General features: G+C 71.7%; 414 protein-coding genes, 7 tRNA genes, 3 pseudogenes and 2 riboswitches (2 of these 426 running past the window's edge). Of the genes and pseudogenes, 247 read left to right on the top strand and 177 right to left on the bottom strand.

The window, feature by feature from the left end; genetic code table 11:
- Window positions 1–296, bottom strand: partial view of an MFS transporter gene (locus ASG28_RS09980; protein WP_055974626.1) — the start only. The gene continues 952 nt to the left of window position 1, outside the view; only the first 296 of its 1,248 coding nucleotides appear in the window; it begins with the start codon at window positions 294–296; its stop codon lies off the left edge, out of view.
- 87 nt (window positions 297–383) lie between these two features.
- Between ASG28_RS09980 and ASG28_RS09975 the strand changes: the two genes are divergently transcribed.
- Complete coding sequence (locus tag ASG28_RS09975; RefSeq protein ID WP_055974623.1) at window positions 384–1,082, top strand: TetR/AcrR family transcriptional regulator; 699 nt, start codon at window positions 384–386, stop codon at window positions 1,080–1,082.
- 46 nt (window positions 1,083–1,128) lie between these two features.
- Here ASG28_RS09975 and ASG28_RS09970 read toward each other — a convergent pair whose 3' ends face one another.
- Together ASG28_RS09970 and ASG28_RS09965 are read right to left on the bottom strand one after the other, a co-directional pair.
- Window positions 1,129–1,983 (bottom strand): ABC transporter permease, encoded by an 855-nt coding sequence (locus tag ASG28_RS09970; RefSeq protein ID WP_055974620.1) that lies wholly within the window; start codon window positions 1,981–1,983, stop codon window positions 1,129–1,131.
- The gene (locus ASG28_RS09965; RefSeq protein ID WP_055974618.1) at window positions 1,980–3,029 is read right to left on the bottom strand and encodes an ATP-binding cassette domain-containing protein; all 1,050 of its coding nucleotides are present in this window, start codon (window positions 3,027–3,029) and stop codon (window positions 1,980–1,982) included. The genes ASG28_RS09970 and ASG28_RS09965 overlap by 4 nt, the downstream gene beginning before the upstream one ends.
- 204 nt (window positions 3,030–3,233) lie before the next feature.
- Here ASG28_RS09965 and ASG28_RS09960 point away from each other — a divergent pair, with 204 nt between their 5' ends.
- Window positions 3,234–6,734 carry a bifunctional proline dehydrogenase/L-glutamate gamma-semialdehyde dehydrogenase gene (locus ASG28_RS09960; protein WP_055974615.1) on the top strand — a complete coding sequence of 1,167 codons (3,501 nt, stop codon included), beginning with the start codon at window positions 3,234–3,236 and terminating at the stop codon, window positions 6,732–6,734.
- 142 nt (window positions 6,735–6,876) lie between these two features.
- Here ASG28_RS09960 and ASG28_RS09955 read toward each other — a convergent pair whose 3' ends face one another.
- From ASG28_RS09955 to ASG28_RS09940, 4 genes are all read right to left on the bottom strand, one after another.
- Window positions 6,877–7,860, bottom strand: coding sequence for an NAD-dependent epimerase/dehydratase family protein (locus ASG28_RS09955; protein WP_055974612.1), 984 nt, complete (start codon window positions 7,858–7,860; stop codon window positions 6,877–6,879).
- Window positions 7,861–7,969: 109 nt separating this feature from the next.
- Window positions 7,970–10,756, bottom strand: coding sequence for an alpha/beta fold hydrolase (locus ASG28_RS09950; RefSeq protein ID WP_055974610.1), 2,787 nt, complete (start codon window positions 10,754–10,756; stop codon window positions 7,970–7,972).
- Window positions 10,753–11,775 carry a 3-oxoacyl-ACP synthase III gene (locus ASG28_RS09945; protein WP_055974607.1) on the bottom strand — a complete coding sequence of 341 codons (1,023 nt, stop codon included), beginning with the start codon at window positions 11,773–11,775 and terminating at the stop codon, window positions 10,753–10,755. Before ASG28_RS09945 ends, ASG28_RS09950 begins: the two co-directional genes overlap by 4 nt.
- A 183-nt stretch (window positions 11,776–11,958) precedes the next feature.
- Entirely contained in the window at window positions 11,959–12,240 is a 282-nt protein-coding gene (locus ASG28_RS09940) for a hypothetical protein (RefSeq protein ID WP_055974606.1), read from the bottom strand.
- 64 nt (window positions 12,241–12,304) lie between these two features.
- Between ASG28_RS09940 and ASG28_RS09935 the strand changes: the two genes are divergently transcribed.
- Entirely contained in the window at window positions 12,305–12,550 is a 246-nt protein-coding gene (locus ASG28_RS09935; RefSeq protein WP_043593542.1) for a hypothetical protein, read from the top strand.
- 32 nt (window positions 12,551–12,582) lie between these two features.
- On the opposite strand, the gene ASG28_RS09930 is transcribed toward ASG28_RS09935, so the two are convergent.
- The gene (locus ASG28_RS09930; RefSeq protein ID WP_055974603.1) at window positions 12,583–13,560 is read right to left on the bottom strand and encodes an FUSC family protein; all 978 of its coding nucleotides are present in this window, start codon (window positions 13,558–13,560) and stop codon (window positions 12,583–12,585) included.
- A gap of 203 nt (window positions 13,561–13,763) precedes the next feature.
- Between ASG28_RS09930 and ASG28_RS09925 the strand changes: the two genes are divergently transcribed.
- Entirely contained in the window at window positions 13,764–14,261 is a 498-nt protein-coding gene (locus tag ASG28_RS09925; RefSeq protein WP_055974602.1) for a MarR family winged helix-turn-helix transcriptional regulator, read from the top strand.
- A 58-nt stretch (window positions 14,262–14,319) separates the two neighbouring features.
- Here ASG28_RS09925 and ASG28_RS09920 read toward each other — a convergent pair whose 3' ends face one another.
- Window positions 14,320–15,420: an acyltransferase family protein gene (locus tag ASG28_RS09920; RefSeq protein WP_082454558.1), complete on the bottom strand. Its 1,101-nt coding sequence runs from the start codon at window positions 15,418–15,420 to the stop codon at window positions 14,320–14,322.
- 59 nt (window positions 15,421–15,479) lie between these two features.
- Here ASG28_RS09920 and ASG28_RS16050 point away from each other — a divergent pair, with 59 nt between their 5' ends.
- A complete protein-coding gene (locus tag ASG28_RS16050; RefSeq protein ID WP_082454557.1) occupies window positions 15,480–16,304 on the top strand; it encodes a hypothetical protein in 825 nt (274 codons plus the stop codon).
- On the opposite strand, the gene ASG28_RS09910 is transcribed toward ASG28_RS16050, so the two are convergent.
- A tRNA-Thr gene (locus ASG28_RS09910) sits at window positions 16,286–16,358 on the bottom strand. The genes ASG28_RS16050 and ASG28_RS09910 overlap by 19 nt on opposite strands.
- Window positions 16,359–16,503: 145 nt before the next feature.
- Here ASG28_RS09910 and ASG28_RS09905 point away from each other — a divergent pair.
- On the top strand, window positions 16,504–16,686 hold the full coding sequence (locus ASG28_RS09905) for a hypothetical protein (protein WP_055974590.1): 183 nt from the start codon (window positions 16,504–16,506) through the stop codon (window positions 16,684–16,686).
- Between the two features lie 31 nt (window positions 16,687–16,717).
- Here the strand turns inward: ASG28_RS09905 and ASG28_RS09900 are convergent, their stop codons facing one another.
- Both ASG28_RS09900 and msrB read right to left on the bottom strand, forming a co-directional pair.
- A complete protein-coding gene (locus ASG28_RS09900; protein WP_055974587.1) occupies window positions 16,718–17,263 on the bottom strand; it encodes a nitroreductase family protein in 546 nt (181 codons plus the stop codon).
- Window positions 17,263–17,664 (bottom strand): peptide-methionine (R)-S-oxide reductase MsrB, encoded by a 402-nt coding sequence (gene msrB, locus ASG28_RS09895; protein ID WP_043593533.1) that lies wholly within the window; start codon window positions 17,662–17,664, stop codon window positions 17,263–17,265. Before msrB ends, ASG28_RS09900 begins: the two co-directional genes overlap by 1 nt.
- A gap of 91 nt (window positions 17,665–17,755) precedes the next feature.
- On the opposite strand from msrB, the gene ASG28_RS09890 reads away from it, so the two are divergent.
- The 5 genes from ASG28_RS09890 to groL all read left to right on the top strand — a co-directional run bounded on the left by ASG28_RS09890 (window position 17,756) and on the right by groL (window position 22,073).
- A complete protein-coding gene (locus ASG28_RS09890; protein WP_055974584.1) occupies window positions 17,756–18,727 on the top strand; it encodes a DUF2332 domain-containing protein in 972 nt (323 codons plus the stop codon).
- A gap of 139 nt (window positions 18,728–18,866) precedes the next feature.
- Complete coding sequence (locus tag ASG28_RS09885; RefSeq protein WP_055974581.1) at window positions 18,867–19,154, top strand: DUF3263 domain-containing protein; 288 nt, start codon at window positions 18,867–18,869, stop codon at window positions 19,152–19,154.
- 17 nt (window positions 19,155–19,171) lie between these two features.
- Window positions 19,172–19,744 carry a LytR C-terminal domain-containing protein gene (locus ASG28_RS09880; RefSeq protein WP_055974578.1) on the top strand — a complete coding sequence of 191 codons (573 nt, stop codon included), beginning with the start codon at window positions 19,172–19,174 and terminating at the stop codon, window positions 19,742–19,744.
- A gap of 306 nt (window positions 19,745–20,050) precedes the next feature.
- The gene (locus ASG28_RS09875) at window positions 20,051–20,254 is read left to right on the top strand and encodes a cold-shock protein (protein WP_055974575.1); all 204 of its coding nucleotides are present in this window, start codon (window positions 20,051–20,053) and stop codon (window positions 20,252–20,254) included.
- Between the two features lie 199 nt (window positions 20,255–20,453).
- Window positions 20,454–22,073: a chaperonin GroEL gene (gene groL / locus ASG28_RS09870; protein ID WP_043593524.1), complete on the top strand. Its 1,620-nt coding sequence runs from the start codon at window positions 20,454–20,456 to the stop codon at window positions 22,071–22,073.
- 442 nt (window positions 22,074–22,515) lie between these two features.
- On the opposite strand, the gene ASG28_RS09865 is transcribed toward groL, so the two are convergent.
- The 6 genes from ASG28_RS09865 to ASG28_RS09840 form a co-directional block, all read right to left on the bottom strand.
- Window positions 22,516–24,276: a sensor histidine kinase gene (locus tag ASG28_RS09865; RefSeq protein ID WP_055974572.1), complete on the bottom strand. Its 1,761-nt coding sequence runs from the start codon at window positions 24,274–24,276 to the stop codon at window positions 22,516–22,518.
- A 117-nt stretch (window positions 24,277–24,393) separates the two neighbouring features.
- Complete coding sequence (locus ASG28_RS09860; protein ID WP_054146826.1) at window positions 24,394–25,086, bottom strand: response regulator transcription factor; 693 nt, start codon at window positions 25,084–25,086, stop codon at window positions 24,394–24,396.
- A gap of 106 nt (window positions 25,087–25,192) precedes the next feature.
- Window positions 25,193–25,756: a hypothetical protein gene (locus ASG28_RS09855; protein WP_055974569.1), complete on the bottom strand. Its 564-nt coding sequence runs from the start codon at window positions 25,754–25,756 to the stop codon at window positions 25,193–25,195.
- Window positions 25,753–27,387, bottom strand: a complete 1,635-nt coding sequence (locus tag ASG28_RS09850) for a DNA repair helicase XPB (RefSeq protein ID WP_055974566.1) — start codon at window positions 27,385–27,387, stop codon at window positions 25,753–25,755. The genes ASG28_RS09855 and ASG28_RS09850 overlap by 4 nt, the downstream gene beginning before the upstream one ends.
- Before the next feature lie 99 nt (window positions 27,388–27,486).
- The gene (locus tag ASG28_RS09845) at window positions 27,487–29,346 is read right to left on the bottom strand and encodes a helicase-associated domain-containing protein (protein WP_055974563.1); all 1,860 of its coding nucleotides are present in this window, start codon (window positions 29,344–29,346) and stop codon (window positions 27,487–27,489) included.
- 39 nt (window positions 29,347–29,385) lie between these two features.
- On the bottom strand, window positions 29,386–29,664 hold the full coding sequence (locus tag ASG28_RS09840; RefSeq protein ID WP_055974559.1) for a hypothetical protein: 279 nt from the start codon (window positions 29,662–29,664) through the stop codon (window positions 29,386–29,388).
- Window positions 29,665–29,755: 91 nt separating this feature from the next.
- Here ASG28_RS09840 and ASG28_RS09835 point away from each other — a divergent pair, with 91 nt between their 5' ends.
- Window positions 29,756–30,133 carry a cold-shock protein gene (locus tag ASG28_RS09835; protein ID WP_043593516.1) on the top strand — a complete coding sequence of 126 codons (378 nt, stop codon included), beginning with the start codon at window positions 29,756–29,758 and terminating at the stop codon, window positions 30,131–30,133.
- On the top strand, window positions 30,126–30,761 hold the full coding sequence (locus tag ASG28_RS09830; RefSeq protein WP_082454555.1) for a DUF3027 domain-containing protein: 636 nt from the start codon (window positions 30,126–30,128) through the stop codon (window positions 30,759–30,761). The genes ASG28_RS09835 and ASG28_RS09830 overlap by 8 nt, the downstream gene beginning before the upstream one ends.
- 96 nt (window positions 30,762–30,857) lie before the next feature.
- Here ASG28_RS09830 and serC read toward each other — a convergent pair whose 3' ends face one another.
- The gene (serC, locus tag ASG28_RS09825; protein ID WP_055974556.1) at window positions 30,858–31,970 is read right to left on the bottom strand and encodes a phosphoserine transaminase; all 1,113 of its coding nucleotides are present in this window, start codon (window positions 31,968–31,970) and stop codon (window positions 30,858–30,860) included.
- Between the two features lie 88 nt (window positions 31,971–32,058).
- Here serC and ASG28_RS09820 point away from each other — a divergent pair, with 88 nt between their 5' ends.
- From ASG28_RS09820 to ASG28_RS09805, 4 genes are all read left to right on the top strand, one after another.
- The gene (locus ASG28_RS09820; protein ID WP_043593511.1) at window positions 32,059–32,751 is read left to right on the top strand and encodes a metal-dependent transcriptional regulator; all 693 of its coding nucleotides are present in this window, start codon (window positions 32,059–32,061) and stop codon (window positions 32,749–32,751) included.
- A 303-nt stretch (window positions 32,752–33,054) separates the two neighbouring features.
- Window positions 33,055–33,912: a C40 family peptidase gene (locus tag ASG28_RS09815; RefSeq protein ID WP_055974553.1), complete on the top strand. Its 858-nt coding sequence runs from the start codon at window positions 33,055–33,057 to the stop codon at window positions 33,910–33,912.
- A gap of 302 nt (window positions 33,913–34,214) precedes the next feature.
- The gene (locus tag ASG28_RS09810) at window positions 34,215–34,709 is read left to right on the top strand and encodes an HNH endonuclease (protein WP_055974550.1); all 495 of its coding nucleotides are present in this window, start codon (window positions 34,215–34,217) and stop codon (window positions 34,707–34,709) included.
- A 137-nt stretch (window positions 34,710–34,846) separates the two neighbouring features.
- Window positions 34,847–34,918 (top strand) — tRNA-Arg (locus ASG28_RS09805).
- 186 nt (window positions 34,919–35,104) lie between these two features.
- On the opposite strand, the gene ASG28_RS16425 is transcribed toward ASG28_RS09805, so the two are convergent.
- On the bottom strand, window positions 35,105–35,281 hold the full coding sequence (locus tag ASG28_RS16425) for a hypothetical protein (RefSeq protein ID WP_157485692.1): 177 nt from the start codon (window positions 35,279–35,281) through the stop codon (window positions 35,105–35,107).
- Between the two features lie 156 nt (window positions 35,282–35,437).
- On the opposite strand from ASG28_RS16425, the gene ASG28_RS09800 reads away from it, so the two are divergent.
- The 3 genes from ASG28_RS09800 to ASG28_RS09790 all read left to right on the top strand — a co-directional run bounded on the left by ASG28_RS09800 (window position 35,438) and on the right by ASG28_RS09790 (window position 38,193).
- Window positions 35,438–36,244, top strand: a complete 807-nt coding sequence (locus ASG28_RS09800) for a phosphatase PAP2 family protein (RefSeq protein ID WP_055974546.1) — start codon at window positions 35,438–35,440, stop codon at window positions 36,242–36,244.
- A gap of 261 nt (window positions 36,245–36,505) precedes the next feature.
- On the top strand, window positions 36,506–37,582 hold the full coding sequence (locus ASG28_RS09795; RefSeq protein ID WP_157485691.1) for a sensor histidine kinase: 1,077 nt from the start codon (window positions 36,506–36,508) through the stop codon (window positions 37,580–37,582).
- On the top strand, window positions 37,579–38,193 hold the full coding sequence (locus ASG28_RS09790) for a response regulator (protein ID WP_055974541.1): 615 nt from the start codon (window positions 37,579–37,581) through the stop codon (window positions 38,191–38,193). Before ASG28_RS09795 ends, ASG28_RS09790 begins: the two co-directional genes overlap by 4 nt.
- Window positions 38,194–38,208: 15 nt before the next feature.
- Here the strand turns inward: ASG28_RS09790 and ASG28_RS09785 are convergent, their stop codons facing one another.
- Together ASG28_RS09785 and ASG28_RS09780 are read right to left on the bottom strand one after the other, a co-directional pair.
- Window positions 38,209–38,754 (bottom strand): GlcG/HbpS family heme-binding protein, encoded by a 546-nt coding sequence (locus tag ASG28_RS09785; RefSeq protein WP_055974537.1) that lies wholly within the window; start codon window positions 38,752–38,754, stop codon window positions 38,209–38,211.
- A 213-nt stretch (window positions 38,755–38,967) separates the two neighbouring features.
- Window positions 38,968–39,330, bottom strand: coding sequence for a VOC family protein (locus tag ASG28_RS09780; RefSeq protein WP_055974534.1), 363 nt, complete (start codon window positions 39,328–39,330; stop codon window positions 38,968–38,970).
- Between the two features lie 72 nt (window positions 39,331–39,402).
- Between ASG28_RS09780 and ASG28_RS09775 the strand changes: the two genes are divergently transcribed.
- The gene (locus tag ASG28_RS09775) at window positions 39,403–39,843 is read left to right on the top strand and encodes a MarR family winged helix-turn-helix transcriptional regulator (RefSeq protein ID WP_055974531.1); all 441 of its coding nucleotides are present in this window, start codon (window positions 39,403–39,405) and stop codon (window positions 39,841–39,843) included.
- 54 nt (window positions 39,844–39,897) lie between these two features.
- On the opposite strand, the gene ASG28_RS09770 is transcribed toward ASG28_RS09775, so the two are convergent.
- Window positions 39,898–40,920: a LacI family DNA-binding transcriptional regulator gene (locus ASG28_RS09770; RefSeq protein WP_055977445.1), complete on the bottom strand. Its 1,023-nt coding sequence runs from the start codon at window positions 40,918–40,920 to the stop codon at window positions 39,898–39,900.
- A gap of 273 nt (window positions 40,921–41,193) precedes the next feature.
- On the opposite strand from ASG28_RS09770, the gene ASG28_RS09765 reads away from it, so the two are divergent.
- The 3 genes from ASG28_RS09765 to ASG28_RS09755 all read left to right on the top strand — a co-directional run bounded on the left by ASG28_RS09765 (window position 41,194) and on the right by ASG28_RS09755 (window position 44,493).
- Entirely contained in the window at window positions 41,194–42,126 is a 933-nt protein-coding gene (locus tag ASG28_RS09765) for a carbohydrate ABC transporter permease (protein WP_055974530.1), read from the top strand.
- Window positions 42,127–42,215: 89 nt separating this feature from the next.
- The gene (locus ASG28_RS09760; protein ID WP_043596471.1) at window positions 42,216–43,049 is read left to right on the top strand and encodes a carbohydrate ABC transporter permease; all 834 of its coding nucleotides are present in this window, start codon (window positions 42,216–42,218) and stop codon (window positions 43,047–43,049) included.
- Window positions 43,050–43,164: 115 nt separating this feature from the next.
- Window positions 43,165–44,493 (top strand): ABC transporter substrate-binding protein, encoded by a 1,329-nt coding sequence (locus ASG28_RS09755; RefSeq protein WP_055974528.1) that lies wholly within the window; start codon window positions 43,165–43,167, stop codon window positions 44,491–44,493.
- 72 nt (window positions 44,494–44,565) lie between these two features.
- Here ASG28_RS09755 and ASG28_RS09750 read toward each other — a convergent pair whose 3' ends face one another.
- Complete coding sequence (locus ASG28_RS09750) at window positions 44,566–45,063, bottom strand: GNAT family N-acetyltransferase (protein WP_200925279.1); 498 nt, start codon at window positions 45,061–45,063, stop codon at window positions 44,566–44,568.
- An 86-nt stretch (window positions 45,064–45,149) separates the two neighbouring features.
- Window positions 45,150–45,812, bottom strand: coding sequence for a TetR/AcrR family transcriptional regulator (locus tag ASG28_RS09745; RefSeq protein ID WP_055974526.1), 663 nt, complete (start codon window positions 45,810–45,812; stop codon window positions 45,150–45,152).
- 45 nt (window positions 45,813–45,857) lie between these two features.
- Here ASG28_RS09745 and ASG28_RS09740 point away from each other — a divergent pair, with 45 nt between their 5' ends.
- Window positions 45,858–46,595, top strand: coding sequence for a GNAT family N-acetyltransferase (locus tag ASG28_RS09740; protein WP_235477753.1), 738 nt, complete (start codon window positions 45,858–45,860; stop codon window positions 46,593–46,595).
- A gap of 101 nt (window positions 46,596–46,696) precedes the next feature.
- Here the strand turns inward: ASG28_RS09740 and ASG28_RS09735 are convergent, their stop codons facing one another.
- The 3 genes from ASG28_RS09735 to ASG28_RS16420 form a co-directional block, all read right to left on the bottom strand.
- Window positions 46,697–47,434, bottom strand: coding sequence for an ABC transporter permease (locus ASG28_RS09735; RefSeq protein ID WP_055974521.1), 738 nt, complete (start codon window positions 47,432–47,434; stop codon window positions 46,697–46,699).
- The gene (locus tag ASG28_RS09730; RefSeq protein ID WP_082454760.1) at window positions 47,431–48,432 is read right to left on the bottom strand and encodes an ATP-binding cassette domain-containing protein; all 1,002 of its coding nucleotides are present in this window, start codon (window positions 48,430–48,432) and stop codon (window positions 47,431–47,433) included. Before ASG28_RS09730 ends, ASG28_RS09735 begins: the two co-directional genes overlap by 4 nt.
- A 333-nt stretch (window positions 48,433–48,765) precedes the next feature.
- Window positions 48,766–49,182, bottom strand: coding sequence for a hypothetical protein (locus ASG28_RS16420; RefSeq protein ID WP_157485690.1), 417 nt, complete (start codon window positions 49,180–49,182; stop codon window positions 48,766–48,768).
- A gap of 632 nt (window positions 49,183–49,814) precedes the next feature.
- Between ASG28_RS16420 and ASG28_RS09720 the strand changes: the two genes are divergently transcribed.
- The gene (locus ASG28_RS09720) at window positions 49,815–52,025 is read left to right on the top strand and encodes an NADP-dependent isocitrate dehydrogenase (RefSeq protein ID WP_055974515.1); all 2,211 of its coding nucleotides are present in this window, start codon (window positions 49,815–49,817) and stop codon (window positions 52,023–52,025) included.
- 196 nt (window positions 52,026–52,221) lie between these two features.
- Here the strand turns inward: ASG28_RS09720 and ASG28_RS09715 are convergent, their stop codons facing one another.
- On the bottom strand, window positions 52,222–53,214 hold the full coding sequence (locus ASG28_RS09715) for a LysR family transcriptional regulator ArgP (RefSeq protein ID WP_055977440.1): 993 nt from the start codon (window positions 53,212–53,214) through the stop codon (window positions 52,222–52,224).
- A gap of 69 nt (window positions 53,215–53,283) precedes the next feature.
- Between ASG28_RS09715 and ASG28_RS09710 the strand changes: the two genes are divergently transcribed.
- On the top strand, window positions 53,284–54,018 hold the full coding sequence (locus ASG28_RS09710) for a LysE/ArgO family amino acid transporter (RefSeq protein ID WP_055974512.1): 735 nt from the start codon (window positions 53,284–53,286) through the stop codon (window positions 54,016–54,018).
- A gap of 56 nt (window positions 54,019–54,074) precedes the next feature.
- Here the strand turns inward: ASG28_RS09710 and ASG28_RS09705 are convergent, their stop codons facing one another.
- The 3 genes from ASG28_RS09705 to ASG28_RS16650 form a co-directional block, all read right to left on the bottom strand.
- The gene (locus ASG28_RS09705; RefSeq protein ID WP_055974509.1) at window positions 54,075–54,332 is read right to left on the bottom strand and encodes a type II toxin-antitoxin system RelE family toxin; all 258 of its coding nucleotides are present in this window, start codon (window positions 54,330–54,332) and stop codon (window positions 54,075–54,077) included.
- A complete protein-coding gene (locus tag ASG28_RS09700) occupies window positions 54,329–54,598 on the bottom strand; it encodes a type II toxin-antitoxin system Phd/YefM family antitoxin (protein WP_055974507.1) in 270 nt (89 codons plus the stop codon). Before ASG28_RS09700 ends, ASG28_RS09705 begins: the two co-directional genes overlap by 4 nt.
- A 73-nt stretch (window positions 54,599–54,671) precedes the next feature.
- Window positions 54,672–56,120 carry a CDP-alcohol phosphatidyltransferase family protein gene (locus tag ASG28_RS16650; RefSeq protein WP_162235706.1) on the bottom strand — a complete coding sequence of 483 codons (1,449 nt, stop codon included), beginning with the start codon at window positions 56,118–56,120 and terminating at the stop codon, window positions 54,672–54,674.
- Window positions 56,121–56,254: 134 nt separating this feature from the next.
- On the opposite strand from ASG28_RS16650, the gene ASG28_RS09690 reads away from it, so the two are divergent.
- Window positions 56,255–56,827, top strand: a complete 573-nt coding sequence (locus ASG28_RS09690; RefSeq protein WP_055974503.1) for a YdeI/OmpD-associated family protein — start codon at window positions 56,255–56,257, stop codon at window positions 56,825–56,827.
- Window positions 56,828–57,012: 185 nt separating this feature from the next.
- Here the strand turns inward: ASG28_RS09690 and ASG28_RS09685 are convergent, their stop codons facing one another.
- From ASG28_RS09685 to ASG28_RS09675, 3 genes are all read right to left on the bottom strand, one after another.
- On the bottom strand, window positions 57,013–57,645 hold the full coding sequence (locus tag ASG28_RS09685; protein ID WP_055974500.1) for a Pr6Pr family membrane protein: 633 nt from the start codon (window positions 57,643–57,645) through the stop codon (window positions 57,013–57,015).
- 178 nt (window positions 57,646–57,823) lie between these two features.
- Window positions 57,824–58,297: a Rho termination factor N-terminal domain-containing protein gene (locus tag ASG28_RS09680; protein WP_055974496.1), complete on the bottom strand. Its 474-nt coding sequence runs from the start codon at window positions 58,295–58,297 to the stop codon at window positions 57,824–57,826.
- A gap of 70 nt (window positions 58,298–58,367) precedes the next feature.
- On the bottom strand, window positions 58,368–58,637 hold the full coding sequence (locus ASG28_RS09675) for a hypothetical protein (protein WP_055974494.1): 270 nt from the start codon (window positions 58,635–58,637) through the stop codon (window positions 58,368–58,370).
- A gap of 149 nt (window positions 58,638–58,786) precedes the next feature.
- Between ASG28_RS09675 and ASG28_RS09670 the strand changes: the two genes are divergently transcribed.
- From ASG28_RS09670 to ASG28_RS09655, 4 genes are all read left to right on the top strand, one after another.
- Entirely contained in the window at window positions 58,787–59,452 is a 666-nt protein-coding gene (locus tag ASG28_RS09670; protein WP_055974491.1) for a 4'-phosphopantetheinyl transferase family protein, read from the top strand.
- Window positions 59,449–63,441, top strand: coding sequence for a Pls/PosA family non-ribosomal peptide synthetase (locus ASG28_RS09665; protein WP_055974488.1), 3,993 nt, complete (start codon window positions 59,449–59,451; stop codon window positions 63,439–63,441). Before ASG28_RS09670 ends, ASG28_RS09665 begins: the two co-directional genes overlap by 4 nt.
- Window positions 63,438–64,742: a M1 family metallopeptidase gene (locus tag ASG28_RS09660; protein ID WP_055974486.1), complete on the top strand. Its 1,305-nt coding sequence runs from the start codon at window positions 63,438–63,440 to the stop codon at window positions 64,740–64,742. Before ASG28_RS09665 ends, ASG28_RS09660 begins: the two co-directional genes overlap by 4 nt.
- Window positions 64,743–64,857: 115 nt before the next feature.
- The gene (locus ASG28_RS09655; RefSeq protein ID WP_082454553.1) at window positions 64,858–65,970 is read left to right on the top strand and encodes a M20 family metallopeptidase; all 1,113 of its coding nucleotides are present in this window, start codon (window positions 64,858–64,860) and stop codon (window positions 65,968–65,970) included.
- Between the two features lie 61 nt (window positions 65,971–66,031).
- On the opposite strand, the gene ASG28_RS09650 is transcribed toward ASG28_RS09655, so the two are convergent.
- A complete protein-coding gene (locus ASG28_RS09650; protein WP_055974484.1) occupies window positions 66,032–67,057 on the bottom strand; it encodes a LacI family DNA-binding transcriptional regulator in 1,026 nt (341 codons plus the stop codon).
- Between the two features lie 254 nt (window positions 67,058–67,311).
- On the opposite strand from ASG28_RS09650, the gene ASG28_RS09645 reads away from it, so the two are divergent.
- The 8 genes from ASG28_RS09645 to ASG28_RS09610 all read left to right on the top strand — a co-directional run bounded on the left by ASG28_RS09645 (window position 67,312) and on the right by ASG28_RS09610 (window position 75,156).
- Window positions 67,312–68,343, top strand: a complete 1,032-nt coding sequence (locus ASG28_RS09645) for a substrate-binding domain-containing protein (protein WP_055974481.1) — start codon at window positions 67,312–67,314, stop codon at window positions 68,341–68,343.
- Complete coding sequence (locus ASG28_RS09640) at window positions 68,343–69,098, top strand: ATP-binding cassette domain-containing protein (RefSeq protein WP_055974478.1); 756 nt, start codon at window positions 68,343–68,345, stop codon at window positions 69,096–69,098. Before ASG28_RS09645 ends, ASG28_RS09640 begins: the two co-directional genes overlap by 1 nt.
- A complete protein-coding gene (locus ASG28_RS09635) occupies window positions 69,095–70,150 on the top strand; it encodes an ABC transporter permease (protein ID WP_082454552.1) in 1,056 nt (351 codons plus the stop codon). The genes ASG28_RS09640 and ASG28_RS09635 overlap by 4 nt, the downstream gene beginning before the upstream one ends.
- Complete coding sequence (locus ASG28_RS09630) at window positions 70,147–71,235, top strand: phosphotriesterase family protein (RefSeq protein ID WP_055974473.1); 1,089 nt, start codon at window positions 70,147–70,149, stop codon at window positions 71,233–71,235. Before ASG28_RS09635 ends, ASG28_RS09630 begins: the two co-directional genes overlap by 4 nt.
- A 75-nt stretch (window positions 71,236–71,310) precedes the next feature.
- The gene (locus ASG28_RS09625) at window positions 71,311–72,060 is read left to right on the top strand and encodes a glutamine amidotransferase (RefSeq protein WP_055974471.1); all 750 of its coding nucleotides are present in this window, start codon (window positions 71,311–71,313) and stop codon (window positions 72,058–72,060) included.
- Entirely contained in the window at window positions 72,042–72,740 is a 699-nt protein-coding gene (locus ASG28_RS16415; protein ID WP_055974469.1) for a TenA family protein, read from the top strand. Before ASG28_RS09625 ends, ASG28_RS16415 begins: the two co-directional genes overlap by 19 nt.
- Window positions 72,737–73,966 (top strand): hypothetical protein, encoded by a 1,230-nt coding sequence (locus ASG28_RS09615; protein WP_055974468.1) that lies wholly within the window; start codon window positions 72,737–72,739, stop codon window positions 73,964–73,966. The genes ASG28_RS16415 and ASG28_RS09615 overlap by 4 nt, the downstream gene beginning before the upstream one ends.
- Window positions 73,963–75,156, top strand: a complete 1,194-nt coding sequence (locus tag ASG28_RS09610) for a M28 family metallopeptidase (protein WP_157485688.1) — start codon at window positions 73,963–73,965, stop codon at window positions 75,154–75,156. The genes ASG28_RS09615 and ASG28_RS09610 overlap by 4 nt, the downstream gene beginning before the upstream one ends.
- 107 nt (window positions 75,157–75,263) lie before the next feature.
- On the opposite strand, the gene ASG28_RS09605 is transcribed toward ASG28_RS09610, so the two are convergent.
- Window positions 75,264–75,905 (bottom strand): class F sortase, encoded by a 642-nt coding sequence (locus ASG28_RS09605; RefSeq protein ID WP_055974463.1) that lies wholly within the window; start codon window positions 75,903–75,905, stop codon window positions 75,264–75,266.
- Between the two features lies 1 nt (window position 75,906).
- On the bottom strand, window positions 75,907–76,650 hold the full coding sequence (locus ASG28_RS09600; protein WP_235477750.1) for a CHRD domain-containing protein: 744 nt from the start codon (window positions 76,648–76,650) through the stop codon (window positions 75,907–75,909).
- A gap of 248 nt (window positions 76,651–76,898) precedes the next feature.
- Here ASG28_RS09600 and ASG28_RS09595 point away from each other — a divergent pair, with 248 nt between their 5' ends.
- On the top strand, window positions 76,899–77,408 hold the full coding sequence (locus tag ASG28_RS09595) for an RNA polymerase sigma factor (RefSeq protein ID WP_235477742.1): 510 nt from the start codon (window positions 76,899–76,901) through the stop codon (window positions 77,406–77,408).
- The gene (locus ASG28_RS09590) at window positions 77,401–78,258 is read left to right on the top strand and encodes a hypothetical protein (RefSeq protein ID WP_157485687.1); all 858 of its coding nucleotides are present in this window, start codon (window positions 77,401–77,403) and stop codon (window positions 78,256–78,258) included. The genes ASG28_RS09595 and ASG28_RS09590 overlap by 8 nt, the downstream gene beginning before the upstream one ends.
- A gap of 88 nt (window positions 78,259–78,346) precedes the next feature.
- Here the strand turns inward: ASG28_RS09590 and ASG28_RS09585 are convergent, their stop codons facing one another.
- Window positions 78,347–79,393: a Gfo/Idh/MocA family protein gene (locus tag ASG28_RS09585; RefSeq protein WP_082454550.1), complete on the bottom strand. Its 1,047-nt coding sequence runs from the start codon at window positions 79,391–79,393 to the stop codon at window positions 78,347–78,349.
- 77 nt (window positions 79,394–79,470) lie between these two features.
- A complete protein-coding gene (locus tag ASG28_RS09580; protein ID WP_055974453.1) occupies window positions 79,471–80,316 on the bottom strand; it encodes a helix-turn-helix transcriptional regulator in 846 nt (281 codons plus the stop codon).
- A 173-nt stretch (window positions 80,317–80,489) separates the two neighbouring features.
- Here ASG28_RS09580 and ASG28_RS09575 point away from each other — a divergent pair, with 173 nt between their 5' ends.
- The 3 genes from ASG28_RS09575 (at window position 80,490) to ASG28_RS09565 (ending at window position 82,237) form a co-directional block, all read left to right on the top strand.
- Window positions 80,490–81,233, top strand: coding sequence for an SDR family oxidoreductase (locus tag ASG28_RS09575; RefSeq protein WP_055977423.1), 744 nt, complete (start codon window positions 80,490–80,492; stop codon window positions 81,231–81,233).
- A gap of 34 nt (window positions 81,234–81,267) precedes the next feature.
- Window positions 81,268–81,501: a PLDc N-terminal domain-containing protein gene (locus tag ASG28_RS09570; RefSeq protein ID WP_123519103.1), complete on the top strand. Its 234-nt coding sequence runs from the start codon at window positions 81,268–81,270 to the stop codon at window positions 81,499–81,501.
- Window positions 81,502–81,637: 136 nt separating this feature from the next.
- Window positions 81,638–82,237 carry a GIY-YIG nuclease family protein gene (locus ASG28_RS09565; RefSeq protein ID WP_082454549.1) on the top strand — a complete coding sequence of 200 codons (600 nt, stop codon included), beginning with the start codon at window positions 81,638–81,640 and terminating at the stop codon, window positions 82,235–82,237.
- 197 nt (window positions 82,238–82,434) lie between these two features.
- Here ASG28_RS09565 and ASG28_RS09560 read toward each other — a convergent pair whose 3' ends face one another.
- Complete coding sequence (locus ASG28_RS09560; protein ID WP_055977420.1) at window positions 82,435–83,586, bottom strand: hypothetical protein; 1,152 nt, start codon at window positions 83,584–83,586, stop codon at window positions 82,435–82,437.
- 112 nt (window positions 83,587–83,698) lie between these two features.
- Between ASG28_RS09560 and ASG28_RS09555 the strand changes: the two genes are divergently transcribed.
- Window positions 83,699–86,200, top strand: coding sequence for an ATP-binding cassette domain-containing protein (locus tag ASG28_RS09555; protein ID WP_082454548.1), 2,502 nt, complete (start codon window positions 83,699–83,701; stop codon window positions 86,198–86,200).
- Window positions 86,201–86,295: 95 nt separating this feature from the next.
- On the opposite strand, the gene ASG28_RS09550 is transcribed toward ASG28_RS09555, so the two are convergent.
- The 3 genes from ASG28_RS09550 to ASG28_RS09540 form a co-directional block, all read right to left on the bottom strand.
- The gene (locus ASG28_RS09550) at window positions 86,296–87,195 is read right to left on the bottom strand and encodes an SDR family oxidoreductase (RefSeq protein ID WP_055974446.1); all 900 of its coding nucleotides are present in this window, start codon (window positions 87,193–87,195) and stop codon (window positions 86,296–86,298) included.
- Between the two features lie 188 nt (window positions 87,196–87,383).
- Window positions 87,384–87,677, bottom strand: coding sequence for a DUF4190 domain-containing protein (locus ASG28_RS09545; protein WP_055974443.1), 294 nt, complete (start codon window positions 87,675–87,677; stop codon window positions 87,384–87,386).
- 140 nt (window positions 87,678–87,817) lie between these two features.
- The gene (locus tag ASG28_RS09540) at window positions 87,818–88,201 is read right to left on the bottom strand and encodes an iron chaperone (RefSeq protein WP_055974440.1); all 384 of its coding nucleotides are present in this window, start codon (window positions 88,199–88,201) and stop codon (window positions 87,818–87,820) included.
- A 344-nt stretch (window positions 88,202–88,545) separates the two neighbouring features.
- Between ASG28_RS09540 and ASG28_RS09535 the strand changes: the two genes are divergently transcribed.
- Window positions 88,546–89,115 carry a recombinase family protein gene (locus tag ASG28_RS09535; RefSeq protein ID WP_055974436.1) on the top strand — a complete coding sequence of 190 codons (570 nt, stop codon included), beginning with the start codon at window positions 88,546–88,548 and terminating at the stop codon, window positions 89,113–89,115.
- Window positions 89,116–89,486: 371 nt separating this feature from the next.
- On the opposite strand, the gene ASG28_RS09530 is transcribed toward ASG28_RS09535, so the two are convergent.
- The 3 genes from ASG28_RS09530 to ASG28_RS09520 all read right to left on the bottom strand — a co-directional run bounded on the left by ASG28_RS09530 (window position 89,487) and on the right by ASG28_RS09520 (window position 91,295).
- The gene (locus ASG28_RS09530; RefSeq protein ID WP_055974433.1) at window positions 89,487–89,819 is read right to left on the bottom strand and encodes a hypothetical protein; all 333 of its coding nucleotides are present in this window, start codon (window positions 89,817–89,819) and stop codon (window positions 89,487–89,489) included.
- 258 nt (window positions 89,820–90,077) lie between these two features.
- The gene (locus ASG28_RS09525; protein WP_055974430.1) at window positions 90,078–90,578 is read right to left on the bottom strand and encodes a GNAT family N-acetyltransferase; all 501 of its coding nucleotides are present in this window, start codon (window positions 90,576–90,578) and stop codon (window positions 90,078–90,080) included.
- Window positions 90,579–90,668: 90 nt separating this feature from the next.
- Window positions 90,669–91,295, bottom strand: a complete 627-nt coding sequence (locus ASG28_RS09520) for a DUF6226 family protein (protein WP_055974427.1) — start codon at window positions 91,293–91,295, stop codon at window positions 90,669–90,671.
- A 155-nt stretch (window positions 91,296–91,450) separates the two neighbouring features.
- Between ASG28_RS09520 and ASG28_RS09515 the strand changes: the two genes are divergently transcribed.
- Window positions 91,451–91,723 carry a hypothetical protein gene (locus tag ASG28_RS09515; RefSeq protein WP_157485686.1) on the top strand — a complete coding sequence of 91 codons (273 nt, stop codon included), beginning with the start codon at window positions 91,451–91,453 and terminating at the stop codon, window positions 91,721–91,723.
- Between the two features lie 376 nt (window positions 91,724–92,099).
- Here ASG28_RS09515 and ASG28_RS09505 read toward each other — a convergent pair whose 3' ends face one another.
- On the bottom strand, window positions 92,100–92,552 hold the full coding sequence (locus tag ASG28_RS09505) for a VOC family protein (protein ID WP_055974419.1): 453 nt from the start codon (window positions 92,550–92,552) through the stop codon (window positions 92,100–92,102).
- A 78-nt stretch (window positions 92,553–92,630) separates the two neighbouring features.
- Here ASG28_RS09505 and ASG28_RS09500 point away from each other — a divergent pair, with 78 nt between their 5' ends.
- Window positions 92,631–93,647: a helix-turn-helix transcriptional regulator gene (locus ASG28_RS09500; protein WP_055974416.1), complete on the top strand. Its 1,017-nt coding sequence runs from the start codon at window positions 92,631–92,633 to the stop codon at window positions 93,645–93,647.
- 144 nt (window positions 93,648–93,791) lie between these two features.
- On the opposite strand, the gene ASG28_RS09495 is transcribed toward ASG28_RS09500, so the two are convergent.
- Together ASG28_RS09495 and ASG28_RS09490 are read right to left on the bottom strand one after the other, a co-directional pair.
- Window positions 93,792–99,230, bottom strand: a complete 5,439-nt coding sequence (locus ASG28_RS09495; protein ID WP_055974413.1) for an Ig-like domain-containing protein — start codon at window positions 99,228–99,230, stop codon at window positions 93,792–93,794.
- Between the two features lie 278 nt (window positions 99,231–99,508).
- On the bottom strand, window positions 99,509–100,909 hold the full coding sequence (locus tag ASG28_RS09490) for an MFS transporter (protein ID WP_162235705.1): 1,401 nt from the start codon (window positions 100,907–100,909) through the stop codon (window positions 99,509–99,511).
- Window positions 100,910–101,291: 382 nt separating this feature from the next.
- Between ASG28_RS09490 and ASG28_RS09485 the strand changes: the two genes are divergently transcribed.
- On the top strand, window positions 101,292–101,540 hold the full coding sequence (locus ASG28_RS09485; RefSeq protein ID WP_043594734.1) for a glutaredoxin family protein: 249 nt from the start codon (window positions 101,292–101,294) through the stop codon (window positions 101,538–101,540).
- 117 nt (window positions 101,541–101,657) lie between these two features.
- On the opposite strand, the gene ASG28_RS09480 is transcribed toward ASG28_RS09485, so the two are convergent.
- Both ASG28_RS09480 and ASG28_RS09475 read right to left on the bottom strand, forming a co-directional pair.
- Window positions 101,658–102,110 carry a DUF6314 family protein gene (locus ASG28_RS09480; RefSeq protein ID WP_055974406.1) on the bottom strand — a complete coding sequence of 151 codons (453 nt, stop codon included), beginning with the start codon at window positions 102,108–102,110 and terminating at the stop codon, window positions 101,658–101,660.
- Window positions 102,100–103,533, bottom strand: coding sequence for a helix-turn-helix transcriptional regulator (locus ASG28_RS09475; RefSeq protein WP_055974403.1), 1,434 nt, complete (start codon window positions 103,531–103,533; stop codon window positions 102,100–102,102). Before ASG28_RS09475 ends, ASG28_RS09480 begins: the two co-directional genes overlap by 11 nt.
- A 132-nt stretch (window positions 103,534–103,665) precedes the next feature.
- On the opposite strand from ASG28_RS09475, the pseudogene ASG28_RS09470 reads away from it, so the two are divergent.
- Window positions 103,666–105,231, top strand: a pseudogene (locus ASG28_RS09470) (glyceraldehyde-3-phosphate dehydrogenase); the annotation flags it as partial.
- A gap of 317 nt (window positions 105,232–105,548) precedes the next feature.
- Window positions 105,549–107,504 (top strand): phosphoenolpyruvate carboxykinase (GTP), encoded by a 1,956-nt coding sequence (locus ASG28_RS09465; RefSeq protein ID WP_082454545.1) that lies wholly within the window; start codon window positions 105,549–105,551, stop codon window positions 107,502–107,504.
- Between the two features lie 267 nt (window positions 107,505–107,771).
- Here ASG28_RS09465 and ASG28_RS09460 read toward each other — a convergent pair whose 3' ends face one another.
- Entirely contained in the window at window positions 107,772–108,806 is a 1,035-nt protein-coding gene (locus ASG28_RS09460; protein WP_055974400.1) for a LacI family DNA-binding transcriptional regulator, read from the bottom strand.
- Between the two features lie 116 nt (window positions 108,807–108,922).
- Between ASG28_RS09460 and ASG28_RS09455 the strand changes: the two genes are divergently transcribed.
- The 4 genes from ASG28_RS09455 to ASG28_RS09440 all read left to right on the top strand — a co-directional run bounded on the left by ASG28_RS09455 (window position 108,923) and on the right by ASG28_RS09440 (window position 114,675).
- Window positions 108,923–110,203, top strand: coding sequence for an ABC transporter substrate-binding protein (locus ASG28_RS09455; RefSeq protein ID WP_055977413.1), 1,281 nt, complete (start codon window positions 108,923–108,925; stop codon window positions 110,201–110,203).
- Window positions 110,204–110,287: 84 nt separating this feature from the next.
- On the top strand, window positions 110,288–111,172 hold the full coding sequence (locus tag ASG28_RS09450) for a carbohydrate ABC transporter permease (RefSeq protein ID WP_043594739.1): 885 nt from the start codon (window positions 110,288–110,290) through the stop codon (window positions 111,170–111,172).
- A 3-nt stretch (window positions 111,173–111,175) separates the two neighbouring features.
- Entirely contained in the window at window positions 111,176–112,081 is a 906-nt protein-coding gene (locus ASG28_RS09445) for a carbohydrate ABC transporter permease (protein WP_055974396.1), read from the top strand.
- 2 nt (window positions 112,082–112,083) lie between these two features.
- Entirely contained in the window at window positions 112,084–114,675 is a 2,592-nt protein-coding gene (locus ASG28_RS09440) for a glycoside hydrolase family 78 protein (RefSeq protein WP_055974392.1), read from the top strand.
- Between the two features lie 29 nt (window positions 114,676–114,704).
- Here ASG28_RS09440 and ASG28_RS09435 read toward each other — a convergent pair whose 3' ends face one another.
- On the bottom strand, window positions 114,705–115,733 hold the full coding sequence (locus ASG28_RS09435) for a LacI family DNA-binding transcriptional regulator (protein WP_055974389.1): 1,029 nt from the start codon (window positions 115,731–115,733) through the stop codon (window positions 114,705–114,707).
- Window positions 115,734–115,954: 221 nt separating this feature from the next.
- Here ASG28_RS09435 and ASG28_RS09430 point away from each other — a divergent pair, with 221 nt between their 5' ends.
- The 10 genes from ASG28_RS09430 to ASG28_RS09385 all read left to right on the top strand — a co-directional run bounded on the left by ASG28_RS09430 (window position 115,955) and on the right by ASG28_RS09385 (window position 128,915).
- Window positions 115,955–117,565 carry a sugar ABC transporter ATP-binding protein gene (locus tag ASG28_RS09430; protein ID WP_082454544.1) on the top strand — a complete coding sequence of 537 codons (1,611 nt, stop codon included), beginning with the start codon at window positions 115,955–115,957 and terminating at the stop codon, window positions 117,563–117,565.
- Window positions 117,562–118,587 carry an ABC transporter permease gene (locus ASG28_RS09425; RefSeq protein WP_055974386.1) on the top strand — a complete coding sequence of 342 codons (1,026 nt, stop codon included), beginning with the start codon at window positions 117,562–117,564 and terminating at the stop codon, window positions 118,585–118,587. The genes ASG28_RS09430 and ASG28_RS09425 overlap by 4 nt, the downstream gene beginning before the upstream one ends.
- Window positions 118,580–119,710: an ABC transporter permease gene (locus tag ASG28_RS09420; RefSeq protein ID WP_082454543.1), complete on the top strand. Its 1,131-nt coding sequence runs from the start codon at window positions 118,580–118,582 to the stop codon at window positions 119,708–119,710. Before ASG28_RS09425 ends, ASG28_RS09420 begins: the two co-directional genes overlap by 8 nt.
- Before the next feature lie 55 nt (window positions 119,711–119,765).
- On the top strand, window positions 119,766–120,830 hold the full coding sequence (rhaS, locus tag ASG28_RS09415; protein ID WP_055974384.1) for a rhamnose ABC transporter substrate-binding protein: 1,065 nt from the start codon (window positions 119,766–119,768) through the stop codon (window positions 120,828–120,830).
- Between the two features lie 114 nt (window positions 120,831–120,944).
- Window positions 120,945–122,450 (top strand): L-fucose/L-arabinose isomerase family protein, encoded by a 1,506-nt coding sequence (locus ASG28_RS09410; protein WP_082454542.1) that lies wholly within the window; start codon window positions 120,945–120,947, stop codon window positions 122,448–122,450.
- Window positions 122,447–122,851 carry an L-rhamnose mutarotase gene (locus ASG28_RS09405; RefSeq protein ID WP_055974382.1) on the top strand — a complete coding sequence of 135 codons (405 nt, stop codon included), beginning with the start codon at window positions 122,447–122,449 and terminating at the stop codon, window positions 122,849–122,851. Before ASG28_RS09410 ends, ASG28_RS09405 begins: the two co-directional genes overlap by 4 nt.
- Window positions 122,848–124,011: an L-rhamnose isomerase gene (gene rhaI, locus ASG28_RS09400; protein ID WP_055974379.1), complete on the top strand. Its 1,164-nt coding sequence runs from the start codon at window positions 122,848–122,850 to the stop codon at window positions 124,009–124,011. The genes ASG28_RS09405 and rhaI overlap by 4 nt, the downstream gene beginning before the upstream one ends.
- A 46-nt stretch (window positions 124,012–124,057) precedes the next feature.
- On the top strand, window positions 124,058–126,103 hold the full coding sequence (locus ASG28_RS09395) for a bifunctional rhamnulose-1-phosphate aldolase/short-chain dehydrogenase (protein WP_055974376.1): 2,046 nt from the start codon (window positions 124,058–124,060) through the stop codon (window positions 126,101–126,103).
- The gene (locus tag ASG28_RS09390) at window positions 126,100–127,641 is read left to right on the top strand and encodes a rhamnulokinase (protein ID WP_055974373.1); all 1,542 of its coding nucleotides are present in this window, start codon (window positions 126,100–126,102) and stop codon (window positions 127,639–127,641) included. Before ASG28_RS09395 ends, ASG28_RS09390 begins: the two co-directional genes overlap by 4 nt.
- Window positions 127,642–127,676: 35 nt before the next feature.
- Window positions 127,677–128,915: an alpha-hydroxy acid oxidase gene (locus ASG28_RS09385; RefSeq protein WP_055974371.1), complete on the top strand. Its 1,239-nt coding sequence runs from the start codon at window positions 127,677–127,679 to the stop codon at window positions 128,913–128,915.
- Between the two features lie 81 nt (window positions 128,916–128,996).
- Here the strand turns inward: ASG28_RS09385 and ASG28_RS09380 are convergent, their stop codons facing one another.
- The 3 genes from ASG28_RS09380 to ASG28_RS09370 form a co-directional block, all read right to left on the bottom strand.
- Window positions 128,997–130,037 carry a TerC family protein gene (locus ASG28_RS09380; protein ID WP_055974368.1) on the bottom strand — a complete coding sequence of 347 codons (1,041 nt, stop codon included), beginning with the start codon at window positions 130,035–130,037 and terminating at the stop codon, window positions 128,997–128,999.
- A 196-nt stretch (window positions 130,038–130,233) separates the two neighbouring features.
- Complete coding sequence (ctlX, locus tag ASG28_RS09375) at window positions 130,234–131,307, bottom strand: citrulline utilization hydrolase CtlX (protein WP_200925278.1); 1,074 nt, start codon at window positions 131,305–131,307, stop codon at window positions 130,234–130,236.
- 53 nt (window positions 131,308–131,360) lie between these two features.
- Window positions 131,361–132,392 carry an ornithine cyclodeaminase gene (locus ASG28_RS09370; RefSeq protein ID WP_055974365.1) on the bottom strand — a complete coding sequence of 344 codons (1,032 nt, stop codon included), beginning with the start codon at window positions 132,390–132,392 and terminating at the stop codon, window positions 131,361–131,363.
- Between the two features lie 149 nt (window positions 132,393–132,541).
- On the opposite strand from ASG28_RS09370, the gene ASG28_RS09365 reads away from it, so the two are divergent.
- Window positions 132,542–132,973 (top strand): Lrp/AsnC family transcriptional regulator, encoded by a 432-nt coding sequence (locus ASG28_RS09365; protein WP_054146944.1) that lies wholly within the window; start codon window positions 132,542–132,544, stop codon window positions 132,971–132,973.
- Window positions 132,974–133,072: 99 nt separating this feature from the next.
- Window positions 133,073–134,389: a DUF418 domain-containing protein gene (locus ASG28_RS09360; protein ID WP_235477738.1), complete on the top strand. Its 1,317-nt coding sequence runs from the start codon at window positions 133,073–133,075 to the stop codon at window positions 134,387–134,389.
- 137 nt (window positions 134,390–134,526) lie between these two features.
- On the opposite strand, the gene ASG28_RS09355 is transcribed toward ASG28_RS09360, so the two are convergent.
- Both ASG28_RS09355 and ASG28_RS09350 read right to left on the bottom strand, forming a co-directional pair.
- On the bottom strand, window positions 134,527–135,495 hold the full coding sequence (locus ASG28_RS09355; protein ID WP_055974363.1) for an epimerase: 969 nt from the start codon (window positions 135,493–135,495) through the stop codon (window positions 134,527–134,529).
- Window positions 135,492–136,187 (bottom strand): DUF4166 domain-containing protein, encoded by a 696-nt coding sequence (locus ASG28_RS09350; RefSeq protein ID WP_055974359.1) that lies wholly within the window; start codon window positions 136,185–136,187, stop codon window positions 135,492–135,494. Before ASG28_RS09350 ends, ASG28_RS09355 begins: the two co-directional genes overlap by 4 nt.
- A gap of 162 nt (window positions 136,188–136,349) precedes the next feature.
- Between ASG28_RS09350 and ASG28_RS09345 the strand changes: the two genes are divergently transcribed.
- Window positions 136,350–137,192, top strand: a complete 843-nt coding sequence (locus ASG28_RS09345; protein WP_055974356.1) for a sulfurtransferase — start codon at window positions 136,350–136,352, stop codon at window positions 137,190–137,192.
- A 33-nt stretch (window positions 137,193–137,225) separates the two neighbouring features.
- Here the strand turns inward: ASG28_RS09345 and ASG28_RS09340 are convergent, their stop codons facing one another.
- Both ASG28_RS09340 and ASG28_RS09335 read right to left on the bottom strand, forming a co-directional pair.
- Window positions 137,226–137,432 carry a YegP family protein gene (locus ASG28_RS09340; RefSeq protein WP_055974355.1) on the bottom strand — a complete coding sequence of 69 codons (207 nt, stop codon included), beginning with the start codon at window positions 137,430–137,432 and terminating at the stop codon, window positions 137,226–137,228.
- Window positions 137,433–137,766: 334 nt separating this feature from the next.
- Window positions 137,767–138,168: a hypothetical protein gene (locus ASG28_RS09335; RefSeq protein WP_055974352.1), complete on the bottom strand. Its 402-nt coding sequence runs from the start codon at window positions 138,166–138,168 to the stop codon at window positions 137,767–137,769.
- 274 nt (window positions 138,169–138,442) lie between these two features.
- Between ASG28_RS09335 and ASG28_RS09330 the strand changes: the two genes are divergently transcribed.
- A complete protein-coding gene (locus tag ASG28_RS09330; RefSeq protein ID WP_055974350.1) occupies window positions 138,443–142,210 on the top strand; it encodes an ATP-binding protein in 3,768 nt (1,255 codons plus the stop codon).
- Complete coding sequence (locus ASG28_RS09325; RefSeq protein WP_055974347.1) at window positions 142,207–142,422, top strand: hypothetical protein; 216 nt, start codon at window positions 142,207–142,209, stop codon at window positions 142,420–142,422. Before ASG28_RS09330 ends, ASG28_RS09325 begins: the two co-directional genes overlap by 4 nt.
- Window positions 142,423–142,489: 67 nt before the next feature.
- On the opposite strand, the gene mscL is transcribed toward ASG28_RS09325, so the two are convergent.
- The 3 genes from mscL to ASG28_RS09310 all read right to left on the bottom strand — a co-directional run bounded on the left by mscL (window position 142,490) and on the right by ASG28_RS09310 (window position 144,091).
- Window positions 142,490–142,984, bottom strand: coding sequence for a large conductance mechanosensitive channel protein MscL (mscL, locus tag ASG28_RS09320; RefSeq protein WP_055977401.1), 495 nt, complete (start codon window positions 142,982–142,984; stop codon window positions 142,490–142,492).
- Between the two features lie 94 nt (window positions 142,985–143,078).
- On the bottom strand, window positions 143,079–143,486 hold the full coding sequence (locus ASG28_RS09315) for an FmdB family zinc ribbon protein (RefSeq protein WP_055974343.1): 408 nt from the start codon (window positions 143,484–143,486) through the stop codon (window positions 143,079–143,081).
- Between the two features lie 26 nt (window positions 143,487–143,512).
- Window positions 143,513–144,091 (bottom strand): 5-formyltetrahydrofolate cyclo-ligase, encoded by a 579-nt coding sequence (locus ASG28_RS09310; RefSeq protein WP_055974340.1) that lies wholly within the window; start codon window positions 144,089–144,091, stop codon window positions 143,513–143,515.
- Between the two features lie 66 nt (window positions 144,092–144,157).
- Here ASG28_RS09310 and galU point away from each other — a divergent pair, with 66 nt between their 5' ends.
- The 7 genes from galU to ASG28_RS09275 all read left to right on the top strand — a co-directional run bounded on the left by galU (window position 144,158) and on the right by ASG28_RS09275 (window position 150,244).
- The gene (galU, locus tag ASG28_RS09305; RefSeq protein ID WP_055974337.1) at window positions 144,158–145,054 is read left to right on the top strand and encodes a UTP--glucose-1-phosphate uridylyltransferase GalU; all 897 of its coding nucleotides are present in this window, start codon (window positions 144,158–144,160) and stop codon (window positions 145,052–145,054) included.
- 16 nt (window positions 145,055–145,070) lie between these two features.
- A complete protein-coding gene (locus tag ASG28_RS09300; RefSeq protein WP_055974335.1) occupies window positions 145,071–145,718 on the top strand; it encodes a GNAT family N-acetyltransferase in 648 nt (215 codons plus the stop codon).
- A gap of 115 nt (window positions 145,719–145,833) precedes the next feature.
- Complete coding sequence (locus tag ASG28_RS09295; RefSeq protein ID WP_056051156.1) at window positions 145,834–146,880, top strand: hypothetical protein; 1,047 nt, start codon at window positions 145,834–145,836, stop codon at window positions 146,878–146,880.
- A 66-nt stretch (window positions 146,881–146,946) separates the two neighbouring features.
- Window positions 146,947–147,022 (top strand) — tRNA-Ala (locus tag ASG28_RS09290).
- A gap of 213 nt (window positions 147,023–147,235) precedes the next feature.
- Complete coding sequence (locus tag ASG28_RS09285) at window positions 147,236–147,439, top strand: hypothetical protein (protein WP_054146936.1); 204 nt, start codon at window positions 147,236–147,238, stop codon at window positions 147,437–147,439.
- A 129-nt stretch (window positions 147,440–147,568) separates the two neighbouring features.
- Window positions 147,569–148,534 (top strand): DUF4190 domain-containing protein, encoded by a 966-nt coding sequence (locus tag ASG28_RS09280; protein ID WP_055974330.1) that lies wholly within the window; start codon window positions 147,569–147,571, stop codon window positions 148,532–148,534.
- Between the two features lie 111 nt (window positions 148,535–148,645).
- Window positions 148,646–150,244, top strand: a complete 1,599-nt coding sequence (locus tag ASG28_RS09275; protein WP_055974327.1) for a DUF7059 domain-containing protein — start codon at window positions 148,646–148,648, stop codon at window positions 150,242–150,244.
- A gap of 51 nt (window positions 150,245–150,295) precedes the next feature.
- Here ASG28_RS09275 and ASG28_RS09270 read toward each other — a convergent pair whose 3' ends face one another.
- Window positions 150,296–150,886 carry a TetR/AcrR family transcriptional regulator gene (locus ASG28_RS09270; RefSeq protein WP_055974323.1) on the bottom strand — a complete coding sequence of 197 codons (591 nt, stop codon included), beginning with the start codon at window positions 150,884–150,886 and terminating at the stop codon, window positions 150,296–150,298.
- 77 nt (window positions 150,887–150,963) lie between these two features.
- Here ASG28_RS09270 and ASG28_RS09265 point away from each other — a divergent pair, with 77 nt between their 5' ends.
- Window positions 150,964–153,477, top strand: coding sequence for a beta-glucosidase family protein (locus ASG28_RS09265; RefSeq protein ID WP_082454541.1), 2,514 nt, complete (start codon window positions 150,964–150,966; stop codon window positions 153,475–153,477).
- Between the two features lie 78 nt (window positions 153,478–153,555).
- On the opposite strand, the gene ASG28_RS09260 is transcribed toward ASG28_RS09265, so the two are convergent.
- Window positions 153,556–154,458: an NAD-dependent epimerase/dehydratase family protein gene (locus ASG28_RS09260; protein WP_055974322.1), complete on the bottom strand. Its 903-nt coding sequence runs from the start codon at window positions 154,456–154,458 to the stop codon at window positions 153,556–153,558.
- Window positions 154,459–154,697: 239 nt separating this feature from the next.
- On the opposite strand from ASG28_RS09260, the gene ASG28_RS09255 reads away from it, so the two are divergent.
- On the top strand, window positions 154,698–154,889 hold the full coding sequence (locus ASG28_RS09255) for a hypothetical protein (RefSeq protein WP_055974318.1): 192 nt from the start codon (window positions 154,698–154,700) through the stop codon (window positions 154,887–154,889).
- 84 nt (window positions 154,890–154,973) lie between these two features.
- Here the strand turns inward: ASG28_RS09255 and ASG28_RS09250 are convergent, their stop codons facing one another.
- Window positions 154,974–155,471, bottom strand: a complete 498-nt coding sequence (locus ASG28_RS09250; RefSeq protein WP_055974314.1) for a flavin reductase family protein — start codon at window positions 155,469–155,471, stop codon at window positions 154,974–154,976.
- A gap of 526 nt (window positions 155,472–155,997) precedes the next feature.
- Between ASG28_RS09250 and ASG28_RS09240 the strand changes: the two genes are divergently transcribed.
- Together ASG28_RS09240 and ASG28_RS09235 are read left to right on the top strand one after the other, a co-directional pair.
- Entirely contained in the window at window positions 155,998–158,568 is a 2,571-nt protein-coding gene (locus tag ASG28_RS09240) for a DEAD/DEAH box helicase (protein ID WP_082454540.1), read from the top strand.
- A 69-nt stretch (window positions 158,569–158,637) separates the two neighbouring features.
- Complete coding sequence (locus ASG28_RS09235; RefSeq protein WP_043596555.1) at window positions 158,638–159,399, top strand: SDR family NAD(P)-dependent oxidoreductase; 762 nt, start codon at window positions 158,638–158,640, stop codon at window positions 159,397–159,399.
- A 156-nt stretch (window positions 159,400–159,555) separates the two neighbouring features.
- On the opposite strand, the gene ASG28_RS09230 is transcribed toward ASG28_RS09235, so the two are convergent.
- The 3 genes from ASG28_RS09230 to ASG28_RS09220 all read right to left on the bottom strand — a co-directional run bounded on the left by ASG28_RS09230 (window position 159,556) and on the right by ASG28_RS09220 (window position 162,354).
- Window positions 159,556–160,089, bottom strand: a complete 534-nt coding sequence (locus tag ASG28_RS09230) for a ribonuclease H family protein (protein WP_054146928.1) — start codon at window positions 160,087–160,089, stop codon at window positions 159,556–159,558.
- Between the two features lie 118 nt (window positions 160,090–160,207).
- A complete protein-coding gene (locus tag ASG28_RS09225) occupies window positions 160,208–161,038 on the bottom strand; it encodes an aldo/keto reductase (protein ID WP_055974308.1) in 831 nt (276 codons plus the stop codon).
- Window positions 161,039–161,145: 107 nt separating this feature from the next.
- Window positions 161,146–162,354: an MFS transporter gene (locus ASG28_RS09220; protein ID WP_055974306.1), complete on the bottom strand. Its 1,209-nt coding sequence runs from the start codon at window positions 162,352–162,354 to the stop codon at window positions 161,146–161,148.
- 329 nt (window positions 162,355–162,683) lie between these two features.
- Here ASG28_RS09220 and nrdH point away from each other — a divergent pair, with 329 nt between their 5' ends.
- From nrdH to nrdF, 4 genes are all read left to right on the top strand, one after another.
- The gene (gene nrdH / locus ASG28_RS09215) at window positions 162,684–162,917 is read left to right on the top strand and encodes a glutaredoxin-like protein NrdH (protein WP_043596549.1); all 234 of its coding nucleotides are present in this window, start codon (window positions 162,684–162,686) and stop codon (window positions 162,915–162,917) included.
- A gap of 81 nt (window positions 162,918–162,998) precedes the next feature.
- Window positions 162,999–163,418 (top strand): class Ib ribonucleoside-diphosphate reductase assembly flavoprotein NrdI, encoded by a 420-nt coding sequence (gene nrdI / locus ASG28_RS09210; protein WP_055974301.1) that lies wholly within the window; start codon window positions 162,999–163,001, stop codon window positions 163,416–163,418.
- Between the two features lie 32 nt (window positions 163,419–163,450).
- Entirely contained in the window at window positions 163,451–165,556 is a 2,106-nt protein-coding gene (gene nrdE / locus ASG28_RS09205; RefSeq protein WP_054146995.1) for a class 1b ribonucleoside-diphosphate reductase subunit alpha, read from the top strand.
- A gap of 99 nt (window positions 165,557–165,655) precedes the next feature.
- Entirely contained in the window at window positions 165,656–166,657 is a 1,002-nt protein-coding gene (gene nrdF / locus ASG28_RS09200; RefSeq protein WP_054146924.1) for a class 1b ribonucleoside-diphosphate reductase subunit beta, read from the top strand.
- Window positions 166,658–167,068: 411 nt separating this feature from the next.
- On the opposite strand, the gene ASG28_RS09195 is transcribed toward nrdF, so the two are convergent.
- From ASG28_RS09195 to ASG28_RS09185, 3 genes are all read right to left on the bottom strand, one after another.
- Window positions 167,069–168,331 carry a kynureninase gene (locus ASG28_RS09195; protein WP_055974300.1) on the bottom strand — a complete coding sequence of 421 codons (1,263 nt, stop codon included), beginning with the start codon at window positions 168,329–168,331 and terminating at the stop codon, window positions 167,069–167,071.
- Window positions 168,331–169,434, bottom strand: coding sequence for an amidohydrolase family protein (locus tag ASG28_RS09190; protein ID WP_055974295.1), 1,104 nt, complete (start codon window positions 169,432–169,434; stop codon window positions 168,331–168,333). Before ASG28_RS09190 ends, ASG28_RS09195 begins: the two co-directional genes overlap by 1 nt.
- 104 nt (window positions 169,435–169,538) lie before the next feature.
- Complete coding sequence (locus ASG28_RS09185) at window positions 169,539–170,333, bottom strand: class I SAM-dependent methyltransferase (protein ID WP_055974293.1); 795 nt, start codon at window positions 170,331–170,333, stop codon at window positions 169,539–169,541.
- A 72-nt stretch (window positions 170,334–170,405) separates the two neighbouring features.
- Between ASG28_RS09185 and msuE the strand changes: the two genes are divergently transcribed.
- On the top strand, window positions 170,406–171,122 hold the full coding sequence (gene msuE / locus ASG28_RS09180; protein ID WP_082454758.1) for an FMN reductase: 717 nt from the start codon (window positions 170,406–170,408) through the stop codon (window positions 171,120–171,122).
- Window positions 171,123–171,179: 57 nt separating this feature from the next.
- Window positions 171,180–171,584 (top strand): hypothetical protein, encoded by a 405-nt coding sequence (locus ASG28_RS09175; RefSeq protein ID WP_055974292.1) that lies wholly within the window; start codon window positions 171,180–171,182, stop codon window positions 171,582–171,584.
- Window positions 171,585–171,702: 118 nt separating this feature from the next.
- On the opposite strand, the gene arfA is transcribed toward ASG28_RS09175, so the two are convergent.
- From arfA to hrpA, 6 genes are all read right to left on the bottom strand, one after another.
- On the bottom strand, window positions 171,703–173,238 hold the full coding sequence (gene arfA, locus ASG28_RS09170) for an arabinosylfuranosidase ArfA (RefSeq protein WP_055974289.1): 1,536 nt from the start codon (window positions 173,236–173,238) through the stop codon (window positions 171,703–171,705).
- An 87-nt stretch (window positions 173,239–173,325) separates the two neighbouring features.
- Window positions 173,326–174,237 carry a carbohydrate ABC transporter permease gene (locus tag ASG28_RS09165; RefSeq protein WP_055974286.1) on the bottom strand — a complete coding sequence of 304 codons (912 nt, stop codon included), beginning with the start codon at window positions 174,235–174,237 and terminating at the stop codon, window positions 173,326–173,328.
- Window positions 174,234–175,208: a carbohydrate ABC transporter permease gene (locus ASG28_RS09160; RefSeq protein ID WP_082454538.1), complete on the bottom strand. Its 975-nt coding sequence runs from the start codon at window positions 175,206–175,208 to the stop codon at window positions 174,234–174,236. Before ASG28_RS09160 ends, ASG28_RS09165 begins: the two co-directional genes overlap by 4 nt.
- Window positions 175,209–175,320: 112 nt before the next feature.
- Entirely contained in the window at window positions 175,321–176,706 is a 1,386-nt protein-coding gene (locus ASG28_RS09155) for an extracellular solute-binding protein (RefSeq protein WP_082454757.1), read from the bottom strand.
- Between the two features lie 134 nt (window positions 176,707–176,840).
- On the bottom strand, window positions 176,841–177,869 hold the full coding sequence (locus ASG28_RS09150; protein ID WP_055974283.1) for a LacI family DNA-binding transcriptional regulator: 1,029 nt from the start codon (window positions 177,867–177,869) through the stop codon (window positions 176,841–176,843).
- A gap of 41 nt (window positions 177,870–177,910) precedes the next feature.
- Window positions 177,911–181,804, bottom strand: a complete 3,894-nt coding sequence (hrpA, locus tag ASG28_RS09145; protein WP_055974282.1) for an ATP-dependent RNA helicase HrpA — start codon at window positions 181,802–181,804, stop codon at window positions 177,911–177,913.
- A gap of 103 nt (window positions 181,805–181,907) precedes the next feature.
- Here hrpA and ASG28_RS09140 point away from each other — a divergent pair, with 103 nt between their 5' ends.
- The 4 genes from ASG28_RS09140 to ASG28_RS09125 all read left to right on the top strand — a co-directional run bounded on the left by ASG28_RS09140 (window position 181,908) and on the right by ASG28_RS09125 (window position 188,423).
- Window positions 181,908–183,512, top strand: a complete 1,605-nt coding sequence (locus tag ASG28_RS09140) for a long-chain-fatty-acid--CoA ligase (RefSeq protein ID WP_055974279.1) — start codon at window positions 181,908–181,910, stop codon at window positions 183,510–183,512.
- A 157-nt stretch (window positions 183,513–183,669) separates the two neighbouring features.
- Entirely contained in the window at window positions 183,670–184,794 is a 1,125-nt protein-coding gene (locus ASG28_RS09135; protein ID WP_055974276.1) for a cell wall-binding repeat-containing protein, read from the top strand.
- Between the two features lie 423 nt (window positions 184,795–185,217).
- The gene (locus ASG28_RS09130; RefSeq protein WP_055974273.1) at window positions 185,218–186,402 is read left to right on the top strand and encodes a bifunctional 2-methylcitrate synthase/citrate synthase; all 1,185 of its coding nucleotides are present in this window, start codon (window positions 185,218–185,220) and stop codon (window positions 186,400–186,402) included.
- 17 nt (window positions 186,403–186,419) lie between these two features.
- Window positions 186,420–188,423: a thioredoxin domain-containing protein gene (locus ASG28_RS09125; RefSeq protein ID WP_055977389.1), complete on the top strand. Its 2,004-nt coding sequence runs from the start codon at window positions 186,420–186,422 to the stop codon at window positions 188,421–188,423.
- Window positions 188,424–188,505: 82 nt separating this feature from the next.
- Here the strand turns inward: ASG28_RS09125 and ASG28_RS09120 are convergent, their stop codons facing one another.
- From ASG28_RS09120 to ASG28_RS09105, 4 genes are all read right to left on the bottom strand, one after another.
- Window positions 188,506–189,390, bottom strand: coding sequence for a sulfurtransferase (locus ASG28_RS09120; RefSeq protein ID WP_055974269.1), 885 nt, complete (start codon window positions 189,388–189,390; stop codon window positions 188,506–188,508).
- A gap of 111 nt (window positions 189,391–189,501) precedes the next feature.
- A complete protein-coding gene (locus tag ASG28_RS09115) occupies window positions 189,502–190,032 on the bottom strand; it encodes a CoA-binding protein (protein ID WP_369814175.1) in 531 nt (176 codons plus the stop codon).
- 42 nt (window positions 190,033–190,074) lie between these two features.
- Window positions 190,075–191,367: an O-acetylhomoserine aminocarboxypropyltransferase/cysteine synthase family protein gene (locus ASG28_RS09110; RefSeq protein ID WP_055974264.1), complete on the bottom strand. Its 1,293-nt coding sequence runs from the start codon at window positions 191,365–191,367 to the stop codon at window positions 190,075–190,077.
- Window positions 191,368–191,463: 96 nt separating this feature from the next.
- Window positions 191,464–192,660 (bottom strand): glycosyltransferase, encoded by a 1,197-nt coding sequence (locus ASG28_RS09105; RefSeq protein WP_055974260.1) that lies wholly within the window; start codon window positions 192,658–192,660, stop codon window positions 191,464–191,466.
- A 38-nt stretch (window positions 192,661–192,698) separates the two neighbouring features.
- On the opposite strand from ASG28_RS09105, the gene ASG28_RS09100 reads away from it, so the two are divergent.
- Genes ASG28_RS09100 through ASG28_RS09090 form a run of 3 tightly spaced genes read left to right on the top strand, consistent with a single transcriptional unit; the run spans window position 192,699 to window position 195,475 of the window.
- Window positions 192,699–193,658 (top strand): NAD-dependent epimerase/dehydratase family protein, encoded by a 960-nt coding sequence (locus tag ASG28_RS09100; RefSeq protein ID WP_055974257.1) that lies wholly within the window; start codon window positions 192,699–192,701, stop codon window positions 193,656–193,658.
- Window positions 193,651–194,487 carry an MBL fold metallo-hydrolase gene (locus ASG28_RS09095; protein WP_055974254.1) on the top strand — a complete coding sequence of 279 codons (837 nt, stop codon included), beginning with the start codon at window positions 193,651–193,653 and terminating at the stop codon, window positions 194,485–194,487. The genes ASG28_RS09100 and ASG28_RS09095 overlap by 8 nt, the downstream gene beginning before the upstream one ends.
- A gap of 49 nt (window positions 194,488–194,536) precedes the next feature.
- Window positions 194,537–195,475, top strand: coding sequence for a 3-oxoacyl-[acyl-carrier-protein] synthase III C-terminal domain-containing protein (locus ASG28_RS09090; RefSeq protein ID WP_055974251.1), 939 nt, complete (start codon window positions 194,537–194,539; stop codon window positions 195,473–195,475).
- Between the two features lie 79 nt (window positions 195,476–195,554).
- On the opposite strand, the gene ASG28_RS09085 is transcribed toward ASG28_RS09090, so the two are convergent.
- Window positions 195,555–197,294, bottom strand: a complete 1,740-nt coding sequence (locus tag ASG28_RS09085; RefSeq protein WP_082454536.1) for a dolichyl-phosphate-mannose--protein mannosyltransferase — start codon at window positions 197,292–197,294, stop codon at window positions 195,555–195,557.
- A gap of 46 nt (window positions 197,295–197,340) precedes the next feature.
- Between ASG28_RS09085 and rsmI the strand changes: the two genes are divergently transcribed.
- The 7 genes from rsmI (at window position 197,341) to ASG28_RS09050 (ending at window position 204,356) form a co-directional block, all read left to right on the top strand.
- Window positions 197,341–198,168, top strand: a complete 828-nt coding sequence (rsmI, locus tag ASG28_RS09080; protein ID WP_055974246.1) for a 16S rRNA (cytidine(1402)-2'-O)-methyltransferase — start codon at window positions 197,341–197,343, stop codon at window positions 198,166–198,168.
- Between the two features lie 93 nt (window positions 198,169–198,261).
- Complete coding sequence (locus ASG28_RS09075; protein ID WP_082454535.1) at window positions 198,262–199,254, top strand: NADP-dependent oxidoreductase; 993 nt, start codon at window positions 198,262–198,264, stop codon at window positions 199,252–199,254.
- 96 nt (window positions 199,255–199,350) lie between these two features.
- On the top strand, window positions 199,351–200,919 hold the full coding sequence (gene metG, locus ASG28_RS09070; RefSeq protein ID WP_055977382.1) for a methionine--tRNA ligase: 1,569 nt from the start codon (window positions 199,351–199,353) through the stop codon (window positions 200,917–200,919).
- The gene (locus ASG28_RS09065; protein WP_082454534.1) at window positions 200,916–201,902 is read left to right on the top strand and encodes a TatD family hydrolase; all 987 of its coding nucleotides are present in this window, start codon (window positions 200,916–200,918) and stop codon (window positions 201,900–201,902) included. Before metG ends, ASG28_RS09065 begins: the two co-directional genes overlap by 4 nt.
- Entirely contained in the window at window positions 201,902–202,804 is a 903-nt protein-coding gene (gene rsmA / locus ASG28_RS09060; protein ID WP_055974245.1) for a 16S rRNA (adenine(1518)-N(6)/adenine(1519)-N(6))-dimethyltransferase RsmA, read from the top strand. The genes ASG28_RS09065 and rsmA overlap by 1 nt, the downstream gene beginning before the upstream one ends.
- Window positions 202,805–202,807: 3 nt before the next feature.
- Complete coding sequence (locus tag ASG28_RS09055; RefSeq protein WP_056051154.1) at window positions 202,808–203,404, top strand: hypothetical protein; 597 nt, start codon at window positions 202,808–202,810, stop codon at window positions 203,402–203,404.
- A 13-nt stretch (window positions 203,405–203,417) separates the two neighbouring features.
- A complete protein-coding gene (locus tag ASG28_RS09050) occupies window positions 203,418–204,356 on the top strand; it encodes a 4-(cytidine 5'-diphospho)-2-C-methyl-D-erythritol kinase (RefSeq protein WP_055974243.1) in 939 nt (312 codons plus the stop codon).
- Between the two features lie 110 nt (window positions 204,357–204,466).
- Here the strand turns inward: ASG28_RS09050 and ASG28_RS09045 are convergent, their stop codons facing one another.
- A complete protein-coding gene (locus ASG28_RS09045; protein WP_055974240.1) occupies window positions 204,467–206,134 on the bottom strand; it encodes a glycosyltransferase family 39 protein in 1,668 nt (555 codons plus the stop codon).
- Between ASG28_RS09045 and ASG28_RS09040 the strand changes: the two genes are divergently transcribed.
- On the top strand, window positions 206,133–207,416 hold the full coding sequence (locus ASG28_RS09040) for a ThiF family adenylyltransferase (protein ID WP_082454533.1): 1,284 nt from the start codon (window positions 206,133–206,135) through the stop codon (window positions 207,414–207,416). The two genes, ASG28_RS09045 and ASG28_RS09040, sit on opposite strands and share 2 nt — an antisense overlap.
- A gap of 11 nt (window positions 207,417–207,427) precedes the next feature.
- Here the strand turns inward: ASG28_RS09040 and ASG28_RS09035 are convergent, their stop codons facing one another.
- Together ASG28_RS09035 and moaA are read right to left on the bottom strand one after the other, a co-directional pair.
- Window positions 207,428–207,745 carry a MoaD/ThiS family protein gene (locus ASG28_RS09035; RefSeq protein WP_054146903.1) on the bottom strand — a complete coding sequence of 106 codons (318 nt, stop codon included), beginning with the start codon at window positions 207,743–207,745 and terminating at the stop codon, window positions 207,428–207,430.
- Between the two features lies 1 nt (window position 207,746).
- Window positions 207,747–208,841, bottom strand: a complete 1,095-nt coding sequence (gene moaA, locus ASG28_RS09030) for a GTP 3',8-cyclase MoaA (RefSeq protein ID WP_369814157.1) — start codon at window positions 208,839–208,841, stop codon at window positions 207,747–207,749.
- 158 nt (window positions 208,842–208,999) lie between these two features.
- Between moaA and ASG28_RS09025 the strand changes: the two genes are divergently transcribed.
- Genes ASG28_RS09025 through ASG28_RS09010 form a run of 4 tightly spaced genes read left to right on the top strand, consistent with a single transcriptional unit; the run spans window position 209,000 to window position 212,173 of the window.
- Window positions 209,000–209,404, top strand: a complete 405-nt coding sequence (locus tag ASG28_RS09025; protein WP_055974234.1) for a TOBE domain-containing protein — start codon at window positions 209,000–209,002, stop codon at window positions 209,402–209,404.
- Window positions 209,405–209,407: 3 nt separating this feature from the next.
- Window positions 209,408–210,223, top strand: coding sequence for a molybdate ABC transporter substrate-binding protein (gene modA, locus ASG28_RS09020; protein ID WP_055974233.1), 816 nt, complete (start codon window positions 209,408–209,410; stop codon window positions 210,221–210,223).
- A 10-nt stretch (window positions 210,224–210,233) separates the two neighbouring features.
- On the top strand, window positions 210,234–211,118 hold the full coding sequence (locus tag ASG28_RS09015) for an ABC transporter permease (protein WP_235477734.1): 885 nt from the start codon (window positions 210,234–210,236) through the stop codon (window positions 211,116–211,118).
- Window positions 211,115–212,173 carry a sulfate/molybdate ABC transporter ATP-binding protein gene (locus ASG28_RS09010; RefSeq protein ID WP_055974231.1) on the top strand — a complete coding sequence of 353 codons (1,059 nt, stop codon included), beginning with the start codon at window positions 211,115–211,117 and terminating at the stop codon, window positions 212,171–212,173. The genes ASG28_RS09015 and ASG28_RS09010 overlap by 4 nt, the downstream gene beginning before the upstream one ends.
- Here ASG28_RS09010 and ASG28_RS09005 read toward each other — a convergent pair.
- Window positions 212,161–213,630: a glycosyltransferase 87 family protein gene (locus ASG28_RS09005; RefSeq protein ID WP_162235704.1), complete on the bottom strand. Its 1,470-nt coding sequence runs from the start codon at window positions 213,628–213,630 to the stop codon at window positions 212,161–212,163. The genes ASG28_RS09010 and ASG28_RS09005 overlap by 13 nt on opposite strands.
- Before the next feature lie 85 nt (window positions 213,631–213,715).
- On the opposite strand from ASG28_RS09005, the gene ASG28_RS09000 reads away from it, so the two are divergent.
- Both ASG28_RS09000 and ASG28_RS08995 read left to right on the top strand, forming a co-directional pair.
- Window positions 213,716–215,074 (top strand): molybdopterin-dependent oxidoreductase, encoded by a 1,359-nt coding sequence (locus tag ASG28_RS09000; protein ID WP_055974225.1) that lies wholly within the window; start codon window positions 213,716–213,718, stop codon window positions 215,072–215,074.
- Window positions 215,071–215,577 (top strand): hypothetical protein, encoded by a 507-nt coding sequence (locus ASG28_RS08995; protein ID WP_055974222.1) that lies wholly within the window; start codon window positions 215,071–215,073, stop codon window positions 215,575–215,577. Before ASG28_RS09000 ends, ASG28_RS08995 begins: the two co-directional genes overlap by 4 nt.
- On the opposite strand, the gene ASG28_RS08990 is transcribed toward ASG28_RS08995, so the two are convergent.
- The 3 genes from ASG28_RS08990 to ASG28_RS08980 are packed head-to-tail and all read right to left on the bottom strand — an operon-like array spanning window position 215,526 to window position 217,575.
- Window positions 215,526–216,230, bottom strand: coding sequence for a class I SAM-dependent methyltransferase (locus tag ASG28_RS08990; protein ID WP_082454532.1), 705 nt, complete (start codon window positions 216,228–216,230; stop codon window positions 215,526–215,528). The two genes, ASG28_RS08995 and ASG28_RS08990, sit on opposite strands and share 52 nt — an antisense overlap.
- Window positions 216,227–216,910, bottom strand: coding sequence for a TIGR04282 family arsenosugar biosynthesis glycosyltransferase (locus tag ASG28_RS08985; protein ID WP_055974219.1), 684 nt, complete (start codon window positions 216,908–216,910; stop codon window positions 216,227–216,229). The genes ASG28_RS08990 and ASG28_RS08985 overlap by 4 nt, the downstream gene beginning before the upstream one ends.
- Complete coding sequence (locus ASG28_RS08980) at window positions 216,907–217,575, bottom strand: glycosyltransferase family 2 protein (protein ID WP_055974216.1); 669 nt, start codon at window positions 217,573–217,575, stop codon at window positions 216,907–216,909. The genes ASG28_RS08985 and ASG28_RS08980 overlap by 4 nt, the downstream gene beginning before the upstream one ends.
- Window positions 217,576–217,687: 112 nt before the next feature.
- Here ASG28_RS08980 and ASG28_RS16760 point away from each other — a divergent pair, with 112 nt between their 5' ends.
- Together ASG28_RS16760 and ASG28_RS08970 are read left to right on the top strand one after the other, a co-directional pair.
- Window positions 217,688–218,011: a FitA-like ribbon-helix-helix domain-containing protein gene (locus tag ASG28_RS16760; RefSeq protein WP_055974213.1), complete on the top strand. Its 324-nt coding sequence runs from the start codon at window positions 217,688–217,690 to the stop codon at window positions 218,009–218,011.
- Window positions 218,008–218,427 carry a type II toxin-antitoxin system VapC family toxin gene (locus tag ASG28_RS08970; protein ID WP_054146895.1) on the top strand — a complete coding sequence of 140 codons (420 nt, stop codon included), beginning with the start codon at window positions 218,008–218,010 and terminating at the stop codon, window positions 218,425–218,427. Before ASG28_RS16760 ends, ASG28_RS08970 begins: the two co-directional genes overlap by 4 nt.
- A gap of 21 nt (window positions 218,428–218,448) precedes the next feature.
- Here the strand turns inward: ASG28_RS08970 and ASG28_RS08965 are convergent, their stop codons facing one another.
- Together ASG28_RS08965 and ASG28_RS08960 are read right to left on the bottom strand one after the other, a co-directional pair.
- On the bottom strand, window positions 218,449–219,504 hold the full coding sequence (locus tag ASG28_RS08965) for an NAD-dependent epimerase/dehydratase family protein (RefSeq protein WP_055977365.1): 1,056 nt from the start codon (window positions 219,502–219,504) through the stop codon (window positions 218,449–218,451).
- Between the two features lie 83 nt (window positions 219,505–219,587).
- Window positions 219,588–220,502, bottom strand: a complete 915-nt coding sequence (locus tag ASG28_RS08960; protein ID WP_055974210.1) for an MTAP family purine nucleoside phosphorylase — start codon at window positions 220,500–220,502, stop codon at window positions 219,588–219,590.
- A gap of 38 nt (window positions 220,503–220,540) precedes the next feature.
- On the opposite strand from ASG28_RS08960, the gene ASG28_RS08955 reads away from it, so the two are divergent.
- The 6 genes and pseudogenes from ASG28_RS08955 (at window position 220,541) to ASG28_RS17090 (ending at window position 225,333) form a co-directional block, all read left to right on the top strand.
- Window positions 220,541–221,818, top strand: a complete 1,278-nt coding sequence (locus ASG28_RS08955) for a molybdopterin molybdotransferase MoeA (protein WP_082454530.1) — start codon at window positions 220,541–220,543, stop codon at window positions 221,816–221,818.
- Between the two features lie 35 nt (window positions 221,819–221,853).
- A complete protein-coding gene (gene moaC / locus ASG28_RS08950) occupies window positions 221,854–222,348 on the top strand; it encodes a cyclic pyranopterin monophosphate synthase MoaC (protein ID WP_055977359.1) in 495 nt (164 codons plus the stop codon).
- Window positions 222,345–222,920 carry a MogA/MoaB family molybdenum cofactor biosynthesis protein gene (locus ASG28_RS08945; RefSeq protein WP_082454529.1) on the top strand — a complete coding sequence of 192 codons (576 nt, stop codon included), beginning with the start codon at window positions 222,345–222,347 and terminating at the stop codon, window positions 222,918–222,920. Before moaC ends, ASG28_RS08945 begins: the two co-directional genes overlap by 4 nt.
- Window positions 222,917–223,447, top strand: a complete 531-nt coding sequence (locus tag ASG28_RS08940) for a molybdenum cofactor biosynthesis protein MoaE (protein ID WP_082454528.1) — start codon at window positions 222,917–222,919, stop codon at window positions 223,445–223,447. Before ASG28_RS08945 ends, ASG28_RS08940 begins: the two co-directional genes overlap by 4 nt.
- Window positions 223,426–223,987 (top strand): annotated as a pseudogene (locus ASG28_RS17095) (ATP-binding cassette domain-containing protein); the annotation flags it as partial. The gene ASG28_RS08940 and the pseudogene ASG28_RS17095, both read left to right, overlap by 22 nt.
- Before the next feature lie 191 nt (window positions 223,988–224,178).
- Window positions 224,179–225,333, top strand: coding sequence for an ABC-F family ATP-binding cassette domain-containing protein (locus tag ASG28_RS17090; RefSeq protein WP_442855993.1), 1,155 nt, complete (start codon window positions 224,179–224,181; stop codon window positions 225,331–225,333).
- Window positions 225,334–225,354: 21 nt separating this feature from the next.
- On the opposite strand, the gene ASG28_RS08930 is transcribed toward ASG28_RS17090, so the two are convergent.
- Complete coding sequence (locus ASG28_RS08930; RefSeq protein ID WP_055974208.1) at window positions 225,355–225,849, bottom strand: MarR family winged helix-turn-helix transcriptional regulator; 495 nt, start codon at window positions 225,847–225,849, stop codon at window positions 225,355–225,357.
- A gap of 126 nt (window positions 225,850–225,975) precedes the next feature.
- On the opposite strand from ASG28_RS08930, the gene ASG28_RS08925 reads away from it, so the two are divergent.
- The 4 genes from ASG28_RS08925 to ASG28_RS08910 all read left to right on the top strand — a co-directional run bounded on the left by ASG28_RS08925 (window position 225,976) and on the right by ASG28_RS08910 (window position 229,204).
- Window positions 225,976–226,047, top strand: a tRNA-Gln gene (locus ASG28_RS08925).
- Between the two features lie 94 nt (window positions 226,048–226,141).
- The gene (locus tag ASG28_RS08920; protein ID WP_055974206.1) at window positions 226,142–226,630 is read left to right on the top strand and encodes a DUF4126 family protein; all 489 of its coding nucleotides are present in this window, start codon (window positions 226,142–226,144) and stop codon (window positions 226,628–226,630) included.
- A 121-nt stretch (window positions 226,631–226,751) separates the two neighbouring features.
- On the top strand, window positions 226,752–228,185 hold the full coding sequence (gene glmU, locus ASG28_RS08915) for a bifunctional UDP-N-acetylglucosamine diphosphorylase/glucosamine-1-phosphate N-acetyltransferase GlmU (protein ID WP_055974203.1): 1,434 nt from the start codon (window positions 226,752–226,754) through the stop codon (window positions 228,183–228,185).
- Window positions 228,186–228,226: 41 nt separating this feature from the next.
- A complete protein-coding gene (locus tag ASG28_RS08910; RefSeq protein ID WP_055974200.1) occupies window positions 228,227–229,204 on the top strand; it encodes a ribose-phosphate diphosphokinase in 978 nt (325 codons plus the stop codon).
- A gap of 996 nt (window positions 229,205–230,200) precedes the next feature.
- Here the strand turns inward: ASG28_RS08910 and gndA are convergent.
- Complete coding sequence (gndA, locus tag ASG28_RS08905) at window positions 230,201–231,604, bottom strand: NADP-dependent phosphogluconate dehydrogenase (protein ID WP_055977347.1); 1,404 nt, start codon at window positions 231,602–231,604, stop codon at window positions 230,201–230,203.
- Window positions 231,605–231,805: 201 nt separating this feature from the next.
- Between gndA and ASG28_RS08900 the strand changes: the two genes are divergently transcribed.
- The 13 genes from ASG28_RS08900 to ASG28_RS08840 all read left to right on the top strand — a co-directional run bounded on the left by ASG28_RS08900 (window position 231,806) and on the right by ASG28_RS08840 (window position 246,503).
- Window positions 231,806–232,348 (top strand): gluconokinase, encoded by a 543-nt coding sequence (locus ASG28_RS08900; protein WP_235477731.1) that lies wholly within the window; start codon window positions 231,806–231,808, stop codon window positions 232,346–232,348.
- Window positions 232,349–232,624: 276 nt separating this feature from the next.
- Entirely contained in the window at window positions 232,625–233,260 is a 636-nt protein-coding gene (locus tag ASG28_RS08895; RefSeq protein ID WP_055974197.1) for a 50S ribosomal protein L25/general stress protein Ctc, read from the top strand.
- Between the two features lie 60 nt (window positions 233,261–233,320).
- A complete protein-coding gene (gene pth / locus ASG28_RS08890; RefSeq protein WP_043597796.1) occupies window positions 233,321–233,911 on the top strand; it encodes an aminoacyl-tRNA hydrolase in 591 nt (196 codons plus the stop codon).
- A 97-nt stretch (window positions 233,912–234,008) separates the two neighbouring features.
- The gene (mfd, locus tag ASG28_RS08885) at window positions 234,009–237,620 is read left to right on the top strand and encodes a transcription-repair coupling factor (RefSeq protein ID WP_055977342.1); all 3,612 of its coding nucleotides are present in this window, start codon (window positions 234,009–234,011) and stop codon (window positions 237,618–237,620) included.
- 2 nt (window positions 237,621–237,622) lie between these two features.
- The gene (locus ASG28_RS08880) at window positions 237,623–238,516 is read left to right on the top strand and encodes a MazG nucleotide pyrophosphohydrolase domain-containing protein (protein WP_055974194.1); all 894 of its coding nucleotides are present in this window, start codon (window positions 237,623–237,625) and stop codon (window positions 238,514–238,516) included.
- 307 nt (window positions 238,517–238,823) lie between these two features.
- Window positions 238,824–239,405: a TetR family transcriptional regulator gene (locus ASG28_RS08875; protein WP_055974192.1), complete on the top strand. Its 582-nt coding sequence runs from the start codon at window positions 238,824–238,826 to the stop codon at window positions 239,403–239,405.
- A gap of 253 nt (window positions 239,406–239,658) precedes the next feature.
- Window positions 239,659–240,900, top strand: a complete 1,242-nt coding sequence (gene hisS / locus ASG28_RS08870) for a histidine--tRNA ligase (protein ID WP_055974189.1) — start codon at window positions 239,659–239,661, stop codon at window positions 240,898–240,900.
- 122 nt (window positions 240,901–241,022) lie between these two features.
- Window positions 241,023–242,303 (top strand): phosphopyruvate hydratase, encoded by a 1,281-nt coding sequence (eno, locus tag ASG28_RS08865; protein ID WP_055974185.1) that lies wholly within the window; start codon window positions 241,023–241,025, stop codon window positions 242,301–242,303.
- A gap of 85 nt (window positions 242,304–242,388) precedes the next feature.
- Window positions 242,389–242,946: an FtsB family cell division protein gene (locus tag ASG28_RS08860; protein WP_055974182.1), complete on the top strand. Its 558-nt coding sequence runs from the start codon at window positions 242,389–242,391 to the stop codon at window positions 242,944–242,946.
- Window positions 242,943–243,500 (top strand): DUF501 domain-containing protein, encoded by a 558-nt coding sequence (locus ASG28_RS08855; protein WP_055974178.1) that lies wholly within the window; start codon window positions 242,943–242,945, stop codon window positions 243,498–243,500. The genes ASG28_RS08860 and ASG28_RS08855 overlap by 4 nt, the downstream gene beginning before the upstream one ends.
- Window positions 243,501–243,505: 5 nt before the next feature.
- Window positions 243,506–244,753: a S8 family serine peptidase gene (locus tag ASG28_RS08850; protein ID WP_055974175.1), complete on the top strand. Its 1,248-nt coding sequence runs from the start codon at window positions 243,506–243,508 to the stop codon at window positions 244,751–244,753.
- A 39-nt stretch (window positions 244,754–244,792) separates the two neighbouring features.
- The gene (locus tag ASG28_RS08845; protein WP_055974172.1) at window positions 244,793–246,352 is read left to right on the top strand and encodes an NAD(P)/FAD-dependent oxidoreductase; all 1,560 of its coding nucleotides are present in this window, start codon (window positions 244,793–244,795) and stop codon (window positions 246,350–246,352) included.
- Between the two features lie 77 nt (window positions 246,353–246,429).
- Window positions 246,430–246,503: transfer RNA gene (locus ASG28_RS08840), tRNA-Leu, on the top strand.
- Window positions 246,504–247,168: 665 nt separating this feature from the next.
- On the opposite strand, the gene ASG28_RS08835 is transcribed toward ASG28_RS08840, so the two are convergent.
- Entirely contained in the window at window positions 247,169–249,391 is a 2,223-nt protein-coding gene (locus ASG28_RS08835) for an Ig-like domain-containing protein (protein ID WP_055974170.1), read from the bottom strand.
- Between the two features lie 223 nt (window positions 249,392–249,614).
- Here ASG28_RS08835 and ASG28_RS08830 point away from each other — a divergent pair, with 223 nt between their 5' ends.
- Window positions 249,615–250,196 (top strand): LemA family protein, encoded by a 582-nt coding sequence (locus tag ASG28_RS08830; protein WP_055974168.1) that lies wholly within the window; start codon window positions 249,615–249,617, stop codon window positions 250,194–250,196.
- Between the two features lie 25 nt (window positions 250,197–250,221).
- A complete protein-coding gene (locus ASG28_RS08825; RefSeq protein ID WP_055974165.1) occupies window positions 250,222–251,127 on the top strand; it encodes a M48 family metalloprotease in 906 nt (301 codons plus the stop codon).
- Here the strand turns inward: ASG28_RS08825 and ASG28_RS08820 are convergent.
- On the bottom strand, window positions 251,124–252,380 hold the full coding sequence (locus tag ASG28_RS08820; protein ID WP_055974160.1) for a winged helix-turn-helix domain-containing protein: 1,257 nt from the start codon (window positions 252,378–252,380) through the stop codon (window positions 251,124–251,126). The genes ASG28_RS08825 and ASG28_RS08820 overlap by 4 nt on opposite strands.
- A gap of 130 nt (window positions 252,381–252,510) precedes the next feature.
- On the opposite strand from ASG28_RS08820, the gene ASG28_RS08815 reads away from it, so the two are divergent.
- Together ASG28_RS08815 and ilvA are read left to right on the top strand one after the other, a co-directional pair.
- Window positions 252,511–253,692 (top strand): AI-2E family transporter, encoded by a 1,182-nt coding sequence (locus ASG28_RS08815; protein ID WP_055974157.1) that lies wholly within the window; start codon window positions 252,511–252,513, stop codon window positions 253,690–253,692.
- Window positions 253,685–254,923 (top strand): threonine ammonia-lyase, encoded by a 1,239-nt coding sequence (ilvA, locus tag ASG28_RS08810; RefSeq protein WP_055974155.1) that lies wholly within the window; start codon window positions 253,685–253,687, stop codon window positions 254,921–254,923. The genes ASG28_RS08815 and ilvA overlap by 8 nt, the downstream gene beginning before the upstream one ends.
- Window positions 254,924–255,300: 377 nt before the next feature.
- On the opposite strand, the gene greA is transcribed toward ilvA, so the two are convergent.
- Together greA and ASG28_RS08800 are read right to left on the bottom strand one after the other, a co-directional pair.
- Window positions 255,301–255,792, bottom strand: coding sequence for a transcription elongation factor GreA (gene greA, locus ASG28_RS08805; RefSeq protein ID WP_055974151.1), 492 nt, complete (start codon window positions 255,790–255,792; stop codon window positions 255,301–255,303).
- A gap of 142 nt (window positions 255,793–255,934) precedes the next feature.
- Entirely contained in the window at window positions 255,935–256,357 is a 423-nt protein-coding gene (locus ASG28_RS08800) for a DUF4307 domain-containing protein (protein WP_054145156.1), read from the bottom strand.
- Window positions 256,358–256,426: 69 nt separating this feature from the next.
- On the opposite strand from ASG28_RS08800, the gene mca reads away from it, so the two are divergent.
- Entirely contained in the window at window positions 256,427–257,317 is an 891-nt protein-coding gene (mca, locus tag ASG28_RS08795) for a mycothiol conjugate amidase Mca (protein ID WP_200925277.1), read from the top strand.
- Window positions 257,314–257,688: a hypothetical protein gene (locus ASG28_RS08790; protein ID WP_157485681.1), complete on the top strand. Its 375-nt coding sequence runs from the start codon at window positions 257,314–257,316 to the stop codon at window positions 257,686–257,688. The genes mca and ASG28_RS08790 overlap by 4 nt, the downstream gene beginning before the upstream one ends.
- 58 nt (window positions 257,689–257,746) lie before the next feature.
- Here the strand turns inward: ASG28_RS08790 and trhA are convergent, their stop codons facing one another.
- Window positions 257,747–258,514 carry a PAQR family membrane homeostasis protein TrhA gene (trhA, locus tag ASG28_RS08785; protein ID WP_082454524.1) on the bottom strand — a complete coding sequence of 256 codons (768 nt, stop codon included), beginning with the start codon at window positions 258,512–258,514 and terminating at the stop codon, window positions 257,747–257,749.
- An 85-nt stretch (window positions 258,515–258,599) separates the two neighbouring features.
- Between trhA and ASG28_RS08780 the strand changes: the two genes are divergently transcribed.
- The 3 genes from ASG28_RS08780 (at window position 258,600) to ASG28_RS08770 (ending at window position 262,670) form a co-directional block, all read left to right on the top strand.
- Window positions 258,600–259,388 carry an isoprenyl transferase gene (locus tag ASG28_RS08780; protein WP_043597826.1) on the top strand — a complete coding sequence of 263 codons (789 nt, stop codon included), beginning with the start codon at window positions 258,600–258,602 and terminating at the stop codon, window positions 259,386–259,388.
- A gap of 546 nt (window positions 259,389–259,934) precedes the next feature.
- Window positions 259,935–261,062 carry an aminotransferase class V-fold PLP-dependent enzyme gene (locus ASG28_RS08775; protein WP_055974145.1) on the top strand — a complete coding sequence of 376 codons (1,128 nt, stop codon included), beginning with the start codon at window positions 259,935–259,937 and terminating at the stop codon, window positions 261,060–261,062.
- A gap of 264 nt (window positions 261,063–261,326) precedes the next feature.
- Window positions 261,327–262,670 carry a PhoH family protein gene (locus ASG28_RS08770; RefSeq protein WP_055977334.1) on the top strand — a complete coding sequence of 448 codons (1,344 nt, stop codon included), beginning with the start codon at window positions 261,327–261,329 and terminating at the stop codon, window positions 262,668–262,670.
- Between the two features lie 1,178 nt (window positions 262,671–263,848).
- Here the strand turns inward: ASG28_RS08770 and ASG28_RS16405 are convergent.
- Window positions 263,849–264,376: a hypothetical protein gene (locus tag ASG28_RS16405; RefSeq protein ID WP_157485680.1), complete on the bottom strand. Its 528-nt coding sequence runs from the start codon at window positions 264,374–264,376 to the stop codon at window positions 263,849–263,851.
- Between the two features lie 182 nt (window positions 264,377–264,558).
- On the opposite strand from ASG28_RS16405, the gene ASG28_RS08760 reads away from it, so the two are divergent.
- Entirely contained in the window at window positions 264,559–265,398 is an 840-nt protein-coding gene (locus ASG28_RS08760) for a hypothetical protein (protein ID WP_055974140.1), read from the top strand.
- Window positions 265,399–265,927: 529 nt separating this feature from the next.
- Here ASG28_RS08760 and ASG28_RS08755 read toward each other — a convergent pair.
- The 5 genes from ASG28_RS08755 to xseA all read right to left on the bottom strand — a co-directional run bounded on the left by ASG28_RS08755 (window position 265,928) and on the right by xseA (window position 270,374).
- Entirely contained in the window at window positions 265,928–267,328 is a 1,401-nt protein-coding gene (locus tag ASG28_RS08755; protein WP_167599052.1) for a class II fumarate hydratase, read from the bottom strand.
- Between the two features lie 85 nt (window positions 267,329–267,413).
- On the bottom strand, window positions 267,414–268,004 hold the full coding sequence (locus ASG28_RS08750; RefSeq protein WP_055977328.1) for a carbonic anhydrase: 591 nt from the start codon (window positions 268,002–268,004) through the stop codon (window positions 267,414–267,416).
- Window positions 268,005–268,164: 160 nt separating this feature from the next.
- Window positions 268,165–268,848, bottom strand: coding sequence for a DUF4245 domain-containing protein (locus tag ASG28_RS08745; protein WP_055974137.1), 684 nt, complete (start codon window positions 268,846–268,848; stop codon window positions 268,165–268,167).
- Complete coding sequence (locus tag ASG28_RS08740) at window positions 268,845–269,075, bottom strand: exodeoxyribonuclease VII small subunit (protein WP_043597840.1); 231 nt, start codon at window positions 269,073–269,075, stop codon at window positions 268,845–268,847. The genes ASG28_RS08745 and ASG28_RS08740 overlap by 4 nt, the downstream gene beginning before the upstream one ends.
- A 9-nt stretch (window positions 269,076–269,084) precedes the next feature.
- The gene (gene xseA / locus ASG28_RS08735; protein ID WP_055974135.1) at window positions 269,085–270,374 is read right to left on the bottom strand and encodes an exodeoxyribonuclease VII large subunit; all 1,290 of its coding nucleotides are present in this window, start codon (window positions 270,372–270,374) and stop codon (window positions 269,085–269,087) included.
- 116 nt (window positions 270,375–270,490) lie between these two features.
- Here xseA and ASG28_RS08730 point away from each other — a divergent pair, with 116 nt between their 5' ends.
- Both ASG28_RS08730 and ASG28_RS08725 read left to right on the top strand, forming a co-directional pair.
- Window positions 270,491–271,564 (top strand): 4-hydroxy-3-methylbut-2-enyl diphosphate reductase, encoded by a 1,074-nt coding sequence (locus ASG28_RS08730; RefSeq protein ID WP_082454523.1) that lies wholly within the window; start codon window positions 270,491–270,493, stop codon window positions 271,562–271,564.
- Complete coding sequence (locus ASG28_RS08725) at window positions 271,561–272,142, top strand: DUF6264 family protein (RefSeq protein WP_055974134.1); 582 nt, start codon at window positions 271,561–271,563, stop codon at window positions 272,140–272,142. Before ASG28_RS08730 ends, ASG28_RS08725 begins: the two co-directional genes overlap by 4 nt.
- Window positions 272,143–272,218: 76 nt before the next feature.
- Here ASG28_RS08725 and fbaA read toward each other — a convergent pair whose 3' ends face one another.
- Window positions 272,219–273,247, bottom strand: coding sequence for a class II fructose-bisphosphate aldolase (gene fbaA / locus ASG28_RS08720; protein WP_055974131.1), 1,029 nt, complete (start codon window positions 273,245–273,247; stop codon window positions 272,219–272,221).
- A 111-nt stretch (window positions 273,248–273,358) separates the two neighbouring features.
- Here fbaA and glpX point away from each other — a divergent pair, with 111 nt between their 5' ends.
- Window positions 273,359–274,357 carry a class II fructose-bisphosphatase gene (glpX, locus tag ASG28_RS08715; protein ID WP_043597850.1) on the top strand — a complete coding sequence of 333 codons (999 nt, stop codon included), beginning with the start codon at window positions 273,359–273,361 and terminating at the stop codon, window positions 274,355–274,357.
- Between the two features lie 81 nt (window positions 274,358–274,438).
- Here the strand turns inward: glpX and ASG28_RS08710 are convergent, their stop codons facing one another.
- Complete coding sequence (locus tag ASG28_RS08710) at window positions 274,439–275,707, bottom strand: DNA recombination protein RmuC (protein ID WP_055974128.1); 1,269 nt, start codon at window positions 275,705–275,707, stop codon at window positions 274,439–274,441.
- A 105-nt stretch (window positions 275,708–275,812) separates the two neighbouring features.
- Window positions 275,813–276,442, bottom strand: a complete 630-nt coding sequence (locus tag ASG28_RS08705; RefSeq protein WP_055974126.1) for an exonuclease domain-containing protein — start codon at window positions 276,440–276,442, stop codon at window positions 275,813–275,815.
- A gap of 118 nt (window positions 276,443–276,560) precedes the next feature.
- Between ASG28_RS08705 and ychF the strand changes: the two genes are divergently transcribed.
- Window positions 276,561–277,634, top strand: coding sequence for a redox-regulated ATPase YchF (ychF, locus tag ASG28_RS08700; RefSeq protein WP_055977322.1), 1,074 nt, complete (start codon window positions 276,561–276,563; stop codon window positions 277,632–277,634).
- Window positions 277,635–277,677: 43 nt separating this feature from the next.
- The gene (locus ASG28_RS08695) at window positions 277,678–278,865 is read left to right on the top strand and encodes a N(5)-(carboxyethyl)ornithine synthase (RefSeq protein WP_055974123.1); all 1,188 of its coding nucleotides are present in this window, start codon (window positions 277,678–277,680) and stop codon (window positions 278,863–278,865) included.
- 110 nt (window positions 278,866–278,975) lie between these two features.
- On the opposite strand, the gene ASG28_RS08690 is transcribed toward ASG28_RS08695, so the two are convergent.
- Window positions 278,976–279,524: a TetR/AcrR family transcriptional regulator gene (locus tag ASG28_RS08690; protein ID WP_055974120.1), complete on the bottom strand. Its 549-nt coding sequence runs from the start codon at window positions 279,522–279,524 to the stop codon at window positions 278,976–278,978.
- Between the two features lie 53 nt (window positions 279,525–279,577).
- On the opposite strand from ASG28_RS08690, the gene ASG28_RS08685 reads away from it, so the two are divergent.
- On the top strand, window positions 279,578–280,291 hold the full coding sequence (locus ASG28_RS08685) for an MBL fold metallo-hydrolase (protein ID WP_055974119.1): 714 nt from the start codon (window positions 279,578–279,580) through the stop codon (window positions 280,289–280,291).
- A 159-nt stretch (window positions 280,292–280,450) separates the two neighbouring features.
- On the opposite strand, the gene ASG28_RS08680 is transcribed toward ASG28_RS08685, so the two are convergent.
- Genes ASG28_RS08680 through ASG28_RS08655 form a run of 6 tightly spaced genes read right to left on the bottom strand, consistent with a single transcriptional unit; the run spans window position 280,451 to window position 286,200 of the window.
- On the bottom strand, window positions 280,451–282,763 hold the full coding sequence (locus ASG28_RS08680; protein ID WP_055974116.1) for an FdhF/YdeP family oxidoreductase: 2,313 nt from the start codon (window positions 282,761–282,763) through the stop codon (window positions 280,451–280,453).
- Window positions 282,760–283,728: a formate dehydrogenase accessory sulfurtransferase FdhD gene (gene fdhD, locus ASG28_RS08675; protein ID WP_082454522.1), complete on the bottom strand. Its 969-nt coding sequence runs from the start codon at window positions 283,726–283,728 to the stop codon at window positions 282,760–282,762. Before fdhD ends, ASG28_RS08680 begins: the two co-directional genes overlap by 4 nt.
- 53 nt (window positions 283,729–283,781) lie before the next feature.
- Window positions 283,782–284,954 carry a molybdopterin molybdotransferase MoeA gene (locus ASG28_RS08670; RefSeq protein WP_055974113.1) on the bottom strand — a complete coding sequence of 391 codons (1,173 nt, stop codon included), beginning with the start codon at window positions 284,952–284,954 and terminating at the stop codon, window positions 283,782–283,784.
- Window positions 284,951–285,208, bottom strand: coding sequence for a DUF6457 domain-containing protein (locus ASG28_RS08665; protein ID WP_055977319.1), 258 nt, complete (start codon window positions 285,206–285,208; stop codon window positions 284,951–284,953). Before ASG28_RS08665 ends, ASG28_RS08670 begins: the two co-directional genes overlap by 4 nt.
- Before the next feature lie 9 nt (window positions 285,209–285,217).
- On the bottom strand, window positions 285,218–285,823 hold the full coding sequence (gene mobA / locus ASG28_RS08660; RefSeq protein ID WP_055977316.1) for a molybdenum cofactor guanylyltransferase: 606 nt from the start codon (window positions 285,821–285,823) through the stop codon (window positions 285,218–285,220).
- Window positions 285,824–285,825: 2 nt separating this feature from the next.
- Window positions 285,826–286,200: a DUF4180 domain-containing protein gene (locus ASG28_RS08655; RefSeq protein ID WP_055977313.1), complete on the bottom strand. Its 375-nt coding sequence runs from the start codon at window positions 286,198–286,200 to the stop codon at window positions 285,826–285,828.
- 178 nt (window positions 286,201–286,378) lie between these two features.
- On the opposite strand from ASG28_RS08655, the gene ASG28_RS08645 reads away from it, so the two are divergent.
- The 3 genes from ASG28_RS08645 (at window position 286,379) to ASG28_RS08635 (ending at window position 288,004) form a co-directional block, all read left to right on the top strand.
- On the top strand, window positions 286,379–287,110 hold the full coding sequence (locus tag ASG28_RS08645; RefSeq protein ID WP_157485679.1) for a hypothetical protein: 732 nt from the start codon (window positions 286,379–286,381) through the stop codon (window positions 287,108–287,110).
- Window positions 287,111–287,201: 91 nt separating this feature from the next.
- The gene (locus tag ASG28_RS08640; protein ID WP_055974103.1) at window positions 287,202–287,471 is read left to right on the top strand and encodes a type II toxin-antitoxin system TacA family antitoxin; all 270 of its coding nucleotides are present in this window, start codon (window positions 287,202–287,204) and stop codon (window positions 287,469–287,471) included.
- On the top strand, window positions 287,468–288,004 hold the full coding sequence (locus tag ASG28_RS08635; protein ID WP_055974100.1) for a GNAT family N-acetyltransferase: 537 nt from the start codon (window positions 287,468–287,470) through the stop codon (window positions 288,002–288,004). Before ASG28_RS08640 ends, ASG28_RS08635 begins: the two co-directional genes overlap by 4 nt.
- 98 nt (window positions 288,005–288,102) lie before the next feature.
- Here ASG28_RS08635 and ASG28_RS16045 read toward each other — a convergent pair whose 3' ends face one another.
- Window positions 288,103–289,083 (bottom strand): bifunctional methionine sulfoxide reductase B/A protein, encoded by a 981-nt coding sequence (locus ASG28_RS16045; RefSeq protein WP_082454521.1) that lies wholly within the window; start codon window positions 289,081–289,083, stop codon window positions 288,103–288,105.
- Window positions 289,084–289,207: 124 nt separating this feature from the next.
- On the opposite strand from ASG28_RS16045, the gene ASG28_RS08625 reads away from it, so the two are divergent.
- On the top strand, window positions 289,208–290,824 hold the full coding sequence (locus ASG28_RS08625) for an ABC-F family ATP-binding cassette domain-containing protein (RefSeq protein ID WP_055977307.1): 1,617 nt from the start codon (window positions 289,208–289,210) through the stop codon (window positions 290,822–290,824).
- 73 nt (window positions 290,825–290,897) lie between these two features.
- Here the strand turns inward: ASG28_RS08625 and ASG28_RS08620 are convergent, their stop codons facing one another.
- The 3 genes from ASG28_RS08620 to ASG28_RS08610 all read right to left on the bottom strand — a co-directional run bounded on the left by ASG28_RS08620 (window position 290,898) and on the right by ASG28_RS08610 (window position 295,728).
- A complete protein-coding gene (locus ASG28_RS08620) occupies window positions 290,898–291,824 on the bottom strand; it encodes a glycerophosphodiester phosphodiesterase (RefSeq protein WP_055974097.1) in 927 nt (308 codons plus the stop codon).
- A 71-nt stretch (window positions 291,825–291,895) separates the two neighbouring features.
- Window positions 291,896–293,557 carry a glycoside hydrolase family 53 protein gene (locus ASG28_RS08615; protein ID WP_082454520.1) on the bottom strand — a complete coding sequence of 554 codons (1,662 nt, stop codon included), beginning with the start codon at window positions 293,555–293,557 and terminating at the stop codon, window positions 291,896–291,898.
- A 131-nt stretch (window positions 293,558–293,688) separates the two neighbouring features.
- Window positions 293,689–295,728 (bottom strand): beta-galactosidase, encoded by a 2,040-nt coding sequence (locus ASG28_RS08610; RefSeq protein ID WP_055974094.1) that lies wholly within the window; start codon window positions 295,726–295,728, stop codon window positions 293,689–293,691.
- A 194-nt stretch (window positions 295,729–295,922) separates the two neighbouring features.
- On the opposite strand from ASG28_RS08610, the gene ASG28_RS08605 reads away from it, so the two are divergent.
- The 6 genes from ASG28_RS08605 (at window position 295,923) to ASG28_RS08580 (ending at window position 301,751) form a co-directional block, all read left to right on the top strand.
- Window positions 295,923–297,230: an ABC transporter substrate-binding protein gene (locus ASG28_RS08605; protein WP_055974091.1), complete on the top strand. Its 1,308-nt coding sequence runs from the start codon at window positions 295,923–295,925 to the stop codon at window positions 297,228–297,230.
- Between the two features lie 81 nt (window positions 297,231–297,311).
- On the top strand, window positions 297,312–298,322 hold the full coding sequence (locus tag ASG28_RS08600; protein ID WP_082454519.1) for a carbohydrate ABC transporter permease: 1,011 nt from the start codon (window positions 297,312–297,314) through the stop codon (window positions 298,320–298,322).
- A 2-nt stretch (window positions 298,323–298,324) separates the two neighbouring features.
- Window positions 298,325–299,281, top strand: a complete 957-nt coding sequence (locus ASG28_RS08595) for a carbohydrate ABC transporter permease (protein ID WP_082454518.1) — start codon at window positions 298,325–298,327, stop codon at window positions 299,279–299,281.
- A 41-nt stretch (window positions 299,282–299,322) separates the two neighbouring features.
- On the top strand, window positions 299,323–300,336 hold the full coding sequence (locus ASG28_RS08590) for a LacI family DNA-binding transcriptional regulator (protein WP_055977293.1): 1,014 nt from the start codon (window positions 299,323–299,325) through the stop codon (window positions 300,334–300,336).
- A gap of 81 nt (window positions 300,337–300,417) precedes the next feature.
- On the top strand, window positions 300,418–301,104 hold the full coding sequence (locus tag ASG28_RS08585; protein ID WP_055974088.1) for an SDR family NAD(P)-dependent oxidoreductase: 687 nt from the start codon (window positions 300,418–300,420) through the stop codon (window positions 301,102–301,104).
- A 35-nt stretch (window positions 301,105–301,139) separates the two neighbouring features.
- The gene (locus ASG28_RS08580) at window positions 301,140–301,751 is read left to right on the top strand and encodes a TMEM175 family protein (protein ID WP_055974085.1); all 612 of its coding nucleotides are present in this window, start codon (window positions 301,140–301,142) and stop codon (window positions 301,749–301,751) included.
- On the opposite strand, the gene ASG28_RS08575 is transcribed toward ASG28_RS08580, so the two are convergent.
- From ASG28_RS08575 to ASG28_RS08545, 7 genes are all read right to left on the bottom strand, one after another.
- Window positions 301,744–302,235, bottom strand: coding sequence for a MarR family winged helix-turn-helix transcriptional regulator (locus ASG28_RS08575; RefSeq protein WP_054147589.1), 492 nt, complete (start codon window positions 302,233–302,235; stop codon window positions 301,744–301,746). The genes ASG28_RS08580 and ASG28_RS08575 overlap by 8 nt on opposite strands.
- 97 nt (window positions 302,236–302,332) lie before the next feature.
- A complete protein-coding gene (locus ASG28_RS08570) occupies window positions 302,333–303,916 on the bottom strand; it encodes a hypothetical protein (RefSeq protein ID WP_200925275.1) in 1,584 nt (527 codons plus the stop codon).
- A gap of 44 nt (window positions 303,917–303,960) precedes the next feature.
- Window positions 303,961–304,845, bottom strand: coding sequence for an ABC transporter permease (locus ASG28_RS08565; RefSeq protein WP_055974082.1), 885 nt, complete (start codon window positions 304,843–304,845; stop codon window positions 303,961–303,963).
- Window positions 304,832–305,854 (bottom strand): ABC transporter ATP-binding protein, encoded by a 1,023-nt coding sequence (locus ASG28_RS08560; RefSeq protein ID WP_055974079.1) that lies wholly within the window; start codon window positions 305,852–305,854, stop codon window positions 304,832–304,834. Before ASG28_RS08560 ends, ASG28_RS08565 begins: the two co-directional genes overlap by 14 nt.
- 10 nt (window positions 305,855–305,864) lie before the next feature.
- Entirely contained in the window at window positions 305,865–306,959 is a 1,095-nt protein-coding gene (locus ASG28_RS08555) for a LolA family protein (protein WP_055974076.1), read from the bottom strand.
- A 158-nt stretch (window positions 306,960–307,117) separates the two neighbouring features.
- Window positions 307,118–307,429, bottom strand: coding sequence for an antibiotic biosynthesis monooxygenase family protein (locus ASG28_RS08550; RefSeq protein ID WP_055974073.1), 312 nt, complete (start codon window positions 307,427–307,429; stop codon window positions 307,118–307,120).
- A gap of 80 nt (window positions 307,430–307,509) precedes the next feature.
- On the bottom strand, window positions 307,510–307,992 hold the full coding sequence (locus ASG28_RS08545) for an FBP domain-containing protein (protein ID WP_055974070.1): 483 nt from the start codon (window positions 307,990–307,992) through the stop codon (window positions 307,510–307,512).
- Between the two features lie 56 nt (window positions 307,993–308,048).
- Here ASG28_RS08545 and ASG28_RS08540 point away from each other — a divergent pair, with 56 nt between their 5' ends.
- A complete protein-coding gene (locus tag ASG28_RS08540) occupies window positions 308,049–308,861 on the top strand; it encodes a putative protein N(5)-glutamine methyltransferase (protein ID WP_235477720.1) in 813 nt (270 codons plus the stop codon).
- A gap of 25 nt (window positions 308,862–308,886) precedes the next feature.
- On the opposite strand, the gene ASG28_RS08535 is transcribed toward ASG28_RS08540, so the two are convergent.
- Window positions 308,887–309,375 carry a hypothetical protein gene (locus ASG28_RS08535; RefSeq protein ID WP_055974067.1) on the bottom strand — a complete coding sequence of 163 codons (489 nt, stop codon included), beginning with the start codon at window positions 309,373–309,375 and terminating at the stop codon, window positions 308,887–308,889.
- Between the two features lie 118 nt (window positions 309,376–309,493).
- On the opposite strand from ASG28_RS08535, the gene ASG28_RS08530 reads away from it, so the two are divergent.
- The 4 genes from ASG28_RS08530 to gcvP all read left to right on the top strand — a co-directional run bounded on the left by ASG28_RS08530 (window position 309,494) and on the right by gcvP (window position 315,030).
- Window positions 309,494–309,946 (top strand): SseB family protein, encoded by a 453-nt coding sequence (locus tag ASG28_RS08530; RefSeq protein ID WP_054144917.1) that lies wholly within the window; start codon window positions 309,494–309,496, stop codon window positions 309,944–309,946.
- Between the two features lie 145 nt (window positions 309,947–310,091).
- Window positions 310,092–310,195: riboswitch (glycine riboswitch) on the top strand.
- Window positions 310,196–310,417: 222 nt separating this feature from the next.
- The gene (gcvT, locus tag ASG28_RS08525) at window positions 310,418–311,701 is read left to right on the top strand and encodes a glycine cleavage system aminomethyltransferase GcvT (RefSeq protein ID WP_082454517.1); all 1,284 of its coding nucleotides are present in this window, start codon (window positions 310,418–310,420) and stop codon (window positions 311,699–311,701) included.
- 27 nt (window positions 311,702–311,728) lie between these two features.
- Window positions 311,729–312,106, top strand: coding sequence for a glycine cleavage system protein GcvH (gcvH, locus tag ASG28_RS08520; protein WP_043595477.1), 378 nt, complete (start codon window positions 311,729–311,731; stop codon window positions 312,104–312,106).
- Between the two features lie 104 nt (window positions 312,107–312,210).
- Window positions 312,211–315,030, top strand: a complete 2,820-nt coding sequence (gene gcvP, locus ASG28_RS08515; RefSeq protein WP_055977281.1) for an aminomethyl-transferring glycine dehydrogenase — start codon at window positions 312,211–312,213, stop codon at window positions 315,028–315,030.
- Between the two features lie 277 nt (window positions 315,031–315,307).
- On the opposite strand, the gene ASG28_RS08510 is transcribed toward gcvP, so the two are convergent.
- Window positions 315,308–316,066, bottom strand: coding sequence for a CPBP family intramembrane glutamic endopeptidase (locus ASG28_RS08510; protein WP_055974064.1), 759 nt, complete (start codon window positions 316,064–316,066; stop codon window positions 315,308–315,310).
- Window positions 316,067–316,423: 357 nt separating this feature from the next.
- Here ASG28_RS08510 and ASG28_RS08505 point away from each other — a divergent pair, with 357 nt between their 5' ends.
- From ASG28_RS08505 to ASG28_RS08490, 4 genes are all read left to right on the top strand, one after another.
- Entirely contained in the window at window positions 316,424–318,046 is a 1,623-nt protein-coding gene (locus ASG28_RS08505) for a peptide ABC transporter substrate-binding protein (RefSeq protein ID WP_055974061.1), read from the top strand.
- Between the two features lie 149 nt (window positions 318,047–318,195).
- A complete protein-coding gene (locus ASG28_RS08500; RefSeq protein WP_043595472.1) occupies window positions 318,196–319,125 on the top strand; it encodes an ABC transporter permease in 930 nt (309 codons plus the stop codon).
- The gene (locus tag ASG28_RS08495; RefSeq protein ID WP_055974059.1) at window positions 319,115–320,068 is read left to right on the top strand and encodes an ABC transporter permease; all 954 of its coding nucleotides are present in this window, start codon (window positions 319,115–319,117) and stop codon (window positions 320,066–320,068) included. Before ASG28_RS08500 ends, ASG28_RS08495 begins: the two co-directional genes overlap by 11 nt.
- Window positions 320,065–321,822 (top strand): dipeptide ABC transporter ATP-binding protein, encoded by a 1,758-nt coding sequence (locus ASG28_RS08490; RefSeq protein ID WP_055974057.1) that lies wholly within the window; start codon window positions 320,065–320,067, stop codon window positions 321,820–321,822. The genes ASG28_RS08495 and ASG28_RS08490 overlap by 4 nt, the downstream gene beginning before the upstream one ends.
- Window positions 321,823–321,891: 69 nt before the next feature.
- Here the strand turns inward: ASG28_RS08490 and ASG28_RS08485 are convergent, their stop codons facing one another.
- On the bottom strand, window positions 321,892–322,119 hold the full coding sequence (locus ASG28_RS08485; RefSeq protein WP_043595467.1) for a hypothetical protein: 228 nt from the start codon (window positions 322,117–322,119) through the stop codon (window positions 321,892–321,894).
- A 210-nt stretch (window positions 322,120–322,329) separates the two neighbouring features.
- Between ASG28_RS08485 and typA the strand changes: the two genes are divergently transcribed.
- Together typA and ASG28_RS08475 are read left to right on the top strand one after the other, a co-directional pair.
- Entirely contained in the window at window positions 322,330–324,240 is a 1,911-nt protein-coding gene (gene typA / locus ASG28_RS08480) for a translational GTPase TypA (RefSeq protein WP_055974054.1), read from the top strand.
- A 113-nt stretch (window positions 324,241–324,353) separates the two neighbouring features.
- Window positions 324,354–324,869, top strand: coding sequence for a hypothetical protein (locus ASG28_RS08475; protein WP_157485678.1), 516 nt, complete (start codon window positions 324,354–324,356; stop codon window positions 324,867–324,869).
- Window positions 324,870–324,923: 54 nt separating this feature from the next.
- Here the strand turns inward: ASG28_RS08475 and efeB are convergent, their stop codons facing one another.
- Genes efeB through efeU form a run of 3 tightly spaced genes read right to left on the bottom strand, consistent with a single transcriptional unit; the run spans window position 324,924 to window position 328,311 of the window.
- Entirely contained in the window at window positions 324,924–326,213 is a 1,290-nt protein-coding gene (gene efeB / locus ASG28_RS08470; RefSeq protein WP_055974051.1) for an iron uptake transporter deferrochelatase/peroxidase subunit, read from the bottom strand.
- Window positions 326,210–327,406: an iron uptake system protein EfeO gene (gene efeO / locus ASG28_RS08465; RefSeq protein WP_055974049.1), complete on the bottom strand. Its 1,197-nt coding sequence runs from the start codon at window positions 327,404–327,406 to the stop codon at window positions 326,210–326,212. The genes efeB and efeO overlap by 4 nt, the downstream gene beginning before the upstream one ends.
- On the bottom strand, window positions 327,403–328,311 hold the full coding sequence (efeU, locus tag ASG28_RS08460) for an iron uptake transporter permease EfeU (protein WP_055974047.1): 909 nt from the start codon (window positions 328,309–328,311) through the stop codon (window positions 327,403–327,405). The genes efeO and efeU overlap by 4 nt, the downstream gene beginning before the upstream one ends.
- A gap of 183 nt (window positions 328,312–328,494) precedes the next feature.
- Between efeU and ASG28_RS08455 the strand changes: the two genes are divergently transcribed.
- From ASG28_RS08455 to ASG28_RS08440, 4 genes are read left to right on the top strand one after another with little or no spacing between them, the layout of a single operon-like run.
- Window positions 328,495–329,841 carry a PIG-L family deacetylase gene (locus tag ASG28_RS08455; protein ID WP_055974045.1) on the top strand — a complete coding sequence of 449 codons (1,347 nt, stop codon included), beginning with the start codon at window positions 328,495–328,497 and terminating at the stop codon, window positions 329,839–329,841.
- Window positions 329,838–330,164, top strand: coding sequence for a ferredoxin (gene fdxA / locus ASG28_RS08450; protein ID WP_043595461.1), 327 nt, complete (start codon window positions 329,838–329,840; stop codon window positions 330,162–330,164). The genes ASG28_RS08455 and fdxA overlap by 4 nt, the downstream gene beginning before the upstream one ends.
- Before the next feature lie 10 nt (window positions 330,165–330,174).
- Entirely contained in the window at window positions 330,175–331,275 is a 1,101-nt protein-coding gene (gene dapC / locus ASG28_RS08445) for a succinyldiaminopimelate transaminase (RefSeq protein WP_055974043.1), read from the top strand.
- 16 nt (window positions 331,276–331,291) lie between these two features.
- Window positions 331,292–332,587, top strand: a complete 1,296-nt coding sequence (locus ASG28_RS08440) for a citrate synthase (RefSeq protein WP_082454515.1) — start codon at window positions 331,292–331,294, stop codon at window positions 332,585–332,587.
- A 121-nt stretch (window positions 332,588–332,708) separates the two neighbouring features.
- On the opposite strand, the gene dapD is transcribed toward ASG28_RS08440, so the two are convergent.
- The gene (dapD, locus tag ASG28_RS08435) at window positions 332,709–333,683 is read right to left on the bottom strand and encodes a 2,3,4,5-tetrahydropyridine-2,6-dicarboxylate N-succinyltransferase (protein ID WP_054145328.1); all 975 of its coding nucleotides are present in this window, start codon (window positions 333,681–333,683) and stop codon (window positions 332,709–332,711) included.
- Between the two features lie 76 nt (window positions 333,684–333,759).
- On the opposite strand from dapD, the gene dapE reads away from it, so the two are divergent.
- From dapE to ASG28_RS16040, 3 genes are all read left to right on the top strand, one after another.
- On the top strand, window positions 333,760–334,833 hold the full coding sequence (gene dapE, locus ASG28_RS08430; RefSeq protein WP_055974040.1) for a succinyl-diaminopimelate desuccinylase: 1,074 nt from the start codon (window positions 333,760–333,762) through the stop codon (window positions 334,831–334,833).
- Window positions 334,818–336,089 (top strand): hypothetical protein, encoded by a 1,272-nt coding sequence (locus ASG28_RS08425; protein WP_235477693.1) that lies wholly within the window; start codon window positions 334,818–334,820, stop codon window positions 336,087–336,089. Before dapE ends, ASG28_RS08425 begins: the two co-directional genes overlap by 16 nt.
- 83 nt (window positions 336,090–336,172) lie before the next feature.
- Window positions 336,173–336,343, top strand: a complete 171-nt coding sequence (locus ASG28_RS16040) for a DUF3117 domain-containing protein (RefSeq protein ID WP_071256769.1) — start codon at window positions 336,173–336,175, stop codon at window positions 336,341–336,343.
- Between the two features lie 148 nt (window positions 336,344–336,491).
- On the opposite strand, the gene ASG28_RS08420 is transcribed toward ASG28_RS16040, so the two are convergent.
- Window positions 336,492–337,118: an O-methyltransferase gene (locus ASG28_RS08420; RefSeq protein WP_055977269.1), complete on the bottom strand. Its 627-nt coding sequence runs from the start codon at window positions 337,116–337,118 to the stop codon at window positions 336,492–336,494.
- 69 nt (window positions 337,119–337,187) lie between these two features.
- Between ASG28_RS08420 and ASG28_RS08415 the strand changes: the two genes are divergently transcribed.
- Window positions 337,188–337,592 (top strand): hypothetical protein, encoded by a 405-nt coding sequence (locus ASG28_RS08415; RefSeq protein WP_055974037.1) that lies wholly within the window; start codon window positions 337,188–337,190, stop codon window positions 337,590–337,592.
- Between the two features lie 91 nt (window positions 337,593–337,683).
- Here ASG28_RS08415 and ASG28_RS08410 read toward each other — a convergent pair whose 3' ends face one another.
- Complete coding sequence (locus ASG28_RS08410; RefSeq protein ID WP_055974033.1) at window positions 337,684–338,598, bottom strand: LysR family transcriptional regulator; 915 nt, start codon at window positions 338,596–338,598, stop codon at window positions 337,684–337,686.
- A gap of 188 nt (window positions 338,599–338,786) precedes the next feature.
- On the opposite strand from ASG28_RS08410, the gene ASG28_RS17005 reads away from it, so the two are divergent.
- Window positions 338,787–338,909 (top strand): hypothetical protein, encoded by a 123-nt coding sequence (locus ASG28_RS17005; protein ID WP_255349746.1) that lies wholly within the window; start codon window positions 338,787–338,789, stop codon window positions 338,907–338,909.
- A 174-nt stretch (window positions 338,910–339,083) separates the two neighbouring features.
- On the opposite strand, the gene ASG28_RS08405 is transcribed toward ASG28_RS17005, so the two are convergent.
- From ASG28_RS08405 to ASG28_RS08395, 3 genes are read right to left on the bottom strand one after another with little or no spacing between them, the layout of a single operon-like run.
- Window positions 339,084–340,256 carry an Mrp/NBP35 family ATP-binding protein gene (locus ASG28_RS08405; protein WP_235477691.1) on the bottom strand — a complete coding sequence of 391 codons (1,173 nt, stop codon included), beginning with the start codon at window positions 340,254–340,256 and terminating at the stop codon, window positions 339,084–339,086.
- Window positions 340,249–340,830 (bottom strand): DUF1003 domain-containing protein, encoded by a 582-nt coding sequence (locus ASG28_RS08400; RefSeq protein WP_055974027.1) that lies wholly within the window; start codon window positions 340,828–340,830, stop codon window positions 340,249–340,251. Before ASG28_RS08400 ends, ASG28_RS08405 begins: the two co-directional genes overlap by 8 nt.
- Window positions 340,817–342,139: a magnesium transporter MgtE N-terminal domain-containing protein gene (locus ASG28_RS08395; protein ID WP_055974024.1), complete on the bottom strand. Its 1,323-nt coding sequence runs from the start codon at window positions 342,137–342,139 to the stop codon at window positions 340,817–340,819. The genes ASG28_RS08400 and ASG28_RS08395 overlap by 14 nt, the downstream gene beginning before the upstream one ends.
- A 71-nt stretch (window positions 342,140–342,210) precedes the next feature.
- Between ASG28_RS08395 and ASG28_RS08390 the strand changes: the two genes are divergently transcribed.
- The 4 genes from ASG28_RS08390 to ASG28_RS08375 all read left to right on the top strand — a co-directional run bounded on the left by ASG28_RS08390 (window position 342,211) and on the right by ASG28_RS08375 (window position 345,093).
- A complete protein-coding gene (locus ASG28_RS08390; RefSeq protein WP_056051146.1) occupies window positions 342,211–342,711 on the top strand; it encodes a general stress protein in 501 nt (166 codons plus the stop codon).
- Between the two features lie 17 nt (window positions 342,712–342,728).
- On the top strand, window positions 342,729–343,367 hold the full coding sequence (locus ASG28_RS08385) for a hypothetical protein (protein ID WP_055974020.1): 639 nt from the start codon (window positions 342,729–342,731) through the stop codon (window positions 343,365–343,367).
- 116 nt (window positions 343,368–343,483) lie between these two features.
- Window positions 343,484–344,311: a YcnI family copper-binding membrane protein gene (locus ASG28_RS08380; RefSeq protein WP_082454514.1), complete on the top strand. Its 828-nt coding sequence runs from the start codon at window positions 343,484–343,486 to the stop codon at window positions 344,309–344,311.
- On the top strand, window positions 344,308–345,093 hold the full coding sequence (locus ASG28_RS08375) for a copper resistance CopC family protein (RefSeq protein WP_235477689.1): 786 nt from the start codon (window positions 344,308–344,310) through the stop codon (window positions 345,091–345,093). The genes ASG28_RS08380 and ASG28_RS08375 overlap by 4 nt, the downstream gene beginning before the upstream one ends.
- A 77-nt stretch (window positions 345,094–345,170) precedes the next feature.
- Here ASG28_RS08375 and ASG28_RS08370 read toward each other — a convergent pair whose 3' ends face one another.
- Together ASG28_RS08370 and ASG28_RS08365 are read right to left on the bottom strand one after the other, a co-directional pair.
- Window positions 345,171–346,685, bottom strand: coding sequence for an aminopeptidase P family protein (locus ASG28_RS08370; protein WP_055977260.1), 1,515 nt, complete (start codon window positions 346,683–346,685; stop codon window positions 345,171–345,173).
- Between the two features lie 46 nt (window positions 346,686–346,731).
- Complete coding sequence (locus tag ASG28_RS08365; protein WP_055974015.1) at window positions 346,732–347,763, bottom strand: endonuclease/exonuclease/phosphatase family protein; 1,032 nt, start codon at window positions 347,761–347,763, stop codon at window positions 346,732–346,734.
- Between the two features lie 83 nt (window positions 347,764–347,846).
- Here ASG28_RS08365 and ASG28_RS08360 point away from each other — a divergent pair, with 83 nt between their 5' ends.
- A complete protein-coding gene (locus tag ASG28_RS08360) occupies window positions 347,847–348,701 on the top strand; it encodes a PHP domain-containing protein (RefSeq protein ID WP_055977257.1) in 855 nt (284 codons plus the stop codon).
- A 111-nt stretch (window positions 348,702–348,812) separates the two neighbouring features.
- On the opposite strand, the gene ASG28_RS08355 is transcribed toward ASG28_RS08360, so the two are convergent.
- On the bottom strand, window positions 348,813–350,264 hold the full coding sequence (locus ASG28_RS08355; RefSeq protein WP_055974011.1) for a DEAD/DEAH box helicase: 1,452 nt from the start codon (window positions 350,262–350,264) through the stop codon (window positions 348,813–348,815).
- 84 nt (window positions 350,265–350,348) lie between these two features.
- Between ASG28_RS08355 and ASG28_RS08350 the strand changes: the two genes are divergently transcribed.
- Window positions 350,349–351,068 (top strand): ferritin-like fold-containing protein, encoded by a 720-nt coding sequence (locus tag ASG28_RS08350; protein WP_082454752.1) that lies wholly within the window; start codon window positions 350,349–350,351, stop codon window positions 351,066–351,068.
- An 88-nt stretch (window positions 351,069–351,156) separates the two neighbouring features.
- On the opposite strand, the gene ASG28_RS08345 is transcribed toward ASG28_RS08350, so the two are convergent.
- Together ASG28_RS08345 and ASG28_RS08340 are read right to left on the bottom strand one after the other, a co-directional pair.
- Entirely contained in the window at window positions 351,157–351,453 is a 297-nt protein-coding gene (locus tag ASG28_RS08345; protein ID WP_200925274.1) for a hypothetical protein, read from the bottom strand.
- Window positions 351,454–351,455: 2 nt separating this feature from the next.
- The gene (locus tag ASG28_RS08340; protein ID WP_043595511.1) at window positions 351,456–351,680 is read right to left on the bottom strand and encodes a DUF3107 domain-containing protein; all 225 of its coding nucleotides are present in this window, start codon (window positions 351,678–351,680) and stop codon (window positions 351,456–351,458) included.
- Window positions 351,681–351,811: 131 nt separating this feature from the next.
- Between ASG28_RS08340 and ASG28_RS08335 the strand changes: the two genes are divergently transcribed.
- Entirely contained in the window at window positions 351,812–355,003 is a 3,192-nt protein-coding gene (locus ASG28_RS08335; RefSeq protein WP_055974008.1) for a UrvD/REP family ATP-dependent DNA helicase, read from the top strand.
- Window positions 355,000–358,332, top strand: coding sequence for a UvrD-helicase domain-containing protein (locus tag ASG28_RS08330; RefSeq protein WP_200925271.1), 3,333 nt, complete (start codon window positions 355,000–355,002; stop codon window positions 358,330–358,332). The genes ASG28_RS08335 and ASG28_RS08330 overlap by 4 nt, the downstream gene beginning before the upstream one ends.
- Here ASG28_RS08330 and ASG28_RS08325 read toward each other — a convergent pair.
- Window positions 358,323–359,324 (bottom strand): phosphotransferase, encoded by a 1,002-nt coding sequence (locus tag ASG28_RS08325; RefSeq protein ID WP_055974006.1) that lies wholly within the window; start codon window positions 359,322–359,324, stop codon window positions 358,323–358,325. The genes ASG28_RS08330 and ASG28_RS08325 overlap by 10 nt on opposite strands.
- Before the next feature lie 74 nt (window positions 359,325–359,398).
- On the opposite strand from ASG28_RS08325, the gene nudC reads away from it, so the two are divergent.
- Complete coding sequence (gene nudC, locus ASG28_RS08320; RefSeq protein WP_157485677.1) at window positions 359,399–360,331, top strand: NAD(+) diphosphatase; 933 nt, start codon at window positions 359,399–359,401, stop codon at window positions 360,329–360,331.
- On the top strand, window positions 360,328–362,040 hold the full coding sequence (locus ASG28_RS08315) for an ATP-dependent helicase (protein ID WP_055974000.1): 1,713 nt from the start codon (window positions 360,328–360,330) through the stop codon (window positions 362,038–362,040). Before nudC ends, ASG28_RS08315 begins: the two co-directional genes overlap by 4 nt.
- A gap of 812 nt (window positions 362,041–362,852) precedes the next feature.
- Here the strand turns inward: ASG28_RS08315 and ASG28_RS08310 are convergent.
- Complete coding sequence (locus tag ASG28_RS08310) at window positions 362,853–364,247, bottom strand: zinc-dependent metalloprotease (RefSeq protein ID WP_054145312.1); 1,395 nt, start codon at window positions 364,245–364,247, stop codon at window positions 362,853–362,855.
- 122 nt (window positions 364,248–364,369) lie between these two features.
- On the opposite strand from ASG28_RS08310, the gene ASG28_RS08305 reads away from it, so the two are divergent.
- From ASG28_RS08305 to ASG28_RS08285, 5 genes are all read left to right on the top strand, one after another.
- Window positions 364,370–365,482, top strand: a complete 1,113-nt coding sequence (locus ASG28_RS08305) for a YlbL family protein (protein WP_055973997.1) — start codon at window positions 364,370–364,372, stop codon at window positions 365,480–365,482.
- A 145-nt stretch (window positions 365,483–365,627) separates the two neighbouring features.
- Window positions 365,628–368,534 carry a UPF0182 family membrane protein gene (locus ASG28_RS08300; protein WP_442855988.1) on the top strand — a complete coding sequence of 969 codons (2,907 nt, stop codon included), beginning with the start codon at window positions 365,628–365,630 and terminating at the stop codon, window positions 368,532–368,534.
- A gap of 138 nt (window positions 368,535–368,672) precedes the next feature.
- A tRNA-Met gene (locus ASG28_RS08295) sits at window positions 368,673–368,746 on the top strand.
- A 102-nt stretch (window positions 368,747–368,848) separates the two neighbouring features.
- The gene (locus ASG28_RS08290; RefSeq protein WP_055973995.1) at window positions 368,849–369,943 is read left to right on the top strand and encodes a glycerate kinase; all 1,095 of its coding nucleotides are present in this window, start codon (window positions 368,849–368,851) and stop codon (window positions 369,941–369,943) included.
- Entirely contained in the window at window positions 369,940–370,860 is a 921-nt protein-coding gene (locus ASG28_RS08285) for a carbon-nitrogen hydrolase family protein (RefSeq protein WP_082454751.1), read from the top strand. Before ASG28_RS08290 ends, ASG28_RS08285 begins: the two co-directional genes overlap by 4 nt.
- Here ASG28_RS08285 and ASG28_RS08280 read toward each other — a convergent pair.
- A complete protein-coding gene (locus tag ASG28_RS08280; RefSeq protein WP_055973992.1) occupies window positions 370,846–372,045 on the bottom strand; it encodes an aminotransferase class I/II-fold pyridoxal phosphate-dependent enzyme in 1,200 nt (399 codons plus the stop codon). The two genes, ASG28_RS08285 and ASG28_RS08280, sit on opposite strands and share 15 nt — an antisense overlap.
- Before the next feature lie 144 nt (window positions 372,046–372,189).
- Here ASG28_RS08280 and ASG28_RS08275 point away from each other — a divergent pair, with 144 nt between their 5' ends.
- The 6 genes from ASG28_RS08275 (at window position 372,190) to ASG28_RS08250 (ending at window position 378,607) form a co-directional block, all read left to right on the top strand.
- Window positions 372,190–373,953 (top strand): S1C family serine protease, encoded by a 1,764-nt coding sequence (locus tag ASG28_RS08275; protein WP_055973989.1) that lies wholly within the window; start codon window positions 372,190–372,192, stop codon window positions 373,951–373,953.
- 149 nt (window positions 373,954–374,102) lie between these two features.
- Window positions 374,103–375,146, top strand: a complete 1,044-nt coding sequence (locus ASG28_RS08270) for a glycosyltransferase family 2 protein (RefSeq protein WP_055973986.1) — start codon at window positions 374,103–374,105, stop codon at window positions 375,144–375,146.
- A gap of 6 nt (window positions 375,147–375,152) precedes the next feature.
- Window positions 375,153–375,959 (top strand): CDP-alcohol phosphatidyltransferase family protein, encoded by an 807-nt coding sequence (locus ASG28_RS08265; RefSeq protein ID WP_043595425.1) that lies wholly within the window; start codon window positions 375,153–375,155, stop codon window positions 375,957–375,959.
- A complete protein-coding gene (locus ASG28_RS08260; RefSeq protein WP_055973984.1) occupies window positions 375,956–376,843 on the top strand; it encodes a glycosyltransferase family 2 protein in 888 nt (295 codons plus the stop codon). Before ASG28_RS08265 ends, ASG28_RS08260 begins: the two co-directional genes overlap by 4 nt.
- A 53-nt stretch (window positions 376,844–376,896) precedes the next feature.
- Entirely contained in the window at window positions 376,897–378,201 is a 1,305-nt protein-coding gene (locus ASG28_RS08255) for a CDP-glycerol glycerophosphotransferase family protein (RefSeq protein ID WP_055973981.1), read from the top strand.
- Window positions 378,202–378,301: 100 nt separating this feature from the next.
- Window positions 378,302–378,607 (top strand): helix-turn-helix domain-containing protein, encoded by a 306-nt coding sequence (locus ASG28_RS08250; protein WP_055973977.1) that lies wholly within the window; start codon window positions 378,302–378,304, stop codon window positions 378,605–378,607.
- 38 nt (window positions 378,608–378,645) lie between these two features.
- On the opposite strand, the gene ASG28_RS08245 is transcribed toward ASG28_RS08250, so the two are convergent.
- From ASG28_RS08245 to ASG28_RS08225, 5 genes are all read right to left on the bottom strand, one after another.
- The gene (locus ASG28_RS08245; protein ID WP_055973975.1) at window positions 378,646–378,927 is read right to left on the bottom strand and encodes a PilZ domain-containing protein; all 282 of its coding nucleotides are present in this window, start codon (window positions 378,925–378,927) and stop codon (window positions 378,646–378,648) included.
- 132 nt (window positions 378,928–379,059) lie between these two features.
- Window positions 379,060–379,863, bottom strand: a complete 804-nt coding sequence (locus ASG28_RS08240; RefSeq protein WP_235477685.1) for an EcsC family protein — start codon at window positions 379,861–379,863, stop codon at window positions 379,060–379,062.
- Between the two features lie 9 nt (window positions 379,864–379,872).
- Window positions 379,873–380,634 (bottom strand): ABC transporter ATP-binding protein, encoded by a 762-nt coding sequence (locus ASG28_RS08235; RefSeq protein WP_055973973.1) that lies wholly within the window; start codon window positions 380,632–380,634, stop codon window positions 379,873–379,875.
- Complete coding sequence (locus ASG28_RS08230) at window positions 380,634–381,431, bottom strand: ABC transporter permease (protein ID WP_082454512.1); 798 nt, start codon at window positions 381,429–381,431, stop codon at window positions 380,634–380,636. The genes ASG28_RS08235 and ASG28_RS08230 overlap by 1 nt, the downstream gene beginning before the upstream one ends.
- A 61-nt stretch (window positions 381,432–381,492) precedes the next feature.
- A complete protein-coding gene (locus ASG28_RS08225) occupies window positions 381,493–382,206 on the bottom strand; it encodes a phosphocholine cytidylyltransferase family protein (protein WP_055973970.1) in 714 nt (237 codons plus the stop codon).
- A 264-nt stretch (window positions 382,207–382,470) separates the two neighbouring features.
- Here ASG28_RS08225 and ASG28_RS16755 point away from each other — a divergent pair, with 264 nt between their 5' ends.
- From ASG28_RS16755 to ASG28_RS08210, 3 genes are read left to right on the top strand one after another with little or no spacing between them, the layout of a single operon-like run.
- Window positions 382,471–383,889: an ABC transporter ATP-binding protein gene (locus ASG28_RS16755; protein ID WP_200925269.1), complete on the top strand. Its 1,419-nt coding sequence runs from the start codon at window positions 382,471–382,473 to the stop codon at window positions 383,887–383,889.
- A complete protein-coding gene (locus tag ASG28_RS08215; RefSeq protein WP_056051143.1) occupies window positions 383,865–385,430 on the top strand; it encodes a hypothetical protein in 1,566 nt (521 codons plus the stop codon). The genes ASG28_RS16755 and ASG28_RS08215 overlap by 25 nt, the downstream gene beginning before the upstream one ends.
- Before the next feature lie 25 nt (window positions 385,431–385,455).
- Window positions 385,456–385,716, top strand: coding sequence for a DUF3039 domain-containing protein (locus ASG28_RS08210; protein WP_043595414.1), 261 nt, complete (start codon window positions 385,456–385,458; stop codon window positions 385,714–385,716).
- Window positions 385,717–385,729: 13 nt separating this feature from the next.
- Here the strand turns inward: ASG28_RS08210 and ASG28_RS08205 are convergent, their stop codons facing one another.
- Entirely contained in the window at window positions 385,730–386,980 is a 1,251-nt protein-coding gene (locus tag ASG28_RS08205) for a nicotinate phosphoribosyltransferase (RefSeq protein WP_055977239.1), read from the bottom strand.
- A 105-nt stretch (window positions 386,981–387,085) separates the two neighbouring features.
- On the opposite strand from ASG28_RS08205, the gene murI reads away from it, so the two are divergent.
- The 3 genes from murI to ASG28_RS08190 all read left to right on the top strand — a co-directional run bounded on the left by murI (window position 387,086) and on the right by ASG28_RS08190 (window position 389,382).
- Window positions 387,086–387,940, top strand: a complete 855-nt coding sequence (gene murI / locus ASG28_RS08200; protein WP_055977236.1) for a glutamate racemase — start codon at window positions 387,086–387,088, stop codon at window positions 387,938–387,940.
- 72 nt (window positions 387,941–388,012) lie between these two features.
- Window positions 388,013–388,759 (top strand): ribonuclease PH, encoded by a 747-nt coding sequence (gene rph, locus ASG28_RS08195; protein WP_043595412.1) that lies wholly within the window; start codon window positions 388,013–388,015, stop codon window positions 388,757–388,759.
- On the top strand, window positions 388,756–389,382 hold the full coding sequence (locus tag ASG28_RS08190; RefSeq protein WP_055973964.1) for a non-canonical purine NTP pyrophosphatase: 627 nt from the start codon (window positions 388,756–388,758) through the stop codon (window positions 389,380–389,382). The genes rph and ASG28_RS08190 overlap by 4 nt, the downstream gene beginning before the upstream one ends.
- Window positions 389,383–389,439: 57 nt before the next feature.
- On the opposite strand, the gene ASG28_RS08185 is transcribed toward ASG28_RS08190, so the two are convergent.
- The 3 genes from ASG28_RS08185 to ASG28_RS08175 form a co-directional block, all read right to left on the bottom strand.
- Window positions 389,440–390,147, bottom strand: a complete 708-nt coding sequence (locus ASG28_RS08185; protein WP_055973961.1) for a DedA family protein — start codon at window positions 390,145–390,147, stop codon at window positions 389,440–389,442.
- A gap of 52 nt (window positions 390,148–390,199) precedes the next feature.
- Window positions 390,200–390,281: transfer RNA gene (locus ASG28_RS08180), tRNA-Leu, on the bottom strand.
- Window positions 390,282–390,336: 55 nt separating this feature from the next.
- The gene (locus tag ASG28_RS08175) at window positions 390,337–391,587 is read right to left on the bottom strand and encodes an MFS transporter (protein ID WP_055973958.1); all 1,251 of its coding nucleotides are present in this window, start codon (window positions 391,585–391,587) and stop codon (window positions 390,337–390,339) included.
- A 39-nt stretch (window positions 391,588–391,626) separates the two neighbouring features.
- Here ASG28_RS08175 and mnmA point away from each other — a divergent pair, with 39 nt between their 5' ends.
- From mnmA to ASG28_RS08120, 11 genes are all read left to right on the top strand, one after another.
- Window positions 391,627–392,757, top strand: coding sequence for a tRNA 2-thiouridine(34) synthase MnmA (gene mnmA / locus ASG28_RS08170; RefSeq protein WP_082454510.1), 1,131 nt, complete (start codon window positions 391,627–391,629; stop codon window positions 392,755–392,757).
- A gap of 11 nt (window positions 392,758–392,768) precedes the next feature.
- Window positions 392,769–395,117 (top strand): NAD-dependent DNA ligase LigA, encoded by a 2,349-nt coding sequence (gene ligA / locus ASG28_RS08165; protein ID WP_055977232.1) that lies wholly within the window; start codon window positions 392,769–392,771, stop codon window positions 395,115–395,117.
- A gap of 173 nt (window positions 395,118–395,290) precedes the next feature.
- Window positions 395,291–396,679, top strand: a complete 1,389-nt coding sequence (locus ASG28_RS08160) for an alpha/beta hydrolase (RefSeq protein ID WP_157485676.1) — start codon at window positions 395,291–395,293, stop codon at window positions 396,677–396,679.
- 104 nt (window positions 396,680–396,783) lie between these two features.
- Window positions 396,784–398,058, top strand: coding sequence for an MFS transporter (locus tag ASG28_RS08155; RefSeq protein WP_055973952.1), 1,275 nt, complete (start codon window positions 396,784–396,786; stop codon window positions 398,056–398,058).
- Between the two features lie 54 nt (window positions 398,059–398,112).
- Window positions 398,113–398,412, top strand: coding sequence for an Asp-tRNA(Asn)/Glu-tRNA(Gln) amidotransferase subunit GatC (gene gatC / locus ASG28_RS08150; protein ID WP_043594160.1), 300 nt, complete (start codon window positions 398,113–398,115; stop codon window positions 398,410–398,412).
- Between the two features lie 2 nt (window positions 398,413–398,414).
- A complete protein-coding gene (gene gatA / locus ASG28_RS08145; protein ID WP_055973949.1) occupies window positions 398,415–399,965 on the top strand; it encodes an Asp-tRNA(Asn)/Glu-tRNA(Gln) amidotransferase subunit GatA in 1,551 nt (516 codons plus the stop codon).
- Window positions 399,965–401,464 carry an Asp-tRNA(Asn)/Glu-tRNA(Gln) amidotransferase subunit GatB gene (gene gatB / locus ASG28_RS08140; protein ID WP_055973946.1) on the top strand — a complete coding sequence of 500 codons (1,500 nt, stop codon included), beginning with the start codon at window positions 399,965–399,967 and terminating at the stop codon, window positions 401,462–401,464. The genes gatA and gatB overlap by 1 nt, the downstream gene beginning before the upstream one ends.
- 37 nt (window positions 401,465–401,501) lie before the next feature.
- Window positions 401,502–402,299 (top strand): hypothetical protein, encoded by a 798-nt coding sequence (locus ASG28_RS08135; protein ID WP_055973943.1) that lies wholly within the window; start codon window positions 401,502–401,504, stop codon window positions 402,297–402,299.
- Window positions 402,292–403,128, top strand: a complete 837-nt coding sequence (locus ASG28_RS08130) for a DUF3097 domain-containing protein (RefSeq protein ID WP_055973940.1) — start codon at window positions 402,292–402,294, stop codon at window positions 403,126–403,128. The genes ASG28_RS08135 and ASG28_RS08130 overlap by 8 nt, the downstream gene beginning before the upstream one ends.
- Before the next feature lie 101 nt (window positions 403,129–403,229).
- Window positions 403,230–404,078: a hypothetical protein gene (locus tag ASG28_RS08125; protein WP_055973937.1), complete on the top strand. Its 849-nt coding sequence runs from the start codon at window positions 403,230–403,232 to the stop codon at window positions 404,076–404,078.
- Window positions 404,079–404,130: 52 nt separating this feature from the next.
- Window positions 404,131–404,547 (top strand): DUF3054 domain-containing protein, encoded by a 417-nt coding sequence (locus ASG28_RS08120; protein WP_082454509.1) that lies wholly within the window; start codon window positions 404,131–404,133, stop codon window positions 404,545–404,547.
- A gap of 24 nt (window positions 404,548–404,571) precedes the next feature.
- Here the strand turns inward: ASG28_RS08120 and ASG28_RS08115 are convergent, their stop codons facing one another.
- Window positions 404,572–404,898, bottom strand: coding sequence for a DUF7882 family protein (locus ASG28_RS08115; RefSeq protein WP_055973934.1), 327 nt, complete (start codon window positions 404,896–404,898; stop codon window positions 404,572–404,574).
- 190 nt (window positions 404,899–405,088) lie between these two features.
- On the opposite strand from ASG28_RS08115, the gene ASG28_RS08110 reads away from it, so the two are divergent.
- The 5 genes from ASG28_RS08110 (at window position 405,089) to ASG28_RS08090 (ending at window position 409,856) form a co-directional block, all read left to right on the top strand.
- On the top strand, window positions 405,089–405,805 hold the full coding sequence (locus ASG28_RS08110; RefSeq protein ID WP_055973932.1) for a DedA family protein: 717 nt from the start codon (window positions 405,089–405,091) through the stop codon (window positions 405,803–405,805).
- Between the two features lie 109 nt (window positions 405,806–405,914).
- The gene (locus ASG28_RS08105; protein WP_055977225.1) at window positions 405,915–406,733 is read left to right on the top strand and encodes a hypothetical protein; all 819 of its coding nucleotides are present in this window, start codon (window positions 405,915–405,917) and stop codon (window positions 406,731–406,733) included.
- 88 nt (window positions 406,734–406,821) lie between these two features.
- Complete coding sequence (locus ASG28_RS08100; protein ID WP_055973930.1) at window positions 406,822–407,832, top strand: SDR family oxidoreductase; 1,011 nt, start codon at window positions 406,822–406,824, stop codon at window positions 407,830–407,832.
- A complete protein-coding gene (locus tag ASG28_RS08095) occupies window positions 407,829–409,292 on the top strand; it encodes a phytoene desaturase family protein (RefSeq protein WP_055973925.1) in 1,464 nt (487 codons plus the stop codon). The genes ASG28_RS08100 and ASG28_RS08095 overlap by 4 nt, the downstream gene beginning before the upstream one ends.
- Window positions 409,293–409,400: 108 nt before the next feature.
- Entirely contained in the window at window positions 409,401–409,856 is a 456-nt protein-coding gene (locus tag ASG28_RS08090) for an SRPBCC family protein (protein WP_055973922.1), read from the top strand.
- A gap of 93 nt (window positions 409,857–409,949) precedes the next feature.
- Here the strand turns inward: ASG28_RS08090 and ASG28_RS08085 are convergent, their stop codons facing one another.
- Entirely contained in the window at window positions 409,950–411,632 is a 1,683-nt protein-coding gene (locus tag ASG28_RS08085; protein ID WP_055973920.1) for a long-chain-fatty-acid--CoA ligase, read from the bottom strand.
- A gap of 123 nt (window positions 411,633–411,755) precedes the next feature.
- Between ASG28_RS08085 and ASG28_RS08080 the strand changes: the two genes are divergently transcribed.
- A complete protein-coding gene (locus tag ASG28_RS08080) occupies window positions 411,756–412,574 on the top strand; it encodes an SDR family oxidoreductase (protein WP_200925268.1) in 819 nt (272 codons plus the stop codon).
- 100 nt (window positions 412,575–412,674) lie between these two features.
- Here the strand turns inward: ASG28_RS08080 and ASG28_RS08075 are convergent, their stop codons facing one another.
- The 5 genes from ASG28_RS08075 to ASG28_RS08055 form a co-directional block, all read right to left on the bottom strand.
- Window positions 412,675–413,736 (bottom strand): hypothetical protein, encoded by a 1,062-nt coding sequence (locus ASG28_RS08075; protein WP_055973913.1) that lies wholly within the window; start codon window positions 413,734–413,736, stop codon window positions 412,675–412,677.
- Window positions 413,733–414,440 carry an ATP-binding cassette domain-containing protein gene (locus ASG28_RS08070; RefSeq protein ID WP_157485675.1) on the bottom strand — a complete coding sequence of 236 codons (708 nt, stop codon included), beginning with the start codon at window positions 414,438–414,440 and terminating at the stop codon, window positions 413,733–413,735. The genes ASG28_RS08075 and ASG28_RS08070 overlap by 4 nt, the downstream gene beginning before the upstream one ends.
- Window positions 414,409–415,449 carry a peptidoglycan-binding domain-containing protein gene (locus ASG28_RS08065; protein WP_055973910.1) on the bottom strand — a complete coding sequence of 347 codons (1,041 nt, stop codon included), beginning with the start codon at window positions 415,447–415,449 and terminating at the stop codon, window positions 414,409–414,411. Before ASG28_RS08065 ends, ASG28_RS08070 begins: the two co-directional genes overlap by 32 nt.
- A complete protein-coding gene (locus tag ASG28_RS08060) occupies window positions 415,446–416,069 on the bottom strand; it encodes a hypothetical protein (protein ID WP_055973906.1) in 624 nt (207 codons plus the stop codon). The genes ASG28_RS08065 and ASG28_RS08060 overlap by 4 nt, the downstream gene beginning before the upstream one ends.
- 74 nt (window positions 416,070–416,143) lie before the next feature.
- Entirely contained in the window at window positions 416,144–416,431 is a 288-nt protein-coding gene (locus tag ASG28_RS08055; protein WP_055973903.1) for a hypothetical protein, read from the bottom strand.
- A gap of 151 nt (window positions 416,432–416,582) precedes the next feature.
- Between ASG28_RS08055 and ASG28_RS08050 the strand changes: the two genes are divergently transcribed.
- Together ASG28_RS08050 and lepB are read left to right on the top strand one after the other, a co-directional pair.
- Window positions 416,583–417,500, top strand: coding sequence for an oxygenase MpaB family protein (locus ASG28_RS08050; protein WP_055973901.1), 918 nt, complete (start codon window positions 416,583–416,585; stop codon window positions 417,498–417,500).
- Between the two features lie 86 nt (window positions 417,501–417,586).
- Entirely contained in the window at window positions 417,587–418,228 is a 642-nt protein-coding gene (lepB, locus tag ASG28_RS08045) for a signal peptidase I (protein WP_235477683.1), read from the top strand.
- 78 nt (window positions 418,229–418,306) lie between these two features.
- Here the strand turns inward: lepB and ASG28_RS08040 are convergent, their stop codons facing one another.
- Entirely contained in the window at window positions 418,307–420,001 is a 1,695-nt protein-coding gene (locus ASG28_RS08040; protein ID WP_055973899.1) for a long-chain-fatty-acid--CoA ligase, read from the bottom strand.
- 106 nt (window positions 420,002–420,107) lie between these two features.
- Window positions 420,108–420,665, bottom strand: coding sequence for a TIGR03086 family metal-binding protein (locus ASG28_RS08035; RefSeq protein WP_043594186.1), 558 nt, complete (start codon window positions 420,663–420,665; stop codon window positions 420,108–420,110).
- Between the two features lie 145 nt (window positions 420,666–420,810).
- On the opposite strand from ASG28_RS08035, the gene ASG28_RS08030 reads away from it, so the two are divergent.
- A complete protein-coding gene (locus tag ASG28_RS08030; protein ID WP_055973896.1) occupies window positions 420,811–421,107 on the top strand; it encodes a DUF6412 domain-containing protein in 297 nt (98 codons plus the stop codon).
- Window positions 421,108–421,201: 94 nt separating this feature from the next.
- On the top strand, window positions 421,202–421,945 hold the full coding sequence (gene yidC / locus ASG28_RS08025) for a membrane protein insertase YidC (protein ID WP_055973893.1): 744 nt from the start codon (window positions 421,202–421,204) through the stop codon (window positions 421,943–421,945).
- A gap of 54 nt (window positions 421,946–421,999) precedes the next feature.
- Here the strand turns inward: yidC and ASG28_RS08020 are convergent, their stop codons facing one another.
- Both ASG28_RS08020 and ASG28_RS08015 read right to left on the bottom strand, forming a co-directional pair.
- Window positions 422,000–422,551 carry a YceI family protein gene (locus ASG28_RS08020; protein WP_054144994.1) on the bottom strand — a complete coding sequence of 184 codons (552 nt, stop codon included), beginning with the start codon at window positions 422,549–422,551 and terminating at the stop codon, window positions 422,000–422,002.
- 162 nt (window positions 422,552–422,713) lie between these two features.
- Complete coding sequence (locus ASG28_RS08015; protein WP_055973890.1) at window positions 422,714–423,718, bottom strand: aldo/keto reductase family protein; 1,005 nt, start codon at window positions 423,716–423,718, stop codon at window positions 422,714–422,716.
- A 183-nt stretch (window positions 423,719–423,901) separates the two neighbouring features.
- On the opposite strand from ASG28_RS08015, the gene ASG28_RS08010 reads away from it, so the two are divergent.
- The 8 genes from ASG28_RS08010 (at window position 423,902) to ASG28_RS07975 (ending at window position 433,450) form a co-directional block, all read left to right on the top strand.
- A complete protein-coding gene (locus tag ASG28_RS08010) occupies window positions 423,902–425,344 on the top strand; it encodes a glycosyltransferase (RefSeq protein WP_055973887.1) in 1,443 nt (480 codons plus the stop codon).
- 85 nt (window positions 425,345–425,429) lie between these two features.
- A complete protein-coding gene (locus ASG28_RS08005) occupies window positions 425,430–426,041 on the top strand; it encodes a GtrA family protein (RefSeq protein ID WP_082454506.1) in 612 nt (203 codons plus the stop codon).
- A gap of 15 nt (window positions 426,042–426,056) precedes the next feature.
- Entirely contained in the window at window positions 426,057–427,547 is a 1,491-nt protein-coding gene (locus ASG28_RS08000; RefSeq protein ID WP_235477682.1) for a glycosyltransferase, read from the top strand.
- The gene (locus ASG28_RS07995) at window positions 427,544–429,550 is read left to right on the top strand and encodes a hypothetical protein (RefSeq protein ID WP_055973885.1); all 2,007 of its coding nucleotides are present in this window, start codon (window positions 427,544–427,546) and stop codon (window positions 429,548–429,550) included. The genes ASG28_RS08000 and ASG28_RS07995 overlap by 4 nt, the downstream gene beginning before the upstream one ends.
- A gap of 98 nt (window positions 429,551–429,648) precedes the next feature.
- Window positions 429,649–430,515 (top strand): DUF4397 domain-containing protein, encoded by an 867-nt coding sequence (locus ASG28_RS07990; protein ID WP_055973881.1) that lies wholly within the window; start codon window positions 429,649–429,651, stop codon window positions 430,513–430,515.
- Window positions 430,516–430,657: 142 nt separating this feature from the next.
- Window positions 430,658–431,833 carry a glycosyl hydrolase family 8 gene (locus ASG28_RS07985; protein ID WP_055973878.1) on the top strand — a complete coding sequence of 392 codons (1,176 nt, stop codon included), beginning with the start codon at window positions 430,658–430,660 and terminating at the stop codon, window positions 431,831–431,833.
- Complete coding sequence (locus tag ASG28_RS07980) at window positions 431,806–432,507, top strand: class F sortase (protein ID WP_200934892.1); 702 nt, start codon at window positions 431,806–431,808, stop codon at window positions 432,505–432,507. Before ASG28_RS07985 ends, ASG28_RS07980 begins: the two co-directional genes overlap by 28 nt.
- A gap of 136 nt (window positions 432,508–432,643) precedes the next feature.
- Complete coding sequence (locus tag ASG28_RS07975) at window positions 432,644–433,450, top strand: polyprenol monophosphomannose synthase (RefSeq protein WP_055973871.1); 807 nt, start codon at window positions 432,644–432,646, stop codon at window positions 433,448–433,450.
- Window positions 433,451–433,529: 79 nt separating this feature from the next.
- Here the strand turns inward: ASG28_RS07975 and treZ are convergent, their stop codons facing one another.
- The 4 genes from treZ to ASG28_RS07955 all read right to left on the bottom strand — a co-directional run bounded on the left by treZ (window position 433,530) and on the right by ASG28_RS07955 (window position 441,789).
- Window positions 433,530–435,302, bottom strand: coding sequence for a malto-oligosyltrehalose trehalohydrolase (gene treZ / locus ASG28_RS07970; protein ID WP_055973869.1), 1,773 nt, complete (start codon window positions 435,300–435,302; stop codon window positions 433,530–433,532).
- Between the two features lie 143 nt (window positions 435,303–435,445).
- The gene (gene treY, locus ASG28_RS07965; RefSeq protein ID WP_055977214.1) at window positions 435,446–437,821 is read right to left on the bottom strand and encodes a malto-oligosyltrehalose synthase; all 2,376 of its coding nucleotides are present in this window, start codon (window positions 437,819–437,821) and stop codon (window positions 435,446–435,448) included.
- Window positions 437,822–437,838: 17 nt separating this feature from the next.
- Window positions 437,839–440,037 carry a glycogen debranching protein GlgX gene (glgX, locus tag ASG28_RS07960; RefSeq protein ID WP_082454504.1) on the bottom strand — a complete coding sequence of 733 codons (2,199 nt, stop codon included), beginning with the start codon at window positions 440,035–440,037 and terminating at the stop codon, window positions 437,839–437,841.
- A gap of 174 nt (window positions 440,038–440,211) precedes the next feature.
- Window positions 440,212–441,789, bottom strand: a complete 1,578-nt coding sequence (locus tag ASG28_RS07955) for a S8 family serine peptidase (RefSeq protein ID WP_055973866.1) — start codon at window positions 441,787–441,789, stop codon at window positions 440,212–440,214.
- 294 nt (window positions 441,790–442,083) lie between these two features.
- Here ASG28_RS07955 and ASG28_RS07950 point away from each other — a divergent pair, with 294 nt between their 5' ends.
- Window positions 442,084–443,043, top strand: a complete 960-nt coding sequence (locus ASG28_RS07950; RefSeq protein WP_055973865.1) for an NAD-dependent epimerase/dehydratase family protein — start codon at window positions 442,084–442,086, stop codon at window positions 443,041–443,043.
- Window positions 443,044–443,076: 33 nt separating this feature from the next.
- The gene (locus ASG28_RS07945; RefSeq protein WP_082454503.1) at window positions 443,077–443,478 is read left to right on the top strand and encodes an ASCH domain-containing protein; all 402 of its coding nucleotides are present in this window, start codon (window positions 443,077–443,079) and stop codon (window positions 443,476–443,478) included.
- On the opposite strand, the gene ASG28_RS07940 is transcribed toward ASG28_RS07945, so the two are convergent.
- The 3 genes from ASG28_RS07940 to ASG28_RS07930 all read right to left on the bottom strand — a co-directional run bounded on the left by ASG28_RS07940 (window position 443,457) and on the right by ASG28_RS07930 (window position 445,467).
- A complete protein-coding gene (locus ASG28_RS07940) occupies window positions 443,457–443,717 on the bottom strand; it encodes a hypothetical protein (protein WP_055973862.1) in 261 nt (86 codons plus the stop codon). The two genes, ASG28_RS07945 and ASG28_RS07940, sit on opposite strands and share 22 nt — an antisense overlap.
- Window positions 443,718–443,779: 62 nt before the next feature.
- Window positions 443,780–444,322 (bottom strand): hypothetical protein, encoded by a 543-nt coding sequence (locus tag ASG28_RS07935; RefSeq protein ID WP_055973860.1) that lies wholly within the window; start codon window positions 444,320–444,322, stop codon window positions 443,780–443,782.
- 212 nt (window positions 444,323–444,534) lie between these two features.
- Window positions 444,535–445,467: an alpha/beta fold hydrolase gene (locus ASG28_RS07930; RefSeq protein ID WP_055973858.1), complete on the bottom strand. Its 933-nt coding sequence runs from the start codon at window positions 445,465–445,467 to the stop codon at window positions 444,535–444,537.
- 168 nt (window positions 445,468–445,635) lie between these two features.
- Between ASG28_RS07930 and ASG28_RS07925 the strand changes: the two genes are divergently transcribed.
- Window positions 445,636–446,304, top strand: coding sequence for an NUDIX domain-containing protein (locus tag ASG28_RS07925; RefSeq protein ID WP_055973855.1), 669 nt, complete (start codon window positions 445,636–445,638; stop codon window positions 446,302–446,304).
- A gap of 24 nt (window positions 446,305–446,328) precedes the next feature.
- Here ASG28_RS07925 and ASG28_RS07920 read toward each other — a convergent pair whose 3' ends face one another.
- Window positions 446,329–447,189, bottom strand: coding sequence for an alpha/beta fold hydrolase (locus tag ASG28_RS07920; protein WP_055973852.1), 861 nt, complete (start codon window positions 447,187–447,189; stop codon window positions 446,329–446,331).
- A gap of 82 nt (window positions 447,190–447,271) precedes the next feature.
- On the opposite strand from ASG28_RS07920, the pseudogene ASG28_RS17050 reads away from it, so the two are divergent.
- From ASG28_RS17050 to ASG28_RS07910, 3 genes and pseudogenes are all read left to right on the top strand, one after another.
- A pseudogene (locus ASG28_RS17050) lies at window positions 447,272–447,595 on the top strand (ABATE domain-containing protein); the annotation flags it as partial.
- Window positions 447,593–447,772, top strand: a complete 180-nt coding sequence (locus ASG28_RS17045) for a CGNR zinc finger domain-containing protein (RefSeq protein ID WP_326937864.1) — start codon at window positions 447,593–447,595, stop codon at window positions 447,770–447,772. The pseudogene ASG28_RS17050 and the gene ASG28_RS17045, both read left to right, overlap by 3 nt.
- Before the next feature lie 85 nt (window positions 447,773–447,857).
- On the top strand, window positions 447,858–448,745 hold the full coding sequence (locus ASG28_RS07910; RefSeq protein WP_055973846.1) for an NAD-dependent epimerase/dehydratase family protein: 888 nt from the start codon (window positions 447,858–447,860) through the stop codon (window positions 448,743–448,745).
- A 13-nt stretch (window positions 448,746–448,758) separates the two neighbouring features.
- Here the strand turns inward: ASG28_RS07910 and ASG28_RS07905 are convergent, their stop codons facing one another.
- A complete protein-coding gene (locus ASG28_RS07905; protein ID WP_055977211.1) occupies window positions 448,759–449,490 on the bottom strand; it encodes an alpha/beta fold hydrolase in 732 nt (243 codons plus the stop codon).
- On the opposite strand from ASG28_RS07905, the gene ASG28_RS07900 reads away from it, so the two are divergent.
- The 5 genes from ASG28_RS07900 to ASG28_RS07880 all read left to right on the top strand — a co-directional run bounded on the left by ASG28_RS07900 (window position 449,489) and on the right by ASG28_RS07880 (window position 453,699).
- The gene (locus ASG28_RS07900) at window positions 449,489–450,019 is read left to right on the top strand and encodes a hypothetical protein (protein ID WP_235477681.1); all 531 of its coding nucleotides are present in this window, start codon (window positions 449,489–449,491) and stop codon (window positions 450,017–450,019) included. The genes ASG28_RS07905 and ASG28_RS07900 overlap by 2 nt on opposite strands.
- 30 nt (window positions 450,020–450,049) lie before the next feature.
- Window positions 450,050–450,158, top strand: a riboswitch (TPP riboswitch).
- The gene (locus tag ASG28_RS07895; RefSeq protein WP_055973843.1) at window positions 450,154–450,816 is read left to right on the top strand and encodes an ECF transporter S component; all 663 of its coding nucleotides are present in this window, start codon (window positions 450,154–450,156) and stop codon (window positions 450,814–450,816) included. It overlaps the preceding riboswitch by 5 nt.
- 24 nt (window positions 450,817–450,840) lie before the next feature.
- Window positions 450,841–452,352, top strand: coding sequence for an ABC transporter ATP-binding protein (locus ASG28_RS07890; protein ID WP_055973840.1), 1,512 nt, complete (start codon window positions 450,841–450,843; stop codon window positions 452,350–452,352).
- On the top strand, window positions 452,349–453,143 hold the full coding sequence (locus ASG28_RS07885) for an energy-coupling factor transporter transmembrane component T family protein (protein ID WP_055973837.1): 795 nt from the start codon (window positions 452,349–452,351) through the stop codon (window positions 453,141–453,143). The genes ASG28_RS07890 and ASG28_RS07885 overlap by 4 nt, the downstream gene beginning before the upstream one ends.
- Window positions 453,136–453,699 carry an ATP-binding protein gene (locus tag ASG28_RS07880; protein WP_235477680.1) on the top strand — a complete coding sequence of 188 codons (564 nt, stop codon included), beginning with the start codon at window positions 453,136–453,138 and terminating at the stop codon, window positions 453,697–453,699. Before ASG28_RS07885 ends, ASG28_RS07880 begins: the two co-directional genes overlap by 8 nt.
- A gap of 11 nt (window positions 453,700–453,710) precedes the next feature.
- Here ASG28_RS07880 and ASG28_RS07875 read toward each other — a convergent pair whose 3' ends face one another.
- Window positions 453,711–454,255 carry the 3' portion of an acyltransferase family protein gene (locus ASG28_RS07875; protein ID WP_055973834.1) on the bottom strand. Its footprint extends 1,654 nt past the window's final position, so only the last 545 of its 2,199 coding nucleotides appear in the window; its start codon lies beyond the right edge, outside the window; it ends in the stop codon at window positions 453,711–453,713.

The following is a 454,255-nucleotide window of genomic DNA, read 5'->3' as shown; positions in this document are numbered from 1 at the left end:
GTCTGCGTCAGCATGAGGGTGGCCGCCACGACGAGCGACGCCGCCGACAGCCACGACGAGGCGATCGCGACGGTGCGCTTCGAGAAACGGTCCGCGAGGGCCCCGCCGACCAGCACCAGGGCGATGTTGGGCACCGACCGGGCGACGACCACGAGCCCGAGGTCGACCGCGTCGGCCCCCAGGTCGATGGCCGCGAAGACGATGGCGAGGGGCGCGAAGCCGCTGCCCACCCACGAGAACAGGCGCCCGACCCAGAGGGCCCGGAAGGCAGGCGTTCTCAGCAGCGACCACGGCACCGCTGAACTCTATGCCGACGCACCGTGTGCGGACGCCTCGTCCTGAGGCGTCGTCATCCGCGCGGGGGACGACCTAGGCTGGCCCCGATGGACGCCCCCGCCTCCGAGCCCGACACGACCCGCGCCGACGTCACCGACGTCCCGCCGGTCGGCGTGGTGCGCGAACCCGGTCGGTACCGCAAGGGCATCGCCAAGCGCGAGGCGATCCTCGACGCCGCCCTGCCGGTGTTCGGCAAGGTCGGGTTCCACGGCGCCACCCTGCGCGAGATCGCACGACAGTGCGGCGTCTCGCACCAGTCGCTCATGCACTACTTCCCGACGAAGGACGAGCTGCTGATGGCCGTGCTCCGTCGGCGCGACGAACGACTGCGACGCCACTTCGACGACGACGGGGGCATGAGGGTCGACGAGCTCGTCGCGCTCGCCGAGTACAACGTCGACGTGCCCGTCGTCATCTCGCTGTTCATCACGGCGTCGGCCGAGGCCACCTCACCCGACCACCCGGCACACCACTACTACGCCGACTACTACGAGCGCATCGTCTCGTCGACCTCGGCCTACCTCGGGCTCGCCCAGGCTCGCGGCTGGTTGCGCGACGGCTACACCGCCGAGTCGGCCGCCCGCGTCGTGCTCGCCGTCCAGGACGGGCTGCAGCTGCAGTGGTTGTACGAGCGCGACGCGGTGGACGTCCCCGCCCTGATGCGCCTCGTGATCGGGAGCGTCCTCACGGTGCCGACTAGCGAACTCGACGCCGCCGTGCGCGAGGCGGCCGGGCACGCGGGCTGACCCGCGCCTCCTCGGTGGACGCGGGACGGCCGACGGCCGACGCCCGCTACTTCGCGCTGATGCGCTGGAACTTGCGGATGCACAGCGGCACGAAGACCACGAGCATCACGGCGATGCCGAGCAGGACCGTGGCGTAGGGGTGCTGCATCGTCCAGATGTCGGGCACCGGGGTGGCGCCCAGGTTGCCGAACGAGGTGCGGGCCGCCTGGACGAGCGACGACACCGGGTTCCACTCGGCGAAGACGCGGAGCACCGTGGGCAACGTGTCGCTCGGCACGAACGCGTTCGAGACGAACGTCAACGGGAACAGGATCATGAAGGACGCGTTGTTGATCGTCTCGGGCGTCTTGACGCTCATGCCGAGCAGGGCCATCACCCAGCTGAACGAGTAGCTGAACAGCAGCAGCAGGGCGACACCGCCGACGAACGAGGCCGGTGACGCGTTCACCCGCCAGCCGACCGCGAGGCCGGTGAGCATCATGATCACCATCGAGATCGTGTTGAGCGCCAGGTCGCTGTTCGTGCGACCGATCAGCACGGCCGACGGGCTCATCGGCAGGGTGCGGAACCGGTCGATGATCCCCTCTTTCAGGTCTTGGGCCATCGCGGCACCCGAGAAGGTCGAGCCGAAGACCACGGTCTGCGCGAAGATGCCCGCCATCAGGAACTGCGTGTAGTCGGTGCCCTGGACGGCGATGGCGCCGCCGTAGACCTGGCTGAAGAGCAGCACGAACATGATCGGCTGCAGCACGGCGAAGATCAGCATGTCGGGGGAGCGCTTGACCTTGATCAGGTTGCGCTTGGTGACGGTCCAGCCGTCCGAGGCCCAGGTGCCGACGCCCGTGTCGGTGGACGGGACGAGCGTCTGCGCGAGGGCGGAGGTGCTTGTCGTGGTGGTCATGCCCGTGCCTCTCTTTTCTTCGCACCACGTCGACCGCGGCCCCGACCGCCGGCCGAGTCGTCGTCGGCGGAGCCGTGGTCGTCTGCCGCGTCGTCGTCTGCCGCGCGGTGGCCGGTGAGCTGCAGGAAGACGTCGTCGAGGGTGGGGCGTCGCATGCCGGCGTCGTGCAGCTCGATGCCGGCGGCGCCGAGGTCGGCGAGCGTCCGCTGCAGGGCGGTCGGGCCGTCGGTGACCGCGACCTCGAGCTGACGACCGTCGGCCCCGACGGTCGGCTCGGAGTCGCCGTGCCGCCGGAGCACCTCGACCGCCTGGTCGGCCCTCGCCTCGTCGACGAGCGCGACGACGAGCCGGTGCCCGCCGACCTGGGCCTTGAGCTGGTCGGCCGTGCCCTCGGCGATGACGGCCCCGCCGTCGATGACCGAGATGTCGTCGGCCAGCCGGTCGGCCTCCTCGAGGTACTGGGTGGTCAGCAGCACCGTCGTGCCCCCGTCGACGAGCCCGGTGATGATGTCCCACAGGGCGAGGCGGCTGCGCGGATCGAGGCCCGTCGTCGGCTCGTCGAGGAACAGCACGCGCGGGTTCGTCACGAGCGCCCCGGCGAGGTCGATCCGTCGTCGCATGCCGCCCGAGAAGCCCTTGACCGGGCGGTCGCCCGCGGCGGCCAGGTCGAAGACGTCGATCAGCTCGCGGGCGCGGTCTCGACTGACGCGGCTGCCCAGGTGGTACAGCCGCCCGATCATGTCGAGGTTCTCGAAGCCGGTGAGGTTCTCGTCGACCGCGGCGTACTGCCCCGAGACGCCGATCGAGCGGCGCACGGCCTGGGCGTCGGCGACGACGTCGAGCCCGGCGATCGTGGCCGTGCCGGAGTCCGGCCGTTCGAGGGTGGTGAGCATCTTGACGCCCGTCGTCTTGCCCGCGCCGTTCGGCCCGAGCAGCGCCTTGACGGTGCCCTCGGGCACGATCAGGTCGAGCCCGGTCAGGGCGTGGACCGGGCCGGACTTGGACCGGTAGGTCTTCGTGAGGCCGCGTGCCTCGATCATCGCCATGGGTGCTCCCGGTGCGTGGGGCCCGTCCATCTGCGGACGGGTCGGTCTTGGCGGCCGCTGTGCACCGCCTGAACGCGCCCAAGGTAGCGCTGTCCGGCCCCCGCCGCCAGTGCCGATCGGCCCCCTGTGGAGAAGAGGCGCGGCGCACGTTACGGTCTCGTGTCAAACCTTGCCAGGTGGCAAGTTCCGCCCTACATTCATCCCATGACCACCATCGACGAGACGGCGGGGCCGTCCACCGCTGAACAGCTCCTGCCCGTCGGCATCGGCGACGACGCCGTCGCCCTCGCCCGCCGCTGGGCGCACGAGGCGTCCGGCGCCCCGAGCACCGGCTCGGCCCATCTGCTCGCCCAGGTCCTCAAGGACGAGTCGGGACTCGCCTTCACGATCGGCTTCGTCGACCGGGTCGTCCGTCCCGAGGACCTCGGCGTCGCCGCCCGCAACCTCTCGACCCTGGCGAAGCAGGCACCGGCCTTCCTGCCGTGGCACATGCGCTCCGCCGTGCGCCTCGGCGGCGTCATGGCGCCCGTGCTGCCGGGCGTGGTCGTGCCGATCGCCCGTCGCGTCCTGCGCGGCATGGTCGGCCACCTCGTCGCCGACGCCCGCCCCGCCAAGCTCGGTGCCGCGATCGCGAACATCAAGAAGGACAGGACGCGGCTGAACCTCAACCTGCTCGGCGAGGCCGTCCTGGGCGACGCCGAAGCCGAGCACCGCCTCGCGGGCACCCGGGCGCTGCTCGCCCGCGACGACGTCGACTACGTGTCGGTCAAGGTCTCGTCCATCGTCAGCCAGCTCTCGATGTGGGCCTTCGACGAGACCGTCGAGCGCGTCGTCGAGAAGCTCACCCCGCTGTACGAGCTCGCCGCCCGCTCGCCGAAGCCGAAGTTCATCAACCTCGACATGGAGGAGTACCGCGACCTCGACCTGACGATCGCCGTCTTCACGCGCCTCCTCGACCAGCCGCAGCTGAAGGGCCTCGAGGCCGGCATCGTCCTGCAGACCTATCTTCCCGACGCCCTGGGTGCCCTGCAGCACCTCACCACCTGGGCGACCGAGCGGGTCGACGCCGGTGGGGCCGCGATCAAGGTGCGCATCGTCAAGGGTGCGAACCTCGCGATGGAGACCGTCGACGCGACCGTGCACGAGTGGCCGCTCGCGACCTACGGCACCAAGCAGGACAGCGACACGAACTACAAGCGCGTGCTCACCTGGGCCTTCACGCCCGAGCGCACCCGTGCCGTCCGGGTCGGCGTGGCCGGCCACAACCTGTTCGACATCGCCTTCGCCCACCTGCTGGCCGAGGCCCGTGGCGTGAGCGACCGGGTCGAGTTCGAGATGCTGCTCGGCATGGCCGAGGGGCAGGCCGAGCTGGTCAAGGCCGACGTCGGGGGTCTGCTGCTCTACACGCCCGTCGTGCACCCCCGTGAGTTCGACGTCGCCATCAGCTACCTGATCCGCCGTCTCGAAGAGAACGCCTCGAGCGAGAACTTCATGTCCGCCGTCTTCGAACTCGCCTCGAACGAGGCCATGTTCGAGCGTGAGAAGGGCCGGTTCCTCGCCTCGCTCGCCGAGGTCGACGGAGACACCCCGGCGCCGCACCGCGTGCAGAGCCGCCTCGACGCGGCCCAGGCGTTGCAGCCCCGAGAGGCCGGCAGCGGCTTCGACAACGAGCCCGACACCGACCCCGCCCTGGCCGACAACCGCGCCTGGGGCCGCGAGATCGCCGCCCGCTCGACCGACTCGCGACTGGGCGTCGAGCTGATCGAGTCCGCCCGGGTGACCGACGCGGCCACCCTCGACGCGATCGTCGCCGACGCCGTCTCGGCGTCCGCCGACTGGGCGGCCCGCGGAGGCGCGGGTCGGGCCGCGGTCCTGCGCGAGGCCGCGGCGACGCTCTCGGCCCGCCGCGCCGACCTGATGGAGGTCGCGGCGAGCGAGACCGGCAAGACCGTCGCCGAGGGCGACGTCGAGGTCAGCGAGGCGATCGACTTCGCCAACTGGTACGCCCACCTCGCCGAAGAACTCGACCGGGTGGACGGCGCGACGTTCGTGCCCGAGCGACTCACCCTCGTCACGCCGCCCTGGAACTTCCCGCTGGCTATCCCGGCCGGCTCGACCCTCGCCGCGCTCGCCGCGGGCAGCAGCGTCGTGATCAAGCCGGCCGGCCAGGCCAAGCGCAGCGGTGCCGTCATGGTGCAGGCCCTCTGGGACGCCGGCGTGCCCCGAGAGGTGCTCAAGCTGGTCGACGTGGACGAGGGCGACCTCGGTCGTCACCTGGTGTCGCACCCGTCGGTCGACCGCGTCATCCTCACCGGCGCCTTCGAGACGGCCGCGCTGTTCACCAGCTGGCGCACCGACCTGCCCCTGCTCGCCGAGACCAGCGGCAAGAACGCCGTCATCGTCACCCCGAGCGCCGACCTCGACCTGGCCGCGTCCGACGTCATCAAGTCGGCGTTCGGCCACGCGGGCCAGAAGTGCTCGGCGGCGAGCCTGGTGATCCTCGTCGGCTCGGTCGCCACCTCCGAGCGCTTCCGCCGCCAGCTCGTCGACGCCGCGTCGACCCTGCGCGTCGGCCTCCCCTCCGACCCCACCACGCAGATGGGCCCGATCGTCGAGCCGGCCCACGGCAAGCTCGAGCGGGCGCTCACCACGCTCGGCGCGGGCGAGACCTGGCTGGTCGAGCCGAAGCGACTCGACGACACCGGACGCCTCTGGTCGCCCGGCGTGCGCGCCGGCGTCGCGGCGGGCAGCGAGTTCCACCTCACCGAGTACTTCGGCCCGGTGCTCGGCATCATGACCGCGAAGACGCTCGACGAGGCGATCGAGCTGCAGAACGCGACCGACTACGGCCTGACCGCGGGCCTCCACACCCTCGACCCCGCCGAGCTGTCCACGTGGCTCGACCGCGTCGAGGCGGGCAACCTCTACGTCAACCGCGGCATCACCGGGGCGATCGTCCGGCGGCAGCCGTTCGGCGGCTGGAAGAAGTCCTCGGTCGGCGCCGGCGCGAAGGCCGGTGGGCCGAACTACCTCGTGCACCTCGGCTCGTGGCAGCCGACGACGCTGACCGAACCGCAGGAGGCGCGCCCGGGTCGCGATGCCTTGGCCGCCCTCGAGGCCGCGTCGCCGCTGCTCGGGGCGTCGGGTGCGTCGGCTCCCGACGACCTGCGGGCCGCCGCCGCCAGCGACGAGCACTTCTGGACCACCGAGTTCGGCGTCGCCCGTGACGTCAGCGACCTCGGCCTCGAGCGCGACCTGCTGCGCTACCGCCCGCTGCCCGTCACGATCCGCGCCGCCGACGGGGCGGCACCGGCCGACGTGGTCCGCGTGTTGCTCGCCGGTCTGCGCTCGGGTGCGCCGCTCACGGTGTCCTCGTCGGTCGACCTGCCCGGCGCGCTCGTCCGGGCCCTCGGCCTCGCGGCCTCCGACGTCGTGCACGAGGACGACGCCGCCTGGCACGCCCGGGTGCGTGCGGGGCGCCTGTCGACCGAGCGCGTGCGGTTGGTGACGGACGCGGGCGACGTGACCGGCGCCTCCTCGGCTCTGGCGGACGCCCTGGGCGGCGACCCGTCGGTGGCCGTGTTCGCCGCCCCCGTCACACCGACCGGGCGCCTCGAGCTGCTGCCGTTCCTGCGCGAGCAGGCCGTCGCGATCACGGCGCACCGCTTCGGCAACCCCGACGACTGGAGTGCGGCCGTCATCTGACCCTGCCGGCGCATGCGGACGTCCGAACCCGCCGACTCGTGCGTGGTCCGGGCCGGGTTAAGCCATCGAGAGGTCACGACATGCCGCTCACCTTCGGAGGTGAGCGGCATGTCGTGACATCTCGCGGGGCGCGGGGTGAGTCTCAGACGGCGGGCTGCCCGGAGGCGTACCAGGCGGCGAGCCGGCGCAGGCCCTCGTCGACGCTCACCGCGGGCGTCCACCGGAGGTCGTGCTGCGTGCGCCGCTGGTCGAACCAGTGCGCGGTGGACAGCTGCTCGGCGAGGAACCTCGTCATGGGTGGTTCGTCGGTACCCGGTCGCACGGTCCAGACGCGCTCGACCAGCGACCCCGCGGCGCGGGCAACCCCGGCCGGCACCCGCAGCCGAGGGGCGGGCACCCCGGCGGCCGCGCAGATCCCGGCCATCAGGTCGGCGACGGTGCGGGGCTCGCCGTTGGTGATCACGTACGACTCGCCGCTGACCTCGTCCACGCGCTCGAGGGCGGCGGCGATGCCGGTCGCCGCGTTGTCCACGTAGGTGGAGTCGATCAGGGCGGCGCCGTGGTCGAGCAGCGGCAGGCGTCCGGAGCGGGCACGGTCGACGATGCGCTCGACGAGTTGGGTGTCGCCCGGGCCCCAGACGAGGTGGGGGCGGACGGCCACGACGCGCAGGTCGGCGTCGGACGCCCCGAGGGCGACGCGCTCGGCCGCGGCCTTGGTGCGGGCGTAGTCGCCGCGAGCGTGCCCGGGCGAGGCGGGCAGCGCGTCGTCACCGACGATCGACGATCCCGCGTGCGCCACGGACGGCGACGAGACGAAGACCAGCCGCGACACCGAGGAGGCGCGCATCGCCTCGACGAGGGAGCGCGTGCCCCCGACGTTGACGGCCTCGAACTCGGCGGCGTCACCCGTGAGCGACACCTTCGCGGCGAGGTGGACGACGGCGTCCTGGTCGCGGACGGCGGCGGCGACGGCCCGCGGGTTCGTCATCGACCCGAGCACGTCGCGAGCGCCGGGCACGCCCGAGGGCCGGCGCTGGAAGGTGGTGACCTCGTGCCCGGCGTCGGCGACCGCTCGGGCGACGGCGCCGCCGAGCAGGCCGCTCGCGCCGGTGACCAGCACCCTCACGGGCGCACCCCGCGTCGGCAGACGGGCGTGTTCGCCGAAGACGGGCGTCCGTGTGCGTCCGTGTCGGACGAACCCGCCCGGGTTCGGGCAGCGCCACCGACCAGCACCCTCACGGGCGGCGCATCCGACCGCCGGACAGCACCGACGTCGCCCACGCGGCGAGGCCGGTGCGGTCGATCTTGCTGTTGTGTCGCACGTCGGTCGGCAGCCGTGGCACGACGAGCACCGCGGCCACGGGCCGACCCGACGCCGACCCGACGGCCGAGCGCACCGAGGCCGCCAGGGCCGCGGACGCCAGCCCCGGGCGACGAGCCGGGGGGACGGTCTCGGCCACGACGACGACCTGTTGCGTGCCGGCCGGGCCGACGCCCACGACGGCGGCGCGGGCGATGCCGGCCCGCGCCTCCACGGCCTGTTCGGACGCCACCGGCGTCAGCACGCCAGTCGCCGTCGTGATCACGTGGGGCAGGCGGCCCTCGACCCAGAGCCGACCCTGCGCGTCGAGGTGCCCGACGTCGCCGGTGCGGTGCCAGCGGGTCTCGGCGGTGGAGCCCAGGCGGCTGAGGCGGTGCGTCAGCCAGAGACGGTCGTAGTGGTCCTCGACGTGGGGCGCCGAGACGACGATCTCGCCGGTCACGCCGGCGTCGTCGGTGAAGGCCGAGGAGGCGCGGCCCGCGTCGTCGAGCAGAGCGATCCGCACCGTCGTGGTCGCGCCGGGCAGCCCGACGCAGACACCACCGGCGTCGGGCGCGCCCGCGGCGACGGCGGCCTCGCGGTCGGCCGTCGCGGAGCGCACGCCCTCGAGCGTGACGTCGGTCATCAGCAGGCCCTCGGTCATGCCGTAGGGCGTGTGGGGCGTCGCGTTCGCCATGAGGTCGCCGGCCGCGGCCAGCAACGTCTCGGAGACGGGCGCACCCGCCGACAGGAACGTCTCGACGCCGGCCAGGGCGCGGTGGTCGGTGGCGTCGAGCTCGTCCGACGTCGCGACGACGTTGGTGAGCGCGGCGGGGGAGAGGAACACCACGGTGGCGTCGACGGCCGCCGTCGCGGCCGCGACCGCCCGGGCGGTCAGGGTGCGCGGCTTCGTGACGTCCATGTCGGGCGTGACGCTCGTCGCCCCGAGGGCGGGGCCGAGCAGGGCGAACGGGGCGAAGCCGGCCACCAGGCCGGTGCCCGGACCGACGCCGTACTGCGCGGCCAGGGCGTCGCGCAGGGCGGTCAGCTGGCCGTGCCGGTAGACGACGCCCTTCGCGGGGCCGGTCGAGCCCGAGGTGAACAGGATCGCGGCCTCGGCGTCGGCCGTGGGGGCGTCGGGCAGCTCGGCGAGGGCGCTGCGGGCGCGGCGGCCGAGGGCGGCGATCTCGGGCAGCGACGCCTCGACGCCGAGCATCCGAGCGGCGACGGGCGACAACGTCGTCGTCGAGATCTTGCGGCCCGGCCAGCCGAGGGCGGTCGCCGCCGTGAGCCCGGGGAGCTGGCCGATCACGTGGTCGGGCCAGGCGCCCCGGACGGCGCGGGTCAGGCCGCGCACGCCGAGACCGGCGTCGGCCACGACGACGACGGCGCCGAGGCGGACGCAGGCGTAGAGCACGGCGGTCAGGTCGGCACCGGGCTGCACGAGCAGCGAGACGCGGTCGCCGGGCCGCACGCCGTGCGCGCGGAGGCCGAGGGCGATCTCGTGGACGCGGCGGGCGAGCAGGCTCCAGCTCACCGAGCGGGGGCCGTCGGCACCCGCGGGGGCCATCTCGACGAGCGCGGTGGCCGGGCTGTCGGCCAGGGAGTCGAGGTACGACCAGAGCGGGCGGTCCTGCGGGGAGGCGACCCGCGCCTCCTCGGCTGCGACGGCTGCGGTTCCGACGGCGGCGGCCGCGACAGCGGCGGCTCCGGCCGGGGCGTCGACCGCGGCCGCGCCGTCGGGCAGCCGGTCGCCCAGCCAGGTGAGCACGGCCCCGGCGTAGTCGACGTCCTCGGCGACGAGGTGGCCGGCACCCTCGAAGCGGTGCACGTCGGCGTGCGGCAGGCGGTCGACCAGGTCGTCGAGGTACCGGTCGGAGAAGATCGGGTCGCGCGGGCCCCAGAGCATCAGGGCCGGCACGGTGAGTTCGCGCAGGCCCTCGGCGATGCGGTCGAGCTCGGGACTGCTGACGTGCTCGTCGTCGACCGGGATGTCGGCCACGAAGCCACCGATGCCGCCGCGGCGGTCGGCCTGGCGGTACGGAGCCCGGAAGCCGGCCTTCACCTCGGGCGACAGCGGCGGGTGGGCGAGACCCAGGGTCACGTCGAGGAAGCCGGTCGTGCCGACCGTCGCCCGGCCCAGCACGCCGCGGGCCAGGGTGAGGCGCAGGGGAGCCGGGATCTTCTCGCCCTCGGGCTGGTGGATCGCGGTGTTGAGCAGCATGAGCCCGGCGAGCTGGTCGGGGTGGTCGACGGCCCAGCCCATCGAGACGACGCCGCCCCAGTCGTGGCCGAGGGTGACGACGGGCCCGGTGACCTCGAGGGCATCGGTCAGGTCGCCCAGGTCGGCGACGCGGCGGGCCAGCGTCTGCGGCGAGCCCGTGCGCTCGGAGAACCCCATGTCGAGCTGGTCGACCGCGACGACGCGCCAGGCGGGCCCCCCGGCGGCGGCCGTCTCGACCGTCCGGGCGACGAGGCGGCGCCAGAGGTAGGACCAGGTCGGGTTGCCGTGCACGCAGAGGACGGTGCCGACCGGCTCGGCACCGACGGCGGCCAGCGCCTCGGCGTTGTCGAGGACGTGCCAGGTGCGGGAGGCGCGGTGTGCGCCGAGCCCGTACGGCACGTCGACGAGACGCGACCACGACGGGTCGAGCCCGTCGAGACCCGCGGGGGGACGTGACGCCGGCGCCGTGGCGGAGGCGGACCGCGGGAGCCGACTCACCAGGCGAGTTCCATCATCGCGGTGTTGATGCCCGAGCCGACGCCCATCAGCAGGACGCGGTCGCCCTTGCTGAGGGTCTTGCTCTCTTCGACCAGGGTGATCGGGATCGACGCCGGGCCGACGTTGCCGAGGGTCGGGTAGGTCAGCGGGACGAGCTTCTTGTCGATGCCGGCGGCCTTGACGAAGGCACCGGTGTGCACGTCGCTGACCTGATGCATGATGTAGCGGTCCATGCGCTGCCAGTTCCAGTCGCGCTTGGCCTCTTTCCAGGCCGAGACGACGAGTTCCATGCCGCGCTTGAGCAGGGCCTTGGCGTCGGTGAACATGCCGTCGACGCTGCCGACGCACAGGTCGTAGTTCTCGGTGGCGGCGCGGGTGACGCCGCCGACGATGCGGTGGCCCTCGGGGTGCAGGTCGGCACGGCCGATCACGGCGGCGGCGGCCCCCGAGCCGAGGGTGAGGCTGGCGAACTCGCTCATGAAGTCGTCGCGGCCGTAGCCCTTGGTGAGCAGACGGTCGATCGTGTTGACCTGGACGTCGTCCGCGTCCTCGCCGTCGATGATGACGGCGTAGTCGATCTGGCCGGCGTCGATCAGCTGGGCGGCGAGGGTCATGCCGTTGACGAAGCCGAGGCAGGCGTTGGCGATGTCGAAGTTCGTCGCCGACGAGGGCAGGCCGAGACCGTGGTGCAGGCGGACCGCGACCGAGGGCTCGAGGTGGGGACGCGTGACCGACGTGTTGATCAGCAGGCCGACCTGGTCGGGGCGGATGCCGGCCTCGGCCATCGCCCGCTTGCCCGCGTCGATCGCCGCCGAGTCGAAGCTCTGCTCGGTGCTCCAGTTGCGGCGCTCGTACACGCCGGCGACGCGCTGGAGCAGGCCCGTGGGCAGCTTGAGGCGCTTGAGCACGGGGCCGAGCTTCTCGTCGATGCTCTCGGAGGTGGTGACCCGGTCGGCCATGGTGCTGGTGACCGACAGCAACGCGACGTTGCTGTGCCGGGTCGTAGCGTTTCCGTTCAACGGAACTCCCTGTCGAGTTGTGGCGGGGTGGGGCTGCACGCGCGCGCGGGGTCGCGAGCGGAGCCGAACGTCGTGGGCACCGGTTCGGTGCATCCGTCAGTTTACGGCGACGGACGCTGGGTGGTTGCCAGGTTGACGGGGCACGTCCATGCCCTGAACGGCATGTGACCGGGGGTTCCGGCGTCAGGCCTCGGGGTCGCGGGGCAGTCGGACGATGCGGCGCCGGTCGTCACGCGTCCACCAGACGAGGTCGGCCACGGCCCAGGTGACGGCACCCAGACCGGCGGCCACGACGATCACGGTGACGACGGTGACGTGGCCCCCGCCCACCGTCAGGGCCGCGACGATGCTCGCGATCACGACGAGCGCGCAGAACGTCGTGACGAGGGGCAGGGCGATGCCTCCGCGCTTGGTGAGCAGCCAGTTCGGCACGTCGGGGTCGACGTGGACGTCTCGTCGTCGCACGGTGCCTCCTCGGCGGATCGGGGTCCCGGCGATCGTAGCCCGCGCACCTTGTACCCTCGGGTGCATGAGCGACCTGCGGCGACCCTGGTTCACCCTGACGAAGACGGGCGCCGTGGTGCCCGCCGTGTTCGAGGTGCTGATCGGCCTGTTCGGCCTCGTCGTGCAGGTGCTCAACATCGCCTCGGGGGTGCCGGTCCAGGCGCTGACCGTGATCATTCTGATCGTGGCCGTGTTGCTGGTCGCGCAGGGTGTCGCCGACCTGGTCTGGTGGAGCAAGGACGGCCGTCGGGCTAGGGCGCGCCAGGTCTGACCGCATCGCCGGGGGCTGCCCCGGTCGGCGGTTCAGGCGGTCGCCTCGGGGCGGGGCCGACGCAGTCGGTGCGTGGCGAGCAGCACGACGACCACCACGCCCACCCCGATGGCGGTGTCGGCCGTCCGGGCCGCCACGAGGGCGCCCACGTCGACGGGCGAACCACCGAGCGCGCGCATGCCGAGCGCCATGGGCGTGATGAACACGAGCGCCAGCCCGTAGTTGCGGACGATCAGCAGCTCGGTCGCGAACTGCAGCACGCCGAAGGCGACGATCAGGGCCGCGACGCCGGGCTGCCAGGCCAGCAGCAGGGCGGCGAGGCCGACCCCGACGAGGGTGCCGAGGAGGCGGTGGCCGGCCCGTACGAGCTGGCCCGCCGTCGCGGTCCCCACCACGGGCACCACGGCCGACACCATCGCCCAGTACGGGCTCTGCACGCCGAGACCCAGGCTGATCAGCCCGGCGGCGATCGAGGCCACCAGGCAGACCGAGGCGTGGACGATCGTCCGTCGGCCGTCCAGGGGGCGGGGGTCGCGCCTCCATCGGCGTCCGTCGACGGTGGCGAGTGCGCGGCGGCCGGCGGGCAGCAGCACGCCCGCGACCGACGCGAGCAGGGCGAGCGCGAGGCTCGCCGGGGCGACGACCGCGGCCACCGCGACGGTCGACGCGGTCGCGGGCACGAACGCCGAGACGCCGAGGCCGAAGACGAAGAAGAGCGGGCCGGGCGGGCTCCAGCGGCGCAGGTCGGAGACGGCTGACGTGACGCCGGCGACGAGACCGATCGTGACGACCAGCACCCAGACCGGGGCCGACGAGGCGGCCAGCGCGGTGCCCAGCACCACGCAGGCGACGAGGGAGAGCCCGGCCTCGAGCTGCATCTCGAGCCGCTGGAGGCGGGGGAGCCCTCGGCCGAACGCCGAGGCGAAGGCGCCGAAGACCGCATAGGGCGCCCACTCGACGTGCCCGATCAGGGCCAGGACGACCATGGGTACGAGCACCGAGACGGCCACGCGGGCGGCCGGACGGTGGGCGCCGTCGTGCGGGCCGAGGCGGACCAGGTCGCGCGGGTGCGGCAGCAGGCGGTGGGCGGGGGTCGTGGTCGTGATGGGGCGGTCCTCTGGTCGACGTGGCGTGGGCGCTCGTCGTCGAACTGCTTCACGGGTGAATGATCTGAGGGCTACTTTACTCGTGAACCATCGGTAGGCTCAAGGGCATGACCGACGCCGAGCCTCGCGACGCGATGGACGACGTCCACGACCGGTGGCGTGAGCTGCGGCCCGACCTCGACGTCTCGGCCATCCCCGTCATCGGCCGCGTCAACCGGCTCGCTCGCATCGTGCAGCGGCGCAGCGACGATCTGCTCGCCGAGTTCGGCCTGGGGCGGGCGGACTTCGACCTGCTCGCGGCCCTGACCCGACGCGACGCACCGACGAGTCCGACGCAACTGGCCGACGAGACGCTCCTGTCGCCGCCGGCCGTCACGAAACGCGTCAAGGGCCTGCTCGCGGCAGGCCTCGTCGACCGCACGGCGAACCCTGCCGACCACCGCGGCTACTTCGTCGCGCCGACCGCCGCCGGGCGTCGCCTGATCGACCGCGTGCTCGAGGTGCAGCTCGCCGACGAGCGGGCGATTCTCGCCGCCCTGCCCGAGGAGGCGCGCGCGGCCGTCGCGGACGGCCTGCGTCACCTGCTCGTCGCCCTCGACGGCTGAGTCGGACCCGTCCGGGGTCGCCCGGTCGTCTGGCCGGCGTCTCGGGAGGGGGCGCCGCTCAGGCCTTGATCTCGCTGGAGACGCTGATCTCGGATGTCTGCGGCTCGGGATCGGGTCGTGGTGGCCGCCGCCTCTCGAACCGGGTCTTGGCGCCGAGCGACGGGCTCTCGACGAGGTGCCAGGACACGACGGCCAGCAGCAGGGTGACGGCCGTCACGGCGACGAAGTTGACGGACAGGGGCTGGACGCCGAACACGGCGATGAATGCCTGTTGGACGGGGAAGGCGAAGATGTACAGCCCGTACGAGAAGTCACCGTAGCGCGACGCACGACGGACCACGGGGGTGGAGGTCAGGCCCAGGGCCAGGATGATGTACGGCAGCAGGACCCACGTCGCCACACGCCCGATCTCGGCGTCGGCGGTGAAGAGGAGCGGCAGGGCCAGAGCGGCCACGAGGGCGAGGTCGAGTCGGAAGGTCCGGTTCGTGAACGCGATGGCGCAGACCATGCCACCCGCGAAGAAGATCCAGGGCTCGAGGGCGTCGCCGAGGTAGTAACCGTAGACCTTGACGGGAACGTCGAGCGTGAAGAGGGTGATGGCGCACGCGACGCCGAAGGCCGAGGCCGTGACGAGGCGGAACCGCGCGGGCACGGCCATCAGGATCGGGACGAAGAGGTAGCAACTGAACTCGACCGGGAGCGTCCACAGCGACCCGTTGACGACGTCACCGTAGGGCAGGCCCTGGAAGACGCCGGGCAGGACGAACGCCGGACGGAGGATGGCGTTGTTGAGGAAGGTCCACGTGCCCGGGCTGGCGAAGTACTCGCTCGTCGACAGCGACGTCGCGATCGGACCGAACACCAGGATGCTTCCCAACGTGACGACGATGAGCGCCGGGAAGATGCGGAGCGACCGGGCCAGGAGGTAGCTGCCCAGGTGGGGGCGACGCAGCCAGCTCTTGGTGATGAGATACCCGCTGATGACGAAGAACACGTGCACACCGAGCACGTGGATCGGCGTGCCGTAGAGGTACGGGATCGTCGCCACGGCACCGGTGAGCGGGTAGGAGTGGCCGATGATGACCATGAGCGCACCGACGATTCGGAGCGCGTCGAGGTTGTTCTCCCGCCGGGACAACTCTGCAGATGGGCTGTCCATCCTCCCGAGGATAGACGATGAGCAAGCGTCGTCATCTCACTCGCCCCTAGGCTCGAACCATGCGTGCCCGATCCGACCGTGTCCGTCGACGCCGAGCAGCCCTGACCTCGCTCGTGGTCCTCTTGGTCACGTCCGGCGTCCTGGTCGCGGTGGGGCCCTCCGCGGGACGGGTCCTCGGGGCCGTCGTGGCCGACGCCGGCGTCGACACGGCTGCCGGGCGTGCGGGCACTCCGATGTCATCGTCTTCCTCGTCGGGTGACCGGCGGATCGTCGAGTATCCCAGCCGCCCGAACGGCGACGTGGTCGTGTACTTGCACGGAGCAGGCCAGGACGCTACCGCGCTCGTGTACGACCCCGAGGTCAAGTCTGTCGTCGACGCCTTGCTCACCGCGGGTTACGTCGTCGCGTCGAGTGACGGAGGGCTGGACTCGTGGGGTGACGAGGCCGGGGTGACCGAGTACCTCGATCTGGTCGCCGACCTCCGGGGGGCCGACGAGGCATCCCGGGTCTTCCTGGTGGCCGAGTCCATGGGGGCCTTGTCCGCGGCGCAAGTCGCGACCCGGACCGACGTCACCGCCTGGGCCCTGATGTACCCGGTGTGCGACGTCTCGACCATCTCCGAGCCCACCCTTCTGGCCTCGCTGTCGGCTGCCTACCCGGACGGGGTGCCCGCGAGGCTGAGTCCGCTCGCGTGGCCCGCCGGGGTGCCGGTGAAGGTCTGGGCGTCGCCAGGCGACACCCTCGTGGGCAAAGCCGCCAACGCCGACCGTTGTGCTGCTCGCGTGGGGGCGTCGGTCGTGTCGACGACGGGTCAGCACGGTGATCCGTCCAACTTCGACGGGCAAGCCGTCGTCGACTTCTTCAGAGCCGGCCACGGGACTTGAACCCGTAACCTTCCGATTACAAGTCGGATGCGCTACCAATTGCGCCAGGCCGGCGAGGCTCGCCCATCTTACCCAGCCCGCGCCTCCTCACCCGGCGTGGAGGATGCGGTCGGTGCAGGATTGGCGTTCGGGGGCCGAGAAGTGGTGAAGTAGACGGAGCGCACCGCGCCCGCCGGACGCACCGACCTGAGGAGCCCCCTTGTCCACGATCTTGACCGCGCTCGGTTCGCTCGCCATGCTCTTCGTCAGCTTCGCCCTGTTCGCCTACTCGTTCGGCTCCGGCGAGCCCAACGCCTTCGTCTTCTTCGGGGGCATCGTCCTGATGACCGGCTCGTTCTGGCTGCCCATCACGGTGATCGGCAACAGCCACAAGACCTGGTGACCGGGTCGGTGCCCGCAGGGGCACCGACCGACTACGGCGTGCTGACGAATTGCTCGGGGTCGAGCAGCTTCCGCGGCTTGGCGTCGTCGCCGTCACGACCGCCGACGTAGAGCCAGCCCAGCAGCTGTTCTCCGTCGCGCAGGCCGTGTGCCGTCGCCACCTCGGGCGCCCGGGTCAGGACGCCGGTCCGCCAGAACACGCCCCAGCCCTCGTCGTCGAGCACGAGCGACAGCAGGTGCGCCACACCCGAGGCGACCGATTCTTGCTCCCAGTAGGGAACCTTGCGGCTCTCGCGCGGCGAGACGACCACCGCGACGATCAGGGGAGCACGCAGCGCCTTCTGCGTCAGCTTGTCGCGAGCGTGACCCTCGGCCCGACCCGCGTCGGCCAGCGACCGGCCCACGACGAGTCGGTCGTCACCGCGGAACTCGATCAGCCGCCACGGGCGCAGCTCGGAGTGGTCCGCCACCGTCGCCGCCGACCGCACGGCGTCCAGCAGCTGCTCGTGCGTCGGGGCCACGTCGGTGACCTTCGACCGCGACCGTCGGCGCCGGGCGGCGTCGGCGACGGCGCTCACTACTCGGCGGCCTTGAAGTCGAGCGAGATGCTGTTCATGCAGTAACGGTCGCCGGTCGGCGTGCCGAAGCCGTCGGGGAACACGTGGCCCAGGTGCGAGCCGCAGTTCGCGCACCGGACCTCGGTGCGGGTCATGCCGAGCGAGTTGTCCTCGATCAGCTGCACCGCGTCCGGGTTCACCGACTCGTAGAAGCTCGGCCATCCGCAGCCGCTGTCGAACTTGGTGCCGCTCTTGAACAGCTCGGCGCTGCACGCCGCACACGCGTAGACGCCGGCACGGCTCTCGTCGAGCAGCTCACCGGTCCAGGGGCGCTCGGTGGCGGCCTCCCGCAGGACGGAGTACTGCTCGGCGTCGAGCTCTTCACGCCACTGCTCGTCGGTCTTCTCGATCTTGTACGCCACGATGATCTCCTTGCTTGTCGGGACTCCTCATTCAACACGGTCGACCGGTGCACGATTCCCCGGCCCCCACCGGGCTGCCAGACTCCTGGTCGTGAGCACCTCCGACCGCTTCCTGGCCGCGGCCCTCGCCTTCGACCGTGAGGGGTCGCCGTCGCAGGCAGAGCTCGCGCGGGGCATCGCGGGCGATCCGACGGCGCTCGCCGTCGTCGACCGGGCCGAGGAGGCGCGGCGCCAGCCCGTCCTCGTCCTCGCGGTCTGCCGGTGGCTGGGTGCCCCGCACGGGGCCTGGTCGGTGCTGCGGCCCTGGCTGCTCGCCCGCTCCGACGACGTCGTGGCCGAACTCGGTCGGCGACTCACCCAGACCAACGACGTGCGCCGCTGCGCCCCGCTGTCGATCGCGCTGGCCCGCGTGCCGGGCCCCGTCGCCCTCATCGAGGTCGGCGCCTCGGCCGGCCTCTGCCTCGGTGTCGACCGGTACGGCTACCGCTCGGGCGACCGGACCTGGGGGGACGCGTCGAGCACGGTGCAACTCGGGATCGACGTCGTCGAGGGCGCGACCCGGTCTCGGGTCGAGCTTCCGACGGGACGGCTGCCCGAGGTCGTCTGGCGGGCGGGGATCGACCTCGACCCGGTCGACGTCCGCGACCCCGAGCAGGTGGCCTGGCTCGAGACGCTGCTGCCGCCCGAGCGCGGTGATCGACGGGACCTGCTGGGGCGGGCCGTCGCGCTCGCCCGCACCGCGCCTCCTCGGCTCGTCGCGGCGGACGCCGTCGACGGTCTCGCCGCCCTCGTGGACGAGGCCTCGACGGGCGCCACGCCGGTCGTGGTCTCGACGGGCACGCTCGTCTACCTGCCGGGTCGGCGGCGCCAGGCCTTCGTCGACGAGGTCGTCCGGCTGGGTGCGCGGTGGATCTCGTACGAGCGCCGCGACCTGCTGACGGACGTGGTCGCCGAGGTGCCGCCGGGGGTGTCTCCCGACGACGCGTTCGCGGCCCTCGCCCTCGACGGCCGGGCGCTGGGCGTGGGGGACGCCCACGGAACGCGGCTGCACCTCACGGCCTGACCGCGAGTCGGCTCGCGGCACCGGGCGACCGAGGGTGCCTCGGGCGGGTGGGCGCGTCGGCGGACCACGCCCCCGGCCTCCGCGATCGGTCGGGACCGCGCCCATAGGATGACCCGGAACCCAGGGGAGGGCCGCCACGATGGACGAGAACGCGACAGGTGACGACGTGCGCTCCGGCATGCTGTCCGAGAGCGACCGCGCCGTCCTCGATTTCGAGCAGCGTGCCCCCGCCTCGGCCGGTGCCCGGGAGGCCGCGATCCGGCGCGAGCTGGGCCTCGGGGTCGTCCGCTACCAGCAGTTGCTCAACTCGCTCATAGACCGACCCGCTGCACTGGCCTACGCACCCATGCTCGTCGGCCGCCTGCAGCGCCTGCGAGTCGCCCGCCGCGACGCCCGATCGACCCGTTCGTTCGGTCCGACCCGCTGATCCACGAGAGACCACGCATGCCGAAATTCGACCGAGACCGGTTCGACGACGTCCCCGCCGACCTCGACCGCGTCGGGGCCCACCGAGCCGAGAAGCGCCCCGGCAGCGGCTGGATCGGCTTCGCCTGGGCGGCCCTCGCCGTCGGCGTGCTGGTCGGTGCCGGCGTCGTGTACCTCGGGGTCGCCAACAACAGCTTCCAGTTCGTCAACCCGTCGTCGTCGAGCACCGCGGGGGCCGAGGACCCCGAGACCGACACGGCGACCCCGACGGCCACGCCGTCGGTCACCCCGCTCACCGACCCCTCGCAGGTCGACCCCTCGGTCACCACGATCACCGTGCTGAACGGAACGGCCACGGCCGGGCTCGCCGGTTCGGCCTCCCAGCGGCTCGAGACCGACGGTTGGGTCGTCGGCACCCAGGGCAACGCCAGCGAGCGCGTCGCGACGTCGACCGTCTACTACTCGGCGGCCGTCGACGAGGCCGTCGCGCTGGGCCTCGCCCAGCAGCTCGGCATCGCGGACGTCGAGCTGACCGACGCCTTCCCGGGTGCCGCCGTCACGATCGTCCTCGGGGCCGACTACAGCGCCTGACAGGCCCCTGCCCGCCGGCCCGATCCGAGGAGGCGCGGGTCCCGTCGGGCCCTCACCGCGCCTCCCGTGTTACGCCCGCGTTTAATTACCGGTGAAATCCTCGTTTTCGGCGGGTGTTTCTCGTTCGAGGTGTGTTCTTCGGCTTTCCTCGTGGCTAGCATCTGGAACTGGTCGCCCCCCACGGCTCGCCGACCTGGTGTTCTGCACGAGTGACGCTGTCCCGTCCGGGCTCGCAGATGACTGCGTGGACGACCCGGCTCTGCAGCACCGCACGCGCCGTACCACCACAGCAAGGGGAGCAACACCATGGCAAACGGGACCGTGAAATGGTTCAACGCGGAGAAGGGCTTCGGCTTCATCACCGTCGAGGGAGGCGGCCAGGACGTCTTCGTGCACTACTCGGCGATCGACATGAGCGGGTACAAGGTCCTCGAAGAGGGCCAGGCCGTCGTGTTCGAGGTCGGCACGGGCGACAAGGGGCCGCAGGCGGAGTCCGTCCGGCTCGCCTGAGGCCCGTCGGCGCGCCTCGACGCACCCACTCCCTCGCCGCACGCCGTCACGGTCCGCCGTGGCGGCGTGCTCGTGCGTCCGGGCCCCGCCACGTCACTTGCACTCTCATCGGGCGAGTGCCAGAATCGTTGCTGGCACTCGCGACACGTGAGTGCCAATGCTTCTGCTTCATGACGTCCGGGAGGGACGAAAAACACACATGGCTAAGATCATTGCTTTTGACGAAGAGGCCCGTCGTGGCCTCGAGCGTGGCCTGAACATCCTGGCCGACGCGGTGAAGGTCACGCTCGGCCCGCGTGGTCGCAACGTCGTGCTCGAGAAGAAGTGGGGCGCCCCCACCATCACGAACGACGGCGTCTCCATCGCCAAAGAGATCGAGCTCGACGACCCCTTCGAGAAGATCGGTGCCGAGCTCGTCAAAGAGGTCGCGAAGAAGACCGACGACGTCGCCGGTGACGGCACGACCACCGCGACGGTGCTGGCCCAGGCCCTCGTCCGCGAAGGTCTGCGCAACGTCGCGGCCGGTGCCGACCCCATCTCGCTGAAGCGCGGCATCGAGAAGGCCGCCCAGGCCGTCTCCGACCAGTTGCTCGCCGACGCGAAGGACATCGAGACCAAAGAGCAGATCGCTGCCACGGCCTCGATCTCGGCCGCCGACCCCACCATCGGTGCGCTCATCGCCGAAGCGATCGACAAGGTCGGCAAAGAGGGCGTCGTCACCGTCGAGGAGAGCAACACCTTCGGCACCGAGCTCGAGCTCACCGAGGGCATGCGCTTCGACAAGGGCTACCTGTCGCAGTACTTCGTCACCGACCCCGAGCGCCAGGAGGCCGTCTTCGAGGACGCCTACGTGCTCATCGTGAACTCGAAGATCTCGAACATCAAGGACCTGCTGCCGATCGTCGACAAGGTCATCCAGTCGGGCAAGCAGCTGCTCATCATCGCCGAGGACGTCGACGGCGAGGCCCTGGCCACGCTCGTCGTGAACAAGATCCGCGGCATCTTCAAGTCGGTCGCCGTCAAGGCCCCCGGCTTCGGTGACCGTCGCAAGGCGCAGCTGCAGGACATCGCGATCCTCACCGGTGGTCAGGTCATCGCCGAAGAGGTCGGTCTCAAGCTCGAGAACGCGACGCTCGACCTGCTCGGTCGTGCCCGCAAGGTCATCATCACCAAGGACGAGACGACCATCGTCGAGGGTGCCGGTGACGACGAGCAGATCGCCGGCCGCGTCCGTCAGATCCGCAGCGAGATCGAGGCGACCGACAGCGACTACGACCGCGAGAAGCTCCAGGAGCGTCTCGCGAAGCTCGCCGGTGGCGTCGCCGTCATCAAGGCGGGTGCCGCGACCGAGGTCGAGCTGAAAGAGCGCAAGCACCGCATCGAGGACGCCGTGCGCAACGCGAAGGCAGCCGTCGAAGAGGGCATCGTCGCCGGTGGTGGCGTCGCCCTCATCCAGGCCGGCAAGACCGCTCTGGCGAACCTGCAGCTCGAGGGCGACGAGGCGACGGGTGCGAACATCGTCCGCGTCGCGATCGACGCTCCCCTGAAGCAGATCGCCTTCAACGCCGGCATGGAGCCCGGCGTCGTGGCCGACAAGGTCCGCGGGCTCGACATCGGTTGGGGCCTCAACGCCGCGACCGGCGAGTACGTCGACATGCTGGCCGCCGGCATCATCGACCCCGCCAAGGTCACGCGTTCGGCTCTGCAGAACGCCGCGTCGATCGCCGGTCTGTTCCTCACGACCGAGGCCGTCGTCGCCGACAAGCCCGAGAAGAACCCGGCCCCGGCTGGCGACCCCTCGGGTGGCATGGACTTCTAGTCCGCAGCCGCGCGGCTCACACCGTGCACACGCTCAAGGGCGGTTCCCCTCCGGGGGAGCCGCCCTTCGGCGTTGCCGGGGGAGGGGCGTGCCCCAGGGTTCGGCCGGGCTCCGGCGCCGGCTCCGGTACAACGCCAGGAAGTGGACACGACACCAGGATGTGGACACGACGCCACGAGAAAACGTGGTGCGGTGTCCACTTCCTGGCGTCGGGGTTCGGGGTTCGGGGTGCGGGGTGCGGGGTGCGGGGTGCGGGGTGCGGGGCGCGGGGCGCGGGGCGCGGTGCGCGGTGCGCGGTGCGGGGTGCGCGGGGCGCGGCACCGGGCGCGGGGTGCGGCGCCAGGTGCGGAGCCCGCGGCGCAAGGCGCGCGGCGCCAGGTGCGGAGCCCGCGGCGCAAGGCGCGCGGCGCCGGGCGCCCGGCGCGGGCCGGGGCCGGTCGGGCTAGGCGGTCGCGGCGGCCGGCTCGGCCGCGGTGACCGCGTCGGCGGGCATCAGCGGCAGGGCGACGCGGAACGTGGCTCCACCCCCGGGGGTGTCGTCGACGTCCACCGAGCCGCCGTGGGCCGCGACGATGCCCGACACGATGGCCAGGCCGAGGCCGCTGCCGCCCGTGTCACGGGTGCGCGACGAGTCGGCCCGCCAGAAGCGCTGGAAGATCTTCTCGCGGATCTGCGGCGGGATGCCCTCGCCGTGGTCGACGATGGCGACGGTGGCGACACCGCGCCCGGGGTCGGACTGCACCACGAGCTCGATCGGGCTGTCCGGCTCGGTGAACCGCATCGCGTTGCCCATCAGGTTGGTGATCACCTGGCGGATCTTGTTCTCTTCGCCGTGCACGATGGCCGGGGCCTCGAACCGCTGCACCTCGTCCTGGAGCTGGGCGGCGGTGGCCGTGTCGCCGTTGCGGACGGCCCGAGCCCTCAGGCTGCGGAGGCGGGCGAGGGTCGCACCCGCGAACGAGATCGCACCCGTCGTGCCGGGCGAGGCATCCGTGGGCGAGGTGCCCGCCGCGGGGGTGCTCGCAGCCGGTGGGGCGGCCTCGAGGGAGCGTCCTTCGGCCGGTGTCTCGTCGCCGTCGGTCGGAGCCTGCGCCGAGGCGAGGACGGGTTCGAGCACGATCACGTCGATGTCTCGATCGGGGTTCGACGCCATGGTGTCGAGGGCCGAGTCGCGCGCCAGCTGCACGAGGTCGACGGGACCGAGCTCGAGCGGCTTGGACTCGTCGAGACGGGCGAGGGCGAGCAGGTCCTGCACCAGCACGCCCATGCGGATGGCCTCTTTCTCGATGCGGTCCATGGCCTGGGCGACGTCCTCGGGCTTGGTCAGCGCACCCATGCGGTACAGCTCGGCGTACCCGCGGAGGGAGACGAGCGGCGTCCGCAGTTCGTGGCTCGCGTCGCCGACGAAGCGGCGCATCTGGTCGATCGTCCTCGCGCGGTCGTCGAATGCGCTGTCGATCCGGTTCAGCATCGTGTTGAGGGACCGGTTCAGTCGTCCCACCTCGGTGTTCGGCGTCGTCGAGTCGAGTCGTTGGGTGAAGTCGCCGTCGGCGAAGCGGGCCGCGGTGGCCTCGACGTCGCGAAGCGGCGCGAAGGTCGACGTGACGAGCAGCCGGGTGAGGGCGGCGCCGAGCACGACGACCGAGAGGCCGAATCCCAGGAAGATGCCGCCGAAGCGCCCGATGGTGGCGTTGGTGCCCGCCAGGTTGGTGCCGGCCACGATGACGGCCGGCACGGTCGTCACGCCGCCCTGGGCGTCGGTCGAGCGCAGGTTGGCCGCGTGGGCGAAGAGGCGCCACTCGTTGTCACGGGTCGCGTTGTACCGGTTGAAGGCCTCGTCGAGGGGGGCGCCGGCGACACCGACGCCGGAGAGGTCCGGGGCGTCCGTGGCACTCGACAGCTGTGAGCGGGTGTCGCAGATGAGGTCGCCCTCGTCGTCGAGGATCGCCACGTAGCTGCTGGTCAGGCCGGCGAAGTTCACGGTGCACGATCGGGAGTCCGCCTGGTCGAAGGAGGCGCTGGTGAAGTTGGTCGCCGAGTTCCGCAGGGACGTGTCGACCTGCCCCATCAGGTAGGTGCTGAGGACGGTCATCGTGCCGAGGCCGGCGACGACGAGGCCGAGGGTGACCAGGGTCACCGTGATGCCGGTGATCTTGGTGCGGATGGAGATCTCGTTCCACCACTGCGAGAGGCGAGCGTGCATGAGGTCAGACGTTATCGGAGCCGGCTGGGCACACCCCGCCCGTCACCGCACGCACGACGAAGCCCGACCGCTCGGGGCGGTCGGGCTTCGACGGGTGGACGGGCCGGAGGTGGTGCGTCAGGCCTTGGAGGCCTTGAGCATGTAGCCGAAGCCGCGCTTGGTCTGGATGATCGGCTCGGTCGAGAACTGGTCGAGCTTGCGACGCAGGTACGAGATGTAGCTCTCGACGATGCCGGCGTCGCCGTTGAAGTCGTACTCCCACACGTGGTCGAGGATCTGGGCCTTCGACAGCACGCGGTTCGGGTTGAGCATGAGGTAGCGCAACAGCTTGAACTCGGTGGGGCTGAGCTCGATGGCCGTCTCGCCGATGGTGACCTCGTGGGTGTCCTGGTCCATCGTGAGCTCGCCGGCGCGGATGATCGCGTCCTCGTCCTCGTTCATCGTGCGCCGGAGGATCGCCTTGATGCGCGCGACGATCTCGTCGAGGCTGAAGGGCTTGGTGACGTAGTCGTCGCCGCCGACGGTGAGGCCCGTGATCTTGTCCTCGGTGTCGTCCTTCGCCGTGAGGAAGAGGATGGGCGACGTGTAACCCGACGAACGGAGGCGCTTGGTCACGCCGAACCCGTTCATGTCGGGCAGCATCACGTCGAGGATGATCAGGTCGGGTTCCTCTTCGAGGACCGCCGAGATCGCCTGCGCACCATTGCCGACCGCACGGACGGCGAAGCCCGCGAAACGCAGGCTGGTGGTCAACAGGTCGCGGATGTTCGGTTCGTCGTCGACGATCAGGATCTTGGGGCCGTCACTCATGCGCCCAAGTATCTGCGCGCCTCCTCGGTGTTTCCTGTGAGCCGGAGGCACGTCACCCGCATGTGGACGGAGCGGCAGCCCTCAGGCGGCCGTGACGGCAGGACGCTCAGGCGTCGGGGCCGGACCACTCGACGTTGGGCACCAGGGCCACGCGCGTGGTGAGCTCGAGCAGCTCGTCGGGCACGGCCAGGGTGAAGTCCACGCCCTCACGCCGCTCGAGCACCGCCGTGTAGCCCGAGGCCCGGGTGATCTGCCACCCCGGGAACTCCTCGACGGAGGCGGCGACGACCTGGGCCTCGGAGGCGTCGTCGGTCGCACCGATCGCGGTGAGGCCGGCGAACAGGTGGTCCTTGACGGGCGACCCGGCGAGCAGGTCGCTGCGTTCGATCACCTCGGGATCGGGGCTCCAGGTCACGATGCTGAGGGTCGCCCCCGCGTGAAGCCCGCCCTGCACCTCGTAGGTGCGGGCGACCGACACGACGACCGACGGGTCCCACTCGGCGAACCGGGCGACCTGGCCGCGGAACTCCATGGCGTCGTGGTCGAGGGACGCGACCAGGGGGCCGAAGGTCGCGAACGGGGCCTGGTCGGCCGCGAACACCCGGCGCAGGCTGTCGCGCCAGAGCTCGTCGTCGCCCAGGGGCAGGTCGGCGCCCTGCTCGTCGGTCACGCGGCGACCACCGGCGAGTCGAGGATCGTGTAGCTGTAGCCCTGCTCGGCCAGGAAGCGCTGGCGGTTCTGCGCGAAGTCCTGGTCGACCGTGTCGCGGCTGACGAGCGTGTAGAACGAGGCGGGCAGGCCCGACTTCTTCGGCCGCAGCAGACGACCGAGTCGCTGCGCCTCTTCTTGCCGGGACCCGTACGAGCCGCTGACCTGGATCGCCACGGTCGCCTCGGGCAGGTCGACCGAGAAGTTGGCCACCTTCGAGACGACGAGCACCTTGAGGTCGCCGTCGCGGAAGCGCTGGTAGAGGCGCTCGCGCTCGTCGACGGGCGTGCTGCCGGTGAGCGTGGGGGCGTCGAGCACCGCCGCGAGCTCGTCGAGCTGGTCGAGGTACTGGCCGATGACGAGGATCTGCTCGCCGTCGTGCCGGGCCACGAGGTGCTTGACCACGTCGAGCTTGGCCGGGGCCGTGGCCGCCAGCCGGTAGCGCTCGTCGTCGGGCGACGCCGCGTACTCGAGCCGCGCCTCCTGGGGCAGGTCGACCCGCACCTCGTAGCAGGAGGCCGGCGAGATGAAGCCCTGGGCCTCGATCTCTTTCCAGGGGGCGTCGAAGCGCTTGGGGCCGATCAGGCTGAAGACGTCGCTCTCGCGACCGTCCTCGCGCACGAGCGTGGCGGTGAGGCCGAGGCGGCGGCGGGCCTGCAACTCGGCGGTCAGCTTGAAGACCGGCGCGGGCAGCAGGTGCACCTCGTCGTAGACCACGAGACCCCAGTCGAGGGCGTCCAGCAGCGAGAGGTGCGTGTACTTGCCCCCGCGGCGGGCCGTGAGGATCTGGTAGGTGGCGATGGTGACCGGCTTGACCTCTTTCACCGAGCCGGAGTACTCGCCGATCTCGTCCTCGGTCAACGAGGTGCGCTTGAGCAGCTCGTCGCGCCACTGCCGTGCCGAGACGGTGTTGGTGACGAGGATCAGCGTGGTCGTCCCGGCGGCCGCCATGGCCCCCGCGCCCACGAGGGTCTTGCCGGCGCCGCAGGGCAGCACGACGACGCCCGAGCCGCCCTCGAAGAAGTTGTCGATCGCCTTCTGCTGGTAGTCGCGCAGGTGCCAGTCGCTCTCGTCGAGGTCGATCGCGTGGGGGGTGCCGGGCGTGTAGCCGGCGTGGTCCTCGGCGGGCCAGCCGAGCTTGACGAGCTGCTGCTTGACCTCGCCGCGGGCCCAGGGCAGGAGCTCCCACAGGTCGTCGGCCCGCTTGACGCCGAGCAGCTCGCCGACCTTCTTGGCCCGGGTCACCTCGCTCAGCACCGAGCTGTCGGTGCCGCGCAGCAGCAACTGGTCGCCGTCGCGCTCGATGACGATGCGGCCGTAGCGCGCGACGGTCTCGGCGATGTCGACGCTGACGCTCTGCGGCACGGGGAACTTGCTGTACTTCTCGAGCGTGCCGAGCATGTCGTCGGCGCTGTGCCCGGCCGCCCGTGCGTTCCACAAACCGAGTCGGGTGATGCGGTAGGTGTGCACGTGCTCGGGGGCGCGCTCGAGCTCGGCGAAGACGCTGAGGTCGTGCCGCGCGTCCTCCGCCTGCTCGTGGGCGACCTCGAGCAGGACGGTGCGATCGCTCTGCACGATCAGGGGTCCGGTCATGAGGAACGAGTCTAGGCGCGCCTCCTGCCGCCTCTCACAGCCGGGCGGGGGCCGCCGACGGACGAGGAGGCGCGGGCCGGCCGGCGAGGGCCGCCCGCCTCAGTCGCGACTCGCGACCGCCACCACGTTCTTGAGCGGCAGCGTGCGCTCGACGTCCGATTTCTTGTCGCGCCCACGGACGCGTCCGCCGCCGATGCCGGTGGGCTCCATGTCGAGCGTGGTGGTGCTGCCGTCGGGCATCGCGACCGTCACGGTGACCGTCAGCCGACCCTTGACGGCGGCGTCGAGCTGGCGGGCGATCCAGGCGCGGTCGGTCGACTCGTCACCGGAGCCGGCGTCGGTGTGCAGGCGCTGGACGAGTTCGCGCAGGGGGTCGCGCGTCTCGACCGGGACCGGCCGCCGGGGTCGACGGCGGGACGGCGGCACGACCTCGGCGCCGCCCTCGTCGACCACGACGACGGGATAGCGCTCGTCGCTCAGCGACCAGAAGACGGTGTCGCGCTCGAACCGGCTCGCCACGGTCGTCGCGTCGACCCGCGTCAGGGCGAGTGGGGAGAGCGACTGGTCGACCTCGAGCGTGTCGAGGCTCGCGCGGTCGTCGGCGACCACGAGGGACAGCGCGTCGCCCGGCACGCCCTCGGGCGCGCTGCCCGGCGCGATCGCCCGGACGCGGTAACGCCCGTGCCGTTCGGCGCTCTGCTGGATCAGGTAGTCGAGGGGCTGGGGGATGCCCGTCGACGAGATGCCGCCGAGGAACTCGCGCAGCGTCTCGGCCGTCTCGCCCTCGCTCAGGGCGCGTTGCAGTCCGCCCTCGGTGATGCGGTAGGTGGCCGCCAGACCCGCGCTCTCGACCACCGCGATGACGCGGAGCCGGGAGTCGATGGCCGGCGACAGGGGCCCGGGTGACACGACGCTGAGGTCGTGCTGCAGGTAGACCTGCTCGACCGCGTCCGGCAGCAGGGCGGCGACGCGGGTGCGGGCGGCGGCGGGACCCTCGCGGAACAGGGCGACGGCCGCCGAGGTGGGCGTGTCGTCCGAGGTCAGGCCCAGCACCTCGGCGCTGCGCGAGAAGGCGGCGATGCGCTCGGTGATCCAGCTGCCGCCGGCCGGGTAGGACCAGTCGGAGAACTCGCGCAGCGGCAGCCCCCACGAGGTGTCGACCCGTTGCTCGAGCACCGTGAGGATCTCGGCCGGCAGCGAGCCCAGCCAGGCCCGCGTCAGCGTCTGCCAGCGGTCGGGCCAGGAGGCGCGGAGCCAGTCGGTCGCGTCGGCGGCGACGACCCAGCCGTCCGGGCTCGGAGCGGCCAAGCCGGCCCGCACGGCGATGGCGAGCACGGTCGCCACGTCGTCGACGTCGATGCGGGCGGCCTCGGCGAGCCGCCTCGTCTCGGGCAACGCCAGGCCACCCTTCGCGAGCTCTCGGGCCGGCGACTGCTCGAGGGCGCGGAGGATCTCGGCCACCTCGATGACCACGGCGTAGAGCCGCTCGGCCGAGCGGGTGTCGGCGTCGTCGCGGGCCTGGTCGAGGACGGCTTCGAGCACCACCGGCGGTCGCGCGGAGGTCAGGACGTCGAGGGCCAGGGCGGGGTCGTCGTCGAGGCGTTCGGCCACGGCGTCGAGGGTCGCGACGGAGTCGCCTCGGCGGACGACGAGGAACGCCTCGTCGACGCGGTCGAGCGCGGCGGACACCGTCTCGCGGTCGACCTCGAAGGCGGCGTCGATGCGGTCGTGGACGGCGTCGACGTCGCCCGGCACCCGGAGCACCTGCAGCACGATCAGGGCCACGCGGTCGAGGTGGGCCAGTGCGTCCCGCACGCTGGCCGGCTCGAGCAGGACGTCCGCCAGGTCGAAGGCGTCGTGGACGCTCGACGCCCGGACCTGTCGCCGCGCGAGTCGGCGCAGCAGGTCGTCGTCGCCGATGGAGCGCAAGACGCCCGCGAGGTCGAGTGCACTAGCCATGGTCGAGGCCTCCAGCCGTCGTGCAGCCCGGGTCTGCGGTTACCGTCTGGTGCCCCGTGAGTCGCGGCTGCGACGCACGGCGCTCGCCACCACGAATGCGAGGAGCATCGCGAAGGCGATCGGGAGCCCGATGAGGGGCAGGATCGTGAGAGCGGGCCAGACGCCCGCGGTGAAGTCGGTGACACCCATCGCCACGCCGACGAACCTCGTGAAGAACGCAAGGACCGAGACGACGACGATGGCGAGGATCATGAAGAGGAGGACGCGCTCTGTACGATTGACGTCAGAGGGCGCACTCGGTTCGATCTTCTTGGCCACGGGTCAACGATAGTGCGGTGCGGCCCTACCCGGCGATCTAAGCTGGGGCGACCCACCCCCAGGGTCACCCGTCTTCACGAGAGGTCCAGTCATGCCCACCGGCAAGGTCAAGTTCTACGACGACGAGAAGGGCTTCGGCTTCATCAGCAGCGATGACGGCCAAGAGGTCTTCCTCCACGCGTCGGCCCTGCCCGCCGGCACCGTGGGTGTCAAGGCGGGAACCCGCCTCGAGTACGGCATCGCCGACGGCAAGCGCGGCGCGCAGGCCCTGTCGGTCCGCGTGCTCGAAGCAGCCCCGAGCCTCGCCAAGATGAACCGTCGCTCCGCCGACGACATGGCCGTCATCGTCGAAGACCTGGTCAAGGTGCTCGACAAGGCCGGCGGCGACCTGCGCCACGGCCGCTACCCGCAGAACGGCGCCCGCATCGCCGTGCTGCTGCGCACCGTCGCGGACTCGTTCGATGCCTGAGGCCGCCACGCGCACGCCCTGGTCCGAGCTCGCCCGCCGCGCCCTGACCGAGATCACGCCCGACGAGACCATCGGCGCCGAGGCCGACCCGGTCGACGACGAGCCCGGCGTCACGTCGGTGCGCTTCGCGACACTGCTCCCCGGCTACCCGGGCTGGCACTGGACGGTCAGCGTCGCCCACCTCGACGGTGAAGAGCCCTCGGTGCTCGAGGCCGAGCTGATGCCCGGCGACGGCGCCCTGCTCGCCCCGGACTGGGTGCCGTGGGCCGACCGCCTCGCCGAGATGAAAGCCCAGGAGGCGCACGACGGCGACGAGGACGACGACGAGTCCGACGAAGACGACGAGGACGAGGACGACGACGAGCCGGACGACTCGGACGGCGTGCACGGTTCGATCGTGCACGGCGGCGACGTGGACGGCGTCGACATCGACGACCTCGTCGACGACTCCGACGGTGACGACGCCTCGAACGGTGACGATGACTCCGACGGTGACGACGACGACTCCGGCCGGGCGAACGCGCCCGTCGTGCCGGCCGCGCACCCCGAGGCGGACCTCGACGACGACTCGCACGACGACGACTGGGACGGCGAGGACGAGGACCCGCTGAGCAGGCGACGGAAGTAGTCCCTCAGGCCCGACCCGCGCCTCCTGCGTCGGGGTCGGACCACGACGAAGGCCCCGACACGATCGTGTCGGGGCCTTCGTCGTGTGGGCGATCGGTCAGAGGGCGTCGACGACGAACTCGATCGACCGGATCAGCTGGCGGACGTCGTCGGGCTCGATGGCCGTGAAGGTCGCGACGCGCAACTGGTTGCGGCCGAGCTTGCGGTAGGGCTCGGTGTCGACGATGCCGTTGGCGCGGAGCACCTTCGCGATCGCGGCGGCGTCGATCGACTCGGCGAAGTCGATGGTCGCCACGACCTGGGAACGGTGCGACGGGTCGACGACGAACGGGGTCGCGTACTCGGAGGCGGTGGCCCAGTCGTACAGCGCCGACGACGACTCGCGCGTGCGGGCGTCGGCCCAGGCGAGTCCGCCGTTCTCGAGCATCCAGCGGGTCTGGTCCTCGAGCAGCAGCAGGGTCGTCAGGGCGGGCGTGTTCAACGTCTGGTCGAGCCGCGAGTTGTCGACGGCGTTCTTGAGGCTGAGGAACTCGGGGATGTAACGGCCGCTGGCGGCGATCCGCTCGACGCGCTCGATCGCCGCGGGGGAGAAGAGCGCGAACCAGAGGCCGCCGTCGCTCGCGAAGTTCTTCTGCGGGGCGAAGTAGTAGACGTCGGCCTGCGAGGCGTCGACGTCGATGCCGCCCGCCGCGCTCGTCGCGTCGACGACGGTGAGGGCACCGAGGTCGCCGGCGACCCGGGTGACCGGTGCCATGACGCCGGTCGAGGTCTCGTTGTGCGGCCAGGCGTAGACGTCGACGCCCTCGAGCACCTCCACCTCGGCCAACGAGCCGCCCTCGGCGGTGACCACGTGGGGGGCCTCGAGCCAGGGGGCCGCGTTGGCCTTGGCGAACTTCGACCCGAACTCGCCGAACGAGAGGTTCTCGGCGCGCTTCTCGACGAGGCCGAACGCCGCGGCGTCCCAGAAGGCGGTCGAGCCGCCGTTGCCCAGCACGACCTCGTAGCCGTCGGGCAGGCGGAAGAGCTCGCCGAGTTCGGCGCGGACGCGGCCGACCAGGTCCTTCACCGGCGCCTGGCGGTGCGAGGTGCCGAGGACCGAGGCCCCGGCGGTGACGAGGTGCTCGAGCTGGGCGGCCCGCACCTTCGAGGGGCCGCAGCCGAAGCGGCCGTCGGTGGGCAAGAGGTCAGTGGGAATCCGGATGTCCGCCATGCGCTCGATCCTACTGACGCGGCGCGGGGCCCAGCGTGCAGCCGGTAGGCTGACGGGGTAGTCCACGTGTTCCACCGGGAGGCCCCTGTTGACCGATCTCGTCGACACCACAGAGATGTACCTGCGCACGATCCTCGACCTCGAAGAAGAGAACATCGTGCCGCTTCGTGCGCGCATCTCCGAGCGTCTCGGCCACTCCGGTCCGACCGTGTCGCAGACCATCGCCCGCATGGAACGCGACGGTCTCGTCGTCGTGTCCGGCGACCGTCACCTCGAGCTCACGCACGACGGGCGCGCCAAGGCGACCCACGTCATGCGCAAGCACCGCCTCGCCGAGCGCCTGCTCGCCGACGTCATCGGCCTCGACTGGGCCTACGTCCACGACGAGGCCTGCCGGTGGGAGCACGTCATGAGCGAGCAGGTCGAACGACGCCTGCTCGACATGCTCGACCACCCGACCGAGTCGCCCTACGGCAACCCGATCCCCGGGCTCGACGAGCTCGGCGACTCTCCTGCCGGGCGCTTCCTCGACGGCGTGGTCAACCTCGTGGCCGTGCTCGCCGAGCACCCCGAAGGCGTCACGCGTCCGATCCGTCGCCTGGCCGAGCCCGTCCAGTTCGAACCCGAGCTGCTGCAGCAGCTGCAGGGCGCGGGCGTGCTGCCCGGCGGCATCGCAACGCTCCGCTCGGCGGGGTCGTACGTGTTCGTCAAGGTCGAAGGCCACGACGAGGGGCTCGAACTGCCGACCGAGGTCGCACAGCACATCTACGTGGGGCTCTGACCCGCCCGCCGAGTCCTGGCCGGCCCGACGGGTCGCGCGGGATTCTTGCGTTCCTGCGCCGCGCCTCCTGCGATCTGTGCCGGATCACGCAGTCGTTTACCGATTCGTTACAAATATCCCTCTCGAGGATGATTCCCCAGGGTTCGCTCGGCTACAGTCGCTGAGTCCCCAGGTCACTGAACCGGCCGCCGGACCCGTGGCAGGACGTCTCTCACGCCCGTCTCCTGCCGTGTGTCGTCGCGATACGAACGAACGGACGGGACAGCTTCCCGAAAGCTGTCGAGACGCAGGAGACCCATCCTCTTGACCCTCCCCGGCTCAGACCTCACCCCCGACGTGCGCCCGAACCGCACCGTCGCCACCCGCACACCGGCCGACCTGCCGACCCGCTCGTCGTTGCGCCGTGCCCAGGCCGCCGCCGCGCCCGCGACCCGCACGGGCAGGCCCTCGGTCAAGCGCAGCGTCGTCTCGGTGACCGTGATGACCCTGACCGCCGGCCTGATCGGCACGATGGCCCTGCCGGCCTTCGCGTCGAACCCCGCCGCCGCGAACGACCCGAGCGTCGGCGCGGCGTCGACGAGCGTCTCGACCGGCCACGCCCAGAGCGTCGCGGTCGCGGACGACATCGCCCTGGCCGACGCCACCCGTGACGGTTACACGGCGACGTCGCAGGCCGACCTCAACGCGGCGGCCCTGGCCACCCAGCGCGAGGCCGAGCGTGCCGCCCTGGCCGCGAGCTACGCCAGCTACACCGGACCGACGGCTGCCGAGAACGTGGCCGCCTCGGCGAGCGGCACCGTGGCGACGCCCGGCGCGTTCAGCCTCAGTGCGGTCTACAACACCGCCCTGCAGTACGTGGGCACGCCCTACGTCTTCGGCGGAGCGACCCCGGCCGGCTTCGACTGCTCGGGCTTCGTCATGTACGTCTACTCGCAGTACGGCATCTCACTGCCGCACTCGGTCACGCGTCAGGGGGCGATGGGCACGCCGATTTCGGCGGCCGAGGCGCAGCCCGGAGACGTCATCATCTTCGACGACGGGTCGCACGACGGGTTCTACGCCGGCAACGGCATGATCCTGGACGCGCCCAAGCCCGGTGGGTCGGTCAGCGTGCGACCGCTGTGGACCTCCGCGGTGCACTACGTGCGCTACGGGGCGTAGGCGACCCGCGCCTCCTGCGTCAACAGCCTGTGAAGAGCCGCCCTGCCCCTTGGCAGCGCGGCTCTTCCGGGGTTAACCTGGCGATCTCGGAGTTCCGCTGAGACCAGGAGCGTCAGATGCCTCGTTCGACCGCCACCCGCACCATGGGTGCGCTGTCGCACGAGCACATACGACACCCCGCCATGTGACAGAGCACCGTCCCCGTGACGGTGCTTTTTTCGTGTCGGCGGGCCTGCTGGGCCTGCGCCACCCCGAGAGATCGAATCCCTGGAAGCCGTCCAGGGTGCTTCGAAAGGGAAAGCATGCGCACTCTCGTCCTGAACGCCGGTTACGAGCCCCTCGCCGTGGTGTCCGACCGGCGGGCCCTCGTCCTCGTCATGAGCCGGAAGGCGACCGTCGTCGCCGCCGACGCGGAGCACCCCGTGCTCGGGGCGGTGATGTCATGGGACCGCCCGTCGGTGATCGTGCTGACGCGGTACGTGCGCATCCCGCACACGCGGCAGATCCCCGTCTCGCGGCGCGGCGTCATGCGGCGTGACTCGCATCGTTGCGCCTACTGCGGGCGGTCGGCGACGACGATCGACCACGTGCAGCCGCGGTCACGGGGTGGGGCGGACAGCTGGGAGAACCTCGTCGCGTGCTGCCTCAAGTGCAACAACCTCAAGAGCGACCGCACCCCGCACGAGATGGGCTGGGAGCTGCTCTTCACGCCGAAGCCGCCGCACGGGGTCGGCTGGGTCGTGCGCGGCATGGAGCGGACGCAGGCGGACTGGGACGAGTACCTCGCGGCCGCGTGACCCCGGCGATCGGACTGCTTCGCACCGCGTCTCGTGCATCACACCGCGACTCGTCGGGGTGCACTGCACGAAGCGCGGTGCAGTGGTCTCGTCGGCCGGACGGCAGGAGGCGCGGCTTCGGTAGACTGGGACGGTCAGCCTCTGTAGCTCAATGGAAGAGCAGTTCCGTCCTAAGGAAAGGGTTGGGGGTTCGAGTCCCTCCAGGGGCACTCCTCGCTGGCGCTCGTCGCACCCCTGCCGGGCCGCGAACCCCCGCGGCCCGACAGCGCTGGCGCGCCGTCCCCTCCAGGGGCACCTGACGTCGCTTCGCGACGATGCCCCCGGAGGGACTCGAACCCCCGGATGTCCCGCACTCCGCGCGCCCGTCCGGGCCACTCTTCGTTCGGGCCGATCGGCTAGGCAGGAAGATCGGGGAGGGCCAGGAGTGCGATGCCGAGCGCAGCCGCCACCGCTCCCAACGCGGTGATCGCGACGCCCGGCAAGGGGCTGCCGCCGTCTCGCTGCCGAACGATCAGGACTCCGCCGACGATGCCGACGAGCCCCAGGGCGAGGAGGGTGATCGAGAACACCATGAGGAGCCTTCCGGTTGGTGGGAGGGGTGCTGTGTTCGGCGAGGGCGGCGGAGGCGAGTGCTGAGTGCAAGACCACCGTGGCGGCCCCCTCGAATTCAGACGCCGAGGAGCAACGCTACCTGGAGGTCCTGACCACCGAGGGGCCAGAGTGGGCACATGCCGACCGCCGCAGAGAACGCCCGCACGACCCGCTACGACCGGCAGATCGGCCGTCGCGATCTCACCGAGTGGCGGTCCGCCGCCGGCCAGCGGCTCGCGTCGCGGCACAAGACCGTCGCGCAGAAGGTCGGCGCGCGCCGCGCCCTCGTCGCGACGCTCGCCGTCGGGGGCGGCATCGCGATCGCGGCCACCGCCGGGGCCGCCTACATCTACGACGGCGTGACGGGCCGCGACGGCATCGAGAGCCTCGACCGACCGGCGCTCGAGCGAGCGAAGAAGCTCCGCTCGCCGGCGACGAACGGCGCGGCCGCCGCCATCGCCCACGTCTTCGGACCCGTCGTCCTGCCCGCCGTCACCGTCGGAGCCGCCGCGGCCTTCGGCTTCCGGGACCGCCACCCCAGCCCCGTCGCCCTCGTCGTGGCGGCCGGTGCGGGCTCCCTCGCCATGACGGTCGTGGGCAAGAAGCTCATCAAGCGCAACCGGCCCGACCGGCACGAAGCCATCCCGCCGTACGAGAAGTCCCCGTCGTTCCCGTCGGGCCACACCCTGAACACGACCACGATCCTCGGCGTGCTCGCCTACCTCCTCGCCCTCCGACAGGAGAAGCAGGCGCCGCAGGTCGCCCTCGTCGGCGCCGCGGCCGGGACGGCCGGCGTCGTGGGGCTGTCCCGCGTGTTGCTCGGGGCCCACTGGTTCACCGACGTGGCCGTCGGCTGGGTCAGCGGCATCGGCTGGCTCTCGCTGATCGTCACCAGCCACCGCCTCTACCTCAGCACCCAGGACGACGACGACGTCCACGAGTGACGCGGTGACCGACGGCTCGTCACCAGGGCGGCGTCGACGCGCGGCATCCACGAGAACGTCACATGTCTCATTCACAGCGCCCTCTCATCCGACGGCGTCGATGCTGTCCGGATGACGAACCGGCCCATCTTGCGTCAACCCCCGACGGCGGTTCGGGACGGGCGGGCAGGGCCCACGCCCCACCCGGCGGGTGACCTGGTCACCCGGACGAGACGTCGCATCGAGAGGCGCCCGATCATGCCGGCCGCGGCGGCGTTCTCCGTGACCACCGCCGTCGGCACGGTCCGCTACCACGACCGTCACGCCGCCGATGCGGACCACTTCGTCGTCGTGATCCTGGGGGCGCTCCTGGCCGTCACGGCGGCGGCGCTCACCCTGACCCCCGCGCGGAGGCCGTGCCCGCCACCGGCCCTGGCCGGTCTCGCGCTCGGCACGGTCGCCCTCGTCCTGCTCGCGCCCAGCACCGCCTGGAGCGTCGTCCCGCTCGTCGTCCTCCTCCAGGTGACGACTCCCGTCGTCGTCGCGACGATCTCCGGAGGCGCGGCGGTGTCGGCCGTCGTCGTGGCGGTACCGCGCCTGGCCGGCGCGCGCGACGACGTCGGGCTCGTGCTGGGCTGTGCGCTCGCAGGCCTCGTCTTCCTGCTCGCGGTGGCACTCGCCCGGGCCGCGCTCGACGCCCGTGCTCGCACGGTCCGCGAGCTGACGGCCACGCGCGCCCTGGTCTCGGCGGCCGAGCGACGTGCCGATCGTCTCGAGGCCCGACGTCATCTCGCCGGCGAGCTGCACGACACGGTGGTGCAGTCCGTCGCCGGTGCCCTCTTCCTCGCCGACGCCGCCGAGCGCACGGGCGAGGGGAGGCACGCGGAGGACGCGCGCCGGGCGCTCCGGGTCGCGGTCTCGGACACCCGGGCGCTCGTCCACGAACTCGAGTCGGGGTCGGTTCAGGAGGCGGCGGCCGGCTTCGAGGGCGAGCTCGCCGAGGCGGCCGCTCGGGTGGGTGCCTCCTGTGAGGTGACCGGAGAGCCGCGAGCGCTTCCTGCCGAGTCGTCCCTCGCGGTGCTGAGGGCCGCCCAGGGGGCGCTCGGCAACGCGGAGCGACATGCGAGGGCCACCTGCGTCGCGCTCGAGCTCCGGTACGACGAGCACGGGGTCGTGCTGCGGGTCAGCGACGACGGCGTCGGCTTCGATCCCCGTGCCACGCGACCTGGCGGGCCCGACGGTGGGCACGGGCTCTCGATCATGCGGCGACGCCTCGCGGCGGTGGGCGGTGCGCTCACCATCGGGTCCGATGCGTGCGGGACGGTCGTCGAGGTGGTCGTGCCGTGGGTGGAGTCGTGATCCGCGTCGTGATCGTCGACGACCACCCGGTCCTACGGGCCGGAGTCGCGGCGGTCCTCGCGTCGTACGAGGACATCGACGTCGTCGGCACCACCGGTAGCCCCGCCTCGGTCGCGCGGCTCGTCCAGGACGTCGCTCCCGACGTCGTGTTGCTCGACCTGGGTCTCGGTCAGCGCGACGGCGGGGAACTCATTCCCGACCTCGTCGGTTCCACGCGGGTCCTGGTCTTCACGGCCTCGGGCACCGACCTGGCGATCACGCGGGCACTGGCGGCCGGTGCCACGGGATACCTGCTCAAGGACGCGTCGTCGGACGAGCTCGCGGCGGCCGTGCGGTCGGTCGCCGCCGGGACGGCGGTGTTCTCCCACGCCGTCGCCGGTCGGATGCTCGACCGGGTGCAGCGGCCCGACGAGACGCTGACGCCGCGCGAGGGGGAGGTGCTCGAACTCCTCGGCGCCGGGCTGACGAACCGAGCCATCGCCGAACGGCTCTACCTCAGCGAGTCGACGGTCAAGACCCACCTGGTCCGCGTCTTCGCCAAGCTCGGCGTGGACGGCCGCGCCGCGGCGGTCGCGGAAGCGACCCGCCGCGGCGTCATCGAGCTCACGTGAGCGGGGCCGCGCGCCTCACTCGGCGATCGCGTCGAGCCCGGCCTGGGCGTACTCCTGGTCCTTGTTGCCCGAGGGGGCGCCGCCGACGCCGATGCCCCCGATCGAGGCCTCGCCGGCCTTGACCGGGACGCCCCCTGCGAGGAAGAGGGTGCCGTCGAGGTCGCGCAGCCCGGCACCGTCGCCGCTGGCCCGCTCGGCGAGCTCGGACGTGGCGGCACCGAACGCGGCGGCCGTGTAGGCCTTCTCGCGAGAGGCGTCGAGGGTGTGGGCGGCGGCGTTCTCGCCCCGGACGTAGGCCTGGAGCTGGCCGTTCCGGTCGACGACCGAGACGCTGACGAAACCCGTTCCGTCCGCTTCGGCGGCGGCGAGAGCGGCGGACGCGGCCTTCATCGCCTCGGACGAGCTCAGCCTCTGCGCCTGGACGACCGAGCCCTCGGTGACCGTCGAGGCGAGTCGCGCGGTCGAGGAGTCCGGGCTCGGCGAGGACGTCGAGGTGCAGCCGGCCGTGACGGCCACGGCGAGGGCGGCGAGGGTGACGAGAGTGGTGCGGGGGAGGCGCATGCGAGTTCCTTCGTGTTCGGTGCGGGGACGATGCCAGCGTCTCGCGGCCGCCCCTCCCGGCACATCGACCGTCCGGTCCGCGGATCGCGTCCGAAAGGACGACCCGTCCGGACGACCCGTCCGACCGACGTGACCTACCGACGTGACCTCCGAGGCGGCCGTGCGCCGCGCCTCCTCGTCCTGGGCCTCCGCCTGGGCCGGAGGTGCCGGGCGTCACGCGCGGTCGTGCAGGGTGACCTGGTAGCCGTCGGGGTCGACGAAGGTGAAGGTGCGGCCGAAAGGGCCGTCGACCGGTGAGGTGGCGATCTCGACGCCGGCGGCGACCAGGGCGTCGTGGATGGCCTGCGCGTCGGGGGCGAGCAGCCAGAGGCCGACGCCGCGACCGAGCGGGGCCGCGTCGAGGTCGACGCCGGGCAGCGGGCCGCGCACGGCGAAGGCGATCGGCGTCGTGGCGAAGACGACCGCGTGCGGCGGGCCGTCCTGCCGGGTGAGGCCGAGGTGCTCTTCGTAGAAGGCTGCCGAGCGCTCGACGTCGCGGACCTGGAGGGAGATGAAGTCGGGACCGATGGCGGTCATGGTGCGCCTGCTCTCGTGGGTAGGGTGAGTGTCAGTTAGTTGACATCGCCGAACCTATGTCAGACTACTGACATGAGTCAAGTCGGATCGGCGATCGACCTCGAGACCTCGGTGGGCTACCTGCTGAAAGAGGCGTCGAGTGCCCTGCGCGCCGCCATGGAGGCCGAGCTGCGTCCGCTCGGCATGACCATCACGCACTATTCGTGCCTCGAGCTGCTGGCCCAGCGGCCCGGGCTGTCGAACTCCGAACTCGCTCGTGGCGCCTTCGTCACGCGGCAGTCGATGAACGTGCTGCTGCAGTCGCTCGAGCGTGACGGATTCGTACGGCGAGCCGACCGGGCGCCGTCGGGGCGGGCGTTGCCGACCGAGTTGACCGCGGCCGGGAGGCGTCAGCTCGCTGTCGCGAGCGCCGCCGTGCGCGGGGTCGAGGACAGGATGACGGCCGGGCTCACACCGGCCGCGCGTCGACAGGTGGCCGAGGCCCTGCGGGGGTTCGCGACCGCACTCCGCTGACCGACATGATCCGGGCTCGTCGCGTCGCGCCACCGGTGTTGCGCCGGGTGCGGGTCAGGCGCTCTCGCGCCACATGATCTCGGTCGGCAGCAGGACCCCGGTGCGCGTCCCGTCGGCCCCGCCGAGTTGGTCGAGTACCTGGCGGGCGGCCCGCCGGCCCAGCTCCTCGGCGGGCTGGCGCACGGTCGAGAGGGGCGGCGTGCAGCGCAGTGCCCAGGAGCTGTCGTCGAAGCCGACGATCCCGAGGTCGTCGGGCACCGAGATCCCGCGCCGGTGGAGGACGTCGAGGGCCCCGGCGGCGACGGCGTCCGACGCCGCGAAGACCCCGTCGACGCGGGCGTCCCGCGCGAGCAACTCCGTCATGCCGTTGACGCCGGCCGCGTAGCTGTAGAACGGGTTGCGCACCACGAGGTCCGGGTCGAAGAGGTCGCCGAGCGCGGCACGGAAACCTGCGAGGCGGTCCTCGCCCGAGTCGCGGTCGAGTCCGGAGGCGAGCATGCCGACCCGGGTGCGTCCCGTCGAGACGAGTCGGCGCACGATCGCCTCGGCGGCGGCCTGGTTGTCGATGCCGATGAACGGGATGTCGGGAGCGTCACTCGGGTGGCCGACGAACGAGGCCGCCAGCCCGAGCTCGGCGACGGCCTGAGAGATGGGGTCGCCCGTCCGGGCGGACAGGATGATCGCCCCGTCGACGAAGCCGCCGCGCAGGTACTCGACCACGCGGTCGCTGTCGCGCTGGGAGTCGATCATCAGCGTGACGAGTTGGTGGTCGGCTTGCGACAGCACGGCGTTGGTGCCGATCAAGATGTTGCCGATGTTGGGATCGTCGAGCACGACCGAGTGAGGCTCGTGGACGATCAACGCGATCGCTCGTGACCGCTGGGTGACGAGGTTGCGCGCCGCCGCGTTGCGGACGTAGCCCACCTTGGCCACGGCGGCCTCGACGGCCTCGCGCGCCTGGTGCGAGACGTACGGTTCGTTGTTCAGCACGCGCGACACGGTGCCCCGGGAGATGCCGGCCTCGGCGGCCACGTCGTGGATCGTGGCACGCCGACGCGGAGATCTCGGACCGGGCATGTCGGTCACCTTAGCGGAGCCCGGGACGCTCGGGATCGTTCCCGGGAGGGCGGAGGGCGGACGGCCGGTCGGGTAACCGTACGATCACGGTCGGCCCCTCCGCTTTGACAAACCGGCGACCGTGGGCTTAGCTCTGTGAACGTTCCCAGAAAGTCCTGCCCGATCCTTTCGGCTCCGTTCTGGGAACGATCACAGAAACCCTGTGAACCTTCGCCGTCGAAGGGCCTCCGGCCGTTCGTGAAGGACACCCCGCCGAAGAAGCCGAGGCCCCGTGTGACCCAGACTGCTGCCGAGCCCGCCGTCGTCGCCCCGCCGTCCCCGCGATCGACGAGACCGCGAAAGCCGTTCCGGTACCGCAAGGCGATCGCGATCTTCATCGTCCCCTTCGCGGCGCTCTTCGCGGCGTTCTACCTGACGCCGATCCTCTACGCCGTCTTCCAGTCGCTGCAGAAGGTCGAACGCGAGGGCACCTTCGGCGCCCCGACCCAGGTCTTCGGCGGCCTCTCGCAGTACGCGTTGGTCTTCCAGAACACCGAGTTCTGGTCGTCCATCGGCCGAGTGCTGCTCTTCGGCATCGTCCAGGTCCCGGTGATGCTGCTGCTCGCCCTGCTCTTCGCACTGCTGCTCGACTCGCCCCTGCTGCGCGGCAAGCGTTTCTTCCGCCTCGCGTTCTTCGCGCCCTACGCCGTGCCGGGCGTCATCGCCGCAATCATGTGGGGCTACCTCTACTCGCCGAGTCTCTCGCCGTTCTCGGCCGTCACGTCGCGGGCCGGCCTCCTCGACGGCGGCACGGTGCTCTGGGCCGTGGCCAACGTCGTCACCTGGGTGTTCGTCGGCTACAACATGCTGATCATCTACTCGTCGCTCCTCGCGATCCCCACCGAGATCTACGAGGCGGCCCGCCTCGACGGGGCCTCGCAGTGGCGCATCGCCGTGGCGATCAAGATCCCGCTGGTCGTTCCGGCGATCGTGCTGACCGCCGTCTTCTCGGTCATCGGCACCCTGCAGCTGCTGACCGAACCCCTGGTCTTCCGCCAGTTCACGTCGACCATCTCGTCGACCTTCACGCCGAACATGCTCGTCTACTCGACCTCCTCGGTGCCCAACTTCAACCTCGCGGCGGCGTTCAGCGTCGTCCTCGCGGTCGCCACGTTCATCCTCTCGATCGGGTTCCTCCGGTTGACCCAGCGGAAGGCCGACCAGTGACCGTCGACGCTCCCATCCGTCCCGCCCAGTCCTTCGACGACGCGACGACCCCTGCACGTCGACGGGGCGGTGGGCCCCGTGAGAGCGTGATGTCGCGAACGGCCGCCATGGTCATCATGGGCGCCTTCACGCTGTACTTCCTCGTGCCGATCTTCTGGCTGCTGGTGTCGTCGACCAAGACGCTCGACAACTTCAACTCGAGCGCCGCCCTCTGGTTCTCGCCGACGTCGGCGCAGGACTTCGTCGGCAACGTCGGCCGACTGTTCACGTACAACGACGGCATCTTCCCGCGGTGGATGCTCAACAGCATCGTCTACGCGACGGTCGCCGGCGCGCTCGGCACGATCCTGTCGGCGATGTGCGGCTACGCCCTGGCCAAGTACCGATTCTGGGGTCGCGAGGCGCTGTTCAACATCTTCTTGGGTGGCGTGCTCGTGCCGGCGACGGCCCTGGCGCTGCCGCTGTTCCTGATCTTCAGCAAGGTCGAACTGACCGACACCTTCTGGGCGGTGTTCCTGCCCAGCATCGTGAGCCCGTTCGGCGTGTACCTCAGCCGCATCTACGCGGCGTCGAGCGTCCCCGACGAGATCGTCGAGGCCGCGCGCATCGACGGCTCGAGCGAACTGCGCACGTTCTTCACCGTGGCGATCCGGCTGATGTCGCCCGCTCTCGTGACGGTGTTCCTGTTCCAGTTCGTGGCGATCTGGAACAACTTCTTCCTGCCGCTCGTGATGCTGCGGTCCCAGGAGCTCTTCCCGGTGACCCTCGGCCTCTACACCTGGAACTCCAACGTCAGTCAGTACCCCGAGCTGCGCACCCTGGTGCTCGTCGGCGCACTGGTGTCGATCGTCCCCCTGCTCGTCGCCTTCCTCAGCCTGCAGCGCTTCTGGCGCAGCGGCCTCGGGTCCGGCGGCCTCAAGTAAGCGACCCGTCCTGATCCACCGACCCGCACCTCCTCGACCTCCACTCCGCAAGGCAACGACGTCGTTCCCTCCCGTGGCCGGCTCTTCCCGGCTCCGCACCCCGATTGGAATCCAGATGAAGAAATCACGAGTCCTCACGATCGCGGCAGCCGCCGTGGTCTCGACCATCGCCCTCGCCGGTTGCAGCTCCGGCAGTGACGGGGGTTCCGGATCCGCCGAGGCCGCCTCGTGCGAGCCCTCCGACGGCAAGGTCACCCTCAACTTCACGACCTGGGTGCCGAACATGGACAAGGTCGTCGCGCTCTGGAACGAGGAGAACCCCGACATCCAGGTCAAGGTCTCGATCGTGCCGAACGGCAACAGCGGCACGTACCAGAACTTCTTCAACCAGCTGCAGGCCGGCAACGCCCCCGACATCGGGCAGGTCGAGTACGACACGCTGCCCGCGTTCCGCGTGCAGGACGGTCTGGCGAACATCGCCTCGTGCGACGGCGTCTCGGACGCGAAGGCCGACTACGCCGACGGCCTCTGGAACCAGGTCACCTTCGGCGAAGCCGACTCGGTCTACGCGATCCCGCAGGACTCGGGCCCCATGGCGCTCTACTACCGCAAGGACCTCTTCGAGCAGGCCGGCCTCGACGTCCCCACCACGTGGGAGCAGTACGCCGAGGACGCGGTGAAGATCAAGGAGCTGGGCGGCAGCATCACGAACTTCGCCAAGGGTGACGTGAACCAGTTCGCCGGTCTGGTCTCGCAGGCCGGCGGCCAGTGGTTCGACACCGCGGACGGCACCTGGAAGGTCGACATGGGTGACGAGGCCTCGACCAAGGTCGCCGACTACTGGCAGGACCTCATCTCGAAGAACCTCGTCACGACCCTGCCGAGCTTCACCGACGAGTGGAACAACGCCTACAACACCGACCAGGACTGGACCTGGGTCTCGGCCGTCTGGGGGGCCAACACCATCTCGAGCGGTGCTCCCGACACGAGCGGCAAGTGGGCCGTCGCGCCCATGCCGCAGTGGAAGGACGGCGAGTCCGCGTCGGCCGCCTGGGGCGGGTCGTCGAACGTCGTCTTCAAGGGCAGCGAGCACCCCGCCGAGGCGTCGAAGTTCCTCGTGTGGCTGAACACCTCGACCGAGTCGCTCGAGGCGCTGAACAAGGAGGCCAACCTCTACCCGGCCTCCACGACCGGCGCCGACCTGCCGGCCCTGACCTCGGGCGTCGAGTTCTACGGCGACCAGGCCATCTACGAGGACTTCGCGAAGGCCGCCGAGAACATCCAGCCCTTCACGTGGGGCCCGACGATGACGCAGACCTACAGCGACATCTCGGACGGCTTCGGGGCTGCCGCCTCGGGTGACGGCACCCTCCTCGACGCCCTGAAGTCGGGCCAGGAGAAGACCGTGGCCGCGATGAAGGCCCAGTCGATCACCGTCGAGTAGCGACGATTCGAGGAGGCGCGGTGCCGGCGATCCCGGCACCGCGCCTCCTTCGCGTCCGGGCGGGGGCGCTCGTCACGCGGTGCCCCTTGCGGTGTCGCCCATCAGGCTGCGTCCGAGCGACACCGTGCCCGCGTCGTCCGCGTAGTGGCCGTAGGCCGCGATCGGTCGGTAGCCCGCCGACTCGTAGAGGCGGATCGCGGTGTCGTGGGCCACGTTGGTCTCGATCACCATCTCGGTGACGCCGGCGTCCTCGGCCGATCGTTCGAGCCAGTGCAACACGAGCCGGGACAGCCCCTGCCCGCGTCGGTCGGGCCGCACGTACATCCGTTTCAGCTCGGCGCGGCCGTCGGGCAGCAGGCGCCAGGCTCCCAGGGCCACGGGCTCGCCGTTCTCGTAGGCCACGGCGAACGTGCCCCTCGGCAGCTCGAATTCGGAGCGGTCGATCGGGCTGTCGTCGCGCCCGCCGTAGATCTCGACGTACAACTCTTGCAGCCCTTCGACGAGCTGCTGCACGTCGGGGTGGTCGTAGGGGCGGGGTTCGATGCTCGCCGCGGGCGCCGGAGTGGTCACCGGACCATCTTCGCCGATCGTCGGAGGTCGGGCTCGGCCCGGTGCGGCTCTGCTCGCTGCGGCTCGGCTCGGTGTGGCTCGGTGCGTCAGCCCGCGTCGCGCCCGGTCACCCGGTCGAGACCGGACGAGGAGGCGCGGCGCGCGTCCCCGAGATCGCACCCGAGGGCGACGAGCACGCGGGCGACCAGCTCGACTGTCCACTCGGGGGTGACGAGCTCGGGGTTCGACCACCAGGTGTGCAGCCCGCCGAGGAGGCTGCCGCCGACCAGGGACAGTGCCAGGTCGACGTCCAGCTCGGCGAACGACCCGGCGGCCTGCCCGGCCTGCACGAGTGCCCGCGCCTGCGGCACCAGCGCCGCCTCGGCGTCGAGCAGGCGCAGCCCGTTGCGCGCGACGACCACGGCCACGGCCGGGTCGCTCGCGGCCAGCCCGAGCACCACGTGCATCGCGATCGCCGCCGTCGTCACGGGGGAGTCGTCCGCCTGTCCGAGTGTCGCCATCCGGTCGGTCTGCGCGTTCAGCACGCTCTGCACGGCCTCGTCGAAGAGCTCGTCCTTACCGGCGAAGTGGTTGTAGAACGTGCCGAGGCCGACGTCCGCCAGCTGCGTGATCTCGGCGACGGGGACGGCGGCGTAGTCGGCCCGTCGGAGCAGGGCGACGCCGGCCTCCACCAGCTTGCGACGCGTCTCGCGGGTGCGGCGGGACGTTCTCGAGGGGTCGACCCGCGCCTCCTCGTCGTCCGGTTTCACAGGGGCCTCTCACGTGTCTGGCGGGATGTCTGGCTACATTCTGACATGACTGACGAATTCGTCAGTTCTGACGATTCCATCTCAGGAGGCACCATGCCCGACGTGACCATCAGCGCCGCCCGCCCGGACCAGCTCGACTCCGCCGCCGCCGTGCTCGCCGAGGGGTTCCGTGACGATCCCGTCATGCTCGGGTTCGTCCCACGGGGACCACGTCGTCATGCGCGCCTGGTCGACCTCTTCGCGGCGATGATGCGCTCGATCCCGACGGGCCGTCGTGCGGTCGACGTGGCCGTCGTCGACGGCGACGGGGGCGTCGTGGGCGCGGCCGTCTGGGAGGCGCCGCGCACTCGAGCGTCGTCGCCGCTGCGCCTGCCGGTGTCGTGGGCGGAGCTCGGGCAGCTGCCGCGGTACCTGCGTGCGCTCGGGCTCGGCGGGCTCGTGCCGGCGGCCCGCCACCAGTCGACGCTGGCGGCACCCCGCCCGCGGCTGCCGCACTGGTACCTCGGCGAGATCGCGGTCGGCGACGCGGCCCGCGGGCTCGGCGTCGGCACCTCGCTGATCGAGCACCGCCTCGCAACCGTCGACGAGCGCGGTGAGGCCGCCTACCTCGAGTCGTCGACCGAGCGGAACAGGGCGCTCTACCGGCGGATGGGCTTCGTCGAGCTGGGGCCGATCCGTGGGCTGCCGGGTGCGACGCCCGCCGCGATGTGGCGCCCGGCGACGAGCTCGCGTGGCGCGACCTCCGACCGGTCGGGCTCGGTGACGGCTCCGACGTCGTCCTGATCGCCGTGGCTTGCATCGCACTCGACGCGGCCCTCGCCTCCGGCCCGGGAGGCGCGGGTCACGCCCGTTCGGACCTCGCGTGCGACCCCGGGGGGCGGGTCTCATGAGACGTCGCGCCGCAGCTGGCGCCACCAGCCGAGCCCGAGTGGCAGCACCACCCAGAGCAGCAGGGAGGTGAGGGCCTGGCCGGCGCCGGGGATGTCGCCGGGGCCGTCCGCCCAGCCCGGGTGTGGCTGGGCGAGCCAGGCCGCGAATGCGAGCGTCGAGATCCACGGGGCCGCGGTCGGGACGAGGAGCGCGGCCGCGATGTCGAAGGTGAGCGGCAGCAGCATGGTGACGACGATGGCCAGGGGTGTGTTCAGCAGCAGGGACCCGACGGCCGTGCCGGTCAGGGCCGCTGCGACTGCGAGGGCGACGACTCCGCCGGCGGCCGCCGTCACCGCCCACCAGTCGGTGGTCAACAGCAGGTCGGGGTGCAGAACCACGAACGCGAGTGCCGCAGCGGCGGCCGTGACGAGGGCGACGCCGAGGACGAGCCCGACGATGGCGACGAGGCGTGCTGTGAGGACGAGGAGGCGCCGCGGCGTCTGAGTGAACGTCGAGAGGGCGGACCGTCCGTTCCAGTCGCCCGTCACCGCGAGCACGGCGACGACGGGAAGAAGGACCGTGAGCGGGATGCCGACGCCGCTCACGAAGGTTTCGAGCGACGCGTCGGAGGCCTGGGACAGAGCGACCGCGCCGACGCCGAGAAGTGCGATGGCGGCGAAGAGCCCTCGGGCAGCCCGGGTATCGGTCGCCTTCATGACCTCGATGCGCAAGAGGACGGGCCACGGGGTCATGAGGTCGCTTTCGGAGTGGACGTGGACGTGGACGTGGGCGCGTGAACGGGCACGAGCGGTGACGTCCCCCTCGGGAGCCCCTGTGCCGTGGACGGGCGGGCTGCATGTTCGCCCGAGGTCTGGTCGAGAAAGAACGACTCGAGTGACTGACGCGACTCGGACAGATGGGTCAGCGGGATGCCGAGGGTCACCGAGAGGCGTCCGACGTGATCGGCGGTGGTCGCGGCGGTGAGGCGCGTCGTGGCGTCCCGCCTTCGGCTGACCGTCACCTCGTCGTCGACGAGGGCTCGAACAAGCCGGTCGTCATCCGTGCTGGCGAAGGCGACGTTCGTCAGGCCGGCGGCTCGCGCCGGCCCGGCGTGGACGACTCGGCCTCGGTCGAGGATGACGACGTCGTCGGCGATCGTCTCGATGTCGCCGAGGTGGTGGCTCGACAGCAGGACGCCGCCACCGCCCCGGGCGAAAGCGACGACGAAGTCGTTCAACCAGCGGAGCCCCTCGGGGTCGAGGCCGTTGCCCGGCTCATCGAGGATCAGCGTCGTCGGCTCGCCCAGCAAGGCGACGGCGAGGCCGAGACGCTGACGCATGCCGAGACTCAGTGAACCAACCCGGCGGTCGCCCACACTCGACAAGCCGACGAGACCGAGACACGCGTCGACACGATGCGACGAGACGCCGATCGCCAGTGCAGCGAGGCGAGCTGTCTCGTAGACGGTGCGCCCACCGTGGCCCGCGCTCGCGTCGAGCAGGACACCGACGATGCGACCCGGCCGCTCGATCTCAGCGAAGAGCAGGCCATCGAAGAGCGTGGTGCCGCTCGTCGGGCGGACCAGCCCGAGCATTGCCCGCAGCGTCGTCGACTTGCCTGCCCCGTTCGGCCCGAGCAAAGCCGTCACCCGGCCCGCTCCGGCTTCGAAGCTCACGTCGGCGACGACGACCCGTCGCCCGTAGGTCTTGGTCAGGTTGCGGACCGAGACGGCCGCGCTTTCGCGGACCACGACGTTCACGCGCGAGCGGCGAGGATGAGGATGGACGTCACAGCGCACGCGGACACGAGGAAGAATGCCGCGATCGGTTGCGGTCCTCTGGGCGATCGTCGGGTCGCCAGGCTGAGAAACCAGACGCCGGCGGCCAACGGAATGAATGGCATGGGCCAGTGCTCCATCATCGCGAAGCAGGTCAGGAGGGAGAGCGAGACGGCCAGGCCGGACAAGGCGGTGATCCGGACGCGGGTGGCATGTGCGGACTCGTGCGGGGCAGGCAACAGGACTTCTTCTTTCGTGATGTGAGGTTACGGGGGCGGGGCCTGAGGGCCCCGCCCCCGTAACGGATCAGTGGAAGTAATTCCAGAGTTCCCAAGCCGTCAGCAGATTCGCGATCGCACCCAGGGCGCGCGTCACAGCAGGCCACACGGTCGACACGAATGAGGAGTACGCCTTCTTCGCGCCGTTCACGACGGCTGAGAAGAGCGCAGGAATCTTCTTGAGAGCGTTGAGAAAGGTCGTGAACCTGTTGCGGCTTTCTGGTTCCCCCGACGTAGAGGACACGGGGGATGGCTCGGCGACTCCTGCAGGCGACGTCGCCGTGATCGAGACCGACGCCACGGATGCTTTTGACGCAGTCGCAGTCGCAGTCGCAGCCGACGGTGTGGCGGCCGTGGCGCTCGTGCTGACTCCCAGAATGCCGGGGGAGACTAGGACGGCGACAGCGACTGCCTTGTGCCAGACGGTCCAACGGTTCTTGTTCATGTATTCATCCGTTCTGCTTCCCGAGGTCTCGCCTTTCGGGACCTCGGGATGGGGCCGGGTCGGGTGCAACCGTCCGGCTCCGACGCGGGTGGGCCTCGTGCTCGCCCGCGTCACTAATATGTCTCCTCTGTCATTGCGGATGCAAGGGCAAAGATGCACCTGTGAAAACTTCGGGCCGCGTCACCGTCCGAGTGGTATCGAGGTGCGCGGCCTCGGGTCTCGCCCCGGCGGGCGCCTCGGGATCGAAGTCGGCGGACTCAGGCTGCGTGGGCTGGTTCTGCATCATCCCGGAAGGCGCAGCAAGGGGGATGGATGTCTCCTCATGGCGGGTCGGAGCTGCGGTGCCGTGCTGCCTGCCATCCTGGGCAGCCTGCGCTCGACGAACGCGACGCCCGGCTGCCGGGCCGACCCGCGCCTTCTGCCCCGCGGGCCCGTCGGGATGTCGCGACTTGCCGCTCACGTTCAGAGGTAAGCGGCAAGTCGTGACATCTCGACGACTCGTCCTCAGGGCGCGGCCCGCGGGAGCCGTCCAGACGGGGCATGTATCTTCATGTCGAGAGACTTCTGCGCGGTAGCGTAGGGGCAGCACCACCGAGCACACGCATGCCCGACCACGAGGGAGCACCTGCCGCATGGCGAAGATCATCTACACGCTGACCGACGAGGCGCCGATGCTGGCGACCTACTCGTTCCTGCCCATCATCCAGGCCTACGCCAAGACCGCGGGGGTCGACGTCGAGACCCGCGACATCTCGCTGGCGGCCCGCATCATCAGCCAGTTCCCCGAGCGCCTCACCGACGAGCAGCGCCAGGGCGACGCTCTGGCCGAGTTGGGAGCCCTGGCGAAGACGCCAGAGGCCAACATCATCAAGCTGCCGAACATCTCGGCCTCGATGCCGCAGCTCAAGGCCGCGGTGGCAGAGCTCCGGTCGCAGGGCTACGACCTCCCCGAGTACCCCGACTCTCCGTCGACCGACGCCGAGCGCGACGTCAAGGCCCGCTACGACAAGGTCAAGGGCAGCGCGGTCAACCCCGTGCTGCGCGAGGGCAACAGCGACCGCCGCGCCCCCCTGTCGGTCAAGAACTACGCCCGCAAGCACCCGCACCGCATGGGCGCCTGGACGGCCGACTCGAAGACGAACGTCGCGACCATGGGCGTCGACGACTTCCGCTCGAACGAGAAGACCGTCGTCATCCCCGCCGACGACACCCTCCGCATCGAGTTCGTCGGCGCCGACGGCGAGACCCGCGTGCTGCGCGAGTCGATCCCCGTGCTGGCCGGCGAGGTCGTCGACGGCACCGTGCTGCACGTCGCCGCGCTGCACGAGTTCCTCGCCGCACAGATCGCCCGGGCCGAGGCCGAGGGCGTCCTGTTCTCGGTGCACCTCAAGGCCACGATGATGAAGATCAGCGACCCGATCCTCTTCGGTCACGTGATCCGCGCGTTCTTCCCGCGGGTGTTCGAGCAGTACGGTGCCGACCTGAAGGCCGCCGGGCTCGACCCCGCGAACGGCCTCAACGGCATCCTGCAGGGCCTCGCGGCGCTGCCGAACGGCGACGAGATCAAGGCCGCGTTCGACCAGGGCATCGCCGACGGACCCGACCTGGCCATGGTCGACTCCGACAAGGGCGTCACGAACCTGCACGTGCCGAGCGACGTCATCGTCGACGCGTCGATGCCCGCCATGATCCGCACCTCGGGTCACATGTGGGGCCCCGACGGTGGCGAGCACGACACCCTCGCGGTCATCCCCGACTCGAGCTACGCCGGCATCTACCAGGCCGTGCTCGACGACTGCCGCGCGAACGGCGCCTTCGACCCCGCCACCATGGGCTCGGTGCCCAACGTCGGCCTCATGGCGCAGGCCGCCGAAGAGTACGGCTCGCACGACAAGACCTTCGAGGTGCCCGGCGACGGGACCGTCCGCGTCGTGAACCAGGCCGGCGAGACGCTGATCGAGCACGAGGTCGCCACGGGCGACATCTGGCGTGCCTGCCAGACGAAGGACGTCCCGATCCGCGACTGGGTCAAGCTCGCGGTCACCCGTGCGCGCGCCAGCCGGACGCCCGCCGTGTTCTGGCTCGACGAGACCCGTGCCCACGACGCCACCCTGATCGGGCTCGTGCGCACCTACCTCGCCGAGCACGACACCGAGGGCCTGCAGATCGAGATCCTCTCGCCCGTCGACGCGATGGCGTTCTCGCTCGAGCGCATCCGCCGCGGCGACGACACCATCTCGGTCACCGGCAACGTGCTGCGCGACTACCTGACCGACCTGTTCCCCATCATGGAGCTCGGCACCTCGGCCAAGATGCTGTCCGTCGTTCCGCTGATCAACGGCGGCGGTCTGTTCGAGACCGGTGCCGGCGGCTCGGCCCCGAAGCACGTCTCGCAGCTCGTCGAGCAGGACTACCTGCGCTGGGACAGCCTGGGCGAGTTCCTCGCCCTCGCCGTCAGCTTCGAGCACCTCGCGACGTCGACCGACAACGCGCGGGCGCAGATCCTCGCCGACACGCTCGACCGCGCCACCGGCACCTTCCTCGACGAGAACAAGTCGCCCGGCCGCAAGCTCGGCTCGATCGACAACCGCGGCAGCCACTTCTACCTGGCCAAGTACTGGGCCGACGAGCTCGCCGCCCAGACCGGCGACGCCGAACTGGCCGCGGCGTTCGCCGGGCTGGCCGCCAGCCTCGGAGGGGCCGAAGAGGCGATCGTCGCCGAGCTGATCGCACCCCAGGGCACGGCCGTCGACATCGGGGGCTACTACCACCCCGACGCCGCCAAGACCGAGGCCGTGATGCGCCCGTCGCACACGCTGAACGAGGCGCTCGCGACGCTGTAGGGCGCGAAGCTCTCGAGAGCAGGAGGCGCGGTGCCGGCTGGCACCGCGCCTCCCGTCGTCCGTCGGGTCCCGGGCCAATGGCGGGCCCGGGTATCACCGTCAGGATCGAGTGGGCAGAAGATGTTCTTCGTCGGGCGCCGAGCAGCATCTTCTGCCCACCCGGCGCTCTGGGCGGGGTGGGTCGAGCGGGCAGGCGTCAGGGGTGCAGGGCGTGGCGGGCGGTGGCGCGGACGGCGTCGGTGACGGCGTCGAGGAGGGGTGAGGCGAGCGTCCAGCGCTGCCAGAAGAGGGGCACGTCGACCAGGTCGGCGGCGGCCAGCTCGACCAGGCGGCCGGCGTCGAGTTCGGGGCCGGCCTGGGCCTCGGGGAGCATGCCCCAGCCGAGGCCGAGCACGACGGCCCGGGCGAAGTCGGCCGACGCGGGCACGTGGTGCCGGGGCGCGAGCGGCTCACGGCCCGTGAGGCGTCGCACGAAGTCGTGCTGCAGGTCGTCCGTGCGGTCGAAGACCACCATCGGGGCACGGTCGAGCCTCCGATGGTCCAGCCTCCCGTGGTCGGGCCGCCCGTGGTCGAGCGACCCGCGCGCGGACGTCTCCGGGCCGTCCGGCCCGCCGCCCAGCCACCGCTCGACGAATCCGGGGCTCGCGACGGCCCGGTACCGCATGACGCCGAGCGGCTCCGAGCTGCACCCCTGCACGGGCTCCCGGGTCGCGGTGACCGCGGCGAGCACGTCTCCCGACCGCAGCAGCTCGGCCGTGTGCTGCTGATCGGCTCGGCGCAGGTCGAACACCACCGGCACGGTCGGCGGGACGGCGGCCAACGCGTCGAGGAACCAGGTCGCCGTCGAGTCGGCGTTGACGGCGATCGGCAGGGTCGTGGGGACGGGATCGTCGGAGGCGCGGTCGGCGTCGTCGCCTCCGTCGAGCCCGCCCCCGCCGAGCCGCGCGAGCGCGTCCGAGGTGAGCAGGTCGACCTGGCGCGCGTGGCGGAGCAGCACGTCGCCGGCGTCGGTCGTGGTGACCGGCGTGGTGCGCCGCAGCAGCACCTGCCCGGCCGCACGCTCGAGCTGCTTGATGCGCTGCGACACGGCGGACTGCGTCACGTGCAGGCGTCGCGCGGCCGCCTCGAAGGTGCCCTCGTCGACGATCGTGCGCAGGGTGTCCAGCTGGTCGAGTGCGAAGCGGGTCATGAGCACAGCTTATGCAGCATCGAGAACATGAGTTGGTGCGATGCCCCGGGGCGGCCCTAGCGTGGCGTCATGACCTTCGCGACCATGCTTCCCGCCGTCCTGTTCGGCTTCGGCACGAGCCTCGCCCTGATCGTCGCGATCGGTGCCCAGAACGCCTACGTGCTGCGCGTCGGGCTCCAGGCCGTGACCCGCGTCGGCGTGCCCGTCGTCGTGGTCTGCGCCGTGAGTGACGCCGTGCTGATCAGCGCCGGGGTGGCCGGGGTCGGAGCGCTCGTCGAGGCGGCACCGCAGGCGGTGGTCGTCGTCCAGCTCGTCGGGGCCGGGTTCCTGCTGGTCTACGGCGCGTTCGCCGCGAAGCGGGCGATCCGCCCGGTCGGAGCGCTGACGGTCGACGTCACGCCGGAGTCGGCTCGAGTCGGCGTCACCGCAGGAGGCGCGGTGCCGGCCGACGGCGCCCCACCCGTCGCGCAGGGCCCCCGCCCACCGGCTGCCGGGCGCGCCGACTCGCCCGCCCGGGTCGTCCCGGCCGTCCTCGGTGCCCTCGCCTTCACCTGGCTCAACCCCCACACCTACCTCGACACGATCGTCTTCCTCGGCTCGGTCGCGAACCACCAGCCGCCCGAGCTGCGCTGGTGGTTTGCAGCTGGGGCGATCACGGGGAGTCTCGTGTGGTTCTCGGCGCTGGGGTTCGGCGCGCGCCTCCTGCGTCCCCTGTTCGCGAAGCCGGTCGCCTGGCGGGTCCTCGACGCGGTGATCGCCGTCGTCATGGTGGCCCTCGGGCTGCGGCTGCTGTTCGGACTCTGACGGCCTCGTCCCGGCCGGATCGCGAACCCGGCCGGATCGCGAACCCGACCGGATCGCTACCGGTACACCTCGCGGCGGTGCGCGACCGCCAGGACGAGCACGATGAGGCGGCCGTCTTCGATGTCGTAGACCACGCGGTGGTCACCGACGCGCACACGCCAGGCTCCGCCGCTGGCGACGAGCGGCTTCGCCGCCGGTGGCCGGGGATCGTCGGCGAGCAGTTCGATGGCCGCCTGGAGGCGACGCCGGGCCTGCGGGTCGAACTTTCGCAGCTGACGAGCGGCCGCGGGGGAGAGCTGGACGTCGTACCTCACGTCAGTCCGAGTTCGGCTTTCACCTCGGCCCAGGGCACGGGGGTGGCGGCGGTCTCGGCCATCTCGCGGCGGGCCTCGACGGCGGCCGCGGCGTCGGCGGCGTCCTCGGCGAGTTCGAGCAGTCGGTCGAAGTCTTCGGCGTCGACGATGGCGACGACACGATGACCTCGGCGCGACAGGTAGACGGGTTCGTGACGGAGGTGGGCGCGGTCGACGAGGGCACCGAGCTGGCGCTTGGCATCGGAGACGGCGAGGACGTCGGACATGATCAAGAAGTTAGCAGATGATCGTTTTGATCATTTGGGCAGGCCTGAACTTGCGTTCTCACCCGCCCTGACGTCAGACCAGACGCTCGGCGATGGCTCGCTGCCAGCGGACGAGCATCACCCGCGCGTAGTGCACCGCCGACACGTAGTGGAACACCAGCCCGACCAGGAAGACCAGGTACCCGACGCCGATGACGGCCGTCCACTCGGGGCCGCCGAGCGCGACGCCGAGCAGCAGCACCGCGAGGCCGACGAAGCACAGCCCGGTGCGCAGCCGCCCGGCCCACCACACCGGCAGCGCCGGGTCGCCGCGGAAGGCCAGCACGGCGCCGACGGCGAGCAGCACGTCGGGCACCATCAGCAGCACGGCCTCCTGCCAGCCGAAGACGTCGGCCGTCGCGAACGCCACGGCCACCACGACCACGGTCAACCGGTCGGCCACCGGGTCGAGCCACGACCCGAGCACCGAGACGGAGTCGGTGCGCCGGGCCACGAACCCGTCGAGCCAGTCGGTCGCGAACACGACCGCGATCACGACGAGGGCCGGCCACCAGAGCTCGGCGATCAGAAGACCGGCGAAGACCGGCAACAGCAGGAGGCGCGCAGCCGTGATCGCGTTGGGCACGGTCCGCCAGTCGTCCACCTCGAAGAGGCGGTGGCGCAGGGCTCCGAGCCGACGGGACGACAGGTGCTCCGCGACGAACTCGCCAGACGCGGCCGCACCCGCGACGACGGGATCGGCCACGGCGTGCCCGGCCGCGTGGACGGCGGACGCGACGGGCCCGCGGTCGTCGACCCGCGCCTCCTCGTCCGCGGCGTCGTCAAGGGTCTCCGCGTCGTCGCGGGCCTGCGCGTCGTCGGCCGCGACCGTCTCGTCGACGGTGCCGTCCGCCGTGTCGGCCGCGGCGGCCCGACGTCGGCGCACGAGCCGCACGACGAACACGATCGCGACGATCACCGCGGCACCGATCAGCGCCCACGACGAGAACTGCCCGAGGTACTCCTGCGCCGCTTCGAGCGAGGACCGCAGCAGGAACCCGATGCCGACGTAGACGGCGGCCCAGGTCAACGCCCCGCCGAACGACGCGGGCAGGAACGACCGGTAGGGCACCTTCGCGACCCCGGCCGCCGCCGGCGTGAGGGTGCGGACCACGGGCACGAGGCGGGTGAGGAAGACCGCGGCCGCCCCTCGCCGCTCGAGGACGGCGACGGCACGGTCCCAGCTGTCGACGCCGATCCGGCGGATGATGCGCGTGTCCCGGAACCCCGTGCCGAAGCGGCGTCCGAGCAGGTAGCCGACGTGGTCGCCGAGCGAACCACCGATCGCGACCGAGACGAAGAACGCGACCGCCGGCCAGGGGTCGTCGAAGGTCGCGGCGAGCAGCAGCACGATCGTCTCGCCCGGCACGAAGACGCCGAGGCCCAGCCCGGACTCCGTGAACGCGAACAGGGCGCCCAACGCCCAGACGAGCGGGGTCGGCAGAGACGAGCCCATGTCGGTGATCCACCCGATGAGGTCCATCCCGCCAGGCTAGGGGAGGGGTGCTGAGGGGTACGTCGCGCCGGGTGGGCCGGGTCGAGATGTCACGACGTGCCGCTCATGTCGAGACGTGAGCGGCATGTCGTGACATCTCGCTGCGGCGGTAGGGTCGCCGCATGGTCAGCTTCGCGGACAAGCCCGTGCTCGACGTGACGGTCGAGCAGTGGCGCGAGTACCTCGAGGGCGACCCCGACGTGGGTGGGGTGCGACTGACGCTCCGAAAGGTGCGGTCGACGAAGCCCGGCATGACCTGGTCCGAGGCGCTCGACGTCGCCCTCTGCCATGGCTGGATCGACGGCCAGACCAGTCGGCTCGACGACGACTTCACGCTCACCGCGTTCCAACCGCGGCGGAAGAACAGCCCGTGGTCCCAGGTGAACCGCGAGCACGTCGCCCGTCTGGTCGCCGAAGGGCGCATGACCCCGGCGGGGCAGGCCGAGGTCGACAGGGCGAAGGCCGACGGGCGCTGGGACGCCGCCTACCGCCAGAAGGACGCCGCGCCTCCGGACGACCTGCAGGCCGCACTCGACGCCGATCCGGCGGCGGCCGCCCACTTCGCGTCGCTGACGAAGACCGAGCGGTTCCGGGTGTACTTCCGGCTGGCCTCGCTCAAGCGGCCCGAGACCCGCGCGGCGCGCATCCGCGACGTGGTCGCGGCGGCTGCCCGCGGCGAGCAGCACTACCGCTGAGCGGGTCCGGGCCGCGCGCTGGCTCGGGCCGGATGTTCCGGGGGCCTACGCCGCCACGAAGTGGACACCGCGCCACGACTAGACGTGGTGCGGTGTCCACATCCTGGCGGTGTGGATGGGTGGAGGGCGGGACGTGACGGTGCGGCGGCGGCGCGACGTGCCGAGCGCAGGAGGCGCGGGTCGCGTCAGTTGCGCGAGCGCTGCTTCCAGAAGCGGCCGGCCAGGCGCGCCAGACCGACCAGCGCGAGCGACAGCACGGCGAGGGCCACCAGCAGCACGACCATGTAGACCGCCACGGGGCCGTAGCCGCCCAGCGCCTCCGGGTCGTAGAAGGGGTACGGGTAGAACGACGTGACGGCGCCGCGGACGAGCGAGTACACGCTGTACGCCACGGGCACGACGAGCCCGATGGCGGCGGCCGACCACGGCAGGCGGCGACCGGCGGGCAGCACGAGCCAGTCGACCAGCACGGCGACGGGCATCGCCATGTGCACGACGACGTTGACCCAGGGCAGCACGCCCCCGGCCACGTCGGTCAGCAGCACGTTGAAGACGAGGCCGACGAACACCATGTTCACGACCGAGACGAGCCGCACGGTGTCCCACGCACGGCTGCCGGGGCGACGGCGGAGGGTGCGGACTCCGCCGACGACGAAGACCACGACGGCGAACAGGTTGCTGAGGTTCGTGAAGAACGAGAAGAAGTTGACGACGCTGTAGTCGTTCTCGAGCGTGTTCGCGAACTGGGCGGCGACGGCCACGAGTGCGAGCGCCCCGAAGACGAACCGGTACGGGACCATGAGCTGAGCGCGCGTCATGTCCTCACCCTAGTGAGGCGGCGGCGGGGGTGGGGTGGGCGTGGTCGCGCGGGCGGGCGTGCCGCCGCCGGCGGGGCGGGCGCGCCGGGGCCTGCGGGGCGGGCGTGTTCGTCGGTGGCGGGCGAGTCCACCGGCCCGTGTCGCCCGAACACGCCCGCCGTGCGGGCCGGCGGCCGGGTCAGGCCTGCTCGATCTTCTCGATCAGGGTCGCCTTGGTGTACCGCGACACGTTCGTGATGCCCTTGGTCCGGGCGAGGGCGCGCAGCGCGACGAGCGTCTGCGCGTGCAGGTCGACGTGGGCGTCGTGGCCGTCGGGCAGCTGCACGGTGGTCTCGTCGACCTCGGGCAGGGGCGGGGTGTAGATCGAGCGCGGCTCGGCCGGGGTGGCGGTCGACGACGACGACGACGACCCCTTCGAGGCCTGCCCTGCGGCCTGCCCCGCACCCTTCGCCGTCTTCTTCGCGTCCTTCAGCCCGGCGGCGGCGTCGTCGAGCGCGTTCTCGAGCGGCTTCACCGAGGGGCGGGCCTTCTTGGCGAGCTTCTTCGCGCGGCGCTTGGCCTCGGCGACGGCTGTCCGGGCGTCGGTGACGGCGTCCTCGGCCTTGTCGTAGGCCTTGGCGGCGGATTTCTTGAGCTTCTTCTGGTCGGCCACGGGATGGGCCCCTCTCTCGAACGTGCGGAAATCGTGCGTCCGAGCGTGGCACGGCCGCCTGGGACGGTTGTCAGTCGACCTGTGACGCCTTGCCGTTCGCCATGCGGTCCCGTTCGGCTCGCAGCGACTCGATCGTCTCGGGATCGAGGAAGTCCACGAACGGGTTCGGCTGCCCCGTCCGGGTGGCGACGACGTCGGTGTACGTGGTCGCGGCGCGGCGGACCTTCGCCGTGGCGCGACCGAGCCGTTTGGACGACGACGACTTCGCCGTGACGACCTCGGCGTGGTGCTCCAGGGCGTGGACGAGCTCGGCGAGTGCTGTCGGGATCTTCTTGGCCATGCGGGGGCCTCTCGGCTGAGGGGAACGGGGGCAGGGCGCCGCGGACCGGTCGGGACGGTCGCGGACGTCGACCGGATCATTCCCCCACCCGGAGAACGGCAGGTGAACGGACCCTGAGCGCCGGTTCGACGGGGCTAGGCTCGCCTGCCATGACGAGCGCTCGGGTGTGGCTGCTCGACCTCGACCGCGATCCGGACGCCGGGGGGCCGACGGCACAGGAGGTCTGCGACGAGCACGAGTCGGCCCGAGCGGCGGCCTTCGCGGACGCGACCGACGCTCGTCGGTACCTGGCCGCCCATCGTGCGCTGCGCCTCCTGGTCTCGTCCTGCACCGGCCGCGACGCCGCGAGCCTCGTCTTCGACCGGGAGCCGTGCCGGGGCTGCGGCGGGCGGCACGGTCGTCCGGTGCTGCGGCCACCGGGCGACCTGCACGTGAGCCTCAGCCGCAGCGGTCGTTGGGCGGCCGTGGCGCTGCGGGCCGGGGCGCCCGTCGGCGTCGACGTCGAACGGGCCCGCCCGACCGGTGCACTGGAGCACCTCCGATCCGACGTGACCCCCGAGGACGGCGAGGTCGACGTGCTGCGCGCCTGGGTGCGGAAGGAGGCGCTGCTGAAGTCGACCGGGGAGGGCCTGACCACCGCGATGTCCGCGATCCGGCTGTCCCGGCTGCCCGACGGCACGACGACGGACGGCCGTCGCGGGACGGTCCACGACGTGGAGTCGATGGCCGACGTCGTCCTCGCGGTCGCCGGCGTCGGGCTGTCCCGCCCCGTGTTCACCGACGCGTCACCTGACGTCCCTAGCGTGCGGCCGTGAGCCAGACCCTGCCCGGCGTGATCGCCGGCTCGCCCGACGCCCCCGCGGGCCGCACCCTCGTCGACGTGCTGCGGGAGACCGCGCTCGCCCACCCCGACGCCTCGGCGCTCGAGGACGAGCGAGGCGCCCTGAGCTACGCCGAGCTCGTCGTCCGCGTCGAGGCCGCCGCGCGCGCGCTCGCCGACGCCGGCGTGCAACGCGGTGATCGGGTCGGCGTGCGCATGCCGTCGGGCGACTCGTCGCTCTACCTGACGATCCTCGGCGTCCTGGCCGCCGGGGCCGCCTACGTGCCGGTCGACGCCGACGACCCGGACGAGCGGGCCGCACTGGTCTTCGGCGAGGCCGGCATCGTGGGCATCGTCTCGGCGGGTGGCCGCTTCACCCCGCGCGACGCCGATCGACCCGCGAGCCTCGTGCTCGCCGCACCGGCCGCCCACGTCAGCGGACGGGGCGCGGCGCTCGCCGACGCCGACCGGCTGCCGACTCCCGCCGACGACGCCTGGGTCATCTTCACCTCGGGCTCGACCGGCACGCCGAAGGGCGTCGCCGCGAGTCACCGTTCGGCGGCCGCCCTCGCCGACGCCGAGGCGCGGATGTTCCTGTCGTCGCCGGGCGTCGAGCCCCTCGGGCCGGGCGACCGGGTGCTGGCCGGGCTGTCGGTCGCGTTCGACGCCTCGTGCGAGGAGATGTGGCTCGCCTGGCGCAGCGGCGCCTGCCTGGTGCCGGCCCCGCGCAGCCTCGTGCGGTCCGGGGCCGACCTCGGTCCGTGGCTCGTCACGCACGGCATCACCGTCGTGTCGACCGTGCCGACGCTCGCCGCCCTCTGGCCCGACGAGGCCCTCGAGAGCGTGCGGCTGCTGATCTTCGGCGGTGAGGCGCTGCCGCCCGAGATCGTCGACCGGGTGGTCGGCGACGACCGCGAGGTGTGGAACACCTACGGGCCGACCGAGTCGACGGTCGTCGCCACGGGGGCGCTGGTCCGAGCCGGCGAGACCGTGCGCATCGGGTTGCCGCTCGACGGCTGGGACGTCGCGGTCGTCGACGCGGCCGGCGAGCCCGTCGCCGAGGGCGAGGTCGGCGAGCTGATCATCGGCGGCGTCGGCCTGGCCCGCTACCTCGACCCCGCCAAGGACGCCGAGAAGTACGCCCCGCACGAGCAGCTCGGCTGGCAGCGCGCCTATCGCAGCGGCGACCTGGTGCGGTTCGACCGGGCCGGGCTCGTGTTCCAGGGGCGGGCCGACGACCAGGTCAAGGTCGGCGGTCGCCGCATCGAGCTCGGTGAGATCGAGACCGCGCTGCAGGCCCTGCCCGGGGTGGGCGGCGCCGCCGCGGCGGTGCGGACCACGGAGGCCGGCAACCAGGTGCTCGTCGGCTACCTCGCGGTCGCCTCGGCCGAGACGTTCGACCGAGGCGCCGCCCTCGCCCGCCTCCGGGACGAGCTCCCGGCCGCCCTGGTGCCGCTGCTGGCGCTGGTCACCGGCGATCTGCCGACCAAGACGTCGGGCAAGATCGACCGCGACGCGCTCCCGTGGCCGTTGGTCGACGCGACGACCGGTGCCGACGGTGCCGGCGGCGGGCCCGACGGTGCCGGGTCGATGACCGCGGTCGAGCAGCTCGTCGCCGAACGCTGGCGCGAGGTGCTCGGCGTGCCCGTCCCCGACGCCGACGCGAACTTCTTCGACCTCGGCGGGGGATCGCTGGCCGCCGCGCAGCTCGTGGCCCGGCTGCGCGAGCTCGACCCCGAGTTCACCGTCGCCGAGATCTACTCGCACCCCCGGCTCGGCGCCCTGGCCGAGGCCCTGTCCGTGGCGGACGTCGACGACGACGCCCCGCCCGCCGAGTACCACCGGTCGGTGCCGACCCCGCGACGCACGCAATGGCTGCAGACCCTGCTCGGGGTGCCCCTCCTCGTGCTGTCGGGCGCGCGCTGGCTGACCTACGCCCTGACCGCGAGCACCGTGCTGCGCTGGTGGAGCGGATTCGACGCCCTCCCCGCGGTCGACGGCCGGCTGCTCGTCGTCGCGATCGTCGTGTTCGTGACCCCGCCGGGACGCATGGCGATCTCGGTGCTGGCCTCGCGCCTCCTTCTCCGGGGGGTGGAGGCGGGCGATCATCCGCGCGGCGGCAGCGTGCACCTCAGGCTCTGGCTGGCCGAGCAGGTCGCGCACCAGATCGGGGCGGTCGGGCTCGCCGGCGCCCCGTGGATCAGCTACTACGCGCGTGCCCTCGGCGCCCGCATCGCGCCCGACGTCGACCTGCACGCCCTGCCGCCCGTCACCGGCATGCTGCGCATCGGTCGCGGGGCGTCGATCGAGCCCGAGGTCGACCTGGCCGGCCATTGGATCGACGGCGACGTCGTGCGCATCGGGGCGATCCGCATCGGTGCGGGCAGCACGATCGGCATGCGCAGCACCCTGCTCCCCGGCACCCGCATCGGCAAGAACGCCTCGATCGCGCCCGGGTCGGCGGTCTTCGGACGGGTGCCCTCGGGACAGCACTGGGCCGGTTCGCCGGCCGAGCGCATCGGCCGCACCCGGGCCTGGTGGCCGGAGGATCGGCCGCCCTCGCCCACCCGCTGGTTCGTCGCCTACGGGGCGTCGGCGATCGTCATCGCGTTGCTGCCGGTGGTCTCGGTGGGTGCAGGAGGCGCGGTCGTCGCGCTCGGTGTGCGGGGTGCGAGTTCGCTGATCGACGCGTGGTGGCGCGCCCTCGCCCTCCTGGTGCCGGGCACGCTCGTGGCCGGGCTGGTGGCCGCCGTGCTGGTCGTCGCGCTCACCCGGCTGTGGGCCCTGGGCGTGACGGAGGGCACCTTCGCGGTGCGGTCGAGGGTCGGCTGGCAGGTCTGGAGCACCGAACGCCTGCTCGACCTGTCGCGCACCCTGCTGTTCCCGCTCTACTCGAGCCTGTTCACGCCGGTCTGGCTGCGCCTGCTCGGTGCCGAGATCGGGCGGGACGTCGAGGCGTCGACCGTCCTGCTGCTGCCGTCGATGACCACGGTGCGTGACGGGGCCTTCCTGGCGGACGACACGCTCGTCGCGTCGTACGAACTCGGCGGCGGCTGGCTGCGCGTGGCCCGGGCCGAGATCGGTCGGCGGGCGTTCCTGGGCAACTCGGGAATGACGGCCCCGGGCCACAAGGTGCCGAAGGACGGTCTGGTGGCCGTGCTCTCGTCGGCTCCGCGCAAGTCCAAGGCGGGGTCGTCGTGGCTCGGTTCGCCCGCGGTGCGCCTGCGCCGCACGGTCGCCGTCGCCGACGAGACCCGCACCTTCCGCCCGGCGACGCACCTGCGGGTGGCCCGGGTCGCGTGGGAGCTCAGCCGGATCGTGCCCGTCGTCGTCACCTGCGGCATCGGTCTCGGCCTGGTCGTCGGGCTGTGGGCGCTGGTCGACGCGATCGGGGTCGGTGCGACGGCCGCGCTCAGCGGTGTCGTGATGCTCGCCGTCGGGGCGGCGGCCGCCGGTGTCACGACGCTGGCCAAGTGGGCGCTCGTCGGGCGCATCCGGGCCGGCGAGCACCCGCTCTGGTCGTCGTTCGTCTGGCGCAGCGAGGTGTCCGACACCTTCACCGAGATGTGTGCGGCCCCCTGGTTCGCCCACGCGGCCGCCGGCACCCCGGCCCTCGTCTGGTGGCTGCGCTCGCTCGGTGCCTCGATCGGCCGAGGCGTGTGGACGGACAGCTACTGGTTGCCCGAGGCCGACCTGGTGCGACTCGACGACGCCTCGACCGTGAATCGAGGATGCGTCGTGCAGACGCACCTGTTCCATGATCGAATCATGAGCATGGACACCGTCACCCTGGCCGCCGGATCGACCCTCGGCCCCCACAGCGTCGTGCTGCCCGCGGCCCGCCTCGGCGAGCACGCCACCGTCGGCCCCGCCTCGCTCGTGATGCGGGGAGAGGTCGTCCCCGTCGGCAGCCGGTGGAGCGGCAACCCGATCGGCCCGTGGCGGGACGTCACGTTCGCGGACTACCACGCCGTCAGCCGGTGACCGCTCCGGCGGCGACCGCGGACGGCTACACGCCCGAGAGCGGCAACGACGGCTACGGCGTGCGCTCGTACGACCTCGTGATCGGGTACCGCGTCGCGACGAACCGGTTGGACGGCGTCGCGACGATCACGGTGGTGCCGACCGAGGCCCGGCGCACGCTCGTGTTCGACCTGCTCCGCCTGCGTGCCGCGAAGGTGCGGGTCGACGGGCACAAGGCGCGGCACGCCCAGTCGGCGACGAAGCTGACGGTGACGCTGCCGGACGTGACCGTGCCGGGTGAGCCCGTCGAGGTCGTCGTCGAGTACGCGGGTTCGCCCGCGCCACGTCGCACCCGCTGGGGCACCCTCGGCTGGGAGGAGCTGACCGACGGCGCCCTCGTCGCGTCGCAGCCGAACGGGGCACCGACCTGGTTCCCCTGCAACGACGACCCGGCCGACAAGGCGACCTACCGGGTGCAGGTCACGACCGAGCAGCCCTACGCCGTCGTCGCCCACGGCGAGCTGACCGGTCGGCACACGCGGTCCGGCCGCACGACCTGGGTCTACGAGCAGCCCGAGCCCACGGCGTCCTATCTCGCGACGGTGCAGATCGGCCGCTACGAGTTGGTGCCGGTCGCGCTCGCGGGGGTGCCCGGCGTCTTCGCCGGGGTGCCGGCGATGCGGTCGCGCATCGGTCGTGACTTCGGCGAGGTGGCCGACATGATGGCCTGCTTCGTCGAGCGGTTCGGCCCGTACCCGTTCGCGTCGTACTCGGTGGTCGTCACCGACGACGACCTCGAGATCCCGCTCGAGGCCCAGGGCCTCGCCATCTTCGGGGCGAACCACGCCGACGGGGCGGGCGGGTCGCGTCGGCTGATCGCGCACGAACTGGCGCACCAGTGGTTCGGCAACAGTGTGGGCCTGACGACCTGGCGCGACATCTGGTTGAACGAGGGCTTCGCCTGCTACGCCGAGTGGATCTGGTCCGAGGCCTCGGGCGGTCCGTCGGCCGCGCGCCTCGCCGCCCAGACCCGTGCACGGCTGGACGGCCTGTCCCACGACCTGCTCGTCGGCGACCCCGGCCCCGACCTGATGTTTGACGACCGCGTCTACAAACGCGGAGCCCTCACACTGCACGCCCTGCGGTCGACGATCGGCGACGAGTCGTTCTTCGACGTGTTGCGCGCCTGGACCACCGAGTACCGCCATCGCGTGGCGACCACGGCCGACTTCGTGGCCCTCGCCACGCGCGTCTCGGGCCACCCGGTCGGGCCCCTGCTGCGGCCCTGGCTCGACGAGCGCGTGCTGCCGGTGCTGCCCTAGGTCTCACCGAGATGCCTCGACATGCCGCTCACGTCCGGACGTGAGCGGCATGTCGTGACATCTCGCCGCGGGGCCCCGACACGAGCCCGACACAGCCTGCGGCTACCGTGGGCGGATGACCGATGTCCAGCCGTCCGAGGTGCCCGTGCTCAGCCTGCTGCGCGACCTGGTCGCCGTCGACTCGACCAGCGGCACGTCCGGCGAGGCGGCCGTCCTCCGCCGCGTCGCGCTCGAGTTCGAGGGCGTCGAGGAGGCGCGGGTCGCCTTCGCCCCCGGGGCCGACGGTGAGCCCACGGCGCTCCTCGTCTCGCCGGCGGTCGTCGCCGCCGACAGGCCGCTGCTCGTCTTCGCGTCCCACGCCGACGTCGTGCCGGTGACCGACGCCTCGGCCTGGACCCACGACCCCTTCGCCTCGACCGTCGTCGGTGACCGCCTGCACGGACGGGGCACGTCCGACATGAAGTCCGGTCTCGCAGCCTCGGTCGTCGCCGTGCGTGACCTCCTGCGCCGGGGCGCACCCGTCGCGCTCGCCGTCTCGACGGGCGAGGAGGTCGGCTGCCTCGGGGCTCCCGCCGTCGTCGACCTGCTCGCCGGTCTCCGGGTCGGAGCCGTCGTGATCCCCGAGTCGACCGACGGGCGGGTCGTGCTCGGCCACCGCGGCGCGCTCTGGTTGACCGTGCGCACGTCGGGCGTCGCCGCGCACGGCAGCACGCCCGAGCGGGGCCACAACGCGATCCTCGACCTCGTGGCCGTGCTCGGGCGCCTGGACGACCTGCCGCTCTCGGTGCACGCCGACCTCGGGCGCGAGACGGTCAACGTCGGCGTCGTCTCGGGTGGCAGCGTGCCGAACATCGTGCCGGACGTCTGCGAGGTGCGCATCGACCTGCGGGTCGTCCGCGACGACGTCGGCGAGCTCGTCGGCTGGTGGCGGGACCAGCCCGAGGTGACCGACGTCCGCGTCGACCTCGACCTGGCCGCCGTGTGGACCCCGCGCGACCATCCCTGGCTCGCCGGGCTCGACGCCCCGGTCTCGGAGGCGCCCGCCTCGTACTTCACGGACGCCTCGGTGCTCGTGCGCTCGCTCGACGACGGGGTGCCCGTCGTGGTCTGGGGCCCGGGCGACCCGACCGTCGTGCACACGGTGGACGAGTCCGTGTCGGTCGACGCGGTGCTGAGGGCCGTCGAGCAGTTCGGTCGCGTCGGCGAACGGTGGGCTGCCGAGCACTGATCGACGGCAGGCGGCAGGCGGGCCCGGCGGCCCGGACGGGTCAGGCGGGCTCGGGCACGGGTCAGGCGGGCTCGGAAGCCGTCGACCGCGTGCTCTGTCGTCGGACCAGTCGGGGCGCGAACGAGACGCGCGCGCCTCCTCGTCCGCCGTCGTCGGACCCGCGCAGCGAGAGCAGCCGCAGCGCCTCGCCGGCCATGCGGTCGGTGGGCTGGGCGAGGGTCGTCAGGGCCGGGGTCACGTACGAGGCGAAGACGATGTCGTCGAAGCCCGTGACCTGCAGCTCGTCGGGCACCGACACCGCGAGTTCGCGGGCCGCCCGCAGCACGCCCATGGCGATCAGGTCGTCCGCGCAGACGATGGCGTCCGGGCGGTCGTCGGAGGTGAGCAGCCGGCGGGCCGCCGCGTCGCCGCTGTCGACCGAGTAGTCGCCGAGCACGACCCCGTCGCGCACCTCGCGGATGCCGAGTTCGGCGGACCAGTGACGGAAGCCCCGGAGGCGCAGGGTCGTCGACGAGTTCGTCAGCTCGGAGGTGACGAACGCGGCGGAGCGGGCGCCGGTCTCGGCCAGGTGCGTCAGGACGAGCTTCATCGCCTCGGCGTCGTCGAGGCCGATCCAGTCCGTGCCGGGGACGTCGACCCGGCGGTCGAGCTGCACCAACGGCACGGCCCGGGCGGACGCGGCGACGGCGGCCGCGCTCTCGGTGTCGTGCACGGGGCTGACGACGATGCCGTCGACGTGCCGTTCGATCAGCGACCGCAGGTGCTCGGCCTCGACGGCGGGGTCCTGCCGGGAGTCGCAGAGGAACAGCTGCTTCCCCTCGCCGTGCAGCGCGCTCTCGAGGCTGTCGACCAGGGTCGTGAAGAACGGGTTGAGGATGCTCGGCACGACCATGCCGACCGTGTCGGTGCGTCGGGTGCGCAGGGCGCGGGCGATGCCGTTGCCCGAGTAGCCCAGCTCGTCGGCCGCCTGTCGGACCCGGCCCTCGATCTCGCGGCCGACGGGGCGGGAGGCCGACATGACGCGCGAGACCGTCGCGGGGGAGACGCCCGCCCGGCGGGCGACGTCCGAGATGGTGACGGCGTTCATGGGCTCCTCAGGGCGTGGCCGCCGGGGCGACGGATGACGGTGCCATCGTATCGTCCCCTCGCGGGAAACCGATTGCCAGCCGCGAATCTCTTTTACACGTCGGAAACACAAAGGTGTTGACACTCGAAACACGGACGCGTCACTCTTGACGCAGTCCCCGTCGGCAATCGATTGCCCGCCGGTCCCGACCCCACCGGGACCGCCACCCCGTCTGTCCCGCATGCTCCACCTCGTCCTCCCCAGGAAGGCTCCTCATGCCCACGACCCGTACCGTCCTCGCCGCATTCGCCGTGGGCGCCATCGCCATCGGCACCCTCGCCGGCTGCGACTCGTCCTCGACCACCGCCTCCGGCTCCGCGTCCGGCGGCTCGACCTCGACCCGCCCGGCCCCCACCGACGTCCCCCAGGCCTGTGCCCCCGACGGCGGCGGCACCCTCCAGCTCGGCATGGTCGACATCAACGAGCAGACCGCCTTCTTCACCCAGATGAACGAGGGCGTCCAGGACGTCGCCGACGAGGCCGGCGCCGACCTGCAGATCGTCAGCGGCGACAACGACAGCGCCACCCAGGTCTCGGGCGTCGAGAACCTCGTCGCCTCGGGCGTGGACGCCCTGATCGTCGACCCGGTCGACGCGACCGCGCTCGTCCCCGCCCTCACCGCCGCGAAGGCCGCGGGCATCCCGGTCGTCGCCGCCGACGGCTCGGTCGACGACGCCTCGGCGATCGACTCGTACGTCGGCACGGCGAACGAGGACGGCGGCGCCCAGCTCGGGAAGGCCTTCCTCGACATCACCGGCGGCGAGGGCGAGGTCGGCGTCGTCGGCGCGCTCAACAGCGCGATCCAGATCCAGCGGCAGAACGGCTTCACCGACGCCGTCGAGGCCGGCGGCATGACCATCGGCACGATCGTCGACGGTCAGAACGTCAACGAGGACGCCCAGGCCGCGGCCGAGAACCTGCTCACCGGCAACCCCGACCTCCAGTACATCTACGCCACCGGCGAGCCCGCCCTCAACGGTGCCATCGCCGCGGTCAAGAGCCAGGGCGCCCAGGACCGCGTGAAGATCGTCGGCTGGGACCTCTCGCCCTCGGCGGTCGAGGGGCTGCAGGACGGCTACGTCGAGGCCGTCATCCAGCAGGACACCTTCGGCTTCGGCTACGAGGCCGCCAAGGCCGCGATCAACCTCGCCTGCGGCACCGCCGAGGTGCCGGCGACCGTCGACGTGCCGATCACGATCGTCACGCCCGACAACCTGGCCGACTTCTCGTACTACCTGGAGGGCTGATGACCGACGTCACGACCGGCGACCTGCTCGTCGAACTCGAGGGAATCCGCAAGTCCTACGGCGCCGTCGACGTCCTGCGCGGCGTCGACCTGCGCCTCGCACGCGGAGAGGTGCTCGGCCTGGTCGGCGACAACGGCGCCGGCAAGTCCACCCTGATGAAGGTGCTCGCCGGGTCGGTCCAGCACGACGGCGGCCGCATCAGCATCAAGGGCAAGGAGGTGCGGTTCCAGTCCCCGAGCGACGCCCAGGCCGAGGACATCGGCATCGTCTACCAGGACCTCGCCCTCTGCGACAGCCTCAACGTCGCCGCCAACCTGTTCCTCGGCCGCGAGCCGCGGGTCGGGCCCTTCCTCAAGGTCGGGGCGATGCACGCCGAGGCCACGGCGGTGCTGAAGGAGTTCGGCGTCCGCGTGACCTCCACGCACCAGCTGATCTCGCAGCTCTCGGGTGGTCAGCGCCAGTCGGTGGCCATCGCGCGCGCCGCGTCGGTCGACCCCGACGTGTTGATCCTCGACGAGCCGACCGCCGCCCTCGCCGTCACCGAGGTCGAGTCGGTGCTGCGCCTCATCAAGGAGGTCGCGGCCCGAGGGGTCGGCGTCATCCTGATCACCCACCGGCTGCAGGATCTCTTCCGGGTCTGCGACCGCATCACCGTCATGTACGAGGGGCGCAGCGTGGACGACGCCCGCATCGAGGACCTCACCATCGAGTCGCTCGTCGACATGATCACCCGTGAAGGGAGCGCTGCCGCATGACCGCGACGACCTCTGACCCCGCCCGCACCGACGGACCCGAGCCGGGTCACGGCCCCGGCACCGCCGACGTGCGCGAGCGCCGCTGGGAAGCCCTGCAACGCGTCAACAAGTCCACCCTGTTGATGCTCGTCGTGACGCTCGTCGTCATCGTCGTCTTCTCGGTGGCGACCCCGACCTTCCTCACCGGCACGAACCTGCGGAACGTCGCCGTGCAGGTGGCACCCGCGGCCATCGTCGCCGTCGCGATGACCTTCGTCATCACGGCGGGCATGATCGACCTCTCGGTCGGGTCGACGCTCGCGCTGGTGTCGGTGATCGGGGCGGTGCTGCTGCGGGCCGGTCTCGAGTCGGTGCTGGTCATCGTGATCTGCCTGGCCGTCGGCGCCTTCGGCGGGTTGGTCAACGGCTGGTTCTCGAGCTACCAGGGCATCCCCTCCTTCATCGTCACGCTGGCCACCATGTCGATCGTGCGGGGCGTGGCCCTGCTGATCACCAAGGGCTACTCGATCGCCATCGGCTCGGGCCTGATCTTCGCCCAGGTCGGCCAGGGTCGGCTGTTCGGGCTCGGCTACCCCGCCTGGCTCGCGCTGATCATCGTCGGCGTCGGCATCGTGGGGCTGCAGCGCATGCGGTTCGGCCAGTACATCACCGGCATCGGCTCGAACGAGGAGTCGGTCCGCCGGGCCGGCGTGGACACCCGCTTCGTCAAGATGATGGCCCTCGTGCTCAGCGGCACGGCGGCCGGCGCGGCCGGCATCATCACGGCGGCCCGCCTGGGGTCGGGCGACGCCAACTCGGGCGTCGACTTCGCCATGACCGTCATCACGGCCGTCGTCATCGGCGGGACGAACCTGCTCGGCGGCAAGGGCAGCGTGATCGGCACGGCGATCGGGGCCATCCTGACCGGCGTCATCACCAACGGCCTCACGCTGCTCGGCCTGAGCCCCTACATCGTGCCCATCGTGACGGGCAGCCTGCTGATCATCGTCATCTGGATCAACCTGCGCGGCGGATCGTTCACCGACCTGGTGCGCAAGCGGGTGACCCGATGAGCCGCGTCGGTGGCTTCGGCGTCGAGACGACCACGCTCGTCGACGTGCAGACGGTCACCGGCCCCGTGCCGAGCGACCGCCTCGGTTACACGCTGCCGCACGAGCACCTGATCAACAGCATCGAGGAGGGCGGGCTCGAGCCCGACCCCGACTTCCCCGAGCTGTTCGACGCGCCGGTCACGCCCGAGATCGCCTGGTTGCTGCGCGACCGCCCGCTCGCCTGTCGCGACAACTGCGTGCTCGACGGCGACGACGACGCGGTCAACGAGCTCGTGGCCTTCCGCGAGCTCGGCGGAAGCACCGTCGTCGAGCTGACCTCGGACGGTCAGGGCCGCGACCCCCGTCGTCTCGCCGAGATCTCACGGCGCAGCGGGGTGAACGTCGTCACCGGCGGCGGCTGGTACCTCGAGCGGTTCCACCCCGAGGCCACGGGCCGCGACACCGTCGACGACCTGGCCGCCCGCCTGGTCGCGCAGTACCGGTCCGATCCGGCCGAGACCGGCGTGCCCCGCTCGGGCGTGATCGGCGAGATCGGCGTCTCGCCCGGCTTCACCGAGCGCGAGGAGCGCTCGCTGCGGGCGGCCTGCCGGCTGCAGCGCGAGACCGGCCTGCCGATGTTCGTGCACCTGCCCGGGTTCGTCCGGCACGGCGGTCGCGTGCTCGACGTCGTGCTGCGCGACGAGGGCGTCGACCCCACGGCGGTCGTCCTCTGCCACATGGACCCGTCGGGCAGCGACCCCGACTACCAGCGCAGCCTCGCCGAGCGCGGGGTCTGGCTCGAGTTCGACATGATCGGCATGCCGTACCGCTTCTCGCTGCCCGGCGAGGGGCAGTCGCCCTCGCCGGTCGAGACGGCGACGGCGATCGCCCGCCTGGTCTCGGCCGGGTTCGGCCGCCGCCTGCTGTTCAGTCACGACCTCTTCCTCAAGAGCATGTTGCGCAAGCACGGGGGCAACGGCCTCTCGTACGTCCCCGCGGTGTTCCTCGACCGGCTGACCGATCTCGGCGTCGACGCCGAGGTCGTGCACGGCGTCGGCACCCGCAACGTCCGCGACCTCTTCGAGGGCGCGGCCCTGACCCGCTGAGGGGCGACGTCGCGGCACCGAGCCGCGCGCGCCTCCTCGTCCCGAACCGTCCCGTCACCACCGGAAGGCCCCATCATGTCCCGCATCCTCATCGCCGGCGAGAGCTGGATCACCGCGACCACCCACACCAAGGGCGTCGACGAGTTCACCGCCCACTCGTACACCGAGGGCGTCGCACAGCTGCGGACGGCCCTGCAGGCCGGCGGCCACGAGGTCGTCCACCTGCCGGCCCACCTCGTGTCGACCGAGTTCCCCGAGACCCAGGAGGCGCTGGACGCCTACGACGTCGTGGTGCTGTCCGACATCGGGGTCAACTCGCTGCAGCTCGCGCCCGACGTGTTCGAGAAGAGCATCCCCGGTCGCGACCGCGTCCAGGAGCTCGCGCGCTGGGTCGAGGCAGGAGGTGCGTTGCTGATGATCGGCGGCTACCTGTCGTTCTCGGGCTGGCAGGGCCGTGCGGGCTACGCCCACACCGAGATCGCCGACGTGCTGCCGGTCGAGCTGCTGATCGGCGACGACCGCGTCGAGCGCCCGGCCGGCGTCGTCGCCACCGTGCTGGACGCCGACCACCCCGCCCTCGGCGGCGCGGGCACCGAGTGGCCGCTGCTGCTCGGCTACAACCGCACCGTCGTGAAGCCCGGGGCGGTGGAACTCGCCCGCCTGGGCGACGACCCGCTCGTCGTCGTCGGCGAGGCCGGGGCGGGGCGCACGGCGGTCTTCACGAGCGACTGCTCGCCGCACTGGGCGCCGCCGGCGTTCTGCGAGGAGTGGGACGGCTACGCCGAGGTGTTCAACGGCATCGTGTCGTGGCTGACCAGCCGCTGACGGTGGCGGACCCGACCCGGCCCGAGGGCCCCGGCGCAGGCCGGGCGGCGGCGCTCGTCGCCCGCTGCTCGGCCGAGCTCGACGCCTCCGCGTCGGTGCCGCTGCTCGCCCGCATGGCCGACGGCACGCTCGACGACCCCGCCTTCGCTCGCTACCTCGCGATCGAGCAGGCGTTCGTGCGGACGGCGGCCCGACTCGCCGGTTACTGCCTGTGGCAGCAGCCGGAGTGGTCCCGGGCCGAGCGCCACGCCGAGGCCGTCATCGACCTCGTCGGACCTCAGAGTGCCTACTTCGCCGACCTGCGCGCGACGCGACCGGTCGACGAGGCGGGTCTGCTCGCTCTGCTGGCCCGCGCCTCCGTGCTCGAGGCCACGGTGACGACCGCGCTCGACGAGGGCGGCTACGCCGGGGTCGTGACGAGCCTCGCCGCCGCTGAGACGCTCTACCTGCGGTGGTGCACGCGGGCGGCCGAGCGGTCGGTGCCGCGACCGGGCGACGTGCAGCGGTGGATCGAGCTGCACGTCACCGACGGCTTCCGCGCCCAGGTCGCCTTCCTGCACCAGCTCGTCGACGAGCTGCCCGCCGACGTGACCGACGACCGGCTGGACCGCTGGTTCGTCGCCCTGCTGCGCGCCGAGGACGCCTTCCACGCGAGCGCCCTCGACGAGGTCGCCGCGTGACCGGCCCCGTCGTCGACCTGGCCGCCGTCGAGGCGCGTCTCACCACGGCCGGGATCGCCTTCGAGAGGCTGGTCGTCGGACCCGACGCCGTCGTGGTCGTCTCGTCGTACGGGGGCCGCGTCTACGGTCCGTTCTTCGCCGCGGGCGAGGCCGAGAACTGGCTGCCCGACGCCTTCGGCGACGACGACGAGTTCGGTGGGCTGGTGGGCGGCGGCGACTGGAACGTCGGCGGCGACCGGGTCTGGATCGGCCCCGAGATCGCCTACATGATCCGCGACCGCGACGATTACTGGGGCAGCTACGAGATGCCGCCGTCGCTCGACCCGGGCCGCCACGACCTCGACCGCGCGGGCGACCGCGTGACCCTGTCGCGGATCGCCGAGCTCGAGGCGTTCACCGCGCCGACCGGGCACGTCCGGGCCGAGCTGGGCCTCGTCGTCCGGCCGGCCCCACACCCGCTGCGGCACCTGCGCGGCGCGTCGGCCGCGGGCCCCGACGGCACACCGCTCGTCAACGCCGTCGAGTACGGCGGCTACGTGACGGAGGTGCGGCTCGGGATCTCCTCGGACGGCGCGCACGAGGCCGAGTCGTGGATGCTCGACCAGGTGCGGGCGGGCGGCACGGCGTTCGTCGCGGCCGTGCCCGACGCCCAGGTGACGGACTACTACGAACCGGTGGGGGATCTGCTCGCCGAGGTGCCGGGCGGGGTCGCCGTGTCGCTGACCGGCGCCGACCGCTTCAAGATCGGCTTCGCCGCACCGCACGTCACCGGACGCCTGGGGTACGTGCGTGCCGTCGGCGACCCGGCCGACGACCGGGCGGTGCTCTTCGTGCGCGGCAGCCACAGCGACCCGTCGGCCGAGTACTCGGAGGAACCCGACCAGTCGCCGGGCCTGCGGGGAGACTCCCTGCACCTCTACGACGACGACGGCGGGCTCGGCGGGTTCGCCGAGATCGAGGCCCGGGGCACGCCCGTGCTCGGCCCACGTCCCGAGCCGGTCACCGACCGGTTCGGCAGCTGGTGGTTCCGCGGGCGGACGGACGACGTCGCCCGCGTGGCCCAGCACCTGCTCGGGGTGCCCGCGCCGACGGTGGCGCAGGCCGCCCGGGGGGCCGCGCCGCGCCTCCTCGGTCCGCCGGTCGCGTCGTCGACCGCCGCGTGGGCACCGTCCCCGTCCCCGTCCCCGACTTCGACCCGAGAGCCGTCCCCGAGAGGAACGACATGACCCACGACACCGATCCGGACGCGGCGCAGCGCGCGGAACGCGCCTACGACGACCTCGTCGCCCTGGTGCAGCACGGCCCCCGGTTCCACGGCACCCCCGGCATCGCGGCCGCCGGCGACTGGCTCGAGCAGCGGCTGACCGCGGTCGGGTGGCCGGTCGCCCGGCAGCCCGTGACGCTGCCCGGCTGGCAGCCCGGTCGCGTTCCCCGGGTCACCGTGCAGCAGCCGATCGCCCGCGACCTGCCCGCCTGGCCGATGCTCTGGAGCGGCTCGACCGACGGGCCTCGCCGGGGCACGGTCGAGGCCGTCGGCCCGCAGGGACTCTGGGGCGACTCGATGGTCTGGCAGAAGTTCGTCGTGCGGGGTGACGACGGCGACGTGGTGGCCTACCTGCACGCGCGCGACGACGGACCCGCGGCACCGCAGCCGCTGCCGTCCGGGTCGGACCACGACGTGGCGCACCTCGCCCTCGGCCGCCTCGACGGTCTGCAGCTGACCGAGTGGATCACCGACGGCAAGCCCGTCGTGCTCGAGGTCGAGGCCGACAGCGGTCCGGTCGAGGCCGCGACGAGCGACAACCTGATCGTCGACGTCCCCGGCACGGGCGAGGGGTCGGTGCTGCTCTGCGCGCACTACGACTCGTTCTTCAACACGGTCGGCGCCTACGACAACGGCAGCGGCACGATCGCCCTGCTGCAGCTCGCCGAGCGGTGGGCTGCGGCCCCGCCGGTCGCGTCGGTCCGCCTCGTCTTCTTCACCGCCGAGGAGTGGCACCTGGGCGGGTCCCGGCACTTCGTCGACAGCGCCTCGACCGACGAGCTCGACGCGATCGACTACGTCCTCAACGTCGACGGGCTCGGTCGCGGGTCGTTCGTCGAGGCGTTCGGGGCGCCCGAGGCGTTCTCGACGGCGTTCCGCGGCGCGCTGCTGCGGCACGCGGCGGAGACCCGGCCCGACCTCCAACTGGTCACCCGGTTCCCGCCGACGACCGGCACGGACGATGCGTCCTTCTACCGCGCGGGCGTGCCCAGCGCGTTCCTGACCTTCAACGACCTGCACCGCCTGCACCAGCCCGACGACGAGCCGAACCGGGGCATCGCGGCGAACGTCGCCTGGACCGTGCCGCTCGTCGAGCACCTCGTGGCGAGCCTGACGCGGCCGACCCGCGCCGCGCCTCCCGGGGTGCTGTAGGCCCCGGGCCTGCGCCGAGATGTCACGACGTGCCGCTCATCTTCATCGGTGAGCGGCAAGTCGTGACATCTCGCTGTGCCCGGGCGCCGGGCGCCCGGCGCCCGGACTCAGGCCACCGGTTCGGCGAACACGATCCGGTTCTGGTCGTAGTGGCCCGAGCCGCGGTCGAACACGCCGCCGCAGGTGATCAGCCGCAGCTGGTCGGTCGGCTGCGCGCCGAACACGCGCGCGGTCGGGAACTCGGCCTTCGGCACGTCGACCACCTCGGTGACGGCGTAGCTCACGACACCCCCGTCGACCGTGGTCACGTCGACCCGGTCGCCGACGACGAGCTCGTCGAGCCGGGCGAACACGGCCGGCCCCGAGGCTGAGTCGACATGTGCCGCGATGACGGTCGGCCCCCGTCCGCCGGGCTTGCCCCCGCCGGTGAACCAGCCGACGTCGTCCGCGTCGACCGGCACCTCCATGGTGCCGTCGTCGGCGATGCCGAGGTCGATCAGCGGGGCGTCGAGTCCGATGGCCGGCACCGAGACGGCGGCCGGCACGACGCCCTCGCCGACGACCCCGTCGACCCCGTCGATCGCAGGAGGCGCGGTGCCGGTCGCCGACGGAGCCGCGGTCGCCGAGGCGTCCGCCCCCGCCCCCGGGGTCGGTGCCGTCGTCGGTGCGACCGCCCCGGGCGCCGCGCACCCGGTCAGGGCCAGCACGACGGCGGCGACGATGACCACCGAGGGCAGGGAGCGACCCACGTCAGGCCCGGGTCGCGCGCTGACGACGGGTCAGGACGTACGCACCCGCACCGAGCAGGGCCAGGGCCCCGGCGCCACCGGCCGCGAGGCCGAGACCGCCGGCCGACGCGCTCTCGGTGGCCGCGCCTCCGAGTCCGGTGTCGACGCCTCCGACGGGCACCTGCGTCAGCTGGCCGCGGACGACGCCGGCCGCGAACGAGGTCGTGTGCGAGTCGCCCGTGAAGCCGGCCGGGTTCGCCTCGAGCTGCTTCAGGCTGAAGCCGGTGCCCGTGTCGGCCCCGGCGGCGCTCATGACACCGGTCGTGAAGGGCCCCTGCAGGCAGCCGCTGCTCGTGCGCGTGCCGTCCCCGCGGTCGACCGGGTTCGGGAACGCGATGCGCGGCGGGCCGGCCTGGCCCTGGGCCGCCTCGTGGATGTGCGTCGCGGTCTTCGCCGGGCTCTGGTAGTCGCCGGTCACGCCGCGCAGGGTGATGTCGTAGCAGATGACCTCGGTGTCGCTGTTGACGCGGAAGTCGAACGTCCCCGTCGCGCCGGGCTCGCCCGGGGTGGCGACCCCGTCGTTGTTGATGACCTGGTCGGGCGTCGCCATCACCGTGTAGGCGCTCGTGAAGGTGGACGGTTCGGGCACCTCGGTCTCGGCGAACGCGGGCGTCACGCCGAACAGGGTGACGGCGGTCGCGGCGGCACCACCGATCGTCAGGGTGCGGATGGCGGTCTTCTTGGTCGTGCGCGTCATCTTCGGCATGCTCCGGGTCCTCTCGACGGGGCGGCGCCCGGGCGGGTGCCGCTCGACAGGGCCTACGTCGGGCGGAGCCGATGCGTTCACGTCGGTCGCGAGAAAGTTCGTGGGCGGTCCGATGAACGCGGGAGGCGCGGCGGACGTACACCCCGTCGGCATCCGCGATCGGCGTGGATAGGCTGGAGGGCAGGCGGATGATCGCCGTCATGGGTCGCGCGGGCCCCGTCCCGGGCCGCGCGGCAGATCGGAGCCCGATGAGCGAGGGGTCGTCCGGTCTCGACGTCCGCGCCGCGTTCGTCGAGCACGGCTCGTCGCTGCTCGGTTTCGCCGTCAACGCCCTCCGCGACCGGACGCTGGCCGAGGACTGCGTGCAAGAGACCTTCGTGCGCGCCTGGCGTGCCCGCGACTCGTTCGACGCCGACCGCGGCAGCGTCCGCACCTGGCTGTTCGCCATCGAGCGCCGCGTCGTGCTCGACGTGCACCGGGCGCGGAGCCGCACGCCGTCGGTGGTGCCGCTCGAGCACGCCCCCGACCCCGTCGCGAGCGTGGCCGACCCGCTCGAGCGCCTGGGCATGGCCGAGGGGCTCGCCCGCCTGAGCGACGACCACCGGGCCGCCGTCGTGGCCGTCCACCTCGAGGGTCTGAGCTACCGCGAGGTCTCCGAACGCACGGGCGTCCCCGTCGCGACCCTGCGCACCCGCGTGTTCCACGCGCTGCGCGCCCTCCGCACCCACCTCGACGACCAGGAGACGACCGATGACTGACCGCACGCCAGGGGTGGGGGCCGGTGACGGCGACGCCCGTCGCGACGAGTTGGTGGCCGCGGCGCTCGCGGACGACCTCTCGCCGAGCGAACGCGTCGAGTTCGACGAGCTGCGGGCTGCCGACCCGTCGATCGACGCCGAGCTGGCATCGCTGGGCGTCGTCGTCGGAGGACTCTCGGAGTTCGGCCGCTGGGACGACGTGGCCCCGAGCGACCGGCTGCGCGAGCGCGTCGATGCTGTCGGGCACGTCGCCGAGGCTCCGGACCAGCGCGGCACGGACGTCCCTCTCGGCGCCGGCGTCCCGCTCGAAGCCGACGTCCCTCGCGACATCGACGTCCTTCGCGGCGCCAGGACCGCGTCCGACGAGGCGTCGGTCACGCACATCGGGCCCCACGTCGCGGCGGCCCGCTCCGGCAGAGGCCGTCGCCCGCTGCTGATCGCCGTGGCCGCCGCCGCGTGCCTGGCGATCGGGGCCGGGGGCGGAGTCCTCCTCGCGACGCCTCGTGACACGGTGGTGGCCGGTCCTGCCGGTACGCTCGGCGCCGTCGAGCACGTGGACTTCGTCGGTCAGCCCGCCGGGGTGGACCTCGACGGAGACCTCGTCGCCCACACCTGGGGCACCGAGACGGTCCTCAGCATCGACGGCCTGCCGACGGGTTCGGCGTTCACCGTGGTGGTGGTCGGCGGCGACGGGCGCGAGTACGAGTCCGGTGCGTTCCTCGGGTCGGACGTGCGCGTGGACTGCCGGCTGAACGCCGCCGTGTTGCGGTCCGACGTCGCGTCGGTCGAGATCCGTGCCGCGGACGGGCACGACATCGCGGTGGCGTCGGTGCCTCCGGTCGCGAGCTGAGCCGCGCCTCCTGGGCTCGTCCGCCGAGATGTCACGACGTGCCGCTCACCTCTGGACGTGAGCGGCGAGTCGTGACTTCTCGGCGGGCTCAGACGACGGTCAAGGAGGCGCGGGTCGCCTCGATCGTCGCGAGCAGCGACCGCGAGTCGGCCAGGGAGTGCAGGGGCGAGTCGCGCAGCCCGGCGTCCACGTAGGACGCGAGGGCGGTCGCCTGGTAGGCGAGCCCCTGGCGGCCGGTCGGGACGGTGGGGTCGCTCCAGACGGCTGACCCGGCGCCGGTCGTCAGTTCGAACGTCGCGGGGAAGACGAGGTTCTGCAGGGTGCGGAGGGACCCGGTGGTGCCCGAGATCGTGCCGAGCCCGGGCGACGTCGTGAGGAGGCTCGTCGCCGCGGTGGCGAGCACCCCGTCGGCCGTGCGGGTGACGACGGCCGCGTCGAGGTCGACGCCGTCGGCCCTGGTCGAGCCGGTGGCGTGCCATTCGACGGGGTGGCCGGTCGCGAACTGGGTGAACCAGAACGCGTAGACGCCGATGTCGAGCAGCGCGCCGCCGCCGAGCGCCGGGTCGGTCATGCGTCCGCCGGCCGCGAGGTCGTTGGCCCAGGCGACGTCGGCGGTCGCGAGCCGCACGTCGCCGATCGCGCCGTCGGCGATCAGCGCGGCGATGACGGTCGTGTGCGGCAGGTAGCGCGTCCAGAGCGCCTCCATGGCGAGGACCCCGGCGGCGCTCGCCGCGGCGGCGATCTCGTCGGCCTCGGCCGTGCTGGTCGCCATCGGCTTCTCGATCAGGACGTGCTTCCCGGCCCGGATCGCGGTCAGGGCGTCGGGCAGGTGGCGGGTGTGGGGCGTGGCCACGTAGACGACGTCGACGTCGGGGGAGGTGACCAGCGCCTCTTGGTCGCCGTACGCCGTGTCGACGCCGTGGGCGCGGGCGAAGGCCTCGGCCCGGCCGAGGCTGCGGGAGGCCACGGCGACCACGCGCTGGTCGGTGTGCGCGTGCAGGGCGTCGGTGAAGTCGCCGGCGATCTCGCCCGGGCCGATCACGCCCCAGCGCAGGGTCGGACCGCCCCGCAACGGGACGGCCGTCGCGGCGGGGAAGGTCGGGGTGCTCGGGGTGCTCGGGGTCTGCGTGGACATGCGGTCTCCTCGGTGTCACGTCGTCGTGCGTGCGTCCATCTTCGCGGGTGCGGAGCAGGCCGGGGCGTCGAGAGCTCTCAGCCCTGCTCGGCGAACCGCCCCACGCCGATCACGTCGAGCAACCGCAGCTTGGCGTCGTCGTCGGACCCGGGCGTCGCCGTCAGCACGAGCAGCGTCTGCGACTGGTCCTCGGTGAAGAGAGCTTGGCAGTCCACCTCGATGCGGCCGAGCTCGGGATGCAGCAGCGTCTTGCGGTCGTCAAAGCGCTGGTGCACGGCGTGCCGAGCCCAGATCGTCGCGAACTCCTCGCTCGACGCGAGCAGCGCCTCCACGAGTTCTCGCGGTCGGCCCCCGCCGCCCGCCATGCTGAGTGCCGCCCGCAGCCCGGAGGCCTGCAGCTCGAGCTGGTGCGCGTGGTCCTCGACCGGGTAGGAGGCGCGCTCGGCCGGGTCGGTGAACCACCGGTGGAACGCGCTGCGGGCCAGCCCCTCGTACCGCATCTGGTCACCGAGCAGGGCGACCGCGAGCCGGTTCTGCGCGAGCGTCTCGGCCAGGTCGCTGAGGACGAGCGCGGGGGTGTCGACCAGCCGGTCGAGCACCCGCCGCAACGCGGGACTGACGTGGTCGCCGCCCCGCGTCCGGCGTGGCGGGTGGTGGCCGGTCAGGCGGTAGAGGTGGTCGCGCTCGTCGAGGCTCAGTCGCAGCCCCCGGGTGAGGGCGACGAGCATCTGCTCGGACGGCTGCGGACCGCGTTGCTGCTCGAGCCGCGCGTAGTAGTCGGTCGACATGCCGACGAGCCCCGCGACCTCTTCACGACGCAACCCGGCGGTACGCCGACGCACACCCTCGGGCAACCCCACGTCGGACGGTCGCAGCGCCTCGCGGCGGTGGCGGAGGAAGTCGGCGAGGTCGGCGCGGTCCATGGCCCCATGCTGTCAGCCGCGGCACCCGCCAACCAGGGAGCGCCGATCCCTGGACGAGCGCTCTCTGCCGCACCGCGCCTCCCCGGGTCAGAGTGGTGGTCGTCACCCCGACCGTCGTCGGTGCGACGACCACCACCGGCCGCGCCGAGCGCGGCACACCCGAAGGAGCAACCGTGAAGATCAGCGGCAACACCGTGTTCATCCCCGGCGCCACGTCCGGCATCGGCCTGGGCCTCGCCCTGCGCCTGCAGGCCGCCGGCAACACCGTCGTCGTGGCGGGCCGACGCCGGGCGCTGCTCGACGAGATCGTCCGAGACCACCCGGGGCTCGAGGCCGTCGAGCTCGACACCACCGACCCGCAGGCCGTCGTCGACGTCTCGGCCGAGGTGCAGCGACGCTGGCCCGAGACGAACGTCGTCATCGCGATGGCCGGCATCATGCAGACCGAAGACGTCACGACCGGTGACTTCCTCGCCACCGCCGAGGCGACCGTCACGACCAACCTGCTCGGTCCGATCCGACTGATCGCCGCGTGGACGTCGTTCCTCCAGACGCAGCCCGCCGCCTCGATCGTCACCGTGTCGTCCGGGCTCGCGAGCGTGCCGCTGCCGATCACGCCGACCTACAACGCGACCAAGGCCGCGATCCACTCGTTCAGCGAAGGCATCCGCGTGCAGCTCGCCGACACGAGCGTGCAGGTCGTCGAGCTCGTGCCGCCTGCCGTGCAGACCACCCTGCTCGGTCAGCAGGACGACCCGTCGGCCATGCCGCTCGACGAGTTCCTCGACGAGACGATGGCGCTGCTCGAGGCGCAGCCCGACGCCCACGAGATCCTGGTCGAGCGCGTGAAGTTCCTGCGCAACGCCGAGGCCGAGGGACGGTACGACGCGGTGCTGGCGCTGCTCAGCGGGCACTGAGGCCGGGCCGGGGGCAGCGCCCTAGGCTGGGTGGATGAGTGCATGGGGCGACTGGGGGCCGGCGGTGGTGGCGATCGTCGTGGCGGTCGTGTACCTCGTGATAGTCGTCAGCATCGTGCGTGCGGTGCGGCGACGCGCCGACACGACGCAGCTCGAGCGCACGGTCTGGACGGTCGCCGCCGTCCTCTTCCCGCTCGGGGCCGGCGCCGTGTGGCTGCTGCTCGGGCCGCATCCGCTCGGCCTCCGCATCGACCACGAGCAGGACTGAGCCGGTCGGTCCCTGCTCACGTCGCGCGAGATGTCATGACGTGCCGCTCATGTTCAGAGATGAGCGGCAGGTCATGACACCTCGCTCTCGTACGGCCGGCCGGACGGGTGTCGGTGGCCGCACCTAGCCTGCGGGGATGACCCGCCCGACACCCCGACCAGACGGCTGCCGAGGAGGCGCGGGTCGGCTCGCCGACGACTCCTGCGGTCGTCCGGTCGACCCGTCGTCGCCCGTGCCGCTCTGCGACCGGCACCTCGCGCTCGCCGCCGACTGGGTGGCCTCGCTCGAGGGCTCGGGCGAGGGCGTGACCGACCTGCTGCCGTCGCCGTGCCTCGCGTGCGGGTCACGGCTCGGCGTGCACTGGCCGTCGGGGTGGCTCTGCGCCGTCTGCGAGTGGCGCCAGGGTGACGTGCCCGACGGCGAGCTCGGGGTCGTCCGGGTGGACGTCGTCTACTACATCCGGTTCGACGACCGCATCAAGATCGGCACGTCGTCGAACCCCCGGCAGCGCCTCGGCACGCTCTGGCACCACGAACTGCTCGCCTTCGAGCGCGGCGACCGCCTCGTCGAACGGCGGCGGCACGGGCAGTTCGCGGCCTCCCGGTTCGGACGCACCGAGTGGTTCGCACGCAGCGCCGAGCTCGACGCCCACGTGGCGGCGCTCGCGGAGGGCGTCGACGACCCGTGGCAGCGCTACGCCCGCTGGCGCAGCGAGGCACTGGCGCTCCGCGGCTGAGCAGGCTGCCGACGGGCCGAACCCGACCGGGGCACCAGCCGATTGCGTACCAATCCCGACATCGCGGGCGCGACACGCCGCTCAGCAGCCCCTCTGGAGTGCCTGTTTGCCTTGGGGTGTCGCGATTTGCACACCCAGGGGGGAACGGGGGCAGGCGGGTCGGGGGACTCCGGGACGCGGGGCGGCGGGGCGCGGGCTCAGCGGCGGAGGTAGGCGTCGACGAGCAGCGGGCCTCGGATGGCGCGCAGCTCGTCGAGCAGCAGGGGCACCGTCTGCCGGGTCAGCCCCGACAGCTGCAGGTCGTGCGAACCGAGCGGGGGCAGCTTGCCGGTCCGGAGTCGCACGACTTCCCAACCCGCGGCACGGAGCGCGGCGTCCTTGCGGCGGTCGGCGGTCTCGCGGTGCCCGACGTGTTCGAGCCCGTGCCGCCCGGTCGAGTCGTACTCGATCGCGACCCGCAGTTCGCTCAGCACGATGTCGGGCCACACCTCGACGTGGTCGAAGAACGGACGCCCCACGCGCACGGCGTTCAGACCGGGCTCGAACTCGAGCCGGGCCGTCAGTTCGGCCCGCAGCTCGGCCTCGACCGCCGACGCCGGCTTCGGGGCACACGCGCTGACGAACGGGGTGCCGGTCGGCACCGCCGGCGTCTTGTCGCACACCGGCCGGGAGGCGCGGGTCGGCCGGGCGACGCGGTCCGGCCGGGAGGCGCGGGTCGGCCGGGCGACACGGTCCGGCCGGGCGACAGGGTCCGGCCGGGCGACACGGGTCGGCTCGGCCCGCGGCGTCGTCGAGGGGAGGCCCGTGCTCGAGGCGCGACGACGTCGGGGCTGGGGTGACGGGGGCGCCGGCACCGCGCCTCCTGGGCTCCGGGCCGCTCCGGCCTGACCCGGCGCAGCCGCGGCCTGCGCAGGCGCGCCCGAGACCGGCGCAGGCGCATCCGAGCCCTGAACCGGCCCGACCGAGCCCTGCCCCGGCATGCCCGCGGCCTGCGCGCGGACGACCGCCGCCGGCGCCATCGGCGGCCGCATCGGCAGCGCGCGCGGCGCGGCGAGCTCGCTGCACTCGGGGCACCACGACGACCGGCGTCGCTCGCGCCCCGGCCGGTGTCGCTGCTCGTCGGGGGTGGCGACGAACACGTGGCCCGAGTCGCAGAGCCAGCACAACCACACGTCGGCCGCGGGCGGGATCTGGCTGAGCACGATGCCGCCGTTGTACTCGGGACGGTACTGCCGCACGAGCACCGGGTACGACGCCCAGGCCTCGCGGTAGCTGCCCACCGGATAGGGCACGGCGAGGCCGCGCGACGTCCGGCGTCGCGCCCACCAGGCGGCGATCGGCTCGGGCACGCGCACACGCTACGACGGGCCACCGACACCGGGGCCCGACGCGTGGTGCTCACACCCCGTCGGGACGAGGAGGCGCGGGCCGACTCCGCCGCGCACCCGTAGCATCGACCGAATGCCCGACACCGCACCTCCCGACGTGCCCACGCCCGCCATCGACGTGCCCGTCCCGGCAGCCGGCACCCAGGCCGACACCCCGACCGCCGTCCCCACCGACGTCCACGCCCGCGGCTTCGTCCGCGTCCGCGGCGCCCGCGAGAACAACCTGCGCGCGGTCGACGTCGACGTGCCGCGCGACAGCATCGTCGCCTTCACCGGCGTCTCGGGCTCGGGCAAGTCGTCCCTGGCCTTCGGCACGATCTTCGCCGAGGCGCAGCGTCGCTTCTTCGAGTCGGTCGCCCCCTACGCGCGGCGGCTGATCGCCCAGGGCGGCGCTCCGCACGTCGACGAGATCACCGGCCTGCCCCCGGCCGTCGCCCTGCAGCAGCGTCGGGGCGCGCCGAGCTCACGGTCGACCGTCGGCACCCTGACCACCCTGTCGAACTCGATGCGGATGCTCTACTCGCGGGCCGGAAGCTACCCGGCCGGGGCCGACCGCCTCGAGTCCGACTCGTTCTCGCCGAACACCGTGGCCGGGGCCTGCCCGCGCTGCCACGGACTCGGCATCGCGCACGAGGTGACCGAGGCGTCCGCCGTGCACGACCCCGGTCTCAGCATCCGCGACGGTGCGATCACCGCCTGGCCGGGAGCCTGGCAGGGCAAGAACCTCCGTGACGTCACGAGCGTGCTCGGCTACGACATCGACCGCCCCTGGCGCGACCTGCCGCAGGCCGACCGCGACTGGTTGCTCTACACCGACGAGCAGCCCGTGGTCGAGGTGACCCCCCAGCGCGACCGCGTCGCCAAGCCGTACAAGGGCCGCTTCTGGAGCGCCCGCGCCTTCGTCATGCACACCCTCGCCGACTCGCAGAGCGAGACCCAGCGCACCAAGGTGCTGCAGTACGTCGAGAGCGGGCCCTGCTCGCTCTGCGGCGGCAGCGGCCTGACCCGGTCGGCGCTCGCCGTGACCTTCGCCGGCCGGACGATCGCCGAGCTGAACGCCCTGCCGATCGCCGAGCTGGGCGACGTCCTGCGGCCGACGGCCACCCTGACGAGCGCGTCGGCCGCGGTGTCGAACGCGTCCTCGGGCGAGGTCACCGAGGTCGCCGTCCGCATCGCCGCCGACCTGCTCGCCCGGACGACCGTGCTCGACGACCTCGGGCTCGGCTACCTCAGCCTCGGCCGCGCGACGCCCACCCTGTCGCCGGGCGAGATGCAGCGGCTGCGCATCGCGACGCAGCTGCGCTCGGGCCTGTTCGGCGTCGTCTACGTGCTCGACGAGCCGAGCGCCGGCCTGCACCCGGCCGACGCCGAGTCCCTCGTCGAGGTGCTCGAACGGCTGCGGGCGAGCGGCAACTCGGTGTTCGTCGTCGAGCACGACATGAGCATCGTGCGCCGCGCCGACTGGGTCGTCGACGTCGGCCCGGGGGCCGGGAGCCAAGGAGGCGCGGTGCTCTACAGCGGGCCCGTCGCCGGGCTCGCCGTGGTCGCCGACTCCGTCACGAGGCGCTTCCTCGACCCCTCCGTCGCCGGTCACGCCCAGGGCGGGTCGCCCGTCCGACGCGAACCGACCGCCACCCTCGAGCTGCGCGGCGTCACCCGGCACAACCTCGACGGCGTCGACGTGGACCTGCCGCTCGGCGTGCTCACCGCGGTCACGGGGGTGTCGGGTTCGGGCAAGTCGACGTTGGTCGGCGGCGTGCTGGCCGAGACGGCGACCGACCACGAGCGGGTCGACCGCGTCGTGCAGGTCGACCAGAAGCCGATCGGCCGGACGCCGCGCTCGAACCTCGTGACCTACACGGGCCTGTTCGACGCCGTGCGCCAGGCCTTCGCCGCGACCGACGAGGCGCGGGCCCGGGGCTACGGCGCCGGACGCTTCTCGTTCAACGTCACGGGAGGCCGCTGCGAGGTCTGCCAGGGCGAGGGGTTCGTCTCGGTCGAGCTGCTCTTCCTGCCCGGCAGCTACTCGCCCTGCCCCGAGTGCCACGGCGCCCGCTACAACGCCGAGACGCTCGAGGTCACCTGGCACGGAGCGACCGTGGCGGACGTGCTCGCGATGACGGTCGACGAGGCGGCGACGTTCCTGACCGAGGTGACGAGCGCCTCCCGGGCTCTCGAGACGCTGCGGCAGGTCGGGCTCGGCTACCTGCGGCTCGGCCAGCCCGCGACCGAGCTGTCGGGCGGCGAGGCACAGCGCATCAAGCTCGCGACCGAGCTGCAGCGTGCCCGCGCCGGGCACACGCTCTACCTGCTCGACGAGCCCACCACGGGCCTGCACCCGGCCGACGTCGAGCTGCTCGTCACCCAGCTGCAGCTGCTGGTCGACGCGGGCAACACCGTCGTCGTGGTCGAGCACCACATGGGCGTCGTGGCGGCGTCCGACCACGTGATCGACCTCGGCCCCGGGGGAGGGGACGCCGGCGGGCGCGTCCTCGCCGTCGGCACGCCCGAGCAGGTGGCCGGGGCGTCCGGCAGTCGCACCGCGCCGTACCTCGCGGCGGCGCTGCCCGCCTGACCCGGCGAGAGCCGGGACGCCGAGAACCGAGGAGGCGCGGTGCAGCCGACCCGCGCCTCCTCGGTTTCTGCTCCCTCTGGCTGGAGCGGTACGCCCTACGGCGAGACCATGCCGCCGTTCACGTTGAGCGTCTCGCCCGCGACGAAGCTCGACTCGGCCGAGGCGAGGAACACGTAGGCGGGTGCCTGCTCGGCGGGCTGGCCGGCGCGGCCGAGCGGGGCCTCGCTCGAGCCGAACTCGGGGAGCGACTCGGGGTCGACGCCGTCGGTCACCTGCAGGACGGTCCAGGTCGGGCCGGGAGCGACGACGTTGACGCGGATGCCCTTCGAGATGAGCTGCTGCGACATGCCCTTCGACAGGTTGTTGATCGCGCCCTTGGTCGCCGCGTAGTCGAGGCGGTCGGGGGCGGGCGTGTGGGCCTCGGCCGACGCGGTGTTGATGATCGTCGAGCCGGGGGCCAGGTGCGGGACGGCCGCCTTGACGATCCAGAACGGCGCGTAGACGTTGGTGCGGAAGGTCAGGTCGAACTGCTCGTCGGTGATGTCCTCGATGTCCTGCTGCCAGACCTGCTTGCCGGCGACGTTGACGACGGCGTCGAGGCCGCCGAGTCCGTCGACCGCCTTCTGGACGAGTTCACGACAGAAGGAGGCGCTGGTCAGGTCCCCGGGGATCGCCACGGCCTTCTGTCCCGCGGCCTCGATCAGCGCGATGACGTGATCGGCGTCGGACTGTTCGCTCGGCAGGTAGTTCAGGGCGACGTCGGCACCCTCGCGGGCGTAGGCGATCGCGACGGCCGCGCCGATGCCGGAGTCGGCACCCGTGATGAGGGCCTTGCGACCCTGCAAGCGGCCCGTGCCGCGGTAGGTCTCCTCGCCGAGGTCGGGGACGGGAGTCATCTGCGACTGCAGGCCGGGCTCGTCCTGGTGCTGCACCTCGGGGCTGATCGTGGGGTAGAGCGTGCGCGGGTCGGCGAAGGTGTACTGGTCGCGGGTCATGCGGGGTCCTCTCTGGTTCGCGGTGCCCTGGACGCTACGCCGGGGGGACTCCGGGGCGTACCCCGCGGGCGGGGTCGTGTTCCGGGCGGGCTCGCCTGAGGCCCTACGACGCACGAGTGGTCCCGGACCGTCGTCCGCTCGGGGCGGAGGGCGGTTCGGGACCACTCGAGGACGTGCGTGACGTGGGGTCAGAGGCCCTGGGTCATGATGAGCGCGCCGGCGATCATCGAGCCGATGTTGGCCAGGATGCCGACGAAGCCGAGCACGATGCCGACCGTCGCCATGGAGCGGGCGGCGGGCTCGCGCTTGCGCGACATGAAGCCGAGCACGACGGCCGCGATGGCCAGCAAGATCCACAGGACGGGCAGGAACAAGCAGAAGACGATGCTGACGATGCCGAAGACGAGCGACAGGACGCCCATCGTCTTCTTGGTCGTCGTCGCGGGCACGTTCGCGCCGGTGTAAGGGTTGGGGTTCGTCATCGGTGTCTCCTCGACATCGGGGTGAGCATTACTCGTCGACGCTAGCCACTTTCTGGCGGAGAGGGCCGCACGATCGGCCGGCGCGGCGGGCCTGCCGTGACGGGTGTGGTCAGGTCACTCGTGTCGTGCCGGTGGAGCCGTCAGCGGGTGACCGCGAAAGCCGGAGGAGGCGCGTCCGCCGTCGTCGCCGTGCCGCACGCGATGGCGCGGCTGATCCGTTCGACGAGTTGGTCGGGGACGGGTCGGCCCCATCCCTCGACGGTGTCCTTGGCTCGGCGGTGCGGGGAGACGTCGCCTTCGAGGGCTTCGTCGAACCGGGGGACGGGGTAGATGCCGAGGTGTCTGGTCCAGGCCGCGAAGTACAGCGTCTGCCCGTCGTCGAAGCGGATGGCCGGCATGCCGTACCGGAGGCTCTCGACGCCGCCGGCGCACCCGGAGTGGATGGCCCGTCGCACCCGCTCGAGCGCTTCGCGCTTCTCGGGCGGGAACCCCGCGATGTACTGATCGACCACGCTGTCGCCCATGACGAGTCCTCTCTTTCGATGGGCACCAGTGTGCGACGGATCGGCCCGGGCCGCCAGCCCCCGGGGTCGAGCGAACGTGTGCGGCCGCCGCCGGCGGGACTCGGGGAACTTCTCGACATGCAGTGCTCACGTCGCCCCGCCATTGGTCGGTGCCTTTTCTCCTGGCCGACGGATGAGCCTCGGCGAAGCGGATCTCGAGATGGCCGATAGCCGGTCGTTCATCGGGACACCTTCTCGGGCCCATTTCAATCCGCCCGAGTCAAGTAGCGTCTGGCCTGCGGATTCGCGTATGCCTGTCCCGCAAAAATGCCCGGTGACGGGGGTCTAAACGCTACAGTCTTCGCATGCTCATCGGATACGCCCGCGTCTCAACGTCCGGACAGGATCTCGCAGCACAGCGCGACGGTCTTGCAGCGCTAGGTGTTGACGATCAACACGTGCATGTTGACCACGGGCTGTCGGGTACAACCCGAGCCAGGCCGGGCCTCCGCGAGGCCCTTGCTGCGTGCCGTGCCGGCGACGTTCTGGTCGTGAGAAAGCTCGACCGTCTTGCTCGATCGCTGCGCGACGCGACTGACATCGCGGACGAGCTGACGAAGAAGGGTGTTGCCCTGAATCTTGGGGGAGCGGTCTATGACCCCACCGACCCGGTAGGCCGGCTCCTGTTCAATGTCCTCGGCATGGTCGCAGAGTTCGAAGCCGACCTCATCCGTGCGCGCACGCGGGAGGGCATGGCGATCGCCAAGGCCGCCGGCAAACTCCGCGGCCGCAAGCCCAAGCTCACCCCCTCTCAGGAGAAGCACCTCGTGCAGCTGCACCGCACCGGCGCCCACACGACCAGCGACATCGCCGAGCTCTTCGGCGTCGCTCGCTCGACCGTCTACCGAGCTGTCGAACGCGCAGAGCAGGTATAGGTGGGGACCGGGCAGCTCTCAACATGCGACCGCCGAAAGGTATCTAGCAGAGGCATACTTCAGGCATGAGTCCCCGTCGTGAGCCGAACTTGCTCCGCGCACAGCTCCGCGTGGGACTGATCGGCGTTGGCGTGGGCCTACTCCTGATCGTAGGAGCTGTCGTTCTCGGCGCGACCACTGACTTGAGCAGCTTCGGCGGAATCGTGATCGGGGTGGTCTTGATTGCTCTCTACGGCGGGCAAGCGATTTGGGCTTCAATCAAGCGCCGTCGTGCGGACAGACCCTGACTGTTCGCGCTGCATGGTTAGCGCCGCCGAGTGTCCCGGCTTGATGTTCCGATAGACGATCGCTCGCCGGTCACCGATGCGTCGTCAGGCGGCGACGGTCTCGTATTCGGCGTCCATCTCAGATGCAAGCCCTTCCAAATCGACGGCCGAGGGCTCACCAGTAGCCACCCCGGTGAGGTCCACCACCATCCAGTTGCCACCGTGCACTAACGGCACGGGGCCTTGTTGGGTATCGCTCCAGAGGTTTAGAGCCTTGTCCAGTGCCGCCTGGTCCTTGTAGAGGTCGATCTGCACGTGGGGCAGGCACAGAACTTGGTCCGTGGGCAGAGCGTCGCCGTTCATCGGGGTGACAGGATCGCCGGCAGGGTCGGTGTCGCAGCCAAGGTGCTCGTCAACGGCGGAGACGAGCTGATCCATCGAAGTGAAGCTTGGCAGGTCGCCGGTCCCCGCCGCAGCAGTTCCGCCGCATCCTGATAGCAGTAGGCAGAGAACCCCTGCTCCTGCAGAAGTTTCGAGGATGCGTCGTCGGATCATCGTGTCCTACCCTTCGCGACAGTGCGGCTGGTGCGGCTGGTGCTGCTGCGAGCATACGCACACCCCTGCAGCTAAACGCAATGTCCTCTGCTCGGTCCGTCCCGATAGGGGATCCGTGCCTGGGATGCTAGCGACGTCGGGTCAGGTTCGTCGTTCCATGCAGATCAGGTCAGGACGCGGGTCCCATGAGGCAACGGCTTGAAACCCTCGTCGGGAGTAGAGCCTGATCGCGTCATCCCGCCACCTCCACACTGTCAGCCGGAGCGGGCGCTGCTCGTCACGTGTCAGCGCTGCGTTGAGGAGCGCAGATCCTGCGCCAGTTCCGCGAGCAGCTGGATCGACCCACACTCTCTTCAGTTCGTCCGCGTCCTGGTCGCTGTGGACCACAGCGACGCCGACTAGGTGGCCTTGCAACTCGGCCACGTACACGTCGGCAGAGGCATACGCGGAGTAAGGGTCGTCGACCTCGTGGCGGTACTTCTCAGGCAATGGCGTCGGACCGTGGGCGCCGTCTAGGTGCTCGGCCTTTTCCCGCTCGGTCTGGATGAGGTAGTCGGCGATGAGCTTTCCTACCTGCGCTGCGTCACTTCCGGTGAGATCCGCACGACGGACGGTCGGCACGAGTTGCTCGGGGGTGGACATGCCACCATCATTTCGTGCCGCGCGGAACACTCGTGCACTGCCCGATAGAGGATCGCTGGGCGGGCTCGGTTGCGAGTGTTCGCACCGGTGTCAGGTGAGCCAGGGGCCTCCGGTGATCATGAGGCGGCCGATGCTCGTTCCTGCGCGAGCCTTGTCGATGAGCGAATCGAAGTCCTGCGAGCCTGACGCGGACCAGCCGTTCACACCGACGGTCAGCTTCCAATCCTTACCTTCGGCGTACAGGAAGCCTCCGTCCATGATCCCGGTGAACATGTCGTCGATCGCGGTCAGCAGGTAGTCGCTACCGCTGTCGCAGGCGTCGCAGCCGCAGAAGGGCTCCATCCCGATCAGGACTGCAGGGTCACCGACTCCGAGCGCGACTGTGTCCTCGATGCCCTCCGTCGACCCCATGACGACCAAGATCGACAGGGCATCCACTGTGACGGGAGTGACGCGAACGGCCCGCGCGGCGGAGGGTCCGTAGGCCCACGGTGGTGCTTCGACGATCTGTGCCGTCCCGAGCCCCAGGCCCTCCAGAGCGTCGATCCACGACCTTGCCCTGGCTCCCACGACGGCGTAACGCTCTGGTTCCGTGACCCGGGAGTACTCCTCCTCGACGATGTCGCTGTGCTCGTGGGGGTCGTTCCACTGCTTGCCCGCCGAGGAATGAGAATCGAAGCGCCGGGTGACCTCAGCGATCACGTCTGTGAACTCCATGTCCTGAACCTACCTACCTACCTACCTACCTAGCGGCGGTCGCGTGGCTGGCAGTCCCGACAGCTGATCGACCACCGGCCAGATCCATCAGCCGGTCGACGCCGGACAACGGCTGAGGCACCCTGGGGTGCGAATGAGCGCGCTATGGTCCAGGCATGACGCGTCACGCCGGCCTGACTTCCCGCCTCGTTCCGGTTGCCGGTGTGGTCGTTCTGGTCGTGGGCGTCGTCGTCCTCGCCATTGCCGGGGCGCAACCCGTGTCCTTCGGGTGGTTCGCCTACGCGCCCCTGTCAGATACGACGTTCACCGCCGAGGGGGTGCACGTGTTCTCGACCGCGAGCCTCGTCGGCGCAGTCATCGTCGTGATCGGCTTGCTCGTGCTGGCAGCATGGCTCGGCTACCGACGGGGTGTGCGCCGCAGGCGTTGACTGAGCGTTCCGAGAGCCGATCGGGAACCGAGACGCTTGGCCGGGGTGATCGCCGAGCCCCTGCGCCTACCGTTTCACGGTCACGACGAAGGTTCGGGCTTGTTCTTGCAGGGCCTTACCAGTCCAGGGTGCTTCCAGGTGTCCATCGTCGTCTTCGTCCAGGCCGCGGAGCGCTCGGCCGCTCGGGATGCGAAGGACGGGCAGAGTCGAACCGTCCTCGGCCACGAGAAGAATGTCGAGGACCCGCCCGCGAACCCTGGTCTCGACACGGGTGGCGTGATGGGTCGCGAACACGCGCACGCGAATCGTGGGAGAGAGTGCCGCGGCACGGGCTGGCCGTGCCCGTGCCGCGACCGGTGCGGCTGAGCGGCGGGCGTCAGGCGGTGACGCTGATGCTCCAGGTCACACCGAACCGGTCCGTCAGCATGCCGAAGCCCGCGCTCCACGCCGACGCGGCCAACGGCTCGACGATGACGGCGTCGACCGCGAGGGCGTCCCAGTAGTCCCGGAGCTCGTCGAGGGTGTCCGAGCCGAGCGAGACGAACAGGGCCTGGTCGGTGATCGTCGTGCCGTTCTCCCGGCGGGTCGAACCGCCGCCGGCGATCGGTCCCTCGGTCTCGCCGGGGATGTCGTACCCCATGATGCGGAAGCCGTTCTCGGCGGCGACGAGGCCGAACACGACCTTGTCGGAGCCGGGCGCCTCCGCCGGCATGCCGACCTCCGCGTAGGTGGTGACGACGGTGTGGCCGCCGAACACGGACTGGTAGAACTCCAGCGCCCGGCGGGCGTCGCCACGGAAGTTGAGGTGGGTGGTCGTCTGGATGGTCATCTCTGCTCCTTCGTCGATCGGGCCGGTGCGGCCCGACGGGTCAAGCGTCCCGCCCCTGTAGGTCAGGTTCTGGCCTAGATGTCACCTAGGGTCAGAAACGTGACGACGACCTCACGACTGCTGAACCTGCTGTCCCTGCTGCAGACCCGGCGGCACTGGCCGGGGTCGCTCCTCGCGGAACGCCTGGACGTCAGCGACCGCACGGTGCGCCGGGACGTCGACCGACTCCGTGAGCTGGGCTACGCCATCCACGCCACGATGGGCGTCGACGGCGGCTACCGACTGGACGCCGGCAGCGAGCTGCCCCCGTTGTTGTTCGACGACGACCAGGCCCTCGCCCTGGCCGTGGCGTTGCAGACCGCGCCCGGGGTCGACGCCGGCATCGGCGAAGCCGCGATCCGTGCCCTCGGCACGATCCGGCAGGTGATGCCCTCCCGGCTTCGTCATCGCCTCGACGCCCTGCACATCACCATCGTCGGGCGCCCCGGCGAGGCGCACCCGAGTCCCGTCTCCCTCGACGTGCTGGTGACGGTGTCCGACGCCATCAGGGACCACGAGACCCTGCGTTTCGACTACCCGGCACGGGGCGCCACGGGTGACGACGACGCGGGCGGTGGAGGTCGGGAGTTCCGCCCGCCCCGCCGTGTCGAGCCGCACCACCTGGTCGCGTCCCACGGCCGCTGGTACCTCGTCGGATGGGACCTGGACCGCGACGACTGGCGGCTCCACCGCGTCGATCGTGTTCGCCCGCGAACACCGAACGGGCCCCGATTCACCCCGAGGACCGTCCCGGGAGGGGACGTCGACGCGTTCGTGTCGGCACGCTTCAAGGGATCGGAGGTCGACGCGTGGTCGTGCCGCGGCACCGTCGTCCTGCACCTGCCGGCACACGACGTGCTGCCGTTCGCCGGCGACGGAACCGTGACCGCCGTGGACGACCATCGGTGCACGCTCGAGGCGGGCTCCTGGTCGTGGGGGTCGCTCGCGGCGTCCTTCGGACGGTTCGACGTGGCGATGGACGTGCTCGGTCCACCAGAACTCGCCGACGCGTTCGCCACCCTCGCAGCGCGGTACGCCGCGACGAGCCACGGCTGAGCGGCTCAGCCCGACGGCCGGGTCGCAGTGCTCGGCGCGTCGTCCGAGGGGACCGGCACCGCGCCTCCTGCACGACGGACGTCCCCGCCCGCTCGCCACCTCGGGAGGAGGGGCGAGCGGACGGGGACGTCGGTGCGTCGGGGGCTATTCGGCCCGGCGACGGCCTCGGATCGGGCCGACCACGCGACGACCGCGACGCGAGAGCGCCAGGCCGAGGGCGACCCCGAGCAGGGCCATCGCCGCGATGCCGAGCACCGACGCGCTGCCGGTAAAGGCCAGCTGCGTCGCCGACAGGATCATCGGGAACGACACCGTCACGACGGCCTGGACCGTCTCGCCAGCCGTGTCGGTCACGCGGTACTGCACCGAGGCCTTCGAGTCGAAGCCCGTCGCGGGGGTGAAGACGACGGCGCCGTCGACGACCGTCCAGGTGCCCTGGTCGGGCACGGCCAGCGTGCTGACCCCGTCACCGGTCGCCGGGTCGACGATCACGACGGTGCCGCGGTCGAAGGTCGCACCCTCGGTGGGGGCGTCGTTCGCCGTGACGTCGACGGTGACCGGGTGGTCGGTCGTGCCGCGCTGCTGGTCGTCGACCGCGACGGCCGCGCCCAGCACCGTGATGTCCACGGTGGCGCGGGCGGTCTGTCCGGCCTCGTCGGTCGCCGTGTAGTCGAAGGTGTCGACCCCGACGAAGCCGGCGTGGGGCATGTAGTCGTACGACCCGTCGAGGTCGAGCGCCACGGTGCCGTGCGACGGCTCGGACGCCAGGGCGACCCAGAGGGCCGAACCGTCGTCGTTGCGCATCACGCCGCCGACCCTGCCCGAGACGAGTCGCTTGCCGGCGATCGTCCTGTTCGAGTCGTTCAGGGCCTTGACGCGCACGGTGATGGTGACCGTGGCGGTCGCGGTGCCGCCGTCGCGGTCGGTGACCGTGTACGTCACGGTGTCCTTCCCCGAGTAGCCGGCGGTCGGGGTGTAGACCAGGCGACCGCTGGGGTCGATCGTGACCGTCCCGTGAGCGGCGGGGCTCGTCGAGGTGACGTGGAGGCCCGTGCCGAGGTCGTTGCCCAGCATGCCCGGGGCGTCGACGGTCAGCGTCGTGTCGGCCGGCGTCGAGGCCGCGTCGGCGACCGCCGTCGGCAGGACGGTGAGGGTGACGGTGCCCGTGCGGGTCTGTCCTTCACCGTCGGTCGCCGTGTAGGTGAACACGTCGGTGCCCGAGAAACCGGACTTCGCCGTGTAGACGTACGAGCCGTCGCGAGCGAGCTCGACCGTGCCGTGCGTGGGCGCGGCGTCGAGCGTCGCGGTCACCGCGCTGCCCGAGTCGTTCGAGAGCACGCCGTGCGCGGCGTCGACGGCCAGCGGGGTGCCGGCGCGGGTGCTGCCGGTGTCGTCGACGGCCAGGGCGCCGACGACGATGGTCGCGGTGGCCTTCGTCGCGGTGCCCGACGAGTCGGTCGCGGTGTACGTCACCCGGTCGGTGCCCGAGAAGCCGGTGACCGGCGTGTAGACGAACGACCCGTTCGACCGGCTGTCGATGGTGCCGTGCGCCGGGGTGCCGACGCCCGTCACGGTCAGGCCGCTGCCGAGGTCGTTCACCAGGAGGCCCGGGGCGGGCACCGAGAGCGCGGTACCGGCAGGCGTCGAGTAGCGGTCGTCGAGGGCGCGGGGCGTCACCGAGACGGTGACCGTCGCCGTGGCGCTGCCGCCGTCACGGTCGGCGACCGTGTAGACCACGATGTCGTCTCCCGAGAAGCCGGGGGCCGGCGTGTAGTCGAACGTCCCGTCCGGCGCGATCGTCGCCGTGCCGTGCGCGGCCGGGGTCACCGCGGTGACGGTCAGGCCGGTTCCGACGTCGTTGCCGAGCACACCCGGTGCGGCGACCGTGACGCGGTCACCGGCGGCGACCGTGGCGACGTCGGGGGTGGCCTTGGGGCTGACCACGATCGTGACGGTGCCCGTGCCGGTCTGACCGTTGCCGTCCGTGACCTCGTAGCCGAACGAGTCCCTGCCCGAGGTGCCGGGCTTCGGCGTGTAGGTGTACGAGCCGTCCGGTGCCATCGTGACCGTGCCGGCCTTCGGCTGGTCGGTGACGGTCGCGGTCAGGCCGGTGCCCTTGTCGTTCGCGAGCACGCCGTGGTCGGCGTCGACGACGAGGGGCTGGTCGGCCGTCGTTCCCCCCGCGGGGGAGTCGTCGACGACGATCGGTCCGACGTGGATCGTCACCGTGGCGACGTCCGATCCGCCGGACGCGTCGGTGGCGCGGTAGGTCAGCTGGTCGGTGCCCGAGAAGCCGGGGGCGGGCGTGTAGCTGATCGTGCCGCCGGCTGCGATCGTGGCGGTGCCGTGGGCCGGGGCGTCGACGATCTCGGCTCGCAGGTCGGTGCCGAGGTCGTTGCCGAGCACACCGGGGGCGGTGACGGTGACCGTGGTGCCGGCCTTCGTCGAGGTCGTGTCGTCCACGGCGTCGGGGAGCACGACGATCGTCACGATGCCCGTGCTCGTCTGCTTCTCGGCGTCGGTCGCGGTGTACGTGAAGTCGTCGGTGCCCGAGAAGCCCTTCGCCGGGGTGTAGACGTACGAGCCGTCCTTCGCGACGGTCACGTCGCCGTGACGCGGGGCTCCGTCCAGCACGGCCGTCAGGCCGGTGCCGCGGTCGTTCGAGAGCAGGCCGTCCTTCGCCGGCACGGTCAGGTCGCGGCCGGCGGTCGCCGTGCCCTGGTCGGCCATGGCCAGGTCGCCGACGACGACCCAGGCGCGAGCCGTCGCGGTCTGCCCCGCGGCGTCCGTCACCTGGTACTCGAACGAGTCGGTGCCCGAGGTGCCGGCGTCCGGCGTGTAGCTCCAGGTGCCGTCGGCGTCGACGGTCACGGTGCCGTGCGCGGGGGTGCCGTGGTCGGTCACGCGCAGTCCGGTGCCGAGGTCGTTGGCGAGTAGTCCGGCCGAGGCGGTCGTGGTCACCGTGGTGCCGTTCGGCGTGGTGACCTGGTCGTCGACGGCCACGGGCTTCACGGTGATCGTCACGGTCGCGGTCGCGGTGCGGCCGGCGGCGTCGGTGACCTGGTAGGTCACCGTGTCGGTGCCCGAGAAGCCGGGCGTCGGCGTGTAGTCGAACTCGCCGCTCGGGGCGATGGTCGCGGTGCCGTGCTGCGGGCCGGTCACGATCGCGGCGCTGAGGCCGGTGCCGAGGTCGTTGCCGAGGACGCCGAGACCATCGACGTGCGCGGTGCCACCCGCGAGGACGGTGACGGTGTCGTCGACGGCTTTCGGGGCGACGGCGACGGTGACGGTCCCGGTGCTCGTCACGCCGTTCGCGTCGGTCAGCGTGTAGGTGAAGGTGTCGGTGCCCGAGAAGCCCTTCGCCGGCGTGTAGACGTACGAGCCGTCGGGGTTGACGACGACGGTGCCGTTCGTCGGGCCCGTGGCGAGCGCGGCCTCGAGGGGGCCGCTGCCCCCGTCGTTGCTGAGCAACCCACGCCCGGCGGGCACGTCGAGGGGCGAGCCCGCGACGGCGTCGGCGGTGTCGGCCGAGGCGCGCGGCGTGACGGTCACGGTCACCGTGCCGGTGTCGGTGCCGCCCTTGCCGTCGGTGACGGTGTAGTCGACGGTGTCGGTGCCCGAGAAGTCGTCAGCCGGTGTGTAGAGCACGTCGCCCGCGGGGGTGACCGACGCGGTGCCGTGGCCCGGCGTCCCGACGGCGGTGACCTTGGTGTCGATGCCGTCGTCGTTCGCGGTCAGGGCGCTGCCGGCGATGGTCGTCGGGGTCCCTGCGACCGCGGTGGCCGTGTCGTCGACGGCGGTGGGCAGCACGGTGAGCGTCACGGTGTTCGTGGTGCTCCGGCCTTCGGTGTCGGTCGCCGTGTAGGTGAAGGTGTCGGTGCCCGAGAAGCCGTCCGCCGGGACGTACCGGAACGAGCCGTCCCGGCCGAGCACGAGGGAGCCGTGCGAGGGTCCGGTCGCGACGGTCGCGGTCAGACCGCTGCCCGAGTCGTTCGACAGCACGCCCGAGGCGGCGTCGACCACGAGCGGCTGGCCGGCGCGAGCCGTCGCGACGTCGTCGCTGCCGGCCGGGGTGACGGTGATCGTGACCGTCGAGGTCGACGTGCCACCGCCTCCATCGGTCGTCGTGTACCGGAAGGTGTCCGTGCCCGAGAAGCCCTTCGCGGGCGAGTAGGTGTACGAGCCGTCGGCCGCGACGATGGCCTGGCCGTTCGCCGGCTGCGTGTTCGACGTGACGGTCAGGTCGGTGCCGGCGTCGTTGTCGAGGACGCCGGGGGCGTCGACGGTCAGGGTGGTTCCGGAGGCGGTGGTCCCGGTGTCGTCGGAGGCTGCGGCCGAGATCGCCACGACGGTGTTGGCGAAGGTGCACACGACATCGGTGCCGTCGGCGCTGGTCGCGGCCGGGAACGTGAACCGGGCGACGTCGCCGTCGCCGTGGGCGACGACCGCGCTCGGGTCGGTTTCGAGGTCCTTGTTCACGTTCACGCAGGACCACTTCGTACGGTAGTCCGCGAGGCGCGTGGTGCCCGCCGCGGACTGCGTCACGGTGTACTCGCGCTGGGGGATCGTCAGGGCGGCGCCCGCGACCTTGTCCTGGACGCCCGTCTTCGCACCGGTCGTGGTCGCCCGGTTGCCGGTGTTGGTCTCGTCGATGCCGCCGCCCGAGACGGCGAGGGCGAACTGGTCGCCGCTCTTCCAACGGGACGTCACGTCGGCTGCGCCGGTCAACGTGTTGGCGTAGTTGCAGCTCGAGAGGTCGGTCAGGGCGAAGCCGGCCGTGGTCGCCACCGTCTGCCCGACCTGCTTGCCCGACGCCGGGTCGAGCTTCATGAGCGATTGGCCGCTCGAGACGTAGAGGTAGCCGTCCGAGGTGAAGGCGATGCCGGGGCTGTTCGTTCCGGTGGGCAGGGTCGCCACGAGCGAGGTCGCCAGGGCGGGAGCGCCGGCAGCCTCCTTCTCTGCGGGGATCGTGGTCTCGTCGACCCGTCGCACCTCGTTGCCGGTCACGACGAAGAGCAGGCCGCGGGTGCTGAACGCGAAGTCGCCGTTCCGGTCGGCGATCAGGCCGCCGATGGTGCCGACGCGCCCGATCTTCGTGCCGGTGCCGGCGGGGTCGTACGCGCCGAGGGCCGCGTTGGCCCCGTTGCTGCCGTAGTAGTAGATGCCCGTGGCGGGGTTGACCGCGCCTCGGATCAGGGTCTGCGCCGAGTCGATGTTCGCCACCGTGGTGACCTTGCCCGTGCCGACCGAGTAGTGGGCGAGGGTGCTGCCACCGTTCTGCATCGCGTAGGCATCGACGCCGTTGCGGCTGATGCCGAGCGCGTTGTTCGCCGGGGCGAGGGGGTTGTCCCCCGCGAGGACGGGCGTCGCCGTGCCGGTCGTGGCGTCGATCGAGACGAACTGCCCGTTGCCGCCCGTGGCGTAGAGGGTGTTCTGGTCGCACGAAAGTGCCGAGGCGGCCTGCGCCGGCGCCGGCGAGACGGCCTGCGTCACGGCGACGGCCGCCAGCAGGGAGGCGGTGGCGAAGGCCGCGAACGAGAGGGCGCGACGACGGGGGCGCACGGAGGCGCGGAGAAGCGACATGGGCTGGTGGTGTCCTCGGGTGGGGGCGTCCGGCCGGGTCGGATCCGGTCGGACGTCGGTCCTGCTCGACACGCGGGGGTTCAGGCGCCCGCGTGTCGCCCCCACGGGATCGGGGGCTCCACGGAAGTGGATGTTTCGACAATAAAGCTTCTTGTTTGTCGAGTGGAGTCCCCAGAGCAGGGGTGATTTCGTCCGCCTTGTGGGGGACATCGGGGTACAAGGGGGCGGATGGAGCGCGGGTCGCGGTGCCGAGGACGCGACCCGCGCCTCCTGGTGTCCTAGCGGCGGGGGCGACGCCCGCGTCGGCCCTCGCCGACGGTCGGGATCGACGTCGTGACGACCGCCACCGACGAGGTGATGACCGCGAGCGACGAGGTCGACAGGTTCGCCTGGGCGTGACCGGTCAGCGGGAACCCGCGACGGCCCGCGACGATCACGACGAGGCTGATCGCGACGATCGCCGCGGCCGCGAACGGCACCGTGGCGAGGCCCGACATCCCGTAGACCTGCCCGCCGATCGCGGCACCGGCGGCGATGCCGACGTTCGAGCCCGCGTTGATCAGTGCGCCCGCGATGTCCGGGCTGACCCCGCCCGTGCGGATCGCGGCGGCCATGAAGAGGGTGCCGGTCGTGCCGTTGGCGGCCATCCACAGGCCGGCGACGACGAAGGTCCCGACGAGCGAACCGTGCACGAACGGCAGGGCCGCGAGGGCGCCGATCATCACCGCGACGGCGACGATCAGGGTCTGGCGAGGGGCCCGGTCGACGAACGCGCCGGCCGCGAGCAGGCCGACCACGCCCGTGCCGCCGAGCACGAGCAGGGCGCCGCCGACGAGGTCCTCGCCGAGGCCGGCTCCCGTCAGGTACGGGCCGATGAAGGTGTAGACGACGTAGTGGCCGGCGAAGAGCATGAGGTCGGCCACGACCACGGCCAGGAGTCCCGAGCGCGCCCACGACCGCACCGAGCCGACGTGCGGCGACGACTCGCCTTGGACGTGCGGCAGGAACAGCGCGGCCACGACGGCCAGCACCGCGGTGGCGACGGCGACCGCGCCCACGGCGGGACGCCAGCCGAGCTGGTCGCCGACCGTCGTGGCGAGCGGCACGCCCACGACGAAGCCCAGCGAGCTGCCCGAGTAGACGAACGCGATCGCGCGGCCGGCCAGGCGTGGCGGCACGATGCGCGTCGCGTATGCCGACGCCACCGAGAAGAACAGAGCGTGCGCGATGCCGCCGACCACGCGGCCGGTCAGCAGCACGCCGAAGCTCGGCGCGAGCGCGACCAACAGGTTCGACGCGGTGTAGCCGACCAGGGTCGTGACGAGCACGGCCTTGCGGGGGAAGCGTGCGGTGGCCCAGGTGAGCGGCAGGGCGAGCGCGGCGACGGCCACGGCGTAGACCGTGATGACGACGCCCATGCGCGCCTCGCTCACGCCGAGGTCGCCGCTCATGGTCGAGAGCAGTCCGACCGGGCTCAGCTCGGTGGTGATCGCGAAGAACGTCGCCAGGCCGAGCACGGCGATGCCGACGACGCCCGAGGCGGTCAAGCGGTGCGGCTGGGGCGTGGGGCGGGTGTCGCGCGGGTGCCCGCTCGACGAGCGCGGGGGAGGCGCGGCGGCGGGCGTGCGCACGGCGGGCGTGCTCGAGGTCTGGGGCGGGCGCTGAAGGGTGTCGGTCACGGAATTGCCTCCGGGCCCGTGGCGCGTGCGCACGACGATGATCTCGTCGGGGGCACCGTGGACAGCGGCGGCCGACTCGTGGTCGGCCCCGGGTCTGCACGATGCAGCACACTCGTCGCGGGCCATGCTGCTGGCGGGTGGATTGGGGGATTGCCACTCCACGACGAGGGCGCTCATCCAGTGTGACATACCACCCCCAGGGGCCCGCAAGGCCCCCGAACGAGAAACCGAACGTCGTTCGCTCGCCGCGAGCGGGCGGGCGGGCGAGGGGGCGAGCGGGCGGGCGGGCGAGCGGGCGAGCGGGCGCTCGCCGTGGCCCGTCGAGGACGAGGAGGCGCGGGTGGCGTGCCCACGCCCCGTCACCGCGCGTACCCTGGTCGCCATGAGCACCGACACCGCCCCCGACCGCATCCTGATGTTCGGCGCCGAGTGGTGCCGTGACTGCCGCCGCTCGAAGGCGCTGCTCGACCGCGAGGGCGTGGCCTACGACTACGTCGACCTCGAGGCCGTCGCCGACGGTGCCGACCGCGCCTACGCCGTCAGCGGTCGCACGCAGATCCCCGTCGTGGTGTTCCCAGACGGCAGCCACCTGGTCGAGCCGACCGACGCCGAGCTCGCCGCCAAGCTCTAGTAGGGCGTCGCCGCGCCGCCGCCGCGCCACCCCGCGCGCCGGCCCGCCACCCCGCGCGCCGGCCCGCCACCCCGCCACGAAATGAACAACCCGCCACGCAAACGTGTGGCGGGTTGTTCACTTCGTGGCGGGAAGCGTCGGCAGCCGCTCGTAGGTCGTGAGCGCGTCGTACGACTTCGCCGGGCCGCGCACCGTCCACCGCTCCTCGAACGACGCCGGCGAGAGCACCCGGGTCTCGACCAGGTAGCTGTCCGGGGCGCACGGGTGGTGCGCCTCCCAGGCCCCGGACCGCAGGTCGAGGTCGACGAAGTGGCGGCCGTCGGCGAAGCGCACGTCGAGCGACCCGTCACCCCGGGCCGCGTAGCCGAGCCGCCGGGTGGCGGGCGTCCGCCGGTCGGCCACGATCAGCTCGCCGACCTCGTCGTAGGTCGCCACGAGGTCGGAACCCGCCCGCGCCTCCTCGATCGTCGCCGTCCCGTCGAACCGGGCGAGCTCGCCGGTGCGGTGGTCGTCGATCTCGCGCGTGACGGCCCATCGGCCGAGCAGCAGCGCGAGAGTCTCAGCCGGCATGCCGGTCGAGGAATTCGTAGACCTCGGTGTCCTCGACGCCGGGGAAGGTGCCGGACGGCAACGGTGCCAGCACGTGCGCGTGCAGGCGGGCGCTCGGCCAGGCGGCGTCGCGCCACCTCGCCGTGAGTCCGGCAGGGGGGCGACGGCAGCACGACTCGTCGGGGCAGGTCGAGGTCTCGCGACGCTCGGTGTCGCGTCCGCGGAACCACTTCGCGTCGGCGAACGGGACGCCCACCGTGATCGAGAACTCGTCGTGCTCGGTCGTGCCGGTCTGCGACGCCGACCAGAAGGTGCCGGCCGGGGTGTCGTCGTACTGGTAGTGCTCGGTGGTGCGGTTCGTCCGGGCGAAGGCCGTGCGCGCGGCCCAGTGACGGCAGACCAGCTGCCCCTCGACGGCCCCGGTGACGTCGGTCGGCAGGGGCAGCCCGTCGTTCTCTGCCGCCTTGGCGATCGCGCCGTCTCCCGTCACCCGCAGGAAGTGCATGCGGATGCCGAGGTGCGACGTCAGCAGGTTGCTCATGCGCATCGCCGCCGCCTCGTGGGTGACGCCGAAGCCGTCGCGGAAGTCCTCGACCGACAGGTCGCGCTGTGCCTTGGCCTTCTGCAGCGACTCCACCGCCGCACCGAGCGGCATGAGGCAGGCCGACGAGAAGTAGTTGATCTCGAGCCGTTGCTCGAGGAACTCGGCGTAGGTCGAGGGCCGTTCGTGGCCGAGCAGGCGGTGCGCCATCGCCTGCAGGGCCAGCGCCCGCAGGCCGTGACCGCCCGGGATCGAGGCGGGTGGCAGGTAGATGCGCCCGTTGGCCAGGTCGATCACCGAACGGGCCGAGTGCGGCAGGTCGGAGACGTGCATGATCTCGAGCCCCAGGCTGCGGGCCATGCGACTCACGCTGCTGTGCGACAGGGCACCCGAGGTGTGGCCCACCGTGCGGAGCAGCTCGGCCGCCGCCTCCTCGACGTAGGGCAGGTGGGAGTCGCGCCCGCGCATCCAGAGCCGCAGCTCGGTGTTCGCCCGCCGCGCCTCCTCGGGGGTGGCGCTGGCCTCGCTGTGCCGACGGGCGAGCTCGCGGTGCAGCCCGAGGATCGTCTGCAGCACCGGCGTGCTCATGCCCTTGTTCGCCTTCACGTCGGGCAGGCCGAGCGACCGGTACAGCGACCCGCGCTGCGCCTGCGCCAGCTCGATCTCGAGGGCCGCTCGCTCGCTCGGCGGTTCGGCCGTGAGCAGGGTGGCGAGGGGTACGTCGAGGGCCGCCGCCAGGGCCCGGACCAGTCCGACCTTGGCCTCGCGACGGCCCGTCTCGATCAGCGAGAGCTGGCTGGCGCTGACCTCGACCCGTGCCGCGAGCTGGTCGAGGGTCAGGCCACGGGCCGTGCGGGCGTGCCGCACCGCCTGGCCGAGCAGCAGGGGGTCGGCATCGACCACGGGGCACCCCTCTCGGGCGGTCTGCTTTGACTATCGCGAAAGAACACCCGATCTTTACGCATCGGGCATCTGCAGATCAAGGGAGCGGGCGCCCATCGTGGAGAAACACCCCTTTCGACGACGAGAGAAGAGATGATGGCACCGACCCCCACCGCCGCCCCGGAGCCGCTCGGCGACACCACCGCCCGGTACGACGACCGCCAGGCTGAGTGGGCCGGGCGCGTGGCGCTCGCCGAGGCGATGATCCCGGTGATCGGTCGGCTGTGGCGCCGGGACGGCGTGGTCGTGTCGATCCACGGACGCAGCCTGCTCGACCGGTCGCCGGTCGGCGTGCTCAAGCTGCACCGCTTCGCCCGCCAGCTCGACGACCACGTGCTCGATCCCGCCGAGACCCTGATGGTGCTGCAGCTGCTCGACGGCCTCGAGCTCGGCCCGGCGTCGATCGACCTCGCCCGGCTGAGCGCCCGACACCGGGCCGCCCGCGACGAGCAGCCCGCCCGGTCGCTCGTCGACGTCGTGCACGCCGAACTCGCCGAGGTGGTCGGACGCCGCGGCGACGGCGGACCCCCGCCCCGCGACGTCGTGCTCTACGGCTTCGGCCGCATCGGCCGGCTCGTCGCGCGGCTGCTGATCGAGCACGCCGGCGAGCGCGGCGGTGCGCGGCTCCGGGCGGTCGTCGTGCGTCGGGGCTCGGCCGACGACCTCGTCAAGCGGGCCAGCCTGCTGCGCCGCGACTCGATCCACGGACCGTTCGCGGGCACGATCGTCGTCGACGAGGCCACCGATACGATCGTCGCGAACGGCACGACGATCCAGGTGATCTACTCGGACGACCCCGCGACGGTCGACTACGAGGGGTACGGCATCCGCGACGCGATCGTCGTCGACAACACGGGTCGGTGGCGCGACGAGCCGACGCTGCGACGACACCTGGAGGCGCGGGGCACGTCGCGCGTGCTGCTCACGGCCCCCGGGAAGGGCGCGATCCCGAACGTCGTGTTCGGCGTGAACCACGAGGCGGTGGGTGACGACGTCGTGGTCGCCGCGGCGTCCTGCACGACGAACGCCATCACGCCGGTGCTGGCCGTGCTCGACGAGCGCTGGGGCGTCGAGTCGGGACACATCGAGACCGTGCACGCGGTGACGAACGACCAGAACCTGACGGACAACTTCCACCCCGGTGACCGGCGGGGGCGGTCGGCCTCGCTCAACATGGTGCTCACCGAGACAGGTGCGGCGAAGGCCGTGGCCCAGGCGTTGCCGCAGCTCGCCGGGCGCCTGACCGGCAGCGCGATCCGGGTGCCCACGGCGGACGTCTCGGTCGCGGTGCTGAACCTGCGGTTGAGGACGCCCGTCGACCGTGACGAGCTCAACGCACACCTGCGTCGGGCCTCGCTCGACTCGCCCCTGCGCCGGCAGATCGACTACGTCGAGTCGCCGGAGGTCGCGTCGACGGACTTCGTCGGCTCGCGCCACGCGGGCGTCGTGGACGGGCTCGCGACGGTGGTGTCCGGGGACGGGCGCGGCGACGGCGACGGGGACGGGGGCAGCGACGGCGACGGGGACGGAGGCGGCGACGGCTCGGGCCGCTGTGTCGTGCTCTACGTCTGGTACGACAACGAGTTCGGCTACAGCTGCCAGGTCGTCCGCCTGCTCGAGCATCTCGCCGGAGGAACGCCCCCGTCCCTGCCTCGTCCGGCCCGCGCCACCTCCGGCTCGGCCGACGAGGCCGCACCCGCGGCGCTCGACGCGTCCCGGACGGCATCCCCCTCCCGGGCTGATCCGGTACGTAACGGATCAGCCCGCCCTCATCCGGTACGTGACGGATCGGCCGGCTGCCCCGACGCCGTGTCCGTCGGCTCTGCCAGCGGCGACGATCCGGTACGTACCGGATCAGCCGCCCCTGATCCGGTACGTACCGGATCAGGTGAAGAGGGAAGTACATCCCACTCGGCGGCGGCCCCGCTGACCGGACCGACCGACGACCTGCTCGACCTGACCCTGGAGGCCACGCGATGATCACCACCCGACCCCTCGACCCCGGAGTCCTCGGCGACGCGACCCGCGCCTCCGGCAGCGACGCGACCCGCAGCTCCTCGGTCCCGCCCTCGGCACGGGGCACGGACTGGGCACGGGCCGCGCGGCGCCGCCACGTGCCCGCCCCGTCGTGGGCTCCCCGCACCCTGGTCGCGTGGGTCGCCGAGCAGGTCGACCTGCTCGAGCCCGACGGCGTCCAGTGGATCGACGGCTCGGATGCCGAGGCCGAGCGGCTGACGGCCTACCTCGTCGCGACCGGGGCGCTGATCCCGCTGAACCCCGACCTGCGTCCCGGCAGCTACCTCGCCCGGACCGATCCCGGAGACGTCGCCCGGGTCGAGGACCGCACCTTCATCTGCACGACCGATCCCGCGGGCGCCGGCCCGACCAACAACTGGCGCGAGGCCGGTGCCATGACGCGCGAGCTCCGGCCGTTCTTCGCCGGCTCGATGCGCGGGCGCACGATGTTCGTCGTGCCGTTCAGCATGGGACCGGTCGGCGGCCCGTTGTCGCAGCTCGGCGTGCAGCTGACCGACTCGGCCTACGCCGTGCTGAACCTGCGCATCATGGCGCGCGTCGGTTCCGAGCCGCTGGCCGCGTTCGGCGGTGCCGACGGGGACGCGCCGTTCGTCCGCGGCGTGCACAGCGTCGGCTACCCCCTGCGCGACGCCGAGGGCACGACTCGCGACGACGTGGCCTGGCCGTGCAACGAGACGAAGTACATCACCCAGTTCCCCGAGACGCGCGAGATCTGGTCGTTCGGCTCGGGCTACGGCGGCAACGCGCTGCTGGCCAAGAAGTGCTTCGCGCTGCGCATCGCGTCGACGATGGGACGCGACGAGGGCTGGCTCGCCGAGCACATGCTGCTGATCAGGGTCACCAGCCCCGAGGGTCGGGCCTTCCACGTCGCCGCGGCGTTCCCGTCGGCCTGCGGCAAGACCAACCTCGCGATGATGCAGCCCGCCCTGCCCGGCTGGCGGGTCGAGACCCTCGGCGACGACATCACCTGGATGAAGCCCGGCGACGACGGTCGTCTGTGGGCGATGAACCCCGAGACCGGGTTCTTCGGGGTGGCCCCCGGCACGGGTGAGGCGTCGAACCCCGTCGCCGTCCGCACCCTGCACGCGAACACGATCTTCACGAACGTGGCGCTGACCGACGACGGCGACGTCTGGTGGGAGGGGTTGACCGACGAGGCGCCCGAGCACCTGACCGACTGGCAGGGGAACGACTGGACCCGCGCCTCCTCGTCCCCGGCCGCCCACCCGAACTCGCGCTTCACCGCGCCGGCCGAGCAGTGCCCGTCGCTCAGCCCCGACTGGGACGCGTTCGAGGGCGTGCCGCTCGACGCGATCGTCTTCGGTGGGCGTCGGGCGACGAACGTGCCGCTGGTGACCCAGGCGCGGTCGTGGCAGCACGGCGTGTTCGTGGGCGCGACGGTGGCGTCCGAGCAGACCGCGGCGGCCGAGGGCGTCGTCGGCGAGCTGCGGCGCGACCCGTTCGCCATGCTGCCGTTCTGCGGCTACGACATGGGCGACTACTTCGCGCACTGGCTGCGGCTCGGGGCGGAGCTCGGCGACCGGGCGCCGCAGGTGTTCCAGGTCAACTGGTTCCGCAAGGGTGCCGACGGCTCGTTCCTCTGGCCCGGCTTCGGCGAGAACTCGCGGGTGATCGCCTGGATCGCCGGTCGCCTGGCGGGCACCGCCGTCGCCGTCGAGACGCCGCTCGGCCTCGCCCCCGCACCGGGAGCCCTCGACCTGACGGGCCTCGACCTCACCGAGGAGGCGCTGGCCGAGTCGTTCGCGGTCCCCACGGACGCCTGGCTCGCCGAGTGCGACCTCACCGCAGAGTTCTTCGACCGGTTCGGGTCGACCCTGCCGGACGCGCTGCGCCACGAGCTGGCCGCCCTGCGCGCCCGGCTCGAGGCCGCGTAGCCGCCCGTGCCTGACCGGGCCCGAGAAGTCACGGCTTGCCGCTCACGTCCGGAGCTGAGCGGCACGTCGTGACATCTCGCCGGGCCCGACGGCTCCCGTCGCCCGTGATCAGCGGGTGACGGGTCCGGGGCTCCGCGTCGTGGGGACGCGGGGCCCCTTCACACCACACCGCGTCTCGTGCACCTCGCCCCGACGAGTCGCGGTGCGGTGCACGAGACGCGGTGCCGTGCATGACGAGGGTCTCGAGGGCGTCCGCCGCAGTCGTGCTCAGCTGTGGTGGGAGCTCTCGCGGGGTATCAGTCGGGGCGGCAGGATGCGTGACACGTGCTGGTGGGTCTGCGGGTTCTCGAGCTCGTCGCGAAGCAGGCGCATCGCCTGCACGCCCATCTCGACCCCTGGCTGTCCGACGGTCGTCAAGGGCATCGCCGTGCTCTGCGCGAAGTGGTTGTCGTCGTAGCCCGTGATCGAGACGTCGGCGGGTACTCGCACGCCACCGAGCAGGAGTGACTGCACGATCCCGGACGCCAGGGCGTCGGACGCGGCGACGATTCCGTCAGGCCTGGGTGGGGCACCCTGCGCGAGCAGGTCGTCACCGACGGCGAGGCCTGCGCGGACGGTGAGCGCCGTCGTCGGCAGGAGTCGAAGGGGGACCCGGGCCTCACGGGCGGCCGCGGAGGCGCCCTCGAACCGGTGTCTGACTGCCGTCAAGTCGAGCGGCCCCCCGACGAAGACGAGGTCTCGACGTCCTTGCTCGATGAGGTGTCGCGCCGCGAGTCGACCGCCGAGCACTTCGTCCACGACCACGCCACAACTCTCGTCGGCCTCGCCGGGCCAGTTGACGTAGACGACGCGCAGGCCCCGGCGACGCAGCCTGCGGGCCTCGTCCAACGGACCGTCGAAGGGCGCGAGCACGATGCCTGCCGCCTGGGCGCGTTCGAAGAGGTGGAGGTAGCCCGTCTGTTTGTCGATGTCGACGTCGGAGTTGCCCAGCAGGACGGCCTGGCCGCTGAGATCCGCCTCGCGTTCGACACCGCGGGCGATGTCGAGGAAGTACGAGTTGCCCAGGTCGACGGCGACGAAGCCGACCAGGGTGCCCCGTCCGGCCGCGAGGGTGCGAGCCGAGCTGTTCGGGACGAACCCGAGCGAATCGATGGCGTCCTCGACGCGCCGCCGGGTGATCGGCTTGACCCTCGACGGAGAGTTGATCACGTTCGACACGGTGCCGAGAGACACACCCGCCAGCCGCGCGACGTCCGCCATGACCGGGGGGCGTCGCGACGACGGAGGGGACGAGGTGCTCATGGTGTCCTCGAGCTTAGCTCTCGGCTCGACGGAACTCGCGGTTGACAAGCGCGAACCTCTCGGTTGATTATGAAGCGCTTCAACTATTTGAAGCGCTCACCATTCAAGGAGGAATGATGTCCCGCACCTCACGCCGTGCTGCCGCCTTCGCCGTCGCCAGCCTCACCATCGCTGGTCTCACCGCATGTTCCGGTGGAGGATCGGGTCAGGCCGCCACCGAGTTCACCGTCCTCGGCAATGTCGAGAACGAGGTCGTCCCTGCAACGCTTCAGACTCTCGCCGACGGCGCCTGCGCGGCGGAGAACGAGGCCATGCCGCTCAAGATCGAGACCGTTCCGCAGACCAACCTGAACCAGCAGGTCCAGCTCCTCGCCGGACAGGGCGGACTGCCCGTCATGTACGCCGTCGACACGAACGAGCTCGTCCAGCAGCTCGACGACGCCGGCTTCGTCGCCCACTTCGACGAGATCTTCGACGAGCTGGGCGTGGCCGACTCGATCGAGCCCGCCGCGCGGTCGACCGTCGAGTCTCTCTACGACGGTGAGTTCCTGGTACTGCCGACCGAGTACAACATCGAGGGCATCTGGTACAACAAGGACCTGTTCACAGAGAACGGTGTGGGCGTTCCCGAGAGCTGGGACGACGTCGTCGCCGCGGCCGGCACCTTCCAGGACGCCGGTCTGACCCCCTTCGCCGCGAGTGGCGAGCAGGGCTGGCCGCTGACCCGCCTGGTCGGCAACCTCATCGAGCGCGAGCTCGGACCCGACGCCCTGCAGGCCGTCGCCGACGGCGACGCCGAGCTCACGGACCCCGAATACGTCGCCGCTGCCCAGCAGGTCGCCGACCTCGGCGCCTCCGGTTACTTCGGCGAGGGCGTCGGCTCGATCGACTACGACACGTCGATCAACCAGTTCCTCAACGGCAGCTCGCCCATGCTCTACATGGGTAGCTGGGTCCTGAGCAACTTCGCCGACGACACGGCGAACCAGATCGGCGAGGACTCCATCGGCTACCTCCCGTTCCCCGACGTCGACGGCGGCGACGGGGACAGCAGCCAGCTCGTGGCCAACGTCGGTCTGCCGTTCACCGTCAACCCGAGCGTGCTGAACGACGACAGCAAGGCGTGGATCGCCTGCATCGCCGAGAACTACGGTCAGGTGGCACTCGAGGACAGCAGCCGGATCTCGGGCTTCACCGTCTCGGGTGACGCGGCGAGCAACGCGCTGACGACCGAGGTCCGTGACCGGATCGCGGCGACCGACACCACCATCCCGTGGTTCGAGGCGTACTTCAGCACGCAGGCGACGACCACCTCCCAACAGAACGCGGCGCAGCTCGTCACCGGCGCCATCACGGCCGAGGAGTTCATGACGCTCGTCCAGGGCGACCTGGGCTGACGTCCCGACGGAACGGGGGCGCGTCGGCCGCGTCCCCGTCCCGTCGCGCCCGACCCGATCCGCCCCTCGTCCCGAAGGCCACTCATGAATCCCCTGCTCGGCGACCGGCGCGCGACCCTGATCCTCATCGGTCCCGCCCTGCTCATCTATTCCGTCGTCATGCTCGTCCCGATCGTCGCCTCGTTCGGTTACACCTTCACCACCGGCAACGCCATCACGGGGTTCACGTTCTCCGGGTTCGACAACTACGTCCGGCTCGTCTCCGACGCGCGCGTCCGAGACGCCCTGCTCGTGACGATCCGGTACGCCGTGCTGATGACCGTGTTGCAGGTCGGCTTCGGCTACCTGCTGTCGCTGCTCTACGTCTTCGTGCTGCGGAGATGGTCGAGCGCCGTCCGCACGCTGGTCTTCTTCCCCGTCGTCCTGCCCACCGTCGCCGTCGCGCTGCTCTTCCAGCAGATGTTCGCGATCGCCCCCCAGAACGGTCTCGTCAACACCGCCCTCGAAGCGGTCGGGCTGTCATCGGTCGACTGGTTCGGGGACGGAGGGACGGCCTTCCTCGTCATCATCGTCATGGACGTCTGGCGGTCGATGGGGTTCTACGGCGTCCTCCTCTACGCCGGTCTGCTCGACATCCCGGAAGAGGTCTTCGAGTCGGCCCGCATCGACGGCGCGTCCGGCTTCGGCCTGGTCCGTCGGATCGTCCTGCCCCTCTCGCTGCCCGTGCTCGTCTCGTCGTTGATCTTCTCCGCCAACGGCACCTTGAAGGTCTTCGACAGCATCCTCGCCCTCACCAACGGCGGCCCGGGCACGTCGACCAGCCCCCTGACGATCTACATGTTCGACACGTCGTTCCGTTTCGGCCAGTACGGCTACGGCAGCACCGTCGCGTTCCTGCTCACGATCGTGTCGCTGCTGGTGACCGTCTTCATCTTCCGCGCCAATCGACGCGACCTCACGAAGGACTGACCGATGACCTCAGTCGACACCTCCCTCCCTCCCGCGGCCACGCCCCTTCGTCGTCCCGCACCGCGTCGGCGTCGGGCCCCGCGACGACGCCTCGGGCAGGTCGTCAGCGGCGTGCTCGTGGCGTTCCTCCTCGTCATCGTCCTGGGGCCGCTCGTCTGGATGCTGCTCGGCTCGTTCAAGACGCAGACCGAGTTCCTCGAACAGCCCGTCTGGGCCCTGCCCCGGCAATGGAATCTCGACAACTACGTCTTCGCGTGGACTCAGGGCAACTTCGCGCAGTACGCGCTCAACTCCGTCCTGACGGTCTTCCCGTCGTTGCTGCTCGTGCTGCTCTTCGGCTCGATGGCCGGCTTCGCCCTCGAGGTCCTCGTGTGGAAGGGACGCGGGGCGATCCTCATCACGTTCCTCGCCGGCATCATGGTGCCGACCCAGATGATCCTGTTGCCGTTGTTCGCGGCGTACTTCCGTCTCGGCCTCACCGGCACACTGTGGCCGCTGCTCATCACGTACACCGCGACGAGCCTGCCTCTGGCGGTCTTCCTCATGGCGACGTTCTTCCGCGCCGTCCCCCGCGAGATCTTCGAGGCAGCGACCCTCGACGGCGCCGGACTCATCCGGTCGTTCTTCCTCGTCGGGCTGCCCATGGTGCGGAATGCGCTCTTCACCGTCGGGCTGGTGCAGTTCTTCATGCTCTGGAACGACCTTCTGATCGCGCTGACCTTCACCAATTCGGGATCGCTCCGCACGCTGCAGGTCGGCCTGCTGAACTTCACGGGCCAGTTCGGATCGGTGCAGTACGGACCGCTCTTCGCAGCCATCTGCCTCAACGTCGGGGCGATCCTCGTGATCTACCTGTTCCTCAACAAGCAAGTGCAGAAGGGTCTGACCGCAGGGGCGGTCAAGGGATGACGATGAGCACGACGGTCACCGACCTCCGCGTCGAGCACACTCGTGAGGCCCTGGGTCTCGGCACTCCGCGTCCCCGTCTGAGCTGGCAGCTCGACGGGCCGACCGGCTGGCGACAGGAGTCCGTCGAGATCGCCCTCGAGTCCGGTGCGCGACGAGTGGCCACGGCCGTCATCTCGACGCGCGATCAGGTGCTCGTGCCCTGGCCCTTCGCCGACCTCGCATCGAGGCAGCGTGTCCAGGTGCGCGTCCGGGTCTCGGGCGCCGATGGCTCGGTGTCGCCGTGGAGCGCCTCGACGGCCCTCGAGGCCGGCCTCCTGGCACCGTCCGACTGGCAGGCCCGGCCGGTGGGCGGCTCGTGGGACGAGGAGGCGGGTACCGACCGGCGGCCCGCCCGGGTCCGGCGCTCGTTCGAGCTCGACGGCGATGTCGTCTCGGCCCGGCTCTACGCCACGGCCCACGGTGTGTTCGAGGCCGAACTGAACGGCACACGGGTCGGCTCGGACGAACTCTCGCCGGGATGGACCTCGTACGGCAGCCGCCTGCGGTACCGCACCCACGACGTCACCGACCTCCTGGTCGCCGGCGAGAACGTCCTCGGGGCGTGGCTCGGCGACGGCTGGTACCGGGGACGACTCGGCTTCAACGGCGGGTACCACGACCTCTACGGGACCGATCTCGCGTTCCTGGCCCAGCTCGAGGTCGAACTCGCCGACGGAAGGCGCGTGGTCGTCGCGACGGACGACCGGTGGGAGGCGCAAGCGAGTCCGATCTCGTTCAGTGGGCTCTACGACGGTGAACGCCACGACCTCCGCCTCGACGATGACGCCTGGTCCTCCGTCGGGGGCGACGGCCGGGGATGGACCCCTGTGACCGTGGGGGAGCGCGACCCCCGGACTCTCGTCGCGCCCGAGCAGCCCCCGGTGCGCTGCACCGACGAACTGACCCCCGTGGCGCACCGGATCACCCCGCGGGGCACCGTCGTGCTCGACTTCGGGCAGAACCTCGTCGGTCGACTCCGCATCACGGTCGACGGCGAGGCAGGTCGGGTCGTGACTCTGCGTCACGCCGAGGTGCTGCAGGACGGGGAGCTCTACCGACGCACCCTGCGGCTGGCCGCCGCCGAGGACGTCGTCACGTTGCGCGGTGACGGGCCGGTCACCTGGGAGCCCCGCTTCACCGTCCACGGCTTCCGATACGCCGAGATCGAGGGCTGGCCGGGTGAGTTCGATCCGACCGCGGTGGTCGCCCGCGTGCTGCACACCGACATGGAGCGGACGGGCTGGTTCTCGTGCTCCGACCCCGGTCTCGAACGCCTCCACGAGAACGTGCTCTGGAGCACCCGGGGCAACTTCGTCGACATCCCGACGGACTGTCCCCAGCGGGACGAACGACTCGGCTGGACGGGTGACATCCAGGTCTTCGCGCCCACCGCCTCCTTCCTGTACGACTGCTCGGGCATGCTCGGCTCCTGGCTGCAGGACCTCGCCGTCGACCAGCTTCCCGACGGCACGGTGCCCTGGTTCGTGCCGCGCATCCCCGGCGGCCCCTCGTGGGAGCCGATCGAGCCGGGGGCCGTCTGGGGTGACGCCGCGGTGCTGACGCCCTGGACCCTCTACGAGCGCTTCGGCGACGCGGGGGTACTGGCTCGCCAGTGGGACTCCGCCAAGGCCTGGGTCGACCTGATCGTCTCGAGGGCCGGTGAGGACCGGATCTGGGACGAGGGCTTCCAACTCGGCGACTGGCTCGACCCCGCTGCGCCTCCGGACGACCCGGCCGACGCGCTGACCGACCGCCACCTTGTCGCGACGGCATACCTCTACTGGTCGACCCGGCACCTCGCGATGACCGCACGGGTCCTCGGGAGGACCGCCGACGCGACCCACTACGACACCGTCGCCGACGAGGTGCGGGTCGCGTTCGTCGGTCGCTACACCGACGGCCGGGGTCGCACGACGAGCGATGCGCAGACCGCCCTCGGCCTCGCCCTCGAGTTCGGGCTCGTCCGAGGAGACGACGCCCGGACGGCCGGCGACCGTCTCGCCGAACTCGTCACCGCCGCCGGCAACCGCATCGCCACGGGTTTCGCGGGGACACCCGTCGTGGCTCCGGCCTTGACCGGGGCGGGGCACGTGGACCGGGCCTACGACCTGGTGCTCGAGCGCTCGTGCCCCTCGTGGCTGTACACGGTGGACATGGGTGGCACGACGATCTGGGAGCGCTGGGACAGCATGCTGCCCGACGGAACGGTCAATCCCGGAGAGATGACGAGCTTCAACCATTACGCGCTCGGTGCCGTGGCCGACTGGATGCACGCGACCGTCGCGGGCCTCGCGCCCGCGGCGCCCGGGTGGCGACGCGTGAGGTTCGCTCCACGCCCGGGCGGGGGACTCACGCACGCGTCCGGCCGACACCTCTCGCCGTACGGCGAGGTCTCGGCGGCCTGGCGACTGGCGGGCGAGGCGTTCCACCTGACGGTGACGCTGCCCGTGGGGACCACCGGGGAGGTCTCGTTGCCGGACGGGACCGTTCTCGAGGTCGGGCACGGGCGCCATGAGCTGACCTGCCCGGTCGCCGAGGAGGTCGGCACGGCCTGACCCGTCGAGGTCGAGGTCGGGCCCCGCCGTCAGGACGTCGGCGGGGACCCGGGCACGGTGCTCGCCCGGACCACCAGCTCGGGCGCGAAGACGACGCGGCGTGGTTCGCGGGTCGGGTCGTCGATCTCGTCCTGGAGGATGTCCATGGCGGTCCGACCGATGAGGGTGCTGGGTTGGCGGATGGAGCTCAGGGGCACGACGGCGGCCCGGGCGAAGTCGATGTCGTCGTAACCGATCAGTGCCACGTCGCCGGGCACCCTGAGGTCGCCGAGCATCACGAGTGACTGCAGGACGCCCATCGCCACGAGGTCGTTCGCGGCGAAGATGCCGTCCGGGCGTTCCGTCCTGGGCCTCGCCATCAGCTCGGCGGCTGCGGCCCGCCCGTGTTCGACGGTGAGGCCGGGCACCTCGACGACCTCGAGGGTGACCTCGGCATCCGCCGACCGCGCGGCCGCCCGGGCGCCGTCGAGGCGGTCCGCGACCTGTTGCAGGCCGAGGGGCCCACCCACGAACGCGAGACGCCGTCTTCCGATCTCGACGAGGTGCTCGACGGCGAGGTGTCCCCCTCGCACGTCGTCCACCGAGACGGAGGAGAACGGGGTCAGCCCTGCCTGCCGGTCGACGAGGACGGCGGGCGTGCCGCGCCGGCGCAACCTCGCGAGGCGTTCTGTCACGTCGCCCACGGGTGAGATGAGGATGCCGAGCACGCGGTTCTGCTCGAACAGGTCGAGGTAATGCGCCTCGCGCTGTCCTTGCTGGTCGCTGTTGCCGAGCAGTACGACCCGACCGGCCTGTTCGGCAGCGGTCTCGGCGCCCCGTGCCAGGTCGCTGAAGAAGGGGTTGCTGCCGTCGAGGATGATCAGCCCGACGGCGCGGCTGGCGCCGGCTCTCAGCTGGCGGGCGGCGTCGTTGCGGACGAAACCGAGCTCGTCGATGGCCGCGTGCACCCGGTCGACGGTGGCCGGGCTCACCTTGGCCGGGTGGTTCAGCACGTTCGACACGGTCCCGACCGAGACGCCCGCCGTCGTCGCGACGTCGCGGATGCTGACCGACTCCACCCGCGCCTCCTGATCGTGGCCGTTCGCGCCGGCCGACGGCCGGGGGCCGACACCGGGCCGACCGGGCCGAGTCTAGGCGGCGGTGCCGCCGGGTCGGGGCAGGGCCGTCGGGGTGCGGCGCGCCCGTGACGGAACTGGTGCTTGACGCCGTCCGGCCCCGCCCCTAGTGTCGTCCCCGACCCACTTTGAAACGATTCATTTCTCGATGAGGAGAACGATCGATGACGATCGACCCGACGCCCCCCGGCCTCTCGCCGACGGCTCCCGTCCTCGAACTCCGCGGGGCACGGAAGACCTTCGGTGCCGTGGTCGCCCTGGCCAGCGGCAGCGTGCAGCTCCGGGCCGGCGAGATCAATGCGCTGGTCGGCGAGAACGGCGCGGGCAAGTCGACGATGGTCAAGATCCTGGCCGGCGTGCACCAGCCCGACAGTGGTGACTTCCTCTTCGACGGGCACCCGATCGTGTTCCGCAGCCCGGCCGAGAGCAAGGCCGCGGGCGTCAGCGTCATCTACCAGGAGCCCACGCTCTTCCCCGACCTGACCGTGGCCGAGAACATCTTCGTCGGGCGCCAGCCCACCTCGCGCTTCGGGTTCATCGACCGGGCCGCCATGCGTGCCGACGCCCGCGCACTCTTCGAGCGTCTCGGTGTGCCGATCGACCCCGACCGCGTCGCCGAGGGCCTCTCGATCGCCGACCAGCAGATCATCGAGATCGCCAAGGCCATCTCGCTCGACGCCAAGGTGCTGATCATGGACGAGCCGACGGCCGCACTGAGCGGGGTCGAGGTCGAGCGGTTGTTCGGCGTCGCGCGGGCCCTGCGCGACCGTGGCAGCGCGATCCTGTTCATCTCGCACCGCTTCGACGAGGTCTTCGGCCTGAGCGACCGCATCACGGTGATGCGCGACGGCGCCTTCATCTCGGAGCACGCCACCGGCGACGTCACGACCGCCGAGATCGTCCGGGCGATGGTCGGGCGCGACGTCGACCAGCTCTTCCCCAAGCAGGAGGCGCGGGTCGGCGACACCGTCGTCAGCGTCGACGGTCTGACGCGGCAGGGCGTCTTCCACGACATCTCGTTCGAGGTGCGGGCAGGCGAGATCGTCGGCCTGGCCGGGCTCGTCGGCGCGGGCCGGACCGAGGTCGCCCGGGCCGTGTTCGGCATCGACCGCTACGACGCGGGCAGCGTGACGATCGCAGGGCGTCCGTTGCCGAAGCGCGACCCGATGGCGTCGATCACGGCCGGGATCGGTTTCGTGCCCGAGGACCGCCGCAAGCAAGGGCTCGTGATGGACATGTCGGTCAGCCGCAACACGACCCTCACCCTGCGCAAGACCCTCAGCCGGTTCGGCCTCGTCAGTGCCCGCCGCGAGCGCGAGGCGGCGGCCGACTGGTCGTCACGCCTCCAGGTGAAGACCGGCAGCCAAGAGTTGCCCGTGTCGACCCTGTCGGGCGGCAACCAGCAGAAGGTCGTCCTGGCGAAGTGGCTGGCGACCGATCCCACCTTCTTGATCGTCGACGAACCGACCCGCGGCATCGACGTCGGCACGAAGAGCGAGGTGCACCGGCTGATCAGCGACCTCGCCGGGCGCGGCATCGCCGTGCTGATGATCTCGTCCGAGCTGCCCGAGGTGCTCGGCATGGCCGACCGCGTGCTCGTCATGCACGAGGGTCGCCTCACCGCGACGCTCGACCGGGCGGAGGCCACCGCCGAGCGCGTGATGCACGCCGCCACCGGTTCGGGCGCGACCGACCTGACCGAGCACGCACCGACCGGCACCGCCACCCCGACCGGCACCGCCACCCCGACCCCGACCACGGAGGCCGCCCGATGACCACGTCCCACGCCCTCGCCCCCACGACGGGCCGCAGCCCGTTCGCGTCGTTGGTCAAGCAGCGCGAGGTGCCCGTCGCCTCGGCCCTGATCGTGTTGGTGATCGTCACGACGATCGCCAACCCGCTCTTCGTGTCGCCGCAGGGCGTGAAGGACCTGATGCTCAACGCGACGATCACGGTGATCATGGCCGTCGGTCTCGGCACCGTCATCATCACGAACAACATCGACCTCTCGGTCGGTTCGATCCTCGGTCTCGTGGCCTTCGCCACGGGCACGGTGTTCAACGCCGCGCCGGGCATCCCCATCGTGTTCGTGTTCCTCATCGGGCTCGCGATCGGTGCCCTGCTCGGAGCGATCAACGGGTTCCTGGTCACGGTGGCGCGGGTGCCCTCGCTGGTGATCACCCTCGGCATGCTCTACATCTACCGCGGCCTCAACAACGCCTGGGCCGGCGGGCAGCAGTACTTCGCCGGCGACCGTCCCGCGGCCTTCGGCCGTCTGTCGGTCGACACGGTGGTGGGCATCCCGATCATCACGATCATCGCCGTGGTCGTCGTCGTGCTCGTCGCGATCTTCCTGGCGCGGACCCGCCCCGGCCGCGACCTCTACGCGATCGGCTCCGACGACCAGGCCGCCCGCCTGTTCGGCATCAAGGTGAGCAAGCGCGTGCTGACGGCCTTCGTGCTGAACGGCACGCTGACCGGTCTGGCGGGTGTGCTCTACGCCTCGCGCTTCAACTCGGTGGGGGCGACGACCGGTACGGGTCTCGAGCTCGACATCGTCGCGGCGGCCGTCGTCGGCGGCATCGCGATCTTCGGCGGCTCGGGCAGCGTCGTCGGCGCGGCCATCGGCGCCGTGCTGCTGACGACGATCACGAGCAGCCTCACCGCCCTGGGCGTCGACAAGTTCTGGCAGCAGGCCATCGTCGGCATCCTCATCCTGACCGCCATCCTCGTCGAACGGATCGCCTCGATCCGCACGGCCCGACGACTGCGCACGAGCGAGGCCACCAATGCCTGACCGGACCACCACCACGACCGCCTCGGTGACGGGGGCTCCCGCCGTCGACCCCACCCGCGCCTCCTCGTCGCGTCCGCCCTCGGGTGCGCGAGACACCGAGTCGGCGGCCGAGAAGACGCTGCGCCGGCGTCGGCTGCTGACCGGTCGCGGCGCGATCATGGTCTACGCGCTGCTCGCGACGCTGCTGGTCTGCGCCCTGACGGTGCCGCGGTTCGCCAGCGTGCAGACCACGGGGTTCCTGTTGCTCGACGCGATCCCCATCCTGATGATCGCGATGCCGATGGCCCTCGTGATCATCACCGGCGAGATCGACCTCTCGGTGGCCAGCACGGCGGGCCTCACCAGCGCCGTGATGGGTGTGCTCTGGGCCGCCGGCTGGGGCATCCCCGAGATCTTCGTCGTCTGCGTGCTGATCGGCGTGGTGTGCGGTGCCGTCAACGGTGCCCTCGTCACCACGGTGGGGTTGCCGAGCCTGGCGGTGACGATCGGCACCCTGGCGCTCTACCGCGGTCTCGCCCTCGTGGTGATCGGCGACAACGCGGTCGCGAACTTCCCGCCGGCCCTCACGTCGTTCTTCACGTCGAAGATCGGCGGCACGGGAATCCCCACGGTCATGGTCGGCGTGCTCGCGATCATCGTGTTCTTCGGGGTGCTGCTGCACAAGAGCTCGTTCGGCCGGGCCCTGCCCGCGATCGGCTTCAGCACCGAGGCCGCGAGCTTCGTCGGCGTCCACGTCGGCCGGGTGAAGTTCTGGATGTTCGTCGCCACCGGCGTCGTCTCGGCCCTGGTCGGCATCTACTGGACGCTGCGCTATTCGAGCGCCCGCAGCGACAACGCCACCGGCATCGAGCTCGCCGTCATCGCCGCGGTGCTGCTCGGCGGCGTCTCGATCTTCGGCGGGCGCGGGTCGATCCCGGGCGTCGTCGCCGGCGTGCTGATCATCTCGAGCATCAGCTACGCGCTGCGGCTCGGCGGCATCAGCGACGTCGTCCTCAACGTGGTGACCGGCCTGCTGCTCGTCGGCAGCGTCGTCACCCCGAGCCTGATCGCCGTCGCCCGGGAGAGATCCCGGGCCCGGCGAGCAGCCAGGGACGTGCTGGCGGCCTCGGCCGCGCACTCCTGACCGATCCCTCCCGCCCACCGCCACCCGATTCCCACCCACAGCAAAGGACAGAACGATGGAGTTCCCCACCTTCCCCCGCGGCCGCACCCTGAGGCGCGCCGCCGCCACCGTCGCCGCCCTCGCCACCGTCACGCTCGTCGCCTCGGGCTGCGCCCTGACGGCCGGCAGCGACGACGCGAGCTCGGGCTCCGGCTCGGGCGGCACCGAGTCGATCGCGTTCGTGCCGAAGCAGCTCAACAACCCGTACACCGACGTCGTGCTCGGCGGCGGCGAGGAGGCCTCGAAGGCGATCGGCTACGACTACAGCGTCGTCGGTCCGCTCGAGGCCAGTGCCTCGTCGCAGGTGACCTTCCTGAACACGCTGACGCAGCAGGGCACGAACGTGATCGTCATCGCGGCGAACGACCCCGACGCGGTCGGGCCGGCCCTGAAGGAGGCGCGTGACGGTGGGGCGAAGATCGTCGCGTTCGACTCCGACACCAACCCCGACTACCGCGACGTGTTCGTCAGCCAGGTCGAGGCGAAGGACGTCGCCCTCATCCAGATCCGTCAGATGAGCGAGCAGATCGGCGGACAGGGCGACATCGCCATCCTCTCGGCGACGGCGAACGCCACGAACCAGAACGAGTGGATCAAGTACATCCAGGAAGAGGTCGACACCAACCCCGACTACGCGGGTATCACCATCGTGAGCACCGTCTACGGCGACGACGACGACGCCAAGTCCTTCCAGGAGGCGCAGGGCCTGCTGCAGGCCAACCCCGACCTGAAGGGCATCATCTCGCCCACCACGGTCGGCATCGCCGCGACGGCCCGCTACCTGTCGACCTCCGAGTACAAGGGCAAGGTCGCCCTGACCGGCCTCGGCCTGCCCAACGAGATGCGCGAGTTCGTCAAGGACGGCACCGTCACGGCGTTCGCCCTGTGGGACCCCGCCCAGCTCGGCGAGGTCGCGGCCTACGCCGGACAGGCACTCGTCGACGGCACCATCACCGGCGACGAGGGTGACACGTTCACCGCGGGCGACCTCGGCGAGCGCACCGTCGGCGCCGACGGCATCGTGATCGTCGGACCGCCGACCGAGTTCAGCGCCGACAACATCGACGACTACGACTTCTAGTCGTCATCGGTGACCGGGGGCGGCGGGGTCACCACCCGACCCGCCGCCTCCGGGCACCCTCCCTCGACACCGGACCCGCGCCTCCTCGGCGCCGTCGCATCGGAGCGATCACCCATGAGCACCACCGCCTCGCCGGTCGGCGACCTGTTGCCCCCCTTCCGCCGCCGTCGCACCCGCGCGGGTCTGGTGGCCGGCGGACTCGGCACCTACTGGCCGCAGTTCCCCGGGCTGCTGCCCCAGCTGCAGGAATCCACCCGCTACGTCGTCGACCGCTTCGGCGGCCTCGACGCCGAGGTGGTCGACACCGGATTCATCTCGGACGCCCAGGAGGCGCGGGTCGCGGCCGACACGCTGCGCACGGCCGACTGCGACCTCATCGTCGTCTTCCTGACCACCTACCTGACCTCGTCCATGGTGTTGCCGATCGCGCAGCGGGCCGGGGTGCCCGTGCTCGTCATCGACCTGCAGCCGAGCGAGAAGATGGACCACGACCGCTTCGACACGGGCCTCTGGCTGGCCTACTGCGGGCAGTGCCCGGTGCCCGAGGTCGCGAACGTGTTCCGCCGGGCCGGGATCGAGTTCCGCTCGGTGACCGGACACCTGCGCAGCGAACGAGCCTGGGCCCGGATCGAGCGCTGGGTGCACGCGGCCGGCGTCCGCGCACGGCTGCGTGAGGCACGACACGGCCTGATGGGCCACCTGTACCCGGGCATGCTCGACGTCTCGACCGACCTGACCCTGCTGTCGACCCACTTCGGCTCGCACGTCGAGGTGCTCGAGTTCGACGACCTGCGGGTACGGGTCGACGCGGTCACCGACGCCGAGGTGCGCGAGCGGGTCGGCCTGGCGCGCGAGGTCTTCGAGGTCGACGCGTCGGTCGACCAGGAGGACTTCGACTGGGGCGCCCGCGTCTCGGTCGGGCTCGACCGGCTGGTGGCCGACTTCGACCTCGACTCGCTCGCCTACTACCACCGGGGGCTCGAAGGCGAGCAGCACGAGCGGCTCGGGGCCGGGATGATCCTCGGGGCCTCCCTGCTCAACGCCCGCGGGCTGCCCGCGGTGGGGGAGTACGAACTCCGCACGTCGGTCGCCATGCTCGCGGCGCAGGCCCTCGGGGTCGGCGGCTCGTTCACCGAGATCCAGGCGATCAACTTCGACGACGACGTGGTCGAGATGGGGCACGACGGTCCGGCGCACCTCGCGATCTCGTCGTCGCGGCCGATCCTCCGCGGTCTCGGCGTCTTCCACGGCAAGCGCGGCTACGGGGTCAGCGTCGAGTTCGACGTGCAACCGGGGCCCGTGACGACGTTCGGCCTCGGGCAGGACCGCGACGGGGCGCTGTCCTTCGTCACGAGCGAGGGCGAGGTCGTCCCCGGGCCCCTGCTCGCGATCGGCAACACGACCTCGCGCGTCGACTTCGGCGGCGACCCCGGTGAGTGGGTCGACCAGTGGTCGCGCACCGGCATCGGGCACCACTGGGGGCTCTGCGTCGGGCACGTCGCCCGCGAGGTCGCCGCGGCCGCCTCTCTGCTCGGCATCGACCACCGGCACGTCTCGGCTCCGTTCGACGACGCCGACGGGTTCGCCCGCAGCCTCGGACCGACGGGGAAGCCGGCATGACCGCCGACGGACACGAGCGCTACGCCTTCCGCCTGCAGGTGTCGCCGGACCGCCTGACCGAGTACGCGCGACGTCACGCCGAGGTCTGGCCCGAGATGCTGCAGGCGTTGCACGACAGCGGTTGGCACTCGTACTCGCTCTTCGCCTCACCCGACGGGCTGCTGGTCGGCTACGTCGAGGCGATCTCGCTCGAGTCAGCCCAGGCCGCCATGGCCCGCACCGACGTCAACGCCCGCTGGCAGGCCTCGATGGCCGAGTTCTTCTCCTCGCTCGACGGCACCCCGCCCGACGAGGGCTTCGAGCTGCTGACGCAGGTCTTCAACCTCGAGGCCCAACTCGGCCTCCCCGGCGGTGGCCGCTACCCCACCCCCCACACCACCACGACGGAAGAAGCATCATGACCACCTTCGAGTCCATCGCCCCGACGCTCGAGCGCCAGGCCATCGAGCTGCCCAGCTGGGCCTTCGGCAACTCGGGCACGCGGTTCAAGGTGTTCGGCACGCCGGGCACCCCGCGGACGCCCGAGGAGAAGATCGCCGACGCCGCCCGGGTGCACGAGTACACCGGCCTGGCGCCGAGCGTGGCGCTGCACATCCCGTGGGACGAGGTCGACGACTTCGGCGCCCTGCGCTCGTACGCGGCCGGGCTCGGCGTCTCGCTCGGCACGGTGAACTCGAACACGTTCCAGGACGACGCCTACAAGTTCGGCAGCCTGGCGCACAGCGACGCGGCCGTCCGCCGCAAGGCGGTCGACCACCACCTGCGCTGCCTCGAGATCATGCACGAGACGGGCTCGCGCGACCTCAAGATCTGGCTCGCCGACGGCACGAACTACCCCGGGCAGGACAGCCTGCGCCAGCGGCAGGACCACCTCGCCGAGTCGCTCGCCGAGATCTACGCCGGCCTCGGCGACGAGCAGCGGCTCGTGCTCGAGTACAAGTTCTTCGAGCCGGCTTTCTACCACACCGACGTGCCCGACTGGGGCACGAGCTACGCCCAGGTGAGCGCTCTCGGCGACCGGGCGCTGACGTGCCTCGACACCGGCCACCACGCCCCGGGCACCAACATCGAGTTCATCGTCATGCAGCTGCTGCGCCTCGGCAAGCTCGGCTCGTTCGACTTCAACTCGCGCTTCTACGCCGACGACGACCTGATCGTCGGGGCGGCCGACCCGTTCCAGCTGTTCCGCATCCTGTTCGAGGTCGTCGACGGCGGCGGCCTCGACGTCGGCTCACCGGTGCAGTTCATGCTCGACCAGTGCCACAACGTCGAGGACAAGATCCCCGGCCAGATCCGCAGCGTCCTGAACGTGCAAGAGATGACGGCGCGCGCCCTGCTCGTCGACCGTCCGGCGCTCGACTCCGCCCGCGCCTCCCACGACGTCCTCGCCGCGAACGCCGTGCTGATGGACGCCTTCTACACCGACGTCCGCCCGGCCCTCGCCGACTGGCGCGAGTCGCGGGGCCTGCCCCGCGACCCGATGGCCGCCTACCTCGCGAGCGGCACGCCCGAACGACTCGCCGCCGAGCGCGTCGGCGGCAAGCAGCTCAGCTGGACCTGAGCCGCCGCCCCCGCCCCGACCACCGACGTCCCAGAGAGAACGAGTGATGACCACCACGAGCACCACCACCCCCGCCGACCTGATCGCACGCAGCAACCGCCTCGGCGCCGACCCGGTCAACACCAACTACGCGGGCGGCAACACCTCGGCCAAGGGCACCGCGACCGACCCGGCGACGGGCGAGCCGGTCGAGCTGCTCTGGGTCAAGGGCAGCGGCGGCGACCTCGGCACGTTGACCGAGCCGGGTCTCGCGGTGCTGCGTCTCGACCGGCTGCGCGGCCTCGCGAACGTGTACCGCGGGGTCGAGCACGAGGACGAGATGGTGGCCGCCTTCGACTACGCCCTGCACGGCAAGGGCGGCGCGGCACCCTCGATCGACACGGCCATGCACGGGCTGGTCGACGCGGCCCACGTCGACCACCTGCACCCCGACGCCGGCATCGCGATCGCGACCGCCGCCGACGGCGAGCGCCTGACCGCCGAGATCTTCGGCGATGCCGTCGTCTGGGTGCCGTGGCGTCGGCCGGGCTGGCAGCTCGGCGCCGACATCGCCGCCGTCAAGGCGGCCCACCCGGAGGCGCGGGGCACCATCCTGGGCGGTCACGGCATCACCGCGTGGGGCGACACGAGCGACGAGGCCGAGCGCAACTCGCTGTGGATCATCGAGACGGCGCAGGCCCATCTCGACCGGCACTCGCGGCCCGAACCGTTCGGCCCCGAGCTCGACGGCTACGCCGCGTTGCCGCAGGCCGAACGCCGGGCGAAGGCGGCGGCACTGGCTCCCGTGCTGCGCGGGCTCGTCTCGACCGACAAGCCCCAGGTCGGCTCGTTCACCGACAGTGCCGAGGTGCTCGACTTCCTCTCCCGCGCCGAGCACCCTCGCCTGGCCGCCCTCGGCACCAGCTGCCCCGACCACTTCCTGCGCACGAAGGTCACGCCGCTGCTGCTCGACCTGCCCGCCGATGCCGGCATCGACGAGTCGATCGTCCGACTGCGCGAACTGCACGAGCGGTACCGCCTCGACTACCAGGCCTATTACGACCGCCACGCGACGGCCGACAGCCCGGCCATCCGCGGGGCCGATCCGCTCATCGTGCTGGTTCCCGGCGTCGGCATGTTCTCGTACGGGAAGGACGCCCAGACCGCCCGCGTGGCCGGCGAGTTCTACGTCAACGCGATCAACGTGATGCGCGGTGCCGAGGGCGTCTCGAGCTATGCGCCCATCGACGAGGCCGAGAAGTTCCGCATCGAGTACTGGGCCCTCGAAGAGGCGAAGCTGCAGCGGATGCCCGCGCCGAAGCCCCTCGCGACGCGTGTCGCGCTGGTCACGGGCGCGGCGTCGGGCATCGGCAAGGCCATCGCCACCCGCCTCGCCGCCGAAGGGGCGTGCGTCGTCGTCGCCGACCTCGACCTCGCCAAGGCGCAGGCCGCCGCAGCCGAGATCGGCGACCCCGACGTGGCCCGCGGCGTCGCGGCCGACGTCAGCGACGAGGCCGCGGTCAAGGCGTCGATCGACGAGGTGCTGCTCGCGTTCGGCGGGCTCGACCTGGTCGTCAACAACGCCGGGCTCAGCCTGTCGAAGTCGCTGTTCGAGACGACCGAGGCCGACTGGGACCTGCAGCACGACGTCATGGCGAAGGGCTCGTTCCTCGTCGCGAAGAACGCCGCGCGGGTGCTCGTCGACCAGGGCCTCGGCGGCGACATCGTCTACATCTCGTCGAAGAACTCGGTCTTCGCCGGGCCGAACAACATCGCCTACAGCGCCACGAAGGCCGACCAGGCCCACCAGGTCAGGTTGCTCGCGGCCGAGCTCGGCGAGCACGGCATCCGCGTGAACGGCATCAACCCCGACGGGGTCGTGCGCGGATCGGGCATCTTCGCCAGCGGTTGGGGTGCCAACCGTGCCGCGACGTACGGCGTCGACGAGAAGGACCTGGGCGCGTTCTACGCCCAGCGCACCATCCTCAAGCGCGAGGTCGTGCCCGAGAACGTCGCCGCCGCCGTCTACGCGATCTGCACGAGCGACTTCTCGCACACGACCGGGCTGCACGTCCCGGTCGACGCGGGCGTCGCCGCGGCCTTCCTGCGATGAGCGAGGCCGGCTCGAGCAGGTCGGGTGGCGTCGTCGCCGCGGTCGACCTCGGCGCGACGAGCGGGCGCGTCGTGCTCGGCCACGTCGACCGCGCCGGCGTCCGGCTGCAGCACGTCGCCCGCTTCGCGAACGAGCCGGTGACGCTGCCCGAGGGACGGCCCGTCGAGCAGGGCACGGGTGCCGGAGGCGCGGGCCGGGTCGGTCTGCACTGGGACGTCACGGGGCTCTGGCGGTCGGTCACCGCGGGGCTCGCGCAGGCACTCCGCGACGAGCCCGGTACGGCCTCGGTCGGCGTCGACTCGTGGGCCGTCGACTACGGCCTGCTCCGCGACGGACGCCTGCTCGGCGCGCCGTACCACTACCGGGACGAGCGGTCGGCGGCCGGCGTGGAGGCCGTGCACGCCGTCGTGCCGCCCGCCGATCTCTTCGCCCGCACGGGCCTGCAGCACCTGCCGTTCAACACGGTCTTCCAGCTCGCGGCCGACCGCGCCGCCGGGGTGCTCGAGCCCGCCGACCGGGCCCTGCTCGTGCCCGACCTCGTCTCGTGGTGGCTCACCGGCACCGCCGTCACCGAGCGCACGAACGCGTCGACGACGGGACTGCTCTCGCCCGTGACGGGGGAGTGGGACGTCGAGCTGCTCGGTCGTCTCGGCCTCGCGACCGACCTGTTCGCACCCCTCGTCGACCCGGGCGCCTCACTCGGGGCGTTGCTGCCCTCGGTCGCCGGGGCGATCGGGGCGCCGACCTCCCTCGGGGTCACGGCCGTCGGCTCGCACGACACCGCCTCGGCCGTGGTCGCCGTGCCGCTCGCGGGCGACGACGCCGCCTACGTCTCGAGCGGCACGTGGTCGCTCGTCGGTCTCGAACTGCCGACGCCCCTCCTCGGCGACGAGGTGCGGGCTGCCGGCTTCACGAACGAGGGCGGCGTCGACGGCCGCGTGCGGTTCCTCAAGAACGTCTCGGGTCTCTGGCTGCTCAGCGAGTCGATGCGGGCCTGGAGCCGCTCGGGGACCTCGGACGCCGAGCGCAGCAGCGACCTCGCCGCCCTCCTCGCCGAGGCGGCCGCCGTCACCCGGCCCGTGCCGGTCTTCGACGCCACCGACACCCGCTTCACGCCGCCCGGTGACATGCCCGCACGCATCGAGGCGTGGAGCGTCGAGCACGACGTCGCGCCCCCGCGCGGCCGGGCCGAGACGGTGCGGAGCATCCTCGAGTCGCTCGCGGCGGCCTACGCCTCGACCCTCCGCGACGCCGAGCGCCTTTCGGGCCGAAGGGTCCGCACCGTGCACGTCGTCGGGGGCGGGTCGCAGAACGAGCTGCTCTGCCAGCTGACCGCCGACCGCACCGGCTGCACCGTGCTCGCCGGTCCCGTCGAGGCGACCGCCCTCGGCAACGTGCTCGTCCAGGCGCGGGCCGCCGGTCTCGTCGACCGCTCGTCCTCCCTCGAGTCGCTCCGCGCGCTCGTCGCCGCGTCGTCCGCCCCCGTGACGTACCGCCCGCGGTCGGGAGCGTCCTCGGCCGCCGCCCGCACCTCCTGATCTCATCCCTCTCCACCGACCCGGAAGGACCTCCCATGGTCGACCGCCGCCTGCCGAAGTTCCACGACCTCGCGCCGCTCATGCAGTTCAAGAAGCCCACGTTCGACCTCAAGGCGAAGAGGCTGCGCGAAGCGCTGACCATCGAAGACCTGCGGCGCATCGCGAAGCGGCGCACGCCCACGGCGGCGTTCGACTACACCGACGGCAGCGCCGAGGCCGAGATCTCGTTGCGACGCGCGCGGCAGGCGTTCCGCGACGTGCAGTTCAACCCGGCCATCCTGCACGACGTCGCGACGGTGGACACCGGGTGGGACGTGCTCGGGAAGCGGGTCGAGCAGCCGTTCGGGATCGCCCCGACCGGCTTCACCCGCATGATGCAGACCGAGGGCGAGAAAGCGGGTGCTGCCGCGGCCGCCGCGGCGGGCATCCCGTTCAGCCTGTCGACGATGGGCACGGCGAGCGTCGAGGACGTCGCGGCCGCCGCGCCCGGGGGCCGGAACTGGTTCCAGCTGTACATGTGGAAGGACCGCGACCGGTCGATGGCGCTGGTCGACCGGGCGGCGAAGGCCGGGTTCGACACCCTGCTGGTGACGGTGGACGTCCCGGTCGCGGGCGCGCGCCTCCGGGATTCGCGCAACGGCATGACGATCCCGCCCTCGCTGACGCCGAAGACGATCATCGACGCCTTGCCTCGACCGTGGTGGTGGGTGGACTTCCTCACGACCGAGCCGTTGGCGTTCGCCTCGCTCGACCGCTGGTCGGGCACCGTCGCCGAGTTGCTCAACACGATGTTCGACCCGACGGTCACCTACGACGACCTGGCCTGGATCAAGTCGCAGTGGCCGGGCAAGCTCGTCGTCAAGGGCGTCCAGACCGTCGACGACGCCCGCCGCGTCACCGACCTCGGCGTCGACGCGCTCATCCTGTCGAACCACGGCGGGCGCCAGCTGGACCGGGCGCCGATCCCGTTCCACCTGTTGCCCGACGTCGTCCGCGAGGTAGGCGGCGACACCGAGGTCCATCTCGACACGGGCATCATGTCGGGTGCCGACATCGTCGCCGCGGTCGCTCTCGGGGCCCGGTTCACCCTGATCGGCCGGGCCTACCTGTACGGGCTGATGGCCGGCGGACGCGAGGGCGTCGACCGGGCGATCGAGATCCTGTCGGTCGAGATCGCCCGCACGATGCGCCTGCTCGGGGTCAACTCGCTCGACGAACTCGAGCCCCGGCACGTCACCCAGCTCGAGCGCCTGGTGCCGCGCGCTCGCGGGTGACACACGACACCGCGTGTCGTGCACGGCACCCCGACCAGTCGAGGTGCTGTGCACGACACGCGGTGCTGTGCGAGCCGGGGCCTAGTGGCGCGTCGGGTCGTCCGAGTCCTTGGCGACCGTGACCTTCTCGCCGTCGATCTGGTCGCGCTTGGCCTTCTCGGCGTCGCCGCGGGTCTTGGCGAGGCTGGCGACCGTGGCGACCGTGATGGTGGCGCCGATGAAGAGCAGCGAGAACCAGATCGGGATCTCGGGCACCCAGAGCAGCGGTTCGCCGCCGTTGATGAACGGCACCTCGTTGACGTGCAGGGCGTGGAAGACGAGCTTCACGCCGATGAACGCGAGGATGATCGCGAGACCCTGCGACAGGTAGACGAGACGCTCGAGCAGTCCACCGATCAGGAAGTACAGCTGGCGCAGACCCATCAGGGCGAAGGCGTTGGCGGTGAAGACGATGTACGCCTCGTTGGTGAGCCCGTAGATCGCGGGGATCGAGTCGAGGGCGAACACCAGGTCGACGAAGCCGATCGCGATGACGCAGAGCAGCAGCGGCGTGACGAAGCGCTTGCCGCCCTTCTTGACCGTGAACTTGTCCTCGTGGAACTCGTCGTCGACGGGCAGCACGCGGCGGGCGATCTTGACGAAGGCGTTGTCGGCCGCGTTGCCGCCGTGGTCGCCCTTGATCTGCTGGTAGGCCAGCACGAAGAGCAGGGCGCCGAAGAGGTAGAAGACCCACGAGAAGTTCTCGATCAGGGCGGCGCCGGCGGCGATGAAGCCGGCGCGCATGATCAGCGCGATGACGATGCCGATCATCAGCACCTTCTGCTGGTACATGCGCGGCACGGCGAACCCGGTCATGATCAGCAGGAAGACGAACAGGTTGTCGATCGAGAGCGCCTTCTCGGTGAGGTAGCCGGCGAAGTACTCGCCACCGAAGCCCCAGCCGCTGACGAATCCGATGCCGACGCCGAAGAGCAGCGCGAGACCGATGTAGAACGCCGACCAGCGGGCGGACTCGCCGATCGTGGGCTCGTGCGGCTTGCGCACATGGGTGAAGAACTCGAACACGAAGAACGCGACGGTGACGGCGATCGTGATGAGCCAGGTGGTCAGTGAGACGTCCACGGGGATGCTCCGGGTGGGTCGGGCTGCTGAGGCGGGTCGGGCTGCGCGGCGCGATCGGCCGAACAGCGGAGAAGGCTCCTGAGAAGACGGTACGTGGGGGTCCGCTGGGGGCGTGCCCTCAAGCGACCGTGACAGTGCTGAGAAGCTGCAGTGCGTGCAAGGCTCGCACCCCCGTCAGCAAGGCGTCATCAAGGCGTCATCCAGGCGGCAACGGCGCCAGAGGCGGCGGCAGCCGCGGCAGGTGCACCCCGGCCAGCATGCAGCGCACCGACCCGCCGGCCAGCTCGATCGTGGGCACCTCCAGCGGCAGGGGTCGGGCGTGCCGCGAGATCGTCCGGCGCTGCGTCGGCGTCAAGGACGCCCAGCCGCGTGCCGAGATCGCCAGCACGGGCCCGTCCGCCCCCTGCAGTTCGAGCGCGTTGCCGGCGAACTCGCCGAGCTGGGCGCGGGTCAGGGCGACCACCTCGCGTCCGGAGGCCGACAGGCGCTCGGCCACGCGCCTCCGTTCGCTCGTCGACTCGATCGACTCGAGGCCGACCAGGGCGAACCGCGACGCCACGCTCATCATGACGTTCGTGTGGTAGATCGGCACGCCCGTCGCGTCGGTCGCGGTGAAGGTCAGGGGCTCGTGGCCGAGGTCGGAGCAGACGCGGGCGACGGCCGCCCGGTCGGCGCGGTGCGAGAGCGCGACGTAGGCGACGCGCTCGACGTGGTCGAGGACGAGCGCACCGGTGCCCTCGACGACGATCCCGCGCCGTTCGAGCGGCGAGTGGTCGAGCACCTCGGTCACGAGGTACCGCTCGCGCAGCAGGCCGACGACGTCCGTGCGTCGCTCGCTGCGGCGGTTCGGCGAGTGCATCGGGTACAGCACCACCCGGCCGTCGGCGTGCGTCGAGAACCAGTTGTTCGGGAACACCCCGTCGGGCCGGTCGGTCCGCTCGTCGTCGACGAGGTGCACCGTGACGCCCGCCGCGCGCAGTGCCTCGGCCGCCCGGGTCACCTCGTCGAACGCGCGCGCCGCGAGCTCGACCCGGGTCGCGTCGACGTCGGCCGGGTCGGTCTGGAACGCGTTGTCGGCCGCGGTCTGCGGGTTCGGCGTGAAGTGGTGCGGCCGCACCATGACGACCGCGGCGGGGGACTGGACGGTCGTCCGCGCCTCCTCGTGAGCGCTTCGGGTGCGCGAGGAGGCGCGGAGTGCGGGGGGCGCCGTCGTTGCCACGACGGTCGAGGGGGACGAGGAGGCGCGGGGCGGGGGAGCGAGGGTCGTCACGACGGTCTCGGCGCGGTTCGTGCGGCGGGTGCCGGTCCGGGTCGGCCGACGACTCAGACGCCGACGGGCCGACGGGCGGCGACGAGGCCGAACAGGTCCTTCGGGTCGTCGGGATCGGCGACGAGGTCGATCTCGACGGCGTAGTCCGTGCCCACGACATCCTCGCGCAGGTACTTGAGGGCGCAGACGTCCTCGATGGCGAAGCCGACCGAGTCGAAGATCGTGATCTGCTCGTCGCTCGTCCGCCCGGGGCGCTGCCCGGCGACGACCTGCCACAGCTCGGTCACGGCGAAGTCGGCGGGCTGGTGCTGGATCTCGCCCTCGACGCGCGTCTGCTCGGGGTACTCCACGAAGACGTCGGCCCGGCGGAGCGTCGCGGGGTCGAGCTCGGTCTTGCCTGGGCAGTCGCCGCCGATCGCGTTGACGTGGACGCCGGGGCGGACGGCCTCGTCGGGCAGCACGACCGCGTTCTGCTTGTCGGCCGTGCAGGTCGTGATCACGTCGGCGCCGTCGGCCGCCTCGCCGGGGCTCGCGCACACCGTGATGTCGAACCCGAGCGGCTCGAGGTTGCGGACGAACTTCGCGGTGGCGCGGGGGTCGACGTCGAAGACGCGGACCGTCTCGAGTCCCAGGGAGGCGCGCATCGCCAGGGCCTGGAACTCGGCCTGCGAGCCGGCACCGATCAGGGCGAGCACGCGCGAGTCGGCCCGGGCGAGGCGCTTGGCGGCCATGGCGCTCGTGGCAGCGGTGCGGAGCGCCGTGAGGATCGTCATCTCGGCGAGGAAGGTCGGGTAGCCCGTGTCGACGTCGGCGAGCACGCCGAACGCGGTGACGGTCTGGTAGCCGCGGCCGGGGTTCGACGGGTGGCCGTTCACGTACTTGAAGCCGTAGGTCTCGCTGTCGCTGGCGGGCATCAGCTCGATGACGCCGATGGGGCTGTGCGAGGCGACGCGGGGCGACTTGTCGAAGGCGGGCCACCGGGCGAAGTCGCGCTCGAGGGCGGTCACCATGCCGCTGGTGATCGGGCCGACGCCACGGTCGGTGACCCATCGGATCATGTTCTGCACGTCCACGAAGCGCACCACGGCGACCTCCTCCTGCTCGGCCCGGCTCGGTCGTCGCGTCCGGGTGGCACCACGTTAGGACTGGGCGATGTGCAGCCACAATCACCATCGAGCGCCATTTCGCACGCTCGATCACCCGGTCTGCGCAGTCTTGCTGTACTTTTCGGGTCATGGCGGATCTCGACGAACTGGACCGGCGCCTCCTGGCCGCCCTGCGGGTCGACGCGCGCGAGTCGGCGGCGAGCCTCGCACGGCGGTTGGGCGTGACGCGGGCGACGATCACCTCGCGGCTCGACCGGCTCGAGGCGACGGGCACGGTGCTCGGCTACACCGTGCGGGTGCGCGAGGCCGACGACCCCGACCTGATCCGCGCCATCGGCTTCATCGAGATCGAGGGACGGTCGACCGACCACGTCATCCGGCAGCTGCGGGGCTTCCCCGAGGTGGCGTCGCTCCACACGACGAACGGCGGCTGGGACCTCGTCGCCGAGCTGCGCACGTCGTCGCTCGGCGAGTTCGACCGGGTCCTGGCGCGCATCCGCAGCGTCGAGGGCGTCGTCAACAGCGAGACGAGCCTGCTGCTCAGCTCCGTCCTCCGCTGACCCGGTGCCCGCCCGGCGGCCGCCGCGTCCCGGGTCGAGGCTCCCCGGTCCACCGAGCGAAGGAGGCGCGGGCCGGCGCCCTGAGGCACCCTGGACAGGGTGAGCCCCGCGTCCGAACCCCTGCCGTCCCCCGCCCCGCCCGAGCTCCGCGTCGACCCGGCCCCTGGCGCTGTCGCGTACAGCGGCCCGACGCGCTCCGAGGAGCGCATGCTCGCCCCCGACCTGGCCCGGGGTCTGGCCCTGCTCGGCATCGCCCTCGCGAACTGCGTGTACTACATCGGCGGCCGCGACCTCGGTCCGTTGGCCCGGCCGGTCGACGGCACCGCGGGGGACCGCGTCGTCGACGTGCTCGTCGGCCTCCTCGTGGACAACCGCGCGTTCCCGCTGTTCACGATCCTCTTCGCGTACGGCTTCACCGTGATGATCCGGCGCCAGGCGGCACGGGGTGTGCCGTACGGCAGGGCGCGATCCCTGTTGCTGCGTCGCAGCCTCTGGTTGGCGGTCCTCGGGGCCGCCCACGTCGTCCTCCTGTTCGAGGGCGACATCCTGCTGAGCTACGGCTGCCTCGGCATCGTCCTCGCGCTGCTGTTCGCGGCCCAGGACACGACGTTGACGGTGCTGGGCTGGTCGCTCGCGGTCGTCTTCGTCGTCACGGCCGGATTCGACGGGCTGCCGCAGGGGTCACTGGACGCCGGCCTGCCCGGCCTCGATCCGGGCACGTTCCTCGGGGCGCTGCTCTGGCGCGTGGTGGCCCTGCTCGCGTTCGTGATGGGTGCCCCCGTCGTGGCGGCGACCTTCGTGCCGCTCGCCGTCATCGGCACCCTGCTCGGCCGCCGTCAGGTGCTCGAGCACCCCGTCGAGAACCTGGGCCTGTTCCGTCGTCTGACGCTCGTCGGCCTCCCGGTCGGCGTGCTCGGCGCGGTGCCCCTCGTGCTCGCCGCCGTCCAGGTCTGGCAGCCGCCGTGGTGGGCGCTCTACCTCCTGGGCATCCTGCACGGGGTCAGCGGCGTCGCGGGCGCCCTGGGCTTCTTCGGCGCGGTCGGTTGGTTCGTCGCGAACCGCACCCGCGCCTCCTCGGCTGCGACCGGCTCGGTCGCGACCGGCCCTGTCACCACCGGCCCTGTCGCGACCGGCCCTGTCGTGCGGGCCCTGGCGGCCGTGGGTCGGCGCTCGCTGACCTGCTACCTCCTGCAGTCGGTGTTGTTCGTCCCCCTGCTCGCCCCGTGGGCCCTCGGGCTCGGTGTCGGGGCGGGCACCCTCCGGGTCAGTCTGATCGCCGTCGGCGTCTGGCTCGTGACCGTCGTCGTTGCGGTCGCCCTCGAGCGAGCCGGGCGTGACGGCCCCGCCGAGTGGTTGCTCCGCCGCCTCAGCTACGGCCGCAGACCTGAGCCCCTGCCGGTTCGGCTCCCGGGCTGATCCGGTCCGTACCGAGTCGACGACACCGCGACGCCTGCCGCCGGTGCGGCGCCGCGGCGATCGTGGCCGGGCGAGCGGAGGAGGCGCGGTCCGACCGCCGGAGGCGTCCGAGACCAGGCGCCCGAGACCCGGCGCGCTCAGACCGCGCCGCGCCTCCCGGCGACGATGCTCTTCAGGGCCTCGTCGAGGTGCGGGTGGGCGAACTCGTACCCGCCGTCGAGGAGGCGCTCGGGCAGCACCCACCGGCTCTTGAGCACGAGCTCGGTCTCGGTGCGCAGGACGGCCGTGCCGAGTTCGAGCATCCAGCGCCAGGCGGGCAGGCCGAACGGCACGCCGAGCACGCGGCGCAGGGTGCGCATCACGGTGCGGTTGTCGCTCGGGTTCGGCGACGACAGGTTGAGCACGCCGTCGACCGATTCGTCGTCGCGGGCGAACCGGATCGCCCCGAGCACGTCGTCGACGTGGATCCAGCTGAACTTCTGCCGTCCGCCCCCGCGGCCCTCGCGGTGGTACGTGCCCGCCTCGACCCGGGCCCGGGTGGCCGGCCACGGCCCGTCGAGCTGCGGCCCCCCGAGACCCGCCCGCACGAGGTTCATCAGCGGGACGAGTGCGCTGCCGTCGCCCAGCACGATGGCCATGCGCAGGGCGACGCGGCGGGTGGCGGGCAGCTCGCCCGAGAAGAACTCGGCCTCCCACGCCGTCGCGACGTCGACCGAGAACCCCGAGCCGATCTCGCCGCCCGACTCGGTCATCGGGCGGTCCTCGGCGTGGCGGTAGACGGTCGCCGTCGACGAGTTCATCCAGACCCGAGGAGGCGCGGTGCACGCGAGCACCGCCTCCTTCAGTTCGCGCGTGGTCTCGACGCGTGAGCGCATGATCTCTGCCCGGTTCTCGGGGCCGTAGCGGCAGTTCACGCTCTTGCCGGCGAGGTTGACGAGCAGGTCGGCTCCGTCGAGCAGCGCGGTGATGCCGGCGGTGTCGCCCCACGAGGCGTCGGGTCCGTGCCGTCCGACCAGGCTGACGCGGGCGCCCTCGGCGCGGAACGCGGCCGCGAGGTGCTGCCCGATGAAGCCGCTGGCTCCGGCGAGGACGATGTGCTCGGTCATGGGCGTGGTCCTCGTCGGGGGTCGTGGTCGGGGTCGAGCTCGGTGTCGGGGCGGGAGCCGCCCGACCGGTGGTCGGCGACGACCTCGTAGTCGAAGTGGCCGGTGTACTCGTACAGTCGACCGAGCGCGGGGGAGTCGAGCACGACCGACACCCGTTGGCGACCGACCGACTCGTCGAAGCTCTCGTGCAGGGTCACCCGCGGGGCGACGCTCCGTGGCAGGGGCACGTGCACCCGCCCCACTCGAAGGGCCGTTCCCGTCGACGACATCGTGAGGGCCCCGTCGACGACCGTCGCGCGAAGTCGGGCAGACCACCTGCGCCGGTGGCCGAGACGGTCCTCGAGGACCTCGCCTCGCGCGGTGATCGCGTCGACCATGCGGCGCGATCCGTCCGCGAAGTCGAAGCTGCGCACGGCCTGGACCGCCACCGCGCCGGTGGCGTCGGTCACGCCCCGGTTGGTGACACGGAACGGCACGTCGCGCCGGTCGACCGGGAACAGCACGCCCTGGCGGCCGAGCACCCAGAGGGCGGGCCAGAGCCAGCGTCGCGGCGTGCCGACGACGGCGAACGTGCCCCGCCCGCGGCCGACCGAGCCCGCGGGCACGGCCGCGAAATAGGTCCGGAGGCGCGGGTGCAGACGGTCGAGCTCGTCACCCATCGCGGCTTCGTACGGGGAGCGTGCCGCGGTCATGACCTCACGCTAGGGGACCGACCGGTCTCCGGCCGCGCGATCCTTCGACATCGAGAAGTCCTCAGGTGTGTGTCGTGACGTGTCCGCTCGAGCCGGCCCGCGCCTCCTCGGGCGGTCTGCGCGGCGGCGACCGGTCGGCGTGCGCCCGTTAGCCTCGTCGGCATGAGCCATCCCCTGGTGATCGCCGCCGAGCTCGACGCGACCCTGACGGGCGGGGGAGCGGTGCGCCTGCTCGACGTCCGGTGGCGGCTCGACCGGCCGGACGGCCGCCCCGCCTATCGCGAGGGGCACCTGCCCGGCGCGGTCTACGTCGACCTCGACACCGAGCTCGCCCGGCACGGCGAACCCGTCGAGGGGCGGCATCCGCTGCCCGACCGGGCCGACCTGCAGGCCGCCGCCCGGCGGTGGGGACTGCGCGACGGGGACGCCGTCGTCGTCTACGACGACCTCGGCGGACAGTCGGCGGCTCGCGCGTGGTGGCTGCTGCGGGCCTCGGGCATCGCCGACGTGCGTCTGCTCGACGGGGGACTCGCGGCCTGGACGGATGAAGGCCTGCCCCTCGAGCAGGGCGACGCGGACGTCGTGCCCGGCGACGTCACCCTCGGCGACGACCCGTGGCCCGTGATCGACGCCGACGCGGCAGCCTCCTGGTCGGGTACCGGCGTGCTGGTCGACAGCCGGGCCGCCGAGCGCTATCGCGGCGACGTCGAGCCGGTCGACCCCCGGGCCGGTCACGTCCCGGGCGCCGTGAACCTGCCCACCGCCGGCAACCTCGACTCCACGGGCCGGTTCGTCGACGCCACCGCGCTGCGCGCCCGGTTCGAGGAGGCGGGGGTCACCCCCGCCACGCCCCTGGCCGTCTACTGCGGGTCGGGGATCACCGCGGCCCACAACGCCCTGGCCGCGACGATCGCCGGGTTCGACCCCGTGCTGTTCGCCGGTTCGTGGAGCGCCTGGTCGAACGACCCCGCGAGACCCGTCGCGACCGGCGGCCGCCCCGGGTGACGCAGGGGCGGGTCCGTGACGACCGGGCCGTGGTCAGTCCGCGTGGCCCGGGACGGGGACGTCCGTCCGGTCGTCGACCACGGCGTCGACGGCCGTCCGACGCAGGGCGTCGATGCCGTTCATCGCCGAGCCCTTCTGCTTGTAGCCCCCGGACGAGGCGAGGACCTCGCCGTTGCCCGCCGTCAGGTCGAAGCGGTACTCGCCCGAGGCGTCCTGGGTGACGACGAAAGTGCCTGCCATGTGGGTCCCCTTGCACGAAGTGGTGCGCGCGCTGTGCGTGGCGACAGCATAGGGCTGCACCCCGACCGTGGGCGACGCGCGTCGGCCGGCCGACCCGCGCCTCCTGCCCTGGGCCCTTCTCTGGCCGACCGTTTGACATGTGAAATGCCAAGTGGCATACTGGATGAGTCGGTGCGGCCGCCCGCGAGTCTCGTTCCCCCCTCCGAGACCGGGCGGTCGCGCCGGTCCGTCTCGGTCGCGCACCGAGCAGACGAGAGCGCCCGGCCCCGGATGGCAGTCGCGGGGTCGGGCGCTCTCGTCGTTCCCGGGCGACGGCCCGGGGGCAGGTGCCGCGTCAGTCGGCCAGCAAGACCGCCATGGCGCTCTTCAGGGCCTCGCGATCGCGGCGCAGCTTGGCGACCTCGGCCTCGAGTTCGGCGACGCGCTCGGCCGTGGCGGCCGATCCCGAACCCGGGGGGCGACCCCGGCGCGGGGCTGCCGCGGTCGAGGGAGCGGCCTCGTCGTCGTCCGAGGTGACGTCGAGTTCTTTCTCCACCGCGTCGTCGGGTGCCGGCGTCGGGGCGATCGACCGCTCGTGGGCCCGGATCCACCCGCGCAGGGACTGCTCGCCGACCTCGAACTCGGACGCCGTCTCGCGGATGATCGCCCGGTTGCCCGGCTCGGCCTCGCGACGCTCGAGCACCCGGGCGAGCGACTTCTCTCGCGTCTCGTCGCTGTACTTCTGTTCGAAAGGCATGTGCGCTCCTGGTGTCGAGACACGGTGTCGTGTCAGCTCATTGAATAGCCCCCGTGATGACCGTACTGTACGTTGACGTGGTAGCGCACGGTTATGACGACAACTCACGTAACCGTTCGTGTCGCGCATCATGACGAATGCTGTAACACGACCGTCGCTGGGCATCGGGTGTCGCCGAACGGCCCACCGACGTGTGGCTTGCCCGCCGTGACGACTCGCGGCGGAATCGCCCGTCCTCCGGGTGTTGTCGAGGCGGACCGCTTAAGGTGTCAGGGTGTGGCGAGCCGACAGACAGCATGACAACGACGACGACGAGAACGACTCCGTCGCCGTCCCGACCGGCGCGCCCACGGGCGTGATCACACCCCATGCCGTCAGCCTCGGCCACCCGGGGCAGTCCCTGGGCAACGTGGCCGAGCCCGTCTGGAACACCTGGCGCGAGTCCCTCCGACGAGTCGGCGGCCCCTCCGCGCTGCTGCACTTCGGCGACTCGCAGCGGTCCCGCATCGAGCTGAGCACGACCCACCCCGGTGGCCTCGCCCAGTTCATCACGGGCAAGACGACCCTGCTCTCCAGCCTGATCCGTGACGACCTGGCCCTGCGCACGGCCCGGGCCGCGGCCGGCGAGATCGCCGCGAAGGGGCTCGAGCTGAGCACGGTCCGCGGCATCGACGCCGTGCACCTGGCCATCGGCGTCGCCGCCTGGTCCTTCGCCGGAGAGGACTTCCGGGCCCCCGTGTTGCTGCGCCCGTTGGCGATCCGGCGCCACGGACGTGACTTCGAGGTCAAGCTGCTCGGCGAGCCCTTCCTCAACCCGGCGCTGGTCGACGCCCTGCACGACCAGTTCGGCATCACGCTCGACGCCGAGTCCTTCGTCTCGCTCGCCAGTCGAGAGGGGTCGTTCACACCCAACCCGGTCATCGACCGCCTCCGCGGGCTGACCGCCCACCTCGAATGGTTCACCGTCCAGCCGCGACTCGTGGTCTCGACCTTCGCCGAGGTCTCGACCGAGATGGCCCTCGACGCCCGCGAGCTGGGGCACCCCGTGCTCGACGCGCTCGCCGGCAACCCGATGGCCATCCGCCAGGTCGAAGAGGCCTATCGTCCGACCACGGCGACTCCGCAGGACGAGCGCAGTCCCGAGACCGACACCCTGTTGCTCGACGCCGACCCCGAACAAGAGAACGTCGTGGCGCAGATCGCCGCCGGCAACTCGGTCGTCGTCAAGACCCTGCCGGGCACCGGCGGCACGCAGACGATCGTCAACGCGGTCGGCCGTCTCGTGTCGCAGAACAAGCGCGTCCTCGTGGTGAGCGCCCGCCGGGCGACCCTGCGGGGCATCACGAGCCGTCTCGCCGACGTCGGCCTGCCGGGCGTCGCCGTCAGCCCGACCACGCTGCGCCGTGACGTGATCCGGTCGATCTCCCGCAACGAGAAGGCCACCCATCCTCAGATGGGAGAAGTCGACGACGCCCTCGTGCGCCTCCGCAAGGTGCTCGTCGACTACCGTGGCGCCCTCAGCCGCCGGGACCCCGAGCTCGGCGTCTCGGTGCTCGACTGCCTCACCGAGCTCTCGCGGCTGGCCCTGCTGCCCGCCGCCCCGGCGACCACCGCCCGCCTCAGCCGCCGCAGCATCGCCGCCATGGTCGACGGCCGTGGTCGGGTGGCCGAGACGATGGTCGGTGCCGCCAACCTGGGCGAGTTCAAGTACGGTCCGGGCGACTCGCCCTGGTACGGCGCCCGCTTCACCGAGAGCGTCGGGGCCGGTGACGCGCACCAGCTCGCCAAGAACCTGCACCACCGCGACCTGCCCCGCCTCCTCGAGCGCGCCGAAGAGGTCATCGGCAGCACCCGCATGCGCCCGTTCGAGAGCGTCTCCGAGCTCGGCGTCTACCTGCGCCTGCTCACCGAGATCCGCGACACCCTCGACAAGTTCATGCCCGTGGTGTTCGACCGCTCGGTCGCCGAACTCGTGGCCGCGACGGCGCCCAAGCGCGAGGCGCCCGACATGTCGAGCGCCAACCGCCGTCGGCTCAAGAAGCTCGCCCGCGAGTACGTGCGACCCGGTGTCCACATCGCCGACCTGCACGGCGCGCTGCAGCGCATCCAGCAGCAACGCGTCGTCTGGCAGCGTTACGTGTCGGCCGGCACCCCGCCCGAGGTGCCCACGGGCATCGCGGACACGCACGTGCTGCACCAGCAGGTGTCGCAAGACCTCGAACGACTCGACGGCCCCCTGGGCCTGACGGGCGACGACGGGCTGACCGAGATCGGCATCGTCGAGCTGCAGCAGCGGCTCGAGGCCCTCGCCGCCGAGAGCGACGTCCTGCAGAACCTGCAGGAGCGCACCGAGCTCATGACGACCCTGCGTGATCTCGAACTGACCCCGCTCATCACCGACCTGGCCAACCGACACGTGCCGGAGCACCAGGTCGCCGCCGAACTCGAGCTCGCCTGGTGGCGCTCGGCACTCGAGTCGTTGCTCGAGGCCGATCGTGCCCTGCTCGGCGCCAACACCGCGATGCTCGACCGGCTCGAGGCCGACTTCCGCCTCGTCGACGAGGCCCACGCCGCGGGCAGCGCCCAGCTGCTCGCGTGGCTGCTGGCCGAGAACTGGAAGATCGGGTTGGTCGACTGGCCCGACGAGGCGGCGGCCCTGAAGGGGCTGTTGCGTCAGGGCCACCTGACCGCCCGTCTGCTGCACGACGCGGCACCGCACCTGTCCCGGGCGATCGCCCCCGTCTGGGTCGCGTCGCCGTACGAGGTCCACACCATCGCCGACACGGTGCCGTTCGACACGGTCGTGCTCGTCGACGCCGGCGCCACGACCCTGGCCGAGAACGTCGGGGCGATCCGCCGCGGGAAACAGACCGTGGCCTTCGGCGACCCCGTGACCCAGACGCCGTCGGAGTTCGACATCGGCGTCGTGCCGGGCAAACCGCCTGTCGACGCCGACGAAGAGGCCCTGGCCGCGTCCCACTCCGAGAGCGCCCTCGCGCGCCTGGCGACCCTGCTGCCCACGCTCTCCCTCACGCGCAGCTACCGTGCCGGCGGAGAAGACCTCGCCGAGCTCGTCAACCGTCGGTTCTACGGCGGGCGCATCGAGTCCCTGCCCTGGGCGGGCAGCTTCCTCGGCCACGGCAGCATCGCGCTCGACTACGTCTCGGGCGGCACCGCCGTCCCCGACCCCGAGTCCGGCGCCGTCGAGAGCGTCGACGCCGAGGTCGACCGCGTCGTGTCCCTCGTCCTCGAGCACGCCCGCACGCGTCCGAGCGAGTCGCTCATGGTGCTGACGGCGTCGGCCAAGCACGCCATCCGCGTGCAGCAGGCCGTCCTCACCGCGGTCTCGGGCCACAAAGACCTGACCGAGTTCGTCGTGGGCGACCGCAGCGAACCGTTCATGATCGCCACCCTCGAGCAGAGCGTCGCGCAGAGCCGCGACCACGTCGTGTTCTCGATCGGCTACGGCCGCACCCCGCACGGCCGCGTGCTGAGCGACTTCGGTCCGCTCGGCCAGCCGGGTGGCGAACGCCTGCTCGCGGTCGCCATGACGCGGGCGCGTCGGTCGATGGTCATCGTCACCTGCTTCCAACCGGGCGACATCGACTCGAGTCGCATGGGTCACGGGACGGTCGCGCTCAGCGAGATCCTCACCGAGGTGCAGGCCCGGACGTCGGCCGAGCACGTCCCCGACGACAGCGAGCCCATGCTCGTCGACCTGGCCCGCCGGCTCGAGGTCAAAGGCATCCCCGTCGCTCTCGGCCACCGGGGCAAGCTCGGCCTCGTGGCCGCCCACGACGGCGTCTGCGTCACGATCGAGACCGACACGACGCTCTCGCGCACCAGCCTGCGCGAGTCGTTGCGTTCACGTCCCGAGGTGCTGCGCCGGCTCGGCTGGCACTACATCCGCGTGCACGCGTTCCAGCTCTTCACCGACCCCGACGCCGTCGCCGAGCGCGTCGCCGAGGTGCTCGGCATCGGTGACTCGCACACGCACGAGGTGCCGGCCCTGTCGGCCAGCCAGCACGTCAACCGTCGATGACCCCACGAGGCTCGGCGTCCGGCGGCGACGCCCCTCACGAGCTCGAGGCGGTCGAGCAGCGCCCCCTGGTGGTGCGTCGACGGGCCGGGCGTCGCGTGACCACCGACCCGGTGCCGGGCAGCGACCCGACACCCGCGCCCGAACCCGGTCGGCAGGGGTCGAGCGAGAACGACCAGCGGCTGCGTGCCGACGTCCCACCCCATTGGGGCTGAGTCGTCGCTCCCCGTGACACGACGAACCCGCCACGAGATCTTCCGTGGCGGGTTCGTCGTGGTGGTCTCAGCGGCTGCCGAGCGGGCCGTTCTCGCTGTGCGGGTCGCGCGACTCGAGCACGGGCGCGGCGTGCGAGCCGCTGCCGACGGCGGGTGCGGCCTGGGCTCGCAGCAGGTCGCGGATCTCGCTGAGCAGCTCGACGTCGGTCGGCGGGACGTCGGCCGGGGTCTCCTCCGCCTTCTGCTTGGCGAAGGTGCGTTTCAGCAGGTTGTTCACCGGCAGCACGAGCACGAAGTAGACGACGGCCGCGATGATCAGGAACTGGATCGCGGACCCGATCACGGCGCCGAACTTCAGCTGGGCTTCGCCGCCGCTGAGAGTGGGGATCGTCACGATGAGCGCCTCGTCGAGCATGGTCGCGTTGAACGCGGCACCGATCAGCGGGTTGAACACGTTGGTCACGAGCGACGTCACGATGGCCGTGAAGGCCGCACCGATGACGACCGCGACGGCGAGGTCGATGACGTTGCCGCGCAGGATGAACTCTTTGAAACCCTTCATGGGCGACTCCTTCTGATCCGACGAGATGAGGTTCTCGAGGACCAGCAAACCACGGAGGCGCGCTCGGGTGATCCCGTCGGTCGCCTCGGCCCGGTCAGGACGAGCTGGAGGAACCGCCCGACGAGCCGGAGCCGGACGAGCCGGAGCCGGACGAGCCGGACGAGCCGGAGCCGGACGAGCCGCTGCCGGACGTGGACGAACCCGACCCGCTGCCCGACGCACCGGACGTGGACGAGCCGCTCGCGCCTCCTGAGCTCTTCTCGGACGAGCCGGACGACGACGCCTTGTCGCCCGAGCCGGACGACCCCGAGCCCGACGTGCCCTTCGAGCGCGAGTCGGTGCGGTAGAAGCCCGACCCGTTGAAGGTCACGCCGACGGGGCTGAAGACCTTGCGCAGCTTGCCCTCGCAGACCGGGCAGACCGTGAGGGTGTCGTCGGTGAACGACTGCACGATGTCGAAGGCGTTGTCGCACTCGGTGCAGCGGTACGAGTAGGTGGGCACGGAGGCGCTCCTGAGGGAAGGCGAGTCTAGAACTCGTGGATGCCGGAGGGGGTGACGACACCGTCGACGGGCTGGTCGTGCCGCTCTCGGGGCACCGACTCGACGTACTCGGGGTCGAACACCACAGCATAGACGGGCGGGCGGCGCTCCATCGAGCCGAGGGTCTTGTCGAAGTAGCCCCGGCCCCAGCCCATGCGCATGCCGCCGTGGTCGATCGACGCCGCGGGCACGACGATCAGGTCGACGTCGTTGACCGCCATCGGGCTGAGCACCTCGCCGACGGGCTCGGGCAGGTCGAACAGGCCGCGGGTCTCGCTCTCGCCGTCGCCCACCGCCCAGTCGAGCAGGCCGTCTGCCCGGGTGATCGGGAAGAGCACGCGGATGCCGTTCGCGAAGGCCCAGTTGAGGAACGGACGCGTGTTCGGCTCGACGTCGGTCGACAGGTAGGCCGCGATCGACCGCACCGACAGGCCCGTGGCGAGGTCGGTGAGGTGCCGGGTGATGCCCTCGGTGGTCTGTTCCCTCTCGTGCGCACCCAGGGTGCGACGCTTCTGGCGGATCTCGGCTCGCAGGGCGCGTTTGGCGTTGCCGACGTCGTCAGTCATGACGTCGAGCTTAACCGTCCGACTATTAACCTCCGCGAAACGTCGGGGATGGATACGCTGACCCGCATGGGCTTCACGATTTCTAAAGCAGTCATTCCCGCCGCGGGCCTGGGGACACGATTCCTGCCCGCCACGAAAGCAATGCCGAAGGAGATGCTGCCGGTCGTCGACAAGCCGGCGATCCAGTACGTCGTCGAGGAGGCCGTCAGTGCCGGCCTCACCGACGTGCTGATGATCACGGGCCGCAACAAGAACGCGCTCGAGAACCACTTCGACCACGTCAGCGAGCTCGAAGAGACGCTGAAGAAGAAGGGCGACCACGACAAGCTCGCCAAGGTCAACCAGTCGACCGACCTCGCCGACATGCACTACGTGCGTCAGGGCGACCCGCTCGGCCTCGGCCACGCGGTGCTCCGCGCCAAGATGCACGTCGGACGCGAGCCGTTCGCCGTCCTGCTCGGTGACGACATCATCGACGCCCGCGACCCGCTGCTGACGCGCATGGTCGAGGTGCAGGGGCAGAAGAACGCCACCGTGATCGCCCTGCTCGAGGTCGACCCCTCGCAGACCCACCTCTACGGCATCGCCACGGTCGAGAAGACCGACGAGGACGACGTCGTCAAGGTCACCGGCCTCGTCGAGAAGCCCGCGCAGGGCGAGTCGCCCTCGAACCTGGCGATCATCGGTCGCTACGTCATCCGCCCCGAGGTCTTCGACGTCCTCGAGAAGCAGGAGCCGGGCAAGGGCGGCGAGATCCAGCTGACCGACGCCCTGATGAAGATGGCCGGCGCCGAGGAGTGGACCGGCGGCGTGTACGGCGTCGTGTTCCAAGGTCGTCGCTACGACACCGGTGACAAGCTCGACTACATCAAGGCCATCGTGCAGCTCGCCTCCGACCGGGACGACATCGGTGGCGAACTGCGCCCGTGGTTGCAAGAGTTCACCGCCGGGCTCGAGAAGTAAGCAGGCGACACGTTCCGTGACGAACATCCCCACGCTGACGGAGGGGGCGGTGACCATCCGCCCCCTCCGTCTTCGTGACACCCGCGACCTCGACCAGGCCCTGATGGAGAACAGGTCGTGGCTGCGGCAGTGGGAGGCCACCAACCCGAACGGCTTCACCAGCCACGACGTGCGCGGCAGCATCCGCTCGCTGCAGACCAACGCCCGGGCGGGGCTCGGTCTGCCGTTCGCCATCGAGCTCGACGGCCGGTTCGTCGGCCAGCTCAACGTCTCGGGCATCGCCTACGGCTCGCTCGGCTCGGCCACCATCGGTTACTGGGTCACCCAGGCCGCGGCGGGCCACAACGCGACCCCGATCGCGGTGGCACTCGCGACCGACCACTGCTTCCGTGCCCTGGGCCTCCACCGCATGGAGATCTGCATCCGGCCCGAGAACGCCCCCAGCCTGCGCGTCGTCGAGAAGCTGGGCTTCCGCTACGAGGGTCTGCGACGGCGCTACATCCACATCAACGGGTCGTGGCGCGACCACTTCTGCTTCGCGCTGGTCGCCGAGGAGGTGCCCGAGGGGGTCCTCCGTCGTTGGACCACGGGCACCGTGCCGCTCGGGCAGGGCAGCGTGCCGGCCGACGCGCTGGCCGAGGCCGGGCGCACGCTGCCGCTGTAGCGACTCCGCCCGCTCGGGTCGTCCGTCGGGCCGCGAGGCGGATCCGTCCCGCGACACGCGGACACACCTGTCGATCAGCGGCCTCCGGGGCCCGCCCGCTCATACCTTGGTCACCATGAACATCGAGTCGTGGGGTGGAGGCGTCGTCCTCGCTCTCGTCGCCGCGCTCTGGCTCGTCTACCTCGTGCCCACCTGGCAGCGTCGACGCGAGTACCTCGCGACCGAACGCAACGCCGTGCGGCTGCAGCAGACCCTGCGCATCCTCGCCCAGACGGCCGAGGTGCCGGACGAGGTGCGCATCGAGGCGAACGCCCGCTCGGTCGCCGACGCGCAGAAGATCCTGCGACACGAGGAGGCGCGGCGCGAGGCCCTGAGGCGTGCGCACGAGGCGGCGCGGCAGCGTGCCGTCACACGCGAGCTCGCCGCGGCCGCCCCCGTGTTGCGTGCCGCCGACCGCGACCCCGCCCTCGCCGCCCGTCGGCTCCGACGCTCCCGCCTGGTCTCGACGGTGGTGCTCGTCCTGAGCGTGGTCGCCGTGGTCGCGGGCGTCGCCACCGGCGTGACGTCGTCCTGGGTGCTCGTCGTCGCCGGTCTCGTCTTCGGCGGCGGTGCGGTCGCGATGCTCACGCAGCTGGCCGCCGTGTCGCAGGCCCGGGCACGCCGTGCCGTGGTCGCCCCCGTGGCGCAGCCGCTCAAGGACTTCTCGGGCGTCATGGGTGACGGCGTCGTCGTCCGCGACGACGAGGCGTCGGCCGAGTCACGGCTGTGGACTCCCGTGCCCGTCCCGCAGCCCCTCTACCTGCGGCGCGGGCGACAGCGTCCCGCCCCTGCCGCGTCGGCCGACGACGCGGCGGCCGCGTTGCAGCAGGACTCCCGGCGCTCGGTCGAGTCGCTGCGTGCCGCGCAGCACGATGCCCTGCGCGAGGCCGCCCGGGCCGAGGCCGCGATGCAGTCGACGCGACGCGCGCCGGTGACCGTCGCCGCGCCTCCGGCGCCCGCCGCGGCGCCCGCGGCCCCCGCCGCCCCCGCCGAGGAGGCGCGGGTCGAGCCGGTCGCACCCCCTCGCCCCCCGAGTCGCTTCGCCCGCATGGGCATCATCGACGACCTGCCGCAGTCGGACTTCTCGCTCGACGAGGCCCTGCAGCGCCGTCGCGCCGTCTGACCCGCGGAGCGCCCGCCCGGGTTCATCCGGCGGTCGACGAGGTGCTATCGTGGCAGAGCAGTTTCTGGGGCTATGGCGCAGTTGGTAGCGCGTCTCGTTCGCAATGAGAAGGTCAGGGGTTCGAATCCCCTTAGCTCCACCACACGAAGGCCCGGGTCGACCACGACCCGGGCCTTTCGTATGCCGCCCGCCGCTGAAGGGCCACCGCCGAGACCCCACGAACTCGCCGAGACCCCAGGACGCGTCCAGGGGTCTCGGCGACTTCCTGGGGTCTCGCCTCGGCGGTGGCCCGGGCGAGCTGATGGATCAGCTGTGAGCGGGCGCGGCGGGGGTGGGGCGGTCGTAGCATCCGGGCATGTCACTCGCAGTCAGCATCGTTCAGCACGACGAACACGATCGTCCGGTCTGGTACCTGCAGTACTCCTACGCACGCACCCTGCCCGGAGCTCCGGCCCGGGGTCCGTACCATTCGCGACTCGACGCCGAGGAGGCCCTGCACCACCTGCGCGACGCCGCCCACATGTACGGCGAGTTCGAGATCTCGGTGCTGACCGCCTGACCCCCGCCGGGGTGTGCGCGACCGCGAGAGGTTGCGTGGGGTGAATCAAATACGACAGATCGGTAACGAAAACGGGTCGCACAGCCTGTTCGACTCGTCGGAACCGCCAAGGCACGACATGCTTGCCCCATGAGCACTCCGCAGCCGCCCTACGGTTCGTCCGACGAGCCCCGTGACCCCCGCGACGAGAACGGACGCGGCGACCAGACGCCTCCGCCGTCGGCACCCCAGCCCCCGCAGTCGGCGTACGGCACGACGCCCCCGCCGTCGGCACCCCAGCCCGCCTACGGAGCACCCCAGCAGCCCTACGGTGCGCAGTCGCAGCAGCCCTACGGCGGCCAGCAGGCGCCCTACGGTGCCGCCCCGACCGGTGCGCCGGCCTACGGCCAGGCCCCTCAGTCGCCGCAGGGCGGCAACGGGCTCGCCATCGCCTCGATCGTCGTCGGCGGCGTCGGGCTGCTGTTGTCGTTCATCGGGTTCGGCGCGATCCTCGCGATCGTCGGTCTCGTGCTCGGCATCATCGCGCTCGTCAAGAAGAAGGGCGCGCGCATGCTCGCCCTCATCGGCACGATCGTGTCGGGGGTCGGCGTGCTCATCGGCATCGCCGTCGTGATCGTCGGACTCGTCATCGGGCTCGCCTCCGTCCAGGCCGTCAACGACTCCCTGCCGACGAGCGGCTCGATCGACTCGGGTGACTCCGGGTCCGCCGACAGCGACGCCTCGGCCGAGAACAACGCCTTCGGCGACACCTTCACCTACGACGACGGCATCGCCGTGACGGTCTCGGCGCCCGAGGCGTACACGCCCGGCGAGTACTCGAGCGGCGCCGACCAGGCGGCCTCGGTGGTCTTCACGGTGACGATCGAGAACGGCACCGACGCGAACTTCGAGCCGATGCCCTACGAGACGGCCACCTCGGGCGGCGTCGAGGCCAGCAAGGTCTACGACTCCGACATCGAGAGCTCGCCCACGACGGTCGTCCCGGCCGGCCAGACCATCACCTACCGCATCGTGTTCTCGGTGGCCGACGCCGACCAGATCGTGTTCCAGATGTCCCCGTCGTTCGACTACGACGACGTGGTCTTCACGAGCTGACCCGTCGCGCGTCCACCGGCCCGCTCCGGGCGGAGCCCCCGTCGACCCTCGACGGGGGCTCCGTGGCGTCCCCGGTGACCGGCGCCGCGCCTCCTGCACCATGATGGTCGGGTGCCTCCGACGACCCCGACCGACGCCTCGACGCCCCACCTCTCGACCGATCCCGAGCTGCTCGCGCGGCTGAGGGCCGACCTGGCGTCGTCCGGGTTCACGGTCGAGCGGCTGCAGGGTGCCGACGCCTGGGGCTCGCACGCCGGCGCCGCTCTCTTCCGCGGCGAGCGGGTCGCCGCCCGTCGTGCCCTCGCCCGCAGCGCCGCGCGCGACGAGTCGGTGCGTCCGGCCGCCACGCTCGCGTCGCTGTTCGTGCTCGGCTACCCGCAGGGCCTCGACGCGGTCGCCGACGCCCTGCCGACCCTGGGTGCCGAGGGTGCTGTCGCCCTCGGGCTCGTGGCGAGCGAGGGCGACTCGGTCCGTGCGCTCGTCGACCTCCGCCCCTACGCCTTCGTCGACGCCTTTGGCGAGGCGAGCTGGTGGATCGCCTCCGACCTCGGCGAGCTCGTCGTCGAGGGGGCTCTCCGCGAGGACCACGTGCTCGGCGTCGGGGGAGCCTCGGCCACGCTCGCCGGCCTGATGATCTCGCGCCAGGTCGACCGGGCGCTCGACCTCGGCACGGGCTGTGGCATCCAGGCCCTGCACGCGGCCCGGCACGCGCGGCACGTCGTGGCCACCGACATCTCGCAGCGCGCCCTCGACTACGCCGCGTTCAACGCCGCGCTCAACCTGGTCGACGGCATCGAGCTGCGCCTCGGCAGCCTCTTCGAGCCCGTCGCAGGCGAGACCTTCGACCACATCGTCTCGAACCCGCCGTTCGTCATCACGCCGCGGGCCGAGGGCGTGCCCGAGTACGAGTACCGCGACGGCGGCATGGTCGGCGACGATCTCGTCGCCTCGGTCGTCGAGGGCCTCGGCCGCCACCTCGCGCCGGGCGGCGTCGCGCAACTGCTGGGCAACTGGGAGTCCGGAGGCGCGGGTGCGGTCGCCGGCAAGAGGGGTGCGTACTCGGTCGCCGACTGGGCGGCCCGGGGCGGCGTGCCCGTCGACGTCTGGGTCGTCGAGCGCGAGGTGCAGGACCCGACCGCGTATTCCGAGACCTGGATCCGCGACGGCGGCACCCGACCGGGCTCGGCGGACTTCGAGCGCCTGTACGAGGCGTGGCTCGGCGACTTCGAGGCCCGGGGCGTCGTCGAGGTCGGCTTCGGCTACCTGACGGTGCGGCGACCCGCGGACGACGCGAGCCTGCCCGTGGTGCGCACGGAGCGCCTCCTCGGCGGTCTCGGCCAGAACGACGTCGGACTCGGCGCCCACCTGCTCGGCACGCTCGACGCCATCGAGCTGGTGCGCGACCTCGACGACGTGCAGCTCGCCGCGCGTCGGCTGGTCGTCGCGGGGGACGTGACCGAGGAGCGACACTACTGGCCCGGCAACGACGACCCCACGGTCATCTCGTTGCGACAGGGCGGCGGCTTCGCCCGGACGGTCGACTCGGGCACGGCCCTGTCCGCGCTGGTCGGTGCCTGCGACGGCGAGCTCAGCGTCGGCGCCATCGTCGGCGCGCTGGCCCAGCTGCTCGGGGCGGACGAGGCCGCGCTGCGGGCGGAACTGCTGCCGCAGGTCCGCGAACTGGTGACGACGGGCATGCTGCGGGCCTGAGCCCGACGGGCCTGAGCCCGACGGGCGTGCCGGGCGGCGGGCCCGGCGTGGTCAGGTGGGAGTCGCCACCGCCGCCAGCGCCAGGCTCCAGACGAGTTCGACGTGCTCGGCCATGTCGGTGGCGGGGTCGAGCATCCACTGGATCTGCATGCCGTCGCTGACCGCGAGCAGCACGGTCGCGAGGCGGGTGGGGTCGACGCCCGCCGGCACCTCTCCCCGCTGCTGTCGGACGGTGATCGCCGCGGCGACCTGGGCTCGGATCGACGCGTAACGCTCGACGAAGTACGCGTGGGCGGCATGGCTCGGGTCGCTCGTCGCGGCCGTCGACATGCTCGCGAACAGCTGGACCAGCCCGGGCACGTCGGCGTTGTGCCGGATGACCGCGATCAGCTGCTCGACGATGTCGACGTGCTGGTCGGCGAGGGCGTAGTCGACCTCGTCGCGGCGGCGCAGGATGGCCGTGAACAGCTCGTCCTTGCTGTCGAAGTAGTGCAGCAGCCCGGCCTGGCTGAGGCCGACCGAGTCGGCCAGCTCTTTGACCGACGTGCCGCGGAACCCGTTGCGGGCGACCACGTCGAGCGCCGTGTCGAGGATCTCGGTGCGCTTGGCCACGCCCTTCGCGTACGAACCCCGTTGTGCCATGCGGTCAGGCTAGCGCGACCGTCACGGGTCCGGCCCGAAACCCACCGTCGCTCGGTTTTCGCTGGTAGCGTCACGTCATGACCCTCCACAGCGACGGCGACGCGGCCGACGACCAGGCCCGCCACGACCTTGCCCGCCACGACCTTGCCCGCCACGACCAGGCCCGACTCGTCGAGCTCCTCGGGCGACTCACCCTCGACGAGAAGGTGCAGCTGCTGACCGGCCGCGACTTCTGGACGACCCACCCGAACGAGAAGATCGGGCTGCGGCGCATCCTGGTCAGCGACGGCCCCAGCGGGGTGCGCGGCGAGGTGTGGGACGAACGCTCGCCGTCCCTGAACCTGCCCAGCGCCTCCTCGCTCTCGTCGTCCTGGGACCCCGACCTGGCCCGCCGCTACGGTGCCGCGGCCGCCGTCGAGGCCCGCCGGAAGGGCGTCGACGTCGTGCTCGGCCCGACCATCAACCTGCACCGGTCGCCCCTCGGCGGGCGGCACTTCGAGGCGTTCAGCGAGGACCCCGTGCTCACCGCCGAGCTCGCCGCCGCGTACGTCCACGGCGTGCAGGACAACGGCGTCGGCGCGACGCCCAAGCACTACGTCGCCAACGACTACGAGACCGACCGCTTCACCGCGAGCACCGTGGTGAGCGACCGGGCCCTCCGCGAGCTCTACCTGCTGGCGTTCGAGAAGGCCGTCACCGAGGCGCACGCCTGGCTGGTCATGTCGTCGTACAACTCGATCAACGGCGTCACCGCGACCGAGAACGAGTTGCTCGAGACCCCGCTGAACAGCGAGTGGGGCTTCGACGGCGTCGTGGTCAGCGACTGGACGGGCGTCCGCAGCGTCGAGAGCGCGAAGCACTCGCAGGACCTCGTGATGCCCGGCCCGGACGGCCCGTGGGGCGACGCGCTCGTCGCCGCCGTGCGGGCGGGCGAGGTGTCCGAGGACGCGATCGACCGCAAGGTGTTGCGCCTGCTTCAGCTCGCCGCCCGCGTCGGCGCCCTCGACGGCTTCGAACCGGTGGCCGCGACGCCGACCACCGTCGAGGACGGCATCGCCTTCGTGCGCGAGGCCGCGGCCGCCGGCACCGTCCTGGCCCACGACCGAGGAGGCGCGGTGCCGGTCGACCCCTCGGCCGTCCGGTCGATCGCGGTCGTCGGCCACAACGCCCGCTTCGCCCGCACCCAGGGCGGCGGCAGCGCCACCGTGCTGCCCGAGAAGGTCGTCACGCCGATCGAGGGCATCGAGGAGGCCTTCCCCGACGCGACCGTGACGTACTCGGTCGGTGCCGTCGTGCAAGAAGGGGTGGCCGAGCTGCCCCTCGACCGCATCACCAACCCCGAGACGGGCGAATCCGGCGTCCGCGTGTCGTTCCGCTCGGGCGACGACGAACTGTTCGCCGAGGACCGCCGGGCCACCGCGCTCGTCTGGTTCGGCGGCGACGCCCCCATCGAGCGCAGCGACACCGTGCGGTTCTCGACCCGGTACACGCCCGAGGTCACGGGCGAGATCCTGCTCGGCGTGGCCTCGGTCGGCCACTCGGTGATCCGGGTCGACGGCGAGGTCGTGCTCGACGGCACGAGCGAGGCCGTCGGCGACGACCTCGGTGCGGCGTTCCTCGCGCCGCCGTCGCAGTCGGCCGCCGTGGCGGTCGTCGAGGGTCGACCGATCGACGTCGTGATCGACCACACCATCGGGGCGAGCGCGCTCGGCGGAGCCCTGAGCTACACCTTCGGCATCGAGCCCGACGACGGCGACCCGTCCGGGCTGATCGACGAGGCCGTCGCGGCCGCGGCGGCCGCCGACCTGACGATCGTCGTCGTGGGGACCAACAGCAAGGTCGAGTCCGAGGGTTTCGACCGCACCTCGCTCGGCCTGCCCGGACGTCAGGACGAGCTCGTCTCGCGCGTGGCCGCGGCCGCCGCGACCACCGTCGTCGTGGTCAACGCGGGGTCGCCGGTCACCATGCCCTGGCGTGACGAGGTCGACGCGCTGTTCCTCACCTGGTTCGGCGGTCAGGAGTACGGGCACGCGCTCGGCGACGTCCTCACCGGTGCCGTCGAGCCCGGCGGCCGCCTGCCCACGACCTGGCCCGCCACCCACGCGGACGTGCCCGTCATCGACGTCACCCCCGTCGACGGCGAGGTCGTCTACGACGAGGGCATCCACATCGGCTACCGCGCCTGGCTCAAGGCCGGGACGACGCCGGCCTACCCGTTCGGGCACGGCCTCGGCTACACGACCTGGTCGCTGTCGGGCCTCGACGTGACGCCGTCGGTGACCGAGGGAGGCGCGGTGCAGGTGGCCGTCGACGTCGCCAACACCGGTGCTCGCGAGGGCAAGCACGTGGTGCAGGTCTACGCGTCGCGCGCCGACTCCGTGGTGGATCGTCCGGCGCTCTGGCTGGTCGGGTTCGCGCCCGTCGTGGTGTCGGCCGGAGGGACGCGTCGCGTCGAGCTGAGCGTCCCGGCCCGCGCCTTCGCCGACTGGCGGGACGGGGCCTGGGCCCACGAGCCGGGTGCGTTCACGCTGCACGTCGGCTCGTCGGTAACCGAGCTGCCGCTCGAGACGACGGTGGTGCTCGAGGGGTGACGCGCGCCTCCTGACGCGACCCGCGCCTCCTGGTCCGTCGGATCAGGAGGCGCGGGTCGTCGGTGCGGGGAGCGAGCGTCAGCCGCGGTGGTTGCCCGTGCGCTCGCCCCACTCGCGCCACGAGTACTCGGGCACGAAACCGAGCAGGTCGCGGGCCTTGTCGCTGCTGAGCAGCGGCTCGACGCCCTCGACGGCCCGGCGCTTCTCGACCTGCGGCCAGTACTGCTCGGCGAGCACGGCCGTCGGCGTGTTCATCACGGTGTCGGACGCGGCGATGATGAACGCCTCGAAGCCGACCAGGTCGCTCTCGAGCGCCTTGCGCACGGCCTGGGCGCCGTCGCGGGCGTCGATGTACGAGAACAGGTTGAAGGTGCGCTTCTCGGGGGACTCGTCGAAGGGGTACTCCGAGTAGTCGCCGTCGTCCATCACGTTCGAGAAGCGCAGGCCGATCAGCTTGAGCTGGCGGTCCCAGCGCGTGAAGTGCCGCGCCATCTCTTCCTCGACGGCCTTGCCGAGCGAGTACGACGACTCGGGGCGCACTGGGTACTCCTCGTCGAGCGGCAGGTAGGGCGGGTCGATGTCGAACGGGATGCCCAACAGCGTCTCGCTCGAGGCCCACACCACGTTGCGGATCTTCGCGGCGCGGGCGGCGGCGAACACGTTGTAGCTCGACGTCACGTTGTTCGTGAAGAGGGCGGCGTTCGGCACCAGTCCGGGCGCCGGGATCGCGCCGAGGTGCACGACGGCGTCGATGTGGTCGTACCGGTCGTCCACGCTCGTCAGGGCCTGGGCGACCTGGCCGTAGTCGGTCAGGTCGACCTTGACGAACACGACGCCCTCGACGGGGTCGGGGCTGGGCACGCGGTCGAGCAGGACGACCTCGTAGCCGTGCTCGGCCAGGTCGCGCACGACGGCACGGCCGAGCTTGCCGCTGCCGCCGGTGACGGCGACTCGGGTGGTGGGGGTGCGGGGAGACGACATCGTCGGCCCTTTCTGCCGGGCGCCCGGCGGGTCTGGAGGTGCGCGGATCGGGCTGCGCGCCTCCCTCGTGTCTACTAGTCGGCGGGCGTCCGTGGTCGGACGCGGGTGGTCGGGTCGACTCCGTCTCGACACCCGGGAGGCGCGGTGCCGGTCCCGATCCGCTGGGAGCCGTGTCGGAGGTGCCGGGGTAGGTTCGGGCGCACCGGGGTCGAGCGTCGGCCCCCGTGAGAGAGGCCCCCATGAGCACGCCCGCGAACCCCACGAACCCCGCTGACCACGACGCCGACGCGCGCACCGACCCGGCGGCCGTGCACGGCGACAGCCCCGAGCCCGTCGAGCTGCACGGCGAGTCCCCGGCCGACGAAGCCGCCGTCGAAGGCGCCGTCGAGCAGGTCGACGGTCTGCTCGGTGGCTCGGGGCGCATCGCCTGAGCCGTCGGCACGTCGGCACGTCGGCACGTCGGGGCCTGGGTACGTCTGCGCCTCGGCGGCTCGGTGCTGTCGCGCTCGGGCGCGTCAGCCGATCGGCTGCAACGAGTGGAAGGCTGTGCCGTGGTAGACGAGCGGTGCCGCCGTGTCGTCGACCTCGGCGCCGAGCACCTGCAAGATGACGACGACGTGGTCGCCGGCCGGCACCTCGCGGTGGACGACGCACTCGAGCCGTAGCGGGGTGCCCGACACCAGGACGGCCCCGTCGTCGGTGACGACGTGGTCGACGTCGGCGAACCGAGCGGCCCGGGTGCGCGACGAGAGCTGACGACAGAGCAGGCCCTGGTCGGCGGCGAGCACCGAGACGCCCAGGCTCGGTGCCGTGCGCAGGCGAGCCCACGTCGCCGAGTCCTGACGTGCGGCGAAGGTCACCATCGGCGGGTCGAACGACGCCCCGACCGTGAAGCTCGAGACGACCATGCCGTCCGGGCCGTCGACCCCCGTGGCGGCGAGCGCGGCGACCCCGCTCGGGAAGGCGGCGAACGCCGAGCGTTCGACCGGGGCGAGCGACGTGGTGCGGGTCATCGGGGGCTCCCGTCGTGAGATGTGAACCAGTTGGTTCACCCGTGACGCTAACCGTCGGGTGTTTCATCCGGATTACGAGGTGGGCCAATCACCTGGAAGTCACCCATCGCCTCGGGGGCTGTCCGAGGTACGGTGTAGTGCGCTCACCGGCTGGTTACCGGGGCGCCCGTTCCCGACAAGCGGCCGTCGAACGCAGCGTGGTCTCCTGATCCGACTTCGTGAGGTCCTCGGCCGTGGGTCCGGTGGGCACGCCCTGGTCCGAGTTCTGCTCGTCGACCGGGGCGTGCCCTCTTCTCGTCCCGGGGGTCGTCGTCATCCGCGCGTCGTCGGGAGTCGTCGTGGACAGCGCCTCCTCGGGGTCGCGCACGGCGCCTCCTCGTGATTTACTTGAGTTCCTCTCACCTCGTGGAGGTTCAGGGCACGAGGCAGGGGACCGACCGCGGGGGCGTCGTCTCGCCCCCGCGGTCGGACGACCCGTCCTCTGTCGTCGCCATCGGCCCGGTCGATGGTGCAGGGTTGACTCATCATGTCGCCCGCTCCCGCCGCCCCACTCGCCGCCCTGCTCCCGTCGACGCCGGGGGCGGACTCGTACGACGCCGACACGGCGTACACGGCCTTCGCCGAGTGGGCCGAGTCACGCGGGCTGCCGCTCTACCCGGCCCAGGACGAGGCGATGATGGAGCTCGTCGGCGGCGCGTCGGTGATCCTCAGCACGCCGACGGGAACCGGCAAGTCGCTCGTCGCGGCCGGCGCGCACTTCGTCGCCCTGAGCCAGGGCGGGCGTTCGTACTACACGGCCCCGATCAAGGCGCTGGTCAGCGAGAAGTTCTTCGCGCTGGTCGAGCTCTTCGGGCCCGAGAACGTCGGCATGGTGACCGGCGACTCGTCGGTCAACGCCGACGCGCCCATCATCTGCTGCACCGCCGAGATCCTCGCGAACCTGGCGCTGCGGCACGGGGCCGACGCGGCCGTCGACCAGGTCGTCATGGACGAGTTCCACTTCTACGGCGACCAGTCGCGCGGGTGGGCCTGGCAGGTGCCGCTGTTGCTGCTGCCGCGCGCGCAGTTCCTGCTCATGTCGGCCACCCTCGGCGACGTCACCCGCATCACCGACGACCTGGCGCGGCGCACCGGTCGGCCCGTCGCGCGGGTCACCGGCGTCGAGCGTCCCGTGCCGCTGCACTACTTCTACGCCCAGACGCCCGTGCAAGAGACGGTCGAAGAGCTGCTCTCGACCGGCGAGGCACCCGTCTACGTCGTCCACTTCTCGCAGGCCGCGGCACTCGAGCGGGCGCAGGCGCTCTCGAGCATCAAGGTCGCCAGCCGCGAGCAACGCGACGAGATCGCCGAGCTGATCGGCGGGTTCCGGTTCAGCACGGGCTTCGGCAAGACCCTCAACCGCCTGGTGCGCTCGGGCATCGGCGTGCACCACGCGGGCATGCTGCCCAAGTACCGTCGCCTGGTCGAGCAACTCGCGCAACGCGGCCTGCTGCGGGTCATCTGCGGCACCGACACGCTCGGCGTCGGCATCAACGTGCCGATCCGCACGGTGCTGCTGACAGCGCTGACCAAGTTCGACGGCACCCGCATGCGCCAGTTGAGCGCCCGCGAGTTCCACCAGATCGCCGGGCGGGCCGGTCGCGCGGGCTACGACACCTCGGGCACGGTCACGTTGCAGGCGCCGGAACACGAGATCGACAACCTCAAACAGATCGAGAGGGCGGGCGACGACCCGAAGAAGAAGCGCAAGATCGTCCGCAAGAAGGCGCCCGACGGGTTCGTGTCCTGGGGTGAGCCCAGCTTCACCAAGCTGATCGCCGCCGAGCCCGAGGCGCTGACCTCGCACATGCAGGTCACCCACGCCATGCTGCTCAACGTCATCGGACGCGGCGGCGACGTCTTCGCGAACGTGCGCTCCCTGGTCTTCGACAACCACGAGCCGCTCGCCAAGCAGTACGCCATGGCCCGGCAGGCCATCTCGATCTACCGCACGCTGCGCACCGCCGAGGTCGTCGTGCAAGAGCCCTCGCCCGACGGCGGTGCCCCGACCATCCGCCTGACGGTCGACCTGCAGGCGAACTTCGCCCTGAACCAGCCGCTGTCGCCCTTCGCCCTGGCGACCTTCGAGGTGCTCGACGTCGAGTCGCCCACCTACGCGCTCGACATGGTGTCGGTGGTCGAGGCGACGCTCGACGACCCGCGGCCGATCCTGTCGCAACAGCAGTTCAAGGCCCGGGGCGAGGCCGTGGCCGCGATGAAGTCCGAGGGCATCGAGTACGACCAGCGCATGGAACTCCTCGAAGAGGTCACCTGGCCCAAGCCGCTCGACGAGTTGCTGACGGCCCTGTTCGAGACCTACGCGGCCTCCCAGCCCTGGATCGGCGACTTCGCGCTCAGCCCCAAGTCGGTCGTGCGCGACCTGTACGAGCGCGCCATGACCTTCGGCGACTTCGTGAACTTCTACGGGCTGGCCCGTTCCGAGGGTCTCGTGCTGCGCTACCTCTCGGACGCCTTCCGCGCCCTGCGCCAGACCGTGCCCGACGAGGCCAAGACCGACGAGCTGGTCGACGTCATCGAGTGGCTCGGCGAGCTCGTGCGGCAGGTCGACTCGAGCCTGCTCGACGAGTGGGAAGAGATGGTGAACCCGCGCGAGGTCGAAGCCCACGACGAGATCGTGCCTCCGACGCTGCGCAACCTCACCGCCAACGCGAGGGCCTTCCGCATCATGGTGCGCAACGAGCTGTTCCGTCGCGTCGAACTGGCCGCCCGGGACGACGCGGACGCCCTCGGCGCCCTCGACGCGGGTTCGGGCTGGGACGCCGACCGTTGGGGTGAGGCCCTCGACCGGTACTACGACGAGTACGACTCCATCGGCACGGACGCCGCGGCCCGGGGGCCGCAGATGCTGCAGGTCGAGCAGCTGCCCACGGTGTGGCGTGTGCGGCAGATCCTGGCCGACCCCGAGGGCGACCACGACTTCGGCATCTCGGCCGTGGTCGACCTCGCCTCGAGCGACGAGCGGGGCGAGGCCGTCGTGACGGTGACGGCCGTCGGGCCGGCCTCCGAGCGGAGCCGACCGTCACCCGTCGAGGGGTAATCTCGTAGGGTCCTGCCCCACCCCGGCAGCCGACCAGCTCCACCCGCGTTCCACCACGAAGAGGTCGCCATGTCTCGTCTGTCCGGCAAAGTCGCCATCGTCACCGGGGCAGCCTCGGGCATCGGCGAGGCGATCGTCCGTCGGTTCGCCGACGAGGGGGCCAGGGTCGTCGCGACCGACATCGTCGACGGGGCGGCCGTGGCCGCCGAGACGGGCGCCGAATTCGTGCAGCACGACGTCGCCAACGGCGGCGACTGGAAGCGCGTCATGGACCGCATCGCCGAGCACTACGGCCGACTCGACGTCCTGGTGAACAACGCCGGCATCGTCTCGGGCCAGTCCATCGACGTCACCCAGCTCGAGAGCTGGAACCGCGTCTTCGCGGTCAACGTCACCGGCGTCATGCTCGGCACGCGCTTCGCCATCGAGCAGATGCGCGCGAACCCCGACGGCGAGGGCGGGTCGATCATCAACCTGGCCCCGGCGACGTCCTTCCTCGGCTTCGGTGACGACGCGGCCTACACGGCGAGCAAGCACGCCCTGGTCGGTCTCACCCGGTCGAGTGCGGCCCACGCCGCCCAAGAGGGCTGGAACATCCGCATCAACTCGCTGCACCCCGGCCCGACCGACACCGCACTGTTCCGCCGCCAGGTCGAGGCCCAGCCGCAGGTGCTCGACGCATTCCGCGCGATGAGCCCGCGGGGTCGCCTCGCCAAGCCCGACGAGGTCGCCGGGCTCGCCCTGCACCTCGCGAGCGACGACTCGGCCTTCTCGACCGGCGCCCAGTTCGTCGTCGACGGTGGCCTGTCGAGCACGCACCCCTCGATGTAGCTCGGGCGACGCCGGCGCGACGCGGCACGACGCCGCACGGCACGACGCCGCACGGCACGACGCCGCACGGCACGGCGCGGCACCGCGTTTCGTGCACGGCACCGCATCCAGATCAGGTGCGGTGCACGATTCGCGGTGCGGTGCGGTCGTTGCGGGTCAGAAGAGCGTCGCAGGAGGCGCGGGCGGGGTCGCCGGCGCCGTGATCGGGTCGGTCGTCGCGACCGGCGCCCCCGGCCACCCGGGCCCGGACGGCACCTCGGTGCGGTTCTGGAACGCCGTGGCCGCGCCTCGGGCCCGCACGTCGGCCGCCTCGTTCATCTCGTGGCCGACGTGACCGCGGACCCACTCGAAGCGCACCTTGCGTCCGGCCAGGGCGGCGTCGAGTTCTTTCAGGATCTCGACGTTGAGCACGGGCTTGCCGTCGGCCTTGCGCCAGCCCTTGCGCTTCCAGCCGGGCATCCACTCGGTGCAGGCCTTGATCGTGTACTGGCTGTCGCACAGGATGTGCAGGTCGTCGTCGGTGCCGGCCGTGGCGCGGAGCAGCTCGAGCACGGCGGTGAGCTCGCCCTGGTTGTTCGTGGCACGCGGCCAGCCGCCGGCGGCCCACCGCTCGTCGTCGACGTACCAGGCCCATCCGGCGGGGCCGGGGTTGCCGAGGGCCGATCCGTCTGCTGCGGCGGTGATGGTCATGCGGGGTGCTCCTTGCGTCGACGGGTTGCCGGTCCACGGTAACGTGCCGGGCGCGACCGACCGGACCCGCGCCTCCTGCAGGGGTGTCGGGTTCGGGCGGCGCCAGCGCCGGACCGGGTCAGCCGTTGTGGTCGGGGTGCGAGCCGGTGCGCTCGCCGGTCTTGATGCCCGCGATGGCGGCGAGGTCGCCCGCGTCGAGCTCGAAGCCGAAGACGTCGAGGTTGGCCCTGATGCGCGACGGCGTGACCGACTTCGGGATCACGACGAGGCCCTGCTGCAGGTGCCAGCGGATCGTCACCTGGGCCGGGGTGACGCCGTGCTTCGCGCCGATGCGCACGAGTGCCGCGTTGTCCAGGATGCGCCCTCGCGCCAGCGGCGACCACGCCTCGGTCACGATCCCGTGCGCGGCGTCGAAGGCGCGTAGCTCGTGCTGCTGCAACCACGGGTGCGCCTCGACCTGGTTGATGGCCGGCACGACGTCGGTCTCGGCCATCAGACGCTCGAGGTGGGCGACCTGGAAGTTGCTCACGCCGATCGAGAGCGCCCGGCCCTCGGCCCGGATCGTCTCGAGGGCACGGTACGTCTCGACGTACTTGTCCTGCTTCGGGGCGGGCCAGTGGATCAGGTAGAGGTCGACGTGGTCGGTGCCGAGCTTCGTCAGGCTCTCGTCGAACGAGCGGAGCGTCTCGTCGTAGCCCTGCGCGGTGTTCCAGACCTTGGTCGTGAGGAAGACCTCGTCACGGGGAACGCCGGACGCCTCGAGGGCGCGTCCGACGCCTTTCTCGTTGGCGTAGAACTCGGCGGTGTCGAGGTGGCGGTAGCCCTCGCCGAGGGCGGTCTCGACGACCCGTTCGGCCTCGTCGTCGGCGACCTTGTAGACGCCGAGGCCGAGCTGCGGGATCGTGCGGCCGTCGTTGAGGGTGATCTGGGGCACGTCGATGGAGGGCATGCCCTCAACTCTGCCAGCGTCCGGCCGACACGTGTCGCAGGGCCCGGGCGACCGTCCGGTGAACGGTGCGTGCCGGGCCCGTCGTCCGGTGGACGAGGAGGCGCGGGTCAGCTCGTCTGGACCGGCACCGGTTCGGTGTCGGGCAGGGGGCTCGCGTCGCGACCGCGGAGGTCGGGCAGGGCCTTGTGGAACGCGGCGCCGACGATCATGCCGACGAAGGCGAAGCAGGCGGCCACGATGAGGCCGCCCTGCCCGCCGATGTGGTCGATCGCGAAGCCGGCGATGGCCGAGCCCAGCGCCGAGCCGATCAGCTGGCCGGTGCCGGCCCAGCCGTAGGCCTCGGCCGTGTCGCTGAACTTGACGCTCGACGACACGATGGCGAACATGACGGCGAGGGCGGGCGCGATGCCGACGCCCGCGATCAGCAACGTGATGCTGATCGGCCAGAGGCCCGTGGCGAAGATCGCGAGGGTCATGCCGACGAAGACGATGGCGATGCGGCGGCCGAGCGCCCACGGGCCGACCGGGACGTGACCGAGGGCGAGGCCACCGACCAGCGACCCCGCGGCGAAGATGGCCAGCGCGATGCCCGAGTCGGCACTGCCCTCGCCGAAGAGCGCGACGACGCCCGCCTCGACCGCGGCGCAGGCGCCGATGAGCAGGAAGCCGGCGACGGTCGCGAGCAGCACGGTCGGCCGCGCGAGCACCTTGCCGAAGGCCCGCTTGCTGCGGGGGATGCGCACGCGTCCGACCTCGGGCGACGCGATGAACCAGATGCCGCCGCCCACCAGGAACGCCGCGGCGAGCCAGATGGCCTCTCGGGTGCCGATCTGCGTCCCGACGAAGGTCGTGATGACCGGGCCGGCCACCCAGATGATCTCTTGCGCGGACGCGTCGAGCGAGAACAGGGGAGTGAGCTGGTTCGAGGTGACCATCTTGGGGTAGATGGTGCGGACGGCCGGCTGGACGGGAGGCACGCTGAGGCCGGTCACGAAGCCGAGCGCCATGAACACCGGCACCGAGAAGTCGTACAGGGTGAAGGTGACCATCGTGATCAGGCAGACGATCAGCGTCAGGGTCAGGACGGGGCGCATCGCCCAGCGGCCCATCCATCGGCTGGTGAGCGGGCCCGAGATCGCCTGGCCGATGCTCGTCGCGGCGAGGACGAGACCGGCCGCGGCGTACGAGTGGTGCACGTGCTCGACGTGCAGCAGGAACGCGAGCGACAGCATGCCGAACGGGAAGCGCGCGGTCAGCTGGGCCGCGATGATGCGCGAGACGCCGGGCGTCTTCAGCAGGGTCGAATAGGTGCTCACGAGGGGACAAGTCTACGAGCGAGTCCAGGGTGCGCGACACGCCGTGGTCCCGAACTGGGGACACGGATCGACGAGTGTCGGTGGTGGGGACGAACATGTGGAGAACAGCCCAGAATCGGGGAGAACCGCCCTCGTTCTGTGCAAAACGTGTGCGGTTCCCTGTGGAGAAGTCCGTGAAGCGAACTACAGGCGTGTAACACCGCATCTAGTTGTGGGGGCAACTCCGGGCCACTAGATGTAGTATCGAGGAGTCGCCACGGGCACCACGCCCCGCAGGCTCACGAACCACCGATCCGGCCTCAGGGGCCGGCCAGAACACAGGGGATCCCATGGCCATCACCGTCTACACCAAGCCGTCCTGCGTCCAGTGCACGGCCACCTACCGTGCCCTCGACAACAAGGGCATCGAGTACGACGTGCTCGACGTCACCGCCGACGACGCCGCGCTCGAGAAGGTCCGCGCCCTCGGCTACATGCAGGCCCCCGTGGTCATCGCCGACGACGACCACTGGAGCGGCTTCCGCCCCGACAAGATCGCCGCCCTGGCCGCCAAGGTCGACTAGTCGACCGGGCGCTCCGCGCCCGACCAGCAGGACCGTGACCCGGGGCCCGGCCCCACACCACCTCGGAGGCGAGGACTCGTCGTGACGAACGAACTCGTCTACTTCTCGAGCGTCTCGGGCAACACCGACCGCTTCGTGAAGAAGCTCGGTGTGCCGGCCCAGCGCATCCCGCTGTTCCCGTCCGAGCCACCGCTCCACGTCCGAGACCCCTACGTCCTCGTCCTGCCGACCTACGGCGGCGGCGAAGGGCGAGGCGCCGTCCCGAAGCAGGTCATCCGGTTCCTCAACGACGAGGGCAACCGGCGCCTCATCCGAGGCGTGATCGCGGCGGGCAACACCAACTTCGGAGAGGGCTACTGCCTGGCCGGCGACATCGTCTCGGCCAAGTGTGACGTTCCCCTTCTCTACCGTTTCGAAGTCTTCGGAACACCAGACGACGTACAAGCCGTACACACAGGATTGGAAGAATTTTGGACGCAGCAGTCGATGACCTCGAAGTGATCGCCGCACCGGGGCAGGGTCTCAGCTCGGGGATGGACTACCACTCCCTGAACGCGATGCTGAACCTCTACGGTCCCTCCGGCGAGATCCAGTTCGAGAAAGACCGCGAGGCGGCGAAGCAGTACTTCCTGCAGCACGTCAACCAGAACACGGTCTTCTTCCACAACCTGCGCGAGCGCCTCGACTACCTCGTCGAGAACGAGTACTACGAGGCCGCGACCATCGAGCAGTACGACTTCGCCTTCATCGAGAAGCTCAACGACCTCGCGTACTCGAAGAAGTTCCGGTTCCAGACCTTCCTCGGTGCGTTCAAGTACTACACCTCGTACACGCTCAAGACGTTCGACGGCAAGCGCTACCTCGAGCGCTTCGAAGACCGCGTCGTCATGACCGCCCTCGGCCTCGCCCAGGGCGACGAGGCACTCGCCGTCGACCTGGTCGAAGAGATCATCGCGGGCCGCTTCCAGCCGGCCACGCCGACCTTCCTGAACACGGCGAAGGCCCAGCGCGGCGAACTCGTCAGCTGCTTCCTGTTGCGCATCGAAGACAACATGGAGTCGATCTCGCGCGGCATCAACTCGTCGCTGCAGCTGTCGAAGCGCGGCGGCGGCGTCGCCCTGTCGCTCTCGAACATCCGCGAGGCCGGCGCACCGATCAAGCAGATCGAGAACCAGTCGTCGGGCATCATCCCCGTCATGAAGCTGCTCGAAGACAGCTTCAGCTACGCCAACCAGCTCGGTGCCCGTCAGGGTGCGGGTGCGGTCTACCTCAGCGCGCACCACCCCGACATCATGCGGTTCCTCGACACCAAGCGTGAGAACGCCGACGAGAAGATCCGCATCAAGACGCTGTCCCTCGGCGTCGTCGTGCCCGACATCACGTTCGAGCTCGCCAAGAACAACGAGGACATGTACCTCTTCTCGCCGTACGACGTCGAGAAGGTCTACGGCGTCCCCTTCGGCGACGTCGCGATCAGCGAGAAGTACCGCGAGATGGTCGCCGACTCGCGCATCAAGAAGACCAAGATCAAGGCGCGCGACTTCTTCCAGACGATCGCCGAGATCCAGTTCGAGTCGGGCTACCCCTACATCGTGTTCGAAGACACGGTCAACAAGGCGAACCCGATCAAGGGCCGCATCAACATGTCGAACCTGTGCTCCGAGATCCTGCAGGTCAACACGCCCACCACGTTCAACGAGGACCTCTCGTACAACGAGATCGGCAAGGACATCAGCTGCAACCTCGGCTCGATGAACATCGCCCTCTCGATGGACGCCCCCGACCTCGGCAAGACCGTCGAGACCGCGATCCGCGGCCTCAGCGCGGTCAGCGACATGAGCCACATCACCTCGGTGCGCTCGATCGAGGTCGGCAACGACCAGTCGCACGCCATCGGCCTCGGCCAGATGAACCTGCACGGCTACCTGGCCCGCGAGCGTGTCCACTACGGCACGCCCGAGGCGATCGACTTCACGAACATCTACTTCTACACGGTGCTGTTCCACGCCCTGCGTGCCTCGAACACCATCGCGATCGAGCGTGGCGTCACCTTCGGCGGTTTCGAGGACTCCACGTACGCGTCGGGCACCTTCTTCGACAAGTACACCGAGACCGAATGGAAGCCCGAGACCGAGCGTGCGGCCGCACTGTTCGCCGACGCCGGCGTCGCGATCCCCACGCAGGACGACTGGCGTGCGCTCAAGGCCAGCATCATGCAGCACGGCATCTACAACCAGAACCTGCAGGCCGTGCCGCCGACCGGGTCGATCTCGTACATCAACCACTCGACGTCGTCGATCCACCCGATCGCGTCGAAGATCGAGATCCGCAAAGAGGGCAAGCTCGGCCGCGTGTACTACCCGGCGCCGTTCATGACGAACGACAACCTCGAGTACTACACCGACGCGTACGAGATCGGGCCCGAGAAGATCATCGACACCTACGCCGCGGCGACGCAGCACGTCGACCAGGGCCTGTCGCTCACGCTCTTCTTCAAAGACACGGCGAGCACGCGCGACATCAACAAGGCGCAGATCTACGCATGGCGCAAGGGCATCAAGACGATCTACTACATCCGTCTGCGTCAGCTCGCGCTCGAGGGCACCGAGGTCGACGGCTGCGTCAGCTGCATGCTCTAGGCCCTGCGCCTCACGGCTCTTGCGCCACCCGGCGCGGGCCGGCCTCGACAGCCGGCCCGCGCCTCCTGAACTCACGCTCTTCCCTCTGAAAGGCACGTCATGACCATCACCGATCCGGTGCACGCCACCGGCAAGTCGGTCCCGCTGATCACGTCGGTCAGTGCGATCAACTGGAACCGCATCCACGACGACAAAGACGTCGAGGTCTGGAACCGGCTCGTCAACAACTTCTGGCTGCCCGAGAAGATCCCGCTGTCGAACGACGTGCAGTCGTGGAACACGCTGACCCCAGAAGAGCAGCAGATGACCATGCGGGTCTTCACCGGCCTGACGCTGCTCGACACCATCCAGGGCACCGTCGGCGCGATCAGCCTGATCCCTGACGCGATCACCCCGCACGAAGAGGCCGTCTACACGAACATCGCGTTCATGGAGTCGGTGCACGCCAAGAGCTACTCGTCGATCTTCTCGACCCTCGCGTCGACGCCCGAGATCGACGACGCCTTCCGCTGGTCGACCGAGAACGTCAACCTGCAGAAGAAGGCCCAGATCGTCCTCGACTACTACACGGGCGACGACCCGCTGAAGCGCAAGGTCGCCTCGACGCTGCTCGAGTCGTTCCTGTTCTACAGCGGCTTCTACCTGCCGATGTACTGGTCCTCGCGCGCCAAGCTGACCAACACGGCCGATCTGATCCGCCTCATCATCCGCGACGAGGCCGTGCACGGGTACTACATCGGCTACAAGTTCCAGAAGGGTCTCGAGGGCGCCTCCGAAGAGCGTAAGCAAGAGATCAAGGACTACACGTTCAACCTGCTCTTCGAGCTGTACGAGAACGAGATCCAGTACACGCAAGACCTGTACGACGGCGTCGGCCTCAGCGAGGACGTCAAGAAGTTCTTGCACTACAACGCTAACAAGGCGCTGATGAACCTCGGCTACGAGCCGATGTTCCCCAAAGAGACGACCGACGTGAACCCGGCGATCCTGTCTGCCCTCTCGCCGAACGCCGACGAGAATCACGACTTCTTCTCGGGGTCGGGCTCGTCGTACGTCATCGGCAAGGCCGTCAACACCGAAGACGAGGACTGGGACTTCTAGCGCACCCCCCCGCACCACGCAGCAGGCGTCGCCCACCCCGGGCGGCGCCTGTTCTGCGTCCGCCCCGTCCTCGATCCGGTGTGCAATTCGCGACCTTCGAGGGGGGACACGCTGCTCATCTTCGGCCGCAAACGTTTTCGTCGGCGCCGGATGTCGGGTTAGGAGCGGTACGCGGGCGCGGGGCGGTCGGGTTCGGCACGGCGGCGGACGCGGGGCGTTCGGGTTCGGCGCCCAGACACAGGCGCAGGCGCAGGCACAGGCGCAGGCACAGGCACAAGCGCAGGTGCCGGGGCTCGGCTGACTGCGCCCACCCGACACCGGCGTCGTCGATCCGCGAGAACACGGGAAGTGGACGAGGCACCGCTTCGTGCGGCGGTGTCCTGCCCACTCGGCGGTGTGCCGTGTGCGTGCTCAGTCGGCGAGCAGGGCCGCCCGGATCGCGGCGATGCCGATGCGCACCTCGGCGAACGAGGTGCTGAGCGGCGACAGTCCGATGCGCAGGGCGTCGGGGTTGCGGAAGTCGGGCACGACGCCGGCGTCCCAGAGCCGGGCCACGATGCCGCGGAACGACTCGTGCGTGATGGTGACGTGGCTGCCGCGTTCCGCCGCGGCCCGGGGAGTAGCGACGGTCACCCCGAGCGGCACGAGCCAGGCGTCGACGAGGTCGAAGGCGTAGTCGGTCAGGGCGAGCGACTTCGTCCTGATGGCGTCGATGCCGGCCTCGTCGATCAGGTCGAGCATGTCGTGCATCGCGAGCATGCCCATCACCGGGGGAGTCCCGCTGACGAACCGTCGGATGCCGGCCGCCGCCTCGTACCCGTCGGCCATCGCGAACACGTCGGCCGCGCCCATCCACCCCTGGATCGGCTGGTCGAGTTCGGGCAGCAGCGAGGCGCGGGCGTAGACGAAGGCGGGGGCACCCGGGCCGCCGTTGAGGTACTTGTATGTGCAGCCGACGGCGAGGTCGACACCCCACTCGTCGAGCTGCATCGGCACGACGCCGACGCTGTGGCAGAGGTCGGCCAGCACGAGCCCGCCCGCCTCGTGCACGAGCGTCGTGACGGCCGGCAGGTCGACCAGCCACCCCGACCGGTACGACACGTGGTTCACCAGCAGCAGTGCCGTCTCGGGCCCCACGACGTCGCGCACCTGCGACACGGTCACGCCGGTCGCCTTGTCGACGGCGATCCAGCGGATCGTCGCCCCGTGCTCCCGCGCGATGCCCTCGACGACGAAGCGGTCGGTCGGGAACTGGTCGTCGTCGATCACGATCTCGTGGCGGTCGGGCCGGGCCCGCAGAGCGGCGCGGATCGCCTTGTAGAGCAGCACGGTCGTCGAGTCGGCCACGACCGTCTGACCCGGCGCGGCACCGAGGCAGGCCGCCGCGATGCGGTCGCCGAGCTCGGTCGGCAGCGACATCCAGCGCTCGTCCCACGAACGGATCAACCGCGTGCCCCAGGCGCCCTCGACGAACTCGGACAGTCGCGACAGCGTGGCGGTCACGGGCCGCCCCAGCGAGTTGCCGTCGAGGTACGAGACCACGTCGACGGCCGGCACGAACCGGTCGACGAACGACGCCAGCGGGTCGGCAGCGTCGAGCGGGCCGGCGGGATGCGCCGAGGCCTGCTCGTCGGGGTCGGTGGAGTCGGCGGGGTAGGCGAGCGGATCGGTCATCAAGTCTTCTCCTCGAGGGCGACGGCGAGCAGCTCGTCGGCGGTCAGTGCGGTCGCGCGCGCGAGCCAGGCGGCCCGCTCGTCGGAGGACGCGGAGGCGCGGGGCGCGTCGGCGATCCAGGTCACGCGGGTGAACGGCAGGCGTGCGCCGCCGGTCGGCTCGGCGACGTCGGGGGCGAGGGCGTCGAGGAGTCCGGCCAGCCCGAAGCCGGCCCGGCCCATCGCACGCAGCTCGCGCTCGTTCACGCCGAGCGGCAGGTCGCCGTTGCCGAGATCGGTGCCGTAGAGCACCCGGCCGCCCGCGGCACGGAAGCGCGAGAGGTTGTCGACCGCCGTCTCGTGCGCGACCCCGCCGACACCGTAGCCGTGGATGTCCAGCGTGCTCACCCACGTCGTCGAGGCGGCCAGCCGCGCGACCAGCTCGTCGTCGAGCCGTTCGCTGAAGGGCGTGTGCGCGAACCGGTCGACCCCGGCGTCCGCCGCGCGGGCGGCCTGGCCGACCCCCTGGACGTGGGCGACCACGGGCAGGCCGAGTCCGTGCGTGGCGTCGACGACGACCTGCAGCGTCGCGTCGTCGAGCACGGGCCCGGCGTCGGTGTTCAGGGCGACCTTGACGATCGAGGCGCCGAGGGCGTGCTGCTGTTCGACGAGCCGGGCCGCGCGGCGCAGCCGGGTCGAGGCGCGCAGGCCGGCCACCACCAGGGAGGCGCGGGGCGGCGCCCAGCCCGACCGGCTCGGGTACCCGCCCGGTGCGGTGATCAGCCCACCGGCGATCGTCACCTCGGGCCAGCCGTCCCGCCCCGACCGGCCGAGCCAGCCGTGCGCGATCGCCGGGTCCCACCCGAGGTCGACGACCCGCGAGATGCCGCCGACGGTCAGCTGCGCGGCGTCGATCAGGCCGAGGTGGACGTGCGAGTCGGTGAAGGGGGCGAGCACGGTGCCCGGCACGTGCGGCAGCTCGGCCCCGGCCAGGGTGTCGGCGTCGTGCGCGTCGGCCGACCCGGCGAAGACGACGCCGTGGGCGTCGAGCCGCAACAGGCTGCGACCGGACCACCGGCCCGACCAGGCGTGGTCGACCGTGACGAGCCGCGCCTCCTGGTCCATGACCCGACCCTATTCGTGCGTGCTGCCCGTGCCCTGCAGGCCCGCCCGCGTCCGGGGACGACGAGACGGGCCCGCAGGGTGGGGAGGTGCCGAGGAGGCGCGACCTACGAGGGCAGGACGGCCCGCGAGCACCGCGCGACGTACGGCAGGCGGATGAGGTCGACGCCGCGGGTGTCGGGGTGGGTGTCGAGCAGCTGCTCGACGTCGCGCAGGACGGCCGCGCGGTCGTCCGGCGAGAGCGTGATGACGTAGCTGCGGGACGCGATCATGGCGAGGAACTCGTCGCGACCCAGTTCGTGCACCCAGGCGACGTCGTGTCGCTCGACGGTGCCGAACGGCGCACCGACGACCGGGGCGTCCGACCCCATGTCGCGCTCGCGCGGCTGGTGCATCACCCGGCTGAGCTCCGCGACCCACGGCACCGACTCGTCGCGGATGTTCCAGATCAGGCCGAGCGTGCCGCCGGGGCGCAGCACGCGGGCGATCTCGGGCACGGCTCGGTCGGTGTCGACCCAGTGCCAGGCCTGCGCGACGAGGACGGCGTCGACCGAGTCGTCCCCGAGGGGGATGCTCTCGGCGGACCCCGCGACCGACGTCGCCCCGGGGACGACCTGCTCGAGGGTGGCGCGCATGCCGGGCGAGGGCTCGACGGCCGTGACCGACGGAGCACGGTCGAGCAGCAGACGGGTGAGCTTGCCCGTGCCGGCCCCCAGGTCGACCACGTGACAGGCGCCCTCGGGCAGCAGCCACTCGACGGCCTCGAGGGGGTACGACGGGCGGCCCCTCTCGTAGACGTCGGCGGCCAGCCCGAACGAGGCGGCGAGGTCGGAATCGGGTCGTGCGGGGTCGAAGCCGTGGGCAGCCGGGTCGAACCCCTCCTGGGTTGGTTGATGTGTCACCGGAACACTGTCGCACGTCACGATCCGTCACACACCCTGTGTTACGTCGGCCTCGGGCGCAGCATGGACGAGATGACTTCCACGCTGCCTCCGACCCCCTCGTCCCCGCGTCCGACCCGGCCCCTGCGGGTCGTCGCCGTGTCGGGCACCCTCAGCACGCCGTCCAAGACCGACGCCCTCGTGCACGAGATCGTCACGGCGCTGGGCGACGTCCTGCCGATCGAGGCGCACGTGATCCGGGTCAGCGAACTCGGGCCGCTGTTCGCCGGCGCGCTCACCCGCGACCAGCTCGACGAGCGGGTCGAGCGGGAGCTGGTCGCCATCGAGACCGCCGACCTGCTGATCGTCGCCTCGCCCGTGTACCGCGCCTCCTTCACCGGGCTCTTCAAGCACCTCTTCGACTTCGTCGAGCAGTACGCGCTCGTCGACGTGCCCGTGCTGCTCGCCGCGACGGGCGGCAGCGAGCGCCACGCGCTGATCATCGAGCACTCGCTGCGACCGCTGTTCGGGTTCTTCCAGGCCCTCACGCTGCCGCTCGGCGTCTACGCGCACACGACCGACTTCACGGCGACCGGGGGCGCGGAGAAGTACGCGGTCACGGCCCCCCTGCTGCAGGAGCGCATCCGCCACGCGATCCAGCGCGGCCTGCCCCTGATCCGGTCGAGCATCGCCGAGAAGGGGCGCATCGAGCGGAGCCTCGACGACGGTGGCGCGGGCGACGGGCCGTCGGCGGAGGACCTGCGCGCGAGCGAGCTCGACCTCTCGACGCCGACACGGCTGTTCAGCTGAGCGCACGACCCGAAGGCGGGGCAGCCGCCCCGGATTCCCACGAGTATCGTGGTTCTCGTGAGCCCCGACCCGACGCCCCGTGACCCGTCCGTCGCCCGCTCCGAGATCCGTGACAGCGAGGCGCAACGGCGGCTCGGCCTGTTGCCGTCCGGGGTGCTGCCGGGGCGTGCCGCCCGATGGGTGGCCGACGGTGTCGACGACCCGTCCGTGCGCGCGCTCGCCGAGGCGCAGACCAGCACCGACGACGCCCGCGAGACGCTGCTGGCTCGGGCCGCGAGCGACCTCGGCCTCGGCTTCGACTCGGTGCGCGAGGCACGGGCGCACCACGGCCAGCGCGTCGTCGAGTCGATGACGGCCGCGTCGGCCCCGAACGACGCCCTGGGCTTCTCGAACGGCTTCACCGACACCATCGAGGAGTCGGTGCGCGACAGCATCGCCCGCCTCTTCAAGCCCCGCGGCTGAGCCTTGTCCCGCGGCTGAGCCTGGCCCCGCGGCTGAGCCGCGCACCCGACGCGACCGGACGCGGGAGGCGCGGTGCCGGTCACGACCGACACCGCGCCTCCTGCAATCGCTCCGTGGGTCAGGCCTTGCCGACCTCGAGCTCGACGACGGCCCACGACAGGGCGGGCAGGCGCAGGCGAGCGGTGCCGCCGTCGACCGTGACGCCGGTCAGCGGGACGAGCCCCACGGTGTCCTGCGCGTTCTCGGTGTTGGACGAGAAGCGGTCGCCGCCCTCGGGCACGGCCAGCACCTCGGCGCGGGTGACGCGTCCGCCGCTGAAGCCGCGCAGGGCGACCTCGACGTCGGCGGCCTCGTCGAGTCCGCGGTTCGCGAGGAAGAACGCGACCGTGCCGGCCTCTTCGTCGTAGGTGGCGCTGACGTCGACCAGGTCGGCGTCGCCGTACTTCTCGGTGTCGACCTTGTCGCTCGTGACGAGCGTGCGCAGGATCTGCCCGGTCGCGAGCGCCGCCATGCGGGCGAACGGCCAGAAGATCGACTGGCGCCACGCGGGCCCGCCGGCCTCGCTGCGGATCGGCGCGATGACGTTGACGAGCTGCGCCTGGTTCGCGATCTTGACCCGGTCGCCGTGACGCAGCAGCGAGTTGAGGAAGGTGCCGACCACGACGGCGTCGGTGACGTTGTATTGGTCCTCGATCAGGCGCGGGTGCTCGCGCCAGCCCTTCGAGACGTTGTGCGGCTGGTCGTCCGAGTCGAGGCCGGTCTGGTACCAGACGTTCCACTCGTCGAACGAGATGTCGACCTGCTTCGTGTGCTTGCCGGCGGCCTTGACCCCGTCGATGGTGGACACGACCTCCTCGATGAAGGCGTCCATGTCGACGGCCGTCGCGAGGAAGCTCTTCGCGTCGCCGTCGTGCTCCTGGTAGTAGGCGTGCATCGAGACGTAGTCGACCTCGTCGTACGCGTGGGTGAGGACCTCGTGCTCCCAGGTGCCGAAGGTGGGCATGCCGCGGCCCGAGCTGCCCACCGCGACCAGTTCGATCGAGTCGTCGACGAACTTCATGGCCTTGGCGGCCTCCTGGGCCAGACGGCCGTACTCGGTGGCGGTCTTGTGGCCGATCTGCCACGGGCCGTCGAGCTCGTTGCCGAGGCACCAGAGCTTGATGTCGAACGGGTCCTTGGCGCCGTTGGCGATGCGACGGTCGCTGAGCGCCGTGCCACCGGGATGGTTGGCGTACTCGACGAGCTCACGAGCCGCGTCGACGCCGCGGGTGCCGAGGTTGACGGCCTCCATCACCTCGGTGCCGGCGAGCTTCGACCAGGCGACGAACTCGTGCAGGCCGAAGGCGTTGGTCTCGACCGTGTGCCAGGCGCCGTCGAGGCGACGCGGGCGCTGGTCGACCGGCCCGACTCCGTTCTCCCAGTTGTAGCCCGACACGAAGTTGCCGCCGGGGTAGCGGATGACGGTCGCGCCGAGTTCTTTGGTGAGGTCGAGGACGTCCTGACGGAAGCCGTTCTCATCGGCGGTGGGGTGGCCGGGCTCGTAGATGCCGGTGTAGACGCAGCGGCCCATGTGCTCGACGAACGAGCCGAAGAGGCGGCGCGGGACCGGGCCGATGGTGAACTCGCGGTCGACGGTGATGCGGGCGGTGGACATGGATCTCCTAGCTGAGGGGAACGGCGTGCGTGTGGTGGGGACGAGGAGGCGCGGTGCGGCAGGGCGCGCGGGTGCGGGGCGGGCGGGTCACTGCCCCCCGAAACCGGTGGTCGAGATGCCCTTGATGATCTGTCGTTGGAAGAACAGGAACACGAGGATCAGCGGCAGGGCCGCGAGGACGGCGGCGGCCATGTTCTGCGCGTACTGGATGCCGTAGGCGCTCTCGATGGTCTGCAGGCCGACCGGCAGCGTGAGCAGCGAGGCGTCGTTCGTGACGATGAACGGCCACAGGAAGTTGTTCCAGGCGCCGATGAACACGAAGATCGACACCGCCCCGAGGATGGGCCGCGACAGCGGCAGCAGGATCGTGAAGAACACCCGGATGCGCCCGGCGCCGTCGACGCGGGCGGCGTCCTCGAGCTCGATCGGCACCTGGTCGAAGAACTTCTTCAGCACGAAGACCATGGCCGGGGCGATGGCCTGCGGCAGGATGATGCCCCAGTACGTGTCGACCATGTCGAAGGCGAGCATCTGGTAGAACAACGGCACGATCAGCACCTGCGGCGGGATGATGATCGACGCGATCGTCGCCACGTAGAGCCACTTCTTGCCCCGGAAGTCGAGGCGCGAGAACGCATACGCGACGAGCGCCGAGGTGGCCACGACGATCACGGTGATCACGATCGACGTGAACAGGCTGTTGAACAGCCACACCGGGATGTTGCCCTGCTCGAGCACCCCGCGGTAGGCGTCGAGCGTGAAGCCGCCGGCCGGGATCCAGGTCTGCGGCGTCGCCGCGGCGTCGGTCTCGCTCTTGAACGAGGTGGCGAGCGACCACAGGAACGGCAGCAGCCAGAGGACGGCGAGCACGACCAGGATGATCACGCTGAGGACGGCCATCGGGCCGAACGGCTTCTGGCCGGGCTTGTGGCCCTTCCGACCGCGGTCGGCGGTGGGGGCGCGCAGGTCGGACGTGGGGGCGATGGCGGGGGCGGTCATTTCTGGGCTCCCTTGCGGTTGCGGGCCGTGATGCTGAACTGTGCGATCGAGATGACGACGATGACCGCGAAGAAGATGTACGAGATCGCCGACGAGTAGCCGAAGCGGTAGCCGGTGAACCCGGTGTCGAAGATGTACTGCACGGCCGAGCGGGTGCTGCCCGCCGGTCCGCCGGTGGTCATCTGGTAGATCTGGTCGAAGACCTTCAGTGAGGCGAGCACCTGCAGGATGACGATCAGGCCGGTGGTCGGGCCGAGCTGCGGGATGGTGATCGACAGCAGCGAGCGCCAGCGTCCGGCGCCGTCGAGCGACGCGGCCTCGTACTGCTGGTCGGGGATGTTCTGCAGGGCGGCGAGGTACAGCAGGAAGTTGAAGCCGACCGTCCACCAGACGGTGGTCGCGACCACGGCGATCATGGCGGTGTCGGGGTCCTGCAGCCAGGCGGGCTGCGGCAATCCGAGCGTGCCGAGGACGTTGTTGATCGGGCCGAGGGTCGGGCTGTAGAGCTGGATCCAGAACAGCGAGACGACCGTCGAGGCGAGCAGGTACGGCAGGAAGAAGCTCAGCCGCCAGAGCCACTGCCCCGGCAGCCCGGTGTTGACGAGGATGGCGAGCACGAGGGCGACGACGACGAGCGGGATCGTGCTGAGCACCGTGAACCACAGGGTGTTGAGCATCGAGCGCCACATGTCGCCGTCGGCGAAGGCCTCGGCGTAGTTGGCGACGCCGATCAGCTCGCCGCCCTGGCCGGTCAGGCTCTGGCCGGTGAAGCTCAGGTAGAAGCCGTGCAGCAGCGGCCAGACCAGGAACACCGCGAAGAGCACGGTGAACGGGGCGGCGAAGCCCCACCCGATGCGGTTGTCGGACGGGCCGGTCCGCTTGCGGGAGGTGCGGCTGAGGTCGGTCGAGCGGGCGTCGGACCGCGCGCGGTCGGCGGTGGCCCGGGGGGCCTTGACCGTGGTGGAGGTCACAGATCGACTCCTTCGTCGTCGTGATGGTCGGGTCGTGCGGAGGGGGAGGAGAGCGGTGTCGGGCGTGCGGGGCGGCCGGGTCGGCCGGTGGCGCGGGGGCGTCGCATGGTCGTCACACCGGGGCCGGGCGCGACAGCTGGGTGTTCACGCGCGCGACGAACCGCCGCATGCCGTCGGCCGCGTCGTCCTTGGCGAGGATCACCGACTGGATCGAGTCGAGGAAGTACGTCTGGAAGTCCGAGCCCGAGCCGGTGAACCAGGCGGGCGGGTCGTAGTTGAGGTAGTCGGCGGCCTCTGCGTAGTTCGCCTGCGGTCGCAGCTCGGCGTACTCGGGGCTCTCGACGATGGGCAGGTAGGCGGGGATGTGCCCGGCCGCGGCCCACGAGAGGGAGTCCTTGAGGATGGTCGAGACCATCTTGTAGACGTCCTCGCGCTTGACGTCGTCGACCTCGCTCTGCCGCGGCAGCACGAACGCGTGCGAGTCGGCGTAGACGGCCGGCGTGCCGAACAGCGTCGGGATGATGCTGCCGTCGAACGGGATGCCCGCATTCTCGGCGCTCGGGACCTCCCACACGCCGGTGAAGAGCATGCCGCTCTCACCGCTGACGAACTCGGCGATGCCCGACTGGATGTCGCTGGCCGTGGCCATGGCCGTGCCGTCGGTGAGCTGCTGCATGAACTCGAGCGCGGTGACCGCGGCCTGCTCGTCGTACTCGACCGTGCCGCCCTCTTTCAGCACCATGTCGGCGCCCTGCTGCTTGTAGAACGTGTAGAACATGCGCCACAGCTGGGCGCCGTCGTTGAGGTAGCCCCACGAGGCGCCGTGCTTGCCGGTCACCTGCTGCATGGCGTTCGCGACCTCGAGGAACTGCTCGGGGCTGCTGATCTCGACGAGCTTGCCGTCGGGGCCCAGCGCACCCGCCTGCGCGGCAATGTCGGTGTTGTACAACAGGATGAACGGGTGCGAGTCGAGCGCGACCGAGTACAGGTCGCCGCCGTTGAAGCCCTTCTTCCAGACCGCCTCGGCGAAGTCCTGTTCGCGGACGCCGTACGACGCGAGCTTGTCGACGTCCCACGGGTCGAGCAGGCCACCGGGGGCGTAGCCGGGCACGCGCGACGCGTGCATGATCGCGACGTCGGGCGCGCGCCCGCCGGCCGAGGCCATGGCGAGCTTCGTGTAGTACGGGGTGCCCCAGGCGAGCACGGTCTGCGTCGCGTGGAACTCGGGGTTCTGCTCGTTGGCCTGGTCGATCAGCGCCGACATCTTGATGCCGTCACCGCCGCTCAGCAGGTGCCAGAACTTGAGCTGGGCGACGTCCGTGCCCGAGCCGGTGACGGCGCCGGGGGCGCAGCCCGAGAGGCCCGTGGCGACGAACGCTCCGCCGACGAGGGCTGCCGAGCCGAGCAGCATGCTGCGGCGACTGAGGCCTCGGGGGGTGGCGGTGCCGCGGGTGGTGCCCGGTCGTGGTGCCGGGGTCGTCCGATGGTTCTCGGTCATCTTCACTCCTTTGTGATGTGTGACGAGAGCGACTATTCCATCGTTGTAACGGAATCGCAAGAGGCGTTCGGCACAACACCAGGAGGTGGGCACGGCGCCAGGTTTTCTCGTGGCGTCGTGCCCATCTCGTGGTGTCAGGCGCGGGTGCTGGCGCGCACGACGATCTCGTGGGGGATGAGCACGAGCTCGGCCGCGCCCTGCCGGTCGGCGATGCGGGCCGCGAGCAGCTCGAGGGTGCGGTCGACGAACAGTCGCTTGTCGAAGGAGACGGTCGTCAGCGGCGGCACGGAGAACCTCCCGTCGACGATGTCGTCGAAGCCGGCGACCGCGACGTCGTCGGGGACGCGCAGGCCCCCCGAACTCAGCGCGCTGACGGCGCCGATCGCGAGCGAGTCGGTGAAGCAGAAGATCGCGTCGGGCCGGTCGCCGCGATCGATCGCGGCGCGGACGACGGCGAAGGCGTCGGCCGACGTCCATTCGGGGCACGAGTACTGCAGAGCACGGTCGACGGGCAGCCCGGCCTCGGCCATGGCCTGCTCGAAGCCTCGGGTGCGCGCGCGGGCCGTCGCCGTGTCGAACTCGCCGGCCGAGTCGCCCAGGGTCGCGATGCGGCGGTGCCCGACGGCGATCAGGTGGGCTGTCATGTCGCGGGCCGCGGCGACGCTGTCGACCCGCACCTGGTCGACGAGAGTCTGTTCGACCTCGCCGATCACGACGACGGGCGGCAACGAGTCGGTGGCGGCCCCGGTGCCGGAACCGGCCGACGACAGGGCGCTGGCGTCGAGCGTGATCGGGTTGAGGACGAGGCCGTCGACGAGGTGCTCCTTGCCCCGCGAGAGCAGCTCGCCCTCGCGCTCGGGCCGCGAGCCGGTCTGCTCGAGCTGGATCGACCAGCCGCGTTCGTGCGCCTGCTCGACGAACCAGTGCGTCATCTCGGCGCTGTACGGGGTGCTCAGGTCGGGGAAGGCCAGGGCGATCGACCCGGTGCGCCCGGTGCGCAGGCCGCGCGCGCTGAGGTTCGGCACGTAGTCGAGCTCGGCGAGCGCGCTCTCGACCCGGGTCCTGGTGTCGGGTCGCACGAAGACGACGCCGTTGATCACGTTCGAGACGGTCTTCGGCGACACTCCGGCGAGTGCCGCCACGTCCTTCACCGTCGCGCGCATTCCCACAGGCTAGTGGCGGCCACGAGACCCCGGGGCCCCGCTCAGGCGGAGGCGAGCACCTTGACGATGCGCTGCAGCGAGACGCTCTCGCTCGGGCGCAGGTCCTGTGCGAACAGGCTGAGGCGGAACTCCTCGAGCATCCAGCGGGCGCGGACGAGCGCAGGAGGCGCGGTGTCGGTCGGCGGGAACGTCCCGCCCGCGGCCTCGTACCGCTCGGTCGCCTGCTGCACCTCGCTCAGCCAGACGCGGTCCCGCCCGGGGTTCTCGAGCAGCTTCGCCGTGCGCTTCGTGATGCCCACGAGGTACACCGGCACGCGCTGCAGCTGCTGGAGCCCGGTCTGCGACACGAAGCCCGGACGGATCAGCCGGTCGCGCTGCTGGCGCATGTCGGTCAGCGCGGCGAGGAGGGTCATCGACGTCGCACCCTTCATCGCCTTGTCGGCGTCGCGGGCGGCGGTCAGCGTGCGGGCGACGAGCGAGACGGTCTGGAACATCTGGTCCATCACGGCCCCCGACACCCGGTCGCGAGTCGAGAGGAACTCTTTCTTGGTCATCACCATGCCGTCGGGCTTCACCCGGAACAGCACGTCGTCGACGACGGCCACCAGGCAGTCCGCGAAGAGCGCCGACGTGTTCTGGTACGGACTCGTCGCCAGGATGAGCTTCTCGGCGCTCGTCAGGTGCTGCTGCACATAGGCCACGGGCGACGGCGTCGCCAGCATCAGCAGGCGCCGCACGCCCTTCGGCGTCGCGAGGGCCTGGTCGGCGGGTGTCGCCATCAATGTGATCGAGACCGAGTCGCCGTGGTCGACCAGAGCCGGGTAGGCCCGGATGACGGTGTCGCCGTGACGGGTGTCGACGACGGCGGGGAGCTCGTCGAAGTCCCACGACGTCAGGCCCTCGCGCTCGATCGAGCTGGTGGGGCGAGGCGCGACGGGCGTGGTGTCGCCACCCGCGCCTCCTCGTCCTCGACCCCGGCCGCGGCCGCGCTCCTCGCGCCCGCCGCCCTGCGTGACGCGGGCGACGCTGTCGCGCGTGGCGTCGCGCAACCGGTGCTGCAGCGCGTCCAGGTCTTTGTCGGCACCGACCGTGCGGCCCCGCTCGTCGACCACCGCGTACGTGACCCGCAGGTGGGCGGGCACGCGGTGCAGGTCGAAGTCGTCGGTCGTGACGGGCGTGTAGGTGAGCTTCTTGATGGCCGCGGCCACGGTCGCGGTGAACGGCTCGTCGACGTCGGCGGGCGGTGCGTCGGGCAGCTCGTCGGTGATCTTCGACGCCCAGTCGGCGGCGGGGACCACGTTCTTGCGGATCTGCTTCGGCAGCGACTTGATCAACGACGTGACCAGCTCGTCGCGCAACCCCGGCACCTGCCAGTCGAACCCGACCGGACGGAGGCGCGGCAACAGCGGCAGCGGGACGATCACGGTCACGCCGTCGTCGTCGGCCCCCGGCTCGAACTTGTAGCGCAGGGTCAACGTCTGGTCGCCCTGCTGCCACGTGCTCGGGAAGCCCTGTTCGTCGACGTCGGGTTCGTCGTCCCCGAGCAGGTCGGCGGCGGTCATGGTGAGCAGGTCGGGGGTGTCGACCTTGGCCTTGCGCCACCAGCCCTCGAAGTCGCGCATGCTGGCGACGTCGGCCGGGATGCGCCGTTGGAAGAACTCGAACGCGGCGTCGCCGTCGACCAGGATGTCGCGGCGGCGGGTGCGCTCTTCGACCTCGGTCAGCTCGCGGATCAGCTGCTGGTTCTTCTGCTCGAAGGCCTGGTGCCCCTCCCAGTCGCCCTCGACGAGCGCGTGTCGGATGAACAGCTCGCGGGCGTAGGCGGGGTCGATGCGCGAGAACTGGATGCGCCGTCGCTCGACGATCGGCACACCGTAGAGCGTGACGCGCTCGTAGGCGACGACGGCACCCTGCTTCTTCTCCCAGTGGGGCTCGCCGTAGCTGCGCTTCACCAGGTCGGGCGCGAGCGGTTCGGCCCAGGCCGGGTCGATCGAGCCGGCGACCCGGGCGAACAGGCGGCTGGTCTCGACCAGTTCGGCGGTCATCACGGCCGCCGGCGGCTTCTTCGCGAGGCTGCTGCCCGGGAAGATCAGGAACCTCGTCTGGCGGGCACCGACGAAGTCCTTCTTCTGCGGGTCGAACAGGCCGATCTGGCTGAGCAGGCCGGCCAGCAGGCTGCGGTGCACGCCGTCGGGGTTCGCGCTGCGCTCGCCGACGTGCAGCCCGAGGGGACGGGCTGCTCGGGTGAGTTGGCGGTAGACGTCCTGCCACTCGCGGATGCGCAGGTAGTTGAGGAACTCGTCGCGGCACAGCCGCTTGAAGGCGTTGCCGCTGAGCTCCCTCTGCTTGTCCTCGAGGTACTCGAACAGGTTGAGCAGGGTGAGGAAGTCGCCCTTGGGGTCGCGGAAGCGCGAGTGCTTCTCGTCGGCCTGGGCTCGTCGATCGAGGGGGCGCTCGCGGGGGTCCTGGATGCTCAGCGCCGAGACGATGGCGAGCACCTCGCGTGTCGTGCCCTGCGTCTTCGACTCGACGACCATCCGGGCGAGGCGCGGGTCGATCGGCAGTCGGGTGAGCTGCTTGCCGACACGCGTGATCTGGCCACCCTGGGTGACGGCGCCGAGCTCGCGCAGCAGATCGAGGCCGTCCTTGATGCCGCGGGAGTCGGGCGGCTGCAGGAAGGGGAAGGCGGCGATGTCGCCGAGGTTCAGCGAGATCATCTGCAGGATGACCGCGGCGAGGTTGGTCCGCAGGATCTCGGGCTCGGTGAACTCGGGACGCTTCTCGAAGTCGGTCTCGCTGTAGAGGCGGATCGCGATGCCGCTGCTCGTGCGACCGGAGCGACCGGACCGCTGGTTGGCGCTCGCCTGCGAGATGGCCTCGATCGGCAGGCGCTGCACCTTGGCCCGGGTCGAGTAGCGGCTGATGCGGGCCGTGCCGGCGTCGATCACGTACTTGATGCCGGGCACGGTGAGGCTGGTCTCGGCGACGTTGGTCGCGAGGACGATGCGCCTGCGGGTGCCGGCGGTCGTGCTGGGCTGGAAGACGCGGTGCTGGTCGGCGGCGCTCAGCCGGCCGTAGAGGGGCAGCACCTCGGTGTGCGGCAGGTTGCGGCCGCGGATGCTCTCTTCGGCGTCTCGGATCTCGTTCTCGCCGCTGAGGAAGACCAGGACGTCGCCGCTCGACTCGCGCGCGAGCTCGTCGAGGGCCTCGTTGATGCCCTGGAGGTAGTCCTTGTCGTCGGCGCGCTGCCTGCGGTCGCCGGCCCGCGCCTCCTGCCGGTCGCCCTGCCGACCCGAGGGGCGGTCGTCGTCGTCGAGGTCGCCGTCGTCGTCGCTCGTGGTGTCGTCGGCGACGAGGGGTCGGTAGCGGACCTCGACCGGGTAGGTGCGACCCGAGACCTCGACGATGGGCGCGTCGCCGAAGTGCTTCGAGAACGACTCGGGGTCGATCGTGGCGCTGGTGATGATCAGCTTGAGGTCGGGGCGGCGGGGCAGCAGCTGCTTGAGGTAGCCGAGCAGGAAGTCGATCGTGAGGCTGCGCTCGTGGGCCTCGTCGATGATGATCGTGTCGTAGCGCTCGAGCTCGCGGTCGAAGTGGATCTCGTTGAGCAGGATGCCGTCGGTCATCAGCTTGATCTGCGTGTCGGCGCCGACCTTGTCGGTGAACCGCACCTGGTACCCGACGACGCCGCCGACCTCGTCGCCGAGTTCTTCGGCGATGCGCTCGCTGATCGTGCGGGCCGCGATGCGACGGGGCTGGGTGTGGCCGATCTTGGTGCGACCGAGCTCGAGGCAGATCTTGGGCAGCTGGGTCGTCTTGCCCGAGCCGGTGGCGCCGGCGACGATGACGACCTGGTTGTCACGGATCGCCGCGGCGATGTCGTCGCGCCTCTGGCTGACCGGCAGCTCGGCGGGATACGTGATGGTGGGGATCATGAGCCCTCCATCGTAAGCCGCCCGGGCTGGGCGGGGGCGCGCCGGTCGTGTCGCGTCGTAGGATCGCGGCAGACTGCACGTCGACGGAGACGGAGAGACACAGATGTCATCAGCACCCAGCCCCCGAGGCCACGCCACCGCGTCGGTCGCGGCCATCCTGGCGGAGTCGGCCGCCCGGCACCCCGACGACGTCGCCGTCATCGTCGGGCCCACCTCGACCACCTACGCCGAGCTCTGGCAGCAGACGCTGGCCTACGCCGGTGCCCTCCGTGCCCGTGGCGTCGGCCCCGGCGACCGGGTCGCCATGCTCGTCCCGAACGTGGCCGACTTCCCGCGGGTCTACTACGCGACGCTCGCGCTCGGCGCGGTCGCCGTGCCTGTGCACGCCCTCCTGAAACGACACGAGATCGAGTACGTGTTGCGGGACAGCGGCTCCCGCCTGCTCGTCTGCGCCGCGCCGCTGCTCGGCGAAGGAGGTGCGGGAGGGCAGCTGGCCGGGGTCGACGTCCTGACCGTGCTCGCGCCTCCTGCCGGCGACGCGCCCCAGGCAGATGCGGCCGACGGCGCCGTGCCCGCGCCCGACCGCCTGGAAGACCTCGCCGCGGCCGCCGAACCGCTCGACACCTACGTTCCCCGCGACCCGTTCGACACCGCCACGATCCTCTACACGAGCGGGACCACCGGCCAGCCCAAGGGCGCCGAGGGGTCGCACCTCGCGCTGATCGAGCAGGTCAACACCAACCTGATGACGACGTTCGACATGCACCGGGGCGACGTGCTGCTCGGTGCGCTGCCGCTGTTCCACACCTTCGGGCAGACCTGCACGATGAACACCGGGTTCCGGGTCGGCGCGACCATCGTCATGCTGCCGAGGTTCGACGGCGACGCCGCGCTCGCCGCCATGGTCGAACACGGCTGCGAGGTGTTCATGGGCGTGCCCACGATGTACATGGCCCTCATCGCCGCCGCCACCCGCAGCGAGGCGCGTCCGCCGTTGCGCTACGCCGTCTCGGGCGGGGCCTCGCTGCCGCTCGCGGTGCTCGAGAAGTTCCAGCAGGTGTACGACGCACCGATCCACGAGGGCTACGGCCTGACCGAGACCTCGCCCGTCGCGACCTTCAACCACGTCGGGGTGCCGCCGCGACCCGGGACCATCGGCACACCGATCTGGGGCGTCGACGTCGAGATCGCCGACCAGCACGTCGAGGACTCGATCGTGCTGCTGCCGCACGGCGAGATCGGCGAGCTCGTCATCCGTGGTCACAACCTGATGAACGGCTACCTCAACCGTCCCGACGACACCGCGAAGGCGATCGTCGACGGCTGGTTCCGCACGGGCGACCTCGGCACGAAGGACGACGACGGCTACCTGACGATCGTCGACCGCACGAAGGACATGATCATCCGCAACGGCTACAACGTGTACCCGCGGCAGGTCGAAGAGGTACTCGCGCTGCACCCCGACGTCACGATGGCAGCCGTCTTCGGCGTGCCGCACGAGCTGCACGGGCAAGAGATCGAGGCGGCCGTCGTCCTGCGCGACGGCGCCACGGCGACGCCCGACGAGTTGGTCGCGTTCGTGGCCGACGAGATCGCGGCCTACAAGTTCCCCCGCGTCGTCCACGTCCTCGACGCCCTGCCCCTCGGCCCCAGCGGCAAGGTGCTCAAGCGCGAGCTCGTCGACCGCTTCTCGGCGGCCCCTGCCTGAGCCGACGGAGGGGCCGCGACGCCCCGTCGACCGCGGCCCGGGGGCACCCCCCGGACGGGGATCACCAGGACGGGGGCTGCCCGGACGGGGGCTGCCGGGCGCACGATCGGGCTTCTAGCCTCACAGCAGAACCTCAGCCCGATCGGACAGGACCCCCGTGAACTCTTACATCACCCGTGCCCTCGGCGTGACCGCCGCCGTCGGTGGCATCGTCGCCCTGAGCCTGGCCGGCGTCACGGCGGCGACCGCCGACCCCGCTTCCGGGTCCTTCTCCGAGGCCGACACGAGCACCGCCGCCGCAGCACCCGTCCTCGACCGTTACCAGGGGGCCGACCGCTTCGCGACAGCCGCCGACATCGCCGGCCGGGCGTACCCGGACGGCGCCGGCACGGTCATCGTCGCGAACGGCCTGCTGTTCCCCGACGCGCTGAGCGCCGCTCCGGCCGCCGCGCGGATCAAGGCGCCGCTCCTCCTGACGGCTCCGACCTCCCTCCCGTCGTCGGTGGCCGACCGCCTCGTCGCCCTCAAGCCGCGGAACGTCGTCGTCATCGGGGGCGTCAACGCCGTGTCGCCCGCCGTCGCCACCCAGATCACCAAGCTCACCGGAGCGACGGTCGAACGTGTCCAGGGTGCCGACCGCTACGCGACCTCCCGGGCCGTCGTCGACGCGTTCTTCGCCGAGACCGGCGTCTACCGGGCCTTCGTCGCCTCGGGCCAGAACTTCCCCGACGCGATCAGCGCCAGCGCCGCGGCTGGCGCGGGCAGCACCGACTCGACCGGTGCGCCGGACGCGGTCGTCCTCGTCCCGGGCTCGGCGGAGCATCTGGACCAGGCCACGTCGACCTTGCTCGACGACCTCCAGGTCGAGACCGTCGCCGTCGTCGGTGGATCGCTGGCGGTCTCGGACGGCATCTTCGGGGATCTGGAGGCGCAGTTCCCCGGCAACATCGCCCTGCTCGCAGGCAGCGACCGGTACGAGACGTCGGCCTTCGTCGCGTTCTTCGCGTTCAGCGACGCGGAGGCCGTGAACCCCCGCGACGACGACTCGGGCACCGTGTACCTCGCATCTGGTCAGAACTTCCCAGACGCGCTCTCGATCGCCGCGGTGGCCGGTGCCGAGAAGTCGCCCGTGCTCCTCACCGCGCCCGGCTGCACGAACTACTACGCCGAGGACCTCATCGCAGGCCTCGCGTCCGAGAAGGTCGTCACGATCGGCGGCCCGGCGGCCGTCTCCGAGAACGCGGCGACGTTGAACTACTGCCCACGCCCGCCCGTCGGCTGACCCGCTCGCCGGCCGGTCCTTCCGTCGGTAACACCGCAGGATGATCGCCATCGTGCTCGCCGTGCTCCTCCGGGGCACGACGGGCACGGTGGCGTTTCCTCTTCCCGTCGGCGTGAGCCCGCCGGCCATCGGTGCCGCGACGCCGTACCGTCTCCGCCGTACCGCCCGAGCGGGTGCTCGACCCGTGATGGCGACGGCGTCCCCTCGAAGCTCGGTGGTGGTCGGTGAGCGCAGTCCATGACGTGGCCGGGTCGGCCTGCTCGCAGGGGCCGACGTCGAGTCGGTCGTGCTGACGCGACCCGTCCGCCCCTCCCGTCCGGAGGCGCCCGCCACCTAGAGTGGAACCTCGACGGTCGTGACGGGGCTCTGGCCCCCGCACGTCCGGCCCGTCCCGGCGGGCCCGTCTCATCACGAAGGAGTGACATGAGCGACACCATCACCGCACCCGCCCCGGCCGCCTCCGACGGCCCCGAGATCCACAAGGGCCTGGCCGGCGTCACGGTCGACCGGACGGCGGTCTCGAAGGTCGACGCGGCCAGCAACTCGCTGCTCTACCGCGGCTATCCGGTGCAGCAGCTCTCCGCCGAGCGGGACGTCGAGGACGTCGCCTGGCTGCTGCTGCACGGCGAGCTGCCCACCGCCGACGAGCGGAGCGACTTCGACGCCGAACTCCGCGCGCACCGCGCGCTCGCCCCCGGGCTGCAGCACCTGATCGACCTCATCCCGACCTCGGCCCACCCGATGGACGTCGTGCGCACCGCGGTCAGCGCCATCGGGGCCGCCCGGCCCGAACCGACGACGGGTGCGGGCGCCTACGACGTCGCGGACACGCGTCGACTGGCCACGCACCTGTTCGCCGTGCTGCCCGCCGTCATCGCCTACGACCAGCGGCGCCGCCACGACCTGCCGCCGGTGCCGCCGCGCGACGACCTCGGCTACAGCGCCGACTTCCTGCACCAGGTGTTCGACCGCGAGCCCGACGCGCTCGACGTCGACGCGTTCGACACGTCGATGACCCTCTACGCCGAGCACTCGTTCAACGCCTCGACCTTCACCGCGCGGGTGATCGCCTCGACGCTGTCCGACCTGCACTCGTCGATCGTCGGCGCGATCGGGGCCCTCAAGGGCCCGTTGCACGGCGGCGCCAACGAGGCCGCGCTCGAGCTGCTCGACCGCGTCGGACCGGCCGACGGCGCGGTGGCGTGGCTCGACGACGCGTTCGCCCGCAAGGAGAAGATCATGGGCTTCGGCCACCGGGTCTACAAGAACGGCGACAGCCGCGTGCCCACGATGGAGGACGCCCTCGGCCGCCTCGTCGACCGGGCCCGCGAGCAGGGCGACGACCGGGTCGACGGGCTCAAGGAGACCTACGACGTCGTCGCCGCGACGGTGTTCGAGCGCAAGGGGCTGAAGCCGAACGTCGACTACCCGTCCGGGCTGGCGTACCACCTGATGGGCTTCGAGACGTCCGTCTTCACGCCGCTCTTCGTCGCGTCGCGCGTCCTCGGCTGGAGCGCCCACGTCATCGAGCAGCGCGAGGCCAACTCGCTGATCCGCCCGCTGAGCGAGTACGACGGCGCACCCCTGAGGGACGTCCCCGCGCGCTGACGCCTACCGTGGCCCGCATGCCGAACCAGCTGCGAGACGCCGTCAGTCCCTACCTCAGGTCGCACGCCGACAACCCGGTCGAGTGGCGCGCCTGGGGGCCGGGGCCGTTCGCCGAGGCCGTCGAGCGAGACGTGCCCGTGATGGTCTCGATCGGCTACTCGACCTGCCACTGGTGCCACGTCATGGCGCGCGAGAGCTTCTCCGACCCCGAGGTCGCGGCCCAGCTCTCGGCCGGGTTCGTCTCGGTCAAGGTCGACCGCGAGGAGCACCCCGACGTCGACTCGAGCTACCTCGCCGCCGCCTCGGCCTTCACCGAGGGACTCGGCTGGCCGCTGACCGTCTTCGTCACGCCCGAGGGTCGGCCCTTCTACGCCGGCACGTACTTCCCGCCGGTGCCCGTGCAGGGTCGACCGTCGTTCCGACAGGTGCTCGACGCCGTCACGGACGCCTGGACCACCAGGCGGACCGAGGTCGACGCCACCGCCTCGGCGGTGCAGGAGGCGCTGGCTGCGGGACCCGCGTCGGTCACCGGCACCGCGCCTCCTGGTCCCGGTACCGGGGTCGCCCTGCCGGGGCGCCCCGAGCTCGCCCACGCCGTCGCCCGGCTCGCCGCCCACGAGGACCGCGAGCACGGCGGCTTCGGCGGGGCCCCGAAGTTCCCGACGGCGCCGGCCCAGCTCGCGTTGCTCGCCCTCGGCGCCGGGGGAGACGACGGCGCGCTCGAACTGGTGTCGCGGACGCTCACGCGGATGGCCGCGTCGCCGCTGCGCGACCCGGTCGAGGGCGGGTTCTTCCGGTACGCGGTCCGGCGCGACTGGTCCGAGCCGCACTACGAGCGCATGCTCTACGACAACGCCCAGCTGCTGCTCGCCTACTCGCGGCTGGCGGTGCTCGACGCGGGACCGGACGCCGCTGCCGCCCCGGGTGCCGACGCCCCGGGTGCCGACGCCACGTCGGGCACCGCGCCGACGTCGGCAACTCAGGAGATCGACACGCATCCTGCCCGGATCGCCGCCGGGGTCGCCGATTTCCTGAGTTCCCGACTGCGCACGGCCGACGGGGCCTTCGGCTCGGCGCAGGACAGCGAGAGCACCATCGACGGCGTCCGCGACGAGGGCGGCTACTACCGACGGGACGCCGCAGGTCGGGCCGCCCTCGACCCGCCGCCCGTCGACGACAAGGTGCTCACGGGCTGGAACGGCCTGGCGATCGCGGCGCTCGCCGAGGCGGGGGCGCGACACGTCCGGCCCGAGTGGGTCGAGACCGCGCGGGGCGCGGCCGACCTGTTGCTCGCGCGTCACGTGACGGACGACGGTCGACTGCTGCGCGCCTCCGTGGGGTCGACCGTGTCGGACGCCATGGCGACCCTCGAGGACCACGGCCTGTTCGCGTCCGGCCTGCTGGCCCTGTCGCTGGCGACGGGCGAGGCCCGGTACGCGGTCGCCGCCCGGTCGTTCGTCGAGGCCTGCCTGCTCGACGACGCCGACCCGAGGATCGTCGCGGCGCCCTCGGGCGGTGACCCGGTGCTCGTCTCGCAGGGCGTGGCCCTGTCGAGCGACCCGAGCGAGGGGGCCTACCCGTCGGGACGCAGTGCGGTCGCGGCGGCCGCGCTCACGCTGCACCAGCTCACCGGGGAGGCGCGCTACCGGTCCGTCGCCGAGCGGCTCGTCGCCGAGGTGGCCGGTTCGGCCCTCGACAACCCGCTCGCGTACGGTGCCGCCTTCGGGCTGCTCGTCGAGCTCGAGGCCCCTCTGACGCAGCTGGTCGTGGTCGAGCCGTCACGGGCGGACCGCCCCGACGGTGACCTCGCCCGGCGGGCGCGAGGTCTCGTCCGCCCCGGGAGCGTCGTCGCCGTGCTGGACGAGGAGGCGCTGGTCGCCTTCGAACACGCGGGTTTCGAGTTGTTCGCGGGTCGCTCGGCCCCCGGGCGCGTGCCCACCGCGTACCTGTGCCGCGACTTCGTCTGCCGACTGCCGGTCACGACCGTCGACGACCTCGACGGGCTGCTGCTCGCGGGCTGACCGCCCGAGCGCGTCGGGCGGCGTCTCGGGCGGGACATCGGCCGGGGGACGCCCCGGGGACACCCGGAGGACGCCCGGGGGCTCAGGCGGCGGCGGGCAGGAGCGGCGCCGCCGGATCGGCGACCCACTCGGAGAGCGAGCCGTCGTAAACCGAGACGCCAGACCGTCCGAGGACCGCGAGGGCGAGAGCGTCGACGCTGGCCGAGACGCCCGTGGCGCAGTACACGACCGTGCGTGGCTCGTCGGGGACGACGGCGAGACGGTCGCGCAACACGGGGTCGCGGGCCAGCGTGCCGTCGTCGGCCAGCAGGGTCTCGGCCGGCACGTTGACGCTGCCGGGGATGTGCCCGGCACGGGGCAGCCGGCTCGACGTCCCGTCGAACTCGTCGCGGGGTGAGCCGGAGACGAGGGCCGCTCGTTCGTCGCCGGCGAGGACGGACTCGACGAAGGCCTTGTCGACCCAGTGCTCGGGGCGTTCGGTCGCGGCGAACCGTGCCGGCAGGGGGTCGGTGCGACCCAGGTCGTAGGGCTTGCCGCGGGCGAGCCACTGCGACCACCCGCCGTCGAGCACCGCCACGGCGTCGTGTCCGTAGGCGTGGAACAGCCACCACAGGCGAGACGCCCAGCGGCCGTCGACGGTGTCGTAGACCACGACGGTGCTGTCGTTCGAGACGCCCAGGGCGGCGACCGCGGCCTGGAAACGTGCGGCGCCGGGACGGGTGAAGGGCAGGTCGGAGTCGGGGTCGCTGAACTCCGCGACCAGATCGGCCAGGACCGCCCCGGGGACGTGCCCGTCGCGCTCGAACCCGTCACGACCGGTGGCGTACGCGACGGACGCGTGGTCGGTGTCGCCGTCGAGCCCGAGGTCGACGAGCACGGTCGCGTCGACGATCGTCAGGTCGTCGGCGCCGAGGTGGTCGGCCAACCACTGCGCGGAGACGACGGGTGATGTGAGGACGGGGGCCATGCGGGCCACGGTAACGCCCACCGGTGACATCGCCCGGTGAGTCCGCAATGAAGCGTCACAGGGGCTGCGGTGCAGCGACCCCGGGCGACGGCACAGGCCCGGTCGGTCGTCTCAGCGACCGGCCTTCTTGGCGGTGATCACCCCGGTGTCGAAGCCCATCAGGTTCAGGCCGCCGTTGAACCGGGCGTGCTCGACCTTCATGCAGCGGTCCATCACGACGGTCAGACCCTGCTCTTCGCCGTGGCGGGCGGCCTCTTCGTTGTAGATGCCCAACTGCACCCAGATGGTCTTCGCCCCGATCGCGAGCACCTCGTCGACCACCGACGGGATGTCGGCGGCCTTGCGGAACACGTCGACGATGTCGGGCACCTCGGGCAGGGAGGCCAGATCGGGGTAGGCCTTCTGACCGAGGATCGTGTCGGCGCGGGGGTTGACGAAGTAGACGCGCAGGTCGGTGGACTGCTGCAGGTACGTGCCGACGAACGAGCTGGACCGGCTCGGGTTCGGCGAGGCGCCGACGACGGCGACGCTCTTCGCCGACCGCAGGATGGCCTGGCGCTCGCGGGCCGACGGCCCGACCCACGTGCGCTGTGACTTGAGCAGCTTGGCGAGGGGTGACGACGAGGGCAGCTCGCAGGTCAGCCCGTTGGTCAGCTGCGTGGTGACGGTGTCGGTCACGTCGGGTCACTCGCCTTTCGTCGCCGCGGCCAGCGCCTGGTCGAGGTCGTGGATGATGTCGTCGGGGTCTTCGATGCCGACGCTGATGCGCACCGAGCCGGGTAGCACGCCCGCGTCGACGAGCTGCTGCTCGCTGAGCTGGGCGTGGGTGGTCGAGCCCGGGTGGATGACGAGCGTCTTCGCGTCGCCGATGTTGGCGAGGTGACTGGCGAGCTCGACCGACTCGATGAAGGTCTTGCCGGCCGGACGACCGCCCTTCAGTTCGAAGGTGAAGACCGAGCCGGGGCCCTTCGGCAGGTACTTCGCCGCACGGTCGTGGTGCGGGTGCCCGGGCAGCCCGGCCCAGCGGACGCGCTCGATGCGCGGGTCGGCGTCGAGCCACTCGGCGACCTGGCGGGCGTTGTCGACGTGGGCCTGCATGCGGAACGGCAGGGTCTCGACGCCCTGGGCGAGCAGGAAGGCCGAGTGCGGAGCGAGGGCCGGCCCGATGTCGCGCAGCTGCTCGGCGCGCAACCGGGTGAGGAAGGCGTACTCGCCGAAGTTGCCCGACCAGTTCAGCCCGCCGTAGCTCGGCACGGCCTGGTCGAAGAGCGGGAAGCGCTCACTGTCCCACTCGAAGCGGCCGGACTCGACGACGACGCCGCCGAGGGTGGTGCCGTGCCCGCCGAGGAACTTCGTGGCCGAGTGCACGACGACGTCGGCACCCCACTCGATCGGCCGGTTGAGGTAGGGCGTGGCGATGGTCGAGTCGACGATCAACGGCAGGCCGTGCGCGTGGGCGACGTCGGCGAGGCCCTCGAGGTCGGCGACCTCGCCGGACGGGTTGGCGACCGTCTCGACGAACACCAGCTTCGTCTCGGGTCGGATCGCGGCGGCGTAGTCCGCCGGGTCGGAGGACTGCACGAAGGTCGTCTCGACGCCGAAGCGACGCAGCGTGACGTCGAGCTGGGTGATCGACCCGCCGTAGAGGTTCGCGCTGGCGACGATGTGGTCGCCCGCGCCGGCCAGCGAGGCGAAGGTGACGAACTGGGCGCTGAGCCCGCTCGCCGTGGCGACGGCGCCGAGGCCCCCCTCAAGGCTGGCGACGCGCTCCTCGAAGGAGGCGGTGGTCGGGTTGGCGAGGCGGCTGTAGATGTTGCCGTACTTCTGCAGGGCGAACCGCGCCGCGGCGTCGTCCGTGTCGTCGAACACGAAGGCGCTGGTCTGGTAGATGGGCAGCGCCCGCGCTCCCGTCGCCGCGTCGGGGATGTTGCCCGCGTGGATCGCCCGCGTGCGGAAGCCGTACTCACGATCTGCCATGCCCCCACGCTAGCCGCTGGGCGTCACGCGGGGACCCGGGACGTCACACGGCGGAACACGGCCGACCCGCGCCTCCTGCGGGGGAGGAGTCGTCCGTCAGCCGCCGGCGACGACCCGGGCGTAGACCTCGAGGGCGTCGTCGACGTGCTGCGCCGCGCGGTCGCGTTCGGCCACCATGACGGCGCTCGCCGCCCCGACGGCATCCGGTTCGCGCAGCAGCCGACGGACCTCGTCGACGATGCCCTCGACGTCGGGCGTCGGCGTGGGGAAGCCGCCACCGGGCGGCACCACCTCGGCGAGGTCGGGGTCGCAGTACAGGACGGGCAGTCCCGTCGCCATCGCCTCGAGCATGACCATGGGCTGGTTGTCGAAGTCGACCGAGCTCGAGACGAGCAGGTGGCTGCGGCGCATGGCGGCGAGCACCTCGGCGTGCGGCACGGCTCCGTGCAGCGTCACGGGCCCGCCCAGGCGCTCGAGCGCCCGCCGCTCGGTGCCGTCGCCGTAGACGTCGACCCGCACGGCCGACCCGAGTCGGCGCGCGGCCTCGACCAGCGCCGCGGGCCTCTTCTCGCGCGAGAGCCGTCCCACCCAGACGACGGTCACCGTCTCGCCGGGGACGAGGAGGCGCGGTGCGGGTTCGCCGATCGCCGCCAGCACCGAGGGCTGGAGTCCGTTCGAGGACACGCTGACCGGGGTCGTCACGCCCTGGTCGACGAGCTTGCGCGCGAAGTGGGCGGAGGGGACGAAGACGTGGGCGCTCGCCCGGGACTGGGCGAGCATGAGCCGCCACATCCGGCGGGCCGAGACGGTCGCCGTGTAGGGCGAACCGGGCTCGACCCGGAGCCCCCGCCGGCTCACGTGCCGGGCGTGGAGGGCGCCGAGCAGGGCCGTGGTCACCGAGGGCAGGGGCAGGGCGTGAGCCGTGTAGACGTCGACCCGGCCGTGCATCGTGTGGACGACGGGCAGACCGAGCGACCGGGCCGCCGTGATGGCGCCGAGCGCGGCGAACATCTCGGAGTGCGTGTGCACCACCTCGATGCGGCGGTTTACGAACTCGCGGCGCAGCCGGTCGGCGACGCGGCGCGGCGACCAGGCGAACGGGTAGCCGTCGGGGCGGAACCACCTCGCCACCGGCAGCGCGACCACCCGGGCGTCGTCGGACGGCGCGGCCAGCGGGCAGAACACCGTGACCTCGTGACCGGCGGCCGTCAGGGCCTCGGCGAGCGCCTTCACCGCGGTCTGCACCCCGCCGAGCGTGGGCGGGTAGTAGTCGGTCACGAGAGCGATGCGCACGGTCCGATCCTAGGGACCGATCCGTCTAGCATTCGGGCATGGACTCCTACCTCGTCACCGGTGCCAGCGGGTTCGTGGGGGGTCACGTCGTCCGCGACCTGCGCCGCCGCGGCCACGACGTCGTCGCGGCGGGCCGGCGGGCCGACCGTCTGCCGACCGGGGGCGAGACGTTCGTGGGCGACCTCGACGACCTGGCCCGCGCCTCCCACCGGGTCGACGTCGTCGTGCACTGCGCGGCGCTCTCGTCGCCGTGGGGTCGACGGGCCGAGTTCGAACACGCCAACGTTGCCGGCACCGCCCGGGTGCTCGACTTCGCCCGGCGGGTGGGCGCGCGGCGTCTCGTGCACCTGTCGTCGCCGGGGATCTACGCGGCTCCCCGCGACCGGGTGGGCATCCGCGAGGACGAGGTCGACGCGCGACGCCCGATGAACGAGTACATCCGCTCGAAGCTCGCGGCCGAGGCGTTGTTGTCGGCCGCCGCCGCCCGGTCGGACGCACCCGAGATCGTCGTCCTCCGGCCGAGGGGCATCGTCGGCCCGGGCGACCCGAGCCTCGTCCCGCGCCTGCTGCGCGTCCACGCCCGGGTCGGGGTGCCGCTGATGCAGGGCGGACGCGGGCTCGTCGACCTGACGTCGGTCGAGAACGTCGCGCTCGCCGTCCGGTTGGCGGCCACGGCCGAGGGGGTGCACGGCGAGGCGTTCAACGTCACGAACGGCGACCCCCGGCCGTTCGGAGAGGTCCTCGAGCAGCTGCTGCGCGGTCTCGGCCTGCCCCTGCGGGGCCGTCCCGTCCCGGCGCGGGCCGCCTACGCCCTCGCCGGCGCGCTCGAGGGCGTCTGCTCGGTGCTGCCGGGTCGCCCCGAGCCGCCGATGACCCGCTACACCGTCACGACCATCGCGCACTCCCAGACCCTGGACATCTCGAAGGCGCGGCGACTGCTCGGCTACGAGCCCGAGGTGACCCTCGACGAGAGCCTCGCGGGGTACGCGCGTGCCTGACGCCGCCGCGCCCGGGGCCGACATGCCCGGGGGCTACGCGCCCGGGGCCGACGCGCCCGCCCCGGCGACGACCCGCCTCGAGTACTTCGCCTGCGGCGAGACCAGCCACGACATGGGCCTGTTGACGCGCGGTGGCGTCCGGGGCCGACGGGTCTTCCCGTCGGGGGCGTTCCTCTGGACGTCCGCCACCCGGCGGGTCCTCTTCGACACCGGCTACGCCCCGCTGCCCTGGCGGGCCGGGCCCGCGGCCTGGGCCTACCGGCGCCTCCTGCCGCCGACCGTGCCCGCCGGTGCCACGATCGCCGAGCAGGTCGACCCCGCCACCGTCACCCACGTCGTGCTGTCGCACCTGCACCCCGACCACGTCGGGGGCCTGCGGTCCTTCCCGCACGCGACGCTCGTCCTCAGCGAGGGAGTGGCCCGCACCCTCGGCAGGCCGCGGCTGCGCGACGGTGTGCTGCGTCGGCTGCTGCCCGACGGGTTCGACGTCGACCGGGCGACGGTGGTGTCGGACTTCGCCGACGGGCCGTTCGGGCTGCGCGTCGCCGACCCCTTCGACGACGACCGCTACCTGCTCGTCGACCTGCCGGGTCACGCCCGGGGTCACCTCGGAGCCCTCGTCGAGGGGCGGGTCGTGCTCGCCGGCGACGCGGCCTGGGGACGTGACCTGCTGGGCCACGAGGCCCGCCTCCGTGCCGTGCCCCGCCTGGTGGCCCACGACGGTGTCGCGCAGGCCCGCACGGCCCGGTCGCTCCTGACGGCCGAACGGTCCGGCGCGCGGCTGCTGCTCGCCCACGACCCGCATCCGACCCGGACGGACCTACTCTGAGGAGCGCACCGGCGGGGGCCCGGCGCGTGTCGACACGAGGGGGACGACCATGAAGAACTGCCAGATCGCCGGTTGGGGCACCTATCTGCCCGACGAGGTGGTGGCCTTCGGGGCACAGACCCGGTACCGGGTCGCCGACCACACCTCGCAGCTCGACATGCTCGCGTCGGCGGCCGAGCAGGCCCTCGAGCGCGCGGGCCTCCGCCCGGACGACGTCGAGTGCGTCATCGCGGCCTGCGCCGCCGGCGTCCAGCCGATCCCGTGCACCGCCGCACTGGTCATGGAGCGCGTCGCGCCGGGTGCCGCGGCCGCGGCGTTCGACGTCAACTCGACCTGCACCAGCTTCGTCACGGCCGTCGACGTCGCCTCCCGCTACCTGGCCGACGGCGAGTACGACAACGTGCTGATCGTCTCGGGCGACGTCGGCTCGAGGTTCCTCGACCCCGGCCAGCGAGAGAGCTTCGAGCTGTTCTCGGACGCGGCGGCCGCGGTGGTCCTCACCCGCGGCGCCGACGACCCCGAGGGGCCGGGCGTGATCGCGAGCCTGCAGCGCACCTGGCCGGCGCACGCGCACGACACCGAGCTCCGCGGTGGGCTGTCGCGGCACCCGGCGCAGGCGTACGCCGACGGCGACCCGAGGGACTACCTCTTCGACATGAACGGTCGGCGGGCGCTCATGGGGATGCTCGCCGTGCTGCCGGGCTTCTTCGCGGCGTTCTTCGAGAAGGCCGGCCTCGGCCTCGACGACGTCGACCTCGTGGTGCCGCACCAGGCGAGCGGAGCGCTGGGCATCGCCATGCGTCGACTCGGCATGGCACCCGGGACGTACGTCGACGCCGTGGCCGAGTACGGCAACATGGTCTCGGCGTCGGTGCCGTACACCCTGGCCCGCTGTCTCGACGACGGCCGCCTGGGTCGTGGCGACACCGTCCTGCTCTGCGGCACGGCGGCCGGTCTCACGGCGAACGCGCTCGCCCTGCGGCTCTAGGCGACGGCCGCGGCAGCGACGGCGGCAGCAGCGACGACGGCAGCCGCGACGACGGCAGCGGCTGTCGTGGCCCCGGCGGCTACTTCCAGCTGGGGATCCAGTAGTGCAACCGGATGAACTCCCAGTCCTCGAGCTGCCCCGTCCACAGCGGGTAGAAGAAGACCGAGACCGCGACGGCGACCACCACCACGATGGCCGTGACGCCGATGCCGCTCAGCCGACGGGACCGATCGTCGGTGCGTCGGCCGAGGACGATGCCGAGCACCGCGGCCAGACCGAGCACGAGGTAGGGCTCGAAGGCGATCGTGTAGAACTGGAACACCGTGCGGTCGGTGAACGCGAGCCACGGCAGGTAGGCCGCCGCGACGCCGACGAGGATCGCCCCGTGGCGCCATTCGCGGTACCGCGCCACGCGGTAGACGAGGTAGAGGCAGGCCGCGACCGCCGCGTACCAGATCAGCGGGTTCGCGACCGAGGTGATCGCCTCGCCGCACCGGGCCACGTCGCAGCCGCCCTGGCCCTCGTCGAACCCCTGGTAGTACATGCTCGTCGGTCGCAGCATCAGCAGCCAGGTGAGCGGGTTCGCCTGGTACGCGTGGGGGGTGTGCAGGCCGACGTTGAACCCGTAGACGCCCGCCTGGTAGTGCCAGAAGTTCTGCACGACGTCGGGCACCCACGCCAGGGCGCCCGTCCAGCGGGTGCCGCCGTCCTCGACCCAGCTGCGGTAGTAGCCGCCCGAGGTCACGAACCAGCCGGTCCAGCTCGCCAGGTAGGCCACCACGGCGACGGGGACGGTCAGCAGGAAGCTCACCGGTGCCTGCTTGAAGAGCGTGCCCGACAGCCAGAACTCCACGCCGGCCCGGCGGCGCGCGACCATGTCGACGACCACTGTGTAGACCGCGAAGAACGCCAGGAAGTACAGGCCGTTCCACTTGACGGCCGTCGCGAGGCCGCACATCAGCCCGGCCGTCACCAGCCAGGGACGCGCCCAGAGGGCAGGACCCCAGGCGACGTCGTGACCGGCACCGCGCCTCCTCGCCCGCCAGGCCTCGAGCCGCCGGGCGCTCTGCCGGCGGTCCAGCAGCACCGCCCCGAAGGCCAGCAGGCCGAAGAACATGACGAAGTTGTCGAGCAGGGCCACCCGCGACATGACGATCGCGTGCCCGTCGATCGCGAGGAAGAACCCCGCCAGCGTGCCGAGCAGCGTCGACCGCAGCAGCAGGGACCCGATGACCGCGACCAGGGCGACCGCGAGGATGCCCACGACGGCCGTGCTGATGCGCCAGCTCGCCGGGTTCTCGGGGCCGACCGCCGCCATGCCGAGACCGATCAGCCACTTGCCGAGGGGCGGGTGGGCGACGAACGACGGTGCGGCGAGGAACCCGTCGACCCCGCCGGCGGCGAAGGTCGGGTCGTAGTCGGCCGGCCACGACCCCTCGTAGCCCAAGTTGAACAGTGACCAGGCGTCCTTGACGTAGTAGGTCTCGTCGAACACGAGCGTCGCGGGCGAGTTGAGGTGCCACAGCCGCAGCACCGCGGCCAACAGCGTGACCGCGAGGGGGCCCGCCCAGGCCCAGACGCGCCTCCTGACCGGGGTGCGCAGCACGCGTCCCCACCAGGCGTCGAGCCGGGTCAGGGGAGCCTCGCGGGTGTGGGCCGCGGTCGTGTCGTCGACCGACGTGCCGACGCGCGGGACGACCGCCTGTCCGGCGAGCGGACCGGCCGGCACGAGGGCCGGCTCGCCCGCCACCGGACGGGCAGGAGGCGCGGTGTCGGTCTCGACGAGCGCGTCGAATTCGCGCTCGGGCCCGGTCGTCATCGGGCCATCGTAATTGTGCGGTCCGGGGGCGGGGGACAATGGGCGGGTGATCGTGCTCGCCGCCACCCCCATCGGAAACCTCGGCGACGCCAGCCGCCGCCTGATCGAGACGCTGTCGAACGCCGAGGTCGTCGCCGCCGAGGACACGCGCACGGCGATCCACCTGATGCGCGCCCTGGGCGTCGAGAACCGCCCCCGCCTGATCGCCCTGCACGAGCACAACGAGCGCGAGAAGGCGGGCGAGATCGTCGAGCTGGCCCGCGCCTCCGACGTGGTCGTGCTCACCGACGCCGGCATGCCCGCCATCAGCGACCCCGGGTTCCCGCTCGTCGAGGCCGCCGCCGCCGCGGGCGTCACCGTCACCGCGATCCCCGGCCCGTCCGCGGTGCTCACCGCGCTCGCCGTCTCGGGACTGCCCACCGACCGTTTCAGCTTCGAGGGCTTCCTGCCGCGGAAGCAGGGTGACCGGCTGCGTGTGCTGGGCGCGCTCGCCGACGAGCGCCGCACCATGGTGTTCTTCGAGTCGCCGCACCGCCTGGCCGATTCGCTGGGCGACCTCGTGACGGCCCTCGGGGCCTCGCGCCGCGTCGTCGTCTGCCGCGAGCTGACCAAGCTGCACGAAGAGGTGCGCCGGGGCAGCGCGGCCGAGCTCGCCGAGTGGGCGGCCGAGGGCGTGCGCGGCGAGATCTGCATCGTGGTCGAGGGCGCCCCCGAGCGCGTCGTCGACCTGGCCTCCGGACTCGCCCAGGTGCAGGCCCTCGTGGCCGACGGCATTCGGCTGAAAGAGGCGACCACCGACGTGGCCGCCGCCACGGGCCTGTCGAGGCGCGACCTCTACCAGGCCGCCCTCGCGGCCCGCCCGCCCCGTGCGTAGGGCGTCGCGTACCCCTCGCAGGGCGGCGGGTGCAAGCTCGGTGCAGGCACGTGCCCGCAGGAGGCGCGGCCCACCACGATCAGGAGGCACGGCATGAAGGCGGTCCGTTTCGAGCAGTACGGCGACATCGACGAGCTGAAGGTCGAGCAGGTGGCGAAGCCCGAGGCGGGTGCCGGCCAGGTCGTGGTCGCCGTCAAGGCGGCGGGCCTGAACCCCGGCGAGGCGGCGATCCGCGCCGGACTGATGCACGACGCGTTCCCGGCGGCGTTCCCGTCGGGGCAGGGGACGGACTTCGCCGGCGTCGTCGACGAGGTCGGAGCGGGCGTCGACGAGTGGTCGGTCGGCGACGAGGTCGTCGGCTGGGCGAACCGGTCGTCGCACGCCGAGTTCGTCGTCGTCGACCACGACGAGCTCGTCGCCAAGCCCGAGAACGTGCCGTGGGAGGTCGCCGGCAGCATCAGCGTGACCGGCCCCACCGCCTACGCCGCCCTGCGCGCCGTGCAGGCGACCGAGGGCGACACGCTCGTCGTCTCGGCCGCGGCCGGAGGCGTCGGCGTGATGGTCTCGCAACTCGCCGTCCTCGGCGGGCTCACCGTGATCGGCACGGCGAGCGAGCGCAACCACGACTTCCTGCGTCAGCTCGGCGTCACGCCCGTCGAGTACGGCGACGGCGTCGTCGACCGCATCCGCGAGGCCGCCCCGCAGGGCGTCGACGCCTACGTCGACTGCTTCGGCCAGGGCAACGTCGGCTACGCGCTCGAGCTCGGCGTCGCCCCGCAGCGCATCGACACGATCATCGACTTCGCGGCCGCCGAGGAGCACGGCGTGAAGGCCGAGGGCAGCGCCCAGGCCACGAGCCAGGCCGTCCTGTCCGAGCTGCTCGAGCTGATCTCGACGAACAAGATCATGGTGCCGATCGACGGCATCTTCCCCCTCGACGAGGTGAAGGACGCCTACCGCGACCTCGAGGACGGCCACGCCCGCGGCAAGTACGTGCTCGGCATGGACGTCGTCGAGTACCCGGGCGAGCACGCGGGCGAGCGGGCGGGCTCCGACGACCGCACCGAGGAGCACGACGCGACCTGAGCCGTCGACGCGACCCGCGCCTCCTCGTCCCCGACGGCGGACGCAGGAGGCGCGGGTCGCGTCACCACGTCGGTGCCCCCACCTAAGATGGTCACCATGCCCGCCGGCGACTCCTTCTTCATCGCAACGCCCATCTTCTACGTCAACGACGTGCCGCACATCGGTCACGCCTACACCGAGGTCGCAGCCGACGTGCTCGCCCGGTGGCACCGTCAGCGGGGTGACGACGCCTGGCTGCTGACCGGCACCGACGAGCACGGTCAGAAGATCCTGCGCACCGCCACGAGCCACGGCGTGACCCCGCAAGAGTGGGCGGACAAGCTCGTCACCGAGGCCTGGAAGCCCCTGCTGCAGACGGTCGACATCGCCAACGACGACTTCATCCGCACCACCGACGCCCGCCACGAGGCCGGCGTGCAGAAGTTCCTGCAGAAGCTCTACGACGACGGCTTCATCTACCAGGGCGAGTTCGAGGGCTTCTACTGCGTCGGCTGCGAAGAGTACAAGCAGCCGAGCGACCTGGTGCCCGGCACCGGTGCCTACGAGGGCGAGCAGGTCTGTGCGATCCACAGCATCCCGGTCGAGGTGCTGCAAGAGAGCAACTACTTCTTCCGCATGAGCGACTTCGAGCAGCGACTGCTCGACCTCTACGAGTCCCAGCCCGACTTCGTGCAGCCCGACTCGGTGCGCAACGAGGTCGTCTCCTTCGTCAAGCAGGGTCTGCGCGACCTGTCGATCTCGCGACAGAGCTTCGACTGGGGCGTCAAGGTGCCCTGGGACGAGAAGCACGTCGTCTACGTGTGGTTCGACGCCCTGCTCAACTACGTCACGGCGATCGGCTACGGCGTCGACGACGACGAGTTCCGTCGCCGCTGGCCGGCGGTGCAGCTCGTCGGAAAAGACATCGTGCGGTTCCACGCCGTCATCTGGCCCGCCATGCTCATGGCCGCCGGGCTGCCGGTGCCGAAGAACGTCTTCGGTCACGGCTGGCTGCTGGTCGGCGGCGAGAAGATGTCCAAGTCGAAGCTCACGGGCATCGCCCCGCAGCAGATCACCGACGTCTTCGGGGCCGACGCGTTCCGCTACTACTTCATGCGCGCCATCACCTTCGGCCAGGACGGCAACTTCAGCTGGGAAGACATCGCGGCCCGCTACCAGGCCGAGCTGGCCAATGGGTTCGGCAACCTCGCCTCGCGCGTCGTGGCCATGATCACCCGGTACTTCGACGGCACCGTTCCCCTCGCCGGCGACCTGACCGAGGCCGACCTCGCCGTGCGCGAGACCGAGCTGCGCGTCACGGCCGAGGCCGACGCGGCGATCGACCGCTTCGCCATCAACGAGGCGTTGGCCTCCATCTGGCAGCTCGTCGACCAGCTGAACGGCTACATCACCGAGCAAGAGCCCTGGGCCATCGCGAAAGACGCATCGCAGCGCGAGCGGCTCGCGACCGTCCTCGCCACGGCCCTGCGGGGCCTGGGCACCCTCACCGTGCTGCTGTCGCCGTTCATCCCGACGGCCACACACACCCTGTGGCAGTCCATCGGGCAGGGCGCGCTGACCAGCCAACCCGTCGACCGCGCGGCCGAGTGGTCCAGCGCTCCCGAGGTCCAGCCGCTCGCCGCCGGGCTCTTCCCGCGCATCGAACAGCCCGAGCCCGCGGCATGAGCGACGTCACGACCGGCGACGGCGCGACCGGCGGGCCGGCCGGCGGCGCGCCCGCCGGGGACCCGGCAACGCACGTCCGCCACCGCTCGTCGGGCGCCGACGGCCAGAAGCGCGACCTGACCTACCCCGCGCCTCCTCAGCCCCTCGTCGTGCCGGTCTACGACAACCACACGCACCTCGAGATCGCCGACGGCGTCGGAGACGACGGTGACGGCCCCCTCGACTACCGCGAGCACCTCGACCGGGCCTCGGCCGTGGGCGTGCGCGGTGTCGTGCAGGTCGGCACCGACCTCGAGACGTCCCGGTGGTCGGCCCAGATCGCCAGCCGCGAGCCCCGCGTGCTCGCCGCCGTCGCGATCCACCCGAACGAGGCCCCGGCCCTCGCCGCCGCGGGCACCCTCGACGACGCCCTGGCCGAGCTCGACGAGCTCGCCGCCCGCCCGCGCGTGCGTGCCGTCGGCGAGACCGGCCTCGACTTCTTCCGCACGGGCGACGACGGTCGCGCGGCCCAGCTCGAGGCCTTCCGCGGTCACATCGAGATCGCCAAGCGCCACGGCCTGGCCCTGCAGATCCACGACCGCGACGCCCACGACGACGTGGTCGACCTGCTGCTCGAGGTGGGCGCTCCCGAACGCACCGTGTTCCACTGCTTCAGCGGCGGGCCCGAGCTGGCGAGCATCCTCGCCGAGAACGGCTGGTACGCGTCCTTCGCCGGCACGGTGACGTTCAAGAACGCGCAGCCCCTGCGCGACGCGCTCGTGCAGCTGCCGCGCAACCTGATCATGGTCGAGACCGACGCGCCCTACCTGACGCCGGTGCCCTACCGCGGTCGCCCCAACGCGCCGTACCTGATCCCCTTCACGCTGCGGTCGATGGCCGAGACGATCGGCACCGACGTGTCGATGCTGGCCGCCCAGATCTCGTCGACGACCGAGCTGGTCTACGGCACCTGGGACAGCGAACCCGTGACGGTCGAGGGCTGATGTCGCGCGCCACCCTGCTCGGCCCCGCCGAGATCCGCGACCTGGCCGACCTGTTGGGCGTGCAGCCGACCAAGAAGCTCGGGCAGAACTTCGTCCACGACGCCAACACCGTGCGTCGCATCGTCGCGGCGTCGGGCGTCTCGGCCGGCATGACCGTCGTCGAGATCGGCCCCGGGCTCGGCTCGCTCACCCTGGGCCTGCTCGAGGCGGGCGCCAAGGTGGTGGCCGTCGAGATCGACAAGCGACTCGCCGAGCAGTTGCCGAAGACCGTCGCGCAGCTCCAGCCGGCGGCCGACCTCACCGTCGTGGTCGACGACGCCCTGCGCGTGACGACCCTGCCCGACGAACCCACCCACCTCGTGGCGAACCTGCCGTACAACGTCAGCGTGCCAGTGCTGCTGCACTTCCTCGAGCACTTCGGCGGGCTCGAGCACGGGCTCGTCATGGTGCAGTCCGAGGTCGGTCTGCGGCTCGCCGCCGAGCCCGGCTCGAAGGTCTACGGCGGCCCGAGCATCAAGGCCGCGTGGTACGGCGAGTTCCGCGCCGCGGGCCAGGTCAGCCGCCAGGTGTTCTGGCCGGTGCCCAACGTCGACAGCATCCTCGTCGCCTTCGACCGCAAGCCGGCCCGGGGCAGCGAACTCGAGCGTCGGGCGACGTTCGCCCTCGTCGACGCGGCGTTCCAGCAGCGTCGCAAGATGCTGCGCCAGTCGCTGTCGTCCCTCTACGGCTCGTCCGCGGCGGCGTCCGAGGCCCTCGAGCGTGCCGGACTCGCCCCGACGCAGCGGGGCGAGCAGCTCACCGTCGACGACTTCCTCGCCGTGGCCCGGGTCAGCGATGTCGACGCCCTCGCCGGGGCGTCCGTCGCTGCCGTGCTGCACGCCGACGAGGGCGAGGCCGACTGAGCCGTGCCCCGACGCAGGAACGACGCCGGCGGCGTGCCCTCCGGCACGGGCGAGGGCGGGCGTGGGCGCGGCGAGCAGAGGCTCAGCGACGCCCGACTCGGTTCGGGCACGGGGCGGAGTGCGGCCGAGTGGTTCGCGCGGCTCGACGCCGCGGGGGCGACGCGACTGTCCCACGAACAGATCTCGCGCCTCCTGGTCGACGAGTTCGAGGTCGTGCCGTGGTGGGCCGAGGGCATCACGGTCCGGTACGAGCAAGAACGCGGCGTCGAGCCGCCGGGGCGTCAGCCCGACGGCAGCTACGCGGTCACCGTCGGCCGCAGCCTGCGGGGTGGAGCGCTCGAACTGTTCGACCTCGCCGTCGACCGGTTCACCCGGTACGCCGGGGGTCCGCCCGAGGTCGTCGCCCGGTCGGCGACGCGACCGACCGCCGACTGGACCCTCGCGCACGGGGACACCCTGCGCCTCCAGGTGGTGTCGACCGACGGTCCGAAGTGCTCGGTGTCGTTGACGCAGGGCGGCCTGCGCCTGCCCGAACGGGTCCAGCCCGTGAAAGAGGGGTTGACGCGGGCGTTCGGCGTCATGGGCGATCGCCAGAACTGACTAGGTTGGACGCATGACGTCCGTGGCCGCCCCGACCGTGGTCCACACGCGTGCGCCGGGCAAGATCAACGTCTTCCTCGCCGTCGGCGATCTGCAGGACGACGGGTACCACGACCTCGCGACCGCCTACCAGGCCGTGTCGCTGTACGAAGACGTACGTGCGCGGCACGCCGACGGCTTCACGGTCAGCGTCACGGGCGGTCCGTCGATCGACGTGTCGGGCGTGCCGACCGACGAGTCCAACCTGGCGATCAAGGCCGCGCGCCTGCTGGCCGAGACGACCGGCTACACCGGAGGCGTCGCACTGACCGTCGACAAGGCCGTCCCGGTGGCCGGCGGCATGGGGGGCGGTTCGGCCGACGCGGCCGCGACGTTGCTCGCCTGCGACACCCTCTGGGGCACCGGCGTGGGCCGCGACGAACTGTTGCGGCTCTCGGCCCGGCTCGGTGCCGACGTCCCGTTCGCCTTCGCCGGCGGCACCGCGATCGGCACCGGCCGCGGCGACGAACTCAGCCCGGCCCTGGCGAAGGGGCAGTTCCAGTGGGTGCTGGCCGTCGCCGACGTCGGCCTCTCGACGCCCCGCGTCTACGACGAACTCGACGCCCACCGGCTGCGGCACCAGGGCGAGATCCGGTCGGTGCGGCATCCCGTCGTCGACACCGGCGTCCTGCAGGCCCTCCGGGCAGGCGACCCGGGCATGCTCGCCGACGCCATGCACAACGACCTCCAGGCGCCCGCTCTGCACCTCCAGCCGGGCCTGGCCGACGTCCTCGAGCTCGGCGAGGGCAACGGCGCCCTGGCGGGCATCGTGTCGGGTTCCGGCCCGACCGTGGCGTTCCTCGCGCCCGATCTCGACGGCGCCCTCGAGCTGCAGATCGCCCTGAGTGCCGCCCGTCTCACGGTGGTGCGCGCCACGGGCCCCGTGCACGGCGCCCGCGTCGTCACCGACTGACTCGCTCACCGTAGGCCCTGAGACCCCAGGAAGTCGCCGAGACCCCAGATCGCGCAGAGGGGTCTCGGCGCATTCCTGGGGTCTCGGCGACTCGCGGGGCTCTCGCGGGCTCAGCGCTCGTACTTGAGGACGTTCGTCCGGGTGAGGTGCCACTCGTCGGCGACGTGGAACCCCTTCGCGGCGAGGTCGGCGGTGACGCGGGGGCGCCAGTCCTGCTTGTCGCTCGTGATCAGCCAGACCACGTCGAGGTCGTCCGTGCGGTCGATGACGTCCTCGAGCGGGTGCTGGACCTCCCACAGGCCGCCGGTCTCGGCCGCGGGGGTCTCGAGCGTGAAGTCGGACATGCCCTCGAACGCCGCGGGGTAGGTGTTCTCGATGATGCGCGACGTCGCCTTGGGGTGCCGACGCACGGGCCCGAACACGACGCCCTCGGTCGTTCCGGCGGGCTCGAGGGCGCGCTGCTCGGCGACGAGGTCGGCCACCTGGTTCCAGGCGGCGGAGTCCTTCGCCTCGGGCTGCCGCTGACGCTCCCAGGTCGGGGCGGTGAGCACCAGGGCGAGCAGCAGCACGAGCGCGATGACCCGCCGCCAGGGGATGGCGGCCACCGCGACGGCCATCATGATCGCGACGGCCGGGGTGCCGAAGGTCAGGTAGCGCGGTGAGTAGAGCGGCTCGGTCACGAGCGAGACGCCCACGAGACCGAGGACGGGAACGATCATCCACGGCAGGACGACCTCGGCGAGACCCCGGGCGCGGGGCACGAGACCGGCGACCACGACGACCAGGCTGGCGACCACGAGCATCCAGCCGAAGACGGCGAAGCGGTCGTTCTGGTAGAACCACTGCGTCGTGAGCACCTGGTTGATCGTCTCGAAGCTCGGCCGGTCGAGCCAGCCGACCTGGCCGCTCTGCTCGGAGGTGAAGTACACGACGGGCAGGCTCGCGAGACCAGCGACGGCCGCGCCGGCGAACCAGCCCAGGAACGAGCCGCGCGCGCCGTGCGGTCCGCCGACGAGCGGGGCGGGGGCCGCGGCGTCACGCGACCCCGCCACCGACCCAGCGGAGGCGCGGAGGCGGCGCTCACGTCGCCACTGCACCAGCATGGTGACGCCGTGCCCCACCACGACGAAGGCGACGTAGAGGAAGAACAGCACCGAGACGACGGCGAGCACGGCGTAGGCGACCCACCAGCGCACCGCCGACGCCCGGGTGCGGGTCTCGCCCACCTGGGCGGTGCGGCGCGAGGCGGTGACGAGCACGAGGGTCAGGGCGACGGCGAACATCGCCGAGAAGGCGTACGAACGGCCCTCGCCGCCCATCCAGGTCACGCGGGGGATCAGGCAGAACAGCAGGCCGGCGACCACGGCCGTCCGACGGTCGGCCAGCGTGCGGGCGAGGACCACCGTGAACGCGGCGGCCAGACCCGTGACGATCGTGCTGGGCACGCGCAGCGACACGGGCGAGTACGGGAACACGTCGAACCACAGGTGCATGAACGCGTAGTAGGTGGCGTGCACCAGGTCGACGGTCTGGACCATCTGCCAGAGCTGGCCCCAGCTGCGGGTCGCCGAGATGACCGTCGCGGCCTCGTCGTACCAGACCGAGGGCACCCACAGGAAGGCTCCCGAGATCACGGCGGCCAGCAGCCCGATCAGCAGGGCGTCGAGGTGACGCCAGTGCCGGAGGCGCGCGAGGGTCGTGCCCCGACCGGTGTCGGTCGTCGTGGATACAGTGGGCGCGGTCGATCGACCGTCGGCCGGATGCAGGAGGTTCGTCATGTCGTCTCTTCCCCCTCTCGGCGGATCTCGCGCGCGACGCGGTGGTGACGCGCACGGGGCGGCCGTGCGCGACGGTGGCGTGCACGGTGCCGACGTGCGCGACGGCGGACACGGCGGCGACCCCGCCGAGGGCGAACGCTACTCGCGAAGCGTGCGCCTGCCGGGGTTCGGTCTGGGCTCCCAGGGGCGCCTGGCGGCGTCGAGGGTGCTGGTGGTCGGGGCCGGCGGGCTGGGCGCGCCGGTCATCCAATATCTCGCAGCCTCGGGTGTGGGAACCCTGGGAATCGTCGACGACGATGCCGTCGACCTGTCGAACCTACAACGCCAGGTGCTGTTCCGCCCCGACCAGCTGGGCTTCCCGAAGGCCCGCGCCGCCGCCGACTGGGTACGTGCCGCGAACCCCGACGTGACCGTCGTCGCCCACCCGTTCCGCCTGAGCGAACGCACCGCCGACCTGCTCGACGACTACGACCTCGTGGTCGACGGAAGCGACTCGTTTGACACCTGCTACCTGGTGGCCGACGCCGCGGCCGCTCGCGGCCTGCCGGTGGTCTGGGGCAGCGTCAACCGCTGGGACGGCCAGTTCAGCGTCTTCTGGGACGACGCCCCCGACGGCCGGGCGGTCGACTACCTGGACCTCCACCCCGCCCCGCCCGCCTCGGGCTGGGACGAGTCCTGTGCCGACGTCGGCGTGCTGGGGCCGCTGTGCGGCACGGTGGGCACGGGCATGGCCAGCGAGGTCGTGAAGCTGCTGACCGGGCTCGGCGAGCCGCTGCTCGGCCGGGTCGTGACCGTCGACGCCCTGGGCGGCACCTGGCGTGAGAGCCGGTTGGCCCGTGCCCCGCACCGGGTCGAGGCCCGGGCCACGGTGAACGACGCGCGCCGCGCCTCCTCGTCCTCGGTCCCGGGGGCGCAGGCGACCACCGCCGACGCGCCGGTGCGTGGTCGCAGCGTCGGACCCGACGTCGACGCCGACGAGCTGACGACCCTGCTCGGGGCACGCGAGGCCGGTGACGTCGCCTTCACCCTCCTCGACGTGCGTGAGGTCGACGAGCACGACTTCGCCCACATCGCGGGTGACGTGCAGGCGCCCGGGTACGGCACGCGCACCCGTCAGCGGCCCGAGCTCGACCCGACGCAACGGGTGATCGTCTATTGCGCCCGCGGGCCGCGGGCCCGAGCCGCGGCCGACCTGCTGGCGGGCGACGGCTTCGACGTGTCGGTGCTGCACGGGGGCATGCTCGGGTGGCAGCTCGCGCAGGGGGCGCCCACGCGACCCTAGGCGGGCGGCGCTCAGCCGCCGGCGAAGGGCGGCATGACGTCGATCACCGTGCCGTCGGGCACGAGCTGCTCGCGGTCACGCGTGGTCAGCCCGTCGACGAGGAACGAGCAGCGCAGCAGCACGTCGCGGAAGTCCGCGGCCGACACGCCCTCGACCGGGCGGACCTCGGTCAGCAGGCGTCCGATGGTCGGGCGTTCGCCCGCGGGCACCTCGACGCGCTGATCGTCGCGGCCCACGGCGGTGCGGGCGGCCGCGAAGAAGCGCAGGGTGGCCGAGACGGAGGCCGAAGCGGCTTCGCCGACGGTGGGGGCGGGGTTCGTGGTCGTCATCTCAGCCTCCGATGGCGCTCATGGTGCGTTCGGGCTGGACGAAGTCCGGGTCGTCGATGCCGTGGCCCGAGGGCTTGGCCCACATGGCGCCGCGCCAGGCATCGGCCAGTTCGACGTCGCTGGCCCCGCTGCGCAGCAGGTCGCGCAGGCCGGTCTCGCCGCCACTGAAGAGGCAGCTGCGGATGCCGCCCTCGGCGGTCATGCGGGTGCGCCGGCAGTCGGCGCAGAACGGTTCGCTGACCGAGGCGATGATGCCGACCCGACCGGTCAGCCCGGCGTCGTCACCTCGGCCGACGGCGTCGAACAGCTCGGCGGGGGCGCCGTCGCGCAGGACGTCGGCGGGGCTCAGGTCGAACCGGGTGGCGATCAGAGAGTGGATGTCCCGCGAGGTGACGAAGGAGGCGCGGTCCCAGCTGCGGTCGGCGTCCAACGGCATCTGCTCGATGAAGCGCAGCTCGTGGCCGCCGCGCAGCGCCCAGGCGAGCAGGTCGGGGGCTTCGTGGTCGTTGACGCCGGGAAGCAGCACCGCGTTGATCTTGACCGGGGTGAGGCCGGCCGCCGCCGCGGCGTCGACCCCGGCGAGCACCTTGTCGAGGAAGGGGCGACGCGAGACCTTCATGAACGTCTCGGCGTGCAGCGAGTCGAGCGACACGTTGACCCGGTCGAGGCCGGCGTCGGCGAGGGCCTGGGCGCGGTGGGCCAGGCCGATGGCGTTCGTGGTCAACGAGACCTCGGGCCGCGGGTCGATCGCGGCGACCCGTCGCACGATGTCGATCAGGTCGGCGCGCAGCAGGGGCTCGCCGCCGGTGAACCGCACCTGGCGGATGCCGAGGTCACGCACGCCGATGCCGACCAGCCGCACGATCTCGTCGGCGTCGAGCGCCTGCTCACGGGGGAGCGCCGGCAGGCCGCCGGCCGGCATGCAGTAGGTGCAGCGCAGGTTGCACTTGTCGGTCAGCGAGACCCGCAGGTCGGTCGCGGTCCGACCGAAGCGGTCGAGCAGTCCCGGTGCCACGTCGTTCGTCGGCCGCGGGGGCAGCAGGGCGTCGGCGGAGGCCCGGCCGGGCATGGTGGGCAGTCCGAGCGAGACGGTCATCCGTCGAGGTTAAGCCCGCGGGGCCGAACGTGCGGTGTTCGGGGGAGGCGACCCGCGCCTCCGTTCGCTCTCCGGCGCGCGACGCCCGGCGTCGGAGGCTCGTCCGACGACGTCCGCCGCGTGTACGTGTCCGCGCATTCGGAACTATGATCGCCCTTATGGCGCAGATACGGATCAAGGACGCCGCGGCGTTCCTCGGGGTGAGCGACGACACGGTGCGTCGCTGGATCGACCTCGGACTGCTCGAGAGCGGGAAGGACGACGCCGGGCGCGGCGTGGTCGACGGGCTCGCGCTCGCGACGCTCGCCCGGAAGAACGCCGTCCTGCCCGCCGACCCGTCCGAGGTGGGGCGCTCGGCGCGCAACCGCCTGGTGGGCGTCATCACCGAGATCACGGCCGACCGGGTCATGGCCCAGGTCGAGCTGCAGTGCGGACCACACCGCATCGTCTCGCTGATGAGCAGCGAGGCCGTCCGCGAGCTGGGCCTCGAGCCCGGTTCGGTGGCCATCGCCGTCGTGAAGGCCACGACGGTCATCATCGAGACCCCCGGCGGGAAGGCCTGACCCATGAGAAGGACCCCCACGATCGTCGCGGCGCTCGCCGGAACCCTCGCGGTGGCGACGGCCCTCGCGCTGACGGGCTGCTCGGGTGCGACCGTCGACCCGGCGACCAGCGCGACCCCGACGGCCTCTAGCTCGGCGCTCGACGGGTCGATCACGGTCTACGCCGCTGCTTCGCTCACGACCACGTTCACCGAGCTGGCCGACGAGTTCGAGAAGGCGAACCCCGGCACGACGGTCGAGCTGACCTTCGCGGGCTCGGCCGATCTCGTCACGCAGATCACCGAGGGCGCCCCTGCAGACGTCTTCGCCTCGGCCGACGAGAAGAACATGGCGAAGTTGACCGACGCCGGTCTAGTCGAGTCGTCGGCACCCGAGGACTTCGCGACCAACGTCCTCACGATCGCCGTGCCGCCGTCGAACCCGGCCGGCGTCACCGACTTCGTCGACCTCGCGAAGCCCGACGTGAAGACCGTGATCTGTGCGGCCCAGGTGCCGTGCGGCGCGGCGACGGCGACGGTCGAGAAGGCCACCGGCGTGACGATCTCGCCGGTCAGCGAGGAGTCCTCGGTCACCGACGTGCTCGGCAAGGTCACCTCGGGCGAGGCCGACGCCGGGCTGGTCTACGTCACCGACGTCGAGGCCGCCGGCGACAGCGTGCAGGGCATCGACTTCCCCGAGGCCGACCAGGCCGTCAACACGTATCCGATCGCCCCCGTGGCCGACACGGCGAACCCGGCGGTGGCCGAGGCGTTCGTCGCCTTCGTCACCGGCGAGGTCGGGCAGGGCGTGCTGCGGGACGCCGGCTTCGGCACGCCGTGACGTCGGCCCCGTGACACGCCGTCCCCTGTCGCCCCGGCCCGGAGCGACCCCACCCGGGGCCACCCGACGCGTCCTCCGTCGACGTCGCCGGGCGTACGCGAGCGTCCCGGCGTGGGTCGCGGTCGTCGCGGCGCTCGGTGCCGCCTTCGTGCTGCTGCCCCTGGTCGCCATGGCGTCGAAGGTCGACTGGGCCGAGTTCGTGCCGCTGGTGACGTCCGAGTCGTCGGTCGCCGCGTTCTGGCTCAGCTTGCGCACCTCGGTCGCGGCGACCCTGATCTGCGTCGTGCTGGGCGTCCCGATGGCCGTCGTGCTGGCCCGCACCGAGTTCCGCGGCCAGAAGGTGCTGCGGTCGCTCGTGCTGCTGCCGTTGGTGCTCCCTCCCGTCGTCGGGGGCATCGCGTTGCTCTACACCTTCGGGCGCCGCGGCCTGCTCGGCCAGACCTTCGACGCGCTCGGCGTGACCATCGCGTTCTCGACCACGGCGGTCGTGCTGGCGCAGACCTTCGTCGCCCTGCCCTTCCTGGTGCTGAGCCTCGAGGGGGCCCTGCGCACGGTGGGCACGCGCTACGAGGCCGTCGCGGCGACCCTCGGGGCCCGGCCCACGACCGTGCTGAGGCGGGTCACCCTGCCGCTCGTGCTGCCCGCCCTCGTCTCGGGAGCCGTGCTGTCGTTCGCCCGGGCCCTCGGCGAGTTCGGGGCGACGCTGACCTTCGCCGGGTCGCTGCAGGGCGTCACGCGAACCCTGCCGCTCGAGATCTACCTGCAGCGCGAGACCGACCCCGACGCCGCCGTCGCGCTGTCGCTCGTGCTCGTCCTCGTGGCGGTCGTCGTCGTCGCCCTCGCGCACCAGGCCGGCCAGTCGTCCGGTGTCGCCACGAGGAGGCGCGGGTCGTGACGCTCGAGTTCGCGGCGGTCGTCGAGGACCGCGGCTTCGACGTCGAGTTGACCGTCGCGGAGGGCGAGACGGTGGCCGTCCTCGGCCCGAACGGTGCGGGCAAGTCGACGCTGCTGGCGCTGATCGCGGGCCTGCTGCGTCCCGACCACGGTACGGCCCGGCTGGGTGACCGCGTGCTCTTCGACGTCGACGGCCGAGGACGCGGACCTGCACTTCGCCCGCACGAGCGTGGGGTCTCGATGCTCGCCCAGGACGCCCTGCTCTTCCCACACCTCAGCGCCCTCGACAACGTCGCGTTCGGCCCGCGCAGCACCGGGGTGCCGCGCCGCGAGGCCGGCCGCCGTGCCGCCGACTGGCTCGCCCGGGTCGACGCCACGGCACTCGCCGATCGTCGACCGGCGCAGCTCTCGGGCGGCCAGGCGCAGCGCATCGCCGTCGCACGGGCCCTGGCGGCGGGCCCCGACCTGCTGCTGCTCGACGAGCCGATGGCCGCCCTGGACGTGTCGGTCGCGCCCGCCCTGCGACGGACCCTCCGCGACGTCCTCGCCGACCGCACGGCGGTCGTCGTCACGCACGACGTCCTCGACGCCTTCACCCTGGCCGACCGGGTCGTCGTGCTCGAGGGCGGTCGGGTCGTCGACGCCGGCCCCACGCGCGCGGTCCTCGAACGCCCGACCACGCCGTTCGCCGCCGGGCTCGCGGGTCTCGACCTGCTGACCGGCACGGCTCACGGGGGAGGCGTCCGGCTCGCCGACGGCACCCTGGTGGCCGCACGCTCGGCCGACGCGCTCCCGTCCGGGGCGGCCGCGGCGGTGGCCGTCCGGCCGAGCGCCGTGCGCGTGACGGACGGAGCCGTCCCGCGTCCGACGCCGTCCGGGAACGTCCTCGACGTCGTCGTCACCGACCTCGAGCCCCGGGGCGACGTCGTCCGGGTCCGCGCCGGCGGCGTCTCGGCCGACGTCCTGCCGGCCGTGGTCGCCACCCTCGACCTCGTGCCGGGCAGCCTCGTCCGGTTCTCGTTCGACGCCGAGGACGCCGTCGCCTACCTGGTCTGAGTGGTCCCGGGGCTCGACGACGGGTCGGACCGTCGGCGTCCGACGACCCGACGCACCCGGTCGACGTCGCGCTCGATGCCGTCGAGCAACCGGTCGGTGAACCCGGGCCCGGCCCGCCAGAGCGTCACGAGCAGGATGACGAGCACCGCCGAGGCGAGCGACGCCCGCTGCAGCGCCATGCCCGGCTCGAGCTGGCGCACGAGCAGCGCGAGCGGGATCGCCAACCACTCGACTCGCCCGGTCAGCGCGACGAACGGCACCAGCAGCAGCGCGTACCAGGGGTAGCGCGGGCTGACGGTGACGAGCGTCACGCCGATCATCACGAGTTGCCCGAGCCACGGGTCGTGCGCCGGGGTCTTCACCCACACCAGCACGGCCGTGACGCCGACGATCAGCACGGCGACCGGCGTCGTCCAGGCGTCGGGCAGGAAGGCCGACAGGAACACGAACCGCGAGCCGTCCTCGTAGCCCTCTTCGGTCAGATACCCCGGCAGGTACCCGAGCACCCCCCACCCGGTCATCGCGACGTAGGGCACGTAGAGCACGGCGAAGGTGACCACGGAGGCGCTGATCACCTTCCAGGGCTGCCCGCGCAGCAGGGCGGGTGCCGCGATCACCGGGATGAGCTTGGTCGCGATCGCGGCCCCGAGCGCGATGCCGCCGCGGAAGCGCCGACCGGTCGCGACGAGCAACGACGCGACGACCACGAGCACGGCGCCGAGCAGGTCGACGTGCGAGTTGGTGATCCCCTCGCCGACCACGAGCGGGCACCAACCCCACAGCGCCGCCCAGCGCGGGTCGAGACCCCGACGACGCAGCGTCGCCAGCAGGGCGAGGGTCGTGCCCAGCACGAGCACGAAGCCCATGGCCTGCAGCGGGAAGAACCCGGCGTCGGGGCCGACCACGGCCGACACCGCCCAGAAGTACAGCTCGGCCATCGGCGGGTAGATCGTCGGCACGTCGGGCCGGTTGATCAGCGTGCAGACGACGTCGCCGGTCTGGCTGTCGTAGGCACGGTGCACTTGGCGGTCGGGTTCGCCGCAACGTTCGCCGATCGTGCCGTCGTCGCGGGTGAACGGCGTCGACTCGGGGAAGATCCACGGCGGCCGCAGGTCACGCAGCTCGCCCGCGTCGGGCGTGTACTCGTAGGGCGAGACGCCGGCGGTCTGCACGATGCCGTCCCAGGCGTAGCGCGCCGGGTCGGTGCTCGTGTTGGGCACGCCGGTCAGACCCGCCCCGCCGACCAGGGCCGTGCCCGCGATCACGAGTGCCGTGACGTGTCGCACGGGCACCCGCCGCAGCAGCACGAACGCCACGGCGAAGAGCGCCCAGCACACGGCGGTCCAGACGACGAAGTCGGTGCGCAGCTCTTTCATGAGGAACCCGACGTTCACGACGCCCCAGGCGATCGCCCCGGCCAATCCGAGGACGGCAACGGCCGCGAACACAGTACGCACGCCCCCAGTCTGGCCGAATCGGCCCTGGGAGTCCGTCCGAGTCGTGCGCATCGGAGATGATGAGCCACATGAGACGACCGACACCATGAGACGCCTGCTGTACGAGGCGCGCCGCGCGGCCTCGTCACCGAACCGCAACGCCCGGTCCGCGACCGTCTTCGGCCGCCTCCTCGGGGCCGCGTTCGTCATCTGTCTGCTGACCGGCCTCTACAGCCACTTCCTGCAGGAGCCCCTCGACGGCATGCGGTTCCCGACGAGCCCCGTCTGGCTCTACCAGGTCAGCCAGGGCGTGCACATCACCGCCGGGATCGCCTGCATCCCGTTGCTGCTGGCGAAGCTGCACTCGGTGTTCCCGCAGCTCTTCCAGCACCCGCCGATCAAGCATCCGGTCGACGTGCTCGAGCGCGCCTCCATCGCCCTGTTCGTCGCGGCGACGATCCTGCAGCTCGTCACCGGCCTGCTGAACACGTACCAGTACTACCCGTGGCCGTTCCCGTTCAAGCAGGTGCACTTCGCCCTGTCGTTCGTCATCATCGGCTCGCTCGCCGTCCACATCGCCGTGAAGCTGCCGTTGATCACCCGCTACTGGCGGGCGCGCGACAGCTACGACGCCGAGGGGCGTTTTGTCGAGCCGTCGGCCGAGCTCGACGAGGCCCGCGCCGCGTTCGTGGCCGAGAGCGAGGCGACCGCCGAGCTCGCCCGCTTCCGTGCCGTGCGCGACGCCGACGGGACGCGACGCGACCGTGATCCGCACGCCGCGCCTCCTGCTCCCGCCCGGGGCCTCACCGGCCGCGTGACGCGCTGGATCGACTCCGCGCACGAGGTCGACCGTGAGCCGGACCGCGCCCGGGTGTCGCGCCGCGGCTTCTTCACCGCCGCCGGCGTCGCCACCGGGGGAGTCGTCGCACTGACGGCCGGGCAGTCCTTCGCCCCCTTGTCGCCGCTCAACGCGTTCGCGCCGCGGCAGCGCGGGCTCGGCCCGAACGACCTGCCGATCAACCGCACGGCCGCCGCGGCCCAGGTGCTCGAGACGGCCATGGACCCCGATTGGCGGCTCGACGTCGTGGTCGGGGGCGTCGCGACCTCGTTCACGCTCGACACGCTGCGCGGCTTCGACCGCGCCGACGAACGCCTGCCGATCGCCTGCGTCGAGGGCTGGAGCCAGACCGGCGCCTGGCGCGGGGTCCGCCTCGTCGACCTGCTGGCCGCCGCCGGAGCCCCGACCGACCACCGCCTGCGGCTCACCAGCCTCGAGAAGAAGGGCGGCTACCGCGTGACCGAGATGGGCCCCGAGTACGCCTCCGACCCGCGCACCCTCGTCGCCCTCGAGCTGAACGGCGAGCCGCTCAGCATCGACCACGGCTACCCGGCGCGCATGATCGCCCCGGGGCGCCCCGGCGTGCTGCAGACCAAGTGGCTCAGCTCGATCGAGGTGCTCTCGTGACCGCGCGCGTCCCCTCGGCCGCGTCGAGCGCAGGAGGCGCGGGCACGTCGCGCACCGTCCACGTCGTGCGCGGGGTGTTGATCGCCCTCGGCGTCGCCCTGATCGGCCTCGGCGGCTGGGTGCTCACCGACACCGTCAACCCGAACCGGTACGGCGGGCTGCTGCTCTGGCTGGCCGGCTCGGTCGTCGTCCACGACGCCGTGCTCGCCCCCGTCGTGGCCGTCGTCTCGCTGGTCGTGCGACGGACCGGGCGTCGCGTCCGACCTGCGGTCCTCTGGATCGTGCAGGGCGCGGTCGTCGTCGGGGCGATCTTCTCGCTGATCGTGGTGCCCGAGATCGTCGCGAAGGCGAAGGGGCCGAAGAACGACACGGTGCTGCCGTTCGACTACGGCCTGCGCCTGGCCGTGCTCTGGCTCGTGATCGCGGCGGTGACCGCGGGCCTCGTGGCGCTCTACCTGGCGCGCAGGCGGCAGAAGGTGCGTCCGTCGACCGACCAGGTCTGAGCGACTCGCAGGCCCGACCGCTTCGCGTGGCGGTGCAGGGCCTCGCGGCCGACCTCGGCCCAGGGGAAGGTCGCGCTGGCGTGACCCTGGTCGTCGACCACGTGGGCCTCGTAGCTGTCGTCGAGCGACGCCTCGGGGGCGGTCTCGACGACGATCGAGCCGGTCGCCGTGAGGATCTCGGCGCAGCGGGTCAGCAACGCCGTCGGGTCGCCGCCGATGCCGACGTTGCCGTCGAGCAGCAGGGCGAGGTTCCACTGGCCCTCGCGGGGCAGCGGGTCGAAGACCGAACCGCCGGCTACGGGCAGGCCGGCCTCGCGGGCCATCGCGACGGCCGTGGGCGAGACGTCCAGGCCGAGCACGGTCAGGCCGCGGTCGACGGCGGCACGCACCATGCGGGCGGGCCCGCAGCCGATGTCGAGCACCGGGCCGGTCTCGTCGTCGAGGGTCGTGAGGTCGGCGGCGTCGGCGTCGGCGCTCCAGCGTGCGACGTCGAACGCTTCGTCGGCGTCGCCCGCGGCAGGGGGCGACGCCGGGCGTCCGGCACCGCCGGTCGCGCGGACGAGTTGCAGGAGTCCCTCGTGACGCAGGGCGCGCGCGTACGGCTCCGCGCCTCCTGATCCGAAGGTGGCGGGTCGGTCGGGGGCGATGGTCACGAGGTGACCCCTTCTGTGGCGGGATCGGTCGTGCGGGCGACGCCGTTCGTGGTGGTGGTGGCAGTGGCCTCGGCGAGCCGCAGGGCGGCCGCGAACCGGCTGCCGGGGGCGGTGGCCGCGACGAGGCGGGCGTCGTCGATGGTGTCGACGTCGACGAGTTCGGGCAGCATGCGCACGCTGAGGCCGGCGTCGGCGAGCCGACGGAGCTGGTGGGCACCCGTGTCGTCCCGCGACATCGGCACGCCCCGCAGCAGGTCGCCGGTCGGCCGGGCGAGGCCCAGGGCCCAGAAGCCTCCGTCGTTCGCCGGGCCGAACCAGGCGTCGACGTCGTCGGTCCACGCGTCGAAGACGGGCGCGAGGGACTCGACCGTCACCTGGGGGGTGTCCATGCCGATCAGCACGGTCTTCCCGTCGACCTCGTCGAAGAGGGCGCCGAGGCGTGCGTCGAGGTCGCCACCGATCTGAGGGATCACATCGAAGTCTTCGGAGCCGACGGGCTTGCGGTTGCCGTCGAACAGCAGCACGCGCCGAGTGGCCGGCAGTCGGCGGGCCACGTCGAGGGTGTCCTGGATGGCGGCGGCGGCCACGTCGGCGGCCTGCTCGAGGCTGAGCGGGGGGTGCAGGCGCGTCTTGACCTTGCCCGGGATCGTCTCTTTCGCGATCACCACGAGGGTCGTCATCGGCCGACCTCCCGCAGCAGGCGGGACATGTCCTTGATCGCGACGGACGTGCCGCGGATGGTGCCGGTCACCTTGCTCCGGCCGACCCGGGGTGAGTAGGGGGCGTCCTGCTCGACGATCCGCCAGCCGGCTTCGCTGGCGCGCAGCACCATCTCGAGCGGGTAGCCGCTGCGACGGTCCTTCAGGTCGAGGTCGAGCAGTGCCCGGCGTCGGGCGACGCGCATCGGGCCGAGGTCGTGCAGGTCGACGCCGCTGGCACGCCGCATGAGGTGCGAGAGCGCGAGGTTGGCGAGGCGGGCGTGCACCGGCCAGGCACCTCGGGTGGTCGGGCGTCGACGACCGAGGACGAGGTCGGCGTCACCGGCCATCACGGGGGCGGCGAGGGCGAGGAGGTCGGCGGGATCCATCGACGCGTCGGCGTCGCAGAACGCGACGTAGTCGGCCGTGGCGGCCTCGAGACCGGCGTGGGCCGCGCTGCCGAAGCCGCGCCGCGCCTCCTGCACGACGGTCGCGCCGTGCTCGGCGGCGACGCGGGCGGAGTCGTCGGTGGAGCCGTTGTCGACGACGATCGCGTGCCAGCCCTCGGGCAGGCGGCCGAGCACCCAGGGCAACGCGCCCTCTTCGTCGAGACAGGGAAGCACGACGTCGACTCGGGGGCTGCTCATCCTCTCGACTGTACGGACGCGATCCCATGAAGGTCATGGGAGCGGGCGGTGCGCGCCCCGAACGGGGGGAGTGCTGTCATCCTGCTAGCATCGGCGACCGGAGGTGGTCCCGATGGCGACGTTGACGGTGCGAGGTCTCGACCCCGAGGTGATCGAGGGGCTGAAGGCCCTCAGTTCGAGCCACGGGCGGTCGATGGAGGCCGAGGTGCGGCTGATGGTGACCCGACTCGCCCAGGGGGTCGAGGGGCCGGTCGACGATCCGGTGGCCGCGGCGGCTCCGGCGGCCGCCGGAACGGCACCGACGCCCGAGAACTGGGTCCACGACTTCCGTCGCCGCTTGGCCGAGAGGGACTCCTTCCTCGACGACGAGTTCGTCGAGGGGCTCGACCGCGAACGGCGGGCGCAGGCCCCGGCGAGATCGGTCGACTTCGGATGATCGTCGTCGACACGAACGTCGTGTCCGAACTCGCCCGTCCCCGTCCCTGCCCCGAGGTGCTGAGCTGGTTCGAGCGGCAACCGCTCGACGGCCTCTACCTCAGCGTCGTGACCGGCGCCGAGATGTTGGCCGGGCTCCTGGCCATGCCCGAGGGCCATCGCCGTGACCGCGTCGAGGACTGCGTGATCGACATCCTCGAGCACCAGTTCGACGGTCGCGTGCTGGCGTTCGACGCGCATGCGGCGATCGAGTACGCGACGGTGCTGCTGCGGCGTCGGACCGCCGGCCGCCCGATCGCGACGGCCGACGCCATGATCGCGGCACACGCCCTCGTCGGTGGTGCCGCCCTCGCGACGCGCAACACGAAGGACTTCGAGGGCCTCGGTCTCGAGCTCGTCGACCCCTGGGCCGGGTGACCGCGAGGTGCTCGCCGTCGTCTAGCGGACGACCGCGGCGCGCAGCGGGGCCGTGGCGAACTCGTGCATGCCCTGCTCGAAGGTCACGCTCGGTCGCCAGCCCAACTCGCCCTGCAAGCGGGCGGACGAGGCCGTGACGTGCCGCACGTCTCCCGCGCGGTACTCGCCGGTGACGACGGGCATCGGTCCGCCGGCCTCGCGAGCCAGGGCCTCGGCCATCTCGCCGATCGTGTGCACCGTGCCGCTGCCGACGTTGAACGCGCGGAACGTGTCGGTCGGCTGATCGGCCGTCCACTCGAGGGCCGCGAGGTTGGCGGAGGCGATGTCACGGACGTGGACGAAGTCGCGACGCTGGGCGCCGTCCTCGAACACGCGCGGTGCCTCGCCGCGTTGGAGCGCCGAGCGGAAGAGCGAGGCCACGCCGGCGTAGGGCGTGTTCTGCGGCATGCCCGGACCGTAGACGTTGTGGTAGCGGAGGGCGGCGGCCCGACCGCCGGTGCTGCGCGCCCACGAGGTCGACAGGTGTTCCTGGGTCAGCTTCGTGATGGCGTAGACGTTGCGGGGGTCGAGCGGGGCCTCTTCACTGATCAGCTGGGGCTCGAGCAGCTCGCCCGCCTCGTCACGCGGGTCGAAGACGCCGGCGTCGAGGTCGGCGATCCGGCGGGGTGCGGGGCGCTCGGTCGCGCCGGACGAGGTGCGGTAGCTGCCCTCGCCGTAGACGACCATCGACGAGGCGACGACGAGGCGGTCGACGCCCGCGCGATCCATCGCCGCGAGCACGACGGCCGTGCCGAGCTCGTTCGACGAGACGTAGTCGGGGGCGTCCTGGAAGTCCACGCCGAGCCCGACCTTGGCCGCCTGGTGGCAGACCGCGTCGACGCCCACGAGTGCCCGGTCGACGGTCTCGGCGTCACGCACGTCGCCGTGCACGAAGTCGACGCGCGGGTCGACCGTCGGCTCGCCGCCGTGCACGTCGGGCCGCAGCGAGTCGAGCACGCGCACCCGCCAGCCGCCCTCGAGCGCGAGGTCGACGATCGCCGACCCGATGAAGCCGGCCCCGCCGGTGACGAGGAGCAGGCCCGGACCGTCGGCGGACGCAGCGGACGCAGCGGATGCAGCGGAGTCAGCGGACGCAGCGGACGAGGAGGCGCGGGTCGCGTTCACAGCGCGGCCTTCCGACCCGAGACGGGCCGCGAGAGCACCTCGGCCACCGCGTCGGGCGGCATCAGCTCGCGCGGGGAGTAGTCGTCGGGCATCGCGGCGACGATCGACTCGATGGCCGCGACGATGCGCGGCTGGGCGGCCGCGAGCCGTTCGAAGACGAGCGAGGCGCTCACGGCGTCGGCGTCGGGCGCGTCGCCCTCGGCCGGGGCCAGACCGGCGTCGCTGTCGGTCACGTACGAGATGTTGACGGCGCCCATGCCGAGTTCGAGGGTGAGCGGGATCTCGGGGTACATCGTCATGTTGACCGTGTGCGCCCCCGCGGCCCGGAACCACAGCGACTCGGCTCGGGTCGAGAACCGCGGCCCCTGGATCACGACGCAGGTGCCGGTCGGGGCGAACGGCTCGCCCTGTGCCTCGAGGGCCTCGATCGCGGCGGCCCGCAGCACGGGGTCGAACGGGTCGGCGGCGATCAGGTGCTGCACCTGGCCCTCGACGTCGAAGAACGTGTCGCGTCGTCCCCAGGTCCGGTCGACGAACTGGTCGGTGACGACCATGGTGCCCGGGGCGACGTCGGGGCTGACGCCGCCGACCGCCGACGACGACACGACGGCCTTCGCACCGAGCGACGCGAGCGCCCACACGTTCGCCCGGTAGTCGATCAGGTGCGGCGCGACCGCGTGGCCCGCGCCGTGCCGGGTGAGGAACGCCACGCGCTTGCCACCCAGCTCGCCGATCGTCACCTCGCTCGAGGTCGGGCCGTAGGGCGTCTCGACGACGTGCCGGGTCGCCTCGCCCTCGGCGAAGAGCGAGTACAGCCCCGATCCACCGATGACGGCGACGTCGACGCGCGGCGGCCCCGAGGAGGCGCGGGTGGGCTGGGGGACGTCGGTCTCGGTCGCGGAGTCGGTCACCCCCGATACGCTACTGACCATCGCCCGAGAGGAACCGCGTGCGCACCATCGAGACCCACCTCGCCGAGGTCACGGCAGTCGTCGAGGCCGCCGTGCGGGCCCGGCCGGTCGACGCGCTCGTGGTCAGCCCCGAGGCGCTCGCCTCCCGCTCCGACCGGTACCGCGACCGGGTGCTCGCCGCCGACGTCGTCGCCCCGATCGACCTGCCGCCCTTCGCCAACTCGCAGATGGACGGCTACGCCGTCTCGACCGCGGGGCTCGACCCGGCCCGCCCCACGACCCTGCAGGTCACGGCGCGCATCCCCGCCGGGCGGGCCGCCCCCGACCTCGGCGCCGGCACCGCGGCCCCGATCATGACCGGCGCGGCCGTCCCCGCCGGGGCCGACGCCATCGTGCCCATCGAGAAGGTCTCGCCCGACTCGTTCCCGCCCACCGGGGTCGACGCGGACGTCGAGGTGCCGGCGGGCGTCACCGCCGGGGCCTTCGTCCGCGCTGCGGGCAGCGACGTCGCCGCGGGCTCCGTGCTGTTCGCGGCCGGGACGCGACTGACACCCGCTCGGTGGGGCGTGCTCGCCGCCTCCGGGATCGACGCGGTCGAGGTACGGAGCCGCCCGCGCCTCCTGCTGGTCTCGACCGGCGAAGAGCTCGCCGCCCCCGGTGCCCCGCTCGGGCCCGGCCAGATCCACGACGCGAACGGCGTGGCGCTGGCCGCGGCGCTCGCCGAGGTCGGCGTGATCGTCACGACCGCCCGGGTGACCGACGACGCGGCCGCCCTCGTCGCCGTCGTCGCCCGCCACGCCGCCGAGGTCGACCTCGTGCTGACGAGCGGCGGGGTCAGCGCGGGGGCCTACGAGGTCGTCCGCGACGCGTTCGAGGGGTCGGGCGTCACCTTCGGCTCGGTCGCCATGCAGCCCGGCGGTCCGCAGGGCTGGGGCACCGTCCGCGTGCACGACCGCGAGCTGCCCGTCGTCTGCTTCCCCGGCAACCCCGTCAGCTCGCTCGTGTCGTTCGAGGCCTTCCTGCGCCCCGCCCTGCACGGTGTCACGGGCGTCGGCCTGCCCCGACGGCGCTGGACCGTGCCCATGGCGCACCCCGTGGACTCTCCGGTCGGCAAGCACCAGCTGCGTCGCGGGCGGGTCGACGTCGACGGCCGTGCCCACCTCGTCGGCGGGCCCAGCTCGCACCTGCTCGCCGCCCACGCCGAGGCCACCGTGCTCGTCTCCGTCCCCGTCGGGGTCGACCGCGTGGACGAGGGCGACCGGGTCGAGGTCTGGGCGCTCGACGATCCCGCCCCCCACGAGAAGGCCGACCGATGACCCAGACCCCGCTGCCCGATGTGCCGCTGCCCGACATGCCGCCGTCCGAGACCGCGCTGTCCGAAGCCCCGCTCTCGCACGTCCGCGACGACGGCACCGCGCACATGGTCGACGTGACCGGCAAAGCCGAGACGAAGCGCATCGCGACCGCCCAGGCGGTGCTGACCACCCGGCCCGACGTGATCGCGCGACTGGTCGACGGCTCGCTGCCCAAGGGCGAGGCCCTCGGCACGGCCCGCATCGCCGGCATCCTGGCCGCGAAGCAGACTCCGACGCTGATCCCGCTCTGCCACCCGTTGCCTCTCGGCGCGATCACCGTCGACTTCGAGACCACGGAGGCGCAGGTCACCGTGATCGCGCGCGTCTCGACCCGGGGCGTCACCGGGGTCGAGATGGAGGCCCTGACCGCCGCGTCGGTCGCAGCCCTGACGCTGTTCGACATGATCAAGGCGGTCGACGCGCTCGCCGTGATCGGCGAGATCAAGGTGCTCGACAAGCAGGGCGGCAAGTCGGGGGACTGGTCGCGATGAGCGGCACCTCGGACGAGCCGGCCGCCGTGGCCACGGCCGACGTGGGCACGGCCGACGGGACCGCTCGGCGTCGGGCGGTCGTCGTCGTGGCGTCCACCCGCGCCGCCGCCGGCACCGCCGACGACACGACCGGCCCCGTCATCCGCGACTGGTTCGTGGCGCGCGGCTGGCTGGTCGAGGGCCCCGTCGTCGTGGTCGACGGCGAACCCGTCGGCGCGGTGCTCGAGGCCGCCCTCGAGTGGGGCGTCGACGCCGTCGTCACCACCGGTGGCACGGGCGTCTCGCCGACCGACGCGACGCCCGAGATGACCCTGCCCCTGCTCGACCGCGAGCTGCCCGGCATCGCCGAAGAGCTCAGGAGGCGCGGCGCGGCCTCGACGCCGCTGGCCGTCCTCTCCCGTGGGCTCGCGGGCGTGGCCGGCGGCACCTTCGTCGTCAACCTGCCCGGCTCGCGCGGCGGGGTGCGCGACGGGCTCGCCGTGCTCGACGACGTCCTCGACCACGTGGTCGACCAGCTGCACGGGGTCGATCACGCCCAGAACCGCCATCCCAGTCCCGAGGGGGCCGCATGACCGCCGACGATCCGACCCTCCTGCCCGGCGGGGAGTACGCCCGGGAGGCCGGTGCGGCCCCGGGCTCCGGCGCGCCGATCGCACCCGCCGCAGCATCTGCCTCCGAGCGCGTGCTGCTCGCCCGCGTCGTCGACGTGACCGTGTCGGTGGCCGAGTGCTCCGCGCTCGTGACGAGCCGCGCCTCCGGGGCCGTCGTGACGTTCGAGGGGGTCGTCCGCGACCACGACGAGGGGCGCGGCGTCGAGGCCCTGCACTACGAGGCGCACCCGACCGCGACCGAGGTCATCCGCGAGGTCGCGCTGGCCGTGGCCGAGGCGCATCCCGAGGTCGCGATCGCGGTCGAGCACCGCTACGGCGATCTCGTCGTGGGCGACGTCGCCCTGGCCTGCGCCGTGGCATCGGCCCACCGTGCCGAGGCGTTCGCGGCCTGCGCCGCCCTCGTCGACGAGGTCAAGGCCCGCACCCCGATCTGGAAGCGCCAGGAGTTCACCGACGGCTCGGACGAGTGGGTGGCGTCGCTGGGCTGACACCGGCTGCGCTGACACCGGCTGCGCACCGTCGAGTCGGCCGCCCGGCTCGGGCCGTCTACGCTTCTGTGGTGGCTCATCTACTCGGCGCAGAAAACCTCCGTCTCGAATTCCCGACCAAGGTCGTCCTCGACGGGGTGACCCTCGGCATCGACGAGGGCTCCCGCATCGGTGTCGTCGGCCGCAACGGCGACGGCAAGTCGACGCTCATGTCGGTGCTCGCCGGCCGGCTCGAACCGGACGACGGCCGCGTGACGACCCGCCGCGGCCTCACGATCGGCATGCTCGACCAGCGCGACGTGCTGCCCGAGGGCGCCACGGTCGGCAGCTTGATCGTCGGCGACCGCGACGAGCACGAATGGGCCGGCGACGCGCGCATCCGCGACGTCATCTCGGGTCTCGCCACCGACATCCCGTGGGAGGCGCGGGTCGAGGACCTCTCCGGCGGCCAGCGTCGACGCGTGGCCCTCGCCACCCTGCTGGTCGGCGACTGGGACGTCCTGTTCCTCGACGAGCCCACCAACCACCTCGACGTCGAGGGCGTCGCGTGGCTGGCGCAGCACCTCTCGCGCCGTTGGTCCACGAACTCGGGCGCGCTCGTCGTCGTGACCCACGACCGGTGGTTCCTCGACGAGGTCTCGACCGACACGTGGGAGGTCCACGACGGCATCGTCGAACCCTTCGAGGGCGGCTACGCGGCCTACGTGCTGCAGCGCGTCGAACGCGACCGCATGGCGTCGGCCTCCGAGGCGAAGCGCCAGAACCTGATGCGCAAAGAGCTCGCCTGGCTGCGTCGCGGCGCCCCGGCCCGGTCGACCAAGCCCAAGTTCCGCATCGACGCGGCCAACGAGCTGATCGCGGACGAGCCGCCCGTGCGCGACGCGGTCCAGCTGTCGCAGATGGCGACCGCGCGACTCGGCAAGGACGTCGTCGACCTCGTCGAGGTCGGGGTCTCGTTCGGCGACAAGCGCGTCCTGCAGGACGTCGAGTGGCGCATCGCTCCGGGCGAGCGCACCGGCGTGCTCGGCGTGAACGGCGCCGGCAAGTCGACGCTGCTCAAGGTCGTCACCGGGGCCATCACGCCTACCGAGGGGCGTGTCAAGCAGGGCAAGACGGTCAAGTTCGCGATCCTCGACCAGCAGCTCGCCGACCTGCACGAGGTCGCGCACGAGCGGGTCAACGACGTCATCGGGCGACAGCGCACCTCATACGTCACCGGCGGCAAAGAGATGACGCCCGGGCAGCTGCTCGAGCGCCTCGGCTTCACCAGCGCCCAGCTGCAGACGCCGATCAAAGACCTGTCCGGTGGCCAGAAGCGCCGCCTGCAGTTCCTGCTCATCCTGCTGAACGAGCCGAACGTGCTGATCCTCGACGAGCCCACCAACGACCTCGACACCGACATGCTCGCCGCGATGGAGGACCTGCTCGACGGCTGGCCCGGCACCCTGCTCGTCGTCTCGCACGACCGGTACCTGCTCGAGCGCGTCACCGACCAGCAGTACGCCGTGCTCGAGGGCCGTTTCCGGCACCTTCCCGGCGGCGTCGACCAGTACCTCCAGCTGCGTCGCGAGGCGACCCAGAACCAAGGAGGCGCGACCGACCGCCCGACGGCCGTCCAGGGGGCCTCGGCATCGGTCGCGGCCTCGGCCGCCGCGTCGGGCCTGTCCGGCGCCGAGAAGCGCAACGCCGAGAAAGAGCTCGGCTCGATCGACCGCAAGCTCGCCAAGGCGTCGGGCGAGCGCGAGGCCCTGCTGGCGCAATTCGCCTCGTTCGACCAGTCCGACTTCGACGGCCTGGCCGCGTTGCAGGCGAAGCTGACGGCGCTCGACCACAAGACGGGCGAGCTCGAGGTGCGCTGGCTCGAGCTGAGCGAGATGCTGGCGTAGGGCCCGGGCGCAGCGGGCGGTTCAGCCGCCGAGCGTCAGGCTCAGCGTGCGCAACAGCTCGGTCAGCCGCCGGCGGTCGTCGTCGCTGAGATCGCTGAGCAGGGCGTCCTCGGCCGTCACGAGTCGTTCGATCGCGGCGTCGACGGCGCGACGCCCCTCGGTCGTCATCGTGACCAGGATGCCCCGGCCGTCGTTCGGGTCGGTGCGGCGTTCGACCAGGCCCCGCGCGACGAGCCGGTCGATGCGGTTGGTCATCGCACCGCTCGAGACGAGAGTCTGTTGCAGCAGCGTCTTGGGGCTCAGCTGGTAGGGATCGCCGGCACGGCGCAGGGCCGACAGCACGTCGAACTCCCACGACTCGAGGTCGCTGGCGTGGAAGGCCTCGCGTCGTGCCCGGTCGAGGTGCTTCGACAGACGACCCACGCGCGAGAGCACGTGGAGCGGCGCGAAGTCGAGGTCGGGTCGCTCGTGGCGCCACGCCTCGACGATCCGGTCGACCTCGTCCTGCTCGGGCATCCGCCCATCATGCCCGAGGCCGTCCTCGGACGCGGGAGGCGCGGTGCGGCCCGGCGGGCGGGTCACCCCTCGCGGTCACCCCGGTCGAGTCGCGGTCTGGCAGAATGGTCCGGCGCGCACGCGCGGTCCGCCATGGTGTAACGGCAGCACGACAGCCTTTGGAGCTGTTAGGTCTAGGTTCGAATCCTGGTGGCGGAGCCCCGAGCGTCGCAGGTCGCGGTCGGCTCGTCGGTCCCGTCCCGCTCCCGATCGTGGGCGCCCCGGCGTCCGCCTGACGACGAGGACCCCCGTCATGTCGAAGACCCGCTCCGTGCCGCCCCTCCTCCGTGCCGCCCTGCTCGGCGTCCTCAGCGGATCGCGCTCGGCGACGCCGCTCGCCGTCCTCGCCCTGAACCACGATGCCCAGGAGGCGCGGGGCCGGTGGAAGCGCTGGCGCCTGTTCCGCTCGCCGATCGGTCGTGGTGTCCTGGTGGCCGCCGGCGTCGGCGAACTGGTCGGCGACAAGCTGCCGGCCACGCCGAGCCGGGTCGGTGCCGGGCCGCTGTTCGGACGGGCGGTCTCCGGCGCCGTCGCGGGCATCGCGATGGCCGGCACCGGCCGCCGGGGCACCCCTGTGGAGGCAGCCCTTGCCGGAGCGTTCGGCGCCCTCGTCGGCAGCTGGCTCTTCTACCGGGCACGGAAGGCCGTCGTCGAGAAGACCGGCGTGCCCGACGTCGTCGTCGCCCTCGTCGAGGACGCCGTCGCGATCTCGGGCTCGGTCGCCGTCGTCCGGTCGCGCTGACTCCTCCCCACCCCGTCGCGCCGACGGCCGCGTCCCCACGCCGGGCGGGTGACCCGCGGCCGCGTCGCCTCCCGTGGGAGGATCGGCGGTGATCACGCGCCACCCCTCACCAAGGAGCACCATGCCCGAACGCCAGCTCGCCGTCGTCGTCCTCGCCGCAGGGCAGGGCACCCGCATGAAGTCCTCGACCCCGAAGGTCCTGCACCGCCTGGCCGGGCTGCCGTTGATCCAGCACGTGCTCGAGAGCGCCGGCGCCCTCCAGCCCGACCACCTCGTCGCCGTGGTGCGGCACGAGCGTGACCTCGTCGTCGCGAGCGTGCTCGACACCGCCCCGCACGCCCTCGTGGTCGATCAAGACGAGGTGCCCGGCACCGGTCGTGCCGTCGAACAAGCGGTGGAGGCGCTGCCCGCCGAGTTCACCGGCGACGTCGTGGTCGTCAGCGCCGACGTGCCCTTCCTCGACCACGCGACGCTCACGGCCCTGCTCGACCAGCACCGTGCCGCCTCCGCCTCGGCGACGCTGCTGAGCGCCGTGCTGCCCGACGCCACCGGCTACGGGCGGGTCGTCCGTCGTGACTCGGGCGACGTCGACCGCATCGTCGAGCACAAGGACGCCACCGACGACGAGCGTGCCGTGCGCGAGATCAACTCGGGCACCTACGTCTTCACGGTCGCCGCCCTGCGCACCCACCTGCCCCGCATCGGGTCGGCCAACGCGCAGAACGAGAAGTACGTCACCGACATGGTCGGCCTGCTCACCGGCGCCGGAGAGGTCGTCGCGGCCCGCGCGATCGACGAGACGTGGCGCCTCGAGGGCATCAACGACCGTGTGCAGCTGGCCGCCGCGGCCCGTCGCCTGAACGACCGCATCGTCGAGCACTGGCAACGCGAGGGCGTCTCGATCGTCGACCCGCAGACCACCTGGATCGATCGCGACGTCTCCCTCAGCCCCGACGTCGAGCTGCTGCCCGGCACCCAGCTCCGCGGCGCGACGTACATCGCCCCGGGCGCGGTCGTCGGCCCCGACACGACCCTCGTCGACACCGAGGTGGGCGAGGGGGCGACGGTCAAGCGCACCGACGCGACCCTTGCGGTCATCGGTGCCCGCGCCTCCGTGGGTCCGTTCGCGTACCTGAGGCCCAACACCCTGCTCTCGGCCGACGGCAAGATCGGCACGTTCGTCGAGACCAAGAACGTGCAGATCGGCGCCGGGTCCAAGGTGCCCCACCTCAGCTACGTGGGCGACACCGAGGTGGGCGAGGGGTCGAACATCGGTGCCGGCACCATCACGGCCAACTACGACGGGGTGAACAAGCACCGCACCGAGGTCGGGTCGCACGTCCGCACCGGGTCGCACAACGTCTTCGTCGCCCCCGTTAGGATTGGCGACGGAGCGTACACAGGCGCCGGAACGATCGTCCGCAAAGACGTGCCGGCCGGTGCCCTGGCCTTGAGCATCGCTCCACAGCGCAATGCGAGCGGATGGGTCGAGGCGAACCGCCCCGGCTCGGCGGCTGCCGAGGCCGCCGCTCGTGCCGAACGAACGACCGACTGAACCCGGTCGGGTTGGCCCCTCGGGGCCGGAGAGCGAGTGACGTGTCCGGAATCAAGATCACCGGCGAGAATCGACTCGTTCTGATCTCGGGGCGTGCGCACCCCGAACTGGCCAACCAGATCGCCGCCGAGCTCGGCAGCGAGCTGATCCCGACCGACGCCCGCACCTTCGCGAACGGCGAGCTCTACGCCCGCTTCGACGAGAGCGTCCGCGGCTCGGACGCCTTCGTCATCCAGTCGCACTCGGCGCCGATCAACGAGTGGCTGATGGAACAGCTGATCATGGTCGACGCGCTGAAGCGCGCCTCGGCCAAGCGCATCACCGTCGTGGCGCCGTTCTACCCGTACGCCCGGCAAGACAAGAAGGGCCGTGGGCGCGAGCCGATCTCGGCCCGGCTCGTCGCCGACCTCTTCAAGGCGGCAGGCGCGCACCGCATCATGAGCGTCGACCTGCACGCGCCGCAGATCCAGGGCTTCTTCGACGGCCCGGTCGACCACCTCTTCGCCATGCCCGTGCTGCTCGAGCACTTCCGCGCCAAGCTCGACAACACCACGCTGACCGTGGTCTCGCCCGACATGGGGCGCGTCCGCGTCGCCGACATCTGGAGCGAGAAGCTCGACGCCCCCCTCGCGATCATCCACAAGCGTCGTGACCCGCTGGTGCCGAACCAGGTCACCGTCCACGAGATCGTCGGCGACGTCTCGGGTCGCGTGTGCCTGCTGGTCGACGACCTGATCGACACCGGTCGCACCATCGTCAAGGCCGCCGAGGCGCTCAAGGCCGCCGGCGCGATCGGCGTCGTGGTCGCCGCGACCCACGCGGTCTTCAGCGACCCCGCCCCCGAGATCCTCAACAGCGAGTTCATCGACTCGGTCGTCGTCACCGACACCCTGCCGCTCACCGAGCACCAGAAGTTCGACAAGCTCGAGATCCTGCCCATCGCCCCGCTGATCGCCCGGGCCATCCACGAGGTCTTCGACAACGGCTCGGTCACCTCGATGTTCGACGGCGCCGCCTAGCCCCACCCCGCCCGTCGCTGTTCCGGCCGCCCCGCCGTCCGGAGCCGCCGCCTAGCCCCATCCCGCCCGTCGCTGTTCCGGTCGCCCCGACGTCCGGCGCCGCCGCCTAGTCCCATCCCGCCCGTCACTGTTCCTGTCGCCTCGACGTCCGGTGCCGCCGCCTGACCGCGCCCGCTTCCGGCCGCCCCGCCCAGCCCGGTCTCCCACCCCAGTGACCCCACTTATCCCGGCCCGGCTCAGCCCGGCCCGGCCCGCTCGTCTGCGGTCGGTAACTCCGGAGTTCGGCTGCGCCGCGCCTCCTGCGGGTCGTTCCGGTGGTCGTTTGCCCGAGTTGTCGACGTGGGCGGGGTGGTGTGGGGGCTGCGGGGTTCGAGCCGGGCCGTCCCGTCGCCGTGGCGGCCCGGCCCGGTTTGCGATGTTGCTCTGTCGTGGTCGGTAACTCGGGAGTTCGGCTGCGCCGCGCCTCCTGCGGGCTGTTCGGGCGGTCGTTCTCCTGCGTTGTCGACGTGGGCGGGGTGGCATGGGGGCTGCGAGGCGTGAGCCGGGCCGTCCCGTCGCAGTGGCTGCCCGGCTCGGTTTGCGATGTCGCCCTGTCGTGATCCGTAACTCCGGAGTCCGGCTGCGCCGCGCCTCCTGCGGGCCGTTCCGGTGGTCGTTCTCCTGCGTTGTCGACGTGGGCGGGGTGGTGTGGGGGCTGCGGGTTTCGAGCCGGGCCGTCCCGTCGCCCTGGTGCCTCGGCTCGGCTCGGTTTGCGATGTCGCCCCGTCGTGGTCGGCAACTCCTGAGTTCGGCTGCGCGGCGCCTCCTGCGGGTCGTTTCGGTGGTCGTTCTCCTGAGTTGCCGTCGCGGGCGGGGCGGCGTCGGGAAGCCCCGAGGCCCGCTGCGGCGGAACGACGAACGGGCGTGCCCGCCGACGCCGGCCGCCGCAGCGGCATCGCATCGACGGGCACGCCCGTCAGAACGCAGGAGGCGCGGTGAGCGCCCCCGGGGCACCCGTCAGTGGGTCGACGGCTCCGTCTCGATCTCGGACCGGTCGCCCGACCAGAGGGTGTGGAACGTGCCCTCTTCGTCGACGCGCTGGTAGGTGTGCGCCCCGAAGAAGTCGCGCTGCCCCTGGATGAGCGAGGCGGGCAGGCGTTCCGACGCGAGCGAGTCGTAGTACGACAGGGCCGAGGCGAACCCGGGTACGGGGATGCCCGAGAGGGCGGCCTTGGCGACGATGCGGCGCCAGGCGTCCTCGCCGTCGCGGACGGCCGCGGCGAAGTAGTCGTCCTCGAGCAGGGTCGCGATCGACGCGTCCTTCTCGTAGGCGTCGACGATGCGGTTGAGGAACTGTGCGCGGATGATGCAGCCACCGCGCCAGATCTTGGCGATGGCGCCCTTGTCGATGTCCCAGTCGTACTCGTCGGCACCGGCGATGATGGCGTCGAAGCCCTGGGCGTAGGCGACGATCTTCGAGGCGTAGAGCGCCTTCTGCACGTCGTCCTCGAAGCCGTCGCCGGCTTCCTGGATCGTGGGTCGTCCCTGCAGGGTCTTCTGCACGGCCGAGCGCTGTGCGGGTTTCGACGACACGGCGCGGGCGAAGACGGCCTCGGCGATTCCGCCGACCGGCACGCCCAACCCGACGCTGTTCTGCACGGTCCAGACGCCCGTGCCCTTCGAGCCGGCCTGGTCGACGATGGAGTCGACGAGCGGGCCGCCCGTCTTGGCGTCCGTCTGGCGGAGCACCTCGGCGGTGATCTCGATCAGGTACGACTCGAGCTCGCCCTTGTTCCACTCCTCGAAGACCGAGGCGATGGCGGCGGGCTCGTGGCCGCCGACCCGGCGCAGCAGGTCGTACGACTCGGCGATGAGCTGCATGTCGGCGTACTCGATGCCGTTGTGGATCATCTTGACGAAGTGGCCCGCGCCGTCGGCTCCGACGTGCGTGACGCAGGGTTCGCCCTCGGCCACCGCCGCGATCGACGCCAGGATCGGACCGAGTGTCTCGTAGGCCTCCTTCGAGCCACCGGGCATGATCGACGGACCCTTCAAGGCGCCCTCCTCGCCGCCCGAGATGCCGGCGCCCACGAAGTTGAGTCCGCGCTCCTTGAGGGCGGCCTCACGTCGGCGGGTGTCCTGGAAGTTCGCGTTGCCGCCGTCGACGATGATGTCGCCCTCGTCGAACACGTCGGCGAGCTGGTCGATGACGGCGTCGGTGCCGCGACCGGCCTGCACCATGATGATCGCGGTGCGCGGCTTCTGCAGTGAGGCCGCGAAGTCCTCTATCGACTTCGAGGGGATGAACCCCGCGTCGCCGTGCTCGTCCATCAGGGTGTCGGTGCGCTCGGGGGAGCGGTTGTAGACGGCGACCGTGTTGCCCTCGCGGCTGGCGAGGTTGCGCGCCAGGTTCGAGCCCATGACGGCCAGGCCGACGACTCCGATGTTCGCCTGGGCGGTGGACTGCGCTGCTGCTCCGTGTTCGGTCACGGTGCCTCCTTCTCGGTCGGTGGTGCCCGCAGACTATGCCTCGACGCCGAGCGTCCGACAGGCACCGTCCGTACCCCTCGGCGGCGGCTCACCTAGGGTTGACGCAACCGTTTCCCCGATCGAAGGCCGTCCGTGACCGACCAGCCCCACCCCGTGCCCGTCCCGCCCGTCGTCGTGATGGGGGTGTCCGGTTCGGGCAAGTCGACCGTGGGCGAGTTGCTGGCCGACAGCCTCGGCGTGCCGTTCGTCGACGCCGACGACCTGCACCCCGAGGCCAACCGGCTCAAGATGGCCGAGGGGCACCCGCTCGACGACGACGACCGGTGGCCGTGGCTCCACATCGTCGCCGAGCGCATCGCCGCCGCGGGCGACGACTCGGTGGTCGTGGCCTGCTCGTCGTTGAAGAAGGCGTACCGCGACGTCCTGCGCGAAGGCGACCCGCGCCTCCGGTTCGTCCACCTGACCGGCGTGCGCGACCTCGTCGCGCGTCGCCAGCGCGAGCGCAAGGGGCACTTCATGCCGCCCGGGCTGATGGAGTCGCAGTTCGCCACCCTCGAGCCGTTGGCCGACGACGAGGCGGGTTTCGAGGTCGACGTGCGTCCCGGCCCCGACGACGTCGTGGCGGCCGTCGTGGCCCATCTCGAGGCCGTGCGACGCGGCGAGCTCGAGCACTGACCGGGCGCCCTCGGGGGCGGACGAACCGAGGAGGCGCGGGTTGGCGACACGCCCGGCCGACGTGTAACCTTGGCAGCTGAACCTCGGCGAGGGGTGCTCCGGCACCCGTGATCGACGCGGTAGGCAGGCGCTCGGTGCTCAGGCACCACTCGTGCAGCGGTGATCGTCCCTCGGGCGGCGCCCCTCGGGTTGCGGGTCCTTCCTCACGCGATGCGCGTTCGAGTTGACACCGACCACACACCCCCGGGCCGTTCGCGGCCCCTGCAAGGAGACGACATGTCCGACCAGAACAACCTCAGCGCCCTCGTGCGCACCAGCTTCGGCAAGGGCGCGGCCCGCAAGATCCGCGCGAAGGACCAGATCCCCGCGGTCATCTACGGCCACGGCACCGACCCCCAGCACGTCACGCTGCCCGGTCACGAGACCATGCTGATCACGCGTCGCGCCAACGCCGTCATCACGCTCGACATCGAGGGCACGAACCAGCTGGCCCTCGTCAAGGACATCCAGCGCGACCCGGTCAAGCAGACCATCGAGCACATCGACCTCATCGTCGTCCGCCAGGGCGAGAAGGTCACCGTCCAGGTCCCCGTGCACGTCGAGGGCGAGTCGGCTCCCGGCACGATCCACGTCGTCGAGCTCAACGTCGTCGAGCTCGAGGTCGAGGCCACCCACATCCCGCAGAACGTGGTCGTCTCGATCGAGGGCCTCGAAGAGGGCGCCCAGGTCTCGGCTGCCGACCTCGTGCTGCCCAAGGGCGCGACCCTGGTCAGCGAGCCCGAGACCCTCGTGCTCGCCGTCTCGGTGCCCCAGCTCGACCTGACGACCGACGCGGTCTCCGACGAGGACGGCGAGGCCGCCGAGGCCGAGGGCGACGTCGACTCCATCGAGGACGAAGAGCGCTCCGAGTAACACGGCACACCCCGAACACCCTGCCGGCGCAGACCCACTGAGAGAACGACGACCACGACGATGGCACTCGACGACCAGTGGCTCGTGGTCGGGCTCGGAAACCCCGGGCCCGGCTACGCCGGCAACAGGCACAACGTCGGGCAGATGGTGCTGGCCGAACTGGCCGACCGTCTGTCCGCCGGCTTCAAGAACCACCGCACGAACGCGACGGTCGCCGAGGGGCGCACCGCCCCCGGCGGCCCTCGCTTCGTGCTGGCCAAGCCCGCGACCTACATGAACGTCTCGGGCGGGCCGACGCAGGCCCTCCTGCGGTACTACGACCTCGACGTGTCGCGGCTGATCGTCGTCCACGACGAGCTCGACATCGACTTCGACGTCGTCCGGCTGAAGCACGGTGGTGGCCACGGCGGCCACAACGGCATCCGCGACATCATCGCCGCCACCGGCTCGAACGAGTTCACCCGGGTGCGGGTCGGCATCGGCCGTCCCCCCGGCCGGCAACCCGCCGCCGACTTCGTCCTCAAGGACTTCTCGTCCACCGAGCGCAAAGAGCTGCCGTTCCTGATCGGTGACGCGGCCGACGCCGTCGAGATGATCGCGACCGACGGTCTCACGGCAGCCCAGCTGAAGTTCCACACCGCGAAGAGCTGACCGGCTCGCCGGATTCCGGCTGCCCCCGGCCCTGTCCCGGTGTCGCCGTCAGCGAACCCCGGCCGCGGTGTCGGTGGTGCCGCGTAACATCGTGCGGGTGATACTCGCGGGCTTGATCCAGGCGCTCTCGCGCGCCTCCACGTTCTCCGCGGCCCTCGACCGGGCCGCTCGCAGCACCGACTTCTCGGTCGTCGACGGCCTCCGCGTCCCGTTGCTCGCGGGCTTGCTCGACCGTCGCGAGGGCCCGCAGGCGATGCTGGTCGTCACCGCCACGGGCCGCGAGTCCGAGGCGGTCCGGGGGTCGCTCGACAGTTACCTGCCCGAGGCCGAGATCATCGAGTTCCCCGCGTGGGAGACCCTGCCGCACGAACGCCTCAGCCCCAGCGCCGAGACGGTCGGCAAGCGCATCCACGCCCTGCGACGCCTCGCCATCTGGCAGCGCGAGGCGGCCGAGGCGCCCGGCTCCGTGCGGCCGATCGTCGTCGTCGCCGGCGTGCGCGCGGCTCTCCAGCCGCTCAGCGACAACCTCGTCGAGCTCGACCCCGTGCGGCTCACCGTCGGCGAACGCGGACACGACCTCTCGGGCATCGCCGTCCATCTCGTCGACCTGGCGTACGCCCGGGTCGACATGGTCACCCGCCGGGGCGAGTTCGCCGTCCGTGGCGGCATCCTCGACGTCTTCCCGCCCACGGCCGAGCACCCCGTCCGCGTCGACTTCTTCGGTGACGAGGTCGACCAGATCCGTCGCTTCTCGGTGGCCGACCAGCGCAGCCTCGACGGCGAGGTCTCGTCGGTCGAGCTGCCTCCGAGCCGCGAGATGCTGCTGACCGAGCCCGTCCGTCAACGCGCCCGCGAGATGCAGCACGAGTTCCCGAGCCTCTCCCAGATGCTCGCCAAGATCGCCGAGGGCATCCCGGTCGAGGGCATGGAGAGCCTGGCGCCCGCGCTCGTGCACCGGCTGGTGCCGGTGACGCACTACCTGCCGGCCGGCGCCTCCGTCGTCGTCCTCTCGCCCGAGCGGGTGGTGTCGCGCGCGCAGAGTCTGGCCGACACCAACCGCGAGTTCCTGTCGGCCGCCTGGAACGCCGCGACCGCGGGTGCCGAGGCGCCGATCGACCTCGACTCGGGCGACTTCCTCAGCCTCCGCGACCTGCGTGAGGCGGCCGGCGACAGGTCCTGGTTCACGATGAGCGGCTTCGACTCGGGCGAGGTCCTGTCCGACGACGAGGCCGTCGCGTCGGCCGGCGACTACGTGCGGGTCGACGCCGCCGTCGTGCCGAGCTTCAGCGGCCACGCCGAGGGAGCCCTCGAGCACGTCGTCGAGCGCGTGCGCGACGGCTGGTCCGTCGTCGTCACGGCCCGCGGCACAGGGCTCGTCGAGCGTGCCCGCGACGTGCTCGCCGAGCGCGAGGTCGCCGCACGCCTCGAGGAGAGCCTGCCCGAGACCCTCGAACCCGGCGTCGTGCACCTGGTGGCCGGTGGGGTCGAGGCCGGCTTCGAACTGATGGAGTCCAAGATCGCCGTCCTCGGCGAGTCCGACTTCTACGGCCGTTCGGCGAACTACGACTCGCGTCAGGTCAAGAAGCTCGCGACCCGACGCAAGAACGTCGTCGACCCCCTGCAGCTCAAGCCGGGCGACGTCGTCGTGCACTCGACCCACGGCATCGGCAAGTTCCTCGAACTCACCAGTCGCGAGGTGTCGAGCGGCGGGAAGAACGCCGTCAAGCACTCCCGCGAGTACCTCGTGCTCGAGTACGCACCGTCGAAGCGCGGCTATCCCGGCGACAAGCTGTACGTCCCGACCGATCAGCTCGACCTGCTCAGCCGCTACGTGGGTGGCGAGGCCCCGTCGCTCAGCAAGATGGGTGGCGGCGACTGGGCGGCCGCCAAGGGCAAGGCTCGCAAGGCCGTCCGCGACATCGCCGTCGAGCTCGTCAAGCTGTACTCGGCCCGCATGGCGAGCAAGGGGCACGCGTTCCCGCCCGACACCCCCTGGCAGCGCGAGCTCGAAGAGGCTTTCCCGTTCGCCGAGACGCCCGACCAGCTGACGACCATCGACGAGATCAAGGCCGACATGGAGCGCCCGATCCCGATGGACCGCCTGCTCTCGGGCGACGTGGGTTACGGCAAGACCGAGGTCGCCGTCCGAGCCGCGTTCAAGGCCATCCAAGACGGCAAACAGGTCGTGATGCTCGTGCCGACGACCCTGCTCGTGAAGCAGCACTTCGACACGTTCAGCGACCGCTTCGCCGGGTTCCCCGTGCACCTCCGCAGCCTCAGCCGGTTCCAGACCGCGAAAGAGTCGAAAGAGACGATCGCCGGACTCGGCGACGGCACGGTCGACATGGTCATCGGCACGCACCGGCTGCTCAGCGAGAGCATCTCGTACAAGGACGTGGGCCTCGTCATCATCGACGAAGAGCAGCGTTTCGGCGTCGAGCACAAGGACGCCCTCAAGAAGCTGAAGACGAACGTCGACATCCTGGCCATGTCGGCGACCCCGATCCCGCGGTCGCTCGAGATGGCCGTGACGGGCATCCGCGAGATGTCGACCCTGGCCACCCCGCCAGAGGACCGCCACCCGATCCTCACCTTCGTCGGCCCCGAGAGCGACCGACAGAAGGCCGCGGCGATCCGGCGCGAGCTGCTGCGCGAGGGGCAGGTGTTCTACGTGCACAACCGTGTGTCGAGCATCAACCGCATCGCGGCCCAGATCGCCGAGCTGGTGCCCGAGGCCCGCGTCGCCGTCGCCCACGGTCAGATGGCCGAGTCGACGCTCGAGCAGGTCATGGTCGACTTCTGGGAGCGCAAGTTCGACGTCCTCGTCTCGACCACCATCATCGAGACCGGCCTCGACATCGCCAACGCCAACACGTTGATCATCGACCGGGCCGACAAGTACGGCCTCAGCCAGTTGCACCAGCTGCGCGGTCGAGTCGGCCGAGGCCGGGAGCGCGGCTACGCGTACTTCCTCTACGACGCCGACAAGCCGCTCAGCGAGACCGCGCAAGACCGGCTCGAGACGATCGCCGCCAACAACGAGCTCGGTGCGGGCATGCAGGTCGCCCTGAAAGACCTCGAGATCCGCGGGGCCGGCAACCTGCTCGGCGGCGAGCAGTCCGGGCACATCGCCGGTGTCGGCTTCGACCTCTATCTGCGCATGATCGGTGAGGCCGTCAGCTCGTTCCGCGGTGACGTCGCCGAGGGGCAGACCGAGCTGCGGCTCGAACTGCCGGTCGACGCCCACGTGCCCGAAGAGTACGTCGAGAGCGAGCGACTGCGCCTCGAGGCCTACCAGAAGCTCTCGACGGCGAGCTCGCCCACCTCGACCGACGACCAGATCGACTCGGTGCTCGACGAGCTCACCGACCGCTACGGCGAGCCCCCGGCACCCGTGCTCGCGCTGATCGAGGTCTCGCGCCTGCGCCGCGCGGCCCAGAAGGCCGGGCTCAGCGAGGTGGTCGTCATGGGCAGCAACCTGCGCGTCGCCGGCATCGACCTGCCCGACAGCATGCAGGTCCGGCTGCAGCGCATGTACCCGGGTGCACGGTGGTTCGCGCAGGCGAACGCCGTCAGCGTGCCCCTGCCGCGCGCTCACGGGCAGGCGCCGAGCGACGACGAGCTGATCGTCTGGGTCGAGCAGCTGCTGTCGGCGATCTACTCCGCCCCGGTCGCCCGTCCGGCGACCGACACGGCCGCGGCGAACTGACCGTGTCGACCGGGCGGGCGGGCGGCACCCCGGACGAGGAGGCGCGAGGCGGTCTCGAGCCCAGGGCAGGTGCCCGGCTCGACGAGCTCGTCGGCGTGGTCGACGCCCTCCTCGCCGACGAGGGCGGGTGCGCCTGGAACAGGTCGCAGACCCCTCGATCCCTCGTGACCTACCTCGTCGAGGAGACCTACGAACTCGTCGAGGCGATCGAGGACGGCACCGTCGACGACCTCCGGGAAGAGCTCGGGGACGTGCTCTACCAGGTGGTCTTGCACAGCGCTCTGGCTGCGCGCGCCTCCTCGGAGTCGTTCGAGCTCGCCGACGTCGTCCGCGACGTCGCCGAGAAGACCGTGCGGCGTCATCCCCACGTGTTCGGGGCCGACCGGGCCGACGGCGTCGACGACATCGTCCGTCTCTGGTCGGCGGCGAAGGCCGTCGAGAAGTCGCAGCGGACGAGTGCCTACGACGGTGTCCCGGTCGGGCAGCCGGCTCTCGCCCGGGCCCAGAAGCTCGACGCGCGTCGGGCTTCCGCGGGCATGGCACGGCCCGCGTCGGATGATGCGCCGACCTCGACGTCGGGCACGGACGACTCCGTCGCCCGAGCCGGGTCGATCGAGCTCGCCTGGGGCAGGGCGCTGCTCGCACGGGTCGATGAAGCCACCGATCGCGGCATCGACGCCGAGCGTGCCCTTCGGGCGGCCGTGCGCGAACGCGAGACGCTGCTTCGGCGGGATGAGGCGGGACCGGGCGAGGCAGGACCGGCCGAGGCGGGACCGGCCGAGGCGGGACCGGCAGACGCGGGACCGGCCGAAGTGGGACGGGCAGAGAACGGATCGTCCGAACGGGGGGCATCTGCGAACGCCCCGGTCGAGCAGGTGCCCCCTCAACCCGAATGAGGGGGCACCTCGGCGTCGCCTGCTCAACCCGAATGAGCGGCGAGGCCGGCGCTCGTCCACCAGCGGATCGGCCCGAGGGGCAGCGACCCGGCGGAGACCGAGTGGTGTCATCAATGTAGAGGATGAGTGATGACATGTCAAAAGACGACATGTCGGTCCGTAGTCGTCCGGGTTCGGGGCGTCCGGAGGGGCAGTGAGGCCGTCGGCCGACCGACCGGTCGGCCACGGCAGACGTCTGTTATGGTCCACTACGACGACGGCGACCGCGCAGGGCGAGTACGACTCGTCGGCACGAAGGAGCGGCACCATGCCTCGCAAGCCTGATCCCACCCGCAAGCCCGAACTCCTCGGTCAGATCCTCGAGCACCTCCGGGGTCGCTCTCTCGCCACCGTGTCGTTCCGCACCTTGGCCGAAGCCCTCGGGGTCAGCACGTACGTCTTCGTCTACCACTTCGGCAACCGGGCGGAGCTCGTCGCCGAGATCGTCCGTGCCGTCGTCGCCCGCAACGACGCATTGCTCGCGGTCGCGGTCTCCGAGCTCGATCGTGATGCGTTCGGCAAGCACCTGGCGAAGGTCTGGCACGACGTCTCCACCGAGCGGGGGCGCGACCTGCATCGCCTCGAGCTCGAGGCGGCCCTGCTCGAGACCGTGGCGGGCGAGGCCGAGGGCACCGCCCGCGGGGCGGTCGGTCGGTGGGTCGACCACGTCGCCGACTGGCTCTCGGCGAACGCGGTCGCGCCGGCCGAGGCCAAGGTCGCGGCGCGGGTCTTCGTCGATGCGCTCTTCGGTCTGCAGTACGACGCCATCGTCTCGGGTGACGGACGTCGAGCCTCCGCGGCGTACAAGCAGGCGGTCGAGACCCTGGTCTCGCGCGTCCCTCAGCGCTGACCCTGCTCGGCGCAGGTCTCGAGGGGTAGGGGCCTGGTGGTCTCGGCGGGGTGTCCGGTGGATCGAAGCCGGGCCGAGCGCATGGCGCCCGACCCGGCCCGGGCCCTCACCGCAGGGAAGGGAGGGCCTCGAGGTGTGACCGACACGCAACCCGATTCGCGCCGACCACCCGAGAAAACCATAACGTAGAATGTGACATGCCTGCAAGTCGGCACCGACGTCGGGGGTTCGACGACTCTGGGATGATGTCCTCATGCCGACCCCCGTCAACCCGCCGCGCGGCATGCGCGACCACCTGCCCGCCGACAAGAGGCGCCGCGAGGGCGTCCTCTCGGTCATCCGGGGCGTCTATCGCTCCTACGGCTTCGACGAGATCGAGACGCCCGTCGTCGAGGAGAGCTCGCGCCTCCATTCGGGTCTGGGGGGCGACAACGAGAAGCAGGTCTTCGCCGTGCTCAGGCGGGGCCTCGACCTCGACGACCTGCGGTCGGCCGAGAGCGTGCTCGGACTCGCCGATCTGGGGCTCCGTTTCGACCTCACGGTGCCGCTCGCACGCTTCTACGCGTCGCACCGAGCCGAGCTGCCGACGGTCTTCCGCTCGGTGCAGATCGCCCCGGTCTGGCGGGCCGAGCGTCCGCAGAAGGGGCGCTACCGCCAGTTCGTCCAGTGCGACATCGACGTCCTGGGCGAGGCCGGGCCGCTGGCCGAGATCGAACTGATCCAGGCCACGACCGCCGTGCTCGACGCCCTCGGTCTCACCGGGACGACGATCCGCGTGAACGACCGCCGCATCCTGCTGGCGATGCTCGCGCACTGGGACGTGCCCGAGGCGCTCACCGACCAGGCGCTGATCGTCGTCGACAAGCTCGACAAGATCGGTGTCGACGGCGTCGTGGCCGAACTCGTCGACCTCGGCGTCACCACTCCCGGTCTCGGCGAGGCGCTCACCCAGCTGGCCGACGCGTCCTGGGCCACCGGCGAGGCCGACGACGCTCCGTGGCTCGACCGCGCGGCCTTCGCCGACCTGGTCGCGTTGCGCGAGGCGCTGCCGGGATCGACCCTCGAGTTCGATCCGACCCTGGTCCGTGGCATGGGCTACTACACGGGGACGATCTTCGAGATCGCCCACCCCGACGTGCCCTACTCGCTCGGCGGCGGCGGTCGCTACGACGGCATGATCGGCCGCTTCCTCGGCAGCGACGTGCCCGCAGCCGGTTTCTCGCTGGGGTTCGAACGCCTCGTCGACCTGGTGACCCTCGAGGCCGACGGCGACGAGGGTCTCGCGCTGGTCTACGACAAGAAGGTCGAACCGGTCGAGTTGCTCGCCCTGCAGCGCGCGCTGCTGGCGGGTGGCGAGCGACGCATCCGCCTCGAGAAGAAGGCCAAGAACTTCACCAACCAGCTCGACGGCCTGGCGGCGGCGGGGTTCGGCCGGTTCGTGACCGTGCGCGGGGGCGAGTCTGTCGCCGACCTCGAGGTCCGCACGATCGGCTGACCGCCTCCGACGTCTCCTCGCCCCGAACCAGGGCTCCTCGCCACGAACCAGGGCAGGAGGCGCGGCTAAGCTGGGCCGCGGACCTCGCGTCCCCAGACGAACGACTACTAAGGAGCTCTCCAGTGGCAGCAATCGACGCCGTAGGCGCCCGCGAAATCCTCGACTCGCGGGGCAACCCCACCGTCGAGGTCGAGGTCTTGCTCGAGGACGGCACGGTGTCGCGTGCGGCCGTCCCCTCGGGTGCATCGACCGGGGCCTTCGAGGCCTACGAGCTGCGTGACGGCGACAAGAGCCGTTACCTCGGCAAGGGTGTGCTCAAGGCCGTCGCCGCCGTCATCGACGAGATCGGCCCCGAGGTCGAGGGTCTCGACGCCACCGACCAGCGCCTGATCGACCAGGCCATGATCGAGCTCGACGGCACCGACAACAAGAAGCGCCTCGGCGCGAACGCCATCCTCGGCGTCTCGCTGGCCGTGGCCCGTGCGGCGGCCGACTCGGCCGACCTGCCCCTGTTCCGCTACCTCGGCGGGCCGAACGCGCACACGCTGCCCGTCCCCATGCTCAACGTGATCAACGGCGGTTCGCACGCCGACAGCAACGTCGACATCCAGGAGTTCATGATCCTGCCGGTCGGCGCGTCCTCGTTCGCCGAGGCGCTGCAGTGGGGCGCCGAGACGTACCACGCCCTCAAGAGCGAGCTCAAGGCCAAGGGCCTCTCGACCGGTCTGGGCGACGAGGGCGGCTTCGCGCCGAACCTCGACAGCAACCGTGCCGCGCTCGACCTGCTCGTCGAGGCGATCACCAAGGCCGGCTTCACCCCCGGCAAAGACCTCGCCCTGGGCCTCGACGTGGCCTCGAGCGAGTTCTACGCCGACGGCAGCTACACCTTCGAGGGCGAGAAGCGCGACTCGGCCTTCCTCGCGAACTACTACGCCGATCTCGTCGCGTCGTACCCCCTCGTCACCATCGAGGACCCGCTCGACGAAGACGACTGGGAGGGCTGGGCCCACCTCACGAGCGAGATCGGCTCGAAGACGCAGATCGTCGGCGACGACCTGTTCGTCACGAACCCCGAGCGCCTCGCCAGGGGCATCAAGGCCGGCGCCGCCAACTCGATCCTCGTCAAGGTCAACCAGATCGGCACGCTGACCGAATCGCTCGACGCCGTGGCGCTCGCCCAGCGCAGCGGCTACACGACCGTTCTCTCGCACCGTTCGGGTGAGACCGAGGACACCACGATCGCCGACCTCGCCGTCGCGACCGATGCAGGCCAGATCAAGACCGGCGCACCCGCCCGCAGCGAGCGCGTCGCGAAGTACAACCAGCTCCTCCGCATCGAAGAAGAGCTCGGCGACGCCGCGGTCTACGCCGGGTACAGCGCTTTCCCGCGCTTCTCCGCCTGACGCGACCCGCGCCTCCTCGGGGCCCGTCCTGCTCGCGCGGGGCGGGCCTCCGTCGTTCCCCAGAGACGTCGTTTAGGCTCGTCGCATGCCCCGTGAGACCGCGAACCGCCGTGTGCCGGTGACCCTGCCGACCGGCGAGACGCCGACGGGCCACTGGCTGCGCTCCATCCGGTTCTCGGGGTTCAGTGTGCTCATGCTGGTCATCCTCGTCATGTTCGTCGTCATCCTCGCCCCCTCGTTGCGCACCCTGATCCAGCAGCAGCAGCAGATCGCGGCCCTGCAGGACGACGTCCAGCAGCAAGAGCAGTCCGTCGACGAGTTGAAGGACGACGTCGCGCGGTGGAGCGATCCGGCCTACATCGAGGCGCAGGCGCGCGACCGCCTGCTCTACGTCTACCCCGGTGAGTACAGCTACCTCGTGATGGGCGACGACGCGGCTCAGACCCCCGGCACGGCTCCGGGCACCGGCACGACGATCAGCGATTCGCTGCAGACGCCCCAGGTCGACTGGGTGGCGGCCATGACGGCCTCGGTGCTCGACGCCGGCCTGAGCGACGAACCCGCGACCGAACTCGTCGCCCCCGACATCAGCGGCAGCCAGGTGCCCGCCCCGACCTCCGAGCAGACAGGTGGCACGCCGTGACCACGCCCCCCTTCGACCCCGTGACCGACCATGACGTCCGCGTCGTGACGGCCCAGCTCGGGCGCCCCGCGCGCGACGTGATCGGCATCGCTGCGCGCTGCGTCTGCGGTGCACCCACCGTCGTGGCGACGAGACCACGTCTGACCGACGGCACGCCCTTCCCGACGCTCTACTACCTGTGCCACCCCGGTGCCACGGCCGCCGTGTCGACCCTCGAGGCCAACGGGGTGATGGCCGAGTTCACCGACCTCCTCGAGTCCGACCCCGAGTTGCGCGGTCGGTACCAGGCCGCACACGAGGCCTACCTGGCCGACCGCGAGGGCATCGAGCACGTCGACGAGATCGACCACGTCACGGCGGGCGGCATGCCCGAGCGGATCAAGTGCCTGCACGCCCTCGTCGGCCACTCGTTGGCCGCCGGGCCGGGCGTCAACCCGTTCGGCGACCTCGCCCTCGAGCGGGCGTCGTGGAGTCCCGACGTGTGCCGGTGCCCCGACTTCCTGGCCGACGACCAGCCGTCCGTCGCCGCGCCCGCGATCGGCGGGGGAGCCTGACGCACGTGCGCCGTTCCGGGGGGTTCGTGGTGGCGATCGTGCTGGGTGCCCTGGTGGCGGTCGTCGTGCCGGCGTCGGCCGCGTCGGCCGATCAGGTGCGGGACGCCGAGTACTGGCTCGCCGACTACGGCATCCAGCGGGCATGGCAGACCACGCGTGGTGCGGGGACGACCGTGGCCGTCATCGACACCGGCGTCGATTCGTCGGTGCGTGAACTCCAGGGCGCCGTCGTCGGCGGCACCGATGTCTCGGGCCTCGGCTCGCCCGACGGCCAGACGCCGGTGGGCGAGGACCCCAACCACGGCACGCTGGTCGGGTCGATGGTCGCGGGCCGTGGCACCGGGTCCGGCGACGGCGTGATCGGTGTCGCGCCCGAGGCCGACCTGCTCTCGGTGTCGGTGGGCTTCGGCTCGACGGCCGTGGACTCCGACGACCAGATCGCCCGAGCCGTGCGCTGGGCGGTCGACGCCGGGGCGGACGTCATCAACATGTCCCTGACCCGCAACACGCTCGACTGGCCGACCAGTTGGGACGACGCCTTCCTCTACGCGATGCAGCACGACGTCGTCGTCGTCGCCGCGGCCGGCAACCGCGGCAGCGGGACGACCGAGGTGGGTGCGCCGGCGACGATGCCGGGCGTCCTGACCGTAGCCGGGGTGGACCGGCAAGGGACGGCGAGCTTCGACGCGTCGAGTCAGGGCATCACCATCGGCGTCGCCGCCCCCAGCGAAGACCTGGTGGGTGTCGGTCCCGGCGACGTCCACTACAGCTGGAGCGGCACGAGCGGGGCCACACCCCTCGTCGCGGGCATCGTCGCACTCGTGCGCAGCGCCCACCCCGAGCTCGACGCCGACGACGTCATCAATCGTGTCGTGGCGACGGCCACCCCGAAGGGCACCACGGCGCCCGACCCCCTGTACGGCTACGGGCTCGTCGACGCCGCGGCGGCCGTCACCGCCTCGGTGCCGACGGTCGCCGAGAACCCGATGGGCGATCTGGCCGAGTGGATCCGCGTGCACCGGCGGGCGGACGTGCCGGCGCCGTCGGCGCAGGCGACGAACCCGGCCGTCGAGGCCCCCGTGCCGACGCCGGTGACCGATCCGGGCCAGCCGTTGGCGGTCCTGCTGCCCACCGTCGAGACCATGAGGTCGACGGGCATTCCCCTGATCGTCTTCACGGTGTTCGGCGGAGCGGCCGTCCTCGTGGCCGTGGGCGCGGTACGCCAGTTCAGGCGTGCGCGGCGGTCGGGGTAAGGTCGTCTGCGACACCCCCACCTCAAGGAGACATTCGCCGTGCCCAAAATCCTGATCGTCGGCGGCGGCTACGCCGGTTTCTACACTGCCTGGAAGCTCGAGAAGTGGCTGCGTGCGGGTGAGGCCGAGGTCACGATCGTCGACCCGCTGCCCTACATGACGTACCAGCCCTTCCTGCCCGAGGTGGCCGCCGGGTCGATCGAGCCCCGCCACGCGGTGGTCGCCCTCCGACGCCACCTCAAGAAGACCGACGTCGTCACGGCCAAGGTCACCGGCGTGGACCACGCCTCCAGGACCGCCACCATCACGCCCGAGGTGGGCGACGCCTGGACGATGCAGTACGACCAGATCGTCATGACGGCCGGTGCCGTGTCCCGCACCTTCCCGATCCCCGGCGTCGCCGACGAGGCCATCGGCCTCAAGACCATCGAAGAGGCCGCCGCGATCCGCGACAAGGTGCTCACGAACTTCCAGAAGGCGGCGAACCTGCCGGCCGGTCCCGAGCGCGACCGCCTGCTCACGGTCGTCGTCGTCGGCGGTGGCTTCGCCGGCATCGAGGTCTTCGCCGAACTGCGCAGCTTCGCCAGCGACCTGCTCAAGAACTACCCCGACCTCACCATCGACGACACGCACTTCCACCTCGTCGAGGCGATGGGCCGCATCATGCCCGAGGTGTCGCTCGAGACGAGCCACTGGGTGCTCAAGAACCTCGCCGAGCGCGCCGCCACGGTCCACCTCGACACGCAGCTGCAGTCGGCGGTCGGCGGCAAGATCGAACTCTCCACCGGTGAGTCGTTCGAGTCCGACCTCATCGTCTGGACGGCCGGCGTCATGGCCAACCCGATGGTCCGCAGCACCGACTTCCCGCTCGAGCAGCGCGGACGCATCACCGTCAAGGCCGACCTGCGCATCGTCGACGGCGAGACCGTCGTCCCCGACGCCTGGGCCTGTGGCGACGTCGCCGCCACCCCCGACCTCACCGGGAAGGGCGTGGGCGGGTTCTGCGTCCCGAACGCCCAGCACGCCGTCCGCATGGGCAAGCGCCTCGCGAAGAACATCGTCGCGTCGCTCCGCGGCGAGGGGCTCGTCGACTACAAGCACGAGAACCTCGGTGCCGTGGCCGGCCTCGGTCTGAACGTCGGAGTCTTCCAGAGCGGCAAGTTCGCCATGAAGGGCTTCCCGGCCTGGGCCGCCCACCGCGGCTACCACGGCATGGCCATGCCCTCGTTCGAGCGCAAGTTCCGCGTCGTGGGCGGCTGGTGGAACAACTTCTGGTTGGGACGCGACATCGTCTCGCTCGACAACCGTGAGCGTCCCCGAGCGGCCTTCGAAGAGTTCGCCTCGCGTCCCAAGCCGGCCGTCGAGACGCCCGCCGAGGCCGCCGCTCCCGCATCCGTCGGTGCCGGCCAGCCCGCCGGTGAGGCCGGTCCCGCGTACGCGAACCCGGTCGAGGACGACGGCACGGCGAAGAAGGGCACTGCCGAAGGGGGCGAGGCTGCCGCGAAGGCTCCTCGCAAGGCTCCCGCCCGCAAGCCCGCCGCCAAGAAGACGCCCGCCGGCGAGACCGCGGCGACCGACGGGGTGTCCGCCTCCGAGTGACCCTCGAGCACGTCCGAGACGCCCGCCCGCTGCCTGCAGCGTGGCGGGCGTCCGCGTCTCGTAGGCTGGTCGCTCGGGCCCCCGTAGCCCAATCGGCAGAGGCAGGCGACTTAAAATCGCTTCAGTCAGGGTTCGAGTCCCTGCGGGGGCACCTGCCACCCGCAGCTGCACAGGGCACCTGCCTCGACGCGCGACGGGTCCGTCCGCGCCCGTGACTACCTGCGGAACGCAGCCTCGCGTCGTCGACCCCGCCCGCGCCTCCTGATCGCGGCGGCGCCGGTCGCCCGCCCACCAGGCCCTACCCGCCAGCCCCGCCCGTCCAGCCCCGTGCCTCGTCAGCCCCCTGCTCGCGCCGTCGGTAAGTCAGGAGATCGGCGTACTCGGGGGCGCGCCGCGCCCGCTGCGGTGTCGTTCTGCTGAGTTGCCGTCTGCGAGCGGGGCCCGGTCCGGCGGCCGGAACGGCGGGCGCGGGTGCTTCGCCCCGCGTCCGCCCCGCCCCGCCCCGGCCGGCCCTGCTCTGCCTCGCCCGGCCGCCCCGCGCTCCGCTCCGCTCCGATCCGCTCCGCCCGCGCATCGTCGGCAACGCAGGAGATCGGCACATTCGCGGACCCGGTGAGCCGGTTGGTGCGTCGTCTTCCTGAGTTGCCCACGACGACGGCGGCGGCAGGTTGCGCGCCGCGACCCAGGCCCGCGGTCAGCGAGATCGCAGCCGGAGGGACCGCCGTCGGCGGGACGGCGGTCATTCAGGACCGCAGTCAGCGGTCTGGCGCCCAGCCGGGCCTGCCGTCAGCGCGGCCGAAGGCAGGGCGCGCCGAGTCAGGCGTCGTCGGTGCTGACCTCGACGAACGACGTCCAGAGCCAGACCGCGACGCAGAGGCCTGCCGTCACGGCGGCTGCGACGACCGCCCCTCCGACGGGGAACGACGAAGGGCCGCCTGTGAGCACGACGGCGGCAGTGGCCACGCCGACCACGGTGAGCCCCACGTGCAGCGGGCGCGACCAGGCCCAGATCCGACGACCCGGCAGGGAGCCCACCGGGACCAGCGCCAGCACGAGGGACCCGAGCCCGGTCAGGCAGACCGTCGCGCTCGTCTCGAGGGCCAGCTCGGTGAAGAACCCTCCGGTGGCGGGCAGGGCTCCGTGGACGGCCCAGGCCGCGGCCGACACGACCACCAGGGCGACGACCTGGACGAGCGCCAGCAGCCCCGCCTCGCGACCGTCCACCGCGTCGGTCCGGCCGTGGCGCGCCGGCGACCGGGGCGCTGCGGTGAGGCTGCCGACGAGCACCACCCCGAGCACGAGGGGCGGGTCGAGCCCGAGCAGTCGCGTGACCGCGCACGCGACGACGGCGACGAGAAGGAGGCGCGGTGACATGCGGACGCGGGCCTCGCGCTCCCGGGACCGCCCCATCAACCGGGTGGGGACGACGACGGTGAGCAGGTTGACCAGGGCGACCCCGATCACGATCCCGGCGAACAGACGCGCGTAGCGGACCTCGTCGTCGAGGCCGGCTGCCAGCCCGACCACGGCGGCCCCGGCGGCGACGGTCAGCCCGGCGGCGAGGCGGGGGTCGAGCGTGGCGGTCGAGAAGGAGGTGGGGAGTTCCCGGCGACGGTTGCGGCCGGTGAGTCGCGGACCCCGAGGCGCCAGCCGACCTCGCAGCGCCGTGGCCACCAGGCGTGTCGGCGCGACGACCAGCAGCACGAACGCTGCCGCGAGGCCGAGAGCGAGCAACCATCCCGTGCCGGTCATCGTCTGGCCGAGGGAGGGCAGATCGCGGCCGAAGGTCGTCGCCGCCGCCCAGGAGTCGGACGTGGGCGTGGTCGCCTCGGGCAGGCCCCCGCCGTCGTCACCCGGGGTGCCTCCGGAGCCGTCTCCGGGCACCGGCCCCCCGGGCGTCCCGGCAGACGGCTCGGTCGGGACGGCCGGACCCCCCGACGAACCGGGCCCCGATGTCGGTGCCGGGGCGGCCGAGGACGAAGGAGGCGCGGGTTGCGCGGTCGACGACGCCACCGTGATCGAGATGCCCGCGCTGGGCGGCCCGACGTTCACCGCGGCGTCGATCTGCGCGGCCTGGACCGCGTGCTCCCCGTCGGGGAGCGCCGCGTCGGACGACGTGCAGCGCCACGATCCACCGGCGACCGTGGCCTGGCAGACGGGGGTGCTGTCGACGTAGGCGGTCACGGTCGCACCGTCTTCTCCCGTTCCCGAGAACGTGAGCGGCTGCGTGGTGACTCGTTCGCCGGCCCGGGGCGCGGTGACGACGGGGGCGGCGGGCGCGTCGCGGTCGATCGTGACGGCCACGCCGGTCGAGGTCGCCGACCGGGGTACGGCGGGAACGGAGTCCGAGGACTGTGACGCCGTCACCGTGTACCTGCCGGTCGGCCAGGTCGTGGCCGGCAGCACGGCGGACCATGCCCCGGAGGCGTCGGCCGTCGCCGAGACCGGCGCCGCGCCTCCGTCGACGGTCACGCGGGCACCCGCGAAGGCGGTGCCCGCGACCTTGCCGCCGATGGCGGGTCCGCCCTGGACCGTCGGCGGGCCGAGCACCGAGAACGGAGCGCTGATCGCGTCGCCGACCACGGCCGAGTTCGTGACGTCGCGGACCGTGAGGGTCTGGTCGGCGCCGTCCTCGAGTGTCACCGTGCACGACCAGGGGACGCTGGTCGTGCCTCCGGTGGGCAGGGTGACCTCGCAGAGGGCCCGACTGGGGACGCGGGGGTCGAGCACCCTCACGGTGGCCCCGGACGTGCCCGTGCCGCCGACCACGACGGCGTTCACGTCCTGGTCGCCGATGTCGCGGATGGTCGGTGCGACCGGATCGGGACCGGGCTGGCCGGACGACGGGGCGGGTGTGGGCGTGCCCGAGGGGCTGCCCGCGGCGTGGGCGCCGACACCGACCGACAGGGCGAGCGCGAGACCGAGCGCGACCGCCGCGAGGGTCGACACGATGCGCCGCCCGCGTCGCGGCACGACCAGGAGCCGTCCGTCGACGGAGGACGACGGACGCGTCGGATGCAGGGTCGGCGACTCGAACACTGTGACCCATTCAGCACGTTCTCGGGGTACAAGTCAATCCTTTGCGCGGGGGAGATGGCCGGACGAGCGCTCGTCGGGAGTCTGCTCCGAGATCTCCCGACGGGCAGGGAGCCCACATGCAGCGCATTTATAGTGTCCAACGGGCTCCCGACGACCCGACCCAGGTCGCGGGCGACCATCCGGCGCCCGCCGTCATCGGTCCACGATCTAGGAGTGACACGTCATGCAACCGGCCACGATCGGCATCCTGGTAGCAGTAGGCATCATCGTCCTGCTCGCGGTCATCATCGGCATCTACCTCTGGGCCACCTACAACTCGTTGGTGACCCTCAAGGTGCGCGTCGACGAGGCGTGGAGCGACATCACGATCCAGCTCAAACGCCGGGCCGACCTGATCCCCAACATCATCGAGGCGGTCAAGGGGTACGCCGCCCACGAGTCGTCGGTCTTCCAGAACGTGACCGCGGCGCGTGCCGAGACCATCGGGGCCGGCACACCGGCCGAAGCCTCGGCTGCCGAGGGGCACATGCAGACCGCCCTGAAGAGCATCTTCGCCGTGGCCGAGGCCTACCCACAGCTCCAGGCGAGCCAGAACTTCCTCCAGTTGCAGTCCGAGCTGGTCGACACCGAGGACAAGATCCAGGCCGCCCGCCGCTTCTACAACGGCGGCGTGCGTGAGTTCAACACCAAGAACCGGGTCTTCCCCAACTCGCTCTTCGCGAAGCGCCTCGGCTTCAGCGAGCGGGACTTCTTCGAGGTCTCCGAACCGTCGGCCATCGCCGAGCCGCCGCGCGTCCAGTTCTGACGCAGCCCCAGTCGTTCTCGACACCATGTACTCCGCGATCTCGCGCAACAAGCGCAACACCGTCTTCATCGTCCTGATCTTCCTCGTGATCATCGGAGCGCTGGGGTTCGCCGCGAGCGCCATCTGGAACAACGGGTCGATCGGTTTCCTCGTGCTCGGCGGTGCCGCGGTCTACGCGCTGATCCAGTACTTCGCCGCCAGCGGGCAGGCGCTCTCGATGAGCAACGCCCAGCAGGTCGACGGCGTGACGGCTCCGCGCCTCTACCGCACGGTCGAGAACCTCAGCATCACGATGGGCATGCCGATGCCCAAGGTCTACGTGGTGGTCGATCCGGCCCCCAACGCCTTCGCCACGGGGCGCGACCCCGACCACGCGGTCGTCGCCGCCACGACGGGCTTGCTCGAGATCATGGACGACGCCGAGCTGCAGGGTGTCATGGCTCACGAGCTCGGCCATGTCAAGAACTACGACATCCGGGTGTCGACCATGGTGTTCGGCCTCGTCGTGGCCGTGGGTTTCCTCGCCGACATCCTGTTGCGCATGTCGTTCTTCAGCGCCTTGTCCGGGGGCAACCGCAACTCCAACAACAACGGCGGTGGCGGCGGGAACCCCGTCTTCCTCGTGCTCGGTCTGGTGGCCATGATCATCGCCCCGCTCGCCGCGGCAGGCGTCCAGGCGGCCGTCTCGCGTCAGCGCGAGTACCTGGCCGATGCCACCGGGGCGTTGACGACGCGGTACCCCGAGGGTCTCGCCCGAGCGCTCGAGAAGCTCGGTGCCTACGGTCGGCCCATGCAGCAGCAGAACACCTCGATGTCGCACCTCTGGATCAGCGATCCGATGAAGCCCGGCGTGATGGACCGGCTCTTCAGCACCCACCCACCGCTCGCCGACCGCGTCCAGCGGTTGCGGCAGAACGCGGGCACTTTCTAGTCGCGGTGGCGGACCGCGACGTCGGCGTCGGAATCGGCGCGGCCCGCCAGGGTCGCTCGGAGGACGCCTGCCAGGTCTCCGCGGTCGGCGACCTCGACCGAGTCCACTCCCTGCCAGGCCGCTGCTCGGCGCAGCGTCGTCGCGAGCCGTTCGACGTCGATCGGGAGGTCGCGCTCGCGCCACGCCGATTGCACCCGCAGGACGCCCGCCTGACGATCGCTCTTGAGGTCGACCCGCCCCACGAGCTGATCGTCCTGCAGGACGGGCAGCACGTAGTAGCCGTGCACTCGCTTCTCGCGGGGGGTGTAGATCTCGATCCGGTAGCGGAAGTCGAAGAGTCGTTCGGCCCGGGGCCGGTGCCAGACCACGGGGTCGAACGGCGACAGCACGGCGTCGGCCTCGAGTCGGCGCGGCACGCGGGCGTCTCGATGCAGCCACGCGGTCGCACCCCAGCCCGGCACGACCACGGGCTCGACGACTCCTTCGTCGTGCAGTTCGCGCAGGGCAGGCGCGACGTCCGCGGCCTTGAGCCGGAAGTAGTCGGCGAGGTCGGAGGCCGTCGCCACCCCGGAGGCGCGGGCCGCGTGGGCGACGAGGCGGCGGTGGGCCTCGTGGCGGTCGACGTCCACGGCCAGCACATCGGCCGGGAGCACCTGTTCGGGTAGTGCGTAGACGCGCTCGAACCGCCGACGGCCGGCGCTGACCAGGGCGCCGGTGCGGAACAACGACTCGAGGCCGCGTTTGACGTCACCCCACCCCCACCAAGGGCCCGTCCGGTCGGGCTGCGGGAAGACTGCGGCGTCGGCCTCGACCAGGCTGGCGGGCAGCGGGCCCTTGTCGCGGATCTCGTCGAGCAGCCAACGCTCCATGCGCGGGCTCGTCGACAACCACGACGAGGCGTCGCCCCGCCACTTGGCCTCGTAGTCGCGCATCCGCCACCGCAGCAAGGGCCATGTGGTCACCGGGACGATGGCCGCCTCGTGGGCCCAGTACTCGACGTACCGTCCGCGGGGAGCGAAGGTGAGGCGGTCGAGGGTCGCCCGGTCGTAGGAGCCGAGGCGGGCGAACGCGGGCAGGTAATGGCTGCGCTCGAACACGTTCACCGAGTCGATCTGCAGCAGGCCGAGGCGGTCGACGAGGCCGTTCAGCTGACGCGTCCCCGGGCGCACGGGGCCGTCGACCGGCCCACCGAAGCCCTGGGCCGCCAGGGCCACGCGTCGGGCCTGGGCGGGGGAGAGCTGCTGACGGGGCACGCGGACGACTGTAGCGACGGCCACCGACAGGCGCCGCGCCTCCTCGTGTCGTCTCGTCCCCGAGGACACATGCTCTCACCGGCATGTGGACGGGTAGATGACCGGCCTCGCAGGGCCATAAACTGACGCGATGATCTGGCGGAACCGCCCCACGCGCGGCGACGAGACGCAGGGCGACGCGGTGAGCGGAAGCACGGCCGGCACCGTCGCCGATCCGTCCGTGCCCCGGGGCATGGTCATCGCCGGGGCGTGGTCGTGGCGCATCCTTCTGCTCGTGGCGGTGGCCGGCGTCCTCGTCTGGCTGGTCACCCAGCTGCGGGTCATCGTCATCCCCTTCCTGGTGGCCCTGCTGATCTCCGCCCTGCTCGTTCCGCTGTCGGGGTGGTTGCAGCGGCACGGCTGGCCCAAGTGGCTGGCGGTCGTGTCGGTCCTGGTGGGGTTCTTCGTCTCGGTCTCCGGCCTCCTGCTGCTCGTCGTGCTCCAGATCGTCGACGGCTGGCCCTCGTTGCGTGATCGGTCGATCGCCTCGTACGGCGACTTCAAGGACTTCCTGCTCACCTCGCCCTTGCACCTCACCGAAGCCCAGATCAACGGGTACGTGTCCGACGCCGTCGCGGCCATCCAACAAGACAGCCAGCCGCTCGTGCGTGGTGCGCTCTCGGTGGGGTCGACCGCGGGGCACGTGGGTGCGGGGCTGGTGCTCGGGCTCTTCGCGACGATCTTCCTGCTCATCGGCGGTGCCGAGATCTGGCGATGGGTCGTCAGGCTCTTCCCCCGGGTCTCGCGTCCGGCGATCGACGGGGCGGGCCGCGCCGGGTGGCTCACCCTGACGAACTTCGTCAAGGTGCAGATCTTCGTCGCGTTCGTCGACGCCGTGGGCATCGGCCTGGGGGCGTTGTTCCTCGGCCTGCCCCTGGTGGCGCCGATCGCGATCGCGGTGTTCCTCGGCTCGTTCGTGCCCGTCGTGGGTGCCGTCGCGACCGGGGCGGTCGCCGTCGTCATCGCGCTCGTCTACAACGGCTGGGTCGTCGCCCTGCTCATGCTCGCCGTGGTCATCCTCGTGCAGCAGATCGAGGGGCACCTGCTGCAACCCTTCGTCATGGGCAGCGCCGTCAAGGTGCACCCGTTGGCCGTCGTCTTCGCCGTCGCGGCCGGTACCCTGGTCGCCGGAATCCCCGGCGCCCTCTTCGCGGTCCCGTTCGTGGCCGTGCTGAACGTCATGATCACCTACGTCGCGAGGGGCACGTGGCGGCAACAGCCACGACCCGTCGAGAACGACGTCACGCAGCCCGGAGGCCTCACCGATGTCTGAACGCACCCTGGCCGGTCCCACCCTCGTCGAGATCGAGGAGGCGCGAGATCGCGTCTCGCAGGTCGTCCGCGTCACCCCGATGGAGACCTCGCAGTACCTCGCCGACGTGCTCGGTTCGCGGGTGCACCTCAAGTGCGAGAACCTGCAGCGCACCGGGTCGTACAAGATCCGAGGCGCCTACAACCGCCTGACGCAGCTGACCGACGCCGAGAAGGCGCGCGGGGTCGTCGCGGCCTCGGCCGGCAACCACGCTCAGGGTGTCGCCCTGGCCGCCCGCGAGCTCGGCATCGCGGCCACGATCTTCATGCCCGTGGGCGTGGCCCTGCCCAAGCTGCAGGCGACCCGACACTACGGCGCCGACGTCGTCCTCCGGGGGCACACGGTCGAGCAGTCGCTCCGGGCCGCTCAAGAGTTCTCCGACACGACCGGCGCCGTGTTCATCCCGCCGTTCGACCACGCCGACGTCGTCGCCGGCCAGGGCACGCTGGGGCTCGAGATCCTCGAGCAGGTTCCCGACGTCGACACCGTCATCGTGCCCGTCGGCGGGGGCGGGTTGGCGGCCGGCGTGGCCAGCGCCCTGAAGCAGAGCGCGGCACTCACCGGGCGTGACGTCCGGATCATCGGCGTGCAGGCGGCCAACGCCGCCCCCTACGCCGTCTCGATGAAGCTCGGCGTGCGGACCGACATCGACGCCCAGCCCACGATCGCGGACGGCATCGCCGTCGCGAAGCCCGGCGTGCTCAACTTCGAGATCATCCGCGACACCGTCGACGAGATCGTCACGGTCAGCGACGACGACACGGCTCGGGCGATGCTCGTGCTGCTCGAGCGCGCCAAGCTCGTCGTCGAAGCCGCGGGTGCCGTGGGCATCGCAGCCATCCTCACCGAGCAGGTGCGCGACCTCGGCACGACCGTGGTGATCCTCAGCGGCGGCAACATCGACCCGCTCATGATGGAGCGCGTGATCGGGCGAGGCCTCGCGGCCGCCGCCCGTTACGTCAAGCTGCGCATCGGCATGCCCGACCGTCCCGGCCAGCTGACCCGGGTGAGCGAGGTGCTGTCCGACGCCAACGCCAACGTGGTCGAGGTGCTGCACACCCGCCACGGTCGCGGTCTCCAGATCAGCGAGGTCGAGCTGGAGCTCAGCGTCGAGACGCGCGGCCCCGACCACGTCGAGGAGGTGCTGCAGCGGCTTCGCGACGCCGGGTACGAGCCCAACGTCGACTTCTGAGCCGCCTCGGCGAGACGCGGCCCGCGCCTCCTGCGGGCCCGCGACCCGCGCTCTCGACCCGCGCCGCGTCTCCTGTGTGCCCGCGCCCCTGAAGTGATCCGAGCCTCCTGACGCGGCCTGCGCCTCCTTACGCGACCCGCGCCTCCTGCGAGCCAGCACCCCCTGACCCGGCCCGCGCCTCCTGACCCGCGCCGCGCCTCCTACGGGCCTGTGTCCCTGTCGGCAACTCAGGAGAACGACGACCGGCCGGAGGACGACGGCCGTTCTGCACGTCGTCCTCCGGAGTTGCCGACATCCGCGACGGCAGTCGTCGCCACGGGCCCCGGGACGACGAAGGCCCCCGCTCCGATCGAGCGGGGGCCTTCGAGTCGGGCGACCTACGGCTGGTAGGTCTCGACGTGCGTGATCGACACCGAGATCTCTTTGCCGTTCGGGGCGGTGTAGCTGGTGGTCGTGCCGACCTTCAGGCCGTTGATGGCCTGCCCGAGCGGGCTGGTCTCGCTGTAGACCGAGAGGTCGCTGCCGGCGGCGATGATCTCGCGGTTGCCGAGCAGGAACGTGCTCTCGTCGCCGGCGATCGTCGCCGTGACGACGGTGCCCGGCCCGACGATGCCGTCGGCGGCCGTCGAGTCGCCGACCGTCGCGTGCTTCAGCAGGTTGATCAGCGTGCGGATGCGCGCCTCCATCTTTCCCTGCTCGTCCTTGGCGGCGTGGTAGCCGCCGTTCTCCTTCAGGTCGCCCTCTTCGCGGGCGGCCTCGATGCGCGACGCGATCTCACGACGTCCCTCGCCGCTGAGGGTGTCGAGCTCGGCCTGCAGACGGTCGCGGGCGTCCGTCGTGAGCCACGTGGTCTCGTTGTCAGTGCTCATGGTGTCTCCGTTTCGTGCGGCGGCCGAACCCGGTCGGGCGAATCGAGCCGAGGAGGCGCGGTGCCGGGAGCCGGGGCGAGGTCGCCCACCGAAAAAAGGAGACCGGCCGAGTGGCCGGTCTCGTCGTGCGATTCTGAGCAGTCTAGGGAAGCCAGCACCGGTAGATCAAGCCCGTGACCGCCCGCTCCGAGGTCGCGAGCGAGGTCGTGTAGGTCACCGAGCGTTGCTCTGAGGCGGGCAGGTGCACGATCTTCCAGCCGACCACCGCGAAGCCGCTGTTCTGGGCCTCGACCGCACAGTCGACCGCCTCGCCCGTGTCCGCGGTGACGGTGTACTGCACCTCGACGGCGCGGTCGGAGGTCACCTGGTAACCCACGTCGGCGGATTCGAGCTGGGACGAGGTGCCGTCGAACGCGGCGAAGACGACCCAGGCCGCGAAGACGACGACGAAGGCGACGGCCACCGAGAGCCCCACGACCAGGCGGCGCCGTCGACCCCGCGGGGAACGCCCGTACCGGGCGTCGAGGCGCGACGAGGGTGAGGTGACACGGGGCGTGGACGTCACGCGGATCTCCGTCCGATTAAGCTGTCCCCAGGGTAGCAACGTCTGCCCGGCACACATTGCGAGGAAGAATTGACCCTGCGCCTGCTGGCGGTCCACGCCCACCCCGACGACGAGTCCAGCAAGGGCTCGGCGACCTACGCCTACTACCGCAGCTTCGGCGTCGACGTCCTGGTCGTCAGCTGCACCGGCGGCGAGCAGGGGTCGATCCTCAACGAGCAGCTCGAGGCCCGCGCTCACGCCGAGCGAGACATTGCGGGCCTGCGCGTGCACGAGATGGCGGCCGCCCAGGCGGCCATGGGCATCGACCACCTGTGGCTCGGCTACGCCGACTCGGGGCTTCCGGCCGAGGGCGAGTCGGTCGCGGTGAACTCGTTCTCGACCATCCCGCTCGAGATCAGCGCCGAGCCCCTCGTCGCGATCATCCGCCGGTTCAAGCCCCAGGTGCTGGTGACCTACGACGAGAACGGCGGCTACCCGCACCCCGACCACATCCGCACTCACGAGATCTCGATGGCCGCCTACCGTGACGCCTCCGACCCCGAGCGCTACCCGGCCACCGGCGACGCCTGGCAGATCGACAAGGTCTACTACGACCGCATGTTCAGTGCAGGGCGCATCGGGGCGATGATCACGCACCTGCGCGAGAGCGACCCCGAGTCGCCCCTCATCGAGTCGCTGACCGAGATGCTGGCCCGCTTCAGCGACCGTCCCGACCTGGCCACGACCCGCGTGCCGGTCTCCGACTTCTTCCCCGTGCGCGACGCCGCCCTCCGGTCGCACGCCAGCCAGGTGCCGCTCGACAGCGCATTCTTCTTCTGGCCTCACGACCTGCAGGTGGCCGCTTGGCCCACCGAGGACTTCCAGCTCGTCGAGTCGAACGTCGAGTCCGACCTGCCCGAGGACGACCTGTTCGCGGGCGTCGTCGACCCCGAGACCGGCCTCGTCGGGGTGCAGCGATGAGCGCGCTCTCCGACTCGGTGCTCACGGTCACGACCCGTCTGCTCGCCCAGCCGCAGACGCCCGACCCGACCCTGCCGCCGTCGACCATCCCCGACGAGGCGGTCACGCCCGGCGTCTGGGGTTTCGTCGCCATCGCGTTCGTCGCGATCGCGACGGTGCTGATCGTCGTCGACATGACCCGGCGGGTCCGCCGTACCCGCTACCGCGGCGAGGTGCGTGAGCGCATCCAGGCCGAGCGCGACGAGGCGACCCTGGCGGCTGCGGCGCTCGACGACGAAGAACTGCCCGGAGACGCCGACCGGCGCGCCCGCCCGGTCGAGGGCGACCTCGACGACGACGGCGACCGCAGGAGGCGCGAGGGCGACTCGTGACCGACGCGACCGGTGCCGGGGCGGCGACCCGCGCCTCCTCGGCTCGGGTGACCTCGCCCTAGAAGGTCGGTGGGTCCAGGGCCACGAGCAGGATGCCCGTCCAGTGGCAGAGGTACGCCAGCACCGTCATGGTGTGGAACAGCTCGTGGAATCCGAAGTGCCCCGGTACGGGGTTCGGCCTCTTGATTCCGTAGAACACGGCGCCCGCGATGTAGAGGGCGCCGCCGACCAGCACGAGCACCATCATCGCGACGTTCGCGTCGAGCAGGTCGACGATGAAGCCCAACGCGCCGACGCCCAGCAGGACGTAGAGCGGCACGTACAACCACCGCGGCGCGTTGAGGAAGAACACCCGGAAGAGGATGCCGAGCACGGCGCCCGTCCAGACGAGCACGAGCAGGGTGACGCCCTTCGACGGCGGCAGGGCGATGACGGCGATGGGCGTGTACGTGCCGGCGATCAACAGGAAGATGTTAGCGTGGTCCAGGCGCTTGAGGAAACGTTTCGCGTTCGGGCTCCATGGGAAGCGGTGGTACGTCGCCGAGATGCCGAAGAGCAGGAGCGACGTCGTCATGAAGACGGCGCAGGCCCAGGTCGCCGCCACACCCTGCGCGAGGACCACGAGCACCACTCCGGTCGCGATCGCGACCGGGAAGGTGGCCGCATGGATCCAGCCGCGCCAACTCGGTTTGCGCTCGATGCCGGGGTAGTCGAGGGCGTCGTCGAGCAACGGCAGGTTCGGGATGTCGGCCCCGTCGGATCGGTCGGCCCGGTCGACCTCGTCGGCCTGGAGGCCCGCGCGATCTCCGTCGGTGTGGCTGCTCATGGGGCCGAGCCTAGGGGAGCGTCCGAGAAGGCGGGCTGAGAATCGTTTGCTCTGTGGAGGGCCCGCCGTGGGCTACCGTAGCCCTGTGAAAAAGCGCCGTCCTTCTCCCCTCGCCAGGGGAGTCCTGTACGGCCTCTACCAGAACCGCATCCGCCGCAGCCTCGACGGTCAAGAGTTGCCGCACCACGTCGCCATGATCGTCGACGGCAACCGGCGCTGGGCCAAGCAGCGCATGCTCGAGACCGCCGCCCACGGGCACCGCGCGGGTGCGGCGAAGATCAGCGAGTTCCTCACCTGGTGCGACGACCTCGGCATCAAGGTGGTCACGCTGTACCTGCTCTCCGCCGACAACCTCGGCAACCGCCAGTCCGACGAGTTGACCGAGCTCTTCGGCATCATCGGCGACGTCGCCGACGAGCTCTCGCGTCAGCGGGACTGGCGCGTGCAGCACGTCGGCGCGACGGACGACCTGCCGCCGGCGCTCTGCTCGGCCCTCCGCGAGGCCCAGGCCCGGACGGCCGACAAGACGGGGCTCCACGTGAACCTCGCCGTCGGCTACGGCGGGCGCCGCGAGATCGCCGACGCCATGCGCAGCATCGTGCGGGCGCACGACGCGGCGGGCGGCACGCTCGACGCCCTGGCCGAGGTGCTCACCCCCGAGCTCATCGCCGACCACCTCTACACCGGCGGCCAACCCGACCCCGACCTCGTCATCCGCACGTCGGGCGAACAACGGTTGAGCGACTTCATGCTGTGGCAGAGCGCCCACAGCGAGTTCTACTTCGTCGAGGCCTTCTACCCCGACCTGCGCGAGGTCGACTTCCTCCGGGCCGTGCGCGACTTCGCCCTCCGGCACCGCCGCTACGGCAGCTGACGCGGGCGCGTCTGCCGGCTCGGAGACCGCGCTGGTGTCGGCGACTCCGGAGTTCGGCTGCGCCGCGCCTCCTGAGGGGGCGTGGGTGTGCTGTTCTCCTGAGTTGCCGGCGGCCCGATCGCCGGGCGCGGGCGCCGGCGCCGGCGCTGCTCTACACCTTCGGGCGCCGCGGCCTGCTCGGTCCGGCGTGAGTTGGGCGGGGTGGGCTGGTGTCGGCAACTCCGGAGTTAAGCTGCGCCGCGCCTCCTGGTGGGGTTCGGGTGTGCCGTTCTCCTGAGTTGCCGGCGGCCTGATCGCCGAGCGCGAGCGCGGGCGCCAGCGAAGGCGCCGGCGTGAGTTGGGCGGGGGTGGGCTGGTGTCGGCAACTCCGGAGTTGGGTTGCGCCGCGCCTCCTGAGGGGGCGTGGGTGTGCCGTTCTCCCGAGTTGCCGGCGGCCCGCGCGACGGCCGCGCACGCGCCTGCGTCGACGACGGGACGAGGAGGCGAGGGTCGGCGGACCACGGACGGCACTACGGTGGACCAGTCACCCCCGCCTAGGAGAACACCGTGAAGACCATCGACGACCTCGCCTCGGGGTTCACCGACGAACCCGGATACTTCGACTTCGCGAAGTGGGGACCCATCTCGAGCTCCGTCGCCGACGAGCAGCGCTCGTTGGTCGAGGTGCAGGCCCGGGCCCGCTTCGGCTCCGAGATCGCCCTGACCGAGCAGGCAGGGCGCGTCGGACGGGCGATCTCGTCACTCGTCGGCTTCGCCCCCGACCACGTCGTCTTCCAACCGAACACGAGCGCGGGACTCACGCACACGCTTTTCGGTCTGACCGGGCAGGTGCTGATGTCGCCCCGGGACTACCCGAGCATGCCCATCGCGGCGACCCGTTCGGCGGAGGCGCTGCGCGTGCTCGAGCCGGTCTGGATGGATCTCGACCACGACGTCGTGACGCCGGCCGTGGTGCAGCGCCACCTCACCGACTCGGTCACCGCCGTCGCCGTCAGCCTGGTGGACTACCGCACGGGGTACCTCGTGGATCTCGAGGGCATCCGTCAGGTGATCGGCGACCGGTTGCTGATCGTCGACGCGATCCAGGGGTTCGGCGTGGTCGACGCGCCCTACGCCGTGGCCGACGTCGTCGCGTCGGGCGGCCAGAAGTGGGTCCGGGCCGGATGGGGGACGGGCTTCCTTGCCTTGAGCGATCGAGCACTCTCGGCCCTGACCCCGGTGTTCAGCGGTGTCGCCGGCAGCGACCTGCCCCTCGGCGGCTCGTACCACGAACGGCAGCCGACCCGTCCGGGTGTCGCGGCATTCCAGCTGACGCATCCCGACCCCATCGCCCAGGCACGGTTCGCCACGGCCCTCGAGGACCTCGCGGACGTGGGCGTCGCCGCCGTCTCGCGAGCCGTGGCCGAGCGGGCCACCCGGGTGATCGACCTCGCCGACGAGTTCGCCGTGCCGGTTGTCTCACCCCGCGACGAGGCCGAGCGCGCCGGCATCGTCGTGCTCGAACCCGCCCTCGACCAGATGACGACGTTGACGGCCGCACTGATCAACCACGGGGTCACGGCGACCGTACGCGACACGACCGTGCGGCTGAGCGTGCACGTGTCCACGGGCGACGACTCGTTCGAGATGCTGCGGGGCGCGTTCACCTCGTTCGGCACGAGCGTCTTCTACTAGGGCGCATCCGGTGGGGCGGGGCGGGGTGACCCGCAACCCTCGACCCTCGACCAGCACATGAGGGTCGTTCACCTGATCGTCACACGACACGGTCGCGTCGGTGATGCGGATGTCGGAGGCGCGTCGTAGGTTCGTCACATCGGGCAAGGAGCCCGATCGAGACGGCCACGAAAGTTCGCCTCGCAACTGCTCCGCGGCCGTCTCTGCCGAAGGTACCCGGGTGCCCAGCCGCCCGAGGACGGAGTGGTCGTGACCGCGTCGAACATCACCTCAACCGAACGCAACACCGCATCAGCCACGGGGGGTGACCAGGCGGTCGCCCAGCGCACCTACGTGCTCGACACCTCGGTGCTGCTGTCCGATCCGCAGGCTCTCTTCCGTTTCGCCGAACACGACGTGGTGCTGCCCGTCGTCGTCGTCAGCGAACTCGAGGGCAAACGTCACGACCCCGAGCTGGGCTATTTCGCGCGTCAGGCCCTGCGCCTGCTCGACGACCTCCGCGTGAAGCACGACCGTCTCGACTTCCCGGTGGCCGTGGGCGACGGGGGGTCGCTGCGAGTCGAGTTGAACCACTCGAACATGTCGGTCCTGCCCTCGGGCCTGCAGTTGAACGACGCCGACTCGCGCATCCTCGCCGTCGCGTCGAACCTCGCCGCCGACGGGCTGGCCGTCACGGTGGTGTCGAAAGACCTGCCCCTCCGGGTGAAGGCCGCATCCATCGGGCTCGCCGCCGAAGAGTACCGGGCCGAACAGGTCGTCGACAGCGGGTACACCGGGCAGGCCTCGATCGAGGTCTCGAGCGAGCAGATGGCCTCGTTCTACGAGTCCGAGAAGATCTCCGCTCGATCGCTCGCGGACGTCCCCGTGAACACCGGGGTGGTCGTGCACTCGGATCGTGGCTCGGCGCTGGCGCGGGTGTTCGCCCGCGGCGAGGCACGTCTCGTCCGCGGCGATCGTGACGTCTTCGGGCTGCACGGCCGCTCGGCCGAGCAGCGTCTGGCGATCGACCTGCTGCTCGACCCCGAGGTGGGCATCGTGTCGCTGGGCGGCAGCGCTGGTACGGGCAAATCAGCCCTCGCGCTCTGCGCCGGCCTCGAGGCCGTCCTCGAGAAGCAACAGCACAAGAAGATCATGGTCTTCCGCCCGCTCTACGCGGTGGGCGGCCAAGACCTGGGGTTCCTCCCGGGCGATGCCGGCGAGAAGATGAATCCCTGGGCCCAGGCCGTCTTCGACACGCTCGGTGCGATCGTGTCCCAGAACGTCCTCGACGAGGTGGTCGAGCGGGGCATTCTCGAGGTGCTGCCCCTGACTCACATCCGGGGACGATCGTTGCACGACGCGTTCGTGATCGTCGACGAGGCTCAGTCCCTCGAGCGCAACGTGCTCCTGACCGTGCTCAGTCGCATCGGCCAGAACTCGCGGGTGGTGCTGACCCACGACGTGGCGCAGCGCGACAACCTGCGCGTCGGCCGGCACGACGGGGTCGCCTCGGTCATCGAGACGCTCAAGGGCCACCCGCTGTTCGGTCACGTGACGCTGACCCGCTCCGAGCGGTCCGCGATCGCGGCCCTCGTCACCGAGATGCTCGAGTCGAACGACCTGATGTAGCAGGGACCGCAGGAGGCGCTGGTCACCCGACCCGCGCCTCCTGCCCCCCCCGGGCGGTGCCGGGTGCGTTCGGTGTGAGCCGGCCAGGGGGAGGGGAGCCGCGCGCGGTGTCGGCAACTCAGGAGATATGCGCGCTGACGGTGACGGGTGGTGCGCCTGGTCGTCGTTTTCCTGAGTTGGCGCCGGTGCTCGGGGTCGCCTCGTGCTCTGCGCTCCGTGACGGGCCCCCGTCGCGGTGCGATCCGCACGTCGCCCGGCGGTCGCGCGCTGCGTCGGCAACTCAGGAGATATGCGCGCTGACGGTGACGGGTGGTGCGCCTGGTCGTCGTTTTCCTGAGTTGGCGGCGGTGCTCGGGGTCGCGTCGTGCTCTGCGGTCCGTGACGGGGCCCCGTCGCGGTGCGATCCGCACGTCGCCCGGCGGCCGCCTGCTGAGTCGGCAACTCAGCATGTCGACACGGTTCGAGGACGGGTGGAGGTCCCCGCGCGGCATTCTCCGGACTTGCCGGCGCGTGTGGGGTGGGGTGTTGCCGGCGTGGGGCTTGGGGTGTAGCCGGCGTGGGGCTTGGGGTGTAGCCGAGCAAGGTGGGGCGGGCCGGGGTGCCGAGGTTGGCAGGGTCGCGGACGCGGCGCGGGTGCGGCGTGGGCGTGGCGTGGGCGGGGCGCGGGTGTGGCGCGGCGCGGGTGCGGCCTTTGGCGTGATGGGTGCCGGTGTGCCGGTGGGCCGGAGTGCGGAACGCCCCGGCCCCAGTTCGTGCGTAGCCGTCCTTTTCCACCGGCGGGCTCGCACGCCCCGCCGAGGAGGCGCGGGTCGCGTCAACCTGGCGGCATGCAGCAGATCGCGACCCACGTCAGGAATTCCGGCGGCGTCCTCCACAAGCGGGATCTCGTCGCCCTCGGAGCCACCGACCGGATGCTCACCGCAGCCGTGCGCTTCGGGCACGTGCACCGAGCCCGTCGAGGCTGGTACACGACCTTCCCGCCGGGTGACGCGAGGCACGAAGCCGTGCGCATCGGGGGCAGGTTGACCGGGGCGTCGCTCTTGGCCCTGCTCGGGGCGTGGATGTGGACGGCCGCTCCCACCGTCAGCGTCGTGGTGCCCCCTGGGGCGTCACGACTCCGGCCACGGCGGGGCGCGGCGGTCCGGTGGCGGGCCGACGGGCGAGTGCCCCCTCGTCCGTCATCCGAGACGGTGCCATGTCACGCCGGCGACGACGAACACGCGGTGGACGACGCCCACCGGGCGGCCTGGGCCGTACCCCTGCGAACCGCGCTGGTGGACGCCGTCGTGGCCGCACCTCTCGACGAGGCGGTCGCCCTGCTGGACTGGGCACTGTCCAGCGGTCACTTCTCGGTCGTCGGACTGCACGAGGCCTTCGCGGGGGCCCCGGCCGACGTGAGAGGCATCGTCGACTGGGCCGACGCCCGAAGCGAGAGCTTCATCGAGAGCGTCATGCGGGTGACCTTCGTCGGTCTGGGGCACCGGGTCGAGTCGCAGACCCGGGTCGGCCCGGGGGACCGTCGCCGCATCGACGTCGTCGTCGACGGCGTCGTCGCCCTCGAACTCGACGGCCGCAGCTGGCACGGCGACACGTTCGACACAGATCGCCTGAAGGACCTGGCCATCACGATCCAGGGTCGGGTCGCCCTTCGAGCCAGTTACGAGATGGTGCGCGACCATCGACCGCTCATCATCGAGGCCGTCCACACGGTGCTCGGGGATGCCCGACGACCTCGACGCCGCCTCGTCGTGCCCCGCGGACGTGCCCGCCGTCCTGGTGTCCGGCGCACACGGGGGCGACGCCCGTGGCATCTGGCTCGACCGGCTCGAGGACGTGTCTCGCCCCCGGGGCCGCCTGGACCGGGGACGGCTTCGACAGTGGGAGCGTCATGACCTCATCGGACGGTCTGGAGGACGGGACGATGTTGCCGGACGGGACGCGCTCGGTGGACGGGAGCGGCTCGCTGGACGGGACGCGCTCGGTGGACGGGAGCGGCTCGCTGGACGGGACGCGCTGGGCGGACAGGAGCGGCTCGCTGGACGGGACGCACTCGGCGGACTGGGGAGCAGCTCGAGGCGGTGGCGGGCCGCTGCCCGAGCGCACGCAGGCCCGCGAAGCAGTCGCCGTGGCTGCACTGTCGACGGTCGCGGTCGCTGCCACGGCCGCCACGCCTCTTGCCGAGCCTCTCGCGGGCGCGAACGCGGGGGCGGTGACGCTCGTCGGATTTCTCGGAGTCGCGGCCGTGACACCGGCCCTGGTCCGGATCGACCTGGCCGAACGTCGACTGCCGAACGTCCTGGTCGGAGTGGCCGCGGGTGCCTGGGGGGTGTCGACGGCTCTGCACGTCGCCGGGGGTGACCCCGCCCAGGCGGTGACGAGTCTGGCCCTCGCCCTGGCCGCCGCCGTGTTCGGTCTGCTGGCCGCTCTCGCGGGCGGCCTGGGCATGGGGGACGTCAAGCTCGGGGCCGTGCTGACCGGTCTCTTGTCGACGGGCGACCTGACGGCTCTGCTGGGTTTCTGGGGTCTCGCCGGAACGCTGGCCATCGGGGTGGCCGGCGTTCGGACGTTCGGCACGAGGTCGCGACGGTCACGGTCGCATCCAGGGGCCGACTCGGCACGGGCCGGTCGGGGCGTCCCCTTCGGGCCGTGCCTGCTCGCGGCGTTCTGGTGTGTGGTGGCCAGCCGTTCGGTCGGCGTCGGCATCGATGCCGTCATGACGGTTCTGTGACGTCCGCGCTGCGTTGCGACCGCGGCCACAGGACGAGGAGGGCAAGAGTAGAAGCCGAGACGCCGAGGAGGCGCGAGTCCGTCGCCGACGGACGCGCGCCTCCTCGACGTGCTGCGGGCGCGACGCCGATAGGCGATGTCCCGGGCGGGGACGCTCCGGGCGGGGACGCCCGATGGGCTGCTGCTGCTGCGGCGACCCGGACAGAGCGGCGACCCGGACAGAGCGGCGACCCTGACAGGGCGACCCGGACGAAGCGCCGCGCGGGCAGGGCGCCGTGCGGGCTGGGCGCCGTGCGGGCTGGGCGCCGTGCGGGCTGGGCGCCGTGCGGGCTGGGCGCCGTGCGGGCTGGGCGCCGCGCGGGCTGAGCGCCGCGCGGGCAGGGCGGCGACCCAGGCAGGGCGCCGCGCGGGCTGGGCGCCGCGCGGGCTGGGCGCCGCGCGTTGGACTCAGCCCGACGGGGCAAACCTGGGCGCCCCGCCGCGCGGGCTCAGCCCGGCAGGGCAGGGCAGGGCACCCCGCCGGGCGAGGCTCAGCCCGGGTGGGTCATGCTGAGCACGTCGAGTGCGGTGTCGAGCTGCTGCTCGGTGACCTCGCCCCGCTCGACGAACCCGAGGTCGACGACGGCCTCTCGGACGGTGAGCTTCTGCGCGACCGCGTGCTTGGCCACCTTCGCCGCCGCCTCGTAGCCGATGACCCGGTTGAGCGGCGTCACGATCGAGGGAGACGACTCGGCGAGGGCACGGGCGTGCTCGACGTTGGCCTCGAGCCCGTCGACGGTCTTGTCGGCCAGGGCGCGGGTGGCGTTCGAGAGCAGGCGGATCGACTCGAGCAGTGCCGTTCCCATCACGGGGATCGCCACGTTGAGCTCGAAGGCTCCGGACGCGCCGGCCCAGGCGATCGTCGCATCGTTGCCGATCACCCGTGCCGAGACCATGAGCACGGCCTCGGGGATGACCGGGTTGACCTTGCCGGGCATGATCGACGAGCCGGGCTGCAGATCGGGGATGTGCAGCTCGCCGAGGCCCGCGTTCGGCCCCGAGCCCATCCACCGGATGTCGTTGTTGATCTTCGTGAGGCTCACGGCGAGCACTCGCAAGGCACCGGAGGCCTCGACGAGCGCGTCGCGCGCCCCCTGCGCCTCGAAGTGGTCGAGCGCTTCGGTGACGGGCAGACCGCTGTCGTCCGCCAGGGCGGCGATGACCCGTTGCGGGAAGCCCTGGGGGGTGTTGATGCCGGTCCCCGTGGCCGTTCCGCCCAGGGGGACCTCGGCCACGCGGGGAAGGGCGCTCTGCACCCGTTCGATCGCGAGACGGATCTGCCGCGCATAGCCGCCGAACTCTTGGCCGAGCGTGACCGGCGTGGCGTCCATGAGATGGGTGCGGCCTGCCTTCACCACGTCGGACCAGGCGGAGGCCTTCTTCTCGAGGGCGATCGCCAGGTGGTCGAGGGCGGGGACCAGGTCGTGCAGCAGCGCACCCGTGACGGCGACGTGGACGGAGGTCGGGAAGACGTCGTTCGACGACTGCGACGCGTTGACGTGGTCGTTGGGGTGGACGGCGACGCCGTCGACCGTGCCGGCGAGGGTGGCGAGCACCTCGTTCATGTTCATGTTCGACGAGGTGCCGCTGCCGGTCTGGTAGACGTCGACGGGGAACTGGTCGTGGTGGCTGCCGCCGATGATCTGGTCGGCGGCCGAGACGATCGCGTCGGCGACGGGCCGGTCGATGATGCCCATCTCGCCGTTCACCAGGGCGGCCGCCCGCTTGATGCGTGCCAGCGCCACGATCTGTGCGGGCTCGAGGCCGGCCCCGCTGATGGGGAAGTTCTCGACGGCACGCTGCGTCTGGGCGCGGTAGAGCGCCGATGCAGGAACGCGCACCTCGCCCATCGTGTCGTGCTCGATGCGGTACTCGGTCTCGGATGTGGTCACGACGTCGTGGTCCTTTCCTCGGGCCCTGCCGGGCTGCTGCGCCCGTCGAGGGCGCGGGGCGTCGGAGCGTTCGCCCCGACTCGGTTCAGAGTCGGCCGACGACGACCGAAGGGTCGACCCGCCCGTTGGCGAGGTCGTAGTTCGCGCCGACCACGGCCAACTTACCGTCCGCGACGGCGGACGTGATGAGGGCGGACCGGTCGACGAGCGTGCGGACGGACGCCTCGATGTGCAGCTGGCCGACCGTGCGGGGGTCGAGGTCGGCACCGTTCTCGAGATCGAGCTGGGCACGCTCGACCGACGGCATGATCATGTCGATCAGCCCACCCAGGAACTCCGACCCGGGGGCGGCGTCGGAACCGATGGAGTCGATGGCCGAGGCGACGGCGCCGCAGCTGTCGTGGCCGAGGACCACGATGAGGGGGACGTGGAGCACAGAGACGGCGAATTCGAGCGAGGCGATGACGGTGTCGCCGACCACCTGGCCGGCGTTGCGTACGACGAAGAGGTCACCGAGACCGACGTCGAAGATGATCTCGGCGGCGAGTCGCGAGTCGGCACAGCCGAAGAGGGCGGCCACCGGTTCTTGTCCGGCGGCGAGGGACGATCGGCGGTCGCTGTCCTGGTGAGGGTGGTGCGGTGCCCCGTCGACGAAGCGGTGGTTGCCCTCGACCATGCGGCTCCACGCGGTACCGGGGGCCGAATCCTCGGCGGGGTCGGTCGTCGGCTCGTCCGTCGAGGCGGAACGGGAGGCGGAACCGGAGAGGGAGCCGGAGGCGGAAGGGATGTGGGCTGCCGCGGCAGGGGCGTCGGCGGCGGGGTCGTGTCGGGTCACGTCATTCGCTTTCTTGGCTGGAGATCTGTTCGGCCAGTGAGGTGGCCAGGACGTCGAACTCGGAGTCGTCGGCCGTGCCGTACAGCACGTACGAGCTGCGGTCGACCGTGGTGGTCAGGGCGTAGGCGTAGTTGCCCGGGTCGTCGGCGTCACGCCGGTCGTAGACGTCCCAGGTGAGCCCGCCGATCGACCGGGTCGACGTCGCCGCGGCGTTCTGCACCTGCAGGCTGACCCAGGTCGGGTTGGCGTCGATGCCCTGTTCGAGGCCGATGAACTGCTGGTCGGGGGTGATGAGCCCGACGTACCAGGTCGGCACGTCGTCGCGGGTGGACGACCGGACCTCGGCCGCGTTCGACGACCACCCGTCGGGCAACGGAGGCGCGGCGAGGGGAGCGTCGACGCTCGCCTGCGCCTGTGTCGCGACCTGCACGTAGTCGATCTCTTGGCGGTTCACGGTGCCGCTGGGGCGGACCACGACGAGCACGAGGAAGAGCACGATGCCGAGCGAGGCGACGATCGAGAGGGTCAGGTTGATCGCCGTCTGGTTCGCGTAGTGCTTGCGCGTGTTCTCGGCCTTGCGCGCGGCGGTCTCGTCGGGGGTCTCGGGCCGGCCGAGCTCTGCGACGACGCGGGGCTCACGAGGACGTCGCGGGACCCGCCGGCCGCCCTCGGAGGGGGAGGTCATTCGGCGGACACCTGGCGGCGGGCCGCCTCGAGTCGCTCTCGCGCCCCCATCAACCATTCTTCGCAGCGCCGGGCGAGTGCCTCGCCGCGTTCCCAGAGGGCCAGCGAGCGTTCGAGGGTCGAGGCGCCCTGCTCGAGTTCGTTCACGACGGACACGAGCTCGTCGCGGGCCTGCTCGTAGCTGAGCGAGGAGACGTCGGGCGGGGTGCTGGTCGGGGTGGTGTCCACGGGACGATCCTAACGAGGGGTGCTGAGGGAGGTCGCGTCAGACGCCACGGGTGAGGAGTCGCCCGTCGCGTCGGAGCCTGGGGAGGAGGCGCCGGTGCTGACGGCGCCCACCGCGCCTCCGTCGGTGGTCACGAGGAGGCGCGTCTCGGCGGGAGCCTCGTCGGGGGACCGCAGCACGCTGCCCGACGGCAGTTGCACGATCGCGTAGCCGCGGCGCAGTGTGCCCTGCGGTGACAGGGCGCGCAGCTGCGCCGTGAGCTCGGAGACCCGGGTGTGCGCCCTCTCGACGGCCCGCCCGACGAGTTCTTCACCCCGGGCCACCGCCCGGACGACCTCGTCGGCCCGGACGTCGACGAGGGTCTGGGGTGAGGCGAGCACGGGCCTGCTGCGGATCTGTTCGAGCCGGTCGATCTCGGTGGCGACCAGCGAGGTCAGACGCACGCCGATGCGGGTGCGCGCCTGTTGCACGCGGGACAGTTCTTCGGTCACGTCGGGGACGACCCGTTTGGCGGCGTCGGTGGGCGTGGACGCGCGCAGGTCGGCGACGTCGTCGAGCAGCGGCCGGTCGGCCTCGTGCCCGATCGCACTGACGACCGGCGTGGTGCAGGCCGAGACGGCGCGGACGAGCCCCTCGTCGCTGAAGCCGAGCAGGTTCTGAAAGTCGCCGCCGCCTCGGGCGACGATGATGACGTCGACCTCGTCGTCGGCGTCGAGACGCTGGATCGCCGCCGTGACCTCGCCGACCATGCGGTCGCCCTGCACCGCCGCGTGCACCACCCGGAACGAGACCGAGGGCCATCGCAGCTGGGCGTTGCGCAGGACGTCCTTCTCGGCGTCGCTGTCTTTGCCGGTGACGAGGCCGATGCACCCGGGGAGGAACGGCAGGGCCTGTTTGCGTTCGGGGGAGAAGAGCCCCTCGGCCGTGAGCTGGCGGCGGAGACGTTCGAGTCGCTCGAGGAGGTCGCCGAGCCCGACGTGGCGCATGTCGAACACCTGCATCGTGAGGCTGCCGCCCTTGACCCAGTAGTTCGGCTTGACGGCGGCGATGACGCGGTCGCCCTGCTTGAGGTCGGCGGGCACGCGCGACTTCACGCTGGACCAGATGGAGAACGACACGGTGGCGTCCTGTTCGAGGTCGCGGAGCTTGCCGTAGACGTTGCCCCCGGAGACGTTCCACTGGGTGATCTCGCCTTCGACCCAGGCCGTGCCGAGGCGGTCGATCCAGTCGCGCACCTTGCTCGCGAGGAGCCCGACGGGCCACGGGGACTCGGCGGTGGGGGGAGGGGGAACGATCGTCATGGAGCTCCGTTCGAGGGATGGTCGACACCGGCAGGACGAGCGACGGCCCGGGGCGATCGACCGTTCGCGCGGCCGCTCCCAGTACGCGACCAGTCCGGCACACCTAGACTCGTCGGGTGAGCCACATCTCCAACGGCGCCCTCGCCATCGACCTGCCGACACCGCGTGTTCCTGCGGTGCGGAACAGGCTAAAGGATACCCCCGTCAACGGACGCAAGCGGGTGCTGCTCGCGGCACCTCGCGGGTACTGCGCCGGCGTCGACCGAGCCGTGATCGCGGTCGAGAAGGCGCTCGAGCACTACGGCGCTCCCGTCTACGTCCGCAAGCAGATCGTCCACAACGTGCACGTCGTGGCGACCCTCGAGAGCCAGGGAGCGATCTTCGTCGACGAGGTCGACGAGGTCCCCCAGGGGTCGCACATCGTCTTCAGCGCGCACGGCGTCTCGCCGGCCGTCGTGAAGGGTGCGGCCGACCGCGAGCTGCAGGCCATCGACGCGACCTGCCCCCTCGTCACGAAGGTGCACCGCGAGGCCGTGCGCTTCGGCAACCAGGGCCGTCACATCATCCTGATCGGCCACGCCGGGCACGAAGAGGTCGAGGGCACGATGGGTCACGCGGCGGACCGCACGACCCTCGTTCAGAACCCGGGCGAGGTCGACGACCTCGTCGTCGCCGACCCCGACAACCTCGTCTGGCTGTCGCAGACCACCCTCAGCGTCGACGAGACGATGGAGACCGTGCGTCGTCTGCGCGAGCGCTTCCCGAGCATCCAGAACCCCCCGAGCGACGACATCTGCTACGCCACGCAGAACCGCCAGGTCGCGATCAAGAAGGTCGCCCAGGGCGCCGATCTCGTCATCGTCGTCGGCTCGGCGAACAGCTCGAACAGCGTGCGTCTCGTCGAGGTCGCCCTCGAGCACGGGGCCAAGGCCGCCTACCGCGTCGACTACACGAACGAGATCAAGCAGGAGTGGCTCGACGGCGTCGAGACGGTGGGGGTCACCTCCGGCGCGTCGGTGCCCGAGGTCCTCGTCGACGAGGTCCTGGCCGACCTCTCCGACGCCGGCTACGTCGACGTCCAAGAAGTCGTCACGGCCGAAGAGGACTTGATGTTCTCGCTTCCGAAAGAGCTCCGGAAAGACGCGACGGGCCAGGTCGACGCGCGCGGCCTCGGCGGTCGCACCCGATGACCGACGACCGTCCGAAGCCGCGCTACGGCGAGTACGCCCCCGAGGGCTGGGTCAATCCCGTCACGGCCGAGGCCGACAGCGCCGAGGAGGCGCGGGTCGCCGGTCAGGACGCGCGGCCCGCCATCTCGACCGACGTGCGCCCCGGTGACGAGACCCGCACCGCGCCTCCTGCACTCACGACCGGGCGCCGCATCGACCGGGTGGCGACGTTCGCCCTGATCGGGTTGGGCGCCTTCGGAGCGATCCAGGCCATTGCCCGCGTGCCCGGCTACGCGACGACGCAGCTCGCCCAGTTCGAGACGTTCGGGCTCGACCTCTCGGGGTTCGGCTCATCGGCCGGGCTGCAGACCTTCGGTGTCGTCATGGCCGTGCTGGCCGTGGCGCTCTTCGCCGTCTCGACCTGGTGGACCCTCCGGCGGCTGCGCGCCGGGCGTCTCGGATTCGTCGTGCCCCTCGTCGCCGGTGTCGTCTTCGGTCTCGTGCAGGGGTTCGGAGCGGCGGCGATCCTGATGGGTGACCCGGCCTTCGCCGAGGCCATGCAGAGCTTCACGAACGACTACTTCTCGGGGTCGAACTGACCCTCGCCCGACGCCCCGACGACGAAGCCCCCGAGCACTCGCTCGGGGGCTTCGTCGTGCGACCAGGAGGCGCGGGTCAGCTCGCCGACTGACCGTACGACCCGAGCTGCTTCGTCGCTTCGACGACGCGGGCGGCCATGGCGGTCTCGGCGACCTTGCCCCAGGCGCGGGGGTCGTACTGCTTCTTGTTGCCGACCTCGCCGTCGACCTTGAGGAAGCCGTCGTAGTTCTTCAACACGGTGTCGGCGATGGAACGGCTGAAGGCGTACTGCGTGTCGGTGTCGAGGTTCATCTTGACGACGCCGTTCGAGACGGCCTCGGCGATCTCGGCGTCGGACGACCCCGAGCCCCCGTGGAAGACGAGTTCGAGCGGCTTCGCGGCCGTGCCGAACCTCTCTTGGATGCCCTGCTGGATCTCGCCGAGCAATTCGGGACGCAGCTTGACGTTGCCCGGCTTGTACACGCCGTGCACGTTGCCGAAGGTGAGCGCGGCGATGTAGCGGCCGTGCTCGCCGAGGCCGAGCGCCTCGACCACGCGGGTGACGTCGCCCACCGTGGTGTAGAGCGCGTCGTTGGTGCCCTCGTGCTGGACTCCGTCTTCTTCGCCGCCGACGACGCCGATCTCGACCTCGAGGATGGCGTTGATCGCCTTGGTGCGCTTCAGCATGTCCTGCGCGATGGAGATGTTCTCGTCGAGGGGGACGGCCGAACCGTCCCACATGTGCGACTGGAACAGCGGGTTGCGACCGGCACGGACCTCTTCTTCGGAGGCGGTGATCAGGGGCAGCACGAAGCCGTCGAGGGCGTCCTTCGGGCAGTGGTCGGTGTGCAGGGCCACGGTCACGGGGTAGTTCTTCGCGACCTCGGTCGCGAACTTCGCGAAGGCGATGGCCCCCGCGGCACGGTTCTTGACGGTGTGGCCGGCGAAGTAGTCGGCGCCGCCGGTGGTCACCTGGATGATGCCGTCGCTGCCCGCCTCGGTGAGGCCCTGCAACACCGAGTTGATCGTCTGTGACGACGAGACGTTGACGGCGGGGTAGGCGAAGCCCTTGTTCTTCGCCTTGTCGAGCATCTCGGCGTACTGCTCGGGGGTTGCGACGGGCATTGAATCTCCTTCGATCACGACTGGTGGCTCGTCCACCCTAGTCAGCGCACGTCTGTTCGTCCTGGTCGCCGGAGCCCGGTCGGGAGGCGCGGCGCGGGTAAGATCCGGAGCATGGCTGACACGGATTCCGGAACCCTCTACTCGCACCCCGACCGCAACCTCGGCATGGAACTGGTCCGGGCCACCGAGGCGGCCGCGATCCGCTCGGCGCCGTTCATCGGCAAGGGCGACAAGAACGCGGCCGACAAGGCCGCGGTCGACGCCATGCGCAAGTTCCTCGGCACGGTGGCGTTCGACGGCGTGGTCGTGATCGGCGAGGGCGAGAAGGACGAAGCCCCGATGCTCTTCAACGGCGAGCACGTCGGCAACGGCTTCGGCCCGGCCTGCGACATCGCCGTCGACCCGATCGACGGCACGAGCCTCACCGCGGCGGGACGCATGAACGCCCTCTCGGTCATCGCCGTCAGCGACCGGGGCAGCATGTACGACCCCAGCGCCGTCTTCTACATGGACAAGATCGTCACCGGCCCCGAGGGCCGCGGCATCATCGACCTCGACCGTCCGATCGGCGAGAACATCACCGCCCTGGCGGCCGCCAAGGGCATCGCCGTCGAGGACATGCAGATCGCCGTCCTCGACCGTCCCCGTCACGCCGACCTGATCGCCGAGATCCGGGCCGTGGGCGCCTCGACCCGCCTGCTGCTCGACGGCGACGTCGCCGGCGGCATCAACGCGGCCCGTCCCGACTCGCGCATCGACATGTGCGTCGGCGTCGGCGGCACGCCCGAGGGCATCATCACCGCCTGCGCGGTGAAGGCCCTTGACGGCCTGATCCTCGCCCGTCTCGCCCCGAAGGACGACGCCGAGCGTCAGAAGGCGATCGACGCCGGTCACGACCTCGACCGCGTGCTCGACCAGGACGACCTCGTCACGGGCGACAACGCGTACTTCGTCGCCACCGGCGTCACCGACGGTGCTCTCGTCGCCGGCGTCACGCGCAAGCAGGGCATGATCCGCACGTCGAGCATCGTGCTGCGTTCGCACTCGGGCACCATCCGTCGCGTCGAGGCCGACCACCTGGTCTCGAAGTGGTACGGCGAGAAGGCCTGACCTCCACGCCGCCTCACGACACGACGAACGCCCGGCCTCCGTCGGGCGTTCGTCGTCTCCGGCGACGACGGTGGCGAGGAATCAGTCGCGGTCGGTGCTGCTCTCGTCGAGTGCCGAGGCGAGTTCGGGTGCGGTGAGCTCGCGCGGTGACTCCTCGACGGTCGTCGGGGTCGCGAGGACCTTGGACTCGTCGAGCATGCTGAGTCGACGGGCCGACGGGAGGACCGTCCGCTCGAGCGACCCGACGAACCGGTTGTAGTCGGTGACGCCGGCGCGCAGCGACCGGCCGAGCTTGTCCACGTGACCTGCCATGGTCGACAGCCGCCCGTAGAGCTCGCGGCTCAGATCGAACAGTTCTTTCGCCTCGGCGGTGACGACGTCCTGCTGCCAGCTGAACGCGACGGTCTTGAGCACCGACCAGAGGGTCACGGGCGATGCCAGGGCGACGCGTTTCTGGAACGCGTAGTCCATCAGAGCAGGGTCGGCCTCGAGGGCGGACGACACGAGCGACTCGCTCGGGATGAACGCGATGACGAGTTCGGGCGAGGAGTCGAGCCCGGCCCAGTAGGTCTTGCCCGCCAGGGCGTCGACGTGGGCCCGCAGTGCCTTGACGTGCTGCCGGACGAGTTGGTCGCGTCGGGCGCCCTCGTCACCCGTGGCGGAGGCGGGGATGGCGCTGGCCTCGAGGTAGGCCGAGAACGGCACCTTGGCGTCGACCGCGATGTTCTTGCCCCCGGGGAGGTGCACCACCATGTCGGGCCGGCCGGAGCCGGCGTCGGACGAGATCGACGTCTGCACGTCGAAGTCCACGCGCTCGACGAGGCCCGCGGCCTGCACGACGTTGCGCAACTGGGTCTCGCCCCAGACGCCGCGCGTGCTGTTCGACTTCAGCGCCGAGGCGAGCGACTCGGCCGTCCCGCGGAGCCGCTCGCCCGATTCGGCGGCGGTGCGCAGCTGCTCGCTGATGGCGCCGTACTGGAGGGTGCGTTCGGCCTCGAGTTCGGCCACCTTCTGTTGGACGGCCTGCAGGCTCTCGGCCACCGGGCTGAGCGCGACGAGCACCTGACCGTCGGTGCGCGCCCTCTCGGCCTCGGCGATGCGGACGTCGCGGAGGCGGTCCTGGAACTCGCGGAGTCGGTCCTCTTGCTGCGCGATCTGGCGTCGGTACTGGTCGTCCTGGCCGTCGAGGCGCTCACGAGCGGCATCGGCCACGGCACGGGCGGCGGCCAGGTCGGACGAGAGGCGTGCCGTCGCCTCGGCCGCGCGGGTGCGGGCGACCAGCGCGCCGACGAGGATGCCGAGCACGAGGCCGACCAGCAGGGTGAGGAACAGGGCGAGCGGGAGGGGCATGACGGCAGTGTGGCAGCGGCCACCGACACCGACTGGTGATCGGCACGGGTGGGGCGAGAAAGATCGGCGAGCCTCGGAGGCGGCGATGTGATGGAGCGGAAGGGCTCAGCCGAAGGCCATGGGAAGCCGGTCGGCGCGGGGAACGGCGGATGCCGTCGGTGCTACGGCAGGCTGCAGCACCTTCACCTTGACCGACGCGATCGACGCCAGCTCGCTGAGGTCGGAGGCGCCATGGAAGAGGGCCGAGTGGGCGACGATGGCCGCGCAGGCCTCGGCGTCGGCGAGGGCGTCGTGGTGTGAGAAGGCGTCGAAGCCGGCAGCCGTCGCGGCGACCGGAAGCCGGTACGAGTCGAGCGAGTAGGTCTTGCGGGCGACCTGCAGGCTGCAGAGGTACGACCACGGGGGAGGGGTCAGCCCGGTGGCGGCGCAGGCCGCCCTGATGACGCCCATGTCGAAGCCGGCGTTGTGGGCGACGAAGACGTCGTCGCCGGCGAAGTCGGCGAGCAGCTCGAACTGTTCGGCCCAGCCGAAGGCACCGATCACGTCGCTCGCGACGATGCCGTGGATGCGGGTGTTCCACTCGGAGAACTCGTCGTGCCCGGCGGGCGGCTGGATCAACCAGCCGACCTTGTCGACGACGACCCCGTCGCGGACCTTGACGAGGCCGACGGAGCAGGCGCTGGCGCTGCTCGAGTTCGCGGTCTCGAAGTCGATCGCGGTGAAGTCGATGGGCATTGACTCATGCTCTCATGCGCCTCCGACACCGCCTCCCCAGGCACGGTCGGCGCCCTTCCGTCCCCAGCCGGCGCGACGCCGACGGCACGGCTCGACAGGGCCGGTACGCTTGACCCTCGTGGCTCTCACTATCGCGATCGTCGGACTGCCCAACGTCGGCAAGTCCACCCTGTTCAACGCCCTGACCAAGAACCAGGTGCTGGCGGCGAACTATCCGTTCGCGACCATCGAGCCCAATGTGGGCATCGTCAACCTGCCCGACCCGCGCCTCCAGGTGTTGGCCGGCCTCTTCGGCAGCGAGAAGATCCTGCCCGCGCCCGTGTCGTTCGTCGACATCGCCGGCATCGTCAAGGGTGCGAGCGAGGGCGAGGGGCTCGGCAACAAGTTCCTGGCGAACATCCGCGAGGCCGACGCCATCGCCGAGGTGGTGCGTGGCTTCGACGACCCCGACGTCGTGCACGTCGACGGCAAGGTCGACCCCGAGAGCGACATGGGCACGATCAACACCGAGCTGATCCTCGCCGACCTCGAGACGGTCGAGAAGGCGCTCGTGCGGTACGAGAAAGAGCTGCGGCTGAAACGCGTCGAGCCGATCGTGCACGAGACGGCCGTCGCCGCCCGTGACGCCCTGCAACGTGGCGAGGCACTCTCGGCCACGAGCATCGACCTCGAGCCGATCCGCGAGCTGGGACTGCTCACCGCGAAGCCCTTCATCTACGTCTTCAACGTCGACGAGGCCGTCCTCACGGACGAGGCGCGCAAGGCCGAGCTGCAGGCGCTGGTCTCGCCGGCCGAGGCGATCTTCCTCGACGCTCAGGTCGAGTCCGAGCTGATCGGCCTCGACGACGAGGACGCCGCCGAGCTGCTCGCGTCGCTCGGGCAGGACGAGTCCGGTCTCGACCAGCTCGCCCGCATCGGGTTCGAGACGCTGGGTCTGCAGACCTACCTGACGGCGGGCCCGAAAGAGACCCGCGCGTGGACGATCGGCAAGGGTTGGAAGGCCCCGCAGGCCGCCGGAGTCATCCACACCGACTTCGAGAAGGGCTTCATCAAGGCCGAGGTCATCTCGTTCGACGACCTGGTCGAGACCGGCTCCATCGCGGAGGCGCGCTCGGCCGGCAAGGCCCGCATCGAGGGCAAGGAATACGTCATGCAGGACGGCGACGTGGTGGAGTTCCGCTTCAACAACTGACGCCCCGGGCTCGGGGGCGAGCGCCACTCATCTACTCTCAAGCATGAGCCAAACGGATTCCACGCCCACCGGCACCACCTCCGGCACCCCCGCACTGCTGCGCCTCGGCGTCCTGGCCACCTCGCGCAAGCCCGACGAGCGGCGCCTGCCGATCCACCCCGCGCACCTCGACCGCATCGACGCCGATCTGCGGGCGAACATGACCCTCGAGCGCGGCTACGGCCTGCGCTTCGGCATCCCCGACGCCGACCTCGAGCCCCTCGTCGCCCTGGCCGACCGTGAACAGATCGTCGCCGACAGCGACGTCGTCCTGCTGCCCAAGCCCCAGGCCGCCGACCTCGAGGGCCTCCGCGACGGCCAGACCCTCTGGGGATGGCCGCACTGCGTCCAGGACCGCGAGATCACCCAGCTCGCCATCGACAAACGCCTCACCCTGATCGCGTGGGAGGCCATGAACCACTGGCAGCCCGACGGCGGCTACGGCCTGCACGTCTTCCACAAGAACAACGAGCTCGCCGGTTACTGCTCGGTGCTGCACGCCCTCCAGCTCTGCGGCTCGACCGGCGACTACGGCCGTCGCCTCAGCGCCGTCGTCATCGGCTTCGGCGCCACCGCCCGCGGTGCCGTCACGGCCCTCAACGCCCACGGCATCCACGACGTCCGCGTGCTGACGAACCGCAACATCGCCGCCGTCGGCTCACCGATCCCGTCGGTCGACATCTTCCAGTTCGAGCACGACGCCGAGACGCCCGGCGCCAGCACCGTGAACACCCCCGACGGGCCGGTCGCCCTCGCCCCGTTCCTCGCCGCCGCCGACATCGTCGTCAACTGCACCCTCCAGGACCCGAACGCCCCGCTCACCTACCTCCGCGAGACCGACCTCGACGCCTTCCGCCCCGGCAGCCTCATCGTCGACGTCTCGGTGGACGAGGGCATGGGCTTCGACTGGGCCCGGGCCACGACCTTCGCCGAGCCGCTCGTCACCGTCGGCGCGACCACGAACTACTACGCCGTCGACCACAGCCCCTCACTGCTCTGGAACTCCACGACGTGGGAGATCAGCGAGGCCCTCCTGCCCTTCCTGCGCACCGTCATGGAGGGGCCGACCTCCTGGGCGGCGTCCGACACCATCCGCCGCGCCGTCGAGATCGCGGAGGGGCGGGTCGAGAACGAGGCGATCCTCGAGTTCCAGCACCGCGCCTCCTCGTACCCGCACGCACCGCTCGCTTAGCGCAGGCACGCAGGCACGCAGGCACGCAGGCAGGCAGGCCGGGCGGTCTCGGCGGAACCGGGCGTTCGTGAACGCCCGTTCGCCACGAAGCCGCCCGACCGTCGGGCGGCTCAGACCGCAGGAGGCGCGGCGAGGGCCGCCAGGACGCGCCCGGCCCCGAAGTCCCACGCCTCGTCGACGTCCCCACCCAGCTGGAAGCCGCCGTTGAGCTCCATGATGACGAAGCCCGCCACCCACGCCGTGAGTGTGCGGGCGGCGTCCAGGGCGCGCGCCGGGCCGACGAGTTCCACGCCGACCCGGAGGGCGGCCGCGCTCGCCGCGGCACCGAACTCCCGTCGCGCGGTGGGGACGCCGGGTCCGGGCGTCATGACCAGTTGGAACGCAGCCGGGCGTTCGTGACCGAAGGCGCGGAAGGTGTCGAGCACCTCGCGGGCCGACCCCGCCCCGTCGAGCCGCGCGGCCAGGTCGGTGAGGGTGGCCTCCGCGACCGACCGCAGCAGCGCCTCCCGGTTCTCGACCCGCTTGTAGAGCGAGGGGGCGCGCACGCCGACCTGCGCCGCGACCGCGGCCATCGTGAGGCCGGCGGGGCCGTCGGTCTCGAGCAGCTCGCGGGCGGCGAGCAGGATGGCGTCGAGCGAGGTGCGGTCCGGTGTGGGCATCCGTCGAGTATAGCTATTGACAATAGCCATGATGGCTAAGTATCGTAGCCATCATGGAACTCGGCCCCTCCCTCCACCGCATCGGCAACGACATCGTCGCCGCCTACCTCGTCGTCACGCCCGAGGGCGTGACCGTGATCGACGCCGGCCTGCCCGGCCTCTGGTCCGAACTCGTCACCGAACTCGCCTCCGTCGGACGCACCCTCGCCGACGTGAAGGGCGTCGTCCTCACCCACGGCGACTCCGACCACGTCGGCTTCGCCGAACGGCTGCGACGCGACCACGGGGTGCCCGTGTACGTCCACGCGGCCGACGCGTCGCGGGCGAAGGGTGGACCGAAGCCGAAGAACGGCATGCCTCCCGTGAAGCTCGGCCCCCTGCTGGGCTTCGCCGGTTACAGCCTGCGCAAGGGCGGGGCGAAGACCGCCTGGCTCACCGAGGTCGTCGAGGTGCACGGCGGCGAGACGCTCGACCTGCCGGGCTCGCCCCGGGTGATCCCGATGCCCGGGCACTCCGAGGGCAGCATCGCGGTCTTCGTCCCGAGCGTCGACGCCGTCTTCGTGGGCGACGCCCTGACCACGCGCCACGTGACGACCGGGCACGTCGGGCCCGCACCGGCTCCGTTCACCGACGAGCCCGATCAGGCCCTGGCGTCACTCGACGCCCTGCTCGAGACCGGTGCGACCTGGGTGCTGCCGGGACACGGCGCCCCCTGGGACGGTGGCGTCGACGCCGCGGTGAGCGCCGTCCGCGCCGCCGCCCACTGACCCGACGGAGGAGAACGGGCGAGTTCGGGGGACCCGGGCGTCGTCGACCGCCCGGATGCCACGAAGTCGCCCGTCATCGCCGTGCGCGTCGTCCCGCACCGACCAGACGGCGCCGCCCACCGACCAGACGGCGCCGCCCACCGACCCGGCGGCCCCGTCTCAGGCCCCGACCGGCACCGCCGCCGGCGTCACGCGCACCAGCACCGCCTTCGACACCGGCGTGTTGCTGCCGATGGCCGCGCTGTCGAGCGGCACGAGCACGTTCGCCTCGGGGAAGTACGCCGCGGCGCACCCCCGGGCCGTCGGGTAGGCGACGATGCGGTAGTCGCGCAGCACCCGCTCGACGTCGTCGGTCCAGACCGTCGCCACGTCGACCTTCTGGCCGTCGACGAGCCCGAGGTCGTCGAGGTCGAGCGGGTTGACGAACACCACGTGCCGACCCTTCTTGATGCCGCGGTAGCGGTCGTTGAGGCTGTAGATCGTGGTGTTGTACTGGTCGTGCGAGCGCAGGGTCTGCAGCAGCAGCGTGCCCTCGGGGCGTTCGACGCGCTCGAGGTCGTTGACCGTGATGATCGCCTTGCCGGCCTTCGTCGCGAACGTCCGCGAGTCGCGCGGCCCGTTCGGCAGGACGAACCCGTCACGGCTGCGCACCCGCTCGCTGTACCGCTCGAAGCCCGGCACGACGCGGCTGATGTGGTCGCGCAGCGTGTCGTAGTCGTCCTCGAAGCCCTGCCAGTCGATCTCGAGGTCGGCCCGGTCGCCGAGCGTCGCCTGCGCCAGACGGCTGACGATGGCGACCTCGCTGAGCAGGTCGGGCGCGACGGGCGGCACCTGGCCGTGGCTGCCGTGGACCGAGCAGACGGTGTCCTCGACCGAGACGAACTGCGGCCCGGCCTTCTGCACGTCGATCTCGGTGCGGCCTAGCGTCGGCAGGATGAGCGCCTCGGCTCCGACGACGGCGTGCGATCGGTTCAGCTTCGTCGACACCTGCACGGTCATGTCGGTGCCGCGCATCGCGGCCTCGGCGAGCTGGGTGTCCGAGATCGCGGCCACGAGGTTGCCGCCCATGCCCATCCAGAACTTGATCCGCCCCTCCTGCATGGCCTTGATGCCCTTGAGGGCGTCGACGCCGTGCTCGCGCGGCGGGTCGAAGCGGAACTCCTTCTGCAGCGCGTCGAGGAACTCGTCCGAGACCTGCTCCCAGATGCCCATCGTGCGGTCGCCCTGCACGTTGCTGTGCCCGCGGATCGGCGAGGCCCCGGCGCCGGGCTTGCCGATGTTGCCGCGCAGCAGCAGCAGGTTGATGATCTCCTTGATGGTGTCGACGGCCTTGCGGTGCTGCGTGATGCCCATCGCCCAGGTGATGATCACGCGGTCCGAGGCCAGGTAGCGGTCGGCGAGCTCGTCGATCTCGGCACGGTCGAGACCGGTGGCCAGCAGCACCTCGTCGTCGTCGACCTGTGCGATGTGCTCGCGGAAGGCCTCGAGGCCGACGGTGTGCTCGGCCAGGAACTCGTGGTCGAGCACCGTGCCGGGCGCGGCGTCCTCGGCCTCGAGGACGCGCTTGGCGACGGCCTGCAGCAGCGCCATGTCGCCGCCGAGCCGGATCTGCAGGAACTGGTCGGCGATCTCGGTCCCGCGTCCCGCGACGCCGCGCGGCAGCTGCGGGTTCTTGTAGCGACGCAGGCCGGCCTCGGGCAGCGGGTTGACCGCGACGATCTTCGCGCCCTTCAGCTTGGCGTCCTCGAGCGCCGTCAGCATGCGCGGGTGGTTGGTGCCCGGGTTCTGTCCCAGGATGACGATCAGGTCGGCCTGCTCGAAGTCGTCGTACGCGATCGTCGACTTGCCGATGCCGACCACCTCGGCCATGGCGAGGCTCGTCGACTCGTGGCACATGTTCGAGCAGTCGGGCAGGTTGTTCGTGCCGAAGGCGCGCACGAACAGTTGGTAGGCGAAGGCTGCCTCGTTCGAGGTGCGGCCGGACGTGTAGAACGACGCCTCGTCCGGGCTGGCGAGCGACTTCAGCTTGTCGCCGACGATGCGGAACGCCTCGTCCCACGACACCTCGCGGTAGTGGTCGCTGCCGGCGGGCTTGTGCACGGGCTTCGTGAGGCGGCCCTGCATGCCGAGCCAGTACTCGGTCTTGTCGAGCAGGTCGGTCACCGAGTGCTCGGCCCAGAACGTGTCGGGCACGAGCACCGGGTTGGCCTCCCAGGTGACCGCCTTGGCGCCGTTCTCGCAGAACTCGGCCACCTTGCGGTGGTTCGGGTCGGGCCAGGCGCAGCTCATGCAGTCGAAGCCGTCCTTCTGGTTCAGCGACGTCATGAGCTTGACGGTGCGTGCCAGTCCGAGCTGCTTGATCGCCGGGTCCATCGAGTGCAGCACGCCGGGCACGCCGGCGGCCCACTCGCGCGGGGGGCCGACCTCGATGTCGGCGTCGGTCACGTCGGAGACGGGCGGTTTCTCGGTCACGGTCTGGTTCCGATCGTCAGGGGGACGGGCGAGGAGGCGCGCGTCGCGCCACCGGGGGAGGACGAGGAGGCGCGGGTCGCCTCGCCGGGGACGCTCTCGTCGGCCGCGGGCTCGGTCCCGTCGGGCTCGCCGAGCCGGTCGGGCCGTGAGTACACGACCATGGACCGACCGCGGAGGAACCCCACGATCGTGACGCCGAGCTCGGTCGCGAGGTCGACGGCGAGCGACGACGGCGCCGACACGGCGGCGAGCACCGGGATGCCGGCCATCGAGGCCTTCTGCGTGAGCTCGAACGAGGCGCGACCCGAGACCATCAGGACGGTCCCGTTCAACGGCAGCCGCGCCTCCTTGACGGCCCAGCCGACGACCTTGTCGACGGCGTTGTGCCGACCGACGTCCTCGCGCAGGACGAGCAGCTCGCCGGTGCGACCGTCGAAGAGGGCCGCGGCGTGCAGCCCGCCGGTCTTCTCGAAGACGTCCTGGCCCTCGCGGAGGCGGTCGGGGAAGGTCGCGAGCAGCGCCGGGTCGACGACGAGGGGGTCGTGCAGCACCTCGTGCTGCGACGTCGTCCGCACCGCGTCGATCGAGGCCTTGCCGCAGAGCCCGCACGAGCTCGTAGTGTAGAACGCCCGCTCGAGGCTCGGGTCGGGTGCGGGCACCCCGGGCGCGAGCGTGACGTCGAGCACGTTGTAGGTGTTGAGGCCCTCGGCCGTGGCCCCGGCGCAGTAGCGGGCCGCGAAGAACTCGTCACCGGTCGAGATGACGGCCTCGGACACGAGGAACCCCGCGGCGAGGTCGAAGTCGTGCCCGGGCGTGCGCATGGTGATGGCGAGCGACGTGCCGCCGACGCGGATCTCGAGGGGCTCCTCGACGGCGAGGGTGTCCATGGTCTTGCGGACTCCCGCCGTGCCGTCGTCGCCGACCGTGATGCGGGTCACCGGCTTGCGGGACGTGATGCGTGCCATGGGTCAGGTCTACCCCTCGAACCCCGAATCCGAAAGCCGGCGAGGCTCGCGTCTCACCACGGCAGGCCGAGCGACGGGACGACGTCGCCCGCAAGCGCCCCGCCCTCGGGCACGATCAGCAGCCCGTCGGCGTCGGCCAGGCCGCGCAGCATCGCGGACGACTGGCGCTCGGTCGGCACGGCACCGTCCGGCGTCAGCCGGTACGCCTGCACGAGCGCCCCGGCTCGGGGGTGGACGACGTCGACGGCGAGCACGACGGACCCGGGAGGCGCGGGTCGCCTGCCGAGGAGGCCGTCCACCACCGCGGTCCCCACGACCACGAGCCCCACGTAGGCCGCCATCGGGTTGCCCGGCAGACACAGGTACAGCGTCTCGCCCCGACGCGCGACGACCAGGGGCTGCCCCGGACGCATGGCGAGGCCGTCGACCACCAGCTCGGCGCCCACCCGGTCGAGGGCGGCGCGGACGTGGTCAGTAGGGCCGTGGGCGGTGCCGCCCGTCGTCACCACGAGGCGACGGTCCGGGCGGTCGAGCGCGGCGATGGTGGAGTCGAGGTCGTCGGGCACGCGCGTCGTGGTCGCGGGAGCGGCACCGAGGGAGTCGAGGAGGCGCGGCACCGGCACCGAGAACACGTCGCGGACCGTCCCGCGTCCGGGCACGCCCTCGGCCACGACCTCGTCGCCGAGCACGGCCAGGGTGACCGTCGGGCGCACGACGACGGACACGGCGTCGTGTCCGCCGAGGGCCAGCACGGCGACGCGGGGCGGGGTGAGGAGGGTGCCGGCGGCGACCAGGGCGTCTCCTCGGTCGATCTCCTCCCCGGCCCGACGGACGTGCGACGGACGGCGCGGGTCGTCGTCGGCCGTGAGGACGTCGTCGGCCACGTGCCCGGACTCCGAGCGCAGCACACGGTCCGTCCCGGTCGGTACGACGGCCCCCGTGGTCACGGGCCGGGCGATGCCAGCAGGCAGCGGATCGGCACCGTCGGCGACGCGGCCCGCCACGATGGAGGGGCCGAGGCGCCACGGCCCCTCGCCCGCGACCGCCCAGCCGTCCATGGCCGAGACGTCGGAACCGGGCACGCGCGCGAGGCTGGTCACGTCGTGGGCCAGCGTCCGGCCGACGGACTCGCCCAGCGGGACGGTCTCGAGCTGCCGGGGCAGGGCCCGGGCGGCGTCGGCCGCCTCGGCGCGGGCGACCCGCCAGTCGGCCCGCCGGACCGTCACGCCGGGTCGGCCGTGGCGAGCGCGGTGGCGGTCGCGACCGCGCGGTCGAGCTCGGCCCGCGAGCCGCCGGCGAGGCCCGCGGCGTAGCCGACGAGGAACGTCGTCAGCGGTGCGGCCGGGCGGGCGACGCCGTGCGCCGCGTCGCGGGCGAGGTCGAGCACCTCGGGGATGTCGACCACGAGGTCGTCGGGCAGGCCGAGCGCCCGGACGAGTCGTGCGGCCCAGGCGTCGAGGTCGGCAGGTGTGTCGGTCATGGTCGACACTCAACCAGTCGCGTCGGGCTCGCGCCGGACGACACCCAGGCGGTCGGCGTCGTCCGCGGTGTCGACGTCGGCGCAGAGCTCGTCGGGCACGGGCACCTCGAGCAGGTCGAGCCCGTCGAGCAGACGGCGCAGCGAGAGGTCGGCGAGGGGGCCGTCGGCTCGCAGCGCCGCGAGTCGGGTCTCGAGGGCGCCGGTCCGGTAGAGCCCGAGCAGCGGCTGACGTCGCCCGTCCGAGTCGATGGCCAGCAGGCCGTCGCGGCGCTCGCCGGCGCCGGCGAGCAGGGCCTGCACCGCCTCGGGTGCCCGCGGCACGTCGCAGGCCAGCACGAGGGTCCACGGCGCCGCGACCTCGACGACGTCGAGACCGGCCGAGAGGGCTGCCACCGGCCCGGACCGGGCGGGCTCCTCGCGGGTCAGCAGTGCCCCGGCGGGCGGCACCCGGCCCTCGCGCAGGCCGACCACGACGAGGGTGCGGGCGCCGCCCGCGGCCTCGACGGCCCGGTCGAGCAATGTCGCGTCTCCGCTGGTGAACCCGGTCTTGTCGGCGCCCTGGACCCGGGAGGCGCGACCCCCCGCGAGCAGGACCGCGTCGAACTCGCGGCTCACGATCACCCGCGCGGTCCGGTCGCGGCGAGCCGGGCGGCCAGCGTGCCCTCGTCGGGGACGAACCAGACGTGCCGCCCGCGGTTGGACTCGCGCACCCAGTCCCGGAACTCGGCGCTCGCCGCCTCGTGGCGCCTGACGTCGCCCAGCACCACCAATTGCACGCGGTAGTTCACGAGCTTCCGGGCGAATTCGCCCGCCCGTCGGGTGCTCGGGTCGAAGAAGGCCGGGTCGAGACGGGCGACCGGCACGACGAGGACCGACGCGTCCGCCCCGAACGCCTCGCCGACGAGGTCGACGGCGTCCGTCTCGGTCGACAGTCGCGGCCCGGCCGAGTCGACGTGCAGGACGCGATGGGGGCCGTGGTCGTCGATGCGCATGCCCCAGGGTAGGCCGTCGAGGTGCGACGGCTCCTCGGCCGTCCGACCGGACATGATCCTGAGGTATTCTCGGAGTCATCCGCTCGACCGACGTGCCCTGGCGGCTGTGCACCTAGCCTCGTCCTGCGGGCCATGGAGGCCCTGGCCCACGAAGGGGCCGACGAAGGGGTGGACGACGATGACGAGACCTGACGGCAGGACGACGGTCCTGGCGCACCTGGCCACTGCGGGTGCGGTCGCGGCACTGCTGGTCGGCTGCACGTCGACGACCGGTCCGGCGGACGCGACGAAGGACCCGGCATCCCGGCCCACCGCCACGAACGCCGCCACGACGACCCCGGACCCCGCGGCCCCGTCGACGGCCACTCCGACGCCCACTCCCACCTCGACGCCCGAGGTCCGCCCGGTGTCGATCCCGACGGACTGCACCGACATCGTCGACGCCGCAACCTACGCCGCCACCATGGGCGACGCCCCGCTCAACGACCCGGCCTATTTCGGACGTCCGATGGGTGCGGTCACCCCCACCGCGCCTCCGGCCGACGCCGATCTCCGAGACGTCGTGGCCGCCGGCGACCGGCTGCGCTGTGGTTGGGCCGACGTGCGGGCCGACATCACGGGTCTGTTCGCGAACGTCGGCACGGTCGACGCCGAGACGGCCGCGGCCTATCCCGCCTGGCTCGCCGAGAAACGCGAACCCACCTCGGTGTTCTGGCTCGACGGTGTCGTCTACGACTGCTCCGAGGCGTACGGCGGCACGCTCTGCCAGTACGTCACCACCGACCCGATGTACGGCGTCGACATGGCCGACACCGTCCTGGTGCGCGACGACGTCGTCGTCACGGTCACCCAGAGGAACGTCCCGACGGACGACCTCATGGGCTCGATCGTCACCCGCCTCTGGGGCTGAACGGCGACCGGACGCAGGAGGCGCGGTGTCCGTGGCCGGAAGTCGGTTGCGAAAGCTCGACTCGTACGGCAGATTGCCGTACGCTCGCGGGATGGCCACCACCAAGAACGACCGACTCGACCTGCGCCTCACGTCGCAGCAGAAGCGCGAGATCGAACAGGCGGCCGCGATCAGCGGCCGGTCGGTGACGGACTTCTCCGTCTCGGCCCTCGTCGAGAAAGCCGAGGGCACGATCCGGAGCGAGCGCGAGATCGCCATGTCTCAGCAGGGTTTCGACGCGTTCTCGGCCGCGCTCGACAGGCCCGCGCGTTCCGTCGCCGGTCTCGCCGATCTGCTCGCTCGTCCTTCCGTCTTCGAGTGACGGTCCTGCGACGTCCTCGGCCCGTCACCGCCGCCGACGACACGAGTCACTTCGACTGCGGCAACGCCTCGCTGACGAGCTGGCTGCAGATCCGGGCCATCCGCAACGAGGCCGGGGGAGCGTCGCGGACGTTCGTCTCGATGGACGACGCGGCCGGGGTGATCGCGGGGTACTACTGTCTGGCGGCGAGCTCGCTGCGGCCGGACGAGGCCCCGGGCGGACTCCGTCGCAACATGCCCGACCCCATCCCGGTCGTCCTGATCGGGCGACTCGCGGTCGGTCTCGACTACCAGGGGCGAGGTCTCGGCGCGTCGCTGCTCCAGGACGCGGTCCTCAAGAGCGTCGAGGCATCTCGCTTGGTGGGGGCCCGGGCCGTCATCGTCTACGCGATCGACGATGCTGCCGTGTCGTTCTACGAACGCTTCGGGTTCACCTCGATGCCCGGCTCCGCTCGGTGTCTCTACCTGCTCGTCTCCGATGCCGAGAAGACCCTGGGCGAGGTCGCCCAGGGCACGGGCTCGACCCGGGGCTGAGAACTTCCCGCCACCGGTGTGGTCCGGCGCACGCGACCGGACGCAAGGAGGCCTTGCCCGACGAACGGACACCGCGCCTCCTGCAGGCCTGACGGGCGTCAGCCCGCGGCGACCTGCTGGTCGCGCTTCGGCAGCACCCAGCCCGGGCGGACGAAGTGGCAGGTGTAGCCGAAGGGGTCCTTCTCGAGGTAGTCCTGGTGCTCTTCCTCGGCCTCCCAGAAGTCGCCCGCGGCGGTGACCTCGGTGACGACCGTGCCCGGCCAGATGCCCGACGCGTCGACGTCGGCGATGGTGTCGAGGGCCGTGGCACGCTGCTCGTCGTTCGTGTAGAAGATCGCCGAGCGGTAGCTGTCGCCGACGTCGTTGCCCTGGCGGTCCTTCGTCGACGGGTCGTGGATCTGGAAGAAGAACTCGAGGATCTCGCGGTACGAGGTCAGGCCCGGGTCGAAGACGATCTCGACGGCCTCGGCGTGACCGCGGTGGTTGCGGTAGGTCGCGTTCGGCACATTGCCGCCCGAGTAGCCGACACGGGTCGAGACGATGCCCGGTCGGCGGCGCAGCAGCTGCTGGGCGCCCCAGAAGCAACCGCCGGCGAGGATCGCGGTCTCGGTCGTGCCGCTGGGGGCGGGGGTGGATTCGGGGGAGAAGAGCGTCATGTAGGCACCGTATCCTTCGGTTTCGAGTGAGGCGTAGGGGACGAAGCGGAGAGCCGCCGAGTTGATGCAGTAGCGCAGCCCGCCGGTGGCGGTGGGGCCGTCGCGGAAGACGTGGCCGAGGTGGCTGTCCCCGGCGGTGGAGCGCACCTCGGTGCGCTTGAAGAACAACCCCTCGCGCTTCTCGACGACGTGCTCGGCGTCGATGGGGCGCGTGAAGCTCGGCCAGCCGGTGCGGCTGTCGAACTTGTCGACCGAGGCGAACAGGGGCTCGCCCGAGACGACGTCGACGTAGATGCCCGCGTCCTTCGAGTCCCAGAACTCGTTGCGGAACGCGGGTTCGGTGCCGCCGCCCTGGGTCACCCGGCGCTGGGTCGAGGTGAGGCGGGCGACCGCCTCGGGGTCTTTCCGGTACTGGTTCGACATGATGCCTCCTGTTCGTCGACGTCGGTGCGATCGGATGGGGTCGGGTGCCCGCGGTCGCGTCGATGCCTCCGACGACAACAACCGGGCGGCGCCGGGTGTTCCGTCGGCCTGCGAGGATCGACGCATGAGCCTGATCCGACTGAACGACGTGACCGTCCGCTTCGACGGCACCCCGGTGGTGCGCGAGGCCTTCTTCCGCCTCGACGAGAAGGAGCGCGTGGGGATCGTCGGTCGCAACGGCAGCGGCAAGTCCACCCTGCTCAAGCTGATGCTCGACCAGGTGCAGCCCGACGAGGGCACGGTCACCCTCGAGCAGGGCGTGCGGGTGGGGTACTTCTCTCAGTTCTCCGAGTTGGACGGCACGCAGACGATCGTCGAGGTGCTGACCGGACTCTTCGCCCACGAGCGGACGATCGAGGCCGACCTGGCGCAGATCGACGCCGACATCGCCGTGGTCGCCGTGGACCCCGACGGCGGGGACGCCCTCGACCAGCTCATCCACCGGCAGTCCGAGCTGTTCGCCGAGATGGACCGGGTCGACGGCTGGGAGTACCCGCGCCGCATCGACACCGCCCTCAGCGTGCTCGGGTTCAGCGACGCGCACCGCACCAGCCCGATCGACGACCTCAGCGGCGGCTGGCGCAACCGGGCGGCCCTGGCGAAGATCGTCCTCGAGGACCCCGACGTGCTGCTGCTCGACGAGCCGACGAACTTCCTCGACGTGGCCGGCGTCGAGTGGCTCGAGTCCTGGTTCCGCGACTTCCACGGCGCGGCCGTCGTCGTGTCGCACGACCGCAGCTTCCTCGACGCGGTCGTCACCCGCATCGTCGAGGTCGAGAACTTCCACCTGCACGACTACCCGGGCGACTTCGCCGAGTACGTCGTGCAGAAACAGTTCCGGCTGAAGAGCCTCGAGCAGCAGTTCGTGCACGAATCCGAGCTGCTCGCGTTCGAGGCCGAGGGCATCTCGGACCGCCGCGACGCCGCGAAGGCCGCCAAGCGCCAGGACGGCGGAGACCTGCTCAAGCAGCTGGCCAAGGTGAAGAAGTCGCGGGCCCCGCGCCCGGTCGACCAGATCATCACCGAGATCTACTCGGGGCTGCACGTCAAGGACGTCCTCTGCCGGGTCGACGGCCTCGGCAAGGCCCGCGACGACCGCACGCTCTTCGACGACCTCACGTTCGAGCTGCGTCGCGGCGACCGCCTGGTGATCACGGGGGCGAACGGCAGCGGCAAGAGCACCCTGTTGCGGGTGCTGACCGGCGAGGAGCGCGCCGACGCCGGTCGGGCCGCGTGGGCCGGCGGGGTCAAGGTGGTCTCGTACGACCAGGTGTTGGCCGAGCTCGACGACGACGACACCGTCACGCACTCGGTCAACGCGATGCCCGACAGCCTCGCCCTGACCGCGACGCGCAAGTCGGTCGGTCGGTTCCTCGCAATGTTCCAGTTCAGCGAGGCCGACCTCAAGAAGCGCATCGGGGCGCTCTCGGGTGGTCAGCGGGCCCGCGTCGCCATGGCCCAGTGCCTGCTCTCGGGTGCCTCGGTGCTGCTGCTCGACGAGCCCACCAACCACCTCGACGTGCCCAGTGCCCAGGTGATGGAGCGGGCGCTGCAGCACTTCCCCGGGGCGGTCGTCGTGGTCAGCCACGACCGGTTCTTCGCCGACAAGGTCGCCACCCGGCGTCTGGTCTTCGGAGCGGACGCCGAACGGCCCGAGCGCGTGGTCGTGACCGCGGCCTGAGCCGCGGGGCGCGGCGCGTGCGGACGACGGACGCGGGGCGCGGCGCGCGAGCCGCGGCGGCGTGCGCGCGGGCTCAGCCCTCGGTCGTGAGCGGCCCGACGACCTCGGCGACGCCCGAGACGACGAGCCCGTCGGCGTCGTGGTCGAGGGCGGTGTGCGCCGCGTCGAGGTCGGGCACGATGTGGCCGAAGACGGGTTTGCCGGTCGCGGCGAGGGTCGCCCAGGTCGCGGCGGGTGCTCGCCAGTCGAGGCCCAGCAGGCTCCAGCTGTCGGAGGTGCGGGTCAGCAGCTCGGGATCGTCCGCCAGCTCGTCGGCGTAGTAGTACCCCCAGGTCTCGCACCCCCGCGCGGTGGCGAGGTCGCCCCACTCGGTCTGCGTGCAGTAGCCCTTGCCGACGAGGGTCTGCGTGAGGTCGGCCGTGCCGAGCTGCGTCCGCGCGATCTCGAACAGCTCGGGGTAGTAGCGGGAGTCGACGTGCTTCGGGTCGACGAAGAGGGCGTGCTCGCGGCCGAACTCGCGCACCACCTCGTCGAAGCGCGCGTAGGGCTGGTCCGACTGCCCGGGGTCGCTCGTCCCGGCCGCCGAGATGCGGTACCGCTGCACCTCGCTCCAGGTGTGCTCGGCGGCGACGAAGCCGGACGTGCCCGAGGTGCGGTCGAGGGTCTCGTCGTGTAGACCGAACCACACTCCGTCCGAGGTGCGGGAGAGCGACATCTCGAGCCCGTCGACCCCGGCTGCGACCGACCGCCGGTAGGCGAACAGCGACATCTCGGGCCAGTCGCGGGACCCGCCGCGGTGCGCGACGGTGGCGGGACGCGCGGCCCGCAGGGCGTCGACCGGCCGAGGAGGCGCGGTCGGCGTGACCTGCGCCTCCCCGGTCACGCGCGCACTCCGCAGGGCCAGGCCCGCTCCCACGGCGCCGAGGACGGCGACGCCGCCCGCGCCGAGCAACACGGTGCGTCGGTCGACGCGGGCTCGCGGACGCGGGGAGGAGGGCATGAGCCCATCTTGGGGGTCTCCGATCACGGTCCGTGACGTGGCCGGCCGGGATCACCCGGCGTTCGCCCGGGTCAGTCGGCCGCGTACTCGTCGAGGGCGGGCAGGGGGCGACCGTCGAAGTCCCACATCGCCTGGTTCTCCCACGCGTTCCCCGAGGTCGGGTCGTCCGGGTCCCAGCCGGCCCCGTCGACCGCCGTCCACGCGGGCTCCCAGGCGACGACGCCGATACCGCGGCCGCCGGGGGCCGACGCCACGACGTCCTGGATCGCCCGGAAGTTCGCGGCCTGCCCCTCAGGTGTCGCCGGGTAGCCGGCGACCAGCTGCGATGGGTCGACGACGACGTTCTCCCAGGTGTGGTCGGGATCGTCCTCGAGCGTCCAGGGGTAGGACGTCTCGACGATCAGCACGTCGCGGTCGTAGCGCTCGGACAGCGTCGTGACCGCCTGCTGCATGCCCGACAGCCCGCCGTGCCAGTAGCCGTAGTACGAGAGGCCGATCAGGTCGAACGGCACCCCGCGTGAGGTCGCCTCGTCGAACCACCAGGTCAGGCCGTCGATCCCGTTGTTGATGTTCGTCAGGTGCAGCACGACCTGCGTCGTCGGCGAGACCTCCTTCACCGCCGTCGCTCCGGCCGTGAGGAACATCGCCAGGTTGCTCCACTGCGCGCCGCTGACGCCGTCGCTCGGGTCGACGTCCCAGGTCTGGCCCAGAGGCCAGACCATGCCGGGGTTGATCTCGTTGCCGACCTGCACGGCGTCCGCGGTGATGCCCTCGGCGGCGAGGGCGTCGAGCACGCTGCGGGTGTGGTCGTGGATCTTCGTGGCGACCTCGGGCGCGCTCAGCCCGAGCCAGGCCTTCGGCATGGTCTGGGCGCCCGGGTCGGTCCAGCGGTCGCTGTAGTGGAAGTCCACGAGCAGCTGCATGCCCGCCGCCTTCACCCGCGCGGCCATCGCGACGACGTCGTCCTGGTCGTTGTAGCCGTCGGTCGGGTCGACCCAGACCTTCAGCCGCACCATGTTCGCGCCGTGGTCGGCGAGCTGCTGCACGGCGTCCGTCGGACGTCCGGCGGCGTCGAGGTAGACGGCTCCGCGGTCCTCGTTGCGGGGCAGGCCCGAGAGGTCGGCGCCCCGCACGTCGCGGGTGACACGGCCGGGCGTGAAGGTCACGTCGTCCATGCTCGCCCAGGCCCCCGCGGCACCCGACGTGGTGAGCGTGGGCGTGCACTGGCTGTGCGTCACCTCGGCCGAGACCGACAGGTGCAGCCAGCCGTCGTCGGACTCGGTCGAGGGGACGACCGTCGTGCCCGCGGCGTCCGTGCTCGAGCCGGTGCCGCACCCCATGAGCGAGAGCGTGCTCGTGGCCAGGCCGCCACCGCTTTTCACCCAGGCCGAGAAGGTCCACCAGCCGGGCGTGACCTTCTTGAGCTTCTGGCTGGTCGTGGCCGTGCCGGCCGTCGACAGCACGTGCGTCAGGCGCGTGGCCGAGTCGTGCCCACCCGCCTCGAGCGTCGTGGTGCCCTTCCCCTTCGAGACCCAGCCCGCCGCGCCCTGCTCGAAGCCGGGGTCCTGCACGACGACCGGGCGGGGGGCCGGGCCTCCGGGGGCCGCGGTCGCGGGGGCGCCCGCCAGCAGGCCTGCTCCCAGGGCCGCCGTGGCGAGGGCGGCGCCGACGGCGAGACCGCGCCGGCCCCTCCGGTCGATGCGGGTCCGGGGTGTGGTGGTGGGTCGTGTCATCGTGTCGTCCTCCTTGACGATCGGTGTGGCGGGGTGCTGTGGGTGAGGGGTGGGGCTCTCGAGGGGTGAGTGCAGGAGGCGCGGTGCCGGTCCCGACGCCGGCACCGCGCCTCCTCGGGTCGCCTCGCGGCTCAGCCGCGCGGGCGGCTCACGACGCGGACCGCGCCGGCGGGAACGACGACGCGGCCGTCGACGGCGTCGCCGGTGATCAGCTCGGTGCCCCGACCGACCGCGACGTCGGTCGCTGCCTCGGCGTGGTTGACCAGGAAGGTGAAGTCGGCGTCGTCCCCGTGGCGCACGACGACCTCGAGCCCGTCGGGGTGCTCGACCGGCAGCGGCACGCCGGCGTCGTCCAGCACCGACCGGACGAGCCCCTCGAGGTCGGCCCCCGTCGTGCGCGTCGAGACGTACCAGGCCGAACCGTCGCCGTGGGCGTGACGGGTGACCGCCGGACCTCCCGCCGCCGGGCCGTCGACGTAGCTCGCGACCGCCACGGCGCCCTCGAGCACGATGTCGTCGGACCAGCCGGTGCCGGTCGTGCCGTCGTCGAGCGTGACGACCTGGTCGGCGTACAGGGGCAGGAACTCGGGCACCGAGAGCCCGAGCACGTCGCGCAGGGCACCGGGTGCTCCACCGGCGTGGACGGTGTCGTTCTCGTCGACCACGCCCGAGAAGTACGACGCGACGAAGGTGCCGCCCCCGCGGACGAACGCGTCGAGGGCGTCGGTGGTGTGCCGGTCGGCCAGGTACAGCGAGGGGGCGAGCACGAGGTCGTAGCCCGACAGGTCGTCGTGCGGGTGACGGAAGTCCACCGTCACGCCGAGGTGCCACAGGGCCGAGTACCAGGCGACGACGCGCTCGCGGTGCTGGAGCTCGACCGACGGGCGCCACTCGAGGTCGTGGGCCCAGAACGACTCGACGTCCCAGAGGATCGCGACCCGCGCCTCCACCCGGCTGCCGCGGACGGCCGCGAGGCGGCCCAGGTCGGCGCCGAAGTCGACGACCTCGCGCCAGGTTCGGGTCGCGGTGCCGGCGTGCGGCAGCATCGCGGAGTGGAACTTCTCGGCGCCGTACCGTGACGCCCGGAACTGGAAGAACAGGATCGCGTCGGCACCTCGTGCCAGGTGGCTCGCGGCGTTGCGGGCGAGTTCACCCGGGCGCTTGGCGATGTTGCGGGGCTGCCAGTTGACGGCCGAGGTCGAGTGCTCCATGAGCATCCACGGCGCACCGCCGGCGAGCGACCGGGTGAGGTCGGCGTCCATGGCGAGCAGCACGTGGTTGTCGCGGCGCTCGGCCACGAGGTAGTGGTCGTTCGCGACGACGTCGACCTCGCGGGCCCATGTCCAGTAGTCGATCGAGGGGCAGTTGGTGGCCATGAAGTTCGTCGTGACCGGGAGGTGCGGTGCGTGTCGCTTGATCGCGTCGCGTTCGGCGGTGAAGCAGGCGAGCAGGGCGTCCGAGGTGAACCGGGCGAAGTCGAGCCGCGAGGTCTGGTTGACGACCGTGGCCGAGGTGCGCGGCACGTCGATCTCGTCCCACTCGCCGTAGGTCTGGCCCCAGAACCGGGTGCCCCAGGCCTCGTTCAGTGCGTCGAGGGTGACGTACTTCTCCTCGAGCCAGGTGCGGAAGGCGAGCACCGAGTGGGGGCCGTAGTCCTCGCTGATCGGGGCGCCGTACTCGTTGTGGACGTGCCAGAGCACCACGGCGGGGTGGTTCGCGTAGCGCTCGGCCAGCCGCTCGGTGATCGCGAGGGCCGCGCGACGGTAGTCGGGGCTGCTCGGGCTGACCATGCCGCGGGAGCCGCGGCCGAGGGTGACGCCGTCACGCGTGACCGGGTGGGAGTCGGGGTAGGCCTTCCAGAACCAGGCCGGGGGGACGGTCGTCGGGGTGGCCAGGTCGACGTCGATGTCGGCGTCGTGCAGCAGGCCGAGGAGGTCGTCGAGGAAGCCGAAGTCGTACTCGCCCTCGCGGGGTTCGAGCAGCGCCCACGAGAAGATGCCGACGCTGACCAGGTTGACGCCCGCCTGCTTCATCAGGGCGATGTCCTCGAGCCAGACCTCGCGCGGCCACTGCTCGGGGTTGTAGTCCCCGCCGTAGCGCAGGTCGGCGCGGCCGGGCAGCCAGGTCGTGGTGGCCTGGGGCGTGGGCCGGGCATCGAGCTCGAGTGACATGCGGTGATCTCCTTTGACTGTGTGCGCTCCCAGTTGTAACACACCGGTATCGACTGCCGGAAGGGTCCGTATCGGTGTTGACAAGCCAAAAGCGCTGTGCGTAACTGTAACCGCTCACAGGCACAGCGACGTGGTTTTCCGAAGCCCGCGCTGTCCCGCCCCACCACAGCTCTTGCTTTCCTCAAGGAGGACGAATGCGCAGCTCATTCCGCCGTCTCGGTGTCGCCACGGTCGCGACCGCCGCCCTACTGCTCACCGCCGGGTGCTCCGGCGCCGGGGGAGGCGCGGCCGACGACGGCCCCGTCGAGCTCAGCTACTGGGCCTGGGCCCCGAACCTCGACAAGGTCGTCGACCTCTGGAACCAGGACCACCCCGACATCCAGGTCACCGTCAACAAGCAGGACGGTGGCGACCCCGCCATCACCAAGCTGCTCACGGCCATCAAGGCCGGCAGCGGTGCTCCGGACCTGATCCAGGCCGAGTACCAGAAGATCCCGACGCTCGTGTCCTCGGACGCGCTCGCCGACATCTCGGACCAGGGCGCCGCCGACCTCGAGGGCGACTTCTCGGAGGGCACCTGGTCGTCGGTGACCCTCGGCGGCGACGGCGTCTACGCCATCCCACAGGACTCCGGCCCGATGATGGCCTACTACCGCACCGACATCCTCGACCAGTACGGCCTGAGCGTCCCGACCACGTGGGACGAGTACGCCGACGTGGCCACCGAGCTGCACGCCGCCGACCCGACGAAGTACCTCGGCACCTTCTCGGCCAACGACGCCGGCTGGTTCGCCGGGCTCACGCAGCAGGCCGGCGCCTCGTGGTGGTCGATCGACGGCGACAGCTGGGGCGTCGACATCGAGGGCGGCTCGACGGAGAAGGTCGCGTCGTACTGGGGCGGGCTCGTCGAGAGCGGCGCCATCGACAACAAGCCGATGTACACGCCCGAGTGGAACGCCGGTCTGAACGACGGCAGCCAGGTCGGCTGGATCAGCTCGGTCTGGGCCCCCGGTGTGCTGGGCGGCAACGCCCCCGACACCGCCGGCAAGTGGACCGCGGCGCCGCTGCCGCAGTGGGACGCCTCGAAGCCCGCCGACGGCAACTGGGGTGGCTCGACCACGGCCGTCACGACGCAGTCCGAGCACAAGGAGGCGGCAGTCGAGTTCGCGACCTGGCTCAACACCGACCCCACGGCCGTGGCGGCGCTCGCCGACATCGCCGGCGTCTACCCGGCGGCGACCGACGCGGCGGCCGACGCCCTGACGACGAGCCCGGAGTTCTTCAGCCAGCAGGACGACTTCTACGACATCGCCGCCGAGGCGTCCGAGTCGGTGAACCCGTTCACCTACGGCCCCAACGTCAACGTGGCCTTCAGCGCCTACAACGACGAGTTCGCCAAGGCCGCCGACGCGAAGACCCAGGCGGCGTTCGAGGACGCGGTCACGGCCATGCAGGAGATCACCGTCGACGACCTGACCAAGAGCGGTTTCTCGGTCAAGTAGCCACATCGGGCGGGGCGGCCGGGGTCGCCCCGTCCGCCCCGTCACCCCTCCGTCACACCCGTCTCGACCCAAGGACCCGGCATGGCCGACAGCCTCACCCACCTCAGCCCCCGCACCGACGGTGCCGGCCCTCCGCCGTCGTCGACCGGTCGCGAGGCGCCCCGGCCCGCGACGCGCAAGGGCAACGGCAGCTTCCGCACGCGGGTGCTGACCCCCTACGCCATGCTCGCCCCCGGCATCGTGCTCTTCGTGCTGTTCATGGCGGCGCCCATCGTCTACACGTTGTTCCTCAGCTTCCAGAAGAAGCAGGTCGTCGGCCTCGGGCTCGGCTCGGGCGGCGAGAGCCAGGTCTTCGCCGGTCTCGAGAACTACGTCGGTTCGCTCACCGACCCCGAGTTCGCCGCCAGTGTCGGCCGCGTCCTGCTCTACGGCGTCGTGCTGATCCCGTGCATGCTCGGCCTGGCGCTGCTCTTCGCCCTGCTGCTCGACTCGAAGCGCACCCGGGCCACGGCCTTCTCGCGCGTGTCGATCTTCATGCCCTACGCGGTGCCCGCCGTCATCAGTTCGCTGCTCTGGGGCTTCCTGTACCTCCCCGCCGTGAGCCCGTTCTACTACGTGTTCGACCGGCTGGGCTGGGACGTCGACGGCGTGCTCGGCTCGGGCACCGTCCTGTTCGCGATCGCCAACATCGCCCTGTGGGGCGGCGTCGGCTTCAACATGATCGTCATCTACACCTCGCTCAAGGCCGTGCCGACCGACGTCTACGAGGCCGCCCGCCTCGACGGCGCCAGCGAGGTGCAGATCGCGCTGCGCATCAAGATCCCGATGGTGGCTCCCGCGCTCGTCATGACCGCGCTCTTCTCCATGGTGGCCACCCTGCAGGTGTTCGCCGAGCCGACCACCCTGCGCCCGCTCACGAACAGCCTGTCGACCAGCTGGTCACCGCTGATGCTCGTCTACCGCGACGCGTTCACCCGCGACGACATCTACTCGGCGGCGGCGACCTCGGTCGTCATCGCGCTCGCCACCTTCATCGTCAGCTTCTTCTTCCTCCGGGTCGTCCAGAAGCGCGCGTTCGGCCAGGAGGACTGACCATGACCACGATCGACCTCGACGGCTCCCACGACGCGGCGGCCCCGGTGCCCGACCCGACCCGCGCCTCCTCGACGGGCCGCCGAGCCTCGGGCAAGGTGCCGCGCGACCCGGCCGCCCCGCGCCTGCACGCCGAACGGCCGAGCATCGTCTCGACGGTGCTGCTGCTGATCGGCGCCGTCTACTGCCTGTTCCCGGTGCTCTGGGTCGTCATGGCCTCGACCAAGGACGGGGGCGAGCTCTTCTCGACCTTCACCCTGGCGCCGAGCGGTCACCTGCTCGACAACGTCGTCGCCCTCACGCAGTACCGCGACGGCCTGTTCTGGCGCTGGATGCTCAACACGGCCCTCTACGCCGGCATCGGCGCGATCGCGTCGACGTTCGTCTCGGCGCTCTCGGGCTACGTGCTCGCGAAGTTCGAGTTCCCGGGCAAGAAGGTCGTCTTCAACGTGTTGCTGATGGGCGTGCTCGTGCCCGGCGTCATCCTGGCGATCCCGCAGTACTTCCTGCTGGCGAACGTCGGCCTGACCAACACGTTCTGGGGCGTGCTGCTGCCGCAGATCATCAGCCCGTACGGCATCTACCTCGCCCGCATCTACGCCGCGGCCGCCGTGCCGACCGACGTGATCGAGGCCGCCCGCACCGAGGGCGCCCGTGAGATGGGCATCTTCGGTCGCATCGCGGTCCCGATGCTGCTGCCCGGACTCGTGACGATCTTCCTGTTCCAGTTCGTCGCCATCTGGAACAACTTCATGCTGCCGTACATCATGCTCGGCGACGACTCGCTGTTCCCGTTGACGGTCGGCCTCAACGGCCTGCTCAACCAGGGGGCGTCGGCGCCCGCGCTCTACACGCTCGTCATCACCGGGGCGCTCCTGTCGGTCATCCCGTTGATCGCCATCTTCCTGGTGCTGCAGCGCTTCTGGAAGGTCGACCTCGCCGCCGGCGCGGTCAAGTAGTGCCGGCGGGCCCGGCGCCGGCGGCACCCTATGCTGGCCGCGTGAGCAGCGCGACGGGTCGGGGACGACCGACCATCGACGACGTCGCGACGGCGGCGGGCGTCTCGCGGGGCACCGTCTCGCGGGCGCTCAACGGCGGTCGCTGGGTCAGCCCCGAGGCGAAGACCGCCGTCGAGGCGGCCATCAAGGCCACCGGGTACCGCGTCAACCCGCACGCGCGCAGTCTCGCGACGAACCGCACCGGCTCGGTCGCCTTCCTGCTCACCGAGGACCACCAGCAGCTCTTCGAGGACCCCAACTTCTCGATCCTGCTGCGCGGGGCCGCCGCGGCCCTCGCCGACCGCGACGTCTCGCTCGTGCTGATCATGGCCGGGTCGCCGGCCGAACAGCAGCGGGCGCTGGCCTACATCGGCGCCGGCCACGTCGACGGCGTCCTGCTCGTCTCGGCACACAGCGGTGGCCGCCTGCTGACCGACGTCGTCGAGTCGGGCGTGCCGGCGATCGCCTGTGGCATCCCGCTCGGACACGAGAAGAAGATGGGCTGGGTCGCCGCCGACGACCGTGAGGGCGCCCGCGAGATGGTGGCCTACCTCCGCGGTCTCGGGCGTCGCCGCATCGCCACGATCACCGGCCCCGCCGACACCCCCGGCGGCATCACCCGGCTCGAGGGCTACCGCGCCGAGCTGGGCGACGACCTCGACGAGTCGCTCGTGCGCCACGGCGACTACGGCCGTGAGAGCGGTCGCGTCGCGATGGCCTCGCTGCTCGCCGACCACCCCGACGTCGACGCCGTGTTCGCGGGCAACGACCGCATGGCCGCCGGGGCGATCGACGCCCTGCGGGCCGCCGGTCGTCGGGTGCCCGAGGACGTCGCCGTGGCCGGGTTCGACGACTCCCGCGTCGCGACCGAGACGACGCCGGCGCTGACGACCATGCGTCAGCCCTTCGACCGCATCAGCAACGAGATGGTGCGCCTGCTGCTGCAGGTGATCGACGGCGAGAAGCCTGCCGCGATGACGCTGCCGACCGAGCTGGTGGTCCGGGCGTCCGCCTGACGCGCCCGCGCCTCCTGCTCGGCCCTATCTCACGGCGACCTCACGCCCGACGTCACGGCCGGCGCGCGTAGGGTCGGCGACATGACCGATCTCGACGGAGCCGTGGTGCTCGTGGCCGGCGCGTCCGGCGGACTCGGCGTGCGCGTCGCCGCGATGCTCGAGGACGAGGGGGCCGTCGTCGTGCGCGCGGCGCGACGCCCGGACTCGCTGTCGGGGCCCGGCGCCTACTTCGCCGACCTGCGCGACCCGTCAGGAGGCGCGGCGCTGGTCCGTTCGGCCCTCGACGAACACGGACGCCTCGACGGCGTCGTGGTCGCCGCGGGCGTCGTCGCCTTCGGAGCGGCGAAGGACCTCGACGACGACACGCTCGACGAACTCGTCGCGACCAACGCGCTCGGGCCGATCCGGTTGCTGCGCGACGCCCACACGGCGCTCGCACAGTCCGCCGCGGCCGGCCGGAAGCCGTTCGTCGTGACCATCAGCGGGGTCGTGTCCGAGGCGCCGACCGTCGGGATGGCCGCGTACTCGGCGTCCAAGGCGGCCCTGGCGGCCTTCGTGTCGGCCGCCGGACGGGAGTACCGGCGCGACGGCATCCGCGTGCTCGACGCGCGCCCGGGGCACACCGACACCGGACTCGCGACCCGGGCCGTGGCGGGGCAGGCCCCGGCGTTCGGCGCGGCCCTCGACCCGGACGCCGTGGCCGAGCGCATCGTGCGGGCGATCGTCGACGGTGAGAAGGACCTGCCCGGCTCGGCCTTCACGAGCTGAGCCCGCGGGGGCGCTTTCCCGTGGTGAACTGAGTCATGCGCTCTGAACGCGGTTTCGACCGGCTCGTCAACTTCAGCGACGCGGTCGTGGCCATCGCCATCACCCTGATCGTGTTGCCCCTGGTGGACGCCGCAGGGGCGGATCAGCACGAAACCGCCGGTGCCTTCTTGTCCGACAACGTCTCGTCGCTCGCCGCGGCGGCCCTGAGTTTCGTGGTGATCGGTGCGCTCTGGCGGGCCCATCACCGCGTGTGGGACGGCTTTTCCGGAGTCTCGACGGCGATGGTGCACCTGAACTTCTTCTGGCTGGCCAGCATCGTGTTCTTGCCGCTGCCGACCGTGCTGATCGAGTCGGTGACGTCGAACGACCGCCTGTCGGTCGGACTGTACGTCGGCACGATGCTGGTCTCCGCCATCAGCCTCGCGTTGCACGCCGTGATCGCCGAGCGGGACGGGTTGCTCTCGACCGAGGCCCTGGCGGCGCGACGAGCCAGGCCCTGGTGGGACCGGTGGTCGACCGTGTTGCTCATGACGGTCGTGTTCGTCGTCGCGGTTTTGGTGCCGCAGATCGGTCTCGCAGCCCTGACGGCGTTGCTGCTGGCCATCCCCGCGGGGTTCGTCGCGAGACGGCGGACGCGGGTCAGCTGAACTCGTCGCCGACCAGGCGCAAGAGGTCGGCGAGCTGCGCCTGCTGGGCCGGCGAGAGCGAGTGCAACCTGGCGCTCTCGGCGTCGACCAGGCTGAGCATGGCGGCGTCGACCCGGGCGATGCCGTCCTCGGTGACACGGACGAGCACGCCGCGGCCGTCGCTCGGATCGCCCCGGCGTTCGACAAGGCCGCGCTCGACCAGACGGTCGAGTCGGTTCGTCATCGTGCCGCTCGTGACCATGGTGGCCGTGACGAGGTGCTTCGGGCTGAGCTGGAAGGGATCGCCGGCCCGACGCAGAGCCGAGAGCACGTCGAACTCCCAGATCTCGAGGCCGGCGTGCGCGAACGCCTCGCTGCGGATGCGGTCGAGGCGACGCGACAGACGGCGGAGTCGCGAGAAGACGTCGAGGGGTGCGAAGTCGATGTCGGGGCGCTCGCGGGCCCAGGCGTCGATGATCAGGTCGACTTCGTCGTTCGTGGCCACGGTGCTGCGTTCCCATCGGTCGGTTTCGGACTCCTCATCTTCGTCCACCTGCCGGTGAATCGTCCGCACGGGTCGCCGGGGCCACCTCGACGCCGCGCTACTGGTAGGTCACGAGGTCGGGCGTGGGCGACACGTCCGCCATGGTCTGCTCGGGGGAGAGCATCGGGGCGTCCTCGTCGTAGAAGTTCTTCCAGCCCCAGGCGACCCCGGCCGGGGCTCCGTCGTGCAGCGTGCGCCAGGTGGCCTGCTTGTCGGGCTGCGAGCCCTGGCCGTCGGCGTGGATCAGTGTGGCCAGCTCGGGCCGGGACGTGTCGATCGACGCCCGATCGCGCAGCATGTCGAGGCGGAACTGGTGCAGGACGAACATCTTCGGCGGCAGGCCCTTCGACGCCACGAGGTCGGCCAGCCAGGTCGACACGGCGTTCACCTCGCCCGCCTCGACCCCGCCGATCTGGCGCAGCGGCACCTGGTCGGCCTCGAGGCGCCATTCGGGGTCGAGGGCCAACCCGACGTTCGGCCGCGACAGCAGCGACTCGTAGCGCTTCGCCTGGCTCAGGAAGTCGGCGCGCCCGGGCTGCAGGTCGATCACCACGTACTGGCCGGCGGCGGCGGCCGCGTCGACGTAGGGCTCGATGCTCTCGACCGACAGCTCGTTCGAGTAGTCGCCGTCGTCCCCCGCGGCACCGGCGGCGACGGTCGCGATGACCTCGAGCATCGGCACGACGGGCCGGTCGCTCGCCGCGTCGTAGCTCGCCGCGACGTCGGCGGCCCGCTGCACGGTCGCGGCGACGTCCTGCTCGCCGAGCACCCCGAGCGCCCCCGTGCCCGGCGCCCCGTAGAGCGCCACGAACCGCCGGTCGGGGAAGAATCGCTGCCCGCCGCCGGGCAGCTGCGCACCGGATCGGGCCGCCGCGACCGACCACCCGGGGTCGCGCACGGTCGAGAACGAGGAGCCGATCAACACCGTGTCGGTCGTCGTCGAGGCGTGCAGTGCGTCGATCGCCTCACCGGAGGCCTGCAGGTCGACGACCCCGTCGGGCAGGGCCTGCACGTCGGCACCCGCGGCCCGCGCGGTGGCCGTGGCCGCGACGTCGTCGGCCCCCGCCACGACGGCGAGGACGTCGTCGAGGGGCGTCGCCGCGTCGGGCACGTCGACCGAGGAGGCGCTGGTCGCCACCTCGACGCGCACCCCGTCGATCGCTCCCACGTCGCCCACCGCCAGGACGGTCTCGACGCCGAGCCGGTCGAGCTCGGCCGCCAGGACGGACGGCCCGGTCGACGGGTCGCCGCTCGACGGGCCACCGCTCGACGGGCCGCCGGACGGCGACCCGGTCGACGTCCCCGCCGGGGCGAGCAGCATCGGCACGCCGAGTCGCACCGCCTCGTCTGCCGCGTCCGCCTGGCCTGCCCCGTCCCCGTCCGGGGCCACGACCGCCACCGGACTCGAGGCGAACATCGCCCGACTGGCCTCGACGGCCCTCTCGGGGGCGGTGGCGGCGCCGACCACGGTGACCCGCGCCTCCTGCTCGTGGGTGACGAGGGCCGTGCGCCCGTCGGCGTCGTCGACCGAGGTGGACGTGCAGCCGGCCACGGCGAACAGGGCCACGGCGGCGAGCGTCGCCGCCACGGTCGGGTGGGTCGGGGTGGAGGGGCCCAGGGAGCGGCGGGTACGGGAAAACACCGATCCACGGTAACCGCGACCGCCGACACCGGCGCGCCGACGGGTCAGCTCAGGACGTCCTTGGTGGTGAACCGGCCGAGCGCCAGGGCACCGAAGACCACGACGTAGCCGGCCTGCAGCAGGGCGTTGGCACCGAACGAGTCCCACGAGACCGGGTCACGCATCAGGTCGGCGAAGCCCAGCCAGTGGTGCGTGAACAGCCAGGGGTCCAGGACGTCCAGCTGCGGCAAGGCATCGACGATCTGCGCGACGGTCGAGAGCACGATCGTGGCGGCCATGGCACCCACCGGCACGCTCGTCAGCGTCGAGGCGAAGACGCCGATCGCCGTGAGGCCGAGCAGCGACATCGTCACGTAGAGGGCCATCAGCAGCAGCCTCAGCGCGTAGTCGCCCAGGCCGATCGTCTGCCCCGAGAGCAGGGTGACCGGTCCGACCGGGAACAACGCGGCACCGGCGATCGCCCCGAAGACGACCACGACGAGCGTGGCGGCGAGGCAGAACGCCGCCGCGGCCGCGTACTTGACGAGCAGGAGGCGCACCCGGCCCACCGGGGTCACCAGCAGGTACCGCAGGGTGCCCAGGCTCGCCTCGCCCGCGATCGTGTCGCCGGCGACGACCCCCACGGTGAGAGGCAGGAAGAGCGGGATCGCCACCGTCAGGGCGGTGAGCGAGACGAAGAGGCCGTTCTGCGTGATGTCGCCGAGGAAGGCCGGTCCGCGACCACCGTCGCCGTCGGACGACGTGACCCGGACGGCGACGGCGAGCAGCACCGGGATCAGGGCCAGCGCGGCGAGCAGCGCGATCGTCCGGACGCGGCGGAAGAGCACCGCCAGTTCGCTTCCCAGCAGGGCGAGACCCAGCCCGCCCCGCGTGCGGTCGGCGGGGACGACGGCGTCGGGACGCGTGTCCCGGGGGTCAGCCGGCGACATCGAAGCCCTCCCCGGTCAGGTCGACGAAGCGGTCCTCGAGGCTGGCTCCGGCCACCTCGAACCCGCGCACGCGCACGTCCGCGGCGACGAGGGCGACCACGATCGACTCGGGCGAGAGCCCCTCGACGGCGAGCTCGGCCTCGACGCTCACCGAACCGCCTGCGGTCGCGGGCGTCGCGTCCGGCCGGGCCCGCGCCTCCGGGGCCAATCCCAGACGGACGAGGACGTCGCGGGCGGCGTCCGGGTCGGGCGTGAGCAGGCGGACCCGGTGCGTGCCGAGTGCGCGGAGGTCGTCGAGCGTGCCCTGGGTCAGCAGGCGGCCGGCGCTCATCACGCCGATGTGCGTGCACATCTGCTCGACCTCGCTGAGCAGGTGGCTCGAGACGAAGACGGTCGTGCCCTCGTCGGCGAGGGAGCGGATGAGGGTGCGGACCTCGCGCGTGCCCTGCGGGTCGAGGCCGTTGCTGGGCTCGTCGAGCACCAGCAGGTCTCGCGGCATGAGCAGGGCGTTCGCGATGCCGAGGCGCTGCTTCATGCCGAGTGAGTACGCGTGGGCCTTCTTCGAGGCCGCGTGACCGAGGCCGACCCGGTCGAGGGCGGCGTCGACACGGGCACGGCGCGTGGCGGCCGGGGCCGAGCGGTCGCCGGAGTCGAGGCGGTGCAGGTTCGCCCGGCCCGACAGGAACGGGTAGAACGCCGGGCCTTCGACCAGGGCGCCGACGAGAGGCAGGACGCGGCGCAGGTCGTCGGGCATCGACCCGCCGAGCACCCGGATGTCGCCGCTCGACGCCGAGGTGAGCCCCAGCAACATGCGGATCGTGCTGGTCTTGCCCGAGCCGTTCGGGCCGAGGAACCCGTAGACGCTGCCGTAGGGAACCGCCAGGTCGACGCCGTCGACGGCGCGCTGGCGTCCGAACTGCTTCGTCAGGCCGGTCGTCTCGACGGCGAAGGCCCCTCGGGACGCGTCGCCGTCGGTCGACGCCGGGACTGCGGCGGTGTCGTGGCTCACCGGCCGGAGGTCACTGCCCGGCCACGGCGGCCTGCAGCGTCGAGGCGTCGACCGCCCCGGCGAAGACCCGGCCGTCGTCGGTCAGCAGGACCGAGACCAGCGAGGTCTCGAGCACGCGACCCCCGTCGACCTTCGTCGTCAGCTGGTCGAGCAACCCCGTGGTGTCGGCGTCGGTCGACGAGGTGCCGTCGGTCGACCCCGCTGCCGGGGTGACCCCGACGATCGTGCTCCACCCGGAGCCGATCACGGTCTTGTCGGCGTGCGTCGCGTCGCCTTCCGACCCTCCGGAGGCGCGGGTCGGCACGGTCACGTCGGTCACGGTCGCGTCCGCCGGGGGAGTGAACGCGAAGACGGACGCCGCGGGGGCAGCGAAGTCGACCGAGGTGAACCCGGCCGACACGGCCGGGTCGCTCTGCCCCTTCGCGGCGACGACCACCTTGAGCGGGACACCGGTCTCGGCGTCGACGGTGAGGGTCGCGCTCGCGACGAGCGTCGAGGAGTCCTTCGGGGTCAGGACGACCTGGTACGCGTCGCGTCCGGCCACCCTGACGTCGGAATCGGCCGTGACGGTCGTCGTGGGCTCGACCGACGACAGGACGAGGTCGGCCAGTTCGGCCGGGGTCTGCGGCACGGCGGTGCCGTCGGGCAAGGCACTCGGCTTCTCGGTGGCCCCCTGGTCGGGCAGCGTCGCGTGCGTCGCGTCCTTCGTCTTCGAGTCGTAGGTCCACACGCTCGATCCGTCGCGGATCACGTTGCGCTCCGCGAGGTCGTCGATGACCTGCACCCTCTGCTTCGTGGCGCCGTCGGCGTACACCTTCGCGGTGTGGCTGCCGGTCAGCAGGTCGAGGGCAGCAGCGGCGTCGGACGACGACCCGCCGCCCGTGGCCTGGGCCGACACGTCGGGCAGCCCGAGGTCGGAGGTCTGCTCGATCGTGCCCGAGTAGGACGCCCCCGAGCTCGAGGCGGCGAGGGCCAGCACCTGCTGCGGGGTCTTGTCGGGCAGGTCGACGTCGGCCGTGGCCGAGACGGCGGGGACCACGATGCTCGCGGCGATGACGGCCACGGGGACGGCGGCGGCGGTGGCCCAGCGGGTGGACTTCTTCATGACGATCGCGACCTCTCACGCCGGGCCCCGAGCGGGTCGGCGATTGGGCAGGAGACTACGCGCGAAGCCTGGAGATCGCTGTCATCCTCGGCACCGGTCGCTCGACGTCGAACGAGCCTCGCCGGGCCCGGGTGGGCGCGTCGTCGCGACCACTCCGGTCAGAGTTCGACGACCTCGAACTCGAGCAGGTCGGCACCGGTCGCGACGGGGCCACGCGGGGCCTCGCCCGACCCGGCGGGGCGGGCGTGGGCGGCCTTTGCGCCGTCGGCCGACCAGGCCGCGAAGTCCTCTTCGCTGCGCCAGGTCGTCACGACGAAGTAGCGGTCGTCGCCCTTGACGGGACGCAGCAGCTGGAATCCCTCGAACCCCTCCGCCCCGTCGACCGAGTGCTTGCGGGCGGCGAAGAGCTTCTCGAGCTCGGCGCCCGAGCCTTGGGGGACGTGGATGGCGTTGATCTTGACGACGGACACGACGGTGCCTTTCGGTGGAGGGGCTGGGGACGGGAGGGGACGGCAGGAGGTGCGGTGACGGTCTGCGGGACGGCCGCGCGTCAGGCGGTCTTCATGACGTTGGCCGTGAAGCCCTGCACCCGCTCGGCGAGGCCGGCCGAACGGCGGGCGATCTGCTCGGGCGGGTTGAGGTGCGGGGGAGCGACCCGGATCAGCAGCGAGCAGGCGAGGTCCTCGCAGATGTAGGTGCCGAGTGTGTTGCCGTTCAGCCCGGCCTCGCCGGCCTTGGGGGCGGTGAAGAGGCGCACCTGCGTGGCCGGCTGGGGCGAGTGGCAGAGCGAGCACATGGCGGCGATGCCGGGGCGCAGCGAACTGCTCGACGACCGGACGACGAGACCGACGGGCCGGTCGTCCATCCAGTGGACGATGTAGCCCCGGTGGTGGGCCTGGGGGTCGCGCCAGCCCAGGAACTCACGGTCCTCCCAGAGCATCTCGTGCAGTCCGGGGATCGGCAGGCGGTCGAGGTCGCCCGGCAGGGCGTTGACGAACGACTCGCGGATGTCGTTCTCGGTCAGCGGCTTCATGTTCTCCCTCGTGCCGTCGGGTCTCGTCAGCCTACGCGTCGGTCTAGCGTGGGCGCGTGACGATCCCCGAGGCCGACCGCGAGCAGATCGTCACCCGACGCCTGCGGGCCGCGGGCTGCGTCTTCGCCGAGGACGAGGCGCGCTTGCTGCTCGACGAGGCCGCCGACGGCGACGCGCTCGAGTCGATGGTCGCCGACCGCGTCGCGGGACGACCCCTCGAGCAAGTCCTCGGCTGGGCGGCCTTCGCCGGGCGACGGATCGTCGTCGAGCCGGGTGTCTTCGTGCCCCGCCGCCGGACCGAACTGGTCCTGCGGCAGGCCGAGGCGGCGCTCGCGGCCGCGGTCGCGCGCGACGGTCGCGCGACTCGTCCCCTCGCCGCGCTCGAGCTCTGCTGCGGTGCCGCCGCCGTCGCGACCGTGCTCGCCGCCGAGCACCCCGGTCTCGATCTCTGGGCCGCCGACCTCGACCCGGCGGCCGTCCACTGCGCCCGTCGCAACCTCGACGAGCGGGGGACGGTCGTCCGGGGAGACCTGTTCGCCGGCCTGCCGGTGTCGCTGCGCGGTCGGTTCCGGGTGATCGCCGCGAACGCGCCGTACGTGCCGACCGACGCGATCTCGTCCCTGCCCCCCGAGGCGCGCCTCCACGAGTCGCCGCTCGCCCTCGACGGCGGGGCCGACGGGCTCGACCTGCACCGGCGGATCGCCGCCGAGGTCGGCGACTGGCTGGCGCCCGGCGGCACCCTCGTCCTCGAGACGAGCGAGCGTCAGGCCGCCGACACGCAGGAGGCGCTGGTCGCCGCGGGCCTCCGGGCCCGGGTCGTCCGCGACGACGAGATCGACGGCACGGTCGTCGTCGCCGTCACGCCCTAGACGGACCTGCCACGGCGACCGCGGCTCAGGCGTCGGCCGGCGAGACCGAGTCGACGACGGGGGACTCGGGGGTGCCGGAGATCTGGCAGTGCCACTCGGTGGCCGGCCGGCCGTCGGCGAGGTGGCCCATCGTCACCGTGGCCTCGGCGCCGGTGTCGCTGTCGCGGACGTCGTCGGCCTCGTAGGCCCAGACGTCGTCCAGGTACGGCAGGTCGGGGTACTGCTGACCGATCGCCGTGACGCACGCGTGCCACGCGGGGGGCGCCTCCTGGGCCTGGGCCGTGGCGGGGGCGGGCGGCTCGGTCGTCGGCAGCGCGGTGGCGTCGGGCAGGGCCGTCGCGTCGTCCGAGGCCGTCGGCGTGGGAGTCCCCGACGAAGCGGTCGTCGGGCTCGGCGACGAGGCCGGCTCACCGCCGGCGCACCCGGACACGAGAAGCACGAGGGCCAGTCCCGCGACGGTCACGGCCGGCACGACGGTTCGGTGGGACGGACGGAGGCGGAGGCTGCGGGGCACGAGGGCTCCTCGAGATGGGTGCGACACGGCGGGATGCTGCACAGGGTAGCGATCACCGGGGCCGCGCACCACGCGGGACGCTGAGCCGACACGGAGGTTCGCCCGGCAGGCTGGCCGGATGACCGACACGGACAACCGCGAAAAGACCGCACTCGAACAGGCCATCAGCAAGGGCCAGGCGGGTGAGGGCGACATGAACAGCGTGCTCGCCGAATTCGTCAACGCCCAGGTCGTCGTCGCCACGGCCACCGACGCACAGGAGTCGCTGAACGACCTGCAGCCCGTGCTCTTCGACCGCGAGGGCGTGCCGATGCTCGCCGCCTTCACCCACGTCGACATGATCGGCGAGCAGGTCAAGGGCGTGGCCGAGTTCTCGGCGACCCTTCCGGCGGCCGAACTCGTGCAGGCCATCCCGGCCGAGACCGGCCTCGTCGTCAACCCGGGCAACCGCGAGGGCTTCGAGATGCTGCCCGAGGGCGTCGCCCAGCTGGCGGACGACGTCCGCAAGCTCGTCGCCGAGCACGAGGCCGCCGGTTCGCCCGAGCCGGGGCAGCCCTCGCGCGCCGTCTGACGCGGCCACGACGACCCCACGACGCCCCGACCGCACCCGGTCGGGGCGTCGTTCGTCGTCCGGGCGACTCGAATCGCGTGCACACCCGAAACCTGCGCGTCACACGACGACGCTAGGCTGACGCCACAATCGAACATCGGGCCACGAACACGTCGCGGGAGAGCTCCGGTGCGCAGAGACTGCGCCGACCGGGCACCGAAGGAGCAAGCTCCCCGCCAATCTCTCAGGTACGCGTACCGCGACGGACTGGCCACTCTGAAAAGCAGGAGGCGCGAGGCGGTCGACAGACCCCTCGCCGGTCCTCGCCCACGGTGAAAACCGGCCCCGGCCGGTGAAGCTCTCAGGCCCATGACAGAGGGGGAGCCCCGATCGGCGGACCGCCGGACAGGGCTGCCCCGTCGTGCCCCATCCGCACGGCACCGTTCCCGGCCGAGACACCTGGCGGCCGGTCCGTCCCTCTCAGGAGCACCGATGTCCGACGCAGCCTCGAACCTTCCCGCCGCCCCCGGGCCCGACGACGACGACCTCCGCGGTGCCGAGGCGTCCGCCGCGCTCGACGGCGACGTCGTCCTCTCAGACGACGGCACCGAGGGCATCGCCACGGGGCCGGGCGACGCCCACGACCCGATCGGTTCCGACGAACCCGACGAGCCCGACGAGCGCTACAGCCCGTTGCACGAGGTCCACGTCGCCGCCGGCGCCGTCTTCACCGACTTCGCGGGGTGGCAGATGCCGGTCCGGTACGACTCCGACCTCGCCGAGCACCACGCCGTCCGCACCGCCGCCGGGCTCTTCGACCTCTCGCACATGGCCGAGATCGCCGTCGTCGGGTCCGAGGCCGGGGCCTTCCTCGACCACGCCCTGGCCGGCACCCTCTCGACCATCGCCGTCGGGCGGGCGAAGTACTCGCTCCTGCTCGCCGCCGAGGGCGGGATCGTCGACGACCTCGTCGTCTACCGCCTCGACGAGCACGACTACCTCGTGGTGGCCAACGCGGGAAACCGCGAGGCGGCGTTCGCGGCCCTCGCGACCCGCGCCTCCGGATTCGACGTCACGGTCGACGACGAGAGCGACGACACCGCGCTGATCGCGGTCCAGGGGCCCGAGAGCGAGGGCGTGCTCGACGAACTCGTCACGGCCGACCGCCTCCAGCCCGACGCCCCGCTGTCGACGCTGCGGTACTACCGCGTGCTGCAGGCCACCTTCGACGACGCCCCCGTGCTGATCGCGCGCACCGGGTACACCGGCGAGGACGGCTTCGAGCTGTACGTCGACCCCGAGACCGCCCCGTCGCTGTGGGCCGCGATCGCCGAAGCCGGCGGACCCCGGGGGCTCGTCCCCGCGGGGCTGGCCAGCCGCGACACGCTCCGTCTCGAGGCGGGCATGCCGCTCTACGGCCACGAGCTCGGCCTCGACGTGCGTCCCGACCAGGCAGGGCTCGGCCGGGTCGTCGACACCGCGAAGGACTTCGTCGGGCGCTCGAACGTCGAGCCCGCCGCCGGCGCCCGCGTCCTCGTCGGGCTGACGCTCACCGGGCGTCGGGCCGCGCGGGCGGGGTACCCCGTCGTCACGGACGACGGCACCGTCGTCGGCGAGGTCACGAGCGGCGCGTTGTCGCCCACCCTCGGCCACCCGGTGGCCATGGCCTACGTCGACCCCGACGTCGTCGACCGCGGTCCCGCGCTGGCCGTCGACGTCCGCGGCACCGCCGTCGCCGCCACCGTCGTCCCGCTGCCTTTCTACAAGCGCTCCTAGGCACCCCCTCCCTCGAAAGGACCGGCCATGACCGATCTCACCGCACTGAAGTACACCGCCGAGCACGAGTGGCTCCTGATCGACGGCGACACCGCCACCGTGGGCATCACCGACTACGCTGCCGACAAGCTGGGCGACGTCGTCTACGTCGACCTGCCCGCCGAGGGCACCGAGGTCGAGACCGGCACGGTCGTCGGCGAGATCGAGTCGACCAAGTCGGTCGGCGAGCTGTTCGCCCCCGCGCTCGGCACGGTGCTCGAGGCCAACCAGGCCGTCGTCGACAGCCCCGACCTCGTCAACAGCGACCCGTTCGGCGAGGGCTGGCTCATCAAGATCACCCTGTCGTCGACCGACGGCCAGGGCCTGCTCTCGCGCGACGAGTACGTCGCGCTGACCGCCGAATGAGCGCCGAGCAGACGGGCGGGTCCGTCTTCGGCGGCTGGTCCGACCAGGTCGCCACCGGTTTCGTCGACCGCCACGTCGGCACCACGCCGGGCGACCAGGCGACCATGCTCGCCGCCGTGGGGCACGACAGCGTCGAGTCGCTCGTCGCGGCCGCCGTGCCTGACGCGATCCACGCCGCGGCCGTCGAGGGCAGCGTGCTGCCCGCGCCGATCGGCGAAGAAGAGGCGCTCGCCGAGTTGCGGGCCCTCGCGGGGCGCAACCGCGTCTCGCGCAGCCTCCTCGGTCTCGGGTACTACGACACCGTCACCCCGGCCGTCATCCAGCGCAACGTGCTCGAGAACCCCAGCTGGTACACCGCGTACACGCCGTACCAGCCCGAGATCTCGCAGGGTCGACTCGAGGCCCTCATCAACTTCCAGACGATGGTGGCCGAGCTGACCGGGCTCACGACCGCGAACGCGTCGATGCTCGACGAGGGCACGGCCGTCGTCGAGGGCATGTTGCTGGCCCGTCGTGCGTCGAAGGTGAAGACCGACGTCTTCGTCGTCGACAGCGACACCTTCCCGCAGACCAAGGCCCTGCTCGCCGGCCGCGCCGAGGCCGTCGGCATCGAGCTCGTCGAGCTCGACCTCTCGGTGCTCGACCCCGCCGAGCTGCCCGAGTCGTTCGGCGTCTTCGTGCAGTACCCCTCGGCGTCGGGCTCCGTCTGGAGCCCCCGCGCCGTCGTCGAGGCGGCCCACGCCCACGGCGGCCTGGCCGTCGTCGCCGCCGACCTGCTCGCGCTCACGCTGATCGAGGCACCCGGCGAGTTCGGGGCCGACGTCGCCGTCGGCACGAGCCAGCGCTTCGGCGTGCCGATGGGCTTCGGCGGTCCGCACGCGGGCTACATGGCCGTCCGCACCGGGCTCGAGCGTCAGCTGCCCGGTCGTCTGGTGGGGGTCTCGCAGGACGCCGTCGGCCAGCCCGCCTACCGCCTCAGCCTGCAGACCCGCGAGCAGCACATCCGCCGCGAGAAGGCCACGTCGAACATCTGCACCGCGCAGGTGCTGCTCGCCGTCATGGCGTCGATGTACGCGGTCTACCACGGTCCCTGGGGCCTGCGGCACATCGCGACGCGCGTGCACGGCCACGCCTCCGACCTGGCGGCCGCGATCGGGGCGAGCGAGCTCGAGCTCGAGAGCGACTCGTTCTTCGACACCCTCCAGGTCTTCGTCCCGGGTCGGGCGGCCGAGATCGTCGCCACGGCACACGATCGGGGCTACCTGTTGCACGCCGTCGACGGCGACTGCGTCCGCCTCTCGTTCGACGAGACCACCACCCGTGACGACGTCCGCGTCGTCGCCGAGGTGCTCGGCGTCGACCTGCTCGCCGATGCCGCCCCCTCGGGCCTGCAGGAGGCGCTGCTGCGGACGAGCGACTACCTCACGCACCCGGTCTTCCGCACCCACCGCAGCGAGACCAGCATGATGCGCTATCTCAAGCACCTCGCCGACAAGGACTACGCGCTCGACCGCGGCATGATCCCGCTCGGCAGCTGCACGATGAAGCTCAACGCGGCGACCGAGATGGCCGCCGTGACCTGGCCCGAGTTCGCCGGCGTGCACCCGTTCGCCCCGGCGGACGACGTGGCGGGGTACCTCGACCTGATCGGCCAACTCGAGGGGTGGCTGGCCGAGGTCACGGGCTACGACACCGTCTCGCTGCAGCCCAACGCCGGCAGCCAGGGCGAGCTGGCCGGTCTGCTCGCGATCCGCGGCTACCACCTGTCGAACGGCGACGTCGAGCGCACGGTCTGCCTGATCCCGCAGAGCGCGCACGGCACCAACGCGGCCAGCGCGGTCCTCGCGGGCATGCGCGTCGTCGTGGTCGCCTGCGACGAGGGCGGCAACGTCGACCTCGACGACCTGCGGGCCAAGGTCGAGCAGCACGCGGCCCAGCTCGCGGCGCTGATGATCACCTACCCGTCGACGCACGGCGTGTACGAGCACGACATCGTCGCCCTCACCGACGCGGTGCACGCGGCCGGCGGTCAGGTGTACGTGGACGGGGCGAACCTCAACGCCCTGCTCGGGGTCGCGCGCTTCGGCGACTTCGGCGGCGACGTCTCGCACCTCAACCTGCACAAGACCTTCTGCATCCCGCACGGCGGCGGCGGTCCGGGCGTGGGGCCGGTCGCGGCCAAGGCCCACCTCGCACCCTTCCTGCCCGGCCACCCGATGGCCCAGCAGGCCGACCGTCGCACGGGGGCGGCCCTCGCGGCCGACGGCGACCGCCTCGCCCACGCCGGCGTGCCGGTCTCGAGCGCTCCGTACGGGTCCCCGAGCATCCTGCCGATCAGCTGGGCCTACGTACGCATGATGGGCACCGAGGGCCTCACCCGGGCGACCGGGGCGGCCGTCCTGGCGGCCAACTACGTCGCCGCCCGCCTGCGTGAGCACTTCCCCGTGCTGTACGCGGGCGAGAACGGCCTCGTGGCGCACGAGTGCATCCTCGACCTGCGGCCGTTGCGCGACGCGACCGGGGTCACCGTCGACGACGTGGCCAAGCGCCTCATCGACTACGGCTTCCACGCCCCGACCATGTCGTTCCCCGTGGCGGGCACCCTCATGGTCGAGCCGACCGAGAGCGAGGACCTGGCCGAGATCGACCGCTTCGTCGATGCGATGATCGCGATCAAGGGCGAGGCCGACGAGGTGGCCTCCGGTCGGTACACCGCCGAGTCGAGCCCGTTGCGCGGTGCGCCGCACACGGCCGAGTCGGTCGTCGTCGGCGAGTGGACCGCCGAGTACGGGCGAGAAGAGGCCGTGTACCCGGTCCGTTCGCTCGTGCGCGGCAAGTACTGGCCGCCGGTGCGCCGCATCGACCAGGCCTACGGTGACCGCAACCTGTTCTGCAACTGCCCGCCGGCCGAGGCGTTCGCCTAGGTCGCGTCCGGCGCCGACCTCGCGTCGGACGGGAAACCGCCAGCACCCGATCCCGTCGAGTGCTGGCGGTTTCCTCTTGGTCCCTCGGACGTCGGCCGCCGAGTGTCGCGGAGGGCGTTCACGTAGCGGCGACCGTCCCGATCGACGCCCGGGGGACAGCTCACGCTGTGTGGCCAGCTCGGGTCGCCGCGACCCGTGCGTACATCAGACTCGCCCCCCGGACGGGTGTCAAGACCCAGTTCCGTCGGTGGCGGTCCGAGGCGGCCCGCCCGGGGCGTCAGGACGGCAGCCCGAAGAGGGTCGGGAAGGTGGTGGCGGCCCACGGATAGCCCACGAAGACGGCCGCGTCCATCAGGACGTGTGCGACGACGAGCGGCAGCACCCGGCCGAAGCGCACGTAGAGCCAGCCGAACGCGACGCCCATGACGACGTTGCCCACGAACGCGCCGAACCCCTGGTAGAGGTGGTAGCTGCCCCGCAGCAGGGCCGCCGTCACGATGATCGGCCACGTCCGCCAGCCGAGGTCGCGGAGGCGCGCGAAAAGGTACGCGACGACGATCACCTCTTCGGTCACCCCGGCCCGCAGGGCCGAGAGCAGCAGCACGGGGACGGTCCACCAGTGCTCGCCGAGGTTCGTCGGCACGACCGTGACGGTGAGGTCCAAGGCCTTGCCCACGAGGTAGAGGCCGATGCCGGGGATGCCGATCGCGAGGGCCAGGCCGACGCCACCGAGGGTGTCCCGGCCCGCGCGCGAGAAGTCGACGCCGAGCCGGCCCAGGTGGGGCCGCTCCTCGCGCCACAGCAGGAAGGCCACGAGCAGCACCGGCACGAGGTCGACCGCCACGCCGAGCACCTGGTAGGCGAGGTCGAAGAACTCGCGACTGCTGAGCGGCGAGTTCAGCGTGGCCGTCTGTTGCGAGAGAGCGGTCTGCTGGGTGAGCCGGTTCACGATCGAGAGCACCGAGTACACGGCCGACGCGCCGAGCGAGAGGCCGAGGACGATCGCGATCTCGACCCGGAGGCGCGCGCGCGTCATCGGGGCCGGGCGCGGTGCGAGGGCATCGGGCGGTGTCACGGCGGAGGCGGGGTCGTGGGGGCGGCTCACGGGGGTGATCGTACGGGACCGGCGTGGGTGGGCCGACCCGCGCCTCCTGCGGTGGCGGAGAACAATACCTGCCAGGTGGCGGATTTCTCGCAGCCGATTCATGCGAACTTCAGGCCCCGCACGCAACGAACTGGGTGTCGACGCAATGATCCCGCGAGTTGGTTTCCGTCGTGTAACCGTTGACGCCGGGGTTTGGTGATGCCCGAACAGGGTGCCTAGGCTCACACCATCCAACGCGGCACGGCCCCTGGGCACAGTGCTGCGTCCTTTCCCGCATCAGGAGGAACATTGAAGAAGACGCGCATGGGCCTGTCGGCCGTCGCCGTCGTGGGGACGGCAGCACTCGTCCTCACCGGTTGCGCCAGCGGCAGCGGGGACGACGACACGTCGTCCGGTGACGCTACCGCGATCATCAAGACGAACGGCACGGAGCCCGAGAACCCGCTCGTCCCGTCGAACACGACCGAGACCGGTGGTGGCCGCATCGTCACCTCGATCTTCGCCGGTCTCGTCAGCTACAACGCCGACGGCACCACCAAGAACGAGGTCGCCGAGAGCATCGAGAGCGACGACGCCACCGTGTGGACCGTCACGCTCAAGGACGGCTGGAAGTTCACCGACGGCACCGACGTCACGAGCGAGTCGTTCACCAAGGCCTGGAACTGGGCGGCCAGCTTCGACAACGTCGCGAACTCGTCCGGCAGCTCGTTCTTCGAGAACTTCAAGGGCTACAGCGACACCGCGCAGAGCGACCTCGACCTCACCGTCGAGAGCCCGACCGAGTTCACGGTCACGCTCAACACCCCCGAGGCCGACTTCCCCCTGCGCCTCGGCTACTCGGCCTACTCGCCGCTGCCGGAGTCGTTCTACGCCGACCCCGCCGCGTTCGGTGAGAACCCGGTCGGCAACGGTCCGTACATGCTCGACGGTGAAGGCGCCTGGACGCACAACCAGGGCATCAAGCTGAAGACGAACCCCGACTACGACGGCAACCGCAAGCCGAAGAACGGCGGGCTCGACATCAACTTCTACACCTCGCTCGACTCGGCCTACGCCGACGTGCAGGGTGGCAACCTCGACGTGCTCGACCAGATCGGCCCGGCGGCGTTCCAGACGTACCAGAGCGACTTCCCCGACACGAACGTCAACCAGCCCGCCGCGGTCTTCCAGGGCATGACGATCCCGCAGTACCTGGCGCACTTCGGTGACGACGAAGAGGGCAACCTGCGTCGTCAGGCCATCTCGATGTCCATCAACCGCGACGACGTCACGAAGGTCATCTTCCAGGGCACGCGGACGCCGGCCAAGGACTTCACCTCGCCCGTCATCCCCGGCTACACCGACGAGCTGGAGGGCGAGAGCGTCCTCTCGTTCGACGCCGACAAGGCCAAGGACCTCTGGGACCAGGCCGACGCGATCTCGCCGTACGGCGACACCACGTTCACCATCGGCTACAACTCCGACGGTGGACACCAGGAGTGGGTGGACGCGGTCACCGCGAACATCTCCAAGACGCTGGGCATCAAGGCCGAGGGCAAGCCCTACCCGACCTTCGCCGAGTTCCGCACCGACGCCTCGGGTGGTGCCATGACCGGCGCCTTCCGTTCGGGCTGGCAGGCCGACTACCCGTCGCTGTACAACTTCCTGTACCCGACGATGGCCACCGACGGCAGCTCGAACGACGGCAAGTACTCGAACCCCGAGTTCGACGACCTGCTCGCCGAGGGCAGTGCGGCGAGCGACGTCGACGACGCCAACGCCTCGTACCAGAAGGCTCAGGAGGTCCTCCTCAAGGACCTGCCGATCATCCCGCTGTGGTACGCGAACGTCAACGGTGTCTGGGCCGACACGGTGAGCAACGTCGAGTACGGCTGGGACTCCGTGCCGATCTACGAGAACATCACCAAGTAACCAAGTAAGGTCGTCGCTCACGCGCTCGACCGACGCTCGACGGGGTCCGGGCAGTGCTAGCACTGTCCGGGCCCCTTCGGCGGGCCCACCCACCCCTCCCTCCACACGATTGCGATAACGATGCACGCGCAGACGTCCGAGGAAGCCTGATGCTCTGGTACACCGGACGCCGGCTCCTCCAACTGATCCCCGTCTTCTTCGGGGCGACGTTCCTCATCTACTTCATGGTCTTCGCACTGCCCGGTGACCCCGTGGCAGCGCTGTTCGGTGACAAGACCCCGTCGCCAGCCGTCATCGAGGCCATCCGCGCCGAGTACAACCTCGACCAGCCGTTCATCGTGCAGTACCTGCTGTACATCGGCGGCCTGTTCACCGGCGACCTCGGCACGACCTTCTCCGGTCGTCCCGTGGTCGACGAGCTGATCCGCGCGTTCCCCATCACGTTCCGACTCGCGATGCTCGCCCTGCTCTTCGAGGCCGTCGCCGGCATCGTCGTGGGTCTGATCGCGGGCCTCCGCAAGGGCAAGCTCTTCGACACGAGCGCCCTCGTCGTCAGCCTGCTGCTCATCTCGGTGCCGACGTTCGTCATCGGCTTCCTGCTGCAGTACGTCTTCGGCATCCAGCTCGGTCTGTTCCGCACGACGGTCAGCTCGCAGGCGCCGTGGGACGAATTGGTGTTGCCGGCCATCGTGCTCGCCTCGGTGTCGTTCGCGTACATCGTCCGGCTGACCCGCGCCTCCGTGTCCGAGAACTCGAGCGCCGACTTCGTGCGCACCGCGTCGGCCAAGGGGCTCACCCGTGGCCGCGTCGTCACCGTGCACATCCTGCGCAACTCGCTCGTCCCCGTGGTCACCTACCTCGGCGTCGACATCGGTTCGCTGATGGTCGGTGCCATCGTGACCGAGGGAATCTTCAACATCCAGGGCGTCGGCGGCACCGTCTACCGGGCGATCACGCTCGGCGAGGGCCCCACCGTCGTCTCGTTCGTCGCGGTGATGGTGATCATCTTCATGATCGCCAACCTCCTCGTCGACCTGCTGTACGCCCTTCTCGACCCGAGGATCCGCTATGCCAAGTAACGACTCGTCGGCGTTGTCCGCCGACCACTTCGTCGCCGATCTCGACGAGACGCCCGTCAAGGCCGTCGACGCGATCGACGAGTCCGAGAAACCCCGCAGCAGCTGGAACGACGCGTGGGACGCCATGAAGCGTCGCCCCACGTTCTGGATCGCGGCGTTCCTCATCGTCGTCGTCATCGTGGTGGCGCTCGTCCCCGGACTGTTCACCAGCGTCTCGCCGACGGCCGCCGACCTGCCCCGGAGCAACGAGGGCCCGTCGGCAGGCCACCTGCTCGGCTTCACGTTCCAGGGCACCGACGTGTTCGCCCGCATCGTCTGGGGTACCCGTGCCTCGCTGACCGTCGGTCTGATCGCGACGATCATCGTCACGGTCGTCGGCATCGTCATCGGCTCGCTGGCCGGCTTCTACGGCGGATGGCTCGACGCGGTCGTCTCGCGCATCGGCGACATCTTCTTCGCGATCCCCACCGTCCTCGGTGCCATCGTGCTGATGTCGATCCTGCCGACGCGGACGCCCCTCACCGTGGCCCTCGTGCTGTCGGTCTTCGCCTGGCCCCAGATCGCGCGCGTCATGCGCGGTTCGGTCCTCAGCGCACGGGCCGCCGACTACGTCACGGCCTCGGCCGCGCTCGGGGTGTCCCGCTTCCGCATCCTGGTCCGGCACGTCGTGCCGAACGCCATCACCCCGGTCATCGTCGTGGCGACGGTCTCGCTCGGCACGTTCATCGTGGCCGAGGCGACACTGTCGTTCCTCGGCATCGGGCTGCCGCCGAGCACCATGTCCTGGGGCAACGACATCAACGCGGCGCGCAACTCGCTCCGTGTCGCGCCGATGCCCCTCTTCTGGCCCGCCGCGGCGCTGTCCGTGACGGTGCTGTCGTTCCTCCTCATGGGCGACGTCGTGCGCGACGCCCTCGACCCGAAGGCGAGGGCACGTCGATGACCGACACCTCCACCCGACCCGAGACGGCGGGCACCGCTTCGTCGTCGACGCCCCTGCTCGAGATCAAAGGCCTCAAGATCGGCTTCAAGACGCAGGCAGGGTACGTCGACGCCGTGCGCGGGGTCGACCTCACGATCCGTCAAGGCGAGAGCCTCGCGATCGTGGGTGAGTCCGGCTCGGGCAAGTCGACGACCGCCACGTCCATCATCGACCTGCTGCCCGGCACGGGCGAGGTCACGGGCGGCCAGATCCTCTTCGAGGGCAAGGACCTCACGAAGGTCAGCGCCGCCGAGATGCAGGCCATCCGCGGTCGCGACATCGGCTACGTGCCGCAAGACCCCATGTCGAACCTCAACCCCGTGTGGAGCATCGGCTTCCAGGTCGAGGAGGCGATCCGGGCGAACGGTGTCGCGACGGGCAAGACCGCGGTCCGCCAGCGCGCCGTCGACGTCCTGAAAGAGGCCGGACTCAACGACGCAGGCGACCGCCTCAAGCAATTCCCGCACCAGTTCTCGGGCGGCATGCGTCAGCGCGTGCTGATCGGCATCGGCTTGTCGTCACGGCCCAAGCTCCTGATCGCCGACGAGCCCACATCAGCTCTCGACGTCACCGTCCAGCGCCGCATCCTCGACCACCTCGAGACCCTGACCCGGGACTACGGCACCTCGGTGCTCTTCATCACGCACGATCTCGGCCTCGCCGCCGAGCGGGCCGAGAAGCTCGTCGTCATGTACAAGGGTCGTGTCGTCGAGTCGGGGCCCTCGAAAGAGATCCTCGCCAACCCGCAGCACCCGTACACGCAGCGGCTGGTCGCGGCCGCGCCGTCTCTCGCCAGCCAGCGCATCCAGTCGAGCATCGCGCCCACGCACTCCCACGGGCTCGAGATCTCCGACGAGGGGGCCGACGACGCCGAGCTCATCGCTCGCGCCCGTCAGCGCGAGGAGGCCGGGAAGAAGGACTCCGAGTACATCTCGGTGACGAACCTGTCGAAGGTCTACAAGATCCGCCAGGGTGGCTTCAAGACGACCGACCTGCGGGCCGTCGACGACGTGTCGTTCTCGATCCCGCGGGGCACGACGATGGCGCTCGTGGGTGAGTCCGGCTCGGGCAAGTCGACCGTCGCCAAGCTCGTGCTCCAGCTCGAGTCGATCACGTCGGGCACCGTGTCGGTCGGCGGCCAGAGCGTCGGAGCGCTGAAGGGCCGAGACCTCTTCGACTTCCGTCGTCGGGTCCAGCCGGTCTTCCAGGACCCCTACGGTTCGCTCGACCCGATGTACAGCGTGGGCAACACGATCGCCGAGCCGCTCGTCACGCACGGCATCGGCGACCGCTCCAGTCGTCAGGCCCGCGTCCGAGAGTTGCTCGATCAGGTGTCCCTGCCCGCGTCGACGGTCAACCGGTACCCGAACGAGCTCTCCGGTGGTCAACGTCAGCGCATCGCCGTGGCCCGGGCGCTCGCGCTCAAGCCCGACGTCATCGTCCTCGACGAGGCGGTCTCGGCCCTGGACGTCCTCGTCCAGGGGCAGATCCTCGACCTGCTCACCGACCTGCAGACCGAACTCGGGCTGACCTACCTCTTCATCACGCACGACCTCGCCGTCGTCCGCCTCATCGCGGACAACGTCAGCGTCATGCAGAAGGGTCGCGTCGTCGAGGCGGGCACGACCGACGACATCTTCGCCAACCCGGCCCAGCAGTACACGCGCGAACTGCTCGAAGCGATCCCCGGCGCGAACTTCGAGTTCGGCCGCTGATCCGTTCGGTGACCACGAAGGGCCCCGCCGGACGGCGGGGCCCTTCGTCGTCGCGGACGTCGGTCGGCGTCAGGCGCTGTAGGTGAAGTTCCAGGTCTTGGAGCCCGAGTAGTACGTGCAGGCCGACGTGATCGTGAGTCCGGTCTGGCGGTACGTCTTGGCTCCGGCGTTGCAGGCGTTCAGGGACGAGTAACCGGGCGAGGTGCTGGCGACCGCCGCTTGTGCCGCAGCAGGAGCGGCGACGGCTCCGGCGACCAGGCCGAGCCCCAACAACACGGATGCGATGCGCTTCTTCATGGTGTCCTCCGTTCGGTGGGCGAGTGGCCCAGGGCCTCACGCTCCCACCAGGACGAAAAGGTGACAAGCGGTCATGTGGGGGACCCGAAGCGTCCCCCTCGCCTTCGGAAGACCATGGCGGAGGGGTCCCTTTACCACGTGCCGTAGACTGTCTTCGCCGGGCTCTGACCCGACCACTTCCCCCTCTCTCTTCTCGTAAGGAACACATCCATGGCGACTGCCATCCGCAGCGACCTGCGCAACGTGGCGATCGTGGCCCACGTCGACCACGGCAAGACGACCCTCGTCGACGCCATGCTCAAGCAGACCAACTCCTTCGACGCGCACTTCGACACCGAAGACCGCATGATGGACTCGAACGAGCTCGAGCGCGAAAAGGGCATCACGATCCTCGCGAAGAACACCGCGGTGCTCTACAACGGCGAGCACGCGACCGACGGCCCGATCACCATCAACGTGATCGACACCCCCGGCCACGCCGACTTCGGTGGCGAGGTCGAGCGCGGCCTGTCCATGGTCGACGGCGTCGTGCTGCTCGTCGACGCGTCCGAGGGTCCCCTGCCCCAGACGCGCTTCGTGCTGCGCAAGGCCCTCGCGGCCAAGCTGCCCGTCATCCTGCTGGTCAACAAGACCGACCGCCCCGACGCGCGCATCGACGAGGTCGTCGCCGAGTCGCAAGACCTGCTGCTGGGCCTCGCGAGCGACCTGAGCGAAGAGGTCGACGACCTCGACCTCGACGCGATCCTCAACGTGCCCGTCGTCTACGCCTCGGGTCGCAACGGCGCCGCGTCGACCAACAAGCCCGCCGACGGCTCGCTGCCCGACAACGCCGACCTCGAGCCGCTGTTCGACGCGATCCTGACGCACGTGCCCGCGCCGACCTACGACGACGAGCACCCCCTCCAGGCGCACGTCACCAACCTCGACGCCTCGCCGTTCCTCGGTCGCCTCGCCCTGCTGCGCGTCTTCCACGGCACGCTGAAGAAGGGCCAGACGGTGGCTTGGGTCAAGGCCGACGGTTCCGTCGTCAACGCCCGCATCACCGAGCTGCTGATCACCAAGGCCCTCGACCGCTACCCGGCCGAGAGCGCGGGCCCGGGCGACATCGTCGCCGTCGCCGGCTTCGACACCATCACCATCGGCGAGACGCTGTCCGACCCCGACGACGTGCGGCCGCTGCCGACCATCACGGTCGACGACCCCGCCATCTCGATGACGATCGGCACGAACACCTCGCCGCTCATCGGCAAGGTCAAGGGCCACAAGCTCACCGCCCGCATGGTGAAGGACCGCCTCGACCGCGAGCTGATCGGTAACGTCAGCCTCAAGGTCGTCGACATCGGACGTCCCGACGCGTGGGAGGTCCAGGGGCGCGGCGAGCTCGCCCTGGCCATCCTCGTCGAGCAGATGCGCCGCGAGGGCTTCGAGCTCACCGTCGGCAAGCCCCAGGTCGTCACCCGTCGTGACGAGAACGGCAAGCTCCAGGAGCCGTTCGAGCACATGACCATCGACGTGCCCGACGAGTACCTCGGTGCCATCACGCAGCTGATGGCCGCCCGCAAGGGCCGCATGGAGAACATGGCGAACCACGGCTCGGGCTGGGTGCGCATGGAGTTCATCGTCCCCTCGCGCGGCCTGATCGGCTTCCGCACGCAGTTCCTCACCGACACGCGCGGCACCGGCATCGCCAACGGCATCAGCCACGGCTACGGCCCCTGGGCCGGCGAGATCTCGACCCGCACCAACGGTTCGATCATCGCCGACCGCTCGGGTGTCGTCACCCCCTTCGCGATCATCAACCTGCAGGAGCGCATGTCGTTCTTCGTGCAGCCGACCGAAGAGGTCTACGAGGGCATGGTCGTGGGCGAGAACTCGCGCGCCGACGACATGGACGTCAACATCACCAAAGAGAAGAAGCTGACCAACATGCGTCAGTCGACGGCCGACAACTTCGAGTCGATGACGCCCTCCAAGGTGCTGTCGCTCGAAGAGTCCCTCGAGTTCGCCGGTGACGACGAGTGCGTCGAGGTCACCCCCGACGCCATCCGCATCCGCAAGGTCGAGCTCGACGCGTCGGCCCGCCAGCGGAGCACGGCTCGCCTAAAGAAGCAGAACGCGTAAGCACCACCGCACCACCCGCCGAGGAGGCGGTCCGCATCACCGCGGACCGCCTCCTTCGTGCGTTGTCGGCACGTTCTGCGCCCGCCCCCAGCGACCACCGTTAACCTCGCGGAGTGCTGATCCAGAAGACGACCCTCGCCCGCTCCGCCGCCACGCTCGCGCTGGCGGCCGGCCTCGTGGCCGGTCTCACCGCCTGCGGTGAGGGCTCGCCCGTCGACAACATCGTGGGCGGCGCCGTCGACAGCGGCATCGAGAACCTCAAGGGCACCGCGCAGAAGGCCGTCGAGGACGCCGCCGGCGAGGCGCTCAACGGTGCCGGCATCACGACCGACGGCACCCTGCCCGCGAGCTTCCCGGCCGAGGTGCCGCTCGTCCCGGGGACGACCCGTGGTGGGGGAGCAGGTCCCGACGGCACCGGATGGGTCGCCCAGATCACCGTCTCGGGCGCCGACCAGTTCGCCGTCGCCCAGCGGCAGCTCGAGGCCGCCGGCTACACGGCCTCGGGGGTCGACACCGACGCCGAGAGCGGCTTCGGCACCTTCACCGGCGCCGCGTACCGCGTCGTGCTCACCGTCTCGACCGACAGCGAGGGTCAGGCGATCGCCACGTACGTCGTCACGTCCGTCTGACGACCTGCGGTGGGTCCCTCGGCCCCGGCGGGTCCCGAGCCGTCGGGAGCCGCGTCAGCCGAAGAGCGTCTCGCCGACCCAGCCGTCTCGTGACGCCCCGGGCGGCACCGCGAAGAGGGCCGACCCGACGTGCTTGACGTACTCGTTCATCCGGTCGTTCCTCGAGAGCGCCTGCTGGATCGGCACGTACTGCCGCCGGGGGTCGCGGTTGAACGCGATGAAGAACAGCCCGGCGTTCAGGCGGCCGAGTTCGTCGTTGCCGTCGACGAAGTTGTAGCCTCGCCGCAGCAGCGTGGCCCCGTCGTTGTTCTGCGGGTGCGCCAGGGCGACGTGCGAGTCGGGTGCGATGGCCGGACCGTCACCGGTCGAGGCGGCGGCGGCGAAGTCGGGTGCCGTGAACTCGGTCCCGCCCGAGAGCGGGGCCCCCTCGCCCTTGTCGCGGCCCACGACCGTCTGCTGCTCCGCCAGAGAGGCGTGGTCCCAGGTCTCGATCGTCATGCGGATCTTCCGGGCGACGAGGTACGAGCCGCCGTCCATCCATCCCGCTCCGTCGGACGCGGTCGCCCAGACGCCGTCGTCCACCGCGGCGACGTCCTCGGCCTTCACGTTGGCCGTGCCGTCCTTGAAGCCGAAGAGGTTGCGCGGCGTCGTCTGACCGCGGGTCGTCGACGAGGTGCGGCCGAAGCCCAGCTGGGACCACCGCAGGGAGGCGCGGCCGAAGGCGATCCGCGAGAGGTTGCGGATCGCGTGGACCGCGACCTGGGGGTCGTCGCTGCATGCCTGGACGCAGAGGTCGCCGCCGCTCGCGGCCGCCACGAGCTGGTCGCCCGAGAAGTGCGGCAGGTCGACGAGGGCCGGAGGCCGCTTCGACGCGAGTCCGAAGCGGTCGGTGCCGTCGGCGGTGGTGAACAGGGTCGGCCCGAAGCCGATCGTGACCGTGAGTCCGGCGGCGGGCAGACCCGTGGCCTCGCCCGTGTCGTCCGGCGGTGCCAGGAGGCTGCCGCCCGTGGCACCCGTCGGGCTGACGTCGAGGCCTGCCGTGAGTCTCGACGCCGCGTAGCTCCAGTCCTTCAGCAGCTCGACGAGGTCGGCGCGGGAGACGCCGTCCGCGACGTCGAACGAGGCGAAGTGCAGGCGGTCCTGCGCGGCGGTGACGATGCCCGACTGGTGTCGACCGAAGAACGGGTACGACGCCGAGGCGCCGGACGACCCGTCGGCATGCGCCTGGACGGCTCGGTCCGTGCCGATCCCGACCCCGAGCCCCAGGACGCCGGCTCCGACCCCCGTGCCGACGAGCCCCAACAGACCGCGGCGCGAGAGGCCGCCTCCGTCCGTCACCGTCAGGCGACCAGCGCCGAGGTCAGCTTGCTGAGCGGCTCGCTGAGGGCGTTGACGGCGTCCGACAGCTTCTTCTTGTCGGCGTCGGTCAGGTCGGTGTACGAGGAGTAGCCCGCGTCGAGGCTGCCGTAACCCGCGAGCAGCGTCTCGACCTTCGTCAGCTGCGCGTCGATCGAGGTCGCCAGTTCGGGGTCCTTCTGGTCGACGATGTCACGCACTCCGTCGAACGCCACCCGGGCGCCCTCGAGGTTGCCCTGGAAGTCGTAGAGGTCGGTGTGCGACCAGATCTCCTCCTCGCCGGTGATCTTGCCGGTGGCCACCTCGTCCATCAGGCCGACCGCGCCGTTGGCGATCGTGTCGATCCCGACCGTGAAGTCGCTCGCCGTGACCTCGTCGTAGAGGTCCTTCGTGTCGCTCGTCAGCAGGTCGGCGTAGTGCGTGCGTTCGTCGGCCGTCAGGGGGACGTACGCCGCGCCTCCGTTGTCCGACGCCGCGGGCTGCCAGAGGTCCTTCTCGATGCGGTGCCAGCCGGTCCACTCGGTGCCGGGCTCGACGTCGGCCTCACGGAAGTCGATCTTGGGGTCGAGGTCGCCGAAGGACTCGGCCACGGGCTCGATGCGCTCGTAGTGCGCCCGCGCGGACGGGTAGAGCGATCGCGCCTTCTCGTCGTCGCCGGCGGTGTACGCGGCGAGGAACTCCTCGGTGGCCGTGACGAGCTGCCCGGTCTGGTCCTTGACGTAGCCGACGTAGGCCGTCGCCGCGGCGTCGATCTGCTGCTTCTCGCTGCCCGTGGCCTCGACGGCCGTGCCCGAGTCGGTCACCGTGAAGGAGGCGCGCACACCTTCTCCGACGAGCCCCGGCACGCAGGCGGTCCAGTAGTCGCCGGCCGGCACCGAGACCGTCATCGAGCCCGTGGTGCCGGGGCCGATGTTCTCCTTCTCGCTGATGATGCGGAGGCCGTCGTCGGCGAGCAGCTCGAACTCGCTGTTGTCGCTGCCGGTGTTCGTCATGGTGAACGTGACGGGGCCGCTCGGCACCGAGGTCGTCGACAGCGAGCACGAGTCGTCGGAGCCGTCGACGGTCACGGCGGTGGCCGCGGAGGAGCCGGCCGGGGCGTTCGCGACGCACCCGGTCAGGGCCAGTGCGAGCGCGGCGACGCCCGAGGCGACGGCGAGGGGGCGGAGGGGGCTGGCGATCATCGGGATGCTCCTGCGGTGCGGGGGGACGGGGTGGTCGGGGAGGTGGACGTGCCGCGGGTCGTGGCCGAGCCGGACGAGTCGGACGTGCTCGGGGTGCCGGGGCGACGGCGCCGGGTCGCGCGCACGAAGAAGGGGACGACGACGGCGAGGTAGGCGAGCCAGACGACCACCTGCAGCCAGCTCGGCGTCGGCGTGAAGTTGACGAGCCCCTGCAGCAGGGTGCCGTACCAGCTTGTCGGCGGCACGGCCGCGCTCACGTCGAAAGCCAGGGAGGCGCGGCCCGGCAGCACGGACGCCTCCTGCAGGTCGCCCACCCCGTAGGCGAGGACGCCCGCCGCGACGACGACGAGGAAGTAGCCGGTCACCCGGAAGAACCGGGCGACGTCGAGGCGGACCACGCCGCGGTAGATCGCCACCTGGATCGCGACGGCCGAGAGGATGCCGAGGAGCGCGCCCACCAGGGGTGTCGCGCCGCCGCCGGTCGACTGCACCGTGGCCCAGACGAAGAGGGCGGTCTCGATGCCCTCGCGTCCGACCGAGAGGAAGGCCAGGGCGACGATCGCCCCGGCACCGCCGACGAGCGCCCGGTCGAGGCCCGACTCGAGTTCGCCGCGCAGGCCGCGCGCGGTCCGAGCCATCCAGAAGACCATCCAGGTGACGAAGCCCACGGCCACGATCGAGAGTCCGCCGCCGATGATCTCCTGGGCCTGGAAGGTGAGCCCGTAGGTGCCGAAGGTCAGCACGGCGCCGAGTCCGAGGGAGAGGACGACCGCGGCGCCGACGCCCAGCCAGAGGCGGGGGAGGACGTCGCGCCGGCCGATCTTGACCACGTAGGCGATGAGGATGCCGACCACGAGAGCGGCCTCGAGGCCCTCTCGGAGTCCGATGAGGTAGTTGGCGAGCACGGGGACGGCTTTCTCGGAGGGGAGTGGAGCTCGTCGTCGAGCGGGGGCGGGATCGGGCTCACGGTGGACCACGCCGGGTCGGGCCGGGACAGGACCGAACGGGCTGGTATGGTTAGGCTAACCTCACTTAGGGCACCCTGAGCCAGACCGACAGTAGTGCGGCTCGGCATATCCTGTCCAGTGATGAACTCCTCCGCCTCGCCGACGCCCGCGTCGCCCTCGACTGCCGGCGACCCGCGGCTCGAGCGCGTGCTCTTCGTCCACGCCCATCCCGACGACGAGACCATCACCACGGGTGGCACGATCGCCGCCCTGGTCGAGGCCGGTGCCGCCGTCACCGTCGTGACCTGCACACGAGGTGAGCTGGGCGAGGTCATCCCCGACGACCTCGCCGTCCTCCGAGGCGACCAGGCCGCCCTCGCCGTCCACCGCGAGGGCGAGATCGCCGCCGCCATGCACGACCTCGGCGTCGACGACCACCGGTTCCTCGGTTCGCCCGGAGCCCGCACGCCCGGCCTTCCCGAACGGGCCTACCGCGACAGCGGCATGGTCTGGCGGTCCGACGGCGTGGCCGGGCCGACGCCCGACCTGCACCCCGCGGCCTTCTGCGCCGCCGAGTTCGGCGAGGTCGTGAGCGACCTGTCGGCCGTCGTGCAGTCCGTGCGCCCGACCGCGATCATCAGCTACGACGAGGACGGCGGCTACCACCACCCCGACCACGTCCGGGCCAACCGGGTCGCCGTGCGCGCCGCGCGCCTCGTCGGCGTGCCGTTCTTCGCGATCGTGGCCGGCGCGGAGTCGGCCGAGGGCGCCGAAGCCGAGGCCCTCGCCACCGACGACACCGTGCTCACGATGGACGCCCGGCACGTCGCACCCCGCAAGCTCGCGGCGCTGCGCGACCATCGCAGCCAGGTCGAGGTGGTCGACCTCCCGGGCGGCCGCGCCGGCATCCGCTACCCCCACGGGGTCGTCGAGCCCGTGACGGTCCGTGAGTCGTTCCGTTTCGTGCCCGAGCCGACGACCGACGGGGACGCCTCCGAGATGGCGCAGATGACGACGGGCGGTCGCGTCGCCGCGCTCGTGCTGGCGCTCGCCGCCGGGGCGGTGTTCGGCACCATCGGCACCGTGATGCACCAGTCGACGATCACCGTCGCCGGCTCGCCGATCTGGTCCGGGCTCGTGCTCGCGCTCCTGATGAGCCTCACGCTCCTCGCCGGCCTCCGCTCGGTCTTCGGCTCGCGGGCCATGGCCGGCGCCGCCGCCGTCGGGCTGCTCGGGGCGCTCGTCGTCCTGTGGCAGGCGAGTCCGGGCGGATCGATCCTCGTGCCCGACAACACGCCCGCCCTGGTCTGGCTCGGCGGGGTGTTCCTGATCTGCCTCGTGGTGCTCGGGTGGCCGCGGTTGCGGGGCCCGGTCGCCGGGGGCGCGACGCCGTCCGGCGGCTCGACCCGCGCCTCCTCGGTCGAGGCACAGCCGGCAGACGATAGGCTGGACGCCCTGCCCGACGCGAAGGGAACCCCCCAGACGTGACGTACGTGATCGCACTTCCCTGTGTCGATGTCAAAGACCGTGCCTGCATCGACGAGTGCCCCGTCGACTGCATCTACGAGGGCGAACGCTCGCTCTACATCCACCCCGACGAATGCGTCGACTGCGGTGCGTGCGAGCCGGTGTGCCCCGTCGAGGCCATCTACTACGAAGACGACCTGCCCGACAAGTGGGCCGAGTACTACAAGGCCAACGTCGAGTTCTTCGACGAGATCGGCTCGCCCGGCGGCGCGGCCAAGGTCGGCGTCATCGCCAAGGACCACCCCGTGATCTCGGCGTTGCCTCCTCAGGGCGCCGGCGCCTAGGTCGGCCTCCGTGGCACTCGACCTTCCCGAGTTCCCCTGGGACGCCCTGGTGCCGTACGCGGCGACCGCCCGACGTCACCCCGGTGGCATCGTCGACCTCAGCGTCGGCTCGCCCGTCGACCCGACGCCCGACGTCGTCCGCGAGGCCCTGGCCGTCGCGACCGACGCCCACTCGTACCCGCAGGTGGCCGGCACCCCGGCCCTGCGGTCGGCCATCGCCGAGTGGTACGAGCGGCGCCGCGGAGTCACCGGGCTCGGCGACGCGAACGTGCTGCCCACCATCGGCTCGAAAGAACTCATCGCAGGCATGGCCCTCTGGCTCGGGGTCGGCCCGGGCGACACGGTGGTCTATCCGACGAACGCCTACCCGACCTACGCGCTCGGTGCCGCCCTCGTCGGCGCGACGGCCCTCGCCTCCGACGACCCGGCCGAGTGGCCCGCGTCGACGAAGCTGGTCTGGTTGAACAGCCCGGGCAACCCCGACGGAGCCGTGCTCGGCGTCGAGGGCCTGCGTGCGGCCGTGGCCCGTGCGCGCGAACTCGGTGCCGTGATCGCCGGCGACGAGTGCTACGCCGAGCTGGGGTGGACGGGCGACTGGGCCGATCGCCCCACACCTTGCATCCTCGACCCGCGCGTGGTCGGTGACGACCTCCGCGGCGTCGTCTCGGTCTATTCGCTCAGCAAGCAGTCCAACCTCGCCGGGTACCGCGCGGGCTTCGTCGCGGGCTGTGACCACGTCGTCGGGCAGCTGCTCGCCGTGCGCAAGCACGCAGGGCTCATGCCGCCGGCCCCGGTGCAACAGGCCATGGTGGTCGCGTTGGCCGACGAGGCCCACGTGGTCGAGCAGAAGGCACGGTACGCGGCCCGCCGAGCGAGCCTCCAGCCCGCCCTCGAGGCGGCCGGGTTCCGCATCGACCGCAGCGAGGCCGGGCTCTACCTCTGGGCCACGCGCGACGAGGACGCCTGGGTCACGGTGTCCTGGCTCGCCGAGCGCGGAGTGCTCGTCGCTCCCGGGTCGTTCTACGGGCCGGCCGGCGGTCGTCACGTCCGCGTGGCGCTCACGACGACCGACGAGCGCATCGACGCCGCCGTGGGGCGACTCGGCAGCTGACCGCTAGGCTGACCGGGTGACTGACACTGCCAACGACGCCCAGAAGGCCACGCTGCAGTTCCCGGGGGGAACAGCCGAGTTCCCGATCGTCGCGAGCACCGAGGGTGCCTCGGCGATCGACATCTCGACGTTCACCAAGCAGACCGGTTACACGACCCTCGACACGGGGTTCGTGAACACCTCCAACGCCCGAAGCACCATCACCTACATCGACGGTGATCAGGGCATCCTGCGCTACCGGGGCTACCCGATCGAACAAGTCGCCGAGAACTCGACCTACCTCGAGACGGCCTGGCTGTTGATCTACGGCGAACTGCCCACCCCCGACCAGCTCGCCGACTTCGACGCGCGCATCCGGCGGCACACGCTGCTGCACGAAGACCTGCGCCGCTTCTTCGACGCCCTGCCGCACAACGCGCACCCGATGTCGGTGCTGTCGAGCGCGGTCGGCGCCCTGTCGACGTTCTACGAAGACAGCATGAGCGTGCACGACCCCGAGCAGGTCGAGCTGCAGACCGTGCGACTGCTGGCGAAGCTGCCGGTCATCGCGGCCTACGCGCACAAGAAGAGCCTGGGGCAGGCCTTCCTCTACCCCGACAACTCGCTGAGCTTCGTCGACAACTTCCTCAAGCTGAACTTCGGAACGATGGCCGAGCCGTACGAGGTCAACCCCGTCCTCTCGAAGGCGCTCGAGCGTCTGCTCATCCTGCACGAAGACCACGAGCAGAACGCGTCGACGTCGACCGTGCGCCTCGTCGGCTCGACCCAGGCCAACATGTTCTCGTCGATCTCGGCCGGCATCAGCGCCCTCTACGGGCCGCTGCACGGCGGGGCCAACGAGGCCGTCCTCAAGATGCTCGCCGAGATCCGCGACAGCGGCCAGGGCGTCGAGCGTTTCGTCGAGCGGGTCAAGAACAAAGAGGCCGGCGTCAAGCTGATGGGCTTCGGCCACCGCGTCTACAAGAACTACGACCCCCGCGCCAAGCTGGTCAAAGAGAGCGCCACCGAGGTGCTCGAGTCCCTCGGCGTGAAGGACGACCTGCTCGACATCGCGATGGAGCTCGAGGGCATCGCCCTGGCCGACGACTACTTCGTCGAGCGCAGGCTCTACCCGAACGTCGACTTCTACACGGGCGTCATCTACAAGGCGATGGGCTTCCCGCCCCGCATGTTCACCGTGCTCTTCGCGATCGGGCGCCTGCCCGGCTGGATCGCCCACTGGCGTGAGATGAACACCGACCCGACGACCAAGATCGGCCGCCCCCAGCAGTTGTACCTGGGCGCGACCGAGCGCGACTGGCCGCAGCGCTAGCCCGTCGGGGCGATCGGCTACCACGCCACCACGCCAGAAGATGGGCACGACGCCAGGCGAAAACCTGGCGTCGTGCCCATCTTCTGGCGTTTTGGAGGCGGGGTGGTGCTGCCTCGTCCGGCTACGCGTGCAGCTGCGAGTTCAGCGTGATGCCGTGGCCCTTGCGGGGCAGGACCTCGACGGCACCGGTCAGCGAGTTGCGGCGGAAGAGCAGCCCGGGCTGGCCCGAGAGCTCGACGGCCTTGACGGTCTGCGGCGACCCGTCGTGGGTCGGCGTGCCGCCCACGACGACGACCTTGGTGCCGGCCGTCACGTAGAGTCCGGCCTCGACGACGGTGTCGTCGCCGATCGCGATCCCGATGCCGGCGTTGGCGCCGAGCAGGGCGCGGGCACCGATCGTCACTCGCTGGGTGCCGCCGCCCGACAGCGTGCCCATGATCGAGGCGCCGCCGCCGATGTCGGACCCGTCGCCCACGACGACGCCCTGCGAGATGCGGCCTTCGACCATCGACGAACCCAGGGTGCCCGCGTTGAAGTTGACGAACCCCTCGTGCATCACGGTGGTGCCCGGGGCCAGGTGCGCACCGAGCCGCACCCGCGAGGCGTCGGCGATGCGGACGCGGTCGGGGGAGACGTAGTCGAGCATGCGCGGGAACTTGTCGATGCCGGTCGCGACGATGCCCGCTCGCTGCAGCGTCGGACGCAGGCGCGCGAAGTCGTCGGGGTGGACCGGGCCCGCGTTCGTCCACGTGACGATGGGCAGGTGCCCGAAGACGCCGTCGAGGTTGATCGTGTTGGGCTTCACGAGCAGGTGGCTCAGCAGGTGCAGGCGGAGGTACGCGTCGGGCGTGGACGCAGGAGGCGCGCTCAGGTCGATCTCGACCGTCACCGGGACGAGGTCCACCGCGCGGCGCTCGTCGGGGCCGGCCGCGTCGGCCAGCTCGGCCGGGACGATCTCGGGGTCGCGGTCGGCCGGCAGGGTGCCGAGCCGGGGGGAGGGGAACCAGGTGTCGAGCGTGGTGCCGTCGTGCGAGACGGTCGCGAGGCCGTACCCGTAGGCGTGGGTCGGGGCGGTGGCGGTGGCGTCGGAAGTCATGGACCCGAGCGTATCGGCAGCCGCCGACGAGCCGGTTCGGAGGCGACCCGTGCCGTCGGCCCGTAAACTCGCCCGCATGGCACCGATCGACCTCTCCGTCTCGCCCGTCGACGTCACGAGGCAGCTCTGCGACATCCGGTCCGAGTCGGGCGACGAGCGCCTCGTCGCCGACGAGATCTGGGCCACGCTCGAGGGCTGCGACCACCTCGAGCTGTTCCGTGACGGTGACGCGATCGTCGCGCGGACGCAGCTGGGCCGGGCCTCTCGGGTCGTGATCGCCGGTCACGTCGACACCGTGCCCATCAACGAGAACGTGCCCACGCGTTACGAGACCGAGGGCGACGTCGAGTACCTGTGGGGCCGGGGGACCGTCGACATGAAGGCCGGCTGTGCCGTGCACCTCCGCCTCGCGGTCGAGCTGACCGAACCGAACGTCGACGTGACGTGGGTCTGGTACGACCACGAAGAGGTCTCCGACGCGCTGAACGGCCTTGGTCGCCTCGCGCGCCTCCGGCCCGACCTGCTGGCCGGTGACTTCGCCGTCCTGGGCGAACCGAGCAACAGCGGGGTCGAGGGTGGCTGCAACGGCAACCTCCGCGCCGAGATCCGCACCTTCGGTGCCCGCTCGCACAGTGCTCGGTCGTGGGTCGGCGACAACGCCATCCACAAGGCCGCGCCGATCCTCGACGTGCTGGCGGCCTACGAGGCTCGTGAGGTCGAGGTCGACGGGCTCGTCTACCGCGAGGGCCTCAACGCCGTGGGCATCACGGGTGGCGTGGCCGGCAACGTGATCCCCGACGAGTGCATGGTGCACGTCAACTACCGTTTCGCCCCGAGCCGCAGCGCCGACGAGGCCGTCGCCCACGTGCGCGAGCTCTTCGAGGGCTTCGACGTCACGATCGTCGACCTCGCTCCCGGCGCCCGGCCCGGCCTGGACGCCCCGCTCGCGCAGCAGTTCCTCCGCGCCGTCGGCGGCGAGGCCAAGCCCAAGTACGGCTGGACGGACGTCGCGCGCTTCTCCGCCCTCGGCGTGCCCGCCGTCAACTACGGGCCCGGCGACCCGATGCTGGCCCACCACGACGACGAGCGCGTGCCCGTGGAGCAGATCCTCGACAACGAGCGCGGACTGCGGGCGTGGCTGACGGCCTGACCGTCGACGAGGCGAGCCGCGCCTCCTCGTCCCCGCTCTCGCGTCACGCCCCCCGCAGACCGATCTCGCCGTCGAGGCGTCTCGTGCTGCACTACCGCCTCACGCCGTGGTGGGCCCGGGTGCTCGTGGCGTTCGTGCTGTCGCGCGTCGTCAGCACGATCGCGCTGCTCACCTTCGCCGGTGCCCAGCAGGCCAACGCGTGGACCCTCGCGAGCCCCGACTACGGCAGCTTCGCGACGATCTGGGACGGTCACTGGTATTACATCATCGCCGCGGTGGGGTACCCGAGCGACCTGCCGATCACGGGCGACGGTCACGTGGGCGAGAACGCCTGGGCGTTCATGCCCGCCTACCCGTTCGTCGTCGGTGGGCTGATGACCCTGACGGGCCTGCCCTTCGCGACGCTCGCCGTCGTCGTGTCGGTCGCCTGCGCCGCGGGGACGGCCCTGCTGTTCTACCGCCTCATGCGGCACTCGCTGCCCGAGTCGACCTCGTTGTTCGCGGTCGTCCTCTTCTGCGTGGCGCCCCTGTCGCCGCTGCTGCAGGTGGCCTACGCCGAGTCGATGTTCTTGCTGCTGCTCTGCGCGAGCCTGCTCCTGCTGGTGCGGCGACAGTACCTGGCGATGCTGCCGGTCGTGCTGGTCATGTCGTTCACGCGGCCCGGGGCCCTTCCGCTCGCCCTCGCGATCGGACTGCACGGGGTGCTGCGCTGGTGGCGTCGGCACGACGATCCCTTCCCGGTGCGCGAGCGGGTCCGGGTGGCGGCGGCAGCAGCGGCCACGGCCGTGTTCGGCGTCGCGTGGCTGATCGTCGCCGGTGCGGTGACCGGCGTGCCGGGTGCCTACACCGAGACCGAGCTCGCGTGGCGGGCGGCGTACATCGGCTACGGGCCGCTCGTGCCGTTCACCCCCTGGGTCGACGGGGCGAACTGGTGGTTTCCGGGTGGTTCCGGCATCGCCCTGCTCGTCCTGACCCTGCTCGCCTTCACGGCCCTGATGCTGTCGCCGTGGGCGCGCCGGACGAGCGTCGACCTGAGGTTGTGGGGCGTCGCCTACGCGCTCTACCTGCTGGCCGTGTTCTTCCCGCAGTCCAGTACCTTCAGGCTCCTGATGCCGCTCTTCCCTCTGCTGGGCGTGCTCGCGGTCCCGCGCTCGAAGGTCTACCGCGCGCTGCTCGTCGCCGTGTTCGTGGCGGCCCAGTGGGTGTGGCTCTACTACTGCTGGTGGGTGAACGGGTACGACTGGACGCCGCCGTGATCGGTCGTCGGACGGCGTCGTTTAGGTCGGGGGCTGGAAATCACGGATAATGGGACCAGCAACTTGCGAAAGGGGACTATCTGATGGCAGCCATGAAGCCGAGGACCGGCGACGGGCCTATGGAAGCCGTTAAGGAGGGCCGTCTCATCATCGTGCGTGTTCCGCTCGAGGGTGGGGGACGCCTCGTGGTGTCGGTCAACGACGACGAAGCCAAAGAGTTGCACGACGCCCTCGCCGGCGTCGTGAGCGCCTAGTCGGCCACCTCCTTAATAGCCCCGGACGCCCCGCCCGTCGCACCTGCGACGCGCGGGGCGTCCGTGCGCGTGCCCGCCGTCTGCTGCCCGCCGTCTGCCGCCTGCCGCCCGACGCACGAGCCCGGGCGCCACGCCGGGCGTGGGCGTCTCAGCGCTTGACGAGCGAGAGCAGGCCGTCGCCCGCCGTCGAGAGCGAACTGATCACGGCCTGTGAGGTCGACACCTCGGTCAGCAAGGTGCGGAAGCCCGTGGTCGTGGTGTCGCGGACGGCGGGATTGGCCACCCGGCCGTGCCAGAGCGCGTGCGCGACGAGGACGAGTCCGCCGGGACGGGCGAGTCGAAGGCCGTGCTCGACGTACTCGATGACCGAGCCGGGGTCGGCGTCGACGAAGACGATGTCGTACGAGTTCTCGTTCATGCGAGGCAACACGTCGGCCGCGCGGCCTGCGATCAGGCGGAAGCGGCTGGCCGGGACGCCCGCCTGCAGATAGGCGTCACGGGCGGCCTGCTGGTGCTCGATCTCGCGGTCGATGGTCGTCAGGACGGCACCGGGGGCGCCCGAGAGCAGCCAGAGTCCGCTCACGCCCAGGCCCGTGCCGACCTCGATGATCGACGAGGCGTTCGAGGCGGCGGCGACGACGGCGAGCTGGGCACCCACCGCCGGCGAGACGGCTTCGACGCCGACCTCGAGCGAATGCTGTCGAGCCTCGGCGATCGCGTCGCTCTCGGTGACGAGTTCTTCCGCGAACTTCCAACTTGACTCTATCTGCGACACACCCACTCCTCGAAAGGCCAACTCTAGGGGGTTCCCCGAGTCGTCACCGGTTAGTCTGCATGCGTGTCCATGTTCGGTCTGACGTTCGACAAGCTGCTCATCATCGGTGTGCTCGCGGTCTTCCTGCTCGGTCCCGAACGGCTGCCCGGGTACGCCTCGAAGCTCGCCCAGCTCGTCCGGACGGTGCGCGACATGGCCAACGGCGCCAAGACCCGCATGCGCGACGAGATGGGCCCCGAGTTCGACGACGTCGAATGGCAGAAGCTCGACCCGCGCCAGTACGACCCGCGGCGCATCATCCGCGACGCGTTGCTCGACGGCACGGACGCCGCTCCCAAGCCCTCGGCGCCGAGCATGGCGACGGCCGGTGCCGCCGCGGCCGTGTCCGCGGGGTTGCCCGGGGGCCGCTCCACCGCTCAGGTCGTGCCCCTCGCGACGGGCGAGGTGCCGCCGTACGACTCCGAGGCGACCTGACGCGCCTGCTGCGCCGCGCCTCCTGACCCCGCTCGCTTCGTGGCCCCTCCGGCCTCGGGGGCCGACGGGGCCCTGAAGTCCGGGCTTAGCGTCAGACGCCGCCGTGCAGCGCCGCCACGCGGGAGGCCTCGGCCCGGAGGGCGTCCACGACCCGCCGCACGGAGGGGCGCTCGGCCCTGTCGCGCCGCATCACGGCCGAGACCCAGCGCACGGCCCGGATGCTCTCGAGGGGCACGAGCACCATGTCGTCACGGGCGTCCTTGGCGGTGAAGCGCGGCAGCACGGCGATGCCGAGGCCGGCCCCGACGAGCGACTCGGTCACCTTGGTGTCGCTGAAGCGCTGGGCGACGCGCACGGGGCTGCCGGTCACCCGCTCGATCTCGCGATAGACCCACTCGAACGGGAAGTCGTGCGGGACGCCGATCCAGTTCTCGCCCTCGAGGTCGCCGGGTGCGAGCGAGGCGCGACCGGCCAGGCGGTGGTCGGCGGGCAGGGCGATGTCGAGGGGCTCGGTCAGCAGCGGGACGGTGACGAGCCCACGGCCGGGCCAGGGCTTGTCGTCGGACGAGTGCGCGACGACGACGTCGTGGTCGGCGGCCAGTTCGGGGAACTCACGGATCGACGGGTCGTGGTCGCTCGCGACCACCACGAGGCCCGGGGTCTCGGCCACCGTGCGCAGCAAACCCGGCAGCAGCATCTGCCCGCCCGTCGGGAAGGTGGCCAACGTGACCTCGCCCTGCGGGGTCGCGATGAAGTCGTCCCAGACCGCCTGGGCGCGCTCGAGGGCCACGGCGACGTCGGTGGCCGTCTGGGCCAGCACGCGCCCGGAGCCGGTGAGCACGATGCCGCGTCCCACCCGCTCGGTCAGTGCGACACCGGCCTCGCGCTCGAGCACCTTGAGCTGCTGTGAGACGGCGCTCGGGGTGCGGTGGGTGGCCCGGGCGACGGCGGCCACACTGCCTCGTTCGGCGAGTTCGCGGAGCAGTTCGAGGCGCTTGACATCCATGTAGTGAAACTACCCTGTTTCGGTAGAAACGTGAGATTGATCTACCGCTTTTCGAGGCGCATCATTGAGGAGTCCCCGGAGCGCGTCGTAGCGCTCCCGAGCTCCGGTCGACCTGGTCCCGGGCTCGGTGGCGAATCCATCCCACCACGCAGAACCGCGCGCCGAACCGCGCCAGAAAAGAGTCCCCCATGCTCACCGGAATCATCGTCCTCGTCATCGCCGCAGTCGTCGGAATCGCCGGCTCGCTCGTCTCGGTCGCCCGCGACGGCTTCCGCGCCATCCCGACCAAGACCTACAACCGCTGGTCGTAGTCGACTTCGCGGTGGTCGGTGCGTCTCCCTCCTGAGCGTGCCGTCGCCGCGTGTGCCGCCCCCGTGCTGGGGTGCGGCACGAGCACGTCGCCGCCCCCGGGCGGGACGCTGTGACGAAAGGGCACCTCGCCACGCGAGGTGCCCTTTCTGCACGCGTCGAGTCGTCGACCCGCGTCAGGTGACGCTGAGTCCGAGCTTGCGGCCGGCCAGCCCCCGGGCCCGCACGGCCAGTCGGCCCGCCAGCTCGTCGATGGCCGCGGCCGCAGGATCGTCGGGAGCGGCGAGCACGACCGGCACCCCGTCGTCACCGCCCTGCCGCAGGCCCAGGCTGAGCGGCACGCTGGCGAGCAGCGGCACCTCGGCCTCTTGCCCGGCCGACAGTCGGCGTGCCGTCTCGGCGCCACCGCCCGACCCGAAGAGCTCGAGGACGCTGCCGTCGGCCTGGGGCAGACCGGCCATGTTCTCGACCACTCCGAGCAGCCGCTGACCCGTCTGGCGCGCCACGAGCCCGCTGCGCTCGGCCACGTCGGCGGCGGCCGGTTGAGGCGTCGTGACGACCAGCACCTCGGCGTGCGGCAGCAACTGCCCCACCGAGATGGCGACGTCACCCGTGCCGGGAGGCAGGTCGAGCAACAGCACGTCGAGGTCGCCGAAGTACACGTCGGTGAGGAACTGCTGGATCGTGCGGTGCAGCATCGGCCCCCGCCAGGCGACCGCGGTCGAGGCGTCGTCGACGAACATGCCGATCGAGATGACCTTCACGCCGTGGGCCACGGGCGGCAGGATCATGTCGTCGACGCGGGTGGGCTTCACGGACGCGCCGTCGGAACCGACGAGGCCCAGCAACCCGGGGATGCTGAAGCCGTAGACGTCGGCGTCGACGATGCCGACCGCCAGGCCGCGGGCCGCGAGGGCGACGGCGAGGTTCGCGGTGACGGTGGACTTGCCCACGCCGCCTTTGCCGCTCGTGACGGCGTACACCCGGGTCAGCGTGTCGGGCCCGAACTGCATGCCCCGCGCCGCCCGGCCCGCCCGGAGCTTCTCGGTGAGGGCGTGTCGTTCGTCCTTGGTCATGACGGTCACGTCGACGGTGACGCCGGTGACGCCGGCCACCGAGGCGGTGGCCTCGCGGACGTCGCGTTCGATCGTGTCGGCGGCGGGACAGCCCACGATCGTGAGCTTCACGGCCACCGTCGCCGCGCCTCCTGCGTCGACGGCGACGTCGCCGATCATGTCGAGCTCGGTGACGGGCTTGCGGATCTCGGGGTCGAGCACCCGACCGAGCGCGCGGCGCACGTCGTCCGGTGTCGGCACCGGTGGCCGGGTCGTCGGGGACGGCTCAGCCACGGTGCCCGTCGCGCCGGGTCTCGCGTCGTGACGGGGACGAGGAGGCGCGGGTCGTCTCGACCCCGGAGGCCTCGTCGTCGTCGCGCCGGTCGAGCTCGTCGAGCAGCGAGCGCAGCTCGGCCCGGATGAAGTCCTTGCTCGCCATGTCACGGATCGCGATGCGGAGGGCGACGACCTCGCGGGCCAGGTACTCGGTGTCGGCCAGGTTGCGCTCGGCGCGCTGACGGTCCTGTTCGAACTGCACGCGGTCGCGATCGTCCTGACGGTTCTGCGCGAGCAGGATCAGGGGAGCGGCGTACGAGGCCTGCAGCGACAGGATCAGCGTCAGCGCCGTGAAGCCGATGGCCGCGCTGTCGAACCGGATGTCGACGGGGGCGACCGTGTTGTAGATCATCCAGACGACGCAGAACAGGGTGAGGGCGATCAGGAAGTAGGGCGTCCCCATGCCGCGGGCGATCGACTCGGTGGCCCGGCCGAACCGGTCGCTGCTGACGCGCTTGCGCCCGGGCAGCACCCGGGGGCGCAGGCCCTTCGGGGCGTCGAGGCGGACGTCGTTGCGGTTATCGCGGGCCATCGTCGCTCCTCGTGCTCTGGCCGATCGCGGGGCGACGGGCGCGACCACGCGGTCGGCTCGCGGTCAGGGGTTGGTCGGGGTCTTGACTGCGCCAGTCGTCGGGCAGCACGTGGTCGAGCACGTCGTCGATGGTGACGACGCCGACCAGGCGGTGCGACGAGTCGACGACGGGCACCGAGACGAGGTTGTAGGTCGCCATGACCCGCGTGACCTCGAGGGCCGTCGCGTCGACGCGGACCGGTTCGGTGGTCTGGTCGAGGATCGTGCCCAGGCGCTCGTTCGGCGGGTAGCGGAGCATCCGCTGGAAGTGCACCATGCCGAGGAACCGGCCGGTGGGCGGCTCGTAGGGCGGCAGGACGACGCAGACGGCCGCGCCGAGCGCGGGAGCCAGCTCGTGGCGACGGATGAGGGCCAGGCCCTCGGCGACGGTCGCATCGGCCGAGACGATGACGGGCTCGGTCGTCATCAGGCCGCCGGCGGTGTCGGAGTCGTAGCTGAGCAGCATGCGCACGTCGTCGGCCTCGTCGGGCTCCATCAACGTCAGGAGTTGCTCGGTGCGCTCGTCGGGCAGCTGGGCGATGAGGTCGGCCGCGTCGTCGGGCTGCATCTGGTCGAGGACGCTCGCCGCGCGGTGGTCGTCGAGGCCCGTGAAGATCTCGACCTGCTCGGCCTCGGGCAACTCTTCGAGCACGTCGGCGAGGCGGTCGTCGGACAGTTCGCCGGCGACCTCGAGCCGCCGCTCGGGCGTGAGGTCGAGCAGGGTGTTCGCGAGGTCGGCGGGCACGAGGTCGGAGTACGCGGCGATGAGGTGCTCGGCGCTCTGCGCCTCGCCCGGCCCGGCCTCTTCGATCACGTCGTCCCAGGCCGCGAACGCGGTGGGCGGTTTGACGAACGGCGACGGCGACGTCTTGGGCTTGCGCAGGAAGAGCTGGCCGACCTCCCAGTCGCCCTCGCTCACCTCGTCGATCGCCACGTCCTCGATGGTGGCGTGGCCGCCGCCGTGCCGGAACGACACCCGGCGACCGAGCAGGTCGGCGATGACCCGGGTCTCGCCGCCACGCTGCTCGAAGCGGCGGAGGGTGATGACGCCGTTCGTGATGATCTGGCCCGAGCCGATGCTCGTGACACGGCCGATGCCCACGAAGACCCGGCGTTTGCCGGGGACCTCGACCACGAGCCCCACCACGCGGGGCGCCCCGGTGCGGCGGTAGACCACCAGCACGTCGCGCACCTTGCCGACCTTGTCGCCCGCGGGGTCGAAGACGGAGCAACCGGCCAGCCGGGCGACGAAGACTCTGGTTGCACTCACGCGTCCAATTTAGTCGCTCGCACCGTCGTCGCCGACGGGGGCTCGGCAGGGGCACCGTGTTTAATGCAGGGATGACGAACCCGGGCCCCGTGGGGCGACGCCAGCCGATGGTGCCCACCCTGCCGCGGGGCGACGTCCTCGGCACCTACGACACGTATCCCGAGGCCCAGCGCGTGGTCGACCGGTTGTCGCAGGCCGAGTTCCCGATCAAGCGGCTGGCGATCATCGGCAACGACCTCAAGACCGTCGAACGCGTCACCGGTCGGCTGAGCTACGGGCGCGCCGCGCTGGCGGGGGCCGTGACCGGACTCTGGCTCGGGGTCTTCTTCGGGCTCGTCATGCTCGTCTTCGCGACCGAGACGGCGACCGCGGCCACCGTCGGGGCGGCCGCCCTGCTCGGTGCGGGCTTCGGCATGCTCTACGGCATCGTCAGCTTCGCGATCACGCGACGTCGCCGCGACTTCACCTCGACGCACCAGGTGCTCGCGTCGAACTACCAGATCGTGGTCGACCCCGAGGTCTCCGGTCGGGCGCACGAGATCCTCGCCCGTCCCGAGACCCCGCGCCGCTGACGTACCCTGGTGTCGACATGGCACCCCGCTACCCCTCCACGACGGCCACCCGGGCCGAGCGCTTCGCGCGTGGTTGGCTGACCGCCGGCGCCTCGACCATGGTCGCGGCCTTCTCCCACGTGGCGGGCGGCGGCATGCAACCCGGCGTGCTCGGCGTGGTCCTCGCTCTCGCCGTGGCCGTGCCCGTCTCGATCGCCCTGGCCGGCGTGCACCTCTCGACCGTGCGGCTGGCCGTCGCGGTCACGCTCAGCCAGGTCGCGTTCCACCTGCTCTTCTCACTCGGCGCCGAGGGTGGCGGCGGAGCCTCCGCCACGGGCGGCCACCATTCGGCGCTCGTCATCTCGACGGCCGCGGACGGGTCGGCGTCCGGTGCGATCGCGGGTGCCATGGTCATGGGCGGCCCCACCATGTGGCTGGCCCACGCCCTCGCGGCCGTGGTCACGATCGTCGCCCTCCGGCGGGGTGAGGGTGCCGCGTGGGCCCTCGTCCGACTGGCCGTCCGCGGTCTGACCGTCGCGCGCCTCCTGACGGCCGGGCACCGGCCCGAGGCGCCCGTCGTCCGCCGCCCGCCGACCCCGGCCGGCCTCCGTCCGTGCCCTCCCGGGCAGCGACACCTCACGGCCCGGCCCCGCCGCGGCCCGCCCTGCCCTGCCTGACCCCTCACGCCGTCGACTCCGTCGTCGGTGACCCCGTCGTGAGCGCCCCCGCGCCGTCGGGCCCCATCGTCATGCACCGCAGACCGATCGCACTCGCGATCGAGAGGACCAGATCCATGAACCGCACCACCGTCCCCGCATCCCTCACGACCCGCCGTCCCCGGTCGTCCGCCGTCGTCGCCCGGTCGGCCGCCGCTCTCGGCGCCGCCGCCCTGCTCGCGCTGGCCGCGCCCCTCGCGGCGTCGGCCCACGTCCACGTCGAGCCCGGCCAGGCCGAGGCCGGCTCGTACGAGACGCTGACCTTCAAGGTGCCGAACGAGTCCGCGACCGCCGGCACCGTCGGGCTCGTCGTCGACCTGCCCACCGACACCCCGTTCACCTCGGTGTCGTACCAGCCCCTGCCGGGGTGGACCACCGAGGTCACCACCAGCACGCTGCCCGAGCCGGTCGAGCTCGACGGCACCACGATCACCGAGGCGCCGACCCAGGTGACCTGGACGGCCGAAGGTGACACGCAGATCGCCCCGGGTCAGTTCCAGGAGTTCGTCATCTCGGCCGGTGCGGTGCCCGACACCGGGTCGATCGCCCTTCCTGCCCACCAGCGCTACTCGGACGGCACGGTCGTCGACTGGGCCGACGCGACGCCGGCCTCGGGAGAAGAGCCCGAGCACCCCGCACCGACCCTCTACGTCAACGACGCCCCGCCGGCCGACGAGCACGCCGGGCACGAGATGGACGACGACACGACGACCGCGGGTCTCAGCACCTCCGGCGACTCGGCGTCGGGGTCCGGCGACGGAGCGGTCGGACCGCTCGCGATCGGCCTCGGCATCGGCGGACTCGCCCTCGGCGCCCTGGCGCTCGTCGTCTCGGTCGTGGCACTGACCCGGCGGCCCCGGGCGACGGCGTCCGGTGCCTCGACGAGCGGCCGGGTGGACGCGTGACGGCCGCGCGCCTGCGGGCACCGCGCCTCCTCGGCGTCCTCGCGATCGCCGGCCTCGGCGCCGCGACCGGCGTCCTCGCCCTCGTGCCGGCGGGCCCGGCCGCGGCGCACGACTACGTCGTGAGCAGCACGCCCGCCGCCGGCTCGACCGTCGACTCGTCCCCGGCGACCGTGTCGATCACGTTCAACGACGTGATCCTCGACCTCTCGGGGACGGGCAGCTCGAACGTGCTCGAGGTGACCGACGCCGCAGGCCTGCACTACGAGGACGGCTGCTCGACCACCTCGGGGCCGACCCTCGCGACCGGTGTCGCGCTCGGGGCGCCCGGTGCCTACACGATGACCTACCAGGCGGTCTCGGCGGACGGTCACACCGTGTCGGACGCCGTCCCGTTCACCTACGCACCCGCCGCGGGCACCGCCGAGGGGGACGGCTCGCCGACCCGTCCGAGCTGCGGCAGCGCAGGAGGCGCGGGGGGCGACTCCGGCGCCTCCTCCGGCGACGAGACCGCTGCGGCCTCGCCCTCGGCGTCGACCGAGCCCGAGATGACGACCATGGCGACCCCGGGTGACGACACCGTGGCGACGCCGTCGGCAGCGTCCGAGTCGGGCTCGGTGAACGCCGGTCTCGTCATCGGCATCGCCGTCGCGATCGTCGTGCTGGCCGCCGCCGGTGTGGTCGTGGCGATCGTCACGGGTCGGCGACGGGACGGGACGCCGGCCGAGGCCGAGGTCGACGACCCGTCGGCCCCGGTCGGCGACGAGTCGTCCGACGGGCGATGACCCTGCCTCGCTGATCGGGGCGTGGACGGACGAAGGGCCCCGGGTGCGATGCACCCGGGGCCCTTCGGCGTCGGACCTCAGTCGCGCGAGATCCACGCCTCGACGTCGGCGACCGTGCGGGGGATGCCGACCGACAGGTTCTCGGCACCGTCGGCGGTCACGAGGATGTCGTCCTCGATGCGGACGCCGATGCCGCGGAACTCTTCCGGGACGGTGAGGTCGTCGGGCTGGAAGTACAGGCCGGGCTCGATCGTGAACACCATGCCGGGCTCGAGCACGCCGTCGAGGTAGAGGTCGCGGCGGGCGGCGGCGCAGTCGTGCACGTCGATGCCGAGGTGGTGGCTCGTGCCGTGCACCATGTAGCGGCGGTGGTACTGGTGGTCGGGCTTCAGCGACTCGTCGGCGGAGACCGGCAGGAAGCCCCATTCGGCCGTGCGCTCGGCGATGACCTTCATGGCCGTCGCGTGGATCTCGCGGAACGCGATGCCCGGGCGCACGATCGCGAACGCCGCGTCGGCCGCCTCGAGCACGGCCTCGTAGACCAGGCGCTGCACGTCGGTGAACCGGCCCGAGACGGGCAGCGTGCGGGTGATGTCGGCCGTGTAGAGGCTGTCGAGCTCGATGCCGGCGTCGATCAGGATGAGGTCGCCGTCGCGCACGACGCCGTCGTTGCGGGTCCAGTGCAGGACGCAGGCGTGGTCGCCGGACGCGGCGATCGTGTCGTAGCCGACCGTGTTGCCGTCGGCGCGGGCGCGACGGTTGAAGGTGCCCTCGACGAGGCGTTCGCCGCGCGGGTGCGCGACGATGTCGTCGAAGTCGGCGATCACGTCGGTGAAGCCCTTGCCCGTCACCGTCACCGCCTGGCGCATCTGGGCGACCTCGTACGCGTCCTTGACGAGCCGCAGCTCGCTCAGGTCGCGGGCGAGGTGGGCCGAGGTCGCCCGCCCGGGGGTGCCGTCGTCGTCGGGGGTCACGTCGCCCGCCGCCGAGGCGGGGGACTGCTCGGCTGCGGCCTCGACGACGGCATCGACACGACGGGTCAGGTCGGGGTCGGCTTCGCGGACGACGAGGGTCTCGGCGTCGACCGTGCTGACCACGGCCTCGAAGTCGGCCAGGTCACGCGTGGCGAGACCCAGGTCGGCGGCGACCTGCGTCAACGAGGGGCGTGGCCCGATCCAGAACTCGCCGATCTCGGGGTTGGCGTAGAACTCGTCCGAGTCGCGTCCGGCGCTCGCGCGAAGGTACAGGGTGGCGTCGTGACCGTCGGCCGTGGGCTCGAGCACGAGCACCGAACCGGGCACGGTGTCGGAACCCCAGCCCGTCAGGTGCGAGAACGCCGAGTGCGCGCGGAAGGGGTAGTCGCAGTCGTTCGAGCGGACCTTCGAGGAGCCGGCCGGCACGACCAGGCGGGTGCCCGGGTGCAGCGCGGACAGTCGTGCGCGGCGGTCGGCGGCGAACGGCGCCTGCTCACGCGGCTCGGGCAGGACGTCCGGGCGGTCGGCCCACTGCGACGAGATGTAGTCCTTGAACGTGTCCGACCCGGGGGTGGTGGAGCGGTTGGTGGTCGCGCGCGGCGCCTTCTGATCTGCCATGCCCACCATTGTCCCGCCAAACGGGCCGGACGCCCAGTCGGCGGGGTCAGGCCCCCGTGCGACTGAGCTGGGCGACGACCGGACGGTGGTCGCTGCCGGCGTCGTCGAGCTCGGTCACGACCCGGAAGCCGGTCGGCAGCCACTGCTCGGTCGCCATGACGTGGTCGATCGGGGCGCCGAGGAGGGGAGGGACGTCGGTCGGCCAGGTGCCGACCCCGGCGTTGGCGGTCGCCTCGGCGGCGTCACGGCAGGCGCCGAGGGCCCCGCCGTCGGAACCGAGCCCGGCCATGTGGTCGAGCGTGGCGTTGAAGTCGCCCGCCATGATGACGTCGCCCGACCGGCAGACGTCGGCGAGGTACCCGAGGCCGGCGCGCCACTGCCCCATGTGATCGGGCGTCGGCGACACGGGGTGGGCGGCGACGATCGTGGGACCCTCGCCCGACACGGGCGTCGCGACGACCGTCGGGAGCACGGGTGTCGTGCGCGCGTCGGTGGTGCCGTCGTCTCCGACCGCGACCTGGTAGTCGCCGAGCGCGGCGCTGATCAGCAGGGTCGTCGAGCGGCCGCTCGCGATCTGGTCGTAGGCCACCGTGTGCACCCACATGGGCTTGCCGGCGGCGGCCATGGCCTCGGCGACGGCGACGCCGACCTCCTGTCGGGTCTCGGGGAGGGCGATCACGTCGGCGCCGACCTCGGTCGCGAGGGCGACCACGGCGTCGGCCCCGGTCGCCGCGCCGAGCGTGTTCCACGACAGGACGGTGACGTCGGTGGGCGTCTTCTCGACGAAGTCGGTGCGGCCGAGGCCTCGAGCCGTCACGACGCCGGCCGAGAGGACGCCGAAGACGAGCAGCAGCACGGCCGCACTCGCCGTCAACGACCGGATCGGTCGGGCGATCAGGCCGAGCACGAGCAGCAGCACCGTCAGGACGATCGCCACGGCCGCGGCGACGAGGCGGAACGACACGACCTGAGCGACCGGGAAGACGCGCTGCAGCCCGACGGCCTGGGGCCAGAGGGCGGCCACCAGCACGGCGGCGACGGCGAGGACGAAGACGAGGGCGACGAGACGACGGATCATGGCCACTGGAGCCTAGGGGAACCCCCGACCGCAGGTCGGGCGCCGCACGGACGGCTCGGATGCGCGCCGCCTACGATGGGGGGATGCCCACGCGCCTGGTCGATCTGCACACTCACTCGAGCGTGTCGGACGGCACCGAGGCGCCCGCCGCGTTGATCGCGTCGGCCGTGCGGGCGGGGCTCGACACCGTCGCCCTGACCGACCACGACAGCACCGCCGGCTGGTCCGAGGCCTCGGCCGCCGTCGCCGGGACGGGGCTCACCCTCGTCCCCGGCATGGAGCTCAGCACCCGGCTCGGCTTGAACAGCGTGCACATGCTCGGCTACCTCTTCGACCCCGCGCACCCGGGTCTGGTCGCCGAGACGGCCCGCCTCCGCGACAGTCGCCTGCACCGCGCCGAGCGCATCGTCGAGCGCATCGCCGCCGACTACGACCTCACCTGGGGCGACGTCCTCGCGCAGGCCAGCTCGGGGGCGACGCTGGGCCGGCCGCACATCGCCGACGCCCTCGTCGCGAAGGGCTACGCACCCGACCGCAGCGCCGCGTTCGCGGGCATCCTGCACTGGCGGTCCGGGTACTACGAACCGCACGAGGCACCCAGCCCCCTGATCGGCGTCCGACTGATCCGCGACGCCGGGGGAGTCCCCGTCATCGCCCACCCCGCGACCCGGGGGCGCGAGCCCAACGTCTCGAGCGAGGGCTTCGAGGCCCTGGTCGACGCCGGCCTGCTCGGCGTCGAGATCGACCACCGCGAGAACACCACGGCGGGCAAGGCGCGACTGCTCGAGCTCGCCCGGCGGCACGACCTCATCGTGACCGGGTCGAGCGACTACCACGGCGACGGCAAGCCCAACCGGCTGGGCGAGAACACCACGGCTCCCGAGCAACTCGACCGGATCGTCGACGCGGCGACCGGGTGGGTGCCCGTCCGGGGCTGAGCCGAGCCGCGCCTTCTCGTCCCGGACGGCGACGTCCCGGACGGCGACGGGCCGGACGCACGAGACCCCCTCGCCGCGAACGGTCGAGGGGGTCTCGGTGAGGGTCGAGCGTCAGCCCTGGGGCTGCGACGACGAGTCGCCCGCCGGGCGGCGGCGACGGTTGCGGCTGCGCTTGCGCGGGGCCTCACCCGTGGCCTCGTCGGCCGGAGCGGCCGCGTCGGATGCCTGTGCGGCACCGCGGCCCGTGGCCGAGGGTTCACCCGAGGTCCGCACGGGGGCGTCGCCGCGACCGCGACCGCGACCCCTGTCTCGGTCACCCTGCGGGCCACCGGTGCGCTCGCGCGAGCCGGCCGAACCCGCCTTGACCGCCGACAGGGAGGTCGCGCGCAGGCGCCCCTTGGTGCCGGCGGGGATGTCGAGGTCGGTGAAGAGGTGCGGGCTCGACGAGTAGGTCTCGACCGGTTCGGGCTGACCCATGTCGAGGGCCCGGTTGATCAGGGCCCACTTGTGCAGGTCGTCCCAGTCGACGAACGTCACGGCGATGCCGGTCTTGCCCGCACGGCCGGTGCGGCCGGCGCGGTGCAGGTACGTGTCGTGGTCGTCGGGCACGGTGTGGTTGATCACGTGCGTGACGTCGTTCACGTCGATGCCGCGGGCCGCGACGTCGGTCGCGATCAGGATGTCCTTCTTGCCCGCCTTGAAGGCGGCCATGGCGCGCTCGCGCTGCTCTTGGTTGAGGTCGCCGTGGACGGCGGCCGCGTTGAAGCCACGATCGTTCAGCTCTTCGACGAGCTTGGCGGCCGCGCGCTTGGTGCGGGTGAAGACGACGGTCTTGCCACGACCCTCGGCCTGGAGGATGCGCGCGATCACCTCGTCCTTGTCGAGCGAGTGGGCGCGGTAGACGACGTGCTTGATGTTCGCCTGCGTGAGGCCCTCGTCGGGGTCGGTCGCGCGGATGTGGATCGGCTTCGACATGAAGCGGCGGGCCAGCGCCACGATGGGGCCGGGCATCGTCGCCGAGAACAACATGGTGTGACGGGTGGCCGGAACCTGCTGGAAGATCTTCTCGATGTCGCTGAGGAAGCCCAGGTCGAGCATCTTGTCGGCCTCGTCGAGCACGACCTCTTGCACCTCTTTGAGGTTCAGGAGGCGCTGGCCGGCCAGGTCGAGGAGGCGCCCGGGGGTGCCCACGACGATCTGCGCGCCGGCCTTGAGCTGCTCGACCTGGCCCTCGTAGGCCTTGCCGCCGTAGATGCTGACGATCTTGGTGGCACGGTTCGCGGTGGCGACCTCGAGGTCGTCGGCCACCTGGACGCAGAGTTCGCGGGTGGGGACGACGACGAGCACCTTGACGCCGGGGGCCGGGTCGAGGCCGATGCGCTGGATGATCGGGAGGCCGAAGCCGAAGGTCTTGCCGGTGCCCGTCTTGGCCTGGCCGATGATGTCTTGGCCGGCGAGGGCGAGGGGGATGGTCTGGGTCTGGATGGGGAAAGGTTCGAGGATCCCCTTCGACGCCAGAGCGTCGACCATGTCGGGGTCGATCGCGAGGTCAGTGAATGTCAAAGTGTTGCCCTGTCTCATATAGGGGGATGCGAGGAGTTTAGCCCGTCGCGACGGGCGGCCCCTCGGACCCCGTAAGATGTGGGCGTGGTGTCCTGGCCCGGTCGAGGTGCGAAACGCGGCGTCCCGTCCCTGCAGTGGCCGCGGCCCGTGTCGAAGCCGACCCCCGCGGCGCGGGTCGAGCTCGACCAGTTCACCCCTGACCTGTTGGTCTTCCTGGGGCACGCGGCCTACCTCGAGCTCGCGCTCTTCGAGACTCTCGGACGATCGTCGGCGTTCGCCCCCGACGTCCGTGCGAAGGAGACCACCGGTCGCATCGCCGAGACGACGTTGGCACGACACCGTGGCCTGGTGGCCGAGATCGAACGGTCGGGGCACGACGCCACCGAGTCGATGGAACCCCACATCGCCGCGATCGACGAATTCCGGGCTCGGACCGAAGGCACGGACTGGTACGAGGCGATCCTCGCGGACTACGTCGCGGCGGGCCTGCTCAACGACGTGTTCGTCCGGCTGGCGGCCGGGCTGCCCGCCGACCACCACAAGCGCATCGTGGCGGTGCTCAAGGCCCACGACGACGCACCGCTCGTCGTCCGAGAGCTCTCGGCGGCCATCGAGGCCGACCCGCGCCTGGCGTCTCGGCTGGCCCTCTGGGGGCGCAGGCTGGTGGGCGACACCCTGTTGGTCGCGCGCGCTGCCGTCTCGGCGTCGCACGTGTCGGCGGACGACGAGCGTCTCGAGCCGGTCTTCACCGAACTCATCGCCGCCCACACCCGCCGCATGGACGCCCTCGGGCTCACCGCCTGAGTCGTTCCCGCGGGGCCGGCTCCGGGGAGACCCGTCGCGGGTGCGCGGGTGGACCTCACACCAGAGGCGGCCGACCGGAGGTTCGGTGTCAGGATGCGGAGCGCACCAGGCGGGCGAAGTGCTCACTGTCTCGTGCCCGACGACGGACGGCCGCGACGCGGCAGACCACGAAGGCAGCGACGGCCGGGAGGACGAGCCCCACGACCCAGATCCAGCCGCCGTCCGCGGGCCACCCCGCCCAGGTGAGGGCCTCCCACACGATCGCCGCCACGACGGCACCGGAGGCCGGCGCGAGCAGGACGCCGCGGGTGTCGGCGTCGGGCAGCGCGTAGTGGAGGACGAACCCGAGGATGGCGCCGCCCAGGACGACGAAGAGGAGTTCCACGGCTAGCTGACGAACCCGACCTTGCGGCTCTCTTCGCTGCCGACCTCGACGTAGGCGAGCGACGCGGTGGGGACCAGGTAGGTCTTGCCCTTGGAGTCGGCGAGGGTGACGTACGACTTGCCGCCGTCGAGCGCGTCGCCGACGACCTTCTCGACCTCGTCGGCGGTCTGCGCCGTCTCGAAGCTGATCTCACGGGGGCTGTTGGTGATGCCGATGCGAATGTCCACGTGGTCACGATAACCGACCTCGCCGCCCCGGCTCTGCACGTTCACTGTCGGCGCACAGGCGGTTGCCCCTCGGGCCGTCGCCCGCGCACCGGACCGACCTCGATGTCGGTGCGAGCCGGTAGCGTCGGGACATGGCCTCGACCGTCTCCCCGCCCCTCCCGGGGCCCACGCGAGCCGTGGTGCCGACGGCTCTCGACGACTCGCAGCGAGCCGTGCTCGACCTCCCCGACGGGCGGTCGGCGGCCGTCCTGGGTGCCCCGGGTTCGGGCAAGACCCGCACGCTCGTCGAGTTCGTGGTGGACCGGGTCGAGGTGCGCGCGTGGGGCCCGGCGGCCGTGATGGCGCTGGCGCCGACGCGGTCGACGGCCACGACCCTGCGCGACGTGATCGCGTCGCGGCTCACCGTCCCCACCCCGGGACCCCTGGCCCGCACCGTCTCGTCGCTCGCGTTCGACGTGGTCGGCCACGCGGCGCGACTCGTCGGCCTCCCCGCACCGACCCTCCTCACCGGGGGCGATCAGGACAGCATCGTCCGATCCCTGCTCGAAGGGCACGAGCTCGACGGGACGGGGCCGTCCTGGCCCGACGGGCTCGGCCCGACCGTGCGTCGGCTCCGCGGGTTCCGGACGGAGCTGCGTGAGGTCCTCATGCGGTCGACCGAGCACCGCATCGGGTCCGAGGGGCTCCGACGTGCCGCCGAACGGGCCGACCGGCCCGAATGGGCGGCGGTGGCCGACTTCCGCGACGAGTACCTGGGCGTGCTCGACGCGGCCCGGGGGCGGCACCTCGACTCGGCCGAGCTCGTCGACTACGCCGTCGCCGCCCTCGACCGCGGCGAGACCGCCCCGGCCGTCGACGGACTGCGGGTCGTCCTCGTCGACGACGCGCAAGAAGCGACCGAGTCGACCGTGGCGCTGTTGCGCGCCCTGACCCGGCGGGGCGTCGCCGTGATCGCGTTCGGCGACCCCGACCTGTCGACCAGCGCGTTCCGGGGCGGTACGCCGGACGTGCTCGGCCGGCTCGGCCCCCGGCTCGGCCTGTCCGACGTCGAGACGCTCTACCTCTCGACGGCCCACCGCCACCAGCCGCCGCTGCGGGATCTCGTGCAGCGCGTCACCTCCCGGATCGGGACGGCCGGCGCCGGTCGTCAGCACGCCGCGGTGGCTGCGCCGGTGGCCGAGCCCTCCGAGCTCGGCGACGGGTCCGACTCCCCGGTGCCCCCGATCGTCACCGTCCGGGCCGACAGGCCGACCCACGAAGTGGCGTCGGTGGCCCGACTCCTGCGCGAGCACCACCTGGTCCGCGGGGTGCCGTGGTCGCGCATGATGGTCGTCGTCCGCAGCGGCGGGCAGGTGGCCGGCGTCGCGCGGGGGCTGCAGCTCGCCGAGGTGCCGACCCGCACCTCCGTCGCCGGACGCGCCGTTCGCGACGAGCACGCGGCGCGTCACCTGTTGCTCGCCGCTTCCGTGGCCGTCGGACGCGACGAGCTCACCGTCGAGCTCGCGACCGAGTTGCTGCTGGGGCCTCTCGCCGGCTTCGACCCGCTCTCGCTGCGACGCCTGAGGCTCGCTCTGCGCGCCGACGAGCTCGGGGCGGGCGGCGTCCGCTCGGCCGACGACCTGCTCGTGGAGGCCCTCGAGGGGGCCGGTCGGTTCGTCACGATCGACTCGAGGTTCGCGGCCCGTGCCGGGCGATTCTCGTCCAGCCTGGACGCGGCCCGTCGTGCCGCCGCGACCGGTGCGAGCATCGAAGAAGTGCTCTGGGGCCTGTGGGAGCGCAGCGGACTCGCGGCCGAATGGTCGGCGCGGAGCGACGGTCACGGCATCGTCGCCGCCGAGGCCGACCGTCACCTCGACGGCGTCGTCGCGCTGTTCACGGCCGCCAAGCGCTTCGTCGAACGCACCCCCGAGGCGCCGGCCGGGGCCTTCCTCGACTCGTTGCTCGGGGCCGAGGTGCCCGAAGACACGCTCTCGCCACAGGCGACGGCCGAGACGGTGCTGGTCTGTTCACCGTCGAACGCCGTCGGAGTCGAGGTCGACGTGGTCGTCGCCGCGCGCCTGCAGGACGGCGTGTGGCCGAACCTCCGCATCCGTGGCGGGCTGCTCGCGCCCGACGAACTCGTCGCCCTGGCCGAGCGCGGTCTGCTCCGGGGCGGCCCGTCCGACGACCGTGACGACGAGCCGGCCGCCCCCTCCGACGCCCGGGCCGCGGTGCTGTCCGACGAGTTGCGCATGTTCGCCCTCACGGTGTCACGCGCCACCCGGCAGGTCGTGCTCTCCTGCACCTCGAACGACGACGAGGGCCCCTCGCCGTTCTTCCGGCTGCTGCCCGACGGCTGCCCGGAAGCCCCCGCCGGGCACCCCCTGTCGCTCCGAGGGCTCGTGGGGCACCTCCGGCACGTGCTCGTCTCGTCGCCTCACGGCCCCCGGGCAGACGACGCGGTCGAGGCGTTGGCCCGACTCGCCCACGAGGGCGTGGCCGGGGCGTCCCCGGACGACTGGTACGGGCTGCTCGAGCCGACCACCGTCGAGCCGCTCATCGACCTCGACGCCCCCGAGGCCCACGTCCCCGTGTCGCCGTCGCAACTCGGGTCGTTCGAAGAATGCCCCCTGCACTGGTTCGTCGACCGGTTCGGCGGCTCCCCTCCCAACGCGGCGATGGGTCTCGGCACGGTGCTGCACGACGTCATGGAGCACGCCGAGGGCACGGACGTCGACTCGCTCTGGCGGGCGGTCGAGGCACGCTGGCCCGAGCTCGAGTTCGAGTCGGCCTGGATCGCCGAGTCCGAGAAACACCGGGCGCGCGACATGACCGAGAGCCTCTCCTCCTACCTGCGGGACTTCGAGGCGTCGGGTGGCAGCCTCCTCGGAGCCGAGTCGACCTTCACCCTCGACATCGGGCCGGCTCGTCTGCGCGGGTCGATCGACCGGGTCGAGCGCACCCGCGAGGGCGCCGCCGTCATCGTCGACCTCAAGACGGGGCGGTCGGCCCCGACGTCGCCCCAGGCCGTGGCCGAGCACCCGCAGTTGGGCAGCTATCAGGTCGCCCTCGCCGACGGCGCGGTCGAGGCCGTGCCCGAGGGCACACCCCCCGGTGGGGCGAAGCTCGTCATCGTGTCGTCGGGCGTCCGGGGCAAGCTGTACCGAGAGCCGGCCCAGGGGGCGTTCGACGACGACCGACTCGCGGCCTTCCGGGCACGGGTCGTCGACGCGGCCGAGCACATGGCGGGACGGGTCTTCGTCGCCCGCCTCGACGACCACTGCGAGGGCCGCCACGGTGGATCGTGCCGCATCCACGTGGTGGGCGAGGTGAGCGGCTCGTGACGGCCGAGGGCCGGGCCGCACCGGCGGGTGCGGATGACGGGAGCGGCGTCGGCGACACGACCCGCGCCTCCTCGTCCCTGCTCGGAGCGGCCGAGATCGCCGAGGCACTCGGGCTGCCCACCCCGACCCCCGAGCAGCAGGCCGTCATCGAGGCCCCACTCGAGCCCGCCCTCGTGGTGGCGGGCGCCGGCAGCGGCAAGACCGAGACCATGGCCAACCGCGTGGTGTGGCTGCTCGCCAACCGCCTCGTCGGCGTCTCGCAGGTGCTCGGCTTGACCTTCACCCGCAAGGCCGCCGGTGAGCTCGGTGAGCGCATCGAGCGGCGCATCGCCCAGCTCGCCGCCGTCGGACTGCTCGGCGACGAGGCCGACCCGTTCGACGTGCCCACCGTCTCGACCTACAACGCGTTCGCCAACGCGATCTTCCGGGACAACGCGCTGCGGGTGGGTCGCGAGAGCGAGTCGCAGGTGCTCGGCGACGCGTCGGCCTGGCAGTTGGCGCGCTCACTCGTCGTGGGAAGCCACGACGAGCGCCTCGCCGGGCTCGGCCGCAGCGTCGACGGCATCACCGAGGCCGTCCTCCGCCTGAGCCACGCCCTCAGCGAGAACGTCACCGGGCCCGAGCCCGTGGCGCGCCTGGCCGACCGGTTCCTCGACCTCGCGAGTCTGCCGTCGACCAAGGGCAGCGCCTACAAGTCGGTCGTCGACGCCGTCGGCGCGGTGTCGGCCCTCCCGCCGCTGCTCGACCTCGCCGCGGCCTTCGCCGACGAGAAGGCCCGTCGCGGCCTCGTCGAGTACTCCGACCAGGTGGCCCTGGCCCTCGAGGTCTGCGACACGGCTCCGAGCGTCGTGGCCGAGCTGCGCGACCGCTACCGCGTCGTGCTCCTCGACGAATACCAGGACACCAGCGTCGTGCAGACCACCTTGCTGTCCCGCCTCTTCGAGGGCACCGGGGTCATGGCGGTCGGCGACCCCCACCAGTCCATCTACGGGTTCCGGGGGGCCAGCGCCGCGAACCTCGGACGGTTCCCGGTGGACTTCGGGGCCCGACCCGACGCCGTGTTCAGCCTCTCGACGAGCTGGCGCAACGCCTCGCGCGTTCTCGACGCCGCCAACACGGTCGTGGCCGAGCTCGCACGGTCCGCCGGTGCGGTCGTCGGCGAGCTGCGCCCCCGGCCGGGTGCTCCCGAGGGTCGTGTCGAGCTGCTCTTCGACCAGACGCTGCCGGGTGAGGCCGACCAGGTCGCGGCGTGGCTGCAGCGAGAGCTGGCCCTCCCCACGGTGGTCGACCGCGAGCCCGCCCGCCGGACGGCGGCGTTGCTCTTCCGGTCGAAGAAGACCATGCCCGTCTTCGTCGAGGCACTGGCCGCGCGCGGGGTGCCATACCACGTGCTCGGCGTCGGCGGTCTCCTGCAACGCCCCGAGGTCGTCGACCTCGTGTCCTGCCTCCGGGTGCTGCACGACCCGTCGGCCGGTTCCGAGGCGATCCGTCTGATGGCCGGGGCCCGATGGCGGATCGGCGTGCGAGACATCGCGCGGTTGCGCGACGTCGCCTCGTGGCTCTTCTCGCACGACCACGCCCAGCAGCGCCTCGACGACGACGTCGCCGCCGGGTTCCGGGCGTCGGTGGCCGCCGGCGAGCACGGGTCCATCGTCGACGCCCTGGACTTCGTGGCCACGGCACCCCTGACCCATCGTCAGCTCGCCGAGTTCAGCGACGAAGGACTCGTGCGCCTGAGGCGGTTGGGCTCGCACCTCGCGTTCCTCCGGGGCCGCACCGGGCTCGACCTCGTCGATCTGGTCACGCTGGTCGAGCACGAGATGCTGCTCGACGTCGAGGTGGCGGCGGCCACCGGGGCGCCCTCGGGCGGTGCCTGGTTGCAGGCTTTCGAAGACGAACTGGCCGGGTACGTCGCGACCGACGAGAACGCCGGGCTCGGGGGCTTCCTGTCGTGGCTGGCGGCAGCCGAGCGTCGTGACGACATGGGGCCGCGGTCCGAGCAGGCCGAGCGGGGTACCGTCCAATTGCTGACCATCCACGGGTCCAAGGGGCTCGAGTGGGACGTCGTGGCGGTGCCCCGGCTGGTCGAGGGCGAGTTGCCCGGCACGTCGCGCGAGGGCGTGGGGTGGCTCGGTTTCGGCGAACTGCCGTACGAGTTCCGCGGCGACGCGGCCGAGTTGCCGGTCCTCGGCTGGCGGGGCGTCGCCGACCAGAAAGAGTTCGACCAGTCGCTGAAGGCGTTCAAGGACGAGCTCGTCGTCCGACACCAGGCCGAAGAGCGGCGGCTGGCCTACGTCGCGCTCACCCGTGCCCGTGACGCCCTGCTCGTGAGCGGTTCCTTCTGGACGAGTGCCGTGCGCCCTCGTCCGGCGAGCCGGTTCGTCGTCGAGCTGGCCGAGAGAGGACTCGTGCCGATCGGTGACCTGCCCGAGCGACCCGACGACGACGAGAACCCCCTGGCCGCCGCATCCCGCGAGCTCAGCTGGCCGCTCGACCCCCTGGGCCAGCGCCGTGCGGTCGTCGAGGACGCGGCGGCACGGGTCGCCGCGGCCGTGGACCGGCGCTCACGAGACGAGCCCGCCGACACGGAGCGGCCACGGCCCCGGTCGAGATGGTCGTCCGACATCGACCTGCTGCTGCTCGAGCGCGACGCCGCGCGAGCGGGCGCCGGGGCGGTTCCCCTGCCGCAGCGCATCCCCGCCTCACGGTTCAAGGACTACGTCGACGACCCGGCCGCGGTCGCCGCCGCCCTCCGTCGCCCCCTGCCCGAACGGCCCTACCGGGCCACCCGCCTCGGCACGCTGTTCCACGAGTGGGTGGAAGAGCGCTTCCGACCGACGGGCCGTGCCGAGACCCTCGACGCCTGGGGAGACGAGAGCGATCTCGACGACGAGCGGGTCGGCTCACCCGGGTCCGGGCCGGTCGACCCCGACGACGCGAGGAGGTTCGAGCACCTGGTCACGACCTTCGAGCGCTCGGCCTGGGCGACCCTCGAGCCCACCGACGTCGAGCTCGAGATCCACCTCCCCCTGGGCAATCGCACCGTCATCTGCAAGATCGACGCCGTGTTCGAACGCGACGGCCGGTTCGAGGTCGTCGACTGGAAGACGGGCAAAGCGCCCACCGACGACGCCGATCTCGAGCTCAAGCAGCTCCAACTGGCGCTCTACCGCGAGGCCTACGCCCAGTTCACGGGCATCCCGGCCGACAGGATCGACGCGGTCTTCTACTTCGTGGCCGACGACGTGGTGCTGCGGCCCCGGCACGTGGCCGACCGCCGTGAACTGGTCGAGCTCTGGCAGCGGGTCGAGGCGTCGTCTCAGACGTGACGGCGCTCGGTCGCCTCGAGCAGGTCCTCGACGCCGTCGACGTCGAGGGCGGCGGTCGATCCCGAGCCGATGCCGGCCCGTCGATCACCGGGCAACGAGTCGACGAGCTTCGTCATCATCTCGACGGCGTCGTCGACGACCGACGTGTTCTTGGTGCCGGTGCCGTGCAGCAGCCACTTCGCCAGGTCGAGTTCGCGGTACAGGGTCGCCCGGTGCCGCAGCTGGTGGTCGCTCGTGCCGCGGGCGGTGTTGTAGGCGTCGAACGCCGCGTCGACCGCCGTCGGGCTCGGGGCGCCGAGCAACCAGGCCAGGTCGCGGGCGGGGTCGCCGACCTGCAGGTCGTGCCAGCCGAGCACGCCGCTGACGGTGTCGCCGAGGACGAGCACCGAACCGGCGTCGAGGGAGCCGTTGACCACCGTCGGCTGGAACTGCCACAGCACCGAGTCCTGGATGGCGGCCTCCCAGCGCTCGAGCAGCGCGGCGGGCAGCAGGCGCGTCGAGGCCGCGCGATCGACCAGCGCCGCCGAGGAGCGCATGGCCTCGAACGGTGTGTGGCTGGTCAGGCCGGCGTCGGTCACGAAGCTCGTCGGCAGCGAGTGGATCGCCGCCACGGCACGGCCCAGCGCCGTGGGCAGGTCGCTGGTCGCGGTCAGTCGCGAGATCGACAGGTGCTCGCCGGGGACGACGTCGTAGACGATGCCGCGCGTGCGACCGATCGGCGCCTGGCCGCGGTAGGCGGGTACGTCGAACGAGAGCCGCCCGCGGACGCCTGCGCTCAGCGCGCGCAAGGCGTCGAGGTCGGCCGATTGCTCGGCCTCGGCTCGTTGCGACCGGGGGACACGGACGATGCAGTGCTCTCCGGCGCGGCCGTCGACGAGTGCGGAGTCGAAGTCGCCACCCGTCTCGCTGCCGTGGCGTGACGCGCGCGTGACCTCCAGGTCCGCGACGGCGGCCGTGGCCAGCGCGGCTAGAGTGAGATGAGATCTGGCCATGCCCTCAGGGTAGGCCGCCGCACGCGATGCCCTGCCGTGCGCCACGCTGTCAACTCGCGATGATTGGTCGTCCGATGTCCTCGCCGCTCACGTCCCGGCTCCCGTTGTCCCGCCACCAGGTCGACCGTGACTACCTCACCCGCGAGCGCGCCGGGGTCGTCGACGAACTGCTCGCCTCGGCGGCCACCCGTGTGCTGCCGGTCTGGCGGGGACGCACGCTCATGGCGTCGGCGGATTCGCTGGCCCTGCTGCCGGCCTCGTCGGTCCCGCCCGCCGACGACTACGTCTACCTCGGCGTCTCGAAAGACCCGTCGGCCGCCGAACCCGTGGGCACGCCCCTCCTGGCGGCGCTCCTCGACGACGAGCGCGCGAAGTCGCTCGCGGCCGACGACTCGGCCTGGGGCAGCCCGCGAGTGTCGGGCACGGCGTTGAGCGCGCGCGACGCCGGCCTGGCCGTCGAGGCCGTCGCCGTGGCGAACTGGCACGACTCCCACCGGTTCTCGCCGCGGACCGGTCGGCGACTGGTCACCGACAAGGCGGGCTGGGTGCGTCGAGACCCTGACGACGGCCACGAGATCTTCCCCCGGACCGACCCCGCGATCATCGTCGGCGTGACCGATGCCGACGACCGCCTCCTGCTCGGTTCGAACGCCCTGTGGGAGCAGAACCGTTACTCGTTGCTGGCGGGCTTCGTCGAGCCCGGCGAATCGCTCGAGCACGCCGTGCAGCGCGAGATCTTCGAGGAGTCCGGCATCAACGTCGTGTCGCCCCGTTACCTGGGTTCGCAGCCCTGGCCGTTCCCGGCGAGCCTCATGCTCGGCTTCCGGGCCGAGGTCGACACCGACGATCCCGGCACGCTCACCCCCGACGGTGCCGAGATCCTCGACCTGCGCTGGTTCAGCCGCGACGAGCTCGTCGCGGGCCTCGGCGACATCGTCCTGCCCGGGCGCACGTCCATCGCCCGCGCGATCATCGAGGACTGGTTCGGCGGCGAGATCGACCAGTGACCGAGGCCGCCGACCTGATCGCGGGGCTCGACGAGCAGCAGCGCCGGGCGGCGTCGAAACTGCTCGGTCCCGTGTGCCTGCTCGCGGGTGCCGGGACGGGCAAGACCCGCGCCATCACCCACCGCATCGCGTACGGCGTCGCCACGGGTGTCTACGCCCCGAACCGCGTCATGGCGCTCACCTTCACCTCACGTGCGGCCGCCGAACTGCGTGGTCGGTTGCGTCACCTGGGTGCCGGGGGAGTCTCGGCGCGCACCTTCCACGCCTCGGCCCTGTCCCAGCTGTCCTATTTCTGGCCGCAGACGATGGGCGGTCAGATGCCGCGCCTCCTCGACAGCAAGGCCAAGGCACTCGCCCACGCCGCCGAGTCCTTGCGTCTGAAAATCGACACTGCGGCCTTGCGGGATCTCGCGGCCGAGATCGAGTGGCGGAAGGTCTCGCGGCTCACCCTCGAGGACTACGCGAAGGCCCTGCCGGGCAGGTCGCTGCCGCCGTCGATCAGCGTCGAGAAGGCCGTCGACCTGCACCGTGCCTACGAGGCCGTCAAGGACGAACGGCGCCAGCTCGACTTCGAGGACGTGCTGCTCGCGACGGTCGGCATGCTCGAGCTCGAGCCGCGCGTGGCCCAGCAGGTGCACGAGCAGTACCGCTTCTTCGTCGTGGACGAGTACCAGGACGTCTCGCCCCTCCAACAAGACCTGCTCGACCTCTGGCTCGGCGGTCGGAACGACCTCTGCGTCGTCGGCGACGCCAGCCAGACCATCTACTCGTTCGCGGGTGCGTCGTCGGACTACCTGCTCGGGTTCGGCGCGCGGTACGACGACGCCACGGTCGTCCGTCTCGAGCAGAACTACCGATCGTCGCGGCAGATCGTCGACACGGCCAACCAGCTCATGCGGGGTCGGCCGGGGGCGTTGCACCTCCACCCGGCCGTCGAGACGACGGGTCCCGTGCCACCCGTGACCGAGTACGCCAGCGATTCGGCCGAGGCCCGGGGCATCGCCGAGACGATCGCCGACGAGATCCGCTCGGGCGTCGCCCCGGAAGAGATCGCCGTGCTGTACCGGGTCAACGTCCAGGCCGCGGCGATCGAGCGCGCGCTCGCCGACGTCGGCGTGTCGACCCGCATCCACGGTGCGACGCGGTTCTTCGAGCTGCGCGAGGTGAAAGAGGCCCTGATGATGATGAAGGGCGCGGCGGTCAGCATCGTGGGCGAGCCGCTCTTCAAGACCGTCAGTGACGTCCTGCGGTCGCTCGGCTGGACGCAGGACGCTCCCGACCAGAGAGGCGCGATACGCGACCGCTGGGAGTCCTTGAACACGATCATGGGCCTGGCCGAGGCGTCGGCGCCCGGGACGACCCTCCGCCAGTTCGTCGACGAGCTCTTCGCCCGCCAGGCCGGGCAACACGAGCCGACGATGGCCGCGGTCACCCTGGCGACGTTGCACTCGGCCAAGGGACTCGAATGGCGCAGCGTGTACCTGATCGGTCTCAGCGAGGGCCTCGTCCCGATCAGCTACGCGAAGGACGACGCGGCGATCGACGAGGAACGCCGCCTCTTGTACGTCGGCGTCACGAGGGCGCGTGAGCGGCTGCGGCTGTCGTGGAGCCGGTCGGGGCAGGGGCGCGGCGGCGAACGGCGCGTGAGCCGGTTCGTGGAAGAGCTGCGCACCCGCACTCCGGGTGGGGCGGCACGTTCGCGCGAGTGACGAGACCCTCGACGATCGAGATCGACTCGACCTCGGAGTCCTCGGGTGTACCGGTCGCGCCGCTCAGACGCGACCACAGACGGCGGGCGGCTCTCGTGGCGACCTCGTGGACGGACAGCAGCGGAGGCGCGGTGAGGGGACGAGCGCTCAGCTGACCGGCGATCGCGGGCCAGGCGCGGTCGGCCTCACCGGCGTGGAGGTCGAGACACCGGGCGCAGGCCGTCGTGCCGGGCACCGTCACGGGGCCGATCCGCGCGTGACGATCGCCCAGTCGCACCACGAGGTGCGTCAGGTCGGACCTCACCCACTCTCGGACCACCCCGGGGTCGACGACGTGCCCGCCGACCAGGACGCCCGTGGCGTTCCTCGGCGGAGGCAGATCGGCGTGGGCCCGGCGGACGTCGGCCCCGCAGGAGCCCAGGAGGCGCGCGACGGCATCGGCCACGGGGCCCGGCCCGCCGACGACGACGGTCGGCGGGACGATCGGCTCGGTGTCGCCGCCCAGCGCGGGTCGCAAGCGCTCGACCGAGGCCTCGACCGCGGCGCGGTCGACACCGAGGTGGGCGACGAGGGTGGGCAGGCCGCCTGCTCCGTGGCCCGCGGCGACGGCGGCGACCACCCGCTCGTCGAGCCTGCTGACCGGACTCAGGACGAGCGTCGGACGGTCGACGCCGACCTGGAGGGTCGACGGATCGCGCCAGACGACGGGGGTGCGGGGATCGAGGACGAGGGGCATCGTCCGATCATGTCGTGGAGCCGGGGCGGATCAGGGGTTGTGCACAGGTGACCGCGTGCCGAGGGGACGCGGGGTGTCAGGACCGGGGTGCGTCCGGGTCGGGCCCCGACCCGTCGGGCTCGATCGCCGACCCGTCGTCGCCCTCGCGTGGGCGGTCGTCGGTCGTGTCGTCGAGCAGGTCCTGGATGGCCTGGTCGACGTCGTCGAAGGCGGGTTCGTTCGACGTCAGTCGGGCCACGAGGGCCTGGGGGTCGTCGACGTCGGCACTGGTGGGCACGATGTCCGGGTGCGACCAGAGGTCGTCGCGACGTTCGGCCCCGACGGCGTCGGACACGGTCTGCCAGAGGACGGCCGCCTCGCGGAGGCGTCGCGGCCGCAGTTCGAGGCCGACCAGGGTGGAGAAGGCCGACTCGGCCGGCCCGCCGGCAGCGCGCCGCCGGCGCACCGTCTCGGCGATCGCCGCGGACTTCGGGAGGCGCGCCGTGGCCTGGGCGGTCACCACGTCGACCCAGCCCTCGATCAGGGCCAGGGTCGTCTCGAGGCGGGCGAGTGCGGCGAGCTGCTCGTCGGTCTTCGGAGGGATGAGGGCACCACTCTTCATCGCCTCTTGCAGTTCGCCGGGGTTCGAGGGATCGAAGTCGACCGCGAGTTCTTCGAGCCGGGACGTGTCGATGCGGATGCCCTGGGCGAACTCGCGGATGGACGAGATGAGGTGCAGCCGCAGCCATCGCGCGTGGCGGAACAGGCGGGCGTGGGCGAGCTCGCGGACCGCCAGATAGAGCTGCACCTGGTCGGCCTCGATGTCGAGGCCCTCGCCGAAGGCGGCGACGTTCTGGGGGAGCAGCGCGGCCTGCTGCTCGTCGAGCAGGGGGATGCCGACGTCGCCGCCGGACACGACCTCGGTCGAGAGCTGGCCCACGACCTGACCGAGCTGCATGGCGAAGAGTGTGCCGCCGACGCTGCGCATGACCTGGCTCGCCCCGGCGAGCATCGAGCGCATCTCTTCGGGAGCCTGCTCGCTGAGGACGCCGGTGAGGGAGTCGGCGATCGACGTGGCCACGGGCTCGGCGAGCTGGCTCCACACGGGCATGGTCAGGCGGGCCCACTCGGCCCGGGTCACCAGGCGGGGCGTGGCGGTGAGCTCGGCCACGAACGTGACGTCGTCGAGCCACAGTGCGGCGACGTGGAAGGCCTGCTCGTGGGCGGCGGTCTCGGCCGCGGTCGGCGCGACGGCGGTCTGGGTGCCCACGGCGGTCGCCTGTTCGGTGGCGATCGACCAGTCGATGCCGTCACCGCTGCTGTTGACGGCGTTCTGCAGCTGGCTCATGAGTCGTGCCACGAAGGCCGGGTCGTCGGGCAGCCCCGCGGCCCCGGCGAGCTGTGACGGATCGATGTCGGAACCGCCGGACAGGAACTGCCGCAGCATGTCACGGAACTCGTCCTCAGGCCCGCGCGGCGAATCATCGGTCATGCTGACTACGCTAGCTGCTGGCCGCACGAAGATCCTGGGATTCGGCCACCGCCCCGGGGCCGGCGCTCCGCTCGTGGCGAACGCGACCCGCGCCTCCCCGGCCGATCCCGAAAGGACCCTCCGTGGCCTTCTTCACGCCCCCGCGCACCTCCCCGTCGACCGCTCGCCGTGCGAGCCGGGTCGGCTGGCCCCTCCTGGGTGTGGCCGTCGTCTCGGCGGTCGTCCTGAGCCTGCTCCCGGGGCCGTACCTGATCGAACAGCCCGGCCCGGTGTTCGACACCCTGGGCAGCGCCGACTACGAGGGCTCGTCCCAACCCCTCATCACCGTCTCGGGCCACGAGACCTACCCCACCGCGGGCACGCTCGACCTCCTGACCGTCAGCGTCCAGGGCAACCAGGACGTCCGGCCGGGGTGGGTCGACGTCGTCCGTGCCTGGGCGGATCGCAGCCGTTCGGTGATCCCGGTCGAGGCCGTGTACCCGTCGGGGGTGTCGAACGACCAGGTCGACGAGCAGAACGCCGTGGACATGCAGAACTCGCAGAAGTCCGCCATCGCCGCGGCGTTGATCCACGAGGGGTACGCCATCCCCAGCGCCGTGACCGTCAGCCAGGTCTCCCCGGGCAGCCCGGCCGAGGGCGTCCTGCGCGAGGGCGACGTCCTGGTCAGCGTCAACGGCACGAGTCTCGCCACCGACGCGGACGTGGACGTCCTCCGCGGCCTCGTGGCGGCGAACGGTGCGTCGACGCCGGCCGAGGTCGTCGTCGACCGGGCAGGGACGAGCGTGACCGAGCAGGTCACCCCGCAAGAGGTCGACGGCACGCCGCTGCTCGGGGTCGGGGTCAGCGTCGACTACACGTACCCCTTCGACGTGACGCTGAAGCTCGACCAGGTCGGCGGACCGAGCGCCGGCATGATGTTCGCGCTCGGGATCATCGACAAGACGACTCCGGGCGAGCTCACCGGCGGCGAGAAGGTCGCGGGCACGGGCACCATCACGGCGTCGGGCGAGGTGGGCGCCATCGGGGGCATCCGGCAGAAGCTCTACGGTGCTCGTGACGCCGGGGCGACCGTCTTCCTCGCGCCGTCCACGAACTGCACCGAGGTCGTCGGGAACGTGCCCTCCGGGTTGGACGTCTACTCCGTCGCCACGCTGGACGACGCGGTCACGGCGCTCGAGACGGTCGCGGGCGGGGGCGACACGTCGTCGCTGCCCACCTGCACGGCCGGTCGATAGCGTTCGTGCAGCCCGCGCAAAGCTGAGAAGGGGACGCTGGGTCGGCCAGGCTCGACACGTAGGATGGCGGTCCACGTCCCCGTCAGCCAGGAGCACACCCTTGACGTCACCCGCATCGTCGCGAACCGCACGACGCTCGCCCCGATTGCCCGTCCTGGTCACGGTGGCCGTCCTCGCCGCCCTGGTCATCGCCTTCTTCATCTTCTCGTCGCTGCTGACGGACTACCTCTGGTACCAGCAGCTCGGGTTCACGGGGGTGCTGACGACGCAGTGGATCTCCCGCCTCGTCATGTTCGCGGTGGGCTTCGTGGCGATGGCGGTGCCGGTCTACGTCAGCATCGAGGTGGCCTTCCGGTTCCGCCCCGTGTACGCCAAGTTGAACTCGCAGCTCGATCGTTACCAGCAGGTCATCGAGCCCCTGCGTCGTGCCGTCGTCATCGGTGTCCCCGCCGTGCTCGGCCTCTTCGCCGGCATCGCCACGTCGACGCAGTGGCAGACCGTCCTCGAGTGGATCAACCGCACCCCCTTCGGCCAGACCGACGCGCAGTTCGGGCTCGACATCGGGTTCTACGTCTTCGAACTGCCGCTGTACCAGGCCGCGGTCGGCTTCGCCTCGGCCGTCGTCCTCATCGCCGGCATCGCCGCCGTCGCGACCAGCTACCTCTACGGCGCGCTGCGCTTCACCGGGCGGGAGGTGCGCATCTCGAAGGTCGCGCGCATCCAGCTGGCCGTCACCGCCGCCGTCTACCTCCTGCTGCAGGGCGTCAGCCTCTGGCTCGACCAGTACGCGACGTTGTCCGACGGCACGAACAAGCTGCTCACGGGCGCCACGTACACCGACGTCAACGCGGGCATCCCCGGCAAGCAGATCCTCGCCGGCATCGCCGTCGTCGTCGCGATCCTCTTCATCGTGACCGCGATCGTCGGTCGCTGGCGCCTGCCGGTCATCGGCACGGCCGCGCTCATCATCATCAGCATCATCGTCGGTGGCATCTATCCCTGGATCGTCCAACGGTTCACGGTCGAGCCCAGCGAGCGGACGGTCGAGTCGCCGTACATCGAGCGCAACATCCAGGCGACGCGTGAGGCGTACGGCGTGGCCGACGTCGAGGAGCAGACCTACGACGCGAAGTCCGACGCCGAGGCCGGCGCCCTGGCCGGCGACGCCGTCACCACCGCCAACATCCGCATCATCGACCCCGCCCTCGTGACCGACGCCTTCGCCCAGTTGCAGCAGTACCGCCAGTACTACAGCTTCCCCGAGCAGCTCGCGGTCGACCGGTACACCATCGACGGCAACGTGCAAGACACGGTCATCGCCGTGCGCGAGCTGAACACCTCGCAGCTCGGCAACTCGGCCACCCCCTACAACACGACCTTCGTCTACACCCACGGCTACGGCGTGGTGGCGGCGTACGGCAACCAGCGGTCGGCGGACGGCCAGCCCGTCTTCCTCGAGTCCGGCATCCCCGTGACGGGCGCTCTCGGCGACGCCGGTGACTACGAGCCGCGGATCTACTTCGGCCAGGAGTCGCCGACCTACTCGATCGTGGGTGGCGACGGTGGCAACGACATCGAGCTCGACTACCCGTCCGGCAGCAACGACAACGGCACGAACGAGACGACGACCTTCGAGGGCAACGGTGGGCCCAAGCTCGACAACGTCTTCAAGAAGCTCATCTACGCCATCAAGTTCCAGTCCGAGCAGATCTTCCTGTCCGACGCGGTGAACGACCAGTCGCAGATCCTCTACGACCGCGACCCCACCGAGCGCGTCCAGAAGGTGGCTCCCTACCTCACCATCGACAGTGCGCCCTACCCCTCCGTCGTCGACGGCAAGGTGGTCTGGATCGTCGACGGATACACGACGACGAACGAGTACCCGTACTCGAAGCCGCAGGCGTTGTCCGACGCGATCGCCGACACGTACAACGACCGCCCGGTGTACGCGTCGAACAACATCAACTACATCCGCAACTCGGTGAAGGCCACGGTCGACGCCTACGACGGCTCGGTCAAGCTCTACGCGTGGGACACCAGCGACCCGATCCTGCAGACGTACGACAAGATCTTCCCGACCACGCTGTCACCCCTGAGCGACATGTCCGCCGAGCTGCTCCAGCACGTTCGTTACCCGCAAGACATGTTCAAAGTGCAGCGTGCGATCCTCGGCACGTACCACGTGACGGACGCCGACTCGTTCTACTCGAGCGACGACGCCTGGGTCACACCCAACGAGCCGACGAGCAACGCGCAGAACCCGCCGTTGCAGCCTCCGTACTACTTGACGCTGCAGCTGCCCGACCAAGACCCGGCGTTCTCCATCTATTCGACCTACATCCCGCAGCAGTCGGGTGAGAACGCGCGCAACGTCCTGACGGGCTACCTCGCGGCGAACGCCGATGCGGGGTCGACGCCAGGCGAGATCTCGTCGGACTACGGCAAGCTCACGTTGCTGGCCCTGCCGCGCACCGACACGTTGCCCGGCCCCGGACAGGTGCAGAACAACTTCAACACCGACACCGCGGTGGCGAACCAGCTCGCACTCCTCACCCGGGGCGACACGAGCGTCGTCCGTGGCAACCTGCTGACCCTGCCGGTCGGTGGCGGTCTGCTCTACGTGCAGCCGATCTACGTGAAGTCGAACTCCGAGACGTCGTACCCGGTCCTGCAGCGCATCCTGGTGTCGTTCGGCGACAAGATCGCCTTCGAGGACACCCTCGACGGCGCCCTCGACTCGCTGTTCGGTGGCAACTCGGGAGCGACGGCCGGAGACAACGGCGTACCGACCACGGGTGACGGCACCGACGGCACCGGAACGGGCACGGACACCGGCGACGGGGCGACCGACGGGGGCACGGCGACGCCCGACACCGGTGACACGGGGGCGGGTACCGACAACGCAGCGCTCGACCAGGCCCTGGCCGACGCACAGCAGGCCCTGACCGACCGTGCCGCGGCCTACGCCGAGAACGACCTGGTGGCGGCAGCGGAAGCCGACACGCGCCTCCAGACCGCCCTCGAGGACGCAGTCGCAGCCAGCGGTCAGTAGTCACGCGACAGGCAAGACGACGAACCCCCTCCCGGCACGCCGGGAGGGGGTTCGTCGTGGAGGGGGCGATGTGACGGTCGCCTCCGGGGGGCTCGATTGGACGGCGCCCGAATGCCGTGCTAGTGTTTCTTCTTGTGCCGCGGGGTGGAGCAGTTCGGTAGCTCGCTGGGCTCATAACCCAGAGGTCGTAGGTTCAAATCCTGCCCCCGCAACAAGAAAGACGAAAGCCCCGGTCGAATGACCGGGGCTTTCGTCTTGTCGTCAAGCCCTCGGGGGCTCTGTGCCGTCGCGGCTGATCATGCCAAGGTTGAGGCATGTCGAGACTCCGGGTGGTCCTCGCCCCCGATTCGTTCAAGGGCAGCCTGGATGCGTCCGAGGCTGCCGCCGCCCTCGCCGCAGGGTGGTCCCGGTCTCGGCCCGAGGACGAGATCGTCGCGCTGCCTCTCGCCGACGGCGGAGAAGGCACCCTGGACGCGTTCGAGCGGGCCGTCCCCGGAAGCATCCGCCACGAGGTCGTCGTGGAGGGCCCCGACGGCCGTCCCGTCGACGCCCCCTGGCTGGCGCTTCCCGACGGCACGGCCGTCGTCGAACTCGCCTCGTCCTGCGGGCTCGGCTTCCTGATCTCACCCGCGCCGCACGACGCGACCACCCGCGGTCTGGGTGACGTCATCCGCGCGGCCGTCGGCGCCGGCGCCGTGCGGCTGCTCGTCGGCCTCGGGGGCAGCGGGTCGACGGACGGGGGAGCAGGTGCTCTGGCGGCCCTCGGCGCCCGGATCGTCGATTCTCTCGGGGAGCCCGTCGGTCCCGGCAACCACGGGCTCACCACGGCTGCCCGGGTCGATCTCTCGGGTCTGATCGCCCTCCCGCCCGACGGCGTCGTCCTGCTGGTCGACGTCGACAGCCCCCTGCTCGGCCCCGACGGAGCCGCTGCCGTGTTCGGGCCGCAGAAGGGTGCCTCGGCCGACGACGTCCTCGCGCTCGAACGGGGTCTCGAGCGCTTCGCGAGCCTCGTCGACGTCGATCCCACGACCCCCGGGGCGGGGGCCGCAGGCGGAACGGGCTTCGGTCTGCTCGCCTGGGGTGCTCGTCTGCAGCCCGGGGCCGTCGCCGTCGCCGAGGCCGTCCGACTCGCGGACGCCCTGGCCCACGGTGACGTGGTCGTCACCGGAGAAGGGCGGTTCGACGGTCAGACCGCCGCCGGGAAGACCGTCTCGCTCGTGCGGCGGATGGCCGACGCGGCCGGAGTCCCGGTCGTCCTCGTCGCCGGTTCCGTCGAAGCGCCCGCTGACGGTTTCTCCGACGTCGTGTCGACCACGCAGCTGGCGGGCGACGTCCTCGAGTCGACGACCCGCGCCTCCTTCTGGCTGGGCGAGGCGGCCGCGCTGGCAGCCGGGCGGTGGGCACGATGAGCACGGGCGGCACCGGCGGCACCGGCGGCACCGGCGGCACCGGCGGCATCGACAGCATCGGCGGCGCGCCCGACGTCGTCGTCGCGGTGGTGCAGACCGCCCCCGGTGACGACCCGGCACGCAACATGAGGACGATCACGGACCTCACCGAGGAGGCGGCCCGACGGGGCGCGCAGGTGGCCGTCTTCCCCGAGTACTCGTCGTACTTCTCGGCCGAGCTGGGGCCGTCGTACCTCGAGGCCGCGGAGCCCACGGACGGGCCGTTCGTGCGTCACCTCACCGCACTGGCGGATCGGCTCGGCGTCGTGCTCGTCGCCGGCCTGGTCGCGGCGTCGCCCGATCCGGCGCGGTTCGAGAACCTGCTCGTGGCCGTGGCGCCCGGTCGGGGCGTCGTCGCCACGTACTCGAAGCAGCACCTCTACGACGCGTTCGGTGGGCAGGAGTCCCGCTGGATCGTGCCGGGCCCGTTGGCCGTCGCCGCGACCTTCGAGTTCGGCGGGCTCGTCTTCGGCCTGCAGACCTGCTACGACCTGAGGTTCCCCGAGGTCACGCGGACGCTCGTCGACGCCGGGGCCGACGTCGTCCTGATGCCGGCCGAGTGGGTGCGTGGACCGCTCAAGCAGCACCACTGGACGACCCTGCTGACGGCCAGGGCGCTCGAGAACACCGTATACGTCGCCGCGGCGGACCACGCACCGCCCGTCGGCGTCGGTTGCAGCACGATCGTCGATCCGACGGGCGTGGCCCTCGCCTCGGTCGGCGACGAGGTCGACGTGATGGCGCTGGGCCGGGTCTCGGCCGACCGGATCGCGGCCGTGCGCCGGACGAACCCGTCCCTGGCCCTGCGTCGGTACGACGTGGTCCCGCGCCGTGACGGCGGCGGCCCGCCCTCGGGGAGGGGCTCAGACCGAGAGTGACGCGAGCTGGGCCGAGGCCCGCTCGAGCACCTCGATGCGCTTGCAGAAGGCGAACCGGACGAGGGACGACTGCTCGGCGGCGTGCACCGGATGGCAGAAGGCGCTGATCGGCAGCCCGACGACACCGGCCAGCTCGGGAAGCCGCCGGCACAGGTCGGCCGCGTCGTCGAAGCCCAGGGGGGCGGCGTCGGCGACCACGAAGTACGAGCCGTGGCTGGCGCGCACGGCGAACCCGGCACGGCGCAGCCCGTCGGACAGGACGTCGCGTTTGTGGGCCAGCGTGCGCGCGATCCCCTCGAAGTAGGCGTCGGGGAGTCCGAGCCCGACGGCGATCGCGGGCTGGAAGACCGAACCGTTCACGAAGGTCAGGTACTGCTTGACGGCGACGATGCGATCGACGAGCTCCGCCGGACCGGTCAGCCAGCCGATCTTCCACCCCGTCGTGTTGAAGGTCTTGCCCCCCGACGAGATGCTGATCGTCCGAGCCGCCGCGCCGGGCAGTGTGGCGAACGGCACGTGGACCGCACCGTCGAAGAGCAGGTGCTCGTAGACCTCGTCGGTGACGACGAGTGCGTCGTGCTCGACGGCGAGCTCGAGCAGGAGGCGCCTGGTCGCGTCGTCGAGGACGCTGCCGGTGGGGTTGTGCGGATCGTTCAGCACGACGAGCCGGGTGCGCGGTCCGAAGGCCGGGCGCAGTTCGTCCGGGTCGACCGTCGAGTCCGGACCCCGGAGCGGCACGGTGACGTGGACGCCGCCCGAGAGCCCGATGACGGCCCCGTACGCGTCGTAGAACGGTTCGAGCGTGACCACCTCGTCACCCCGGTCGACGAACGCCAGGATCGTCGCCGCCAGCGCCTCGGTCGCCCCCGCGGTCACGAGCACCTCGCGTCGCGGGTCGAGGTCGAGGTCGTAGAACCGCCGCTGGTGGGCGGCGACCGCCTCGAGCAGGACGGGCATGCCTCGGCCCGGCGGGTACTGGTTGAGGCCGGAGCGCAGGGCCTCGTGCGCCGCCTCGAGGACCTCGACCGGGCCGTCCTCGTCCGGGAAGCCCTGCCCGAGGTTGATGCTGTCGGTCGCCGTGGCGAGGGCCGACATCTCGGCGAAGATCGTCGGGGCGAGTCGGCCCGCGCCGTCGAGGAGCATCGCGCCGCTCGCCGCGCGCTGCCAGGGTGCTGGAGGAGTCATGATCCCGTCACCGTATCTCCGCGGGACGGGTGCCGGGGTGGTCGTGTCCAGCCGCCGCATAAGCTGGGTGCAGTCCGCTCACAGGCTCGCCGTATGATCCGCCCAGCTTGGGCGACCAGGCTGTCAGGGCTTGGAAGGAGCACCATGACCGACACCCCCCGCCACGACGACACCGACGACGGCGCCCCGCGCACGCCCGAGGGCACCGCCGACGGTTCGCAGGGCGTCCCGGGCGACGACCGGAGCGCGCACGACGGCGCCCAGCCCACGACGCCGTACCCGGCCGACCAGGGCGTCACCTACGGTGCTCCGCCCCTGCCCGGCAGCACCCCGCAGGCCGGGTCCTTCGAGTCCGGGGCCGACCAGGCGCGGCACGACCAGGCCCACGACCGGACGCAGCCCCACCCCGGCTCGTACCAGCAGCCGTCGTCGTACCAGCAGTCCGGCTCGTACCAGCAGCCCGGTTCCTACCAGCAGCCTGCTCCGTACCAGCAGGCCGGATCTCACCAGCAGCCGGGTTCTCACCAGCAGCCAGGGTCGTACCAGCAGGGTGACCCCTACCAGCAGCCAGGGTCGTACCAGCAGGGTGACCCCTACCAGCAGCCAGGGTCGTACCAGCAGGGCGATCCCTACCAGCAGCAGGCCTCCGACCCGTCGGCGTTCGCGTACGACACGACGAACTCGTACGCCGCGGCGGGTTGGCAGGCACCCCCGGAGAAGCCGAAGAAGAGCCGGCGCGGCGTGGGGTCCGTCGCCGCGGCCCTCCTGGTCGGCGTCCTCGTGGGCGGCGCGGCGGGCGGTGGCGTCGCCGCGGTGCTCTCCCGCGACTCGGGGGCCGGGGTCTCGGCGACCGGTGAGTCCCGCGACCTGACGGTGAACGACTACGACGACGCGACGGTCGTCACGGCCGTCGCGGCGAAGGCGACGAAGTCGGTCGTCACGATCAACGTGACGGCGGGCGAGTCCGGCGGCACCGGCTCGGGCGTCATCCTGAGCGACGACGGCTACATCGTCACGAACACGCACGTCGTCACCCTGGACGGGGCCAGCGCGTCGGGCACCGTCACCGTCACGCTCAGCGACGGCAGCATCCTGCCGGCCGAGGTCGTGGGGCTCGACCCCACGGTCGACCTCGCCGTGCTGAAGGTCGACGCGACGGGGCTCACCCCGATCGACTTCGCCGACTCGTCGAAGCTGAACGTCGGTGACACGGCCGTGGCCATCGGAGCACCGCTCGGCCTGTCGAACACGGTGACCGACGGCATCGTCTCGACCCTCAACCGCAGCATCACCGTGCAGTCCTCGGCAGCGCCGACCGACGGCAGCGACGAGGGACAGCAGAACGACAACAACGGCCAGGGGCCCTTCTCGTTCAACAACGGTGACGGCTCCACGCAGAACCAGGCCAGCTCGGTCATCTCCCTGCCGGTCATCCAGACCGACGCGTCGATCAACCCGGGCAACTCCGGTGGTGCGCTGCTCAACTCGCAGGGCGAGCTGATCGGCCTCAACGTCGCCATCGCCAGTTCGGGGGAGTCGTCCGGCAGCATCGGCGTCGGGTTCTCGGTGCCGTCGAACCTCGTGCAGCGGGTCGCCAAAGAGATCATGGCGAACGGCAAGGCCAGCCACGGCCTCCTCGGTGCCAGCGTGAACGACGCCACGAGCGACGCGGCGGCCACCCGGGTCGGTGCCCTCATCGTCCAGCTCAGCCCCGGTGGCGCGGCACAGAACGCCGGCCTGCGGCAGGGCGACGTCGTGACCGAGTTCAACGGCGTGCCGATCAGCGACCGGACCGACCTCACGGCGCAGGTCAGGTTCCTCGCCGGTGGCGCGACGGCCGACCTGACCTACGTCCGGGACGGGACGACCGACACGACGAAGGTCACCCTCGACACCTTGACCAGCTGACGGTCCGCCCCGGTCGGTGCGGCGCGGGTCGGGACGCCACGGCGTCCCGACCCCCGTTCGGGTGTTGCTAAGCTCGCCACGATCCCTGCGGCCGTCCGCAGTCCCGACCCGCGCCTCCCCGGCGCTCACGAGCCCGAGGAACGCGATCCATGCAAGCAGGCGACGCCACCCGACCCGGTGTCTCGTACGTCATGCCCGTCCTCAACGAAGAGCGTGAGATCCGGGCGGCGGTCGAGAGCCTGCTCATCCAGGACTACGAGGGCCCCTTCGAGGTCATCCTGGCCCTCGGCCCGAGCGTCGACCGCACGAACGAGGTCGTGGCCGAGATGGCGGCGGCCGACCCCCGGGTCCGCAGCATCCCCAACCCGGTCGGCTCCACGCCGGCCGGCCTCAACGTGGCCATCCGAGCGTCGGTCCACCCGATCACGGTGCGCGTCGACGCCCATTCCGTGCTTCCGAGCGACTACACCCGCATCGCGGTCGAGACCCTCGAGCGCAGTGGAGCCGACAACGTGGGCGGCATCATGGCCGCCGTCGGGCGCACCCCCTTCGAGAAGGCCGTGGCCCGGGCCTACGGCAGCAGGGTCGGCCTCGGGGGCACGCCCCACCACGTCGGCGGCGTCGAAGGCCCGACCGACACGGCCTATTTGGGCGTCTTCCTGCGACACCGGCTGCTCGAGGTCGGACTTTTCGACGAGGGCGTCAAGCGCGGTCAGGACTGGGAGCTCAACCGGCGGCTCCGGGCCACGGGCGGGACGGTCTGGTTCACCCCGCGGCTCGTGGTCACCTACCGGCCTCGTCCGAGCCTGCGCAAGCTCGCCCGACAGTTCGTCGCCACCGGGCTCTGGCGCGGCGAACTGGCCCGGCGGTTCCCCAAGGCGAACACCTTGCGGTACCTGGTGCCGCCCGTCATGGTGGTCGGGGTGGCCCTCGGCCTGTTGGTCGGACTGGTCGGTGTGGTCGGGCTCGTGCTCGGCAGCCCGCTCGGGTGGGCGACGCTCGCCCTCGTCGTGCCCGGCGTGTACGTCGTCTTCGTCCTCGCGGCCGCACTGCTCGCCGCCCGCGGCGACGACCTCCGCACCCGCCTCTGGTTTCTCGTAGTCTTGCCTTCCATCCACTTCGGGTGGGGCGTCGGCTTCGTGCTCGGCTTCCTCGACCTCACGAAGAACATCACTGCCCAGACCGGAAGGTAGCCGCCGATGACCGCGCTGCCCACCAGACCGAGTTCGATCGCCGAGTTGCGACGCGTCGCCCAGCCGCCCGAGGTGCGCAGTCGTGCGAACGCCGAGCACTGGACGGCCTCGTTGTACCTGCGCGACGTCTCGCCCTATCTGACCTGGTGGCTGCTCAAGACGAGCGTCTCGGCGAACGGCGTGACCGGGTTGATGATTCTCGTCGGCTGGTGCACCGCCCTGTCGCTGCTCGTGCCGGGCATCACCGGCGCGCTGCTCGCCCTCGTGCTGGGCCAACTGCAGATGCTCGTCGACTGCTGTGACGGCGAGGTCGCCCGCTGGCGCGGCACCAGTTCGCCGGCCGGGGTCTTCCTCGACAAGGTCGGCCACTACTCGACCGAGGCCCTCATCCCGATCGTGTTGGGCATCCGTGCCGCCGGTTTCCCGTTCGAGACGCCGGGCGACTTCCTCTGGACGACCGCGGGCTTCGCCCTGGCCCTCGTGATCGTGCTGAACAAGGCGCTCAACGACATGGTCCACGTCGCTCGCGCGAACGCGGGCCTCGACCGGCTCGAAGACAAACGAGGAGGCGCGACGCAGCCGAGCGGGCGCCTCCTGTCCCGATTGCGCAGCGCCGCGCGCTTCGTGCCGTTCCACCGGCTGTACCACTCCGTCGAGCTGACCATGCTCGTCTTCCTCGCCGCGCTCGTCGGCCTCGTCGTCGGAGGCGTGACCGCCGACCGCGTCCTGCTCGTCGCCCTGCTCCCGCTGTCGGTGCTGGCGCTGGTCGGCCACTTCGTCGCGATCATGGCGTCGAAGCGGGTGCGCTCCTGAGCGAGGTCCTGCCCCGGGTCGGAGTCGTGAGCCTGACCCAGGGGCGACGCCCTGGCGACCTGCGTCGGGGATTGGCCTCGCTGCTGGCCCAGCGCGACGTCGACCTGGACGTCGTCTGCGTGGTCAACGGACGCGACGCCGCGACCGCGGAGGTCGAGGTGCCGACCGGAGTCCGCCTGCTCGAGCTCGCCGAGAACGTGGGCATCCCCGCCGGCCGCAACCGGGGGGCCGAAGCCGTCTCGGGCGACTGGATCTTCTTCCTCGACGACGACGCGAGTCTGCCCTCCGACCGGTTCCTCGCCGACGCCGTCGCGTTGTCGCGGGCCCGACCCGAGATCGGGCTCCTGCAGCCACGGGTCGTGGACCCCGACGGTGCCGTCAACCCGCGCCGGTGGACGCCTCGCCTGCGCAAGGGAGACCCCCGCCGGTCGAGCGACGTCTTCTCGGTCTGGGAGGGGGCGACCCTGCTGCCCCGCGACGTCTTCGACGCCTGTGCCGGCTGGGGCGAGCCGTACTTCTACGCGCACGAGGGCATCGAGCTGGCGTGGCGGGTCTGGGCCCAGGGCAGGCGCACCTGGTACGAGGGCTCGCTCGTGGCGAACCATCCGGCCATCGACCCGGCGCGCCACGCCGAGTACTACCGGCTGAACGCCCGCAACCGGGTCTGGTTGGCCAAGCGCAACCTCCCCTGGCCGCTCGTCCCCGTCTACGTGGCGTCCTGGACGGCGGTCCAGCTGCTGCGGTGGGCACGGACCCCGCGCCGCCTGCGGCCGTGGTTCGCGGGCTGGATGGAGGGGTGGCGGGAGGCGCCGGGCGGTCGACGGTCCATCGGTTGGGTAACGGTCCTCCGCATGTCCAGGGCCGGCCGACCTCCGGTCCTCTAGGCTTTCCGGGGTCCGGCGCCGATCGGGGTGACGGACCGACCCGAGGAGGGCATGTGCCGTTGACCCGAGACCTGGGGCTCGCCTGGAGCCTCGCCCGCCGCGCCGTCCGTTCGCGCAGCAGTCGACGCCGGCTCGAGCGCGACCCACGGGCCGCGGCGACGCCCGCTCCGGGCACGGTCCGCGTCGCCGTGTACTTCGCCGACACGGCCGTGAACATGTACCAGATCCGGCAGTGGTACGCACCGCTCGCCCGCCTGGCCGAGACCTTCCCCGTCGCGATCGTCGTCCGCTCGCCGGGCACGATGGTCACGATGCTCGACGAGAGCCCGGTGCCCCTCGTCTACGCCCGCAAGGTGGCCGACCTCGAGGACTTCGTCGCCGCTCAACCCCTCGCCATGACGCTGTACGTCAACCAGAACGCCAAGAACTTCCAGATGATGCGGTACGGCCGCATGTGGCACGTCTTCGTCAACCACGGCGAGAGCGACAAGATGTACATGACGACGAACCAGTTCAAGGCGTACGACTACGCCTTCGTCGCGGGCGACGCCGCGAAGGACCGCCTCGCCGCCAAACTCTGGGACTACGACCTCGACAAGCGTGCCGTGCCCATCGGTCGGCCCCAGGCCGACCACTTCTCGGGCGAGGTGCCCTACCCCGACGACGACCGACTGGTCGTGCTCTACGCCCCCACCTGGGAGGGCGACCGTCCTGCAGCCGCCTACGGATCGATCGCCACGCACGGCCTCGCCCTCGTCAGGGCTCTGCTGGCCTCGGGGCGTCACCGGGTCGTCTATCGGGCGCACCCGCGCAGCGGTGTGCTCGACCCCGAGTACCGGCGAGCCCACGAGGCGATCATCCGGGCCCTGGCCGAGGCCAACACACGTGATCCCGGCGCCCACCACGTCCACGACGAGGGGCCCGAACTCGGCTGGCAACTGGCCGCGGCCGACGTCGCCGTCACCGACATCTCGGCGATGGTCTACGACCGCCTCGCGACGGGCCGGCCCCTGGTCGTGACCCGTCCGGTGGCCGTCGAGGCCGACGTCGACGAGTCGGGCTACCTCGGCGACGCCGAATGGTTGACGGCCGACGGTGCGGGCGAGATCGTCTCTCTCGTCGACCGGGTCGTCGACGATCCGGAGGCGCGGGGCCGTCTCGAGCACTGGGTGCGTCGTCACTTCGGTGACACGTCGCCCGGGGCGGCCACGCATCGGTTCGAGAACGCGGTGGCGGACCTCGTGCGGCTGCGTGACGACTACGCCGCACGCCGGCCGTCATCCGACGAACCACGCTCGCAGGGTGCGGACGACGACGCCGACCGGGAGGCCGGCGACGCGGAGGCGTCCGACCTCTGACCCCGAGAACGGAGCACCGGGAGTGCCTCGTCGCTGAGGCATTCATGTCTCGGTGATCTGGACTCTGGATCTCAGACGCTGAGCAGCGTATCCATGAGGCATGCCTGATCCGACGTCCGCCGCCGCCCGCCTCTTCGGAGAACGCATCCGCGACGAGCGCCTGCGGCTCGGACTGAGCCAGGACGAAGTGGCGCACCTCGCGGGCATGAACGTGTCGAACTACGGGAAGATCGAGCGCGGCATCGGCAACCCCGTGCTGCACACGATCGTCCGGCTCGCCGTGGTGTTGGGGGTCGACCCGGCCGTCCTGGTGACCGGCCTCGGGGTCGAACACCTCCCGCCCGTCCTCGAGGCCTTCACGGCCGCGGACTACGTCGCCGAGAGACGGGCTCGTCTCAGCAGCTGACGCGCCCCTCGGCCGTCAGGGGTCGTCCGTCCCGGGGATCAGAAGCTGAACCGCCACAGGTACTCGTCGCCGTCGGGCCGGAACCACCGCACGACGGCGATCGCGCTGCGGGTCAGTTCGACACCCAGCACGCAGAGGTCGACGGAGTCGCCGGGGTCGAGTCGGGTGGTCGCGACGGGGACGAGCAGCCCCGTGCCCACGAGGGTGACCCTGATGCCGGTCACGGTCTCGGGGGAGTCGTTGACCAGTCGGTAGACGCGGGGCGCGCGGGAGCGGTCGAGGGTGAAGGGGACGGTGTAGGCGAGGATCGTCGACGTCATGTCGCCGACCCTAGGAGCGACCGCCGAGGGTCGTCTCGCGTCCCTGTGGACGACGCCCGCCTGGGGAGGACCCGTCGAGGGGGACATGACCGGCCACGCCGGCCGACGGGACCGCCGTCACGAGGCGGCCGCTCAGAGGGACAGGTCGACCGGGAACTCGGCCGGCGCCGCACCGAACGCCGTGCGGGCCGTCGTGACGACCTTGCGTCCGAGCAGGTGGTTGCCCGTCCCTCCCACGACGGCCCCGATGCCGAACGGGAGGGCCCGGCCGAGGACGGAGGCGCCCTGCGAGGCGGCGAACCGTCGGATGAACTGTTTGCGGATCGTGTCGGTCAGGCCGCTCATGGCTGCCTTCGGCAGCTTGGAGGTGACCAGCTCACCCCAGAACGCGGTCCGGGCCGGAGCCGTGCCCATGGCCTCGCCGGCGAACTGACGGACGAGGCTGGCGCCGGGACCTCCGAGCAGCATGGCCATGACCAGGGCCCGGGCGCGGTCGGGGTCCGAGACGGCGATCCCGTGGACCTCGGTCACGGACTGCGCGAAGAGTGCGCTCGCCTCGAGGAAACCGGCGGTCTCGACGCCCGAGAGCGCCAGCGACACGCCCCAGCCGACACCGGGGATCACCGCGCTGGCCCCGACGGCGGCCCCGCCGGTCGTGACCGCGGCGAGGTACTCGCGCTCGAGGATGGTGATCAGCTTCTGCGGCGTCGCCTTCTTGTGACGGCGACGCAGCGTGGCGACGTGCTTGACGACGACCGGACGCTGGACGGCCAGCAGCTTGTCGAGGCGGCGGACCCAGGCTGCATCGTCCGACCGGTCGGGCGCCGACGTCTGGTAGTGGTACTCGGTCGAGTTCGCGGCGTCGCGGGCGGCGAGCTGTGCGTCCGTCGTCGAGGGCGCGTGATCGGGGCTGTGGGGCTGACTGCGTTCGGGCACGCCTCGACACTACGCCGAGGGGCGGGGAGGGTGATCGGAGGCGTACCGGGCCAGGGCGTCGTCGAGCGGGCCGTCGAACACCAGGGCGCCCTTGTCGAGGTAGAGGCCCCGTCGGCAGAACCGCCTGAGGTCGCGTTCGTTGTGCGACACGAGGAAGAGCGTGCGACCGTCGGCCAGCATCTCGCCGATCCGGGCGTAGCACTTCTCACGGAAGGCCTTGTCGCCCACCGCGAGCACCTCGTCGACCAGCACGACGGGCTCCTCGAGCCGTGAGATGACGGCGAACGCGATGCGGACCTTCATGCCGCTCGAGAGGTGCTTGTAGGGGGTGTCGACGAAGTCGCCGATCTCGGCGAAGTCGATGATCTCGTCGAAGCGCTCGTCGATCTCGGGGCGGGTCATGCCGTGCAGGCCGGCGGTCAGGTACACGTTCTCCCGCACCGTCAGGTCGGCGACGAAGCCACCGGTGATCTCGATGAGGGGGGCCACGCCGCCCGACACCTCGACGGTGCCCGTGTCGGGCAGGATCACCTCGGCCACCAGCTTGAGCAACGTCGACTTGCCCTGGCCGTTGCGTCCGACGACGCCGATGGCCTCGCCCGGCCGGACCTCGAAGCTGACGTCGCGCAGGGCCCAGAACTCGCCCGGTCGCGACCGCCTGCTGCTGTCGGCGAAGAGGTCCTTGAACGACCGCCGCCCGCGCCGGTTGCGGCGGAAGCGGATGCCGACTCCCTCGACGCGGATCACGGGGCCCTGTCCGGTGGTGGACATCAGATCTCCTTCAGCACGGCACGCTCGCTGGCTCGGAAGACGAGCAGGCCGACGGCCAGGACCACGACGCACACGGCCCCACCGACGAGCACCTCGGTCAGGTCGAACTGCTCCGGGAAGAACGCCGACCGGTAGAGGCCGAAGATGCCGCTCAGCGGGTTGAACGCGGCCAGCAGGTGCAGGCTCTCGGGGAGGTCCTGGGTGCCGTAGATGATGGGCGAGGCGTAGAAGGCGAACCGCAGGGCGAGCTTCGTGGCGCGCTCGAGGTCGCGGAAGAACACGACGAGCGGCGCGACGATGAGCCCCAGCCCGGCGACGAGCACGGTCTGCATGACCATGGCCAGGGGGAAGAACACCACCTGCCAATGCAGCTGTGCCCCACCGACGGCGGCGAACAAGGCCAGGACGGGCAGGCTGAGGGCGAACTCGATGCCCTTGGAACCCACGAGTCGGAACACCCAGATCGTCCGGGGGATCTTGGTCGAACGGACGAGCTTCGCCTCGCGGATGAACGCGCGGGTGCTGTCGGAGACCGCGCCGTTGAACCACATCCAGGGCAGGAGGCCCGAGAGGAGGAAGACGATGTACGGCTCGTCGCCGACCGAGCGCTTGAAGACGACCGAGAAGACGAAGAAATAGATGCCCGACATCACGAGCGGGTCGAGGATCGACCAGAAGTAGCCGAGCTTCGACGTGGAGTACCGGACCTTGAGGTCGCGACTCGTCAGCAGCCAGAGCGTCTGGCGGTAGCGCGCGAAGCCGCTGCGACGGGGCCGTTCGGCCAGGTCAGTACTCACGGACGCCCTTCTCGTTCAGGACATCACGCAGGGGCGCGCAGCCGTCGGGAGACGGCCCGGTTCAGACGAACAGGTTCGCGCGCTCGAGGTCTTCGGCGAAGTCGACCTCGACGGCGTAGAGGTCGGAGATGTCCACGGGCTCAAAGCGTAGCCCGTCCTGGCCGATGGCCAGTTCGATGCCACGCTCGAAGTAGTCCTGGTTGTCGACCTTGGAGAGCTGGTGCATGAGCGTCGCCTTGTCGGCCTTCGACACGTAGTTGATGCCCACGGCCTCGCCCAGCCCACCCTTGACCTGCTTCGACAGTTCGGCGATGTAGCCCTCGGCGTCGGTCGTGTACTTGACCTCTTCGTCGGACACCTTGGAGGTGTTGACGGTGACGAACGACTGGTCGTCGCGGACGAGGCGAGCGGCACGGGTGAGGGCCGTGGGGTCGAACACGACGTCGCCGTTCATCCACAGGACGCCACCGGAGGCGCTGGCCCGCAGGGCGCGGAGCAGGCTCTTCGACGTGTTGGTCTGGTCGTACATCTCGTTGTAGACGAACGAGGCGGACGGGAACGCCTCGACGATGTGCTCGAACTTGTAGCCGACGACGACGGTCACCCGGGCGTCGGGCCCGAAGGCGGCACGGATGTTGTCGAACTGCTGCTGCATGATGGTGCGGCCGTCGTTGAGCTCGGTCAGTGCCTTGGGCAGCGAACGGCCGAGGCGGCTGCCGAGCCCGGCGGCCAGGATGACGATCTGCTGGCGGTGGTTCGTGTCGTTCTTGCTCACGCTGGTCTCCTCACAAGGGGCGAGCCCGTGCGGGACGGGCTCTGCGGTGGCCCCGGCGGTGCGGACCGGACCCGTCTCTGGGTGCGATTCGCCTCGTGTTCGAGCGGTGTTCACCGCGGAGCATCGATCTGGACACGTCGTCGTGCTGTTGCAGACTACCCGATGGGCCCCGGGGCAGCCAGGGAGGGGACCCGAAGCGTGTCCCTTTCGTGATGAGCGCCTCCCGTCGTCCGGTCGGCGTCGTGGCCTTGGTACGGTGGGGCGATGGCTGGACGGCGCGAGGACGAAGTGGGTGACATCGCCCCCGACTCGACGCCGGGTGACGACACGGTCGGAGCGGTGGGCGCGTCCGACCAGGGGGAGAACACAGTGGACGACGACGCGACGACCGCGGGGGACGTGGCCGAGGGGACGGCCGCCACGACCGAGGCCACGACGCCCCGCGTGCCGGTGACGAAGGCCGCGACGGCTCGCAAGCCCTCGGCGCCCCGCAAGCCCGCGTCGCCTCGGAAGCCCTCGCAGCGCACCGCCGCCGACCGGTCGGCGGCGGCCAAGAAGGCGGCAGCGACCCGCGCCGCGAACGCGCGCGCCCGGGCCGAGGCGGCGGCGAGGGCCGCAGAAGAAGAGGTCGTCGCCGAACTCGCCGACGCGGGCGTCACGACGGACGGCACCGTCGTCGTGCCCGTCTCCGCCGACGACTACTTCGGTGACGCCCTGACCGCCGAAGAGGAATCGGCCGCCGCCCTCGACGACGCGCTGGCCGACGACGCCACGCCGGCGCCCGATGAGACCTCCGCCGACGTCTCCGCGCCCGACGAGACTCCCGCCGACGTCTCCGAGACCGACGGCGTCGCCGTCGAGAAAGAACGGCCCACCGTCGACGAGGGCGCCGTGCGGCCGGCCCGCGAGGTCGACGCCGAGGCCCCCGTCGTGCTCGCGATCTCGGGGCTCATGAAGCGCTACGGCGGCACGGTCGCGGTCGAGAACGTCGACCTCGAGGTCCGAGCCGGGTCGTTCTACGGCATCGTCGGTCCGAACGGGGCCGGCAAGACGACCACCCTGTCGATCGTGACCGGTCTCCTGAGACCAGACGCCGGCACGGTGACCGTCCTCGGGGCCGACGTCTGGCGCGACCCGGCCGCGGCGAAGCGGTCGCTCGGTGTCCTCCCCGACCGTCTCCGGCTCTTCGACCGGTTGACCGGTGCGCAGCTCCTCTACTACTCGGCGACCCTGCGCGGGCTCGACGGCGTCACGGCACGCAAGCGCTCCTCCGACCTCGCCACGGCGTTCGGCCTGCACGACGCGCTCGGCCGTCTCGTCAGCGACTACTCCGTGGGCATGACGAAGAAGATCGCCCTGGCCGCGGCGATCATCCACTCGCCGCGGGTCCTCGTGCTCGACGAGCCCTTCGAGTCGGTCGACCCCGTGTCGGCCGCCACCGTGACGGACGTCCTGCAGCGCTACGTGGCCGGGGGCGGGACGGTCCTGCTCTCCAGTCACAGCATGGACCTGGTCGAGCGCATCTGCGACAGCGTCGCGGTGATCGTCGACGGTCACGTCCTCGCCAGCGGCACGGTCGACGAGGTCCGGGCCGGACGCTCCCTCGAGCAGCGGTTCGTCGAGCTCGCCGGCGGGCGCGCGGTCACGGAGGGCATGGAATGGTTGCAGAACTTCTCCGACTGAGGCTCCAGACGATCGGCAACACGGTCCGCTTCGGGCCGCGCCGCCTGACCGTCGCCGTGGCCTCCGTGCTCGCCGTCCTCATCGTCACGATCGCCGTCGCGAGCCTCGTGAGCGGGCTGCGCGCCGCGCCCCTCGAGGACGTCCGCGCCCTCGCGGTCGGCGGGGGCGCCCTGCTGCTGGTCGGCTTCACCGTGGTCCCGTTCGCGACCGTCCGTCCCGCCTGGAGCGACCCCCGCCGTCTCGCCGTCCTCGGCGTGCCCGAGGGGCGGGCAGCGGTCGGCCTGGCGCTCGGTGCCGCCATCGGCCTGCCCACGCTGGCCCTGCTCGTCCTCTCGACCGGGTACGTCCGTGCCTGGGGCGAGGGCACCGGCGTCGCGGCCGTCGCCGTCGCCGGCGCCCTCGTCGCCGGGGTCACCGCGCTGTTGCTGGCCCTCGTGGCCTCGACGCTGAACAGCGTCGTCCTGACGTCCCGCCGCGGTCGCGAGCTCGCGCTCGTCGGCGCCGTGCTCGTCGTCCTGCTGGCCGTGCCCGTGATCGTCGACCTCGTCCGCCTCTCGCTGCCCGGCCGCTCGGGCACCGGAGTCGTCGCGGACGCCCTCGCCTGGACGCCGTTCGGGGCCGCGCTCGCGCTCCCCGGTCACGTCGCCGAGGGCCAGACCGGTCGCGTCGTGGCCGACGTCGCCATCGCCGCCGTCACGCTGGTGGCCCTCTGGCTCGCCTGGCGGGCACTCGTCGCTCGCGCGTTCGTCGACCGGCCCGAACCCGAAGAGGTCGACGACGGCGACGGCCTCGGCTGGTTCGAGTACGTCCGGGCCTCGCCGACCGGTGCCGTCGCCGGCCGCAGCCTCACCTACTGGATGCGCGACGCCCGCTACCGCATGTCGCTCGTCATCATCCCGTTCCTGCCGCTGCTCGTCGTCCCCCTCGGCATCGCGGGAGTCAGCTGGAACTGGCTGGCCCTCGTCCCGGTGCCGATCATGTGCCTCATCCTGGGATTCCTGCCGCACAACGACGTGGCCTACGACAGCACGGCGCTCTGGATGCACGTGGCGTCCGACACGCGGGGTCTGGCGGACCGCGTGGGGCGACTCGCGCCTCCTCTGCTGATCGGTGTCCCGCTCGTCGTGATCGGCTCGGTCGTCGCGACCTGGCTGTTCGGCGACTGGCAGGCCCTGCCGTCCGAGCTGGGGGTGAGCGCCGGCTTCCTGCTCAGCGGCCTCGGTCTGTCGAGCCTGGTGTCGGCCCTCATGCCCTACGCCACGGTCCGCCCGCACGACGACCCGTTCCAGCAGCCGCAGTCGAACGGCGCCACCGCGGCGTGGGCGCAGACCGTCATGATCGGGGGAGCCGTCCTCGCGACGGCGCCCGCGCTCTGGTTCGCCGGTCGGGGCCTGATCACGGGCTACCCGGCGGGTGGCACGTGGGCGCTGGTCCTGGGTGTCGGAGTCGGACTCGTCGTGCTGGTCGCGGGTGTGGCCCTCGGCGCCCGGGTCTTCTCGCGCCGAGCGCCCGAGCTGCTGGCGTTCGCCCTCCGCAGCTGAGTCGAGGTCGACGTACGATGTCTGCATGACTGACACGCAGACGGGCGGCGGCCTCGACGTCATGGACCGCGAGCTCGAGAAGCTCCTGAACGACGAGGCGATCGACCCGGGCGACCACGAGCGCTTCTCGCACTACGTGAAGAAGGACAAGATCATGGAGTCCGCGCTGAGCGGCAAGCCGGTCAAGGCGCTCTGTGGCAAGAAATGGACGCCTGGTCGCGATCCCGAGAAGTTCCCGGTGTGCCCGACCTGCAAAGAGATCTACGAGAAGATGACGTCCGAATGACGCCGGAGCCGTTTCAGGCGTAGACGGTCGGGACGACCGGCTCGCCACGGCCCAGCCGCAGCGCCTGGTCGGGCAGTTCGGCCACGGCCGCGGCCCGATGGAGGCGCGCGCGGGCCACGCCCTCGGCTCCTGTGTGACGGGTGTCGATCTCGCCGGCCGTCACGAGCGGCACGTGCAGCGAGCGTTCCCCGGTCGCGACCTCGGATGATCCGACGCGGATGAGTTCGCGGGTGGCGACCCCGTCGACGATCACGCGCACGGGGGACTTCCGTCCGCCGACCGTGGCCTTGTCGGCCGACTTCTTGGCCACCGAGACCCAGTCGCCGTCGTCCCCGCGACGGGCGACCAGCTTGAAGACCATGCCGGCGGCCGGGTGGCCCGAGCCCGAGACGACGGACGTGCCCACGCCGAAGGAGTCGACCGGGGCCGCGCGCAGGGCGGCGATCGTGTACTCGTCGAGGTCGTTCGTGACGGTGATCTTCGCCCCCGTCGCGCCGAGTTCGTCGAGCTGGGTACGGACCTGCCCCACCAGCGACGGCAGGTCGCCGCTGTCGATGCGCACCGCTCCGAGACCCGGCCCGGCCACCCGGACGGCCGTGGCCACGGCCTCGGGGATGTCGTAGGTGTCGACGAGCAGGGTCGTGCCCGGCCCCAGGGTGTCGACCTGGGCGCGGAAGGCGTCCTCTTCGGTGTCGTGCAACAGCGTGAACGCGTGGGCCGCGGTGCCCATCGTCGGAACGCCCCACGACCGGCCGGCCTCGAGGTTGCTCGTGGCGCCGAAGCCCGCGATGTAGGCGGCCCGGGCCGCGGCCACGGCGCTGCGTTCGCCCGTGCGGCGTGAGCCCATCTCGGCGAGGGGGCGTCCGTCGGCGGCCGAGACCATGCGCGCCGCCGCGCTTGCCACGGCCGAGTCGTAGTTGAAGACGCTCAGCGCCAGGGTCTCGAGCAGCACGGCCTCGGCGAACGTCGACTCGATGACCAGCAGCGGCGACCCGGGCAGGTACACCTCGCCCTCGGCGTAGCCCCAGATGTCACCCGAGAACCGGTAGTCGGCCAGCCAGTCGGCCGTCGTGGCGTCCACGACCCCCGCCTCGCGCAGCCAGGCCACCTCGTCGTCGCCGAACCGGAAGTCGGCGAGCAGTTCGAGGAAGCGACCGGTGCCCGCGACGATGCCGTAACGCCGCCCCTCGGGCAGGCGTCGGGCGAACACCTCGAAGACGCTGTCCCGGTGGGCCGTGCCCGCCTTGAGGGCGGCCTCCACCATGGTGAGCTCGTACCGGTCGGTCAACAGTGCGCTGGTCACCCCGCCAGCCTAGGCTCGCGGGGTCGTCCCGGGCCTCGCGGCTCGCGACGGGTAGGCTTCGTGGTCGTGACGGACGCACCCATCGGAGTCTTCGACAGCGGCGTCGGCGGCCTGACCGTGTCGCGGGCGATCATCGACCAGCTGCCGCACGAGTCGATCCGGTACGTGGGCGACACGGCCCACTCGCCGTACGGACCGAAGCCCATCGCCCAGGTGCGCGAGTACGCCCTCGCCGTGATGGACGACCTCGTCGCCCAGGGCGTCAAGCTGCTGGTCATCGCGTGCAACACCGCGTCGTCCGCGGTGCTGCGCGACGCCCGTGAGCGATACACGATCGGCGCGGGCATCCCCGTGGTCGAGGTGATCCAGCCGGCCGTGCGCGCGGCCGTGCAGCAGACGCGCAACGGCCGCATCGGCGTGATCGGCACCGAGGGCACGATCAACTCGCGGGCCTACGAGGACGCCTTCGCCGCCGCCGCGGGTCTCGAGTTGTTCACGCAGGCCTGCCCGCGCTTCGTCGAGTTCGTCGAGGCGGGCGACACGTCGAGCCCCGAGCTGCGGGCCGTCGCCGAGGGCTACCTCGCCCCGCTGCGCGACGCCGGCATCGACACCCTCGTCCTGGGCTGCACCCACTACCCCCTCATGTCGGCCGCCGTGCAGTACGTCGTGGGCCCCGACGTCCGGCTCGTGTCCAGCGCCGAAGAGACCGCGGCCGACGTCTACCGAACCCTCGTCCAGCACGGGCTCGAGCGCACCGACCGCGGCGAGCCACACCACGAGTTCGAGGCCACCGGGCCCGACGAGAAGGCGTTCCTGCGCCTGGCCCGACGGTTCCTGGGGCCCGAGGTCTCGCGCGTCGGCCACCTCGAGACGGGGGCGATCGAGTTGCCCACGAACCTCCGCCCCGTCGAACGGACCTGACCCGCGCCTCCTGCGTCCCCCGGGTCGACGACCCCGATCGCCATCCGACCACCACCGCCGAGAGAAGGCACCATGACCGACACCACGAGCACGACCGTCCGCGCCGACGGCCGCAGCACCACCGATCTGCGACCCGTCACCATCGAGACCGGTTGGAGCGCCCACGCCGAGGGAAGCGCCCTCATCACGTTCGGTGGCACGAAGGTGCTGTGCACCGCGTCCTTCACGAACGGCGTGCCCCGCTGGCTGACCGGCAAGGGCAAGGGCTGGGTCACCGCCGAGTACGCGATGCTGCCCCGGGCCACCAACTCGCGCAACGACCGCGAGAGCGTCAAGGGCAAGATCGGCGGCCGCACGCACGAGATCTCGCGCCTCATCGGCCGCAGCCTCCGGGCCGTGGTCGACACCAAGGCCCTCGGCGAGAACACGATCGTGCTCGACTGCGACGTCCTGCAGGCCGACGGCGGCACCCGGACCGCCGCGATCACGGGGGCCTACGTCGCCCTCGCCCAGGCGATCGAGTGGGGCCGCGAGAAGAAGTTCGTCGGGCAGAAGGCCACGCCGCTGACCGACAGCGTCTCGGCCGTCTCGGTCGGCATCATCGACGGCGAGCCCATGCTCGACCTCGCGTACGTCGAGGACGTCCGGGCCGAGACCGACATGAACGTCGTCGTCACGGGCAGCGGGTCGTTCGTCGAGGTCCAGGGCACGGCCGAGGGGGCGCCCTTCGACCGTCGCGAACTCGACTCCCTGCTGGACCTCGCCGTCGCCGGCGCCGTCGACCTGAGCCGCTTCCAGCGCGAGGCCCTCGGCCGATGACCCGCGTCGTCATCGCCACGCACAACCAGGGCAAGGTGGCCGAGCTGCGGCTGCTGCTCGCCGAGACGGCGCCGGGCGTCGAGCTGGTCGCCTACGACGGCCCCGAGCCGGTCGAGGACGGTGACACCTTCGCGGCCAACGCCCTGATCAAGGCGCGCGCCGCAGCACGTCACACCGGACTCCCCGCGCTCGCCGACGACAGCGGCATCTCGGCGGCGGCCCTCGGCGGTGCTCCGGGCATCCACTCGGCGCGCTACGCCGGCACCCGCGACGCGGACGACAACATCGACAAGCTGCTGACCGAGCTCGGCGGTGCCGACGACCGCTCGGCGTGGTTCTCGTGCGCCGCCGCCCTCGTCGTGCCGCCGCCCGTCGGCGCCGAGGGCCCCGACGGGCCGCCCGAGGCGAGCGAGTGGGTCGAGCACGTCGAGTACGGCGAGTGGCACGGCGAGGTGCTGGAGGCGCGGGTCGGCTCGAACGGGCACGGTTACGACCCCGTGTTCCGCCCCGAGGGCGAGAGCCGCAGCGCGGCCGAGCTCACCGCGGACGAGAAGAACGCGGTCAGCCACCGCTCCCGGGCGTTCCGGGCGATCGCACCCCGGGTGGCCGCGCTGGCGGACTGAGCCGCGCGCGCCTCCTCGGGATCGTCCGACCGGCAGGCGCCTGCGTGCCCGCGGTGCTCAGGCGTCGTGCGGCGCGGACGAGACGTGCGGCGTCTCGACCTCGCCCGAGGCCTCGGCCTTCTTGGCCTGGTGCACCCCGTGGAAGTAGTGGATCGCGATCGGGATCACCGTGGCCAGCACGGCCCCGAGCAGGATGAGGTCGATGTACGAGCTGACGAAGTCCGCGACGGGCGGGATGTGCCCGATGCCGAAGCCCGCCAGCGTGATGCCCATGCCCCAGACGACCGCACCGATGGCGTTGAACAGCGAGTAACGCCGGTAGCTCATGTGGCCGACGCCGGCCATGATCGGCGCGAAGGTGCGGATCACCGGGACGAACCGGGCGATGATGACGGCCATCGGGCCGAACCGCTCGAAGAAGGCGTTCGTGCGGTTGACGTTGGCGACGCTGAACAGCCCGCTCTCCTTCCGCTCGAAGATGCGCGGGCCGACCTTGTGGCCGATCAGGTAGCCGAGCTCGCCACCGGCGAACGCGGCGATGCTGATGAAGATCGCGATGAGCCAGATCGGCAGGCCGAGGGCCCCGGGGTTGGTCGCGGCGAGGATGCCCGTGATGATCAACAACGTGTCGCCCGGGAACAGGAAGCCGACGAGAAGACCCGTCTCGGCGAAGACGAGGAGGCAGACGCCGAGCACGGCCCACGGGCCGAAGGACGTGAGCAGGTACTCGGGGTTGAGCCAGGGGATGGAGACGAGGGGCAGCATCGGGTGTTCTCCGGTCGTGGTCGCCGGCGTGCCCGGGGCCTCAGATGGGTCGTGCGGGAGAAGGGACTTGAACCCTCACGCTCGAAAGCACAGGAACCTAAATCCTGCGTGTCTGCCAATTCCACCACTCCCGCGGAAGACCGAGTGTACCGACGACGGCCCCCGGCCGGAACGGCGGACGAGGAGGCGCTAGCGCTTCGAGCGGGGCACGTGCGGTGAGTACCGGGGCACGTAGCGCACGAGGATCGCCGCACCCACGAGACCGAGCGCGCCCATCACCCCGCTGGCGAGCGAGATCGACACGACGGCGGTCACCCCGGAGATGAGGAGCGGAGCGGCCGCGCTGCCGGCGTCCCCGGTGAAGCGCCACGCGCCGAGGAAGGGCGCGGGGTCGCCCTTGTCGGCCAGGTCGGCGCCGAGCGTCATGAGGATGCCGCTGCCGACGCCGTTGGCCAGGGACATCAGGACGGCGACGGTGACGAACCAGCCGACGTTCGCGTCGAGGTCGTGCGTGACCGACAGCGCGAGGTACGAGAGGCCGAGGCCGACCATGCAGGGGACGGCGCTCCAGAGGCGCCCGAAGCGGTCCATGATCTGGCCGCTCGTGTAGAACAACGCGAAGTCCACGGCGCCGGCGATGCCGATGATGATCGCGGTCTCGGACGCCCCGAGACCGATGCTGACGGCCCAGAGGGGGAGCATGACCTGGCGGCCCGAGCGCATCGCCCCGATCAGGGCCGCCCCGCTGCCGAGCTTCAGCAGCACGCCGCGGTGGCGCCAGAGGGTGCCGAAGAGCCCCTGGGTCTCTCTCGCGACGAGCTCGGCGCCGTCCTCCGTGCCGCGGCCCGGCCGGACGCCGAAGGCCGCCGACGGGTCACGCAGCACGAGCAGCGCGACGGCCGCACCGAGGCAGCCGACGATGTGCACGACGAACGCCGACTGGACGGACCCGGTCAGCTCGATGACCCCGGCCGACAGGAACGGCCCGACGAAGTAGCCGAGTCGGAAGACGCCGCCGAGGCTCGACAGTGCCCGGGCGCGGATCTCGACGGGCACGAAGGTCGTCATGAAGGCGTGCCGAGCGAGGGCGAAGACCGCGGTCGCGAGGCCGATGACCAGCACGCCGACGGCGAGGACGATCTCGTTCGGCGCCAGCAGGCAGGTGACGAGACCGCCGATGCTGACGAGCGACGCGCCGATCATCGAGGTGCGCTCGCCGATGCGGCTGACGAGCCATCCGCTCGGGATGTCGCCGATCAGCTCGCCCACGAGGATGAGCGCGGCGACGAAGCCGGCGAAGGGGAGCGACGCACCGAGCTCGCTCGCCACGACGGGGATGATCGGGATGATGGCCCCCTCGCCGATGGCGAAGAGCGCCGCGGGCAGGAACGCCGCGAGGGCCACCGACCGCATGCTGAAGGCGGGGGAGGAGGAAGACATGTCGTCCGCCACCCTAGGCCCGCTGCGTACACTTGTCGGATGAAGGTCTTGGCAGCGATGAGTGGTGGAGTCGACTCGGCGGTCGCCGCGGCGAGGGCGGTCGAGGCCGGCCACGACGTGGTGGGGGTGCACCTGGCGCTGAGCCGCATGCCGGGCACGCTCCGGACGGGCAGCCGTGGTTGCTGCACCATCGAGGACTCGATGGACGCCCAGCGCGCCGCCAACAAGATCGGCATCCCGTACTACGTGTGGGACTTCTCCGAGCGCTTCAAGCTCGACGTCGTCGACGACTTCGTCGCCGAGTACACCGCGGGCCGCACACCCAACCCCTGCATGCGCTGCAACGAGCGCATCAAGTTCGCCGCCCTGCTCGAGAAGGCTCTCGCGCTCGGCTTCGACGCGGTCTGCACGGGGCACTACGCGACCATCCTCACCGACGACCAGGGCAACCGTGAGCTGCACCGCGCCTCCGCGTGGGCGAAGGACCAGTCGTACGTCCTGGGCGTGCTCACCACCGAGCAGCTCGCGCACTCGATGTTCCCGCTCGGGGCGACGCCCTCCAAGGCCGAGGTGCGGGCCGAGGCGGCCGAGCGCGGCTTCAGCGTGGCGTCGAAGCCCGACAGCCACGACATCTGCTTCATCCCCGACGGCGACACCCGCGGGTGGCTCGCCGAACGTGTCGGTGCCGAGACGGGCGAGATCCTCGACCGCAGCGGCGCCGTGGTCGGCTCGCACGAGGGAGCGCACGCCTTCACGGTCGGCCAGCGCAAGGGCCTCAACATCGGGTTCCCCTCGGACGACGGCAAGCCGCGCTTCGTGCTCGAGGTGCGGCCCGTCGACAACACGGTCGTCGTCGGTCCGAAAGAGGCGCTCGACATCGCCGAGATCGCCGGTGGCTCGTACACGTGGGCCGGTCTCGCCCCGGTCGACCCGACGGTCGCGTTCGACTGCGACGTGCAGATCCGGGCCCACGCCGACCCGGTTCCCGCCGTCGCGCGGGTGTCGGTGGTCGAGGGTAAGAAAGAACTCGTGATCACACCTCGCGAACCCCTCAACGGCGTGGCCCCCGGGCAGACCGCCGTCGTCTACGTCGGCACCCGCGTCCTCGGGCAGTGCACGATCGACCGCACGGTCAGCGCCGTGCCGGTCCCCGCAGCCGCCACCGCCTGAGACGACCGACGATGAGCGAGACCGGCACAGACGCCGCCTCCGGGCCCGCGGTCGAGACCGACGGTGTCCCCGCCGACCTGTCCCAGGCGCGAGACGAGGCCGAACGGCTGACGACCCGCATCCTCGAGCTGCGCGACCAGTACTACGAGGGCAACGGCTCGACCGTCGCCGACGTCGACTACGACGGCCTCGTGCGACGCCTCGACGCCATCGAACGGGCTCACCCCGAGCTGCAAAAGCCCGACAGCCCCACGCAGACGGTCGGCGGCCGGGCCGAGACCACCCAGTTCGCCCCGGTCGAGCACGCCGAGCGCATGCTCAGCCTCGACAACGTGTTCAGCGACGACGAGCTGGCCGAGTGGGCCGGCAAGGTGCAGCGTGACGCCGGCGCCGAGCGCGTGCGGTTCCTCACCGAGCTGAAGATCGACGGCCTGGCGATCAACCTGCGCTACGAGGACGGGGTGCTCGTCACCGCCGCCACGCGCGGCGACGGCGTCGTCGGCGAAGACGTGACCGGCAACGTGCTCGCGATGGGCACGATCCCCGAACGCCTCGAGGGCACCGGCCACCCGCCGCTCGTCGAGGTGCGGGGCGAGATCTTCTTCCCGGTCAGCGAGTTCGACGAACTCAACGCGCAGCAGCGCGAGGCCGGCGAACGAGTCTTCGCGAACCCCCGCAACGCCGCCGCCGGCTCGCTGCGTCAGAAAGAAGAGGGCAAGAGCCCCGAGAAGCGCGAGTTGATGCACGCGCGCCTGCGTCGCCTGCGCATGCTCGTGCACGGCATCGGTGCCTGGCCGGTGCGCGAACTCGAGCGCGCGACCGAGGTGCGGTCGCAATCCGAGGTCTACGACCTGCTGGGCGGGTGGGGGCTGCCCATCTCGACCCACTACCGCGTCTTCGACACGGTGGACGAGGTCGAGGCGTTCATCCACGACTACGGGGTGCGGCGGTCCTCGGTCGAGCACCAGATCGACGGCATCGTCGTCAAGGTCGACGACCTGGCCCTGCACGAAGAGCTCGGGGCCACGAGCCGGGCCCCGCGGTGGGCGACGGCGTTCAAGTACCCGCCCGAAGAGGTCAACACGAGGCTGCTCGACATCGTCGTCAGCGTCGGGCGCACGGGTCGGGCCACGCCGTTCGCCGTCATGGAGAAGGTCGAGGTCGCCGGCAGCGAGGTCCGTCAGGCGACCCTGCACAACCAGCAGGTGGTCAAGGCCAAGGGCGTGCTGATCGGCGACACCGTCGTGCTCCGCAAGGCGGGCGACGTCATCCCCGAGGTCCTCGGCCCGGTCATCGAGCTGCGCGACGGCACCGAACGCGAGTTCGTCATGCCCGTCGACTGCCCCGAGTGCGGCACCCCGCTCAAGCCCGCGAAAGAGGGCGACATCGACCTCCGCTGCCCCAACGCCGAGAGCTGCCCGGCCCAGGTGCGCGGGCGCGTCGAGCACATCGCCTCCCGTGGCTCGCTCGACGTCGAGGGCCTCGGCGAGGTCGCCGCCGCCGCGCTCACGCAGCCCGTCGAACCGGCGACGCCGCCGCTCCGTACCGAGGCCGGCCTGTTCAGCCTGACGATGGCCGACATCTTCCCCGTCCGGGTCGTCGTGCGCGACGCCGAGACCGGCATGCAGAAGCTCGAGGCCGACGGGCAGCCGAAACTCGTCACCCCGTTCCGCCGCAAGCGCGCCAAGCGCGACGGCGCGTACGACCCCACGGCGGCCGAGTTCGCGGGCGACGAGACCTCGGTGCCGTCCAAGACGGCGATCGAGATGCTCGCCAACCTCGAGAAAGCGAAGACGAGCCCCCTGTGGCGCATCCTCGTCGGCCTCAGCATCCGGCACGTCGGGCCGGTCGCTGCCCGCGCGCTCGCGAACCACTTCGGCTCGCTGGACGCCATCCGGGCGGCCTCGCGCGACGAGCTCGCGGCCGTCGACGGCGTGGGCGGCATCATCGCCGACGCGCTGCTGGCCTGGTTCGACGTCGACTGGCACGCCGAGATCATCGATCGGTGGACGGCCGCGGGCGTGCAGTTCACGACTCCCGGTCACCCCGGCCCGGGTGCGGCCGAGGCAGCCGGGGGTGTGCTCACCGGGGTGACCGTCGTGGCGACCGGCAGCCTCGAGGGCTTCACCCGCGAGGGCGCACTCGAGGCCATCGTCGAGGCGGGTGGCAAGGCGGCCAGCAGCGTGAGCAAGAAGACCGACTTCGTCGCGGCGGGACCGGGGGCCGGCTCGAAGTTGACGAAGGCCGAACAGCTCGGGGTACGGATCATCGACGCAGAGCAGTTCGCTGTCCTCCTTAAGGAGGGCCCGGCGGCTCTCGTTGTCCCCCAGGTGGGGGACGAGGCTTCGCCTGATTCGTGATTTCCCTGGTCAGGGGCACTTTGCCTTCCTAAGATGTGAGGACGTGTCGTCCTCCAGCAGTAGGGAGCCGGGGTACAGGCACGTGACGAGGGGGAAGACCCGACGTGCTGTTCCTCGCTACAGCAATGCTCTCTGCCTCGGTCCACCTCGCCGGGGTGGCCGATGCTCCGACCGTGCCTTCCGCGACGGTCCTGACGGTCGACCGGCCGGCAGCCGCGCCGCTCGTCCAGGCGTCCGACCACGACGTCCCCGGGCCCGCCCCGGTGCGGGACGGGCGGGCCGTGCCCGAGCTCGACGGCTGCCGGGGGGTCGAGGCGACCACGTTCTCGGCCGAGGCCTGCCTCGACCAGCTGGCCCGCGCCTCCTCGGCCGGGGTCGAGCGGTTCGCCGCGACGCTCGACGCCGACGGTGACGACGCGGCCGCGCTCGTGGCAGCGGTCGGCGAGCAGGTCCCGCCCGAGGACGCGGCGGCCTGGTGGTCCGACCTGGACGACGGCCGACGGACGGTCCTCGCGCACGCCGTGCCCGGCGTCGTGGGCAACCTCGAGGGCGTCCCGTACTCGGTCCGCGACACCGCCAACCGTCAGTTCCTGCGGGACGCCACCACGGCCGTCGCCGGGCGCATCGGCTCCGACGCCGAGCGATCGGACGACCCCCGGCGCCTCGCGATGCTCGAGCAGGTGCGGGCGACCCTCGACGGTGCGACCCACGACGTGCCCTTCGCCGGGACGGCCGACCGGCACCTCGTCGCCCTCGACACGGTCCTGCCCGGCCGGGCGGCCGTCACCGTCGGCGACCTCGACACGGCCGACGACGTCAGCGTGCTCGTGCCCGGCATGCTCTTCACCGTGTCGGACCAGCTCGTCGACTGGACCAACACCGCCGGCGCGCTGCACGACGAGCAGGCCACCTGGGCGACGTTGCTGGGGCGCAGCGGCCCGGGCCCCGTGCCGACCGTCGCCGTCGTGGCCTGGATGGGCTACCAGACGCCCGACCTGACGAACTTCTACGACCTCGGCCTGGCCGAGCGGGGGGCCGCCCATCTCGAGGGTGCCCTCGAGGGACTCGACGCGGCGCGCGCGGACGACGAACCGCGGGTGTCGGTCATGGCGCACTCGTACGGTTCGACGACGGCGACGATCGCCCTGTCGTCGGGCCGCGTCGCGGTGGACTCGCTGGTGCTGCTCGGGTCGCCCGGCAGCGTCGTGCCCGATGCAGGCGACCTGGCCGTCCGCGGAACCGACGTCTACGCGGCGGCCGGCAGCTTCGACCCCGTGGCGGGCAGCGGGTTCTTCGGGGCCGACCCGGCGGCGGCGGCCTTCGGTGCCGTCGTGCTGCACATGGGCGGTGGCGCCGACACGGTGACGGGCCGTGCCCTGACCGGTGCCCTCGGCCACAACGACTACTTCCGCGCCGGCACCGAGTCGATGCGCAGCCTGGCCCTGATCGGGCTGGGGCACGGGGTGCTCGTCGACGGTCGTGCCGGCGACCCCGGCCGGGGTGGCCCCGAGGCACCGGTGCTCACGGTGGTGCGGCCCCAGGACGTGTACTTCCGCGACTGACGGGCGCGACGGGCGTGACGGGTGTGACGGGCGCGACGGGCGCGACGCCGCCCGGCGGGGGCGTCGATTTGGAGGCGCGGGCCGGGGCGGTCCAGAGTCGACCGATGACCACGCCCCGCCTCCTCCGTCGGCCCCTCGAGCGCTTCCGGAGCCAGGACCCGGTGCTGCGCGGCCTGCTCGCGTCGACGCTGGTCGGCACGGTCGGCCGCGGACTGTTCTTCACCCTGACGGTCATCTACATGACGCGGGTGGTCGGGCTCTCCGCCCTGTCGGTCGGTGCGGGGCTCACGATCGCGGGCGCCGTCGGGGTCGTCGCCTCGTTCGGCGGCGGCTACCTCGCCGACCGGGTGGGGGCGAAGCGGCTGCTCGTGGTCGCCACCGCGGTGATGGCCTGCGGCCTGCTCGGGTACGCCGTCGTCGACGGGTTCGCGTCCTACCTGGCGGCCGCCTGCGTCGTCGTGGGCAGCCAGGGCACGGCCCAGTCGGCGCGCTCGGCCCTGCTGGCGCGGGCGTTCGTCGGCCCGGCCAGGGTCTCGGCGCGCGCCACCATGCGGGTCGTGACCAACGTCGGCATCGCGATCGGAACGGCCGTGGCGGGCGTCGCGCTCGTGGTCGACGACGCCGTGGTCTACCGGGGTGCCCTCGTGATGGGCGGCGTGCTGTTCCTGGCCAGCGTCGTCTGGATCGTGAGGGTGCCGTACGTCGATCCGGCCCCCGTGCCCCGCGTCCGTGGCGAGCGGGCTCCGGGGCGCTCGCCGCTGCGGGACCGGCGCTACCTCGCGGTCACCGTGCTCGGTGCCGTGACGACCGTGCAGTTCGGCCTGTTCGAGGTGGGCGTCCCGGTGTGGGTGACCCAGCACACCGAGGCGCCGGCGGCGGTCGTGTCGGTTCTGTTGCTGATGAACACGGCGATCGTGATCGCCCTGCAGATCCCGCTCTCCCGAGGGACCCACGACGTGGGAGGCGCGGGTCGCGCCAGTCTCGTCGGCGGACTCCTCATGGTGGTCGCCTGCGCCCTCTGGGCCGCCGCCGCGACCGGGTCACCCGTCGTCGCCGTCGTCGTGCTGCTCGCGGCCGCCGCGGCCCACTCGCTCGCCGAGGTGCACCTGTCGGCCGGCGGCTGGGGGCTCGGCTTCGAGCTCGCCGACCCCGAGCGGGCCGGCGCCTACCAGGGCGTCTACGGCACCGGGTCCGCGATCGGGGGGATGCTCGCGCCGGTCGTGGTGACGCAGACCGCGATCGGGCTCGGCACCCCCGGCTGGATCGTGCTGGCCTCGGCGTTCGCCGCGGCGGGGGCGGGGCTCTGGCTCGTGGCCCGCCGCGCGGCGGCCGGGGGCCCTGCGGCGGACCGGGGCCCCGGCGTCGGTGCCGCCCCGTAGAATCGTGCGGTACCCCCGCCGCGGTACCCCCGCACGACCACGTGAGAGAGAAGCATGTCCGAAATCACGCGCGAGCAGGTGCAGCACCTCGCCGGTCTCGCCCGCATCGCCCTCACCGAGGCCGAGATCGACACGATGACCGCCGAGCTCGGCCACATCGTCGACAGCGTCGCCAAGGTCCGAGAGGTCGCGACCGACGACGTCCCCGCGACCAGCCACCCCATCCCGCTCGAGAACGTGTTCCGGCCCGACGTCGTGGGCGAGACGCTCACGGCCGAGCAGGCGCTGTCCGGCGCCCCCGACCACGACGGCTCGCGCTTCCGGGTGAGCGCGATCCTGGGAGAAGAGCAGTAGCCATGACCGACACCACCTCGCTCGTCCACCTGTCCGCCGCCGAGCTGTCGACCCGCCTCGCCGCCGGCGACGTGTCGTCGGTCGACGTCACGCGCGCCCACCTCGACCGCATCGAGGCGGTCGACGGCGACGTCCACGCCTTCCTGCACGTCAGCTCGGCCGCGCTCGACACGGCCGCCGACGTCGACCGTCGTCGTGCCGCGGGCGAGGCCCTCGGCCCGCTCGCCGGCGTCCCGATCGCCATCAAAGACGTGCTGTGCACGATCGACATGCCGTCGACCTCGGGCAGCAAGATCCTCGAGGGCTGGGTGCCGCCCTACGACGCGACCGTCGTCGCCAAGCTGCGTGCGGCCGACCTGGTCCCGCTCGGCAAGACGAACATGGACGAGTTCGCCATGGGTTCGTCGACCGAGTTCTCGGCCTACGGGCCCACGCACAACCCCTGGTCGCTCGACCGCATCCCCGGCGGGTCGGGCGGTGGCTCGGCGGCTGCCGTCGCCGCCTTCGAGGCGCCCCTCGCCCTCGGCAGCGACACCGGCGGGTCGATCCGCCAGCCCGGCGCCGTCACCGGCACCGTCGGGGTCAAGCCGACCTACGGGTCGGTCAGCCGCTACGGCGCGATCGCCCTGGCCAGCTCGCTCGACCAGGTCGGTCCCGTCAGCCGCACCGTGCTCGACAGCGCCATGCTGCACGACGTCATCACCGGGCACGACCCTCGCGACTCCACCTCGCTGCGCGACGCCTGGCCGTCGTTCACCGAGGCGGCCCGCACCGGTCTCGCCGGCGGCGCCCTGAAGGGCGTCCGCGTCGGCGTCGTCCGCGAGCTGAACGGCGAGGGCTTCCAGGCCGGCGTCAAGGCCCGCTTCGCCGAGGCCCTCGAGCTCATGAGCGCGGCCGGTGCCGAGATCGTCGAGATCTCGGCCCCGAGCTTCGAGCACGCGATCAGCGCCTACTACCTGATCCTCCCGGCCGAGGCGTCGAGCAACCTCGCCAAGTTCGACTCGGTGCGCTTCGGCCTGCGGGTCGTCCCCGAGGGCGGCGGCACCGTCGAGGACGTCATGGCCGCCACCCGTGAGGCCGGCTTCGGCCCCGAGGTGAAGCGCCGCATCATCCTCGGCACGTACGCCCTGAGCGCCGGCTACTACGACGCCTACTACGGCAGCGCGCAGAAGGTGCGCACCCTCGTGCAGCGCGACTTCGCGGCCGCGTTCGACCAGGTCGACGTGCTCGTCTCGCCGTCGGCGCCCACCACGGCGTTCCGGCTCGGCGAGAAGATCGACGACCCGCTGGCGATGTACCTCAACGACATCACGACCATCCCCGCCAACCTGGCCGGCATCCCCGGCATCACGGTGCCGATGGGCCTGGCCGAAGAAGACGGTCTGCCGACGGGGTTGCAGTTCATGGCCCCCGCGCGCGGCGACGCCCGCCTCTACACCTACGGCGCCGCCCTCGAGCAGTTGCTCGAGCAGGGCTGGGGCCACACGCTCATCTCGCGCGCGCCCGACCTGAGCGCGACCGAGCAGACCGCCGCCACCGAGGGAGTCATCTGATGGCCAAGGCAGACCTGATGGACTACGAGAAGGCGCTCGAGCAGTTCGAGGTCGTCCTCGGCTTCGAGGTGCACGTCGAGCTCGCGACCAAGACCAAGATGTTCTCGGACGCCCCGAACTTCTTCGGCGGCGAGCCCAACACCAATGTCACCCCGGTCGACCTGGGCCTGCCCGGCTCGCTGCCGGTGGTCAACGAGCAGGCCGTGCGCTACTCGATCAGCCTCGGCTTGGCCCTGGGCTGCTCCATCGCCGAGAGCTCGCGCTTCGCCCGGAAGAACTACTTCTACCCCGACAACCCCAAGAACTACCAGGTCAGCCAGTTCGACGAACCGATCGCGTTCGAGGGCGAGGTCGAGGTCGAACTGCCCGACGGGACGGTCTTCGCCATCCCGATCGAGCGTGCCCACATGGAAGAGGACGCCGGCAAGCTGACCCACGTCGGCGGGTCGACCGGTCGCATCCAGGGCGCCGAGTACTCGCTCGTCGACTACAACCGTGCGGGCATCCCGCTCGTCGAGATCGTCACCAAGCCGATCATCGGCGCCGGCGCCAAGGGCCCCGAGCTGGGTGCGGCCTACGTCTCGACCATCCGCGACATCGTGCGGGCCCTGGGCGTCAGCGAGGCCCGCATGGAGCGCGGCAACCTGCGCTGCGACGCGAACGTCTCCCTGCGTCCGCACGGGCAAGAGAAGCTCGGCACCCGCACCGAGACCAAGAACGTCAACTCGTTCCGCTCGGTCGAGCGTGCGGTCCGCTACGAGATCCAGCGTCAGGCCGCGATCCTCGCCGCGGGCGGCACCATCACGCAAGAGACGCGCCACTGGCACGAAGACACCGGCCGCACCTCGGCGGGCCGCCCGAAGAGCGACGCCGACGACTACCGGTACTTCCCCGAGCCCGACCTGCTGCCCGTCGTCCCTCCGCGCGAACTCGTCGAAGAACTGCGCCTCGCCCTGCCCGAGGCGCCGGTCGCCCAGCGTCGCCGGCTCAAGTCCGAGTGGGGCTTCGCCGACCTCGAGTTCCAGGACGTCGTGAACTCGGGGCTCCTCACCGAACTCGTCGAGACCGTCGCCGCCGGTGCCTCGCCGCAGGCCGCCCGCAAGTGGTGGACCGGCGAGATCGCCCGCCTCGCCAACGCCCAGGGCGTCGAGGCCTCGAGCCTCGTGTCGCCGCTGCACGTCAGCGAGCTCATCGCGCTCGTCGAGAGCGGCGAGCTGACCGACCGACTGGCCCGCCAGGTGCTCGAGGGCGTCGTCGCCGGCGAGGGCAGCCCGTCCGAGGTCGTCGAGGCTCGCGGGCTCAAGGTCGTCTCCGACGACGGCGCGCTGATCGCGGCGATCGACGAGGCCCTGGCCAGCCAGCCCGACGTGCTCGCGAAGATCCGCGACGGCAAGGTGCAGGCGGCCGGTGCCGTCATCGGCGCCGTCATGAAGGCCATGAAGGGTCAGGCGGACGCCGCGCGCGTCCGCGAGCTGGTGCTCGAGCGGGCGCAGGCCTGATCGACGTGACCACGGCCGCGGCAGGGTGCGGCGCACGATGAACCTCGTCGCGCGTCTGCGCCCCGCCGTGCCCGTGGCGGTCGCCCTCGTCGGCGTCCTCGTGACGTTGGCCGTCGCCTCGCGCGTCCTGCCCGGTCGGGTCGTGATGGTCCACCTCAGCGAGACCGGGGGGTCGGCGTTCGCGGCCAGCCGCAGCGACCTCGTCCTGCTGGGCGCCGTGCTCGTGGTCGGCATCGTCGTGACCTGGCTGGTCTCGGCGCTGTTCCTCGCGGTGACGCCCGTCCGCCACGTGCTCGTCCCGCACGCCTCGTTCTGGAAGAAACCGCCGAACCGGGCCGAGATGAGGCGCCGGTACGCGCGGTACCTCGCCGTCGCGACCAGCGCCTCCTTGTGGTTCGTCGCCGCGCTGTTCGTCCTCGCGACGGTCTCGCAGAGCGGCCCCCTCACCGCCTGGTGGTTGCCGGCGGCCGTGTCGGCGGCGTTCGTGCTCTTCGTCCTGGGTGGTCTGGTCTGGGTCTTCACCGCCGGGTTCACCCCGACTCCGGCGGGCGTCGCGGCCCGTGCGGCCGCGTCCGACCAGGAGGCGCGGGCCGTGTCCCGACCGTCCGCCTCCGTCGTCGAGACCCCCCGGTCCGGTCCGTCGGCGGCCCGTCCGTCGCGTGTGAGCCCCCGTCCGACGGTCGAGACCCCGCGGATCGGCACCGCGCCTCCTGTTCCGTCATCGCGGCCGGGCCGTGCGCCCGGACGGCCCCCGACACCGACCGGGGACGGACCGCGTACAGGCCCGCCCCGCCCCTACCAACCCCGACCCCGCTCCGGAGGCCCCCGTGGATGACGACCGATACGGGGCCGACGTGCTCGCCGGCGACTGGAAGCGATCGTCGAAGCCCGCGCCGACGCCGACCGACGCCGTCCGTGACCTCGTGGTCGAGGAGGTCCGGTCGGGTTTCACCGGAGCGATCGTGCGCGTCGAGGCCGGCACCGTCGAGCTCGAGGACTGGAAGGGCCGGGTGCGGGCCTTTCCGATGACCGGGTCGTTCCTGATCGACGGGGCCCCCGTCGCCCTGCGGGTGCCGCGGGCGGCGCCGCAGGGCCGGGCACGCACGGCCTCCGGCTCGTTCGCCGTCGAGGGGGCGAAGGCCCGGGTCGCCCGTCAGAGCCGCATCTTCGTCGAGGGACGACACGACGCCGAACTGGTCGAGAAGGTCTGGGGCTCCGACCTGCGGGTCGAAGGCGTCGTCGTCGAGTACCTCGAGGGTGTCGACCACCTGGCCGACGTCCTGCGCGACTTCCGGCCGGGGCCCGAGCGACGCGTCGGCGTGCTCGTCGACCACCTCGTGCCGGGCTCGAAAGAGAGCCGCGTCGCCGAGGGCATCGCCCGCAGCCCGCTCGGTCGCCACGTGCTCGTCGTCGGGCACCCGTTCGTCGACGTGTGGCAGGCCGTCAAGCCGGCCCGGCTCGGCATCGACGCCTGGCCCGTCGTGCCCCGCTCGGTCGAGTGGAAGCACGGCGTCTGCGAGGCGATGGGTTGGCCGCACGAGGACCAGGCCGACATCGCCCGGGCCTGGCAGCACATCCTGTCGCGCGTGCGCAGCTACGCCGACCTCGAACCGTCGGTGCTCGGCCGGGTCGAGGAACTGATCGACTTCGTCACGTCGGGCTGAGCCCGGGCATCGGCCCCGAGAGACCGCTTCGGGACCACGATCCCCGGGAATCGCCCGGGCGTGTCGGCTCTCGGGCCGCTTTTCGCCCTAGATTCGAGGGCATGGCCGAGCAGATCGAGGGACGCGTCAGCTCGGCCGTCGACGCCTGGCTGCGCTGGCTGCCCCGGTGGCACATCGGCACCGCCCGGGGTCGCACGCGACCCTGTCGGGTGTGCCTCGGCTCGCCCGTGGCCACGGCCGCCGGTTTCGACCACGACGTGCCGCACGCCGTGCAGCACGCGCTGCTGAACCGGATGCGGCAGATCGTCGACGACGACGTCGACGAGTACACGGCCCGCAACCTGCCGCTCGTGACGCGCGAGCTGCGACTCGCCGAGGCGCAGGAGGCGCGGGGCTACCGACCCGAGCAGGGTCTCGACCCCGAGTTCCAGGGTCTCGACCTCGACCCCGAGCCCGAACCGGGCCAGCCGTTCCTCTTCACGCTCGCCGGTCTCGCGGGGATGCCCGCGGACGACGGCCTCGTCCCACCCGACCCGACCGTCTCGGGTGGCGAGCACGCGGGGCCGACCACCGAACCCGACGTCGGTGCCGCCTCGTTCGACGCCGACGACCTCGACGGCTGGTTGTTGCCGCCCGACTCGGCGACGCCGATCGACACGCTCCCGCCGGACGCGCCCCGCCCGGTGGGGCGATGGGAACACCAGCCCGAACCCGCCCCGCGAGCCGAGTCCGAGCCGCAGCCCGAGTACTCGGACGAGGCCAAGGCCGCGCTGCGACACGAGATCACCCTGGCCGGCGACCACGCGGAGGCCGTCGGCACGAGCCTGTGCCTGGCCCTCGTGCAGCACCGCCCTCGCATCGCCGAGGCGATCGACCGTCTCGTGGCCCCGCAGGTCGACGAACTGCTGGCAGAGTTGTCGCGCGCACTCGAGCAGCCGCGGTCCCGCTGAACCGGCACCGCCCGACCCGCTGCGGGTGCCCACGCCACGAGAGGACCCCGAGATGACCCGCCCCACCCCGACCGCGACCACGACGACCCGGCGACGCGACGCCGGTCAGGCCCGGTGGTCGATCGTCGTCGACCTCGTCGCCGTCCTGGCCTTCGTGGTGATCGGGCGTCGCAGTCACGCCGAGGGGCTCGACCTGCCGGGGCTGCTCGGCACCCTCTGGCCGTTCGTCGTCGGCGCGGTCGTCGGCTGGGTGAGCGTGGCGGGCGTCCGCTGGCCGCTGTCGGTCCTCCGGTCGGGCGCGGTCGTCTGGGTCTCGACCGCCGTGATCGGGCTGCTGCTGCGGGTGGTCGCCGGCCAGGGCGTGCAGCTCAGCTTCGTGATCGTGACGATCGTGGTGCTCGGTGTGTTCCTCGTGGGCTGGCGGGCCGTGCTCGCCCTCGTGCGACGCGTGCGGGGCAGCCGGAGCTGAGACCGCGGCGGCACCCGACCCGGGTCAGCTCCGGCGCTTGACGCTGTTGTCGAGGCTGGGTTCGTCGGTGAGCACGAGGCCCGACGAGCTGTTCGACGAGGCCGTCAACTCGGTGAGCCACTCGCGGTTGATGGACGGCACGCGACCACCGGAGTACTTGAAGTAGAGCGGGATGCCGGCGTCCAGCCAGATGCTGCTGCGGCCGTCGCCGACCTTCTGCGTGTCGCGCCACGAGAAGAAGAACGACTCGCGTCGGCGCAGTTTGGTCGCGATGACGATCTGGAGGTGTTCGAGCACGCGGTCCTCGAACTCGACCTCGATGCCCGAGGTGCCGTAGATGAGCGATCCCATGGGGGTCCTGTTTCGTGAGTGTGGCCGGCGTCGGCAACGAGTCCGACACAGGTCAATGTACCTTGCGATCAGGTGTTCCCCGACAGTCCACCTCGTGAGGGCGTTGTGGGCGGACGTGCAGGCTGCCCCGCCATACTCGGGGCTGCCGATCCGCTGCGCCCCCGAGCGCCCGACCGACCACCTGGGACCCATGACCTCGACCGCCTCCGTCCTCCGCGCCTCCTCGTCCTCGAGCCAGGACGTCGTCGCCGACCTCGACGGCCTCGTCGGGTTCGCCGCCCGCGTCATCGACGCCCTCGGCGAATGGGGCGTCGCCCTGCTGACCTTCGTCGAGACGGTGTTCCCCCCGATCCCGAGCGAGATCATCCTGCCGCTGGCCGGCTTCCTCGCCGGCGCCGGGTCGATGAACATCGTGCTGTTGATCGCGCTGAGCACCCTCGGCGCCTACCTGGGCGCTCTGGTGCTCTACGGACTCGGGGCCGGTCTCGGCCTCGACCGCAGCATCCGGTGGCTCGCCAAGCTGCCGCTCGTCGACCGGCACGACTTCGAGCAGGCGGCCGGCTGGTTCGAGCGCCACGGGCGGTCGGCCGTGTTCTTCGGCCGGTTCATCCCGGGCGTCCGCAGCCTCATCTCGCTGCCCGCGGGGGCCGAGCGCATGCCCCTGATCGTCTTCTCGCTCTTCACGATCGTGGGCAGCGGCCTTTGGAACGGCCTGCTGATCGGCCTGGGCGCCGCCCTCGGCACCCAGTACGAGCTCATCGACCAGTACGCGAAGTACCTCGACTACGCGGTGTACGCGGCCATCGCGAGCGTCGTGGTGTTCCTCGTCGTCCGGTCGGTGCGCCGTCGTCGGGCCGGTGTCGACGACGCGTCGCGCGACGCCGTCGATCAGGACGTTCGCGGCTGACGCTCCGTCGTCGTCCAGGCGGCAGGCCGGGTCGGTCCGTACCGTGGTGGGCAGACCGACGTCGCGCTCCGCGTGCGGCACCGTGCACACGATCCGACAGGACACCACCATGGGATTCCTCGACCGCCTCCTCGGCCGCGAGCCGCAGCAGGGACAGCCGCAGCAGCCCTCCGCCCCGCAGGGCTACCGGTACGGCCAGCAGAGCTACGAGCAGCCCGCCGCCCCGCAGCAGGGGTACGGCCAGCAGGGGTACGGGCAGCAGGGATACGGCCAACAGCCGTCGGCCCAGCCCGCCGGCCCGGGCGGTGGCCCGGCCCGCAGCGACGACGAGATCGCCGTCGAGCGGTACCGCTACCTGCTGAAGACCGCCCCGCCCGAGACGATCGAGCAGGTCCACGCCGAGGCGTTCGCGAAGCTCAGCCCCGAGCAGCGGCGCCTCGTCTTCGACCAGCTGTCGGCCGAGTCGAGCCCCGGCGAGGCACCCCGTGGCGACGACGCCGGCTCGCTCGCCCAGGCAGCGACCCGCTCCGAGCTGCGTCGGCCCGGTACCCTCGAGCGCACGCTCGGTGGCGGCTCGACCGGCCAGCAGCAGGTCGGCCCGAACGGCCAGCCCGTCCGCCAGGGTCCCGGCATGGGCTCGATCATCGGCGGGTCGATCCTCGGCACGGTGGCCGGTTACGTGATCGGGTCGACCCTGATGAGCGCGTTCCTCCCCGACGCGGGCGCGACGGCCGACGGAGGCGCGGGTGACGACACGGGCGCCGACCAGGGCACCGAGGGCGACGGGGGAGCAGACGGCGGTGCCGACGCCGGCACCGAGACGGCGAGCGACGGCGGCGGGGACTTCGGTGCCGACGGGGGTGGCGACTTCGGCGGGGGCTTCGGTGACTTCGGTGGAGGCGACTTCGGCGGCGGCTTCGACATCTGACACCTGGGCGTCACCCGGGACGGACCCCTCGACGCGGACTACCGTCGAGGGTCCGCCCACCACCCGCCGTCAGGCCCCAGGGAGCACCATGACCAGCACCAGAGTCGCCGTCGTCACCGGAGGGTCCGCCGGCCTCGGCCGGGCCACCGTCCGAGAGCTCGCCGCGCGCGGGTGGGACGTCGCGGTGCTCGCCCGAGGCCAGGACGGGCTGGACGGTGCCGTCCGCGACGTCGAGGCCGCGGGGCGTCGGGCGCTGGGCATCTCCACCGACGTGGCCGATCGGGCCCAGGTCGAGTCGGCCGCCGACCGGGTCGAGGCCGAGCTCGGCCCCATCGACCTGTGGGTCAACGACGCCATGGTCGGCGTCTTCGGCGAGTTCCTCGAGACCGATCCCGACGACTTCGAGCGCGCGACGGCCGTCAACTACTTCGGCTTCGTCAACGGCACCCGTGCGGCGCTGTCGCGCATGGTGCCCCGCGACCGGGGCCACGTCGTCCAGGTCGGCTCGGCCCTCGCGCACCGCGGCATCCCGCTGCAGGCGTCGTACTGCGGCGCGAAGCACGCCGTCCAGGGGTTCACCGAATCGGTCACCACCGAGCTGATCCACAACAAGAGCTCGGTGCGCATCAGCACGGTCGACATGCCGGCGCTCAACACGATCCAGTTCAACTGGGTGCGGTCGACGCTGCCCGAGCACCCCCAACCGGTGCCGCCGATCTTCGAGCCCGAGGTCGGGGCCCGGGCCATCGCCGACGTCGCCGACAAGCCGCGCCGCCGCACCTGGCTCGGCGAGCCGACCGTCATGACGGTCCTCGGCAACCGCTTCGTGGCGAACTTCCTCGACGTCTACCTGGCCAAGAGCGGGTACTCGGGCCAGCAGGCGCCCGACAAGACCGAACCCATGCTGCCGGACAACCTCTACGAGCCCACGGCCGGCGACCAGGGCGCCCGGGGCATCTTCAGCGACCGTGCCCGCAGCACGAGCCCGCAGGTCTGGTACACCCGTCACCGCGCCCTGACCGTCGGCGCCGCACTCGGGGCCTCCGCGGCCGCCACCGCTGCCGTCGTGGGCCGGGTGACCCGGGGGCGTCGGGCATGAGCGCCGCGCCCGAGGTCGACGCGGTCGTCGTCGGTGCGGGCCCGAACGGGCTCGCGGCGGCCGTCGTGCTCGCCCGGGCGGGTCTGCGCGTCGAGGTCGTCGAACGCGCGGACACCATCGGCGGAGGTGCCCGGACCCAAGAGGCCACCTTGCCGGGGTTCCGCCACGACATCTGCTCGGCCGTGCATCCGATGGCCCTCGCCTCGGGGTTCTTCCAACGCTTCCAGCTGGACCGCCGCATCGAGTTGACGGTGCCCGAGATCTCGTACGCGCACCCGCTCGACGGCGGTCGGGCCGGCATCGCCTACCGCGACCTCGACCGGACGGCCGAGGGGCTCGGCAGCGACGGGGCCGCCTGGACGCGTCTGCTGCGGGGACTCGTGGAGCGCGAACCCCGCATGTCGAAGTTCACGATGCGCGAGCTCGTCCGGGTGCCGGACGACCCGGTGACCCTCGCCCGCTTCGGCCTGGCCGCCCTCTCGCAGAGCGGCCCCTGGTGGAACGCCGGCTTCACGGGCGACGAGGCCCCCGCCATGCTCGCCGGGGTGATGGCCCACGCGATCCGGCCGATGCCCAGCCTGTCGACCTCGGCCGCGGGGCTCGTCCTGGCCGTCCACGCGCACGCGCGGGGCTGGCCCGTGCCGACCGGTGGCAGCCAGTCGATCGTCGACGCCATGGCCGACGACGTCCGGGCCCACGGGGGCACGATCACGACGGGCGTGGACGTCACGTCGATCGACGAGCTGCCCACGGCGCGGGCGACGATCTTCGACACGAGCGCGCGCGCCCTCGCCGACATCGCGGGCAGTCGTCTGCCCGACCGGTACGAGCGCGCCCTCCGTCGCTTCCGGTACGGCAACGCGGCGGCCAAGGTCGACTTCGCCCTGTCGGGCCCCGTGCCCTGGGCGAACGAGGAGGCCCGGCGCAGCCCGACCCTGCACCTCGGAGGGACGCGCGCCGAGATCGCTTCGGGCGAGCACGACGTCGCGTCCGGTCGACACGCCCGCACGCCCTACGTGCTGGTCGCGCAGGCCGGCGTGGTCGACGGCACGCGGGCGCCCGAGGGGCAGCAGTCGCTCTGGGCCTACACGCACGTGCCCCGCGGCTCGACCGTCGACCAGACCGCGACCGTCATCGAGGGCATCGAGCGCTTCGCCCCGGGATTCCGCGACACGATCCTCGCGACGCACAGCCGGACGGCCGTCGAGCTCGAGCGGCACGACCCGAACTACATCGGAGGCGACATCGCCTCCGGGGCGCCGAGCGTCTGGCAGCTCGCGGCACGACCGACCCTGTCGACCGAGCCGTGGCGCACGCCGACCCCCGGCCTCTACCTCTGCTCGTCGTCCACGCCACCCGGGCCGTCGGTCCACGGTCTCGGCGGGGCCTATGCCGCACGCAGTGCGCTGAAGCACGAGTTCGGCATCGACCGGCTGCCCCACCTCGGCGTCGACGCCTGAGCGGGTCCACCCGAGATCGGGCCGGCACCCGACGCCCGATGTGATCCACGGCCGACGGGGCGCGTCAACGGGGTGCGCGGCTCGCGGGGATCATGCCAGGATCGACGGATGAGCACCACGCACCGCTTCATCGAGGCCTCGCCCCACGACGTCTTCGACGTGCTGAGCGACGGATGGCTCTTCCCGAGCTGGGTCGTCGGCTCGGCGCGCATCCGCGAGGTCGACCTGACCTGGCCGAGCGTCGAGGCCACCATCCACCACTCGTTCGGCGTCTGGCCGCTGGTCATCGACGACGTGACGACGATCCTCGAGTGGGACCCTCCGGTCCGCGCCGTGTTCCACGCCAAGGGCTGGCCGATGGGCGAGGCCCGGGTCGAGATCGACGTCCGCAACCGCATGGGCGGCTGCTTCGTCACGATGACCGAGTACGCCGTCGCCGGCCCCGGCCGCCTGGTGCCGAAACCCCTCATGGACCCTCCGCTGCACTGGCGCAACAAAGAGGCGCTGCAGCGTCTCGCCTGGCTGGCCGAAGGACGCGTCACGGACCGCGTCTCGCCCAGCTGAACCGCGCCTCCTGGACCGACCGACCGACCGCGTCGCAGGCGGGCGACCCGCGCCTCCTGACCGTCGTCCGGACGAGGAGGCGAGGGTGCGGTCTCAGCGCTCGGCGAGCGAGTCGCGCACCTTGCGCCGCAGGACCTTGCCGATCAGCGACCGGGGCAGGTCGTCCACGACGACGATGCGTCGCGGCACCTTGTAGGGCGTGAGGTGCTTGCGGGCGAACGAGCGCAGGGCCGCGACGTCGACGTGGGCACCCGGCTTGGTGACGATGGCGGCGGCCACCTGCTCGCCGCCGGGGGTCGGCAGGCCGACGACGGCCGCCTCGGCGACGCCCTCGAACCGGGTCAGCACCTCTTCGACCTCGGACGGCGAGACGTTGAACCCGCCCGTGATGATCAGCTCTTTGATGCGGTCGACGATGCGGACGAAGCCGTCGTCGTCGATGGTGACGATGTCGCCGGTGCGGAACCAGTCGCCGTCGACGAAGACCTCGCCCGATTCTTTCGGCTTGCGGTAGTACCCGCTGAACACCTGCGGGCCGCGGACGATCAGCTCGCCGCGTTCGCCGGCCGGCACGTCGACCGTGGGGTTCTCGGGGTCGACGACCCGCACCTCGGTGCCCGGCAGGGGCAGACCGACCGTGCCCGCGCGACGCGTCGGCCCGACCGGGTTGGCCATGAGCACGGGCGAGCACTCGGACAGCCCGTAGCCCTCGACCAGCCAGCCGCCGGACTCGGCCTCCCACGGCTCGACGACGTCGGCCGAGAGGGGCATCGCGCCCGAGATCGCGACGTCGACGCCCTTCAGCGAGACGCCCGCGTCGAGCGCGGCCTTCTGCAGGCGCGCGTAGATCGGCGGTACGGCGGGCAGGAAGGTCGGCGGGTGCTTCTTCATCACCTTGAGCACGAGTGCCGGGTCGAAGGCGGGGAAGAGCACGAGGCGGGCACCCATGCTCATGGCGAAGGTGAGGCAGAGCGTGAGGCCGTAGGCGTGGAACATCGGCAGCACGGCGTAGACGACGCAGGTGCCGCGCTCGATCGTCGGCACCCAGGCCTGGGCCTGCGCGGCGTTGGACAGCAGGTTGTGGTGCGTCAGCTGGGCGCCCTTGGGCGTGCCGGTGGTGCCGCTCGTGTACTGGATGACCGCGAGGTCGTCGGTGACCGGTCGCGGGTGCTTCGCCTTGATGCGCGCCGAGCCGACGACCTTCTCCCACGGGGTGGTGCCCGACACGGTCGTCGTCAGCCGCTCGCGGGACTCGCGGGCCTTCTTGATCGGCAGGGCCAGGGCGGCCCGCGTGGCGAACGGCATCGCCCGGGTGACGTCGACCGAGACGAGGTGCTCGACGGCGACGTCGTCGGGGAAGGCCTGGATCGTGTCGACCACCTTGTTCCAGGCGATGGCGACCTTGGCGCCGTGGTCCTCGAACTGGTGACGCAGCTCACGCGGCGTGTAGAGCGGGTTGTGCTCGACGACGATCGCCCCGAGGCGCAGCACCGCGTAGAACGCGACGACGTGCTGCGGACCGTTCGGCAGCACGATCGCGACCGTGTCGCCGTGCCCGACGCCGAGCCTGCGCAGCCCCTCGGCCGCCCGCGAGATCTGGTCGACGAGCTCGGAGTAGGTGGTCGTCGCCCCGAAGAACTCGAGCGCCACCGCCCTCGGATACCGCGCGGCGGAGGCCTCGACCAGGTCGAGCAGCGAGCCGTCGACCGGTTCGAGGTCGTGCGGCACGCCGGGTGCGTAGGAGTCGAGCCAGGGACGAGCGCTGTCGGTGGTCACCGGGCCACTCTATCGACCGCCGGGCGTACCCCGTCGGCTCGGTGCCGCCTGGCAACCTGACCGCGGACGAGGAGGCGCGGCGCACCATGGTCCTCGACATCACGGAGAGAGGAACGACACATCGTGAGCAAGGTCTGGTTCATCACCGGTGCATCCAAGGGCTTCGGCCGCGAGTGGGCCGAGGCGGCCCTCGAACGCGGCGACAAGGTCGCGGGCACCGCACGGAAGATCGACGACGTCACGCCCTTGGTGGACGCGTACGGCGACTCCTTCCTGCCCATCCAGCTCGACGTGAACGACCGTGCGGCAGACGTCGCCGCGGTCCGGCAGGCCGCCGAGCACTTCGGCCGCCTGGACGTCGTCGTGAACAACGCCGGTTTCGGCCACTTCGGCATGATCGAGGAGATCACCGAGGACGAGGCCCGCGCCCAGCTCGAGACGAACCTGTTCGGTGCCCTCTGGGTGTCGCAGGCCGCGCTGCCGATCATGCGCGAGCAGGGCTCGGGCCACATCGTCCAGGTGTCGAGCATCGGCGGCATCAGTGCCTTCCCGACGGTCGGCATCTACCACGCGTCGAAGTGGGGCCTCGAGGGCTTCAGCCAGTCGCTGGCCCAGGAGGTCGCGGGCTTCGGCATCAAGGTGACCCTCGTCGAGCCCGGCGGCTTCTCGACCGACTGGTCCGGCCCGTCCGCCTCGCGCAGCGACGAGCTCGAGGCCTACGCCGAGGTGCGCGAGGCCGCGTCGAAGCGTCCCTCGGCCGCCGATCCCGGTGACCCCAAGGCCACCCGCTCGGCGATCCTCAAGGTCGTCGACGCGGACGAGCCGCCGCTGCGCATCTTCTTCGGCAAGGCACCGCTCGAGATCGCCACGAAGGACTACGAGTCGCGTCTGAAGACGTGGAACGACTGGCAGCCCGTCTCGATCGAGGCGCACGGGAACTGACACCCGCCCCGTCACGCACACCGCGCCTCCTGCCTCCTCCCCGGGACGCAGGAGGCGCGGCGTGCGTCCGCGGGGACGCCGCCGCGAGCCGTCTCGCGGCTCACCGGTCCTTGAACCACCGGACGAGATCGCGGCGGCGGATCGTGGCCGTGGTCAGGGCGGCGGCGAGGACCGCCCCGGCGGCGGCGGCCAGTGGTGCCGCCGTGAGCAGGTGCGCGGGGGAGTCGACGAGGGAGTCCGCATCGAACAGCAGGGTGAGTGCCGTGACTCCCGAGGCGACGACGGCCCCGCAGACGGCCCAGGCCGCGGTCTCGACGACCACCACGGCGAGTTGCGCCGTCCGGCTCTGACCGGCCTGACGGGCCCCGCTGAGTTCGAGCCGTCGACGCCGGACGGACACGACGCCGAGCACGGCGGCCGTCACCGCGGCGACGGCGGGGGCCCAGCGGGTGAGGCGCTCGCCGACGGCGTCGGTGTCGAAGGTCGACCCGAGCGATGCGTTGAGCTGGCCGAGTGACAGGGGTGCCGTCGGACCGGCCGACGACGATGTCGTGGACCTCAGGAGGTCGTCGGTGCTGTCGCCCTGCGGCCAGGCACGGGCCCAGCACTCGTCGAACGGGCGTGATGTGTCGCCGGGCAGCAGCACGGCGGACGAGAGGCGGCTGTCGCGCCCGTCGTCCGGGTGCACGAAGACCCCCGCGACGGGCAGCGGGCCCTGCGGTGTGCCGAGCTCGTCACCTGCGGCGGCTCCGAGGCGCTCGGCGAGCGTGGGGGAGAGCCAGGCGCCGGCGCGCCCGTCGGAGTCGGCGATCAGGGCCGCCAGACCGGGGGTGACCTCGAAGGTCGACAGCGTGGCTCCGGGCAGGGCGGTGAGCGCGAGGCCGGGGCCCGGGCGCAGGGCCCCGGCGGCGAGGACGTCGCCCTGCCCGGCGAGTGCGTCGCAGGCGGCGCCGTCGATGCCGCCTTCCCGAGCGGCGGTGCGGGTCGCGGCGCCCGAGGCGACGTAGGCGGAGGCGTCGCGGGTCAGGGACGCCACGGTGCCGACGTCCGCGGCGCCGGCGATGCCGGTGGTGGCGGCGAGCAGCAGGGCGAAGGTCGCGAAGCGGGTGGTGCCGGAGCGGATGTCGCGGCCGGCCTCGCTCAGCACGCTCGAGAGTCTCACGGGGTCGTCTCGACGGTGCGCGGTGCCGACCCTGCCTCGGCGTCGAGCCCGGTGGCACGGTCGGTCGGGCCGAGGTCGATCACCCGGGTGCAGGCGTCGCGGGTCTGCGGGTCGTGGGTGGCGACGACGACCGTCGCACCGTCGTCGGCCGCGGCCCGCAGGCGGTCGTTGACCGTCGCGGCGGACCGTCGGTCGAGCTGCGCGGTGGGCTCGTCGACGAGCAGCAGGTCGGGTCGGGTGGCGACGGCCCGGGCGAGCATGAGCCGTTGCGCTTCGCCGCCGGAGAGCTGGGCGAACGGCCGGTCGGCGAGTGGCAGGAGCCCGAAGCGGTCGAGGGTGTGGCGGGCGACGGGCTCGGCGTCGCGACGTCGCGAGCCGTCGGCCAGCAAGGGGAAGACGACGTGGTCGAGGGTGCTGCGGCCGGGGACGCCCCAAGGGTTCTGGAACACCCAGCCGGTGCGGGCGACGCCGGTCAGGTCGACGCTGCCGGCCACGGGGGCCAGTGTGCCGGCCAGCACCGAGAGCAGCGACGACTTGCCGCAGCCCGAAGGGCCGCAGACGGCGACGACCTCGCCGGGGGCGAGGCGGAAGCTGAGGTCGCGGAAGAGCTCGGGCCCCCGTCCGTGTCGGACGGCGATCCGGTCCGCCGTGACCGACGGCCGTGGAGTCCCGTCACCCGCAGGAGGCGCGGCGGTCGTCGACACGGAGGCTCACCTCCGTCGGTGGCTCGGTGCCCTCGGGCAGCCGGACGAGCGAGGCGCCGAGGGTCGAGCCCACGATGTCGACCGGGACGGTGCTGCTCGGCAGGGCGAGGCATCCCGTCCCGGGAGTGTCGCCCGTTCTGACGGAGGCGGCGGGGACCTGGAGGACCGGGATCGGCTCGCGCAGCACGAGGGTGGCGGGGATGGCGTCGTCCGCTGTGGCGACGAGGTCGTCGAAACCCTCGGCACCCGCGAGGGCGGCGAGGAAGGTGGGGTCGGTGCTGCCGGACTCGTCGGTCATCGGTCCCGTGGCGCCGAGCACGGAGAGGTCCCTCGCCCCGGGAGCGAGGTCGGTCGGCATCGACGAGAGCCGGACGGCGCTGACCGTCGCGGGTGCGGACGCGAGTTCGTCGCCGGGCCGGACGACGGAGCCGAGGTCGGCGCAGCGGGTGACCGGTGTCGTGACGCGGGGGAGGCGGACGACCTGGTCGAGAGGGAGGACGAGCGGCGCGTCAGGACGGGTGATGCCCGCTCCCTTCAGCAGTGCCGCCACGGCGCGGGCGGTGCCGGCGCCGAGACGGCCGTCGCTGCCGACGGGGTGTCCGAGCCTCGTCAGTTCGTCTTGGAGGGCGCGGACGTCGGCGCCGCGGTCGCCGAGCTGCAGGTCGCGGTAGAGCGGCACGCTCGTGTGCAGGCCGAGCAGCGGCCGTTCGTCGACGTGGGCCACGACCGTGCCCGAGTCGAGGCTGCCGCCCGGTGTGCAGGGGCGTCGGGTGAGGACCCCGCCGACGGGGCTCGTCACGCCGACGGGGTCGCCGCTGACGAACGAGACCTGCACCTTGCGACCGTCGTCGAACGAGCTGGGTGTCGCCGGCGCCGTGTCGCCGGGCATCGCCGTGGCGAGCACCGACGGCGGTTCGACCGGTGCCAGCCCGACCGCGAGGCAGGCCCCCGCCGCGACGAGCGCGACCCCGCACACCGCCGCGACGGCGACGGAACGGGGCCGTGTCACGATCCGACCTGGATGCCGAAACCGGCGTTCTCGAAGCATTCTTGAGCTTCGGGTGAGTTCACGTCGAAGGGGAAGGGGGAGTCCGCGAGTTTCTCGAGGTCGGATCGAAAGGTGTCTTCGTCGTAGGAGTCGGGTGTGAGACCTCGGTCGGCGAGACACCTCACGACCTGTGTCTCCGGGTCGGCCAAGAGCTCGGGATTGCCGTTCTGAGTGGCGAAGAGGCTCTCGATGGGGGCGATCTGTTCGGCACACCCTTCCGCATCGTCGCTGAACGCGTCGAGCTCGTCTTGCGAATCAGGAAACGGGCCTGTCTCGGCGAGGGTCCCGTTCTTGCGCCGCTCGTAGTCCAGTTCGTGGCCGAGGTCCGACATGCAGCGGTCATACATCGCGTGGGCGGCGTCGTAATCGCCCTGAGTGATCGACCCGGACTCGATCGCCCGTTCGAGGACATCGACGACGAAGGGGTCGGATTCGTGCTCGAGTTGTCGTTCGAAGAGCTCGGTGAGGCTTCCGGCGACCTTCTCGCCATCGGTGTCCGCCAGGGGGGCGGGTTCCGCCGTGCAGGCTGACGTCGTGAGGAGGAGGCCGATGAGGACGAGGGAGGGGGCGAGGCTGCGCAATGTCGACTACCGATCCGTGAGGGGTGGCGAGGGAGGTGAGGATGCGGCGAGCCTCATCGGCTCGCCGCATCGGCTCAGCGGAAGAGTGCTTGCGCCGAGCCGTACTGCGACCCGCAGCTGGCGTAGGCGAGGGTGCTCCTCTGGCTCCAGGCGGAAACGGACGAGGCGCAGCCGTGGTAGGCGCGGGACTGGCCCCAGGTGCCGCCGCTCGTCTGGGTCGTCGCCTGTGAGTACGTCTTCGCGGTCGTGAGGCGGTACGTTCCGGCGGCCTGGGCCGGGACGCTCATGGCGACGGCACCGCCGAAGGCGAGCGCGGTGGCGAGGACGACGGTGCCGAGAGAGCGGCGTCGCGTGATCTGCATGGAATCTCCTTTGACTCGATCGTCGCCCGGCTGGACGACACAACCGATACGTCTCGTTTTTAATAACCATGTCAAGTGTCGGAATGACAAAGGACTCGACGCCACGAGAAGGCGTCGGGATCACCCAGCTACCGCGGCGCATGATCGAGGCATGCCCGCTCTGACCGAACCGCTCCGCGCCCGTCTGCAGTACACCTTCAACGGGCAGTACACGGGCACGCCCGAGTGGGTCACCGACCTCGAGAAGGGCGACGACGAGGGGTTCTTCCTGCCGGGCTCGGCGGTGTGGGCCGTGCACGGCGCCATGTCGACCATCCCGGCCGGCGTGCGGGCCCTGCTCGTCCAGGCGCTGCACCCGGGGGCGCTCGCCGGCGTGCACGACCACTCGCGCTTCCGCGAGGACCCGCTGGGCCGCCTGGCCGGCACCATCCGCTGGATCTACACCGTCTCGTACGGCAGCCGCGAGGCCGCCACCCACGCGTCGAACTGGGTGTCACGCCTGCACACGAAGGTCGTCGGCACGTACGACGACCGGAACGGCGTGAGCCACGACTACGCCGCCAACGACCCGGAGCTGCTCAGCTGGGTGCACATGGCCTTCGCCGACTCGTTCCTCGCCGCCTACCTCGAGTGGGGCCGCGAGCCGATCCCGGGTGGGCCCGACGCCTACGTCCGCGAGTGGGCGACGGCCGGCGAGCTGATGGGCGTGCCGAACCCGCCGCGCAGCGTCGCCGAGATGCAGCAACAGCTCATGGACTTCGACCGTCGAGGCGTGCTCGAACGCACGGCCCGCACCGACGACGTCGTGAAGTTCATCAAGCGTCCGCCCCTCTTCCCCGCGCTCAAGGTCGGCTACCCCGTCCTCTTCAACGGCGCGGTCGGCACGCTGCAGCCGCGCTTCCGCGAGCTGCTCGGGCTGCGCGCGCCGCACGTCGGGCCGATCGACCTGCCGACCCGGGCGCCGGCCCAGGCCATGCTCGCCGGTGTCGGGGGAGTCCTCGGCAAGCGACCCGTCGCCGAGGAACACGCCCTCGCACGGCTCGACCGCATCGGGTGGACGGCCGCCTGACGCGTGGCCCGGTGCCGCCCGGTCGCGACCGCGCGGCCCCCTGACCGGGGAGGGCGGGACCGGGCGGCCGCTGGCAGGATGAGCCGGTGACCGACACCAGCCCTCTCGCCGACGCGACAGACGAGGGTGAAGCGACCCGCGCCTCCTCGGCTCGTCGGGGCTCCACGGGACGGTGGCTGCTCGAGCTGTTGGCCATCGTGCTGGTCGGGCTGTTGCTGTCGTGGGGCGTCCGCACCTTCCTCGTGCGCAGCTTCTCGATCCCGTCGGGGTCGATGGAGCAGACGCTCATGATCGGCGACCGGATCATCGTCAACGAGCTCGCCCCCGGCGTGATGCCGCTCCACCGGGGCGACATCGTCGTCTTCGAGGACCCGGGCGGGTGGCTCGGCTACGGCGACGACGCCGGGCAGGACCTCGTCAAGCGCGTCATCGGACTGCCGGGCGACCACGTCAGCTGCTGCGACGCGGACGGTCACGTGCTCGTGAACGGCCGGCCCCTCGACGAGCCGTACCTCACGCTCGCCGACGGCGGGCCCCGGGCCTCGGCCATCGACTTCGACGTGACCGTGCCCGAGGGGGCGCTCTGGGTGCTCGGCGACAACCGCGACCGCTCGGCGGACTCGCGCGCCCACCAGGCCGGGCCCTACGCGGGCTTCGTGCCCGTCGACGACGTGATCGGGCGGGCCTTCGTGATCAGCTGGCCGATCGACCGGTGGCAGCGGCTCTGACCCCGCCGACCGGGCCTGCCGACGGGGCCCGCCGACCGGACCCGCCGACGGGCCCGCCGGCAAGACCCGCCCCGGGGCTCAGCCCGCGGCGATGAGCCGGTCGCGCACCTCGCGCCGCAGCACCTTGCCGATCAGCGACTTCGGCAACTCGTCGAGCTGCACGACCCGACGCGGCACCTTGTAGGCCGCGAGTTGGCCGCGTGAGGCGTCGCGGATGGCCTCGGCGTCGAACGAGGCGCCCGGCTCGAGCACGACGGCCGCGACGACGTCCTCGCCGCCGCCCGACCGGGGCAGGCCGACCACGGCAACCTCGGCCACGCCGGGGGCGTTCCGCACGGCCTCCTCGACCTCCGAGGGGGCGACGTTGAAGCCGCCCGTGACGATGAGCTCTTTGATGCGGTCGACGATCGTGACGTAGCCGTCGGCACTCATGGTGACGATGTCGCCGGTGCGGAACCAGCCGCCCTCGAGGAAGGCCTCGGCGGTCTCGTCGGGGCGGTTCCAGTAACCGCGGAAGACCTGCGGCCCTCGAAGCAGCAGTTCTCCCGCGGCCCCGGCGACGACCGGACGGCTCGGGTCGGGGTCGTTGCGATCGACGACCATCGCCTCGGTGGAGGGGAACGGCACGCCGACGGTGCCGACGCGGCGGGTCGGGCCGATCGGGTTGCCCAGGGCGACCGGCGAGGTCTCGGTCAGCCCGAATCCCTCGACGAGCATGCCGCCCGTGACGCCCTCCCAGGCCTGGACGACCGCGGTCGGCAGGTTCATCGCGCCCGAGATCGCGAAGCGGGCCGACGACAGGTCGACGCCGCGCTCACGGGCCGCGTCGGCCAGGCGCTGGTAGATCGGCGGCACGGCCGGCAGGAAGGTCGGCGGGTGCTTCTTCGCGGCCTTGAGCACGAGGTCGACGTCGAACTTCGGGAACAGCACGAGGCGTGCCCCGATGCTCATCGCGAAGGTGAGGCAGAGCGTCAGGCCGTAGGCGTGGAAGAACGGCAGCACGCCGTAGACCGTCTCGTCGCCGTCGACCAGGCCGGGCACCCAAGCCCGACCCTGCGCGGCGTTGCTGCGGAGGTTGCGATGCGTCAGGATCGCGCCCTTCGGTGACCCCGTGGTGCCGCTGGTGTACTGCAGCAGGGCGATGTCGTCGACGTCGGGGCGCGGGTGCTTCTTGCGCAACGGACGGTTCGCCAGCAGGCCCTGCCAGGTGACGTCGCCCTCGACTCCGTCGGTCAGGGCCGCGCGGCTCTTCTTCGCCGCGGGCACCGGCAGCTTGAGGGCGAGGCGCGTGCCGAGCGGCATGCCCTTCGTCACGTCGACCGAGACGACGGTCGAGAAGCCGATGTCGGCGGGCAGCGAGCGCAGCCGGTCGACCAGCTTGTCCCACGCGATGGCGATCGTGGCGCCGTGGTCCTCGAAGAGGTGCCGCAACTCGCGGTCGGTGTAGAGCGGGTTGTGCTCCACCACGACGGCACCGAGGCGCAGCACGGCGTAGAACGCCACCACGTGCTGAGGGCTGTTCGGCAGGATCAAGGCGACCCGGTCGCCTCGACCCACGCCGAGCCTCCTGAGGCCCTCGGCCGCGCGCGCGACCTGGTCGCCCAGGTCGCGGTAGCTGGTCTCACGGCCGAAGAACTCGAGGGCCGGCTTCTGCCGGTACGTCGACACGGCGTCGTCGATGAGGTCGACGAGGCTGCCCGTCACGGGCTCGATGTCGTCGGGGACGTCGGGGGCGTAGCTGTGCAGCCACGGGCGATCGATCGGGGCGGTCATGCCACCACCTTGGCAGGGTCGGGTGATGAACCCCCGGGAGGCGCGGGTCGCGTCGCCGAGGACGCCCCCGGTCGGGCCCGAGACGGGACGGTGGGCCCGCGCCGCCTCAGCGGGCGTCGCGCCCGGTGAGGGCGAGCAGGCGGATGCGCAGCGGGGCGTCGTCGTCGACCGGGACGGGCGAGGCGAACAGGCCCGAGGCCTCGAGCGCGTCCTTCTGCGGTGCGAACACGCCCCACACGGCCTCGACCAGCGCGTCGTCGAGTTCTTCGTCGGTGCCCACGGCGCGGGCGAGGTCCCAGGTGTGGATCGTGACGTCGGCGACCTGCTCGGCGAGGTACTCGTGCACGGGCACGACGTCGGCGCTCAGCCGCACCTCGGCATGGGGGTCGGCCTCGCTCCAGGCGGCGGTGGCCGCACTCGACCACCGGTGCCACGCCTCGACGAGGTCGTCGCCGAGCGGCTCGATGGAGTTCTCGGCCTCGGCGGGATCGCCGCCCTCGAGCAGCAGCGGCACCCACTGCTGCTCGCGCGTCACGTGCCGCACGAGGTCGCGCACCTTCCACTCGGTGTCGGGCGTCGGGGCGTCCCAGTCGGCCACGGCCTCGACGCGGCGGGCGAACTCGTCGTGGGCGGTCTTCTGCAGGGTGATCCAGTCGACGGTCATCGGGAGTCCTCTCGGGGTGGGGCGGTGGCTCTCGGCGTCAACCGCGGACGTCGCCAGGTTGTTCCTGAGGCTAGTGCGCTCGCCGTGTCCGTTCGGCGGTCTCCAGACCCTGTCGTGGCAGGGAGGCGCGAGGTAGGTTGGGCGCATGACCCTCGGCCTCTCGATGCTGGCGCCCCTCGCGGCGTTCGTCGAGGCCGTGCTCTCGTCCGGCGGGGCGCCGCTGTCCGCGGTCGTGCTCGTCGGCCTGCTCGGCGCCACCACCGCGGTGATCGCGCTCGGCGTCGCCCGTGTCGTGCTCACGCTCTGCGGGCTGGCCGGGGCGGTGCCCGAGGTGACGCTCCGCGAAGAAGCCGGCACGCGCCTCCTCGTCTGGCGACGAGACCCCGACGCGCGCGGGCACGTGCGGTCCCGGGCTCCCGGGCGGGCCGTCCCGGCCGCCTGAGCGCACCCGCGCCCGCGTCGATCCGACGCCCCCGTCGATCCGACGCCCCCGGCGGCCAGAAGACACCCACCGTCTCTCTGACCGAGGAGTCCGCATGGACCTGTCCACCTTTCCCCCGATCGCCGTCGTCCTCGGCGGTCTGCAGTCGCTCGTCACCACCCTCGGCGTGCTCGTCGAACCCGTGGCCGGGGCGTCGGCCGCCGCCGTCGGCGTCGTGTTGCTCACCCTGCTCGTCCGCCTCGTGCTCGTGCCGGTGGGCGTCTCGCAGGTGCGCGCCGAGATCGCCCGCCGTCGACTCGCCCCGGCGATCGCCGACCTCACCCGCCGGATCACCGACCCCGAGGCCCGGAGCAAGGCGCTCATGGCGCTCTACGCCTCCGAGAAGGTGTCGCCGCTGGCCGGCTGCCTGCCGACGCTCGCGCAGGCCCCCGTGCTCACGGCCGTCTACTCGCTGTTCGCGCACTCCGGGATCGCCGGTCACGCCAACACCCTTCTGACGCACACCCTCGGCGGAGCCGCCCTCGGAGCCAACCTGTTCGTCACGCTCGGGACGGGGCTCGCGGCGGTCTGGCCGTACCTGGTGCTGCTCGTGCTGCTCGCGATCGTCGTCGAGCTGAGCCGGCGCGCCACCCTGCGGTTCACCGGACCGGCGACCGTCGCGACGGCGGGGCCCGGGCAGGAGGCGCTCCCCGGCATGGCGGGCGTGCTGCGGTGGTTGCCGTTCGTCAGCGTGCTGTTCGCGGCGTTCGCGCCGCTCGCCGCCGCGCTCTACCTCGTGACGAGCGCGGCTTGGACGCTGGGGGAGCGGGCGGTGCTGCGGCGCGTCCTCTCGAGGTGACGCGGAAGGGCCCGCCCTCGCCGTGCGAGAGCGGGCCCTTCGGGGTGCTGCTGCCTACGCGGCGAGCGTGAACTGGATCTCGAGCGTGACGGTGACGTCGTTGCCGAGCGTGAAGCCGCCGGCCTCGAGGGCGGCGTTCCAGGTGACACCGAACTCGGTGCGGTCGATCTTGGTCGTGGCCGAGAAGCCGAGCTTGGTCTGGCCGTAGCCGTCGACGACGAGGCCGCCGAACTCGCTCTTCAGGGTGACGGGCTTGGTGACGCCGCGCAGGGTCAGGTCGCCGTGCACGAGGAACGCGTCGTCGCCCTTCTCCTCGATGCTGGTCGACACGAAGGTCATCTTGGGGTGCTCTTCGGCGAGGAAGAAGTCGCCGGTCTGCAGGTGACCGTCGCGGTCCTTCTGGTTGGTGTTGACCGAGGCCACGTCGATCGAGGCGGTGACCTTCGAGGCGGTGTGGTCCTCGGCCGTGACGAGCGAGGCGTCGAAGGACTCGAACGAGCCCTTGACCTTGCTGATGGCCAGGTGGCGGACGCTGAACGAGACCTCGCTGTGCGTGGGGTCGAGGTTCCAGGTGCCGGCGGGGATCTTCTCTGCGGTGATGGTCATGGTGTTCTCCTGAATCTTTGAGGTCGAGGTCGAGGTCGATGACGTGTCATCGAAGCTGGTACGAGTATATGCAAGCGCATCCAGCCGGACAACATTCCCGGGGTGTCCGGAAGATGTCGAGGGGGTGTCGGCCGGTCGGTCCGAGGTCGGGCCGGCCGCGGGTCACGCGGGGCGACGCTCGGGCGACACCGTCTTGCCGGGGTCCTTCTCGGCGAGGTCGCCGAGCGCCTCGTCGATGCGGGACATGACGTCGGCCGGCAGCACCACACCCGCCGCCTTGACGTTGTCGGCCACCTGCTCGGGGCGCGAGGCCCCGATGATGGCGGACGCCACGTTGTCGTTCTGCAGCACCCACGCGATGGCCAGCTGGGCCATCGAGAGGCCGAGGTCGGCGGCGATCGGCTCGAGCTTCGCGACGCCGGTGAGCACCTCGTCCGTGAGGAAGCGCTTGATCGTGTCCGCGCCTCCCTTGTCGTCGGTGGCGCGGCTGCCCGCGGGCAGCTCGGCGCCCGGCTTGTACTTGCCGGTCAGGACGCCCTGGGCGACGGGCGACCAGACGATCTGGCCGAGGCCGTGCTGCTTGCTCGCCGGCACGACGTCGGACTCGATGACGCGCCAGAGCATCGAGTACTGCGGCTGGTTCGAGATCAGCTGCACACCGTGCTTCACCGCGAGCTCGTGGCCGGCGCGGATCTGCTCGGCCGTCCACTCGCTGACGCCGATGTAGAGCGCCTTGCCGGCACGGACCACGTCCGCGAAGGCCTGCATGGTCTCTTCGAGCGGGGTCTCGTGGTCGTAGCGGTGTGCCTGGTAGAGGTCGACGTAGTCCGTGCCGAGGCGGCGGAGCGACCCGTCGATCGACTCGAGCACGTGCTTGCGGCTGAGGCCGACGTCGTTGTGCCCGCGGGGGCCGGTGGGCCAGTAGACCTTCGTGAAGATCTCGAGGCTCTCGCGACGCTCGCCCTTCAGGGCGTCGCCGAGGACCTGTTCGGCCGCCGTGTTCGCGTAGGCGTCGGCGGTGTCGAAGGTCGAGATGCCGGCGTCGAGGGCCGCGCGGACGCACTGCGTCGCCACGTCGTTCTCGACCTGGGACGCGTGCGTCAGCCAGTTGCCGTAGGTGATCTCCGAGATCTTGAGTCCGCTGTCGCCGAGGTGTCTGAATTCCATGACCCCACGCTACGCGTCGCGACGGACGGGGCGAAGGGGTGTGCGGTCGACTCGGAAGGCGTACAGTGACGATTCATCAGATCATGTCCCCCACCTGGGGGACACGATCCGTCGGACGTCGCGGTCCCACCCGGGGGCGGGCGTCCGAAGCTCCTGCTGACCCGACCCGACTGGAGCACCACCGTGACCTCCGCCCCGCCCCTCGCGGCGCCCGGCCCCGTCCTCACGCCGACGCTGCCCGCGACGCCCACGCCGTTCGCGCCGAACCGTGGCGGCCTGCCCACCGGTCCGGTGGAGAACGCCTCGGCCGCCCTGCCGTGGGCCGACTGGTCGAGCCTGCAGTGGGCCGGTTTCCTGCTGCTCGCCGTGCTCGTCGCCCTGATCCTGCTGGTCTCGATCCGTCGCGTCGTGCTCAGGCTCCACCTCGTCCGCGAGCAGGAGGAACTGGGCCACCGCGACCTCGACGGCCCGGTGCTGCCCCCGGCTCACGTCTTCACCGCGCTGGTGCCGGCGCGTGGTCCGGCCGGCCTGGCCGTCACCCTCGACCTGCTGGCGAGGCAGCAGCACCCCGACGTGCGCGTCCTCGTCGCCGTGGACCCGGTCGACACCCTGACGCTCGACGTCGCGACCTCCGCCGTGCGGCGTCACCCCGGTCGCGTCCAGATCGTCCAGGCGGGGCCGCTCGCCGGGCGTCCGCCCGCGGTCGCCGCGTCGCTCGTCGACGCGCTCGCCGAGGTCGGCGACGGCGTGGTCGGCGTCTTCTCGGCGGGTGACCGGCCGCACCCGCGGCTCTTCGCCCTCGTCGATTCGGTCCTCTCCCGAACGGACGCCGACGCCGTCCAGCACGCGAGTCGGCCGGCACTCGAGGCGGCTCCCTGGTGGGCGCCCCGATCGGCCCTCGACCGGTGGTGGTGGTTCCGGTCGGTGGTCCGCTCCCACGGCCGGGCCGGCTTCGTGCCGCTGTCGGACGGCACGCTCTTCGTCCGCCACTCCTGGCTCGCCTGGTCGGGAGGCTGGGATGCGACCCGTGTCGCGGCGGGCCTGGACCTCGGAGTCCGCATGACGGTGGCCGGGGCCCGCGTCGTGATGGCGACCTCGGCCGAGACGACCACGGTCGAGCGCTCGCCGAACGGGCTCCGAGACCTGGCGCGTGCCCGGGTGACCTGGGTCCGCGGCTGCCTGCAGGTGCTCGGCCAGGGCGACTGGCGTCGACTCCGTCCGAGGGCGCGCCGTCGTGCCCTCGGTGTGCTCACCGAGCCGCTGCTGGACGCCGGCGTGACGATCGTGACGGCCTCGGCGCTCGTGTCGACGGTCCTGGTCGGCGCGCCCGCCCTCGTGATCGCGCTGGCGGCGGTACCGGTGCTGCCCTGGCTGCTCTCGCAACTCCTGGACGTCGGGGGCACGACGGAGGCGGCCGCGGAACAGGGGCGGCGGGCGACGGGGCGGGAGCGCCTCCTGGTGGTCGTGGGCTCGGTGCCCGACCGGTTGGTCACCCTCGTCGCCGTCGTGGCGGCGGTCGGGGCGGAGCTCGCCATCGCGCGGCCGAGAGTCGTGGGCCCGTCTGCATCGAGCGATCCGATCCGCGGCGGACGACCCGTCGGGGTCGACGAACCCGCCACCGGATGAACGGCAGATGTCGGCTCTCTGGCAGTTGGCCCTGATGTGCGTACCCCGACCAAACCGATTCCGTGATGCCCCCCGAACCGGTGTCATGCCCGAACCCGAGTACCCCGTTCAGGCGGCACGTCCCGACCGTGTCGCCTCGACGAACCCGACACCACCCCTGCGCCTCGTCGCCCGGGTGAGAGAACTCGCGACCTTCGGCGCCGTGGGCGGAATCGCCTTCGTCGTCGACGTCGGCGTGTACAACCTGCTCCGTTCCACCGTCCTCGACGACAAGCCGATCGGCGCCAAGGTCATCTCGGTCATCGTCGCGACGGCCGTCGCCTGGCTCGGCAACCGCTACCTCACCTTCCGTGAGGGCCGCAACCAGGCCGTCGTCCGCGAGGCCGTCACCTTCGGCCTCGTCAACGTGGGCGGCCTGCTCATCGCCTCGGCCTGCCTGTTCGTCTCGCACTACCTGCTGGGCTTCACCAGCCAGCTCGCCGACAACGTGGCGGCCAACGGCGTCGGCCTCGTGCTCGGGACGGCCTTCCGGTACTTGGCCTACCGCCACCTCGTCTTCCGCGGCTCGCCTGCGGTCACCACCCCGGCCGACACCCCCGACGCGTCGGCCGCGCTCGCCACCGTCATCGGCCCCGGGCCGACCGACGACCCCACCCGACAGAACACCACGCAGACCCACCTGCACCCGACTCACTGACTGGAGAGTGATCCTGTGTCGACTGACCCGACCCAGATCCCGACATCACATCTCGCAGCAGGCGAACCCGCGCCGCTGCTCACCCCGCAAGCCCCCGCCGACCCGTCGCAGTTCGTCCCGAACCGTGGCTCGACCGGTGCCGCCGAGTCGACGATCGGCTTCCAGTTGCCCGACTGGTCGCCCCTCGAATGGATCGGCTACTCGTCCCTGATCGTCGTGACGATCCTGCTGACCGCCGTCGCCGTGTCGACCCTCTGGTGGATGCTGCACGCCTGGCGGTCGAAGGACAACCTCGACGACAGCCAGTTCAGCGAGAACCCGCTCGACGCCGCCCACTCGTTCACCCTGCTCGTCCCCGGCCGGCACGAGGAGGAGGTCATGGGCCAGACCCTCGACCGTCTCGCCCAGCAGGACCACCCCGACTTCGAGATCATCGCCATCGTGGGCCACGACGACCCCGGCACCGAGCGGGTCGCCCGTGAGGCGGCCGCTCGTCACCCCGAACTGATCCGCGTGGTCGTCGACTCGAGCGTGCCGAAGAACAAGCCCAAGGCGCTGAACCTGGCCCTCCAGTCGTCGCGCGGCGAGATCGTCGGCGTGTTCGACGCCGAGGACGAGGTGCACCCCCGCCTCCTGACGCTCGTCGACTCGCGGTTCACCGAGACCGACGCCGACGTGGTGCAGGGCGGCGTCCAGCTGATGAACTTCCAGAGCAGCTGGTGGAGCCTCCGCAACGTGCTCGAGTACTACTTCTGGTTCCGATCGCGCCTTCACTTCCACGCCAAGGAGAAGTTCATCCCGCTCGGCGGCAACACCGTCTTCGTGCGCAAGGACTGGCTCGACTGGTCCGAGGGCTGGGACGCCGAGTGCCTCGCCGAGGACTGCGAGCTCGGCGTCCGCCTCTCGAGCGCCGGCGCCAAGGTCGTCGTGGCCTACAGCCCCGAGGTCGTCACCCGTGAGGAGACCCCCGGCACCTTCGTCTCGCTGCTGAAGCAGCGCACCCGCTGGAACCAGGGCTTCATGCAGGTCTACGGCAAGGGCGAGTGGAAGAAGCTGCCCCGTCTGCGCCAGCGCCTCATGGCCCGCTACCTGCTGACCATGCCGTTCATCCAGGCCGCCACCGGTCTGCTGATCCCCGTCTCGATCATCCTGATCCTGACCACGAAGGTGCCGACCGCCATCGCCCTCGTCTCGTTCGTGCCCCTGGCGCCGACGCTCGTGCTGCTGGCCGTCGAGTTCACCGGCCTGCGCGAGTTCGGGCGGGTCTACGGCCAGAAGGTCCGGGCCCGGGACTACTTCCGTCTCGTCTGGGGCCTGCTGCCCTACCAGATCTTCCTCGCGCTCGCCGCGGTCCGGGCGGTCTTCCGCCAGCTGAAGGGCCTCAACGCGTGGGAGAAGACCGAGCACACCGGCGCGCACCGCGACGAGGTCGCGACGACACCCGAGGAGGCGCCCCGCGCCTCCCAGCAGGAGCCCGCCATGGCCATGACCGGAGGTGACCGATGACCAGCACGCTGAACCGCCCCCGCGCGGCCGACACCACCGTGTCGAACGGCTCGGGCACCCCCGTGGTCCCCACCAGGGACTCGCGCGGCGCGCGGCCGGCTTCGTGGTTGCGCCGGCACGGCGCGAGCCTCGCGTGGCTGCTGCCCGTCCTCGCGGTCGCCGCCGTCGTCATGGCGTTCAACATGGACGGCTCGCCGCAGCGCATCGACGACGAGGGAACCTACGCCGCCCAGGCCTGGGCGATCCAGAACCTCGGCGAGATCACCCACTACACCTACTGGTACGACCACCCGCCCGTCGGCTGGCTGCAGATCTCGGCCTACACGGCCCTGACCGGTGCCTTCTCGCGGTACGACGTCGCCGTGCTCGCGGCTCGCGAGGCGATGCTCTTCTTCACGGTCGTCTCGGTCGCGCTCGTCTGGCTGCTCGGCCGCAAGCTCGGTCTCGGTCGTCCCGCGGCGGCCGTCGCCGGTCTCGTGTTCGCCGTGTCGCCGCTGGCCCTGCAGTTCCACCGCACGGTCTACCTCGACAACGTCGCCACCCCGTGGTTGCTCGCGGCCTTCGTCTTCGCCCTGAGCAAGCGCTACCAGCTCGCCGGCTTCGCCGCCGCGTCGCTGTCGTTCGGCATCGCCGTGCTCTCGAAGGAGACCTACCTGCTCGCGCTGCCCTTCCTGGCGTGGATGATGTGGCGCGGGGCCGACAAGTCGACCCGTCGCTACACGTTGTCGATCGCGGGCAGCCTGCTCGTGCTCGTCGGCCTCGGCTACGTCGCGCTCGCCGCGGTGAAGGGCGAACTGCTGCCCGGCGCCGGCCGGGTGAGCCTGCTCGAGGGCATCCAGTTCCAACTCGCCACCCGCGAAGCCAGCGGCTCGGTCTTCGACACCGGCAGCCTGTTCTTCGCGACCGTGTCGCAGTGGTGGCAGCTCGACCAGGTGCTCATCGTGCTGGGCACGCTCGCCTCGGTGGTCGCGGTCTTCGTCAGGAAGCTGCGTCCGCTCGGCGTGATGATGGTCTTCCTGATCGCGTTCATGTTCCGTCCCGGCGGCTACCTGCCGGTGCCCTACGTGATCATGCTGCTGCCGTTCGCGGCGCTGCTCGTCGCGGCCGTCACCGACCACGCCGTGAAGGCGTTCCGTGCCCGTCGTGCCGGCGCGCTCTCGACCGCGGCCACCCGCACCGGCTCGGTCGCCTGGCTCGCCCTGACCCTCGCGGCCGTCGTCGCGATCGTCCCCCTCTGGGCCGTGCAGTTGCGCGGCTTCCTGGACAGCGACCTCGACGCGCCCATGCGCAACGCCGAGAGCTGGGTCGAGACGAACGTGCCGAAGGACAGCCGCCTGCTGGTGGACGACGCCGTGTGGGTCGACCTGGTCAAGGCCGGCTTCGCCCGCGACAACGTGATCTGGTTCTACAAGATCGACACCGACGGCGCCGTCCAGGCGCAGTCGCCGAACGGCTGGCGCGACTCGGACTACCTGTTCGAGACCGAGTCGGTCCGCACGTCGGGGCCCACGTCGCCCGAGATCCGCGAGGCCCTCGCGAACTCGACCGTCATCGCCTCGTTCGGCGACGGCGACCAGCAGGTCAACGTCCGGCAGATCGACAGCCAGGGCGCCGCTCAGGCGCAGACCGAGGCGGACGACGCCGCGTCGGCCCGCGCGCAGGCCGGTGCCGAACTCGCCCAGAACCCGAACCTGCAGATCTCGTCGACCCTGTCGACGGCGCTCTCGGACGGTCGGATCGACCCGCGCGCGATCATCGTGCTGGGCCAGCTCGCCGCCCAGGGGCCGATCTCGGTCGCCGATCCCGAGGCCCTGCCGGGCGAGCAGGACGCCCTGTTCCGGCAGATCGACATCACCCCGCAGGGCGGCCAGTCCGTCGACGAGCTGCAGGCGACGCTCGAGGGACTGGGCAGCGTCTACGTCCCCGAGTCCGTCGTCCCCTCGGGTGACGGACTGCGCGTCACCTTCTCGGCCGTCGCCCCGACCGGCGTCCTCTCGAACTGATCGCCACGCCGGTGCCCGTCCTCGGGCGGGCACCGGCACCTCCTCACCGCGTCCCACCCGTCCCGGGTGGGGCACCCGACCGGAAAGGACCAGCCTCCGTGGCTTCCCTCTCACGCACCACCGGCGCCTCCGCCGCCCTCACCGCCGTCCCGACCCGGCGCCGCCGTCTCGCCACGGTGCTCGCCCTCACCGCCGCCACCGGGGTCGCCCTCGCCGGCGCCCTCGTGGGGACGTCGCCCGCCCATGCCGCCGACGGCGACGGCTGGGTGCGCGTCGGCCACCTCTCGCCCGACACGAAGGCCGTCGACGTCACCCTGACCTCGCTCAAGGGCGGCCAGGTCGTCATGGACCTCGACGACGTCACCTACGGTCAGGTCAGCCCCTACCAGGCGTTGGCCGCCGGCACCTACGTGGTCGCGATGACCGCAGCCGATGCTCCCGCCAGCGCGAAGCCCGTCATCACGGCCAACGTGACGGTGGCGAGCGACCAGCCGATCACGGCCGTCGCGTACGGCCCGAACGACGACCTCAAGACGCAGGTCTTCAAGGACGACCTGACGCCGCCCGCCGACGGCCAGGCCAAGGTCCGTCTCGTGCAGGCCGCGAACGTGAGCAAGACCGTCACCGTCGCGACCAGCACGGGCACCACCATCGCCGAGAAGGCGCCCTTCGGCAGCGCGAGCGGCTACGCCCAGGTCGCGGCCGGCCCGTGGACCCTCGACCTCACGGGTCAGAAGGTCACCGGCACGAGCGACGTCGACCTCACGGCCGGCAGCACCAACACCCTGTTCGTGCTCGACAACTCGACCGGCGGCCTGACCGTCGTGCCCGTGGTCGACAGCGCGGCCACCGCCCAGGCTCCCGTCGGCGGCGTCCAGACGGGTGGCGGCTACCTCGCCGAGCACCCGCAGAAGAGCGAGGCCAAGGGCCTCTGGGCCACCGTGCTCGGCTGGTTCGGGGTCTGACGACCCGCAGGACCCCGCACGACGAGCACGGCCCGGCAGGACGAGGAGGCGCGGTGAGCGACACACCGCACCGCGCCTCCTCGGCTCCCCGCCCCACCGCACGACCGACGCCCGGCACCATCGGGCAGGAGAAGAGAACGACATGACGAAGAAGACGAAGGCGCTGCTCGCAGCGGCCGTCGTGGTGGCGATCGCCGTCACGGCCGGCATCGCCTCCCTCGTCGTCGGAGGGCCCGGCGGCCCGTCGACGGACCAGGCAGGCGGCGGTGCGGACGCGACCGGCACCCCCGGCGCGGGCACCGCGACCCCGCAACCCCGCACCGCCACCGAGATCGGCGAGGACTTCCTGGCGGACTACGTCGACGACGACGGCCGCGTCGTCCGGCGCGACCAGGGCGACGACACCGTCAGCGAAGGGCAGGCCTACGGGCTGCTCGTCGCGGTCGCCGTGGGCGACGAGAAGCGGTTCGACGCCATCTGGCGCTGGACGGAGGACGAGCTCGTCCGTCCCGACGGACTGCTCGCCTGGCAGTGGAAGGACGGCGCGGTGGTCGACGACATGCCCGCCAGCGACGCCGACGTCGACGCGGCCCGGGCCCTCGTGCTCGCCGGCTCGACGTTCGACCGACCCGACCTCACCACCGCGGGTGTCGACCTCGGCACCGACGTGCTCGACGAGATGACGGTCTCGACCGACGTCGGCCGCATCCTGCTGCCCGGCCCGTGGGCGATGGGCCCCGGCCCGTGGTCGTACAACCCCTCGTACGCCTCGCCCGCCACCTTCGCGCAGCTCGGCGCCGCCAGCGGCGACCCCCGGTGGGCCGAGCTCGAGGCCGGCTCGCGTGCCGTGACCACGAACATCCTCTCGTCGACGGCCCTGCCGAGCGACTGGGCCCAGGTGCGGCAGGACGGCACGACCGTGCCGCTGCCGAGCGCCGACGGCTCGTCGGGCACCGTGCAGTACAGCTACGACGCGGGACGGTTGGCCCTGCGTTACGCCGAGTCGTGCCAGCCGGACGACGTGGCCCTCGCCGCCTCGATGGCCTCCGTGCTGCAGCGGTACGACGAGCTGCCGATGCAACTCGACCTCGGCGGGCAGTCCCTGGGCTCGGACCAGAGCCCGCTCGCCTACGCCGCCCGCGCGGCGGCCGAGGCCAGCGACGGCCAGCACGACCGGGCCGCCGCCGACCTGCGCACCGCCGACGCCTTGTCGCAGTCGACCCCGACGTACTACGGCACCGCCTGGGCGGCGCTGGCCGCCCTGCAGCTCGAGGGCACGAGCCTCGGCGCGTGCTCACCTCTGGCGGTGGCCGGATGAGCCTCGCGACCTTCGTGGCCGGCCATCGCGCCGGCGCCCTCGCCGTCGGTGCCGCCCTGGTGCTCGTCGCCGGCGGGGTGACCGCGGCCGCCGTCGCCGACCGGCCCGACGACACGGGCACCTCGGTCGCGGCCTCGCCGTCGGCCACCGCGACGCCGGACCCCGCGAGCGGCGCCGCCGGGGCCTTCCAGGACCCTGCCGCCCCGTCGTACACTGCGCCGCCGGCGGACGCGACGCCCGTCCGCGTGCAGATCCCGTCGATCGGCGTCGACTCCGGACTCGAGGACCTCGGGCTCGGGGCCCAGGGCGAGCTCGACCCGCCGAAGGAGTGGCAGTCGGCCGGCTGGTACCAGGACGGCGTCGTCCCCGGAGCGGTCGGACCGGCCGTCATCGCCGGGCACGTCGACTCGGGCTCGGGCCCAGCGGTCTTCGTCGACCTGGCGAAGCTCGTGCCCGGCGACGAGGTGCAGGTCACGCTGTCCACCGGCTCGGTCGAGACCTTCCGCGTCACCGGCAGCGAGCGCACCCCGAAGGCGACGTTCCCGACCAGCGACGTCTACGGCGCGAGCCCGACGCCCGGGCTGCGGCTCATCACCTGCGACGGCACGTTCGACCGGTCCACCGGGCACTACGTCGACAACCTGATCGTGTTCGCGGACCTCGTGACCTCGTGACCGGCGGCCGCCCCGGTGGCCCACGCCGCGCCTCCTGACCTCGGGGCCCCCGACCCGCCCCGAACACCGAACACCGAACACCCGACACCCGACACCCGACACCTCCGACTCCCACCCGACGGGAAAGGACCCCACCATGAACGACGCCCTCGTCATCATCCCGACCTTCAACGAGCGCGAGAACCTCGACTGGATCGTGGGGCGCACCCTCGCCTCCGGTGCCTCGGTCGACGTGCTCGTCGTCGACGACGGCTCGCCCGACGGCACCGGGGAGCTGGCCGACGCCTACGCCGACCGCGACCCCCGTGTGCACGTGATGCACCGCACCGAGAAGGCCGGCCTCGGCGCCGCCTACCTCGCCGGCTTCGCCTGGGGACTCGAGCGCGGCTACGACGCCCTCGTCGAGATGGACGCCGACGGCTCGCACCACCCCGAGTACCTGCCCGGCATGCTCGAGCTGCTGCGCGAGAACGATCTCGTGCTCGGCTCGCGGTGGGTGCCCGGCGGCGCCGTCGAGAACTGGCCGCTGCGTCGGGAGCTGCTCAGCCGCGGCGGCAGCTGGTACACGCGCGGCGCCCTGGGAATCCGGGTGGCCGACACGACCGGCGGCTTCCGGGTGTTCCGGTCGTCGGCGCTGCGCCGCATCGACCTCGACCGGGTCGAGTCGCGCGGCTACTGCTTCCAGGTCGACCTGCTCTGGCGCGCGCTGCAGGCGGGCCTGCGGGTCGTCGAGACCCCGATCACGTTCACCGAGCGCATCCACGGCGCGTCGAAGATGAGCGGCTCGATCGTCCGGGAGTCGCTGACCAAGGTGACCCTGTGGGGTCTGCGTCGCCGGTCCCGCGCCGTCGTCGAGCTGGTCGTGCGACACCGTCGCCTGCCGAGCGTCCGCGCCACCTCGCACCGGGTCGGGCCCGTCCGCGGCGACGTGTCGACGCGCTAGCCAGCAGGCGGCACGCGCGCGCCCGGGGTGGTCAGCCCCGGGCGCGCGTCACCTGTGCCCGCGTCGTCCGACGCGCGCGTCAGCGGACGATCGCGACCGAGTGCGCCGGCAGCAGCAGGCTCGCACCCGGGACGATCGACTCGTCGCTGGCGAACAGGACGGTCTCGGCGCTCACCGCGACCCGCGCCTCCTGGTCGGCGAGGTTGATCGCGATCCGCAGGTCGCCACGCGTCAGCACCAGCCAGCGGGCGTCGCCGTCGTACTCGACGCCGGTCTCGCCGAAGCGGGGGTCGGTGAGCGCGGGCTCGCTGCGGCGCAGGGCGCCGAGGCGGCGGTACGCGTCGAGCAGCACCGCGTGGCGGCCGGTCTCGAGCTCGGACCAGTCGAGCTTGCTGTTCTCGAAGGTCGAGGGCTCCTGCGGGTCGGGCACGGACGACTCGTCCCAGCCCATCTTCGCGAACTCGGCGATGCGGCCCTTCGCGGTCGCCTCGCCGAGGTCGTGCTCGGGGTGCGAGGTGAAGAACTGCCACGGGGTCGAGGCGCCCCACTCCTCGCCCATGAAGAGCATCGGGGTGTACGGGCCGGCCAGGGTCAGCGTGGCGGCGATGATCAGCTGCCCGTCGTCGAGCGTCGCGGCCAGGCGGTCGCCGATCGCCCGGTTGCCGATCTGGTCGTGGTTCTGGTTGGCGACGACCAGGCGCCAGGTCGGCATGTGCTCGGTGTCGACCGGGTGGCCGTGCGTCGCCTCGCGGAACGACGACCAGGTGCCGTCGTGGAAGAAGCCCTTGGTGAGCACCTTGGCGAGGGCGCCGAGGGGCTCGAAGTCGGCGTAGTAACCCGTCGTCTCGCCGGTCAGCGCGACGTGGACGGCGTGGTGGAAGTCGTCGCTCCACTGCGCGTCGAGGCCGTAGCCCTGGCGGTGGTCGGGGCCGAAGCCGCCGCCGTCGCGCGGGGTGACGAGGCGCGGGTCGTTGAGGTCGCTCTCGGCGATCAGCGAGAGCGGGCGGCGCAGGTGGCTGCTGAGGGCCGCGGTGCGCTCGGCCAGCTCCTGCAGCAGGTGGACCTCGCTGTCGTCCTTGAGCGCGTGCACCGCGTCGAGGCGCAGACCGTCGACGTGGTACTCGTCGAGCCACATGGCCGTGTTGTCGAGGATGAACTCGCGCACCTCGTGGGCGCCGTCATCGTCGAGGTTGACGTTGTCGCCCCAGGTGTTGGCGTGCTTGCTCGACAGGTACGGGCCGAACAGGGGCAGGTAGTTGCCCGACGGACCGAGGTGGTTGTAGACGACGTCCTGCACGACGCCGAGGCCGGCCGCGTGTGCGGCGTCGACGAAGCGCTGGTACGCCTCGGGGCCGCCGTAGTTGTCGGTCACCGTGAACCAGTCGACGCCGTCGTAGCCCCAGTTCCAGCGGCCGTTGACGCCGTTGACCGGCAACAGCTCGACCAGGTCGACGCCGAGGTCGACGAGGTGCGGCAGCTTCTCGATCGCCGAGTCGAGCGTGCCTCCGGGCGTGAAGGTGCCGACGTGCAGCTCGTAGACGACCGAGCCGGCCAGCTGGCGGCCGGTCCACGCGTCGTCGGTCCACGCGAAGGCGCTCGGGTCGTAGGTCTCGCTGAGCCCGTGGACACCGTCGGGCTGGCGCCGCGAGCGGGGGTCGGGCAGTGGCGTCTCGCCCTCGGGGGAGTCGCCGCCGTCGAGCACGAAGCCGTAGCGGTGACCCGGGCCCCGATCGAGGTCGGCGGGGGCGCGCCACCAGCCCGTGTCGGGCTCGGCCGTCAGCGGCAGCAGGTCGCCGTCGAGGTGCAGGTGCACGGTGGTCGCGTTCGGGGCCCAGACGTCGTAGACGCTCATCGGTCTCCTCGGGTTCGGAAGGGGCGGGGGAGGGGAGGTCGAGAAGGCACGACATGCCGCTCACATCAGGAGGTGAGGGGCATGTCGTGACGTCTCGCCGGGGGCGACGGTAGTCGGGCGCGACACGGCGCGACCCGACGGGGTCAGTCCTCTGCGGGGATCAGCAGGGCGACGGGGTACGTGTCGAGCACGTCGGCCAGGCGGAGGCGACCGCCCTCGTGCCGACGGCCGGTGAGCACGTCGCGATACGCGCCTCCTGCGGTCAGGACGACGGTGTCGTCCCAGCCGCCGGCCTGCTCGAGCGCGACGGGCAGACGGGTCGCGATCGCGAGCGCCCCGCCGCGGTCGACGGCGACCGCCGACGCGGCCTGCTCACCGAAGACCGGCAGCGCGGCGTACCGCGTGAACAGGTCGGGGCGGTCGCGGCGCAGCGTCAGGGCGTGGTGCGTCACGACGAGCTTGGCGGCACCGGTGTCGTCGATCGCCGGCGTCGCACCGCCGCGGACCTCGTCCAGGAGGCGCCGGCGCAGCCCGAAGTCGACCTCGCGTCGGTTGTCGGGGTCGACGAGCGAGAAGTCCCACAGCTCGCCGCCCTGGTAGACGTCGGGGCTGCCGGGGCCGGTGAGCTGCATCAGCGCCACGCCGAGCGAGTTGCTGTAGCCGGGTGCGCGGAGGACGTCGACGATGCGCTCGACCTCGTGACGCACCTCGTCGTCGTCGAAGGCGGCGTCGACCGCGGCGTGCATCCGCCCTTCGAAGGCCTCGGCCTCGTCGGTGCGGTCGGTCCACGTGGTCGACGTGCTCGCCTCGCGGGACGCCTTCTCGGCGTAGGCGTGCAGGCGCTCGCGCGACGCGGGCCACGAGCCGACGATCGTCTGCCAGAGGATGTTCTCGAACGGGCCGTCGCCGACCGGGGCGAGCTCGCGCAGGCGCTCGAGGGTCGCCGCCCACTCGGTGGCGACCTCGGCCAGCACCGAGATGCGGGCGCGCACGTCGGCGCTGCGCTTCGTGTCGTGCGTGGACAGGGTCGTCATGCCGAACGGGCGCTCGGCCAGGCGGACCTGCTGACGCGCGTGGAACTCGTCGGGCGTCAGCGAGAACTCGCTCGGGTCGGCGCCCACCTCGGTCAGCGTCGCCAGGCGGCTGTAGCGGTAGAAGGCGGTGTCCTCCACGCCCTTGGCCATGACCATGCCGCTCGTCTGCTGGAAGCGCACCGAGGCGGGGTGCGACTCGTCGCGCAGCACGGTGACGACGCCCGCGACGGCGTCGGCGAGGTCGGGGCGGTGGGTCGTGGCGACCTCGGCGGCCTCGGTCAGCCACTCGGCACCCTGCGGCAGGTAGCTGCGGTACACCGGGAAGGCCGCGGCCAGCTCGGCCAGCGCGTCCACGACCGCCGGGTCGACGGTGCCGCCCTCGGCGATCAGCCGGGCGAGGCGGTTGATCTCGCTGCCCAGGATGCCGTCGGCGATGCCGCGCTTCGTGCCGAGGATCATCTCGTGCCAGTCGACGGGCTCGTCGCCGGTCGTCTCGTCGGCCCCGGCGGCGTGCTCGTCGGCGTCGACCCCGCGGGCTCGGCGCAGTCGCGCGTCGAGGGCGTCGAGGGCGGGTGCCCCGCTCGGGTCGACGAAGAGGCGGTCGAGGTCGGCCAGGGCGTCGTAACCCGTCGTGCCGGCGGTCGCCCAGTCCTCGGGCAGGCGCTCGTCGCCCTCGAGGATCTTCTCGACGAGCACGTGCGCGTCGCCGGTCAGGGCGGCGAGCAGGTCGAGGTAGCCCTTGGGGTCGGCGAGGCCGTCCGGGTGGTCGACGCGCAGGCCGTCGACGAGGCCCTCAGAGAACCAGCGGCCGATCTCGGCGTGCGACTCGGCGAAGACCCCCTGGTGTTCGACGCGGATGCCCGCGAGGGTGTTGACCGCGAAGAAGCGACGGTAGTTGAGGTCGGTGTCGGCCCGCTTCCAGTGCACCAGCTCGTAGTGCTGGCGCGAGTGCACCGTGGCGGCGTCGTCGCCGGGAGAGCTCGTGCCCGGGGCGATCGGGTAGACGTTGTCGTAGTAGTGCAGCTCGTCGCCGTCGACCGTGAGGCCGTCGATCGAGCCGTCCGCCGCGGCGGGCTCGCCGAGCACCGGCAGCAGGACCTTGTCGGCACCCGCGGCCCAGTCGACGTCGAACGCGTCGGCGTAGCGGGACGCGCGGCCGTGGGTCAGGAGGTCCCACCACCAGACGCTCGCCTTCGGGGTCGCGACGCCGACGTGGTTCGGCACGATGTCGACCAGCACGCCGAGGCCCTCGGCGTGGGCACGCGTCGAGAGCTCGTCGAGGCCCTCGGCACCGCCGCGCTCGGGGTCGACCTGACTGTGGTCGACGACGTCGTAGCCGTGGTCGCTGCCCGGCTCGGCGGCGAGGATCGGCGACAGGTAGACCCAGTCGGCGCCGAGGTCACGCAGGTACGGCACCAGGTCGGCGGCCGCGTCCAGATCGAAGGAGGCGCGCACCTGGAGTCGGTACGTCGAGCGCGGGTGCATGGTCGGTTCGTGTCGGGTCACAGTTCTTCCTCGGCCGTGGCACGCAGGACGACGAGCGAGCGACCCACCACGGGGAGTCGGTCGCCGGCCCGCAGGGCCGAGAGGGACTGCGGGGTCGAAGGCGGTTGGGGGGTGGTGGCGGCTCGGGTGGCCGTCGGGGTGCGGGGAGCGGCGCTCGCGGGCGGCGGGGGAGCGGTCACGGTGCTGTCGACGACGACCTCCCAGCCCTGGGCGTACTCGTCGGGCGGCAGGACGAACGTGACGGTCTCGGCGCTGGCGTTGAAGTACAGCACGAAGTTGACGTCGGTGATGCGGCCACCGCGGGCGTCACGGCCACGGATGCCGTTGCCGTTGAGGAACATGCCGATCGCCTTGGCGTAGGACTCGTTCCACTCGCCCTCTTGCATGGCGTCGCCCTCGGTCGTCAGCCAGACGATGTCGGGCAGGGGCTCGCCCTCGCCACGGGTCACGGGCCGGCCGTTGAAGTACCGCTGGCGACGGAAGGTCGGGTGGTCGTGACGCAGCTTGATGACCTCGGCGACGAACTCGATCAGGTCGCGGTCGGCGTTGGGCCAGTCGATCCAGCTGATCTGGTTGTCCTGGGCGTAGGTGTTGTTGTTGCCGCCCTGGGTGCGGCCGAGCTCGTCGCCGTGCAGCAGCATGGGCACGCCCTGGCTGAGCAGCAGCGTCGCGAGGAAGCTGCGCTGGCGCTGCTCGCGCAGGGCGCGGATCTCGCCGTCGTCGGTCTCGCCCTCGACGCCCGAGTTCCACGAACGGTTGTGGCTCTCGCCGTCGTTGCCGTCCTCGCCGTTGGCGTCGTTGCGCTTGTCGTTGTAGCTGACGAGGTCGCGCATCGTGAAGCCGTCGTGCGCGGTGACGAAGTTGATGCTCGCGACCGGGCGGCGTCCGTCGCGTTCGTACAGGTCGGCCGAGCCGGTGATGCGGCTGGCGAACTCGCCGAGGGTCGAGGGCTCGCCGCGCCAGAAGTCGCGGACGGTGTCGCGGTACTTGCCGTTCCACTCGGTCCACTGCGGCGGGAAGTTGCCCACCTGGTAGCCGCCGGGGCCGACGTCCCAGGGCTCGGCGATCAGCTTGACCTGCGAGACGATCGGGTCCTGCTGCACGAGCTCGAAGAAGGTCGAGAGGCGGTCGACCTCGTAGAACTCGCGGGCGAGCGACGCCGCGAGGTCGAACCGGAAGCCGTCGACGTGCATCTCGGTGACCCAGTAGCGCAGGCTGTCCATGATCAGCTGGAGCGAGTGCGGGTGACGGACGTTCAGGCTGTTCCCGGTGCCCGTGTAGTCCATGTAGTGCTGCTGGTCGCCGTCCATCAGCCGGTAGTACGCGGCGTTGTCGATGCCCTTGAACGACAGGGTCGGGCCCAGGTGGTTGCCCTCGGCCGTGTGGTTGTAGACGACGTCGATGATGACCTCGATGCCGGCTTCGTGCAGCACCCGCACCATCGTCTTGAACTCCTGCACCTGCTGGCCGATGTCGCCGGTGGCCGAGTAGGCGGCGTGCGGGGCGAAGAACCCGATGGTGTTGTAGCCCCAGTAGTTGCTGAGGCCCTTCTCGAGCAGCGTGTTGTCCTGCACGAACTGGTGCACGGGCATCAGCTCGAGGGTCGTGATGCCGAGCTTCTTGAGGTGGTCGATGATCGCCGGGTTCGCGACGCCGGCGTACGTGCCGCGTTCTTCCTCGGGGATGTCGGGGTGCGTCTCGGTGAGGCCCTTGACGTGCGCCTCGTAGATGACGGTCTCGTCGTAGCTGTACTTCGGGGCGCGGTCGCCCTGCCAGTCGAAGAACGGGTTGATGACGACGCCCAGCATCATGTGCGGGCCGCTGTCTTTGTCGTTGCGCGAGTCGGGGTCGCCGAACGTGTAGGCGAACAGCGCCTCGTCCCAGTCGATCTCGCCGCAGGTGGCCTTGGCGTAGGGGTCGAGCAACAGCTTGTTCGGGTTGGCGCGCGAGCCGTTCGCGGGGTCGTACTCGCCGTGCACGCGGTAGCCGTAGCGCTGGCCGGGCTGCACGGTGGGCAGGTAGGCGTGCCAGACGTAGGCGTCGACCTCGGTGAACTCGACCCTCGTCTCGGTGCCGTCGTCGTCGAACAGACACAACTCGACCTTGCTGGCGGCTTCGCTGAAGATCGCGAAGTTGGTGCCGCTGCCGTCGTAGGTCGCGCCGAGGGGGTAGGGATTGCCGGGCCAGGTGTGCATCGAACCTCCGATTGGGACTCGCTCAGCCTAGAGGCGAACGGACGCCCCGTCCGCGCGAGGACGGGGCGCCCGCCGGGCCGCTGGGGCCGGTCGGACGCCCCGTCGGGCGCGGTGCTCGCTCCGCGGTGCTCACCAAGCGGTGCTCACCATGTGGTGCCCGCTTCGCGCTGCCCGCTACTTCGTGACGGCCGCCAGGGCGTCGACGATCCCCTCACCGAACCAGCCGTTGTCGGCCGGGGTGCCCGTGCAGGTCGTCGTGCCGGTCGGGCACGGGGTGTCCGTCGCCTGCTGCTCGAGCAGACCGGTGAGGGCCGTGCCGCTCAGGCGCGGGTGGGTGGACTTCAGCAGCGCCAGCACGCCGGCGACGTGGGGCGAGGCCATCGACGTGCCCGACTTGGTGCCGTAGCCGCCGCCGGTCACGGTCGACAGGATCGCCGAGCCGGGGGCCGCGACGTCGACGACGCCTTCGCCGTAGTTCGAGAAGCTCGACTTCGCCCCCGCCGAGGTGGTCGACGACACGGTGACGACGCCGTCGAGCTCGGTCGGGATGTCGAGGCAGCGCGAGTCGATCGGCCGGGACACCGGCGTGGTGTCGTTCGGGCTGGCGGTGTCGACCGTCTTGTTCGCGAGGTCGATCGACGAGTTGCCGGCCGCCGCCACGTTGACGATGCCCTTCTTCTGCGTGAACTGGACGGCGCGGTCCACGGCGGTCAGCACGGCCGCCTGGTCGACGTCCGAGCCGCACCAGAACTGCCACGGGTCGACGTAGTAGCTGTTGTTGGTGATGTCGGCGCCGGTCGCGGCGGCCTGCATGAAGCCGCAGATGGCGGCCTCGGGGTAGATGAAGCCGTCGTCGCTGACGACCTTCACCGCCGACATCGTCACGCCGGGGGCCACGCCGACGATGCCGACGCCGTTGCGGGCGGCGGCGATGGTGCCGGCCACGTGGGTGCCGTGGTCGCTCGTCGTGGGCTGCCAGGCCGCGTAGCTCGAGTCGGGCGTCCCGGTCAGGCAGCTCGCCGAGGCGGCCACGTCGATGTTCGGCTGCAGGTCGGGGTGGTCGCCCTCGATGCCCGAGTCGAGCACGGCCACGAGCACGTCGCGGCTGCCGTCGGTGACCTGGTGGGCCTGGTCGGCCTTGATCGCCGTGAGGTCCCACTGCTGGGCCTCGAGGGGGTCGGCGACGACGGTCGTGGCCTCTTCGAGTCGCTGCTCGGGCGAGGTCGCGGCCTTCGGCTTGCCGGGGTGTCCGGGGCCACCGGGCTTGCCGGGACCGCCCGGGTGGCCGGGCCTGACGGGTTTGCCCGGGCCGGGGGCCGTCGTGCCGACGCCGTAGGTCGGGTCGGTCGCGGCGACCGCGGCGGTGCGGGTGGCTCCGGCCGACGAGACGGCCTTGTCGCCGCGCACCGAGGCGGAGAAGTTCGTGTTGCTCGACTGCGCCACGACCACGCCGAGGTCGGCGTACGCGGCGATGACGCTGCCGCCGGAGGCGGCCACCGCACGTTCGACCTGTTTGGTCGCGCCCGGGTTCGCCTTCGTCGCGTTGACGACGTAGTTCATCACCGGTCCCTCGACGACCGGCAGGGTCGGGGCGGGGCCCGGCTTGCCTAGTGCGGCCGGTGCGGACGCAGGAGGCGCGGCGACGGCGGCGCCGGAGCCCACGGCGACGAGTCCCAGGGTCAGGGACGCCGCGAGGCAGACGGTCGTCACGCGGCGGCGGGTGCCGCGGGCGCGGGGGTCGGTGAAGGTCATGGTTCTCCTCGTCGGGTCGCGCGTGCCGGATGGGACGCGCGGAGCGGGTGGCTCGTCGCGGGCCGTGCCCGGTGATCCGACGAGCCGCTGTGCTCCTCATAGGAAGTCTGAAGAATCCTGGGCCCGGGCACAGTGGGCACTTGGGGGGACGCCGGGTGACCCCCATGCGGGGTACGCCGGTGTCGGAGGCGCGGGGTAGCGTCGGGCCATGTCCTCCGATGCCGTGCGCAGCGCTGCCACTCCCCGTCCCCGCCGTCCGCTCCAGGCCCTCTCGATCGTGACGGGGGTGGCGTCGTGAAGATCGTCGTCATCGGGTCCACCGGCCATGTGGGTGGCTTCCTCGTCCCGCGACTCGTCGAGGCCGGCCACGAGGTGGTCGCCGTCAGCCGCGGGGCCTCCGAGCCGTACCGACCGCACGCGGCGTGGTCACGCGTCACGCGCCTCCTGCTCGATCGCGAGGCGGGCGACGCCGACGGCACGTTCGCGGGCGAGATCGCCGGGCTCGGGGCCGACGTCGTGATCGACATGATCTGCTTCACGGTCGTGTCGGCACGCCAGATGGTCGACGCCCTGCAGGGCACGGGCACCGTGTTGGTGCACTGCGGCACGGTCTGGGTGCACGGCCCGTCCCGCGAGGTGCCGATCACCGAAGAAGCCGAGCGCACCCCGTTCGGCGAGTACGGCACGCAGAAGGCCGCCGTCGAAGAGCTGCTGCTCCGCGAGTCGCGGCGCCCGGGCGGAGTGCAGAGCATCGTGTTGCACCCGGGGCACATCACCGGTCCGGGCTGGCCGATGATCAACGCGGTCGGCAACCTCGACCTCTCCGTCTGGGAGGCCCTCGCCGCCGGGCGCGAGATCGCCATGCCGGGCCTCGGGCTCGAGACCGTCCATCACGTGCACGCCGACGACGTCGCGCAGGCCTTCCAGCTCGCCGCCGAACGGCACTCGCAGGTGGTCGGCGAGGCGTTCCACGTCGTCAGCGAGCGGGCGATCACCTTGCGCGGGCTCGCCGAGGCGATCGCGCGGCACCACGGTCAGGAGGCGCGGCTGCGGTTCGTCTCGTGGGCCGAGTTCCGAGACCAGACGTCCGACGAGCACGGCGACGCGTCGTGGCAACACGCCTCGCGCAGCCACTCGATGAGCATCGAGAAGGCCCGCCGCCTTCTCGGCTACGCCCCGCGCTACACCTCGGTGCAGGCCGTCGTCGAGGGCCTCGAATGGCTCGAGGCCGACGGACAGCTGACGCTGGGCTGACCCGGGTGCGCGTGGGTCGGGCAGGCTGGTCGAGTGACTGATGAAGCTCGACAGCTCGTGCGTTTCCACCGGAAGCACCACGACGCGATCGTCCGTGGTGAGAAGGTGACCACGGTCCGGTGGGGCGAGTCGATCCGGGTGGGCGCGTCGACGTTCGTGTTCGACGACCATCCCACCGCTGCTCCGCTCGCGGGGCACGTCACCGCCGTGCGACGGTACCGACTCGACGAGCTCACCGCAGAACAGGCCCGGCAGCCCGAGGGAACGGACATGAGGCACTTCGGGCAGCAGCTGCGGGAGAACTACTACCCGGACATGCCGGACGACGCGATCGTCGAGGTCGCCGAACTCGTCGTGGAGACGCCATCCCCCTGGCCGAGTCGCACGACGACAGAGGAACGGACGGCTCGTCGTCAGCCGCGGCGGAGGAGGTGAGCCGTGACGGCGGCCTGCCACGAGTGGCCGTAGCGGGTCGTGCCGGCCGCGGTGCGGACGACGAACGCCCCGGCCCGGTAGGCGAGTCGTCCGTGGCTGACGAGCTGCTCGCCGAAGCGCTCGGCGATCGACCACGTGTCCGACGACTCGAAGCTGATCGCCACGGGGAACCGTGAACGCGGCAGGTGCACCTCGACCGGGGCTGCTTCGGCATGGGTCGGGAGGCGCCCGAGGAGCATCGGGGGAGTGAGAGCTGAGGCGGGGTGGACCACGGGGTTCCGTTCGTCGGTCGGCGGTTGGGTCAGGGCAGAGGAAACCCCCTCCCGCAAGGGTGCGGGAGGGGGACCACCGGGATGACCGGTCCTCGCCGAAAGGTGAGGGCGGTGCGTCGCCACGGAGACGACCCGAGGGGCCTGCCGACCCGGGGGCCGGCAGGCGGGGGTGTTATTCGGTGGCGGCGGTGATCTTCGCGACGCCGACGAGCATCTCGTCCTGGACGGCGTCGGTCTTGAAGGTCTGGTTCAGCAGCGACGCGGCGTCGGGGCTGATGTCCGTCGGTGAAGGTCGCGGTGCCCACGACGCCGGGGGTCAGGCCGAGGCTGGTGAGGGCTTCGACGAAGGACGCGTCGACGGCGACCTGGGTGTCGACACCGTTGCTGAGGTCGGCGATCGACGCGGCGGGCGTCGACGCGGCGCTGGGCTCGGCGGAGGACGAGCTCGAGGACGACGTGTCGGAGGACGAACCGGAGTCCATCGAGCAGGCGGCGAGCGAGAAGACGAGGGCGCCCGAGGCCACGAGGCCGAGCGTGGTCTTGGTGATGTTCTTGCGGGTGAAGGCGTTCATGATGAAGCTCCTTGTCTGTTGGTCCCGGTGGGGATGTACAGGGTTCGCCACCGTCGCCGAAAAGGATTGGAACGCATCGACTTCGTTACCCCGCCGTGACCTCGACCCTGTTGGTCCCGGTGGGGATGTACAGGGTTCGCCACCGTCGCCGAAAAGGATTGGAACGCATCGACTTCGTTACCCCGCCGTGACCTCGACCGTCTCGTGCTGCCTCACCCGGCGAGGAACTCGTCGGTGTCGTCGGCGATCCGTGTCGACTGCGTGTGGTGCAGGTAGTGGTCTCCGTCGAGCGCGACGACCTGGCCGCGGTCGACGCTCGCGGCCTGGCTCTCGTGCAGCTCGAGCCAGCCGTCGTCGTCGGCGCCGTCCTGCACCACGAAGAGGAGGACCGGCAGGTCCGCCGGGAACGTCCGCCCGCTGACCGAGGCGAAGTTGCTCGCGGTGTGGTCCATCTCGTCGAGCAGGGTCGGTGCGGTCGAGTTCTTCGTCGTCAGGAGGCGCATCTGCTCTTTCGTGGCCTCGTCGTACGGCAGCCCCGCGTAGGTGTCGCCGGCGACCGCGGTCGCCACGCGGAGCAGACCGAGGTCGCGCAGGGCGACGAGCCCGTCGGTCGGCGTGGGGTCGTCCGCGCCGGGCTGGTCGGGGACGCTGCTGTCGATCCCGATGAACGCGGTGACCTCGCTCGCGTAGAGCCGGCTGTACTCGAGGGCGTAGATGCCCGAGATCGAGTGCCCCATGAGCGCGTAGCGGTCGATGCCCAGCTGGCGCAGCGCCTCGTGCACCTCGCCCGCGATGTTCTCCGCCGTGCGGGGAGAGTCGGTCTGGTCGCTGAGGCCGGTGCCGAACGGCTCGACGGCGACGACACGGTGGGTGTCGTCGAGTTCGGCGATGAGCGGCTGGAAGTCCAGGCCGGGTGCCGCCGTGCCGAGGCCCGGCAGCAGGACGATCGTGTCCGCTCCGGACCCGCTGACGACGACGTTCATCTCTCTCCCGTCGACGGGTACCAGCTCGCCGTACGAGGTGATGGCGGCCAGCTCCGACTTCGTGGCGACGACGTTGACGATCGACGTGGTCGCCAGCGTCAGGACGGGCAGGGCCACGAGGGCGCCGACGGTCCACAGGGTCGCCTTCAGGGATTTACGCACGAGGTCCTCTCTCCGGGCGTTCGAGTCGGGTCCGAACGCTCCTCCGGAAGCACACCAGAGGGCGACGGCCTCGAGAAGTGCCGAGGCGTCACCACATCGAGTGACGGATGTCACCACCGGCCGTTCCCGTCCTCGCGGGTCGTCGCCCTCCGTTATTTTCGGGGGGTGATGAACTCTCGTGGCTCCCGTTCACCCGACGGTCGCGGACGGACGGGTCTCGACGTGACCGGCCGCGATCTGATCCGCAACCCCGACGTCGTGGTCCGCGACGTCGAGGTGACCTCGGACGGCTGGCACGTGCTCCGCCGCACCACCTTCGACGTGAGGGGTCGCGACGGGCGGTGGTCCACCCAGCAGCGTGAGACGTACGACCGCGGCAACGGGGCGACGATCCTCCTGTTCGACCCGCGTCGGGGCACGGTCCTCCTCACCCGGCAGTTCCGGTTCCCCGCCTACGTGAACGACCATCCCGACGGCATGCTGATCGAGACCGCCGCGGGCCTGCTCGACGAGGACGACCCCGAGACCGCGATCCGCCGCGAGGCGCAAGAGGAGACGGGCGTCGAGGTCGGCGACCTGATCCACGTCTTCGACGCCTACATGAGCCCGGGCTCGGTCACGGAGCGGGTGCACTTCTACGCCGCCCCGTACTCCGCGGCCGATCGGACCGGCGACGGCGGTGGCGTCGAGGAGGAAGGGGAGGACATCGAGGTCCTCGAGCTGCCGGTCGGGGACGCTCTCGAGATGATCGCCGACGGGCGGATCGTGGACGGCAAGACGATCATGCTGCTCCAGTGGGCCGCCCTGAACCCGGGCCGACTCGCCCTCCCGTCCTGAGCGAGTGGCCGCGGGTGGTCCGGATCACGTGTTCGGGAGCCACTCCCGGATCGTGGCCGCGACCACATCGAGGTGCGACTCGAGCAGGAAGTGTCCACCGTCGACGAGCTCGACGCGAGCGTCGGGGGCGTCGCGGGTGAACGCACCCGCACCGGCGGCATCGAAGATCTCGTCGTTGCGGCCCCAGATCGCGAGGACCGGGACGCGGGAGGCGCGGAGCCAGGAGTGCACGGCGGGGTACAGGGCGCGGTTGGTGGCGTAGTCGCGGAAGAGCGCCAGTTGGACGTCGTGCTGTCCCGGTCGGGCGAGGAGCGCGAGGTCGTGTTCCCAGGCATCGGGGTCGACGGATGTGGGGTCCGGTACGCCGTGGGTGTACTGCCACTCGACCGCCTCGCGGCCCAGGGCGGGCCGGAGCGCGTCGCGCGTCCGGGACGTCCGTTCGGCGGCGTCGGCCCAGATCGGATCCCAGAAACTCGGCACGAAGCCTTCTTCGTACGCGTTGCCGTTCTGCGAGACGACAGCGGTCACCGCATCGGGCTCGGCCAGCGCGAGGCGCCACCCGACGGGGGCGCCGTAGTCCTGCACGTAGATCGCGTACCGCGCGACGCCGATGGTCGACAGGAAACGACCGGTCACCCGCGCCAGGGCCTCGAAGGTGTACTCGAACTCGTCGACCGACGGAGCGGAGGAGCGGCCGAAGCCGATGTGGTCCGGGGCGATGACGCGGTACCGGTCGGCCAGAGCGGGGATGAGGTGGCGGAACATGTGCGAGCTCGTGGGGTAGCCGTGCAGGAGGACGAGAACGGGCGCGTCGGCGGGGCCGGCGTCGCGGTAGAAGACGTCGAGTCCGTCGACGGAGGCGGTGCGGTGGTGGACGGTGACCATGTCTAACCCCTTCGGATTGTTTTAGTGGTTATCCCGACGGTAGCATGGACGAGATGCGCCGGACGGTGCGAGAGAGCGGGGAGACGTGCTTCGTGACGAAGAGCTGCTGCTGGCCGTGCTGAACAGCGCACCGGTGGTCGACGGCGTCCCGACGGACGCCCTCGAGGGCGCGGCGGGGCGAGATCTGGTACGGACCTGGGGTGGCACCGGCTCCTCGGGCGAGGTCGCCCAGCTCCGGCGCGTGCGGGAGGCCCTGCACGCCGTCGTCCGCGGTGACGACGACGGGGCCGTCGCCGAGCTCGCCGACGTCATGGACCGGGCCGTGCAGATCCCGCGGACGACCCGGGACGGCGTCGTCTGGGAACTCCGGGTGCCCGACGACGACCGACTCGCGGCCGGAGCCGTGTCGGCGTGGTCGAGCGTGACCTCGACGCTGCCCGGGCGCCTCCGTGCCTGCGCGAACGACGAGTGCAACCTGTTCCTGGTGGACCACAGCCGTCCCGGCACGGCGAAGTGGTGCTCCATGGCGACCTGCGGCAACCGGATGAAGGCGCGGGCCCACGCACGCCGCGCGAAGGACTGAGCGCGCCTCCTCGGGGCTGCGCGCGTAGCGTCGTCCGGGTGGATGCTCCGGCTCTCGGCGCATCCCTCGATCGAGGGAGCGCGTCATGAAGGTCGTCATCACGGGATCACGCGGCAAGGTCGGCCGCGCCGCCGTCCGTCGGTTCGTCGAGGCCGGGCACGACGTCCTCGGCGTCGACCTCGTCCGGCCCGTCTTCGACACGGGCGTCGACGAGCCCGGCCGCTACGTGATGGGCGACCTGACCGACGCGGGGACCGCCTTCTCGGTCGTCGCGGGGGCCGACGTCGTGGTCCACGTCGCGGCCATCCCGCAGCCCACCGCGAACCCGGCACACGTCGTGTTCCACACCAACCTGATGTCCACGTTCAACCTGGTCGAGGCGGCCGTGAGATTCGGCGTGCCCCGCTTCGTCAACGTGTCGAGCGAGAGCATCGTGGGCAACTTCTTCCCCGAACGGCCCTTCCTGCCCGACTACGTCCCGGTCGACGAGGAGCACCCCCTGCACCCGCAGGACCCCTACGCCCTCTCGAAGGCGTTCGGAGAACAGCTGATGGACGCCGCCGTCCGCCGCTCCGACCTGCGCGCGATCTCGATCCGTCCGAGCACGGTGCACGACGAGAGCAACTACGAGGCCAACCTCGGCCCCCAGGTGCGCGAGGCCGATCCCGAGAGTTCGAACTTCGGCAGCTACATCGACGCCGACGACCTCGCCGACGCGCTCCTGCTGGCCGCCGAGTCCGACCTGCCGGGTCACGAGGTCTTCTACATCGCAGCAGCCGACAACGCCGGCGGCCACGACTTCGCCGCCACCCTTCGCGAGCACCACGGCGACCGCATCGAGCTGCGCGAGCTCGACCGGGTCGACGCGTCGGGCATCTCGACCGCCAAGGCCGGCCGCTTGCTCGGCTGGACGGCGAAGCGATCGTGGCGAGACCACCTCGACGCCGACGGTCGTGCCCTGCCGAAGGCCTGACCGGCCCCGGAACTCAGAGCAGCTCGGCCAGCAGGGTGAAGGTGCGGTGGGGTGCCTCGAGCTGCATGTCGTGGTGCACGCCCGGCAGGCGGCGGATCTGCCAGCCGGCCTGCTGGTAGCCCGACACGAGACGCTCGGGCAGGACGGCGGGGGAGTCGTCGGACAGCACGATGACCGAGGGCACCGCCGGCGCCGTCGTCGCGACCGGGTGGAAGGCCACGTCGCGGAACACGCCCGTCGCCATGCCCGAGTCGAACCGGGCACGGGCCTGATCCGAGGAGGCGCGGGTCGCGTCGTCGTACCCGGCGCGCAGCCGCGCGCCCTTCCGCGCCCGGGCGAGGGCCGCGACGCCCATCGTCACGGTGGGCACGGCCCAGAACAACCGTCCGGCGAGGCCCGTCGTCGGGAGGGCGAGGGAGAACCCCGGGTCGAGGTAGACGGCCGTCCGAGGCTGCAGCCGCTCGACGGCGCGGACGAGGACCGAGCCGCCCAGCGAGTGTCCGACGACACCGTGCAGTCCCTGGGGCAGGGCCGAGGCGACGTCGTCCGCGAACTCGTCGAGCCGGTACGACGACGCCCGGTCGCTCTCACCGTGACCCCGCAGGTCGAGGGTGGTGACCGTGTACGAGCCGGTCGCGACGAACCGGTCGACGATCGGCTTCCAGGTCGCGCCGTCGGCGCCGAGCCCGTGGACGAGGGCGACGTGGCGGTCGCCGTCGCCGGTGGTCGTGACGTTCAGGTGCATGACGACCATCCTGCCTGTCACCATGGGGCGTACGACGGCCCGACCGAGCCGGCGCACGCACGAACGCACGCACGAGAAGGGCACGATCATGGCCGACGCCGGGTTCAGCAAAGAAGAGAAGGCCGCCGTGAAGCAGCGCGCCGCCGAGCTGCGGGCCGAGGCGAAGCGTCAGAAGCTGGCCGACAAGTCGGCCGCCGAGGCGCAGGACGCCGCGGACGCGATCGCGGCCATGACCGACGTCGAACGGCCGATCGCCCGGATGGTGCACGAGGTCGTCGCCGAGCACGCCCCGAACCTCGCGCCCAAGACCTGGTACGGCTTCCCCGCCTACGCCAAGGAGGACGGCAAGGCCGTCATCTTCTTCCAGCCGGGCGCGAAGTTCGGCACGCGCTACTCGACTCTCGGCTTCCAGGACGGTGCGCAGCTCGACGACGGCACCCTCTGGCCGACCTCGTACGCCGTGACCGGCGACGACGACGCGACCCGCGCCTCCGTGGCGGCGCTCGTCCGGAAGGCCGCCGGGCTCTGACGCCGGCCGGGGTCGGCGCTATGATCGACCCCACAACACACGGGAGTCCGGTGAGCCGGGCTGAGAGGAAGCGAACCACGCTTCGACCGTCGAACCTGATCTGGGTCATGCCAGCGCAGGGAGGAGAAGAACAGATGTCCACGTCCACGCCCGAAAACCGTTCCACGGCGGCTCGCGACAGCTCGACCGGCTTCACGCCGAAGGCCCGCACCACCCCGACCCGCCGGTGGCGGGTCGTCGACATCGTCGTCGCCAGCGTCATCGGCGTCGCCGCCGGCGTCGTCTTCTGGGCCTGGGGCCTGGCCTACACACCCATCGACAGCGTCCTGAGCTTCTCGGGCGGCTTCGAGGGCATCCTGAACGGCGGCTGGCTCTTCGCCGGCGTGCTCGGCGGCATCGTCATCCGCAAGCCCGGCGCCGCCGTCTACACCGAGGTCGTCGCGGCGGTCGTCTCGATGCTGATCGGCACCCAGTGGGGCTTCTCGGTGCTCATCTGGGGCATCGTCCAGGGCCTGGGCGCCGAGATCGTGCTCGCGGTCTTCCTCTACAAGTCGTGGCGGATCGGCACGGTGCTGCTCGCGGGTGCCGTCGCCGGCCTCGCCGTCGGCCTGATGGACACGAGCTTCGCCTCGGCGGCCGCCTACGCCGCCGGGTCGAAGACGATCTACGTCGTGACCTCCGTCGTCTCGGGCACCGTCCTCGCCGGCCTGCTCTCGTGGCTCGCCGCCCGCGGCCTCGCCCGGACGGGTGCGCTGTCGCGGTTCGCCTCGGGACGCTCGGCGGACGCCCGGGTCTAGGCGCGCCTCCTCGTGGTCCTTCCCGTGAGCGGAGCGAGCGGCGGACGGTGGGCACCGGAGGACGGTGCCCGCGTCACCGCCCGTGGCTGGGGCTGGCGGCACGCCGGCCGACGACTGCCCGCCGTCTCGCAGCTCGACCTCGACGTCGCCCCCGGCGAGCGCGTCCTGCTGCTCGGTGCGTCCGGCGCGGGCAAGTCGACGCTGCTCGCCGGTCTCGCCGGGGTGCTGGGCGGCGACGACGAGGGCGACGAGGCCGGCGACCTGCTGGTGGACGGCCGGCCCCCTGCCGTGCAGCGCGGCCGGGTGGGCCTCGTGCTCCAGGACCCCGACTCGCAGGTCGTCCTCGCCCGGGTGGGCGACGACGTCGCGTTCGGCTGCGAGAACCTGGGCGTGCCCCGCGACGAGATCTGGCGCCGCGTCGGGCACGCCCTCGACGCCGTCGGGCTCGACCTGCCGCTGTCCGCGTCGACGTCCGAGCTGAGCGGCGGCCAGAAACAACGGCTCGCGCTCGCCGGGGCGCTCGCCATGCAGCCGGGCCTGCTGCTCCTCGACGAGCCGACGGCCAACCTCGACCCCGAGGGCGTCGTCGAGGTGCGCGACGCCGTGGCCCGCGTCGTCGCCGACACCCGGGCGACGCTCGTCGTCGTCGAGCACCGGGTCTCGGTCTGGCTGCCCGTCGTCGACCGCGTCGTCGTGCTCGCCGCCGGTGGGGGAGTCCTGGCCGACGGTCGACCCGACGACGTGCTGCGCGCCGAACGCGACCGCCTCGTCGACGCGGGCGTGTGGGTTCCCGGCGCCGCGCCTCCTGAGCCCGTCCGGTCGCGCACGACCGGTGACCTGTTGCTGACGGCGAGGGGACTCGACGTGGGGTACGAGGGACCCAAGGGCCGCGCGGTCGCCGTCGGCATCGACCTCAGTGTCACCGAGGGGCGTGCGCTCGCGGTGACCGGCACGAACGGCTCGGGCAAGTCGACGCTCGCCCTGACCGTCGCGGGGCTGCTCGCCCCCGTCGCGGGCGCCCTCGAGGCCACGCCGTCGTTCGCCGACGGTGCCGGCCCGTCTCCGATCCGCTGGAAGCCCCGACAGCTGCTCACCCGCGTCGGCACGGTCTTCCAGGACCCGGAACACCAGTTCCTGACGGCGAGCGTCCGCCGCGAGCTGGCGGTGGGTCCGGAGGCGCTGGGCGCGTCCCCGAGGGAGGTCGCGTCGCGCGTCGACCACCTCCTCGACCGGCTGCGGCTCGACCACCTCGCCGGCGCGAACCCGTTCACGCTCTCTGGCGGTGAGAAACGCCGACTCTCGGTCGCGACCGTGCTCGCCTCACGCCCCTCGATGCTCGTGCTCGACGAACCGACCTTCGGGCAGGACGCCCGCACCTGGCGAGAACTCGTGGCCCTGCTCGCCGAGTTGCTCGACGAGGGCCGAGCGGTCGTCGCCGTCACCCACGACGCCGAGTTCGCGTCGACCCTCGCCGACGACGTGCTCGACCTGAGCGCACACGCCCGCCGCACCGACCGCGCCGAGGTGCGCCGATGAGCGTCCTCACCCCGGTCGTGGCGACCGGCGTCGTCGGGCGGGTCAACCCGGTCGCCAAGCTCCTCGCCGCCGTCGTGCTCGCGATCGCCCTGCTGCTCTCGATCGACTGGGTCTCGGCCGGCACCGCGCTGCTGCTCGAGGCCCTGCTGCTGCCCTTCGCCGGCCTGTCCGCCCGGCAGCTGCTCGCCCGCACGGCACCGCTCTGGATCGCCGCCCCGACGTCGGTCGTCGCCATCGCCCTCTACGGACGCGACGGCGGGGCGTCGGTGGTCGAGTGGGGGTTCCTCTCGGTGACCGAGGGGTCCCTGGCCCTCGCCGGGGCGATCGGCCTGCGCATCCTCGCCGTCGGGGTGCCCGGCATCGTGCTGTTCGCGACGACCGACCCGACCGACCTCGCCGACGGTCTCGGTCAGGTGCTGCGACTGCCCGCCCGCTTCGTGTTGGGGGGTCTCGCCGGGCTGCGTCTGGTGGGGCTGTTCATGGACGACTGGCGGCAGCTCGCCCTGGCCCGTCGCGCCCGGGGCGTCGCGGACTCGGGCGGGCCGGTCGGTGCCCTGAGGCGGTTCGGGCAGCAGGCCTTCTCGTTGCTCGTGCTGTCGGTCCGACGCGGCAGCAAGCTCGCCACCGCCATGGAGGCCAAGGGCTTCGGCGGCGACGCCCCGCGCACCTGGGCGCGTCCGTCGTCGTTCGGGCTGCGCGACGGCGTGCTCGTCGCCCTCGGCGTCGTCATCGCCGCCTCCTCGGTGACCGCGGCCGTCCTGGCCGGCACGTGGGAGTTCGTCCTTGCCTGAGCGAGTCGCCGTCGTCGACGCCGTCGGGGCCCTGCTGCGCCGAGCCGAGGAGGCGCGGGTCGGGTCGCGTCGCGTGGTCCTGTTGATCGACGGCCGCTCGGGCTCGGGCAAGACCACGCTCGGCCGTGCGGTGGCCGCCGCGTGGCCCGCCGACCGGCTCGGACCCGTGCGCCTGGTGCACCTCGACGACGTCTACCCGGGGTGGCACGGCCTCGAGGCGGCGTCCCGCGTGGTCGAGACGTCGATCTTGTCGCCGGTCGCCCCGGGATGGCGGCGGTGGGACTGGGAGCACGACCGCGCGGCGGCGTGGGAGGTGCTCGACCCGGCCGTCTCGCTGATCGTCGAAGGGGCCGGGGCGTTGACCCGCGCCTCCTCGTCGCTCGCCGACGTCCGCGTGTGGCTGGAGCTCGACGCCGACACCCGGCGGCGACGGGCCCTCGACCGCGACGGCGCCGCCTTCGAGCCGTGGTGGGACGTCTGGGCCGCTCAGGAGGATCGACACCTCGACCGGTGGTCGCCGACGGGCCTCGCCGACCTGGTCGTCGAGGCCCGGTAGCGCCCGGGGCGTCAGAGCACCTGCCGAACCCGCAGCAGGTCTCCCAGCACGGGCGAGACGGCGAGCGCGAAGGCCGTCGTGAGGTGCACGCGATCCTCTTTCACGGGGACGGTGCCGACGAACGCCGGACAGAGGTCGCTCACGCAGGTCAGCACCCGCAGGTCGACGAACGTCCCGCCGACCTCGTCGAGGACCTCGCGATCGGCCGCCGCCCGGTCGAGCCACGTGCGGGACGTCCGCGAGATGCAGTCGACCGGGCTGCCGCCTCGCCGGGAGCAGGACGCGATGTCGGCGTCGTCCGGTGGGGGAGTGAGGACGACGACCGATCGGGCGGCGCCGGCCACGCGTCGAGCGTGGGCGCCGAACCCCTCGGACCATCGGTCGGGTGTGATGGTGCCCGCTCCGTCCTCGGAGAGGGTCTGGTAGGAGTTGGTCACGAGGACGACGTCGGGGCGCGTGTCGTCGATCAGGGCGAGGGTCTCGTCGTTGTGCGCGCGACAGGACTCGAGGATGCCGGCGACGTCGTTCTGGACGCGGATGTCGACGAACGGGCACG

It is taken from the genome of Frigoribacterium sp. Leaf415 (assembly GCF_001424645.1).
Lineage (GTDB): Bacteria > Actinomycetota > Actinomycetes > Actinomycetales > Microbacteriaceae > Frigoribacterium.
The sequence above is the reverse complement of the archived record's forward strand: the minus strand, read 5'-3'. Positions and strand labels throughout refer to the sequence as shown.

Excerpts from the sequence above, each read along its gene's own strand:
- ASG28_RS09535 (WP_055974436.1), top strand. The coding sequence starts at position 88,546 with ATGCTCATCGGATACGCCCGCGTCTCAACGTCCGGACAGGATCTCGCA.
- ASG28_RS07940 (WP_055973862.1), bottom strand. The coding sequence starts at position 443,717 with ATGCTCCTCGGGCGCCTCCCGACCCATGCCGAAGCAGCCCCGGTCGAG.
- xseA (WP_055974135.1), bottom strand. The coding sequence starts at position 270,374 with ATGACGATCGTTCCCCCTCCCCCCACCGCCGAGTCCCCGTGGCCCGTC.
- ASG28_RS09430 (WP_082454544.1), top strand. The coding sequence starts at position 115,955 with ATGACGATCGACCCGACGCCCCCCGGCCTCTCGCCGACGGCTCCCGTC.
- serC (WP_055974556.1), bottom strand. The coding sequence starts at position 31,970 with ATGGCGGACATCCGGATTCCCACTGACCTCTTGCCCACCGACGGCCGC.
- fdhD (WP_082454522.1), bottom strand. The coding sequence starts at position 283,728 with ATGGCACGCATCACGTCCCGCAAGCCGGTGACCCGCATCACGGTCGGC.
- ASG28_RS09545 (WP_055974443.1), bottom strand. The coding sequence starts at position 87,677 with ATGACGAACCCCAACCCTTACACCGGCGCGAACGTGCCCGCGACGACG.
- ASG28_RS09075 (WP_082454535.1), top strand. The coding sequence starts at position 198,262 with ATGAAGGCGGTCCGTTTCGAGCAGTACGGCGACATCGACGAGCTGAAG.
- ASG28_RS09685 (WP_055974500.1), bottom strand. The coding sequence starts at position 57,645 with ATGACGCGCGCTCAGCTCATGGTCCCGTACCGGTTCGTCTTCGGGGCG.
- ASG28_RS09920 (WP_082454558.1), bottom strand. The coding sequence starts at position 15,420 with ATGGACAGCCCATCTGCAGAGTTGTCCCGGCGGGAGAACAACCTCGAC.
- treY (WP_055977214.1), bottom strand. The coding sequence starts at position 437,821 with ATGCACCCGCGCTCGACGTACCGACTCCAGGTGCGCGCCTCCTTCGAT.
- ASG28_RS09530 (WP_055974433.1), bottom strand. The coding sequence starts at position 89,819 with ATGGATCAGCTCGTCTCCGCCGTTGACGAGCACCTTGGCTGCGACACC.
- ASG28_RS09485 (WP_043594734.1), top strand. The coding sequence starts at position 101,292 with ATGAGCACCGACACCGCCCCCGACCGCATCCTGATGTTCGGCGCCGAG.
- ASG28_RS08035 (WP_043594186.1), bottom strand. The coding sequence starts at position 420,665 with ATGACCGTCGACTGGATCACCCTGCAGAAGACCGCCCACGACGAGTTC.
- ASG28_RS09630 (WP_055974473.1), top strand. The coding sequence starts at position 70,147 with ATGAGCCGCGTCGGTGGCTTCGGCGTCGAGACGACCACGCTCGTCGAC.
- ASG28_RS08105 (WP_055977225.1), top strand. The coding sequence starts at position 405,915 with ATGGGATTCCTCGACCGCCTCCTCGGCCGCGAGCCGCAGCAGGGACAG.
- ASG28_RS17090 (WP_442855993.1), top strand. The coding sequence starts at position 224,179 with ATGGCGTCGGCCTCCGAGGCGAAGCGCCAGAACCTGATGCGCAAAGAG.
- ASG28_RS09640 (WP_055974478.1), top strand. The coding sequence starts at position 68,343 with ATGACCGACGTCACGACCGGCGACCTGCTCGTCGAACTCGAGGGAATC.
- ASG28_RS08725 (WP_055974134.1), top strand. The coding sequence starts at position 271,561 with ATGACCGACGACCGTCCGAAGCCGCGCTACGGCGAGTACGCCCCCGAG.
- ASG28_RS08275 (WP_055973989.1), top strand. The coding sequence starts at position 372,190 with ATGACCGACACCCCCCGCCACGACGACACCGACGACGGCGCCCCGCGC.
- mscL (WP_055977401.1), bottom strand. The coding sequence starts at position 142,984 with ATGAAGGGTTTCAAAGAGTTCATCCTGCGCGGCAACGTCATCGACCTC.
- dapD (WP_054145328.1), bottom strand. The coding sequence starts at position 333,683 with ATGACTTCCGACGCCACCGCCACCGCCCCGACCCACGCCTACGGGTAC.
- ASG28_RS09270 (WP_055974323.1), bottom strand. The coding sequence starts at position 150,886 with ATGGCACAACGGGGTTCGTACGCGAAGGGCGTGGCCAAGCGCACCGAG.
- ASG28_RS09390 (WP_055974373.1), top strand. The coding sequence starts at position 126,100 with ATGAGCGAGGCCGGCTCGAGCAGGTCGGGTGGCGTCGTCGCCGCGGTC.
- dapE (WP_055974040.1), top strand. The coding sequence starts at position 333,760 with ATGGCACCGATCGACCTCTCCGTCTCGCCCGTCGACGTCACGAGGCAG.
- ASG28_RS09130 (WP_055974273.1), top strand. The coding sequence starts at position 185,218 with ATGAGCGACACCATCACCGCACCCGCCCCGGCCGCCTCCGACGGCCCC.
- ASG28_RS08270 (WP_055973986.1), top strand. The coding sequence starts at position 374,103 with ATGCAAGCAGGCGACGCCACCCGACCCGGTGTCTCGTACGTCATGCCC.
- msuE (WP_082454758.1), top strand. The coding sequence starts at position 170,406 with ATGACTTCCACGCTGCCTCCGACCCCCTCGTCCCCGCGTCCGACCCGG.
- ASG28_RS09775 (WP_055974531.1), top strand. The coding sequence starts at position 39,403 with ATGAGTCAAGTCGGATCGGCGATCGACCTCGAGACCTCGGTGGGCTAC.
- ASG28_RS09590 (WP_157485687.1), top strand. The coding sequence starts at position 77,401 with ATGACTGACCGCACGCCAGGGGTGGGGGCCGGTGACGGCGACGCCCGT.
- ASG28_RS09505 (WP_055974419.1), bottom strand. The coding sequence starts at position 92,552 with ATGACCATCCAGACGACCACCCACCTCAACTTCCGTGGCGACGCCCGC.
- ASG28_RS09355 (WP_055974363.1), bottom strand. The coding sequence starts at position 135,495 with ATGACCGAGCACATCGTCCTCGCCGGAGCCAGCGGCTTCATCGGGCAG.
- ASG28_RS08610 (WP_055974094.1), bottom strand. The coding sequence starts at position 295,728 with ATGTCACTCGAGCTCGATGCCCGGCCCACGCCCCAGGCCACCACGACC.
- ASG28_RS08265 (WP_043595425.1), top strand. The coding sequence starts at position 375,153 with ATGACCGCGCTGCCCACCAGACCGAGTTCGATCGCCGAGTTGCGACGC.
- ASG28_RS08825 (WP_055974165.1), top strand. The coding sequence starts at position 250,222 with ATGTACTCCGCGATCTCGCGCAACAAGCGCAACACCGTCTTCATCGTC.
- ASG28_RS08760 (WP_055974140.1), top strand. The coding sequence starts at position 264,559 with ATGACCTCATCGGACGGTCTGGAGGACGGGACGATGTTGCCGGACGGG.
- ASG28_RS09935 (WP_043593542.1), top strand. The coding sequence starts at position 12,305 with ATGAGCGACCTGCGGCGACCCTGGTTCACCCTGACGAAGACGGGCGCC.
- ASG28_RS08980 (WP_055974216.1), bottom strand. The coding sequence starts at position 217,575 with ATGAGCAGCCCCCGAGTCGACGTCGTGCTTCCCTGTCTCGACGAAGAG.
- ASG28_RS09345 (WP_055974356.1), top strand. The coding sequence starts at position 136,350 with ATGAGCCATCCCCTGGTGATCGCCGCCGAGCTCGACGCGACCCTGACG.
- pth (WP_043597796.1), top strand. The coding sequence starts at position 233,321 with ATGGCACTCGACGACCAGTGGCTCGTGGTCGGGCTCGGAAACCCCGGG.
- gatC (WP_043594160.1), top strand. The coding sequence starts at position 398,113 with ATGTCCGAAATCACGCGCGAGCAGGTGCAGCACCTCGCCGGTCTCGCC.
- ASG28_RS07900 (WP_235477681.1), top strand. The coding sequence starts at position 449,489 with ATGACGACCATCCTGCCTGTCACCATGGGGCGTACGACGGCCCGACCG.
- ASG28_RS08695 (WP_055974123.1), top strand. The coding sequence starts at position 277,678 with ATGAGCCAAACGGATTCCACGCCCACCGGCACCACCTCCGGCACCCCC.
- ASG28_RS08815 (WP_055974157.1), top strand. The coding sequence starts at position 252,511 with ATGATCTGGCGGAACCGCCCCACGCGCGGCGACGAGACGCAGGGCGAC.
- ASG28_RS09720 (WP_055974515.1), top strand. The coding sequence starts at position 49,815 with ATGGCGAAGATCATCTACACGCTGACCGACGAGGCGCCGATGCTGGCG.
- ASG28_RS08510 (WP_055974064.1), bottom strand. The coding sequence starts at position 316,066 with ATGACGCGCGCGCGCCTCCGGGTCGAGATCGCGATCGTCCTCGGCCTC.
- ASG28_RS09410 (WP_082454542.1), top strand. The coding sequence starts at position 120,945 with ATGAGCACCACCGCCTCGCCGGTCGGCGACCTGTTGCCCCCCTTCCGC.
- ASG28_RS09520 (WP_055974427.1), bottom strand. The coding sequence starts at position 91,295 with ATGGAGTTCACAGACGTGATCGCTGAGGTCACCCGGCGCTTCGATTCT.
- ASG28_RS09140 (WP_055974279.1), top strand. The coding sequence starts at position 181,908 with ATGTCATCAGCACCCAGCCCCCGAGGCCACGCCACCGCGTCGGTCGCG.
- ASG28_RS08250 (WP_055973977.1), top strand. The coding sequence starts at position 378,302 with ATGCCTGATCCGACGTCCGCCGCCGCCCGCCTCTTCGGAGAACGCATC.
- ASG28_RS08860 (WP_055974182.1), top strand. The coding sequence starts at position 242,389 with ATGCCCCGTGAGACCGCGAACCGCCGTGTGCCGGTGACCCTGCCGACC.
- ASG28_RS08390 (WP_056051146.1), top strand. The coding sequence starts at position 342,211 with ATGACGAACCCGGGCCCCGTGGGGCGACGCCAGCCGATGGTGCCCACC.
- ASG28_RS08490 (WP_055974057.1), top strand. The coding sequence starts at position 320,065 with ATGACCGACACCTCCACCCGACCCGAGACGGCGGGCACCGCTTCGTCG.
- ASG28_RS09035 (WP_054146903.1), bottom strand. The coding sequence starts at position 207,745 with ATGACGACCACGAACCCCGCCCCCACCGTCGGCGAAGCCGCTTCGGCC.
- glmU (WP_055974203.1), top strand. The coding sequence starts at position 226,752 with ATGCCCGAACGCCAGCTCGCCGTCGTCGTCCTCGCCGCAGGGCAGGGC.
- ASG28_RS08595 (WP_082454518.1), top strand. The coding sequence starts at position 298,325 with ATGACCACGATCGACCTCGACGGCTCCCACGACGCGGCGGCCCCGGTG.
- ASG28_RS09195 (WP_055974300.1), bottom strand. The coding sequence starts at position 168,331 with ATGACCGATCCGCTCGCCTACCCCGCCGACTCCACCGACCCCGACGAG.
- ASG28_RS08415 (WP_055974037.1), top strand. The coding sequence starts at position 337,188 with ATGTTCGGTCTGACGTTCGACAAGCTGCTCATCATCGGTGTGCTCGCG.
- ASG28_RS09500 (WP_055974416.1), top strand. The coding sequence starts at position 92,631 with ATGTCACCTAGGGTCAGAAACGTGACGACGACCTCACGACTGCTGAAC.
- ASG28_RS09625 (WP_055974471.1), top strand. The coding sequence starts at position 71,311 with ATGTCCCGCATCCTCATCGCCGGCGAGAGCTGGATCACCGCGACCACC.
- nudC (WP_157485677.1), top strand. The coding sequence starts at position 359,399 with ATGTCCTCGCCGCTCACGTCCCGGCTCCCGTTGTCCCGCCACCAGGTC.
- arfA (WP_055974289.1), bottom strand. The coding sequence starts at position 173,238 with ATGTCCACCGCCCGCATCACCGTCGACCGCGAGTTCACCATCGGCCCG.
- ASG28_RS07955 (WP_055973866.1), bottom strand. The coding sequence starts at position 441,789 with ATGACCTTCACCGACCCCCGCGCCCGCGGCACCCGCCGCCGCGTGACG.
- ASG28_RS08645 (WP_157485679.1), top strand. The coding sequence starts at position 286,379 with ATGACGAGACCTGACGGCAGGACGACGGTCCTGGCGCACCTGGCCACT.
- ASG28_RS09650 (WP_055974484.1), bottom strand. The coding sequence starts at position 67,057 with ATGAACGCCGTCACCATCTCGGACGTCGCCCGCCGGGCGGGCGTCTCC.
- ASG28_RS09090 (WP_055974251.1), top strand. The coding sequence starts at position 194,537 with ATGAAGAACTGCCAGATCGCCGGTTGGGGCACCTATCTGCCCGACGAG.
- ASG28_RS09655 (WP_082454553.1), top strand. The coding sequence starts at position 64,858 with ATGACCGATGTCCAGCCGTCCGAGGTGCCCGTGCTCAGCCTGCTGCGC.
- ASG28_RS07975 (WP_055973871.1), top strand. The coding sequence starts at position 432,644 with ATGAACGACGCCCTCGTCATCATCCCGACCTTCAACGAGCGCGAGAAC.
- ASG28_RS09845 (WP_055974563.1), bottom strand. The coding sequence starts at position 29,346 with ATGGCTAGTGCACTCGACCTCGCGGGCGTCTTGCGCTCCATCGGCGAC.
- groL (WP_043593524.1), top strand. The coding sequence starts at position 20,454 with ATGGCTAAGATCATTGCTTTTGACGAAGAGGCCCGTCGTGGCCTCGAG.
- ASG28_RS09340 (WP_055974355.1), bottom strand. The coding sequence starts at position 137,432 with ATGGCAGGCACTTTCGTCGTCACCCAGGACGCCTCGGGCGAGTACCGC.
- ASG28_RS08970 (WP_054146895.1), top strand. The coding sequence starts at position 218,008 with ATGATCGTCGTCGACACGAACGTCGTGTCCGAACTCGCCCGTCCCCGT.
- ASG28_RS08790 (WP_157485681.1), top strand. The coding sequence starts at position 257,314 with ATGAGCGCGCTCTCCGACTCGGTGCTCACGGTCACGACCCGTCTGCTC.
- ASG28_RS08640 (WP_055974103.1), top strand. The coding sequence starts at position 287,202 with ATGGCCACCACCAAGAACGACCGACTCGACCTGCGCCTCACGTCGCAG.
- gcvH (WP_043595477.1), top strand. The coding sequence starts at position 311,729 with ATGACCGATCTCACCGCACTGAAGTACACCGCCGAGCACGAGTGGCTC.
- ASG28_RS08615 (WP_082454520.1), bottom strand. The coding sequence starts at position 293,557 with ATGACACGACCCACCACCACACCCCGGACCCGCATCGACCGGAGGGGC.
- ASG28_RS08580 (WP_055974085.1), top strand. The coding sequence starts at position 301,140 with ATGCGCTCTGAACGCGGTTTCGACCGGCTCGTCAACTTCAGCGACGCG.
- ASG28_RS08115 (WP_055973934.1), bottom strand. The coding sequence starts at position 404,898 with ATGGGATCGCTCATCTACGGCACCTCGGGCATCGAGGTCGAGTTCGAG.
- ASG28_RS08920 (WP_055974206.1), top strand. The coding sequence starts at position 226,142 with ATGTCGAAGACCCGCTCCGTGCCGCCCCTCCTCCGTGCCGCCCTGCTC.
- ASG28_RS08205 (WP_055977239.1), bottom strand. The coding sequence starts at position 386,980 with ATGGTGGAGGCCGCCCTCAAGGCGGGCACGGCCCACCGGGACAGCGTC.
- ASG28_RS08530 (WP_054144917.1), top strand. The coding sequence starts at position 309,494 with ATGACCGACACGGACAACCGCGAAAAGACCGCACTCGAACAGGCCATC.
- ASG28_RS09800 (WP_055974546.1), top strand. The coding sequence starts at position 35,438 with ATGCCGACCGCCGCAGAGAACGCCCGCACGACCCGCTACGACCGGCAG.
- ASG28_RS08750 (WP_055977328.1), bottom strand. The coding sequence starts at position 268,004 with ATGGTCGAGGGCAACCACCGCTTCGTCGACGGGGCACCGCACCACCCT.
- efeO (WP_055974049.1), bottom strand. The coding sequence starts at position 327,406 with ATGATCGCCAGCCCCCTCCGCCCCCTCGCCGTCGCCTCGGGCGTCGCC.
- gcvT (WP_082454517.1), top strand. The coding sequence starts at position 310,418 with ATGTCCGACGCAGCCTCGAACCTTCCCGCCGCCCCCGGGCCCGACGAC.
- galU (WP_055974337.1), top strand. The coding sequence starts at position 144,158 with ATGGGCTTCACGATTTCTAAAGCAGTCATTCCCGCCGCGGGCCTGGGG.
- ASG28_RS09165 (WP_055974286.1), bottom strand. The coding sequence starts at position 174,237 with ATGACCGCCCCCGCCATCGCCCCCACGTCCGACCTGCGCGCCCCCACC.
- ASG28_RS08335 (WP_055974008.1), top strand. The coding sequence starts at position 351,812 with ATGGCCTCGACCGTCTCCCCGCCCCTCCCGGGGCCCACGCGAGCCGTG.
- ASG28_RS08945 (WP_082454529.1), top strand. The coding sequence starts at position 222,345 with ATGAGCGGCACCTCGGACGAGCCGGCCGCCGTGGCCACGGCCGACGTG.
- ASG28_RS08040 (WP_055973899.1), bottom strand. The coding sequence starts at position 420,001 with ATGACCGCCCCGATCGATCGCCCGTGGCTGCACAGCTACGCCCCCGAC.
- gcvP (WP_055977281.1), top strand. The coding sequence starts at position 312,211 with ATGCTCGCCGCCGTGGGGCACGACAGCGTCGAGTCGCTCGTCGCGGCC.
- ASG28_RS08620 (WP_055974097.1), bottom strand. The coding sequence starts at position 291,824 with ATGCCCTCCTCCCCGCGTCCGCGAGCCCGCGTCGACCGACGCACCGTG.
- ASG28_RS09100 (WP_055974257.1), top strand. The coding sequence starts at position 192,699 with ATGGACTCCTACCTCGTCACCGGTGCCAGCGGGTTCGTGGGGGGTCAC.
- ASG28_RS09700 (WP_055974507.1), bottom strand. The coding sequence starts at position 54,598 with ATGTCCGACGTCCTCGCCGTCTCCGATGCCAAGCGCCAGCTCGGTGCC.
- ASG28_RS09595 (WP_235477742.1), top strand. The coding sequence starts at position 76,899 with ATGAGCGAGGGGTCGTCCGGTCTCGACGTCCGCGCCGCGTTCGTCGAG.
- ASG28_RS07920 (WP_055973852.1), bottom strand. The coding sequence starts at position 447,189 with ATGGTCACCGTCCACCACCGCACCGCCTCCGTCGACGGACTCGACGTC.
- ASG28_RS16045 (WP_082454521.1), bottom strand. The coding sequence starts at position 289,083 with ATGTCGAACCAGTACCGGAAAGACCCCGAGGCGGTCGCCCGCCTCACC.
- ASG28_RS09780 (WP_055974534.1), bottom strand. The coding sequence starts at position 39,330 with ATGACCGCCATCGGTCCCGACTTCATCTCCCTCCAGGTCCGCGACGTC.
- ASG28_RS08120 (WP_082454509.1), top strand. The coding sequence starts at position 404,131 with ATGACCCGCCCCACCCCGACCGCGACCACGACGACCCGGCGACGCGAC.
- hrpA (WP_055974282.1), bottom strand. The coding sequence starts at position 181,804 with ATGATCCCCACCATCACGTATCCCGCCGAGCTGCCGGTCAGCCAGAGG.
- ASG28_RS08600 (WP_082454519.1), top strand. The coding sequence starts at position 297,312 with ATGGCCGACAGCCTCACCCACCTCAGCCCCCGCACCGACGGTGCCGGC.
- ASG28_RS09285 (WP_054146936.1), top strand. The coding sequence starts at position 147,236 with ATGTCACTCGCAGTCAGCATCGTTCAGCACGACGAACACGATCGTCCG.
- ASG28_RS08745 (WP_055974137.1), bottom strand. The coding sequence starts at position 268,848 with ATGACCTCCCCCTCCGAGGGCGGCCGGCGGGTCCCGCGACGTCCTCGT.
- ASG28_RS09555 (WP_082454548.1), top strand. The coding sequence starts at position 83,699 with ATGCCCGACACCGCACCTCCCGACGTGCCCACGCCCGCCATCGACGTG.
- ASG28_RS08285 (WP_082454751.1), top strand. The coding sequence starts at position 369,940 with ATGAGCACGGGCGGCACCGGCGGCACCGGCGGCACCGGCGGCACCGGC.
- ASG28_RS09585 (WP_082454550.1), bottom strand. The coding sequence starts at position 79,393 with ATGTCCACGCAGACCCCGAGCACCCCGAGCACCCCGACCTTCCCCGCC.
- modA (WP_055974233.1), top strand. The coding sequence starts at position 209,408 with ATGAGAAGGACCCCCACGATCGTCGCGGCGCTCGCCGGAACCCTCGCG.
- rsmA (WP_055974245.1), top strand. The coding sequence starts at position 201,902 with ATGTCGCGCGCCACCCTGCTCGGCCCCGCCGAGATCCGCGACCTGGCC.
- ASG28_RS08710 (WP_055974128.1), bottom strand. The coding sequence starts at position 275,707 with ATGCCCCTCCCGCTCGCCCTGTTCCTCACCCTGCTGGTCGGCCTCGTG.
- ASG28_RS09865 (WP_055974572.1), bottom strand. The coding sequence starts at position 24,276 with ATGCACGCTCGCCTCTCGCAGTGGTGGAACGAGATCTCCATCCGCACC.
- ASG28_RS09875 (WP_055974575.1), top strand. The coding sequence starts at position 20,051 with ATGGCAAACGGGACCGTGAAATGGTTCAACGCGGAGAAGGGCTTCGGC.
- ASG28_RS09975 (WP_055974623.1), top strand. The coding sequence starts at position 384 with ATGGACGCCCCCGCCTCCGAGCCCGACACGACCCGCGCCGACGTCACC.
- ASG28_RS09240 (WP_082454540.1), top strand. The coding sequence starts at position 155,998 with ATGTCGCCCGCTCCCGCCGCCCCACTCGCCGCCCTGCTCCCGTCGACG.
- ASG28_RS08100 (WP_055973930.1), top strand. The coding sequence starts at position 406,822 with ATGACCAGCACCAGAGTCGCCGTCGTCACCGGAGGGTCCGCCGGCCTC.
- ASG28_RS08015 (WP_055973890.1), bottom strand. The coding sequence starts at position 423,718 with ATGGAATTCAGACACCTCGGCGACAGCGGACTCAAGATCTCGGAGATC.
- ASG28_RS09025 (WP_055974234.1), top strand. The coding sequence starts at position 209,000 with ATGGCGCAGATACGGATCAAGGACGCCGCGGCGTTCCTCGGGGTGAGC.
- ASG28_RS07925 (WP_055973855.1), top strand. The coding sequence starts at position 445,636 with ATGAACTCTCGTGGCTCCCGTTCACCCGACGGTCGCGGACGGACGGGT.
- ASG28_RS09445 (WP_055974396.1), top strand. The coding sequence starts at position 111,176 with ATGACCTCAGTCGACACCTCCCTCCCTCCCGCGGCCACGCCCCTTCGT.
- ASG28_RS08565 (WP_055974082.1), bottom strand. The coding sequence starts at position 304,845 with ATGTCGCCGGCTGACCCCCGGGACACGCGTCCCGACGCCGTCGTCCCC.
- ASG28_RS08245 (WP_055973975.1), bottom strand. The coding sequence starts at position 378,927 with ATGACGTCGACGATCCTCGCCTACACCGTCCCCTTCACCCTCGACCGC.
- ASG28_RS08930 (WP_055974208.1), bottom strand. The coding sequence starts at position 225,849 with ATGCCCGAGCAGGACGAGGTCGACCGGATCGTCGAGGCGTGGCGCCAC.
- ASG28_RS09455 (WP_055977413.1), top strand. The coding sequence starts at position 108,923 with ATGTCCCGCACCTCACGCCGTGCTGCCGCCTTCGCCGTCGCCAGCCTC.
- ASG28_RS09885 (WP_055974581.1), top strand. The coding sequence starts at position 18,867 with ATGGACGAGAACGCGACAGGTGACGACGTGCGCTCCGGCATGCTGTCC.
- ASG28_RS08555 (WP_055974076.1), bottom strand. The coding sequence starts at position 306,959 with ATGAAGAAGTCCACCCGCTGGGCCACCGCCGCCGCCGTCCCCGTGGCC.
- ASG28_RS08235 (WP_055973973.1), bottom strand. The coding sequence starts at position 380,634 with ATGTCCACCACCGGACAGGGCCCCGTGATCCGCGTCGAGGGAGTCGGC.
- ASG28_RS07995 (WP_055973885.1), top strand. The coding sequence starts at position 427,544 with ATGACCAGCACGCTGAACCGCCCCCGCGCGGCCGACACCACCGTGTCG.
- ASG28_RS08605 (WP_055974091.1), top strand. The coding sequence starts at position 295,923 with ATGCGCAGCTCATTCCGCCGTCTCGGTGTCGCCACGGTCGCGACCGCC.
- ASG28_RS09580 (WP_055974453.1), bottom strand. The coding sequence starts at position 80,316 with ATGGACCGCGCCGACCTCGCCGACTTCCTCCGCCACCGCCGCGAGGCG.
- ASG28_RS09385 (WP_055974371.1), top strand. The coding sequence starts at position 127,677 with ATGGTCGACCGCCGCCTGCCGAAGTTCCACGACCTCGCGCCGCTCATG.
- ASG28_RS09085 (WP_082454536.1), bottom strand. The coding sequence starts at position 197,294 with ATGACGACCGGGCCCGAGCGCGAATTCGACGCGCTCGTCGAGACCGAC.
- ASG28_RS08155 (WP_055973952.1), top strand. The coding sequence starts at position 396,784 with ATGACCACGCCCCGCCTCCTCCGTCGGCCCCTCGAGCGCTTCCGGAGC.
- ASG28_RS07935 (WP_055973860.1), bottom strand. The coding sequence starts at position 444,322 with ATGAACGCCTTCACCCGCAAGAACATCACCAAGACCACGCTCGGCCTC.
- ASG28_RS09040 (WP_082454533.1), top strand. The coding sequence starts at position 206,133 with ATGTCGTCTCTTCCCCCTCTCGGCGGATCTCGCGCGCGACGCGGTGGT.
- ASG28_RS16420 (WP_157485690.1), bottom strand. The coding sequence starts at position 49,182 with ATGAACAAGAACCGTTGGACCGTCTGGCACAAGGCAGTCGCTGTCGCC.
- ASG28_RS09965 (WP_055974618.1), bottom strand. The coding sequence starts at position 3,029 with ATGGCGATGATCGAGGCACGCGGCCTCACGAAGACCTACCGGTCCAAG.
- ASG28_RS09225 (WP_055974308.1), bottom strand. The coding sequence starts at position 161,038 with ATGCCCTCCATCGACGTGCCCCAGATCACCCTCAACGACGGCCGCACG.
- ASG28_RS09925 (WP_055974602.1), top strand. The coding sequence starts at position 13,764 with ATGACCGACGCCGAGCCTCGCGACGCGATGGACGACGTCCACGACCGG.
- ASG28_RS08125 (WP_055973937.1), top strand. The coding sequence starts at position 403,230 with ATGGCCGAGCAGATCGAGGGACGCGTCAGCTCGGCCGTCGACGCCTGG.
- ASG28_RS08110 (WP_055973932.1), top strand. The coding sequence starts at position 405,089 with ATGACCTCGACCGCCTCCGTCCTCCGCGCCTCCTCGTCCTCGAGCCAG.
- ASG28_RS09110 (WP_055974264.1), bottom strand. The coding sequence starts at position 191,367 with ATGGCAGATCGTGAGTACGGCTTCCGCACGCGGGCGATCCACGCGGGC.
- ASG28_RS08185 (WP_055973961.1), bottom strand. The coding sequence starts at position 390,147 with ATGCTGCCCCTCGTCTCCATCCCCTGGCTCAACCCCGAGTACCTGCTC.
- ASG28_RS09045 (WP_055974240.1), bottom strand. The coding sequence starts at position 206,134 with ATGACGAACCTCCTGCATCCGGCCGACGGTCGATCGACCGCGCCCACT.
- ASG28_RS08370 (WP_055977260.1), bottom strand. The coding sequence starts at position 346,685 with ATGGCAGATCAGAAGGCGCCGCGCGCGACCACCAACCGCTCCACCACC.
- ASG28_RS08585 (WP_055974088.1), top strand. The coding sequence starts at position 300,418 with ATGACCGATCTCGACGGAGCCGTGGTGCTCGTGGCCGGCGCGTCCGGC.
- ASG28_RS09125 (WP_055977389.1), top strand. The coding sequence starts at position 186,420 with ATGCCGAACCAGCTGCGAGACGCCGTCAGTCCCTACCTCAGGTCGCAC.
- ASG28_RS09155 (WP_082454757.1), bottom strand. The coding sequence starts at position 176,706 with ATGACCGAGAACCATCGGACGACCCCGGCACCACGACCGGGCACCACC.
- ASG28_RS08985 (WP_055974219.1), bottom strand. The coding sequence starts at position 216,910 with ATGACGACCCTCGTGGTGATCGCGAAAGAGACGATCCCGGGCAAGGTC.
- ASG28_RS09835 (WP_043593516.1), top strand. The coding sequence starts at position 29,756 with ATGCCCACCGGCAAGGTCAAGTTCTACGACGACGAGAAGGGCTTCGGC.
- ASG28_RS09280 (WP_055974330.1), top strand. The coding sequence starts at position 147,569 with ATGAGCACTCCGCAGCCGCCCTACGGTTCGTCCGACGAGCCCCGTGAC.
- ASG28_RS07895 (WP_055973843.1), top strand. The coding sequence starts at position 450,154 with ATGTCCACGTCCACGCCCGAAAACCGTTCCACGGCGGCTCGCGACAGC.
- ASG28_RS07910 (WP_055973846.1), top strand. The coding sequence starts at position 447,858 with ATGAAGGTCGTCATCACGGGATCACGCGGCAAGGTCGGCCGCGCCGCC.
- mnmA (WP_082454510.1), top strand. The coding sequence starts at position 391,627 with ATGAAGGTCTTGGCAGCGATGAGTGGTGGAGTCGACTCGGCGGTCGCC.
- ASG28_RS09190 (WP_055974295.1), bottom strand. The coding sequence starts at position 169,434 with ATGGACCAGGAGGCGCGGCTCGTCACGGTCGACCACGCCTGGTCGGGC.
- ASG28_RS09675 (WP_055974494.1), bottom strand. The coding sequence starts at position 58,637 with ATGGCCAAGAAGATCCCGACAGCACTCGCCGAGCTCGTCCACGCCCTG.
- ASG28_RS09065 (WP_082454534.1), top strand. The coding sequence starts at position 200,916 with ATGAGCGACGTCACGACCGGCGACGGCGCGACCGGCGGGCCGGCCGGC.
- ASG28_RS09760 (WP_043596471.1), top strand. The coding sequence starts at position 42,216 with ATGTCGCGAACGGCCGCCATGGTCATCATGGGCGCCTTCACGCTGTAC.
- rhaS (WP_055974384.1), top strand. The coding sequence starts at position 119,766 with ATGGAGTTCCCCACCTTCCCCCGCGGCCGCACCCTGAGGCGCGCCGCC.
- ASG28_RS08030 (WP_055973896.1), top strand. The coding sequence starts at position 420,811 with ATGACCCTCGGCCTCTCGATGCTGGCGCCCCTCGCGGCGTTCGTCGAG.
- ASG28_RS09350 (WP_055974359.1), bottom strand. The coding sequence starts at position 136,187 with ATGACCGCGGCACGCTCCCCGTACGAAGCCGCGATGGGTGACGAGCTC.
- ASG28_RS08875 (WP_055974192.1), top strand. The coding sequence starts at position 238,824 with ATGCCTCGCAAGCCTGATCCCACCCGCAAGCCCGAACTCCTCGGTCAG.
- moaA (WP_369814157.1), bottom strand. The coding sequence starts at position 208,841 with ATGACCGTCTCGCTCGGACTGCCCACCATGCCCGGCCGGGCCTCCGCC.
- ASG28_RS08215 (WP_056051143.1), top strand. The coding sequence starts at position 383,865 with ATGGTTGCAGAACTTCTCCGACTGAGGCTCCAGACGATCGGCAACACG.
- ASG28_RS09335 (WP_055974352.1), bottom strand. The coding sequence starts at position 138,168 with ATGCCTTTCGAACAGAAGTACAGCGACGAGACGCGAGAGAAGTCGCTC.
- ASG28_RS08705 (WP_055974126.1), bottom strand. The coding sequence starts at position 276,442 with ATGCCCATCGACTTCACCGCGATCGACTTCGAGACCGCGAACTCGAGC.
- ASG28_RS08310 (WP_054145312.1), bottom strand. The coding sequence starts at position 364,247 with ATGACCGATGATTCGCCGCGCGGGCCTGAGGACGAGTTCCGTGACATG.
- ASG28_RS16425 (WP_157485692.1), bottom strand. The coding sequence starts at position 35,281 with ATGGTGTTCTCGATCACCCTCCTCGCCCTGGGGCTCGTCGGCATCGTC.
- ASG28_RS08690 (WP_055974120.1), bottom strand. The coding sequence starts at position 279,524 with ATGCCCACACCGGACCGCACCTCGCTCGACGCCATCCTGCTCGCCGCC.
- ASG28_RS09540 (WP_055974440.1), bottom strand. The coding sequence starts at position 88,201 with ATGGGCGACAGCGTGGTCGATCAGTACATCGCGGGGTTCCCGCCCGAG.
- ASG28_RS08005 (WP_082454506.1), top strand. The coding sequence starts at position 425,430 with ATGCCCGAACCCGAGTACCCCGTTCAGGCGGCACGTCCCGACCGTGTC.
- hisS (WP_055974189.1), top strand. The coding sequence starts at position 239,659 with ATGCCGACCCCCGTCAACCCGCCGCGCGGCATGCGCGACCACCTGCCC.
- ASG28_RS09235 (WP_043596555.1), top strand. The coding sequence starts at position 158,638 with ATGTCTCGTCTGTCCGGCAAAGTCGCCATCGTCACCGGGGCAGCCTCG.
- ASG28_RS09440 (WP_055974392.1), top strand. The coding sequence starts at position 112,084 with ATGAGCACGACGGTCACCGACCTCCGCGTCGAGCACACTCGTGAGGCC.
- ASG28_RS08455 (WP_055974045.1), top strand. The coding sequence starts at position 328,495 with ATGAACTCCTCCGCCTCGCCGACGCCCGCGTCGCCCTCGACTGCCGGC.
- ASG28_RS09525 (WP_055974430.1), bottom strand. The coding sequence starts at position 90,578 with ATGTCCACCCCCGAGCAACTCGTGCCGACCGTCCGTCGTGCGGATCTC.
- ASG28_RS08135 (WP_055973943.1), top strand. The coding sequence starts at position 401,502 with ATGAACCTCGTCGCGCGTCTGCGCCCCGCCGTGCCCGTGGCGGTCGCC.
- ASG28_RS16755 (WP_200925269.1), top strand. The coding sequence starts at position 382,471 with ATGGCTGGACGGCGCGAGGACGAAGTGGGTGACATCGCCCCCGACTCG.
- ASG28_RS07905 (WP_055977211.1), bottom strand. The coding sequence starts at position 449,490 with ATGCACCTGAACGTCACGACCACCGGCGACGGCGACCGCCACGTCGCC.
- metG (WP_055977382.1), top strand. The coding sequence starts at position 199,351 with ATGCCCGCCGGCGACTCCTTCTTCATCGCAACGCCCATCTTCTACGTC.
- ASG28_RS09600 (WP_235477750.1), bottom strand. The coding sequence starts at position 76,650 with ATGCCGAAGATGACGCGCACGACCAAGAAGACCGCCATCCGCACCCTG.
- ASG28_RS08290 (WP_055973995.1), top strand. The coding sequence starts at position 368,849 with ATGTCGAGACTCCGGGTGGTCCTCGCCCCCGATTCGTTCAAGGGCAGC.
- ASG28_RS09770 (WP_055977445.1), bottom strand. The coding sequence starts at position 40,920 with ATGCCCGGTCCGAGATCTCCGCGTCGGCGTGCCACGATCCACGACGTG.
- ASG28_RS08020 (WP_054144994.1), bottom strand. The coding sequence starts at position 422,551 with ATGACCATCACCGCAGAGAAGATCCCCGCCGGCACCTGGAACCTCGAC.
- moaC (WP_055977359.1), top strand. The coding sequence starts at position 221,854 with ATGCCGCCGTCCGAGACCGCGCTGTCCGAAGCCCCGCTCTCGCACGTC.
- ASG28_RS08830 (WP_055974168.1), top strand. The coding sequence starts at position 249,615 with ATGCAACCGGCCACGATCGGCATCCTGGTAGCAGTAGGCATCATCGTC.
- ASG28_RS09740 (WP_235477753.1), top strand. The coding sequence starts at position 45,858 with ATGACTGACGAATTCGTCAGTTCTGACGATTCCATCTCAGGAGGCACC.
- ASG28_RS08380 (WP_082454514.1), top strand. The coding sequence starts at position 343,484 with ATGAACCGCACCACCGTCCCCGCATCCCTCACGACCCGCCGTCCCCGG.
- ligA (WP_055977232.1), top strand. The coding sequence starts at position 392,769 with ATGAGCGAGACCGGCACAGACGCCGCCTCCGGGCCCGCGGTCGAGACC.
- ASG28_RS09570 (WP_123519103.1), top strand. The coding sequence starts at position 81,268 with ATGAGTGCATGGGGCGACTGGGGGCCGGCGGTGGTGGCGATCGTCGTG.
- ASG28_RS08655 (WP_055977313.1), bottom strand. The coding sequence starts at position 286,200 with ATGCGCATCGACGACCACGGCCCCCATCGCGTCCTGCACGTCGACTCG.
- ASG28_RS09460 (WP_055974400.1), bottom strand. The coding sequence starts at position 108,806 with ATGAGCACCTCGTCCCCTCCGTCGTCGCGACGCCCCCCGGTCATGGCG.
- glgX (WP_082454504.1), bottom strand. The coding sequence starts at position 440,037 with ATGCACACCTGGCCCGGCAATCCCTACCCCCTCGGCGCGACCTACGAC.
- ASG28_RS16650 (WP_162235706.1), bottom strand. The coding sequence starts at position 56,120 with ATGGACCTCATCGGGTGGATCACCGACATGGGCTCGTCTCTGCCGACC.
- rhaI (WP_055974379.1), top strand. The coding sequence starts at position 122,848 with ATGACCACCTTCGAGTCCATCGCCCCGACGCTCGAGCGCCAGGCCATC.
- ASG28_RS09150 (WP_055974283.1), bottom strand. The coding sequence starts at position 177,869 with ATGCGCGCGACGGTGAAGGACGTGGCGGCACTCGCCGGAGTGTCGCCG.
- ASG28_RS09960 (WP_055974615.1), top strand. The coding sequence starts at position 3,234 with ATGACCACCATCGACGAGACGGCGGGGCCGTCCACCGCTGAACAGCTC.
- ASG28_RS09420 (WP_082454543.1), top strand. The coding sequence starts at position 118,580 with ATGCCTGACCGGACCACCACCACGACCGCCTCGGTGACGGGGGCTCCC.
- ilvA (WP_055974155.1), top strand. The coding sequence starts at position 253,685 with ATGTCTGAACGCACCCTGGCCGGTCCCACCCTCGTCGAGATCGAGGAG.
- ASG28_RS09230 (WP_054146928.1), bottom strand. The coding sequence starts at position 160,089 with ATGACCATCACCGCCGCAGCAGACGGATCGGCCCTCGGCAACCCCGGC.
- ASG28_RS09670 (WP_055974491.1), top strand. The coding sequence starts at position 58,787 with ATGACGAGCGCTCGGGTGTGGCTGCTCGACCTCGACCGCGATCCGGAC.
- ASG28_RS16050 (WP_082454557.1), top strand. The coding sequence starts at position 15,480 with ATGCGTGCCCGATCCGACCGTGTCCGTCGACGCCGAGCAGCCCTGACC.
- ASG28_RS09255 (WP_055974318.1), top strand. The coding sequence starts at position 154,698 with ATGAGCACGCCCGCGAACCCCACGAACCCCGCTGACCACGACGCCGAC.
- ASG28_RS08280 (WP_055973992.1), bottom strand. The coding sequence starts at position 372,045 with ATGACTCCTCCAGCACCCTGGCAGCGCGCGGCGAGCGGCGCGATGCTC.
- ASG28_RS08360 (WP_055977257.1), top strand. The coding sequence starts at position 347,847 with ATGCCCACGCGCCTGGTCGATCTGCACACTCACTCGAGCGTGTCGGAC.
- ASG28_RS08365 (WP_055974015.1), bottom strand. The coding sequence starts at position 347,763 with ATGATCCGTCGTCTCGTCGCCCTCGTCTTCGTCCTCGCCGTCGCCGCC.
- ASG28_RS08175 (WP_055973958.1), bottom strand. The coding sequence starts at position 391,587 with ATGTCTTCCTCCTCCCCCGCCTTCAGCATGCGGTCGGTGGCCCTCGCG.
- ASG28_RS09000 (WP_055974225.1), top strand. The coding sequence starts at position 213,716 with ATGAGACGCCTGCTGTACGAGGCGCGCCGCGCGGCCTCGTCACCGAAC.
- gndA (WP_055977347.1), bottom strand. The coding sequence starts at position 231,604 with ATGGGCTCGAACCTGGCGCGCAACCTCGCCAGCCGCGAGGGCAACACG.
- ASG28_RS09325 (WP_055974347.1), top strand. The coding sequence starts at position 142,207 with ATGACCCCACGAGGCTCGGCGTCCGGCGGCGACGCCCCTCACGAGCTC.
- ASG28_RS09830 (WP_082454555.1), top strand. The coding sequence starts at position 30,126 with ATGCCTGAGGCCGCCACGCGCACGCCCTGGTCCGAGCTCGCCCGCCGC.
- yidC (WP_055973893.1), top strand. The coding sequence starts at position 421,202 with ATGGACCTGTCCACCTTTCCCCCGATCGCCGTCGTCCTCGGCGGTCTG.
- nrdH (WP_043596549.1), top strand. The coding sequence starts at position 162,684 with ATGGCCATCACCGTCTACACCAAGCCGTCCTGCGTCCAGTGCACGGCC.
- ASG28_RS07885 (WP_055973837.1), top strand. The coding sequence starts at position 452,349 with ATGAGCGTCCTCACCCCGGTCGTGGCGACCGGCGTCGTCGGGCGGGTC.
- ASG28_RS09610 (WP_157485688.1), top strand. The coding sequence starts at position 73,963 with ATGACCCACGACACCGATCCGGACGCGGCGCAGCGCGCGGAACGCGCC.
- ASG28_RS08625 (WP_055977307.1), top strand. The coding sequence starts at position 289,208 with ATGAGCCTGATCCGACTGAACGACGTGACCGTCCGCTTCGACGGCACC.
- ASG28_RS16040 (WP_071256769.1), top strand. The coding sequence starts at position 336,173 with ATGGCAGCCATGAAGCCGAGGACCGGCGACGGGCCTATGGAAGCCGTT.
- ASG28_RS09690 (WP_055974503.1), top strand. The coding sequence starts at position 56,255 with ATGGTCAGCTTCGCGGACAAGCCCGTGCTCGACGTGACGGTCGAGCAG.
- ASG28_RS09810 (WP_055974550.1), top strand. The coding sequence starts at position 34,215 with ATGCGCACTCTCGTCCTGAACGCCGGTTACGAGCCCCTCGCCGTGGTG.
- ASG28_RS09450 (WP_043594739.1), top strand. The coding sequence starts at position 110,288 with ATGAATCCCCTGCTCGGCGACCGGCGCGCGACCCTGATCCTCATCGGT.
- ASG28_RS09565 (WP_082454549.1), top strand. The coding sequence starts at position 81,638 with ATGACCCGCCCGACACCCCGACCAGACGGCTGCCGAGGAGGCGCGGGT.
- ASG28_RS09260 (WP_055974322.1), bottom strand. The coding sequence starts at position 154,458 with ATGTCGTCTCCCCGCACCCCCACCACCCGAGTCGCCGTCACCGGCGGC.
- ASG28_RS08210 (WP_043595414.1), top strand. The coding sequence starts at position 385,456 with ATGACTGACACGCAGACGGGCGGCGGCCTCGACGTCATGGACCGCGAG.
- ASG28_RS09635 (WP_082454552.1), top strand. The coding sequence starts at position 69,095 with ATGACCGCGACGACCTCTGACCCCGCCCGCACCGACGGACCCGAGCCG.
- ASG28_RS09495 (WP_055974413.1), bottom strand. The coding sequence starts at position 99,230 with ATGTCGCTTCTCCGCGCCTCCGTGCGCCCCCGTCGTCGCGCCCTCTCG.
- ASG28_RS09785 (WP_055974537.1), bottom strand. The coding sequence starts at position 38,754 with ATGCGCCTCCCCCGCACCACTCTCGTCACCCTCGCCGCCCTCGCCGTG.
- ASG28_RS09365 (WP_054146944.1), top strand. The coding sequence starts at position 132,542 with ATGGCGGATCTCGACGAACTGGACCGGCGCCTCCTGGCCGCCCTGCGG.
- ASG28_RS08665 (WP_055977319.1), bottom strand. The coding sequence starts at position 285,208 with ATGACCGACACACCTGCCGACCTCGACGCCTGGGCCGCACGACTCGTC.
- trhA (WP_082454524.1), bottom strand. The coding sequence starts at position 258,514 with ATGAGCAGCCACACCGACGGAGATCGCGCGGGCCTCCAGGCCGACGAG.
- ASG28_RS08685 (WP_055974119.1), top strand. The coding sequence starts at position 279,578 with ATGGAACTCGGCCCCTCCCTCCACCGCATCGGCAACGACATCGTCGCC.
- ASG28_RS08410 (WP_055974033.1), bottom strand. The coding sequence starts at position 338,598 with ATGGATGTCAAGCGCCTCGAACTGCTCCGCGAACTCGCCGAACGAGGC.
- ASG28_RS09715 (WP_055977440.1), bottom strand. The coding sequence starts at position 53,214 with ATGACCCGCTTCGCACTCGACCAGCTGGACACCCTGCGCACGATCGTC.
- ASG28_RS08325 (WP_055974006.1), bottom strand. The coding sequence starts at position 359,324 with ATGGCCAGATCTCATCTCACTCTAGCCGCGCTGGCCACGGCCGCCGTC.
- ASG28_RS09515 (WP_157485686.1), top strand. The coding sequence starts at position 91,451 with ATGACGCGTCACGCCGGCCTGACTTCCCGCCTCGTTCCGGTTGCCGGT.
- ASG28_RS08050 (WP_055973901.1), top strand. The coding sequence starts at position 416,583 with ATGCCCGCTCTGACCGAACCGCTCCGCGCCCGTCTGCAGTACACCTTC.
- ASG28_RS09850 (WP_055974566.1), bottom strand. The coding sequence starts at position 27,387 with ATGACCGGACCCCTGATCGTGCAGAGCGATCGCACCGTCCTGCTCGAG.
- ASG28_RS08895 (WP_055974197.1), top strand. The coding sequence starts at position 232,625 with ATGTCCGACCAGAACAACCTCAGCGCCCTCGTGCGCACCAGCTTCGGC.
- ASG28_RS09250 (WP_055974314.1), bottom strand. The coding sequence starts at position 155,471 with ATGACCCGCACCACGTCGCTCGCCCCGGTCGAACGCTCGGCGTTCGCC.
- ASG28_RS09425 (WP_055974386.1), top strand. The coding sequence starts at position 117,562 with ATGACCACGTCCCACGCCCTCGCCCCCACGACGGGCCGCAGCCCGTTC.
- ASG28_RS09735 (WP_055974521.1), bottom strand. The coding sequence starts at position 47,434 with ATGACCCCGTGGCCCGTCCTCTTGCGCATCGAGGTCATGAAGGCGACC.
- ASG28_RS09050 (WP_055974243.1), top strand. The coding sequence starts at position 203,418 with ATGACGTCCGTGGCCGCCCCGACCGTGGTCCACACGCGTGCGCCGGGC.
- ASG28_RS09480 (WP_055974406.1), bottom strand. The coding sequence starts at position 102,110 with ATGCCGGCTGAGACTCTCGCGCTGCTGCTCGGCCGATGGGCCGTCACG.
- ASG28_RS08400 (WP_055974027.1), bottom strand. The coding sequence starts at position 340,830 with ATGGCCCGCGATAACCGCAACGACGTCCGCCTCGACGCCCCGAAGGGC.
- ASG28_RS09465 (WP_082454545.1), top strand. The coding sequence starts at position 105,549 with ATGATCACCACCCGACCCCTCGACCCCGGAGTCCTCGGCGACGCGACC.
- ASG28_RS08485 (WP_043595467.1), bottom strand. The coding sequence starts at position 322,119 with ATGAAGAAGCGCATCGCATCCGTGTTGTTGGGGCTCGGCCTGGTCGCC.
- glpX (WP_043597850.1), top strand. The coding sequence starts at position 273,359 with ATGGCTGACACGGATTCCGGAACCCTCTACTCGCACCCCGACCGCAAC.
- ASG28_RS08190 (WP_055973964.1), top strand. The coding sequence starts at position 388,756 with ATGACCCGCGTCGTCATCGCCACGCACAACCAGGGCAAGGTGGCCGAG.
- ASG28_RS08495 (WP_055974059.1), top strand. The coding sequence starts at position 319,115 with ATGCCAAGTAACGACTCGTCGGCGTTGTCCGCCGACCACTTCGTCGCC.
- ASG28_RS09755 (WP_055974528.1), top strand. The coding sequence starts at position 43,165 with ATGAAGAAATCACGAGTCCTCACGATCGCGGCAGCCGCCGTGGTCTCG.
- ASG28_RS08500 (WP_043595472.1), top strand. The coding sequence starts at position 318,196 with ATGCTCTGGTACACCGGACGCCGGCTCCTCCAACTGATCCCCGTCTTC.
- greA (WP_055974151.1), bottom strand. The coding sequence starts at position 255,792 with ATGAGCACTGACAACGAGACCACGTGGCTCACGACGGACGCCCGCGAC.
- ASG28_RS08545 (WP_055974070.1), bottom strand. The coding sequence starts at position 307,992 with ATGAAGCCGCTGACCGAGAACGACATCCGCGAGTCGTTCGTCAACGCC.
- ASG28_RS08090 (WP_055973922.1), top strand. The coding sequence starts at position 409,401 with ATGAGCACCACGCACCGCTTCATCGAGGCCTCGCCCCACGACGTCTTC.
- ASG28_RS08055 (WP_055973903.1), bottom strand. The coding sequence starts at position 416,431 with ATGCAGATCACGCGACGCCGCTCTCTCGGCACCGTCGTCCTCGCCACC.
- ASG28_RS09295 (WP_056051156.1), top strand. The coding sequence starts at position 145,834 with ATGAACATCGAGTCGTGGGGTGGAGGCGTCGTCCTCGCTCTCGTCGCC.
- rph (WP_043595412.1), top strand. The coding sequence starts at position 388,013 with ATGACCGACACCACGAGCACGACCGTCCGCGCCGACGGCCGCAGCACC.
- nrdF (WP_054146924.1), top strand. The coding sequence starts at position 165,656 with ATGACCATCACCGATCCGGTGCACGCCACCGGCAAGTCGGTCCCGCTG.
- ASG28_RS08385 (WP_055974020.1), top strand. The coding sequence starts at position 342,729 with ATGGCACCCCGCTACCCCTCCACGACGGCCACCCGGGCCGAGCGCTTC.
- gatA (WP_055973949.1), top strand. The coding sequence starts at position 398,415 with ATGACCGACACCACCTCGCTCGTCCACCTGTCCGCCGCCGAGCTGTCG.
- gatB (WP_055973946.1), top strand. The coding sequence starts at position 399,965 with ATGGCCAAGGCAGACCTGATGGACTACGAGAAGGCGCTCGAGCAGTTC.
- nrdE (WP_054146995.1), top strand. The coding sequence starts at position 163,451 with ATGGACTACCACTCCCTGAACGCGATGCTGAACCTCTACGGTCCCTCC.
- fbaA (WP_055974131.1), bottom strand. The coding sequence starts at position 273,247 with ATGCCCGTCGCAACCCCCGAGCAGTACGCCGAGATGCTCGACAAGGCG.
- typA (WP_055974054.1), top strand. The coding sequence starts at position 322,330 with ATGGCGACTGCCATCCGCAGCGACCTGCGCAACGTGGCGATCGTGGCC.
- ASG28_RS09710 (WP_055974512.1), top strand. The coding sequence starts at position 53,284 with ATGACCTTCGCGACCATGCTTCCCGCCGTCCTGTTCGGCTTCGGCACG.
- ASG28_RS09310 (WP_055974340.1), bottom strand. The coding sequence starts at position 144,091 with ATGACTGACGACGTCGGCAACGCCAAACGCGCCCTGCGAGCCGAGATC.
- ASG28_RS09880 (WP_055974578.1), top strand. The coding sequence starts at position 19,172 with ATGCCGAAATTCGACCGAGACCGGTTCGACGACGTCCCCGCCGACCTC.
- ASG28_RS09120 (WP_055974269.1), bottom strand. The coding sequence starts at position 189,390 with ATGGCCCCCGTCCTCACATCACCCGTCGTCTCCGCGCAGTGGTTGGCC.
- ASG28_RS09405 (WP_055974382.1), top strand. The coding sequence starts at position 122,447 with ATGACCGCCGACGGACACGAGCGCTACGCCTTCCGCCTGCAGGTGTCG.
- ASG28_RS09265 (WP_082454541.1), top strand. The coding sequence starts at position 150,964 with ATGACCCTCCACAGCGACGGCGACGCGGCCGACGACCAGGCCCGCCAC.
- ASG28_RS09970 (WP_055974620.1), bottom strand. The coding sequence starts at position 1,983 with ATGACCACCACGACAAGCACCTCCGCCCTCGCGCAGACGCTCGTCCCG.
- ASG28_RS16760 (WP_055974213.1), top strand. The coding sequence starts at position 217,688 with ATGGCGACGTTGACGGTGCGAGGTCTCGACCCCGAGGTGATCGAGGGG.
- ASG28_RS09395 (WP_055974376.1), top strand. The coding sequence starts at position 124,058 with ATGACCACCACGAGCACCACCACCCCCGCCGACCTGATCGCACGCAGC.
- ASG28_RS09550 (WP_055974446.1), bottom strand. The coding sequence starts at position 87,195 with ATGACCCGCGACCAGTACACCTTCGCCGACCCGCGCACGCTCTACCCC.
- ASG28_RS08940 (WP_082454528.1), top strand. The coding sequence starts at position 222,917 with ATGACCGCCGACGATCCGACCCTCCTGCCCGGCGGGGAGTACGCCCGG.
- ASG28_RS07985 (WP_055973878.1), top strand. The coding sequence starts at position 430,658 with ATGACGAAGAAGACGAAGGCGCTGCTCGCAGCGGCCGTCGTGGTGGCG.
- treZ (WP_055973869.1), bottom strand. The coding sequence starts at position 435,302 with ATGAGCGTCTACGACGTCTGGGCCCCGAACGCGACCACCGTGCACCTG.
- ASG28_RS08095 (WP_055973925.1), top strand. The coding sequence starts at position 407,829 with ATGAGCGCCGCGCCCGAGGTCGACGCGGTCGTCGTCGGTGCGGGCCCG.
- ASG28_RS17005 (WP_255349746.1), top strand. The coding sequence starts at position 338,787 with ATGCTCACCGGAATCATCGTCCTCGTCATCGCCGCAGTCGTCGGAATC.
- ASG28_RS09860 (WP_054146826.1), bottom strand. The coding sequence starts at position 25,086 with ATGAGTGACGGCCCCAAGATCCTGATCGTCGACGACGAACCGAACATC.
- ASG28_RS09645 (WP_055974481.1), top strand. The coding sequence starts at position 67,312 with ATGCCCACGACCCGTACCGTCCTCGCCGCATTCGCCGTGGGCGCCATC.